The sequence below is a fragment of the Bacillus sp. FSL M7-0307 genome, from assembly GCF_038627835.1.
Taxonomy (GTDB): domain Bacteria; phylum Bacillota; class Bacilli; order Bacillales; family Bacillaceae; genus Bacillus; species Bacillus altitudinis.
Window position 1 is genome coordinate 1,344,804 of the sequence record NZ_CP152023.1, and the last position, 461,373, is coordinate 1,806,176.

The window sequence follows — 461,373 nt, forward strand, 5'->3', positions numbered from 1 at the left end:
CGTATAAGCCTTCGACATATGTACGCCCAAAAGGTGCTGTGAGAATCGGTCCATAGAAAGGAAGCTGTATTTGACCGCCATGCGTATGCCCAGAAAGCTGCAAGTTTATAGGTGTTGTTTCAAGCTCTAGTGCGGCATCCGGCTCATGCACAAGCAATAACGTAAAGAGATCAGAAGAGACTTCTCGTTTGATGAAATGGTAATCAGGCATACTCATCATGAGATCATCCAGTGTAGCGATCTGTATGCGTCCGCCTTCTTTTTCTAAGTGAAACACTTCATTTTTACATAATGTAAAACCACAAGCTTTCATCGTTTCCTCATATAGATCAATGCCAAATGGTCCGTAGTCATGATTTCCGCATATGGCAAACTTTCCAAACGGAGCATCAAGCTTAGACAAAGAGGCTTTGGCTTTTTCATGTTCTTCAATCGATGCTTCAAAATCAACAAGGTCACCTGTAAACACAATGAGATCTGGAGATTCATCGTTGATCTTTTGGACAACAGTCTCTAAATCTTTTGCCGAAAATGTATCACTTAAATGAACATCACTAAATTGAGCAATTTTAAACTGGTTAAACGAAGCCGGTAGCTGAGCATCATGAATAGTGAGTGATACGGCGTCGATCATGCGCGGCTCAATGTACCGAGCATAGCCATAACCGGATGTGGTCGCCAAAAGTCCGAGAATACTCGCACCAGCTGCTCCTTTTAAAAACTGCCTGCGGGAAAGTTGCTTCATATAAGACTCCTTTAAAAATAAAATTAAGTATAGCATGATTTTTGATGAATCTCCTATATGGTGCATGGAGGGGAAATCATGATATGATAGACGAATAATGAATGAATAGTCATTCAAAATACACAAAGGGGGAGAACAAATGACGAAGCAAACAGTGATTGTCACAGGGGGATCAAGCGGAATGGGAAAGGCGATGGCGACTCATTTGGCACTCGGGGGCTGGAATGTTTTGATTACTGGAAGAACAGAAGAGACCCTTGAAACAACGGCAAATGAAATCAAACAGAAAGGTGGTTCGATCGCTTTTTTTCAAATGGACGTGCGACATCCAGAAGATGCTGATCAAATGGTGAAGTTTGCGGTAGATACATTTGGTGATGTGGATGCACTTATTAATAACGCGGCAGGCAACTTTTTAGTTCCAGCAGAAAAACTGTCTCCTAATGGCTGGAAAGCGGTCATTGATATTGTGCTAAATGGCACCTTTTTTTGCAGCCATGCAGTGGGCAACTATTGGATTCGTCAAAAGAAAAGCGGAAGTATGATCAACATGGTCGCCACATATGCATGGGGGGCTGGTGTTGGTGTAGCGCATTCAGCAGCCGCAAAAGCAGGCGTACTGTCGCTTACCCGAACGCTTGCTGTGGAATGGGGAAAGCAATATCGCATTCGCGTAAATGCCATTGCGCCGGGGCCCATTGAAAGAACAGGTGGTGCTGATAAACTGTGGGAATCTGAAGAGGCTGCCCAAAGAACATTAGATAGTGTTCCGCTCGGTAGACTAGGCACACCAGAAGAAATTGCAGAACTTGCGAGTTTCTTATTATCTGAGCATGCATCTTATATGAATGGAGATTGTATTACAATGGATGGGGGCCAATGGCTCAACCAATCACCATTTTGAATGATCGTGTAAGACCTGCTTTTGATATGGTATAATCACACAAAGAGAGAAGCAGGTGATGAAAATGGTCGATCCATTGGATATTTTAACGAATATTGAAGATGTTTTCCCGCACTATCAAGCGATCTTCAGTGCGGAGGAACAAAAAGTGATAGGCTATGAGATTCTTGGAAGAATGAAGCTTGAGTCGGGAACAGTTAGTCTAGGCTCCTTCTTTACGGATTCATCTATTCCTGACGAATATAAATTGGAAGTAGATCAAAAAGTATTAAGTCAAGCACTTGATCTCTTCACGACCGCAGATGAAGATTTGCTCATCTTTATTAATCATGATGCGAATGTCCTCATGCTCGATCATGGCGAAAGTTTTTTAGAACTTTTAAAAGAATATGAAGCAAGGGGTATACAGCTTAGCCGGTTTGTCATTGAAATTACTGAACATACGTTTAGCGGCGACATTGAACAGCTTTACCATACGTTAACGTATTATCGTACATATGGGATCAAAATCGCCGTATCTAATATAGGGAAAGAAAGCAGCAATCTTGACCGGATTGCTCTGCTTTCACCTGATCTATTAAAAATAGATCTACAGGCTTTAAGGGCTTCGTCTCCATCTCCTTCCTATGAATATGTGTTATACAGCATTTCACTGCTTGCAAGAAAAATAGGAGCAGCTTTAATCTATGAAGACATTGAAGCGAATTTTCAGCTGCAGTATGCATGGAGAAATGGCGGTAGATATTTTCAAGGCTTCTACCTTCACGAGCCTGACGCACAATTAATTGACCGTAACAAACGAAAAGAACAGCTTAAAGAAGAATTTCAACAATTCATTGCCCATGAGAAAAAGAAACTCCAAGCTGTCTATGAACATTCTGAAACCTTTTATAAGCGAATTCACCAAGCCGTCAGTACGTTAAAAAAATCATGCAGCACAAATGATGAACTTATACAAAAACTGGCACTTGAACTAACCGATTGCAGCTTTCGCATTTATATGTGTAATGAAGAAGGTTTTCAAATTACTGGAAATGTGTTTAAGAAAGAAAAAGAATGGCTGTTTCAGCCAGAGTATATAGAGAAAAACTGGAGCTGGCGCCCTTATTTTCTAGCAAATATTCTTCAAATGAGAATTAGCGGAAAAGGATTTTTCAGCGATATCTACAGTGATTTAGAAACTGGAGAACGAATACGAACGTTTTCTTATCCGTTAGAGGGAGACGTGTATTTGTTTGTAGATCTTCCGTATGCTTATCTATATGAGCAGGAAGGATTAATTTAAAAGCAGCCGTCGTGGCTGTTTTTTTTATTAGAAAAAAGATAGAAAAAATGGTTGACAATGAAACTGATAATCATTATCATTTAGTTATAGAGAGAAGCTACTCTCTGTTCCCCAACCCCTCTATCAGATCAAGATCCAAAAAACTTGGCGCTACCCCCGCCAAGTTTTTTTTGTGCGCCAATCATTCCCTTCATGCATAGGACATCCCAATTCATCCATACACCTTAAATGATGATAGTTAGACAGTAGGAGGGAAAAGTCATGATCAAACGTGACAAGCGGCTGCTGATTGATTTACCAATGCCAGATCACCCAGATGCAAATGGTGCAGCGGCTGTGCAAGAATTACTCGGCGGAAAATTTGGTGAAATGTCCACATTAAATAACTACATGTTTCAATCGTTTAACTTTAGAGGGAAACGAAAGCTCAAACCATTTTATGATCTTGTATCAAGTATTACAGCTGAAGAATTCGGTCATGTAGAGCTTGTGACAACTGCAGTCAATCTCATGATTACGGGAACCACACATGGGGGCGATCCAGATACGACCCCGATGAAAGCGGCTGTTGATAAACGAAATACGCAGCATTTTATCCAAACGGCACAAACAGGCTATCCGTTTGACTCCATGGCAAAGCCGTGGACAGGTGAGAATGTGTTCTCAAGTGGTAATCTGATTCTGGATCTTCTTCATAACTTCTTCCTAGAGTGCGGAGCTCGTACGCATAAAATGCGCGTATATGAAATGACGGATCACCCTACGGCAAGAGAAATGATCGGTTATTTACTTGTCAGAGGCGGCGTACATGTTGTGGCGTATGCAAAAGCCCTTGAGGTAGCGACAGGGGTAGATGTTGGGAAGATGCTGCCGATTCCAAATCTCGACAATAAATACTTTGATTCTGCAAGAAAGTTTGAAGATCAGAATATTCATACAAAACTGTATACATTTAGTGATACGGATTATAAGGATATCAATCAAATTTGGAAAGGAAACCATCCGATTGATGGAAAGCCGCTGACAGTTATTGAGGGCACGCCAAAAGGTGCACCCGTGCCAGATTATAGAGATTTGCCGGAAGAGTTTGCTCCAGGTATTTCAAAAGAAGATTTTGACGAAATTGCGAAACGCCTGATGAGATCGGCCGGTTTATAAAAAACAAGATGCATGAGATAAGAAAAAAGACTCAAAATAAAAAAACAGATTCTTTTTCTTTTTTTGAATTCAAGAGGAAAAATATCATCTGAGAACACTTTATGGTATGATGCTTTGTAGGACTTGTGTATAATCAATACGGGTTCATCTTGAGTTGTTTTTTTGAAAGGAGTCTTTTTTTAGAATGTCACAATTAATGGGTATCATTACAAGGCTGCAAAGTCTTCAAGAGACAGCAGAAGCTGCAAACGAGCCGGCACAGCGTTATTTCGAAGTGAACGGTGAGAAAATCTGTAGTGTTAAGTATTTCGAAAAGAATCAAACGTTTGAATTGACTGTTTTTCAACAAGGGGATAAGCCAAACACTTTCCCATTTGACAACATTGATATGATTTCGATTGAGATTTTTGAGCTTCTACAATCCTAAGCTGAATCGTATGAAATGTTTTTTCTGAGAATTCCTTCGTTGATTGCGGAAGCATACACTTCATAAGTGATGAACAAATGGAAGATGATCATTCAGTGCAATATTCGGATAAGAGACCATTGAAAAGGAGTTCCTTTCTGTGAGTGATTCTTTTTTCTTTAATCTTTCTGAAGAGCATTTAGCGTTTTCTGATGTTGTCATGAGATTGAAAGACTTTATTCAAAAAGACCCGAGATCTGTTTATGTACTATCAATTGGTACGGACTCTCAGGTCAATCAGAATGTCACAACATTTATGACTGCAATTCATCTTCACCGGATCGGCAAAGGAGCTTGGGGCTGTCTCACGCAGCAAGTGTTGAATCGGCCTGTACAAAGTCTTAGAGAAAAAATTTCATTAGAGACAGCGTTTAGCCAAAAGGTATGTGCAGACATCCTTGAGGGACCTTTAACAGAACTGATGGATTTGCTTCTTCCGTTTGCTGAGGAAGGGGCAGACCTTCGTTTTGAAGTCCATCTAGATATTGGCAAAAAAGGAAGTACAAAAGAGCTGATCCAGGAAATGACCGGAATGATCACAGCCATGGGAATTGAAGCAAAAATAAAACCCGACTCATACGCAGCATTTTGCTACGCCAATCGATACACAAAATAAATTCCGTCATTTTTCTCCAAACGTTGTCGAAACGTGCGGTTGACGATTCGATTCTAGTTCCTTATTCTAGCTGTATAGAGAGGAAGCAGACATTCAAACGCCTGCTAATCAATATAAAAGCATATATGAAACAGGGGGCCTGATGTTGAATGAGCGTCATCGAAAATCGATTTAATGAAGAAGAGAAAAAGCTATTATTAAACGTATTACTGAATCAGGAATATGCTGTCGAATTACTAAGCAGTGAGATCAATGATATAGAATGTGGAACAAAAAATGTCGACGACAATACGTATAAGAAATTGATCACATTGTATGACAGAGTAAGGTTTGAGAATTAATATCGATTGAACATTCTATTAGATACTCTACGCTGAGTATCTTTTTTATGCAGAAAAAAATCTTTCGACAAAATTCGTTTTAGTTTATGCTTAATGTTAAAGGGGAATGTATGATTGATGATTGAGAGAAAAGGGGTCGAAGAAACATGATAGAGATAGAACCGGCTCAATTACTTGAGTCAACAGTAGCTGAGCATATGATTGATGCAGATAAAGTGGCACACGTTCAAATTGGAAATAATCTTGAGCACGCCCTATTGGTCCTGACAAAAACAGGATATACAGCCATACCTGTTCTGGATGCTTCTTATCACCTTCACGGGTTAATTGGAACAAATATGATCATGGATAAAATCTTTGGTTTAGAACGAATTGAATTTGAAAAGCTCGACCAATTGAAGGTAGAAGAGGTCATGCTATCAGATATTCCAAGACTGAAAACGACTGATCCTGTTTTAAAAGGTGTTCACGCTGTAACGAATAATGGGTTTGTTTGTGTGGAAAATGAGGAGCAAGTATTCGAAGGAATTTTCACTCGGCGTGTTGTATTAAAGCGCTTAAATGAGGTCATTCATTCCGCAAAAAAATGAGCTGCAGCCCAGCTTATTTTTTTTGCCTTCATAAGCTATTATTTATATAATGACCATATAGAATAAGAAAAACTTATCAAGAGAAGGAGGGTGCCCATGCAGCTTCAAGAGTTACATATGCTTGTTGTACTTAGTGAGGAATTGAATATGAGAAAGGCTTCAGAGCGGCTCTTTGTCTCTCAGCCTGCCTTATCTCAAAGACTGCAAACGATTGAAAAAGAGTGGGGAACCAAAATCTTTTTTCGTTCACAAAAAGGCTTGACAGTGACTTCAGCAGGTGAACAGATTATTCAATTTGCCAAAGAGGTTACGACTGAGCAGGATCGAGTGCGAGAGAGAATTGATGAGCTTGAAGGAGACATACACGGTACACTCAAGCTTGCAGTTGCGTCCATTATTGGTCAGCACTGGCTGCCAAAGGTGCTGAAGCGGTATGTCGAGAAATACCCAAATGCCAAGGTATCTCTTGTGACCGGCTGGAGCAGTGAGATGCTTAAAAGTCTGTATGAAGACCATGTCCACATTGGCATCATTCGCGGGAATCCTGATTGGAAGGGCACAAAGGAATACTTAATGACCGATCATTTATATTTAGTCGATTCTGTCATCAAGGACGTGGATGAGTTAATTGAGACAGAACGCCCGTTTATTCAATTTAAAAGTGATAGCACCTATTATCAAGAAATTCAGCACTGGTGGCATCAAAAGTTTAAAGTGTCGCCAAAACAGACGATTCTTGTGGACCAGATTGAGACATGTAAACAAATGGCCTATCACGGTATCGGCTACGCCATTTTGCCTTCGGTCACCTTATATGATCATGAGAAAAGTGTACACAAAACTCCGCTCGTAGATGCAAATGGAGAGCAAATCGGACGTGACACGTGGCTGTTAGGATATGAAGCCTCTTTTCAGTTAAAACAAGTTCAAGCATTTGTTGGTGTGGTGAAAGAAATGCTTGAAAGTGAGGCAGTGTAAGCACTTCTGGAAGAGGAGGTGCTTTTTTAGGATAAGTGGTTTGATTAGGTTTCTAATAGATTTACCTGTTTCATACTGAAAAAGAAGAAAGCTGGAAGAAATGATGAGAAATCAACAAAAAAAGAAGATGGATATACCGAAGTGGGGAACTTATTTACGCGAGAGATGGCGTGGACGTTTTGCAAGTCATCTTTCTTTAGAAGAACAAAAAGAGATTGGGATGGATGGTTTCCTATGGCACTTATGTAGCTGGGGAAAAGTTGAATGCCTTGAAAAAGAGGCAGCGATCAATGCCTTTCATCAGCAATCAAAGCATACATGTACGATTTTTTATCAATTTGCTCAAGAAGCGTATCTGTTTGAAAACGCCAAGGAACTGTCAGTGAAGGAATTGCCATATACAGACGGACACATGGACTATAGCGATCTGTATGTCATGGATTGGGAAGAAAATTGGACATTTGTGATGACGCACGAAACCGATTGCGGTCCATATTTTATTCAGAAATAAAAAAAGAGTAAATCACAAAGAGATAGAGTGATGATCAGTTAAAGCCGCCTTCCAATTGGAATGAGCGGTTTTTTGATGTACGTCATGTTTATTTTGAACAGCACCTTTTCATAAAACATTTGACAATGAAAATCATTATCATTTAAAGTGTACATATAATAATTGAAAATGATTATCATTTAGATGAGGTGACCAATAGATGAAAGCACTAATTGCATTTGCGAGTATGTCTGGCAATACGGAAGATATGGCAGCGATCTTAAAACAAACGCTTGAAGGAAAAGGGATAGAGACAGAGATGATGGAATTTGACGACACAAGCGCAGAAGATCTTTCTTCATACGATTATGTCATGATCGGCTCTTACACATGGGGTGACGGTGATTTACCTTATGAAGCTGAAGATTTTTATGAAGAGGTCTCAGCTCTTGAACTTAGTCACATCAAAGCGGCGGTATTTGGATCAGGGGATTACAGTTATCCGAAGTTTTGCGAGGCTGTTCATACTTTTCATGACATGCTGAAATCGACAGGTGCATCCGTATTTCCTGAAACATTGAAAATGGAACTTGCGCCAGATACAGATGAAGATGTGGCGTGCTGTGAGGAGTTTGCAACGAGCTTTTTAACGTGGGCATCATTGTCTGAGAAAAGAGTTGAAAATCATGTTTCATAAAGGTGCGACAGCTGTTGCTGCGTCTAAAAGTGGCGGCTACTTTGTTGCTGTCAAACGAGAAGGTATTTTCCATTACAGTGTGGAGGGCGGATGGCAGCAGCTTTTTAAGCTTAAGCATAAAATCCATGCTATCAGTTATATTGGTCCTTATTTGTTCGGTGTTGGTGAAAATGGAACTGTCATACGATCAGGAGATGAGGGCCACACATGGGCGCTATCATCTTTTCCGACAAATGCAGTTGTTTGGTCTATTACAGGACGCAAAGATGGGTTTGTATGCGCACATGGAAAGCATAGTATTTATGTGTCAACCGATTTCGGAATTTCCTGGGAAATTATGAAGCCATTTGCTCATGTAAATCAGCCCCCTGTTATTCGCTCATTATGTGTAGCGGGCGATTATCTTTATATTGGAACACAGATTCATGAGGTGCATGGAGGAATATGGGTGTATGACTTGCAAAGTGAACAGGTTTTTCTCCTAAACAGAGAAGAGCACCGAATGACTGCTTCTATGCTGCTTTGCGGGGAACACCTCCTTGTCTGTGCGTTGGGCTCTAAAAAAGGGAAAAGAGGATCTGTTCAAATTTTAGACTTACATACCAATATGCTGCATGATATTCAATCACAAGCTTTTGCGCGAGAGGAATCATTTTTGGATGTGTCAGAGGATAACGGCATTGTGTATGTGACCACCTCACAGGACGAGCATGGATTTTCTAAGGTGTATCAGCTTGATATAGAGCAAAAAGAGCTCAAGTGGTTTGATACGATCAAAGGGCACGGTTTTCGTGTCGCCAATCAAAATGAGAATTTTTTCTGTGCGGGTTTATATGAAAGTAAGTTTGTCAGGCCTTATGAAGAACCTGCACTGATTCATTAATAAGGAGGAAGAAAAAGTGACGAAAAAAGTTTTATTGGTGTATGCCACAATGTCAGGAAATACAGAAGCAATGGCTGATTTAATCGAAAAAGGATTAAAGGAAGCTGGGGCTAGCGTGGACCGGCATGAAGCGATGGATATTGATGCTGAACTTCTTCATGATTACTCGCACATTCTGTTAGGTGCATATACTTGGGGAGATGGTGATCTTCCAGATGATTTTATTGATCTATATGAGGAAATGGAAGAGCTTGATTTGACGGGTAAAGCATTTGCTGTATTCGGTTCTGGAGATACATCTTATGAACATTTTTGCGGAGCTGTGGATTTAATTGAAGAAAAAGTGAAGGAGCTGGGCGGTGATATCGTCCTGCCATCCATCAAAATTGAGCTGAATCCAGAAGGAAACGAGGAAGAGGAATTGATTTCTTTTGGTAGACAATTTGTTCATCTTCACCAGCAAGAAGCGGGATAAAGAGGCCCGCTTGTTTTATTTGCCAAGGCGCAGACGATTCTTTCACTTGTCATTAAAACTCTCCTTTGGTACAGTAATGAAGTATAAATTAAGAGGAGGACATACATACATGAAACAAATGGACGCTAATGAAATTATTTCATTTATTCAAAATAGTACAAAATCAACACCTGTTAAAGTTTACATTAAAGGTGACTTAGAAGGTATTGAATTTGGTGAACATGCAAAAACATTTATTACAGGCAATACAGGTGTTGTCTTCGGTGAGTGGAGCGAAATTCAAAAAGCTCTAGCATCAAACAAAGACAAAATTGAAGATGTTGTCGTGGAAAATGACCGTCGTAACTCTGCGATTCCTATGTTGGATTTGAAAAACATCAAAGCACGTATTGAGCCAGGTGCAATTATTCGTGATCAAGTGGAAATTGGCGACAATGCAGTCATCATGATGGGTGCTTCTATTAATATCGGTTCAGTCATCGGTGAAGGTACGATGATTGATATGAACGTTGTTCTTGGCGGCCGTGCGACAGTAGGTAAGAACTGTCATATCGGTGCGGGATCTGTTCTTGCAGGTGTTATTGAGCCGCCTTCTGCTAAGCCAGTTGTAGTAGAAGATGATGTTGTTATCGGTGCAAACGCTGTTGTTTTAGAAGGTGTGACCATTGGGAAAGGTGCAGTTGTAGCAGCTGGAGCGATCGTTGTGAACGATGTCGAGCCTTACACGGTTGTAGCAGGTACACCTGCAAAGAAAATCAAAGACATTGATGAAAAAACAAAAGGTAAAACTGAAATTAAACAAGAACTGCGTCAGCTTTAATTGACACAATTCGCAGCTGAAGACATAGACGTGGATGATATATCCACGTCTTATTCGTATAGAGGAAAGGAAGCGAGTTCACTTGTTAAATCGTGAGCAATTAATATCCATTCGAAGAGATTTGCACCAAATTCCTGAGCTTGGTTTTAAGGAATTTAAAACACAAGCTTACCTCATCAAGCATCTCGAATCGTACCCAACAGATCGAATCGAGATGGAAACATGGCGGACTGGACTTTTTGTGAAAGTAAAAGGGACAAATCCTACGCGTGTCTTTGCGTATCGTGCAGATATGGACGGCTTATCTATCCCTGAAGAAACGGGCTACCCATTTCAATCGGTACATGAGGGCCACATGCATGCATGTGGACATGATCTTCATATGACCATTGCTCTTGGTATCATTGATCATTTCGTGCATCAGCCAATCAAAGAAGATCTGCTATTTATTTTCCAACCGGCAGAAGAAGGTCCAGGAGGAGCTGAACCAATGCTTGCAAGTGATGTTCTAAAAAAGTGGACGCCAGACTTTATTACAGCGCTGCATATTGCACCTGAATATCCAGTCGGCACGATTGCAACAAAGCCGGGCCTATTATTTGCTAATACGAGTGAGCTTGTGATCGATCTTGAAGGAAAAGGCGGGCATGCCGCATACCCTCATTTAGCAAATGATATGGTGGTGGCTGCAAGTGCACTAGTAGGGCAGCTGCAATCGGTGATTTCACGAAATGTGGACCCTCTTGATAGTGCCGTCATTACAGTTGGCACGATTACAGGTGGCACTGCTCAAAATATCATTGCGCAGCACGCAAAGCTGGATGGAACCATTCGCACGCTCTCGCCAGAGTCTATGGAAAAGGTGAGAAAACGAATTGAAGCACTTGCAAAGGGAATTGAAATTGGCTACGAATGCAAGGCGACAGTTCGATACCCTTCATCTTATTACGAAGTGGACAATTCAAAGGATTTGACAGAGGAATTTATGTCATATGTAGCCGAAGAAGGTCTTGCAAATGTCATTGAATGCAGAGAAGCGATGACAGGAGAAGATTTCGGCTACATGCTGAAAAAATATCCTGGGTTCATGTTTTGGCTAGGGGTAGATTCAGAATATGGTCTGCACCATGCAAAACTCACTCCTGACGAAAATGCGATTGAAACAGCTGTAAACGTCATGACAGCTTATTTTAAAAAGCAAGCAGGTGAATGAATAATCAAATGGTCTCCTGTACACCTTATGAACAGGAGGTGTTCTTGATTATGACAAGAATTGGTGTAGAACCATCTTTATCCGATGTAGAAGAACTTTTGAAGCAAAAAGGGTATGATGTCGTACGTATTCAAAATGAACAGCAAATGGATCAGTGTGACTGTTATGTGGTCACAGGGTTAGATTCAAATGTTCTTGGCATTTCAGACACAACGACAAAGGCATCTGTCATTACAGCGTCAGGTATGACGGCTGATGAAATTTGTCAAGAAGTAGAACAGCGTGTTCAATAAAACTAACAAAAAAGAACCAGGATATTATGACCCTGGTTCTTTTTGCTCTTTGGCTAGATCGAGTGCTTCTTTCATTTTTTTGCGGAGAATTCGTTCGACACGCCACTGCTCCATCGTTTCAGTTTTTGCAATGATACGAAGGACGAGAGATGAGGAGCCAAATGCCTCCACTCCAACGACTTGAGGACCTTCGATGATTTGCGGCATGCTCTCATGAACTTCATCACAGGCTGCTTGCAAAGTGGTGATCATCTGATCCACATTTTCATCTGGGGATAATTCGATATCAACGAGTGCCTGCATCGTCCCTCGTGAATGATTGCTCACATTGAGTATACTTCGGTTCGGAATGAAATGAAGAGTGCCATCAAAGCTTCTAAGCTGTGTTGTTCTCAGTCCAATTTGTTCAACGATCCCATCAAAACCAGCAACCGTTATATACTCACCGACATCAAATTGTTTTTCGAGCAGTATGAAGAAGCCTGTCACAATATCACTCACTAATCCCTGAGCGCCAAATCCAATGGCAAGTCCTACAACACCTGCGCCAGCCAGCAAGGCGGTTGGGTTATAATGAAATAAGTCGAGGATCATCACAACTAGAATAAAAATCAGCAAGTAGGCGAAAATATTTAAGGTAAGACTTTGCAGCGTTTGAGCTCGTGATAAAGAGACATCGTGCTTCTCAGAGAATGCTGAATAGGCACGCTTAATCATCTTGTTTCCAATCGCTCTGATGATAAAATAAATCACAAAAATAGCAATGAGTTTTAGAAAAATCATACTGATATTCATGATGATGGAAACCCAATCTACTTGTTCAAGTGCTTTCATGATCTTCAAAACCTTTCTATGTATGTGCGAAATGAGAAGCTAATCATTTGTTCCCTTATGCAAGTCATGTTAAACTTTTAATAGTTGGAGCGAGAGATTGTGACAAATCGTTAATTAAATTTATTATTAATTAATATTGACTAAAAATCGCTTAAGTATTATAATTATATTTGTGAAGTTATTAACTAAATGAGAATTTAACCTATTGATTCTCATTTTATATACAGCTAAGAAGTCTGTATAAAGATATTATTTTTGGAGGGATTTACATATGGCAGAGCGTTTTGTAGGAAAACAAGCTCCACGTTTTGAAATGGAAGCAGTACTTGCTAATAAGGAATTTGGTAAAGTGAGTTTAGAGGAAAACATCAAGAATGACAAATGGACAGTTCTTTTCTTCTATCCAATGGATTTCACTTTTGTTTGTCCAACTGAAATTACAGCAATGAGCGATCGTTATGATGAGTTTGAAGATTTAGATGCAGAAATCATCGGTGTATCTACTGATACAATCCATACGCATCTTGCTTGGATCAACACAGATCGTAAAGACAATGGTCTTGGAGAATTAAAATACCCACTAGCTGCTGACACAAACCACACAGTATCTAGAGAATACGGTGTTTTAATTGAAGAAGAAGGAATTGCACTTCGTGGTCTATTCATCATTAACCCAGAAGGCGAACTTCAATATCAAACAGTATTCCACAACAATATCGGTCGTGATGTAGATGAGACACTACGTGTTCTTCAAGCATTACAAACTGGTGGACTTTGCCCAGCGAACTGGAAACCTGGTCAAAAAACACTTTAATTGATAGTTGAAGAAACAGTCTAACTGGTGTTAGACCTTCAGATTGTTGACAAAGGGCTAAAATGTTGTTTATTTTAGCCCTTTGTCTTCTTTTCAGCGTGATAGAAAACCTTTGCAGCCCTAGGAAGGACGAGTACTGGCGCAAAGCGAATTTGACATTCGTGAGCACCAGCACGCAGGACTGACAAAGAATGCGAGGGTTTGTCTACACGCTGGGGTCTAACTGATGTTAGACCTTTTTGTTTCGAGACATACAATGGATGGAGGCGCTTCAAAATGAAATTACGTCAACCAATGCCAGAACTAACTGGTGCAAAAGAATGGTTAAATGGAGAAGTAACAAGAGAAGAATTAATTGGTGATAAACCAACATTGATCCACTTCTGGTCAGTTAGCTGCCACCTTTGTAAAGAGGCGATGCCGCAAGTGAACCAATTCCGTGATGAATACAAGGATCAACTAAACGTGATCGCAGTTCATATGCCACGTTCAGAGGATGACCTAGATCTAGAAAAAATCAAAGAGGTTGCAAATGAGCATGAAATCACACAGCCAATCTTTGTAGACAGCGACCATAAACTAACAGAAGCATTTGAGAACGAATATGTACCAGCTTATTATGTATTCGATAAAACAGGTGCTTTACGCCACTTCCAAGCTGGCGGAAGCGGTATGAAAATGCTTGAAAAACGCGTCAATCGAGTTCTTTCTGAGTCTGAAAAGGCTGCAGAATAGGCTTTCCCCCCATGAATGGGGGTTTTTTCATGGGGAAAAATAGGAGACATATTGCACTGGATGAATATGATTGTAGGTGGAATGCCTAAGAAAAGAGAAAATGAGGGATTTCATTAAAAAAATTTCCTGAAATAAAAAGGTATTATGACCTATTTACATTTTTATTTTGAAATGAAAATGTAAAGATTTTAACTTTTTACTATTCAGAACGTTTTTGCACAAAAGAAATTTCAGTTTGGTAAATAACTATATAAATCAAGTAGTATAAGCATTTATTCAAAATTTTTACAATATTTTAAAGGTGGTCAAAAGCCTATAGTGGCAATGAAATGGGTGCCGATTTTTCTTCTTTGGCAAAATTTTAGTTGGAAATACCTATCTGATAGCAAACTGTAAAATGATAAAAAAATAGTTGATAAAATTAGTTTTCTAATCTAATATTTACTATAGAATATTTTTTATATGATGAGGGGGAAATCCATTGTTTAATGAGAGGGAAGCGTTACGTTTACGATTGGAACAATTAAACGAAGCAGAAGTAAAGGTCATCCGTGAATATCAAATTGAACGAGATGCGATTTACGCAAAACTAAGAGAATTAGACCGTCAAGGTACAGGTCTCGTCACAGATACAAAAAAAGAAGTGCGTACAGAGAGAAAAACGGATTCATTGCCTGTATTAGCTGAGCTGGCTGCACAAGAAATGAGAAGCTACCAGCAGCCTGCGCAAACGCAGTCAAACGTTACATCATCTTTAGGAACAGGTCAGCTAAATGGTGCACCTGTAGGTATTCCTGAAGGATCTACAAGACGCAGAAGAGGCACAGCTAGACCTGGATCAAAGGCAGCTAAGCTTCGTGAAGCTGCAATCAAAACATTAAAGCGTCATAATGCGGCGATTAAAAGCTCTGAACTTCAAAAAGAGATTGAAAAAGAGAGCGGTCTTGAAATTCCAAATATGACAACGTTTATGCAAAGCTTAATTAAAATGTACCCAGAAGTGAAGAAACCTTATCGCGGACAGTATATTTTAGAAGGCGACATTCAAACAGAAGACGAATAAATAAAAAAGAAACTGCTGGGCGTAAATGCCAGCAGTTTTTTCTTGCGTACGTGATGAATGAATCACTTTTTTTGATCAACTGTATAGACAATCTTTCGTTCTTTGGGCATGTTGTCGCGCTGTTTTTTAAATCCATCGATCTTCACTGTCATGACCTCTCCACTCCGCTGCACCGCATCAACTTTTGCCTGGAGTGTTTCTACTTGTTCGTTTAGTTTCTTCAAAATCGGTCCTATTTCTTCGGTTGTTTGCAAAATAGGGTCTTGTGAGAACAGCTCGGCATTTGTTTGGGCTGACTGGTCGATATCAGCAAAATGAGAAGCGATCCATTCCTCGCTTTCGGCTAACTGTTTTTGGTAGCTCGTGAGCGTTTCATAAAAAATGGCTTCTTTTGCTTTTTCGATTTGCAGTAATTTTTCTTGTGTTTCATAAAAACGCTCCTGTAGATGCCGGACGCCTTCTTGTAATAAATGAAGCTCTGCGTTTTTATCGCCTAGAGTTTGCTGCAGTTTTTCAATCACAGCGGATAAAGTATTTCCTTTTTTCTCCTCTTTTGCAAGCTGTTTATCTTGGTCTAGTAAACGCTCCTGTAGTTGCTGAGACATTTCCTTATATTTTACAACCTTCAAATGCAATCGGTGCTTTTCCTCTGTTTCTTTTCGTCTATGATAGGTTTCCTTTTGCAGCATTTCATGAAGAAGGACGATTTTATGTAATAATTCCGATTTGCTATAAGAGAGATCCTGTATTTTAGATGATGCTTGGTCTTGGTCAATGGTCATTTCATCCAATTGTTGTTTTAATTGAGTGAAATCCTTTTTCATCTCATGATATTCTTGAGATAGCTTCTTGTTTTTAGCATACGTATACGTGGACTGAAAATCTGAAATCATCTGTTGATATTTGGCCGTTTCAGCTTTTAAAAATAGGTTTTCTTGAGACAGATCATGGAATAGGGGAGAAGCATGGCGCCGGTTCATAGGTAGACCCTCCTTATTCATGTTATCAATAAAGTATGCGAAATGAGTGCGATTAGAACAACCATATTAAAGGGGATGAGATGATGAGTATAGTGAATGTGATACTAGCCGGAGGCGCTTCTAGGCGTTTTGGAGAGCCGAAGGCAAGTCATGTCTATCAGGGGAAACCACTATATGAACATGTGAAAGAGCAACTTTTGAAAGGGGAAACCATCATCATCAGTCACCCGAAGCTTCTGCCTTTTTTCAAAGCAAGAGGGGAACAAGCTGTTTGGTTAGATGATGAACAGGTGCGCGGGTATGGCCCGCTTGCAGGTATATATACCGCTATGCAAAAGCAAGAAGCAGATTGGTATTTAGTGACGGCATGTGATATGCCATTCATACGAAAAGAGACAGCCGTCGCTTTATCTTCTTATTGCCATGAGCATGTAGATGCTGTGGTTCCGATGGTGCAGGGAAGATTACAGCCGTTATTTGCGCTTTATCACCGCCGCAGTCTTCCGTTTATTTCTGCGTGTTTAAAAGAGAATCAATTAGCTATCAAAGACTTACTGCAAAAACTTCACGTCCAGGTTGTTCCAGCCGACGAACTGAACGTAGCACCAAATGAATTTCATAATATCAATAAAAGAAGCGATTTACCTGAAAACGGTATGATATGATACATAAAAACGAGGAGGAGAGAACAATATTGAACGAGCGATATTCAAGGCAAATCTTGTTCCCTCCGGTAGGGAAAAAAGGGCAGTCTGCGCTTGCCGAAAGTCATGTCCTTATTGTTGGAGCTGGTGCACTTGGAACAGCGTCTGCTGAAGGGCTTGTCCGGTCTGGAATTGGTACTTTGACGATTGTAGATCGTGATTATGTCGAATTCTCAAATTTACAGCGGCAGCAGCTGTACACTGAACACGATGCAAAGATGCATGTGCCAAAAGCGGCAGCGGCGAAAAAACGTCTCCAAGAGATCAACCATGAAGTGACCATTCACGCTCTTATTGAAGATGCAGGAGTAGAGCTGTTAAGACCTTTATTCCAAAAAGCAAATATCGTCATTGATGCGACAGATAATTTTGAGACAAGAATGGTGATGAATGACTTATCTTTAGAAACAAATACGCCTTGGATTTACGGTGCCTGTGTGAGCAGTCAGGGAATGTATATGACCATTTTGCCGGGCAAAACACCTTGCTTATCATGTGTGTTTACCTCAGTGCCTGTTGGGGGTTTGACATGTGATACAGCTGGTATTATTTCTCCTGCTGTCCAAATGGTGTCGGCTTATCAGCAGACAGAGGCATTAAAATATTTAACAGGGCATGAAGAGCAAATGGAGCGAAAGTTTGTCACGTTTGATTTGTGGCAGTCGTCTTCGTTTAAAATGGATGTATCTCGTACGAAGCAGGAAAGCTGTCCATCTTGCGGCACACATAGAACGTATCCATATTTAGATGAACAGCGAAAAAAAACAGCGATTCTTTGCGGGCGTGACACCATTCAGATCATATCGAAGGATTTGGAAAACCTTTCATTTCAGCATGTAAAAGAGCGTCTGTCATCTATTTGTGAGGTGGAAGTGAACGATTTTTTAATTCATATACGCTATGAAAGACACCGTATCGTTTGTTTTAAAGGAGGACGTGTATTAATCCATGGGACAAATGATGAAAGAGTAGCCAATTCATTACTAGCAAGACTGCTAGGCATATAGGAGTGAGAAGTGATGGAAAGACGACAGCCAATTCCAGTAGAAGAGGCAGTAAAGAAAGTCCACCAATTTCAAAAACATGGACAAGTCGAATGGGTTCCTTTAAAGAACAGCCTTGGAAGATGGATTGCAGAGGATATTTTAGCAGACCATGATGTTCCTGCCTTTGATCGTTCTCCGTATGATGGTTTTGCACTTCGGGCAGAAGATACAAAGGAAGCATCAAGCGAGCATCCGGTTGAATTTGAGGTCATTGATCATATTGGGGCAGGTATTGTTTCTGCAAAAACGATCGGTCCTTTTCAAGCGATTCGCATCATGACAGGAGCGAAGATGCCAAAAGGAGCAAATGTTGTGATCATGCTCGAATTGACGAAAACGTTTGAAAAAGACGGTAAATCAATGATGTCACTTAAAAGACCTCTGAAAAAGGGTGACAATATTTCTCGGCAAGGAGAAGAGACCCTCAAAGGGAACGTCATGATCAAAAAAGGCTCAAAAGTAACCCCAGGCGTGACGGCGATATTAGCAACGTTCGGGTATGCGGTTGTGCCAGTCGTCAAAAAACCGGTCATCGGTATCATCTCAACAGGTACCGAGCTTCTACAAGTAAGTGATGCCATGGTGGACGGTAAAATTAGAAACAGTAACCTGAGTATGGTCTACGCCCAGGTTCTTGAAGCTGGAGGAGAACCGCTTGATTTAGGCGGTGTATCCGATGATTTTGATCAAAGCTATGAAGCCGTAAAAGCAGCCTTAAGCAAAGTAGATATGCTCATCACAACAGGTGGTGTATCAGTTGGTGATTTTGACTTTTTACCTGCTATTTATGAAAAACTAGGTGCAGAGGTGTTGTTTAATAAAGTGGCCATGAGACCTGGAAGTGTGACGACCGTTGCTGCGCTGCCGAATGGTCAACTGCTGTATGGGCTGTCAGGAAATCCGGCTGCCTGTTTTGTTGGCTTTGAGCTATTTGTCAAACCGATCATTTATAAATGGTGTTTGAAAGAAAAGCCATTTCCTGTTTTTGCTGAGGCGAAGCTGACACATGATTTTCCAAAAACCAATCCGTTCACTCGATTTGTTAGAGCATCACTTGATTTCGCTGGCAGCCAGCTGAGTGTGACGCCAACAGGTCTTGATAAATCTAGTGCGGTGACATCTATTGCTCATGCTGATTGTTTCATTGTTTTGCCTGGAGGAACAAGAGGGTTTAGTGCAGGTGACCAGGTCAACGTTCTGCTATTTCACCACGAAGGCGGTGCTCCATGTTGGATGACAAATTAAACATTCTGCAAGTCGTGGGCTATCAAAATAGTGGTAAAACGACGCTGATCGAAAAATTATGTCAGCTGGCGGATGAAGAAGAAATGAAGCTAGGCTGCTTCAAACATCATGGACATGGCGGAAAGCCAGACCGTCTGTTCAAACAAAAAGATACGGATCGATATGTTCAAGCGGGTGCGTTTGCTGCTGGTGTGGAGGGAGAAGGTGAATGTCACTTTTTCATGCAGCACATGACGTTTGCACAACTAGTCAACATGTGTCAGCATCTTCCTTTAGATGCCGTCTTGATCGAAGGATACAAACAGGCGCCTTACCGCAAAATCCTGTGTGTCAAAGACCAACAGGAACTCATTGATCTTTCGACACTTTCTCATATACAAGCAGCCATTTATTTCAATAAAGAAATACAGTTCTCCGAGAAATACCCGTTTCCTGTGTTTTCAGCATTTGACAAGCGCGGGATCACATTTGCTTTTAATTTATTGAAGGGGGAAGCCTCGTATGAATGAACTTTTTAACATCACAAAAGAGCCAATTGATGTGAATGAATTGATTCAGCATGTTACAAGACGCAAAGCGGGAGCCATTACGACATTCATAGGCACGGTAAGAGAATGGACAAATGGCAAAAAAACGCTGCGTTTAACATATGAAGCATACATACCAATGGCGGAAAACATGTTGAGTCAAATTGGACAAGAAATTAAAAAACGCTGGCCTGATACAGAAGCTGCCATTGTACATCGTATTGGCACTCTTGAGATATGTGACATTGCAGTGGCAATAGCTGTTTCATCACCTCATCGGAAAGCTGCATACGAAGCCAATGAATATGCGATTGAACGAATAAAGGAAATAGTTCCTATTTGGAAAAAGGAATACTGGGAAGATGGGGAGGCTTGGATAGGTGATCAGCTTGAAACCGTTTCTTACCCGGATGGAAAACCTAGTACTCTCCAACTTAACGAGAAAGAAGGGAAGCGGCATGATTAGCGTATTATTGTTCGCCGGCCTTGCTGAGAAGGCCGGTAAACAACAAATCATCATTCAAAAAGATCAAACAACGGTTGATGAGATTAAAATAGAATTACAGGAGGTATATGGTGTTGATACTGCACAAAACGTGATGGTTGCAGTCAACGAAATATATACGAGGGGAAATGCTGAAGTGCGTAGCGGGGACACTGTTGCACTCATTCCTCCTGTAAGTGGTGGATAATAGATATTAGAGGATTTGGTTATGGCCAGCGGCTGTAACCAATTTTTTTATGTGTGAAAAGATTGTAGAGGTACTTGGGTATGATCTTCGTAAATAAAACATCCCCGGCGTGCTTTAGAAATGTGAGGATCGAGCTGTTGAATGAGATCATACAATTCGCTGATTCGTCTCACATTGAAATCTGTTTGAGCTTGAAGCTGTTCTTTTAGTTCTTTTGTGCTCACGATGCTTCCCTTTTTTTCTTTAATAATATCTACACACCTTGCTGCGTAGTATATTTTGTCATTAGAAGGTCTGCTTTCTTTCATATCAAGTAATTTGAGCTCATGATAAATCAGTTCTCTTTCCTTTCTAAAGTATTGCCATGCTTCTTGTTCCTTTTCATAAAGTAAAATCAATTGCATTTTCAATTTTTCTCTTAACATTCACTTGACTCCATTTCCACTATCATTTAACCTACCTCTATTTTACATTATATGAAAAAATAACATTTGATCAAGTAAAATCCTTTTATTTTTATTTTTTTAATATGAAAGTATTGATACTAAAGGCTCATCTGTTCTATAAAAGGCGCTAAACATAGTCCTATAAAGCCGGGATTCATTGAAATTACTAGGAATATTTTAACAAAAAATTGTTGTGTCTAAATGAGACCATCTGAATCCAAAGGAAAAGGATATTTATTCCGAAAGACATGTTGTTTACTTCATAAACTGTTTTTCAGTCAGTAAAATCATGATTTTTTCATATGAATATGGTCGGATCAAGGTATCATTTGAAGGATGTCGTTCATGAAAATAGAATAATAGATTCAATCCTATCACTATGAAAATAAGAAAATCAAATGATCTATCACTTATTGGCAATCTTTTGATAAAATAGAAACAACAAGAGTATGAAAAAACGATTCCATACTTACAGCACATGGAGAGGATGACATTTGATGAAAGAAACAACGCAAAAACCCACAATAATTGGAGTAAGCACTAGACCATCAGAGCATTTAAAAAGAGTGTGGGAACATCCATTCGTTTGGTGGCCTTTATCATGTGTGCTTGTATTAACAGTTGTTGTCACTTATTTGTCTCAGCTAGTGAATGAAGGATTGTGGGCAGATTTAATTTTGCCAATCCCTTTCGTTTATGTGATCACGCTCATTGGTCTGGTCATTGGGATTGTGATTAACGCTGCTGTATACAAGCTCATCGTCTTTTTAGCAAAAGGTGATGCAACATTTCATCAGCTGTTTTCAGGTGTACTGTATATCACGCCTATTACGATCATTGGTACGATTATTTCTCATTTAGCGATCATTTTTTTTCATGTGCCAAAAGATATCACGGTTACCTCATTAAACGCATTCATTCGAATGTCTGGTCCATGGCATGCCGTGTTAGCAAATATCGATCTTTTTGTGATCTGGAATCTTGTTTTAACAGGCTTTTTATTGATCAAAGTCGGCCGCACTTCGCCAAAAATATCTTGGATCATTGTAGCTGTCTTTTATGTGCTATCTTTAATTTTTCAATATGTAGGAACCACAATCACCATTAACATGTCATTAAGCTGGGGGTAGAATGTTTTTATGAGAAAGAAAATCATCATCGGATCCATTATCATTATTGTGATTGGTCTATTTATTGGATTTAATATTGCAAAAAACCAATCAAAGCCTGCCTCTACGGCATCATTTAAAACAGTCCAACTTGCATCAAAAGAAATAACTTCTACGGTGATGACGCCTGGAACACTTTCATTCTCGGAGGAGCAATTCATTTATACAGAAGAGGAGAAGGGAAGCCTGAATCATATCGCTGTGAAAGAAGGAGAAAAGGTGAAAGTTGGAACACCGCTCCTGACATATGAAAATAAGGAACTGGAGCTTGAAGAACAGCAGCAAGCACTTGCGGCTGAATCAAGTACACTAAAGCTTGAACAATTACAAAATAGACTCAATACATTAGATGAAAATCAGGGAAAAAAGGCGGGCTCTGATTCGAAAAACGAGCGAGATCAGCTTGAAATCGAACTCAAAGCCGCTGAATTAGAACAAAAACAAGCGGAGCTTAACCAAGAAAAAATAAAGGCACAAATAGAAGATTTAACGATACATAGCAAAATTGAAGGAACAGTCATCTCCATCGAGCAAGATGCTGGCGCAGGGAAGCTAGAAGAGAGACAGCCGGTGATCCATATTGGCAATGAGAAAAAAATGATCGTACGAGGCTTAATCACTGAGTATGACGCTATGAAAGTCAAAAAGAAACAAAAAGTAAAGGTAACGTCTGATGTCATTCGCGGAAAGAGCTGGCAAGGAGTGGTGAAAAAAGTGGGCGCTGTGCCTGCCCAGTCAACAGCAGAAACAGCTGCAAGTGATCAAACGGTACAATATCCAGTCGAAATTGAAATAAAAGGGAAAAAGCCGGATGCAAAACCAGGCTTTAAAATGATCATGGAAATTGAAACGGACAAGCGTCAAGTGCTCACAATTCCTGAAACAGCCGTGAAAAAAGAGAAAGATGGTTCATACGTTTATGTTGTTGAAAAGAATGCACTGAAGAAAGTAAAAGTGACATTAGGTGAAACGTCAGGTCATGATCTTGAAGTGACGAAAGGTTTAACAAAAGAAGATCAAATCATTGCAGAGCCATCAGATGAAATGTATGACGGAATGGAAGTGAATGCTGAATGATTCAGCTTTCAAACGTGACAAAAAGCTACGAAGTCGCTGAGGAGACATTTGATGTATTAAGTGATGTGGACCTTGTCATTGGTAAAGGCGAGTATATGTCCATTATGGGCCCGTCCGGCTCTGGAAAATCAACGTTAATGAATATCATTGGCTGTTTGGACCACCCGACCTCCGGACAGTACCATTTTCAAGGTATGGAGCTGTCGGCAGCAAAGGATCAAGAACTCGCAGTGATTCGAAATCGATCCATTGGTTTTGTTTTTCAACAATTTTATTTACTGCCTAGATTAAATGCGAGGCGAAATGTTGAACTTCCGATGATTTATGCTGGTATCAGTCAAAAGGAAAGAAAAGAACGTGCGGAAATGGCACTTGAAAAGGTTGGTTTGGCAGATCGAATGAAGCATATGCCAAACGAGTTGTCAGGGGGTCAAAAGCAAAGAGTAGCCATCGCACGTGCGATTGTCAATGAGCCGAAGCTCATCTTGGCAGATGAACCAACAGGCGCTCTTGATTCAAAAACGAGCGGCTCGATTATGGAACAGTTTACGAAGCTCAATGAGGAAGGAACAACGGTTGTGCTAGTTACTCATGAAGAAGAAATAGCTGCGTATACAAACCGGATAGTCGTTGTAAGAGATGGACGCCTCGTTCAAGATAGATTGATACAAGGAGACGCAATGAATGAAACTCTTTGAAAATATCAAAATAGCGCTGAATTCTGTCCTAGCTCATAAATTGCGTTCTATTTTAACAATGCTTGGAATTATTATTGGGGTTGGATCAGTGATTGCAGTCGTTGCCATCGGTCAAGGCGGAGAGCAAATGCTGAAAGAATCAATTTCAGGGCCAAACAATACCATTGATATGACCTATACACCCTCTGATGAGGAGTTAAATGCGAATCCTAATGCGTTATTTGAAGCCACATTTACTGAAGAAGACATTCAAAGTGTTCAAGCATTGAATGGGGTTAAACAGGTTGCCTCCTCCACTGCACAAGGCATGCAATTAAGATTCCAAGATACAACAATAGATGCAACGGTCAATGGGATTAATGAAGGCTACACGAATGTACATTCATTACATATAGCAGAAGGACAGGACTTACGTGAAATCGATTTTAGGAGCGGAAGAAGGGCAGCTGTTATTTCAGAAGGGATACAAAAAGAATTGTTTAATGGAGAGAAGGCATTAGGCGAGTTGATTTGGATGAATGGACAGCCGGTTGAGGTGATCGGAGTTTTAGCAAAACAGGAAGGGCTGTTTTCATTTGATATGAATGAAATATATGTCCCTTTTGCAATGCTGACAACTGCATTTGGTGTGAAAGAATATGATAAGTTGTCTATTCAAGTCGCACATGCTGATCAAATGAAAGAAGTGGGAAAGAGTGCGGCTGCACGCTTAAATGAAAATCACCATACAGAAGATGCTTACGAAATGATCAATCTGGAAGAGATTGCAGCAGGCATTGGTCAAATTACGTCTGTCATGACAACAATCATTGGCTCAATTGCTGGTATCTCATTACTTGTCGGCGGCATTGGTGTCATGAATATTATGCTCGTATCTGTCACAGAAAGAACAAGAGAAATTGGAATTCGAAAGGCACTTGGGGCAACTAGGGCTCAAATACTCGTTCAGTTTTTAATTGAGTCTGTCGTCCTTACACTGATCGGTGGGTTACTTGGAATCGCTCTTGGCTTAGGAGGTGCTTCACTTGTGTCACTGTTTGCAGGGTGGCCTTCTCTTGTATCGTGGCAAATCGTATGTGGAGGCGTCCTATTTAGTATGCTCATTGGTATTATTTTTGGACTGATTCCTGCCAATAAAGCAGCGAGGCTCGATCCGATTGAATCACTTAGATATGAATAATCCTAAAGTTAACTTTCAAGGTGCTGACAAGAAGGTAGAACGAGATATATTGCCTGCTGCTCCGCACCTGAAGCTTTTATGCAAAACGCATAAAGGCTTTTTTTCGTTCAATTGAATGAAATGAAAAATGATAGAAATGCTAATATCATGACTTTCTTCTCAATGTCACATATTTTTCAGTTTACAAATGGTACATATAAAGGTAAGATGACCATTGTGAAAGATTTTGATAGTTATTGAATGTATTTGATTGTTTTGTATTGATAATGTTGAAAAAAGCGATTACAATAAAGGTGCGCGCAAAATGAATACGTTTTCAAAAGGGGGTGTTTTCAATGCTAACACCAGAAAGACATCAACTCATTATCGACTATTTAGAAGAAAACGATGTCATCAAAATACAGGACTTAACGATTATGACGGATGCGTCTGAATCTACAATTAGAAGAGATTTATCAGCCCTCGAAGAAAAAGGCTTTCTTAAAAGAGTTCACGGAGGAGCTGCAAAAATATCTAGTATTCGTCTTGAACCAGATGTGTTTGAGAAATCTGCCAAAAACCTTCATGAAAAGTCATTGATTGCAGAGGCAGCTGCGTCACTTTTAAAACAAGGCGATTGTATTTACTTAGATGCTGGTACGACAACACAGCAAATGATTGACTTTATCGATCCAGATCAAGATATCGTGGTGGTGACAAATGGTGTCATGCACATTGAAGCACTCATGAGAAAAGGCATTTCTTTTTACCTGATAGGCGGATCAGTGAAACATCGAACAGGAGCCATGGTGGGAGCCGCAGCTTTGACAGCTATGGAAAATTACCGTTTTGACAAAAGCTTTGTTGGGACGAACGGCATTCATCCCGAGGCAGGGTTTACAACACCTGATCCAGAAGAAGCGCTCATTAAAAAAAGAGCCATGAAGCAGGCGAAAAAAACCTACATCTTAACAGATGCCTCAAAGTTTGGCGAAATATCGTTTTCAACCTTTGCTAGTTTACAGGAAGCCACCATTATCACAAACGACGCAAAAGAGGATTCATTCGATAATTACCATGAAAAAACGGTTATAAAGGTAGTGAAAACATGATTTATACAGTTACTTTAAACCCATCAGTTGATTACATCGTACACGTGGAGGATTTTGCGGTCGGCGGTTTAAATCGTTCAACCTATGACAAAAAATATCCAGGTGGTAAAGGAATCAATGTCTCAAGGCTTTTAAAACGGCACGGTGTTGAATCAAAAGCACTTGGATTCATTGGCGGTTTTACAGGCAAATATATTCAAGACTTTTTACAAAACGAACAATTACAAACAGCCTTTCATGAGGTGTCAGAAGATACACGTATCAATGTGAAACTAAAAACAGGCGAAGAAACAGAAATCAACGGGCTCGGTCCAAGTATTACTGAAGCACAGTTCGATTCGTTTTTATCCCAATTCACTTCATTAACAGAAGGCGATGTCGTTGTATTAGCAGGTAGCATTCCTTCTTCACTGCCTCATAACACATATGAGCGCATTGCTGAGGTATGTGCGAAGCAAGGGGTAAGAGTAGTACTTGATATTTCTGGAGAAGCCTTAAAAAAAGCAGCAGATCTGAAACCATTCTTAATGAAACCAAACCATCATGAGTTAGGTGAAATGTTTGAAACCAGTATTTCATCTGCAGAAGAAGCCATTCCTTATGGGAAAAAGCTGTTGGAACAAGGTGCTGAACATGTCATTGTATCTATGGCTGGAGACGGCGCTCTCTTATTCAGTAAGGAAGGGATCTTTCAATCTAATGTTCCAAAAGGCAAGCTGATCAACTCAGTTGGTGCAGGGGATTCAGTCGTTGCAGGATTCTTAGCTGGCGTTTCTAAAGGCCTTTCCAGAGAAGAATCATTTAAGCTTGGCGTCACATCAGGAAGTGCTACAGCATTTTCTGAGGAACTTGGAACAAAAGAGCTTGTCGATACATTATTGCCACAAGTAAAAGTCACACGCATTTAAAGGAGGAGTCATCATGAAAATTACAGAACTACTCACGAAGCATACGATTAAGCTTCAATTAGACAGCCAGCAAAAAGAAGCCGTTATTGAAGAACTGGTCACTGTATTAGATACAGCTGGTAAATTAAATGATAAAGAAGGCTACAAAGCAGCTGTTGTTAATCGTGAAAAACAAAGCTCTACGGGAATCGGAGAAGGAATTGCGATTCCTCATGCGAAAACAGCAAGTGTGAAAGAACCTGCTATTGCATTTGGCCGTTCAACAGCCGGTGTAGATTATGAATCATTAGACGGACAGCCAAGTCATCTTGTCTTTATGATTGCAGCAACTGAAGGCGCAAACAACACGCATTTAGAAGCACTTTCTCGTTTATCCACACTTCTCATGCGTGAAGAGATCCGAAAGCAGCTTCTTGAAGCGGCTACTGAAGATGAAATCATTGAAATTATCAATACACATGATAAAGACGATGAAGAAGAAGAGGAAGTCAAAGAGGAACCGGCTGCACCGGGAAAACCTGCTAAAATTTTAGCGGTGACAGCTTGTCCAACAGGCATCGCGCATACATTTATGGCCGCAGATGCTTTGAAAGAAAAAGCAAAAGAAATGGGCGTTGACATTAAAGTTGAGACAAACGGCTCTAGTGGAATTAAACATGCCCTGACAGCAAAAGAAATTGAAGAAGCGCCAGCTATTATTGTGGCAGCTGATAAACAAGTTGAAATGGAACGCTTTAAAGGCAAACATGTCATTGAAGTACCTGTGACAGCTGGAATTCGCCGTCCGCAAGAATTGATCGAAAAAGCCATCAATCAAGATGCGCCGATTTATAAAGGTTCAGGCGGCAGTTCTTCAAAAGATGAAAATGAATCGTCAGGCAAGGGAAGAAGTGGATTCTATAAGCACTTAATGAGCGGTGTAAGCAACATGCTTCCGTTTGTTGTTGGGGGCGGTATCCTCGTTGCGATTTCATTCTTCTGGGGAATTAACTCAGCTGACCCTAAAGATCCTTCTTTCAATTCATTTGCAGCTGTATTAAAAGGGATTGGCGGAGATAATGCACTTGCCTTAATCGTTGCTGTATTAGCTGGATTTATCGCAATGAGTATTGCAGACCGTCCAGGTTTCGCACCAGGTATGGTTGGCGGATTCATGGCCTCTGCAGCAGGTGCTGGATTCTTAGGCGGATTGATTGCTGGTTTCCTTGCTGGTTACATTGTGGTGCTGCTCAAAAAAGTATTCACTTTTGTACCACAGTCGCTCGATGGTATTAAACCAGTTCTGCTCTATCCATTGTTCGGTATTTTCTTTACAGGAATTATCATGCATTACATCGTCAACACACCTGTTAAAATGGTAATGGACGGATTAACACACTGGCTTGAATCACTTGGTACTGGAAACCTTGTATTAATGGGGATTATTTTAGCTGGTATGATGGCCATTGATATGGGTGGTCCGATTAACAAAGCGGCCTACACATTTGGTCTTGCGATGATTGCTGCTGGCAACTATGCACCGCATGCTGCGATTATGGCAGGCGGAATGGTGCCGCCGCTAGGAATTGCCCTAGCGACAACGATCTTTAGAAACAAATTCTCTAAACGTGACCGTGAAGCAGGTATTACATGTTACTTCATGGGAGCTGCGTTCATTACAGAAGGGGCGATCCCGTTTGCAGCGGCAGATCCGCTGCGCGTCATTCCTTCAGCTGTGATTGGTGCAGCTGTTGCAGGTGGATTAACAGAATTCTTTAGAGTGACGCTTCCTGCACCGCACGGCGGACTATTCGTTTTCTGGGTAACAAACCATCCAGTTCTTTACATCATCAGCATCTTAATCGGTGCCATTGTTACAGCGCTACTTCTCGGAATTCTAAAAAAACCAGTCCGACAAGAAGCTTAATTTGAAAAGAAGCATCGTGAAGAGCGGTGCTTCTTTTTGTTTAATTATCAATAAATTAGGAAAAAATATCTAATTGAATGGTTGTCTTGTGAATTTTTAAATGACATGTGATAAAGTAAAGTTATTCAATTCACGTTTCAAGTCTTTTAGCAGAAAGTCTTAGGAGGAAGCAGTATTTTGAACGAAGAAAACAAACAAAACGAAAATGACATTCAATCTGATGCGAAACAAGCCAAAAAAGAGAAGAAAAGTTCTCTGTTTGAATGGATCAAAGCCATTTTAATTGCACTTGCTCTCGTCCTCATCATCCGTACGTTTATTTTTGAGCCGTATGTGGTGGAAGGAGAGTCAATGGAACCAACCCTTCATGATGGAGAAAAGCTGTTTGTTAACAAAACCATCAACTATCTCGGTGGAGTCAAACGTGGTGACATCGTGATTATTAATGGAAAAGACGGTCAGAAAATTCATTATGTCAAACGATTGATCGGTCTTCCAGGCGACACGATTGAAATGAAGGATGATACGCTTTACATTAATGGTAAAAAAGTAGATGAGCCTTATTTAAAAGAGAACAAGGCACATGCCAAAGAGTATGAGGTGCATTTAACAGGAGATTTTGGTCCAGTGAAAGTACCGAAAAACGATTATTTTGTTATGGGTGACAACAGACTGAATTCTATGGACAGTCGAAATGGACTCGGACTCATTGAAAAGGATCGGATTGTCGGCACATCAGAATTTGTTTTCTTCCCATTTGGCGATATTCGACAAACACAATAAATACACCTTTCTCAATGCGTAAGAAAGGTGCTTGAATGGACGACCCTTCATGTAGGGTCGTTTTTAATTTGGTGTGAGCATCGTGACAATGATGACAATGGCCAAAACAGAAGCGAAAACGGACCCAGTAATCGCCAAAACAGAACGGAATAATCCAATTTTCACATTGTCTTTTCCGCGCTTTTGTAAAAAGCGTTTTGAAAAGATATGGACCAGTGTGTAAATGAGGACAAGCCCAATATAAAGGCCAAAGTCTCTTGCATTAAAGCCTGTCGCCGATAAATAAATGCCCATAAAGAAAATCAATAAACAGTATTCCATGAGTGTGAGTAATCTCAAATCGCCCGAACTCCTTCAATAAAAACATTCCCACTTATTATACCATATTGGACAAAAAGCCTTTGTTCTTAGCGAGAGACGTTTCTATCAATCGTTATTCATGTTATACTTCATATTGATGAATGAGTGATGGAGGATTAATAAATGATTGCAGTGAATAATGTTAGTTTGCGATTTGCTGATCGTAAATTATTTGAAGAAGTAAATATTAAGTTCACTCCTGGCAACTGCTACGGACTAATTGGTGCCAATGGAGCTGGTAAATCAACGTTCTTAAAGATTCTTTCTGGAGAAATTGAAGCTCAAACGGGCGATGTTCATATGAGTCCTGGTGAACGTTTAGCGATTTTAAAACAGAACCACTTTGAATACGAAGAGTTTGAAGTGTTAAAAGTCGTCATCATGGGTCACAAACGTCTATATGATGTGATGCAGGAAAAAGATGCGATTTATATGAAACCTGATTTCTCAGATGAAGACGGGATTCGTGCAGCAGAGCTTGAAGGTGAGTTTGCTGAGTTAAACGGATGGGAAGCGGAAAGTGAAGCTGCGATCCTATTAAAAGGTCTTGGCATTCCAGAGAGCCTGCAATCGAAGAAAATGTCTGAGCTTGGCGGATCTGAAAAGGTAAAAGTGCTTTTAGCACAAGCTTTATTCGGTAAACCTGACGTTCTACTTCTCGATGAGCCAACGAACCACTTGGACTTACAAGCCATTCAGTGGTTAGAAGAGTTCCTCATTAACTTTGAAAATACCGTCATCGTCGTATCGCATGATCGTCATTTCTTAAACAAAGTATGTACGCATATTGCAGACCTTGACTTTGGAAAAATTCAAGTGTATGTCGGAAACTATGATTTCTGGTATGAATCAAGCCAGCTGGCATTAAAACTCAGCCAGGATGCCAACAAGAAAAAAGAAGAACAAATTAAGCAGCTTCAAGAATTCGTTGCTCGGTTCAGTGCGAACGCATCTAAATCGAAGCAAGCGACATCAAGAAAGAAATTGCTTGATAAGATTTCGCTAGATGACATTAAACCATCTTCTCGTAAATATCCTTATGTTCATTTTGCGCCAGAGCGTGAAATCGGAAATGATGTCCTTCAAGTAGAAGGTCTATCAAAAACGATTGACGGTGTAAAAGTACTGGATAACGTCAGCTTTATTATGAATCGTGAGGATAAAATTGCGTTCTTAAGTCGTAATGAGCTTGCTGTCTCTACTTTATTTAAAATCCTTGCTGGTGAAATGGAGCCAGACAGCGGGACGTTTAAATGGGGCGTGACAACATCTCAAGCCTTTTTCCCTAAAGACAATAGCGAATACTTTGAAGGAAATGATGTCGATCTAGTGGATTGGCTTCGTCAATATTCTCCGAATGATCAAAGTGAAAGCTTCCTGCGTGGTTTCTTAGGCCGTATGCTTTTCTCTGGGGAAGAAGTGAAGAAAAAAGCAAGCGTCTTATCAGGTGGAGAAAAGGTTCGTTGTATGTTATCAAAAATGATGCTGTCTGGAGCGAATATTTTGCTGTTAGACGAGCCGACGAACCATTTAGACCTAGAGTCCATCACAGCGCTGAATAACGGTCTAATGAGCTTTAAAGGGGCTATGCTCTTCTCATCTCATGACCATCAGTTTGTTGAAACAGTTGCAAATCGGATTATCGAAGTGACGCCAAATGGCATCGTTGATAAACAAACAACTTATGATGAGTTCTTATCAGATCAAGAGATTCAAAAAAGACTACAAGAGCTGTATGCATAAACATAAAGAAAAGACATCCGCATGAGGATGTCTTTTTTCTTTAAAAAGCCCAATTTCCATTTCGGAAAATCGGTTCACGTTTACCATCTTTTGTGATCCCATCAATATTCATTTCCTTTGAACCAATCATGAAATCGACGTGTGTAATACTGCTGTTCACACCAGCTGCGTCTAGTTCCTCACGTTTCATCTCTTTACCGCCTTCGATATTAAATGCATAACCGCTGCCGATGGCAAGGTGATTGGATGCATTTTCATCGTAAAGTGTATTGTAATAGAGGATATTTGAGTTAGAAATTGGTGAATCATCTGGTACAAGGGCAACCTCACCTAGATAATGTGAGCCTTCATCTGTTTCAACGAGAGAGGTTAAAATGTCTTCGCCCTCTTTTGCTTTCACATCTACAATACGCCCATTTTCAAAGGTTAACGTAAATTCATCGATAATGTTTCCTGCATAACTAAGTGGCTTTGTGCTAGAGACAGTCCCGTTTACACCATCTTTTTTAGGTACGGTAAAGACCTCTTCTGTCGGCATATTGGCCATGAATGATACGCCGCGTTCACTCACGCTGCCAGCACCTACCCAAATATGCTGCTCTGGAAGTTCAATCGTTAAATCTGTACCTGGTGCTTCATAGTGCAGCTTGTGGTAATGACGTTCATTTAATACTTTTACTTTTTCATTTAGTGATTCATCATGCTTTTTCCACGCTTCAACAGGATCTGGCTGATCAGCACGGGCGACTTTAAAGATTTGGTCCCATAATAATGCAACAGCTTCTTCATCTGCATGCTTAGGGAAAATCTTTTTCGCCCAATCTTTTGATGCAGCACCGACGACTGTCCATGCGACTTTGTCAGATTGAACGTATTGACGATATGTATGAAGTGCTGAACCTGCAGCTTTTTGCTGTGAAGCAATTTTTTTCGAGTCAATGCCACTTAGAAGATCAGGGCTTTCTGACAAGATCGTAATAAAAGCACCGCCACGTTTTGCGATGGTTTCCATCATCTGTGCTTCCCATTCTGGAAATTGCTCAAACACATCTTGTGGGGCATGTTCATATTTTAAACGGGTAAGAACACCATCACTCCAGCGGATATGTACGTTTTTCGCTCCGCGCTCATATGCGTGTTTTGCCACAAGGCGGACAAGGTCTACAGATTCAGTGAACGCAGATACGACCACTTCTTGACCACTTTGAACATTTACACCTACTTCAACGATGGTTTTTGCATATTGATCTAGTTGTTTTTCGAATGAACTCATAAAAACCCTCCTTTAGTCATGTTCATCATATCAGATTTAAGACCGAAAAGGAAAATGGGGAGCCGTCCCGAAGCAAAATAAAAAAGCCGCTTTCGTGCGGCTTTTTAGCGGTTCAGTTGTTTCACAGGCTGTGCATTAGAAGGGGGCATATGTGAAAACGACAGGCTCATTCCTCCTAAAATAATACCGGTTAAAATGACTGTGACAACGACCCGTTTACCTAAATCAAGCAACATGTTCTTCCTCCTTCACGTTTATCCATTCATCACGATATGATCGAAATGATGAAAAAAGAAGTAGAACATGAAGATTATTTTAATGTTTTTTGCAATTTGTCGATTACTTCTAATGAACGACCCGTTCCAATTGCGACAGATTCAAGTGGATTTGCTGCGATATGAACTGGGACGACAATTTCTTGAGAGAGCCATTCTTGAATGCCGTTTAATAGTGCACCACCGCCAGTTAGAATGACGCCGCGGTCTACGATATCACCACTCAGTTCTGGAGGGCTGTCTTCTAATGTAGCCCGAATCGCCTCTAAAATATGAAGAAGTGATTCTCGCATAGCACCTTGAATTTCTGTTGATTCAAGTGTAATTGTTTTTGGAAGACCTGTGACAAGGTCGCGTCCACGTACTTCTAATGACTCAGGTTCGTGTTCAATGAGTCCATAACCAATTTCCATTTTTACCTGCTCAGCTGTCCGTTCACCGATCAGTAAATTATATTTCTTTCTCACAAAAGTAATGATATCTTCATCCAGTTGATCTCCGCCAATTCGGATCGAGTGGCAAGAGACAACCCCGCCAAATGAAATGATCGCTACCTCTGTCGTTCCTCCGCCAATATCTACAACGACGTTGGCAACAGGCTCGTCCACCGGGAGATCAGCACCGATCGCAGCTGCGACGGGTTCTTCAATTAAATGCACATGCTTGGCCCCGCAATTTTTGACAGCATCGCTGATCGCGCGGCGTTCGACAGCTGTTGAACCTGATGGTGTACAAACAACCACAGTCGGCTTTCTAAAGGTAAACCCAATATTTTTTCCTGCTTTTTTCATAATTTGTTTGAGTAAATCGGTTGTCATATCATAATCAGCGATGACACCATCTTTCATCGGACGGATCGCTACAATTTTTCCAGGTGTTTTCCCAATCATCTCTTTTGCTTCTGACCCCACTGCAAGGACAGTTTTTGTTTCCGTATCTACTGCCACAACGGATGGTTCATTGAGAATAATTCCTTTATTTTTACTGTAAACCAATATGTTAGCTGTTCCTAAATCAATTCCAATTTCGGCATTTTGAAACATGTTTTCACCCAATCTCTATTTTTGCTGTTTTAAACAATTTTACATTTAAAAGTTCAGAGGGTTGAGGTCATTTGTGGGGGTTTGTGATCACCTTGAAATGAATCTGTAAAATTCAAGTCTCATTTTGACATTCACAATAAATTTTCCCTTTGGTTTTTCGATTTTGAAAAAAATTTTTATGCAGGAGAAACCTTTTAAGAATCTCTTACGTCTACGATATATCAATTGGTGAAAAACAGATTGATCTTGAGCTAATGAAAGAAAGAGGGAACGAAATTGAAATCTATCGGAGTTGTAAGAAAAGTAGATGAACTAGGGCGTATTGTGATGCCAATCGAATTGAGAAGAGCACTTGATATCGCTATTAAAGACAGTATGGAATTTTTTATAGATGGGGAGAAAATCGTCTTGAAAAAATATCAGCCAGAGGGCGTCTGCCTGATGACTGGTGAGATTACTTCTGAGAACCACGAGTATGGAAATGGTCAAATTACATTAAGCGCTGAAGGCGCAGAACTGCTGCTAAAAGAGCTTCAAGAAGCCCTTCAGCAGTAAATAAAAATAGCCTGTTCTCTCCCATTGTGCTGAGAGCAGGCTATTTTTTCTAAAAAAGTTCCTAAAAAATGCCGCATCTCCCTCAAAAAATAAGTGGAAAATGGTACAATTGACAAAGAATCTCAGGGCGGCAGGTGGAATTATTTGAACAAAACATATCAAGTACGGATTCTGTTATCCGTTCTTGCATTTATATTAATTTTGAGCTGGGATTTCTTTTATTATCTTAGCGGCTATCACATTAATTGGCCGCTCGATCTAGCCTTTACAGTCGTTGTTTTGGTCGGTATTTGGGTCATCTCAGGCCATGTGGACCGGCTGAATTTACTTGTCTCAGATTTAAATAAACGAGAAAAAGAAGCACATGAACTGACAGAGCGGCTGAATCGAATAACAGATAACTTGCAAGAAATCGTCTTTGAAACCAATGAAAAAGGTGAAATCATTTTTTTAAATCAAGCATGGAAACAAATGACGGGTTACGACATAGAGGAGTGTCTAGGTACGATGTACAATCAGTACTTTGATCAAGAAGAGCATGTCGTTCAGCATTTGTTGTCTGTGATCAAAGAGCATAAGGATGAGGGGCGGGTGGAGCTACAGCTTCTCCATAAAGAAGGAAAAAAGGTATGGGGAGATGTGCATTATAAGCTTTATTTCGATGAACAGCACCAGTTTACTGGAGGTATTGGAACGGTTGCAGATATCACGAAACAAAAGCAGGCAAAGCTTGAACTTGAAAGATCAAATCAGCAATTGCAAATGCAGGCACAAAAGCTGGCTGTTGCAGGACAAATAGCCGCTGGCATTGCCCATGAAGTCAGAAATCCGCTCACCTCAGTCAATGGATTTTTGCAGCTGATGAAAACGCAATATCCTGAAAGAACCGATTATTTTGATATCATCTTTTCTGAAATTAAACGCATTGATTTTGTTTTAAGTGAGCTGCTTGTCTTAGCAAAACCTCAATCGATTCAATTTCAAGAAGTACAGCTCCATGATTTGCTAGAGCAGGTGATTACCTTATTAAACACAAATGCCGTTCTTTCAAATATTGATCTCAAACAGCCATTTAAAAAGCAGGATGCTGGCACGATATTAGCAGACGCCAATCAAATGAAGCAGCTGTTCATTAACTTAATCAAAAATGCGATCGAGGCAATGCCTGAAGGCGGCAGTATATACATATCAACAGAAAAAGTGATGAATGAATGGAAAATCACGATTCAAGATGAAGGAAAAGGAATGTCCGAAGAGGACATTCTGAAAATATATGATCCTTTCTTTTCGACTAAAAAAGAAGGTACAGGACTTGGTTTAACGATCTGTGCGACGATCTTAAAAGATCACCATGGAAGAATGGATGTAAAGAGCGAGCTCAGCAAAGGGACGGCTTTTGATATTTACTTACCTGTGTATCAAAAAAGCAGATAGTAGCAAGGTGAGAGGATGTGATGTGTGATGACGAAGGAGACAAAAACTTTATTTGTGTATGGGACACTTTTAAAGCACGAAAAGTATCACGAGACATTGATGAAAGAAAGCAGTCCATTAGCAGCATCTGCTTGGATAAAAGGGAGACTGTACGATACAGATGAGGGTTACCCTGTGTGTGTTGTCTCGGAACAAAACACAGTATATGGAGAATTGTATGAGGTCAGTGATGAAACGCTGCATAAGATAGATGAGCTAGAGGAAGGGTATGACCAGCAGGAAATAGAGGTTATGACAGACCAGGGGCCAAGGTCAGCCGTTGCTTATACAATATGTAAGCAGAAGGCATCGAGCCTGAAGGAGATTGAAAGCGGCTGCTGGAAGTCATATCAACTATGGGAGCGCCAACCGTCTTCCTTCTATTATTTTGCCTATGGGTCCTGTATGGATGATGCAAGGTTTAAGCTTGCGAAAGTGGAACATTATTTCAAACAAATCATCGGCGGTGGGACACTTGATCGTTTTACCACAAGGTTTACATTGGTGCGCCCTGATGGATCAAGAGCAGATATGGTAGAAGACGGCGGAGAAACAGAGGGTGTTCTATATGAAGTACCTTTTGATGCCATTCGTTATTTGTACAAACGAGAAGGTGTAAATGAAGGGACTTATCGTCCAGCATTTGTCGATGTCACAGTAGGTGATCAAGTGTATGAGGACTGCTTAACGTTTCTCGTTTTAAAAAAGAGCGAAGAAATTGCGCCTCCTGGTCATTATCGCAGTGAAATCGAAAAAGGAGCAGACCTTTACTTAAGTGAAGCGTTCCGCAAAAAAATACGGTCGCATATGGATTCATTAATGAAACCGTAGTAAAATGCATGGTAAGTGATATAAAAGGAGTCTGAACATGAAAAAGGAATATGCAGTCATTGGTCTTGGACGCTTCGGCGGAAGTATCTGCAAGGCGCTAAGCGAAGAAGGACTTGAAGTCATGGCCATGGATATGAATGAAGATCGTGTGAACGAATATGCTAAAATTGCATCACATGCCGTGATTGGTGATTCGACGGACGAATCTGTTTTAAAGAACCTAGGCATTCGCAATTTTGATCATGTGATCGTGGCGATAGGTGAAAACATTCAGGCGAGTATTTTAACAACGATTATGCTGAAAGAACTTGGTGTCAAAATGGTCACAGTGAAAGCTCAAAATGACTACCATGAAAAGGTTTTGAATAAAATTGGTGCGGACCGTATTGTCCATCCTGAACGAGACATGGGCAGACGGATTGCACATAAAATTATTTCTAACAACGTGCTTGATTATTTAGAGCTGTCAGATGAGTACAGCCTTATTGAAATCGTAGCCAACAGCAGACTTGCTGGGCACTCTTTGTTAGATCTCGACATTCGTGCAAGGTACGGGATCAATATCGTGGCAATTAAGCGCGGGAAAGAAGTGATCGTTTCACCGCTCGCAGATGAAATGATTCAAAAAGAAGATATTCTCATTGTCATTGGGGCAGTAGCAGATATCGGGCGCTTTGAAAAACGGGAAATGCAGAACGACTATTAAACACTCCGAGAAGGGGTGTTTTTTTGCTTTAGAAGTGTACATATGGGGCGGACATTGAGGAAGAGAAAAAAGTGGAAATGAGCCGTTTCCTTTCTGAAAAACAGCAAAATAGATCACGATTATTTTTCAGCAAATTACCACTATTCAGAAATAAAAATCAATCTTTTGATATGGTTGATTTTCTCTAAATGTCATTGACTGGACAAACAGATTCGTTTACGATAAGAAACATTATATTGTTTACTCGGAGGAGGCAGTGTCGTTGGATAAGGAGCTTTTCAGACATCAAATTGAGGTAGCTGCAAAGAGAAAAAAAGCAGCCCTAGTGATTAAACATGCGAAGGTTATGGACGTGTTTAACCAGGAATGGATAGACGCTGATGTCGCTGTTGAAAATGGAAAAATAGTAGGAATTGGGGAGTATGAGGGGGAACAGGAGCTGGATGCAACAGGTCAAATGCTTGTTCCCGGTTTCATTGACGGCCATGTTCATATCGAATCCTCGATGGTGACTCCTGCTGAATTTTCCAAAGCTGTCGTTCCTCACGGCGTGACAACTGTTGTAACAGACCCGCATGAAATTGCCAATGTATCCGGTGTTGCAGGTATCCGTTTTATGCTCGAAGAAGCGAGAAAAGCTGCTCTAAATATATATTTCATGCTGCCATCCTGTGTACCGGCAGTCAGCTTTGAACGATCAGGTGCTACACTAAAAGCAAAAGATTTAAAGCCTCTTTATCAGGAGAAAGAAGTGCTTGGTCTTGCCGAAGTGATGGATTATGTCGCGGTGGAACAAGCGGAAGAAGATATGCTTCAAAAACTGCTTGATGCTCAACATGAACATAAACTCATTGATGGCCATCTAGCAGGATTAACGGACCGATTAATTAATGTGTACCGAACAGCTAATGTCCAAACAGATCATGAGGTGACAACAGCTCAAGAGGCCCTTGAACGTGTCAAAAGAGGCATGTATGTCATGCTGAGAGAAGGCTCTGTTGCTAAAAACGTGAAAAACGTATTACCTGCTGTCAATGAGAAGAATGCGAGACGCTTTTTCTTTTGTACGGATGATAAACATTTAGATGATTTAATGGCTCAAGGAAGTATTGATAAACAAGTACGGATGTCGATACAAGCAGGATTGGACCCCTTTTTAGCATATCAAATGGGAAGTTTAAACGCAGCGGAGTGTTTCGGTCTCAAAACAAAGGGAGCGATTGCACCAGGCTTTGACGCGGACTTTATGCTCATTTCTGACTTACATGAGGTAGGAATTACAAGCGTCTTTATCGCAGGAGAATTGGTCTCTGAACATGGAGAATATTTGCCAAGTGTCGACAAGATCACGCCAAGTTCTTCGCTCATGCAATCGGTACATGCAGTGGACGTTCAAGAGAAAGATTTAACGCTGCCTATAACAGATCATCAAAAGGTGAATGTCATCCGCATTATACCGAATCAGCTTGAAACGAAATTAGAACAAATATCTCCTTCTGGTAGCGATGGACAATTTACGAGTGATATTGATCGAGATGTATTAAAAATAGTGCTTGTCGAACGCCACAAAGGTCTATCTGAAATTGGGATAGGGGTTGTCAGCGGTTTCGGCTTAAAAGAGGGGGCGATTGCAACAACAGTTGCCCATGACTCGCATAACTTAATTGCCGTTGGCACAAATGATGCTGATATGATCAAAGCCATTGAAACGTTAAAAGAAGCAGGGGGTGGTTTGACCGTTGTAAAAGACGGAGAAGTTCTTCATACGCTTCCATTACCGATTTCCGGTTTATTATCAGATCAACCTGCACATACGGTCAATGAAAGCCTTCATGCACTCCATGATGCTTTAAAGGAAACAGGCTTTGTCTTAGACTTTAATCCGTTTTTGACATTATCCTTTTTGGCACTGCCAGTCATTCCTGATGTGAAAATGACAACACAAGGATTGTTTGATGTGAGAAGTTTTCAGCATCTCCCGATTCAATCGTAAAACAATGACTGAACCCGCACGTATCGTACAGATATGCGGGTTTTTTATTGCGCATAAAAAAGAGACACAGCCAATTGACTGTGTCTCCTTGTACGTCATTACACTTCCATAATAATCGGTAAGATCATTGGGCGGCGTCTTGTTTTTTCATAAAGGAAAGGAGCAAGAGTGTCAGTAATCTCGTTCTTAATTTCTGACCATTGAGTCGTCTTGCGTTCCATTACTTTTTCAAGATGCTTTGAAATGAGATCTTGCGCGTCATTAATGAGGTCTCCAGATTCTCTCATGTAGACAAAACCTCTTGAGATTAAATCAGGCCCTGCAGAAATTTTGAATTCTTTCATATCCATGCTGACAACAACAATGACAAGACCTTCTTCTGAAAGAATGCGGCGGTCTCTTAACACGATGTTGCCGATATCACCAATACCGCTACCGTCGATATACACGTTGCCTGATGGAATTTTGCCAGCGACACTTGCTTCGTCACCTTTCAGTGCAAGAACTTCACCGTTATCCATGATAAAGCAGTTTTCCTCAGGGATTCCGCAATCATTCGCAAGTTTAATATGCGTTTTTTGCATGCGGTACTCACCGTGAATCGGCATGAAGAATTTTGGTTTAATTAAACGGAGCATTAGCTTTTGTTCTTCCTGCCCGCCGTGTCCAGAGGTATGAATATTATTGAGTGAGCCATGAATGACTTCAGCACCAGCACGATAAAGCTGGTTAATAGTACGGCTTACGCTAATATTGTTACCTGGGATCGGTGAAGACGAGAAGACAACAGTGTCTCCAGGGTTAATTGAAATCTGGCGGTGCGTACCGTTGGCAATACGTGAAAGAGCGGCCATCGGTTCACCCTGACTACCAGTACAAAGAATGGTTACTTTGTTGGCTGGAAGGCGGTTGATTTCATTGTGTTCAATGAATGTGTTTTTTGGACATTTGATATATCCGAGCTCTTGTCCAATATCAATGGCAGACTCCATGCTGCGCCCAAACACAGCGACTTTTCGGCCGTTGGCAACAGCTGACTCGATGACTTGCTGAAGTCTGTGAATGTTAGATGCAAATGTAGCAAAGATAATACGTCCATCTACTTTTCTGAAGATGTCATCAATGCTTTCACCTACACGTCTTTCGGACATCGTAAATTCTGGAATTTCACTATTTGTACTGTCAGATAGAAGACAAAGAACGCCTTCTTTCCCGATCTCAGCCATTTTCGTTAAATTGGCAGGCTCGCCAACAGGAGTAAAGTCAAACTTGAAATCGCCTGTATGTACGATGTTACCAGGAGGTGTCTTCACGACAATTCCATAAGAATCTGGGATACTGTGCGTCGTTCTAAAGAAAGACACAGCTGTTTTTCTAAATTTGATCGTATCTTCTTCTTCAAAGATGTGAAGTTTGGTCTGTCTTAATAGACCATGCTCTTCCAATTTGTTACGAAGTAGGCCGATTGCGAGTTTGCCTCCGTAAACTGGAATATTCACTTGCTTGAGAAGGTAAGGGATACCGCCGATGTGGTCTTCATGTCCATGAGTAATAAAAAGACCTTTGATTTTATCTTCGTTTTTAACTAAATACGTATAGTCAGGGATGACGTAATCAATTCCAAGAAGTTCATCTTCAGGGAACTTAATACCAGCATCAATCAAAATGATTTCATCTTGAAATTGAACGCCATACGTGTTTTTACCGATCTCGCCTAATCCGCCGAGCGCAAAAACTGCCGCCTGATCGTTTTTTACAAATTTCATTCCTCTCATAGCTCCAATACTTTAAAATTTTCACTTTCTCGTTCATAGTCTAAAAAAGCACCGTCTACAGGCTGAATGAATTCAATATTGTAGTTATGTTTTTTCAACTTATCGCGTACGTCTCTTTCAGAAACCGCTTCAACGTATAGTGAATCTGTGTGTTCTCTCACAGGTACCTCAGTCGTACTTGCCTGAAAAAATACCTTATATATCATCCAAATCTCTCCTTAAATACCGTATGTTACACTCGCTTATTCTATTATATTAAAAAAACGCGCATAAGAAAAGTCTCAGAGAAAAAAGGACCTTCAGCAAATGTGCGGAAGATCCTTTTAAGCAATCGATTTTTTACGAAGCATGTCCTTCCATTGTCTTCGAATTTTCTTGCGCAGACGACGAAGCATCGCGGATCGCCTCCTTTCGGTATGTGTCTCATTCAGCCATTTGTTCCGTTCTCTCTATATACTTGTATTATATGATGTTTCCACTTAATGTTACATGGTTATATGTGGGAAATGGGCGTTTTAAGAGGAAGTGGTTTCGTCAGTGAAGATCTTTCTGTATGATGAAGGGGAGAGGGTATACATAACAAGAGACAGGAGACGAGATATGAATAAAAAAGTCATCTTCTTTGATATCGACGGTACTTTATATGACCATGATAAAAAAATACCTGAATCAACGAAGCGAGCTGTTCGTTTATTAAAAGAAAAAGGGCATCATCTCTTCATTGCATCTGGCCGTTCGCCTTTTCTTATCCAACCTATTTTAGAAGAAATAGGGCTTGACTCATTTATTGCTTATAACGGTCAGTATGTCATGTACGAAGGAGAAGTCATTTATGGCAATCCGCTTAAGCAAGAGCTGATGGATAAAATTTATGAAACAGCGGATCAACATGATCATCCGCTTGTTTTCATGGGCGAGAAGACGATGAAGGCGTCTGTGCCGAACCATCCATTTATCCATGAAGGGATTGGCACTTTAAAAACAGAGCATCCCGAGCATGATTTGTCATTCTTTAAAGAAAACGTCATTTATCAAATGCTGCTATTTTGTAAAGCAGAAGAGGAACACCAATATGAAGCGTTCCGTGAAGAAATTGATCTCGTCAGGTGGCATGAGCTGTCTACTGATGTCCTGCCAAAAGGTGGATCAAAGGCTGAAGGAATTAAACGAGTCATTGAAAGACTTCCGTACGATCAAAAGGACACAATTGCCTTCGGTGACGGGCTGAACGATCGAGAAATGATTTCGTTTGTTGGAACAGGCGTTGCGATGGGGAATGCAGTCAATGAATTAAAAACATTAGCTGACTTTGTCACCAAACCTGTAGATGAGGATGGCATATTCCACGCTGTGACTGAATTAGGCCTTATTGAAGAATAAAAAACAAGACCCGCTGATGGACGGGTCTTGTTTTTATTCTATGATCTGCCGATCGCAACCGCGTTGTCTGGCTCGGCGAATGGATGATCTTTTTGAATATGATCATAAAACATAATGCCATTTAAGTGGTCAATTTCATGCTGAAAAACGATGGCCGGAAACCCTTTGAGGCGAATATCAATGTCTTCACCTTCAAGCGTTGTACCTTTCACCCTGATTTTTTCATAGCGCGGGACGAATCCAGGGATGGCTTCATCAACAGATAAACAGCCTTCTCCAGTAGCTAAATAAGCTCTTTTGACTGAATGGCTAACAATGCGAGGATTGAATAATGCATAGCTATAAAGTTCTCCGCCTTCGTCTTCACAGTGAACAGCAATCATTCGTTTACTGATATTGATTTGCGGAGCTGCTAGGCCAACACCGGGTCTAAGTTCATATTTTTCAGCAATATCTGCATCCTGACTGTTTTTGACAAATTCAATCATGTCAGCTAATTGCTGTTTTTCTTCTTCTGTTGGCGGGAGTTCGACCGCTTCAGCTGTTTGTCTTAAGACGGGATGCCCGTCTCGTACGATATCATCCATGGTAATCACAAAACTTCACTCCTATTTCCTTTGTATGTAAAGTATATAAAATGATACACAACATATGCAATGAAATAAAGAAGACCGGTCGTATGAGACCGGTCAGAGGCTTATTCAGCCATTAGCAGCAGCCACCGCCGCCTAAGAATGCTGCGCCAACAATGATCAATAGAATGAATAGGACGACGATTAAAGCGAATGTACGTCCACCACCGTAACCGCAACCGTATCCACCACCATAACTTGGATAGCAACAACCGCCGCCGTATCCATAACCGTAACCGCCGTATCCACCATACATACTTCCATGACTATAATTAGACATACTTTTGACCTCCTTTGGAAATACACTCGGCCTCTCATAAGTGAAGGCGAAGCGTGTAATATAAACTATGTATGAATGCACTATTTGTATAGTCATGAGCCTAGAGCATGAAAAAAATCTTCTTTCCCCTTAAAAAACCAGCCTCTTTCCTTGTCACAACCGCCCTGAAAAATTATAGTGGTATGTGGAGATGTAAAGGGGGACCTTGTAATTGAAACAGATGAAAAGAAGAATAAAAGCAGGTGCAGCTTTAGCTGGGATATGTACCCTCTTGCTTGCGGGCTGCGGAGGTCAAAATCCGCTTTATGAGATGCAAGATGCCATGACGAAAATGAGCGAAAAAGAAGCATCCTTTGAAAAAGAACAAGGCGCACTGCAAAGCTATGAGAAAAAAGAGCAGCAGTTGTATAAAAAAATGATTCAAACAACAAAAGACCACACAAAAACAGTCTCAAGCTTGTCTGATCAAGCATTAGCATCGGCAGAAAAGCGTGAAGAACATTTAAAAACAGAAAAAGACAGCATGGATCAATCGAAAAAAGAATTTCAATCTGTAAAAGAATTCGCTGGACAGATAAAAGATACGGAAGTAAAAGACAAAGCAGAACAAACAGTCAAATCAATTGAAAAAAGATATGCATCGTATGATCAGCTTTACCGTGAGTATCAAAAGGCGCTGAAACAAGACAAGCACTTGTATGAATCTTTAAAAAGAAAAGACTTAGGATACGCTGAACTGAAATCCAAACTGAAAACAGTCAATCGTTCCTATAGTAAAGTGAGAAAAGAAAGCAAGAAGTTCAATCAATATACAGATCAATTGAACGAATATAAACAAGCTTTATACAAAACAGCTCAGAAAGAATCACAAAACAGTTAAAAACAGTACTTGCATATTTGCTACTAGTTCTGTTTATCGCTGCTACTCACAAAGTGCCTGCGTGGCGTTACTCTTTTTTCGAAGGTGTCAGACTGAAAAGAAGAGAAAGGGTTAAAATGAAGTTCATTTTAGCCCTTTGTCCATCATGATCAAAAGAGCTAAAAATAGCTCTTTTTTTATTTTTCGACAAAAACAAACATGTGCTATTGTAGTACAGCGACCCACTCTATACTAGTACAGTTTGTGCTGTTGATTAAACAGATTGATACAGGTCACCATAAAAAGTAAAGCGAATACATTTATTTAAATAAAGCCGTTAAATCAATTGACGGACTATTTTTCTTGTTGTAAACTATTCCTTGTTAACAGAAGTTGTATTAGTTTTTTGTGAACTATCGTTAATACAGTTAGAAAAACTCAAAAGCAAGCGATCATCCAATGTTTCGACAACGATCTTTGTGGCTATTATATACAGGAGTCATATGAGCATTTTGGGTTATCCTATATCTGTATGTATAAATGGATTCACGACAAATTGACTGTTAAAAGAAAGGAAGAGGTGACTTTAGAATGGCTGCAAAAACAAAAAAAGCAATTGTTGATAGCAAAAAGCAATTCGATGCCATCAAAAAGCAGTTTGAAACGTTCCAAATTTTAAACGAAAAAGGCGAAGTCGTAAACGAAGCGGCAATGCCAGATCTTTCAGATGACCAATTAAAAGAATTAATGCGCCGTATGGTGTTTACACGTGTATTAGATCAACGTTCAATTTCATTGAACCGTCAAGGACGTCTTGGCTTCTATGCGCCAACAGCTGGACAAGAAGCTTCTCAGCTTGCAACTCACTTTGCACTTGAGAAAGAAGATTTCATTCTTCCAGGATATCGTGATGTACCACAATTAATCTGGCATGGTCTTCCACTAACAAAAGCATTCTTGTTCTCTCGTGGACACTTTGTTGGGAACCAAATGCCTGAAGATGTGAATGCACTTTCTCCGCAAATCATTATCGGTGCACAAATCATTCAAGCTGCTGGTGTAGCTCTTGGTTTGAAAAAGCGCGGTAAAAATGCTGTTGCAATCACTTACACTGGTGATGGTGGAGCTTCACAAGGTGATTTCTACGAAGGTATTAACTTTGCAGGGGCTTACAAAGCGCCAGCGATTTTTGTTGTCCAAAACAACAGATATGCGATCTCTACACCTGTTGAAAAGCAATCTGCTGCACAAACGATTGCACAAAAAGCAGCTGCAGCTGGTATCGTAGGCGTACAAGTTGACGGTATGGATGCATTAGCTGTATACGCAGCGACTGCTGAAGCTCGTGAGCGTGCTGTAAATGGTGAAGGTCCAACATTAATTGAAACTCTTACATTCCGTTACGGCCCACATACAATGGCTGGTGACGATCCAACAAGATATCGTACAAAAGAAGATGAAAATGAGTGGGAGCAAAAAGATCCATTGGTACGCTACCGCAAATTCTTGGAAAACAAAGGCCTTTGGTCTGAAGAAGAAGAGAATAAAGTCATCGAAGATGCAAAAGAACAAATCAAACAAGCAATCAAAGAAGCTGACGAACAGCCTAAGCAGAAAGTCACTGATTTGATTGAAAACATGTACGATGTGAAACCATTTAACTTGGTTGAACAGCTTGAAATCTACAAACAGAAGGAGTCGAAGTAAGCCATGGCGCAAATGACATTGATTCAAGCGATCACTGATGCGTTACGCACAGAACTGAAAAATGACGAAAACGTTCTCGTTTTCGGAGAAGACGTTGGTAAAAACGGCGGCGTATTCCGTGCGACTGAAGGATTGCAAAAAGAGTTTGGTGAGGATCGTGTATTCGATACTCCACTTGCTGAATCTGGTATTGGCGGTCTTGCAATTGGCCTTGGACTACAAGAATTCCGCCCAGTAATGGAAATTCAATTCTTCGGATTCGTTTACGAAGTATTAGATTCTGTTTCTGGACAAATGGCTCGTATGCGTTACCGTTCTGGTGGACGCTGGCATTCTCCAGTGACAATCCGTTCTCCATTTGGTGGAGGAGTTCACACACCTGAGCTTCACGCTGACAGCTTAGAAGGTCTTATTGCACAACAGCCTGGTATCAAGGTTGTTATTCCTTCAACACCTTACGATGCAAAAGGACTATTAATTTCTGCAATCCGTGACAACGATCCGGTTGTATTCCTTGAGCATATGAAACTTTATCGTTCTTTCCGTCAGGAAGTTCCTGAAGAAGAGTACACAATTGAAATCGGTAAAGCTGACGTGAAACGTGAAGGTTCTGACCTTTCAATCATCACTTACGGTGCAATGGTTCACGAATCACTTAAAGCTGCTGAAGAACTTGAAAAAGAAGGCGTTTCTGCTGAGGTCGTCGACCTTCGTACAGTGAGCCCGCTTGATATTGAAACAATCATCGCTTCTGTTGAAAAAACAGGCCGCGCGATCGTTGTTCAAGAAGCACAAAAACAAGCTGGTATTGCAGCAAACGTAGTAGCTGAAATCAATGATAGAGCAATTCTTAGCCTAGAAGCACCAGTACTTCGTGTAGCTGCACCTGATACTGTATTTGCTTTCTCTCAAGCTGAGAGCGTATGGCTTCCAAACCATAAAGACGTGCTTGAAACAGCTAAGAAAGTTCTTGAATTTTAATTAAATGACAGAGGGGAAAAGAATTTATTTCTCTTCCCCTTTATCAATTACATGACCGTGTAATGTTGACAGAACAATGGTTTAACATAATCTAGGAGGCGAAAAACAGTGGCATTTGAATTTAAACTTCCGGACATCGGAGAAGGTATCCACGAAGGTGAGATCGTTAAGTGGTTTGTAAAACCAAACGACGAAATCAATGAAGATGACGTTTTAGCAGAGGTACAAAATGATAAAGCAGTTGTAGAAATTCCTTCACCTGTTAAAGGAAAAGTATTAGAATTAAAAGTTGAAGAGGGAACAGTTGCAACTGTAGGACAAACAATCATTACGTTTGATGCACCTGGTTACGAAAATCTTCAATTTAAAGGCAGCGAAGAAGAAGGCGAAGCGAAAACTGAAGCTCAAGTACAAGGTACTGCTGAAGCTGGTAACGAGCCTGAAAAGAAAGAAGTTGCTCAAGAAGAAGCGGCAGCAGCAACTGGTGCTGGCGCACAAGAGCAAGTAGATGCTGATCCTAACAAACGCGTTATTGCTATGCCATCTGTACGTAAATATGCGCGTGAAAAAGGCGTTGAAATTTACAAAGTTGCAGGTACTGGTAAAAATGGCCGCGTGCTAAAAGAAGATATCGACAGCTTCCTTAATGGCGGTTCTGCAGCAACTCAAGAAGCAGCACCTCAAGCAGCTGAAAGTGCGAAAGAAGAAGCAGCTCCAAAAGCGGCAGCAGCTCCAGTTCTAGAAGGAGAATTCCCAGAAACTCGCGAGAAAATGAGCGGAATCCGCAAAGCGATCGCGAAAGCAATGGTGAACTCTAAGCACACAGCTCCTCACGTAACATTAATGGATGAAGTTGATGTAACAAACCTTGTTGCACATCGTAAACAATTCAAACAAGTTGCAGCTGATCAAGGAATCAAGTTAACTTACTTGCCTTACGTTGTAAAAGCTCTAACATCTGCTTTGAAAAAGTACCCAGTACTTAACACTTCTATCGATGATAAAACAGATGAAGTTGTTCAAAAGCATTACTACAACATCGGAATTGCAGCTGATACTGAAAAAGGCTTGCTCGTTCCAGTTGTGAAAAATGCAGATCGCAAAGCGATTTTCGAAGTATCTAATGAAATCAACGAGCTTGCAACAAAAGCACGTGATGGTAAATTGGCTCCAGCTGAAATGAAGGGTGCATCTTGCACAATCACAAACATCGGTTCTGCTGGTGGACAATGGTTTACTCCAGTCATCAACCACCCAGAAGTAGCGATCCTTGGTATTGGCCGTATCGCTGAAAAAGCGGTTGTTCGTGATGGCGAAATCGTTGCAGCTCCAGTCTTAGCTCTTTCCCTAAGCTTTGACCACCGTATGATTGATGGAGCTACTGCGCAAAATGCCCTTAACCACATCAAGCGTTTATTGAATGATCCACAATTAATTTTAATGGAGGCGTAAATTCATGGTAGTAGGAGATTTCCCAATCGAAACAGATACTCTTGTCATCGGTGCAGGTCCTGGTGGATATGTAGCTGCTATTCGTGCTGCACAGCTAGGACAAAAAGTAACAATCGTTGAAAAAGGAACACTTGGCGGCGTATGTCTAAACGTCGGCTGTATCCCTTCAAAAGCATTGATCAATGCTGGACATCGTTTCGAGAATGCAAAGCATTCTGAAGACATGGGTATCAAAGCTGAAAACGTAACAGTTGATTTCACAAAAGTTCAAGAGTGGAAAGCTTCTGTTGTCAACAAATTAACAGGTGGAGTTCAAGGTCTTCTAAAAGGAAATAAAGTAGACATCGTCAAAGGTGAAGCTTATTTCGTAGACAGCAACTCTGTACGTGTCATGGATGAAAATTCAGCGCAGACTTATACATTTAAAAATGCAATTCTTGCAACTGGATCTCGTCCAATCGAATTGCCTACATTTAAATACACAGACCGCGTGATTAACTCAACTGGTGCTTTAGCGCTTAAAGAAGTACCTAAAAAGTTAGTTGTCATCGGTGGTGGATACATCGGTACTGAGCTTGGTACTGCTTATGCGAACTTTGGAACAGAAGTTGTCATCCTTGAAGGTGGAGACGAAATCCTTCCAGGTTTTGAAAAGCAAATGAGCTCATTAGTGAAACGTAACCTGAAGAAAAAAGGAAACGTTGAAATTCACACAAACGCTCTTGCAAAAGGCGTTGAAGAAAAATCTGACGGTGTCACTGTTACTTTCGAAGTAAAAGGTGAAGAAAAAACTGTCGATGCTGACTACGTACTTGTGACTGTTGGTCGTCGTCCAAACACAGATGAGCTTGGTCTTGAGCAAGTTGGTGTTGAATTGACAGACCGCGGAGTTGTCAAAACTGACAAACAATGCCGTACAAGCGTTTCAAACATCTATGCAATTGGTGACATCGTTGATGGACCACCACTTGCACACAAAGCTTCTTACGAAGGTAAAATTGCTGCTGAAGCAATCGCTGGAGAGCCAGCTGAAATTGATTACCTTGGTATTCCTGCTGTTGTATTCTCTGAGCCAGAACTTGCAACTGTTGGATACACTGAAGCAGAAGCAAAAGAAGAAGGAATCGACATCGTTGCAGCGAAATTCCCATTCGCAGCAAACGGACGTGCACTTTCTCTTGATGCAACTGATGGCTTCATGAAAATGATCACTCGTAAAGAGGATGGTCTAGTGATCGGTGCACAAATCGCAGGTGTTGGTGCTTCTGATATGATTTCAGAGCTTAGCCTTGCAATTGAAGCTGGTGTGACGGCTGAAGATATCGCAATGACAATTCACGCTCACCCAACTTTAGGTGAAATCACAATGGAAACGGCTGAAGTAGCAATCGGAAGCCCAATCCATATCGTAAAATAATGAACGTTGAAACCCTCTCCACACGGAGAGGGTATCAGATTGTTGACAAAGGGCTAAAATGAACTTGATTTTAGCCCTTTGTCTTCTTTTCAGCGTGATAGAAAATCTTTGCAGTCTAGGAAGGACGAGTACTGGCGCGGAGCGAATTTGACATTCGTGAGCACCAGCACGCAGGACTGACAAAGAATGCGAGGGTTTGTCTACCGCTGAAGCCCTCTCCACACGGAGAGGGGTTTTTTATGTATGTGAAACGTCGCTGAAAAAGAAAAACCCTCATGAGATGAGGGCTTTTTTCATATGGATATATAAGTGCAAAGTCGAACCGTTAATTTGTATTCACTCGATCTAATGCTTGGCATATGGGTGATAAGATATCCTCTTTACTTCGGACATTACCTTCCACCTTCACAATGACTTTTTCATTATTGACAAGTAAAATAGCCGGCAGTTCGTCTACTTCATTTTTCCAGCCTTTACGATCTTCTTTGACAATCATCTTGGACATTTCCTTCGGATATTCATTTTTTAAATCGAGCACTGCGTCATAATAAGGACTTTCTTTATCAAGATTTTCTGCATCAGTAAAAAAGAGAATTCTCGGCTTTTGAATATGACTGACCTGGTCTGTCTGATTCGGTATGATATACGCAAATGAGCATGAACTAAGTACAAAGAGCATAGGGAATATAATGAGAAGGGTCCTCATAAAATTCAATCTATTCACCTCAAAATCCTTTGGGGTTGTACCAACATTTTTAGGAGCTAGTTCCCTGTTAGTCACTCTAGTGTATCACGTCCTTTTTGACAATTTTCGATTGTTACTCAATTGTTACAGAATTGATATGAAGCAAAATACATTTGAAACGTTTCCTCAATATGATGAGAAAAAAGCATATATTTATAAAAAATAATTAAATGTGTCATACAATTAACCGTTGACAACTTAAATGTGACATCATATTATAGAGGTATGAAATAGATTAAACGCTTTCAAACTTTGAGTAAAGAAAAGGGGAATGTACGTGGGTACAATTATTTGTCAAGATTGCAATGAAACCATTGATCAATTTGAAAATGAAAAAGTGACAACACTTTATGGAACATGTGGTCACTGTCATTGCTGTGATGAAGCCTCTGAATAAATAAAAAAGCATGCAGCTCCAATTGGGGCTGCATGTTTCTTTTTTATAAAATGGCTTTTTGTTCTTTAATGACACGAATCATATCTAGTGTGGAATCTTCTGGTCCTTGAACAGGAAGACCGATTTCGATATTTTTAAAGATATAGGAGATATTTTCTTCTGTGATGATTTCACCTGGTATAAAAATAGGAATACCAGGCGGATAAACCATGACAAATTCTGCAATGATACGGCCAGCCGCTTCTCTAAATGGAATGACTTCCGTTGTTGCGTAAAAAGCGTCACGCGGCGTCATCGCAAGCGAAGGGATCTCAGGCAGTAACACTTCTGTCACGGCTTGTTTGCCGCCTTGACGTGCAGAGGTGGCCGCAATTTCCTTCATAGCCGTTACAAGCGTATCAATCGTCTCATCACAATCGCCAGGCGTCACGATACATAAAATGTTGTATAGGTCAGAGAGCTCTACTTCAATTCGGTAGCTTTCTCTCAGCCATTTCTCCACATCATGGCCATTCAGTCCAAGGTCTTTAATGGAGATGATTAATTTTGTTGGGTCATAATCGTAAGTAGAAGGTGAACCGAGAATTTCTTGACCAATACAAGTAATACCTTCAATTTCGTTTAAACGAGTTCTTGCTGATTCAGCTAATCGAATGGCTTCATCTGCAAGTGCCTTTCCTTCAGTCGCTAATCGCTTTCTAGCGACATCCAGGGAGGCTAAAAGCAAATAAGAAGTAGACGTAGTTGTCAGCATGCTTAAAATAGATTGTACTCGATCCTTTGAAACAAGCCCTTCTTTTATATTTAAAATCGAGCTTTGGGTGAGAGAGCCGCCAAGTTTATGCACACTTGTTGCTGCCATATCAGCTCCCGCCTGCATCGCAGACAATGGAAGCTCATCGTGAAAATGAATATGCACACCATGTGCCTCATCTACAAGAACAGGTACGTCATACGAATGAGCAATCTCTACAATGGTTTTTAAATCAGCTGAAATGCCAAAATACGTTGGGTTAATCACAAGCAGCCCTTTCGCATCTGGGTGTTTAGTCAGCGCTTTTTTAGCTGACTCTGGCGTGATGCCATGAGAGATGCCAAGCTCTTTGTCAATTTCCGGGTGAATAAAAACAGGTACTGCACCAGAAAATACAATAGCAGACATAATCGACTTATGGACATTACGTGGAACAATAATTTTGTCTCCAGGGCCACAGACGGTCATCACCATTGTCATGATCGCGCCGCTTGTTCCTTGTATAGAGAAAAACGTATGGTCGGCACCAAATGCTTCTGCTGCAAGCTCCTGTGCTTCTTTGATCATTCCTCGAGGCGAATGTAAATCATCAAGAGGTTCTATATTAATAAGGTCAATGCTTAATGCATTGTCTCCAATGAATGCTCTAAATTCAGGGTCCATTCCGGCTCCTTTTTTATGGCCTGGAATGTGAAATTGGACTGGATTAGTTGAAGCGTGTTTTTTTAGTCCAGTGTATAAGGGTGTATCATGTTGTGACAATTGCTTTCCCACCTTCATCGAAATACCTGCTATTATTATCCCAATAACAGCAGATTTCATTGCATAAAACAAAAGAATTATATTATGAACTGATCGGAATGTAAAGCATAAAATCAATCGGATTCTGATCAAACAGATGCTATAATAAAAGTTCAAATAAGAAATGTGGATTAAAGTGAGGGACAAGTAAATGGAATATCAATATCCAATGGACGTCGACTGGACAACTGAAGAAAAGATGGCGGTCATTTCATTTTTTCAAGCCGTTGAAAAAGCCTATGAAACAGGAATTGCGAAACAAGCGTTACTAGAGGCTTATAAACGATTTAAAGAAGTTGTACCATCAAAAGCAGAAGAAAAGACGCATTGTGCGGCGTTTGAAAAGGGAAGTGGGTATTCCCCTTATCGCACAGTAAAAAGTGCAAGAGAGGCTGAAGAAACAGCTATGATACGGATGTAAAAAACGAGCCTATCTATATAGGCTCGTTTTTTTATACAGATTCTTTTTGTGTAAAGCGGTATAGATAAGTTACTGTGCGGAAGGCATCTTCAATTTTTGATAAGAATTCTTCATTATTCATTTGAACAACTTCTTCTCTAGGAAGCTGGATGCCGCAAAGGAGTTCGGCCTTTTTGACTGTTTGAACACGTTCAAATAGTGTTCTCAGCTGTTCAGCATCAAGTTCGCTGTGGCGGAGGACGTCCGGTTTCATATGATCCTTAGACCAAACAAAGTCTTGCGGTATTTTCTTTTGGATCGTGTCCAGCTCTTTTTCAAATAATTGCCCATATTCACCTTTTACTGGAGATTCATAAATGAGCGCAAACCATACAAATACATGAGTTTTCCAAAGCCCAATTTGAAAATGAGGGAGCTTTTTATACCCACGCTTACTGTTAGCGAAAGCCACCCAAGTGTCATTTGGCGGGTTGACTGATCTTCTTGCATGTTTTGCCACGTGGACAAACATTTCGTCTCCTGTAATAGAAGAAAGAAGCGGTGCAAAATGTTCACCAAGTGCTTCAAGCTTTGGACGGACTCTCTCTTTTAATACGGCCATACGTTCATCTAAACCGTCTACTGTGAATGTTTCAAAATCTTCATCTCTAAAACGCATTTCACTCATGTTATGCCTCCTGTATCTTTTCGCTGATCATATTTTATCATAGCTTGGGTCAAGCTCAAAAAAAGATGCACTTTAAAGAGAAAGATAGCAGGGATCTTGGTTCGGCGTTTAAAAACATCGATTTTGTGGTACATAACAAATAGGTAAAAACACAATTTTCAGAATGTCGTTGCGGTTATGCGATCGCTTCATACGATATAAGCAAGAACCATTTCTCTTATCGATTGTATTTTTTATCAATGAAAACTGACAAGGAATGAATCATTCTCTGGAAGGGGCGTTGACCAATGAAGCAAATCGTGAAGCATGGGTATAGACAAGAGAAGAAGAATCGCATCGCTGTGTGGAGATTAGAGGTTGATTATGAGCTTTCTACGCTTCATGAAGCCATCGAGCAAAAAGATGATATCCAAGTAGAACGCAGCAAACGAAAGCTTGAGCGCCTAAGAAAAGAATGGGAGCAGCTTCAAGGGTAAAACAAGGTGAGGTAAAAACGAACCAATTCATCGGTTCGTTTTTGTATGAAGCTGCTTTTTTCTTGCTTTTACGTACATAATATCAGTATGCTAATACAAATAGGTACTACATAGAAAAGAGGTTTACAGTCCGATGACAAACTGGGTGGAAATTGACCGACTTGCAAAGCTTTGGGTAAAAGAAGCGGGTAGCCGCATTAAAGAATCCATGCAGGAAGGTCTATCAATTGAAACAAAATCAAATCCAAATGATCTTGTCACAAACATCGATAAAGAAACAGAACGTTTCTTCATTGAAAAGATACAGTCGACATTTTCAGATCATCATATTTTAGGAGAAGAGGGCCAAGGGGAAGAAGTGACCTCTCTTGACGGGATAGTATGGATCATTGATCCAATTGATGGCACCATGAACTTTGTCCATCAAAAACGAAATTTTGCCATTTCAATTGGGATATTTGAACATGGTGTGGGGAAAATCGGTCTTATTTATGACGTCATCCATGACGAGCTCTATCATGCAGTCAAAGGAGAAGGGGCGTATATGAACGATACCTTACTCCCGCCTTTAAAAGATGTCGCCATTGAAAAAGCCATTGTCGGCATTAACCCAACATGGGCGATTGAAAGCCCCCATTTTGACGCTAAGCCGTTTGCCCGTCTCGTACGCGATGTGAGAGGAACAAGAACGATTGGATCAGCTGCACTTGAACTGGCTTATATTGCAAGCGGAAGAAGCGACGCATATGTCACGTTAAGGCTAGCGCCATGGGATTATGCTGCTGGATGTGTGTTGCTTGATGAGGTAGGCGCTGTTTACTCGAATATTCACGGAGAACGCTTAACGTTTCTAGAGAAAAATAGCATTGTTGCCGGAAATCGATCCGTCTGTGAGAAAATCTTGCATGATTACATAAAAGGAAGCGGAAATAAAAAATAAACAACATCACTTCATGAGAATGAAGTGATTTTTTGTTTTTCCTGAAACTTTTTGGTAAGGCAGATGTCTAAACGAATGAGGCCTTAATTTGATGTAAAGGATTGTGTAGCAATGTTTGATTTGTTTAGTGATTTATCCCTCCATTTTGAAAGGTTTTTTATTTTAAATGAGTACAGTATCCACATGATTCAATGGTGTGTGCTTGGACTATTTGTCCTTTTCATTACACTTCCCATATGGAAAGAAAAGAAGAGTAGTTATGTATTTTATGCTGGAATCGTATTAAGAGTAGTTCTGCTAGGGAGTATGACACTTGAGATGATCCACCAAGTGCTAGCTAGACAGTATACGATCGAAACATTTGAAGTGCTGACAGATTTCATGCAATTTCTCATCTATGGATATGTCTTACTTGCATCACTTTTCTATGTGATTTCTCTTCCTTATTTAAAAAATAAGGGCATGTTTTTTGCATTTGATTTATCTGTGTTACTTCTGCCTTTATGTCAAACGGTATTTATTGTGTTAGTTGAAAGCAAAAAGTTCTTTCTCAGCGGTGATACGGAGCTGATATGGAGAGATTTGATCATCATTTTGCTTATGATTGGCTTTGCCGCTTTGATACTTCACCTATTCTTTCGTTTGTTTTGGCATCAGAAGTGGAAAGAATTGCTGTTTTTCTATGGCCTGATTTTCGCTGCGCTGCTGTATATTTTTTATCCTGCTATCTCGAAGTATGAGCTACAATCTTCGTTTAAATCCATTGTGATTTTAGTAGCGGCCGCAGGAAGCTTTATGACATTACATTTGTTATGTGCGTTACTACAAAACAAGGTGAAGTTGAGACAGTGGGGTGCTTGGGGAATTGTCGTCTTTTTTACGCTAATGCTGAACCCGATCCTAAATCTCCCACATATCATGTTTCAATTTACTAAAACGGAACTAACAGATACTTTCTCAGAAGAATATCGCCCTTTATCTGAAGCAAGTGCAAAAGCATTCGCTTCAAAGTTTGTACCAGCGGACACTTCATTATATTCAACGACTATTAAGCAGCCGATCTCTTATAACTATGTGTTTGCAGCCGATCAGTATGAAGTGAATGTTTCTGCGTTTACAGGTGAATTAAACAGCTATTTTTATCATGGTCGCGCAAAGGGTCAGCATTTGACCGATAAAGAATATAGGGAAAAAACCATTGAATTTTTTGAAAGAAGCGGCCGATCCGTTGATCTAGACCGCATTCATATCGTCGTCGAAAAAGAAGACGGGGAGACAAGCGTTCTTCTTTTGCCAAAAATGTCTCAGAATAAAGATGAGAGCTTAGCGTTTGCCACCTGGAAAAAAGAGACGCTTCGACAAGCGCAATATGGGAACGCCATCTTTCAATTGAAGGATGTAGACGGGATCAATTTAACAAACAAAGAAATGAAAACGAAAATTAATCGTATTTATAAAAAGCTAAATTTACAGCCAACAGATTATCAGATTACAGACGTTGATGGCTTTTATTTTCAGTGGCAGCATGAAGTGGAGGTAAAGACAGCCGATCAATCTACATTTGTGTTTAATGGTTCAACGAAAGAATTGCTGAAAATACAGCTATCAAAAGCGATTCTTCAACAGAAAAAAGGAAATATCAGTGACGAAGATTTGTTGGAAATGATAGGGAAACAGTCAAAAGACGTGAAGACAGAAACAGGATCTCGTGAACACAAACAATATACTTTTAACGGGTCATCCCATTTACTTCATGTGACGAGAGATGCCGATGGAATTGCGTTGAATTGGCAATCAGACTCTTCTTTACCGCATACGGTATCGAATCAAGAACGTGATGAAGTCTATCAGCAAGTCCTCAAAAAGTATGAACCTTATGCCATCTATAAAAAACAAATCAAGCCGGTGAGAATGATCGACAAAGATGGGAAAATGAGCATTTCGTGGTTTGTGATCATTCAAACTTTCGGATCGAATGAGCGGAAAATATATGAAGTAAATGGACGAACAAAAGAGGTGCAACGTTTTGACAGATAAAGAAAAACAAGCCATCTTTCAAGACTTATATGAATTGTATCAGGAAGGGGAGCTTGGAGAAGAGGCTTCTAACTGGATGAAGGCGCATGAAAAGCAGTTTCAGCATTCTTTTAAGGGAAACGAGTTTGCTCCTGCTCACACTGAGGATCAGAGCGATTATCTCGAATTAAAACGCATGAAGTGGTTTATTTCTTCGTTATACTTCTTTTTTATCGTATTATCAATTTGGATGACTGTGTGGTTTTATTTTTGATGTCTAGACCGACCAATCAAATTGAAAAAATATATGAAGAATATTTTCAGGAAATCACCAAATATTTATATCGCAGAACGGGAAATGTCGAAACAGCCAAGGACCTTGCGCAGGATGTATTTATCAAGGCACTGCATGGATTATCCTCTTTTAAAGGACATTCAAGCATTAAAACATGGCTTTACACCATTGCTTATCATACGTTTGTCAACGACTATCGCCGAAAAGTAAAACGAACTTTTACGGATGTAGAAAAAGCTGATTTTTTAGAGCAGCAGATATTCATGACACCTGAAGACCATTTAGAAACTCAAGCTGATATTCAAAGGCTGTGGAGCCAGATCAATCAATTGAAGGATTCTTACCGAGAAGTCCTCATTTTAAGAGATATTCAGGAATTATCGTATGAAGAAGTAGCGGAAATTTTGAATTGGACCTTATCTAAAGTAAAGACAACCCTTCATCGAGCTAGATTAGAGCTGAAACGAAAGCTACATTGTGAGGAGTTCAACAAATGAGCTGTTATTTGATTGAAGAACTATTACCACTTTATATAGAAGGGGACACGAGTGAAGAAACAAATCAATTAGTGGATGAGCATTTACGTTCATGCAAAAAATGCCGTTATCTATATGAAGAAATGAAAGAACCAGTCTCTATTGCAAAGTCAACAGATTTCATACCGTTTATAGATGAAAAAGAAGAAAAAAGAAAGTTTGAAAAGCGCTACTATGGAAAACTGTTATTACGGGCAAGTATCGTTTTTAGTATCGTCTATCTCATCATGCTCTTGATCTATTGGATATAAGAAAGAACCCCCATCTGGATGAACCGGATGGGGGTTTTTTGAGCTTAGTTCAATTTTTCTTTAGCAATTTGAACTGCATCATAGAACGTTTTTAATTGCTCTTGAGGAATTTTCTTAAGCAATTGGTTGAAAACAAGTAATTCAGTAGAGCTGAATCCAAGACCTTTAGCGATTTTAGAATCAATTACAACGTTTCCTTTTTTGTCTAGAACAAGTGCATCACCAGCAAGATCAGCAATTCTGATCACTGATTTGAAAAGCTTTTCGAATTTAGTTGCTTCTTCTTTAGTAAGACCAAGTTCAACAGCTTTTTCTGCATCAAAAACTAATTTTCCTTTTTCGTTTTTAGTGATGCTTTCACTGAAAACGATTGTAAGAACAGCTGCGCGATCTAAGAATTTCTCAGCAGTCGCCGCTTCTTCTTCAGTAAGACCGAGCTCAACAGCTTTTTTCACATCAAATGTGTAGTTGTTGTCTTCCTCAACAAATGAATTGATGAGAATGCTGATAACACGCTCGTTTTTCTCCAATAAATCTTTAATAATTTGTTGCTGCTCAAAAGGAATCCCTTTGAAAGTTGCAGCACTTGCTTGCCCAGGAGCTACTGTTGTGAAAGTAAAAATGATAGCTAAAGCGAAAAATACAACAGAGCTGAGCGATTTGCTCAAAAACTTCTTCATGCTTCTTTTCTCTCCCTTTTCTGTTAAATTTTGTTGCAAGAACAGCATACCATGAGAAACTTTGTGGAAGAATAGGAAAAATGTAACTTTGTGTTTGTTTTTGGAGAACTATAAAAGTTCTTGTCGAAAAATGGAAGAGTTCAGATTGCTTATATTTGCCAACTCTATATGAAGTTTTTAGTTGAATCACTAGGGTTACATAGGTGGTTAGTCTTGTTTTTACCCAAAATAAAAGCCTTCTACATGTAAAATGTAAAAGGCTTTTCATAAATTTTATGATTGTACGTTTAATTTTCGTTTTAATGTAAATCCTGTACCCATGAAAATCATGGCGAACACAATACTTAAGCATGTTCCCAGTATGCTTTTTTCTGCAACAGACACTCCAATAAACGCCATACTGACGACGGCAAGTAATGCACATAATAATAGAAGCCATTTGATTTGTTTCATTTGTCTCCATCCCTTTTTTTTAGAGTTAATATAAGTTTACAGAAAAACGATCGGCATTTAAAGGGGATTGTGATATAATATGAAAGTTATCTAATTATTTTAGGAGATGAAAATGTGAAACTTCGAAAAGACCTTCGCAACATCGCAATTATTGCCCACGTTGACCATGGTAAAACGACGCTTGTTGACCAATTGCTCCATCAAGCTGGTACTTTCCGTGCGAATGAAAATATCGCTGAGAGAGCCATGGATTCAAATGATTTAGAGCGAGAGCGCGGTATTACGATCTTAGCTAAAAATACTGCGATCCATTATAAAGATACACGCATTAATATTTTAGATACACCAGGACACGCCGATTTCGGTGGTGAAGTTGAGCGTATCATGAAAATGGTAGATGGTGTACTTCTCGTTGTGGATGCATATGAAGGTTGTATGCCTCAAACACGATTCGTGCTAAAAAAAGCACTTGAGCAAAACTTAACACCAATTGTTGTTGTCAATAAAATTGACCGTGACTTTGCTCGTCCAGCTGAAGTAGTCGATGAAGTCATTGACTTGTTCATTGAATTGGATGCAACAGAAGAACAGCTTGAATTCCCAGTTGTATATGCATCAGCAATCAATGGTACAGCAAGTAACGATGCTAGTAAGCAAGATGAAAATATGGAATCGTTGTTTGAAGCGATTGTCAATCATATCCCATGCCCAGTCGACAACCATGAAGAGCCGCTTCAATTCCAAGTGGCGCTACTTGATTACAATGATTATGTTGGAAGAATTGGAATTGGCCGTGTATTTAGAGGAACGATGCAAGTAGGACAGCAAGTTGCTCTAATGAAAGTGGATGGCAGTGTAAAACAATTCCGCGTGACAAAGATTTTTGGTTTCCAAGGGTTAAAACGAGTGGAAATCAATGAAGCGAAAGCTGGAGATCTTGTCGCAGTATCTGGTATGGAAGACATCAACGTAGGAGAAACAGTCTGCCCGGTAGAACACCAAGAGGCTTTGCCGATCCTTCGTATTGATGAGCCGACACTTCAAATGACATTTGTTGTGAATAATAGCCCATTTGCAGGCCGTGAAGGAAAGTACGTGACATCACGTAAAATTGAAGAGCGTTTAGAACAGCAGCTTCAAACAGACGTAAGTCTTCGTGTAGATCCAACGGATTCACCGGATGCTTGGGTCGTATCAGGACGCGGTGAGCTTCACTTATCAATTCTGATTGAGAATATGAGACGTGAAGGATTTGAACTGCAAGTATCGAAGCCAGAAGTTATTGTAAAAGAAGTAGATGGTGTTCGATGTGAGCCTGTAGAGCGTGTTCAAATTGATGTACCTGAAGAGCATACTGGCTCTGTTATGGAATCAATGGGTGCAAGAAAAGGTGAAATGATTGACATGATCAATAATGGTAACGGTCAAGTTCGCCTGATCTTTACAGTTCCATCACGTGGTTTAATCGGATATACAACTGAATTTCTTTCATTAACTCGTGGTTTTGGTATTTTGAACCATACATTTGACAGCTACCAGCCGATGCAGTCTGGTCAAGTTGGCGGACGCCGTCAAGGTGTACTTGTTTCAATGGAAACAGGTAAAGCAACTGCTTACGGAATCCAAGGCGTTGAAGAGCGCGGTGTGATTTTCGTTGAGCCGGGTGTTGAAGTATACCAAGGAATGATTGTTGGTGAGCATAACCGTGAAAACGATCTTGTTGTCAACGTGAGCCGTATGAAACAACAAACAAACGTACGTTCAGCGACAAAAGATCAAACGGTTAGTATGAAGAAACCACGTATTATGTCACTTGAGGAATCTCTTGAGTACTTAAATGAAGACGAATACTGTGAGGTTACACCGGAATCGATCCGTTTAAGAAAGAAAATTTTAGATAAAAACGAACGTGAGAAAGCTGCGAAGAAGAAAAAGCTAGCAGGATTATCTTAATTCCATGAAGAATTAAAAAGATAGAACCCTGAAAGGTAAGGGGAGGGAATCTTTTTGAATGATCAGGAAGTAAGTGAGAATCTATCCTTTTTCGCGATGCTGTTTCGTGTCGATGAAAATCCGCAAACAGGGATGTGGCTCCTATATGGCACCATCCTTGTTTTAGCGATTATTGTTTTTAAACTCGGCTTTGCTAGACGTTTGCCGATTTTAAAAGCAATTGTCATTTATTTGTTTTTGATTTTTGGCTGCACGTTTCTCACATTTCTAGGAATCTTCTTGCCAGTAGCAGAAGGCCTGGTTGTGGCAGCTGTCATTTTGATTATTTATAAAATACGGCTGCATCGTGCGAAAAAAGAAGGAACAGTGAGTACGTAAAAAAGACCTGAACGTGTGTCAGGTCTTTTTTATGTCTTCTGTTCTTTTTTTCCTTTTTTCTTCTTTTTCTCTTTCGTCGCAGGATCTTGATAAAGAGAGAATCTGCCAGTTTTGATGCGTGCCTCTGTCTTTACTTTAATTCTTTCTTGGCAGTCATCGCACATATATGTATGAATCGGTCGATTTCTTAACCGTTTAGCAACAAGTGTATCATCATTAATGGTTTCAAGCTTTTCACATAATGAGCACTTCACTCTCATCATTTTCACCTCACTTTGGTCATGCCTTCATTATAGCATGTTTTTTGAGCCACTTAAAATTAGCATAAAAAAGGCTTATATCACAAGAGATATAAGCCGCAGCGTGTAGACAAACCCTCGCATTCGGTGTCAGTCCTGCGCTTCGGTGCTCACGAATGTCAAATTCGCTCCGCGCCGATGCTCGTCCTTCCTAGGGCTGCAAAGGTTTTCTATCACGCTGAAAAGAAGACAAAGAGCCAAAATAAAGTTCATTTTAGCCCTTTGTCAACAATCTGAGGCTTATATCACAAGAGATATAAGCCGTTCTCATTATTTCTTCTGATTCATATGATGGTTTGATTGATCGTTTTGGTTTTTTTCTAATTGCTTTTGATCTTGTTGTTTGAGCTGATGATTCGGATCATTCGTCGGATCTGTTTCGTTACGGTCGATTTCATTTCGAGGCATTTCTGGCATAACACGGCCCACAATGGCTGCTAGTTCATCCATAATTCCGCTTACTGGTCTGCCAGCTTGAATTTCTTTGCCCATTTCCTTTAAACGGCTCACTGTATCTGGATCAGCGACGACAACAGCATTCGCACCTTCTGGATCATTTTTCAGTGCTTTGGCGACTGAATATTTAATGGTTTCAACTTTGCTTCTATCTAAATCATCTTTTACATCAATGCCGACGACAGCATACTTGCCGATGACGATCGCTGTTGCGTCATTTACATCTGCTACATGCTCAGTCACATTCACTAGGTGCTGCGCCACATCTGTAGCTGGGCGGGCTTTGTCAGTGTTTTTCTTGGATGAGTCTGATACTCTTACTAAATGCTTGTTTCCGTCTTGATGTTCTTGTGCCAAAGGCTTCTCTTGATGCTGGCAAGCGCCTAATAAAAGAATGGTTTGAACCATGAATAACGTCAAAAATAGTCGCATGTGTATTCCCTCCTTCACAAACTGCATGATTTATTTTATTGTTGAATTAACCTTCTAACTTTATTCATGAAAACATATATTTTAACAATCGTTTTTGGAAAGACAAGGATGAATGAAACCCCGATCAGGAGGCGAAGGACCTGAGTAAAATTTATGTATTAGACACAAATGTGTTATTACAGGATCCGAATTCAATCTTTTCATTTGAAGACAACGAGGTCGTGATTCCGGCCGTAGTGTTAGAAGAAGTTGACTCGAAAAAAAGATATATGGACGAGGTTGGGCAAAATGCACGACGTGTCTCACGTTTAATCGACGGCTTGAGATCGAAAGGCAAACTGCATGAAAAAATTACGCTGGAGTCAAAAGGAACACTTCGTATTGAGCTGAATCATCGCTCTTTCCATGAACTTCAAGAAATTTTCATCGAAAAAACAAACGATAACCGGATTTTGGCTGTTGCCAAGAATTTGAGCTTAGAGGAAGAAACAAAACCGGATGGCCGGCCTGTCATTTTGGTCAGCAAAGATGTCCTAGTGCGAGTAAAGGCGGATGCCATTGGTCTGCAAGCAGAGGATTTCTTAAGCGATCGTGTGCTGCAAAATGAAGACATTGATAACGGCTATCATGAGCTCTATATTCCGACTGAGCAGCTGAATACATTTTATAAGCAAAATCAGTTACCAATAAAAGACGTCACCCAAACGCCATTAAACCCTCATCAATTTGTTATTATGAAGGGAAATGAGGGTGGTTCTGCTTTGGGGATGCTTGATCAAAAAGCAGAGCATGTGAAACGGCTTATTTATGACCAAGAACATATTTGGGGAATTCGCCCAAAAAATGTCCAGCAAACGATGGCGCTTGAGTTACTTTTACGCCGCGATATTCCGCTTGTGACACTTATCGGAAAAGCGGGAACAGGAAAGACACTGCTTGCACTTGCTGCTGGATTAATGCAGACAGAGGACCTCGGCATGTTTAAAAAGCTCATCGTGGCCCGCTCTATTGTTCCTGTTGGTAAGGACTTAGGGTATTTGCCAGGCGAAAAAGAAGAGAAGCTCAGACCGTGGATGCAGCCGATCTATGACAACCTAGAATTTTTATTTAACACAAAAAAACCTGGTGAACTCGATGCGATACTAGCGGGCATCGGTTCAATTCAAGTGGAAGCTTTAACGTATATTCGCGGGAGAAGTATCCCTGATCAATTTATCATTATCGATGAGGCGCAAAATTTAACAAAACACGAAGTAAAAACATTATTAACGCGGGTTGGTGAGGGAAGTAAAATTGTGCTGATGGGAGACCCAGAGCAGATTGATCACCCTTATTTAGACAGCTTAAATAATGGGCTCACATATGTCATTGAGCGTTTCAAAGGGCAACAAATATCTGGACATGTCAAGCTTGTCAAAGGAGAAAGGTCTGGACTTGCACAGCTTGCAGCTGATTTATTATAGTCCAGACCCGTCATCTTATGTAATGATTAACTCTTTGACGCCTTTAATCGGCTGAGTGATGTTGGACTGATCCTCGAAATAAACGTGGATTGGTCCTTCTTCTGTTATAGGCTTTCCATTTTGGCTGAAATGGGCAATGCTATCCATCGCCTTAGAGAGCGGAACAGCAATTGATTCTGTTTCTGTGACAAATTCACACGTCTCCGCTTGTTCGAGCGGTTCTGCATTTTTTATCATGTCGCCAAGTTTCATCCCGAAGCTGCCTGTGACAAGTCTTTCTTTTTCGTACTTTTTCTCTGTTTTTAATGTGGGTGGAAGTGTTTGACCTTCTCTTATGACCCGCTCTTGATCGAGTTCCTGATCTAGCTGCTGCTCTTCGTTTGCTGCACTTTTCTCAAAAAATGAATCCATTAAAAATTTACGGTCATCAAAAATCCATACACTCGGATCAATGGTGATCTTGTATTGTACGTTCCCCTTGATTTGAATAATGCTCATGTTCAAGACAACCCCTTTCCAACATAAATTATAGAAGTTTTCGCCCGCTTTGTCACTTTCATAAACATGCACCTCCTTGTACAAACTACGATTAGACGAAAAACAGGGAGGATTTTGGGCATGGCATGTCGTGACAATGAAGAGCTTCAGCGATTTGTAGAAGAGGCAAAAAAGGTGGCCAAAAATGGAAAGGTAGCATCCTATATTCCGGCACTCGGTAAAGCGGATCAATCGGATTTATCTGTCGCTGTTTATCATGTGAGTAATACGTGCCACTCAGCAGGAAATGTTGATAAACGATTCACCCTGCAAAGTATTTCAAAAGTATTAGCACTGGCGCTCGTGCTCTCAGAAGAAGGACCGAAAAAAGTGTTTCAATATGTTGGACAAGAACCGACTGGCGACCCGTTTAATTCGATGATTAAACTAGAGACAGCAAGCCCAAATAAGCCGCTGAACCCAATGATTAATGCAGGAGCGCTTGCCGTTACAAGTTTAATAAGAGGGGCAACGCCGCAAGATCAGCTGAACCGATTGCTTGGTTTTATTAGAGAGCTTGCCAATGACACCACCATTACATATTGCAAAGAAACCGCTGCATCCGAATTTGAAACATCAATGATTAACCGCGCAATGTGCTATTATATGAAGCAATATCATATCATTAAAGGGAATGTAGAAGAGGTGATGGATGTCTATACGAAGCAGTGCGCCGTCATGATGAATAGCCTGGATTTGGCGAAGATCGCGTGTGTTTTTTCATTAGATGGCAGGCATCCAGAGACAGGAAAGCAAATCCTTTCGAAAGATGTTGCTAGAATTTGTAAAACGTTTATGGTCACATGCGGTATGTACAATGCGAGCGGGGAATTTGCGATCAATATCGGAATCCCTGCTAAAAGTGGTGTTTCAGGCGGAATTATGGGGGCGGCGCCATACGACTTTGGGATAGGTATATTCGGGCCTGCTTTGGATGAAAAAGGGAATAGTATTGCGGGTATTAAGCTGCTTGAGCTCATGAGTGAAAAATATGAGATGAGTATCTTTTAATGACGAATGGCTTCTTTTTATTTTTACAGAGCGAACTGTACAAATCTGCTTGCAATTTTGGGCGTTTCGCTTTATGATAAATAGAAGAATTAGGTACTCGCCTGGGGAACGGAGGGATACTTTTGGCGTCAGAAATTTTAGTCGATCATCGGCAAAAAGCACTGGCTTTATTAAAATTGGATGCAGATAAAATTTTAAAATTGATCCAAGTGCAAATGGACAACTTAACGATGCCGCAATGTCCTCTTTATGAAGAGGTTTTAGATACTCAAATGTTCGGATTATCGAGAGAAATTGATTTCGCTGTCCGGCTTGGATTAGTTGATCAACATGAAGGCAAAAAACTACTCGATAAACTTGAGAGAGAACTATCCGCACTTCATGATGCGTTCACAAAAAAATAATGATTGAAAACTCAAACTTCCACAACTTAAGTTTGAGTTTTTTTGTCCGCCTTTTTATTTTGATTGATGCCAAACGGACTTGATTGTCTCATGAAAGACGAACAATATAAAGAGGTAAAACGGGATCAAACGGAGAAAATGTAGTAGAATAAGAACAGCTAAGAGAAGAGAATATCAAGCAGCAGAAATAGACGTTAGGAAGAGGATTATATGTTAAAGAGAATGCTAAAATCGTATGACTACTCATTATTGTTCGCCATTATATTAATTAGCGCATTCGGCTTGGTGATGGTGTATAGCTCAAGTATGATTACATCTGTGATCAGATATGATGCTGCGCCAGATAATTTTTTCAAGAAACAGCTTTTATTTATGATTGTCGGGGCGGTCATCTTGATTTTTACAGCCCTCATTCCGTATCAGCTGCTCTTAAATAAAAGATTCCAAATTGTGATGCTTTTGCTATCTGTGTTTTCTCTCATTTATGTGTACTTTGGCGGTCACATTGCAGGGAATGCTAGAAGCTGGATCAAATTTGGGCCTTTTAGTCTTCAGCCAGCGGAATTCGTGAAGATCGTTGTCATCATTTATCTTGCTGCTGTCTATGCAAAGAAGCAGCATTATATTGACCATATTTTAAGAGGGGTTACACCTCCAATTGTGGTTGTCTCCATCCTATGCGGATTTATTATTTTGCAGCCAGACTATGGGACAGCTTTTATCATTGGTATGATTGCCCTTGCGATGATTTTATGCTCAGGGTTTAGCGGTAAAACGCTGGCCAAGCTGCTCGCTTTATTTAGTGCGGTGATGGTTGTTGTGACACCGTTTATTATTCTTTTTTGGGATAAAATTTTCACGCAGAATCGTCTTGGACGTTTTGAGAGTTTCCAAGATCCATTTAAAGACGCAGGCGCTTCTGGGCATCAATTGATTAATTCATATTATGCGATTGGATCAGGCGGCTTTTTTGGGCTTGGTCTTGGAGAGAGTGTACAAAAGTATGGATACCTTCCAGAACCGCATACAGATTTTATCATGGCAATTATCTCGGAAGAGCTTGGTTTTTTCGGTGTATTTTTTGTCCTTGCTCTCCTTGGCTTTATTGTCGTGAAAGGTTTTTACATTGCGAGAAAGTGTGAAGATCCGTTTGGAAGTTTGCTTGCAATAGGAATTTCTTCAATGATTGCCATCCAAACGTGTATTAATTTGGGCGGTGTTTCAGGTCTCATTCCGATCACTGGGGTCACACTTCCGTTTATCAGCTACGGGGGATCCTCTATCATTTTACTGAGTGGATGTATGGGAATATTGCTGAATATCAGCATGTTCACTGAATATAAAGAGCGTTATAAAAAGAAAAAATCAATCAGCAAACCATCGATTCAAAAAAATGGATTGCAGAAAACTTTGAATCTTTAGAAAACAAAAGTGTACAGTTTTCATTTCTTCCTTTATTATAGAGTACATATAAAATTTTAAGGGATATGGAGGAGTGAGAATGTCACAGAGAACAATTCAAAAGGTTCTAGTTGCAAACAGAGGGGAAATCGCTATCAGAGTCTTTAGGGCCTGTACGGAGCTCAACTTACGTACAGTGGCCATTTACTCCAAAGAAGACTCGGGCTCTTATCATCGCTATAAAGCCGATGAAGCATATCTAGTTGGAGAAGGGAAAAAGCCGATTGATGCCTACCTTGATATCGAGGGGATCATCGAAATTGCAAAACGAAATGACGTGGATGCGATTCATCCAGGATACGGATTTTTATCTGAAAACATTCATTTTGCAAGACGATGCGAAGAGGAAGGCATCCAATTCATCGGCCCAACTTCTCAACATTTAGATATGTTTGGAGATAAAGTAAAAGCGAGAGATGAAGCGAAAAAAGCTGGAATTCCAGTCATTCCAGGAAGTGACGGGCCAGTTGATTCGGTCAAAGAAGTCGAAAAATTCGGTGAAGAATACGGTTACCCGTTTATTATTAAAGCTTCACTTGGAGGCGGCGGCCGAGGTATGCGGATTGTCAGATCAAAAGAGGAGCTGAACGAAGCCTATGACCGTGCAAAGTCAGAGGCGAAAGCGGCCTTTGGAAATGACGAAGTATACGTTGAAAAGCTGATTGAAAATCCGAAACATATTGAAGTGCAGGTGATTGGAGACAATCACGGCAATATCATTCATTTATATGAGCGTGACTGCTCTGTTCAAAGGCGTCATCAAAAAGTCATTGAGGTTGCACCAAGTGTGTCCCTGTCAGATCAATTGCGTGAAGACATCTGTGAAGCGGCTGTTCAGCTGGCTCAGAATGTATCGTATATCAATGCAGGGACTGTAGAATTCCTAGTGGCAAATGGGGAGTTTTATTTTATTGAAGTCAATCCTAGGGTCCAAGTGGAACACACGATCACAGAAATGATCACAGGTGTCGATATCGTCCAAACCCAAATTCTTGTCGCAAAAGGACATGACCTCCACAGCAAAGAAGTCGGGATACCAAAACAAGAAGATATCTTTACACATGGATTTGCCATTCAATCAAGGGTCACAACAGAAGATCCTTTGAATGACTTCATGCCAGATACAGGAAAAATCATGGCTTACCGTTCAGGCGGTGGTTTTGGAGTACGTCTTGATACAGGAAACAGCTTCCAAGGTGCGGTGATTACACCTTATTACGATTCACTGTTGGTCAAGCTGTCTACTTGGGCACTTACATTCGATCAAGCTGCGGCTAAAATGGTCCGAAATTTACAAGAATTCAGGATTCGTGGCATTAAAACAAATATCCCGTTTCTTGAAAACGTTGCAAAGCACGAGAAGTTTCTAAGAGGGGAATATGATACATCGTTTATTGATTCAACACCAGAGCTATTTAACTTCCCTAAGCAAAAAGACCGCGGAACGAAAATGCTTACTTATATTGGTAACGTTACCATTAATGGATTCCCTGGTATTTCGGAAAATAAGAAGCCTCATTTTGATAAACCAAATGTGCCGAAACTTGCTGTCCATGAAACGATTCCTTCTGGAACAAAACAATTGTTAGACAAGCATGGACCTGAGGGGCTCGCCAATTGGGTGAAAGAGCAAAGCAGTGTACTTTTAACGGATACAACTTTTAGAGACGCACATCAATCCCTGCTTGCAACACGCTTTAGAACACACGACTTAAAGAAAGTTGCGCAGCCAACAGCAGGTTTATGGCCAGAGTTATTCAGTATGGAAATGTGGGGCGGCGCTACATTTGATGTGGCATATCGTTTCTTGAAAGAAGATCCTTGGGAAAGATTGAAAGAGCTTCGTCAAGAAGTGCCAAACACTTTGTTCCAAATGCTATTAAGATCATCAAACGCTGTTGGATATACAAACTATGCGGATAATGTGATTAAAGCATTTGTAAAGGAATCGGCAGAGGCAGGCATTGACGTCTTCCGTATTTTCGACAGCCTAAACTGGGTCAAAGGCATGACGCTTGCCATTGATTCTGTGCGTGAATCAGGCAAAGTGGCAGAGGCAGCAATTTGTTATACAGGTGATATTCTTGATCCATCACGTCCGAAATATGATTTGAAATATTATGTCTCTCTTGCGAAGGAGCTTGAATCCGCAGGCGCTCATATTTTAGGCATTAAAGATATGGCGGGATTATTAAAACCGCAGGCGGCTTATGAACTTGTATCTGCTCTAAAAGACGAGCTCACGATTCCAATCCATCTTCATACACACGATACGAGTGGAAATGGACTCTTCACCTATGCAAGAGCGATTGATGCAGGTGTTGATATTGTTGATGTTGCAGTCAGCTCTATGGCGGGGCTCACATCACAACCAAGTGCGAGCTCATTATATTATGCTTTAGACGGACATGAAAGAAAGCCCGAAATGAATGTTCAAGCGGTTGAACGTCTTTCTCAATATTGGGATTCCGTCAGAAAATATTACCATGAGTTTGAAAGCGGAATGAATTCACCGCATACAGAAATTTATGAGCATGAAATGCCTGGTGGCCAGTATAGTAACCTGCAACAGCAGGCGAAAGGGGTCGGCCTTGGCGACCGCTGGAATGAAGTAAAAGAAATGTACAGACGTGTAAATGACATGTTTGGTGACATTGTGAAAGTGACACCATCTTCTAAAGTGGTCGGAGATATGGCACTTTATATGGTGCAAAACGATCTGACAGAAGAGGATGTTTATGAAAAAGGAGCAACACTGGATTTCCCAGATTCGGTTGTTGAATTGTTTAAAGGTTATTTAGGACAGCCTCATGGCGGATTCCCAGAAAAATTGCAAAAGCTGATTTTAAAAGGGGAGGAGCCGCTTACTGTCAGACCGGGTGAGAAACTGAAACCAGTGGACTTTGAAGAAATCAAAAAGCAGTTCAAAGAATCACATGACTTGACGTTAACAGAACAAGATGCCATTGCATATGCTTTATACCCGAAAGTCTTTTCTGAATTTGTTCAAACAGCAGAAAGCTATGGAGATATCTCTGTTCTTGACACACCTACCTTCTTCTACGGCATGAGACTTGGTGAAGAAATTGAGGTAGAAATTGAAAAAGGGAAAACCCTCATTGTCAAACTCGTGTCCATTGGAGAACCGAATCCGGACGCTACAAGAGTGCTTTACTTTGAACTGAATGGACAGCCGCGTGAAGTGGTCATTAAGGATGAAAGCATCAAATCCTCCGTTCAAGAAAAAATGAAGGCAGATCGCTCAAATCCAAATCACATTGCGGCATCAATGCCAGGCACTGTCATCAAAGTACTTGTTGAAAAAGGACAGAAAATTTCCCAAGGTGAGCATTTGATGATCAATGAAGCGATGAAAATGGAAACGACGGTACAAGCACCGTTCTCAGCAGTCGTGGATGAAATTCATGTCACGAATGGAGAAGGGATTCAAACTGGAGATCTGTTGATTGTCTTAAAGCCTGAATAATGAGTGAGACACATCCACTGCGATGTGTCTCAGCGTGTAGACAAACCCTTGCATTCTTTGTCAGTCCTGCGTGCTGGTGCTCACGAATGTCAAATTCGCTCCGCTCCAGTACTCGTTCTTTTCCTAGACTTCAAGGGCTTTCTATCACGCTGAAAAGAAAACAAAGGGCTAAAATAAAGAGCATTTTAGCCCTTTGTCAACAATCCAAGACACATCCACTGTGATGTGTCTTTTTTTTGAGCGCATTAAAATGTGCAGCCGCCCGCTAGAGTGATTACACTATAGAATGAGGTGAAGAAAGAGTGGAAATTGTCGTGATTTGGTTTCGCCGAGATATGCGATTGGATGATCATATCGCCTTATCAAAAGCGATCACATATGCAAAAAAACATCAGTACCGATTATTTGCTTTTTATCATCTAGATCCGTTTTTTACAGAAATGGAACTGGATTTGAACAACGAACATTTCTTTCAAAACTTGGCCAATTTCGTCAAGGAAGCGAGAGAATCTCACATGTATGTTCATCTCATTCATGATGATATTTTGTCCGCTTTTCAAAAGCTCATGAATGCTTATGACATCAATGCGGTCTTTTTTAATGAGGACGAAGTAGGAAATGGTCGAACACGTGATGAGCAAGTGACCCGTTTCTTAGAAGAAAAGGGTATTCATGTGTCAAAGTGGCAAGATACGCATCTGCATGGGGCGAGAGATATTTTAAAAGCGGATGGGTCTCATTATCAAGTGTTTACTCCATACTATCAAGCGTGGCGGAAGCAGGAGAAGCAGTCTGTGATAAAAGTTGACAAATCATTTCTGAGCAGTGAGCACACGATTTGTGATGAGTCACTTTCTGAAAAGGGAGATGAGAAACTAAGGGACATCATCAAGAAATGTTCAAGGAAATTCGATCAGATTGGGTCAGACAAAGCGAGAAGCACGCTAGGCGGCTTTATTCAAGAAAGATTGACGCGTTATCACGAGAATCGAGATATTCCGTCTGTTTTTGGGACGAGCAAGCTGTCTCGGTTCTTAAAAACCGGGACCATTTCTATTCGCACGATCTTTCATGCTGTCAATGAGGAAGAACTTTTTGAAGATGAGGGCAAGGAAACATTTATCAAAGAGCTGGCATGGCGTGATTTTTATCATATGATCTTTGCGCATTATCCAGAGATGAAAGAAAAAGAAATCAACTCCTCCTTTCAACATATAAAATGGAATGATGATGAGACACTTTTTGAAGCTTGGTGTAAAGGACAAACAGGCTTCCCACTCGTTGACGCAGGGATGAGACAGTTAAATGAAGAAGGCTGGATGCATAACCGTTTGAGAATGGTGACGGCTTCATTCCTGACAAAAGATTATTTCATCGATTGGAGAAAGGGCGAAGCGTATTTTGCGAGAAAACTTGTCGACTATGATGAGGCTTCGAATATTGGGGGATTTCAGTGGGCGGCCTCTGTTGGAACGGATGCGGTTCCTTACTTCCGTATTTTTAACCCAACGACCCAGTCGAAACGATTTGATCCAAGTGGAGAATATATTAGAAGGTATGTACCAGAACTAAAGCATGTGAATGAAAAATGGATTCATGAACCGAGTAAAATGCCGATAGATGAGCAGATGAAATCGGGGTGTGTGCTGGGGGATATATATCCTCTGCCTACAGTCGATCATCAAGAAAGACGAAAAAGAGCCATTTCGACATTTGAAGAAGCGAAACAAACATAAAAGAAATCCCCCTTTTCGGATGAAAGGGGGATTGTATGTTTATCTGAAAGGCTCTCTATTTTCATATTTAAACCGGGCAATGAGTAAGCAGAAGTAGCATAGTACCCCAAACAAACAAGAAATAAAGAATGAATGAGCAAGCGCATAACCGAGTGCGAGCTGAGAATAAACAGACATGACACCAGAGATCGCTTGAAGTGTAATCAGAATGGCTGAAATGATCCATCCATAATACAGCTGCTTTTGTTCTTTATAATGTTTAAGGGCATGGAACATCGCAACAAATATCCAAACGAATAAAAGAAGGGCTGCTGCTCGGTGAGACATTTGAACCCATTGATTAAAATACGCTGGAAGTGCGCCGTCTTTTGAACAAAATGGGAAGACAGAGCATGCAAGACTTGATTTTGTATGTCTCACATAGGCGCCCGTATACACCACAATATACGTATATGTGATCAACCCATAAATATGGAACTGCATTCTTTTGCCGATATGAAGCGGCTTCACAAGCTTTGTTTCAGATCTGGTTGCTTCAAACACAAGCAGTGCCAGCAGTAAAATGGAAGCAAAAGAAATCAGTGAAATACCGAAGTGCAGTGCCATGACAAGTGCGTTAGAACCAAACACAACGGCGAGTGCCCCTAACAGCGCTTGAAGCAGTAAGAATATAATGGACATGATGACCAAAAATTTGGTTTCACGGAATACTGGACTGATTTTTTTCCAGCATAAGACCGCCAGTGCCAGTACAAGAATGGTGGAAACTCCTGTTGACATGCGGTGGCTCCATTCGATAATGGAAGCAGGGTTCATTTCTGGAAAGAAACGACCGTGGCAAAGGGGCCACTGTCTGCCGCAGCCAAGACCGGAGCCAGTTTTCGTCACAAGCGCACCGCCAATCAGAACGATCAGCATCACAAATGTTGTGACAACGCTCAATAACCTTAAAGCAAATTTCATCAAATGATTTCACCTTCTCTAAATAACTTCTGATCTAAATGAAAACCTCACATGCTCTCAAGTTTAAGCCAAATGCGTGTTCTGTTGCAATTCATAATGACCAAAGTTCACAAAAAAATGATATGTTAGTTCACAAAGTTTACAGATTTAGAGTGCTTGATCTTTCTTTGACAGTCTGATAGAAATAGAGGAGAGAATATTTCATTTTGCACCGCCTTCTGAAACGCACATCCTAATAAATTCACGAAAAGTTCACAAATAACTTCAAGTTTGTCGTTTATTATTTAATAGGATGTTTTTTTACAGCTCTTTATCTTGTATGATAGAGTTGTAACGATTTTACGTTTTATTCGTTCGTTTGAAGGTTTGGGCAAGGGAGGTTATACACATTGGCAAATTCCAAAACAGCCGCGGAAGCAGCTATTCATGGACAAATAGAAGAAACAACCGCTTTAAAAGATTTTCTTGCTCTTATTAAAATGGGCATCGTCAATTCCAATTTCATTACAACATTTACTGGAATGTGGCTTGCTTTTTATTTTACAGATATGAGTTTCCTTGGGAATCTTGATATTGTTCTGTTAACAATGATTGGTTCTTCTCTTATTATTGCCGGTTCATGCGCCATTAATAATGCGTTTGACCGTGATATTGATATACTAATGGAAAGAACAAAAACAAGACCGACGGTGACAGGTAAAGTTCAGCCGGGTCAAGCGTATGCATTTGGTATTCTGCTTGTTGTACTTGGACTGATTATGCTTTTGATGACAACTGTTACATCAGCAGTGATTGGATTTATCGGTGTCTTTACTTATGCAGTTCTATACACGATGTGGTCTAAACGCCATTACACCATTAATACAGTCATTGGGAGTGTATCTGGTGCGGTTCCGCCATTAATTGGCTGGACAGCTGTTACAGGCACCATCGACACAACGGCTTGGGTCCTGTTTATGATTATGTTCATCTGGCAAATTCCGCATTTCTTATCACTTGCGATTAAGAAAACGGAAGATTACCGCAAAGCAGGTATTCCAATGCTGCCAGTTGTTTACGGCTTTGAAGTCACAAAACGCCAAATCATCATTTGGACAGCATGTCTTCTCCCGCTTCCATTTTTCTTAGGTGGATTAGGATGGCCGATTGTCGCACTTGGCACATTGCTGAACATTGGATGGCTCGTAATTGGTCTTATGGGCTTTAAAATGAAAGATATCATGAAGTGGTCAACACTCATGTTCGTTTATTCATTAAACTACTTAACGATCTTTTTCGTTGCGATGATTATTATTACACTATTCTAGAGTGAAATACACTTTGATCACATCAAAACAATGGCTATATCTTATAACACAACATTTTCTTACAACTATGAAAGCCGCCTGATATTCAGTTCTATTTAGGCGGCTTTCTGTTTATACATAGATGGTATTTTGAGTAAAAACATCATTTTTTTATGAAAAGAGGAAATGTAAGTGCTTTTATAAGAGGCGGGGGTTATGGATGGGTGAAAGGTGATTTTATAAATAAGAGGTAAAAAGCGAAAGGCAAAGGAGATCAAGCAAAAGGGGTTGGGACAAATTATGATAAGAAAATGGCGAGTTTATTCACTGTTTCTTTTACTGACGCTCGTTTTGGCGGGCTGCGGTGAACCATACTTATCAACACTCAAGCCAGTTGGGGAAGTAGCAGATAAACAGTTTTTCCTAACGGTACTGAGTACACTTATTATGGTTCTTGTCGTTATTGTTGTATCGATCATTTTCTTTTACGTCATCATTAAATTCAAACGTTCTAAAGTGGGAGAAGATACGATTCCTAAACAGGTAGAAGGGAACCGTAACCTCGAAATTACGTGGACAGCGATTCCGATACTTCTACTCATTATTCTCGTTGTACCTGTTGTGGCATATACGCTTGAGCTAGGGGATACAAGCGCCATGGATAAGAAAAAACGAGATCCTGAAAAAACACTTGTTGTGAATGTAAGAGCCAGCTTATATTGGTGGGAATTTGAATACCCTGATTATGGGATTGTGACAAGTCAGGAATTGATTGTTCCAACTGACCAAAAGGTTTATTTTAAGCTGAAAGCATCCGATGTGAAACACTCTTTCTGGGTTCCATCGGCTGGGGGTAAAATTGATACAAATACAGACAACGAGAACAAGTTTTATTTAACATTTGACTCAAAACGAACGAAAGATGCTGGAGAATATTTCTATGGGAAATGTGCGGAGCTTTGTGGTCCATCACATGCTTTAATGGACTTTAAAGTTAAAACGCTTTCTCAAGATGAGTTTTTAGGCTGGACGAAAAAGATGGCAGATTATAAGAAGCCTGCATCAACGTCAGATCTAGCCCTTGAGGGTGAAAAACTCTTTAAAGAGAAAAACTGTTTAAGCTGTCATGCGGTAGAGCCTGGAGATGAACGGCCAGAGGCGGCAAGGACTGCTCCAAACCTTGCAACCTTCGGAGAGCGGACAAAAGTAGCTGGAATTAAAGACATGAACAAAGAAAATGTCAAAGCATGGCTGAAAGATCCAGAGAGCTTTAAACCAGGTAATAAGATGACAGGGACGTACCCTAAACTAAATGACTCAGAAGCAGATGCACTCTACGAGTATTTAAAAGGTCTTAAAATACAGTAAATGCCTTGAGCAGCTTGAAGTTGCGCACATTCAAAAGGGTATACGATCTATGTGAAGTTTTTGTTAAGAGCTCCCGAATAAGTCTCTACATCCAAGAATAAGTCATCTGTCAGATATAGTCTGTTTTTAGAACGTGAAGATAGACATTGATATGAAAAGGGGCAAATGGGAGATAAGAGGGGGATTTCATGGTGAGTACAATAGCTAAAAAGCGGGGGTTTGGCGCTGTCTTATGGGATTACTTAACGACGGTTGACCACAAAAAAATTGCCATACTATATTTAGTGGCAGGGGGATTTTTCTTTTTAATTGGTGGCCTGGAAGCGATGATTATCCGTATTCAGCTAGCCATCCCTGAAAATGATTTTGTGAGTGCAGGGTTTTACAATGAAGTCATGACGATGCATGGAACAACGATGATTTTCCTTGCAGCAATGCCGCTTTTATTTGCATTAATGAATGCGGTTGTACCCATTCAAATTGGTGCACGTGACGTAGCGTTTCCATTTGTGAATTCACTTGGTTTTTGGCTGTTCTTTTTCGGTGGTATTTTCTTAAACCTTGGATGGTTTATGGGCGGGGCACCTGATGCAGGCTGGACTGCCTATGCGTCGCTCACGCTGAATTCAGAAGGGCACGGCATGGATTTCTATATTTTAGGGTTGCAGATAGCGGGTATTGGTACGCTAATTGCCGGAATCAACTTTCTTGCAACGATTATTAATATGAGAGCGCCAGGTATGACGTATATGAGAATGCCGCTCTTTACTTGGACGACGTTTGTGGCATCTGCGCTAATTTTATTCGCATTCCCGCCGCTGACAGCAGGACTTGCGATGCTGATGCTTGATCGAATGTTTGATACGAGCTTTTTTAATCCAGAGCTTGGCGGAAATACAATCATCTGGGAGCATTTGTTCTGGATTTTCGGACACCCAGAAGTATATATCTTAATTTTGCCGGCATTTGGGATTTTCTCTGAGATCATTCCAGTGTTTGCAAGAAAAAGGCTGTTTGGTTATTCGTCCATGGTGTTTGCAACTGTATTAATTGGTTTCCTTGGATTCATGGTGTGGGCACATCACATGTTCACAACAGGACTTGGTCCAATTGCCAATGCGATCTTTGCCGTAGCCACGATGGCGATTGCGGTGCCAACTGGAATTAAAGTATTTAACTGGTTGCTCACCATATGGGGCGGTAATGTGAAGTTTACAACGCCGATGCTATATTCAGTTGCGTTCATTCCGTCATTCTTACTTGGCGGTGTAACCGGCGTCATGCTTGCAGCAGCAGCAGCGGATTATCAGTTCCATGACACGTACTTCGTTGTGGCGCATTTCCACTATGTCATTATCGGTGGTGTGGTCTTCGGTATTTTAGCAGGTGTGCATTATTGGTGGCCGAAGATGTTTGGGAAAATACTGAATGAGAAGCTTGGGAAAATTGGCTTTGTGCTGTTTTTCGTCGGTTTCCATTTAACGTTCTTTATCCAGCATTTTCTCGGTCTTTGGGGCATGCCGCGCCGAGTCTTTACATTCTTGCCAGGTCAGGGTCTAGACCTTGGGAACTTGGTCAGTACGATTGGGGCACTGTTCATGTTTGTAGCAGTTGTCATCATGCTGATTAATATCATCTGGACGACAGCAAAAGGGGAGCGTGTATCGGGCGATCCTTGGGGAGATGGAAGAACGCTTGAATGGGCAGTATCTTCACCTCCGCCAGAATATAACTTTAAGCAGCTGCCTCTTGTGCGGGGACTTGATCCATTATGGATTGAGAAAATGGATGGTAAAAAAGGAATGACAGCATCTGAACCGCTCGATGATATTCACATGCCGAATAATTCCATCTTGCCTATCATTATCTCATTCGGTCTATTTGTGTCAGCGTTTGGTTTTATGTATCGTCAAGAACACAGCTGGGGTCTACCGGTGATCTTCATTGGTCTTGGCATCACGTTTGCGACCATGCTCGTTCGCTCTCTTAAAGATGATCATGGATACCATATTCACAAAGAAGATTTGACGGATGACGATGATAAAGGGGTGAAAGCATAATGGAACCACAAAAAATGACAGCGGAAACCTTTCCGGCTTCTCCTGAGAAAGCCACGTTAGAAGGAAAGAATAAGTTCGTCGGGTTCTGGTTGTTTCTTGGGGGAGAAACGGTCCTGTTTGCATCTTTGTTTGCCACTTATTTGGCGCTGAAAAATTCAAATGCAGGCGGCGCAACAACAACTGAAATGTTTGACCTCACACTTGTCTTTATTGCCACAATGCTTCTGTTAACGAGCAGTTTAACGAGTGTGTATGCTATGTATCATATGAAAAACTTTGCCTTTAAAAAAATGCAGCTTTGGTTAGGTGTAACCGTTCTTTTAGGTGCTGGATTTTTAGGGGTAGAAATTTATGAGTTTTATCATTATGTGCATGCGTATGAATTTACCATTACGAGCTCTGCACTTGGCTCTTCCTTCTATACGCTTGTTGGAACACACGGGGCTCACGTCGCATTTGGACTTTGCTGGATTACCGCTCTGATGATTCGGAATATGAGACGCGGACTCGATTTATACAATGCACCAAAATATTATGTGGCGAGCCTTTATTGGCACTTCATTGATGTTGTGTGGGTCTTCATCTTTACCGTTGTATATTTAATGGGAATGGTGGGATAAGAATGGGAAATAAAAACACAAATCAGTCCAAAGTCGATCTTGTCTATCGGAAAAAGAAAAATGCCGAAGAAATGAAGCATCAGCTCATTTCTTTCGGCTTGATGATTGGTTTAACGTTTGTTGCCTTTTTAACAATCGCCTCTGAAGACGTCGGAAATTGGTTCGCTGTCCCTTTTATTTTACTGCTTGCAGTGATTCAGGTGGCTTTTCAGCTTTATTATTTTATGCACATGAACCAAAAAGGGCATGAAACACCCGCGTTGTTTCTTTACTCAGGTGTGTTTGTCGCGTTTATTACCGTTTTAGCCTTTTTGACCATTATTTGGTGGTAAGCTCGCTTTGCCCTTGAAGGAGGCGCAGCAATGGAAAACTTAGAGATATTTGGATTTCGTGCATTATGGAGTCCTTACTATTTGACATGTATTGTAGTAGCAGCCGCTTTTTATCTGCTTCTCGTGACGAAGGGAAAGCACCGTGCGACGGTGAAAGAGAAAACGCTGTTTCTCACGGGGCTTGTGTTGCTTTATGCAGTGAAGGGGAGCCCAATTGATTTAATGGGGCATATTATGTTCAGTGCGCATATGGCGCAAATGGCAGTGCTCTATTTGGTCATCCCGCCGCTTCTTATTACAGGTTTACCTGCGGCGATTTGGGAGCGGATCATTCAAACACGGTGCATTCAGCCGATTTTCCGCTTGTTTTCTAAGCCGTTGATTGCCTTGCTCGGATTTAACGGGTTGTTTTCGCTGTATCATATTCCGCTTGTGTTCGATTTTGTCAAAACAGATCCGTTTTATCACGCATTGATGACGGTTGTGATTTTTATCGCTGCCTTTTTCATGTGGTGGCCGCTTGTCCATAAAGTGCAAAGTCAGCCGCAGATTACAGGCATTTTAAAGCTTGGGTATATTATGGCAGATGGGATTTTAATGACACCTGCCTGCGCACTCATTATGTTTAGTGAAGCGCCTATCTATGCCACTTATTCAGATGCTGGGGCATGGATACAAGCACTGCACCTATGCGTACCGAGTGATATGCTTGCTGGTCTTGCGCTTACGGGACCTGACATGTTTCATACATTGCCGCTGCTAGAAGATCAGCAACTAGGTGCTATTTTGATGAAAATCATTCAAGAGATTGTATACGGATCGATTCTTGCTGTTGTCTTCTTTGACTGGGCAAGAAAAGAAAGAGCGAAAGATGCCGTACCAGATGCGCTCATTCCGAAATATGAATAAATGAAAAGCACAGCCGCAGGGGCTGTGCTTCCAGATTGTTGGCAAAGGGCTAAAATGAACTTTATTTTAGCCCTTTGTCTTCTTTTATGCTTCAGCAGTTATCGCTTCTAGTTTTTCTTTCAATTGGTTCAGCGTTTTTTTGCTGGATTGAATAAGAGATTTAGGGAAATCTTCGCCTTCTCCATATTCAACACCATGCGGATAATAGTGTTTTCCAAGTAAAGGTGTCAGCAGCTGGATGTGGGCTTTTTTGGAGCCGACATCTCCCTCAGTGGCGTAGCCAGAGATCCGTAAGTAAAACGTCCCCTCTACCATGTTATACTTCCTGTCGTACGTCACACGCTCATAATCCCATTGATCGGCTCGTACAAATCCTTCACTTTCCATAATGAAATCCAATTTATTTAAGTCAGCTGATACCTTTTCAATCCCCGTACCTTCAAACTTCACCCAAAACCCCTCCTTATAAAAATTCCCTTTACTGACAATCATAGTATGAAAGCGTTAAACTTTCAACTGTGAAAGGTATGTTCTTTTATAAGCTGGTTACAGTAATAAAGAAAATAACGGATGGAGGAATCAACGTGAAAACGAAAAAAATCAAAGATATCATGACGAAAAAAGTAGTGACGTTGCAAAAGGACGACAATGCGTATGAAGCGGCAGTCAAAATGAAAGATGCTGACATTGGTGCCATCCCAGTAGTCGATGGGGATCAGCTTGTTGGTATTGTCACAGACCGCGACCTTGTACTTAGAGGTATTGCTGAGAAAAAGCCGAACTCACAAGAGGTTGGTGCCATCATGACGAAGGAAGTATTGACAGCTGAAGAAGATGCAACCCTAGAAGAAATTGTCCGGTTGATGTCAGAACATCAGCTCCGTCGTATCCCGGTTGTCAAAAACGGGGCACTAACAGGAATCGTAGCCCTTGGGGATTTATCAGTTGAAGATTTATCAAACGATCGTGCAGGTGATGCTCTGACGGAAATCTCTCAACAAGACCAGGATCATGGCCAAGGATTTCTTCATTAGGAGGGGCATATTTTAAATTCGTGTTAAATAGGCTGTATTGTCGTTGATAAATGGAGCAAGTTTTGTTTAAATGACAGTAGAAGGTACTTTTTGTACCTTGCCAATTTAACGGAGGTGTTTATTTGAAAACTGTGCTGAAAACACTCTTCATCCTCCTGATTATATCTGGAACGTACGTTCTGTTTATTCAATATGGATCTTCACCAGAAAAAGAAAACAGCAATGAGCCGAAGGTGTCTAATGAAGAAACATCTAGCGATAAGCCGATCAACATTCCGAAAAAAGGTCTCATGTCCTTTATGGGGAAGTCTTCAAACGAAGTGCTTAAACAGCTAGGGGAACCAGATCGCATTGATCCTTCCGCATATGATTATGACTGGTGGATATACAATCAATCGAAAAAACACTATATTCAAGTAGGGGTAAAGGACAGTAAAGTGGTGACCTTGTTTGCGACAGGGGATGGGCTGAATGTTGAGCCGTTTAAAATCGGTCAAGCCACAAGTGAAGTATTTAAAAAAACACAAATCGCTCCTTACATTCATGTAGAGGACGAGGGAAATTCATATCGCTTTGAATTCTCAGAAGATGATATGAATACCAGGCCGACGGTGAAAGTGGGAGATGATGTGTATGTCCAGCTCTACATGGATAAGTTTGAAAGCACTCTTTCGAGCATTAGAGCCTTTAACGCAGATACATTTGTCAAACAAAAGCCGTATGAAGTCGTTTATCGAGGTCAATTAATTGAACCTGAGGCGATATCAGGCGAAAAGTGGAAGGATATTGAAGCGTCGAGTCAAAAACAAATTTTTGATATGACCAATATTATCCGCCATAAGTACAAACTACCGACCTTAAAGTGGGACGATGAAACCTCTGAAGTGGCATTCATGCATAGTGAGGACATGAAAGATCATCATTATTTCTCCCATGAATCTAAAAAATACGGCACGCTGAAAGACCGGTTAGAAAGAGGAGAGGTCGCATTTCAGCTTGCGGGGGAAAACATTGCGTATAATTATGTTGATGGCCCTGCAGCTGTAGAAGGCTGGCTGAATAGCGAAGGTCACCGGAAGGCATTGTTAAATCAAGATTACACGCACCTTGGCGTTGGTGTGAAAGAAAAGTACTATACACAAAACTTCATTAAGAAAACGTCTTAATCCTCTAAACAGCTGCGCACAGATGGCGGCTGTTTTTTTATGAAAAGGGCTCACCAAAATAGATCCAGATGTATATAGTATAGTAGGCATTTGTATGGGGGGTGAGGATATGACAAATAAGCAAAAGCAAACATCCATTGATGAATTTAAACAGTTCGTCAGACGCCATCCGAAATTAATCCAAGAAGTGCAGACGCAAGAAAAAAGCTGGCAAAGTTTATACGAGAATTGGGTCATGTTTGGTGAGGAAGATGATATGTGGTCTCCTTACCGGCAAACACAAAAGGAAGAAGCAAAAGAAGAAAAAGCCGCTAAGCAAAGTGAACCGGGAAAAGCAGATTTTATGTCTAAAATGGTTTCTGCAGTGAAAAAAATGGACGCTGATCAAATGAATGAACAAATTAATAAAATGAGCCAGTCTATTTCCTCTTTACAAAGCTTACTCGGTCAATTTTCATCAAATGGCTCAAAGAAGGGTTCATCTGGAGGCAGCCAGCACCCATTCTCCTTCAGGAAAGATTAATTGAAAGGGGATGCTTTTGGTGCGGAGAGAAGTACAAGAGTTTGTCATGGCCGAAGAGGATCGAATCAAATTCATCAGGCAGCGCCCACTCTGGTATAGACAGTTAACGCGGCATCCTGAAAATGTCACTTCATTTGAATTAGATAAAATGAATTTTTACGAAAAAACCATTCCTCATCGTGTGAGCCAGTTGAGCAATAGTGTCCAAATGGCTGAAATGATGATTCAGATGTTCCAAGCAATGCGCAATCAAAATGGAGCCGGGTGAGGCTTTTTTTGAGTTGATTAAGATGTCTATTTCATGAGCATCCTATGAAAGTAGACGAAAGGAGAATCAGAACATGAAATGGATGCTGTCAATATGCGCATTGCTTTTTCTTCTCACCGGATGTCAAAGTCAACATGATCAAGAGCAAGTAACTAGGCAAGAACCAGCAGTACCAGTCATGCAGCAGACGCAAAGTGAAATGAAGCAGCAAGGCTTTTTAAAATACAAAGTGCAGGGATCTGTTGTGTATATAGAAAGTACACTTCAAGATTTTCACCTTGAACCTTCACCCTTGAAAAAGGATAAGAAGGCGGGGTATTTTACTGTGTATGTAGACGGGAAACGGGCAGGCAATGAGTATACTGCGGCGTTTGTGGTCAAGCACCTTTCAAAAGGAAAGCATAAAATGACCGTTGTGCTAAATTCTCGTCACCCTGAATATAAGCAGAAAAGAGAGACGTGGGATGTATTTGTCACGTAAAAGCATTTTCTGATCCATAGGTTTCGTGGTAAACTATGAATTGGAGGTGCAACATTTATGTATGCGACAATCGAATCTGTGGAGCTCCAAGAGGAAGCAAATCAATTGGCTGCCATGATTCTTCAGTCGGAGGAGGCTGAACATTACCGCAACTGCTTTAAGCGTCTCCAGCAAGACGAAGAAGCCCAACAAATTATTGCCCATTTTACAAAAGTAAAAGAGCAATATGAAGATGTGCAGCGGTTCGGCAAATACCATCCGGACTATAGAACGATCTCAAAAGAAATGCGTGAGGTCAAAAGAAAGCTAGATCTTCACGATACAGTGGTTGATTTCAAAAAAGCAGAAACAGCGATTCAATCCATCTTAGATGAGATTAGTATTGAAATCGGTCAAGCTGTATCAGCATATATTAAAGTTCCAACAGGGAACCCATATTTTGATGGTCTATCATCATGCGGCGGTGGCTGTGGATCAGGAGGCAGCTGTGGCTGTAAAGTATCTTGACGAGACTTGAACGTCTCGTCTTTTACATAATGAACGGAAAGAATTGAAAAGCGGCAGGTGAAAAGATGGATACCAAACGTCAAGGGATGGTCGTTTGGCTGCATTCGTTAAAGCAGTCAAAAGCGCTAAGGAAATTTGGGAATGTTCACTATATTTCAAGGAAAATGAAATATGCAGTGATTTATTGTGATATGAATGATCTTGAGCGCCACATGGCAAAGCTCAGTTCATTGCCATTTGTGAAACGTGTTGAGCCTTCCTATAAACCTTTTATTAAATTAGAGTACGAATCGAAATTGGACAAAGCAAAAGAGTATGACTATAAGGTGGGCTTTTAAAGACACAAAAAAACCCCCGCGGCATCACCCGCGGGGTCCTTCTATTCTTAATGATTCATTAAGGAGAAGGCAAAGGGAGAGGAGAAACCGGAGGAAGAACTTATGGGGAAACGTAAGTCTTCTCCGCGGTTGGCAACAGCACCACATCAGATGCTGTTAACAGTAGTATGACCCTCTCTTTTGTGATCTATACATAGAAAATGAATGGAATTCAGTGCATTGTCCCATGTGGAGTGGATATGGTAAGATAATGTTGAATTTTTTGTCATCAAACAATATTCAATAGATGCAAGCAGAAAAAGTGGTGGAAAAATGAGAGTGATTTCTGGAACAAAAAAAGGCCGCACGCTGAAAGCCGTACCCGGCCAATCAACAAGACCAACAACAGATAAAGTAAAAGAATCCATTTTTAATATGATTGGACCGTATTTTGATGGGGGATGGGCCCTTGATTTATTTGCTGGAAGTGGTGGTTTAGGTATTGAAGCGCTTTCTAGAGGGTTCGATCATTGTATTTTTGTGGATCGAGATATGAAGGCGATTCAGACGATTAAAGGCAACTTGAATCAATTGTCGCTGATGGATCAAAGTGAAGTGTTTCGAAATGATGCAAACCGTGCACTCGCTGCTGTAGTGAAGCGAGAAGAATCTTTTCAAGCCATCTTCCTTGATCCGCCGTATAAAGATCAAAAGTTGAAAGCACTTCTTGATACGATTGATGAGCATTCCTTATTAGCAGATGATGGTGTCATTGTGTGTGAGCACGATAAAGATGTGACACTGCCAGAGGAAGCAGGACAGCTACATATCTCAAGGCAGGAAATGTACGGAATGACTGGCATTACGATCTATAGAAAGCGGGGAAATTAAAGCATGGGGAATATAGCCGTTTGTCCGGGTAGCTTCGATCCAGTCACATTGGGCCATTTGGATATTATCAAAAGAGGGGCAAAGATTTTTGATGAAGTATATGTGTGCGTCCTCAATAACTCATCAAAAAAGCCGTTGTTTACTGTTGAAGAGCGGTGTGAACTCATTCGTCAAGCAACAAAGGAGCTGCCGAATATCAAAGTGGAATCCTTTCATGGACTGCTCGTTGATTATGCGAAACAAAAAGAGGCGAAAGTCATTTTACGCGGACTTAGAGCGGTGACGGACTTTGAATACGAGATGCAAGGGACATCAATGAACAAAGTGTTGAATGATGACATTGAAACGTTCTTTATGATGACGAATAATCAATACTCCTTCTTAAGTTCAAGCATTGTTAAAGAAGTAGCGAAGTATCATGGATCAGTCAAAGAGCTTGTACCGCAAGAGGTCGAAGCTGCGCTGAAAGAAAAATTTAATGGATGAGTGCACTGTGCACTCATCCATTTTTTAATTTCTGATAATAGAGCGCAATATACACGATCAGACTGAACAAGGTGATGAGGGGACCAGCAGATACAAGCTGATTCCATAACACGCTGCTAAACATCACGACTTGCTCGCTTGCTTCAAATGCCCCTGCTGGAAGCGCCATGTCTGCTTTAGAGACGTAAAGGGGTTTGAATAACAAAAAGGCAAAGACGGCTGCGTAAATACCGTGAAGCAAACGGGCCAAGAAAAACGGTTTAAAACGTATATCGGTTGCTGCCAAAATGCCGGCTACCTGAGCTTGAACGGAGAATCCGCTAAATCCTAAAATAAAGCTGACCACAATCGTTTTAGCGAGCAGGGAAACCTCTTGTGACCCTGTGAGTTGACTTCCTAATGTGATTTCAAATAGACCCGCAATCATGGCTAGATCTAATTCTGGCGGAAGATGCATCGTTTTCAGTATATAACCGATCCCGATAGAGAGAAGATCTGTTACATGCACAACAGCGAGCATTTGACTAAAGACAGAAAATAAAATGATAAAGCCGCCAATCATAAAGAGCGTTTGAACAGATGACATGACAGCGTCACTTAATATTTGGCCAAGTGGTCTTTTTTCTGCGAGTCTTGCCGTATGAAGAGCGCTGAATGCTTCTCGAATTGGAGGCAATAAAAATCCTTTTCGGCTTCTGAGGTGCGCATCATGACGTGCTTTATATCCACGCATCGTCACCCCAACCGCGAGATTTCCTAAATAATGTGCACAGGCTAACACAATGCCTAAAGCTGGGTGATGAAAAAATCCTACAGCTACTGCTCCAAAAATGAACAAAGGGTTTGAAGAATTGGTAAATGACACAAGGCGTTCTGCTTCAATTCTTGTCAGCTGTCCTTCCTGCCGAAGTCTTGTCGTCAATTTAGCGCCAGAAGGAAAACCAGAGGCCATTCCCATCGCTAATACAAATCCGCCGACACCAGGCACCCGAAAGATAGGCCGCATAAATGGCTCTAATAATACGCCGACAAATCTGACAATCCCGAAACTGATTAATAGCTCGGACAAAATAAAAAAAGGTAGCAGCGATGGAAAAACCACTTCCCACCACATTGCAAGTCCATTTTTTGATGCTTGCAAAGAGGCTTGTGGATGTGTTATCACAGTGGCTGTTAAAAAGATAAAAAAAGCAGCGATGAACAGAGTGTTCCATTTTTTCATGGAGATGTCGCCCCTTGCCGTTATAATCTATTGGCGAGCTCGTGATTAAAGAAAAAGAGATGCTAGCCGAGCCTGTCTTCTATTACTATACGATGAGAAGGGGCATGTTTAGACCTATAGATTCGTATATATGCATAGAAAGAGGAGGGTGGATTCATGAAACGACCGATTATCGGGCTTGCGCTGGGCTCCGGGGGTGCCAGAGGGATGGCGCATATCGGGGTTTTATCTAGTCTTGAGAAACAAGGAATTCAGGTGGATATGATCGCAGGAAGCAGTATTGGTGCTCTTGTGGGGAGCTTTTATGCGGCAGGACAAGACGTAGAAAAAATGAAAAAACTTGCACTTGTCTTCAGAAGAAAGTATTATGCTGACTATACACTGCCAAAAATCGGTCTGTTAAAAGGAAATCGAATTTTGCAGCTGATTCACACGTTTACATATGGGAAGAATATTGAAGAAATGCGCGTGCCTCTTGCGATTGTTGCCTGTGACCTTCAGACAGGGGAGAAGGTTGTGTTCAAAGAAGGGTCTGTCTCACAAGCAGTCAGGGCAAGCATTAGCATTCCGGGTGTGTTTGTTCCGCATGAAATAGGCGGCAGGCAATTGGTGGATGGAGCGGTAGTGGACCGCATTCCTGTCTCTGTTCTGAAAGAAATGGGGGCAGATCTCATTATCGCCTCTGATGTATCAAGGGTGAAAAAAACAGAAAAGGCAACGAGATTATCGGATGTCATTATGCAAAGTTTGGACATCCTTCAAAATGAATTGGTTCGTCACCAAACCATTCATGCAGATCTCATGATTCGGCCGAAGCTCGAGACCTTTAGCTCTAGTGCGTTTACACAGGTTCAAGAAATGATTGAAGCAGGTGAACTCGCCGCCGACCAACTAAGAGAAAAACTGAAAGATGTCATTGATAAATGGGAGTGTTAATCGAATGAAAAAATTAAATATTCGCTGGCTCAGCTTTTTTGCTGTTGTTCTAGTCTTATTTGGCTTAACTTTTGTGAAACTGCCCTATTACGTCACAAAGCCAGGTGATGCAACAGAAATTGCGCCACACATTCAAGTAGACGGAGGATATGGCGAGAAGGGCAGCTTTTCTCTTATGACCATTAAAGTAGGTCCAGCCAATCCATATACGTATTTGCTTGCAAAAATGAACAAGTATGACGAAATCGTTCCAGAAGAAAATATTAAAGCGGACGGAGAGTCTGATGAGGATTATATGAAACGGCAGCTGCAGCTCATGAAAAGTTCTCAAGAAAATGCGATGATTGCCGCTTATACAAAAGCGGGGAAAAAAGTAGATTATACGTTTAATGGGGTATATGCGAGCTATGTGATGAAAGGAATGCCTGCATATGGGAAGATTGAAGTTGGCGATAAGATCAAAAGCGTCGACGGCCGTACATATGAGTCAGCAGATAAAATGGTTTCGTATATTAGCAGTAAAAAAGCAGGCACTGCTGTCCGTTTTGTACTTGAACGTAATGGCAAAGAAATCACGCAGAACGTGACGTTAAAACCATTTAAAGAAGAGCCAAAACGAGTGGGAATTGGCGTATCATTATTTACAGACCGTCATGTGAAAGTGTCTCCTTCTGTGAAAGTGGACATCGAAAACATCGGCGGTCCATCGGCTGGTTTAATGATGTCACTTGAAATTTACAATCAGTTGACAAAAGAAGATGAAACACATGGCTATGCGATCGCAGGGACTGGAACGATTGATGCAGATGGTACAGTCGGACCAATTGGCGGAATTGATCAAAAGGTTGTTGCAGCAGACAAAGCAGGAAAAGACATCTTCTTTGCACCGAATGATAAAGGTGACCCAAACTCTGACTACAAAAATGCAGTCAAAACAGCAAAAGATATTAAAAGTGATATGAAAATCGTTCCTGTGGATACCATGCAGGACGCACTAAACTATTTAAACAAATTAAAAGAGAAAGCATCATAAAAAGAGCAGCCTGCGATCATGCTGCTCTAGCGTGTAGATAAACCCTCGCATTCGGTGTCAGTTCTGCGTGCCGGTGCTCATGAATGTCAAATTCGCTCCGGTACTCGTCCTTCCTACACTACAAAGGTTTTCTATCACGCTGAAAAGAAGACAAAGGGCTAAAATAAAGTTCATTTTAGCCCTTTGTCAACAATCTGGAGTAGCAGCCTGCAAATCAGGCTGCTTTTTTTCTATCGAGATGAAAAGAGCCCGCTCTCTTCATCATATCGAATCGGTGATGTTTTAAACTCTGCTTTCGTTAATTCTGTTTGCATGGGTTCACAGATGGGAAGGCTGAACACCCTTGAAGCGCGAATATCAAGATCAAGGGCGGGATGTGAAAAGGAAGACAGTTTACTCACAAGTGGTACATCCAACTCTTTTTTTACAAGAGACAGGTACTGTTGTCCTTTCCTTGTCATTCCAAGTAAACGAATATAGGGCGCTTTTTTCTCTTCAAGCAGCTCGTGCATCGTCATTTTCTTCACGTTCATTAATAGATGCGTATTCATCCGCTGTAACCTTGTCCACGTATATCGTTTTGTTTTGACAAGTGATAGATACTCCTCGTAGGAAGACGCATGTGTCATGGCTTTTTGCATGCGGTGTTCAATGCCTTCTTCAATTTCATAGATGCCCTCTAGTTCACTCGTATCCATTGTATGAAAAACATGTTTCAGAAAGCGAAAATAGGCTTCTTGCGTATGTAAAAGACCATATGAAGAATGATAGTCGTGTAATTGCTTTAAAGTAGCGTCCGGGAGGTAGGGCGTGACTGCTTGAAATGAGCTCTGTTCTTTTAAAGCTTTTCGGATACTTGTGGCGCTTGCGATTTTTTGGTTGTCAGGTAGTTCTTCATCATGATAATCAGATGCAATTCTTTGAGACGTAAAAGGCTGCATGTGAGGAGCTCTCTCTAAGATGGCTTTAACATAATGAAAGCCTAAAATGTTATTTGGTTTGGACAAATCCAGTAAGTGTTCAGAATGAATGGCCTCTTGAAACGCACCTGCTGCTGCTGCGGGATAACTAAGACCTTCTTTCACCTTTTCTTTTGTTAAAAGGTCAATCTCTGCCTTTTTTTCATGCCAAGCGTGTGCTGTGCGCTCAAATGCTTTGATCTCTCCATCCTCACTGCCGAAAAAAAGAGAATGGCATTTTAATGCATCGAGGATGGACACAGCGCCATTGGCGAAGGTTTCTGCCTTTTGTACGGCATATATGTATGGAAGCTCACACACAATGTCTACACCGTTTTGCAGTGCCATTTTTGTACGTGCCCATTTTGAAACGATGGCAGGCTCCCCGCGCTGGAGGAAAGAACCGCTCATGACGGCAATGGCAACATCTGAGGAGGTTTGTTTTTTCGCCTGATTCACATGATAGGCATGCCCATAATGAAATGGATTGTACTCGACAACGACTCCCACTGCTTTCAATAGATGTTCCGCCTTTCTTGCTATGGTTAAATGGTCTGTGCTACAGTAGCATAAGGGAAAAATGAAGACCATTTTTTTCAGTTTAGGCATTCCGAGAACTGATGTCAAACAGCCCTTTGACGTCATGAAGGACTGTAAAGAAAAAATATTGACAAATAGCATGATGAAAGCTATAATCATGTTTGTTGCTCTTAGAGGTGATACAATTGAAATGGACAGTTTATCAGTTACATCAAAAAGCTAAAAACAGCTTCGATTTTCATGAGACGGTTGACTTAAATGAACTTACTAGCCTTCATTCAGATATACGTCGTATTTCACCAGTAGAGGTGAAAGGGACTGGAGTGATCGAATCAAAGCAAGTCGCATTTGATTTAACCATCACAGGTGAAATGACATTGCCTTGTTCAAGAACGCTTGTTGATGTAAATTATCCATTTGCGATTTCAACAAAAGAACTATTTGTACTTCATAAGACAGACGATATAGAAGATGAAGACGTATCTGTTGTAGAAGACGATATCATCGACTTAACGCCTATAGTCAAGGAAGAAATTCTTCTTGAAGTGCCCATGCAAATCTTTTGCGACCAAGCTGACGTAAAAGGTGCTGCACCACAGGAAGGGAATGACTGGGCGGTCATTTCGGAAGATGCACATCAAAACCGAATTGATCCTCGTCTGGAAGGCTTGAAGAAGCTCTTAGAAGAAAATAATGAATCTTAACTCTTTAAGGAGGTGGGAATAATGGCTGTACCTTTTAGAAGAACTTCTAAAATGAAAAAAAGATTGCGTCGTACGCATTTCAAACTACAAGTACCTGGTATGGTAGCTTGCCCAGAATGCGGTGAAATGAAAATTTCTCATCGTGTCTGCAAATCTTGCGGAACATACAAAGGCAAAGACGTAAAAAGCAACTAATGCTTGATAAAAAAACGTGAGGGAATCTTCCCTTGCGTTTTTTTATTGATCTATTTTTTAGGTTTCTCTCCTGCAAATAGTCTATCTACTCTAGTAAGCGCATATGATGTGGTATTCAGATTCAGGGGGGATGATGAGTTGACGATTACACGGCAGGACGCATGGACACAAGATGAAGATTTACTTTTAGCAGAAGTTGTCTTAAGGCATATCCGAGATGGCGGTACCCAGCTTTCAGCATTTGAAGAGGTTGGAAAAGCATTGTCAAGAACAGCAGCAGCATGTGGATTCAGGTGGAATTCTTACGTCAGAAAGCAGTACCAGGCAGGCATTGAGCTTGCCAAAAAACAGCGAAAAGAACTGCGTAAAAAAATTGGTATCCATTCTTCGGGTTTACCGCAGCATGCGTTCACCATAGAGGAGAAGGCATCTTCTGATCAGACTGAACTGACGCTTCGAGAAGTAATTCGGTTTCTAGAGCAGCTTGAGAAAGAACCATCTGGTCCAGCTTATTTACGGGAGGAGCTTAAAGATGCACAGCATCAATTAAAATCACTCACCGAAGAAAATGAACAGCTGAAGCGTCAATTAAAAATGACAGAAGAAGATTACCGGGCACTTATTGGTATTGTTGAAAGAGTCAAACAGAATATCAGCTTAAAAGATTACGCAAAATAAGAAAACGCCCCTCACAGATGGAAAGAGGGGCGTTTTCTTATTGATTAAAATGATTAAGCGGACTCACCTGTGTTCTTTTGAATATGTGCAGGCTCCCAAATGAGTGGGTTTTCTCCTTTATCGCGTTCCATATCATATTTCACCGCTTCAAAGCCCATTTTATCCCAAAAACCGGCAGATTTGACGCGTGGATTCGTTCGAATTGGAAGGCCGAAAGATTTTGCGAAATCAACAAGCGCTTCGCCGTATCCTTTACGCTGATATCCTGGCAGCACTTCTAGCTTCCACAGCTCTAGATAATCATGATTATGGTCAAAATACGTCGTCGTCGAGCCATCTACTTGATAGAGGCTCATACGTGCCACAAGCTTATCTCCAAAGTAAATCCCATAAAATGGAGAGTTGCTGTCATTTTCAATCATATTACTTTCTAGGTCTTCAAGCATGGAAAGTTCTTGTATGCCATATTCCTTAAATTGTTTAAATTCCTCTAATGTTTTGTAGTTAATCAGAAGACGTTTTACTTGTGTCATGTGATCTTCCCCCTTACACACATAATGTCGACAGTGATGTCATTGAAGGCGTTTTCATCCCATCCGCCTAAAAAAGTTTTTACACTTATTATTATAGTTTTTTAATTAAAAAAATTCAATCATAGCGCGTTATCTGCTTTTTGCATCGTAGCACGAAACTGGTAAAATAGTTGATAACATGAAGTAAACAGAAAAAGGGAAGTGCGGCAATTGAAAATTGGAATCATTGGCGGTGGTGCGATTGGTCTGCTTTGTGCCAGTTATTTATCAGAGCATCATGACATCACCGTCTTTACAAGAAGGAAACAGCAGGCAGAAGAAATTCGAGCATTAGGCATTGAACGAATGGTAAGAGGGGAAACCATTCAATCAGCTGTTGAGGCCGATACGGGAGTCAAAGGAATATTTGATTTGCTGATTGTGACAGTGAAGTATCATCACCTGCAAGATGTTCTAGGGGAATTATCAGGACTGCCTCGTCAGCGGATCTTATTTTTGCAGAACGGAATGGCCCACTTATTCGATTTAAAGAACTGGAAAGCGGCACATCAGTTATATATTGGTGTAGTAGAGCATGGCGCAATGAAGGTGTCTGATCGCGCAGTGAAGCATACAGGAATTGGTGTCATCAAGTGGGGAGCATTTCTGCATGAGGAAAAAGGACCTATGAGTAATGGATTGTCATCGGACGATTTTCAAATGATTTATACAGATGAATGGAAAAAGATACTGGAGGAAAAACTGCTCGTCAATGTGTGTATTAATCCGTTGACGGCTTTATTACATGTGAATAATGGGGAATTGGTATCGAACCCATCATATGAACATATGATGACATGTGCATTTGAAGAAGCGGTTTCCATTCTACGGTTGCCTGAAAAAGATCGTCTATGGGCTCATGTGAAATCGATTTGCCATCAAACGGCTGCCAATCAATCGTCGATGCTGCAAGATATCGTCAAAGGCCGCCAAACTGAAAGAAAAGCAATCATTGGCTACCTTTTAAAAAAAGCTCAAGGTCAAGGGATGACGCCGCCATTCCTCACTTTCTTGAATAGAAGCTTGGAAGTATTGGAAAAAAAGCAAACAAAATCTTTTGAGTGAGCTCATTTACATGCTATACTTTTTCGGGAAACTAACTATTTATTGAAGAAAGGAAGTTCTAAACATGCAATTGACTGAACTTTCCATCCGAAGTCAGAATTTATTCATACGTGATTATATAGAAGAAAAAAAAGAGATGACTGCTTTTTTTGATTATGATATACATTCTGAGCACACATGGAAAAAGAGATACGACGATCTCATGGAAAGGAGCTTCCCGCGCGAGGCTTTAGCGGATTATATGAGCGCATATCATGCAAAATTTGATTCGGCTGCGATGCGTGAGAATATTGAGAAGATCCGTGATGAACGGAGCGTCATGGTGGTTGGAGGACAGCAGGCAGGCTTACTGGCAGGTCCGCTTTATACAATACATAAAATCATTTCCATTATTCAGTTTGCCAAAGAAAAAGAATCAGAGCTTGGCGTTCCTGTTATTCCGGTCTTTTGGGTAGCGGGTGAAGATCACGATGTAGACGAAATTAACTTTGTGTACACGTCTGGCGAAAAAGGCCCAGTCAAACAAAAGCTTCCATTACATCATGTGAAAAAAACAGCTGCGAAAAGAACACCCCTCCACCAAGAGAAAACAGAGAGATGGCTTCGTGATGTATTTTCAACCTATGAGGAATCTGCTTACACCAATGACTTGTTTGATCAGCTTCTTCGATGTTTACGCAAATCAGAAACGTTTACTGATTTCTTTGAGTGGATTGTTTGCGATCTATTTGAAGAAGATGGACTCCTGTTATTGAATTCAGGAGACTTCGGCGTGAAGCCACTTGAACGTACGTTATTCAAGCAAATTGTGGAGTCGAGTGATGCGATCGTGGCTCGCTTAAATAACACGCAGGCTGCCATGAAACAAGCGGGGTATCAGCCGATTATTGAAGCTGGTGACCATCAAGCCAACTTGTTTTACGAATATGATGATGAACGTTTCCTCATTGAAAAAGAGAATGGCCAATTTTCTATATCTGAAGTGGGGCTTACTTGGACAAAAGATGAGCTTTTGCAGGAAGTCGAGGAGCACCCAGAGCGGTTTAGCAATAATGTGGTGACACGTCCATTGATGCAGGAAACCCTTCTTCCAACGCTTGCTTTTATGGCTGGACACGGTGAAGTGAACTATTGGGGTGAGCTGAAAGGCATCTTCGAGTACTTCGATGTCAAAATGGCACCCGTTCTTCCAAGACTGCACGTCACCATTCTTGAACGGCACATTGATAAGAAGCTGCCGATAAGAGAATTGTCGGTTGAAGAAGTGCTGACAAAAGGCGTGAAAGAAAAGAAGGATGCGCACTTTCAGCAAAGTCTTCCAGACAGCTTCGTTCAATCAGTTCAACATGCCAAACGTGAATTAGCGAATGTTCATGAGGCAATGAGACAAGAAGCGCTAGAGATCGAACCAAGCTTTGAACAGCTATTAGATAAAAATGCCAAATTTATAGAAGACCAGCTTCAATTTGTTTATCAAAAGGTTGCAAATCGTGTGGAAGAGAAGGAAGGATACATCCTTCGAGATTTTGAACGGATTGAAAATAGTTTAAAACCACTCGAAGCACCACAAGAAAGAATTTGGAATATCATGTACTTTTTAAACAAATATGGTCCAGAATTCTTCAAAACGTTCAAAAATCTGCCATTTTCATTTCAAAACAAGCAACAAATTGTCAAACTTTGAAATAAAGTTTTAATGAACCCTGACTAGTTCAGGGTTTTTTTTTATGTGGAAACAGTGTAAAATAAGTTTTGTGGAGAGAAGTGGTGGATAGTGGAGAGTATGGGTGAGAAAGTGGGGCTCTGATATCATGTTCATGGGTGAATACCAACATACGATTGATACAAAAGGGCGCATGATCATCCCTGCTAAATTTAGAGACGGTCTCGGAGAACAGTTTGTGCTGACGAGAGGGCTTGATCAATGTTTATTTGGCTACCCTATGAGTGAGTGGAAACTAATTGAAGAGAAACTCAAAGCATTGCCGCTAACGAAAAAAGATGCACGTGCGTTTACCCGGTTCTTCTTCTCCGGCGCAGTTGAATGTGATCTGGACAAGCAGGGGCGCATTAACATCGCATCCAACCTACTCCAATATGCAAAACTCGAAAAAGAATGTGTGGTCATCGGCGTTTCAAATCGAATTGAGTTGTGGAGTAAGTCGATCTGGGAACAATATACAGAAGAGCAAGAAGATTCTTTTGCTGAAATTGCTGAAAACATGATTGGATTTGATATATAATAATCCCTTGTGCAGCAAGCTTTCTACACATTCATTTCTATTTGAAAAAGGTGGGACCATATCATCATGTTTCAACATGAGACAGTATTATTAAAAGAAACAGTTGACGGTTTAAACGTCAAAGAAGACGGTACATATGTGGACTGCACGCTAGGCGGCGCAGGTCATAGCTCATATTTACTATCTCAATTATCAGAAAAAGGTACATTGATTGGGTTTGACCAAGACGATGCTGCACTGGATCATGCACGAGAGAAGCTCGCACATGTTAAAGCGAACATTCTTTTCATAAAAAGCAACTTCCGATATTTAAAAGAACGTCTGAATGAACAAGGAATTACAAGCGTAGACGGTGTGATTTTTGATCTTGGGGTTTCATCACCTCAGCTTGACACACCAGAGAGAGGCTTTAGTTATCACCATGATGCACCTCTTGACATGCGAATGGATCAAACCGCTGCTTTGTCGGCAAAACAAGTGGTGAATGAATGGCCATTTGAAGATCTAGTTCGGATTTTCTACAAATATGGGGAAGAAAAATTCAGCAAGCAAATCGCACGCAAAATTGAAGAAGCCAGAAAAAAAGCGCCAATTGAAACAACAGGTGAGCTTGTCGACATTATTAAAGAAGGAATTCCCGCACCTGCAAGACGAAAAGGCGGACATCCAGCGAAAAGAGTGTTTCAAGCGATCCGAATTGCCGTAAATGACGAATTGAAAGTATTTGAAGAAGCACTAGAACAAGCAATAGAGTTACTCAATCCGAAGGGGAGAATTTCTGTCATTACATTCCATTCACTTGAAGATCGGATTTGTAAAAGTACATTTAAAGAAATGTCTTCTCTTCCAGAACTTCCGCACGGACTACCAGTGATTCCAGAAGGACTTGAACCAAAACTGAAGCTGATCACGAGAAAACCAATCGTTGCATCAGAACAAGAGCTGGAATATAACAACCGTGCCCGTTCAGCGAAGCTCCGAATTGCAGAAAAAAAGTAAACGACACCATAGATGATGATAAAAAGGAGGTTTCTTATGAGTAATTTGGCTTACCAAAGAGAAGTAAAGCAACATCAAACCGAGCAGCAAGGTCAATCGGTTGTTATTAGAAGAAGAGGTTCTATTACACTTGGTGAAAAAATCTTACTTGTCATGTTTGTCATGGCTCTCATGTGCAGCTCGATCCTCATCATTTCTAAAGCCTTTGCTGTTTATCACGCAAATATCGAAGTGCAGAAGCTAGAACAGCAAGTGTCTTTAGAATCGAAAAAGATCACTGAACTGCAAAAGGAAAAAGACTTACTAAGTGAACCAGAGAGAATCATTGAAGCCGCTAAAAAAGCGGGCTTAAGCATATCGAAAGATGTTAAGAAGGTCGATTAACATGGCGATGCCTAAAAAGAATAAAATGATGAACAGAGGCGCGGCAATTGCGAGTATTTGCTTCGCCCTGTTTTTCTTTATCATCCTTGCACGTTTTATTTATATTCAGATTACGGGAACCGTCGATGGACAAGTGTTAGCTGCAAAAGCCAATGAACAATATCAATCGAAAAAAACACTTGAAGCCAAAAGAGGGTCCATTTTAGACAGAAACGGAAATGTGATTGCGGAAGATACATCTGTGTATAAGCTGATTGCGATCATGAGCAAGAAAATGACGGTCGATCCAAAGCATCCGATGCATGTCGTTGACAAAGAAAAGACAGCAAAAGAGCTGTCAAAAGTCATTGATATGAGTGAGAGTGAAATTTTAAAGCGTCTGAATACAAAAGATGCGTTCCAAGTTGAGTTTGGTAAAGCCGGAAAGGATATTAGTTTTTCAACAAAGGAAAAAATTGAAAAGCTAAAACTTCCTGGGATCGCCTTTGAAAAAGACACAAAGAGGTATTATCCAAACGGCATGTTTGCTTCGAACTTAATCGGTTACGCTAGATTAGATGAAGCAACGAAGGACATGTCAGGCGCAATGGGTCTAGAAAAGGCTCTGAATAAATATCTGAAAGAAAAAGATGGCTATGTAACATATAACAGCGACAGAAGCGGATGGGCACTTCCGAATAGTAAAGAAGACATCGTTGCCCCGAAAGACGGGAAAAACGTCACACTGACCATCGACCAAAAAATTCAAGCATTTCTTGAAGAAAGTATGACGCAGGTCGCTAAAAAATATAAGCCGAAGAAAATCATTGCGACAGTCGTTGATCCGAAAACTGGAAGAGTTCTTGCAATGGGACAGCGGCCAAGCTTTAATTTAAATGAACTCGACATTACGAACTATAACAACGATGTCATTTCTTACGCATTTGAACCAGGTTCAACAATGAAAATTTTTACACTCGCTGCTGCTATCCAAGAAGGAGTGTACCAAGGCAGTGACAAGTATCAGTCTGGTACTTATAAAGTAGGCGGCGGTCTTGTAAGAGACCATAACAACGGAAATGGCTGGGGGAAAATTGATTTTCATGAAGGTGTTCTACGTTCTTCAAACGTAGCTTTTGCGAAACTGGCAAAAGAAAAGCTAGGTTTCACACGCTACGAACAATACTTGCAAAAATTCCATTTCTATGACAAAACAGGCATAGACTTGCCGAACGAAGCGTCTAGTAAAATCAATTTCAGATACGAATATGACAAAGCATCGACTGCTTATGGTCAGGCGTCCGCGATTACCCCAATTCAGCAAATTGAAGCGGCGACAGCCATTGCAAACGGTGGAACGATGATGAAACCATATGTAATCGATCATATTACAGACCCGAACACAAACAAAACAATTTTACAGCACGAACCAACAGTAGCAGGAAAACCAATTTCTTCTGATACAGCGAAGCAAGTCCGTGACATTTTAGGTGAGGTCGTTTCCTCAAAAATTGGCACAGGACAGCCATATCAAATCAAAGGTTTTGATGTCGCTGGGAAAACAGGTACAGGACAAATTGGCGGTGCTGGCGGCTACCTTCAAGGGAGAAACGATTACGTCTTTTCATTTATGGGAATGGCACCAAAAGATGATCCGAAGCTGCTCGTTTATGTGGCTGTCCAACAGCCTCAGCTATCTGAAACACAAACAGGCTCTGCCCCTGTTTCAGAAATCTTTAACCCTGTGATGAAAAATAGTTTGCTCTATTTAAATATCGCACCAACAAAAACAGACGATAAAAAATCTGGCAAACAGAAAATAAAACAAGAAACAATGCCGTCATTCCTAGATTTAGAAGTGAAACAGGCAGAAACAGAAGCAAAAAACAAAAAGTTATCACCTGTTGTCATTGGTGACGGTCTATCCATTAAACGCCAATGGCCAAATGCGGGCTCTGAATTCTCTGAAAGCCAGAAAGTCTTTTTGAAAACAGCAGGGAAAACCATTAAAATGCCTGATATGACAGGCTGGTCCAGAAGGGAAGTTCTTCAATATGCGTCTATTTCAGGTGTGCATATTGAAACAAATGGACAGGGATATGCTGTCAAACAAAGTGTGAAAAGTGGAGCGGAGATTTCAGATAAAGTCGTCACAGTGACCTTCAAAAGTCCAAATTAACTTGAAAACCTAGCAAATCATTTGCTAGGTTTTTTTCTTTTGCTTGAGCGATGGACGAGATCGTTCTATAAAAAGACGAGCCTGCATATGATGAAATCAAGCCATATGTAAGGAGTGAACCGGGCGTGCGAGTGTCAAGTGTAACAGTGAGAAAACGATTGCTTTTCGTGCTGCTGTTTGGGGTGATCATTTTTTTCATCATAGATACTAGATTAGGATATGTGCAGTTTATTATGGGCGAGAAGCTGACAAGTTTAGCGAAAGATTCATGGAGCCGTAACCTCCCATTTGAACCCGAACGAGGAGATATTTTGGACCGAAATGGGGTGGAGCTTGCGACGAACAAAAGTGCTCCCTCTATTTTAGTCGTGCCGCGGCAGGTGAAAGACCCAGCAGAAACAAGCAAAAAATTAGCAGCAGTACTGAATATGTCTGAGGAGAAAGCGTACAAGCATGTTACCAAGAAAACGTCTATAGAGCGGATTTCTCCAGAGGGGAGAAAAGTATCTCATGAAAAAGCAAAAGAAGTCAGAGAGCTTGATTTAGATGGAGTCTATGTAGCAGAAGACAGCATTAGACATTACCCGTTTGGAAGTTTCTTATCTCATGTATTAGGTTTTGCTGGAATTGATAATCAAGGCTTACTTGGGCTAGAAGCGTACTATGATGATGACCTAAAAGGTGAAAAAGGCTCTGTGAAATTTTATTCTGATGCAAAAGGGCAGAAAATGCCAGATGAAGCAGATGATTATACACCGCCTAAAGATGGTCTTGATATGAAATTAACAGTTGATTCAAAAGTGCAAACCATCATCGAACGAGAACTAGACAATGCTCAGGCAAAATATAACCCAGATGGCATGATTGCCATTGCCATGAATCCGAAAAATGGTGAGGTGCTGGGAATGTCGAGCAGACCTGACTTTGATCCGGCTGACTATCAATCAGTTGATTCAAAAGTATTTAACCGAAACTTACCGGTGTGGAGCACATATGAGCCAGGATCGACGTTTAAAATCATTACACTGGCAGCTGCCCTGGAAGAAAATAAAGTAAATTTAAAACGTGATCAATTTTTTGACAGCGGATCTGTGACAGTGGATGGCGCAAGGCTCAGATGCTGGAAAAAGGGAGGACATGGATCACAGTCGTTTCTAGAAGTGGTACAAAACTCTTGTAACCCAGGATTCGTCGAGCTAGGCGACCGTCTTGGAAAAGATAAATTATTTTCTTATATTAAGAATTTTGGCTTTGGTCAAAAGACAGGAATCGACCTTCAAGGAGAAGGTAGAGGAATTTTGTTCCCGCTTGATCGTGTTGGTCCTGTAGAACAGGCAACAACAGCCTTTGGTCAAGGTGTATCTGTTACGCCGATTCAACAAGTAGCTGCAGTGGCAGCCGCGGTAAATGGAGGAACGCTTTACACCCCTTATATTGCAAAAGAATGGATCGATCCAATTACAAAAGAGGTGGTTAAAAAGCAATCACCAATTGCCAAGAAGAAAGTCATTTCAGCGGAGACATCTAAAGAAATCAGGTATGCCCTTGAAAGTGTAGTCGCTCAAGGAACTGGCCGGAATGCATTCGTTGAAGGATATCGGGTGGGCGGAAAAACAGGAACAGCACAGAAAGTAAAAGACGGAAAGTACATGGAAAATAACCACATTGTGTCATTTATCGGTTTTGCGCCTGCGGATGACCCAAGCATTGTTGTATATGTAGCAGTAGATAACCCAAAAGGCACGATTCAATTTGGTGGGACAGTAGCAGCACCTATTGTGGGCCATATTATGCGAGACAGTCTGCCTGAAATGGGCGTGAAAAAAAGAAAAGGACAAATTGAAAAGAAGTACCAATGGCTGGACACAAAAACCATTGAGGTACCGAATCTTGTAGGAGGATCTGTTTCTGACCTTGAATCACTCCTGATTAATTTAAAGATTGATGCTTCAGGAACTGGCAGTAAAGTGGTGAAGCAATCACCTGCTGCCGGCACAAAGGTCAAAGAAGGTTCCACGATCCGATTATACTTAAATGATGAATAATAAAGAATGAACAGAGGGTAGCCGCACTCATTCGGCTGCCTCTTTTTGTTGAAAGAGAAGGGTCGCTTTAAAAAAAGAGCATAAAGTGTGTTTTTTCCAAGAGAAACTTAAGGAATACGCTGGATGTATCCTTTTTTTTACGATAAAATATAGACTGTGTGTTTTTTTCACAAGACATGCACGTGAACGAATTTGAGAGGTTTGATATGAAATGAAATTACAAGAACTCCTTACATACTTTAAAAGTGAAAACAGTGAACTGATAAACGAAAATCCGGAGATTACTTCCATTGAAATGGATTCAAGAGAAGTAAAAAAAGGGAGTCTTTTTGTCTGTATAAAAGGCTATACAGTAGATGGACATGATTACGCTGAAAAAGCGGTGAAAAGCGGGGCTGCAGCAATTGTAGCAGAACACCCACTTCACCTAACAGATGTACCAGTCATTATTGTAAAACACTCTCAAAGAGCACTTGCAAGAATGGCAGATGCTTTTTACGAACAGCCAACTCATAAACTCAATCTAATTGGTATTACAGGAACGAACGGGAAAACGTCCACAACACACATGATTGAACAAATGATGAGAAAAGCCGATAAAAAAACAGGTTTAATCGGTACGATGTATATGAAGATAAACGATGAAATTCTCGAAGTGAAAAACACAACACCTGAGAGTGTCACCCTTCAGAAGACCTTTAAGCAGATGCTTGATCAAGACGTAGATACAGCCATTATGGAAGTATCATCACATGCTTTGCATCTTGGGCGTGTTCATGGATGTGATTATGATATTGCCGTCTTTACAAATCTTACCCAAGATCATCTGGACTACCACAACACAATGGAAGAATATAAACATGCAAAAAGCTTGCTCTTTTCCCAGCTCGGAAGTGCCTTTCAGCATGATAAGCCGAAGCATGCCATTTTAAATGCAGATGATGAAGCGTCTAGTTATTTTGAAAAAGTCACAGCTGCTGAAATTATGACGTATGGCTTAGAGCAAGAATCAGATGTAATGGCAAAGAACATTCAAATCAAACCAAAGGGAACACAATTTGATTTGATCACCCCAATCGGCACAAAAAATGTGACGGTTGCCCTTATTGGGAAATTCAATGTGTATAACATTCTAGCAGCTGTATCAGTAGGAATTGTATCAGGCTTAACGTTTGAAACGATCGTTAGTGCCATTGAAGAACTTGAGGGAGTCAAAGGAAGATTCGAACTTGTGAATTGTGATCAAGACTTCCCAGTCATCGTTGATTATGCGCACACACCTGACAGTTTAGAAAATGTACTGACTACGTGTAGAGAATTAACAGAAGGTAGAATTTTCTGTGTAGTTGGCTGCGGGGGCGACCGTGATAAAACCAAGCGCCCTCAAATGGCCCAAATCGCTGTGAAATATGCAGATGAGCCTGTTTTTACATCAGATAATCCAAGAAGTGAAGATCCATCAGCCATTTTGAAAGACATGGAAAATGGCGTGCCAAACGCCTATTATCACAGCTTTGTGAACCGGAAACAGGCCATCTTTTTTGCCATTGCTAATGCAAAAAAGGGCGATACAGTCTTAATAGCTGGAAAAGGCCATGAGACGTACCAAATCATTGGTGATCAAGTCTATGACTTTGATGATGCCAAGGTGGCAGCCGACGCTATTTTAGATCTAAACAAATCTTAAAAATGATGAAAAGAGTGTAATGAAATGAAGCATTTTGTACAAAAACAACATACGAAAGACACGAATGAATATCATAATAATGAATGCTATTTTCTAATGGAAAACGGCTTTGGAAATTCGGAAGGAGTAAAGAACAATGCTTGAACAGGTGATATTGTTTACAATCATAATGGGATTTTTAATCAGTGTTCTTTTATCCCCGATTTTTATTCCGTTTTTAAGAAGACTTAAATTTGGTCAAAGTATTAGAGAAGAAGGACCTCAGTCTCACCAAAAGAAATCTGGTACCCCAACAATGGGTGGAATTATGATTATCTTTTCTATTACAATTACAACGATCGTGATGATTAACAAATTCTCTGAGATTAGTCCAGAAATGTTTTTATTGTTATTTGTCACCCTTGGCTACGGATTATTAGGATTTTTAGATGATTATATTAAAGTAGCGATGAAGCGAAATCTTGGCTTAACATCAAAACAAAAACTGATCGGGCAAATTGTGATTGCTGTGATTTTCTATGCAGTCTTCCATTATTATGAGTTTGCAACGACTATTCGCATTCCAGGAACAGATGTCAGCTTTGACTTAGGATGGGCATACTTTATCCTCGTCGTTTTCATGCTTGTCGGTGGTTCTAATGCGGTAAACCTTACAGATGGACTTGATGGTTTATTATCTGGAACAGCTGCTATTGCATTCGGAGCTTTTGCTATATTGGCTTGGAATCAATCTCAGTATGATGTGGCGATCTTTTCGGTAGCAGTAGCAGGGGCTGTCCTTGGGTTCCTTGTCTTTAATGCGCATCCTGCAAAAGTATTTATGGGTGATACGGGATCGCTTGCTTTAGGCGGTGCCATCGTGGCCATTGCCATTTTAACGAAACTTGAGATTTTACTCGTCATTATTGGAGGAGTATTTGTTGTTGAAACGTTATCCGTTATCCTTCAAGTCATCTCCTTCAAAACAACTGGAAAAAGAATCTTTAAGATGAGCCCGCTTCACCACCACTATGAGTTAGTTGGCTGGTCTGAGTGGAGAGTAGTTGTCACCTTCTGGACAGCTGGTTTATTGCTTGCTGTTTTAGGAATTTACATCGAGGTGTGGTTATAATTGAATAGGATGCAAATGTTAAAAGACGAACATGTACTAGTACTAGGCCTTGCAAAAAGCGGATATGCGGCAGCCTCAATTCTTCACGAACACGGAATAAACGTGACGGTCAATGATCAAAAAGCTTTTGAAGAAAACGAGCCTGCTCAGTTACTTTCTGAAAAGGGGATTGATGTCATTTGTGGCAGTCATCCTCTTCGTATGTTCGACGATAAAGAAATTACGATTTTAATTAAGAACCCTGGAATTCCTTATGAGAATGTGATGGTTCAAGAGGCGCTTCGCCGAAAAATTCCAGTTTGGACTGAAATAGAATTGGCGTATCATTTGACCTCATCTCCTTTTATTGGGATTACCGGATCAAATGGAAAAACGACCACGACCACTTTGATTTATGAAATGTTGAAAAAAGACAGCCAAAAAACATTGGTAGCAGGTAATATCGGAACGGTCGCAAGTGAAGTTGCCGCGCGTGCAGCGGGCGATGAATGGATCGTAACTGAGCTCTCTTCATTTCAGTTAATGGGAACCGTTGAATTCAGACCTAAAATCAGCTTAATATTAAATATTTTTGACGCACATTTAGACTATCATCACACGCGTGAAGAATACGAAAAAGCAAAACAGAAAGTGTATGCACATCAACAAGAAGATGACATAGCTGTGGTTAACCTAGATGATCCATCTGTTGTCAAACTAGCAGAAGATTCGAAAGCGCAAAAAGTGTTTTTCTCAGTTAAAGAGCCGGTAGCACATGGAGCGTTTATTAAAGATGATGCCATTTACTATATGAATGAACATGTCATTGACCTAAAGGATGTTGTTCTTCCTGGTGAGCATAACCAAGAAAATATTCTAGCAGCTATTTGTGTTGTAAAAAATGCAGGCTGCTCAAACGAAGCGATTGCGCAAGTTCTTACTACATTTAGTGGAGTGAAGCATCGTTTGCAATTTGTGGAGACGATTCAAAATAGAAAATTTTATAATGACAGTAAAGCGACCAATATACTGGCAACAAGTAAAGCTTTGTCTGCCTTCAAGCAGCCGACCATTTTACTAGCAGGTGGACTGGATCGTGGCAATGAATTTGATGAATTAAAACCTTTTATGAAGAATGTTAAAGGAATGATTACATTTGGTGAGACTGCGCCTAAGTTTGTGAAGCTTGGTGAAGAGCTGGGAATACATCACGTAAAACATGTCGATAATGTTGAACAAGCAGTACCTGCGGCGTTTAGCATATCTGAAGAAGAAGACGTGATTTTATTGTCTCCAGCTTGTGCAAGCTGGGATCAGCATAAAACATTTGAAGAACGTGGAGACATGTTTGTAAACGCCGTGCATATGCTTAAATAAGGGCTTGTCTCTCATAAGACTGACAGCCCAAATGAAATTATGCTTGGGGTGTCGGTCTCTTGACGAATAAGAAAACTTCTCCGGATTTTTTGCTTGTTGTCATTACGTTACTTTTATTGACGATTGGTTTAATTATGGTGTACAGCGCAAGTGCTGTGTGGGCATCGTATAAATTTGATGATTCGTTTTATTTTGCAAAAAGACAGCTTTTGTTTGCCGGAATCGGAGTTATCGCAATGTTTTTCATTATGCGGGTCGATTATTGGACGTGGCGGACTTGGTCAAAGATACTGATTGCAGTGTGTTTTCTCCTTCTCGTGCTTGTCTTGATTCCTGGAATCGGTATGGAGAGAAATGGTTCAAGAAGCTGGATTGGTGTCGGTGCGTTTAGTATTCAGCCCTCTGAATTTATGAAGCTTGCGATGATTGCGTTTCTTGCAAAATTCTTATCTGAAAAGCAAAAGAATATCACATCCTTTCGTAAAGGTTTCGCCCCAGCACTAGGCATTGTGTTTTCTGCATTTGCCATCATTATGCTGCAGCCGGACCTAGGTACAGGAACGGTTATGGTTGGAACTTGTATTATTATGATATTTGTTTCAGGTGCGAGAATCGCTCACTTTATCTTTCTCGGTCTTTTAGGGCTTAGCGGATTTGCCGCACTTGTCTTATCAGCACCCTATCGAATAAAACGAATTACATCTTATTTAAATCCTTGGGAGGATCCACTTGGCAGCGGGTTTCAAATTATTCAATCGTTATACGCTGTCGGTCCAGGCGGCCTGTTTGGAATGGGGCTAGGTCAAAGTAGACAAAAATTCTTCTATTTGCCTGAGCCTCAAACAGACTTTATCTTTGCTATATTGTCTGAAGAACTTGGATTTATAGGTGGATCACTCATTTTGCTGCTCTTTAGTGTTCTATTGTGGAGAGGCATTAGAATAGCCCTCGGGGCACCAGATTTATATGGAAGTTTCTTGGCAGTGGGCATCATCTCAATGGTTGCCATTCAAGTAATGATTAATATCGCAGTTGTCACTGGCCTCATCCCTGTGACGGGCATCACACTCCCATTCTTAAGTTATGGCGGTTCATCACTGACATTAATGCTGATGGCAATTGGCGTACTTTTGAATGTAAGCAGGTATGCTAGATATTAATGTGCTGATAGTTCATGAAACCATATAGACTTTTATTTTGCAAAAGTATGAAAAAATGATTTGAAGAGTGAAAATGGCAGTTTCTGTTTCGAAAACATGATGATTGACTCTTCTTTACAGGTTTTGACGGAGCCCTGTTGTTTAAAACAGGGTTTATACTTTGTTCAGAGCAGAAAAAAATTGAGGGGAAATGGTATAATGCGTATAGTTATTAGTGGAGGCGGAACAGGCGGGCATATTTATCCTGCTCTAGCTTTTATTAAAGAAGTGAAAAGACTGCATCCTGATGTGGAATTTTTATATATTGGCACTGAGAACGGGCTTGAAAAGAAAATTGTAGAAAGAGAAAATATCCCATTTAAATCAATTGAAATTTCAGGTTTTAAAAGAAAGCTTTCCTTTGATAATGTAAAAACAGTGATGAGGTTTCTAAAGGGCGTCCAAAAAAGTAAATCTTATTTAAAAGAATTTAAGCCGGATGCAGTTATTGGAACAGGTGGTTATGTGTGTGGTCCTGTTGTTTATGCTGCGTCTAAGCTAAAAATCCCGACGATCATTCACGAACAAAATAGCCTGCCAGGCATCACAAATAAGTTTCTGGCACGATATGTGAATAAAGTAGCCATCTGTTTTGAAGAAGCAAAGGAACACTTTCCTTCAGAAAAGGTTGTTTTTACGGGAAACCCAAGAGCCTCTGAAGTCGTCTCTATTAAAGAGGGAAAATCTCTTAAAGAGTTCGGGCTGGATGAGAAGAAAAAAACGGTTCTCATTTTTGGCGGGAGCAGAGGTGCAGCTCCAATCAATAAAGCAGTGATTGACATGCAAGATGAATTAAAGGCAAAGAACTATCAGCTTTTATATATTACAGGTGAGGTTCATTATGAAAAAGTGCTGAACGAATTAAAAGAAAAAGGTGAAGCGCCGAATATGATCACAAAGCCTTTCTTGCATCAAATGCCGGAGTATTTAAAATCAATTGATGTCATTGTTGCAAGAGCGGGAGCCACAACGATTGCTGAAGTGACGGCACTTGGAATTCCGACCATCTTCATTCCGAGTCCATACGTGACCGCAAATCATCAGGAAATTAACGCAAGATCACTTGAAAAACATGATGCTGCGATCGTTTTAAGAGAATCAGAGCTTTCTGGAGATCGCTTGCTTCATGCAATTGATGAAATTGCTGGTAATGACGAGAAACTACATCAAATGAGCCGTTTAACAAAAGAACTCGGAGTACCAGATGCGGCCACACGTTTATATAATGTGTTAAAAGAAATTACGACTTCATGATGAATGATATGAGGTAAGGCGGAGGGTAATATGGAGAACTTGAAGAATGAATTATTAGAAGCGCAAGTTGGTAAAGTACTTGAAAACGAACCGCTTGCAAATCATACGACAATGAAAATAGGCGGACCGGCCGATCTATTAGTCATCCCTAAAGATATTGATGCTGTCAAAACAATTATGGATCAGGTGAAAAAACATGATACTCAATGGACGGTCATTGGGAGAGGATCCAATTTACTTGTACTTGATAAAGGAATTCGTGGGGTCGTTTTAAAGCTGGGCGCTGGGCTTGATCACTTAACTGTCAATGATGAAGAAATTACAGTTGGCGGAGGCTATTCAGTTGTAAGACTTGCTACGTCTCTTAGTAAGCAGGGGTTGTCAGGATTGGAATTCGCAGCTGGTATTCCAGGTTCTATTGGTGGCGCTGTTTATATGAACGCAGGGGCACATGGATCTGACATCAGCAAGATTCTTGTGAAAGCGAGAGTCTTATTTGAAGATGGAACGATCGAGTGGTTAACTAATGAGCAAATGAACTTTAGCTATCGAACTTCTGTGCTTCAAAAGGAACGCCCTGGAATTGTTCTCGAAGCAGTGTTCAAGCTTAAACAGGACGAACGTGAGAAAATCACAAAGAAAATGCAGCAAAATAAAGATTACCGCAAGGAAACACAACCGTATAATAAACCATGCGCCGGCAGTATTTTCCGAAATCCATTACCTGAATATGCAGGACAGCTTGTAGAAAAGGCGAATTTAAAAGGATATCAGATTGGCGGCGCTAGAATTTCTGATATGCACGGAAACTTTATTGTCAATGCTGGTGGGGCGAAGGCTCAAGATGTGCTCGACTTAATTCAGTACATTCAAAAGAAAATCAAAGATGACTACAATGTAGAGATGCATACAGAAGTAGAAATTATTGGTGAAGCAAATTAAAGGCTACTACTTATGAATGATGGTATCACAGGAAAACAAACGGCATTTTTTCATGCCGTTTGTTTTCTAATCAATATGAAATAAAGAATGATCCAAAGGTGCGGACAAGCAGCTTTGAATGAGGTGAAGAGTATATATGCGGCCTGATCATGAAAATGAAAAGATCGTCAATATAGAAGAGCGAATCCCTAAAATTAAAGAACAAAGGAAGCAGAAAGCGAATCGGAGATTAATCTCTTTTATTTTGCTGTTTTTTATCATGGTTTTAATTATTGTCTATTTGCAAACACCAATCAGTAAAATTTCTTCTTTAACCATTACCGGTAATGAACATGTACCAACAAAACAGCTCGTTAAACTTTCGCAAATTAAAGAAGGCGAGACAGAGTTTTGGAATTTAAATAAAGATATGACAGCAGACCATATAAAGCAAAATAAATTGATTAAAAGTGTCAGTATCAATAAACATTTCCCTAATAAGGTCAGTATTGCTGTCAAAGAGTATGCAAATATTGCGTATCTGCAAAAGGGACATTTTTATTATGAGCTTCTAGAAAATGGGACGGCTTTGCCAGATGAAGTAACGCCAAGTCACGCAGGACCTATTTTTGTCGATTGGGACAATAAAGAGAAATTGAAGCAAACAGTGAGAGCTCTGAATCAACTGCCGGCTTCTATTCAGGAACTAATCTCAGAAGTATATTACGTACCGACTAGCTCCAATCAGTGGCTTGTTAAATTTTATATGAATGATGGAAACACCGTTATTGCATCAATTAAAACATTCGCAGATAAAATGACGACGTACCCTGCCATTGTCAAAGAGCTTTCCTCCTCTGAGAAAGGTACGATTCATATGGAAGTAGCCACATATTTTGAAGCTTTTAAATCTAAGAAAAAGGAAGATGAACGTTGAGAGGCAAAACCGTCATATTCTCAATTGTAATGCTTGTTCTTGGATTTCTGATTTCTTTTTCATACCAATATACGAAGCAGCATCGAGCAGATGTCAATCGAACAGAACAATGGAAAAAAGAATATTCTTTGAAAAGTCAGCTAACAAAGCAAGAAAAGGCGAATCAAAAACTTGAAAAAGAACTTTATCGTCTTCAATCAAAAGTCCAAGAAACAGAGTTTGGTTTGAAAAATGAAAAAGAGCAGTATTTTAATGTTTTGGAAGATGTTGAGAAATACAGAATGTTTACAGGAGAAATAGGTGTAAAAGGGAAAGGGGTAAAAGTATCTCTTGAAGATGCATCTTATATCCCGAGTGGACAAAATGTCAATAATTACATTGTGCATGAGAGCCACATTTTCCATGTGATAAACGAACTATTTATATCAGGGGCATCTGCTGTAGCTATAAACGGACAAAGAATCACACACCAATCATACATACATTGTAACGGTCCAGTCGTCACGGTTGATGGTGTTCAACATCCAGCACCATTTGTCATTTCTGCTATTGGAGATCCAGCTGTTTTAATTCCTGCATTAAACATTGCAGGCGGGGTGGTTGATCAGCTGACAAGTGATCATATTTCCATGACGATTGAAAAGAAGGATATTCGTATGAATCCTCTTCTAAGAAACAAAGATTAAATGTGAAAAGGTGAGTGGTGTTGAGGAAAAAGAAGCCATTACTTAGTTTGACAGTCCTGATGGTCATATTTGGCATCATGGTCTCCATCCAGTTTAACTCTCTACAAAAGCCTAAAGTTCGCGATACTCGAGACGTTTGGGAATTAAGAGAGGATTTATCTGCATCTAAAAGTAAAGAACTGGATTTATTGAAAGAAATTGATAAATATGATGAAATGCTAAAAAAGTATGGCAACCAAGAAGATCAATCAAAAGAAGCACAATTAACAAAAACGTTGAAGGATTTGAAAGAAAAGGCTGGTTTTACAGAGGTAACGGGTGAAGGAGTTGAAATAGAAATTACTCAGCTTTTTTCTAAGGAACTTACCGGAGAAGAAGTCAAAAATATACCACCTGATCTTCTAAAAAAATTAATCAACGAAGCCAATATGTTTGGGGCAAAACATATTTCCATTAATGAACACCGGGTGATTAACACCAGTGTTATTCGAGATATTAATGGTACGACGAAAATGGATGGTTACAGCATAGATGGTGATACAGTCACGATTAAGATGGTCAGCGAGCAGGCCGATAAATTATACAGCCGTTTAAATGTATCAGATATTGGTGATTTGTTTGCTCAGGAAAATTTCAGTTTGAGTATTAGACCGCCGAAGAAAAAAATTCATTTAAAAGCATTTGACGGTACAATTCAATTAAATGAATTGAAGCCTCTTGACGATGTAAAGGAGGGAAAATCTTAATGTGGCTTCCTGTACTTGGTTTAATCATAGGAGTTGCGATCGGTTTCTTAACGAATTTTACGATACCGAATGAGTATTCTAACTATCTTTCCCTCGCCGTACTTGCTGCGCTTGATACATTGATTGGTGGAATCAGAGCACATCTGCAAGGAGCATACGATGAACTAGTGTTTGTATCAGGTTTCTTCTTTAATATTATACTCGCAATAAGTTTAGCTTTTCTGGGCGTCCATCTTGGTGTAGACTTGTATTTAGTCGGAATGTTTGCATTCGGTGTTAGATTGTTTCAAAATATCGCCGTTATTCGAAGAATTCTACTAACAAAATGGACAATTTCTAGAGAAAAAAAGAAAAAAAGTGAGTCATAAAAAAGGATATACATATGATGTAACGAATATTTTCAGTAATCCTAATAAAAAATGTTGATTTTTTAAGTTTTGTTACACACTTGTAAAAACACATTCATTGTATTGTTGTTCAGCAAATAATAGAATAGAAAGTATTGATATGTGAGGAGGTGCCATAGAATGAACAACAATGAAATTTACGTCAGCCTTGACATCGGTACATCCAATATAAAAGTCATCGTCGGAGAAATGGCGGATGATTCGCTTAACATTATAGGTGTTGGAAATGTCCCTTCAGAGGGGTTAAAAAAAGGATCGATTGTTGATATAGATGAAACAGTTCATTCTATTAGACAAGCATTTGAACAGGCTGAGAGAATGGTAGGTTTTCCTTTACAAAAGGCGATAGTCGGAATTAACGGAAACCACATTCATATTCAGAATACGAGCGGCGTTGTCGCAGTGTCTAGTGAAAATAAAGAAATACATGCTGAAGATGTGAGACGTGTCTTGGATGCTGCACAGGTAGTATCTATTCCGCAAGAACATCTCGTAGTAGACGTAATTCCGAGACAATTTATCGTCGACGGAAGAGATGAGATCACAGATCCGAAAAAAATGCTAGGTGTACGGCTAGAAGTGGATGGATCGTTAATCACTGGTTCTAAAACGATTCTACATAACTGGCTCCGATGTGTAGAGCGGGCTGGTATAGAAATTATGGATATTTGCTTGCAGCCACTCGCATCGGGTTCAGCGGCGTTATCGAAAGATGAAAAAAATCTAGGGGTAGCTCTTGTCGATATTGGCGGCGGCTCTACTACGATATCCGTATTTGAAAACGGGCATCTCTATTCTACTCACAGTATCCCATTGGGCGGAGAGAACATTACAAAAGATTTGTCTATAGGACTTAGAACTTCCACTGAAGAAGCTGAACGAATCAAAAAGCAATTTGGGCATGCATTCTATGATGAGGCATCGTCTGAGGAGACATTTGAAGTTTCCGTCATCGGTACGGACCAAAAACAGACGTATACACAACTTGAAGCAGCCAATATCATTGAAGCACGATTAGAAGAGATTCTGCTTTTTGTGGCAGAGGAATTACGCAATATGGGTGTCCATGATTTGCCTGGCGGATTCGTTCTAACAGGTGGACAGGCAGCTATACCAGGTATCCTTTCTCTGGCACAAACGGTCTTACAAAACAATGTAAGAATCGCAAGTCCTAATTATATTGGGGTCAGGGAACCTCAATATATGACAGGAGTGGGCCTGATCCATTTTGCTTATCGCAATGCAAAGATTCAGGGCAGACAGGTTGGATTCCAAATGCCGGATGAAGCATTTCATGAAGTAGGCGCGTCCATGGAGCCGGTTTCTTCTACACCACAAGTAAAAGAAGCTCAGCCAAGACCGAAAGTGAAACAAAAAGCGCAACAAGAGACAAATAAAAAACCGGGCAAAATGAAAAAACTATTTAATATGTTCTGGGAATAGAACTAGATTTTCGACGGATTAGGAGGATTCAGCATGTTGGAGTTTGAAACAAATATAGACGGCCTAGCATCAATTAAAGTAATCGGTGTAGGTGGCGGCGGAAATAACGCTGTCAACCGAATGATTGAAAATGACGTACAGGGTGTCGATTTTATTGCAGTGAATACAGATGCACAGGCGTTAAACTTATCAAAAGCAGAAACAAAAATGCAAATCGGTGCTAAGCTGACAAGAGGGCTTGGAGCAGGTGCGAATCCTGAAGTCGGTAAAAAAGCTGCTGAAGAAAGCAAAGAACAAATTGAAGAAGTCCTAAAAGGCGCTGACATGGTCTTTGTGACAGCCGGTATGGGCGGTGGAACTGGTACGGGTGCTGCACCTGTCATTGCGAAAATCGCAAAAGATTCAGGAGCCTTGACAGTTGGAGTTGTGACTCGTCCTTTCACATTTGAAGGAAGAAAGCGTCAGCTTCAAGCAGTTGAAGGGATTGCTTCTATGAAAGAAGCAGTTGATACGTTAATCGTGATTCCAAACGATCGTCTGCTTGAAATTGTCGATAAAAACACGCCAATGCTTGAAGCATTCCGTGCAGCAGATAACGTGTTAAGACAAGGTGTTCAAGGGATCTCAGATCTCATTGCAACACCAGGTTTAATTAACCTTGACTTTGCTGACGTGAAAACGATCATGTCTAACAAAGGTTCAGCTCTTATGGGAATTGGTGTCGCAACAGGCGAAAACCGTGCTGCTGAAGCAGCGAAAAAAGCCATTTCTTCACCACTTCTTGAAACAGCGATTGATGGAGCACAAGGTGTTATCATGAATATTACTGGTGGTACGAACCTTAGTCTTTATGAGGTACAAGAAGCAGCGGATATTGTTGCATCAGCCTCTGATGAAGATGTCAACATGATCTTTGGATCTGTCATTAATGATAACTTGAAGGATGAAATTGTGGTCACAGTCATCGCAACCGGTTTTATTGAGCAAGAGCCGGAAGTGACAAAACCTCAAAGAAATCCATTAGGACAAGGATTAAAGCAGAATCAATCTATTCCACAAAAGCGTGAAGTAAAACGTGAGGAACATCAGCAAACATCATCACAACCAAGACAAAATACACAGTCAAGTGATGATACATTGGATATCCCAACGTTCTTACGTAACCGCAACAAACGATAAGCAAGCACGATTCATCCCCTTCCTTTGGAAGGGGTTTTTTTATGTCTGCATGGTGAAAAGATCCTGAGTCTGATTGATATAAAAGTCTTGTTTCTGCATGTTATTTGGATCTATCGTATGTGTTTTGGTATGAGTTTTTTAAGTCAAAAGAATCATTTTTAATTCCCTTTACAAAAAACGACAAAATGTTGAACTTTATTTGACTACATTAATGAGAACACCATGAATCTTGTCATGATCAAAAAGAAGGGGGATGGGCAGGGTACACACTGTTTGACCATTTGAGGAGGAGGGATTTTATTGAAAGTGAAGTTTCGCAAAACCGCCGTCTATCGTTTCATGAGTCTTTTGGTGATTGGTACTTTAACGATGACAAGCTGTGGGATGGTTCAAGCAAAATCGACTTCTACCTCATATCAGGAGGAAGCCGTTTCCTCTAAGACAACAAAAGCCAAGATTTCTTCGAGATTAAAGAAGCAGTTTCAAAAGGAAGATAAGGTGACCTTCTTAGTCAAAATGAAGGAACAAACGAATGTACAAAAAGTAGCAAAAGAAGCTGTATCAAAAGCAAAAAAACAAAAATTAACCGCGGCTAAAACGCAGTACACAAAAAGATCAGCCGTTGTATCTGAGCTGAGAGCAACATCTGATGAAACGCAGCAAGCGCTCCTAGCGTATTTACAAAAGGAAAAAAAGAATAAGCAAGTGAAAGATATTCATTCCTACTATATTGTGAATGGTCTAGCTGTGACGGCAACAAAAGAAGTGATGGAAAAGGTTGCTTCTTTTCCAGAAGTAGCTCAAGTGCTACCGAATGAAACACGTCAACTTCATCGTCCTGTTGATTTGAAGCATTCTAAGCCAAACAAACAAATCAAAGCAGTAGATGGAGTTGAATGGAATATTGCTCAGGTGCATGCACCAGAAGCGTGGGATTTAGGCTATGACGGGACTGGAACCGTTGTAGCAAGTATTGATACAGGTGTCGAATGGGATCATCCTGCGCTAAAAGAAAAATACCGCGGGTTTGACCCTGCTCGTCCGAACGAACCATCTCATGAACTGAATTGGTATGATGCCACGACAGGATCTGAAGTCCCTTATGATGACTTGGAGCATGGGACCCATGTGACAGGCACAATGGTTGGTTCTGAGCCAGATGGAAAGAATCAAATTGGGGTCGCACCGGGAGCAGAATGGATTGCAGTGAAAGCTTTTTCAGAAGATGGCGGTACAGATGCTGATCTGTTAGATGCCGGTGAGTGGATTTTAGCACCGAAAGATCAAAACGGAAATCCTCACCCAGAAAAGGCACCTGATGTTGTGAATAATTCGTGGGGTGGTGGGCCAGGTCTTGATGATTGGTATAAAGATGTAGTGAATGCTTGGAGAGCAGCAGACATCTTTCCAGAATTTTCAGCCGGTAATACCGATTTATTCAATCCAGGCGGCGCGGGTTCGATTGCAAATCCCGCTAACTATCAAGAAGCCTTTGCTACAGGCGCAACAGATCAGGACAACAAGTTAGGGTCTTTCTCCCTTCAGGGTCCTTCTCCATATGGCGTAATGAAACCAGATATTGCTGCTCCGGGAGTAAACATTCGCTCTTCGATCCCGGGAAAAGGATATGAGGATGGGTGGAATGGTACATCGATGGCAGGTCCGCATGTCTCGGCTGTTGCTCTTCTTCTCCGCCAAGTGCAATCAGACCTTTCTGTTGATGAAATTCAGCAAATTCTCATTGAGACAGCGAAACCACTGACAGATCAGCAATTTCCTGAATCCCCTAACAACGGCTATGGGGCAGGGTTAGTTGATGCAAGAGAGGCGATTACTGCTTTAACCAATGGAATCGGTACGATTGAAGGTCAGGTGACAAAAGAGGGAGAAGATACAGAACCACCTGTTTTTTCACATAAAGGTCCGAATGAAATTTTTACTGCAACGCCAACCCCATTGACCATCACTGCAGAAGATGGGATAGCAGTGACAAATGTTTCCTTGACTTATCGAGTAGATCAAGGTGAATGGGAGACGCTGAAAGCCAACCGCACGGATGGAAATCATTTAAAAGGAACCTATACGGTGCAGCTCCCTGAACTCGAGGGGGAAAACGTGACGTACCGATGGATTGTGAAAGATTTTGGAGAAAATGAAGCGGCATCAGATCCTTATACACTTCCAATTAAAACATCCATCACCACTGGCTACTCACAAGATTTTGAAGCATGGCCAAGTGGATGGTTCAGTGGTGGAACAAAAGATCCGTGGCAGTGGGGAAAACCGTCCACAGGTCCAAAACAAGCATTTAGCGGGGAACATGTCTACGCCACCAATTTAGACAGTCCTTATGAAAATAAAACGGACGCCAATTTGTCTATGCCGCTCATTGCTGTACCAGATTCAGGTTCTTCCTACCTGCAATATCAATACTGGCATGATCTCGAAGCCAATTATGATTATGTGCATGTCTATGTACAGCCAGAGGGTGAAGACGCCGTTCAAGCGACAGCTTATACGGGAAAAACAAATGCGTGGACAGCAGGCGAAGTTGATTTATCTGCTTATAAAGGTCAAAAAGTGAGAGTCCTGTTTCAGATAAGAACAGATGGCAGTGTCACAAAAGATGGCTTTTATTTAGATGATGTGAAAATCACAGATGAGGCTTTGTCTCAACAAGCCAAGAACCAGCTGGGGGTGATCAAAAAAGAAAAATCCACAAGCCAGAATAAAAAATCAGTTGATCCAAAAAAGGCAAAGCCTGCTAAAGTAAAAAATAAACATGTACAAATTCAAAAGCAAAACAGTCATGATGCTCCGTCTATTCAAGCTCTTCCAATGAGAGCGCAAATCAGTGTTCTAGAAAGCGGAAAATCAACTTCCACCGATGAAGCGACAGGGAAATATCAGCTGTCTCAAGGAGCAGGAGAATGGACAGTGAAAGCGGAAGCTTACGGCTTTGAATCACGGTCCCAAAAAGTCAAAGTGGCATCAAAAGAAACAGCAGAAGCGAATTTCTCCTTACAGCCGCTAGAGAAACGAACGATCTCCGGCACGGTCGTCAATGAAACAACTGGTGAAAAGGTGAAGAATGCAACTGTTTATCTTGTGGAGGACGCAAAAATTGAGCCGGTGAAAACAGATGAATCCGGTGAATTTTCTCTAGAGGCATTAAGCGGTGTCTATACAGTCAAAATTTTTGCGAAGGGGTTTAAAGGCTATACGTTTACAGCGGATGTGACGGAAAAGCCGCTTGAAAAGTCAGTGAAACTTGAGCCTTTTATCGGTTTTCCGGGAGAGATTGGCTATGATGATGGAACGGCTGAAAATGCACGGGCTTTCTACGATCCTGGCAATGGTTGGGCTGTGAAGTTTTCATTAGAAAAAGGAAAGAAACAAGCACAAGTCACAGGTGGCCTTTTCAGATTTTGGACATCAGAATGGCCAGCTCCTGGAGGCGATGAATTTGCTGTTGAAGTATATGATGCTTCTGGGAAGGGTGGCGCACCAGGTGAGAAAATCGCAGGACCTTTAAAAGCAAATGCACTGCGTAATGGTGAATGGACAAAAGTAGATTTAGAAGATCAAGCCATTACAGTGGATGGCGATTTCTATCTTGTTTATATTCAAACGAAAAAAAATACCGAATCTCCGGGACTTGCCACAGATGAAGATGGCCCTAATGCTGAAAGAAGCTGGCAGCTGACGAGCGGTGCTTTTTCTCCTTCTCCGAAAGAAGAGGGGAATTATATGATTCGTGCGCTCGTAAACTATGAAGCAGATGTACCAGAAATCACTTCTCCAAAGGCAGGAACCATTACAAATCAAGGTGAATTGACGATTGAAGGCACGGCCTCTCCGGGTCTCGATGTGGCCATTTATCAAAATGATGAAGAGGTGGCCAAAGTCAAATCAGATGAGTCGGGTACTTTCAAAGAAAATGTATCTGTTCCAAGTGGAGAGCATGTCTTCACGGCGGCGACTGTAACGGATAAAGGCTCAACAAAACATTCCAAGCCAGTCAAGGTGATCATCGATCAAACAGCACCGACGTTGACCATTGATACACCGAAAAAAGGTGACAAGTCTAATAGAGAATCACTCACGGTGGAAGGGAAAGTAGCGGATGATTATCTAGACCAAGTCACAGTCAATGGAAAAAAAGCGACCGTAAAGGATGGGGCATATTCTGCAAGGGTGCTACTTGAAAATGGGAAAAATACAATCAAAGTGACAGCAAAAGATGCGGCTGGAAACAAAACGACTAAAAAGGTCGACATCGATGTACAATATGATGCACCTGTCATTTCTGAATTAACGCCAAAAGAGAATATGAATCTATCATCAGGTGAATCGGTTAAGATTTCATTTAAAAGCAGGGAAAAGCTAGATGCCACCTTTATTCTTCATATGCCGCTGACAAATGCTAGATCAAAACTTCAAAACACAACTGAACTGCCGATTCGTGAAGTAGCACCGGGAACGTATGAAGGCTACTGGACGGCGACATCTATTGCAAAAGCAAAAGGTGCAGTGATTGAAGTCATTGTCAAAGATGATTATGGAAATGTCACAAGACAGAAGGCAGAAGGAACACTCACCATCAATGAGAAAGAATGACAGCGAAAAAGACACGACTCTTCGGAGCGTGTCTTTTTTTGTGCAATTGATAGAGGAGACACTTGTCCAACAAATCATTCTGATGTTCTTTCTGTCTCATACGTCGACAAAAACGATAACAATCCACCAAAAGTTCTCTATCATCCCCTACAAGAATTGACAGACTTCCATCCGATGACTGTTTTATACTGGTACAAACAAGTGCAAGTACTGCTTTTGATTCTTTGTTTCAGATGAAAGGAGCAGAAGGTGGTCATTTATTTAGATGTCATTTGGCTGTTAAACTTTTGTTTTGATCTATTGCTGCTCATACTCACGGCATTTATTCTCAAACGACAAGTGAAAAAAAGGCGATATATGTTAGGAGCTCTCATTGGATCGAGCATTGTTCTCTTGCTCTTTACGCCATTTGCAATGATTGTGTCGCACCCTTTAGGCAAACTGCTTTTTTCTGTCTTGATCGTGCTTGGAACCTTTGGCTTTCAAAGATTTCGTTCCTTTTTTCAAAACCTGTTTGCTTTTTACTTTGTCACATTTTTGATGGGAGGGGGCATGATCGGGGTTCATTCGTTTTTGCAGACAAATACAGTCATTCAAGATGGACTGCTTATTTCACAAAATGATGGATTTGGTGATCCCATTAGCTGGCTTTTTGTTCTCACTGGCTTTCCGGCCATTTGGCTGTTTTCAAAGAAACGATTAGGAGAGGTTGGTGCGAAAAAAAGACAATATGACGAACAAGTACTTGTGGAGATACACATTCAAGGAGAAACGATCCGCCTAAATGGTCTGGTCGATTCTGGAAATCATCTGTATGATCCAATGACGAAAACACCTGTCATGATCGTCCAGCTCGATCAGCTCACATCTATTTTCGGAGAGCCATTTATAGAAAAAATGAAACAGTTTCATCCTGTTGAAGTGATGCAAAAGCTTGATGACCATTTTCCGCTGCTTGATCGTTTAAGACTCGTTCCATATCGCGCAGTCGGTCATGATCACGGGTTTCTACTATGCTTTAAACCAGATACGGTCGTCCTTTATACAAAAACGCATATGATCCAGCCAGCGAAGTGTTTTGTTGGGATGAGTCTAAGTGGATTATCAGCAGATCAGGAATTTCAATCCATCATTCATCCAGAGATGTTAGACGGAAAAATGATACAAGGGGTGTCGTAGTTTTTTTGTGATGTCTTTTATCTTACGAAGTCAACTGGACATTTAGAAGGGAGAAGAAGATGAAAAAATTAAAATTTAAACTCACTTACTACTGGTATAAACTCCTCATGAAGCTAGGGCTAAAGAGTGATGAGATTTATTATATTGGTGGAAGTGAGGCACTGCCTCCGCCGTTATCAAAGGATGAAGAACAAGAATTGCTCGTTAAATTACCAAAAGGTGATCAAACAGCACGAGCCATTTTGATCGAAAGAAACTTGCGATTGGTCGTTTATATTGCAAGAAAATTTGAAAACACAGGCATTAACATTGAGGATTTGATTAGTATCGGAACGATAGGCCTCATAAAGGCAGTAAATACGTTTAATCCAGAAAAAAAGATCAAACTGGCCACATATGCGTCTAGATGTATTGAAAATGAGATTTTGATGTATTTGCGTCGAAATAATAAAATCCGTTCAGAAGTATCGTTTGATGAGCCGCTTAACATTGACTGGGACGGCAATGAATTGCTTTTATCAGATGTACTTGGGACAGATGATGATATTATCACCCGGGATATTGAAGCAAATGTCGATAAAAAATTACTGAAAAAAGCGTTAGAACAATTAAACGATCGTGAAAAACAAATTATGGAACTACGATTCGGTTTAGTTGGTGGTGAAGAAAAGACCCAAAAAGATGTTGCCGACATGCTTGGTATTTCTCAGTCCTATATTTCAAGGCTCGAAAAAAGAATTATTAAACGATTGCAAAAAGAATTTAATAAGATGGTCTAAAAAAATTTTTTTGAAAGCTTTATCCCTGTACTGTCAAAGGGATCACCATTTTTTCACATCTTTCTCGTCATAGACCGTGCATATTTTTCCATCCCACGGAGATACTGAACTTTGTACAACAGCTCCTGTAGGGAGGGAAAAAAGTGTCCAGAAATAAAGTGGAAATCTGCGGAGTCGACACCTCCAAACTGCCTGTTCTGAAAAACGACGAAATGAGAAAATTATTCAGACAGCTGCAAGATGAAGGTGACGATACAGCAAGAGAAAAGCTAGTCAATGGCAATTTGCGGTTGGTTTTAAGTGTGATTCAGCGTTTTAACAACAGAGGCGAGTATGTTGATGATCTCTTCCAAGTAGGCTGTATCGGATTAATGAAATCAATTGATAATTTTGATTTAAGCCACAATGTCAGATTTTCAACTTATGCGGTCCCTATGATCATAGGAGAAATCCGTCGATACTTGCGCGATAACAACCCTATCCGGGTGTCTCGTTCACTAAGAGATATTGCCTATAAGGCGCTTCAAGTCCGTGAGAGACTGATTAGTGAGACAAGCAAGGAACCAACGGCAGAAGACATTGCCAAAGTGTTAGAAGTCCCTCATGAGGAAATTGTTTTTGCCCTAGATGCCATTCAAGATCCTGTTTCTTTGTTTGAACCGATTTATAATGACGGAGGAGATCCGATTTATGTGATGGATCAAATTAGTGATGAACGGAACAAAGATACACAATGGGTAGAAGAATTGGCCTTAAAAGAGGGAATGCGCAGATTGAATGATCGAGAAAAAATGATCCTTCGTAAACGCTTCTTCCAAGGCAAAACACAAATGGAAGTGGCAGAAGAAATCGGTATTTCTCAAGCACAAGTATCAAGGCTTGAAAAAGCAGCAATCAAACAAATGAATAAAAATATTTTTTAAAGCCGCCGCTAATGTGCGGCTTTTTTCATTCTTTTTAGAGAACCCATCTCTAGTATTGACTCTGTTATTTTTTTCATTTAATCTGTTTTTAACAAATGTTATTTGAAATATCATTTGTGAGGGAATAGAGAAGCGGAAAGAAGGGTTATTATGACATTCCATGATGAAAGAAGGCTGCTCATTAAGGTTGCGCATATGTACTATGAAGAAGGCGCCACTCAATCTAAAATTGCAGAAGCTGTTGGGGTTAGCCGTTCGCTCATATCGAAATATTTGGCAAAAGCACGTGAAGCAGGAATCGTGGAAATCATTATTCATGATGAAGTGAATCAACAATATGGTTCGTTAGAAAGAAAAATAGAGCGGAAATACGGGCTGCGAGAAGTCGTGTGTGTGGAATCTCTCAGTCAAGAAACAACAAAAAGTCGAATAGGAGCTGCGGCTGCGGGCTTTTTATTAAAAGTCATGAAGGATGGACAAGTCATCGGTTTTTCATCAGGGACAACCTTGCATGAAATGGCGAAAGCGCTTACGTCTGTTCAGCATTTTCCGTCTGTGACATTTGTTCCGCTAGTCGGAGGCGTCGGAAATGAAGATGTTGATATTCATGCCAACTATATTATTGGAAGATGCTCAGAAGCACTCAAATCCAAATGTGAGTTTTTACATGTGCCTGTCATGCTTGATACGAAAGAAGCGAAAGATGTACTCATTAGACAGCCGTCGATCAAAAAAGTCATTGAATTAGGAGAATCATCAAATATCGCGGTCGTAGGAATAGGCGGGGTTCCGCAACATTCAACGATGGTGAAATCCTATATGACAAGTGGTGAGGAAGATATCCTGCAAGCGAAAGATGTCGCGGGTGACATTTGTTATAACTTTATTGATCATAAAGGTGAAGTGTATCCGCATCCGTGGAACGACCGGGTAATGGGGATCAGTCCTCAAAAACTGAAAGAGATCCCGCTTGTGATTGGTGTCGCTGGAGGAGAAGAAAAAATTGAAGCGATCAGGGCGGCGTTAGAAGGTGGATTAATTCATGTGTTAATTACAGATGAACAAACCGGAGATGCCCTATTAAAGTAACTACCTAAGCCGATTAGGTAGTTTTTTTGAGTCTTTAGACTCAAAAAGATTGAAAATTTTATCGATTTTATCTTGACACAAAGTTGACACATCATATAAACTAAGTTCATAACAAATGATAAATAAAATAACAAATGTTACAAGAAACAGATTTTTGTTAATTTTTATAACATTTGTTAAAAGTTTCAGATTATTTTTCTAGCAATCTATTGTGAAGCAAGAAAACCTGAAAGGATGATTTAGATGTCAATTTATCAACAATTGTTAGCACGAGAACGCAGCGGAGATCCAATCAAAGTTGGGATTATCGGGGCAGGCCAAATGGGGTTTGGACTCATTTCACAAATTTCTAAAATTCCAGGCATGATTGTCGCAGGTGTTTGTGATATTCATCTTAGTGCAGCTGAGAAAGCAGCGAATTTTTACAAGCAACATGCGAAACCACATCAAATGGTCGTCACAAATGATTACAGAGAAGTGATTCAATCAGATTCTGTGGAAGTCGTTGTGGATGCAACAGGTGTTCCAGAGGTCGGAGCAAACATTTCTTTGGAAGCGCTTAATTCAAAAAAACATCTCGTTCTTTTAAATGTAGAAGTCGATATTACGATCGGCTTGGTCATGCATAAATTATTCACGAATGCAGGACTTGTTTACTCTGGATCAGCTGGAGATGAACCAGCAGCAACGCTAGAACTATACGAATTTGCAAAAACAATGGGGCTTGAAGTATTGGTTGCTGGGAAAGGTAAGAACAACCCATTCTTCCCAGAAGCAAACCCAGATACGTGTAAAGCTGAAGCAGATAGTAAACATATGAGTGCCCACATGCTGGCAGCATTCCAAGACGGAACAAAAACGATGGCAGAAATGAACCTATTAAGTAATGCAACAGGACTTTTGCCTGATAAAGTCGGCATGCACGGAGTAGAAGCGAATTTAGAAAATGTAGCAGATAAATTAAATCAAAAACAGCAAGGCGGCGTACTGGATAACTTCGGAGTCGTTGAATATGTAAACGGACTGGCACCAGGTGTCTTTGTCATCGTCAAGAGTGATCTTGAGCCAGTAGATGAAGAGCTTCGTTACTTAAAAGTTGGAAAAGGTCCTCACTACACACTGTATCGTCCTTTCCACTTAGCAAGCCTTGAAACACCAGTGACGATCGCAAAAGCAGTCTTACAACACGATTCTTCAATCCATCCAATTGGTGTACCAGTATCAGAAACTGTCGCTGTGGCGAAAAGAGATATTAAAGCAGGAGAAACACTTGATGGTATTGGCGGATACTCCGTAAGAGGTGTACTTGAAACACATCAAGACATGAAAGCGAACGGCCACATCCCAATTGGCTTAATCAGCGGAAAAGTGGTAGCGAAAAAAGATATCAAATTGGGGCAATTCCTCTCTCATGATGATGTAGAACTTGATGCAAACACAACGGTCTGGAAGCTGCGTTCATTACAAGATCACTTATTTCAATCATAAGGACGTGAGGCTATGGAAAAATTAGCAATCGTACTTTGTATCATTCTAATTGTGCAGTATGGTTTATCGTTTATTCAAATCAAGTACTACCGCAAAAGCATGGATTCACTGATTGACGACTATAAAGGGAAACAAGGCTATCACTTGTTTTCAGGAATGGAGCGGCGCAAATTTGGTCCTGGAGCCATTGCGCTCATCATTGTCGATGAATCATACATCATTCAAAAGTGTCATGTGCTGGGTGGCGTCTCGATTTTGTCTAAATTTAAGGAACTGCCTTCCTATGAAGGAAAACATGTGGGGGCTGTGCTTGATGAGCATCACATGATGAAACAAACATTGAAAAAGCGCAAAAGGGGACCAGCTGTCATGCAAGCACTCTCCATGGCAGCGGAGCAGGCGCTTGTCTCGATTTCTAAAAAAAATATAACAAATGTGAACTAAGAAAGGGGAGATGAAACATGGAATGGATTCAATGGTTTGGAGAGCACTTTATCGGGATGTTTGAAGCCGGCGGAAAGCAGTTCATGGGTCTTGTTACAGGTATCGTTCCAACGCTTGTTGTGTTACTTACTTTCACTTATGCTGTCATGAAGTTTATTGGAGAAGAGCGAGTGAATAGAGCGATTCAGTTTGCAGCGAAATATACCATTTTGCGCTATACGTTAATGCCGATCTTATCCGTTCTTATTTTGACAAACCCAATGGCTTATACGTTTGGCCGCTTCTTACCTGAAAAACAAAAACCAGCATTCTATGATTCAGCTGTTTCATTTGTTCATCCGGTGACATCGCTGTTCCCGTATGCCAACGCAGGAGAACTGTTTGTCTACTTAGGAATTGCGAACGGGATTAAAGAAGCTGGATACTCTATGTCAGAGCTGGCTGTTCGTTACTTCTTAGTCGGGATCGTTGTCATTTTACTTCGCGGAATCATTACGGAATGGATCACAAAGTACTTAGCAGGAAAAATGAAAGCGAATTCACAATAGGGGAGGGTTAGACATGACAAACCACAAAGTATTTGTTGCAAAAGGTGCTGGCGGATGGGGAAAAGGATTAGAGCTTGAACCAACCGGTAAAAGAAGAAAGGTCGTTTCCATTACAGGAGGAGGCATTCACCCAGTTGCACGTAAAATTGCAGAAATGACAGGGACAGAAGCATGTGATGGTTTTAAAAATTCTATACCAGAAGATGAAATGATGTGTGTTGTCATTGACTGCGGAGGAACAGCGCGAATCGGACTTTATCCAATGAAACGTATTCCAACTGTCGATGTGCTGGCATCCTCTCCTTCTGGACCGCTTGCAAAACACATTACAGAGGATATCTTCGTATCAGGTGTCACAGAAAAAGATATTTCCTTTGCGGAAGCATCTGATAGTGAAGGGACTGTAGAAGGTCAAGAAAGCAGCGGCCCAATTGACAAAGAGAATTTCAAAGAAACCTATTCAAAACTGAAAGAGGAAAATATCGAACGTCAAGAAAAAGGGAATTTCCTCATGAGATTCTCAAGAGGAATCGGGAAAGTAACCGGCACATTCTATCAAGCTGGTCGTGATTCTGTTGATATGCTCCTTAAAAACATTATTCCATTCATGGCCTTTGTCAGTATGTTAATTGGAATTATCAATTATACAAAAATCGGTGATCTGATTGCCCATTTCCTTTCACCTTTGGCAGGATCTTTATGGGGGCTCTTACTGCTCGTTGTTGTCTGTACCTTACCGTTCCTATCGCCTGTCTTAGGACCTGGGGCAGTCATTGCACAAGTCATCGGTGTTCTCATTGGTAGTCAAATTGCACTAGGGAATATTCCGCCTCAATTTGCTCTTCCAGCACTGTTTGCGATCAACGGTCAAGTAGGGTGTGACTTTATCCCGGTGGGGCTATCACTTGGTGAAGCGAAGCCGGAAACGGTACAATATGGGGTACCAGCAGTTTTGTATAGCCGTCTCATTACAGGCGTTCTATCTGTTGTGATCGCATACGTTGCCAGCTTCGGTATGTATTAAACGTATTAAAGGAGGAATCGAGATACATGGTAACACAATCTGTCGTAAAAGAAATTGGGATCTTAGTCCCGCAGTTTAAAGAAGATAAGCTGATTGTTTTATTTGGACCAGCAGCGCCGCAGGAATTAAGAGATATGTCTGTCATTCATGAGTTTGAACACTTAGAAGAAGAGCCGCTGAAATTAGGCGGAACGATTCAAGTGGGCGACCAAACTTATACCATTACTGCTTTAGGCAATAAAGCAAATGACAACTTTAAGGAACTCGGCCATATTTCGATCTACTTCCAAGAGCCGTTTGATGATGTATTACCGGGAGCTGTCTTTGCATCCCCGCATACGTTTCCTGACATTAAAGAGGGCGTACGAATTGAAATTTCGTAACCATGCAAAAAAGCTGTTCCTTAATAGGGAGCAGCTTTTTTGCGTTAGGTTTACTGATTGAAACATTTGCGATATGCTGTAGACGTTATTATTTGTATATTCAGAATTTTTATTCAGGGGGAAAAGATAGTGTCGCTTGACTTGAAGGATGTTTCTTTAAAACGAAATGGAAAATGGCTGCTGCGTTCTATTGACTGGCAGGTGAAAAACCAGGAACACTGGGTGCTTTATGGATTGAATGGTGCGGGAAAAACCGCTCTATTAAATATGCTGTGCTCGTATTATTTTCCAACGTCAGGTGAGATGACGGTGTTAGGCCATGTGTTTGGCAAGGAAGCGCTTGGTGAAAAACTAAGGAAGAAAATTGGTCTCATCTCTGCTGGTCTTGAAAAGAAGCTGCACAGAGATGACAATGCATTTGAAATTGTTTTGAGCGGGGCATTTGCTTCCATCGGACTTTATGAAACACCGACAGATGAGATAAGAGAGAAGGCGATTGATTTATTAAAAACATTTGGATCGTTTCAATATGCCAATCGAACGTATGAAACCCTGTCGCAAGGAGAGAAACAAAAAGTGCTCATCGCAAGAGCTTTAATGAATGATCCGAAGCTTCTGATCTTAGATGAACCTGTGACGGGTCTTGATTTTTTAGCAAGAGAACAAGTGCTGGAGACGATCTCATTGATTGCATCAAAACCAGATGCGCCCACATTGCTCTATACGACCCACCACGCAGAAGAGATTCTCCCGATTTTTCAGCACACCTTATTATTAAAAGAAGGTACTGTTTTTCATAAAGGGGAGACAAAGCAGATGATGACAAGCGACTTGCTTTCTTCTTTTTTTGAATGTCCAGTCGAAGTCATGTGGCAAAACGGCCGTCCTCACTTAAGTAAATTGTAGATAAGAGAAACTATTGGTCTGCTTCCCTGCTTTTCCATCATACATATTATAGTAGAAAACGAAAGGCGGGGAAGGACAGATGATCAGTATTTCTGAATTCCAAATCAAAGATGTTGTCGATGTGTCCAGCGGAAAAAAATTAGGTACCATTGGAGACATCGATATTAATGTCACGAGCGGTAAAATACAAGCGATTATCATAGGCGGTACAGGTAAAATGATGGGATTTTTCGGAAAAGAAGAGGAAATGATTGTCCCGTGGCGAAATATAGTAAAAATTGGCGAAGATGTGATACTTGTCCGATTGTCTTCTTAATTCGTGTAAACTCCTCAATCAATAGATCAAATTTTCCTTGAAACAAGCTCTCCATTCTCAGCAATCAATGTCTTTTTCGGGTAAAAAGATTACGTTTTCATATCAATTTGAAAAAAAACCTGTAGAAAGGGCACATTTGAGTGTAATATTTAATGAATCCCACTAACTGTCTTTGCAAGTCTTGTGGTAAAATAGGAGCGATATAAAGAGAGATGAATGAAAGGTGGGAGGCAGCTTTGATAGACAAATATGACCCCTTTCAGCAGAAATCACCTTATGCAATGATGATTCATGATTGGACGAACATGACATGTTCTGGAAAAGAGATATTGGCCGGTTTTACGACAAAAAATGGCGGCTTTAGTCTTTCTCCATATCAATCAATGAACACTGGACTCCATGTAGGAGATGATGCTTCTAGTGTCCAAATGAATCGTCAAGTCATTGCAGATGCTACTGCTGTGCCGCTCTCTAATTGGGTGTTTGCTGACCAAACACACGAGGATCGCATCATGAAAGTCACGAAGGAACAAAAGGGAAGAGGAAGTCTTCAGTATGATGAAGCGCTCTCTAGAACAGATGGTTTATACACCTCTGAACCAAACATCATGCTCGCTCTTTGTTTCGCTGACTGTGTTCCGCTTTATTTTCTAGCGCCGCAATCTGGGCTGATTGGAACGGCTCATGCCGGCTGGAAAGGAACCGTTAAGCAAATTGGCGCCAACATGGTTGATGCATGGGTTCGCCAAGAAGGCGCTGATGCCGATCATATACAAGTCGTCATTGGACCATCCATTGGCAGCTGCTGCTACATAGTAGATGATGTTGTCATAGATCAAGTGAAACAGCTTCCTTTTACAACAGAGGATGTGTATTCCGAGATTTCACAAGGACAATACAAAATTGACTTAAAAACATTAAACAAAAACGTATTACTTCATGCAGGATTAAAAGAAGAAAACATACATGTCAGTTCGATGTGCACAAGTTGCAATGAGCAGCATTTCTTCTCACACCGGCGTGATCAAGGGAAAACAGGACGTATGATGTCTTTTGTCGGGTTTAAGGAGGCATAAGTGCAATTGAATGTACGAGAGAATCTCAGACAAATAAATGAACAAATCAACGAAGCATGTAAAAGAGCAGGTAGACATCCAGACGATGTATCGGTTGTCGCTGTCACAAAATATGTCTCGATTGAACGAGCATTAGAAGCCAAGGATGCCGGAATTTTGCACTTTGGTGAAAATCGTGACCAAGGGTTACTTGAAAAACAGGCAGCCATAACCGATGAAAACATTAACTGGCACTTCATCGGCAGTTTACAGACGCGAAAAGTGAAATCTGTCATTCAGACCATTGATTACTTACATTCGCTCGACAGAATGTCCCTTGCGAATGAAATTGAAAAAAGAGCGGATCACACGGTTCGCTGTTTTGTACAGGTGAACACATCACTTGAGGAGTCAAAACATGGCTTACAAAGCGAAGACGTGATTCCATTTGTCAAACAGCTGGCTGATTTCAAACATATTGAAATTGCTGGACTCATGACGATGGCTCCATTTACAGATGATCATACTGTGATACGAAACTGTTTTAAAACATTAAAAAGCCTTCAACAAGAGGTAAAACAACTGAACCAAGTAAATGCACCTTGTCAGCATTTATCGATGGGCATGTCAAACGATTTTGAAATCGCAATTGAAGAAGGTGCGACATTTGTTCGGATTGGCTCTTCACTTGTTGGAAATGAAACAGGAGGTGCGTGACATGAGCATAAAAAATAAGTTTAAAAGCTTCTTCACACTCGATGATGAAGAGTATGAGTACGAATATATTGATGAAGAAAGAGAACCAGCACAAGAAGAAAAAAACACAAAAGATAAAGCGGCATTTCAAGAGCGTCCTCAGGCAGGAAAACAAAATGTCGTCAGCTTGCAAAGCGTGCAAAAATCCTCTAAAGTGGTGTTAAGTGAGCCGCGTGTTTATGCAGAGGCTCAGGAGATTGCAGACCATATTAAAAATCGGCGTGCAGTCGTCGTCAATTTGCAGCGCATTCAGCACGATCAAGCAAAGCGAATCATCGACTTCTTAAGCGGAACGGTTTATGCAATCGGTGGAGACATTCAGCGTATTGGCTCGAATATATTCCTCTGCACTCCTGATAATGTGGATGTATCTGGCACAATATCAGAGCTATTGACAGAGGAAGAACCTCAGAGGTGGTAAATCATAGTTATTCTAAATTTCATTTTTAATATTTTGGGTACGGTATTAACGATTTACTCATTCGCGATCATTATTTACATCTTTATGTCATGGGTGCCATCTGCAAGAGAAACATCGATTGGCCGCTTCTTGACAAACATTTGCGAACCGTATTTAGAACCATTCCGTAAAATTATTCCGCCAATTGGCATGATTGACATCTCGCCGATTGTGGCATTGCTTGTGATTCGTTTCGCATCATCGTATGGACTAACTGGTCTTTATAATATGATTGTACGATTCATGTAAACAGGCTGCCGGGCTTGGCATCTGCCAGGCTCTTTTACATAAAAGGGGAACAAAATGAGCGATATTTATCAACATTTTAGAAAAGACGAACAGCCATTTGTCGACCAAGTATTAGGCTGGAAAAACATCGCACTCGATCAATATCGAATGAAATTAACAGACTTTCTTGATCCGCGTGAGCAGTTTATTACCCAGTCCGTGATTCAGCATTCTGATGAACTGGGTCTCATGTTTTTTGGCGGGTATGAGGAAGCAGAGCGAAAAAGGGCTTTGATCTATCCTGATTATTTAGCACCGTCTATACAGGATTTCGAGCTGACTTATTTTCAGGTGAACTATGCGAAAAAGTTTATTTCGATAGAACACCCCAACCTTCTCGGTTCGCTCATTGGGACAGGCCTGAAGCGTCAAAAATTCGGTGATTTGTTATTTTCAGAGGACAATGTGCAATTTATTTGTACAAGCGATGTCGCCGATTTTGTCCGGGCTCAGCTGACGCATGTCGGCAGAGCGTCTGTTTCATTAGAGGAAATCAGCAAGGCAGATCTTCAGCCAGTCATCAGCAAAACCGATATCAAAGAAGATACGATTTCTTCACTGCGGCTTGACGCTGTATGTGCTGCTGTCAGCCGTCAATCTCGGCAAAAAGCACAGCTTTTGGTCAAAAATGGTCTTGTCAAAGTAAACTGGAAAGTCACTGAAGACCCTTCCTTTACAATTGGTGAAGGTGATCAGCTCTCTGTCAGGGGATTTGGCCGCTTTAGCTTAAAAACAATTGATGGGAAGACGAAAAAAGATAAATTTAAAGTAACATTTGAGCTTCTGACATAACGAATTTGAATCTGGAGGTGGCAAGATTGCCATTAACACCTAATGATATTCATAATAAAACGTTCACAAAAAGTTTTCGCGGCTATGACGAAGATGAAGTAAATGAGTTTTTAAGCCAAGTACGTAAAGATTACGAGATCGTACTTCGCAAAAAGAATGAGCTTGAAGACAAAGTCAACGAGCTTGATGAAAGACTAGGCCATTTTGCAACAATTGAAGAAACATTAAACAAATCCATTCTTGTGGCGCAAGAAGCAGCAGAAGACGTGAAGCGTCATTCTGATAAAGAAGCGAAATTGATCATTCGTGAAGCTGAGAAAAATGCAGACCGTATTATCAACGAAGCGTTATCAAAATCAAGAAAGATTGCAATGGAAATCGAAGAGCTCAAGAAACAGTCGAAAGTCTTTAGAACTCGTTTCCAAATGCTCATCGAAGCTCAGCTTGATCTTCTGAAAAATGATGATTGGGATCATTTGCTGGAATATGAAGTTGACGCTGTCTTTGACGAAAAAGAATAAGCGGATCATCTTGACATGATGTGCTCATGTTGCATATAATACCATCATAAATTAACAAGAGATAAACGTTTGAAAGGGACACTCGCAGTTGTCACATGCGTAATTAAGCGAATCAGGGACGGTGGAAGCCTGACATTACGGGACGCTGCAATGAGATCACCCCTTTAGTTCCTTTTCTGAAATGAATGAGTAAGAAAAGGCGTCAGATCACGTTACGATTTTAGAGTGGATAAGCGGCAATTTCAAAGCGCTTGTCTAAAAGGGTGGTACCGCGAGACAAGCCTTCTCGTCCCTTATGGGATGAGAGGGCTTTTTTTATTGTTTTTTAATACGAATTTGCATGTGGAGGAATAGGTATGAACTACAAAGACACCTTATTAATGCCAAAAACAGAATTCCCGATGAGAGGGAACTTGCCGAACAAAGAGCCTGAAATCCAAGAGGAGTGGGCAGAAAAAGACATCTATCAAATGGTTTTAGAGCGGACAAAAGGACGCCCGACCTTTATTTTGCATGATGGACCTCCATATGCGAATGGTGACATTCATATGGGGCACGCACTCAATAAAATCCTCAAAGATTTTATTGTCCGTTTTAAATCAATGAATGGATTCCATGCACCGTACGTACCGGGCTGGGATACACATGGCTTACCGATTGAAACAGCCCTTACGAAAAATAAAAAAGTCAAACGCAAAGAAATGTCGACAGCAGAATTCCGTAAACTATGTGAGGAGTATGCTTGGAAACAAATCGAAGGTCAGCGCAATCAGTTTAAACGTTTGGGCGTAAGAGCAGACTGGGACAATCCATATGTGACATTGAAGCCTGAATACGAAGCGCAGCAAATTCTTGTCTTTGGTGAAATGGCGAAAAGAGGCTATATTTACAAAGGTCTTAAGCCTGTTAACTGGTCTCCATCAAGTGAATCAGCACTTGCTGAAGCAGAAATTGAATACAAGGACAAACGTTCACCATCGATTTACGTATCATTTAAAGTGAAAGATGGCAAAGGCGTACTTGAAAACGGCGAGCAGTTCATCATCTGGACAACAACACCTTGGACACTTCCTGCAAACCTTGGCATTTGTGTACATCCAAACCTAGAGTACAGTGTGCTTCAAGTGGGTGCTGAGCGATATGTCATCGCATCTGAACTAGTTGAACAAGTGGCAAAAACACTTGGCTTTGAAGAGTACGAAGTTGTGAAAACCTTAAAAGGTAAAGAATTAGATAAGGTCGTTGCAGCACATCCAATTTACGATAGAGATTCTCTTGTGATGCTTGGTGATCACGTCACAACAGATGCAGGAACAGGCTGTGTTCACACAGCGCCAGGTCACGGGGAAGATGACTTTATCGTAAGTATGAAGTACGGTCTTGATGTGCTATGTCCAGTAGATGAAAAAGGTGTGATGACAGAAGAAGCACCTGGTTTTGAAGGACTATTCTACGAGGATGCCAATAAAGCCATCACAGAACAGCTTGAAGCAAAAGGCGCATTGAAAAAACTCGACTTCATCACGCACTCCTATCCGCATGACTGGAGAACGAAAAAACCAACAATTTATCGTGCAACTGCTCAGTGGTTTGCTTCCATTAAAGATTTCAGAGAAGCACTATTAGATAATATTAAAGAAACGAAATGGGTTCCAGCTTGGGGCGAAACGCGCCTGTTCAATATGGTGCGTGACAGAGGTGACTGGTGCATTTCAAGACAGCGTGTATGGGGCGTTCCAATCCCAGTCTTCTATGCTGAAAATGGTGAGCCAATCATCACAGATGAAACGATTCAGCACGTTTCTCAATTATTTAGAGAACATGGCTCGAATATTTGGTTTGAAAAAGAAGCAAAAGAATTATTGCCTGAAGGCTTTACACATCCAGGCAGCCCGAATGGTGAATTTACAAAAGAGCAAGATATCATGGATGTATGGTTTGATTCTGGTTCTTCTCACCAAGCGGTATTAGAAGAACGAGATGACCTGGTTCGTCCGGCAGACCTTTACCTTGAAGGTTCTGATCAATATCGCGGCTGGTTTAACTCATCTTTATCTACAGCAGTTGCAGTCACTGGAAAAGCGCCATATAAAGGTGTTCTCAGCCATGGCTTTACGCTTGATAAAGAAGGACGCAAGATGAGTAAATCATTAGGCAATACGATTGATCCGACGAAGGTGGCGAAGCAGCTTGGTGCGGAGATTCTAAGACTTTGGGTATCTTCTGTCAACTATCAAGCCGATCATCCTGTGTCTGATGACATTTTAAAACAAGTCGCAGAAGTTTATCGTAAAATCCGTAACACCTTCCGCTTCTTGCATGGTAACCTGTTTGACTTTGATCCAGCAGTCAATGCAGTACCCGTCGAAGAGCTTCGCGAAGTGGATCAATATATCTTAATCAAATTAAACAAATTGATTAATAAAGTGAAAAAAGCTTATGATGATTACGAATTTGCGGTTGTCTATCATGCCATCCACAACTTCTGTACGATTGAGCTTAGCTCTTTCTATCTCGATTTTGCAAAAGATGTGGTATACATTGAGCATGCGGATCATCCAGACCGCCGCAGCATGCAAACGGTCTTCTATGAAACATTAATGGCGTTAGTGAAGCTGACAGCACCAATTCTTCCGCATACAGCAGATGAACTATGGAGCCACTTAAGCTTTGTTGAAGAGCCAAGTGTTCAGTTAACAGATATGCCAGAAGGTGTGGCTGTTCCTCAAGCAGAAGCGACAGAAGTGAAGTTTGACCGCTTTATGGAAGTACGTGACGATGTGCTAAAAGCGCTGGAAATTGCGCGTAATGAGAAAGTCATCGGACGTTCACTTGAAGCAAGTGTGACCCTTTATGCAACAGAGGAAGTGAAAAACCTTCTTGCATCCATTAAAGAAGATGTGAAACAGCTCTTTATCATTTCTGAATTAACAGTAGAAGATGAGAAGCATGCAGACGCATCAGCGCCTGAATACACATCAGGACGAATTGTCGTTCAAAAAGCAGAAGGAGAACTGTGCGAACGTTCCCGCATTATTTCAAAAGATGTTGGCGCAAATCCAAAATACCCAACATTGTCGCTTAAAAATGCTGAAATCGTGGAGAAATATTACCAGAATTAACAGCGCGATATCACCAACTAGCGCCCCGCATAAAGCGGGGCGTTTTTGATATAGAGAAAATGACAGCGTTTAGAACGAAAGGAAAAATCTTATGGCTTTAAAGTGAACAGGCGGGGCAACAATATGATTATCACGACAGGGCAGGAGTTGAAACAGCGACATGAATGGCGATCTAGAGACGATTTACATGGAACTCCTTCAAATGAGAGAAGAACTGCAATCGAAACTGTTTGAATATGCATCATTGCGTTCACCCGCTGAACATGTCACTTTCGATCAAGCAAAAACGACCACGCTTCTTTATCACATCAAAGAAGAACTGCAAGATGTTTCGCTCGCGATTGCAAAAATTGAACAAGGAACTTATGGCATATGTGAGGCGACAGGGCTTACAATGCCCATTGAACAAATGAGTATTCTTCCGACAGCTCGTACGACTGACGACTTTTTATATCATAAGCAATATGAGAAAAAAGCATTCACCCCTTATCCTTATGAATCAAACGATTCTCATTTTGAAGCCTTCCACATGTAGGGAGGTTTTTGTCTGTCAACTAAAGTTTCTTTACTCCTTCCTGTTTTCTTGATAAAATGCTTAAAGACCAAAGTATGAAGATGGAGGAACGTGTGTGTTCTATTACATAATCGCATTCGTGATAATTTGTTTAGATCAATTAACAAAATGGCTCATTGTCAAACATATGATGCTCGGTGATTCTATTCCTGTGATTGATGGCTTCTTTTACATCACATCCCACCGAAATTCAGGAGCCGCATGGGGGATTCTCCAAGGACAAATGTGGTTTTTCTATGTGATCACACTCGTTGTTATTGCAGGAATTGTTTATTATTTGCAAAAACATGGACAAAAGGACAAGCTACTTGGCGTAGCGCTTGCCTTAATGCTTGGCGGAGCGATTGGAAACTTTATTGACCGTATTTTCCGTCAAGAAGTGGTTGATTTTGCTCATTTCGTATTTGGGGATTATCATTATCCAATCTTTAATATCGCAGATTCCTCTCTATGTGTGGGGGTTATTCTGCTCTTTATTCAAATGCTGTTAGATGGAAAGAAAAATAAGGAGTCAACTACATGAATCAAGTAAACATTGCCGTTTCAGAAGAACAAACGAGTGAACGGCTTGATAAATTTTTAAGCACAACTGAACCAGAATGGTCAAGAACCCAAGTCCAGCAGTGGGTGAAAGATGGGCTCATCGAAGTAAATGGAAAACAAGTGAAGGCCAATTATAAAGTACAAGCTGGAGATCAAATCAAAGTAGAGATTCCAGATCCAGAAGCACTAGATGTAGAAGCGGAATCAATGGATCTTGATATTTATTATGAGGATGAAGATGTACTAGTGGTCAATAAACCAAGAGGAATGGTCGTTCATCCAGCACCAGGACATGTGACAGGTACTCTTGTCAATGGCCTCATGGCTCATTGCAATGATTTGTCAGGCATTAATGGTGTGATGAGACCAGGAATTGTCCACCGGATTGATAAAGATACGTCAGGGCTTTTAATGGTCGCAAAAAATGATATGGCGCATGAATCACTCGTCAATCAGCTGGTGGCGAAAACGGTCACTAGAAAATACACAGCCGTTGTTCATGGCATCATTCAGCATGATACTGGAACGATTGATGCACCAATTGGTCGAGACAAAAAAGATCGCCAAAGCATGACGGTCACAAAAGAAAATGCAAAGCAGGCAGTCACTCATTTTGATGTGATGGAGCGCTTTAAAGACTTTACCGTTGTAGAATGCCGCCTTGAAACGGGAAGAACTCACCAAATTCGTGTTCATATGAAATACATTGGCTATCCGCTTGCAGGAGATCCAAAATATGGCCCGAGAAAAACCGTTGATTTCAATGGACAACTGCTGCATGCAGGCGTGTTAGGATTTGATCACCCTAGAACAGGAGAATATATGGAGTTTACAGCTCCAATTCCAGCTGATATGCGGGGCTTTATCGATTCATTAAGAAATAACGATTGACAGGCCGTTCTTTTTTTGAAATAATAAACGAAGAAATTGAGATTCTTTAAAACAGTCCAGAGAGGCTGAGAAGGATAACGGATCAATTTGTGCACGAGTATGCACAAATGAGCGCCCCTCTCTGCCCTTTGCAGAAGGGGCTTTTTATTTGTCAAAAAGAGGTGTAAAAGATGGAACAAAAAGCAGTCATTCTTGATGAACAAGCGATAAGACGAGCGCTTACCCGTATTGCACATGAAATGATTGAGCGCAACAAAGGGATGAAGGATGTCATCCTGGCCGGGATCAAGACAAGAGGTATTCATCTTGCAAAGCGCCTTGCAGAGCGCATCGAGCAAATTGAAGGAAACCCAGTGACGGTGGGTGAACTGGATATTACGCTATACCGTGATGACCTGACAAAAAAGACAGAGAATCAAGACCCGCTTGTCAAGGGTGCAGACATTCCAGCTGACATTAATGACAAAACACTGATTGTCGTGGATGATGTGCTGTTCACAGGCAGAACGGTGAGAGCGGCTATGGATGCGCTTGTGGATGTAGGAAGACCATCTTCCATTCAGCTAGCTGTTCTAGTCGACCGGGGACACCGGGAGCTGCCGATTCGAGCGGATTATATCGGGAAAAACATCCCGACATCAAAAGCAGAGACAGTCATGGTTCAGCTCAATGAAGTAGATCAAAACGACCTTGTCGCTATATATGAAAAATAACCTTTTTAAATGCATTCCAGAGAGTTTGCAAAGAGGGCAATAACAGAGACACCGAGCACACGGCTAAAGTGACGTGTACGGTTTTTCTAGGCCTCTTTGCGCATACTCGCAAAGAGGCTTTTTTAATGAAAAAGGACACATCTAGGAGGAAAATCATGAGTCAGCAAAAAGCCAATTTAGGCATTCGAGATATCCCAAAACCGTTCACATGGCTGTCACTCAGCCTGCAGCACTTGTTTGCCATGTTTGGTGCAACCATTCTTGTACCAAAGATCATTGATATGAGCCCAGCCGTTGCGCTCATCTCAAGCGGGGTTGGAACCATTGTGTACTTAATCATCACAAGAGGGCAGATTCCGGCGTATCTTGGATCGTCCTTTGCCTTTATCGCCCCTATCTTGAATGTAAAAGCCACCGGCGGCCCTGGAGCAGCAATGGTAGGTGCCTTTATGGCGGGTGTGGCATATGCACTCATCGCATTATTTATCAAATGGCTCGGCACAGGCTGGCTAATGAAGCTTCTGCCGCCTGTCGTTGTAGGACCCGTTATTATGGTCATCGGACTCGGACTCGCTGGAACAGCTGTTAACATGGCGATGTACGTCGATCCAAATGCAAAGGAGCTTGTTTACAGCCTGAAGCACTTAATGGTTGCAGGCTTCACGCTCGCTGTCACCATTATTAGTATGATCTTCCTAAGAGGATTCCTTAGCTTGATTCCAGTCTTAATCGGCATTATTAGCGGCTACCTCTTTGCCTTAACACAAGGCATTGTGAACTTTCAGCCGGTCATTGATGCAAAATGGTTTGCTGTACCAGACTTTGTTGTGCCATTTGTCGACTATACACCTGCTGTGACTTTAAGCATTCTCACAGTGATGGTGCCGGTTGCCTTTGTGACCATGTCTGAGCATATCGGCCATCAAGTCGTGTTAAGCAAGGTTGTCGGGCAGGATTTTATTAAAAAACCAGGTCTTCATCGCTCCATTTTAGGAGACAGTGCAGCAACGATCTTTGCATCACTCATTGGCGGACCTCCAACAACGACTTATGGAGAAAACATTGGCGTCCTTGCCATCACAAGAGTGTTCAGTATCTTCGTCATCGGCGGAGCAGCGGTGTTTGCGATCTGCTTCGGCTTTGTTGGGAAAATTTCTGCATTAATCAGTACAGTACCATCCGCGGTTATGGGGGGCGTTTCGTTCCTGCTCTTTGGAATCATAGCCTCAAGCGGACTGCGAATCCTGATTGATCATAAAGTGAACTTTGAAGAAAAGCGCAATCTCATTATCGCATCAGTCATCTTAGTCATTGGAATTGGCGGAGCATTCATTGAGGTGAAACAAATCAATCTGACGCTGTCAGGAATGGCACTCGCTGCAATTACTGGCGTCCTGTTAAATATGATTCTGCCGCATCAGAAGGCAGAAGATGATGAGTCAAATGAATCGAATACCGAAAACCTTTTAAAAGAAGTCCAGTGAGGCTGACAAGGGTTCTAAACGGAGCAGAACGTGCGAAAGCACCCCTGCTTCTTTTGGAGAACCCTAAGCTGCCGAGGCTTAGGGTTTTTTTGAACCTGAAAGTGATGAAAAACTAGAGGGGGCAGAAAAAATGAATGATTTATCGACAATGAGCAGCTTGTCAAAGGAAGAAATTTTACAGCTGATTGAAGAAGCATGTGCATTGAAAAAAGGGAAACAGGAACATGGTTTAGCAGGTGAATTTGTAGCGAACCTCTTCTTTGAACCAAGTACAAGAACGCGTTTTAGCTTTGAGGTGGCAGAGAAGAAACTTGGAATGAATGTGCTGAACCTAGACGCAGCAAGTACCTCTGTTCAAAAGGGAGAGACCCTTTACGATACAGTGAAAACACTTGAATCCATCGGAGTCAAGGCATGTGTCATCAGAGACAGTACCGACGAATATTACAAAGAGCTGATTGGGAAGGTCGGGATTCCAATCATTAATGCGGGAGATGGCTGCGGACAGCACCCTACACAATCATTGCTGGATTTGATGACGATCTTCGAAGAGTTTGGCGGTTTTGAAGGCTTAACGATCTCGATTCATGGTGATATCAAACATAGCAGGGTGGCAAGGTCCAATGCTGAAGTCCTCGCAAGACTAGGAGCGACAGTGCTCTTTTCAGGACCAGCTTCCTTCCAAGATGAACAAAATCCTCATGGAATGTATGTCGAAGTGGACGAAGCCATGAAGCGGTCTGACGTGGTGATGCTGCTGAGAATTCAGCATGAAAGACACTCAGAAAAGATGGGCAATGAGGGTTACTTATCGACTTATGGATTAACAGTAGACAGGGCAAGCAAAATGAAAGAAAGAGCGATTATTATGCATCCAGCACCAGTAAATAGAGGTGTTGAAATAGATGATTCATTAGTAGAGTCAAAACAGTCAAGGATTTTTAAACAAATGGAAAATGGTGTGTATATCCGAATGGCTGTGTTAAAAAGGGCTTTTCAAAATAGCAGACTACATCAAAAAGGGAGAGATTCTGTCTATGTCATATCTCATTAAAAACGGTTTTATCTTATCAAGCACAGGGGAAAGAGTGCAGCAGGATATTAGGGTAGAAGGAAAAGTGATTCAAGCAATGGGTCACTTAGAAAGAGAAGACGGAGAAGAAGTCATTGATGCAGCAGGGCTATTTGTATCACCAGGTTTGATTGATCTGCATGTGCATTTAAGAGAGCCAGGCGGCGAGAAAAAAGAAACCATTGAAACAGGTTCTAAGGCAGCAGCAAGAGGCGGGTATACGACCATTGCAGCGATGCCAAATACACGGCCAGTTCCAGATACAAAAGAACAAATGGAATGGCTGATGAATCGAATCAAAGAGACCTCATCTGTAAGAGTACTGCCATACGCTTCCATCACGACGAGACAAATTGGCGAAGAGATGACGGACTTTGCAGCGTTAAAAGAAGCGGGCGCTTTTGCCTTTACGGATGACGGTGTTGGTATTCAAACAGCAGGCATGATGTACGAAGCAATGAAAAAGGCAGCAAGCCTTGATCAAGCCATAGTGGCGCACTGTGAAGATAACTCACTCATTTATGGAGGATGCGTTCATGAAGGAGACTTTTCAAAAGCAAATGGGTTAAACGGGATACCGTCAATTTGTGAATCGGTGCATATTGCAAGAGATGTCCTCTTAGCAGAAGCAGCGAATTGTCATTATCATGTATGCCATATCAGCACAAAGGAATCAGTCCGAGTGGTACGCGATGCAAAAACAGCAGGCATTCGTGTGACAGCTGAGGTCTCGCCACATCACCTGCTCTTATGTGATGCAGACATTCCAGGTCTTGACACAAACTATAAAATGAATCCGCCGCTCAGAGGAGCAGAAGATCGCGAGGCACTGATCGAGGGGCTTTTAGATGGCACGATTGATTTTATCGCCACAGACCATGCACCGCATACAGAAGAAGAAAAGAACGAAACGATGCAGAGGGCACCTTTTGGGATTGTTGGACTTGAAACAGCGTTCCCGCTTCTGTACACACGTTTTGTGAAAACAGGGGAATGGACATTAAAAGAACTTGTTGATTATATGACCATCAAACCAGCAGAAGCCTTTGCTCTTCCATACGGAAAGCTGGAAGAAGGTCAAATCGCTGATATCACACTGATTGATTTAAACAAAGAAATGGCAATTGACAAAAAAAGCTTCTTATCTAAAGGACAAAATACACCGTTTGACAAATTGACTGTATCAGGATGGCCGGTCATGACACTTGCATCTGGGAAAGTCGTTTATGAAGAGGGGAGACTAGTAAAATGAAGAGACGCTTAGTGCTAGAAAACGGAACAGTATTCGAAGGAACAGGCTTTGGCAGCTTAGAACCGTCAGTCGGAGAAGTCGTCTTTAACACAGGGATGACAGGCTATCAAGAGATTTTGTCTGACCCGTCGTACTGCGGACAAATTGTCACACTCACTTACCCGCTGATCGGCAACTATGGCATTAACCGTGATGATTTTGAATCGATCACACCGTTTGTGAAAGGGCTGATCGTGAAAGAGCTTTGTGAAAAGCCTTCAAACTGGCGCTCTTCATACTCACTTGATGAGTATTTAAAAATGAAAAATATCCCAGGTCTTAGCGGTATTGATACACGCAAGCTCACGCGCATGATTCGAAGTGCAGGTACATTAAGAGGAGCTTTTGCAGGACCGGATGAACAAGTAGAAGACGTTGTAAGCCGCCTTCAAACGATGCAGCTACCAACAGATCAAGTAAGCCAAGTATCTGTGAAAAATGCGTATCCAAGCCCAGGAAGAGGAAAAAGAATTGTGCTTGTCGATTTCGGCATGAAGCACGGCATTTTGCGCGAGCTCAATAAGCGAGACTGTGATGTCATTGTGGTGCCATACAATATCACGGCAGATGAAGTATTACAGTTAAAACCAGACGGCATCATGCTTTCAAACGGACCTGGGGATCCAGTCGATGTGCCAGAAGCGGTTGAAATGATTCAGCAGCTGATTGGAAAGGTACCACTCTTTGGTATCTGCCTGGGACACCAGTTATTCGCGCTTGCGTGCGGCGCAAGTACAGAAAAAATGAAATTTGGGCATAGAGGATCCAATCATCCAGTCAAAGAACTAGCAACTGGCAAGGTAACCTTGACGTCTCAAAATCATGGCTACACGGTTAGCGCCATTAATGAAGACGTGCTTGAAGTCACACATATTGCGCTAAATGACAATACCATTGAAGGATTAAAACATAAAGAAGCACCAGCATTCACTGTCCAGTATCACCCAGAAGCATCACCGGGTCCAGAAGATGCGAACTACTTATTTGACGAGTTCATGGACATGATTCATACAACTGAGAAAGAAGGGGAAGAAGTATGCCAAAACGCGTAGATATCAAAAAGATTTTAGTGATCGGTTCAGGTCCAATCATCATCGGGCAGGCAGCGGAGTTTGACTATGCAGGCACACAGGCTTGCTTAGCGCTAAAAGAAGAGGGCTATGAAGTCGTTCTTGTGAACTCTAACCCTGCGACGATCATGACAGATACAGAAATGGCCGATAAGGTATACATCGAACCACTGACACCAGAATTTTTAACACGAATCATTCGAAAAGAACGTCCTGATGCGATTCTGCCAACACTTGGCGGACAAACTGGATTGAACCTTGCTGTTGAGTTATCAGATCTTGGTGTACTCGCTGAATGCGGTGTTGAAGTACTAGGCACCAAGCTGTCAGCTATTCAAAAAGCAGAGGACAGAGATTTATTCCGTAATCTAATGAATGAATTAAATGAACCTGTACCAGAAAGTGAAATCATCCATAACCTTGAAGAAGCGATGGCATTCACAGATCAAATCGGTTTCCCGGTCATTGTTAGACCAGCCTATACACTAGGCGGAACAGGCGGCGGAATTTGTACAAATGAGCAAGAATTAAAAGAAATCGTCGAGAATGGACTGAAGTTAAGTCCGGTGACACAATGTTTGCTTGAAAAAAGTATCGCAGGCTTTAAAGAAATTGAATATGAGGTCATGCGTGACAGCGGAGATCATGCCATTGTGGTTTGTAACATGGAAAACTTTGATCCTGTCGGCATCCACACAGGTGACAGTATCGTTGTGGCACCAAGTCAAACGCTAAGTGATCGTGAATATCAGCTGCTTCGTAATGTGTCACTCAAGCTGATCCGTGCACTTGGCATTGAAGGCGGATGTAACGTACAGCTGGCGATTGATCCAGACAGCTTCCAATACTATATTATCGAAGTAAACCCGCGCGTGAGCCGTTCTTCTGCTCTTGCGTCTAAAGCAACAGGATATCCAATTGCAAAACTTGCAGCGAAAATCGCAGTCGGCCTAACGCTTGATGAAATGATGAACCCAGTCACAGGTAAAACATATGCAGCGTTCGAACCAGCACTCGACTATATCGTTTCCAAAATCCCGCGCTGGCCGTTCGATAAATTTGAATCTGCCAACAGACGACTTGGAACACAAATGAAAGCAACGGGTGAGGTCATGGCGATCGGCCGCACATTAGAAGAGTCTCTTTTAAAGGCTGTTCGTTCACTTGAAGCGGATGTGCATCACATTGAATTAAAAGACGAAGCGGACATTACGAACGAAGTGCTCGAAAAGCGGATTATCAAAGCAGGAGATGAACGTCTGTTTTATATCGCTGAGGCACTAAGAAGAGGCTATACCGTCGAACAGATTCATGAATTCTCGAAAATTGATTATTTCTTCCTTCATAAACTGGAAGGCATCATCACATTTGAAAAGACACTAAAAGAAAATAAAGGCAATGTAGACGTTTTAAAAGAAGCGAAAGAAAAAGGTTTCTCAGATATTTATATTAGCCGCGAATGGAATATGAACGAGGCAGATGTCTACAACCTAAGAACAGAAGCAGGCATCGTTCCTGTGTATAAGATGGTGGACACATGTGCGGCAGAATTTGAATCAGAAACACCGTATTTCTACAGCACATATGAAGATGAAAATGAATCCGAACGAACAGATAAGAAAAGTGTCATCGTGCTAGGCTCAGGTCCAATCAGAATCGGACAAGGGGTTGAATTTGATTATGCGACCGTTCATTCAGTGTGGGCAATCAAACAAGCAGGCTATGAAGCCATTATTATTAACAACAACCCTGAAACCGTCTCAACAGACTTTAGTATTTCAGATAAGCTTTACTTTGAACCACTCACTGTAGAAGATGTGATGCACATCATCGACCTTGAACAACCAGAAGGTGTCGTCGTTCAGTTTGGCGGACAAACAGCGATTAACTTAGCAGATGAATTATCAAATAGAGGGGTTAAGATACTTGGAACATCGCTTGAAGACCTTGATCGCGCGGAAAACCGTGACAAGTTTGAACAAACATTAGAAACTCTCGGCGTGCCGCAGCCAAAAGGTAAGACAGCAACGTCTGTGCAAGAGGCAGTAGCGATTGCGAATCAAATCGGTTACCCCGTGCTTGTCCGTCCTTCCTATGTATTAGGCGGCCGTGCAATGGAAATTGTGTATCAAGAAGCTGAGCTCCTTCACTACATGGAGAATGCAGTGAAAGTCAATCCGCAGCACCCAGTGCTCATTGACAAGTATTTGACAGGAAAAGAAATTGAAGTAGATGCTGTGTCTGACGGAGAAACGGTTGTCATACCAGGCATTATGGAACACATTGAAAGAGCCGGAGTTCACTCTGGAGACTCCATTGCGGTCTACCCGCCGCAAACTTTGTCAGAGGACATCAAAGCGAAGATCGCAGAATACACGATTAAACTCGCAAAAGGCCTTAACATCATTGGGCTTTTGAACATTCAATTTGTTCTATCAAAAGGAGAAGTGTACGTACTTGAAGTGAATCCGCGCTCAAGCCGGACTGTCCCATTCTTAAGTAAAATTACAGGCATTCCAATGGCGAACTTAGCTACAAAGGTTATTTTAGGAGAAAAACTGAAAAACTATGGCTACCAAGAAGGGCTTCATGTTGAGCAAGAAGGCGTATATGTGAAAGTTCCAGTCTTCTCTTTTGCAAAACTAAGAAGAGTAGATATTACACTAGGGCCTGAAATGAAATCAACAGGTGAAGTCATGGGGAAAGATGTCACAATCGAAAAAGCCCTCTACAAAGGGTTGATTGCATCAGGCATTCAAATTCCAAAAGACGGAACGGTGCTCCTGACAGTGGCTGATAAGGATAAAGAAGAAGGACTTGAGATTGCAAGAAGATTCCATTCCATCGGCTATCATATTTTAGCAACAGAAGGAACAGCGAATTACTTAAAACAAGCCTCTATTCCATCAAGTGTTGTCGGCAAAATAGGAGAAGAAGGAAAGAATCTGCTGGATGTCATTCGAAATGGTGAAGCCCAATTTGTCATCAACACCTTAACAAAAGGAAAACAGCCGGCAAGAGACGGCTTTAGAATTAGACGTGAATCTGTTGAAAATGGTGTCGCTTGCTTAACGTCACTAGATACAGCGGAAGCGATTTTAAGAGTGCTAGAGAGCATGACATTTAGAGCAGATGAAATGCCAGAAGTGAAAACGAATGCTGAGGTGACAGTAACGATATGAAAAAAGCATACTTGACGGTCGTCTCAAACCGAGAGATCGCTGATCATATTTACGAAATGACATTAAAAGGTGATCTTGTTGAATCCTTTCAAACAGCTGGACAGTTTCTTCATATAAAGGTCAGTGAATCCATGACACCGCTGCTGAGAAGACCGATCAGTATTGCCAACATTCATGCCGAAAAGCAAGAAGCAACCATCATTTACCGCGCAGAGGGAGAGGGCACAAAGCTCCTTTCCCAAAAGCGGGCGGGAGAGTCAGTCGATGTGTTAGGACCGCTTGGAAACGGCTATGACCCTTCAGTCGTTCAGGCCGGACAGACCGCATTATTAGTCGGTGGAGGAATCGGTGTGCCTCCGCTATATGAACTGTCTAAGCGGTTAACGAAAAAAGGCGTCATCGTAAAACATGTTCTCGGTTTTCAATCGAAAAAGGATGTATTTTATGAGGAGAAGTTTCAAGCGCTCGGAGATACATTTATCGCAACCGTTGATGGAACATATGGCTCGAAAGGTTTCGTGACAAATGTCATTGAAGAGAATGAGCTGGACTTTGATGTCTTGCTTTCCTGTGGACCGACACCTATGTTAAAAGCACTAAAAGACTCTTATCCCGATAAGCCTGTCTATATTTCAATGGAAGAACGAATGGGCTGCGGAATCGGTGCATGCTTTGCTTGTGTCTGTCATACCGATCAGCACGAGAAACCGTACGTTAAAGTTTGTCTGGATGGACCTGTTTTTAAAGCGGAGGAGGTGGCGCTATCATGCTAAACATCGAATTACCCGGCTTATCTTTAAAAAATCCAATCATTCCTGCATCAGGCTGTTTTGGATTTGGAAAAGAATTCGCATCATTATATGACCTTTCCTTGCTGGGCGGCATCATGATTAAAGCCACGACCCTTGAAACGAGATTTGGCAACCCGACACCTAGGGTAGCTGAGACAGGAGCCGGTATGCTGAATGCGATTGGTCTACAAAATCCAGGTCTAAAAGGCGTGCTTGAACATGAATTACCTTGGCTTGAGCAGTTCGATACCCCTATTATTGCCAATGTTGCTGGATCACAAGTTGATGATTATGTTGAAGTAGCAAAGCAAATTAGTCAAGCAAGCAATGTTCACGCCCTTGAACTGAATATCTCGTGTCCGAATGTGAAAACAGGCGGAATTGCCTTTGGGACCGATCCAGAAATGGCGGCTACATTGACAAAAGCCGTTAAGGAAGTTTCCTCCGTTCCTGTTTATGTGAAGCTGTCACCTAATGTAGCCAATATCGTTGAGATTGCTAAAGCGATTGAATCGGCTGGAGCGGATGGACTCACCATGATCAATACTTTGATTGGGATGCGTTTAGATTTAAAAACAGGCAAACCCATTCTTGCCAATAAAACAGGCGGATTATCAGGTCCTGCCGTAAAACCTGTTGCCATCCGAATGGTGCATGAGGTCAGTCAAGCCGTTACTATTCCGATTATTGGGATGGGCGGGGTGCAAAGCGCTGAAGATGTACTTGAATTTTTACTAGCTGGCGCAAGTGCGGTAGCTGTTGGGACAGCCAATTTTGTGAACCCATTTATTTGCCCGGAAATCATTGATGAACTGCCGAATGTGTTAGCGGCTTATGGGTATTCATCTGTAGAGGAATGCATCGGAAGGAGCTGGAAACATGAAGCACTTGCCCATCATCGCGCTTGATTTTCCATCAGGACAGGAGGCGCACGCCTTTATAGATCGTTTTGAAGGCACTCCATTATTCGTAAAGGTTGGCATGGAGCTGTTTTACCAAGAAGGTCCTGCCATTATTGACGCACTGAAAGAAAAAAATTGCCGTATTTTCCTTGATCTGAAGCTTCATGACATTCCAACAACCGTGCAAAAAGCGATGAACCGGCTTGCTGCACTTGGTGTTGATTTGGTGAATGTGCATGCAGCCGGCGGGAAAAGAATGATGCAGGCGGCCATAGAGGGGCTTGAAAGCGGAACCCCTGCCGGGCAAAATCGCCCGGGCATCATTGCAGTGACCCAGCTGACAAGCACGTCAGAAGATATGATGAAAAAAGAATTACTAATTGACCGCCCATTGCAAGAGGCTGTGCTTCATTATGGACAATTGGCATATGAAAGTGGACTTGATGGTGTGGTGTGCTCTGTTCATGAATCAAAACAGCTTCATGAACAAATCTCTCCCTCCTTTCTCACTGTCACACCAGGAATTCGCTTACCAAATGATCAAACGGATGACCAAAAGCGTGTGGCGACACCTGCCTTTGCCAAAGAGCAGGGTGTTTCACAGATTGTTGTGGGAAGATCGATCACAAAAGCCACAAACCCAGTGGAAGCTTATCAACAAATTTTGAAAGAGTGGGAGTGACTGCCGGATGAAAACGAAAATCGCGAAGCATTTATTACAAATCAAAGCTGTCTCTTTAAAACCAGACGAACCATTTACATGGGCGAGCGGTATCAAATCACCGATTTACTGTGACAATCGCCTCACCTTGTCTTATCCTGAGGTCAGAGGGGACATTGCGGAAGGTTTAAAAGACTTGATTCTCACTCATTTTGAAGGAGCGGAAGTTGTCGCAGGTACAGCTACAGCTGGCATTCCTCATGCGGCATTAGCAGCTGATCGTCTGAACGTACCGATGTGTTATGTAAGAAGTAAACCAAAAGCACACGGAAAAGGAAATCAAATTGAAGGAGCCGTATCACCTGGACAAAAGGTGGTTGTCGTAGAAGACCTCATCTCAACTGGAGGCAGCGTTCTTGAAGTTGTTGCTGCTCTTGAAGAAGAAGGCTGTGACGTACTCGGAGTTGTTGCGATCTTCACTTATGGACTGCCAAAAGCAGCTGCGGCTTTTCAAGAGAAAAACATTCCCTATGTCACGCTGACAGACTATGACACACTGACAGAAGTGGCACTTGAGCTAAAAGCAATCGAGCCTTCTGCTATGAATAAACTAAAACGCTGGAGACAGGATCCTTCGTCTGAATCTTGGATGGAAGAAACGGTCTAAAAAGCTTGTTTTGTTTTAAAAAAAGCTGTGCTGCGCTGCACAGTTTTTTATTTGGTTAAAAATAGTAAAATAGACTCAAATTTAAATAAAAACTAATCCTATCAATAAAGTCGGGTTGACTTTTGTTTGAATTGTGTTAATATTTAATACAAATTAAAACTCTTATCCAGAGAGGTGGAGGGACTGGCCCGATGAAGCCCGGCAACCTGCGATTTGCAAGGTGCTACTTCCTGCAAAATGATTCTATTTTGAAAGATAAGGAAATCGTGAGCTTCCTCATCTTTCTTTCGGACTGAAAGAAAGTTTTTTTATTTTAACGGTGAGGAGGAAGAGGAGATGGAACTGAAACAAAACCAGGATGAGGACTTAGTGAAGCATATGCAAGAGCTGATTGGGGATATGAAATTCGGTTCAATTACGTTGATCGTTCAGGACGGTCAAGTGATTCAAGTGGAAAAAAATGAAAAAATCAGATTAAAGTAGTGCGGAGAATAGCAATAGAAGCAGTACTCCGGAAGGGGAGAAACAATGTTAACTTATGAAAATTGGCAAGAGCCGTCCATTACATTTCAAGAGGACGATTTGTATAAAGGGGCCCTATCTGTGCTGAAATGGGCGTACGGCCACTATGGTGATCAGCTCGTTTATGCATGCAGTTTTGGCATTGAGGGCATTGTCCTGATCGATCTTATTGCGAAAGTAAAAAAAGATGCAAGAATTGTCTTTTTAGATACAGGTCTGCATTTCAAGGAAACATACGACACCATTGATGCAGTTAGGGAAAGATATCCCGGGTTAGACATCGTGCTGAAAACACCTGAGCTGACGGTGGAAGAGCAGAATGAGCAGCATGGTGATAAATTATGGGAAACGAATCCTCAAAGCTGCTGCCATATGAGAAAGGTCATTCCGTTGCAAGAGGCACTATCTGGCTATCCGGCATGGCTGTCTGGTTTAAGAAGAGAGCAGTCGCCTAAACGAGCAGGTACGAACTTCTTAAATAAGGATGAAAAATTCCAATCAGTTAAAGTATGTCCGCTCATCCACTGGACGTGGAAGGACATATGGAGATATGCGTCTAGAGAGGATCTTACTTATAATCCGCTGCATGACCAAGGATATCCAAGCATCGGGTGTGCACCTTGTACACAGCCGGCATTTACTGCTGATGATTTGCGTTCTGGAAGATGGTCAGGGACAGCAAAGACTGAGTGCGGATTACATGAGTAAGGGAGTATAATGTATGGAAATCGCCGCAATTTTATTTAGCTTATTCTTTGCTTTAAATATTGGCGCAAGCGGAGCAGCCGCTTCGATGGGCATCGCATATGGATCAGGTGCGATCAAAAAGCCAATATATGCGCTCAGCGTTTGTGCAGTTGGAATATTAGCAGGTTCAGTGATTGGCGGCGGTGAGGTCGTCAAAACGATTAGCTCCGGGATTATGCCGGAATCTGTCATTTCACTTGAAATTGTGTGTATCATCATTGGCTCTGCCGCATTATCACTTTTCATAGCGAATCTCATGGCCATTCCTTTATCCACAAGTGAGGTCACAGTAGGTGCTGTGGTCGGTGTGGCAGCCGCATATAAAGTGCTGTATGTGAAATCGATCTTAGTCATTGTCTCTTTTTGGGTGATTATTCCGATTGTTGCCTTTGTTTTTACCTTTGCTGTTGTCAAAATCATCAGATTGTTCCCTAAACGGACATTATCCAAAAAAGGTACATTGATCTTATCTGTTGTTTTGATTATCAGTGGGTTTTTAGAAGCATTTTCAGCCGGCATGAACAATGTCGCCAATGCGGTCGGCCCGCTTGTCGCGTCAGGTGTTTTATCAGTCGGGCAAGGAACCCTTTACGGCGGAATCTTTGTGGCCATTGGGGCGCTGCTTCTAGGAAGAAGGGTACTAGAAACAAACGGAAAGAAAATTACACGCTATCAAACGGGTGAAGGCATTCTATTATCGAGCACCGGTGCAGGACTTGTCATCGTCAGCTCTATATTCGGACTCCCTGTTCCCCTTACTCAAATTACCTCCTCGTCCATTATTGGGCTTGGTATGGCAAAGGGTGGACCGAACATTTTTCATAAACATGTTGTGAAAAAAATGCTGAAGGTATGGGTTGTGTCACCTTTCTTATCACTTAGTCTATCTTATTTGTTGGTAAGCCTTTTCTTAAAAGGAGACTATTACTCTATCTTTATCATGATGAGTGTACTGCTTGCTTCACTAGGTGCACTGAGTCTTATGAAGGCAGTTAAAAATGAGAGCAGCTCGATTCATGAACAGGGCGGCGGGATTTAAATATAAATCCGACTATTAACATCTAATAAATATGAACATTGAGAGGAAGATGAACAAATGAGTTTAACACCACATGGTGGCGTATTAATTAATCGAGTAAATGAAGAATTTGATCTAAGCACAGCTGCGAAAGAAATTGAGCTGGATGCCATCTCTTTTGCAGACCTTGAACTCATCGCAATTGGCGGGTATAGTCCAATTGAAGGGTTTTTAACGAAAGCTGATTATGAAGCAGTTGTCAGCAGTATGCGACTAGCAAGTGGTGTCGTTTGGTCTCTTCCGATTACTCTGCCTGTCACAAAGGAACAAGCAGCGGAGATCAATCAAGGTGACATTGTTCGTTTATCGTATAATGGAACAGTATACGGGGTCATTGAGGTGGAAGATCAATACACACCTGATAAGGAAAAAGAAGCAGTGAATGTGTATAAAACAGATGACCGCAATCACCCAGGCGTGAAAAAATTATTTGAACGCGGTGACACGTATATTGGTGGTAAAATTACACTGACGAAACGCAGTGAAAAACCTTTCCCGCAATTTACGTATGAGCCAGAAGAAACAAGAAAACAGTTTAAAGAAAACGGCTGGAAAACCATTGTCGGTTTCCAAACGAGAAACCCAGTCCATCGTGCGCATGAATACATTCAAAAGACAGCACTGGAAACAGTGGATGGTCTATTTCTAAATCCACTTGTTGGTGAAACAAAATCTGATGATATTCCAGCAGATGTCAGAATGAAAAGCTATCAAGTGTTACTGAACGGTTATTACCCAAAAGACCGCGTCTTTTTAGGTGTTTTTCCTGCTGCCATGCGTTATGCTGGACCAAAGGAAGCGATTTTTCATGCGCTTGTGCGTAAAAATTATGGCTGTACACATTTTATTGTCGGCAGAGATCATGCGGGTGTTGGTGATTATTACGGCACATACGAAGCGCAGGAGCTATTTGAACAATTTACAAGCGAAGAAATTGGGATCACACCATTAAAATTTGAACACAGCTTTTACTGCAATACATGTGAAGCCATGGCAACACCAAAAACATGTCCACATGATAAAAGCGAACATGTCATTCTTTCAGGTACAAAGGTCAGAACGATGCTGAGAAATGGTGAATTACCACCGAGCACGTTCAGCCGAAAAGAAGTCATTGAAACATTAATCGAAGGATTAAAAACGACGGTATCTTAAAGGAGCATATGACATGAGCAACGAACATATCGTGTGGCATGATTCATCTATTACTAAAAAAGAATATCAACAGAAAAACAACCATACAAGCGGGATCATTTGGCTGACAGGTCTAAGCGGTTCAGGTAAATCGACGATCGCCAACGCAGCGGCTCGAGAGCTGTTTGAACAGGGGTACCAAGTGACAGTTCTTGACGGCGATAACGTACGCCATGGACTCAATAAAGACTTAGGCTTTTCAGATGACGACAGAAAAGAGAACATTCGGCGCATCGGTGAAGTGGCGAAATTATTTGTTGAGCAAGGAACGATTGTCATTACTGCTTTTATTTCACCATTTCAAGAAGACCGCCAAATCGTAAGACAGTTAGTCGAAGACGGAGAATTTCACGAAGTGTTTGTGAAATGTGATCTAAACGTGTGTGAAGAGCGTGATCCAAAGGGATTATATAAAAAAGCAAGAAACGGCGAAATTCCATTTTTCACGGGAATCGATTCACCATACGAAGAGCCAGCTGCGCCTGAGCTCGTTCTAGATACAGGTGAATTATCACGCGAGGAGTCAAAACAGCGCCTTGTTGATTATGTAAAGGAAAAAACGAAATAATCGCCTGATGGCAGGGGGAGAAAGCAAGATGGGGAAAGTATACATTGTTGGTGCCGGACCGGGTGACCCAGACTTAATTACGCTAAAGGCCCATAAGGCAATACAGCAGGCAGATGTCATTTTATATGATCGTCTTGTCAATCAAGAGATTCTTGCCCATGCCAAACCGGAGGCGGAGTTGATCTATTGCGGCAAACTGCCGAATCATCATACGATGAGACAGGAAGCGATTAATGAAGCGCTTGTTGCTTATGCGAAGGAAGGGAACATAGTCGTTCGTCTAAAAGGCGGTGATCCCTTTGTATTTGGCCGCGGCGGTGAAGAAATCGAATGCTTAGCTGAGCATGGTATTCCGTATGAAGTTGTCCCGGGGATTACTTCTGGTATTGCAGCGGCTGCTTATGCAGGCATTCCAGTCACGCACCGAGAATTCAGCTCAAATGTTGCGTTTGTGACAGGGCATTATCAAAAGGATGAACATTTTGAAGAAAAGTGGGAAGCGCTGGCGACGGGGATTGATACCCTTGTCATTTACATGGGCGTCAAAAATGTGGAAAGAGTCCAGCGGCTGCTTTTGAAAAATGGGCGGAACCCTGAAACCCCAGCTGCGTTTATTCACTGGGGAACGACCACGAGGCAAAAGACGACTTGCTGCACGGTGGCGACACTATCTGAAACGGTTGAAAAAGAAGGGATCGAGCATCCGAGTTTAATCGTAGTAGGAGATGTCGTTCACTTTCATCAAAAGTTGAACTGGTTTGAACCAGCACTGATTGAGAAATGAGAACAAAGGTGAAAAGACACGTGTGGACATCGTGTCTTTTCGTCTGAATAAAACTAGGGTTGCAAGGAGGAGTCAAATGAAACAAGCTGTCCTTTATGTTGGGCATGGAAGCAGGGTAAAAGAAGCACAGGATAAAGCCATTTCTTTTATGAAAAGCTGTATTCCGTTAGTGGAAGCAGATATACAAGAAATTTGTTTTTTAGAGTTGACGGACCCTTCAATCGAAGAAGGGTTTGAGACTTGCGTACAAAAAGGAGCAACCCACATTGCGATCGTCCCGCTCCTCCTTTTAACGGCCATGCATGCCAAATCAGATATTCCAGATGAGATTGTGAAAGTACAAAAACGTTTCCCACAAGTGAAAGTGACATATGGAAGACCTATAGGCGTGAACCAAGAAGTCACGAAAGCGGTTATCGCAAGGATTGAAGAAGCTGGATACAAGGGAGAGCGTGCAAAAATTCTCTTAATTGGCCGTGGAAGCTCTGATCCAGATGTAAAGCGGGATGTGTTTGGCATTGCAGATGATGTCCGAAGCATGCTGCCTTGTGCAGAGGTTTTTCCGTGTTTTATTACAGCGTGTGAACCGAATTATCGTGACGTCTTAGCACAGTTAACAGTAGATGACGATACGCCTGTCTATCTCGTGCCTTATCTTTTATTTACAGGCATTTTAATGAAAGAGATTGAGAATGAAGCGAATCAGGCGAGAGAGCGGCTGCGAGATGTCCGTGTCTGCCGGTATATTGGGTTTCATCCCCATGTAAAAGCAGCTTATATTGAACGCGTGCAGGAAACGATCTTAAACAAAGAGGATGCGTTTCGTTTTCAAGGAGAAAGCCATGCTTCCAGTTCATCTTGATCTAACCAATAAACACGTGCTAATTGCCGGCGGTGGAAGGATTGCGGCTAGAAGGACGAGTGCGCTATGCATGGAGCCATGCAGCATAACCATTGTGAGCCCTGACATTTGTGATGAAATGGCGAATCTTATTGAGACATATCAGCTGACTTGGAAGAAAAAGAAAGTTGATGCGGAAGATGTAAAGGATGCATTTTTGATTGTCGCTGCTACAGACGATCCTTCAGTAAACGAGTGGATGACGCAATCAGCGCTTCCTCATCAGCTCGTCAACTGTGTGAGCCAGTCAGAGCTTGGCAATGTGATTGTGCCAAAGGTTGTGAGGGCAGGAAAAGTGACAATCTCTGTATCTACGAGTGGTGCAAGCCCAGCCCGCACTAAACAGCTGGCTGCGGCCATTGAGACCTTGCTTGAACAAGAGGACGTAGATGCACTGGATGAGCTCTATATAGAAAGGAAAAAACGACAAAGAAAGAGCCGATAAAATCTCATCTAAAGATTTAATCGGCTCTTTTTTATTTTCTCAGCTTTAGGACAACATCCTCATCAGGCGTCACAAATAATGTTTGCTGCTGATCATACGTGACAAAGCCCGGTTTTGCTCCGTTTGGTTTTTTCACATGCCGGATTTTCGTATAATCGACAGGGACGGAGCTTGATTCTTTTGCCTTTGAGAAGTAGGCAGCAATTTGTGCTGCTTCAAGCAAGGTTTGTTCATCAGGCGCTTTGTGACGAATGACGACATGTGATCCAGGAATATCCTTTGTGTGCAGCCAAATGTCATCACGAGCTGCCGCCTTTGTGGTCAAATATTCGTTTTGCTTGTTGTTTTTTCCAACGAGAATCGGAACACCTTGAGAAGATTCATATGCTTCAAGCTGAATGGCCGATGGTTTTTTCTTTTTGGCATTGCGTTTTTGTTTGGGACGCAAATATTTTCCTTCCACCAGTTCTTCTCTTATTTCCTCTAAATCTTTTGGTGAGGCAGAGGACAGCTGCTGGATCAGCTCGTCAAAATATACAATTTCTTCATGTGTTCGCTTGATTTGTTCATTTACGGCCTCTACTGCATTTTTTGCCTTTTGGTATTTTGTAAAATACGCTTGCGCATTTTCAGAAGGGGTTTTGTTTGTTTTGAGCGGGATCGTGATCTCTCCGCCATCTTCATCATAATAATTGATAACTGTCGCTTCTTTATCACCTTTTTTAATCGCATATATATTGGCAGTAAGCAATTCACCATAAAGCTGGTACTTGTGCGCATTTTGAGATTCTTCAAGCGTTCTTGTTAGTTTTTTCAGCTTGTTTTCATTTTTCTTTTTTTCATTGGCAACAAAGCGTTCAAGGTCAGCCGCCTGCTGTTTGACTCTATCTCTTTCAGCTTTTCCGAAATAAAAGCGGTCAAGTAGCTCACTAAGAGAATCAAACGTCTTCATGTCACCATCGACGTGCTGAAGTTCTAATAAATAAAAATACTCTTTCCCGTCTTTTCTCGTGAGCTGAGGGGTAAAAGAATGCGCCTGAATGAGCTGAAACATCTCGAGCAATGTACTTGGAATCGTTTCCTGATTGGCAAGACCGGCCCGGTGGACAGCTTCCTTAGCAAACAGCGGAGAAACCCCGGAGAATGTATCGACAATTTGATTGGCGATTTTCCCTTCTTGAAAACGTAAATGCTTCAAAATATCTTCCTTCGTCACGTCAAAAGGATTCAGCTTTTGCTGTGCCGGCGGCAGAAGATATTGATGTCCTGGTAGCACCGTTCGATAGCTGTTCACAGATGGAGAAAGGTGTTTCAGTCCGTCAATGATCTGCTCCGTTTCGTCCTCCACGAGAATTAAGTTGCTGTGCCGGCCCATAATTTCAATATACAGCTTACGGGTTTGTTCATCGCCAATTTCATTTCGGCTTCGCACGTGCAGCACGATCACCCGATCTAACCCAATTTGTTCAAAACGTTCAATGAACCCACCCTCAAGATGTTTTCTGAGAAGCATACAAAACATTGGCGGTTCGCTCGGATTATCATCATGGTGCTCAGTGAGCTGTACTCTTGCATAGCTCGGGTGAGCGGATAAAAGAAGCTTATGATTCTTCCCCTTTGACCGGATATGAAAAATCAGCTCATGCTTGTATGGCTGATGTATTTTCGAAATTCTTCCGCCAGTTAATGTTTCTTGCAATTCATTTGTCATACCGTATGTAAAAATGCCGTCAAATGACATGTTGGATACACCCTCTTCTTTCACACAAATCTACTGAAAGAACCTTACGTTTTCTCGTTCTTTAGGCAGTCTTATTATTATAGCATGATTTAGGACGAGTCTGAATAAACTGGCTTATAGAACACTGCATAAGAGAGAGAACAAAAGAGGAGTGGACGAGGTCAAATGAATTGGCATGAACTGAACCAAACCGATTTATTAAAAACAATGAATACATCGATAGGTGACGGACTGTCAGAAAAAGATGTGCAAAAGCGGCTTGAAAAACATGGGCCAAATGAATTGCAGGAAGGGAAAAAGGCGTCGGCGTTCGTTATTTTTTTAGCGCAATTTAAAGACTTTATGGTGTTAATCCTGCTTGCGGCAACGATTATTTCTGCCTTTTTAGGTGAATACATTGATGCTGTGGCGATTGTGGCGATTGTGCTAATAAATGGTGTGCTTGGCTTTTATCAGGAACGCCGTGCGGAAAAGTCCCTCCAAGCACTAAAGGAATTATCAACGCCGCATGTCTATGCAAGGAGAAACAATGAATGGGTCAAGATCCCGTCCAAGCACCTCGTGCCGGGAGATATTGTGAAGTTTTCAAGTGGGGATCGAATTGGGGCAGATATCAGATTACTAGAAACAAAGAGTTTGGAAATCGAAGAATCTGCCCTCACCGGAGAGTCCATCCCAGCAGTCAAACATGCGAGTCCGCTCTCGCAAGATCATGTCTCGCTTGGAGATTTGACGAACATGGCCTTTATGGGAACGCTTGTCACAAGAGGAAGCGGTGTAGGGGTTGTCATTGGTACAGGGATGAATACGGCGATGGGACAAATTGCCGGTATGCTGGATTCAGCAGGTAATATGGAAACACCGCTACAAAGACGCCTTGAGCAGCTGGGGAAAATTTTAATTGTTGCTGCATTATTTTTAACTGTGCTTGTGGTTGTTCTTGGTGTGGTGCAAGGTCATGATTTGTATCATATGTTCTTAGCGGGTGTATCTCTCGCTGTTGCTGCGATTCCAGAAGGACTGCCGGCGATCGTCACTGTCGCACTTTCCCTAGGTGTGCAGCGGATGATTAAACAAAAATCCATTGTCAGAAAGCTGCCGGCCGTGGAAACACTCGGCTGCGCCTCGATTATTTGCTCAGATAAAACAGGCACAATGACACAAAATAAAATGACAGTGACACATGTATGGGCAGAGGGGAAAACGTGGAATATTTCTGGCACTGGGTACGAGCCGTCAGGTGATTTTACCTTAAACGGAGAACTTGTCCACGTAGACAAACATCCAAGCCTGCAAAAGGTGCTATTATACGGAGCACTTTGTAATACATCGACCATCGTTGAAAAAGACGGAGAGATGAGACTTGATGGCGATCCGACAGAAGGAGCACTTCTAACCGCTGCGCGTAAAGCGGGTTTTACAGAGCAATTCATCGAAGCGGGATTTCGTGTGGTGGAGGAATTCCCTTTTGACTCTGAAAGAAAAATGATGTCAGTCGTCGTGGAAACGAATCAGAAGGAGCGGTATGTCATTGCCAAAGGGGCGCCAGATGTGCTGATGAACCGTTCAAGTCATATGATGCACGGCGGACGCACCGCCTCATTTTCAAAGGCCCACCGGCAAGAAACAGAAGCTGCCATTCAAGGTTTAGCAAGACAAGCGCTTAGAACCATTGCGATTGCATATAAAAAAGTAAGCCTGACAGAAAAAATCACCTCTGTTCAGCAGGCGGAAACTGGCCTCACATTTATCGGTCTAGAGGGCATGATTGATCCACCTCGTCCTGAAGTGAGACGAGCGATTAAAGAATGCCGGGATGCTGGCATTAAAACAGTGATGATTACAGGCGATCACGTAGAAACGGCTAAAGCGATCGCTAAAGATTTAAGTCTCTTACCGAAGCAAGGAAAGGTGCTTGATGGAAAAGCTCTGGATCAGCTAAGCGACAAAGAGCTGGAGCAAACAGCAGAAGATGTGTACGTCTTTGCCCGTGTATCACCTGAGCATAAACTGAGAATTGTGAAGGCCTATCAAAAAAATGGCCATATTGTCGCGATGACAGGTGATGGGGTGAATGATGCGCCAGCGATTAAACAGGCGGATATCGGCATATCCATGGGGATTACCGGAACAGACGTTGCCAAAGAAGCTTCTTCTCTTATTTTGCTTGATGACAACTTTGCGACCATTAAATCCGCTATTAAAGAGGGCCGGAATATTTATGAAAACATTCGCAAATTTGTCCGCTATTTGCTGGCATCGAATGTGGGAGAGATTTTGGTCATGCTGTTTGCGATGCTTCTTGCGCTTCCATTGCCTCTCGTTCCAATTCAAATTTTGTGGGTAAACCTTGTCACAGACGGCTTGCCGGCTATGGCACTTGGAATGGATAAACCAGAAGGCGATGTCATGAAGAGAAAGCCGCGGAACATGAAAGAGGGGATTTTTGCAAGAGGGCTTGGCTGGAAGGTCGTATCAAGAGGGTTTCTGATCGGGATTGCCACTTTGTTAGCCTTTATGTTTGTGTATCACCGTGATCCGAACAATCTTCAATATGCGCAGACGGTTGCATTCAGCACACTCGTTTTGGCGCAGCTCATTCATGTGTTTGACTGCCGCAGTGAACGGTCTATTTTTGAACGCAATCCATTCGGGAATATGTACTTAATCGGCGCCGTTGTGTCTTCCCTGCTGCTGATGCTTGTGGTCATTTATTATCCGCCGCTTCAGCCGATTTTCAAAACGGTGGCAGTCGCACCAGTCGATTGGCTTCTGATCATCGGTATGTCTGCATTGCCAACTTTTTTACTGGCAGGATCACTTTTGACAAGAAAAAAATAATTGGTTATGGTATAATTTTGAGGTAATAGTGTCTGCTATTACCTTTTTCATTTTATTAATATGAAAGAATTGGGTGTTTTCACATGATACGCAGTATGACGGGATTCGGCCAAGCGAGTAAAACGGATGGTGAACTGACAGTGTCAGTTGAGCTAAAATCGGTCAATCACCGTTTTAAAGAGGTTCATGCCCGTTTGCCGAGGCCGCTTTTATATTTCGAAGATACATTAAAAAAAATCATTCTTCGTCACGTGCAGCGCGGTCGAATTGAGCTGTTTGTTACGATTGAAGGCGGTAAACTTGCAAGCCGGTCTTTACAGATTGACTGGCCGCTGCTTGATGAATATATGAAAGCCGCAAAAGACCTTGAGGACCGCTATCATATTTCAGGTATTCAGCATGCACATGACTTACTGAAGCTGGAACAGGCTGTTCAGGTGGAAGAGTCAGTCAGCCGAAATGAGCAGCTGGAGCATTTGCTGATAGACACTTGTGAAGAAGCTGTCAAGGAGCTTTGCTTTATGAGAGAGCAGGAGGGAACATCACTTCAAAAAGACTGTGAACTCAGGCTGTCTGAACTCGAGGCATTTACAGAAGAAATCAAAGTGTTTGCACCAGAGGTTGTGAGTCAGTACAAAGAACGATTGAATCAAAGATTGCAAGAATGGATCGGAGAGGCGCTTGAAGAGAGCAGGCTGATCACAGAGGCGGCCATCTTTGCGGATCGCTGTGACATTACAGAAGAGATTACCAGGCTGAAAAGTCATTTTCAGCAGTTCCAGCAAATTTTGACGCAAGGCGGCGCTGCCGGACGAAAGCTTGACTTTCTTGTACAGGAGCTCAACCGTGAAGTGAACACGATTGGATCAAAAGCAAACCATCACCATTTAACAAAGCTCGTGGTTGAAATGAAAAGCGCTATTGAAAAAATAAAAGAACAAGTGCAAAATATAGAATAGTCATTGTGTATGCTGTTTACAGTGCGTCTCTTTCGGCGAGACTAGAGACGTTTATATTACAGGGGGACGTTAGAAGATGACCATAAAGTTGATCAATATCGGATTTGGAAACATCATTTCAGCGAATCGGATGATTTCGATCGTCAGTCCGGAATCAGCACCGATTAAACGAATGATACAAGACGCAAGAGATCGAGGCATGCTCATTGATGCGACATACGGAAGAAGAACCCGTGCTGTTGTCATTATGGACAGTGACCATGTCATCTTATCTGCCGTTCAGCCTGAGACTGTCGCGCAAAGACTTTCTGTAAAAGAAGAAATCATAGATGAAGGGCAGGGGTAATACGCCATTATGAAAGAAAGAGGACTTTTAATCGTTCTCTCTGGACCTTCGGGAGTTGGAAAAGGAACGGTCAGACAAGCCATTTTCTCCCAGGAAGATACGAAATTTGAATACTCTATTTCTGTGACAACCCGCAAACCGCGTGAAGGTGAAAGAAATGGTGTTGATTATTTCTTTAAAACCAGGGAAGAATTTGAACATATGATTGAAAACAAAAAGCTGTTAGAATGGGCAGAATATGTCGGGAATTACTACGGCACGCCTGTTGACTATGTAGAACAAACATTGAGCGAAGGAAAAGATGTTTTCCTTGAAATCGAAGTGCAAGGTGCACTTCAAGTAAGAGAAGCATTCCCGGAAGGTCTCTTTATTTTCCTTGCACCGCCAAGTCTTTCAGAACTTCAAAACCGCATTATTACACGCGGGACAGAATCTGAGGATCTCATCCGTAACCGAATGGCTGCTGCAAAAGAAGAAATTGAAATGATGGATGCTTATGACTATGTCGTTGAAAACGACGATGTCGAGCTTGCATGTGAAAGAATTAAAGCGATCGTCCTTGCAGAGCACCTGCGAAGAGACAGAGTCGCACCAAGATATAAAAAAATGCTGGGGGTAGAATAAACCATGTTAGATCCTTCAATTGACTCATTGATGAACAAACTTGACTCAAAATATACACTTGTCACAGTGTCTGCACGCCGTGCACGTGAAATGCAAATCCATCAAGATCAACAAATCGAAAACACAAAATCCTACAAATTTGTAGGGAAAGCTCTTGAAGAAATCGATGCTGGTCTTTTGACATTTGAAAAAGAAGAGCAAGAATAACATCGCTTCTGCCATGCAGATACGATACGTTCAAAAAAGTCAAAACTATGATTGGTTTTGACTTTTTTGAATTGTAGACGAATTTGTGAAAAAGGCCGTTAAGGGGGACAAACAAATGTTACAGTCAAAAAATATTTTGCTCGGCGTCAGCGGAGGAATCGCCGTATATAAAGCAGCTGCACTCACTAGTAAACTCGTACAGGCAGGCGCAAACGTAAGAGTGATTATGACAGAATCTGCCCGGGAGTTTGTGTCTCCGCTCACCTTTCAAGCCCTATCTCGGCATGAGGTGTATGTGGATACATTTAAAGAAAACAATCCAAAAGTCATTGCGCATATTGATGTAGCTGACTGGGCCGATCTCATTCTTGTTGCCCCTGCAACAGCACATACCATTGGTAAAATGGCCGCAGGACTTGCTGATGATATGCTCACAACGACCTTGCTTGCTTCAACAGCTCCTGTATGGGTTGCACCGGCTATGAATGTGCACATGTATGACCATCCAGCTGTCAAGCGGAACATCCGCACTTTATATGAAGACGGCTACCGGTTTATAGAGCCAAGTGAAGGCTATTTAGCATGCGGCTACATTGGAAAAGGACGCTTAGAGGAGCCTGAAAAAATTGTTGAACACATTCGTGCGTTTTTTGATGAGTCAACCAGCTTGCCGCTTTCAGGTAAAAAAGTCGTGGTCACAGCTGGCCCTACACGAGAAGTGATCGACCCTGTTCGTTTTCTTTCAAATCGATCTTCTGGGAAAATGGGCTATGCCATTGCAGAAGCTGCTGAGCAAATGGGGGCTGATGTCACGCTCATTTCAGGACCTGTTTCGTTGACTGCGCCTGAGCATGTGGATGTGGTGCAAGTGGAATCGGCTGAGGAGATGTATCAAGCAGCGTTAGATGTATACGAGACAGCGGATATAGTGATTAAATCAGCAGCTGTTGCCGATTATACGCCTGTCACGACGTATTCTCATAAAATGAAAAAACAAGACGGTGCACTAGCGGTTGAATTTAAGCGGACGAAAGATATTTTAAAAGAGCTTGGGAAAAGAAAAGAACATCAGGTGCTAGTCGGCTTTGCGGCTGAGACGCAGGATGTAGAATACTATGCGAAAAAGAAAATCGAATCCAAGCATTTAGATATGATTGTCGCGAACAATGTTGCAGCAGAGGGCGCAGGCTTTGGCACAGATACGAATGTCGCAGCATTGATTAAAGCAGACGGAACAAAAAAAGAGCTGCCAATGATGAGCAAAAAAGACCTTGCCTTTGAAATCTTACAGGAGGCAAAGCAGCTGCTGCCAAAAGAGCGTGATCGAGCATGATTGCTGAAGTGATCGTCGATGTCACAACGAAAGCCATTGACAGGCCATTTGACTATCGTGTGCCAGACCGCTTTAAAGGCCTTGTCAAGGCTGGTATGAGGGTAGTAGTTCCTTTTGGCCCAAGGAAGATTCAAGGGTTTGTGACAAAAATCAAAGAAGAAACAGACGTACAGTCAGGAAACATCAAGGACATTGTCGATTTATTTGATTTATCTCCTGTTCTGACAGATGAGCTATTGGAGCTTTCCCACTGGCTGACGGAAAAAACATTGTCCTATCATATTACGGCGCTTCAATCGATGCTTCCGGCAGCGATGAAAGCCAAATATGAAAAAGAAATTCAGGTGTTATCAGCTGAGGAACTTCCGCAGTCATTGAAAGAGCTTTTCGGTCAGCAAGAGAGCATCCTTTACGCTGACATTCCGCCTGAACAGCTGAAGCCTATTCAAAAGCATGTCCAAAAAGGCCATCTAGAAGTCAGATATCACGTCTCGCAAAAATCCGGAAAGAAAAAGGTGCGGACACTTCAGACAGCTGTTTCAAAAGAAAAACTTGAAGAAAAGCAGGAACAGTTAAAGAAAAATGCGGTGAAACAGAAGGCGCTGCTTGCTTTTTTACTTCAATCGAATGAAACGACGTTTTTAGCAAAAGATTTACAGCAGCAAATAGGTGCTAGTTCTCAAACGATAAAAGCCTTGATTCAAGAAGGTCTGTTAACAGAAAGCTATGAAGAGATTTATCGAGATCCTTATCGGGATAGGGAGTTTACACCATCTACTCCTCTTGATCTCACAACAGAGCAAGCAGAAGCGGCAAAACCCATTCATCAAGCAGTGAGCGATGACAAACATGAAACGTTTTTACTGCACGGGGTCACAGGAAGCGGTAAAACCGAAATTTATTTACAGACGATTGATCATGTCCTCCAAAAGGGAAAAGAAGCGATCGTCCTAGTTCCTGAAATTTCATTAACGCCTCAAATGGTCCAGCGTTTTAAAGAGCGCTTCGGGTCCAATGTGGCTGTCCTTCATAGCGGCTTATCGACTGGGGAAAAATACGATGAATGGCGGAAAATCCACCGCAAGGAAGTCAAGCTTGTCGTTGGCGCAAGATCGGCTGTTTTTGCCCCGTTTGAGAATCTAGGAATGATCATTATAGATGAAGAACACGAATCGTCATATAAACAAGAAGAAATGCCTCGGTATCATGCGAAAGATGTGGCCATTGAACGAGCAGGACGGCACCAATGTCCGGTTGTATTAGGCAGTGCAACGCCTTCACTTGAGTCATATGCGCGTGCGAAAAAGGGTGTGTATACACTGCTGACGCTCAAACGGCGCGTCAATCAGCAGCAGCTGCCGCACGTTTCGTTAATTGATATGAGAGAAGAATTAAGAAACGGCAACCGCTCCATGTTCTCAGAAGAATTAATGCTCAGGTTAAAAGAAGTACTTGAAAGGAAAGAACAGGCGGTTTTATTTCTAAATAAAAGAGGCTATTCATCCTTTGTGATGTGCCGTGATTGCGGATATGTGGAACAATGTCCACATTGTGAGATTTCTCTCACTTATCACCGCTTTCAAAAACGGCTGAAGTGCCATTACTGCGGTCACGAAGCTCCTGTACCTGCAGAATGTCCAGAATGCCATAGTGAGCATATTCGCTATTTTGGTACAGGCACGCAGCGTGTGGAAGAAGAGCTGACGAAGGTATTGCCAGAAGCAAGGGTCATCCGAATGGATGTAGATACAACCTCTCGGAAAGGCGCGCACGAAAAGCTTCTCACGTCCTTTGGTAATAAAGAAGCGGACATTCTGCTTGGGACGCAAATGATTGCAAAAGGATTAGACTTCCCAGATGTTACACTTGTCGGTGTCCTTAGTGCGGATACGTCTCTTCACATCCCTGATTTTCGTTCAAGTGAAAAAACGTTTCAGCTTCTTACACAAGTAAGCGGACGGGCGGGACGTCATGAAAAAGCGGGGTCAGTCATTATTCAATCATATACACCTTCGCATTATAGTATTGAATTAACCAAACAGCATGATTATGAAGCCTTTTATGAGCAGGAGATGTTGCACCGTCGTCATCAGTCCTATCCGCCATTTTATTTTTTGGCGATGGTGACTGTATCACATGAAGAAGTGACAAAGGCAGCGCATGTCACAGACAAAATTGTTCAGTTCCTGAAAATGAATTGTGCACCGAATACAAGGATTCTCGGTCCTGCTGCTTCTCCGATCGCTAAGATCAAAGATAGATATCGATATCAATGCGTGATAAAATACAAAAGGGAAAATGAACTGGCAAGTTTATTACGGAAAATACAAGATCATTATCAAAAAGAAATGGAACAAAAACAGTTGATGATATCAATCGATATGAATCCATATATGATGATGTAAAACGGAGGTCTTTTCGTGGCAATCAAACCGATAGTCTTACATCCTGCAGACGTGCTTGAACAACAAACAGAGCTTGTTGATACATTCGATAAAAAACTGAAAAAACTGCTGGATGATATGTATGATACAATGCTTGAACTAGATGGAGTCGGCCTAGCCGCACCACAAATCGGCATCTCAAAAAGAATCGCCGTGGTCGATATCGGAGAAGATTCTGGGAGGATTGACTTAGTAAATCCTGAGATTCTTGAAGTGGAAGGGAGCCAGACAGACATTGAAGGCTGCCTGAGCTTTCCATCTTTGTACGGAACGGTTGAAAGACCAAATTATGTGAAGGTGAAAGCCTTTGATAAGAAAGGCAAACCATTTACAATAGAAGCAGAAGGATTTTTAGCAAGAGCTTTATTGCATGAAATTGATCACTTAGACGGCGTATTATTCACGTCGAAGATCATTCAAACCTATACAGAAAAAGAACTTGCGGAAATGGAAGGGTGAAGAAAATGGCACGTATCGTATTTATGGGAACCCCTGATTTCTCAGTACCTGTGCTGCAAACACTTATAACAGAAGGATACGAAGTGGTCGGGGTCGTCACGCAGCCAGATCGCCCGAAAGGCAGAAAACGAGTGCTGACACCGCCTCCTGTAAAAGTAGAAGCCTTAAAACACGGCATTCCAGTTTTACAGCCTGAAAAGGTACGTCTTGATGAAGAAATTGATAAAGTGCTTGCGTTAAAGCCAGATTTGATCGTAACAGCAGCGTTCGGACAAATTTTGCCAAAAAAATTACTTGATGAACCTGAATTTGGCTGTATCAACGTTCATGCCTCACTGCTGCCAGAACTAAGAGGCGGTGCACCGATCCATTATGCGATCCTGCAAGGCAAAAAGAAAACAGGCGTGACGATCATGTATATGGTGGAAAAGCTTGATGCAGGTGACATGATTAGCAAAGTAGAAGTAGAAATTGATGAATTAGACAACGTCGGAACACTGCACGATAAATTAAGTGTGGCTGGTGCGGCCTTATTAAAAGACACCGTTCCAAATGTGTTAAGCAGGTCCATCTCGCCAATCCCGCAAAATGAAGAGGCAGCAACATATGCACCAAATATTAAGCGGGAGCAGGAAAGGTTAGACTGGACAAAACCAGGAGAAGAGCTTTACAACCAAGTTCGCGGCTTAAATCCATGGCCAGTTGCCTATACTGAATGGAACGGTGCTAACTTAAAAGTATGGGAAGCGAAAAAAGTCCCGCTTCAAGCACCAGAAGAACCTGGGAAAGTGATCGAGCTTCAAAAAGAAGGACCAGTCGTTGGAACAGGAAATCAGCAAGGCCTTTTATTAACGAGTGTACAGCCCGCTGGAAAGAAAAAAATGAGCGGTGAAGACTTCTTAAGAGGCGCAAATATCGAAATTGGACAGAAATTAGGGCTAATCAATGAAGAAAAGTAATGTGAGAGAAGTAGCGCTAGACGCTTTAATCAAACTCGAACAAAATCAAGCCTACAGTAACTTGCTTTTGCAGTCAGTGATGAAAGAGAAAGAACTTTCCGATCAAGACAAACCGCTATTAACAGAACTTGTATACGGTACACTGCAAAACAAGCTGGCACTTGATTATATGCTCACACCCTTTGTGAAAAAACCGCAAAAGGTGGCTCCGTGGGTCATGCAGCTTTTGCGTATGTCTCTTTATCAGATGGTTTATCTTGAAAAAATTCCAGATCGTGCAGCCATCCATGAAGCAGTGGAACTAACGAAAAAGCGCGGACATAAAGGCATTTCTTCACTAGTCAACGGCGTTCTTCGTTCTGTGCAAAGAGAAGGCGTGCCAGCATTTGATGCGATCAAAGATCCGGTAAAAAGGCTTTCGATAGAGACAAGCCATCCATTGTGGCTCGTACAAGAATGGGTGGAGGCGTACGGTTTTGAAGCAGCAGAAAGCATGTGCCGTATTCATTTAGTCCCGCCAAAGCAGACATTGCGTGTCAATCGAATGAAAAAAGACCGCACTGCACTGCAGCAAGAACTCATGGATGCAGGAATTGAAACAGAGCTCGGCGACTTATCTGAGGATGCACTCAAGCTCATGAAAGGATCTATCGTATCCACTCCTTTCTTTCAAGAGGGCTTTGTCACGATCCAAGATGAAAGCTCCATGCTTGTCGCAAGAGCGCTGGACCCTCAGCCGGGAGAAATGGTGCTTGATGCCTGTGCCGCTCCTGGTGGTAAATCAACACATATCGCAGAGCGAATGAACGATGAGGGGAACATTGTGTCTCTTGATTTACATGAGCACAAAGTAAAACTGATTAAACAGGCAGCAAAGCGTCTGAACTTAACGCATATTGAGGCAAAAGCGCTTGATGCAAGAAAAGCATCCGACCATTATGATGATGCTTCGTTTGACCGTATTCTCATTGATGCACCATGTTCAGGTTTTGGCGTCATCAGACGAAAACCAGATATGAAATATACAAAGTCCTCGGAAGACTCAGCAAGACTTGCGACAATTCAGCAATCGATCTTGCATGAAGCAGCCCAGCTGCTAAAGCCAGGCGGAACCCTTGTATACAGTACATGTACAATGGATCCAACAGAAAATCAACAAGTGATTCATGCGTTTTTACAAGAACACCAAGACTTCGAACCCGATCTATCTCTTAATGAACGGCTGCCTGAGCAGGTTGCTCCGTTTGTTCAAAACGGAAGTGTACAAATTCTTCCTCATTATTTCGGAACAGATGGTTTCTTTATTTGCAGCATGAGAAAGAAGGGATAAAAAATGACAGAACAAAAACAAAAAGTAAGAAAAGAACTGAAAACAGATATGCCGTCGATCTACTCATTTGAGCTAAACGAAATCAAAGAATGGTTAAAGGAACAAGGCGAAAAGCCTTTCCGTGCAACACAAATTTTTGAGTGGCTTTATGAAAAACGCGTCACATCCTTTGATGAAATGTCTAACCTTTCAAAGGAATTAAGAGAAAAATTAAAAGATCAATTCGCCATCACGACTTTAAAAACAGTGATCAAACAAACATCTCAAGATGGAACGATCAAGTTCTTATTTGAATTACACGATGGCTATACCATTGAAACCGTGCTGATGCGCCACGAATACGGCAACTCTGTCTGCGTCACAACACAGGTTGGCTGTCGAATTGGTTGTACATTCTGTGCATCTACACTTGGCGGTTTGAAACGTAACCTTGAGGCGGGAGAAATTGTGGCCCAAGTATTGAAAGTACAACAGGCGCTTGATGAAACAGATGAACGCGTCAGCTCAGTTGTCATCATGGGAATTGGCGAACCGTTTGATAACTTTGATGAAATGCTTGCATTCCTTAAAATCATTAACCATGATAACGGCTTAAATATTGGAGCACGTCATATTACGGTTTCGACGAGCGGGATCATTCCAAAGATTTATCAATTTGCTGATGAGCAAATGCAAATCAACTTTGCTGTCTCCCTGCACGCACCAAATACTGACATTCGAAGCCGCCTCATGCCAATCAATAAGGCATACAAGCTGCCAAAATTAATGGAAGCTATTGAATACTACATTCAAAAAACAGGCAGACGCGTGAGCTTTGAATACGGTCTGTTTGGCGGAGTCAATGATCAAGTCCATCACGCAGAAGAACTTGCTGATTTATTAAAAGGAATCAAATGCCATGTAAACCTCATCCCGGTGAACTATGTACCAGAAAGAGATTACGTGAGAACACCAAGAGAACAAATCTTCCTATTTGAAAAAACGCTGAAAGAACGAGGCGTAAACGTAACGATTAGACGAGAGCAAGGCCATGATATTGATGCTGCTTGCGGTCAGCTAAGAGCGAAGGAGCGTCAGGAAGAGACGAGGTGACGAATGTTGATAAGGGCAGCCTTTCAAACCGATACAGGAAAAGTCCGTCAGCATAATGAAGATGATGCAGGTATTTTTGAAGCAAAAGAAGACACACTTCTAGCTGTTGTAGCAGATGGAATGGGAGGTCATCTTGCTGGTGATGTAGCCAGCAAGATGGCAGTTTCTTCTTTAAAAGAATACTGGCAGGAAACATCTTCAATTCCAAATAAACCAGCCGATCAAGAGAATTGGTTAATCTCAAAAATTAGCGACATTAATGACCAAGTATACGAACATGCGAAAAACAATGAGGAGTGCCAAGGAATGGGGACGACCATCGTATGTGCGCTCGTTCATTTGCAAACGGTCACAATTGCCCATATTGGTGACAGCCGCTGCTACTTGCTAAGAGAAGGAGCACTGACCCAATTAACAGATGATCACTCACTAGTGAATGAGTTAGTGAAAACAGGAGAGATTTCAAAAGCGGATGCAGAATATCATCCAAGAAAAAATGTGCTGACCAAAGCGTTAGGAACGGATAAACACGTTCAAATTGATGCACGAACTTTTGAAGTGGATCCAGGAGATCAAATTTTGCTTTGCTCAGACGGGTTATCGAATAAAGTAGAAGAAGAGCATTTGATTCAGATTTTATCGCAAACAACCGCACCAGATGAAAAAGTAACAGAGTTAGTTCAAACAGCGAATGACAACGGCGGTGAAGATAACATTACAGCAGTACTGTTAGAAATCTCCTCCCAAACAGAGGAGGGTGACAGCAAGTGTTGATCGGAAAAAGGATCAGCGGCCGTTATCAAATTCTTCGCGCCATAGGCGGAGGCGGAATGGCCAACGTTTATTTGGCGGAGGATATGATTTTAGATCGCGAAGTGGCGATTAAAATTTTACGGTTTGACTTTGCAAGCGATGATGATTTTATTAGACGGTTCCGGCGAGAAGCGCAATCAGCAGCCAGCTTAGATCATCCGAATATTGTCAGTATCTACGATGTAGGGGAAGAAGATGACATTTATTATATTGTCATGGAATATGTCGAGGGGATGACGCTGAAGGAATACATACACGCCAATGGACCACTTCATCCAAAAGAAGCCGTTCGCATCATGGAGCAAGTCGTTGCGGCGATGGAAGAAGCCCATGCGAAACAGCTCGTCCATAGAGATATTAAGCCTCACAATATATTAATAGACAACTTGGGGAATATCAAAGTCACTGATTTTGGCATTGCCATGGCACTTAGCTCAGCGACCATTACCCATACGAATTCTGTTCTTGGCTCCGTGCATTATTTGTCCCCAGAGCAAGCGCGCGGCGGTCTTGCAACTAAAAAGTCAGACATTTATTCACTTGGTATTGTTCTTTATGAGCTGATTTCAGGACGCATGCCATTTGAAGGAGAATCCGCTGTCAGTGTCGCACTGAAGCATTTGCAATCAGAGCCGCCATCTGTGAGAAGGTGGAATCCTTCTGTACCACAAAGCGTGGAGAACATCATTTTAAAAGCGATGGCTAAAGATCCATTCTATCGATACGAAGATGCATCTGAAATGCAAAAAGACTTAAAAACGGCTTTTGACCCTGCAAGACTAAAAGAAAAGCGCTTTGTCATTGAAGAAGATCATGAAGCAACAAAAGCCATTCCTATTATAAAAGATCATCAAGTCGATCAAGACAATGAAAAAACAGCCGTCCACCCGGTTCAAAAACCAAAGAAAAAAGAGAAACAAAAGCCGAAGAAAAAACGGAAAAAATGGCCGTGGATTGTAGCGTCGATCTTATTTGTTTTGACGGCTGCGACCATTTTAGCGATCACGGTATTCCCAGGATTACTCTTTCCAAAGGATGTAGAGGTGACCGATGTTTCTGGCATGACGGTTGAAAAAGCGGAAGACACCTTGAAGAAAGCCGGATTTACCGTCGCTTCTGAACCCATTGATATTGCCGACGAGAAGATTGAAAAAGGGCTGGTTGTCAAAACAGACCCGAAAATCGGAACTAAGGTAAAAGAAGGGACAGAAATTCAGCTTTATCAAAGTACAGGTAAAGAAAAAACCGAATTACCTGATGTAACAGGTGAAAAGGTCGAGAAAGCAAAAGAACTATTAGAGAAAAAAGGGTTTAAACAGGTTGTTGTAGAGGAAGTGAATGATAATGACACAGAATCAGGCATTGTCATGGAACAGAAACCTTCCGCGAATACAGAACTTGTCGCAGCAGATGAAGAAGTCACATTGACCGTCAGTATAGGCCCTGCCGATATTACCTTACGGGATTTAACGACGTATAGTAAACAGGCCGCATCAAATTATCTAGAGGATAATGGACTAAAGCTAGATGAAAAAGAAGCATATTCTGACGATGTGCCGAAAGGTGAGGTCATGAAGCAGGAACCGGGAGCGGGGACAGCTGTTAAACCTGGTGATACGGTTAAAATTACGTTCTCTCTTGGACCAAAAGAGAAACCGGCCAAAACGGTGACTGAAAAGATTGCGATCCCGTATGAACCAGAATCAGAAGGACAAGAAATGAATGTTCAAATATCTATTGATGACGCAGAACATAGCATTTCTGATTTATATGAAACCTTTAAAATCACTGCGCCCACTGAGCGAACGATTAAATTTAAGATAGAACCTGGTCAAAAAGGATACTATCAGGTGACAGTGGATGATAAAGTAGTGAGCTCCAAAACGATTGAATACCCTGATGATGAATAAAGGAGGGACTTTATGCCTGAGGGCAAAATTATTAAAGCATTAAGCGGATTTTATTATGTGCTAGATGAGTCTCTAGAAAGTGGCAAAGTAATTCAGTGTAGAGCGAGAGGGATCTTTCGTAAAAACAAAATAACCCCTCTTGTTGGAGATTATGTCGTCTATCAAGCAGATAACGATAAGGAAGGCTATTTGCTGGAAGTAAAAGAGCGGACAAATGAGCTGATTCGGCCGCCTATTAGCAACGTTGATCAAGCGGTGCTCGTTTTCTCAGCAGCAGAGCCGACTTTTAGTACATCGCTTTTAGACAGATTCCTAGTGCTTGTTGAAGAGAGCCAGATTGAACCGATTATCTGCATCACAAAAATGGACTTGCTGAAAACAGAGCAAGAGCGAGAAACGATTCAAGCCTATGCAGAAGACTATCGCCAAATTGGATACGACGTTCATTTAACATCGACGATCGAAGGGGATGGAATTGAAAAACTGACCCCGCATTTCCATCACAAGATTACTGTATTTGCAGGTCAATCAGGTGTAGGGAAGTCTTCTCTATTAAATGCGATGAGTCCTGATTTAGCACTGAAAACAAATGATATTTCCTCCCATCTTGGCAGGGGGAAACATACAACAAGACATGTGGAACTCATTCGAACGGCTGAAGGGCTCATTGCCGATACACCAGGATTTAGCTCGCTTGAATTTACAGGCATCGAAGCGGAAGATTTAGGGCTCTATTTCTTAGAAATCAGAGAGAAGAGTGCAGAATGTAAATTTAGAGGCTGTTTGCACGTAAAAGAGCCTGGATGTGCGGTAAAAGAGGCAGTAGAACACGATCGCATCAGAGAGTATCGCTATCAGCATTATTTAGAGTTTTTAACTGAAATTAAAGACAGAAAGCCGAGGTACTAAATCATGGTTTATATTGCCCCATCCATTTTATCAGCCGATTTTGCCAATCTGGAGAAAGATATCCGTGATGTGGAACAAGGTGGAGCGGATTATATTCATATTGATGTGATGGACGGTCATTTTGTGCCGAATATGACATTTGGACCAAATGTAGTGGAGGCGATCAGGCCGCATACAAAGCTGCCGCTCGATGTTCACTTAATGATTGAGCAGCCAGACCAGTATATCCCTGCATTTGCAAAAGCGGGCGCTGATATTATTTCTGTTCATGTCGAGGCGTGTCCACACTTACATCGCACGATTCAGCATATAAAAGAACAAGGTGTCAAAGCAGGGGTCGTTTTAAACCCGCACACACCCGTTTCTCAAATCGCGCATGTATTAGAGGATGTTGACCTAGTCTTATTCATGACGGTGAACCCTGGTTTTGGCGGACAGGCGTTTATTCCTTCTGTTCTCTCAAAGGTAAAAGAAGTAAAGACACTTAGTGAACAAAAGGGCTTAACCGATTTACTCATTGAAATAGATGGCGGTGTCAATGTAGAGACAGCAAAGAGCTGCAAAGAAGCAGGCGCTAATCTACTGGTTGCCGGCTCAGCGGTATATGGGAAAGACGACCGCGCGGCGGCCATTCAGGCCATTCGAGAAGCATAAGAAAAAGAACCAAAGTCATTGTGATCTTTGGTTCTTTTTCAATGGAGAGGAGCGTAATCATGCACATACATATCGTAGCCGGCGGTCCTTTTGCATACATCCCGCCGCTTGATCATGAAGCATCTGAGGAGGACATTCTCTGGGTCGGCGTAGATCGGGGAACCCTTTTCTTACTAGAGCATGGCATTGTACCTGACAGAGCATTTGGTGATTTTGATAGTGTGACAGAAGAGGAGCTTCATGAACTGAAAAAGAAATTGCCTGCACTCAATCTATTTCAGGCAGAGAAAGATGAAACGGATTTAGAACTTGCGCTGAACTGGTCTTTGCGTCAGAATCCAGCACATATTCAAATTTACGGCATCACAGGCGGAAGAGCAGATCATTTTCTTGGGAATATCCATCTCCTTTATAAAGGCATTCAGCACAAACAGAGCATGACCCTTGTAGACAAACAAAATATCATTCAAATGTTTGGACCTGGTACATACGAAATCAAACAAGACCCGGATAAAAAATATGTGTCGTTTTTGCCCTTCGGTACATCGGTTGAAAAGCTGACATTAAAAGGTTTCAAATATCCTCTGAAAAATTGTCATATTGAGCCTGGTTCCACACTATGTATTAGTAACGAACTCATCCACTCAAATGGTACTTTTTCTTTTCATGAAGGCATATTAATAATGGTAAGAAGCAAAGATTGACCAACCTATCAATGTGGATGGCTGATTAAGCTCAATTGTGCTGCAAGCGGTACTTTTAGGAGGGGGACAAAATGAAATTTTATACAATCAAACTGCCTAGATTTCTTGGCGGCATTGTCCGTGCGATGCTTGGTTCATTTAAGAAAGATTAATGAGTATTCTCCTTTATTTCCACATAAAAACGCCTGCTACAGTTAAATGTAGCAGGCGTTTACTCTTGCTTATACACGCTCAACTTTACCAGATTTCAAAGCTCGAGCTGATACATATACTCTTTTAGGCTTACCGTCCACTAGAATACGAACTTTTTGAAGGTTCGCGCCCCATGTACGTTTTGTAGAGTTCATTGCGTGAGAACGGTTGTTCCCAGCTTTTGTTTTTCTGCCTGTAATAACGCATTTACGTGCCATTTGTTTCCCTCCTAACTGCGAAAACATCATCATATTCTTCATATACGTACTTAGAGATGCCTCAAGATACTTTAATAATTTACCACAGCTTCAAGGGGTTTGCAAGGATTGTTTACTCCTCTTTCAAGAAAAATACCTTGACATCTTGATAAAAAATCAAGGCTATAGTATAAGTAGGATTGGGTCGGATTGAATGATTTCTTTTAAAAAGAAGGGTCTTATAGTAAAATAGTGATAACTCAGGGCAATTTCTCAAAAAGGGGGAACCAATGTGTCCATTGAACTTAGAACGAAATACGGACAAATTGATATATCAAATGAAGTCATTGCAATGGTGGCAGGAGGCGCTGCGATCGATTGCTATGGTATTGTTGGCATGGCGTCCAAAAATCAAATAAAGGACGGCTTGACGGATATTCTCCGCAAAGAGAACTTCAGCCGGGGTGTTCTTGTGCGTCAAAAAGAAGATCGCATTCATATTGATATGTACATCATCGTCAGCTACGGTACAAAAATATCAGAAGTCGCACATAATGTTCAAACGAAAGTCAAATATACGATTCATCACACGATTGGACTTTCAGTTGACTCAGTCAACATTTATGTACAAGGAGTAAAAGTTACGAACCCGTAGTAAGGAGGAAATATATTGTCTATTAGAAATCTGGGTGGCCGTTCATTTGCAAAAATGATTCTTGCAGGTGCTCACCATCTTTCTCAAAACGCACAAATTGTTGATGCGTTAAATGTTTTTCCAGTGCCAGACGGAGACACGGGGACAAATATGAATTTGTCAATGACTTCAGGGGCAAAAGCAGTTGAAGAAACAAATACCGATCACATTGGTAAGGTCGGGGTGGCTCTGTCGAAAGGGCTCTTAATGGGGGCAAGAGGAAACTCAGGTGTGATCCTGTCTCAGCTCTTCAGAGGTTTCAGCAAAAATATAGAACAAAAAGAAACAATTGACGCAAAAGAATTTGCGCTTGCCTTGCAGGCCGGTGTTGATACAGCATATAAAGCCGTCATGAAACCGATTGAAGGAACCATCTTAACGGTTGCAAAAGACGCAGCAAAGAAAGCGGTTGCTGTTTCAGCAACAGAAGACCAAATCGATCGTGTGCTAGAATTAACGATTGAGGAAGCAAGAGCATCACTTGACCGAACGCCAGATCTCCTTCCTGTTTTAAAAGAAGTCGGCGTTGTAGATAGCGGCGGTAAAGGGCTTCTTTGTGTATATGAAGGTTTTCTTGCTTCCTTAAGAGGAGAAGAGCTTCCTCCTAAAACGGCCTCTTTGCCAACATTAAAAGAATTAGTGAGTGCAGAGCATCATAAAAGTGCACAAAGTCATATGAACACAGAAGATATTGAATTTGGCTACTGTACAGAATTTATGGTGAAATTTGAAGAAGACAAACAGTCCTTTGACGAAAATGCCTTCAGAGAAGAATTAAGCGAATTCGGAGATTCACTTCTTGTGGTATCTGATGATACGCTTGCAAAAGTTCATATTCATGCAGAGCAGCCGGGAGATGTCTTATCATATGCACAGCGCTACGGCAGCTTGATCAATATGAAAATTGAAAACATGAGAGAGCAGCATAGCTCGATCGTCAATGAAGAAAAAGATCACTCGCCTGCTGCACCAAAAGCAACAGCTGCTGAAAAACAGCGCTTTGGAGTAGTGAGTGTCGCAATGGGAGAAGGGATTGCTGACTTGTTTAAAAGTATCGGAGCATCCGTCGTCATTGAAGGTGGGCAGACGATGAATCCGAGCACAGAAGACATTGTCAAAGCAATTGATAGCATTCATGCCGAAACCGTCTTTATCTTACCTAATAATTCTAATATTGTCATGGCAGCTAAACAGGCGGCAACTGTCTCAAGTCGTGAGGTCGTTGTTATTCCGACAAAGACCGTTCCTCAAGGAATGTCGGCACTTCTTTCTCTAAATGAAGCAGCTTCAAATGAAGACAATGAAGCAGCGATGTTAGAAGCGATTGATCATGTGAAAAGCGGCCAAATTACCTTTGCAGTGAGAGATACCCAAATTGATGGGATCGACATTGCCAAAGGCGATTATATGGGCCTATACAATGGAAAAATCACCTTAACAGCTAAAAATCAATTAGATGCAGCAAAAGAGCTTTTGACCCAAATGGTGACAGAAGATGATGAGATTGTCACAATCATCAAAGGGGAAGATGCATCATCTGATGAGATGGAAGCTTTAGAAGCATATATTGAAGAAACATTTGAAGATGTAGAAGTTGAAGTCCACGATGGAAAACAGCCGCTTTATTCATATATTTTGGCTGTTGAATAAAGAAAGAAGGGCACATGAAGCCCTTCTTCTTCTTTTGCATTTTTTTACTATGTGTTCATTCGTGAAATGAGTTGCGGGAATCGAATGAATCCATTAGTCTAAAGGGAGTAACAAACCAATCTGAGATTGGTGATGAGAGGGGAAGACCTATGAAATTTAGAAGTGTGTTTGATATTATTGGACCCGTCATGATTGGTCCATCAAGTTCGCACACGGCGGGTGCGGCTCGTATTGGAAGAGTGGCTCGCAGCTTGTTCGGAAGAGAACCGAAACGAATTACTGTATCGTTTTATGGCTCTTTTAAAGATACGTATAAAGGACACGGGACAGATGTAGCCATTATCGGCGGTGTTCTTGACTTTGATACATTTGATGAACGAATTAAAACAGCGATTGATATTGCAAAAAGCAAAGAAATCGACATTGAGTTTAAAGAAGAAGATGCGGTACCAGCGCATCCAAATACAGCAAAAGTAGAAATTTCAGATGCGAATGGAAGCCTTGAATTAATCGGGATTTCCATTGGCGGAGGTAAAATTGAAATCACAGAATTAAATGGCTTTGAACTGAGACTCTCAGGGAATCACCCGGCCATTCTTGTGGTTCATAACGACCGTTACGGGACGATTGCAGCAGTTGCCAATGTGTTAGCGAAATTTGCCATCAATATTGGTCATATGGAAGTGGCACGTAAAGAGGTCGGGCAAGAAGCACTCATGACGATTGAAGTGGATCAGAATATTGACCCAGCGGTTTTAACAGAGCTTGAGACGCTGCCAAACATTATTCAAGTCACACAAATTGCAGAGTAACAACAAGGAGGTTATGTATGATGTTTAAAAACGTCAAAGAACTCGTGCAGCTAACAGAAGAACGGAATACCTCCATTTCAGACATTATGATTACTCAAGAAATGGAAGTGACAGGGAAATCACGGGAAGACATTTTCTCGCAGATGTACCGCAACCTAGAAGTGATGGAACAGGCCGTTGAAAACGGACTGAAAGGTGTGAAATCATTATCTGGTTTAACAGGCGGAGATGCGGTGAAACTTCAAGCATATATCGCATCAGGCAAGACATTGTCTGGTCATACCATTTTAGATGCTGTCAGTAAGGCAGTGGCAACAAATGAAGTAAATGCAGCAATGGGAACGATCTGTGCAACGCCTACAGCTGGCTCAGCAGGTGTTGTGCCAGGAACGCTCTTTGCGGTGAAAGAAACATTAAAGCCAACAAAGGAACAGATGGTCAGATTCCTATTTACATCTGGTGCATTTGGTTTTGTTGTCGCCAATAACGCAAGTATCTCTGGTGCAGCAGGCGGCTGTCAGGCAGAAGTAGGATCTGCATCAGGTATGGCAGCAGCAGCCATTGTAGAAATGGCAGGCGGTACGCCGCAGCAATCCGCTGAAGCCATGGCCATCACCCTAAAAAATATGCTGGGTCTTGTTTGCGATCCAGTCGCAGGACTTGTGGAAGTGCCATGTGTGAAACGAAACGCAATGGGCGCTTCTAATGCGATGATTGCAGCAGATATGGCACTTGCCGGCATTACAAGCCGCATCCCTTGCGATGAAGTCATTGATGCGATGTACAAAATTGGTCAAACGATGCCAACCGCTCTTCGTGAGACCGCACAAGGCGGACTAGCTGCAACACCGACAGCAAGGGAGCTTGAAAAGAAGATTTTCGGAGGTGTGACCTCATCTCGTGATACAGAAACTGCAAGATAAGATCTCTGCCCTCAAAGGGATTGGAGAAGAAACAGAAAAAACACTAAATGAACTTGGAATCTACACAGTAGCCGATTTACTCGGCTACTTTCCTTATCGATATGACGACTATGAGCTTCGCAACTTAGAAGAAGTCAGACATGACGAACGTGTCACAGTTGAAGGAAAAGTGCACAGTGAGCCCGTTCTCACCTATTATGGAAAAAAACGAAGCAGGCTGACATTCAGGCTGCTTGTCGGTCGTTTTTTGATTACAGCCATATGCTTCAATCGCCCCTATTTAAAACGAAGTCTTGCTTTAGGCGATACAGTATCCGTCACAGGCAAGTGGGATAAAAACCGGCAATCCATTATGGTGCAGGAATTTAAAAAAGGAACACACGAACAAGATGGCAGCATAGAACCAGTTTATTCGGTCAAAGAAAATGTAACCGTGAAAATGATGAGGCGTTTTGTGAAACAAGCGTTGTCCCTCTATGTAGACCATGCAGAAGATCCACTGCCAAAGCAGCTTGTGGCTGCTTATAAACTCATGTCTTATCAAGAAGCACTAAAAACCATTCATCTCCCTGAAACGAGAGACTCGCTCAAGCAAGCAAGACGACGATTCGTGTACGAGGAATTTCTCATCTTTCAGCTGAAGATGCAGGCGATCAGAAAAAAAGAACGAGAAAAAACATCAGGCATCCAGCATCCATTCTCAAAAGAGGCGGTCTTTGAGTTTGTACATAGCCTGCCGTTCCCGCTGACAAAAGCACAATCAAGAGTGCTTGATGAAATTATGGCAGATATGGCGTCCCCGTACCGCATGAACCGGCTTCTTCAAGGGGATGTTGGATCGGGGAAAACAGCTGTTGCGGCAATTGCTCTTTATGCCGCTCATTTATCCGGCTTTCAAGGTGCGCTGATGGTGCCAACTGAAATTTTGGCAGAACAGCATGCCGATTCACTGTATCAGCTATTTGAAAAATGGGGGCTAAATATTGCTCTTTTGACGAGTTCAGTGAAAGGAAAGCGCCGCAGAGAACTGCTTGAACGTCTGAAAGAGGGAGATATTGATATTTTAGTCGGCACACATGCCCTTATCCAGGACGAAGTGGAATTTCAGCAGCTTGGTCTTGTTATTACAGATGAACAGCACAGGTTCGGCGTGGAACAGCGGAAAAAACTACGAAGCAAAGGGCAGGACCCAGATGTTTTGTTTATGACCGCAACACCGATTCCAAGAACGCTTGCCATCACAGTATTTGGAGAAATGGACGTCTCAGTCATTGATGAGCTGCCAGCCGGCCGAAAGCAGATTGAAACGTATTGGGTGAAGCATGACATGCTTGAGCGGATTCTTGCTTTTGTTGATAAAGAGCTAAGAAAAGGCAGACAAGCGTATATTATTTGTCCACTTATAGAAGAATCAGACAAACTGGATGTCCAAAATGCGATTGATGTTCACAGCATGCTGACAGAGGCGTATCGCGGAAAATGGTCGATCGGCTTAATGCACGGGAAACTCGCCAGTGATGAAAAAGATCAAGTGATGAGAGATTTCACTTCCAATGAAGTGCAAATCCTTGTGTCAACGACAGTTGTTGAAGTTGGAGTCAACGTGCCGAATGCGACCATCATGGTCATTTATGATGCGGACCGCTTTGGACTGTCACAGCTTCATCAGTTAAGAGGCCGGGTCGGACGCGGAGAGCATCAATCTTTTTGTATTTTAATGGCGGACCCTAAATCAGAGACCGGTAAAGAGCGCATGCGGATCATGTCTGAAACAACGGATGGCTTTGAACTGTCTGAAAAGGACTTAGAACTAAGAGGCCCTGGCGACTTCTTTGGCAAGAAACAAAGCGGAATGCCTGAATTTAAAGTGGCAGATATGGTTCATGACTATAGAGCGCTTGAAACCGCTAGAAAAGATGCGGCAGAGCTCGTGCAGTCTGAAGCCTTTTGGACAGACCCTGAATACAAAGAACTTAGGCAAACACTCGTAGACAGCGGTGTGCTTGGCGGAGATAAATTGAGCTAATCAAGTGCTGGAGGAATTTTCTTGTCTTTTTGAAACAAGGATTGATTTATCATCTATGAGATTATATACTACTATTAGTACCTAGTCATAAATGTACGGATGGTGTCTGCATATGAAACTAAATAAAAAAGAACGACAAAAGCTTCTCCAGCAAACGATCAGCTCGACTCCGTTCATTACTGATGAAGAATTGGCAAGTAAATTCGGTGTAAGCATTCAAACAGTTCGACTTGACCGTTTGGAGCTGTCAATCCCTGAATTACGCGAACGAATTAAGCACGTGGCCGAAAAGACATTAGAGGATGAAGTGAAGTCTCTTCCGCTGGATGAAGTCATTGGAGAAATGATTGATGTAGAGCTTGATGATCAAGCGATTTCCATTTTTGAAGTGAGAAAAGAGCATGTATTCAGCCGTAACCAAATTGCCAGGGGACATCATCTTTTTGCCCAGGCAAATTCGCTGGCAGTAGCCGTCATCGACGATGAACTGGCTTTGACAGCAAAAGCAAATATTAAGTTTACAAGGCAGGTCAAACAAGGCGAAAGAGTCGTCTCAAAAGCCAAAGTTGCCTCACATGATAAAGAAAAAGGCAGAACCGTAGTTGAAGTAAACAGCTATGTAGGTGAGGAAGTTGTCTTCTCAGGCGATTTCGTCATGTATCGCTCAAAACAAAAGTAAAAGGTGGCACATAACATGAGAATTGCAGTCGATGCAATGGGGGGAGATCATGCCCCTAAAGCCATTATTGACGGTGTGCAAAAAAGCTTAGAAGCATTTTCAGATATCGAGATTACACTTGTCGGCGATGAAAGCAAGATCAAATCATACATAACAAATCATGAACGCATCACGATCTTAGATGCAAAAGAAGTCATTGAACCAACGGATGAACCAGTGCGTGCAGTGAGACGTAAAAAGGATTCTTCTATGGTGAAAATGGCGCAGGAAGTTTCAGAAGGAAGAGCAGATGCCTGTATTTCAGCTGGAAATACTGGGGCACTCATGACAGCAGGCCTGTTTATCGTAGGCAGAATTGATGGCATTGACAGACCAGCACTTGCTCCGACGTTGCCAACACTTGATGGTAGCGGGTTCTTATTATTGGATGTCGGTGCAAACGTTGATGCAAAGCCAGAGCATCTTGTGCAATATGCCATGATGGGATCTATTTACGCAGAGCATGTCTTCCCGAAGAGCAATCCACGCGTTGGACTTTTAAATGTCGGGACAGAAGATAAAAAAGGCAACGATTTAACGAAAAAAACCTTTGAATTATTAAAAGCATCAGATTTGAATTTCGTAGGAAATGTAGAATCGCGTGACTTATTAGAAGGTGTAGCTGATGTCGTTGTCACAGATGGTTTCACGGGGAATATCGCCCTTAAAACGATCGAAGGCACAGCCCTTTCTGTTTTTAAGATGCTGAAAGAAACCTTAACATCCAGCTTCACAGCTAAAATAGCAGCAGGTATGATGAAGCCAAAATTAATGCAGATGAAATCTAAAATGGATTACTCCGAATATGGTGGTGCCGCATTATTTGGTTTAAAAGCACCCGTTATTAAAGCGCATGGTTCCTCTGATGAAAATGCGATTTTTCATGCCATTCGTCAGGCGCGCGATATCGTTAAAAAAGACGTTTCAGCCATCATTCATCAAGAAGTTCAAAAAGAAGACACGAATGAGTCGTAATGGAGGTAGAGCAACATGAGTAAAATTGCTTTTTTATTCCCAGGCCAAGGCTCTCAAAAAATTGGCATGGGAAAAGATTTATTTGACCAAGAAGCAGCATCTAAAGCTGTGTTTGAAGAAGCAGATCAGACCCTTGGTTTTGATTTATCTTCAATGATTTTTGAAGGAGATGCAGAAGAACTGACGCTGACATATAATGCACAGCCAGCTCTTTTAACGACAAGCATCGCGATCTTAAAGAAGTTTGAAGAGAGCGGAATCAAAGCAGATTATGCAGCAGGGCACAGTCTGGGTGAATATACAGCCCTTGTTGCAGCGGGAGCTCTTTCGTTTAAAGATGCCGTTTTCGCAGTGAGAAAGCGCGGCGAATTAATGAATGAAGCCGTTCCAGCAGGAGAAGGCGCAATGGCGGCGATTCTTGGCTTAGACCAAGCGGCGCTTGTAGAAGTGACAAAAGAAGTGACAGAAAGCGGTCATCTTGTAGAACTTGCGAACTTAAACTGTCCGGGCCAAATCGTCATCTCTGGTACAGCAAAAGGTGTGGAACTTGCATCAGAGAAAGCGAAAGAAAAGGGCGCAAAACGTGCAATTCCACTTGAAGTGAGTGGACCTTTCCATTCTGCATTAATGAAACCAGCAGCTGAAAAATTCACAGATGTATTATCTAAATTAGACATTTCTGATGCCGCGACGCCAGTGATTTCAAACGTAACAGCAGACATCGTGACATCACGTAATGAAATTGAAACGAAGCTGATTGAACAATTGTATTCTCCTGTTCGATTTGAAGAAAGTGTAGAACGCCTGATTGACTTAGGCGTGACAACATTTATTGAAATTGGTCCTGGTAAAGTGCTCTCAGGTCTTGTGAAAAAAGTCAATCGCCGCCTGACGACCATTTCCGTATCAGATCAAGCAACAATTGAAGCAGCAATTCAAACACTCAAGGGGGATTCTTGATGCTTACAAATAAAACAGCCGTTGTAACAGGTGCATCTCGCGGTATTGGCCGTTCGATTGCGATCGATTTGGCGAAAAAAGGTGCCAATGTTGTGGTGAACTATTCAGGCAACGAAGCAAAAGCAAATGAAGTCGTCGATGAGATCAAAGCACTTGGCCAGCAGGCTTTTGCTGTCAAAGCTGATGTGTCAAATGCAGAAGAAGTACAAGCATTAATGAAACAAGCCGTTGATACATTTGGTTCAATCGACATTCTTGTGAATAATGCTGGAATTACAAAGGACAACCTGCTCATGAGAATGAAAGAAAATGAATGGGATGATGTCATTAACATAAACTTAAAAGGTGTCTTCAACTGTACAAAAGCTGTGACACGTCAAATGATGAAACAGCGCAGCGGAAGAATCATCAATGTAGCATCTGTTGTCGGCGTTTGCGGAAACCCTGGACAAGCAAACTATGTTGCAGCAAAAGCTGGTGTGATCGGTTTAACGAAAACAACAGCGAAAGAGCTGGCAAGCCGTCATATTACAGTCAATGCCGTAGCACCAGGTTTTATTTCTACTGATATGACTGACAAGCTTGATGAGAATGTTCAAACAGAAATGCTTAAGCAAATCCCGCTCGCACGCTTTGGTGCGCCTGAAGATATAAGCAACGTTGTTGTCTTTTTAGCTTCAGAAGGAGCAGGTTATATTACAGGCCAAACCATCCAAGTGGATGGCGGAATGGTTATGTCCTAAGAAATATCAAAATTTCGTTACGTTTTCTCTAGTTTTTTAAAAACGAATCAACTATAATACTTTGAGGGGAGGTGAAAGGCAATGGCAGACGTATTAGAGCGTGTATCAAAAATTATTGTAGACCGCCTTGGCGTTGATGAGGCTGACGTGAAAATGGAGGCTTCATTTAAAGAAGATTTAGGCGCTGATTCCCTTGATGTAGTTGAGCTAGTTATGGAACTTGAAGATGAGTTCGATATGGAAATTTCTGACGAAGATGCTGAAAAAATTGCAACAGTCGGTGACGCTGTGAACTACATAAATAGCCAGCAATAAGCGTAACAAAGTCCCGTCTATTTTCATGGCGGGACTTTGAAAATTTATGTTAGTTTCAACATATTCAGCTGATCAATTGTCAGCCTTTTTCAGATGCTAAGGAGCACGGTTTCCTTGCATGTAGAAAGAGAGACTCCATATAATCAGTATCCTTAAAGGCGATGACGCCTACCTGGAGGTTGCTATGCCAAAACACTATAAAGACAAACAGAAACAGAGCAAAAAACTAGAGCAATTCAGAGAATTTCAGCAGCGCATTTCTGTACACTTTAAAAATGAAAAACTACTCTATCAAGCCTTTACACATTCCTCTTATGTGAATGAGCATCGTAAAAAACCTTATGAGGATAATGAAAGACTTGAATTTTTAGGGGACGCTGTTCTAGAGTTGACGATCTCACAGTTCTTATTTGCAAAGTACCCAGCCATGAGCGAGGGAGATTTAACAAAACTGAGAGCGGCGATCGTATGTGAGCCATCACTTGTGTCATTAGCGCATGAGCTGTCCTTCGGAGACCTTGTTCTTTTAGGAAAAGGGGAAGAAATGACAGGCGGCAGAAAACGCCCAGCACTCTTAGCAGACGTATTTGAGGCGTTTATCGGAGCGCTTTATTTAGATCAAGGACTTGAGCCTGTTGAACGATTCCTAGAAGCCTATGTATACCCGAAAATTAATGACGGGGCATTCTCACATGTCATGGACTTTAAAAGCCAGCTTCAAGAATTTGTTCAGCGAGATGGAAAAGGTGTACTTGAATACCGAATCCTGCATGAAAAAGGTCCAGCACATAACCGGGAATTTGAAGCCAATGTATCCCTTAGAGGAGAAGTGCTCGGAATTGGAAATGGCCGTTCAAAAAAAGAAGCGGAACAGCATGCTGCACAGGAAGCACTTGCTAAATTACAGAAACATCATATGAACCAATAAAATCCCCCTCGTGATTCAGGGGGATTTCACTCTGTTTTCCATCATCTTTTTTCAGTTCATATGGTAAGATAATAGTACTTTAAATACATAAGGAGGATCACTCTCATGTTCCTCAAACGTTTAGACGTGATAGGATTCAAATCTTTCGCACAGCGGGTGACCGTAGACTTTGTCAAAGGGGTTACAGCTGTTGTTGGACCAAACGGAAGCGGCAAAAGTAATATTACTGATGCGATCCGCTGGGTACTTGGAGAGCAATCAGCAAAAAGCCTCCGCGGAGGAAAAATGGAAGACATCATTTTTGCAGGAAGTGACTCAAGAAAACGAGTCAACTTAGCAGAAGTGACATTAACGCTCGATAACGAAGATCACTTTTTGCCGATCGATTTTCACGAAGTCAGTGTGACAAGAAGAGTCTATCGTTCTGGAGAAAGTGAATTTCTCATTAACAATCAATCTGTCCGCTTAAAGGATATTATTGATCTTTTCATGGATTCAGGTCTTGGAAAAGAAGCTTTTTCGATCATCAGTCAAGGTAAGGTAGAAGAGATTCTATCGAGTAAAGCTGAAGAAAGACGTAGCATCTTTGAAGAAGCAGCTGGTGTCCTGAAATATAAAACAAGAAAGAAAAAAGCCGAGAATAAACTGTTTGAAACGCAGGACAACTTAAACCGGGTGGAAGATATTCTGCATGAACTAGAAGATCAAGTAGAACCACTAAGAATGCAGGCATCTATTGCAAAAGACTATCTGCAAAAGAAAGAAGAACTTGAAAATGTAGAAATTGCTCTCACCGTCCATGATATTGAAGCACTGCACAAAAAATGGACAACACTTGGTGAAGCTGTCGAGCGGTTCAAACAAGATGAAATGAAGCAGTCCACAGACATTCAAGCGAAGGAAGCCAAAATCGAAGAATCGAGAGACCGTATTCAGGCGCTTGACGATTCGATTCATGACCTCCAAGAAGTCCTCCTTTTCACAAGTGAAGAACTAGAAAAGCTTGAAGGGAAAAAAGAAGTTCTAAAAGAACGGAAAAAAAATGCGGCCGCTAACCAAGGGCAGCTAGAAGACACGCTCGTGCGTTTAACCGAAAAACAGGCGTTGTTAACGGAAAAGATTGAACAACAGAAAGTCACACGTGACAGCCTGCAAACAGAAGTGCAGCAGCTAAAAGATGAAGTGAAAACAAAACAGCATCAGCTGTCTCTTCATAGTGAAGATGTGGAAGGGCAAATTGAACAGCTGAAAAGCGATTATTTTGACCTATTAAACGAGCAAGCTTCTATCCGAAACGAACGTAAATTACTAGAAGAGCAACAGCGCCAAGCAGCCTTGCAGCTAGAGCGGTTAACGCAAAATAATCAGAAACATATCGAAGAACGGGTGTCTGTGAAGGAAAAGAAAACAGAAGCCGAGAAGCAACTTTCAGAACGAGAAGAAGACATTTTGGCTCAGGTGAAACGCTTTAGAGAAGCGGAACAAAAGCTAGAGCAGATGAAGCGTCAATACGAGAAAAAAGAAACGGCTCTTTACCAAGCCTATCAATATGTACAGCAGGCAAAATCTAAAAAAGAAATGCTTGAATCGATGCAGGAAGACTTCTCAGGTTTTTTCCAAGGAGTAAAAGAGGTTTTAAAGGCAAAGGACCGGTTAGGCGGTATTCACGGGGCGATTGCAGAGCTGATTCAAACAGAGCAGCAACATGAAACAGCGATTGAAATTGCACTTGGCGCAGCCACGCAGCATGTCGTTACTGAAAATGAAGCGGCTGCCAGACAGGCCATTGGATACTTAAAGCAGCATTCCTTTGGGCGTGCGACCTTCCTGCCGATGAACGTCATCAAAGAACGAACCATTCAGTTCAGAGATATTCAAACAGCTGAGCAGCATGACGCATTTATCGGCGTAGCGAGTCACCTTGTTTCCTTTGACGAAAAGTATGAAAAAGTCATACAGAATTTGCTTGGAACGGTCCTGATTGTTCAAGACTTAAAAGGTGCCAATGAGCTGGCGAAAATGCTTGGACATCGTTATCGCATCGTGACCCTTGATGGGGACGTGGTGAACCCAGGCGGTTCAATGACTGGGGGAGGCGTAAAGAAAAAGAACAATTCTCTCCTCTCCAGAAACCGAGAGATTGAAACATTAACAAAGCAGCTCGTTGAAATGGAAGAAAAAACAACGATCCTTGAAAAAGAAACAAAAGAAACGAAGCAATCGATTGCCGCAAGCGAAGTCCAATTAAATGAACTGCGTCAGCGCGGCGAAATTCTTCGAGAAAAGCAGCAAGAGTTAAAAGGGACATTATATGAACTGCAAGTAGCGGAAAAAAATATTAACGCTCATCTAGAGCTCTATGATCAAGAAAAAGAAGAGTTGCAGCAGCGCTCTAGCGAACTTGCGAGCAAGGACAAAGAGCAGGCAGCCCTTGAAACATCTATAGGTGAGAAACTGACCTCTCTTGACGAAGAGATCAACACGTTAACAAAACGGAAGCAGACCCAAAGCTCAACGAAAGAAACCATTTCTTCCGAATTAACAGAGCTGAAAATCTCGCTTGCCAAAAAAGAGCAGTCTTTAGCAAATGAACAAGAAAAACTTTCGAGCTTAACGGCTGAATTAGAAGAGGCTGAAAAGACGCTGACGGAAACAAAAGAAGATTTGTCCCTCTTAACAAGTGAAATGTCATCCAGCTCAAGCGGCGCCGAACAACTGGAAGAAGCGGCAAAAGAGAAACTGGAACATAAAAACAAAACGACAGCGCTTATCTCAGAGCGACGCAAACAGCGCCTGGCTCTTTCTGAAACATTAGAATTCGCAGAACGTGAACTAAAAGAGCAAAAACGCCTGTATAAACAGCTCACGACAAGCTTAAAAGATGAAGAAATCAAGCTTGGCCGCATGGAAGTTGAACTTGATAACCTCATCGCCTACTTAAACGAAGAGTATGCCCTTTCGTTTGAAGGAGCAAAAGAAATGTATCATCTGACGCTATCGCCGGATGAAGCAAGAAAACGCGTGAAATTGATCAAACTAGCCATTGAAGAGCTTGGAACAGTGAACTTAGGCAGTATTGACGAGTATGAACGTGTGAATGAACGTTTTCTCTTCTTAACTGAACAGCGCAATGATCTGACAGAAGCGAAAAATACGTTATTCCAAGTCATTGAAGAAATGGATCAGGAGATGACGAAACGTTTCTCTGAGACATTCTCTCAAATCCGCGGGCATTTTGAATCTGTTTTCCAAGCATTATTTGGCGGAGGAAGAGCAGACCTTAAGCTCACAGATCCAAACGATTTACTAAACTCAGGCGTCGATATTGTGGCGCAGCCGCCGGGGAAAAAGCTGCAAAATCTAAGCCTGCTTTCAGGCGGAGAAAGAGCATTAACAGCCATCGCTTTATTATTCTCGATCTTAAAAGTGAGACCTGTTCCATTCTGTGTGCTAGATGAGGTAGAAGCAGCGCTTGATGAAGCGAATGTGTTCCGCTTTGCCCAGTATTTAAAGAAATATAGCCAAGAAACACAGTTTATTGTGATTACACACCGAAAAGGAACCATGGAAGAAGCAGATGTTCTGTACGGTGTCACGATGCAGGAGTCAGGTGTCTCAAAACTGGTATCTGTCAAACTAGAGGAAACGAAAGAGCTTGTCCAGTAATTAAAGGAGGTTTTTGAACCAATGAGCTTTTTTAAGAAATTAAAAGAAAAATTTACGCAGCAAACCGATTCAGTATCAGAAAAGTTTAAAGATGGACTTGAAAAAACGAGAAATTCGTTTCAGGGAAAAGTAAATGAACTCATTTCTCGCTATCGTAAAGTGGATGAAGACTTTTTTGAAGAACTAGAAGAAGTGTTAATCGGTGCTGATGTTGGTTTCACGACTGTGATGGAACTGATTGATGAGCTGAAAAAAGAAGTGAAATTAAGAAACATTCAAGACCCAAGTGAAGTACAAGCAGTCATCTCTGAAAAACTCGTGGAGATTTACAATAGCGGTGAGGAACAAATCTCTGAACTGAACATTGAAGACGGCCGTTTAAATATTATTTTATTTGTAGGTGTGAACGGTGTCGGTAAAACCACAACCATTGGTAAGCTGGCAAACAAGCTAAAAAATGAAGGGAAATCCGTCATTTTAGCAGCAGGTGATACGTTCCGTGCGGGGGCGATTGAGCAGCTTGAAGTATGGGGCGAGCGCTCTGGTGTTCCTGTCGTTAAACAAACAGCAGGCTCTGACCCGGCAGCGGTCATCTATGATGCCGTTCAATCAGCTAAAGCCAAAAAAGCAGATGTCCTGATCTGTGATACAGCAGGCAGACTGCAAAATAAAGTCAACTTGATGAAAGAGCTGGAGAAGGTCAAGAGAGTCATTGAACGCGAAGTGCCCGATGCACCGCATGAAGTACTGCTTGCCCTTGATGCGACAACGGGTCAAAATGCGATGGCGCAAGCGAAGGAATTTTCTAAAGCAACAAACGTGACAGGTATCGCTTTAACAAAGCTTGACGGTACTGCAAAAGGCGGGATTGTTCTTGCCATTCGCAATGAGCTCAACATCCCTGTAAAACTTGTCGGATTAGGTGAAAAAGTAGACGATCTGCAAGAGTTCGATGCTGAATCGTATGTGTACGGATTATTCTCAGACATGATTGATCAAGAAGACTAATCAAGATGCCGGCAAAACTGCCGGCATTTTTATTTATATATCGCCGCAGGAAGTGACAAGATAAAAACTTGACACATAGATTAGAACCGTGTAAACTTAGTTGTTGTAAAGGGAATGAACTTAACAAAGGGGAGAGAGCCCATGACGCTTGAAAAAACAACGAGAATGAACTACTTGTTTGATTTCTATCAATCGTTGTTGACCGCAAAACAAAAGAGCTACATGTCGCTTTACTACCTAGACGATTTTTCCCTCGGTGAAATTGCGGATGAATATGAAGTATCAAGACAGGCTGTTTATGATAATATTAAACGGACTGAAGCGATGCTTGAACAATATGAAGAAAAGCTGCTCTTGTTTAAGAAATTTAAAGAGCGTAAAGAACTTCTCACAAAAATGAGAGAGCTTGTAGCAGATTCCGCGCAAAAGGAAGAAGCAGAAGCTTTAATTGAATCGCTTGAGAAATTAGATTAGGAGGCGGCACAGTATGGCATTTGAAGGATTAGCCGACCGACTGCAGCAGACGATTTCAAAAATCCGCGGCAAAGGAAAAGTGTCAGAGCAAGATGTAAAAGAAATGATGCGCGAGGTACGCCTTGCCCTTCTTGAAGCTGACGTCAATTTTAAAGTAGTCAAAGACTTTGTGAAAAAAGTAAGCGAGCGGGCAGTTGGACAAGAGGTCATGCAAAGTCTTACCCCAGGACAACAGGTCATTAAAGTTGTAAAAGAAGAACTTACTGAATTAATGGGCGGGGAAGAGAGTAAAATCGCTGTAGCGAAAAAATCTCCAACTGTCATTATGATGGTTGGTCTTCAAGGGGCAGGTAAAACGACCACAACTGGAAAGCTTGCCAACTTACTTCGCAAAAAACATAATCGCAAGCCGATGATGGTGGCCGCTGATATTTACAGACCAGCAGCGATCCAGCAGCTTCAAACGCTTGGGAAACAGCTTGATATGCCCGTATTCTCATTAGGTGATCAAGTTAGTCCTGTCGAAATTGCCAAACAGGCAATTGAAAAAGCGAAAGAAGAACATCACGATTATGTCATTTTAGATACAGCAGGACGTCTTCATATTGATGAAGACTTGATGGATGAACTTCAGAAAGTAAAAGAAGTCGCAAATCCAGAAGAGATTTTCCTCGTTGTTGACTCGATGACTGGTCAAGATGCTGTCAATGTCGCAAAAAGCTTTAATGAACAGCTTGGTTTAACAGGTGTTGTTCTGACAAAACTAGACGGTGATACGCGAGGCGGGGCAGCACTTTCAATTCGTGCAGTCACAAATACGCCGATTAAATTCGCCGCACTAGGTGAAAAGCTTGATGCAATTGAACCATTCCACCCGGAGCGGATGGCATCGAGAATTCTTGGCATGGGAGATGTGCTCACGCTTATTGAAAAAGCACAAGCAAACGTTGACCAAGATAAAGCGAAAGAGCTTGAACAAAAAATGCGGACAATGAGCTTCACGCTCGATGATTTCCTCGAGCAGCTTGGGCAGGTTCGCAACATGGGTCCACTTGATGAACTGATCCAAATGATGCCGGGAGCCGGTAAAATGAAAGGGCTCAAAAACGTCCAAGTAGACGAAAAGCAGCTCAATCACATCGAAGCGATCATTAAATCAATGACGACCGAAGAAAAAGAACAGCCAGAGGTCATCAATGCAAGCCGAAGAAAACGGATTGCAAAAGGAAGCGGAACATCTGTACAGGAAGTCAATCGCCTTTTAAAACAATTTGACGAAATGAAAAAGATGATGAAGCAAATGACCAACATGTCCAAAGGAAAGAAAAAAGGCGGCTTTAAATTACCATTTATGTAATTGGTTATACATGATAAAACCGTTGTTAAGAAAAAACACTTTACAAACCCTTTTATCATTGTTAATATACTATCTTGTTGAAATATTTTCGGAGGTGCTAGTAAAATGGCAGTAAAAATTCGTTTAAAACGTATGGGAGCAAAAAAATCTCCTTTCTATCGTATTGTTGTAGCAGATTCTCGTTCACCACGTGACGGTCGTTTCATCGAAACAGTTGGAACTTACAACCCAGTGGTATCACCAGCTGAGGTGAAAATCAACGAAGAATTAGCGCTTAAATGGCTTCAAAATGGTGCGAAACCATCTGATACAGTTCGTAACCTTTTCTCAAGCCAAGGAATTCTTGAAAAATTTCATAATGCGAAAAACAGCAAATAATGAATGAGCTGTCCTTGGAAGAATTGATTGTGTCCATCGTCGAGCCACTTGTTGATTTCCCTGAAGATATTCACGTATCTTCATTAGAAAAAGATGAGCAGGTCATTTACACACTGTCTGTCAATGCTGAAGATACCGGAAAAGTGATCGGAAAGCAGGGACGTACAGCTAAAGCGGTACGAACAGTCATGTTTGCAGCAAGTGCAGAGTCTTCTAAGAAAGTTCAACTTGAGATTGCTGACTAAAAAGGGAGAGGGCTTAGGACCTCCCCTTTTTTTACACGTTTAAATCTATTTTTCGTTATACTGTAGAGGACAAATGCCTTCGGATAGGGGGACAAAAAGGAAGATGCAGATCATTCAACATGTCACCGTTATGCAAGTATTAACTGAAAGCAGTAAGGACAAACTGTTAACGACTTTTTTGGAGAAAAAAGAAAGACTAGAACGTGAGTGCAATCAACTATATTTTCAACTAAAAAAGCATGAAAAAGAACCGCATCAGCAAGAAGCCATCCCTCAATTTCAAAAAGCCATTGAAAAAAGACAAGAGAAAATGAGGCAAATTGATTTTCAAGTCGAGCAGCTGCATATCTTGCCTCTTGGCAGTGAAATGAAAGAAACAGAAGTGGATGCGCTGGTTGAAGTAAAAATAGGTGATAAATGGGATGACAAAATGCAAGACAATGTCATCGTCGTGAAAGACGGCACCATTGTGGAAATACGTCAGGGGTGATTGAGAACATGGAGCTAGAATGGTTGAATGTCGGAAAGATCGTCAATACACATGGAGTGCGCGGAGAAGTACGTGTTGTGTCAAAGACTGATTTCCCAGAAGAACGCTACAAAAAAGGCAGCGTCCTTTATATTTTCAAACAAAATCAAAAAGAACCGCTAAAAGTGACTGTCGCATCACATAGACAGCACAAACAATTTGATTTACTGACATTTGAAGAAGTCGGCTCGTTAAATGAAGCTGAGCAATTAAAAGAGTCGATTTTAAAAGTAGAAAAAGAACATCTTGGTTCATTAGATGAAGGGGAATTCTATTTCCACGAAATCATCGGCTGTGAAGTATATGATGAAGAGGACAAACTGATTGGTCAAATCAAAGAAATTTTAACGCCAGGGGCAAATGATGTATGGGTGGTTGGAAGAAAAGGCAAAAAAGATGCCCTCATCCCTTATATTCCATCTGTCGTCAAAACAGTTGATATTTCATCCAAGAAAGTACACATTGAAGTGATGGAAGGACTCATTGACGAATGAAAATTGACTTTTTAACACTGTTTCCTGAAATGTTCGAAGGAGTGCTTCACTCATCGATCTTAAAAAAAGCTCAGGAAAAAGATGCGGTCTCATTTGATGTCGTGAATTTTAGGGAGTATTCCGATCATAAACATAAAACAGTGGATGACTATCCGTATGGCGGCGGTGCTGGCATGGTTCTGAAAGCACAGCCTGTATTTGATGCGGTAGAAGATTTAACGAAAAAAGCAAACAAGAAGCCCCGCATTATTCTTGTCTGTCCTCAAGGAGAAAGATATACACAAAAGAAAGCAGAAGAGCTTGCAAAAGAAGAGCATCTTATGTTCATTTGCGGCCACTATGAAGGCTACGATGAGCGCATCAGGGAGCATCTTGTCACAGATGAAATCTCAATCGGAGATTTCGTTCTCACAGGCGGAGAGCTGCCGGCGATGATGATTGCAGACAGTGTGGTCAGGCTTTTGCCTCATGTGCTTGGAAAAGAAGCGTCTCATATCGAAGATTCATTTAGTACAGGTCTGCTTGAGCATCCGCACTATACAAGACCAGCTGATTATAAAGGATTGAAAGTACCAGATGTGCTTCTCTCTGGAAATCATGCCAAAATTGAAGAGTGGCGGCGTAAAGAATCGTTGAAGCGAACCTATACAAGACGGCCAGATTTGATCGATTCTTGCAAAACATTAACGGATGAAGAAAAAAGATGGCTTTGGCAGCTTCATAATGACTAGATTGTATTGCACAAGGTATACAGGTGTGGTATGATACTACTTGTGACTTGGACGGCTTGCCGATTCAAGTTTGAAAACGATGTTCCGCTGCAATGAAGAAAGAGGACATGAGCATCTGTTGGAAGGAGTTGAAAACGATGCAACAATTGATTGAAGAAATCACAAAAGAACAATTACGCACTGATCTTCCTGCGTTCCGTCCTGGTGACACTTTACGTGTACACGTTAAAGTTGTCGAGGGTACTCGTGAGCGTATCCAGATCTTTGAAGGTGTTGTAATTAAGCGTCGTGGTGGTGGAATCAGCGAAACTTTCACAGTTCGTAAGATCTCTTACGGTGTAGGCGTTGAGCGTACATTCCCTGTACACACACCAAAAATCGCTAAGATCGAAGTTGTACGTCACGGTAAGGTACGTCGTGCGAAACTTTACTACCTACGTGAACTTCGCGGTAAAGCGGCTCGTATCAAAGAAATCAGACGATAATGATATCAAAGGAAAGAGCTTGTTACCTGTAACAGGCTCTTTTTTTGTACAATGTATAGAGACAACCGTTAGAAGAGAGAAGGTGCACATATGACAATTCAATGGTTTCCAGGCCATATGGCAAAAGCAAGACGGGAAGTCACAGAAAAATTAAAGCTCATCGACATCGTATTTGAATTAACCGATGCAAGGATTCCGATGTCCTCTAGAAACCCAATGATTGAAGAAATCCTCCAAAACAAACCGAAAATTATGCTTTTGAACAAAGCAGATAAAGCAGATCCTCGTATGACAAAAGAGTGGCAGGCACACTTTGAAGCGCAAGGTGTACGGTCGCTTGCCATTAATTCTGTCGATGGACAAGGGTTAAATCAAATCATTACGACATCAAAAGAAATCTTAAAAGAAAAGTTCGATCGAATGAAAGCAAAAGGTGTTAAGCCGCGTGCCATTCGAGCTTTGATTATCGGAATTCCCAATGTCGGCAAATCAACGCTGATTAATCGGTTGGCAAAGAAAAATATTGCGAAAACAGGAGATCGACCTGGTATTACGACGTCACAGCAATGGGTGAAGGTAGGAAAAGAACTTGAACTGCTCGATACCCCTGGAATTCTCTGGCCGAAATTTGAAGATGAACAAGTAGGTCTTAGGCTGGCCGTCACCGGAGCGATTAAAGACTCAATCATCAACTTGCAGGATGTCGCAGTGTATGCGCTGCGCTTTTTAGAAGAGCACTATCCAGAGCGATTAAAAAAACGCTATGATCTAGCAGAAATACCTGAAGATACAGTTGAGCTGTTTGATGCCATTGGCACAAAACGCGGCTGTCTGATGAGTGGAGGATTCATTAATTACGACAAAACGACCGAAATCATTATTCGGGATATTCGAACGGAAAAATTTGGTCCCCTCACTTTTGAGAAGCCTGAAAGCTAAAAGACACGCAGCTCATGCGGGTCTTTATTTTTTGCGAAAAACTGCCGATATAAAGAAGGAGGCTGCGGAAAAGCCAATGTACACGGTCAAACAAATAAAAGAATTAATAGAACAACATGCTGACGACGAGTCATACATTCGTGAACTATTGAAAGACGATACAAGAAAAAGTGTCCAAAAGTTAATGGACAAATGGAACAAAGGCAGACAAAAGCAGCAAGAACTGCATGCAGCATGGAAGCAAATGCTGCAATTTGAAACCAAAGCAAAAGCGCAAGGATACACTTATATTGCAGGCATAGATGAAGCAGGAAGAGGACCACTGGCTGGCCCAGTTGTTGCGGCAGCTGTGATATTAAAAGAAGATACCGTCCTACTCGGTTTAAATGATTCAAAACAGCTATCTGAGAAAAAAAGAATGACCTATTATGAGCTCATTCAAAAGGAAGCACTCGATATCGGCATCGGCATTGTTGATGCGGCAACGATTGACGAAATCAATATATACGAAGCATCAAGACTGGCGATGGTGAGGGCTGTAAAGCAGCTCACTCACACACCTGATTATCTACTCATAGATGCGATGACGCTCCCGCTTCCTACTCAACAGGAGAATATCATCAAAGGAGATGCTAAAAGCGCATCCATCGCAGCTGGTGCATGTATTGCCAAAGTGACAAGGGACCTAATGATGGAAGAGTATGGACGCCAGTACCCTGAGTATCAATTTGAAAAACATAAAGGGTATGGAACGAAAGAGCACCTGGCTGCCATTCAAACACATGGCGCTACACCTATCCACCGGTTATCATTTGCACCAGTGAAATCTGTTATTTCATAAATATATTGACACAAGGGGGCTGCCTGTGATGACAAGAGTTGAAGATATACATACTGCACTGAATAGTCGGCTGAATACGGCAGAATCTGTTCCGCTTAACACGGAAGGAAAGGAAAATATTCACCGGCTCATTCTTGGTAAAGTACTAAAAATGCTTGGAGATGATACAGCGCTTGTTCAAATAGGCGCTACTAAAATAAAAGCGCAGCTAGCGGCTCAGCTTAAAGCCGATTCATTCTATTGGTTCCAATTAGAACAAGAAGGTGGAGGCAGCCTGAGTAAATTAAGACCTGTTCAGCAATTTGACCAAGATCCTAAAACATTAAAGGATGCCGCAGCTAAACTACTAGAAGGTCTGTCGCTTAAAAATGGACTTGAACAAATGTTAACAGCTACAGCCTTTTTAAAAGAAAAACCGGTCATCAACGAAGCAGAGTTAAAAACGGCAGTAAAATGGATTGAACAACTTCAAGGCGCGGATATCAAAAAAGGTCTGCAAGCACTTCTTTTTGCTTTAAAGAAAGATTTGCCGATTCAGCAAGGAGTGCTCCAATCAATATTAGCGATGAAATCCCCCTCTGCACTTCATCAGGATGTGACAGCACTGCTAGATCGATTAACACAGCTTCCGAAGCAATCAGAAGCCACACAGGCTCTTACACAGGCCGTTCGTACGGTTGTAAATGCTGAGACAACCGTTCATGCAGAAAAGCTCTTATCGGTGCTTCTAGGAGCAAAAGAAGGCCAAACGAAGCAAGGAGAAAGCTTGCAGGTGCAGCCTCATGTCAATCCGGCTCAGCAAACAAAGCAGAGCCAGCCCACCGCTATACAACAAGGGCGACAGGCGGATACAGTGAATCAGAACAGCGTGCAGCAATTATTAAGTCCAAAACAGCTCCCGCTTCAGCAGATAGAACGCATTCTGACAAGCATCACAAAGCAAGGCATAGACGGACAGCAGCAGCTTGATGTAAAACAGCTCACATCACTGGTTCAAGCAGTCCAGCAGGCAGGACCACAGGCTGACGCAAAGGCAGCCGTGCTTCAAAAGGAATTTCCGTTTCTTTCAAAAACAGAGGCGAACGCATTGGCAAAGGTCATTCAGCAGACTGAACCAGCATTAAGCAATAAAACCGATGTACTCGATTTACTGATGACGATGAAAAAAGCGATAGGTGTACGAGATGAAATTGGGATGCTGAAACTACTGGAAAAGGGCAGCCAAGATGTCAAAAGCCAAGAGCTTCACCAATTAAAGATGGTTTTAAATGATGCAAGGCAAGCTGATGTTCCCGAGCCCGTAAAAAAAGAAGTGGATCAATTATTCCATAGATTAAATGGGCAGTTACTAGTGCATCAGGAAAACCAAACAGTTAGTCAAATGATGGTTTCTTACCCTCTTTTCTCAAAACATAGTGTTCAAGATTTAACCTTTATTCTAAAAGGGCATAAGAAAAAAGATGGCTCTATCGATATTTCTCAGTGCCGTTTAATGTTTTATTTAAACATGGAAAACTTAGAAGAAACGTTAATAGACTGTACGATTCAGCAAAAAGTGATGTCAATTACAGTCGAGACGGCTCACGAACTGCAAGGGACCATTAATCCAATGATTCCAGCTGTTCGAGAGAATTTAAATGCCCTAGGGTATAGTTTAACGGGGATTACAGCGAAAAAAAGAGAAGAGCCAATTGATCCGTCTCACTTTCTAGATGAACACTTTCATAAAATCAGCGAGAAAGGGCTGGACTTACGAGTATGAAAGATTCAAAACCGCTTAGAAGAGCGGTCGCTCTACACTATGATGAAGAAAAACAAAAGGCGCCAAAAGTCGTTGCAACAGGCAGCGGCTATGTGGCTGATCATATTATTGAAGAAGCTCAAAAAGCTGGGGTTCCTATCCAAGAAGACCGTAATTTAGTAGAACTGATGCGCCACTTAACGCTGGATGAGGAAATCCCAGAAGCGTTATACGATACTGTAGCAGAAATATTTTCATTTATCTATCGATTGGATCAAAAAATGAAAAAATAAGGTAAAATAAGTGTTTTGACTGAAAAATTTATATTTTTAATAAAATAAAAGTTTGAATGTTTAGAAGGATTTTACGATTTTACATAGAACCCTAGACATTCTCTTTTTTATTCTTTAAAATGAAAGCGCAGTCTATTTTATAATTTTTGTTTCTACATATGTTGGGAGGATGGGAAATGAATATCCATGAGTACCAAGGAAAAGAAATCCTAAGAAAATATGGGGTTTCAGTTCCAAATGGTAAAGTAGCATTTACACCTGATGAAGCAGTGAAAGCATCAGAAGAGCTAGGAAGCTCTGTATATGTCGTAAAAGCACAGATTCATGCAGGCGGCCGTGGTAAAGCAGGTGGGGTAAAAATTGCAAAAACAAAAGATGAAGTGAAAGGGTTTGCAGAGGAATTGCTCGGCAAGACACTTGTCACACATCAAACAGGGCCTGAAGGGCGCGAAATAAAACGCTTACTTATTGAAGAGGGCTGCGATATTCAAAAAGAATACTATGTAGGACTCGTTTTGGATAGAGCAACATCAAGAATTGTTTTGATGGCTTCTGAAGAAGGCGGTACTGAAATTGAAGAAGTAGCAGAAAAAACGCCAGAAAAAATCGTGAAAGTGGTCATCGACCCAGCGATTGGTCTCCAAGCCTATCAGGCGAGAGAAGTTGCGTTTAAAATTAATATTCCAACAAAATTAGTTGGTCAAGCTGTTAAGTTTATGACAAGCCTTTACAATGCGTTTATTGAAAAGGATTGTTCAATTGCCGAGATAAATCCTCTTGTTGTAACAGGTGATGGAAAAGTCATGGCACTTGATGCAAAATTAAACTTTGATAGCAATGCCTTATATAGACAAAAAGATATATTAGAATACCGTGACCTTGATGAAGAAGATCCAAAAGAGATTGAAGCATCTAAATATGACCTAAGCTACATTTCTCTAGATGGGAATATTGGCTGTATGGTGAATGGAGCAGGCCTTGCGATGTCTACAATGGATATCATCAAGCATTACGGCGGGGACCCTGCAAACTTCCTTGATGTTGGCGGCGGTGCAACTGCTGAAAAAGTAACGGAAGCATTTAAAATCATCTTATCTGATCAAAATGTCAAGGGGATTTTCGTGAACATTTTTGGCGGCATCATGAAATGTGATGTCATCGCAGAAGGTGTTGTTGAAGCGACGAAACAAGTCGGCTTAACATTACCACTCGTTGTACGTCTTGAAGGAACAAACGTTGAATTAGGGAAGAAAATCCTGAGTGATTCAGGCTTAAATATCACTTCTGCTGAGTCTATGGCTGACGGGGCAGAAAAGATTGTATCTTTAGTCAAGTAGAGCAGAAAGGCAGGGAACCTAAATGAGTGTATTTATTAATAAAAATACGAGAGTAATTGTTCAGGGGATTACCGGTTCAACCGCATTATTCCATACAAAACAAATGATTGAGTATGGAACAAATATCGTTGGCGGTGTCACACCTGGAAAAGGTGGAACTGAAGTAGAGGGAGTTCCTGTATTTAATACTGTATCTGAAGCAGTACAGACAACTGGAGCAAATGCTTCTGTTATCTATGTACCAGCACCATTTGCAGCAGACGCCATTTTAGAGGCTGTTGATGCAGAAGTGGATCTAGTGATTTGTATCACAGAACACATTCCAGTTCTGGATATGGTTAAAGTGAAACGCTATATGGAAGGTAAGAAGACAAGACTTGTTGGACCGAACTGTCCTGGCGTGATTACACCTGAAGAATGTAAAATTGGCATCATGCCTGGCTACATTCATAAAAAAGGTCATGTTGGTGTTGTATCTCGTTCTGGAACGCTTACATATGAAGCGGTACATCAGCTTTCAGAGGCTGGTGTTGGTCAATCAACAGCTGTAGGAATTGGCGGAGACCCTGTCAATGGCACGAACTTTATTGATGTATTAAAAGCCTTCAATGAAGATCCTGAAACGCATGCTGTGATCATGATTGGTGAAATCGGTGGTACTGCTGAAGAAGAAGCAGCTGAATGGGTAAAAGCAAATATGACCAAGCCGGTTGTTGGCTTTATTGGCGGTAAAACAGCGCCTCCAGGAAAACGCATGGGACATGCTGGCGCCATTATTTCTGGTGGTAAAGGAACTGCTGATGAAAAAGTAAAAACAATGCGTGAATGTGGAATCGAAGTGGCAGAGACACCATCTGTCATGGGAGAAACCTTAATTAAAGTGTTAAAAGAGAAGAATCTCTTCGAAGCTTGTAAAACGCATTAATGACACAAGAAGACTTGTTCTTTGACAAGTCTTCTTCTTTCTATCTTAAACTGGAGGAATGGTATGTACAACGTGTCCGAAAGAATGATTTTTCACCGCTTAAAAGGCCTCATCTCACCCTCTTTGTTAACAAAATGGTGGAAAGTCGATCCTGAGCTATATATAAATGAAGAAACACATCATTTCAAACAGGATCGATCATTACAAAAGATCGACTTTACCCGCTTACAACAAGCTGAAGAAAATGAATTCCCCATTTTTCAACACATCGTTCAAGCCTATTTAAAGCAAAATATTCACATGATTCCCATCACATCACCTTTATATCCCAGCTCACTAAAACACATTTATGATCCTCCCCCAGTATTATTCCTAAAAGGAAACGTTACCTATTTAAATGAAGAAAAAAGTTTAGGTGTAGTAGGTACACGAGTGCCAACCTCTTATGGAGAAGCGTGCGTGAAGAAAATTGTTGGAGAACTTGTAGAGGAAGATTGGATGATTGTGAGTGGTTTAGCAAAAGGAATTGATGGACTTGCACACAAAGAGTGCATAAGAAAAAAAGGAAAAACGATTGGTGTTGTAGCTGGCGGTTTTCAACATGTATATCCAAAAGAACATGTGCAAATGGCTCAATATATGGGAGAACATCATTTACTGTTGTCAGAGCATCCGCCTTATATCAAACCAGAAAAATGGCATTTTCCAATGAGAAACCGATTAATTAGTGCCCTGACAAGAGGAACCATCGTGGTTCAGTGCAAAGAAAAGAGCGGTTCGCTTATTACAGCCTACCAGGCATTAGAGCAAGGAAAAGAAGTGTTTGCTGTTGCAGGATCGATCTTTGATTCTAATTCTATAGGTCCAGCTAGACTGATTCAGCAAGGTGCCAAGCTTGTTCATTCAACGAAGGATATTTTAGAGGAATTCTCCTTGAGCGGTGTTCAATATACTGAACTCCCATAAAAATATCGTTTGACAAAAGACATCGGAATATTTAATAATAGTGAGGATTTAAGTTTACACTTTGTTTTTCGTGTTTATAATGATGTTCATCATAAAGAATTTTTAACGATTGCCTGTTAGATAGGTGCAATTAACATAAATATAAATTTGTGAAATGGATAAAGAGAGAACACCTCTTAAGGGGGATTTTGAGTATGGCTGATTATTTAGTCATCGTTGAGTCGCCAGCAAAGGCGAAAACGATTGAGCGTTATTTAGGAAAAAAGTATAAAGTAAAGGCTTCAATGGGGCACGTAAGGGATTTACCGAAAAGTCAGCTTGGTGTTGACACTGAGCATGACTTCGAACCGAGATATATTACGATTCGAGGAAAAGGTCCAGTCTTAAAAGAATTAAAAACAGCAGCGAAGAAAGCAAAAAAAGTATATCTCGCAGCTGACCCCGACAGAGAGGGAGAAGCGATTGCTTGGCATTTAGCTCACAGCCTTGACCTTGACCTCTCTTCAGATTGCCGCGTTGTCTTTAACGAGATTACAAAAGATGCAATTAAAGATTCCTTTAAGCATCCACGTATGATCAATATGGACTTGGTTGATGCGCAGCAGGCAAGACGGATTTTAGATCGTCTCGTTGGATATAAAATCAGCCCGATTTTATGGAAGAAAGTCAAAAAGGGCTTAAGCGCCGGTCGTGTTCAATCAGTTGCACTCCGCCTGATTATTGACCGCGAGAATGAAATTAATGAATTCAAACCAGAAGAATACTGGACAATTGATGGCACCTTCCTAAAAGGGAAAGAAAGTTTTGAAGCGAGTTTCTTTGGCGTAAATGGCAAAAAACATCCGCTAAAAACAAAAGAAGATGTAAAAGAAATCCTTTCGAAATTAAAAGGAAGCAAGTTTTCTGTTGAAAAAGTGACGAAAAAAGAACGTAAACGCAACCCAGCTGTTCCGTTTACAACATCTACCTTACAACAAGAGGCAGCGAGAAAACTAAACTTCCGTGCGAAGAAAACGATGATGATTGCACAGCAATTATATGAAGGAATTGATCTTGGTAAAGAAGGTACAGTAGGTCTCATTACATATATGAGAACGGACTCAACACGTATTTCCAATACGGCAATTGAAGAAGTATCTGCTTTCATTGATCAAACGTACGGCAAGAATTTCTTGAATACAACAAAACGAACTGCCAAAAAGAACGAAAATGCACAGGATGCTCACGAAGCCATCCGTCCGACTTCTACGCTAAGAAAACCAGCAGATGTCAAACATGTGCTAAGTAGAGATCAGCTTCGTCTTTATAAATTGATTTGGGAACGTTTTGTGGCAAGCCAAATGGCACCAGCTGTTCTTGATACAATGAGTGTGGATCTTGAAAATAACGGGCTTACTTTCCGTGCAAATGGAAGTAAGGTGAAATTCCCTGGATTTATGAAAGTATATGTTGAAGGGAAGGACGACCAGTTAGAAGAAAAGGACAAAATGCTTCCTGATCTGAAAGAGGGAGACACCGTTCTTTCAAAAGATATTGAACCAGAGCAGCACTTCACGCAGCCGCCTCCACGTTACACTGAGGCAAGACTTGTCAAAACCCTTGAAGAGCTAGGTATTGGCCGCCCATCTACGTATGCACCAACATTAGATACCATTCAAAAGCGTGGCTACGTGGCACTTGATAACAAACGGTTTATTCCAACAGAGCTTGGAGAGATTGTGCTCAACTTAATTATTGAATTCTTCCCTGAAATCATTAACGTAGAATTTACTGCGAAAATGGAAAAAGAACTTGATAGCGTTGAAGAAGGTACGATTGAATGGGTACGCATTATCGACAGTTTCTATCAAGATTTTGCAAAACGGGTAGAAAAAGCAGAAGCAGAGATGCAGGAAGTTGAGATCGAGCCTGAATACGCCGGAGTTGATTGCGAAGAGTGTGGTCATCCAATGGTGTACAAAATGGGGAGATACGGTAAGTTCATGGCATGCTCTAATTTCCCTGACTGCCGTAACACAAAACCAATTGTCAAAGATATTGGTGTCAAATGCCCGACTTGTCACGAAGGAAATATCGTTGAACGGAAATCTAAGAAGCGCCGCATTTTTTACGGTTGCGATCGTTTTCCAGAGTGTGAATTCGTTTCTTGGGACAAACCAATTGAAAGAAAGTGTCCAAAATGCGAAAATATGCTTGTAGAGAAAAAGCTGAAAAAAGGCATTCAAGTTCAATGTGTGAACTGTGATTATAAAGAGGAACAACAAAAATAGCGGTGAGCAGCCTTGTTCACCTGCTTTTTTATGTCATCAAATAGAACTTACGAAATAGGAGAGTTGTACAATGAGTCAATTTGTAAATGTGATCGGAGCAGGTTTAGCAGGAAGTGAAGCGGCATGGCAAATTGCCAAGCGCGGAATTAAAGTCCATCTGTATGAAATGAGACCTGTCAAACAAACACCAGCTCACCACACAGATAAATTTGCGGAGCTCGTATGCAGTAACTCATTGCGTGCGAATGCTTTAACGAACGCAGTCGGTGTTTTAAAGGAAGAAATGCGTCATTTAGATTCAGCAATCATCGCAGCAGCAGATGAAAGCTCGGTTCCTGCTGGTGGAGCGCTTGCAGTAGATCGTCATGAATTTGCAGCTAACGTCACAGACCGCGTGAAAAATCACCCGAATGTGACGGTCTTTCAAGAAGAAGTGCAAAGCATTCCAGAAGGTCCGACGATTATCGCAACGGGTCCTCTTACATCAGAAGCACTTTCAAAAGAATTAAAATCTTTAACAGGTGAAGAGTATTTATATTTCTACGATGCAGCAGCGCCTATCCTCGAGAAAGACAGCATCGATATGGATAAAGTGTACTTGAAATCACGTTATGATAAAGGGGAAGCGGCTTATTTAAACTGTCCGATGACAGAAGAAGAATTCGATCGTTTTTATGAGGCGCTCATTTCTGCTGAAACTGTGCCGTTAAAAGAGTTCGAAAAAGAAATCTTCTTCGAAGGCTGTATGCCCATTGAAGTCATGGCCAAAAGAGGGAAAAAAACCATGCTCTTTGGCCCGATGAAACCAGTTGGACTTGAAGATCCAAAAACAGGAAAAAGACCTTACGCTGTTGTTCAATTAAGACAGGATGATGCAGCAGGTACTTTATATAATATTGTTGGTTTCCAAACACATCTAAAGTGGGGCGATCAAAAGGAAGTATTCCGTTTGATTCCAGGTCTTGAAGAGGCAGAGATTGTTCGCTATGGTGTGATGCACCGTAATACATTTATTAACTCGCCAAGCCTTCTAAAACCGACGTATCAATTTAAAAATAGAGATGACTTATTCTTTGCCGGACAAATGACTGGTGTTGAAGGATATGTTGAGTCCGCGGCTTCAGGACTAGTGGCTGGAATCAATGCAGCTCGTTTTGTTAAAGGAGAAGAGCTTGTGACACTTCCAGAAGAAACAGCGATTGGCAGTATGGCTTACTACATCACATCAACAAACAAGAAAAGCTTCCAGCCGATGAATGCAAACTTTGGATTGCTGAAAGATCTTGGCGTTCGAATTAAAAACAAACAAGAGCGCTATGCAGAGTACGCTAAACGCGCAATCGAAACTATTCAAACTATTTCGAAATCTCTGTAGTAAAACATTGCACGGAAAGCAAGATATGTGATACCATTTAAAAGCCTTAAAGAGGTGTAAAAATGACAGATAAACAGCGTCTTGTCCACTTATTCATTGAATATTTGCAGATTGAAAAGAACTATTCAGCTTTAACGATCTCAGGTTATACTGAGGCGATTGAAGAGTTTGTCAGATTTATGAACATTCAAGGAATAGACGGTTTTGAAGAGGTATCCTATCAAGATACGAGAATTTATTTAACAGAAGCTTATGAAAAAGGCCTTACAAGAAGAACGATTAGTAAGAAAGTCTCTGCACTTCGCAGCTTTTATAAATTTTTATTAAGAGAACAGCTTGTGAAAGAAAATCCTTTTTTACTCGTTAGCTTACCAAAGCAGGATAAGCGAATTCCTTCATTTTTGTATGAAGAGGAACTAAAAGAGCTATTTACAGTTTCTGATGTAAATACACCGCTTGGTCAAAGAAATCAAGCCATTTTAGAACTACTTTATGCAACAGGTATGAGGGTCAGTGAGTTATGTTCATTAAAAGAATCTGATCTTGATTTATCGATGGATACAGTGCTTGTACATGGGAAAGGCAGCAAACAGCGGTATGTACCTTTCGGATCTTATGCACATGAAGCGCTCTCCACATATTTAGAGGATGGAAGGCAGAAGCTGAAAGTGAAGGGAAAGGATCGTGCTGATTCACATGTGTTTTTGAATCAGCGCGGAGCTCCTCTTACAGATAGAGGCGTTCGATTCATTCTAACTGAATTAATGAAAAAGGCGTCTGGCACATTACATATCCATCCACACATGTTAAGGCACACCTTTGCTACGCATCTTTTAAACGAGGGAGCGGATTTAAGAAGTGTTCAAGAACTTCTCGGTCACTCAAATTTATCATCAACACAGGTGTACACGCATGTATCAAAAGATTCTTTAAGAAAAACGTACATGTCTCATCACCCAAGGGCTTTTAAACGATCCTAAAAGGAGGTTTTTTCATGTCATCATTTCATGCAACCACAATCTTTGCCGTTCAACATAAAGGAAAAAGTGCGATGGCTGGAGACGGTCAAGTCACTTTTGGGCAGGCTGTCGTCATGAAACACACAGCAAAAAAAGTGCGCCGTCTTTTCGGAGGCAAAGTACTCGCAGGTTTTGCTGGTTCAGTTGCAGATGCATTTACACTCTTTGAGAAGTTTGAAACGAAGCTTGAAGAATACGGTGGTAACCTAAAACGAGCAGCTGTAGAACTGGCGAAAGAATGGCGGAGTGACAAGATGCTCAGACAGCTTGAGGCCATGCTGATCGTCATGAATAAAGAAAGCATCCTGCTCGTATCTGGAACAGGAGAGGTCATCGAGCCAGACGATGGCATTTTGGCTATCGGGTCAGGCGGCAACTACGCGCTTAGCGCCGGGAGAGCACTCAAAAAACATGCAGGTGACCATCTCTCAGCTCGAGAGATTGCAAAGGCGGCTCTTGAAACGGCCGGAGAAATCTGTGTCTACACGAACGATCAAATCACTTTAGAAGAGCTTGAATAGAAAGGACATGAGACGTATGGAGAAAAAGCCGTTCACCCCAAGAGAGATAGTTGAAAAGCTCGATCAGTACATTATTGGTCAGCTTGATGCGAAAAAAGCAGTGGCGGTGGCTTTAAGAAACCGTTACAGAAGAAGTCTTTTACATGATAAGCTAAAGGATGAAGTCGTTCCTAAAAACATCTTAATGATTGGTCCGACAGGTGTGGGGAAAACAGAAATTGCCCGCAGAATTGCAAGGATTTCTGGTGCACCTTTCATTAAAGTGGAAGCGACGAAGTTTACTGAAGTTGGATATGTCGGACGTGACGTAGAATCAATGGTCAGAGATTTAGTGGAAACAGCAATCAGACTAGTCAAAGAAGAAAAAATGAAGGATGTTCAAGAAGAAGCGGAAAAACAAGCAAACAAACGGCTTGTTCATCTACTTGTTCCTGGAAAGAAAAAAAGTCAGTCTGTGAAAAATCCTTTTGAGATGCTGTTTGGTGGTTCTGATGCTGATGAAAGTGATCGAGATCACTCAAGTGAAGAAGTAGAGCTTGAGTCGACGAGAAAACGCATTGCGCACCAGCTGGCGATGGGTGAACTTGAAGACCATTACGTCACGATTGAAGTTGAAGAGCAGCAGCCTTCCATGTTTGATATGCTTCAAGGCTCGGGTATGGAGCAAATGGGTATGAACATGCAGGATGCGCTTAGCAATCTCATGCCTAAAAAGAAAAAACGCAGAAAGCTGACCGTCAGAGAAGCGAGAAAAGCGTTAACTGCTGAGGAAGCTTCAAAACTGATTGATATGGATGAAGTCGGTCAGGAAGCCGTGCAAAAAGCAGAGCAGCAAGGAATCATCTTTATCGATGAAATCGATAAAATTGCCAAAAGCGGTGGTACATCGTCTGCAGATGTTTCTCGTGAAGGGGTTCAACGTGATATTTTACCGATTGTAGAAGGTTCCACTGTGATGACGAAGTATGGGGCTGTGAAAACAGATCATGTTCTATTTGTAGCAGCAGGTGCTTTTCATATGGCGAAACCCTCGGATTTGATTCCAGAGCTTCAAGGACGCTTCCCAATCCGTGTAGAATTAGATAAATTAAGTATAGAAGACTTTGTGAAAATCTTAACGGAACCAGATAACGCGTTATTAAAGCAATATAAGGCTTTACTTGAAACAGAAGGTATATCTCTTGAATTTTCTGACGATGCTATTCATAAGATTGCCGAAGTGGCTTATCACGTCAATCAGGAGACGGATAACATCGGTGCAAGAAGGCTTCACACCATACTTGAGAAGCTGCTAGAAGAGCTCTCATTTGAGGCGCCTGATATTACAATGGAAACAGTGACCATTACCCCTCAGTATGTAGAAGAGAAGCTAGGAAAGATTGCAAATAACAAAGACTTAAGTCAATTTATACTTTAACAAATGAATAAAGTAATCTAGGAGGATCATTATTATGGCGTTACTACAAAAAACAAGGATTATTAACTCGATGCTGCAAGATGCAGCGGGGAAACCGGTTAATTTTAAAGAAATGGCAGAAACACTGAGAGATGTCATTGATTCAAACATTTTCGTATTAAGCAGAAGAGGGAAGCTTCTTGGCTACTCTATTAACCAGCAGATTGAAAATGCACGTATGAAAAAAATGCTGGAAGATCGTCAGTTCCCTGAAGAATATACAAAAAGCTTATTCAATGTCCCTGAAACATCTTCAAACCTTGACATCAACAGTGAGTACACAGCTTTCCCGATTGAGAACCGTGATTTATTCCAATCCGGTTTGACAACGATTGTGCCAATTATCGGAGGCGGAGACCGCTTAGGGACGTTAATCCTTTCTCGTTTGCAAGATACATTCAAAGATGATGATTTAATTCTTGCTGAATACGGCGCAACAGTTGTTGGAATGGAGATTCTTCGCGAGAAAGCGGAAGAAATTGAAGAAGAAGCAAGAAGTAAAGCGGTTGTTCAAATGGCAATCAGTTCTCTTTCATATAGTGAGCTTGAGGCGATTGAGCATATCTTTGAAGAACTTGATGGCAACGAAGGGCTGCTTGTGGCAAGTAAGATTGCTGACCGTGTAGGAATCACTCGTTCAGTGATCGTAAACGCACTTCGTAAATTAGAAAGTGCAGGCGTTATTGAATCTCGTTCTCTTGGAATGAAGGGAACATACATCAAAGTATTAAACAACAAATTTTTAATTGAACTTGAAAATTTAAAATCTCACTAATCAAAAAACCCTTTTCGGCCGAAATAAACGCTGAAAAGGGTTTTTTTGTATAAAAAAAGAGGATTTGTCCGAAAAATGACACTCTTTTTTCCAAGAAACCCCTTACAATTCTGTAGTGCTTTGAATCTAGGTCTTTATACCTATTCGTAAAATAGATATATATTACGAGTTTTTTTTACAATTACATCATAGACTTTAATCCTATTATTTCTTACAATGAACATATGGTTTTACAAATCTCGACATGATTAAATGGAATGAAATACATATGATTGGAGGTATATGGTTTTGGATATATTTTCTGGAACGATAAGCAACCTTGAGAATGCCTTGGGCAGAGCGAATGTTAAGCAAAAAGTCATAAGCAATAATATCGCGAATATAGACACACCGAACTACAAGTCTAAAAAAGTTGCATTCCACGACATGCTAAATGATGCGTCAATCAAATTAGATGCTAAAAAAACATACCAAGGTCACATTGATTTTTCTAAAACAGGGTCTAATTATTCAGTTGTTTCGAGTAACCGTACTTCTTATCAAGAAAACGGAAATAATGTCGATATTGATCAAGAGATGAGTGAACTCGCTAAAAACCAAATTCAGTATAATGCGTTGGTTGAAAGAATGAGCGGAAAGTTCAATTCTCTTAAAACAGTTTTGACAGGAGGTAAGTGATGTCGATTTTTTCAGGCGTTAACGCTTCGGCCTCAGCATTAACAGCACAGAGGCTCAGAATGGACGTTGTATCCTCGAACCTTGCGAATATGGATACAACAAGAGCTAAACAGGTTGATGGCAAGTGGGAGCCTTATAGACGCAAGCTCGTCACATTACAGCCGTCAGGTGAATCATTTTCATCTATATTGAACTCAAGCATGAATTCGAGCGGCAAATTAGGAAACGGCGTCAAAGTAACAAAAATTACTGAAGACGAAACTCCATTCAACCTTCAATATGATCCTACAAATCCCGATGCCAATGAAAATGGATATGTTCAAACACCAAACGTTGATCCATTAAAGGAAATGGTTGATCTCATCAGTAGCTCAAGGTCATATGAAGCAAACGTGACCGCGCTGAATGCGAATAAAAGCATGCTGATGAAAGCTTTAGAAATAGGAAAGTAAGGTGAAAAGAATTGGTTAACGCAATATCTCCTTTCCAGCTTCAAACCGCTCAGCAAGCAAGTGAATTGACGAATGCATCGTCTGTGCAGGCGGCTGCACCTAAAAGTCAAACGAATTTCTCTGATGTGCTGAAGAATTCCATTGAGGCATTAAATCAATCACAGCTGAAATCAGACCAGTATACGAATGCTCTCGCACAAGGGAAAGATGTCAATCTCGATGAAGTCATGATTGCTTCACAAAAAGCGAGTGTGACACTCACAGCTGCAACCGAGTTTCGGAATAAAGCAGTCGAAGCGTACCAAGAGATTATGAGAATGCAGATGTAGGAGGTGCTGGTGGACAAAAAATAGACTGAATGGAATGACCGGGGGTTAAGATGAATCGTACTTTAATGCAATTAAGAACAAAAACAGTTGAGTTTTGGCGAAATCGATCAAAATTACAAAAAATACTCATGATTGGCGGCGTAGCTGCCCTAGCAATCATTATTACGGTTGTTAGCATCTTTGCTTCTTCTGAAAAAATGGTTCCGTTGTTTAGAGATTTGTCTGAGGCAGAAGCAGGACAAATCAAACAGGAACTGGATGGCAAAAACGTTAAATCGGAACTTGCAAATAACGGAACGACGATTTTAGTTCCAGAAAAGCAAGCGGACACTTTAAAAGTAACACTTGCATCAGAAGGACTTCCTAAAACGGGGAATATTGACTACTCCTTCTTTGCGAACAATTCCGGCTTCGGTTTAACAGATAATGAATTTGATGTTCTGAAAGTAGACGCAACTCAGACAGAACTATCCAATCTGATCAACACGATTGATGGGATTAAAGATTCAAAGGTTATGATTAACCTGCCAAAAGATTCCGTTTTTGTTGGAGAAGAGCAAAGTAATGCATCAGCATCAATTGTGCTGCAAGTTCAACCAGGCTACACGCTTACTCAGCAACAAGTAAAAGGCCTTTATCATCTTATTTCAAAAAGTGTGCCGAATTTAAAAACAGAAAACATTGTCATTATGGACCAAGATTCCAACTACTATGACTTAAACAGCAGCTCAGATTCCTATGCAAGTGGAATGGATGCACAGCAGCAGAAAAAAGAGGAGATTGAAAAGAATCTTCAACGAAAAATTCAACAGCTGCTTGGAACGATGATGGGTCAAGAGAAAGTTGCCGTATCGGTCACTACAGACATTGATTTTACTGAAGAAAAAAGAAAAGAAGATCTTGTCGAACCAGTTGATCAAGAAAACATGCAAGGAATTGCTGTCAGCGCTGAAAAGATTGCTGAAACTTATTCAGGTAATGGCGCAGCAGCTGGAGGCACCGCTGGAACAGGTGACGATGATGTCACAAATTATCAAGGTGCCGATGGAACGAATGGAAGCGGAGATTACGAAAAGAGCGAAGATCGTATCAATTATGAAGTCAACCGCATTCATAAAGATATCAAAGAAAGTCCTTATAAAATCAGAGACGTTGGCATTCAGGCACTGGTTGAACCGCCTACTGCAAACGATCCGAACTCATTAACTGCTGAAAGGCAGGATGATATCAAAAAAATTCTTTCAACCATCATCAGTACATCGATTGATAAAGAATACACAAACGGTCAAGCGCTCACTCAAGCTGACTTAGATAACAAAATCGTTTTATCTGTATCAAAATTAGACGGTAAACAGCAAACGGCAGCAGAAAACCCTTCAAACAATATTCCGATTTGGGTTTATATTGTTGGCGGTGTGCTACTACTTGCCATTATCGCTCTCATTATCCTTCTCGTACGTAAGCGAAGAAAAGAAGAGGAAGAAGAGTTTGAGTTTGATGAACGTACACCAATCCATGTTCCTGATATCGATACTGAGCCAGAAACAGAAGAAATGGTGAGAAAAAATCAGCTTGAAAAAATGGCAAAAGATAAACCAGAAGACTTTGCTAAATTGCTACGCAGCTGGCTGTCCGAGGATTAGGAGGAATACACATGTCGAGAAAAGATCCAAATCGACTAACAGGCAGACAAAAAGCAGCAATCCTAATGATTTCCTTAGGGCTAGACGTGTCAGCATCTGTATACAAACATCTGTCTGAAGACGAAATAGAAAAATTAACATTAGAAATTTCAAATGTAAGAAGTGTAGATACTGCTAAAAAAGATGAGATCATCGAAGAATTTCACAGCATTGCCATCGCGCAGGACTACATATCACAAGGCGGCCTTATGTACGCAAGACAAGTGCTTGAAAAAGCGCTTGGTGAGGACAAAGCGGACAGCATCTTAAATCGCTTAACATCCTCACTTCAAGTGAAACCATTTGATTTTGCTAGAAAGGCTGACCCAGAGCAAATTTTAAACTTTATCCAGCATGAGCATCCACAAACCATTGCGCTCATTCTTTCCTACCTAGATCCAGTACAGGCTGGACAGATTTTATCTGAGTTAGGCGAGGAAGTACAAACTGAGGTTGCAAGAAGAATTGCTTTAATGGACCGCACATCTCCAGAGATCATCAATGAGGTGGAACGTATTCTTGAACAAAAGCTCTCTTCAACCTTTACGCAAGATTATACCCAAACGGGCGGAGTCGAAGCGGTAGTCGAAGTCCTGAATGGTGTAGACCGTGCAACGGAGAAAACCATTTTAGATACACTAGAAATTCAAGATCCTGAGCTTGCTGATGAAATTAAGAAACGTATGTTTGTCTTTGAAGACATTGTCACTCTTGATAGCAGAGCCATTCAGCGCGTGATTCGAGATGTTGAAAATGACGATTTACTACTTGCACTCAAAGTGGCAAGCGAAGAAGTCAAAGAAATTGTCTTCCGCAACATGTCGCAGCGTATGGTCGAAACGTTCAAAGAAGAAATGGAGTTTATGGGACCTGTCCGGCTTAGAGATGTCGAGGAAGCACAGACTCGTATTGTCAGCATCGTAAGACGACTTGAAGAGGCTGGAGAAATCGTCATAGCTCGAGGTGGAGGAGACGATATCATTGTCTAGGATTATCAAACATGAAACATCTGTTATTCCTGAACAAGGCCGTCAAACCATTCCCTTGCAGCAAGTGGAATTCAAAAGAGAACATCACGAAGAAGAGCTTGTCAACGAAACAGAAGCATCTCAACTTGTATTAAGTGATGCACAAGATGAAGCAAGCCGTATTTTAGAACAAGCAAATCGTGAGCTGGAACAAACAATGGCTGAAATCAATCAGCGGCGAGCTGATTTTGAAGCAGAAAGAGTACAGCTCATTGAAGAAGCGAAACAAACAGGATATCAAGATGGTTTTCAAAAGGGCGAAGCAGATGCGACTTTACAGTATCAATCGATTCTTGATCAAGCGAATGACATTGTCAGCCTTGCAAAGCAGGACTATGAAGCAAAAATTGAAAGCTCTGCTGAAGAAATTGTCGAACTTGCCTTTGAGCTCGCTAAACGAGTATGGAATGCAGCTGAGGACACAAAAGAACAATTTTTAACGCTAGTGAAGCAGGTCATTTCAGAAGTGAAAGAATATGACGATATTTCCATCTATGTCGACCCTGCACATTACGAACATGTGATGGAATATAAAGACGAATTAAATAGAATCCTTCAAAAGAATACACATCTTGCCATTTACTCGGATGAAAAAGCACCAAAAGGTACTTGTTACGTCGAAACAAGCTTTGGAAAAGTGGAAGCGAGTGTTGATACCCAAATGAATCAGTTAAAAGAAAAGTTATTAGAAGTCATTGATTCAGGTGATCACAAATGAACATAGATGTGCTAAAAGAAACGATTGAAACCGCCGATCCTTATAAACGTTTTGGTAAAGTCAATCGAGTTGTTGGACTGATGATCGAGTCCAAGGGGCCAGAAAGCTCAATCGGTGATGTATGTCTTATTCACAAAAAAGGGAGTAAGAATCATCCGATCAAAGCAGAAGTCGTTGGTTTTAAAGATGAAAACATTCTGCTCATGCCTTATGTAGAAGCCTCTAACATCTCACCAGGCAGTCTTGTTGAAGCAACAGGTGAGTCGTTAAAGGTCAAAGTAGGAACTGGTTTAATCGGGCAGGTTGTTGATGCATTCGGTGATCCACTGGATGGCAGCATGCTTCCTAAAGGACTTGCACCTGTCTCAACAGAACAATCTCCTCCAAACCCGATGGACAGACCGCCTATTCGTGAAAAAATGGGCGTTGGTGTCAGAGTGATCGACAGCTTGCTCACAGTCGGCACTGGTCAAAGAATTGGCATATTCGCGGGAAGCGGTGTTGGTAAAAGTACCTTGATGGGGATGATTGCCAAGCAGACAGAAGCGGATCTCAATGTCATTGCACTTGTTGGAGAGCGTGGACGTGAAGTTCGCGAGTTTATCGAAAAAGATTTAGGAGCTGAAGGACTGAAGCGTTCGATTGTTGTTGTCGCAACTTCAGATCAGCCCGCACTGACAAGATTAAAAGCAGCCTATACTGCAACAGCTATTGCCGAATATTTCAGAGACAGAGGCAAAAATGTCATGTTTATGATGGATTCTGTCACAAGGGTCGCCATGGCACAGCGGGAAATAGGACTTGCAACCGGTGAACCGCCAACAACAAAAGGATATACGCCTTCAGTGTTCGCTATACTGCCAAAATTGCTAGAACGAACTGGTACAAATCAACTTGGTTCCATCACAGCGTTTTACACAGTGCTTGTTGATGGTGACGATATGAATGAGCCGATCGCTGATACAGTGCGGGGGATTTTAGATGGCCACATAGTACTTGATCGTGCATTGGCCAACAAAGGACAGTTCCCAGCTGTCAATATTCTGAAAAGTATCAGTCGTGTCATGAGTAATATCGCAAGTCATGATCATAAGGAAGCGGCTAACCGGTTCCGCCAGCTTTTATCCACATATCAAAACGCTGAAGATCTCATTAACATTGGAGCATATAAAAAAGGCTCCTCTAAAGATATTGATGAGGCCATGCAAGCTTACCCACAACTGATTTCATTTTTGAAGCAGGACGTTGAAGAGGCTGTATCGATTGAAGACAGCGTGAGGATATTGCTCTGTTTGATGAATAGAGAGGATTGACAAAAACAGTGAGATATCAATACAAATTTCAAAAGCTCTTAGAATTGAAAGAAAGTGAAAAAGACAAATCACTCGCAGCGTATCAACAATCCGTTTCGGCATTTGAGCAAGCCGCTGAAAAACTCTATGAAAATATGAGTAAAAAAGAGCTAATGGAAAAGAGCAAAGAAGAAAAGCTGAGAAGTGGGATGAGTGTTCAAGAAATGCGTCATTATCAGCAATTTGTGACGAACTTAGATAACACCATTCATCATTATCAGCAGCTTGTGATCATGAAACGCCATCAAATGAATGAAAAACAATCTGATTTAACTGAAAAAAATATTGAGTTTAAAAAGTTTGAAAAAATGAAAGAAAAGCAATTTGAAAAGTTCTCCCTTGAACATAAGGCAATTGAAATGAAAGAAATGGATGATATCTCTATCAGCCAATTCATGTTTCAAGGACATTAGGAGTCGAGATGAATGCCTAAGAAGGAAAAAACAAAGGAATCAAGTGGCGGCGGTAAATTTCAATGGATCTTGTTTATTGTCATTATCCCATTGGTTGTGCTTGTGATCGTGACGGGCACAATCCTTTATATGGCGGGTTATGATCTAAAGAAACCGCTCCAAAACATTCCGGGGATTAGCAGCTTGGTTGGATCAGATGACACATCAAAAACGTCATCTTCAAATAACGATCAACGTGATACAGAGTTGAAAGCGTTGAAAAAGACGATTAAAGAACAAGAGAATGAACTTGAAATTGCTCAAAAAGACTTGAAGACAAGTGATGAAGAGATTAAACGATTGAATCAAAAAATCAATTCACTTGAAAAAACATCTGATAAAGAGAACACGTCAGCAAGTGACAGTTCATCAAACAGTACATCATCAAGTAATAACGCATCAGGATCTTCCTCTGATTCGTCAGCATCTTCTAATCAGCAATCAAAAGGAAAGGTCGCCAGCATTTATGAAAGCATGGATGCAGGGAAATCTGCCAAAATTTTATCAGAGCTAAGTGATAAAGAAGCTTTGAAGATCCTTGAAGAGCTGAGTAAAAATAAGCTGACGGACATATTAGCAAAACTGACACCTCAGAAGGCAGCAACGTTCACGAAGGAGCTTGCCAAAAAAGAAGAAAGTGAAAATGGGGGTGGACAATAAGTGAAGCTATTGGACATTGGAGCCTTACAGCAATCTTCCCAAGGTCTCTCGGGACTAAAGGGAGAGGGGGCAGTATCTGCTCGCGGCCTGTTTAAACAATTGTTAAATGGCGCAGGTATTCAAAGTGGTCCAGCTATTTCTCAGCCAGCGGAAACCACTCTATCCATGAATGATGCGATGCAAATCATTGAAAAATGGATGCAATCACCTGAAGAAGGAATAGATGGAGATCTTCTTGCGGCACTTCAGGCGCTGCAAGGTCAAAAGCTTGAAGGGGCTGACTTAAAGTCACTTGAAGAGCTATTTCAAAAGATGGAATCGGTTATCTATGGTGATCAGGATGAGAAGCCAGTTGCTGAACATAGTGAACAGCTCATACAAGTCCACTTTTTCTTATATCAAATACTGAATCAGCAGCCGGTGAGCTTTGATGCAAAACTTGTACAGGATATTCAAGCAAAAGGTGAAGATTTTATCAAGTTTCTAACGAAAAACGGAGCAGATGAAAAGCTCATTCAACAAGTAAAAGAGCAGTTCTTCTCGCAAGGATCGGCACCTAAGCTGAATAATATGTCGCAAAGCGAGCTGAAACACTTTAATCAGTTAATCGATCATATGATGGCGAATGCGAAAGGGTCAGATAAAGAGTGGAAAATTTCCTTAGGAGAGTTAAAAGAAATGGTTGCTCCAAGGCAAGAATCTTCCTTCTCATCTCCAGCAAAAGGTGCTGCCTCACTTGAATGGCTCATGAAAAAAGAAGTCATCAAAGGTCAAGGCACTGCGGCACCTGCTTCTGAAAAAACAATCACCCATACGCTGCTTCCAGGGCATAAACAGTTTTTCCAACTGCAATCAGCTGCTCCTATGCAGCAGACGCAAACAACTGACGAAAAGCCAGGCACGGTTGATCAGCAGATTTTAAATACGTGGAAACAAATGAAGTTCACACCATTTGGCAATTCAAGCGGACGGTTTACCGTACGATTAAATCCAGAAAATCTCGGGTTTATTACCATCCAGCTAACGAAACAAAACGGGATGTATGCGAGTAAAATTACAGCTTCAACGCAAGCAGCTAAAGAGCTGTTAGAGCATCATCTGCCGCAACTCAAGCAGGCGCTACCGAATATGTCGGTTCAAGTTGACCGTTTCCATATACCGCTTCAGTCAAATGAGCAGCCGTCTTTTGGACAATTTAATGAGGAAGGCAAGCAGCAGCCATCAAAAGGACAAAGTTTCCAGCAGCCTGATGAACAGGAAGCTGAATTCCAAGATGTACTAGATGCGCTTGTTGGATCAGAAGAAGAAGAGGAGGAGATCTAATGGCAACTGTTGATGCGACGAATAGAACAGCCGCACAAGCGGACACTTCTTCAAACGCAGCAAAGAAAACAGATACACTTGGCCGAGATCAGTTCTTGAAAATCTTGCTTACGCAGCTTCAAAACCAAGATCCGACAAACCCGATTGATGACCGTGAGTTTGTCACACAGCTTGCAACATTTTCTTCTTTAGAACAGCAAATGAATATGAATGAATCAATCACCAAAATGAATCAGATCATGTCTACATTTGTTGCACACCAAGATCCATTTACGACATATGTAGGCTGGATTGGTAAAGAAGTAGCGGGTAAACAAGATGATAAAGACATATCTGGCACTGTGAAGTCTGTGAAAAACATAAACAATGAATACTTCCTATATTTAGAAGATGGAACGAAAATCAGCCCTTGGGACGTTACAACTGTTGGAGAAAAATCGTAAGCAAATCGAGGAGGAAAATAAATGTTACGCTCACTTTACTCAGGAATTAGTGGAATGAAAAACTTCCAATCAAAATTAGATGTTGTAGCCAACAACGTAGCCAACGTCAACACACACGGATACAAAAAAAGCCGTATCACTTTTAAAGATATGGTCAGCCAAACCATTGGAAGTTCTGGTGGGCCAACGAACAACTCTGGTTCAATCAACTCAAAGCAAATTGGTTTAGGGTCATCTTTATCTTCAATCGATAAAATCATGTCAGCGGGATCTTCTCAAAATACAAATGAACCTTACGACTTCTATATCAATGGAGATGGGTTTTTCCGTATTGAAGTTCAAGGAGAAGTTCTTTATACAAGAACAGGAAATTTCGACACTGATTCAGAGGGAAGCTTAGTCACCCCTGATGGAAATTATCTACTTGGAATGAATGGACAAAAGATAACGATTCCAGACGGTGTTTCAAGTGTAAGTGTTGGTCCAGATGGAACGATTTCGGTTGTTGAAAACAATGTATCAAGAACCGTTGGTCAAATATCACTCGTATCTTTCCGTAACGCAGGAGGGCTAGACAAAGTTGGTGACAACCTTTACCGCCAAACGTTAAGCTCAGGTGCTCCAAGTAATCCAATCGTACCAGGTGAACAAGGAACGGGCGTCGTCCAAACAGGTAAACTTGAAATGTCAAACGTTGATTTAACAGACGAGTTTACAGAAATGATTATCGCACAGCGTGGATTCCAATCGAATGCAAAGACGATCACAACATCTGATGAAATTCTGCAAGAACTTGTGAATCTGAAACGATAGGAGGTAGGGGGAGCGGTTTATCGCTTCTCTGCTTAATATGATTGAAGTGACAAGATTAAATGGCAAAGGATTTATGCTCAACGCTCTCCATATCGAGCAAATCGAAAGCTTTCCAGACACGACCATTACACTCGCCAATGGAAAGAAATTCGTTGTGAAAGAAGATGAAGAGCAGCTTCAGGAGAAAATCATTTCTTTCTATAGAAAAATCCAAGTCATTTCATTGAATCAAGGAATAGAGGAGTTTGAATGAAGAAGAAATTAGTCGTAGTAATGCTAATCATGATTATTGCTATCGTCGGAATTGGAGCAGGTATTGTCTTTCTGGTGAATGGGTCAGACGAAGCAAAAGCAGAAAAAGAGCCAACAGCAGATGAAGTCGTAAAAGCTTCTGTTGAAATTCCTGAGATTGTGACCAATTTAAAATCTGAAGGAAATGCGGTCAAACTTGTACTAAATATTGAAACAGATTCAGAAAAAGCCAAAGAAGAGCTTGAAAAAAGAAGCTTCCAAGTGAAGGATGCTGTGATCGACATTTTATCAGACACGAATGCAGATGAACTTGATGGCAAAAAAGGCAGAGAACATTTTAAAACACAGGTCAAAAACAAAGTGAATAACTATTTGCAAGATGGCAAGGTGAAAGAAGTTTATATAACCTCCTTTAATCTGCAATAGAGGCGATTAATTGACACGATGGAGGTGAAGAAATGTCAGGAGAAGTGCTTTCCCAGAATGAGATCGATGCATTATTATCCGCCATATCAACAGGCGAAATGGATGCAGAAGAGCTGAAAAAAGAAGAAACGACGAAAAAAGTGAAAGTGTATGACTTTAAACGTGCACTGCGCTTTTCAAAAGACCAGATTCGAAGTTTAACAAGAATTCATGATAACTTCGCTAGACTGCTTACCACACACTTTTCAGCGCAGCTAAGATCATATATTCAAATTTCTGTCAGCTCGGTTGACCAAGTGCCATATGAAGAATTTATTCGTTCGATTCCTAATATGACATTATTAAACTTATTTTACGTCAGCCCGCTTGAAGGAAGAATCATGCTTGAAGTGAACCCAACGATTGGCTATGCCATGATGGATAGGCTGATGGGTGGGATTGGCATTAGTCATAATAAGACAGAATCACTGACAGAAATCGAAACAAAGATTATCTCAAACATGTTTGAGGGAGCTTTGGAAAACTACAGAGAAGCGTGGCAGTCCATAACCGACATCGAGCCAGAAATGGCAGATTTCGAGGTAAATCCCCAGTTTGTTCAAATGGTGTCACCAAACGAAACAGTTGTCGTCATTTCTCTTAATACACAAATTGGTGAGGTAAGCGGGGTTATTAATCTCTGTATTCCTCACGTAGTATTAGAGCCTATTATTCCGAAGCTGTCTGTACACTACTGGATGCAATCGGAACGAAATGAACCGAAACAAGAAGAAACAAAGGCCATTGAAAAACGGATTATGACGGCGAAAATACCGGTAGTCGCAGAGCTTGGACAATCGGAAATGACGGTGGAAGAGTTTTTGAATTTGGAAATTGGTGATTGTATTGCCTTGGACAAACCAGTAAATGCGCCTCTTACTGTTATGGTCGGAAATAAACCGAAATTCTTGGGACAGGCCGGCCGCGTGAATCGGAAACAGGCGATTCAAATTCTAGATCACGACATAAGAGGTGAAGAAGATGGAGAATAACGGAAGTAAATTATCACAAGATGAAATCGATGCGCTCCTTAAAGGAGGCAGCAATGACGATATAGAGCCTGATACACTCCTTTCTGCAATGGAACAAGATGCCATTGGGGAAATCGGAAATATATCATTTGGAAGCTCTGCAACAGCACTTTCAACCCTATTAAGTCAAAAAGTGGAGATTACAACTCCAACTGTCACAGTGATTCAAAAAAGCAAGCTGAATGAGGAATTTCCTCATCCGTATGTCGCAATTGAAGTGAATTATACGGAAGGCTTCAGCGCTAGTAACCTGCTTGTCATCCAGCAAACCGATGCGGCAGTCATTGCGGATTTAATGATGGGCGGAGATGGAACAAATGCTGACCCGTCGTTAAGTGAAATTCACTTAAGTGCAGTACAAGAAGCGATGAACCAAATGATGGGTTCAGCAGCGACGTCCATGTCAACAGTCTTTAATAAAAAGATTGATATTTCTCCGCCTCGCGTTGAGCTGCTTGATGTGAAAGAAGGAGAAGGCACAGACCGCATTCCAGCTGAAGAGATGCTTGTCAAAGTGTCCTTTAGATTAACGATAGGTGAACTCATAGATTCAAATATTATGCAGCTTTACCCTATTACGTTTGCGAAAGATTTGATTGCAGAATTAACAGACCCAGCGGAAGAAGAGCCGGTTCAAGAAGCACCTCAGAGTGCACCTGAACCACAGCAGGCTGCTCCGCAAGCACAATCTGCTCCTATGCAGCAATCGGCACCGCCGAAAAGACAGGCGAAGCCAAAGCCGGCAGAACCTGTCAATGTGGCGCCAGTTGAATTTGAGGCATTTAGTGAGCCTCAGCATACAACAAGTCAGCTCGGTAATCTTGATATGCTGATGGATATTCCACTTTCCATTACAGTGGAGCTTGGAAGAACGCAGCGCAGTGTGAAAGAAGTACTTGAACTTTCCGCTGGAAGTATCATTGAACTGGACAAACTTGCAGGTGAGCCAGTCGACATTCTGGTCAACAAACGAATCGTCGCCAAAGGAGAAGTTGTTGTCATTGATGAGAACTTTGGTGTACGTGTGACTGACATTTTAAGTCAGTCTGAAAGACTTTCTAATTTAAAATAAACAAACATATAGGGAGAGAATAAGTAAATGGCTACTAAGGTATTAATCGTAGATGATGCAGCATTCATGAGAATGATGATTAAGGATATTCTTGTAAAAAATGGATTTGATGTAGTAGGAGAAGCAGAAAACGGCGCACAAGCTGTTGAAAAATATAAAGAAACATCTCCTGATCTAGTCACAATGGATATCACAATGCCAGAAATGGACGGGATCACAGCATTAAAAGAAATTAAACAAATCGATGCTTCGGCAAAAATCATTATGTGCTCAGCGATGGGACAACAATCAATGGTTATTGATGCCATCCAAGCAGGTGCAAAAGACTTTATCGTGAAGCCATTCCAGGCAGACCGTGTACTTGAAGCAATTAATAAAACGTTAGGCTAAAAAAGGGTGTAAGACTTGTTGAAAAAACGTTTGATATGTATAGCAATGATCAGTTTTATGCTTTTCTTGACAGCGCAGCCCGCCTCACTGTTTGCTGAAACAAAAGATCCTGAAAATGGCACGGTGAATGACTGGCTCAAAGATGAGAAAGAAAGCAAAAAGGATACAGAAAAGAAAACCACTGACAATCAAACGAATCCGGCAGAAGAAGTTCCCTCTTCTTCTGTCTCCATTATGGATTTTGTCAAAATGATTGGTGCCTTACTTTTTGTCATCCTGCTCATTTACGGATTGGTGAGATTTGTTGGAAAGCAAAACCGCTTACTCAAGCCATTTCGCTATGTTGAAAATATTGGCGGAACGACGGTTGGTCAAAATCGTTCAGTTCAGCTGATCAAAGTGGGCAAACGAGTATTAGTTGTCGGCGTAGCAGACTCAATCCAGCTGCTAAAAGAAATCGATGATGAACAAGAATGCGAAGCGATTGTGAAACAATACGAAGAAGCGATGGAAAGTAAGACTGACTTACCGAAAATGATGCAAAAATTAACATCGCAAGTGAAGAAACACGATCAGCCGACCACTTCTTCTTTTTCAGCCAATTTAAAGGCGCAGCTAGCCGAATTGAAAAAGACCCAATCAGAAGTCAGAAAGAAAGGCCCGAAACAAAATGAATGAGTTTATCGATTTATTTAATTCCAGTGGCGCAGGGAATATTAGCACATCTGTCCGTCTTCTTTTATTGTTAACTGTATTTTCAGTTGCACCAGGCATTCTTATTTTAATGACCTGTTTTACACGGATTGTGATTGTTCTTTCGTTTGTTAGAACATCACTTGCAACCAACTCAATGCCGCCAAACCAAGTGCTTGTAGGACTTGCTTTGTTTCTCACATTTTTTATTATGGCACCCACGTTCTCAGAGATTAATAAAGAGGCACTCACGCCGCTGTTAAATGATGATATTACGTTAAATCAGGCCTATGAAAAAGCCGAAGTGCCAATTAAAGAGTTTATGAGTAAACATACGAGACAGAAAGATTTGGCTTTATTTCTTAGTTACGCAAAAATGGATACCCCTGAATCAATTAAAGATATTCCCTTAACGGCGATGGTACCAGCTTTTGCAATTTCAGAATTAAAGACGGCATTTCAAATTGGTTTCATGATCTTTATTCCATTTTTAATTATTGACATGGTGGTCGCAAGTGTCCTGATGTCGATGGGGATGATGATGCTTCCGCCGGTTATGATATCGCTCCCTTTCAAAATATTGTTATTTGTATTAGTTGATGGATGGTATTTGATTGTTAAATCTTTGCTGCAAAGCTTTTAGAGTAGGTGCTTAAAACATGAGTTCAGAATTTGTCATTACGATGGCTGAAAGATCAGTGTATGTTGTTTTACTTGTCAGCGGGCCGCTTCTTGCGCTCGCACTAATCGTGGGACTAATTGTCAGTGTGTTTCAGGCGACAACCCAAATCCAAGAACAGACGCTTGCGTTCATTCCAAAAATTGTTGCAGTGCTAATTGGACTTGTTGTGTTTGGTCCGTGGATGCTTTCAACAATTGTGTCATTTACAACAGAGCTGTTCTCGAATTTAGATCGATTTGCAGGTTAATCAGAGATGTCAATCATAGAATTATTTCCTGCCTTTCTTCTCGTTTTCATTCGGATCACCGCTTTTTTTGTGACAGTGCCGCTATTAGCGCATCGAACGATACCAGCAGTTCACAGAGTTGGTTTTTCACTGTTTTTGGCTGTCATTAGTTTTAGCACCATTAAAGAACCGCCAGCACTCGATATCGACGGTCTTTACATGATGCTTGCCGTGAAAGAAGCAATGGTCGGACTTCTTCTTGGACTGATTGCATATATCATGGTGTCCGCAGTTCAAATTGCCGGCTCATTCATCGATTTTCAAATGGGCTTTGCGATCGCCAATATTATTGATCCACAAACAGGGGCGCAAACGCCGCTGATGGGGCAGTTTTTTTATACGGTGACCTTGCTGCTGATGCTGGCAACAAATGCACATCATTTGCTGCTTGATGGAATCTATTACAGTTTTCAATATATTCAAGTTGATCAGTATGCACTGAACTTCGGTAGTGAATCCTTTGCTTACTTTATTGCAAAGAGCTTCAACCAAATGTTCATCATAGCCTTTCAAATCTCAGCACCTGTTGTGGCTAGTTTGTTTTTAGTCGATTTGGCATTAGGAATTGTGGCACGTACAGTTCCGCAAATGAACGTATTTGTCGTTGGACTTCCCATTAAAATGGGCGTGAGTTTTATTATGATCATCATTTGTATGGGTGTTATCTTCGGGGTCGTCCAAAATACATTTGAAACGATTGTGCTCACCATGAGGAATTTCTTAGCATTGGTCGGTGGTTCGTCATGACGACAAGACTTAGACTCGACTTGCAATTTTTCGCAGGTGAAAAAACAGAAAAAGCAACACCGAAAAAGAGACGGGATTCACGTAAAAAAGGGCAGGTTGCCAAAAGTACCGACGTCAATACAGCCATCTCATTTCTACTAATCTTTTTATCATTCTTTTTTATTGGGCCTTTTATGAAAGAGCGTATTATTGCGCTCATTGAACGTTTTTATTCAACAACGATGCTAATGAAGGTTAGCACATCTAATATTCACCAGTTATTCTTGGAATTGCTTCAAGAGACAGGTCTCCTCCTCATGCCAATTCTTGGTGTTGGGATGCTGGCAGGGATCATCAGTAACTATTTACAAGTTGGGTTTCTCTTTTCAACTGAAGTGATCAAGCCCAAATTAGAAAAGCTTGATCCAATCAAAGGGTTTAAACGAATATACAGTATTCGAGCACTCGTTGAGCTATTAAAATCCATTTTAAAAATTGGTTTTGTTGGCTTTGCGACATTTATCGCTCTATGGATGCACTTTGACGAAATCTTGCGGCTCCCTCTACTCACTGCAGAGGAAACCCTTCATTTCGTGGCAAATATGACCTTGATTATGGGTCTATATGCAGCAGGTGCTCTTCTCATCTTAGCTGGGCTTGACTACATGTATCAGAAATTTGATTATGAAAAAAACTTACGGATGTCTAAACAAGACATCAAAGATGAGTATAAAAAATCAGAGGGTGACCCGCTCATAAAATCAAAAATTAAACAGCGGCAAAGGGAAATGGCCATGAGACGGATGATGCAGGAAGTCCCAAAAGCGGACGTCATCATTACAAACCCGACCCACTACGCAATTGCCTTGAAATATGACGAAGAAAAGATGGACGCGCCGTTTGTTGTGGCAAAGGGAACGGATATTTTGGCTTTGAAAATTAGAACAATTGCGAAAGAACATGATGTCATGACTGTAGAGAACCGGCCGCTCGCCCGCGCCCTCTACGATCAAGTGGATATCAACCAAGCGGTGCCTGAAGAATATTTTAAGGCGATCGCAGAAATTTTGGCTTACGTATATAAAACGAAACAAAAGATTTTATGAATTTTTGGTTTTAAAAGGAGAGAACAGGCATGTCAGCAAGAGATTTATCTGTTTTATTCAGTGTTATTTTAATCGTGGCGATGCTGGTCATACCGTTTCCGCCCGTCCTATTAAGTATTTTAATCATTATTAATATTTCTCTTGCGCTTATCGTGCTTCTCACCACAATGAACATGCAAGAACCACTGCAATTTTCCATTTTTCCATCGTTACTTTTGCTCTTAACACTGTTTCGTTTAGGGCTTAACATCTCTACAACCCGTTCTATTTTATCAACTGGAGATGCTGGTAAGGTTGTAGAAACGTTTGGATCATTTGTTGTTGGGGGCAATATACTCGTTGGTCTGGTTGTCTTCCTTATTCTGATCATCATTCAGTTTGTTGTCATCACCAAAGGGGCAGAGCGTGTATCAGAGGTTGCGGCCAGATTTACACTCGACGCGATGCCAGGTAAACAGATGAGTATTGACGCAGATTTGAATGCAGGAATGCTGACAGAGAGTGAAGCTAGAAACCGCCGTGAAAAAGTAGCAAGAGAAGCAGACTTTTATGGTGCGATGGATGGTGCAAGTAAGTTCGTTAAAGGGGATGCCATCGCAGGTATTATCATCGTTATTATCAATATTATTTTTGGCATCATTATTGGGATGATTCAGCAAGGAATGTCGATTCAAGAATCAGCTTCCCACTTTACTCTTTTAACAGTAGGGGACGGAATTGTGTCGCAAATCCCTGCACTTCTCATCTCAACAGCGACAGGGATTGTTGTCACGAGAGCGGCTTCTAACGGAAACCTTGGTTCAGACATTACGGGTCAGCTCTTTGCCTTCCCTGCCATGCTTTACGTCACAGCAGGTACGATCTTCCTGCTTGGATTGTTTACGCCAATTGGCGTACTTTTGACAGGGCCGATCGCAGGTTTACTTGCACTCGGTGCGTACATGATGTCGAAAAACAAACAGGATCAAGAAGAGATTGAAGAAGTACTGGAAGAACAGGCAGAGGTAGAAGAGATGAAAAGTCCAGAAAGTGTCATTCATCTCCTGCAAATGGATGCCATTGAATTTGAATTTGGCTACGGGTTGATTCCACTTGCAGATGCCAATCAAGGCGGAGACCTGCTAGACCGGATTGTCATGATCAGAAGGCAGCTTGCTCTTGAACTAGGTCTTGTCATTCCAGTTGTCCGTATTCGAGACAACATTGCGCTGAACCCGAATGAATACAGGCTCAAAATAAAAGGGAACGAAGTGGCAAAAGGAGAGCTGCTGCTTGATCATTACTTAGCGATGTCCCCAACGCCTGATGATGATCCGATTGAAGGAATTGAAACAATCGAACCATCCTTTGGTCTGCCGGCAAAATGGATATCAGAAGCAGAAAAAGATCAGGCTGAAATGCTTGGGTATACAGTGGTCGATCCAGCATCTGTTGTGTCTACCCACATCACAGAGAAGATTAGACAAAATACCCACGAACTGCTTGGACGCCAAGAAACGAAGCAATTAATCGATCATCTGAAAGAAAGTTATCCAGTTCTAGTAGATGAGGTAACACCGAATCCACTAGCAGTCGGGGATATCCAAAAAGTACTTGCAAAACTTCTGAAAGAAAAGGTCTCCATTCGAAACCTTGTGACCATTTTTGAGACCCTTGCAGACTACGGAAAATTAACAACTGATACAGACTTGCTAACAGAGTATGTTAGACAGGCACTTGCAAGACAGATTACTGCACAGTATGCAAGAGAAAATGAATCACTGAAAGTCGTGACATGCTCAGGCCGAGTCGAAAAGGTGATTGCAGACAGCGTGCAGCAAACGGAGCATGGGAACTACTTATCGTTAGATCCAGAATCCTCTGAAAGTGTGATTCAATCAGTGGCGAGAGAAATTGAACAGCTTTCGCTTCGTCAGGAAACGCCGGTTCTATTATGCTCACCTCCTATAAGAATGTACGTCAAACAGTTGTTAGAAAGATATTTCCCAGATTTACCGGTACTATCTTATAACGAACTAGAAGCAAATGTGGAAGTACAGAGCATCGGAGTGGTGGATATCTAATGAAAATGAAAAAAATCACAGCGAATTCTATGCAGGAGGCAACGATCCAAATCAGGCAGCAGCTTGGGAAGGATGCCGTCATATTAAATTCGAAAACCGTTGTCAAACGAAAGCTGTTCGGTTTAAAGAAACAGCAAATGGTCGAAGTGATTGCAGTGCTGGATCAAGATTTTGAAGAAAGAGCCGGTAAAGGATTACAACCAGCAGCTGCGCCTATCCCGGTGTTACCGAAAAAGGAGCAGATTCAACATCTTACGCAAGAGCTGCCGGCTGCCACTCAAGCAGTTAAAGCAGCGCCTTCTCATTCTCAGCCTTTAGAATATGCAAGAAACGAGCGACATGCTGGGATCTTGCCGGATTCTCTCATGAAGATTGATCAAAAGCTAAAAGATCAAGGTCTTGATGATGAGATTCGAGATGAATGCTTAAAGGGTCTTTTAACAAAAGGTGCTGTGAAAGAAGAGCAGATTGAAAAAGAACTTGAAAAACTACTCACAGGGATGCTGCCGGCTCACACTTCTGATGAGCCGATGATTCGTTCGAAATACATTGTGCTGTTTGGTTCAACTGGTGCTGGTAAAACGACAACGATTGCAAAGTTGGCTGCGAAAACGGCTATTCAGCAGCAAAAGAAAATTGCTTTTATCACAACAGATACGTACCGGATTGCAGCGATTGAACAACTAAAAACATATGCTGAACTGCTGAATGCACCTCTTGAAGTTTGTTATTCAAGAGAGGACTTTGTGAAAGCACAGCAGACCTTTAAAGACTATGATCATATTTTCATCGATACAGCAGGCCGTAACTTTAAAGAAGAGGCGTACATCAAAGAGCTGACAGATATCATTCCATTTGATGAAAGCTTTCAAAGTTTTCTCGTCATGAGTGCGACATCGAAATATCAAGATATGAAAGCCATGGTCAAACGCTTTGAACCTGTTCCAATCGATCAATTTATTTTCACAAAAGTTGATGAAACAGACACGGTGGGAACGATCTTTCAAATCATTGCAGAATCTCAAATCGGGCTAGGGTTTTTAACAAATGGCCAAAATGTGCCTGAGGATATTCTTGAGAGTTCCCCCCTTGATTTGACAAGGATGGTCTTACAATGATGAAGCCTGACCAAGCCGAAGGTTTAAGAAAGCTTGTTCAGCAGAATCAACTGATTGTACCGAACTCTCTTCATGCGAATGGACAGGCGAAAACCATTGCTGTCATGAGCGGTAAAGGCGGGGTAGGTAAATCGAATTTGACGCTGAATATGGCACTGTCTATCGCAAAAACAGGCAAGCAAGTGCTCATTATTGATCTCGACTTTGGCATGGGGAATATTGATATTTTACTAGGGAAAACATCGACCAGCTCTATATTAGACGTGCTTGTTAGAAAAAAATCCTTCCAAGCGGCTATGACAAAAGGAACGGACAATTTGTATTACATTTCTGGCGGAAGCGGGCTTGAACAGCTGTTTTCTTTAGACAAAGATCAATGGTCGTTCTTTTTAGAAGAGATGGAGAAAATATTGAATGACTTTGATTGTATATTCTTTGATATGGGTGCAGGATTGTCAAAAGATCAACTCCCTTTTGTCTTATCGGCAGGTGAGGTGGTCGTTGTGACAACGCCAGAACCAACATCCATCATGGATGCCTACAGCGCAATTAAGCACTTAGCCATTCATCAGTTTGAACAGTCTGTTCAAATCATTGTCAACCGGTGTAAAACCCCTTCGGAAGGATCTGAAACGTACCGGAAATTAGCGGGAGTAGTGACGTCATTTCTACACCGAAAGCTTGTGTTTGCTGGTGCGGTACCTGATGATCCTGCTGTTCCTAAAGCAGTCACTGAACAAATACCATTTTATATGAAACAGCCTCATTCAAGGCTAAGTAAAACCATTAAAATGCTGGCTGAAACACTTTATCATCAGCAGATAAGAGAGGCACAGAGAGAGCAGCATACGTTTATAGATAAGTTGTCCTCTTTTTTTAAAAGGAGGAAGGTGGACTCATGATTAGAGTGCTTGTAGTAGATGACTCGGCTTTTATGAGAAAACTCATCAGTGATTTCCTAAGTGCCGAGCAAGAAATTGAAGTCGTCGGAACGGCGAGAAATGGAGAAGATGCCTTAAAACGGATTAAGGAATTGAATCCAGATGTTGTCACACTTGATGTGGAAATGCCTGTTCTAAATGGAACAGAAGCATTAAAACAAATTCTGGCTGAACACGACCTTGCTGTGATTATGGTGTCAAGCCAGACGAAGCAAGGGAAGGAATTAACCATCCATTGCTTAGAACTCGGTGCTTTTGACTTTGTGACAAAGCCTTCAGGAAGTATTTCGCTCGATTTACACAAAGTAAGAGGTCAAATTGTAGAGCGGGTACTTGCGGCAGGCCTGTCTAGAAAACGTACTGAGAAACAAGTTTCTCCTAAGCCGTTCATGAAGCCGCCAAGTCCAATTCCAGCGGCCGCTCCCCGCCTGCAAGAAGTAAGAAGCGGCTCATCACTCCGAAAGATTATTTCAATCGGAACTTCTACGGGAGGGCCTAGGGCGCTTCAACGAGTCGTCACGAAGTTGCCAAAAGACATAGAGGCGCCGATTTTGATTGTGCAGCATATGCCGGCAGGATTTACGGCATCGCTGGCTACTAGATTAGATCATTTATCACAAATTACGATCAAAGAAGCTCAAGATGGAGACATCGCTAAAAATGGAGTGGCTTACATAGCTCCTGGTGGATTGAATATGTCACTTCATGAACAAGGGGCAGCTTTAGTGATCAGGCTGTCCCCAGAAGACACTGACAGCCGTCACAAACCTTCTGTTAACTATTTATTTGAATCCATCAGCAACATAAAAGGTTACGAGAAAATCGCTGTCATTATGACAGGAATGGGTAGTGACGGCACAGAAGGTGTCAAAAAAATGGTCGCAAGCGGTCATACAAAAGTCATTGCAGAAAAAGAAGAATCATGTGTTGTTTTCGGAATGCCTAAATCAGTCATTAAAGCAGGCCTTGCACATGAAACAAGGCATGTGGATGACATCGCACATGCAATTATAAGCTCCATGAAAAAAGAGAGGGCGTGAACACGTTGGATGTAAACCAATACTTAGATATCTTTTTAGATGAAAGCAGAGAACACTTACAAACTTGTAATGAAAAACTTCTTGAATTAGAAAAGAACCCAACAGACTTGCAGCTAGTGAATGATATATTCAGAGCCGCTCATACACTGAAAGGCATGAGTGCAACGATGGGCTTTGATGATATGGCTCAATTAACACATCATTTAGAAAACATGTTTGATGCCATCAGAAACGAACAAATGATTGTCACTCCTGAATCAATGGATACGATGTTTGAAGCACTCGATCACCTTGAAGCAATGGTTCAATCGATTGCAGAGGGCGGGGATGGAAAACGTGATGTCACGGAGATTAGTAAAAAACTAGATGTGACAGGAAGCCATGCAGAAACAGCATCTGCCGTTGAGACAGCTGAAGCATCATCAGCTGCAAGCGACCTAGATTATAACGAATTTGAACGAACAGTTCTTGATGAAGCAAGAGAACAAGGCTTTAAATGTTATGAGCTGACCGTGACATTAAGTGACGCATGCTTATTAAAAGCCGTTCGTGTCTATATGATTTTTGAAAGACTGAACGAAGCAGGAGAAGTTGTCAAAACGGTTCCGAATGCAGAACTTTTAGAATCAGAAGATTTTGAATCTGAATTCAGCATTTCTTACTTATCGAAACAGCCGATGGAAGAAGTGAAAAAAATCGTGACAGCGATCTCAGAGGTTGAACAAGTGGAGATTTCTGAAGTCTCTGCCTTTGAAGAAGCGGCTCCGGCTGAAACAAAAGCAGCGAAACCTGAGCAGAAAAATGAAGAAGCCACAGTTCCTGCCACTAAAGCGCCAGCAAACGATGCGCCAAAAGCAAATGGCAATAACGGTGCAGCTGCCGGCGGAACGAAAACGATCCGTGTCAACATCGATCGTCTAGATTCACTTATGAACCTGTTTGAAGAGCTTGTCATAGATAGAGGACGTTTAGAACAGATTGCCAAAGAACTTGAAAACAACGAACTCACGGATACAGTGGAAAGAATGTCCCGTATTTCTGGCGACCTGCAATCGATCATCTTGAACATGAGAATGGTACCTGTAGAAACGGTGTTTAACAGATTCCCACGTATGATTCGTCAATTGACGAAAGAGCTCAATAAGAAAATTGAACTGATCATTGAAGGTGCTGAGACAGAGCTTGATCGAACAGTGATCGATGAAATTGGCGATCCGCTCTTACACTTACTTAGAAACAGTCTCGATCACGGGATTGAATCACCAGAAGAACGTGTGAAAAAAGGCAAACCAGAAAAAGGAACCGTTCTATTAAAAGCGTATCATAGCGGAAACCATGTCTTCATTGAAGTAGAAGATGATGGCGGCGGGATTAACCGTAAAAAGGTCCTTGAAAAAGCATTAGAGCGCGGAGTTATTACGGAAAGAGAAGCGGAAACACTTGAAGATCACCAAATTGATTCATTGATCTTTGCAGCAGGGTTCTCTACAGCGGATACGATTTCTGATATCTCGGGCCGAGGTGTAGGTCTTGACGTTGTGAAAAACAAGCTGGAATCATTAGGTGGTTCTGTGAGTATTAACTCAACAGAAGGTCAAGGTTCACTGTTCTCAATTCAGCTTCCACTCACATTATCGATCATTTCCGTACTTCTTGTGAAACTAGAGGAAGAAACATTTGCTATTCCGATTTCTTCTATTATAGAAACGGCTGTCATTAAGAAGAGTGACATCCTTCAAACGCATGATCGTGAAGTCATTGATTTCCGCGGATTTATCGTACCGGTTGTGTACTTGAAGAAACAGTTCAACGTACCAAATGCGAATGATTTAGAAGAAGAACTGCACATTATTGTTGTCCGTAAAGGAGACAAGCTAACAGCATTTGTGGTCGATTCGTTTATCGGTCAGCAAGAGGTCGTATTAAAATCACTTGGAGATTACCTACCAAACGTATTTGCGATATCAGGCGCAACAATCTTAGGTGACGGTCAGGTTGCACTCATCGTTGACTGTAATGCACTGATCAAGTAAAAAACAATAGAGGAGCGGTCTGAAATGAGTACAGATATCAAAACTGGCGAAAAGATGATTGTGTTTATCGTAAACAAAAAAGAATACGCCATTTCAGTATCAGAAGTAAAGTCCATTGAAAAATGGCAGCAGCCGACAAGAGTTCCTGGCGTTGCCCCTTATATATGCGGTGTCATTAATCTACGCGGTGTCGTGACACCTGTCATTGACCTTAGAGTGAGACTTGGATCAACTGACAACGAGATTACAGACGAAACAAGAATGATTATTGTACAAGTTGGTGACATTGAAGTCGGCTGGATTGTTGATGAAGCAAATGATGTCATTACTGTCCATCAGGAAGAGGTAGAATCTTCTACTGATTCAGCTGAAAAAGAAGGACTGTCATGGGTGACAGGAATTATTAAGCATGATCAGCGTCTATTCAATATCATTCATGCTGGTGCGGTCCTCGACAAGAGCGTGCAAGATGCACCTGTTCATTAAGGGGGATGTGAAATGAGCATTTTCAATGAAATTAAAGATGAACAGCTAGATATATTAAGTGAGGTTGGGAATATCGGAGCAGGCCATGCAGCGTCTGCTCTTGCCAGCCTATTGAATCGCAAAATTGATATGGCTGTTCCTTTTGTCAAAGTTCTCTCGTTTGAAGATTTAATGGATTTCTTTGGTGGAGCAGACCTTCCAGTTGCCAGTATCTTTTTGCGAATGGAGGGTGATCTTACCGGTTCAATCTTTTTCATTATGCCGTTTGAACAAGCTGAACAATTTGTAAGGGAGCTTGTTCAGGACCCAGCATTTGATATTGATACGATTCATGAACACATGCTAGGAACATCAGCGCTTCATGAGCTAGGAAATATTTTAGCAGGCTCTTATTTATCAGCACTTGCCGATTTAACAAAACTGCAGCTTCACCCAAGTGTTCCAGATGTCACGCTCGATATGTTCGGGGCTGTCATTAGTGAAGGGTTAATGCAGTTTAGTCCTCTCGGCGATCAGGCAATTGTGATTGATACATCGATTTTTGATGATCAAAATAAGCAAGAGCTGAAAGGAAATATGTTTCTATTACCAGACTTTGAATCGTTTGAAAAACTGTTCAAAGCATTAGGTAACCTATAATGAACGTGCAGATTCCGGCAGTTGTAAAGGTTGGTATAGCGGATGTTCAGCTTGTGAAAACACCGGACCGTATTCGGACATCCGGTCTCGGTTCTTGCGTAGGACTTGTCCTTTTTGACCAAGAAAAAAAACTGGCAGGACTTGTCCATGTCATGCTTCCAGACTCCTCTCTTTCAAAAGGAGCGGTAGAGAACTTGGCTAAGTATGCAGATACAGGTGTCAAGCATACAATTGATCTGCTCTTAAAAGAAGGAGCACGCAAACACGCGCTAAAAGCGAAGCTTGCTGGCGGCGCAGAAATGTTTAAATTTAAGTCAACCAATGATCTGATGAGAATTGGGCCTAGAAATGTATCAGCTGTGAAAGAACATCTGTCTCTTCATCATATCCCGATCATTAGTGAGGACACGGGCGGGAACAATGGACGCACGATTGAATTCGATCCGCTTACAACAGAACTTGAGATCCGCACTGTGAAACAAGGCATTATGAAGATATAACTAAGGAAGTATAGGGGGAGAAAGATGCAATCCTTAAATTACGAAGATCAGGCGCTATGGGCTAGATGGAAAGAGTGGAAGGACCCAGCTGCTGGAGATGATCTTATGCGCCGCTATATGCCGCTCGTCACATATCATGTTGGAAGAATTTCCATCGGTCTCCCGAAGTCAGTGCACAAAGAAGACTTGATCAGTCTAGGGATGCTCGGTTTATATGATGCCCTTGAAAAATTTGACCCCGGAAGAGATCTGAAGTTTGATACATATGCATCCTTCAGAATTCGTGGGGCCATCATCGACGGTCTTCGTAAAGAGGACTGGCTGCCTCGTACATCAAGAGAAAAAACAAAAAAAGTAGAAGCGGCAATTGAAAAGCTTGAACAGCGATATTTGCGAAATGTGACACCAACAGAGGTTGCTGAAGAACTCGGCATGAGTGAACAAGATGTGGTCACAACGATGAATGAAGGGTTCTTTGCGAATTTGCTCTCAATTGATGAGAAGCTGCATGATCAAGAAGACGGAGAAAACGTTCAAGTCATGATTCGCGACGAAAAGACTGTGACACCTGAAGAGAAAATGCTAAAAGATGAATTAATTGAACAGCTTGCCGAAAAAATGACAGAGCTTTCGGAAAAAGAAAAGCTTGTGATTAGTCTTTTCTATAAAGAGGAATTGACGTTAACGGAAATCGGTCAAGTGCTTAACTTATCGACCTCCCGCATTTCGCAAATTCATTCAAAGGCATTGTTCAAGCTTAAGCATCTGCTTGATAAAGCCATTCAATCTTAAAGAGTTAGTGAGTGAAAAAATATGCTATGGCTGATTAGCTTTATGCTTCATGCTGCACTTATTTATTTTGTGATCATTTTATACACGAGAATGAATTCGCTGAAGGCAACAGAACAAAAGCAGCGAGAGCTTTTAGAAGAAACGGAAAATACCCTGGCTGCATTTTTGATGGAAGTCAAAGAAGAGAATGAAAAACTATCAAAAGCTGCAGCCACTTCCCCTGATTTTTCTGCTGAAGAGCTGAAATCGGATCTTCAGACACCAATGCAGCCACAACCACCAATTGAATCCCAGCAATCGGTAGAAAGTGAAGATCCAGTTCCAGAGCACCTGTCGGCTCTCCTTAGCGAAGTTGAGGTGCAGGAAGAGAAGGTAAACGAACCCGTTTCAAGTCTTGAAACAGAAGCTTCTGCGCCTTCTGAAAGTGAAATAGAAGAAACATTTGAGGATCAAGTAAAGGCCTTATATGATCAAGGGCTATCATTAGAAGAAATAGCGAAAGAATTAAAAACGGGCAAGACAGAAATCGAGCTTTTATTAAAATTTAGCGGAAAGCTGTAAAGGATTCTTGATTGTCAGTCCATCATGTGTTATATTATTTCTTGGTGTTAAATACACACGCTTAATGATTCGTATGAAGGTGCTGCCGTGGCGCAGTTTTATGTGAACATGACTTAAGCGGAGGAAAAAAAACCATTATATTAGGAGGCAACAACATGTCAGTTATTTCTATGAAACAATTGCTAGAAGCTGGTGTTCACTTCGGTCACCAAACACGCCGTTGGAACCCAAAAATGAAGCGTTACATCTTTACAGAGCGTAACGGTATCTACATCATCGATCTTCAAAAAACGGTGAAAAAAGTAGAGGAAGCTTACAACTTCACGAAAAACCTTGCTGCTGATGGAGGAAAAATCCTTTTCGTTGGTACGAAAAAGCAAGCACAAGATTCAGTGAAAGAAGAAGCAATCCGTTCTGGTATGTTCTATGTAAACCAACGCTGGCTTGGTGGAACGTTAACAAACTTTGAAACAATCCAAAAACGTATCAAACGTTTAAAAGATATTGAAAAAATGCAAGAAAACGGTACGTTCGAAGTTCTTCCTAAGAAAGAAGTCGTTCAACTGAAAAAAGAATTAGAACGTCTTGAAAAATTCCTAGGCGGAATCAAAGACATGAAGGGTCTTCCAGATGCACTTTTCATTATCGACCCTCGTAAAGAGCGTATTGCAGTTGCAGAAGCTCGTAAATTGAATATCCCAATTATCGGTATCGTTGACACAAACTGTGATCCAGACGAAATTGATGTTGTGATCCCTGCAAATGATGATGCAATCCGTGCTGTAAAACTTCTAACTGCTAAAATGGCAGATGCGATTCTTGAGTCTAAACAAGGCGAAGAAGAAGCTGTTGTAGAAGAAACGACAGAAACTGAAACAACAACTGCGTAACCTATTCAAAAGGTGATAAGAGGGAACTGCCTTTTATCACCTTTTTTTCACCTAGTAATCCGTGTTTTAACATAGAAGGAGGAAATGTAAAATGGCAATTACTGCTCAATTAGTAAAAGAACTGCGTCAAAAAACTGGTGCAGGTATGATGGACTGTAAAAAAGCGTTAACAGAAACTGATGGTGACATCGATAAAGCAATCGATCTTCTAAGAGAAAAAGGGATCGCAAAAGCTGCGAAAAAAGCAGACCGTATTGCGGCAGAAGGATTAACTCTTATTAAAACTGACGGCAACACTGGCGTTATCCTAGAAGTGAACTCTGAGACTGATTTCGTTGCGAAAAACGAAGGATTCCAAAATCTTCTTAACGAACTTGCTGATCATTTACTTGCTGCGAAACCTGCAACAATTGAAGAAGCACATGCTTCTAAAATGGAAAATGGTTCAACAGTTGAAGAACATATTACTTCTGCAATTGCGAAAATCGGAGAAAAAATTACGCTGCGCCGTTTCTCAGTCATCACAAAAGAAGATAACGCTGCATTCGGTTCTTACTTACACATGGGCGGACGCATCGGTGTATTAGCGGTTCTTAACGGAACAACTGATGAAGAGCTTGCGAGAGACATCGCAATGCACGTTGCTGCTGTAAACCCTAAATACATTTCTCGTGACCAAGTGTCTGAAGAAGAAGCAAACCGTGAGCGTGAAGTATTAACACAACAAGCGCTTCAAGAAGGAAAGCCTGAAAATATCGTTGCTAAAATGGTAGAAGGCCGTCTAAACAAATTCTTCGAAGAAATTTGCTTACTTGACCAAGCATTCGTTAAAAACCCAGATGAAAAAGTGAAACAAGTTGTAGGTGCGAAAAACGCAACTGTTCAAACTTATGTTCGCTATGAAGTGGGCGAAGGTATCGAAAAGCGTCAAGACAACTTTGCTGAAGAAGTTATGAGCCAAGTGAAAAAATAATGTTTGAAAAGCTCTCTGGGGCTTTTTTAGGGAGCACAAGCACTGTGTTCCCTATTTTTTAGAGGATATTGATTTACAAAAGACGGTTTCTTACGCATAATAAGAGACGGTATAGTTTACACTTGGAGGTTATCATGAGCAAACCGAAATATAATCGCATTGTACTGAAGCTAAGTGGAGAAGCACTAGCTGGTGATGCTGGAAATGGAATTAACCCAACTGTCATTCAATCAATTGCAAAGCAAGTAAAAGAAATTGCAGAACTTGATGTTGAAGTTGCAGTCGTTGTAGGCGGAGGAAACCTTTGGCGTGGTAAGACAGGCAGTGACTTAGGAATGGACCGGGCAACAGCAGACTATATGGGGATGCTTGCAACAGTGATGAATTCATTGGCATTACAAGACAGCCTAGAAACGCTTGGCATTCAGTCTAGAGTACAAACCTCTATCGAAATGAGACAGGTTGCAGAGCCATACATAAGAAGAAAAGCGATCCGTCACCTTGAGAAGAAACGTGTCGTGATTTTTGCTGCAGGTACTGGTAACCCTTATTTCTCTACTGATACAACAGCAGCACTTCGTGCAGCTGAAATTGAAGCAGATGTCATTTTAATGGCGAAAAACAATGTAGACGGTGTCTACAGTGCTGATCCTCGTACAGATGCGGATGCAGTAAAATATGATAAGCTTTCATATCTTGATGTACTAAAAGAAGGGCTTGCTGTAATGGATTCTACTGCGTCCTCATTATGTATGGACAATGACATTCCATTAATCGTCTTCTCTATTATGGAAGAAGGAAATATTAAACGTGCCGTCAATGGCGAATCAATCGGAACGATCGTGAGGGGGAAATAACGTGTCAAAAGAAGTGTTGAACCAAACAAAAGAAAAAATGGAAAAAGCCGTTCAAGCATACGGACGTGAACTAGCAACTGTCCGTGCGGGCAGAGCTAATGCTTCCCTTTTAGACAAAGTAACAGTGGATTACTATGGTGCGCAAACACCACTAAACCAAATTGCGTCAATTACAGTGCCAGAAGCACGTATGCTGATTATCACACCTTACGATAAAACAGCGATCGGTGATATCGAAAAGGCGATCCAAAAGTCTGATCTTGGTATCACACCAACAAGTGACGGAAACGTGATCCGTATTGCGATCCCAGCACTAACAGAAGAAAGACGTAAAGAACTTGTAAAAGTTGTGAGAAAATACTCAGAAGAAGCAAAAGTAGCTGTTCGTAACGTTCGTCGTGATGCAAACGATGAATTGAAAAAGCTAGAGAAAAATGGGGAGATCACTGAAGATGAATTAAGATCATCTACAGAGGATGTTCAAAAATTGACAGATGAATATGTCGCTAAAATTGATGAAGTGACAAAAGATAAAGAAAAAGAAATCATGGAAGTTTAAGAAAAAACTATGTACAATAGATAATAGTGAAAAGACCCTCTTCATGTTTACAGGGGGTTTTTTTGTTAATACTGTTGAGGACTATATTATTAGCGGGAACGCAACCTTTTTGGGTGATGGAGGAATCTCATGCTCAATATACTCAAAAATTGGAAGAATCAGCAAACAGCAGCTTCCAACTTAGAAAGCCTGACAAAAGAAGACATATTAAATGGAGAAATTCCTGAACATATCGCCATTATCATGGATGGGAATGGAAGATGGGCGAAGAAACGTGCGCTTCCACGGGTAGCAGGACATCATGAAGGAATGAAAGTTGTCAAGCGCATGACCAAGCTTGCAAATGAGCTGAATGTCAAAGTGCTGACTTTGTATGCTTTCTCTACAGAAAATTGGAAACGTCCAAAACTAGAAGTAGACTTTTTAATGAAGCTTCCTGAAGAGTTTCTAAACATCTATCTGCCTGAACTCATCGAGGAAAATGTCCGTGTACGTTTAACAGGTGATCCAGACGGCCTCCCGCAGCATACGAAAAAAGCGGTAGAGAACGCAGTGAAGAGTACGGCGAATAATGACGGACTCATTTTAAATTTTGCGCTCAATTATGGAGGAAGGACAGAAATTATTTCTGCATGCAGACAAATTTCTGAAAAAGTCAAAGAAGGCAAGCTTCGAGCAGAAGACATCACAGAAGAGATGTTTTCAGCTTATTTAATGACAGAATCTCTTCAAGATCCGGATTTGCTTATTCGCACGAGTGGAGAAATTAGATTAAGCAACTTTATGCTTTGGCAAATTGCATACAGCGAGTTTGTCTTTACGGATGTGCTTTGGCCTGACTTTTCTGATGAGCATCTCATAGGCGCTATCGGAGAGTACCAGCGCCGCGGCCGGAGGTTCGGTGGAATTTAGAGGGTGGTGCAGATGAAACAAAGAATTTTGACGGGTGTTCTGGCAGCTGCAGTGTTTTTACTTGCAGTGATTTATGGACAAATGCCATTTACCCTGCTGATTTATTTAATGGGAAGTGTCGCTCTCTTTGAGCTTCTTAGAATGAAAAAGATTTCGATTTTCAGCTTTCCTGGCATTGTCAGCTTAATATTGCTTTGGCTTTTAATGGGCGGAGAAAATAGCTTCTTCCCGAACGTAGACGCATCAAAAATGCAGATTGCTTTATTTGCAGTCTTAATCCTTTTAACTTATACAGTTCTGAGCAAAAACTCTTTCACATTCGATGAGGTTGCTTTTGTTATATTAGCCACATTATATATTGGCGTTAGTTTCTATTATTTTATTCAAATTAGAGGCTTGTATGGCATGAGTGCGATCTTCTTCGCAGCGGTGATTATTTGGTCCACTGACTCAGGTGCCTATTTTATTGGGAAATCTATGGGGAAACGAAAGCTTTGGCCAGAGATCAGCCCAAACAAAACAGTAGAAGGATTTATCGGCGGAATCGTCACAGCGGTCGTGCTGTCACTTGTGTTCCAGGCGGTTACAGGATTTTTGCCATCATATCTGCTTGTTATGTTTATTACTCTTTTGCTCAGTATTTTTGGACAGCTTGGCGACCTTGTGGAATCTGCTTTAAAGCGTCATTACCATGTGAAGGATTCAGGGACAATACTCCCAGGTCATGGCGGAATTTTGGACAGGTTTGACAGCTTTTTATTCGTTCTGCCGTTTTTATATCTATTGCTGGCCACGTTTGCTAGCTAACCTCATAGAAACTAATTGAACGAGAGAAGGAGTGGCAATTTGAAATATATTTCGCTATTAGGCGCAACAGGATCAATTGGAGAACAAACATTAGATGTGATCAGGCAGCATCCAGACAAATTCAAGTTGAAAGCGATGACGTTTGGCAGAAATATAGACAAGGCCATCCCTATCATTGAACAATTTCAGCCTGAATTTGTTGGATGTGTAGACGAAGAGACCTATCGCACGTTAAAAGGTCATTCATTTCAATACGATGTCAAAATGGCTGCGGGTGATGAAGCGAACATCGAAGCAGCGACCTATGATGCAGTGGATGTTGTGGTCAATGCACTGGTAGGAAGTGTCGGACTTGTGCCGACATTAAAAGCCATTGAACAAAAAAAGACGATCGCACTTGCAAATAAGGAAACACTTGTGACAGCTGGTCATATAGTAAAAGAGTACGCCAAAAAGTATGACGTGCCTTTACTTCCTGTCGATAGTGAACACTCCGCTATTTTTCAATCCCTGCAAGGTGAACAAGCTAAAAACATTGAACGCTTAATCGTCACAGCTTCAGGCGGCAGTTTCCGAGATAAAAAACGCACGGAGCTTGAAGGTGTCACGGTTGAAGAAGCGCTGAATCATCCAAACTGGTCCATGGGCGCAAAAATCACGATTGATTCAGCGACCATGATGAATAAGGGGCTTGAGGTGATTGAGGCGCATTGGCTGTTTGATATCCCATACGATCAAATTGATGTGCTGTTACATAAAGAGAGCATCATCCATTCCATGGTGGAATTCCATGACAAAAGTGTCATGGCTCAGTTAGGTACACCTGACATGAGGGTTCCGATTCAATACGCGCTCACTTACCCTGATAGAGCGCCATTAAAAGAAGCGAAATCATTAAACCTTTGGGAGATTGGACAATTAAATTTCCAAAAAGCGGATTTTGACAGGTATCGCTGCTTACATTTTGCTTATGAATCAGGTAAAATAGGAGGGACAATGCCTACTGTGCTTAATGCAGCCAATGAAATTGCTGTTGATGCATTTCTAAAAGGCAAAGTAACGTTCCTGCAAATTGAAGAATTGATTGAAAAGGCACTGAACAGACATCATGTGATTTCAACGCCTAGTTTGCAAGATATCCATGAAGTGGACAAAGATACACGAGACTTTGTTCAATCAATCCTCGCATAAGGTGGTATGTTCGTGAATACAGTGATTGCGTTTATTATTATTTTTGGAACGCTCGTTTTTTTCCACGAGCTTGGCCATTTAATTATGGCGCAGCGCGCAGGCATTTTATGCCGCGAGTTCGCAATTGGTTTTGGACCGAAGATTTTCTCCTTTAAACGAAAAGAAACCGTCTATACCATCAGACTTCTGCCAATCGGCGGATTTGTTAAAATGGCTGGAGAAGATCCTGAAGTCATTGAAATTAAACCGGGTCATACAGTGGGGCTCTTATTCAATGAGCAAAATGAAGTAGAAAAAATCATTTTAAATGATAAAGAGAAATATCCTGATGCACTTGTCATTGAAGTTGAACAAATTGATTTAGATCATGCGATGAGAATTTCAGGATATGAGGCTGGAAATGAAGACATCCTTACTGGCTACAATGTAAGCCAAACAAGCTTCTATATTGCAGATGGTGAAGAAATTCAAATTGCACCATACAACCGTCAGTTTGGTTCAAAAACAGTATGGCAGCGCATTAAAGCCATTGCAGCTGGACCGATTATGAACTTTATCTTGGCATATGTGATTCTTGTGGCTTTAGGATTTATTCAAGGTGTAACCGTGGATGATCCTGTACTTGGTAAGCTGACAAAAGACGGCCGGGCAGCGCAAGCTGGGCTTATGCAGGGAGATCATATCGTTTCAATTAACGGGGATAAAATGAATTCTTGGACAGACGTTGTTCAAACGGTTCAAAAAAACCCAGATAAAAAAATGAATGTCGTCATTGACCGAGATGGCAAAGAAAGCACCATTCAGGTTGTACCGGAAGCTGTGAAGGCAGAAGGAAAAACCATTGGCCGTTTTGGCTCTTATCCGCCAACGGAAAATGGCTTTCTCAAAGTCATTTCATCCTCAGGCACTACAGTGATATCTACAGCAGGTCTCATCTTAACGAACTTGCAAAAGATTGTCACAGGACAATTTTCGTTAGATATGCTTGCAGGTCCTGTTGGAATATATGACATGACAGGAGAAGTAGCGAAACAAGGTGTGTTAACATTAATGCAGTTTGCTGCGTTTCTTAGTATCAACTTAGGGATCGTGAATTTATTACCGATTCCTGCATTAGACGGAGGAAGATTACTTTTCCTATTCGTTGAAGCCATTCGCGGCAAACCAATTAATCGTGAGAAAGAGGCACTTGTTGTCTTCATTGGTGTTGCGTTCCTCATGCTATTAATGCTAGTAGTGACATGGAATGACATCCAGCGATTATTTTTATAAAAACCATTCTCTCTTGTTTCTCATTCTGGGAAACAAGAGTTTTTGTGAGAAGTCCTATTTCTTAAATGAGGTGTAACGACATGAGACAATCCCTGACTTTCATTCCAACTCTTCGAGAGGTGCCGGCAGATGCTGAGGCAAAAAGTCATCAGCTGTTAGTAAGAGCTGGATTTATTAGACAAAACACGAGCGGTATCTATCATTATCTGCCGCTAGCACATAAAGTGATTCAGCACATTCAATCCATTGTTCGCAAGGAAATGGAAAAGGCGGGAGCAGCTGAGCTGTTAATGCCAGTGCTGCAGCAAGCAGAAATGTGGCAAGAGTCAGGAAGATGGTATACATACGGTCCAGAACTCATGCGTATGAAAGATCGCCACGGCCGCGAGTTTGCACTTGGCCCAACACACGAAGAAGTGATCACATCACTCGTACGCAGTGAAGTAAAATCGTATAAAAAGCTTCCTTTGACACTATATCAAATCCAATCTAAATTCCGTGATGAACAAAGACCTCGCTTTGGGTTATTGCGCGGACGTGAATTTATTATGAAGGACGCCTATTCATTCCACTCTTCACCAGAGAGCCTTGATGACACATACAACAAAATGTTTACAGCTTACTCGAATGTCTTTTCAAAAGTAGGTCTTAACTTTAGACCCGTCATTGCCGATTCTGGGGCAATGGGAGGAAAAGATACACATGAGTTTATGGCGCTGTCAGAAGTAGGAGAAGATACAATCGCATACTCTGACACATCATCCTACGCTGCGAACATTGAAATGGCTGAGGCTGTGTATCACGGAGAAGAAGCAAACCCTGCGGACTTCAAAGAACTTGAGAAAGTACACACGCCGCAGGTAAAGACGATACAAGATGTTGCGGCATTCTTAGAAGTCGCTCCTTCTACATGTATCAAATCTGTCTTGTTTAAAGCGGACGATGCGTATGTACTTGTCCTGACAAGAGGCGATCATGAAGTAAATGATGTGAAAGTGAAAAACTTAGTTGGAGCACAGCTTGTTGAGCTTGCTTCACGTGAGGAAGTTCTAGACGTGATCGGAACAGAACCAGGATTTGTTGGACCAGTGAAGCTTGAAGCGGAAGTAACGATTTATGCAGACCACGCTGTAAAAGGAATGACAAACGCAGTTGCAGGTGCAAATGAATCGGATTATCACTATTTCAATGTTAATCCTGCTCGTGATCTGTCAGTGAAGGAATATACAGATCTTCGCTTGATTCAAGAAGGAGACGTTTCTCCAGATGGTGAAGGCACAATCCAGTTCGCAAAAGGAATTGAAGTAGGACAAGTCTTTAAGCTAGGCACGCGTTATTCAGAGGCAATGGATGCAACATACCTCGATGAAAATGGACGTGCGCAGCCAATGATCATGGGCTGCTATGGCATCGGAATTTCTAGAACCCTTTCTGCGATTGTTGAACAGCATCATGATGACAAGGGGATTATTTGGCCAGAAACAGTTGCGCCATATGATCTTCATCTACTTGCCTTAAATATGAAAAACGATGCACAAAAGGAACTGGCTGAAACGCTGTATGAGCGTTTACAGGAAGAGGGCTATGATGTCCTTTTCGATGACCGTCAAGAGCGTGCAGGCGTCAAATTTGCCGACAGTGACTTAATTGGACTGCCAATTCGCATTAGCTGCGGGAAACGTTCAGAAGAAGGTATTGTCGAAGTGAAATTCAGAAAATCAGGTGAATCACACGAAGTATCTGTTGATGAACTGATTTCATTTATACGCCAAGCATAAAAAACGAACAAAAAAATGAAGGTACCTCCTGCAAAAAAGAGGTACCTTTCTGATTTGCAAAAGGAGGGTCCTGTCTTGGATGAACAATTACCGATTACCCGGCGGCAATTTCATATATTACTCAATCAGATTCAAATGACAGATGATGACCTCAGTCGTTACTTTGAAGAAGGCGAGATCGTCAAATTGACGGTGCATAAGGCGGCAAAAACGTGGCATTTCCATTTTAAATTTAAGGCGCTTTTGCCTTACCAAGTATATGCAATGTTTTTAAGCAGGCTGACAAATGCATTTTCTCATATTGCACAAGTTACTTGTACGATTGAAGTCAATGATCCGCACATATCTGAAGAGCTCGTTCAATCGTATTGGTCCCATTGTGTGGAAGAGCTTCAAGGGATTTCTCCCCCAATCATCAGCTTGCTTCAACAGCAAAAACCAGCCCTGTCTGGACATAAGATCATCATCAAAACAAAAAGCGAAACTGAGGCTCTAGCCATCAAGAAGAAATATAGCCCAATGCTTCAGGCTGCATTTAAACAAGTTGGTTTTCCAGAACTTCAATTTGATACAGAAATTTTTGTATCAGATCAAGAGATTCAGAAGTTCAGAGAACAAAAACTTGCTGAAGATCAAGAAAGAGCCATGCAAGCCCTTGTTGAGATGGAGAAGAAGGAAAGTGAGGATCAAGAGGAAGCTCCTTCTGGCCCTCTGATGATTGGCTATCAAATCAAAGACAATGAAGAAATACGTACGCTTGATAGTATTATGGACGAAGAAAGACGAATCACCGTCCAAGGGTACGTGTTCGATGCAGAAACGCGCGAACTAAAAAGCGGCAGAACCCTTTGTATCTTTAAAATTACCGATTATACGAATAGTATTTTGATCAAAATGTTTGCGAGAGAAAAAGAAGATGCTCAGCTCATGAAATCCTTGAAAAAAGGGATGTGGGTCAAAGCAAGAGGAAGCATTCAAAACGATACGTTTGTGAGAGATCTTGTCATGATCGCAAATGACGTCAATGAAATGAAACCTCAGCTGAAAGAAGATACTGCACCTGAGGGAGAAAAGCGTGTTGAGCTTCATTTGCATTCGCCGATGAGCCAGATGGATGCTGTCACTGGCATCGGTAGACTTGTTGAACAAGCAAAAAAATGGGGGCATGAGGCCATTGCCCTGACAGATCACGCCGTTGTACAATCCTTTCCAGATGCGTATGCAGCAAGTAAAAAGCATGGCATCAAAATGATGTACGGGGTGGAAATCAATTTAGTCGACGATGGGGTACCGATTGCGTATAATCCAGAGCACCGCTTATTAGAAGATGCGACGTTTGTCGTATTTGATGTTGAGACAACAGGACTCTCTGCTGTGTATGATACGATCATTGAGCTTGCAGCCGTGAAAATCAAAGGCGGGGAAATCATTGACCGCTTTGAGGCATTTGCAAACCCTCATCATCCGTTATCAGCAACAACCATTGAACTAACCGGTATCACGGATGACATGGTGAGAGATGCACCAGATGTGGTCGATGTTGTTCGGGATTTCAAAGAGTGGATTGGCCAAGATATCCTTGTTGCTCACAATGCAAGCTTTGATATGGGCTTTTTAAATGCAGCATATAAGCGTCTGCTAAAAACAGATAAAGCATCAAACCCTGTCATTGATACACTAGAACTTGGCCGATTCCTTTATCCAGAATTTAAAAATCACCGGCTGAACACGCTGTGTAAAAAGTTCGATATTGAACTCACGCAGCATCACCGGGCGATTTATGATGCAGAAGCAACTGGGTACCTCATGCTGAAGATGCTAAAGGATGCGGCTGAAAAAGAGATTGCCTACCACGATCAATTGAATGAAAACATGGGGCAGTCCAATGCGTATCAGCGCTCACGTCCTTACCATGCAACCGTGATTGCACAAAATGAGACGGGTCTAAAGAATTTATTTAAGCTTGTTTCACTTTCTCATATTCATTATTTCTACCGCGTGCCGCGTATCCCTCGCTCACAGCTTGAGAAGTATCGAGAAGGTTTAATTGTTGGGTCTGCTTGTGATAAGGGTGAAGTGTTTGAAGGGATGATGCAGAAGTCACCTGATGAGGTAGAAGACATTGCCGCATTTTACGACTATTTAGAAGTTCATCCGCCAGAAGTGTATCAGCATTTACTCCAGCTGGAGCTTGTTCGGGATGAACGTGCATTAAAAGAGATCATCACAAACATTGTAAAACTTGGTGAAAAACTGAATAAACCAGTCGTGGCGACTGGAAATGTGCACTACCTGCATCCAGAAGACAAAATTTATCGCAAAATCTTAATTTCATCACAAGGCGGGGCGAATCCGCTTAATCGTCATGAACTGCCAAAAGTTCATTTTAGAACAACTGATGAAATGCTAGAAGCCTTCTCTTTCCTAGGGGACGAAAAGGCGAAAGAGATTGTCGTGACGAATACGCAAAAAGTATCTGAGATGGTCGAAAGTATCAAACCAATCAAAGACGATCTTTATACACCAAAAATCGAAGGTGCAGATGAAGAAATTCGGGAAATGAGCTACAACATGGCTCGCAGCATCTACGGTGACGATTTACCGAAAATTGTAGAAGACCGGATTGAGAAAGAATTAAAGAGTATTATTGGTCATGGTTTCGCTGTTATTTATTTAATTTCTCATAAGCTTGTTAAGAAATCACTTGATGATGGATATCTAGTTGGTTCAAGGGGGTCAGTTGGTTCATCCCTCGTTGCGACATTAACAGAGATTACAGAAGTGAACCCGCTTGCGCCGCACTATGTATGTCCAAGTTGCAAGCACTCTGAGTTCTTTAATGACGGATCGGTTGGCTCAGGATTTGACCTTCCTGATAAAGACTGCCCTGAATGCGGGACGCCGTATAAAAAAGACGGACACGATATTCCGTTTGAAACGTTCTTAGGTTTTAAAGGAGATAAAGTGCCTGATATCGACTTGAACTTCTCAGGAGAATATCAGCCGATTGCCCATAACTATACGAAAGAGCTGTTTGGTGAAGAGTATGTATACCGCGCAGGTACAATCGGTACCGTTGCAGAAAAAACGGCATATGGTTATGTGAAAGGCTACGCAGGAGATCATAACCTTCATATGAGAGGTGCTGAAATTGACCGGCTTGTACAGGGCTGTACGGGGGTCAAACGGACAACGGGCCAACATCCAGGCGGTATTATCGTAGTGCCGGATTATATGGACATTTACGATTTCTCACCAATTCAATATCCAGCAGATGCGACAGGTTCTGATTGGAAAACGACACATTTTGATTTCCATTCAATCCATGATAACTTGCTGAAACTAGATATTCTTGGACACGATGATCCAACGGTCATTCGGATGCTTCAGGACTTGAGCGGAATTGATCCAAAAACGATTCCGACAGATGATCCTGAGGTCATGAAAATCTTCCAAGGAACGGAACCTCTCGGTGTCACAGAAGAACAAATTGGATGTAAAACGGGAACACTTGGGATCCCAGAGTTTGGCACAAGGTTTGTTCGTCAGATGCTTGAGGATACAAAACCGACCACCTTCTCGGAGCTTGTTCAGATCTCTGGTCTATCTCACGGTACAGATGTATGGCTCGGCAACGCTCAAGAGCTGATTCATAATAAAACGTGTGAACTAAGTGAAGTGATTGGCTGTCGTGATGATATTATGGTATATCTGATTTATCAAGGTTTAGAGCCGTCACTTGCCTTTAAAATTATGGAATCTGTTCGTAAAGGGAAGGGACTTCCTCCTGAATGGGAAGAAGAAATGAAGAATAATAACGTACCGAACTGGTACATTGATTCTTGTAAAAAGATTAAATACATGTTCCCTAAAGCCCACGCGGCTGCTTATGTATTAATGGCTGTTCGGATTGCTTATTTCAAAGTGCACCATGCACTTCTGTACTATGCGGCTTATTTTACCGTTCGTGCTGATGATTTTGATATCGAAACGATGACAAAAGGATCGAATGCGATTCGAGCGGTCATGGACGATATTAACTCAAAAGGTCTTGATGCATCACCGAAAGAGAAGAACCTATTAACTGTACTAGAGCTTGCACTTGAAATGTGTGAAAGAGGCTATCACTTTAAAAAAGTAGACCTATACCGATCAAGTGCCACTGAGTTTATCATTGATGGAGACGGGTTAATCCCGCCATTCAACTCCATCCCTGGACTAGGAACAAACGTTGCGTTAAATATTGTACGCGCACGCCAAGATGGTGAATTCCTTTCAAAAGAAGATTTACAAAAACGAGGAAAAGTGTCTAAGACCATCCTTGAGTATTTGGATCGTCAAGGCTGCTTAGAAGCACTTCCTGATCAAAACCAGCTTTCTTTGTTCTAATGTGAAAAATGAAGAGCGCCCTTAAAGGGCGCTCTTTTTTGTATATACAATAATATTATTATGTTAACTAAATATTTTAACTGGAATTATTTTCTTGTTGGTTCATATATCTTGATTTAACGTCGTGTTTTGAGAGAAGAGATTGTATGTCATTCTTTCTACCCAAATAGAGCAAAAAAGAGAATTTAGCCGTCTGAAATGTTCTCATACGACATATGATCATTTTGGGTACAGTCACATGAAGAATCAGGAGAAAACCCTCGGTGAGCGTCAAGCTGATGGCTGTTTACTATGCACATTTTTGAAACACGCTTGATTCTTTTCAACACTGTACAAAACACGAACGGAATGACAAGGAGGTGGTCATTTCTTGTTCAATGTTTCACGTTTAAGAAAACAGAAGGGGTGAGAAGTAGGTACATGTCAGATTACAACTATGTAGAGGTGCTTCAAAAATCAATTTTGTTTTACGAAGCCCAGCGTTCCGGAAAGCTTCCTGAAAGCAATCGTCTTAACTGGCGAGGGGATTCTGGACTAGAGGATGGGAAAGATGTTGGTCATGATTTAACAGGCGGCTGGTACGATGCTGGTGATCATGTGAAGTTCGGGCTTCCGATGGCTTACTCTGCAGCCGTGCTTGCATGGACAGTCTATGAGTACCGAGAAGCTTACGAAGAGGCAGAACTGCTTGATGATATGTTAGATCAAATCAAGTGGGCAACCGATTATTTTTTGAAAGCCCATACAGGTCCAAATGAATTTTGGGCACAAGTAGGCGATGGGAACGCAGATCATGGCTGGTGGGGTCCAGCAGAAGTGATGCCGATGAACCGGCCAGCATTTAAAATTGATGAACATTGTCCAGGAACAGAAGTAGCCGCCCAAACCGCAGCCGCTTTAGCAGCAGGTTCAATTATTTTTAAAGAAACAGACGCGCCATATGCCGCAAAACTTCTCACCCATGCAAAGCAGCTTTATGCATTTGCTGATCAATATCGCGGTGAGTATACAGATTGTGTCACCAATGCTCAGCCATTTTATAACTCCTGGAGCGGCTATATTGATGAGCTCATTTGGGGTGGAATATGGCTGTACTTGGCGACAAATGACCAGACCTATTTAAACAAAGCACTAAAAGCAGTAGAAGAATGGCCGAAGGATTGGGATTATACGTTTACGATGTCGTGGGACAATACCTTTTTTGCTTCGCAAATTTTACTTGCGAGAATCACAAAGGAGAAAAGGTTTATCGAATCGACAGAGCGTAATCTCGATTACTGGTCCACGGGTTTTGTTCAAAATGGAAAAGTAGAAAGAATCACTTATACGCCTGGCGGGTTGGCGTGGTTAGATCAATGGGGGTCACTTCGTTATACAGCAAATGCCGCATTTTTAGCGTTTGTATACGGAGATTGGGTCTCTGATCAAGAAAAAAAGAATCGATATCAAACGTTTGCGATCAGGCAAACACACTATATGTTAGGGGATAATCCGCAAAATAGAAGCTATGTCGTTGGGTTTGGCAAAAATCCGCCGATGCATCCACACCATCGAACTGCACATGGCTCATGGTCTAATCAGCTGACAACTCCTTCTTCTCATCGGCACACGCTTTATGGAGCGCTTGTTGGGGGGCCTAATGCACAGGATCAGTATACCGATGACATCTCTGACTATGTATCAAACGAGGTAGCAACAGACTATAATGCCGCCTTTACTGGAAATGTAGCCAAAATGGTGCAGCTGTTTGGTCAGGGGCAGTCAAAGCTGCCGAATTTTCCGCCTAAAGAAAAAGTGGAAGATGAGTTTTTTGTAGAGGCAGCTGTCATGAGTAACGATACAACATCTACTCAGATCAAAGCCATTCTATACAATCGATCAGGCTGGCCGGCAAGAAGTAGTCAATCACTTTCTTTTAGATATTATGTCAATCTGAGCGAGATATTTGCGAAGGGATTCACTGATAAAGATATTCAAGTGACAGCTGTCTACAATGAAGGCGCTTCCTTATCTTCGTTAACGGTGTATGACGCATCATCCCATATCTATTTTACAGAAATCGATTTTACTGGCGTAGCTATTTTTCCAGGAGGCGAATCGCTTCATAAGAAAGAAATACAGTTCCGGTTATCTGCGCCAAATGGTGCGAATATATGGGATGCCTCAAATGATTATTCCTTTCAAGGATTAACATCCAATATGCAGAAAACAGCGAGAATTCCTGTTTTTGATCAAGGTATTTTAGCATTTGGTACGCTTCCGAATAAATAAATATAAAGGGTGAGGACATGACAAATAAAGAACGGTTTTTAGCGCTTTATCATCAAATGAAAAACGATGCGAATGGATATTTTTCAAAAGAAGGCATTCCGTATCATTCCGTTGAGACACTCATTTGCGAGGCGCCTGATTACGGGCATATGACAACTTCAGAAGCTTACAGCTACTGGTTATGGCTTGAAGTATTGTATGGGCATTACACAGGCGATTGGAGCAAACTAGAAGCTGCTTGGGATAATATGGAGAAGTTTATCATTCCAGTAAACGAAGATGGACATGACGAACAGCCGCATATGAGCTCTTACAATCCATCTAGCCCAGCCACATACGCTTCAGAAAAACCATATCCAGATCAATATCCGAGCCAGTTGACGGGTGCTCGCCCTGCTGGTCAAGATCCAATTGATCATGAACTGAGGTCAACTTACGGAACGAATGAAACGTATTTAATGCACTGGCTTCTTGATGTAGACAACTGGTATGAATATGGGAATTTGCTCAACCCATCACATACAGCCGCATATGTAAACACATTCCAGCGGGGTCCGCAAGAATCCGTATGGGAGGCCATCCCTCATCCATCACAAGATGATAAAACGGCCGGAAAGCCCAATGAAGGTTTCATGAGCTTGTTCACAAAAGAAAATCAAGCGCCAGCCGCCCAGTGGCGCTACACAAATGCGACGGACGCTGATGCACGTGCGATACAGGCAATGTATTGGGCAAAGGAACTTGGCTATAATGGGTCAGCCTATCTTGATAAAGCGAAAAAGATGGGGGATTTCCTTCGTTACGGAATGTACGATAAATATTTTCAAACAATTGGAAGCGGCAAGCAAGGTAATCCGTATCCTGGAAATGGAAAAAGTGCATGTCATCACTTAATGGCATGGTATACCTCTTGGGGCGGGGGACTTGGAGAATATGCGAATTGGTCATGGCGTATCGGAGCGAGCCATTGTCATCAAGGGTATCAAAACCCAGTCGCTGCCTACGCTTTATCCTCAGATAAGGGAGGCTTAAAGCCATCGTCACCGACTGGTGCAAGTGATTGGGAAAAGACGTTAAAGAGACAGCTTGAATTTTACGTCTGGCTTCAATCAAAAGAGGGAGCGATTGCAGGAGGTGCTACCAACAGCTGGAATGGAGACTATAGCGCTTATCCAGCAGGAAGAAGCACATTTTATGATATGGCTTATGAAGATGCGCCTGTTTACCATGATCCTCCGTCCAATAACTGGTTTGGAATGCAAGCATGGCCGATTGAGCGTGTAGCAGAGCTTTATTATATCTTTGCAAAAGATGGCGACAAAACATCTGAAAATTTCCAAATGGCCAAATCTGTCATCACAAAATGGGTCAACTATTCACTAGATTATATTTTTATTGGCACTCGTCCTGTGTCGGATCAAGATGGATATTTTTTAGATGGTCAGGGTCAAAGAATTCTAGGGGGGACAAATGTTGCTGTTGCTACGACAAGTGCACCTGGAGAGTTTTGGATTCCTGGGAATATAGAATGGAGCGGCCAGCCTGACACTTGGAGCGGGTTCCAATCTGCAACAGGTAATCCAAATTTAACGGCAGTTACAAAAGATCCTACTCAAGATACTGGTGTACTGGGCAGTCTAATCAAAGCACTCACATTCTTTGCTGCTGCAACACAGAAAGAGACAGGAAACTACACAGCACTTGGCATAAGAGCAAAAGAGACAGCGGCACAGCTCCTTGAGGTTGCTTGGAATTACAATGATGGTGTAGGGATTGTGACAGAGGAAGACAGAGAAGACTACCACCGTTTCTTTAAAAAAGAAGTGTACTTCCCTAATGGCTGGAACGGAACATTTGGTCAAGGAAATCAGATCCCTGGTTCCAGCACCACTCCTTCTGACCCGCAGCGAGGAGGTAACGGAGTGTATACGAGCTTTGCAGATCTTCGTCCGAAAATCAAGCAAGACCCAGCTTGGTCAGCACTGGAGAGTAAATATCAAGCATCTTTTAATGAAGCAACAGGCAAATGGGAAAACGGAGCGCCAAGTTTCACCTATCACCGTTTCTGGTCGCAAGTTGATATGGCTACGGCTTATGCAGAATACCATCGTCTCATAAACGAATAGAACTTAGTGCAGCTGCCGGCTTCTTTAGTCGGCGGTCTCCTCATAAGATAAATGAAGTGAAAGCAAAGGTGATGTCATTATGGTTAAAAAGAAAGAATTTATGAATCATTCATCGAATGGCGGATCACAGGAACAAGAAAATCAAAGCTGGAGAAAAGAAGCAAATGATCGAATCTTACAGCATAGACAAAGAGAGCTTGTCATAAACGTCATCGATAAAGAAAAAAAACCCTTAGCCGGAATAGAGGTTGAAATAAAACAAATCAGACATGAATTTGCATTTGGTTCAGCAATGAATGACCAAGTACTATTCAATCAAACGTATGCTGATTTTTTTGTTCAACATTTTAATTGGGCTGTGTTTGAAAATGAGGCAAAATGGTATGCAAATGAGCCTGAACGAGGGAAAATAACCTACGAAAAAGCAGATGCCATGCTGAATTTTGCCAATAGACACCAAATTCCAGTGAGGGGGCACGCCTTATTTTGGGAGGTAGAGGATGCCAATCCAAACTGGCTGAAATCATTACCGAATCATGAAGTATATGAAGCCATGAAAAGGCGGCTTGAGCATGCAGGCAATCATTTCAAAGGGAAATTCCGTCATTGGGATGTAAACAACGAAATGATGCATGGTTCATTTTTTAAAGACCGATTTGGGAAACAGATTTGGAAATGGATGTATGAAGAAACGAAAAAAATTGACCCTCAAGCCTTGCTGTTTGTCAATGATTATAATGTAATCTCATACGGCGAACATCACGCATATAAAGCACATATCAATGAACTTCGTCAGTTGGGGGCACCAGTTGAGGCCATTGGAGTTCAAGGTCACTTTGAAGATCGAGTGGATCCAGTCGTTGTAAAAGAAAGACTAGATGTGCTTGCTGAGCTTGGTCTACCGATATGGGTGACAGAGTATGACTCTGTTCATCCGGATGCCAATAGACGAGCGGATAACTTAGAAGCTTTATATCGGGTTGCCTTTAGTCATCCAGCCGTAAAAGGTGTGCTGATGTGGGGATTTTGGGCAGGTGCTCATTGGAGAGGTGAGCACGCAGCCATCGTGAACCATGATTGGTCGTTAAATGAAGCAGGCAGGCGTTATGAAAAGTTACTGCAGGAATGGACGACACAAAGAGTGGAAAAAACAGATGCGAATGGCCGAGTGACATGTCCAGCGTTTCACGGGACGTATGAGGTTCGAATTGGTGAAGAAAGTAAAATGTTGCAGCAGCAGACGATTGAACTTGACTCAACCAAACATACACCTCTTCAACTAGATATCATCGTACCAGTAGAATAAGAGATTGCGAGGAGAATGGAATGAAAAAATGGGTTCAACGGGTGGCTTGTTTTATGCTGCTGATCACTTTATGGGCGGGTTGGTTCACTCTGACCGTAAAGGCCTCCTCCTATGTGCAAACATCTGGTACACATTTTGTATTGAACAACCACCCATTTTACTTTGCTGGCACAAATAATTATTATTTCCATTACAAATCAAAAAAGATGGTAGATGCTGTTTTTGACGATATGAAGGCAATGGATTTAAAGGTTATTCGTATTTGGGGATTTCACGATGGTACCCCTCAAGAAAATTCAGTCTTACAATCTCGCCCAGGTGTTTATGAAGAATCCGGTTTTCAAAAACTAGACTATGCGATTCATAAAGCAGGGCAGGAAGGAATCAAGCTAGTTATCCCGCTTGTGAACAATTGGGACGATTTTGGCGGGATGAATCAATATGTGAAGTGGTTTCAGGCAGGATCACATGATCACTTTTATACAGATCCTCGGATTAAAACAGCTTACAAAAACTATGTGCGTTATGTATTAGAGAGAACCAATACGTACTCAGGTGTTCAATATAAAGATGATCCTGCTATTATGACATGGGAGCTCGCCAATGAGCCGCGCGCACAGTCAGACCCTTCGGGAGATATACTAGTAAACTGGGCAGATGAAATGAGTGCATGGATCAAATCAATTGACTCGAATCATCTTGTTGCTGTAGGAGACGAAGGGTTCTTTCGCATGACAGGTCATGATGATTGGTTTTACAGTGGAGGAGAAGGTGTTGATTGGGATCGTTTGACCGCTCTTCCTCATATTGATTATGGAACCTATCATTTATACCCAGATCACTGGAATAAGTCTGCTGCATGGGGAGTGAAATGGATCAAAGATCATATCACCCGAGGAAACGCAATCGGAAAACCTGTTGTATTAGAAGAGTTTGGCTATCAAAATCAAACAGCCCGTCCTGATGTATATGATAGCTGGCTGAAGACAATTGAACAGCTCGGAGGCGCAGGTAGCCAATTTTGGATTTTAACAAGCATTCAAGACGATGATTCCCTCTACCCGGATTATGATGGTTTTCGAGTTTTAAAGGAGAGCCGGGAGGCAGGAATCATTCGTGAACACGCCAAAAGAATGAATGAAAAGAACTGATGAAGAATGCCTGTTTATAAGGAACTTCATTTGCATAAAAAAATTGGATATGGTATAGTTTTTATGGAAATGCTAACGATTACCGAGACAAGAGTGGGGAAACCCGCTCTTTTGTATTGAACAGGCAATTTTTGTCTCGACATTATTCATCCGTTTTCTGCTCCCCCTGCTCACAATAAAGCAGGGTTTTTATGCAGAATGATTGATAAGAGCGTTTATCGAAAGCACAAGGAGGAAGAGAATGAGCAAAAAAGTAGTGGATATCGTAAGCGACATGGTGCAGCCAATTTTAGATGGCTTACAGCTTGAACTCGTTGATGTTGAATTTGTCAAAGAGGGTCAAAACTGGTTCCTTCGCGTATTTATTGACTCTGATAAAGGCGTCGATATCGAGGAGTGTGCCAAAGTGAGCGAAGCCTTGAGCGAAAAGCTTGATGAGGCAGATCCAATTAGCCAAAACTACTTTCTTGAAGTGTCCTCTCCTGGAGCGGAGCGCCCATTAAAGAAAAAAGCTGATTTTGAAAAAGCACTTGGAAAAAATGTTTTCATGAAAACATACGAACCAATTGATGGTGAAAAGGCATTTGAAGGTGAGCTTACAAGCTTTGATGGTGAGATTGCAACAGTGACAGTGAAGATCAAGACAAGAAAGAAAGAGATCAATATTCCATACGAAAAAATTGCTAACGCAAGATTAGCAGTTTCGTTCAATTAACCTTTTCATTGATATAAGGGGGAACCATAAAAATGAGTAGTGAGTTGTTAGATGCCCTGACTGTTCTTGAGAAAGAGAAGGGCATTAGTAAAGAAATTATTATTGAAGCGATAGAAGCTGCACTCATTTCTGCATACAAGCGTAATTTTAATCAAGCACAAAATGTGCGTGTTGATTTAAACCGTGAAACGGGAACGATTCGCGTATTCGCAAGAAAAGATGTTGTAGATGAAGTGTATGATTCTCGCCTTGAAATCTCTGTAGATGATGCAGCAAATATCAACCCGAATTACATGGTTGGTGACGTGGTTGAAATTGAAGTCACACCAAAAGATTTCGGACGCATTGCAGCTCAGACAGCGAAACAAGTCGTGACGCAGCGAGTGAGAGAAGCAGAGCGAGGTGTGATTTACACTGAGTTTATCGATCGTGAGGAAGACATCATGACGGGAATCGTTCAGCGAATTGACAGTAAATTCATTTACGTGTCACTTGGCAAAATCGAAGCCCTTCTTCCGGTAAACGAACAAATGCCAAATGAGGACTACAAACCACATGACCGCATTAAAGTGTTCATTACGAAAGTAGAAAAAACAACAAAAGGACCACAAATTTATGTATCAAGAACACACCCAGGTCTTTTAAAGCGTTTATTTGAAATCGAAGTGCCAGAAATTTATGATGGTACTGTAGAGCTTAAATCTGTCGCTAGAGAAGCAGGGGACCGTTCTAAAATATCTGTTCGTACAGATGATCCTGATGTTGATCCAGTTGGTTCTTGTGTAGGACCTAAAGGTCAGCGTGTACAAGCAATTGTCAATGAGCTGAAAGGCGAAAAAATTGACATTGTTCATTGGTCGAATGACCCTGTTGAATTTGTTGCCAATGCGTTAAGTCCATCAAAAGTTCTTGATGTCATTGTAAATGAAGAAGATAAAGCGACAACTGTCATTGTCCCTGATTATCAGCTGTCATTAGCCATTGGTAAAAGAGGTCAAAATGCGCGTCTAGCAGCGAAATTAACGAGCTGGAAGATTGACATTAAAAGCGAAACAGATGCAAGAGAACTCGGTATTTTCCCAAGAACTGAAGACTCTGAATCTCTTTTCTTAGAGGCTGAACCAGTAGCTGAGGAATCTGACGAATAAGAGGTGATATAAAAGGTGAAAAGCCGAAAAAAAATCCCGCTTAGAAAATGCGTCGTGACGGGAGAAATGAAACCAAAGAAAGAACTGATTCGCGTTGTTCGTTCAAAAGAAGGTGAAGTGTCTGTTGACGCAACCGGAAAAATGAACGGGCGCGGCGCTTACCTATCTCTCGATAAAGAAACCATTCTTGCGGCGAAGAACAAACGTAGTTTACAGCAGCAATTTCAGACACAGATTGACGAACACATTTTTGAAGAATTACTAGAACTAGCTGAAAAGGTGAAAAAACCTAATGACTGAATCTGAATGGTATCCTTTGCTTGGTCTAGCAAATCGAGCTCGTAAAGTCGTGTCAGGAGAAGATCTGGTGATCAAAGAAATTAGACATGCGCGTGCTAAGCTGGTTCTTCTTGCAGCAGATGCCTCATCCAACACAGAGAAAAAGGTATCTGACAAATGCAAATTTTACAATGTTCCGGTTAGAAAAGTTGAAGACCGTTCCGTTCTCGGACGTTCTATAGGGAAGGAAGCTCGCGTAGTTGTCGCTGTCACTGACCAAGGCTTCGCTAAGAAGCTCATAAGCTTGCTCGATTAATTTATTTGGGGGTGAACGAATGGCTAAAGTGAGAGTATATGAATACGCAAAAGCCATAGATGTTTCAAGTAAAGATATTATAGCAGCGCTTAAGGATATGAACGTGGAAGTGAACAACCACATGGCGACGCTTGAAGACGACACTGTGAAAAAGCTAGACGCTATCTATAAAAAAGCCAAAGCAAAAGAGACAGCTAACGAGAAACCCGCAGAACAAAAAAAACAATCATCTAACAAAAACAATGATAGAAAGAAGAATGACGTGCAGAATAATCAATTTAATAAAAACAAAAAAAACAACAACCAAAACAAAAACAAAAATAAACGCGGCGGCAACAACAAGGCGCAGCATCAGCAAGCAAGACCTGTGAAGCCGAAAAAAGAGCTTCCTGAAAAAATTGAATTTACAAATTCAATGACAGTCGGCCAGCTTGCTGACGAGCTTGGCAAAGAAACTGCTGAAATCATCAAAAAACTGATGATGCTTGGTGTCATGGCTACGATCAACCAAGAGCTCGACAAAGATACAGTCGAATTAATTGCTTCTGAATATGGTGTTCCAGTAGAAGAAGTGATCATTTTAGAAGAAACTGAACTTGAAAAGTATGAAGTTGAAGATAAAGAAGAAGATATGCAAGTACGCCCTCCAGTAGTAACGATCATGGGACACGTTGACCACGGGAAAACAACGCTTCTTGACAGCATTCGTAAAACGAAAGTTGTTGAAGGCGAAGCGGGTGGAATTACGCAGCATATTGGTGCATACCAAATTGAAGAAAACGGTAAGAAAATCACGTTCCTTGATACACCAGGACACGCAGCTTTCACTACGATGCGAGCACGCGGTGCTGAAGTAACAGATACGACGATCTTGGTCGTTGCAGCAGATGACGGTGTCATGCCGCAAACGATTGAAGCGATCAACCACGCAAAAGCGGCAGAGGTGCCAATCATTGTGGCTGTCAATAAAATTGACAAACCAACAGCGAACCCTGACCGCGTGATGCAGGAATTAACTGAGCATGGTCTTGTACCTGAGGCTTGGGGCGGCGAAACCATTTTCGTTCCTTTATCTGCAAAAACAGGTGAAGGCATTGACGAATTGATCGAAATGATCCTTCTTGTCAGCGAAGTAGCAGAACTAAAAGCCAACCCAAATCGTGCGGCAAAAGGAACTGTGATCGAGGCTGAGCTTGATAAAGGAAGAGGTTCTGTTGCAACCCTTCTCGTTCAAACTGGTACACTTCAAGTAGGTGACCCAATCGTTGTCGGAAATACATTTGGCCGTGTACGTGCAATGGTCAATGACATCGGACGCCGCGTGAAAACAGCAGGACCATCTACACCTGTTGAAATCACTGGTTTAAATGATGTACCGCATGCAGGGGATCAGTTCCTCGTATTCAAAGATGAAAAAACAGCTCGTCAAGTCGGTGAGGCGCGCGCGTCTAAACAACTTGATGAACAGCGTTCAGACAAAGCGAAATTATCTCTCGATGACCTATTTGAGCAAATCAAACAAGGTGATGTGAAAGATATCAACTTAATCGTAAAAGCAGACGTACAAGGTTCTGCTGAAGCACTGACGGCAGCTCTTCAAAAAATTGAAGTAGAAGGCGTAAAAGTGAAAATTATCCATACGGGTGTTGGAGCGATTACAGAATCTGATATCATTTTAGCAAGTGCTTCTAATGCGATTGTGATCGGATTTAACGTACGTCCTGATGGCAATGCGAAGAGCACAGCTGAAACAGAAAACGTAGATATCCGCTTACACCGCATCATCTACAAAGTCATCGATGAAATTGAAGCTGCGATGAAAGGGATGCTTGACCCTGAATATGAAGAAAAAGTCATCGGTCAAGTTGAAGTTCGTCAAACGTTTAAAGTATCAAAAATCGGTACAATTGCTGGTGGCTATGTCACTGAAGGTACCATTACTAGAGACAGTGGTATCCGCTTAATTCGTGATGGCGTCGTCATCTTTGAAGGTGAAGTCGACGTATTAAAACGATTCAAAGACGATGTGAAAGAAGTTTCACAAGGTTATGAATGTGGTATTACCATTAAGAAATACAATGATATCCGTGAAGGTGATGTCATGGAATCATTCGTTATGCAAGAAATCGAAAGAAAATGATCGGTTATACCGAGTGTGAGTGTATGATCTATGATGCATCCTCACTGAAGGAAAAACGTGCGGTTCTGCAGCGTATCATGACAAGAACGCGCCATAAATTCAATGTGACCATTGCTGAAATGGACTATCAGGATACATGGCAGCGTACTTCGATCGGAATCGCCGTCATTTCCTCCTCCCGGGTTCAAGTGGAAAAGGAACTTCAGCGTGTGTTAAGCTTTATTGATTCTTTTCCGGAAATTGAACGAACGATCACGAAAACTGAGTGGTTTTAATTAGAGGTGATAAGATCATGAGTATGAGAGCAACCCGTGTGGGTGAGCAAATGAAAAAAGAATTAGGCGACATCCTTGGCAGAAAGCTAAAAGATCCAAGAATCGGCTTTTTGACTGTAACGGATGTTGAAGTATCCGGTGATTTGCAAATTGCCAAAGTCTACATTTCTGTTCTTGGCGACGAGAAGAAAAGAGAGGAAACCCTAAAAGGTCTTGCAAAGGCGAAAGGGTATATCCGCTCTGAAATTGGCAATCGAATTAGACTTCGCAAAACACCAGAACTTCACTTTGAATTCGACGAATCTGTAGATTACGGTAACCGAATTGAAAGCCTGATTGCTGAACTAAACACAAAAGATCACGAATAAGACGTTGGAATAAGGATAGGCGATGATCGTCTGTCCTTTTTCATCGTTTATGAAAGGAGAGAACGCAGGTGCAAAACGGTGTTCTTTTATTACATAAAGAAAGAGGCATGACCTCTCACGACTGTGTGTTTAAAGTGAGAAAGATTTTACACACAAAAAAAGTGGGACATACAGGGACACTCGATCCAGAGGTTTCAGGTGTTCTGCCTATTTGTATTGGACGAGCGACAAAAATTGTGGAGTACTTAACAGATAAATCGAAAACGTATGATGCGGAAATCACCATTGGATTTTCTACAACGACAGAAGACCAAACAGGTGAAGTAGTAGAAGAAAAAAAAGTGTCAGAACCGATGTCAGAAGATGACATTGATGCTGCGCTGAAACAATTTGAAGGAACCATTGAACAGATACCCCCCATGTTTTCTGCTGTAAAAATTGGCGGAAAAAAGCTCTATGAATATGCAAGGCAAGGCATTGAAATTGAACGTCCAAGCCGTGAAATTACAATCCATCACATCGAGCGGACAACACCTGTCACATTTGAAAATGGAAAGGTATCCTTTAGATTCACCGTACTGTGTTCAAAAGGCACATATGTGAGAACGTTAGCCGTCGATATTGGAAAAAAACTTGGGTTTCCAGCCCACATGTCTCACCTCATTCGCATTGGTTCTGGTGACTTTACGTTAGATGAATGTATCACTCTTGATGAGCTGCGGGAGATCAGCGAGAAAGGAACGGTTGAGGAACATCTTGTGCCGATCGAGCGTGCGCTCAATCATTTGCCGAAATGGGAGATAAATGATACATTAGCAAGTAAAGTGGAAAACGGTGCAGTCCTACCTATGCCTGATGAATTTGCTCATTTTGCAGAGGAAGATCGTGTCGCTGTCTTTGCTCCTTCAGGCCGTTGTATGGCGATTTATATGAAGCACCCGACCAAACAGAACCTGATGAAGCCGGCGAAGATTTTATCACAGGACAAGCAATCTTAAAGAAAAGGTGACCATCTCGTGAAGACTATACATATTTCACACCCACATACATTGAATCAAAAGGATCAAGTCCCGTCTGTGATGGCTTTAGGGTATTTTGACGGTGTTCACCTCGGACACCAAAAAGTGATTGAGGCAGCGAAAAACATTGCGGAAAAAGAGGGTTTAGCTCTAGCTGTCATGACTTTTCATCCGCATCCATCACATGTTCTGCAAAAAGCACGTGAACCAAAAGACTTAATCACACCGCTTGAGGATAAGATTGATTTTATCGAACAATTAGGTGCTGACTACTTATACATTGTGCAATTCAGCGAAAGCTTTGCAGCACTGTCTCCTCAAGAGTTTGTCGATCAATATTTGGACGAACTGAATGTGAAGCATGCAGTCGCTGGTTTCGATTTTACATTCGGCCGGTTTGGCGCAGGCACAATGGAAACGTTTGACGAATACGGGAAAGGGCGGATTTCTGCGACCATTGTACCTAAGCTTTCCAACCAAGACCGGAAAGTCAGCTCGACCCTTATACGTTCCGCATTGAAAAATGGAGACGTTGAATATGTGAGTGAGCTTTTAGGGAAACCCTATCAGCTGCGCGGCATTGTGATTCATGGAGATAAACGAGGACGCACGATTGGCTTTCCAACCGCCAATGTTGGTTTGTCTGCTGAATACATCATCCCGCCAACAGGCGTATATGCAGTGAGAGCAGAAGTGAAAGGCAAGGTGTATGACGGTGTTTGTAACGTTGGCTACAAACCAACATTTTATGAAAAACGTCCTGATCAGCCTGCCATTGAAGTGAACCTTTTTGATTTTAACGAAGAAATTTATGGTGAACCGATTAAATTACAGTGGTACAAACGGATTCGCAGTGAACAAAAATTTAACGGTATCCAAGAATTAACGGCTCAAATTAGTCAAGATAAAGAAGAAGCGATTCAGTTTTTTCAAGATCATCTTCATTAAACAAAAAAATCGCAGAAAAACCGCTCTATCATTTGCAAAATCGGCATATTTTTAGTATGATAATTCCTGTAGCTTTAAAACCACTTACTTGGCAGGCCGACTTCACCGACGGTTGCGAGGTAGATGGGGCTAACATGATTTGGAGGTGAAACAGGATGGCTATTACTCAAGAGCGTAAAACTCAATTAATTAATGAGTTCAAAACACACGAATCTGATACTGGATCTCCAGAAGTTCAGATCGCTGTCCTAACAGAATCAATTAACAACTTGAACGAGCATTTACGTACTCATAAGAAAGATCACCACTCACGTCGCGGTCTTTTGAAAATGGTAGGTAGACGTCGTAATCTTCTTACGTATCTACGTAATAAAGACGTAACTCGTTACCGTGAGTTAATTAACAAACTAGGCTTACGTCGATAATCGTAAAAAGCGGGAGGATTCCCGCTTTTTTATCGTATAATCACTAATATTTTATGGTTAAAATGTTGAAAGAATGGCAAAAACCCTTCTACATACAGCTTTCACATTGATATGTGAAAATCATTTTGTTCATAATAAGAAATAACCTAAAAACTTTACGACAAGAGAGGAGTTTATCTCAGAATGGGACAAGAGAAACAAGTCTTCACCATAGACTGGGCTGGACGTCAACTGACAGTTGAAACTGGCCAGCTTGCAAAGCAAGCAAACGGAGCAGTTCTCGTACGCTACGGAGATACGGCTGTGCTTAGCTCAGCAACAGCTTCTAAAGAACCAAAACCACTTGATTTTTTCCCGCTCACTGTAAACTACGAAGAAAGATTATATGCAGTTGGTAAAATTCCTGGTGGTTTCATTAAAAGAGAAGGCCGCCCAAGTGAAAAAGCAATCCTTGCGAGCCGCTTAATTGACAGACCGATCCGTCCACTATTTGCAGACGGATTTAGAAATGAAGTACAAGTCATTAGTATTGTCATGAGTGTGGATCAAGATTGTTCATCTGAAATGGCTGCAATGTTTGGCTCATCTTTAGCTTTATGTGTGTCTGACATTCCATTTGAGGGACCAATCGCTGGCGTGACAGTAGGACGAGTAGATGGAAAGCTCATCATCAACCCAAACGTTGAGCAGCTTGAACAAAGCGATATCAACCTTGTTGTAGCTGGAACAAAAGATGCAATCAACATGGTAGAGGCTGGTGCTGATGAAGTACCAGAAGAAACGATGCTTGAAGCCATCATGTACGGCCATCAAGAGATCAAACGCTTAATCGAATTCCAAGAAGAAATTGTGAAAGCTGTCGGTAAAGAAAAAATCGATATTCCTTTATATGAAGTCGATCAAGCATTAGCAGAGGAAGTAAAACAACTTGCTGAAGCGGATCTACTGAAAGCGATTCAAGTACATGAGAAGCATGCTCGTGAAGATGCCATCAGTGCTGTGAAAAAAGCTGTCGTTCAAAAATTTGAAGAAGAAGAGCGTGACGAAGCAACGATTAAACAAGCGAAGGATGTCTTAAACAAGCTTGTGAAAAACGAAGTTCGCCGCCTTATTACTGAAGAGAAAGTACGTCCAGATGGACGCGGTGTCGATCAAATCCGTCCACTTTCTTCAGAAGTAGGACTTCTTCCAAGAACGCACGGTTCAGGATTGTTTACAAGAGGCCAAACACAGGCACTCAGTATTTGTACATTAGGTGCACTTGGTGATGTACAGATTCTTGATGGTCTTGGTGTTGAAGAGTCTAAGCGATTCATGCACCATTATAACTTCCCACAATTCAGTGTTGGTGAGACCGGGCCAATGCGTGGTCCAGGCCGTCGTGAGATTGGACATGGTGCGCTAGGCGAACGTGCATTAGAGCCAGTCATTCCATCTGAAAAAGATTTCCCTTATACGGTTCGCCTTGTGTCTGAGGTGTTAGAATCAAACGGTTCTACTTCACAAGCAAGTATTTGTGCGAGTACACTTGCGATGATGGATGCAGGTGTTCCAATTAAAGCACCAGTTGCAGGGATTGCAATGGGACTTGTTAAATCTGGTGAATACTACACAGTGCTGACAGACATTCAAGGAATGGAAGATGCGCTTGGAGATATGGACTTTAAAGTAGCAGGTACATCTAAAGGTGTAACAGCGCTTCAAATGGACATTAAAATCGATGGTCTATCAAAAGACATTTTAGAAGAAGCACTTCAACAAGCGAAAAAAGGAAGAATGGAAATTTTAGATAGCATGCTGTCAACGATTCCAGCTTCTAGAGGAGAATTGTCACGTTATGCACCAAAAATCTTAACGATGACAATCAATCCAGATAAAATTCGCGATGTCATTGGACCAAGCGGTAAACAAATCAATAAAATTATTGAAGATACCGGTGTGAAAATTGATATTGAACAAGACGGTACAATCTTTATCTCTTCTACTGAAGAAGACATGAACCAAAAAGCGAAGAAAATCATAGAAGATCTTGTCAGAGAAGTTGAAGTTGGTCAACTTTACCTAGGTAAAGTAAAACGAATTGAAAAATTCGGTGCCTTCCTCGAAATCTTCAGCGGCAAAGATGGACTTGTTCATATTTCTGAGCTTGCACTTGAACGTGTTGGCAAAGTAGAAGATGTCGTGAAGATTGGTGACGAACTACTCGTCAAAGTCACTGAGATCGATAAACAAGGCCGTGTGAACCTTTCTCGTAAAGCTGTTTTACGTGAAGAAAAAGAAAAAGAAGAAAAGCAGTCTTAATGAGAACAAATAAAATGTGTTAGAAGCCAGGTATCCGTGCCAGGCTTCTTTCTTTTCTTGCGCGTAACAATAGTTCTAGCTTGTTTCTCCCCATCATAATTTGTGATAAAGGGGAGGGACAACCATTGAAAAAAACGATACCATTCTTTGTGTTTGTATTTTTACTGCTCGTGTCATATCAAACGATGAAGCAGCCGGCTGCTGTTACATATATGAATTCAATGAAAGAGCACGCCGAGGTAGCATCTGTTTCAAAAGATATTCTGTATCAAGAGATCGAATCGAAGTCTTCTGACTATGAAGAGAAGCCGCAAAATGCTAAGATTGATAAAGTGTGGAAAAAGATGCCTGGTTTAAATGGACAGACAGTCGATATCGATGCTTCTTACGAAAAAATGAAAAAACAGGGTTCTTTCGATGAAAAGCTGCTTGTTTTTAAAGAAACAAAACCATCTGTCCATTTACATGAACTTGGTGCTGAACCTATCTATAAGGGACATCCAGACAAAAAGATGAATGCATTCCTGATCAATGTAGCTTGGGGCGACGAGCATTTAACAAAGATGTTGAATACACTAGAAAAGCATCAAGTGAAGGCAACCTTTTTCTTAGAAGGCAAATGGGTGAAAAACAGTTCAGATCTTGCTAAAAAAATCGTGGCAGATGGTCATGAAATTGGAAATCATTCATACAATCACCCGGATATGCGCACACTGACAAGAGAACGAGCATTAGAGCAGATGATTAAAACAAATCGCCAAATTGAAGAATCCCTTGGGAAAAAACCGATATGGTTTGCGCCTCCAAGCGGCAGCTTTAAAGAAGAAACAGTAAAGCTTGCGAAACAAGAAGGAATGGAAACCATTATGTGGACAGTAGACACGATCGACTGGCAAAAACCATCACCAGCTGTATTACAAAAACGAGTGCTTGGGAAAATTCACAATGGGGCGATGATATTAATGCATCCAACAGACGCAACAGCGAGAAGTCTTGACGCACTTATCACTCAAATCAAAGAAAGAGGATATGAACTAGGAACGGTTTCTGACCTCCTAAGTGAAAAAAGACACCCGTGATGCGATCTGTTTGTTGAATAGGAGGAGCAAAACTTGGTCAAAACGTATACATGCCAAAACGGAGTAAGAATTGTACTTGAAAACAATCCCACTGTAAGGTCTGTCGCAATTGGCGTCTGGATTGGAACAGGTTCTAGACATGAGACACCAGAAGTAAATGGGATCTCACACTTTTTAGAGCATATGTTCTTTAAAGGAACAAAGACGAGATCTGCACGTGATATCGCAGAATCCTTTGACCGCATTGGTGGTCAAGTGAATGCCTTTACGTCAAAAGAATATACTTGCTATTATGCAAAGGTACTTGATTCACATGCTGGGTATGCCCTCGATGTATTGAGTGACATGTTTTTCAACTCTGCTTTTGACGAAGAAGAGCTGAAGAAAGAAAAAAATGTGGTCTATGAAGAAATTAAAATGTATGAAGATACTCCTGATGATATCGTTCATGATTTGTTAAGTAAAGCCATTTACGGTGATCATTCATTAGGTTATCCGATTTTAGGGACAGAGGAAACACTCTCTACTTTTAACGGTGATTCCCTTAGAAAATATATGGATGAATTCTATACGCCGGATCGCGTCGTCATCTCTGTTGCAGGGAACGTCGATGACACCTTCATTCGTGAGGTAGAAACATTATTTGGCTCGTATGAAGGAAAGGGGAAAAAGCAGCCGGTCGAAGCCCCGCAATTCCACTATGACAAACTGACACGCAAAAAGGAAACAGAACAGGCGCACCTTTGCATGGGCTTTAACGGACTTCCTGCTGGAGATCAGGGCATCTATGACTTAATCGTCTTAAATAATGTTCTAGGCGGTAGCATGAGCAGCCGGTTGTTCCAAGACGTAAGAGAAGATAAAGGACTTGCGTATTCTGTATTCAGCTATCATAGTTCATTTGCAGATAACGGAATGCTGACGATCTATGGTGGAACTGGAGCGAAGCAGCTGAACCTGCTATCTGAAACCATCTTACAAACATTAGACGTCTTAAAACGTGAGGGAATTACGCAGAAAGAACTTGAAAACTCTAAGGAGCAAATGAAAGGCAACCTCATGCTCAGTCTTGAAAGCACAAACAGCAAGATGAGCCGAAATGGTAAAAATGAATTACTCCTTGGCAAACATCGTACGCTTGATGAAATTATTGATGAAATCAATCGCGTCTCATTAGACGGCGTGAATAATTTATCGAAAAGAATCTTTACAGAAGATTATGCTCTCTCGCTTATTAGTCCAACGGGTGATGTACCTTCTGCTTAAACAAAAAAAGGCATGTCTTTTTAAAGAGATGCCTTTTTTTCATGCCTAAAGATTAATCAGCTAACTTGTTTTGCAGCTGATGAACAATTTTATTGATTGTCGAAAAGTGCTCTGTCAATAGTTCCTCATCTGCAAATTGAATATCAAAAACCTCTTCTAATTCCAAAATGAGTGAAACTGCTTTAATTGAATCGAGACCGTGATTTGTTAACTCTTCATCTGCACCAATAGAAATCTTGCTATCATCGTCCAAAGAACGCAGGACCAAATCCTTTACTTGACTTGATAGTGAAAGGGCATCCGTCGTTTCATTCATCTGCAACGCTCCTCTTTACAAATTTTCTATTCTTTACATAAATTAACTATATTAGAATGGAAAAACATTGTAAAGCAGTTTCGATATAAATAGGAATTGTTGATCATTCTCTTCAAATGAAAAATTTGGTAGAGTGAGAAGAAAAGAGAGTGGGAAGGATGGATCAATCCATGAATAAAACAGACCTTGTGCAGCACATTCCCTTATTAAAAAAAGCGATCTCCATAGACCAGATTGATAAAGGCTATTCTCGAGATGAAAAATGGGTTGTGACGATGTCATCAGGTGAAAAGTATGTCCTTCGATTCACAGATCAAGACCAATATGACAAAATAAAGACGCAATTTGAGCTCCTTTCCCAATTAAGACGTCACGGTGTTCAGTGTGCTAAACCAGTGAAAATGGGTGTTCTAGATGAAACACAGCAAGTGTACTATATTTTATCGTTTGTAGAAGGTCAAGAAGCAAAAGAAATCATGAGTCAGTTAACAGAAGAACAGCAGTATGCGATCGGGGTAAGTGCAGGACAGGATTTACGAAACATGCATACATACCCAGCGCCATCTCACATCGAACCTTGGGAAGAGCGTGTTGTGAAAAAGCATCATCGATATTTAGCTGCTTATCGGGAAAGCGGTATCTCCATAGAAGGGGATGAAAAAGTTGCGCAGTTTATCGCACAGCACATAGATAAGGTGAAGGGAAGACCTAACCAATTTCAGCACGATGACTTTCATTTAGGGAATATTATTATAAAGAATAATAACTATGCAGGCGTTATTGATTTTAATAATTTTGATTGGGGAGACCCCATTCATGATTTTTATAAAGTAGCTCTTTTCAGTAGAGAAACAAGTGAAGCATTTGCGGCTGGTCAAATAAATGGGTATTTTGATGGGGAAATACCAGCTGATTTTTGGCAGCTTTACTCTGTATATGTCGCAATGAGCATCTTTTCATCGATTATGTGGGTCATTAAATTTGATCCAGGTCAAATGGATGAGATGATCGAAAGACTAGAAAATGTATTAAAAGATCATGATTATTTTCGTCAAATAGAACCTCATTGGTATACGCGTATCACTAGATAACAGTGAAATATAGGACGATTAGGCGGTGATGGAAGTCACTGCCTTTTCTGTTATAATGATACAAATTACACATTGTCATAAGTAGAAACATTTTATATAATCCAAACAAGGATCGAAAAAGTTGTAAAAAAATTCCGTTTTTTGTTGAAAAAGAGCAAAAGGCTGGTGATGGATTGAAACAAATCGACAAAGATTCAAAGCAGTTATGGCGTGTATATTTATGGACACTTTCATTTTTAAAGCCTTATACAGGTAAAGTGATTCTAGTCATTATGAGTGGATTCGTTATTACCTTGAGCGAACTCATTATACCTAAATTTATTCAATATTTTATTGAAACGATTTTGCCAGCAAAAGACTTTTCTAAAATGAATGGATTATTGTTAGGACTGACTGGCGTGATAGCACTTGGTATTATACTGACAGCTGCACGAAATTTATGGCAAAGAAAATTAATCGAACAAGCCTCAAGAGATTCACAATTTGCTGCCTTCCAGCAAATCCGTCAACTCGGTTTCTCATACTACGAACAACATTCTGTTAGTGAAACACTCTCCTTTGTTAACACACAAACACGAGCTGTACAAGAAATTTACAGACGATACTTCCCACAATTTATCAATCAGACACTATTTATCGCCATCTCACTATACTTTATGACACAAATTTCTATCTTACTCACTCTCATCATTATTCCAAGTTTTATTCTCTACTATATCTTTGGCCCTTGGCTTGAAAAAAAGGCAACGATCTACGGAAGACAAAGTGCAGAAGGTTTTCGCACGTTGCAAACAAAATTATACGAAAGTCTTGCTTCAATGGAAGAGCTTAGAATTTTAGGTTATATGAATTGGGACATGGAGCGGATTCAAAAGCTGCATGAACAGGTCCGCCAAGATCATGAAAAAAATGTTTTTTTCGCTTACTTACGAGGAAGCAACCGCAGGCTCACTTATTATATTGGTGCTCTAGCTACATTTGCTCTCGGCATCTCCCTTGTAAATACTGGTCAGCTGACGACAGGCGGTTTTGTGGCATATATACTATATTATTTTTCAGCAATGCATATGCTTACTTCTATTGTCACACTTCTAACAGAACAACGAATCTTAACCTTTCAAATTGAACCTTTATATCATTTTATGAAAAAAACACCCGATATTAGAGAGCCACATCATCCAATACTACTTGATCAAGTCGAAGGCGATATCGTGTTTCATGACGTTGATTTTCATTATCCCAATCATCCTCCTTTATTAAAGGGGATGAATCTACATATTCGACGTGGTGAAAAAGTGGCGCTTGTCGGTACGAGCGGTGGAGGGAAAACATCGCTTCTTAAATTAATTGGACGCTTTTATGATCCCTCATCTGGGATGATCACACTTGATGGAGTTGATTTGCGCTGTTTACCTACTAGTCAAATAAGAGGTGCGATGGGGTTTGTTTTTCAAGAAACGTTTTTATTTAATATGAGTGTAAAGGACAATATTCGTTTTGGAGATACAAGTCTTTCAGATCAACAGATCATTGAAGCCGCTAAAAAAGCTGATTGCGACTCATTTATAAGAGAACTAGAAAACGGATACGACACCATACTTGGTGAAAGAGGATTAAAACTTTCTGGTGGTCAAAAGCAAAAGATCGCGATTGCTCGGCTATTTGCTAAAAATCCAAGTGTTGTATTACTCGATGAAGCAACAGCATCTCTTGACAGTGTCAGCGAGCAAAAAGTCCAGCAGGCATTACATCAAACATTTAAGGAATCTACTGTCATTGCAGTCGCACATCGTTTATCTACTGTAAGACATTTTGACAGAATTATTTTGATAGAAGACGGTCGTATGTTAGAAACTGGACAATTTAATGAATTGATGAGAAAAAAGGGACATTTTTATCAATTGGCGTCTGACCGCTCAGAAAAGGAGGCAGGTGTAACATGAGGAAAAATTGGCTGTTTCTTTTAATCACAAAGCAAAAATGGATGCTCATCCTCGCTCTTTTACTCGTTTTGATTGAAGCGGCAGCTAATTTAGCCATGATCGGGCTGCAAAAGTGGCTCATTGACGATGTCCTTTTGAATAGCGGCAATCAACAATTCCCTTATATCTTGATGCTGTTTGCCATTATTTTTCTTGTCTATGTTGTCATGTTTGTCGCCAGCCCATATGTGATGCACAAAAACTATCTTACCATCCACCATTCATTACAGAAAAAGATGTTAGATCAGCTTCAGCAAGTATCGATGAGATCATATAAAATTCATCCAGTTAGTTATTATTTACACAAGCTTAACCAAGATGTAAAGACAGTCGCTGTCACAGCTGCTTTACATATACCGAAGATTGTACAAACCATTTTTATGGCCGTTGTTTTATCGATCATTTTACTATCTGTGAGTCCTGTATTATTTTTCTTGCTTCTTTTTGCAAGCACGTGTTATTTCATTGTCGGTAAAAAAATGGCGAAAACGGCAACAAACATCGCAAAAGAAGTGCAAGAGAGAAAGTCAGATCTATTCGTGCATGTCGAAGAAGGAATTTCTTCTACAAGAGAAGTTGTTGCATTTGATCGACGCAAATGGGAAATCGGTTTGTATAAAAAGCTATTTAACAAGATGATGGATCGTGTCATTAAAGAAGGTAAGTTTCAAAATAAGCTTCTATTTTTAACAGAGCCATTGAAATGGTTTGGAATACTATCTGTGCTTGTGTTTGGCACATATCAAGTAGCAGCAGGAAACATGTCAATCGGCTTATTTGTCGTCATTTACCAATATGCTTCTCAATTAATGAAAAGTTATCAGGAGTTATTCCAGTATGTATTTGAATTTTTCCACCAACGTGCATCTGTTCATCGAATTGCAGATGTACTGCAAATAGAAAACGAAGAAAAAGGAACGAAGCGAATACATTCTGTGGAAGATGTGGTGTTTGAAGATGTTTGTTTTTCTTATGAACAAACATCTAAAGGGGCTTTAAACGACTTGAATCTTCATATTCCAAAAGGAAAAAAAGTGGCCATTGTTGGAGCGAGCGGTAGCGGGAAATCGACTATCTCAAAGCTGGCACTTGGACTTTATCAACCGGATAGCGGAAACGTTTTAGTAAATGGCGTTGAACGATCAGAGATAGAGCCATCTCATTTCTTAAAACGAGTAGCCGTTGTCCCGCAAGAACCCTATTTCTTCCCAGACACCATACGTCTCAATCTCATCATGGGATTAACTGATATTACTGAAGAACAACTTGAACAGGTTTGTGAGATTGCACAAATTCTTCCCTTCATTAAAGGACTTGAAAAAGGATTTGATACAGTCATTGGAGAGAGGGGAATTTCCTTGTCAGGGGGACAACGACAGCGTTTAGCTATCGCTAGAGCGCTTTTAAAACAGGCTGATTTTCTGATATTAGATGAGGCGACATCGGCCCTTGACCGGCAGACAGAAAGGCAGGTTCAAAAAGGGATAGATGATGCAAAAGGGGGAAGCACTTTGCTTGTTATTGCACACAGATTATCGACCATACAAAATGCAGATATGATCTATGTACTTGAAGACGGTGCTGTTCAAAGCTGCGGTACTCATGAGGAGCTGATGGAAGCCTCCTCGCATTACCGCTCTTTATTTATGGCGCAGGTCATCACAGCGTCTTAGTCAGTTTGGTTTTGACCAAAGTAAAGAGTCGATCTAAGGTGCGGAAGTGGTCAGGGTGTAATTCTTCGTCTTCAAACGCAATGTGAAAGGTGTCCTCTAATGAAATAACAAAAGAGACAATTTGGACAGAATTTAATCCTAAAGCTTTTAAACTATCATCAAGGCCTGGCTGCTCAGTGAGCGACAACTTATTCATCACAAGTTGGACAATTTTTTCTTCAACTTCTGTTCGTGTCAGTTCATTCATGTCGTGGCTCCTTTCTAAAAGATTAATATGTGTTATATTTTGGTGGATGAAGAAGAAAATTGCAATCGTTTTTATCAATCTATCATAAGGGGTGGCATTCATTGTCATATGTAAGCTATCAAAAAAATAATGTTCGTGTGGTATTAGGGGCAGATGAATCAGTTCAGAATTTAGTCATAAGTAAAGTACATCCCTATGTTGAGTGCAGCAAAATAACAGACAGACTTGAAGGAGACGTTTGGACGATTTTAACGAGCAAATATGCACAAGACATTCAAACAGAAGTGCCACTTGAAGAAGTCTTTTATCAAACCAAGATGGAACCTCGCTGCCGCTACCTGTATCACGGAGAGAAGAAAGTCGTTGTGATAGATGAACCAAAAGATGTCAGATGGACAGCCCAACACGCACTGCGTTTAATAAGAGTACTGCTTCGCCTTTTGTGTTATCAGGATGGACTTGTCTATTTGCATGGCGGCATGATGGAGATGAATCAAAAAGGGATTGCACTAGTAGGCGGATCAAGAGCGGGCAAAACATCCACCATTTTATCCTTGTTATCCTTAACCGATGCAACGTACATCACAAACGATGATATAGGGATTTCATATACGAACAACGAGTACAAAGGAACTGGTTGGCCGAGATCTATGAGTATTCGGAAAGATTCTTTTGAAGCCATTGAAAAGCTTGGAACACCATATAGACTTCAAACATCGAGTCATCCATTTAATGAAGATGATAAGAACTATCATTTCGTCTATCCGGAGGAATTAGAAAAATGGTTTTCACGTGAAGTCAAAACAATGGGGAAAATCGATGTCATGGTGTTTCCTGAGTTTTTACCTCATGGGCAAACGGGCGCCACACTTTCGAAAATCAGTCCACATGAAGCAGGGGAACGTCTAAAGGAGCACGCAGTCATCAATCCTGGAAGACATAATGAGTTCCTCTTACCATATTTCACATTACCGACACCCGAAGAGCTAGAACCATTTCTTAAACATCTAGCGGAAAAGATCCCTTGTTATTCATTAAAACAGGCATTTACTTCTTTAGAGAAAGGAACCTTTCTCATTCAAGAGCTTCTTGAACAATCCGATATGGTCGTGTAAGACGTTTTGGAGGTGAGTCATGGTTGAGCAGGAGTATAAATATTTGTTGTCACAAACAGATTTTCAACACATCTACAACATGTTAAGTCAACATCATAAACCTACTTATTTAATGAACTTCAATTACTATTACGACACCTCAGATTTTTTATTAAAACGATATGGCTATACCGTACGGATCCGTCAAACCAGCGGCAAACGAACACTTGAGATCAAATGTCCCAGTCAAACGTCTGGTTATAAAAGAGTAAGAGAAGAAAAGTCATTTCCTATTGAGGATCTACCGCAAAAACTAGATGTACAGAACATCGTAACGTCTTTACCTTTTACAATGACTGAACAGCCAGAGTTGTTAGGACTATTGGTTACTGAACGAACTACCTTTTATATCGAGACAGGCATCAAAGTGGATTTGGATCAAAGCAGCTATCTTGGCATCACAGATCATGAATTAGAAATTGAATATGACAGTGAAAAAGCATATGAGGCAGATCAATGGTTTCATAGACTAACGGATGATTTGGACATACCAGTCAATCGAAAAGGGAAACGCTCTCGATTTATCACTAGATTTAAATCACTATACGGGAAGGAGTAATCAACATGCGGGCTGTTTTGGATCAATCCACTCTCTCAAATGAAGAGAGGCTGCTATTACTTGGCTCACGTATTCAATTAAATGAAAAAGAAGAAGAGTTGATGAGAGATTTATTAAAAGACGGCATCGATGTACCTCAATTGATTGGACTTGCATCAAGACATAAGGTACTTCAACTGATGACGCCTCATTTGATTCGCCTTGATGATGAAAAAAAAATCACGACAACCTACAAATTTTTACTTCATTATCATTATATCGGGAATCGTCAAAAAAATATGGAGAGATTCAAGGAATTAAAGCGTCTCTTACAAACATTTCGAAAAGCAAAGCTGAAAGCAGTCCCTCTCAAAGGAGCCATTTTAACGCCTCTTGTTTACAAAGATTATGGACTCCGAATGATGTCAGACATTGATTTCTTAATTCATCCAGATGATCGAAAAAGAGCTTCTTCATTGCTCAAGGAGGAAGGGTTTATCATCGGTAAATATGACTGGGCAACCGATCAAGAAATACCGATTTCCCGAGAAGAAGAAATGATGTGGAGAATGAATGCCGGGAATCTTTATTCACATATTAAACGAAGCGGAGAAGACTTTTTGAAGGTTCACCGTGTTGATTTCTCATACGATGTTGAGCTGAAAAAAAACTACGACGCTACAAATGCCTTGCTAGATGCTGCTATAGAAAAGTCATTTTTGCAAACGGATACTTATATGCTTGAACCTTTAGATTTTCTCATTCATCTTGCTTTCCATTTATACAAGGAAGCAACAAATGTACAGTATGTCTATTTACATGCAGATCTCAATTTGATTAAGTTTTGCGATGTAAGGGAGTACGTCAAGTTTGCTGAAGAGCAAAACCAACTTGATTGGCATGCTTTGCAAGCAAGAGCGAAGGAATTAGGGGCCGAGAAAGCACTTTTTTACACGTTTACGTTTGTAGATTTATTGTATCAAACGAACTATATCGATCAATTGCAGCAGTTAGACATGAGTGACCAATCGTTCTTAGAAGCCTATGGAGAAAATGATTTCGGTTCTTCGAAAATGTGGAAGAAATCTTTTGTTGAGCGTTTTTTCAGCTTGGATAATCGTGATGAGCTTGAAGAGGAGCCTGTCGTACAGCTGTTCCCTGAAAGGCAGTAGCAAAATGAAGAGGAGGATTCTATATGGAGATAAAAGCGCTTTTTGAAAAGCCAAAGAACGATTTTCCTTATGAAAAATCATTTGTGTTTGCAGGTATTCATTTTAACATTCTATCAACCGAATCGCTGGCAATTGAAGATATCGAACATTATATCCCGAAAGAACCAGACAGTGTGGGGGATATGCCTTCACAGATTGATATACGGTTTATCATTGATCCTGAGCTTGAACAGTCCGTTCGCAATGCGTGCTTTCAAAAGGGTGAAACGATTACAGCAAAAAGGAAGTTTACTTACAAACGATTGAAATTAGACGATCAAGTATTGTTTGCCTCCCATGAAGGTGACGAGCCGCACAGTGTGGCGGTCAATAAAGGGCGTTATGCTGTGATTGGAAAAAACAATAATGAATCTGCGATACGCTGTCCACTGCGAATCGTTCGAGAAATTGCCCTTAGAACATTAGAAAACCAAGGTGGATGCTTTACGCATGCAGCAGCTGTCTCTTTTGAAGATGGCCAAAAAGGAGCGCTCATTATTGGCGATAAAGGTGCCGGGAAGTCAACTACTATGTGGCAGTTTTTGCATCATGGGGGAGCAGATTTTATCACAAACGATCGTTCCATTTCAGTGCTTGAAGATCAGGAGCTTACTGTGTATGGATGGCCGATGTGCTTGGCGCTTGGAGTAGGAACCGTCCAAGCCACAACAAATATACAGGAACTGAAAAACAAAAAATTCAGCCGGTCTCAAGATAAAAGAATATGGGATGAAACCATATCAACAGAGGAAGAGGCAAAAGAAAAATGGGCGAGCGGCTGTAAGTTTGAAATTACACCAAAAGAAGCTGCTGACATGACAGGAACAACGATTCGGAGCTCTACGAAAGTAAATATGGTGATTTTCCCTTCACTCAAAATAGGTTCAGGTGAGATCAGGCTTGTACCAGTAAAAAACGATGATCAGAGAGCAAAAGATATCATGGTCGCCAATATAAGAGAACCAGAAGATCCTGACTATTTAAAAGGCTGGCTCGGCCTTCGGCATGTGTCAGATACCTTTCTTGAACAAAAGGCATCTGAGCTGATCCATCATTTATTCAATATGCCATGTTTTTATTTAGAGGGTGATCCGCGGTATCTCCAGGACGCGATTCCAGATCTATTAAACAAAAAAGTGAGTTCCATTTAAAGAGACGATTGTCTAAACATTCGTTTGAGCCGGTCTTCACGCTTTTTTATCTGTTCGTGATCTGCTGGCAGCATGATTTGAAAGAGCATGTCGGCAATCGGCCGAGCGAGCCTTTCGTCAGAGTTTAAGAGAATGCAAACACCTAATTTACGCTTTGGAATGAAGCCAATATAGGAGGTGAAGCCTTTAATTTCTCCGCTATGTTCAGCTAAGGTGAATCCGTTAAAAGGTCTCAAAAACCATGATAGACCAACACCTCTAGTGAAATCTTCTTCAACCATAACGGGGCTTTGCATTTCTTTTAGCGAATGCTGATGAAGCAGACGGTTTCCGTCGTATTGAGCTTGAATGAATCGAATCAAATCGTCTGCTGTAGAGAATAGTCCGCTTGAACCATCCTCCCAAGATGGTGTTTCAGCACTTGGATAGGATATGCCGGAAAGACCAGAGGAAGAAAGGGTATACCCTTTGGCCGTGGATGCTGTTTCAATAAATCCAGTTTGCTGCAAATCGAGCGGTTCTAGTATGTGGGTATGCACTAATTCTCTAAATGGCTGTTGACTCACTTTTTCTAGTACTTTACTTAAAATTGAATAGCCAAGACTGGAATAATTGATGATAGACCAAGGCGGTGTAAAAATAGTCAGTATTTCCATGCACTGAGCTAATGTCATATCTCGCAGATGAGTTGCTTTATCGAGTGTTTTGGGCAGGCCTGAGATATGAGAGGCAATCATTCGGAAAGTGAGTGGAATTGGTTCAGACATGTGACTTTTTATGAAAGAAAGTAAAGGTTCGTAAGTATGAATAGGCTCATCGAGTTGAATCAATCCTTCCTCTCGTATTTTCATCATGACCATTGCAGTAAAAGGCTTAGTCACTGAACCAATTCGAAAGGTTGTGTCTTTTGTAACAGGGGTGCCGCTTTCAATATCAGCTAGGCCCTCATGCCACGACCAAACGTGCTTATCTTCATGAGAAATACAAATAGAGCAGCCAGGAATTTGATGTTGATTCAATAACTTCTTCATGTCAGTGGTTGTATCTTGCAAGCGTTGTAGGATCGATTCATTGATCAAAATAGACACCTCTTTCATACAGAATATATATATATTACCAAATGTTTCATGTTGTTTTAAGGTAAAGAATCAATATTTTTATATTTTAAAAGAGAGCGGGCGATTGATAATGAAAACAATTCAAAAAACCATTCTTGATATTTTAAAAGGCGATGGCCAGGATATCGAACAAATTCCATATGAGCTTGTAGAACGTAAAGGAGTAGGGCATCCAGATACGATGTGTGACGCCATCGCAGAAAGAGCTTCTCAATACTATTCTCAATATTGCATGGAGCATTTCGGCAGAGTAGCACACCACTGGTTTGACAAAGTCATGCTTCTTGGCGGAGATGCTGATGTAACGTACGGAAAAGGAACAATGGTCAAACCTTATCAAGTTGTGTTTGCTGGAAAAGGGGCATACGCATACGGTGATGAGCCGATTCCTCTTAAAAAGATTCTTTTCGATGCAGCCAAAGATGTGTTATCAGAGGTGACGACCGGATTTGATGCTAACGAACATCTCGTCATCGACTGCCGGATTGTTGATCATCAAGGGGCAGGCCGTAAAAATTCAAGATATCGTCCGATGGTTGAAACAGACATGATCGAGATTGGTGATCCAAAGCTTGTTTCAAATGACTGTAATTTACTGCATGCTCATGCCCCGTTAAGCCGTCTTGAGAAGCTCGTTCTCTATACAGAGCGTTATGTGAATGGACCAGAATTTAAAAAGGTGAACCCAGATACCGGCTGGGATGTGAAAATATTTGGAAGCAGACGTCATGAAGATTTCAAACTCATAGTAAACATGCCTTTTCTAGCAAAAGATATTCATAGTCTTGAGGAATATTTTGCCCGTAAAAAAGAATGTCAGGATCAAATCGCACGCTATATTCATGAAACGTTAGGACTTACCCCTGATCTTATGCTGAACGCAACAGATCGCAATGGTCGCCCGTACTTAACAGCACTTGGTTCTGTAGCAGATACAGGCGATGTAGGTGTTGTTGGAAGAGGAAATCGATTAAATGGATTGATCACCCCAATGCGGTCTATGAGTATTGAAGCACCGGCTGGTAAAAACCCGCTTGATCATACAGGGAAATTGTATGGAGTGCTCGCGCAACGATTGGCAGATCAAATTTTTGAGACCATTCAAAAGCCAACAGAAGTGCATATCTTTACTTCAAAAGAAGCACCGCTCCACAACCCTGATGAAATTGCCGTCCGTATTGAACAGTGGGATGGAAATGAAGTGGATAGAAAGAGAATTGAAGACATTGTCATGAATGCGGTTCATTCGATGGGCGATGTGACAAAAGATTTAATTTTTAAAGGCGTGACAATGTGGTAATAAGGATGAAAGAAAAAGTCATTGATGCCGTTCATGCATGTATTCATACAAAAGAACCAATGGCAGTGACCATTCATCCATATGAAATTGAAAAACACAAACAATTGAATCAACATCATCTTCTATTGATGCTAAAGCCTGAATTAACCAGTATCCATAAAGGTGTACAGCTTGATCGAATACTAGATGAACTTCTCCTACGCTTAGATAATCATGATGTAGAAATAGGAGCCGTGCGCGTTATATCATCCTTATATTTGAAAGAAAAGAAAATAATAGAAAAACAATATGGGATGCTGAACAAAATCTCTAAAAACGGTCTGAGTGAATTGTCAGATACGGCAAAAAAGATGCTGTTCTTTAAATATCCAGAGTTTAAACAGAAGGAACATTTCATATATGGAGGCCATCAATTTTTACAAAAGTACGAAGAGCTTACGTCATATGGTTTAGAGCTTCTGACACGGAACATGAAGGTGGACAAGCTAGGTGCGGGCACATACGCCATAAAGGCCGAGGTGGATGGAGAACAGATGCTTCTGCTCAATTCATTCCACCCTTGTCAAATTGAGTGGTTCACTGCACCTGCAAAGTCTATTATCGTCATGGAATGTTTTTCAAAGAAGCCTATGAGGATGTTAAGAGAAGATTTTATCGGTGCAACGGACCCTAAAGAGGCAAAAGCAGGTTCTTTTAAACACATGCTGCTGTCGGAGCAAAAACGGTTTGGTTTAACGAACGTGTGTACTCGATTTAATGGCATTCACCTGTCACCAGGACCTGTAGAAGCAATGGCGGGAATGATTCACTATTTTCGTACACCTGACACAAGGCTGACTCCCGCACATACACTTTTTGGCCAGTTGTTAAAGAAAAATGGCTTTTCGGAGGAATCACTAGATCTGTTATGTGAAGATGTGTCCATTCATTCAAGCGAAGTGCCAGTATTTGAATTAACTGAAAACCTCAATTGGGATGAATCATTAGATCTGTTAACAAAGGTGAGAAACGACATTCAAAAGCATGAACGTGTTCTGTAACAGGGGGGAACCACTTGAATAATGAAGGAGCTAGCCAGAGAATATGGATTGTTGGTCCACCTGGATCTGGAAAAACGACCCTTGCCCATCACTTGAAACAGGAATTCATGTTACCTCACTATGAGCTCGATGCCCTATTTTGGCAAGCGAACTGGAAAAAAACAGATAGGAAGTTGTTTATCGATAACGTCCATGAAGTTGTTAAACAAAAGAAATGGGTGATTGATGGTCAATATTCATCTGTTCACCATATCTTGACTGAATATGCTGATACGATCATATGGCTTGATGTGAAGAGAAGGAAGACATTCCCCCGTCTCATGAAAAGGACGTTCAAGCGGCTCATGACAAGGGAGAAACTTTGGAATGGAAATAAGGAGCGAATAGGTAATGCGCTCCAATTTTTCTCATATGCCTTTCATGTGTATCCAGAGGTGCTCCATCAAAACGAGAAGCTTTTTCACAAATTAAAAAAAGAATCACGTGTGAAATGCCTGCGCATAGACAAGCAGGAAGCGGCAGATCTGGTACTTAGGAAAATCAAAAACCTTGAGAAAAAGGGGTGAGGACATGATGAAATCTGATGATGCTGATAATGTCCTGAAATATTGGTTTTCGGAACAGCCAATCCGCTTAACACCTTTAAACGGAAGAAGCCCTAATGAAGGCTGGCTTGTAGAGGATGCTAAAAACCGCTTTGTCTTAAAAAAATGTGCGAGAAATCATGATGCAAAGTGGCTTCAATATTTAGAAGATTTAACAGATGCTTTGCTTGATTATGGTTTCCCGATTCAACCCATGATAGAGGCAGAGAACGGTCGTAAAACCATTTTATTCAAAGAACATTTTTGGCAGTTGCGGCCCTATTTTGAAGGAAGACCATATGAAATGGGAAATCGTTCAGATGAACAAGAAGCCATTCGGGTATTAAGACAACTTCATTCATTAAAGAACTTACCGAAAGGGCCAGTGAACCCAAACTGCGAATTGAAAAACTGGATAACTTCACCGGACGACACTCTGGATCAAACGGCAAGTGTATTAAAGAAAGTCGTTTCTTCTAAAAAGGCTGCTTCTTTGCTTAAAGTGTATGAACGGGAGCTGATGAATGTACTCACGCTGATAAATCCCAGTCTTTATGAGGCATTGCCTCATGCTGTCACACATGGTGATTTTCATTCTGGCAACCTGCTCATCCGTCATAAGAAGCTCGCCATGGTTCTTGATTTTGATACAGCAGGTTATAGACCACGAATTTATGATGCAGCCATATCTGCTTTTTTGTTAACGAGAATCAAGCGGGGAACGTTTCAACTAGACATTGTGAAAACGATTCAATTTTTAAAGGCATATGCCGATGACTTATCTGAAAACGAGTGGCGTTCTATATCTGGTTTTATCAGACTTTTATATATTCCGACAGGGCGGTATTTAACCCTTCTGCATACTTACACACCTCACTTTTTGAACTGGTATATTGATTGGTCCTTGGAAGCGCTAGAATCTGCATCAAGCCAGCTGAAAGAAGAGTGGTATCTCCAAAAGGAGATGAGGATATGAAGGTTGCTGTTGTCACTGGTGGAAATAGAGGCATTGGAAAAGAAGTGTGCAGACAGCTTGCACAAGATGGCATGCTTGTCATTTTAACAGCACGGCAGATTGAAAAAGCCGAATTAGCTGCATCTGATATGAATGAGCAGGTTGTGCCATACCAGCTGGATGTGACAAGCGAAGAATCGGTTGAACGTCTGTCTGCATTTATGAAGGATTCGTACGGGAGAGTGGATGTGCTGATTAATAATGCGGGAGTCTTTCTTGACAACATAATGGATGACGCCTTTCCATCTTTTTTAGATCTTCCTGTATCGACACTTCAAGAAACGATGAATGTCAATGTATATGGCGCAGCTAGAATGACCAAGGCGGTTTTCCCTTACATGAAAGAGGCTGGATATGGACGAATCGTCAATGTATCTAGCGGCATGGGAAGGCTCTCCGCCATCTCCGCTTCAAACGATGTTAGGCGTGACGGAAAAAGCGGTCCTTACTACAGGATGTCAAAAGCGGCTTTGCACGTTCTGACAAAAGTCACGGCTTTAGAGGGGGCGCCATTTTCTATTCTTGCGAATGCGGTTTGTCCTGGCTGGGTACAAACGGACATGGGGACATCAGAGGCTGTTAAAACTGTACAGGAAGGTGCATCAGGAATCGTATGGGCGGCACAGCTCCCCCGAGATGGACCAACAGGAGAGTTACTAAGAGACGGTAAAAGACTTCAGTGGTAAGAGGAGGCAGCTACATGCGAGGAATGAAAGAAAAGACAGTGATTGTGACAGGCGGGGCGCAGGGGATTGGATATGCGGTCGCAGAACGAACAGCACAAGAAGGTGCGCAAGTCGTCATTGCTGATCACCATGTAGATTACGGACTAGCAGCAGAAAAACAGCTCAAAGAAAACGGATATGATGTGTTGTTTATAGAAGCTGATATTGCTGATGAGGCAGCCATTGTCTCAATGGTAGAAAGAACAGTCGATCATTTTGGGAAAATTGACATGCTTGTGAATTGTGCAGCCGTTTTTATCATGCGTGGCCTTGAAGCTACTGTTGAAGAATGGCGGCGCATCATGGACTTAAATATTATGGGGCAAGCCCTATGTGTCAAACACACGTCACCTTACATGGAGAAAATAGGAAAAGGATCCATTGTAAATATTGCCTCCATTTCAGGTCATATTGCCCAGCCGAAATATTTAACATACAACGCAACAAAAGCAGCCGTTGTGAATATGACGCGATGCATGGCAATGGATTTGGCGGATGCAGGTATTCGTGTGAATGCAGTGAATCCCGGTACGGTGTGGAACAAAAATAACGAACGATTCCACTTGGAAGAACTTGGGTTGACAAGAGTTCAAGCAAATCAGCACCCTGATATTGGAGGGATGCACATGTTAAAACGAACAGCTGATCCAGAAGAGATCGCATCTGCTGTCATCTTTCTTCTCTCTGATGAAGCGAGTTTTATCACAGGAGAAAATTTAATGGTTGACGGCGGCTATACTGCCATGTAGAGGAGTAAACATTTTGATGAAATTTGATCTGCACACACATCATCAGCGCTGTGGTCATGCGGAGGGAAACATCAGAGAATATATCGATGAGGCTGTTAAACTAGGTCTAGAATGTATCGGAATATCGGATCACTCCCCGTTTTTTGGTGAAGAGGCCGATCATTTTAAACCCTGGGTAGCGATGGCTAAGAGTGAATTTCAATCATATGTAGAGGAAGTCCTGCAATTGAAAAAGGAATATGAGGGGAAAATTCACGTGCTGTTAGGTGTTGAATCTGACTATTTTCCAGAACACGAAGCCCTCTACCGAGACGTGTATCGACATTATCCATTTGATTATATCATTGGCTCGGTTCATGTCAGTAATGGATACGACCTATTTAACCGGAAACGCTGGGAACGAATCACAGAGAAACAAGCAATCATTGAAAAAGAGACGTATTACCAGTTGATTAAGATGTCTGCTGAGAGTCAAATGTTCGACGTTTTAGGTCATATTGACGCCTTAAAAGGTTTTTATCCAGAAATTGCTCATCTCAAAACAGAAGCTGTCGATGATGCGCTAAAAGTCATTGCGGAGAGTGGTTCTGTGATTGAAGTGAATACCTCTGGCAAAACAAAAGACTGCGGCGGCTGGTATCCATCAATGGATCTATTAGAGCGAGCCAAATTTTATGGTGTGGATGTCACGTTTGGCTCAGATGCTCATCAGCCCGCCCGCGTGGCAGATGATTGGCTGAAAGTGAAACAAACGCTGAAGGAATTAGGTTACAAGGAATGGTGTATTTTTCAATCTCGTCAAAAGCGAAAATTGGCTCTATAAATTCATAAAAAAGGGGTTATGAACATGACAAAAGTTCGTGTAGCAATTGCAGGAGTAGGATCATGTGCGTCAAGTATCGTTCAATTTGTTGAGTTGGCTAAGGAAAAAAAGGATACGCTCTCTGGTGTTATGCATGACGTCATTGGAGGCTATCAGTTATCTGATGTCGAATTTGTTGCCGCTTTTGAAGTAGATCAAAATAAAGTCGGAAAAGACTTATCAGAGGCCATTTTTACTAAACCAACGGCTGCAGTGAAACATATTGATGTTCCGTTTTTCCAAGTAACCGTCGAAGCAGGTCCTTTATGTGATGGACTTGAAGGAGATTTGTCCAATTGCATTCAACCACATGAACATTCACTGAATATGAAAACACATGATGTGACGCAAAGGTTAAAAGATGTTCAGGCAGATGTACTCGTCTGCTTCTTACCAACAGGTTCGTTTGAAGCAGTTCGTGTGTACGCAGAGGCCTGTGCACACGCTCAAACAGCCTTTATTAATGCGACACCTGAACCGGTGGCAAATGATCCTGAGTTTGTCAAAATGTTTGAAGAGTCGGAGACCCCGCTCCTTGGAGACGATTTAAGAAGTCACTTAGGTGCAACCACACTGCATACAGCCTTAATTGAACTTTTAAAATCCCGCGGGATTGATATCACCAATACGTACCAACTAAATGTTGGAGGCAATACGGACTTTTTAAACCTAGCCAACCCTATGAGATCAACGAGTAAGCAAAAATCGAAGAGAAAAGCATTGTTCGCTTCAGGTATTGATGCCAGTGAAGTGGCAGCAGGTCCAAATGGTTATGTCAGCTACCTAGGGGATCATAAGGTCTGCTTCCTGCGATTAGAAGGGAATTCGGTTTTAGATTCTGACATTTCACTTGAAATTCGTTTACAAGTAGAAGATAGTCCGAATTCAGCTGGTGTCATTGCGAATGCGATGCGTGTTGCAAAAGCAGCGAAAGATATGAATCATAGCGGTGTCATACATGACGTCTGCCCATTCTTATTTAAGAGTCCACCAATTGGACAAGTCGATTCAGAATCATTACGTCTGTTCAATGAATATGTGGCAAATGCTGAGCTGAAAAAGGTGTAACCAGTGGAAGCGGAACTCAATCTTCGCAAGATAAAATTTGCCGCTTTTGACTTGGATGGAACATTAATTGATGACAGAGGCGAGCTTATTGGTGATGTCCATGGCGCAGTGAACATGCTGCGCCAAAGAGGCATTATTCCCATTATTGTGACAGGAAGAACCTATGATTCTTTCTTCTCTCTGGATTTAGATCGATCTCTACTCGCCTTATTTCATCATGATGTTTTGCTGAATGATGGGAATGTCATTTGTCATCATGAAAAGAAAACATTTGAGGTGAAGCAGTATGTAGATGCAGCTTTATGCCAACAGATCATCACATCACTTGATGGAAAAGCTGAATTTGTCATGGAATCTCATGGAAAGCACATGGCATCAAGTAAAAGCGCTAAGTTGAAATACTGCATGCTATACACCTTTCCACGAGAAAAAATAGAGGTTGGTCACAAGAAAGAATTTAGCTTTGACCATGTAACTAAACTATTTATTTTACCAAAAGAAAAAGTGGATCTTGCTCATCAATTAAAAAATTGTCATTGCGACGTAGCAGATGCCCAGTTTTTAAATGCTCAAGTCATATCTCCAAAAGGGATTTGTAAGGCAGACATGCTTGAGCACCATTTATTCGATTGTTTTGGAGAAAGAGATTTAGATCGTGTGATTGCCTTTGGAAATGGTCATAATGACAGGCTGATGCTGAAGAAGGCCAAGTGGGGGCTAGCCGTTCAAGATAGTCATCCGTCGGCGATTGAGTTGAGTGATGTTCATTTACAGGAGCCTATTTCTGATTATCTATTTAAAGTTTTACAATCATTTGAAACGCCGCACGTTATCAATGAAAAGGGAGGTATTTAGTTGAGGACCCTTCAACTGCCTTTACCAGAAGCATTAGAAGATACAATGATATCGGATTTTATGGAAAGAGTTTCATTTCTATCTGCTCATATTGTGCACGTGGCTCTTAACGAAGAGGAATCTATGATTGAAGTAACCGTAGATAAAATGGGAGACAAGGAGGCAATATCAACTGCGTTTTCAAATCTATCGTCAAATATCGCACAGCTGCGGAGATTTCGTGAAAAAGAAATAAAATCAAATATTCATTTATCTAGTGAGCCTGTTCGTTCGAAACTAAGCGGGGAAGATCAGAAAAGAACCTTCTATGATGAAGTTGAATTGGAACTATCAAACTACTTTGATGAATTATTTTTAAATATAGGGATTTCACTTGGAGCGAAAGTAAGGCGATATCCTTCGACGATCAGTAAAGATTTAATGGAAAAATGTAAGTATCATACGAATTTTCCGCAAAATATTTATTCTGTTTTTGAGATCCCTCATGATTATCAAATCATTGATGATATTCGAGAAAAGCATCGTGGTTTTCAGCCTGAACACTTCCAGCAGGCAGGCCGTTTTTTACAGCCGTGTATTTGTTATCACTGCTATGAGGAATGGGAAGGGAAGACGTATACAGACAATCAAATGATGACAGCAACGGGGCAATGTTTTAGACATGAAATCTCTTGGAAAGTGGACCCTCTCAGGAAAATAGAATTTAGTATGCGCGAAATTGTCTTTATTGGTCATCAAGAATTTATCAATGAAACGAGAAAAACACTCCTTGAAAACACATGGGAATGCTTTCATCAACTTGGTCTAAGTGGAAAGGTCACGACCGCAAATGACCCTTTTTTCTTTTATGATGATATGGATAAAGCGAATTATCAATTAATGGCTAATAGCAAATATGAATTAGTCGCTGTGACAGAAAAGAAAGACGTTTCGATCGCTTCTTTTAATGACTGCGGAGAGATGCTTTGCGAAAGGTTCCATATTAGCGGAGAAGATGGTATGCCGCTTTATTCAGGTTGTGCGGCATTTGGGATCGATCGTTGGGTTCAAGTGTTTTTACAAACATACGGTCGAAATCGAAAGGATTGGCCGAAAGACATGCGTCATTTAAAGGAGGAGCGCTATGCTGCAAAGTAATCTGACTCAAGAAGAACATACAGCTCTCATCTTATCCACTCCTTTTTTAAAAGCCAGTCAAATTGAAGAGATGCAGGAGCTTTTGTATAAGCAGCAAGACTGGAATGTCATTCTCGGAATGCTGCATGTTCACCGGACAGCAGGAATTGCGTGGAAGAATATTAAACGTTATGCCATTCATTTAAGAAAAGAGTTTAAAGCGACTTATTTTTTAAAGTCACTAGAGATTATGTATAAGGGTCAATTAGAAACGGCTCGAGACAATATCAAGTTCAATGATCAGTTATTTCAAGCACTTGATCAAAAAGGAATTGAGTATGCCATTGTAAAAGGAAGTGTGATTGGCCAGTGGGCCTACGGTGATGTTGGGCTTCGCTTATTTGGGGACAACGATCTCTTTATCTCACAAGATCAGCTGCAAGAAACTGGACGCGTATTAAACGAATTAGGTTATATTCAAGGTTCTTGGAACTATGAAACGGAGACAGTCACACCTGCCAAACGCAAAGACATCCTTTACCTCATCATGAACTCACATCAAACCTACACCTATATGAAACCTACACCAGATTGCCGCTTTATTGATTGTCATAAAATTGATGTTCAGTTTTCAGTTGATCTCATGACAGGGAACCGAACGGATTCAATCGTCAAAGAAATACTGTCTAGACGAATTCAAACGTCTGTTGATCAGCACGATGTATGGTCTTTAAAAGAAGAGGATATGCTTCTTTTCCTATGTATTCATTTTTATAAAGAAGCGATTTATTTAAATGAAGTGGAGTCAATGAAAGACTTACTGCTTTATAAACTGCTAGATATATATGGCATGTTTATGAAGGAAGACCTACTCGATGTGGATTTGTTTGTCCGGCAGACGAAAGCGTATGGCTTTGAAAAGATGGTCTATTTTGCTTTTCATTATGTGAATGAGGTCTTTCCTCAAACGATTCCTGAACTTGTCATGGATGCACTTCAGCCTGAATCGCTTACTTATTTATCCGAAGTGCTGGATGCAAATGATGTCGTTCATACTTGGAATCAACCAATTCGCAAACGATTCTTTCATATTAATCGATCTTTAGATATTAAAAAGCATTCTGTGCATAAGGAGTAGTGTCATGAAAGATCCGGCATCGCTATTTGATTTTAAGGGAAGAAATGACGTGATTTGGTATGGGAATATGAATCAAGAACAAAGCTGGGATCAAACAAGAGCTTTACCAGTCATGACAGATCATGTTCAAAATGAACTGGTTCTTCAGCAAGAACAACAACTGCTTTTGATTGCATCTAAAGAGCATCATGTCATCTTGCATCATCAGCCTGATAAAGCTTTTTTAGCCTATTTGGAAAATCAAGGTGTCCAGCTTCCGCATATGACTCAACTAGACCATGCATTTACATTAAATGGACTTATTGTACCGTATCTTTTAGATGAATCCCTTGAAAAAGAAGCATTGATTGAAAAAAGAACGATATACGGCTCAAATGCTACGCTCGTAAAGCGGTTCAATCATAAGATTTCTACTAGAAGATGGGCAGAAGAACATCTGTTTAACGTCACGTGCGGCGCTATCTGTCATGATGCTGACGAATTAAAACAGACGTATGAAAAATTAAAGGCGAAGAATTTCTCGAAAATGGTTCTGAAAATCCCTTATGGATCATCTGGGAAGGGGCTGCGTATTTTAAAAAATGACCGAGAATTTATGCAGCTGCTGACCTTTATTGAAAGAAGGAATATCGAAACGGATTTGCTCTTAGAGGGATGGCATCCGATTAAACGCTCCTTAAATGCCCAATTGCTCATTCAAGAGGAGGGGTCACACTTACTCTCCATTACAGAGCAGAAAATTAATGAGGACGGCATTTACTTAGGGACGGATTTTGCGCCTGTGTATGAATTGGACAAAAAACGTGAATACGAAGCAAACATGCATCGAATCATAGAGCTTCTTTATGATGAAGGGTATCGTGGTGTGGTTGGTGTCGATTCAATTATTGATGAAAATGAACAGCTCATACCGATCATTGAAATAAATGCCCGGTTCACACAGGTCACTTATTTACTCCCACTGATTTGTCGTTTTTTTTCAACCTACGAATATATCGAAAGCCGCTTTAAACGATTCTCATGCCGCGCTGACCTGCCATTTGAAGATGTCTTAACGGAGGTAACAGAAGCACTCAATCCGGGAGAAGATGGCGGGTTCTTTATTTATACTTTTGGTAAGACGAGATCTGATAATATGTGGCACTATCGATTGTTTATCTTGTTTTACCATATGAAGAAGGACAAGCAGATTCATATGCTGACAATGTTTGATGAGATGGAATTTTCATCAGAAAGGAGGAGGAGATGTGCTGGAAAATGACTTTACGCTCTTAGAGAAAGCGAATCGTTATGGGACGCCGATGTATGTATACGATGGAGATGCATTGAAAGAGCACTATGAGCACATTACATCATGGCTCCATCAAGCAGCTGAGGTGTTCTTTTCATTTAAGTCCAATGGAAATTTCTCGATTGCATCATTGTTACGGTCTTTTGGGGCTGGTATAGAAGTGGCTTCTGAAGGAGAGCTTTTCATGGCGATAAAAGCAGGTTATTCACCGCAGCATATCATTTTTTCTGGACCGGGTAAGCAGAAGGAAGAGATTGATACCGCTGTTCAGCATGAGATCTATTGTATTATCGCCGAATCTAAGGAAGAACTCACCTACATCGCTGAGTCTGCAAAACGTCAAGACAAGCAGGCATCAGTAGGCATTCGGATCAATCCAGAATCAATTGAATCACGAGCCAAAATAAAAATGGGCGGAGTTCCAAGTCCGTTTGGAATAGATGAATCTAAACTGAATGATGTATTTGATCTGTTTCAGAAGTATGATTATTCGCTGCTATTTAAAGGTATCCATATGTATCTGGGAACTCAAGTTCTTGATGAAACATCGCTTTTATCATCGTTTGAATACACACTCAACACAGCTGTTCGAATCAAGAATGAATATGGTCGAACATGCCAGATGGTTGATTTAGGTGGCGGTTTTGGCATTCCGTATTTTCAGCATGAAACACCGCTTCATGCTGAAAGGCTATTTCAACACGTAGCGGATTTGATTAGAACATATGAAACTGAGCTTGAATTTCCGAGGTTTATTATAGAAATGGGGAGATTTCTTTTAGCAGAATGTGGTGTTTATTTAACAACCATACAATATGTAAAAGAATCAAAAGGGCAGCCGTTTTTAATAGCAGATGGCGGGATGCATCATCATCAAGCGATGACGTTTAGAGGCAGACTGCTCCGCAATAATTACCCTATGCGGCTCATTAAACATTCCAGCAACACCGCAGCCGTATTGAAACAATCAATTGTTGGTCCACTTTGTACACCAGAAGACTTAATTGGCAGGCAGGTGGAGCTTCCGCAAGGGGAAGTAGGGGATCTTCTTTGTATTGAGAAATCTGGTGCATATGGACTGAGCTACAGCCCCACCTTATTTTTAGGTCATTCTTCTCCTCTTGAGCTACTGTTGTTTGAGGGGAACGATTATGTTGTGCGAGATAGAGGGACACCGGAAGATCTCTTATTGAAACAAAATAGATCACTCTTTAGACAAAGGAGGGGTGAAGATGAAACTGACAGAGCTTCGACAAGAAACGATTGATCGTCTCATTCACCAATTTTCAGAAAGAGCAGGGCAGCTGGATGCCGAATTTCAGTTCCCGCATCAGAATCTAGAGGAGCTGATTGATTGTGGATTACATGTCGCCAATATGCCGAAACAAGACGGAGGTCTTGGATATGGATTTGAAGAAACGATCACCTTGTTGTCACACATATCTAAAGGGTGTGCGTCAACTGGCCTCATTATGGCGATGCATTACTATTCGCTCGGCTCATTTTCTGAAGTGCTGACAAGTGAGCAGCAGGCTTCGGTATTTGACGATATTCGGCATTCAGGAGAGTTCATCGCTTCTGTCAGCGACCCGAATGTGATTTTTATTTATCAGCGAAAGCAAATGGAGGGAATCCCAACCATCACCGCCGAAAAAACAGATGGCGGATATCTTGTGAGTGGAACTAAGTTTACTGTGACAGGTGCACCGCGCATTAAATATTTGCCAATCTATTGTGAGTATGCCCCGTCGTCATGCACATCTCAATATGGAATGACGGCGCTCTTAATGACATTACCGAGTGAAGGTGCTGAGGTGGAGGAATCGTGGAATTATTCGGGAATGAGAGCATCGATGAGTCATCACATTCATTTTGATCAAGTGTTTATACCCGATCATCAGCTCATCGGGCGGGAAGGTTACGCAATAGAAGATACTGAACATTTAATCTATTGGTTTCGTTTAGCTGTTACCGCTGTTTATTACGGGATTGCAAAGGCAGCATATGAACATGCCCTCGGTATGGCATATAAAAGGAATGATCGAATTTCTAAGAAGAAATCAGCCTTTTTACCAGGTCAACAATTTCGTATTGCAGATATGAAAATGAAATTAGATGTTGCACATTCTCAGCTCATGGCCTGTGCCCAGCAAGCAGATCGAGAAAAGAAACAAACTCATTACTCGAGTGAGTTGTATACGAAGACGCTGATTACTAAACACTTTGTGACGCAGGCGGCAGAAGAAATCGTGGAGCTGGCTTCTCAGGTCGAGGGTTTTTCTTCATTACAGCAAGGATCTTTACTCGAGCGCTTAAGCCGAGATGTGAAAGCGGCAAAATTTCATCCGCCTTCAGAAGATGTATTAAAAGAAGTGATTGCGAAAAAAGAGCTGGGCATTATCCCGTTAAAAAATCGCTGGGTATGATGGCGTAAAAAAGGAGGAGACATATGTGGCTACTGCAGCACCTATTTACCGAAACAATTATTTAAACTGTTCTCAATTAACGATTGCAGCCATGCTTCTTAGAAAAGGAATTCAAATCGACAGGATTTGGAGGCAAGCTGGTCTTGTTTATAGATCTCAAGACCAAGGATTTGTTTTGATCGGTTCCTTTAAACACTTTCGTGAAGATATTCTGCATCATAATGGCATTCATTTAGAAGAAATTTTTTACACCGAAGAGGAATTAGACCTCTATATGAATCGGGTATTTAAACAGCATCCAAAGAGAGGCACTGTGTCTGTTTCTTTAGATATATTTGAATTACCGTACTGTCCATTTTTTGAAAGAGAACATGGATATCATACATTGGAAGTACTTGAGGTGAATGATGATCATGTAGTGATCAGTGACCATGCTTATTCCTATCATGGCACATTGAGTAAAGATCATTTGATGGAAGCCGCACGCTCTGTCTACGAACATACGCCTCGAACCGAAAATCGTTATAAATGGATCAAACAGGTTGATCTTGAGAAAGAACCGGATGTAATGAAAGTTTTAAAAGAGCATGTTGCCATATTAGAAGGTGCACCGCCACATTTTGAATTGCCTGGAGCTGTCACAGGTCTTGACGCAATTTCAGTCATTCAAAGAGATTATATTGATAGTATTAAAGGTGATGAAAATGGTAATTTATTAGACAATGTTTATTTTGAAGGACTAAAGGATGTCGCCAACTCCAGAAAACATATGGTGACATTTTTATCATCATATGAAAAAGAGCATTTACAACCCCTTATTCAAGCATTTGAAGATGCTTATCAAAGCTGGACAGTGCTTGCTAATTTTACAGCTAGAGTCGGCCTCAGCAAAAATCCTCGCAGTATGATTGAAAGGACGTCGAATCGGTTTCAAAAAACATTAGAAGTGGAGACAAGCCTTCTCACGCAACTAAAAGAGGTGATTCAAAATGAAAACCTATCAACCCCTCACTCTTCATGATTATGTCAATAACAGAGGCATCACATATCAAAATGAATATGAAAAAGGCCAATTAACCATTGGCGGGGCTTCTTTGCCGGCTGAGTTGGTCATGAACGTGAAAGACTCTTTGGTCGAAGGCATTCCTTTTCAGTTCATTTATCAAGATCAAGGAGACAATATTGAATTAGAGGGTCAATCTATTCAACTTCAGGCAGTTGAAGCAGAAGCGCTCCATGTCGTTGGCTGTTCATCTAATGGTAATCTCTACGAAAAGATGACATTATTACGAGAGGGGACCGTTGTCTTGGAGTCTCGTCTTTCATTAACCGATGTGATTGAACGTGAACCTGCATTTGATGATCGATTGGCTTATGCATTTGATTATATTCATACGGTAGCCGGCATCAATCACCATTTGACATCAAACCTATGGATTGATTCGCTTTCCTTCTCGCAAAAAATCGTTTTTGATGAAATCCGCTTTCAAGATAATCCATTTATGCATATTTTCGCAATGACGATCCAGCAGTCAGATCATTGATGGAAGGGAGCCATGTCTATGTGCGGCATTGCAGGTTATTGTCATTTTAACAAAGCACCACTTGATCCACACATCTTACTGAAGATGAAAAACGCACTTAGTGTGCGTGGACCTGATGATAGTGGTGTATATCAAGACGACTCAGTTGGTTTGGTTCATACGCGGCTTTCCATTATCGATATTCAATCTGGGCCGCAGCCAATAACAAATGAAGATGAGTCTATTTGTGTGATTTTAAATGGCGAGATTTATAATTTCCAAGAATTAAGAGAGGACTTATGGAATAAAGGTCATACGTTTCGTACGCTGACAGATACAGAAGTACTTGTTCATGGCTATGAAGAATATGGGATTTCTTTTATTGAGCAATTAAATGGAATGTTTGCAGCTGCGATATGGGATCAAAAGAAGAAAGAATTCTTTTTATTTAGAGACCGGTCTGGGATTAAACCGCTTTATGTTTCAGAATGTGGAGGAGGGCTTATTTTCGGATCGGAAATGAAGGCTCTTCTTCAGCATCCAGATATACAAATTGCCATTCAGCCAGAGGCTGTCCTTAGTTATTTATCCTTCCGTTATGCGATTGGCGAGCAAACTTTCTTTCAAGGAATTCAAACATTACCCCCAGGGGTCATCTTGAAAATAGATGAAACAGGAATGACAAAAGAGCCCTATTGGCAATATCCTTTCCCATCTGATGGAATTGACAGGGGAGAACGTTATTATCAAAAGGGATTGTTTGAATTACTTCAAGATAGTGTGCAAAAACAAATGATGTCTGATGTACCTGTAGGAGCTTTTTTGAGTGGAGGAGTGGATTCGACTTCTATTGTTGCTTTGATGTCCAAATATGCGAACGAGAATATTCACTGTTTTTCGACCAGCTTTGAAGAGGAAGGTTTTTCTGAAGAAAGCTATGCCAAGCTCGCAGCAGAACAATACAACGTCAAGCTTCACTCACATCGAATGAGTGAAGAAGAGTACTTTCAATTATTGCCAGAAGTTGTGAAACGAAGAGATCATCCTCTTTCTATTCCTCATGAAGTCGCTTTTTACCATATGTCACGTGAAGCAAAAAAGCATGTAACGGTTGTTTTGTGTGGTGAAGGAGCGGACGAATTGTTTGCAGGGTATGGACGTGTATTTAGGAGTCCTTCAGATTGGCGTAAAATTTTATGGCTTCAAAAAAACCGAAAGCTGTCATCCATCCTTTCAAAGGTATTATTTGAACCATCCTTTCAGCAGCAGGTGCATCAATTTATCCATCTTGATGGGGAAATGGAACATTATAAAAAAAGATATGCTTGGTTTACTGATAGCGAAAAAGAGCAGCTCTTAGGTCAGCACGCTCATTCAATTGATTCTGCTGACTTGCACATGAATCAATTGATCGCCCATTGCTTTCAAGAGATGGAAGGGGCGTCGTATGAAAACAAACTGCTCTATTTATTTCAACAAATCCATTTACCCAACTTGTTAGACCGGCTTGATATGATGACGATGTCACACGGACTAGAGGCACGTGTACCGTTTCTTGATCATCGCATCATCCAATTTGTCAACGATATGCCTTTCAAGTACAAACTTCCTTATAAAGGGCTACCTAGCAAAGTGCAAGCATTTTTTCAATCGAGCCTTAAAACAAGTGAGGTCCAAGATATTCCGAAATATATGTTGAAAAAGACAATGGAGCAAACGGTGGATAAGCGTATATTATATAGAAGAAAAATGGGTTTTCCGGTTCCAGTGTATCATTGGATGAACAAAAGAATGGAAGAAATCGAAGAGAAACTTCTTGATCAACAAAGCTTTGCAACACAATTATTTCAAAAAGAGCCGCTAGAACAATTTTTGCGAAATCATTCGAATCAGAAGAACAAAAATGGAGCGGACCAAAAAGTGTGGATGCTTTACAACTTGGAATTATGGCATGATCACTATATCAAAGGGGCGCGTCTTCCGCTCCAAACTAGTCATTAAGAGGCCCGGTCTATTCACCCTCCCTGCTGCATATATGATATGGAAGGGGAGTGATGCGATTTTGAGGCTGAGTGAGCTGTCAGGAAAAGAGATCGTCGATATTAAAAGAGCGGAGCGGCTTGGCGTGCTTGGACAAACCGACCTTGAAATAAATGAACAGGACGGTCAAATTACAGCACTCATCATACCTTCCGTCAAATGGTTTGGCTTTCGAAAACAAGGAAATGACATCCGCGTTCCGTGGAATCACATTCAAAAAATAGGATCAGATATGATCATTCTCGATGTGCCTGAAGAACTTCAGCCGCACGGGGAAAAAGAGCACCCATCATAAAAGGGTGCTCTCAGCGTGTAGACAAACCCTCGCATTCTTTATCAGTCCTGCGTGCTGGTGTTCACGAATGTCAAATTCTCTCAGCGCTAGTACTCGTCCTTCCTAGGGCTGCAAAAGTTTTCTATCACACTGAAAAGAAAAAAAGAGCTAAAATAAAGAGCGTTTTAGCCCTTTGTCCATGATTTGAAAGAGCACCCACTATAAATGGGTGCTCTTTTTCTTTTCTCTCCCCGATTTGTTCACAGGCTGAATCCTCTCCTCATATGCTGAAAGGGAGATTCGGAAAATATTACAGACTTTTTTAAATAAAGAAGGTGAACGGTCAGTATGTTGAGCGGTTTAACGGTTGCGGTGATCGGGGGAGATGCTAGGCAGCTTGAAATCATTCGCAAGCTGTCACAGCAGCATGCCAAAGTGTTTTTGGTCGGATTTGATCAGCTGGATCATGGATTTATTGGTGCTGAAAAGCTGAAAATGTCAGAGCTTCCATTTGAGCAGGTAGACAGTATGATCCTTCCGGTATCAGGTGCTACAGACGAAGGGGTCGTTGCCACCGTTTTTTCAAATGAGAAGGTCGTGCTGGAAGCTAAATATTTAGAAAGAACCCCTGCACATTGTACCTTGTACTCAGGTATTTCTAATATGTACTTAGACAATATGGCAAAGCAGGTGAACCGGAAGCTTGTGAAGCTGTTTGAGCGAGATGATATTGCCATATATAACTCTATTCCAACAGTTGAAGGGATTATCATGATGGCCATTCAGCAAACGGATTATACGATTCATGGGTCACATGTCGCTGTTCTCGGGCTTGGTCGAACAGGGCTCACCATTGCCCGCACATTTCGGGCGCTAGGTGCGGAAGTGAAAGTTGGTGCTGCGGATACAGCCCATTTAGCGCGAGCCTTTGAGATGGGACTTGATCCATTTTCAATGGACCGTTTAAAAGATGAAGTAACGGATGTCGACATCATCATCAATACGATTCCAAGCTTAGTATTAGATTCATCTGTCATCGTCAGCATGACACCAAAGACACTCATTTTGGATATCGCCTCCCGCCCAGGTGGAACAGATTTTGACTTTGCACAAAAGCATGGAGTGAAGGCGCTTCTTGCACCAGGACTTCCAGGAATTGTGGCACCAAAGACAGCCGGGCAGATCATTGCAAAAGTGCTTTCTGGGCTCTTATGTGAACTTGCGGAGGAAAAAAGGGGGATGGAATCATGACAACACTAAAAGGGAAAAGAATCGGCTTTGGTTTAACAGGTTCCCACTGCACGTACGAAGCCGTTTTTCCGCAAATCGAATCACTCGTGAAAGAAGGGGCAGAAGTGCGTCCTGTCGTGTCGTATACGGTGCAAAATACAAATACGAGATTCGGAGAAGGAGCGGACTGGATTGAGCGGATTGAGAAGCTGACAGGATTTCAAGCGATTGACTCAATCGTCAAAGCAGAGCCACTCGGGCCTAAACTTCCACTTGATTGTATGGTCATTGCGCCTTTAACAGGCAATTCAATGGCGAAATTTGCAAATGCACTGACAGACAGTCCAGTCTTAATGGCTGCTAAGGCGACCATTCGTAATCATCGCCCTGTCGTTTTAGGCATTTCCACCAATGATGCATTAGGTTTAAATGGTACAAATCTCATGAGACTCATGTCGACAAAGAACATTTTCTTTATTCCATTCGGCCAAGATGATCCATTCAAAAAACCGACTTCCATGGTAGCGCATATGGATCTACTGACGAAAACAGTAGAAGAGGCGCTCGAGCATAGACAAATTCAGCCCATTTTAATTGGATCAAACGAATAATAGATTCACTAGAAAATCATGAAAGATTCAAAAAAGGTACTTCAAGCCTTGCTTTTCTATGGTAAAATAAAATGTAAAAAGTCATAGGATGGCCATCCGAAAGAAAAGAATCATGGATGGGTCGGAAGGAGTTTTACTGATGGGAAGAGGATTGCATGTAGCTGTAGTTGGAGCGACTGGAGCTGTCGGTCAACAAATGTTAAAAACACTAGCTGACAGAGATTTTGAAATGGATACACTTACTCTACTATCCTCAAAACGTTCTGCTGGAACAAAAGTGACATTCAGAGGTCAAGAGTATACCGTTCAAGAAGCAACACCTGAAAGCTTTGAAGGGGTCAATATTGCACTATTCAGTGCGGGAGGAAATGTTTCCAAAGCGCTAGCTCCTGAAGCGGTCAAACGAGGTGCAATTGTTGTCGATAATACAAGTGCTTTTCGTATGGACGAAAATACCCCTCTTGTCGTACCAGAGGTAAACGAAAAAGATTTGCATGACCATCAAGGGATCATTGCAAACCCTAACTGTTCAACGATTCAAATGGTGGCGGCGCTAGAACCGCTTCGTCAAGCGTATGGCATGAAAAAAGTCATTGTGTCTACTTACCAAGCAGTATCAGGTGCAGGACATGAAGCCATTGACGAACTGTACAGCCAGTCGCAAGCCATTCTAAATAAAGAAGATGTGAAACCAGAAGTCATGCCTTATCAAATTGCCTTTAATGCGATTCCGCAAATTGATAAATTCCAAGACAATGGCTATACATTTGAAGAAATGAAAATGATCAATGAAACGAAAAAAATCATGCACTTGCCAGAGCTGCAAGTAGCGGCAACATGTGTGAGACTGCCAATTGAAACGGGTCATTCAGAATCGGTTTACGTTGAACTGGAATCAAATGACGCAACGGTTGATGACATCAAGTCCATCCTAAAAGATGCACCAGGCATCACATTACAAGATGATCCGTCTCAGCAAATTTATCCAATGCCTGCAGATGCTGTTGGTAAAAACGACGTATTTGTCGGCCGCATTCGGAAGGATTTGGATCGTCCAAATGGCTTCCATATGTGGATTGTATCTGATAACCTGCTAAAAGGCGCTGCATGGAACTCCGTTCAAATTGCAGAAAGCTTACGAGCATTAAAATTAGTTTAACATTCAATGGATGATGAGGACGAATAGAAGAGAGTTAGGCATCTTTCGCCTACTCTCTTCTGTTACGTCAGAATGAACTTGGAGTGAAAACAGTGAAAATAATTGTCCAAAAATTTGGCGGTACATCTGTCAAAGATGATCAAGGGAGAAAAAGGGCACTTGCACATATCTTATCTGCAAAAGAGAAAGGCTATAAATCGGTCGTTGTCGTGTCTGCGATGGGACGAAAAGGCGATCCTTATGCGACAGATACGCTGCTTGGTCTGCTTTACGGCAATGCGCAGCATATGACAAACCGAGAAAAAGATTTACTCGTGTCTTGCGGAGAAAATATTTCAGCTGTTGTTTTTTCAAGTATGCTGAATGAAAACGGGCTAAAGGCTGTTGCGATGACTGGATCACAGGCAGGTTTTGTGACAGATAAAGAACATACAAATGCGAAAATTATTGACATGAAGTGTGAACGTCTTGAGGCGGCACTTTCAGAGCATGATGTGGTTGTCGTTGCTGGATTCCAAGGCGCTGCGAAAAATGGAGACGTGACAACAATCGGACGAGGCGGCAGTGATACGTCAGCTGCTGCGTTAGGCGCTGCATTGCAGGCAGATTTCATCGATATTTTTACAGATGTAGAAGGGGTCATGACAGCAGATCCCCGTATCGTAGAAAATGCAAAACCACTGAGAGTCGTGACATACACAGAAATTTGTAACCTCGCATACCAAGGGGCAAAAGTCATTCACCCGAGAGCTGTTGAAATTGCCATGCAAGCAAAAGTACCAATGAGGGTCCGTTCAACATACTCTGATGATGAGGGTACACTCGTGACATCACACTACTCAGATAAAATGAGTCATGATGTGTACGACCGCCTGATTACGGGTATTGCACATGTCAATGATGTCACACAAATCAAAGTCCCAGCTAAAGAGGGACAGTACAGCGTACAAACAGAAGTCTTTAAAGCAATGGCAAATGCCCAAATCAGTGTCGATTTCTTCAACATTACACCGAGCGAAATCGTCTATACGGTGACAGGTGCAATGACTGAAAAAGCAACGGCGATCCTAAAAGATCTGGGCTATACGCCGATTGTCACGACAAACTGTGCAAAGGTATCAGCTGTTGGAGCAGGCATTATGGGTGTACCAGGTGTCACATCTAAAATTGTATCTGCACTATCTGAGCAAAATATTCCGATCTTACAGTCCGCTGACAGTCATACGACGATTTGGGTGTTAGTGAACGAAGAAAACATGAGAGCGGCTGTCAATGCCCTTCATGAAGTGTTTGAACTTTCAAGATAAATGTGATTGAATCATGATGAGGTGAAAAAAATGAATTTCGGAAATATCGCAACAGCTATGATTACACCTTTTGATAAAAAGGGCAACATTGATTTCCAAAAGCTATCAATTCTCATTGATTACTTGTTAAAAAATGGCAGTGACTCTTTAGTCGTTGCAGGGACAACAGGCGAATCGCCAACTTTATCGACTGAAGAAAAAGTCGCTCTTTTTCAGCAATCGGTGAAATTAGCAAATGGTCGTTGTAAAATCATTGCAGGAACAGGCAGTAATAACACAAATGCGTCTATTAAACTAACGAAAAAAGCAGAAGAAGCGGGCGTTGATGCAGTGATGCTTGTCGTACCTTACTACAACAAGCCATCACAGGAAGGCATGTATGCACACTTTAAAGCAATTGCCGAGTCTACATCTCTTCCTGTCATGCTTTACAATGTACCAGGAAGAACAGTTGCTTCATTAGCACCAGAAACAACGATTAAGCTTGCGCAAATACCGAACATTGTCGCAATCAAAGAAGCAAGCGGTGATCTAGATGCCATGACAAAAATCATTGCAGAGACACCAGAAGATTTTGACGTTTACTCTGGTGACGACAGCCTAACGCTTCCTGCGGTTGCGATTGGTGCAAGAGGAGTTGTCTCTGTGGCTTCTCATATCGTAGGCCTTGATATGCAACAAATGTTAAAAAGCTACGCTTCAGGACAAACAGCGAATGCGGCATTGATTCATCAAAAGCTGGTGCCGATCATGAACCAGCTGTTCTCAGCGCCAAATCCAACGCCTGTCAAAACAGCTCTTCAGCTGAAAGGATTAGATGTCGGATCCGTTCGACTCCCGCTTTTACCTTTATCAGAAGAAGAAAGACTGAATTTAAGCAGCGTATTAAACAGCTGATCAAAACAAAAAAATTCGTAAGCGGTCATTCTCAGATGTCCCTGAGTATGACCGTTTTTTATACATAAACACTTTCTTAAAATGTGACTTCATCTTGTTTTCTAAAATTAGATTCAGTTATAATAGCATTAAGCGATGATGGACGGGCTTGAGACTAGGAGGATAAGAATTTTGAAAAAGAAAAATACAGAGAACGTAAGAATTATTGCACTGGGAGGCGTTGGAGAAATCGGGAAAAACTTATATGTCATTGAGATTGATTCCGACATATATGTTGTAGATGCAGGACTCATGCATCCAGAAAACGAAATGCTAGGCATTGACGTGGTCATTCCTGATATCTCTTATTTAACAGAACGAGCTGATCGGGTGAAAGCAATTTTTCTTACCCACGGACATGATGAAGCAATCGGAGGCGTATTCCATTGCTTAAGCAAATTGTCTGTACCAGTTTACGGCACGAAGCTGACCCTTGCGTTACTTCGAGAAAAGTTAAAGCAATACGGCTTCAATCAAAAAGCTGATTTGCGAGAGGTTCATGCAAAGTCAGTCATTACATTTGAAACAACAAAGGTGTCATTCTTTAGAACGAATCACAGTATTCCTGATTCAGTCGGAATCAGCTTCAAAACATCTCTTGGTTCAATCGTATGCACAGGTGATTTTAAATTTGATCAAACCCCAGCGCTTAACCAAGCCTGTGACATCGGAGAGATTGCGAAAATTGGAAACAATGGCGTTTTAGCACTTCTTTCAGACAGTGCAAATGCTGAAAAACCAGGCTATACACCTTCTGAGGCGCTCGTCCAAGACGAAATCTCAAATGCGATGTACAATGCTGAAAACCGTGTGATTGTGGCTGTATCTTCATCAAATATTAATCGTGTACAGCAAATCATTAATGCCACAAACCAAAATGGCCGTAAGCTTGCAGTAGCAGGAAAAAATATGATGACAACTCTTCAGCTTGCGATCAAACTTGGTTATGTGACAGCAGACGAAGAATTATTTGTTCCAGTCCAAGAAGTGAAAAAAATGGCGAAAAACAGTGTGGTCATTCTCACAGCAGGAAGCCACGGCGAGCCTCTCGCTGCTTTAACAAAAATGGCGAAACAAAATCACAAACAGCTTCATATTGAAAAAGATGACACGGTTGTGATTGCGTCTACACCTCTTCCGGGACAAGAACTCATATATTCAAAAACGGTGGATTTCCTTACAAGAAGCGGAGCACAAGTGATTTTTGCTCAAAAACGAGTGCATGTATCTGGACATGGCTGTCAAGAAGAGTTAAAGCTCATGCTGAACTTACTGAAGCCAAAGTATTTAATTCCAGTAAACGGCGAATATCGCATGCAAAAAGCACATTCTCGTATTGCTGAAGAAGTGGGAATGAAACGAAGCGACATTTTCTTAATTGATAAAGGCGATGTTGTAGAATTTAGAGGACAAAACGTAAAGATCGGTGAAAAAGTGCATCAAGGGAACATTTTGATCGACGGTCTTGGCGTTGGTGATATCGGGAATATTGTCTTACGTGATAGACGCCTATTGTCTCAAGATGGCATCTTAATTGTGGTCATTACGCTCGATAAACAAAAGAAACAATTAATTTCTGGACCTGAGATCATCACAAGAGGATTTGTTTATGTAAGAGAATCCGAAGAGCTGATTGTGAAAGCAACAGAAATGGTCAAAGGGATTGTGAAAGAGCAAACGGAAAACTCAATTGTTGAATGGTCAACACTGAAACAATCCATGCGCGATGTACTAAATCAATTCCTATATGAAAAAACAAAACGTAAGCCAATGATCATTCCAATTATTATGGAAGTGTGATGAGAAAAGCCCAAAGAGCACAAGCTCTTTGGGCTTTTTTGATGTGACATGATGAATGCGGATGGAATGTGACGATCTTGTTCATAATAGGAGGAGAGTTTTTAGGAAAGGATGGAGACAAATGGACGAACAGAATGAACAGCAGCCTGAGCGAAAACCAGAAGAAAAAGATAGCATTATGAGCAAAATACAACAGCTTGGTGAAACAGCCGTCCCGCAGTTGTCACAAGATACAAACATACATTGCCTGACTATTATTGGACAAATTGAAGGGCACATGCAGCTGCCGCCACAAAATAAAACAACCAAATACGAACATGTCATTCCACAAATCGTAGCAGTTGAACAAAACCCAAAAATTGAAGGGCTTCTGATCATTTTAAATACAGTGGGAGGCGATGTAGAAGCAGGACTAGCTATTGCAGAAATGCTCGCTTCTTTATCCAAACCGACTGTATCCATTGTGCTTGGCGGCGGTCACTCTATTGGGGTCCCAATCGCCGTATCGTGTGATTATTCTTACATTGCCGAAACAGCAACGATGACCATTCACCCTGTACGATTAACCGGTCTAGTCATCGGTGTTCCGCAAACCTTTGAATACTTAGATAAAATGCAGGAAAGAGTCATTAATTTTGTCACGAGTCACTCAAACATTACAGAAGAGAAATTTAAAGAGCTTATGTTCTCTAAAGGCAATCTGACAAGAGACATCGGGACAAATGTCGTTGGCCATGAGGCGGCTGAATACGGACTGATGCATGAAGTTGGAGGCGTTGGACAAGCGATTAAAAAGCTGAACGAGCTTATTGGCGAACGGGCTGCACAAAACGAGGGGCTGATCCAATGATTTTATATACACCTATGCCTTATGAAGCCATTTACGCTGAGGAACAAGGAGAACGCAAACTCCAGCAGGTAAACATTCAGGGCGTGCCAGTGATGGTTGAAATGAAAGAAGATGAAGCGGAAATCGTTCAAGTAATGAGTACAAATCCAATGGACTTTTTGAATCAGGAGCTTGCACCAGGTAAGCGATTGAAGTTACATTTAGGCACCAATCAAACCGACTCATATGAATGATTCTATGCTATAATAAAGGGAAAACTTACAACAAGATGCAGCCAAAACCAGGCTGCTTTCTTTCTGATCTTTTCGTAGGTTATATTTTCTTTTGTAGTAAGGTGATGAGTATGGCGAAAAAGAGAAAACGTAAAACAAGAAAAAAACAAAATAAACAGCTAAAACTGAAATATGAACTAAATGGGTTAGTCTGTATTGCCATAGCGATCATTGCCATTTTACAGCTAGGTGTAGTTGGACAAACCTTTGTACATCTATTCCGATTCTTTGCAGGTGAATGGTTTATTCTCTGCCTTATCGGATTATTTCTTTTTGGTGTGACGATCTTTTGGAAAAAACAAATTCCTGATTTACTGACAAGAAGAAAAGCAGGTTTATACTGCATCATTGCGAGTATCTTGCTTTTGTCACATGTGAAGCTTTTTCAGCATCTTTCAGCTGCAGGCGTGATAGGCTCTCAAAGTGTGATCAGAAATACGTTTGAGTTATTCTTAATGGATATGAAAGGTGAGACAGGCTCGCCCGATTTAGGAGGCGGTATGATCGGTGCTGTATTATTTGCGGCCTCCTATTTCTTGTTTGCACAAGCAGGGTCGCAAATCATGGCCATTGTGCTAATGCTGATTGGAATTGTGCTGATCACAAACCGGTCACTGCAAGAAATGGTCAAAAAAGTGACGCTGCCTGTATCACAATTTTTGGTGAAGCAGTGGAAAGCATTTATTGAAGATATGAAAGGCATAAGGCAGGCGAAAAAGAATGCACCTGCGCAGAAAACAAGTGAAAAGAAAAAACGTTCACGCTTGCAAGAAGAGGCCGAAGAAGATCATGATCATATCTTGATCGAGGAAGAAGAGCAGGCTTCTGATAATCGTCAGCCGATTATCTCAAGTTTTGCTGATCGAGATGACATGCTCACATCGCCGGTTCAAAAAGATCAGCCGGTCAAAGAGCCAGATCCTCTTCAAGAAACTGTACAAGGCACTCCGTCTCCTGATACGGGGGATGAACCGAAAGAAGCTCCGCCTATGACGTTCACGGAGCTTGAAAATAAGGATTATGAGCTGCCATCGCTTGATATTTTAGCTGAGCCGCAGCATTCAGGTCAGCAAACAGATAAGAAGAATATTTATGAAAATGCAAGAAAGCTTGAAAAGACCTTCCAAAGCTTTGGTGTAAAAGCAAAAGTGACACAAGTTCATTTAGGGCCGGCCGTCACAAAATATGAAGTATACCCTGATGTCGGCGTGAAGGTAAGTAAGATCGTCAACTTGAGTGATGATTTAGCCCTTGCATTAGCTGCAAAAGACATTCGAATTGAAGCGCCGATTCCTGGTAAATCCGCCATCGGAATTGAAGTTCCCAACGCAGAAATTGCAATGGTTTCTTTAAAAGAGGTTTTAGAATCGAAACAAAATGACCGCCCAAATGCCAAACTGCTCATCGGACTGGGCCGAAATATTTCTGGTGAAGCTGTGCTGGCTGAAATGAACAAAATGCCGCATTTACTTGTGGCTGGCTCGACAGGAAGCGGAAAGAGCGTATGTATCAATGGCATTATCACAAGCATTCTCATGAGAGCAAAACCTCATGAAGTGAAGATGATGATGATTGACCCGAAAATGGTTGAATTAAATGTTTATAATGGCATCCCGCATCTGTTGGCTCCAGTTGTGACTGATCCTAAGAAAGCCTCACAGGCACTTAAAAAAGTGGTTAGTGAAATGGAGCGCCGTTATGAATTGTTTTCTCATACGGGCACAAGAAATATTGAAGGGTACAATGATTACATTAAACGAATGAATCAATCAGAAGAGGCGAAGCAGCCAGAACTACCTTATATTGTCGTCATTGTAGACGAGCTTGCTGATTTAATGATGGTTGCTTCCTCTGATGTAGAAGATTCCATTACAAGGCTTTCTCAAATGGCACGTGCTGCGGGGATTCATTTAATTATTGCTACACAAAGGCCTTCGGTTGATGTCATTACAGGTGTCATTAAAGCAAATATCCCTTCCCGCATTGCATTTAGCGTATCGTCACAAACCGATTCAAGGACCATTCTTGATATGGGAGGCGCAGAAAAATTGCTGGGCAGAGGGGATATGTTGTTCTTACCTGTCGGTGCGAACAAACCAGTTCGTGTACAAGGCGCCTTTTTATCAGATGAAGAAGTGGAACATGTCGTTGATCATGTCATCACGCAGCAAAAAGCACAATATCAAGAAGAAATGATCCCGAGTGAAGAAACGCAAGATCAGCTTGGGGCTGTGGACGACGACTTATATGATGAAGCAGTTGAACTGATCATTGGCATGCAGACGGCCTCTGTTTCTATGCTGCAAAGGAGGTTCCGCATCGGTTATACCCGTGCCGCACGTCTTATTGACGCAATGGAAGAGCGCGGGGTTGTCGGACCATATGAAGGCAGTAAACCGAGAGAAGTCCTCCTCTCAAAAGAACAACATGACGAGCTCTCTTCATAATTCGAAGAGAGCTTTCCTAACATGAAGTTAACGATATATTGATTATGTTAACTGGATGTCAGACTATTTATTTATTTGCAAAAACGTGATATAGTTATGTTCATCTTATCTCGGAATAGAGATTTCTCATCTTATCATTTGCATTGATTAGACGGAGGGAAAACATGTCGACCAAAACAGACAATCGCCATTTATATTTGAAAGTGATTGACCGTATTAAAGAAGATATTCAAACAGGTGTATATGCCGAAAAAGAAAAGCTGCCTTCTGAGTTTGAGCTCTCAAAGCTTTTAGGCGTGAGCAGAGCGACCCTTCGTGAAGCCCTTCGTATATTAGAAGAAGAGAAGTATTTAATTAGAAGGCATGGTGTGGGAACTTTCGTCAACTCAAGACCGCTTTTTTCTACTGGCATTGAACAGCTGACAAGTGTCACAAAAATGATTGAACAGGTCAATATGACGCCAGGTACCATCTTTTTGTCCTCACAAGAAGGAGAGCCGACAGAGAATGATGTCATTCGTTTTCAGTGTGATGAATCCGAGAAGGTTTTTTCAATGGAACGCGTTCGAACAGCAGATGGACAGCCAGTCGTCTATTGTTTAGATAAAATTCCGGTCAAACATCTTCCCGCTTCTTTTACTCATGAGGAAGAATCGCTTTTTGAGCTGTTTGGCAGAGAACCGCACAGCGGAATTAAATATGCAGTGGCAGACATCGAACCGATTGGTTATCACGATCAGGTTTCACCGATACTAGAATGTGACCCAGAAACAGCCTTACTATTACTGAAACAAATGCACTATGATCAAGATGATCAGCCGGTCTTATACTCGCTCAATTATTTTCGAGCGGATAAATTCAGCTTCCATGTCATACGTAAACGATTTTAACAAAGCAGTCGCTTCCATAGGCGGTTGCTTTTTGTTTGCCCATACATAAAACCCGTGAAACATGCCACACTAATACGTAACAGTATATAGAATTGGGTGAATGATGTTGGGCGAGAAAACAGTCAGTAAAAAGAATATTATTGCATTATCATCAGTGCCTCTAATCATGACACTTGGGAACTCGATGCTAATACCCGTATTACCAGAGATAGAAAAGAAACTCTCGATCACTTCCTTTCAAGTGTCACTCATTATTACGGTATACTCCGTAGTGGCGATTTTGTGTATTCCGATTGCCGGTTATTTATCTGACCGAATTGGGCGGAAAAAGGTACTTTTGCCGTGTCTTTTAATCGCAGGACTTGGAGGAGCTGTGGCAGCTGTTGCCTCAACCATCATGAAAGAACCCTATATGTGGATTCTATTTGGCAGGGTCCTTCAAGGAGTTGGCTCAGCCGGGGCAGCACCTGTCGTCATGCCGTTTATTGGCGATTTGTTTCACGATGATGAAGAGGTAAGTGCGGGACTTGGAGCAATTGAAACTTCTAATACAGCTGGAAAGGTACTAAGTCCTATTATTGGGGCACTTCTCGCTTCTTGGTTTTGGTTTGTACCGTTTTGGTTCATTCCATTCTTTTCAATCATCAGCTTTGTGATGGTACTGTTTATGGTTGAATCCGCAAAGAAAGAGGAAGATCCGCCTACATTTAAAGAGTTTTTAAAATCAACAAAGACGATTTTTAAGCATGAAGGACGCTGGCTTTATGCCATTTTTGCTATTGGCGGTTTTATTATGTTTCTTCTTTTTGGCGTGCTCTTTTATTTATCAGATAACCTAGAGGCGGCGTATCAAATAACGGGTGTCAAAAAAGGCTTGCTGCTAAGCATCCCGCTCCTTTTTTTATCAATCAGCTCGTACATTGCAGGGAAAACAATCGGAAAAGAAAAGGGGAAAATGAGGATATTTCTCATCGTTGGTATGGCTCTTTTATCACTTTCGTATATATTTTTATGGTGGAATCACAGTTTTTACGTGTTGTTTGTCTGCTTAAGTATTGGCGGCGTAGGGATCGGCATTGTGCTTCCAGCACTTGATGCGTTGATAACAGAAGGTATTGAAAAAGAGCAGTGCGGAACCATTACGTCATTTTATAGCAGCATGCGGTTTATCGGTGTTGCTTTAGGACCTCCAATTTACGCATTTCTTATGGATAAAGGAGACTCCATCGTTTTTATTCTATCGACCATATGTAGTCTCATTTCATTATTTTTGGTCCTCTTTTTCATCCAGCCAGATGAAAAGGATGAAAGTGAACAATTGAAAACGGTTTAAACATAGAAAAAAGACGGTATTTTGCCATCTTTTTTCTTTTTTATAAATTGACATGTAAAATTTTGATAGTTAAACTAATGTATAGTAATATCTTTTAAATTATCCCAAATAGGAGGTGTTCAAAAACATTCATTTTCTGTCTTTGTTTAAGGCAGAAATTGAGCTCGTGGCTGATGATGGATATGCGTTTCTTCAACACGAAAGGACAATTGAATAGGTCATCCTGCCATTAGCACGTTGATGGAGACGAAGTCAGCACTTCAGACACGCTCAAAAACAGCAAATTGATTGATGAACTAGAAGGAGCTTGAAGCAGCTATGTTGCAAATAATTAAAGCAAGATGGATTGTATTAATGGTGTGGATGATAACAGCTGTGATTCTGTTTATTACTGCGCCCAATTTAGAGGAATTAACAAGAGAAAAAGGGCAGTTAAAGGTTCCAGAGGGGACACCAACAGCTGAGGCACTTCACTTATTGGATAAGCTTTCAGATCATAATGGGAAAAAAGATACTGGTGTGATTGTATTCTCCGAACAACATTTGTTCCCTGCGAAAGAGCAGGAATTAAAAAAGGCTTTAGCTGCACTCATGACACATGCCCCAGAACTCCACATTGACGGAATTACTTCGTATTTTCATGTAGATCGTGACATTCAAAAACAACTTTTATCAAAGGATAAAAGTACACTTCTTGTTCCATTCAAATTCGACCACTACGAAACAAAAGCTGTGAAGGTTAAAGAACGAATTGAGGAAGTTTTAAAGCCCTACAACGTTTCATATGAAATGACAGGTCAAAAATTTGTGGACTCAGATGTCATTAAAAGCTCTCAACAAGGTCTGAAGAAAACTGAACTTATCACGATGATTTTTATTTTCTTTATTTTAATAATTGTATTCAGATCGATACTGGCACCTGTTGTCCCGCTTATTACGATTGGCATTTCTTATGCTGTCAGCCGGTGTATTGTGGCTTTTCTCGTAGAATATACACCATTTCCTCTGTCTAATTTCACTCAGATTTTTATGGTAGCTATTATGTTCGGTATAGGAACGGATTATTGTATATTACTTTTAAGCCGTTTTAAAGAGGAGATTGGTCAGGGGCGTGATGTCAAAGAATCGATTATCATCACGTATCAATGTGCAGGGAAAACAGTCTTTTTCAGCGGTTTAGCTGTGTTAGTCGGCTTCTCAAGTATTGGTTTCGCAAAATTCCAGTTGTACCAATCAGCCGTCAGCGTTGCCGTAGGCGTTGGCATCCTGCTCATTGCACTTGTCACAATCGTTCCCTTTTTTATGTCGGTTTTCGGAAAATCCCTTTTTTGGCCGTCTAAAAGAGAAAACATTCGTCATCCACAAAGTAAGATATGGGAATGGGCTGGGCGCTTTTCATTTAAAAGACCGCTCATCAGCTTAGGTGTAGTTGCACTCATCACTGTTCCTCCGATTCTGATGTATGACGGCACTCTTTCTTATAATAGTTTAAATGAGATTGGAACAAAGTATGAGTCAGTGTCTGCATTTAATACGATATCTGAGCAATTTGGCTTTGGCGAAGCGCTGCCGCTGAATGTGCTTGTCGAAAGTGACAACGAGCTCGATAATCAAGAAAAAATTGTCATGATTGAAAAACTGACCCGTAAGTTAAATGACATTGAGGAAGTAAAAGCGGTTCGCAGTGTCACTCGCCCGGTTGGAGATGGGTTAAGTCAGCTCTACGTTACCTCTCAAGCGAAAGAGCTGGGAGGAGAGCTTGGGAAAGGTCATGAGGGCATCGGGAAAATTACAGATGGCTTGACCGAAACAAACTTAGCACTTCTCAAACAAAAACCAAAAATTGAAGAATCCGCTAAAGGGATTGATCAGTTGATTGATGGGACAAAAGCCATCAAAGGCGGGATCGGAGAAGTGAGGAAATCACTCATTTCTTTAGAGGATGGTGTTAGGCGCAGTAAAGAGGGCGTAGGAACCATTCGCACTGAAATCAAACAAGCGAAAAAAGAATTAGAGCAAGAATATCGCAGAAGTGAAACCATGATTCAAGACCTTGAACGAGTCGTAAGCACACTGGAAGGTCACGCAACATCAAATGAGCAACTGATGACAACGATTAAGAAAGTGAAACAATCCTATGAAAACGTATCATTTGAAGGACTTGAAAACCGGCTTCCAGAAATCAAAGATATGAATGAATATAAAGAAATCAAAAAAGTATTCAAAGACACAAAAGGAATGCTCGATCAAGCTGGAGAGCAAATGAGCGTCTATGAAGAGGAAGCATCTGCCTTTAAACAAAAGATCAAGAAAGCAGATCAAGTCATTCAAACGTTCTCAAGCAAGCAAAAAGAAATCAAACAACAAGTAAAGGCGCTGATGACAGGTCTAGATCAAATTTATGATGGTCTTGATGAAACGAATAAAGGACAAAAACAGCTCATCAAAGAAATGCCTAAAATTGAAGATGGTGCAGATCAACTGACTGATGGCCAAAAAGCCGTGAAAAAAGGGTTTAACCAGCTATCATCTAAACTCTCACTATTAACAGATGGATTAGATGAAAGTATTTCCGGACTTGAGCAAGTAAAAAGCGGCTTTACCGAGGCGGACAGCTACTTAAAACAGCTTCAGGAAGCACCAGATGAAGAAGTAACGGGCTGGTTTATACCAGAAGAAGTACTGAAACGCCATGAGTTTAAGAAAATATTTAATACGTATATGTCCCCAGATCGTAAATTAACAACCTTTGAAGTGATATTAAACGTAAATCCATACAGCAATGAAGCAATGAAAGGTGTTGCAAAAATCGAGGAAACCCTTGATCAATACTTACCTGTAAGTGGTTTGAAAAATGCCAAATACGGTGTATCTGGTATCTCCAGTTTAAATGTTGACTTAAAAGAAACGTCAGACGGTGACTTTATCAGAACGGTTATTTTCATGTTAATTGGTATCTTTATTATTTTAGTTATATTATTAAGGTCAATCGTCATGCCGATATACTTAACACTGTCACTCATATTAACGTATTTTACATCCATTGGCTTAACAGAATGGATTTTCAAAACATTCTTTGGCTACGATGGTGTTAGCTGGGCTGTTCCATTTTTCAGCTTTGTTATCCTTGTGACCCTCGGCATTGATTATTCGATCTTCCTCATGGATCGTTTTAATGAATGGAAGGGAGAGCATGTTCAAGCATCCATGATATCAGCGATGAGAAATATGGGGTCGGTCATTATTTCAGCAGTTGCTATTTTAGCGGGTACTTTTGCTGCGATGCTGCCCTCGGGTGTATTATCATTAGTTGAAATTGCAACGGTCGTACTCATTGGACTTTTATTATATGCTTTTGTTGTTCTACCACTCTTTATCCCGGTCATGGTTCGCATCTTTGGAAAATGGAATTGGTGGCCGTTTAGAATGAAATAACAACCTGCGTCTCTGCTTTTAGCAGAGGCGTTTTTATTTCCTATCCTTTCCTCTGATTGATATAATGACTATTAAATGGCTGTTTCACGTATATATCAGCTATGTTCTAATACATAATAAATAGGATGAACAAAGGAGGTTTCTCATGACGTACTTACAAGAGAAGACATTTGATACACCTGGTCTTAATACTCATATTGTCAAAACAGAAAAATTTAAAACCGTGACGATCCTTTTTAAAATGCTTGCGCCTTTATCCAAAGATGACGTCACCATGCGTTCTCTTTTCCCGCATGTGCTTTTAAGAGGAACAGAAAAAATGCCGAAAACGGGAGAGCTTCGTGCTTATTTCGACGAGCTCTATGGGGCGACCGTTTCCGCAGACATGGCGAAAAAAGGTGAAAATCACATCATTACGTTCCGTCTAGAAATGGCGAATGAAAAATATTTAAAGGATCAAACCCCTTTACTAGAAAAAGGGATTGCCTTACTTTCTGAACTATTATTTTACCCGTACGTGGAAAACGGGGTATTTCATGAATTGTACGTTGAGCAAGAAAAACGAACATTGAAACAGCGCATTCAAGCCGTTTATGATGACAAAATGCGCTATTCAAACTTAAGACTTGTGCAGGAAATGTGTAAAGGTGAGCCATATGCACTGCACGTCAATGGTGAAATGGAAGACGTCGAAGCGATTACGTCAGAAGCGCTCTTTAAAGCATACGAGCATGCACTTCAGTCAAACCAGCTGGATCTCTATGTTGTGGGAGACGTTGATGAACAAGACATCAATCAAATGGTCTCGCAATACTTTAAAACAAGTGAAAGAGAGCCGGTCAAACAAAATACCGAATCATCAAGATTACAAATAGAGCCAAAAGAAGTCATTGATGAAGAGGACGTAAAACAAGGAAAGCTGAACATTGGCTTTCGCACACATACAACGATAGCAGATGAAGATTATCCGGCGCTGCATTTGTTTAATGGCATATTCGGCGGCTTCTCTCATTCAAAGCTATTTATCAATGTGCGGGAAAAAGCAAGTCTTGCGTACTATGCTGTTTCTAGACTTGAGAGCTTTAAAGGTTTGATGATGGTCATGTCAGGAATTGAAGTCGGCAACTATCAGCAGGCAGTAGACATTATCAAAGAACAATTTGATGCCATGCAAAAAGGCGATTTTTCTGATGAAGCAATTGAACAGACAAAGGCTGTCGTCAAAAATCAGCTGCTCGAAACAATTGATACGTCTTATGGAACAGCGGAATACTTATATCAGCATGCCGTCGTGCCAACAGGGGGGAGCCTCGATTCCTTTTTAGAAGCGTTAGACAGAGTGACAAAAGAGGACATCATCAAAGTGGGTCAAAAAATCGAATGGGATACGACCTATTTTCTTAAAGGAACGGAGGGTGCTTCATGACAGTGAAAACAATTCAATTCGATCAGCTGCAAGAGACGGTATATCACGAAAAAATGGACAGCGGACTAGACGTCTATGTGCTGCCAAAGCAAGGGTTTAACAAAACATATGCAACCTTCACAACAAAATATGGCTCTGTCGACAATGAATTTGTGCCGCTTGGCAAAGAAGACATGATCCGAGTGCCTGATGGAATTGCCCATTTTTTAGAGCATAAGCTGTTTGAAAAAGAAGATGGAGATGTGTTTCATACATTTAGTAAACAGGGAGCAGCCGCAAACGCATTTACAACGTTTACGAGAACAGCTTACTTATTTTCAAGTACGGCCAATGTCGAACAGAATCTTGAAACACTCATTGATTTTGTGCAAGAGCCTTATTTTACTGAAAAAACGGTCGAAAAAGAAAAAGGCATCATTGGTCAAGAAATCAACATGTATGATGACAATCCAGATTGGCGTTTATTCTTTGGTCTGATTGAAAACCTCTATCAAGAGCACCCAGTGAGAATTGATATTGCTGGAACCGTTGAAAGCATTGCGCCTATTACGAAAGACCATTTATATGAATGCTACGAAACGTTCTATCACCCAAGCAATATGCTTCTTTTTGTAGTAGGTCCTGTTGATCCGGCGCAAATTTTAGACCAAGTAAGAGCGAATCAGGCAAAAAAACCATTTACCGATCAGCCGGATATTCAGCGGAAAGAGATCAATGAACCGGATCGTGTATACCGAAAAGAATACGAACTGAAAATGAATGTACAAGGCTCTAAATGTATGTTTGGTTTGAAAACGAAAAACCCGCATAAAAAAGGAAAACAGCTCCTCAAACATGAGCTTGGCATGAATCTTATTTTAGAGACATTGTTTGGTAAAAGTTCTTTGCAATATGAGCGTATGTATGAAAAAGGCTTGATTGATGAGACATTCAGTTACGATTATACGGAAGAAGGCGGTTTTGGCTTCACTTCAGTTGGCGGAGATACAAATGACCCTGATCAACTCGCAGATGAATTAAAAGAAACGCTTCTTCAAGCAAAAAGCCTGATTACAGAAGAAAAGATTGAACTTGCTCGCAAGAAAAAAATTGGCAGCTTTTTAAAAGCGATGAACTCTCCAGAGTACATCGCCAATCAATTCACTCGATACGCATTCTTAGAAATGAGCTTATTTGATGTCGTGCCAGTACTGGAGCAAATCCAATTAACAGATATTCAGGAAATCTTAGACGAAGAAATTGATGAAGAAAGAATGTCCGTTTTCAAAGTCGTGCCGAAAGCAAAATAAATGAAAAAAAGACAAACTCAACGTATAAGAGTTTGTCTTTTTTGTGTCTAACAGAAGAAAGCGCTTTATATGTGAAGATATTGATTGACAATTGTTTTGGGTGTTAGTTAAACTCTTTAATAGTTAAACAGTTAAACTAAAGGAGCAGCATATGGTACAAAATAAAATTGCCCACCTCATCCAGAGATATGCGGACGTCTATCTCATGATGGAGAAAAAAGTATCGAGTATGATCACGGAAAAGCTGGATAAAGAACTGACACTTGATCAGTATTACTCGCTTCGATACATCAATTTACACCCAGGATGTACATCAACAGACCTTGCCAGCGCATGTAATGTCAATAAAAGTGCTGTGACATCCATGACCAATCGTCTTTTTAATAAAGATTATATTTATCGTGAGCATGATCAAGCTGACCGAAGAAACGTTCATCTCTATGTGACGTCCGAAGGAAAAGACGTGGTCAGCCGAATGGAAAAACAGCTTCAGGATCTTGTTCGGTCATATTTAGAAAAATTTGATGAAAAAGAAATAGAATCATTTATTCAAACATATGAAAAGATTTATCAAATTATCATCGAAGAGGAGGCACAACATAGTAATGAGAGCAATCATAAAGGGTAGATGGCTGATCACGATCCTTTGGGTCGTACTAGCGGCTGTATTATTAATCACCGCTCCTAATATGGCGCAATTAACAAAAGAAAAAGGGCAGATTTCTGTTCCTGATGGTTATCCTTCTTCCTATGCCGATCAATTATTAAAGAACATGTCTGAAAATGGGGATACGGAAAAATCGATCGTCATTGTCTTTCAAGGAAAGGATATCGTCAAAGAAAGAGAAGCCTCTTTAAAGAAAGCGATGGAGATTTTAGAAAAGGATCAAGATCTCCATGTTGAAGACATCACTTCTTATTTTGATGCAAACAAAGATATTAAAAAACAGATGCTCTCTAAAGATCAAACAACACTTCTTGTTCCAGTTACATACGACTCGAACAAAATCAAAGCATCCGATTTTAAAGAAAGAGTCAATGAAAAGCTTAAGAGCCTGAACCTGAAATTTGAAATGACAGGGCAGCCGCTAATCGACGATGATGTCATCACAAGCTCACAAGAAGGTCTGAAAAAAACGGAATTCATTACAATAGGATTTATTTTAATTGTTCTTGTGCTTGTCTTTAGATCCGCAGTGGCACCATTCGTTCCTTTAGTGGCCGTGGCGCTTTCCTATTTGGTCAGCCAATCAATTGTGGCTTACCTAGTAAAGTATGTTGATTTTCCGCTCTCGACCTTTACCCAAATTTTTATGGTCGCCATCATGTTTGGGATTGGAACCGACTACTGCATCTTATTGCTAAGCCGGTTTAAAGAAGAACTATCTCACGGAAAAGATAAGATTGAGGCGATTATTACAACATATAAGACGGCAGGTAAAACCGTTTTATTCAGCGGAATTGCTGTCCTCATTGGTTTTACGTGTATCGGTTTAGCCGAATTCCAACTGTATAAATCAGCTGTAGCCGTGGCGGTTGGTGTCGCCGTGTTAATTGTTGCACTGCTCACTGTCGTTCCATTCTTTATGGCGGTTTTAGGAAAAGTGTTATTTTGGCCGATCAAAGGCGATATTGCCCACCCGCAATCGAAAATGTGGGAAACAGCTGGTCGTTTTTCATTTAAGAAACCACTTCTCAGCTTGCTAATCGTTGCAATTATTACCCTTCCAGCGATTCTCATGTATAAAGGAACACTTTCATATAACAACCTAGACGAAATCGGCAATAAATACGAATCCGTCAATGCATTTAATACGATCTCTGACAAATTTGGACCAGGTGAAGCCCTTCCAGCAACCGTTGTCGTGAAATCATCCGATCTTTTAGACAATAACGAAGGTCTGATTGCTGTTGAAAAACTAAGCCGCGCCATTGAACAAACAGATGGCGTGAGTAAAGTGAGAAGTGCCACTCGTCCTGTTGGTAAAGGGCTGAATGATCTGTACGTGAAATCTCAAGCCAAAGAGCTAAATAGCGGGCTTGATAAAAGTAACGAAGGGTTGAAAAAGATCCAAGATGCTCTTACAACCATGAGTAAATCCATCGAGGATCAAACACCACAAATTAAATCATCTGGAAAAGGCATTAACAAATTGATTTCTGGAACCGAATCCGTAAAATCAGGTATTCAAAATGTTGAAAAATCGTTGAGAGAACTGCAAACCTATATCGATCAAAACAAAAAAGGTGTTTCTGAAATTAAAGAAAGAATAAAGGGTGCGAAAAAGGAATTAACAGATCAAGTAGCACAAGTAAATCAGCAAGTAGCACTGTATAAAAGCATTTCCAAAGAATTAAAATCAGCATTGGCACAAGTCGATACGTCATCCTCTGCCGCAGCGGATGTGAAAGCTTTGATCAGTCAAGCGAATAAACAGTTCAGTACACTTGAGCAGCAAATTCCGCAGGTGAAAGAAAACCAATCATATCAAGCCATCAAAGCTTCATATAACGAACTTTCTGCTACTTTGCAAGAAGGCGCTAAACAGGCAGACAGTTATGCAAAACAAGCAAAAGAAGCAAAAAAACAGCTTGAAACAGCAGATGCTTTTATCGCAAATGCCTCAGAACAACAAAAAGTGTTTACAAATCAAATTGATGAGCTGATTGCTGGCTTAGAAGCCATTGAAAACGGGCTAGATCAAACATCTAAAGGCCAAGGGCAGTTAGCTGATAGTATGCCTAAACTTGCAAATGGAGCCGGCGACATCATTAATGGTCAAAAACAAATGAAAGAAAAAATTGGCGGCTTTGGTGACGATCTGACCAAGCTGACGGATGGTCTAAACAAAAGTGTCGACGGCCTTGAGAAAATTTCAAACGGCTTAATGGGTGCAGGAGACTACTTAGATGAACTGAAAAACGCACCAGATCAAGACATGGCCGGTTGGTTTATTCCAAAAGATGTCCTAAAAAATAAAGCTTTCAAGCAAGTGTTCGATTCCTATATGTCGGATGACCGCAAAATGACAAAGATTGACGTCATTTTAGAAGACAATCCATATGGAAACGACGCCATGAAAACAATTAAACAAGTAGAAGCTTCGGTCAAACGTGCACTTCCTGAAACAAACCTAAAAGATGTTTCATTTGGCGTATCTGGTGTATCAAGTATGAACGCTGATTTAAAACAGCTGTCAGACCAAGACTTCAATAAGACGGTTCTTTACATGATGATCGGTATTTTCCTGATACTAGTGATTCTGTTCCGTTCTCTCGTGATGCCGCTTTACTTAGTGGGCTCGCTTATTTTGACATATTTTACAGCAATCGGTATAACCGAATTTATTTTCACCCATTTCTTCGGATATCCGGGCATTAACTGGGCTGTTCCATTCTTTGGATTTGTCATTTTAATGGCATTAGGAGTCGATTATTCAATATTCTTAATGGAACGTTTCAATGAATACAAAACAAAAGACATCCAGTTTGCCATGACCGAATCAATGAAAAATATGGGATCTGTTATTATGTCTGCTGCCATCATTTTGGCAGGAACATTTGCAGCGATGCTGCCATCAGGTGTATTGTCACTCTTACAGATTGCAACACTTGTTCTAACTGGACTTTTATTGTATGCACTCGTTGTGCTACCATTGTTCGTACCGGTGATGGTCAAATTGTTCGGTTCAGCCAATTGGTTCCCATTTAAACGAAAAGAATAAGGATTCCATAAAGAAAGTAGGAACAAAGTATGAGTCGTTGGGCGCTGATTACTGGTGCCAGTGGCGGAATTGGGCAGGCGGCAGCCAAAAAGCTTGCCCAAGAAGGCTGCCATCTGATGCTCCATTATCATCAAAATGAACAAGCGGCTAGTCGTCTTTCCGCTGATCTCAAAGAAACATATCAAGTAGAAACGCACGTCGTTCAAGCTGATTTAGCGAAAACAGGCGGAGCAGCAGAGCTTGTCAGCCGCCTGCCGCTTGATCCAGATATTCTTGTTTTAAATAGCGGAAAGAGTCATGTTGGTTTAGTGACAGATACTGAAAAAGAAGTTCTAGCCAGCATGGTGCAGCTTCATGTGACAAGTCCATATGAGCTTACCCAATCTATTTTGCCTGCCATGATTCAAAAAAAGTCAGGTCATATTATTGCGGTTAGCTCAATATGGGGGGAAACGGGTGCCTCGTGTGAAGTACTGTACAGTATGGTCAAGGGTGCTCAAAATGCCTTCATTAAAGGGCTTGCCAAAGAGCTTGCCCCAAGTGGAATTAGAGCAAATGCAGTCTCACCAGGTGCGGTTCAGACTGATATGATGAAAAGCTTCACACAAGAAGACCTTGCGATGATGGAAGAGGAGATTCCGCTCGGCCGTCTTGCCGCACCTGAAGAGATAGCCGATGTCATTTGGTTTCTTGCCTCCAAGCAGTCAAGTTATATCACAGGTCAAATTTTATCTGTGAATGGCGGCTGGTACTGTTAAAAAACGTGTATAATTCGTCTCTCCATGACAAAAGCTATGGCTGTAATTCATCTTTTCGAATGGAGGAATCGACATGTCTGTACTTGAGAGCTGGGACCATTGGAAAAACTTTTTAGGTGACCGTTTAAATCATGCACAGGATAAAGGGTTATCAGATGATACCATCAATAACCTTGCGTATGAAATTGGCGGATACCTGGCTAATGAAGTTGAAGCAAAGAATGAGCAAGAAAGAGTACTTTCTGACCTTTGGAGCGTTGCATCAGAAGATGAGCAGCGTGCCATTGCAAACATGATGGTCAAGCTAGTTGAAAATAATAGCTCGCACTAAACAAAAAGAGAGGTCGTTTGTGCCTCTCTTTTTATTTTAAACGTTTAGCAACATTGTGCTTTCTAAAAATGTGAAAATGCTTTATGATAAAGGAAGGTAAAAATTTGCCACAATGAAGGGGGTAATATCATTTGGCAAAGCTCGAATGGTATTTTGAATATGAGATACAGGTGAACCGTCCCGGACTTTTAGGAGACATTTCTTCTTTAATGGGGATGCTTTCAATTAATATTGTGACAATTAATGGTGTTGATGTATCAAGACGCGGCATGCTTCTTCGATGTGACCACACAGATCAAATTAAGCGGCTTGAATCAATTTTAAATACAATGGAAACGATAAAAGTAACGAAACTAAGACAGCCAAAACTTCGTGACCGTTTAGCTGTTCGTCATGGAAGATACATTCAGCGTGATGCGGATGACAAAAAGACGTTCCGTTTTGAAAGGGACGAGCTTGGTCTTCTTGTTGATTTTATGGCTGAATTATTTAAAAAAGAAGGACATAAATTGATTGGAATTCGCGGAATGCCGCGGGTTGGAAAAACAGAATCAATTGTTGCTTCAAGTGTATGTGCCAGTAAGAGATGGCTGTTTGTATCGTCGACTCTTTTGAAACAGACCATTCGCAGTCAGCTGATTGCAGATGAATACAGCCCAGATAACGTCTTTATTATTGATGGGATTGTGTCGACAAGAAGAGGTTCTGAAAAGCACTTACAGCTTTTAAGAGAAATTATGAGACTGCCTGCTACAAAGGTGGTAGAGCATCCAGATATCTTTATTCAAAATTCAGAATATACAATGGATGATTTCGACTACATCATTGAATTGCGTAATAGTGCAGACGAAGAAATTACATACGAGCACGCTGAAGAACCACAAGTGTTTGATCATTCTGGTTTTTCTGGCTTCGATTTTTAATATGGTAATGGTAGGTGTTTGTTTTGACTGAATTGGGAAAACGGCTCGTTGAGGCCAGAGAGGAAAAAGGGATGTCGCTGGAGGATCTGATGGCGGCTACCAAAATCCAAAAGCGCTATTTGCTAGCAATAGAACAAGGAAACTATGATATCATTCCAGGTAAATTTTACGTCAGAGCGTTTATTAAACAATATGCCGAAGCCGTTGGACTGAATCCTGAACAATTGTTCGAAGAGTTTCGTAAAGATGTACCAAGTACGTATAACGATGAAGTGTCTGATAAATTATCAAATATTAAACCGCAAAGAGAGCTGCCAAAGCCTGCCTCAAAGGTACTGGAGCTGCTTCCGACGATTTTAATCATTGGAGGGATCCTTGTGGTGATCGCTATCATTTATGTGATCGTTCAAGCGGTTAATCATGATAGCGGACAGAAAAATAATCAGGCGGCTCCTCAGCAATCAGAATCAAAATACGAAGTGTCTGAGGATTCATCGCTGGCAAAGGATCAAAAGAAAAAGGAAAAAGCTTCGTCAGATGATCAAGAAAAATCATCTGAAAAAGACGATTCCTCAAAGGATTCATCTAAAGACGATGAAGATGTTTCTTTGAAGGCAACGAATACAGAGGGTTCTACGACAACGTATGAAGTATCAGGTGCAGAAGAGATGGAGCTAACCATTTCTGCCTCACAAGCTTCATGGCTTCGTGTGAGAGACGAATCTGGAAAAGTGCTGAAGATGGGTGAATTGAAAGATGGCGAATCGTTTAAAACAGACTTGACTGATCTTTCCCAAGTCGATATCCGCTTAGGAAATGCATCGGGAATCGATATTAAAGTCAATGACGAAACGCTGAAGTACGAATTAGACCCTAAAAACACCATGACACAAAACATTGTGATTGTGAATAAAGGAAAGGAAAAGTCATCTTAAGCAAGTAGATGACTTTTCTTTTGTTCCTACTATTATATACATAAAAAAATGCTTTATTGGAGGATTGGAATTCATGTTTAACTTACCGAATAAAATTACTCTTTCTAGGATCGCCTTGATTCCTGTGTTTATGTTGATTATGCTTGCTCCATTAGATTGGGGTGTTGCGCGCTTTGGTGACGTCAGTATCGAAGTCACTCACCTTGTTGGAGCGATCCTGTTTATTGTCGCTTCGACAACCGACTGGATTGATGGTTACTATGCACGTAAGCTCAATTTAGTCACAAACTTTGGTAAATTTTTAGATCCGCTTGCAGATAAATTGCTTGTTTCAGCGGCTTTAATTATACTTGTTCAATACAACCTCACACCGGCATGGATGGCAATTGTGATCATTAGCCGTGAATTTGCTGTAACAGGCCTAAGGCTTGTCTTAGCTGGAGGCGGTGAAGTGGTCGCAGCCAATATGCTTGGAAAAGTGAAGACGTGGGCGCAAATCATTGCGATTTCGGCACTTCTTTTGCATAACCTGCCGTTTGAACTTGTATCATTCCCATTTGGTGATCTTGCCATGTGGGTAGCGGTGTTCTTCACTGTTGTCTCAGGCTGGGATTACTTTGCGAAAAACTGGGAAGCCTTAAAGAATTCTAACTAAAAAGGACGTGTACGCTTTGAAGTCAGAGAGAAAAGCAGAAATTATTGCAGTCGGTTCCGAACTTTTGCTAGGGCAAATTACGAATACGAATGCACAATTCATCAGCAAACAACTAGCTGAAAATGGTGTGAATGTTTATTACCACACAGCAGTTGGTGACAATCCAGAGCGTTTAAAAAGGGCCATTCAAGTGGCACAGGAAAGATCGAATTTTATTATCTTCTCAGGTGGTCTTGGACCAACGAAAGATGATTTAACAAAAGAAACCATTGCAAATACGCTCGATAAAGAGCTTGTGCTAAATGAAGAAGCATTTGAGTCTATTCAAGAGTACTTCCGTAAAACCGGACGTGATATGTCGCCGAACAACCGTAAACAGGCGCTCGTTCTAGAGGGATCTGATGTGTTCGTAAACCGTTTCGGAATGGCACCTGGTATGTTTATACAAGAGGGAGATACGTTTTACATTCTGCTCCCTGGACCGCCAAGTGAATTGCACCCGATGTTTGAAAACGAAGCGAAGCCGCTTATTTCTGAAAAACTCGGCCTAAAGGAAAAAATCGTGTCTGTTGTCTTGCGTTTCTTTGGCATCGGTGAATCTCAGCTGGAAACAGATCTTGAAGATTTAATTGATGCACAGACCAATCCAACGATTGCACCGCTTGCAGCTGACGGGGAAGTGACGCTAAGGCTGACAGCCAAGCATGAGGATGAAAAAGAAACAGAGCGTCTGTTAAAAGAAACAGAAGCACAAATTTTAGAACGGGTCGGCGAGTACTTCTACGGATATGGTGATACATCTCTTGCCTTTGAAGCTTCAAAGGCCTTGCATGAACACGGGAAAACAGTAGCAGCGGCTGAAAGCCTGACTGGTGGTATGTTTTCAGAGTGGCTGACAGATCTTGAAGGGGCATCATCCATTTTAAACGGCAGTGTGGTTTGTTACACAAATCAAGTCAAGCAGCAAGTGCTGGGCTGCCGTGAAGAAACATTGTCTTCTCATGGTGCTGTCAGCAAAGAGTGTGCTTTAGAGCTCGCAGAAGGCGTTAGAAAACTGACGGGAAGCGATATCGGTATTAGCTTTACAGGTGTGGCAGGTCCTGAACCACACGAGGGACAGCCGGTTGGAAAAGTATTTATCGGGCTATCGACAAAAGATCAGACAGACGTGTTTGAATGGATGTTTACTGGCAGTCGATCAGGCATTCGCAAGCGTGCTGTGAAATATGGTTTGCACCACCTTCTCAAATTATTAAAAGAAAGTTAATTTTGTTTTTTATGAGGTTTACTCCTTTATAAAAGAGCGTTTTTTCTAATAGAAACAGCTCTTTTCTTAAATAATCTGCCAAGAAAAAATCGAATATGTGTTCGTTTTTTTCTTGGCAAATGACGTAAAACAAGGTATAGTATAGATAGTGGAATTGATAAAGGAGGAAACAATAGAATGAGTGATCGTCAAGCAGCCTTAGATATGGCTCTTAAACAAATAGAAAAACAGTTTGGTAAAGGCTCTATTATGAAACTAGGAGAGCAAACAGATACACGTATTTCAACAGTACCTAGTGGTTCGTTAGCACTTGATACTGCGCTTGGAATAGGTGGATACCCTCGCGGCCGTATTATTGAAGTATATGGTCCAGAGAGTTCTGGTAAAACGACAGTAGCACTTCATGCGATTGCTGAGGTTCAGCAGCAGGGAGGACAAGCTGCATTTATCGATGCGGAGCATGCGCTAGATCCAGTTTACGCTCAAAAATTAGGTGTCAACATTGATGAGTTGTTACTTTCTCAGCCGGATACAGGAGAACAAGCACTTGAAATTGCAGAAGCACTTGTTCGTAGTGGTGCAGTTGATATTGTTGTCATTGACTCAGTAGCTGCTCTTGTACCAAAAGCAGAGATCGAAGGAGACATGGGAGATTCACATGTTGGTCTTCAAGCACGTTTGATGTCTCAAGCACTTCGTAAACTATCTGGTGCTATCAACAAATCAAAAACAATTGCGATCTTTATTAACCAAATTCGTGAAAAAGTAGGGGTTATGTTTGGTAATCCTGAAACAACGCCTGGTGGACGTGCACTTAAGTTCTATTCATCTGTTCGTTTAGAAGTACGCCGTGCTGAACAGTTGAAACAAGGGAACGACATCATGGGGAACAAAACGAGAATTAAAGTTGTGAAAAACAAAGTGGCACCGCCATTCCGTATTGCCGAAGTAGACATTATGTACGGTGAAGGTATCTCGAAAGAGGGAGAAATCATCGACCTTGGAAGCGAACTAGATATCGTACAAAAGAGCGGGGCTTGGTATTCTTATCAAGAGGAACGTCTTGGACAAGGACGTGAAAATGCGAAGCAATTCCTAAAAGAGAATAAAGACATTCTTCTTATGATTCAAGAGCAGATCAGGGAGCACTACGGTTTGGATACAAACGGAGTGAAATCAACTGACGAAGAAGGACAAGAAGAATTGGAATTGAATGACTAAAAAGACGCTGAAAAGCGTCTTTTTTTTACAATTACATAACAGCTAGCGGGTCAAAAGTTCTGTCTTTGCTTGAAATAACGACTTACGCCTCAGTCTGACTAGCTTGACAAGTATTTCCGACACAATTACAATGGGAATGTATCACTTGTTTTTCTTAACATGATTGATAACTAATTTAAACTTGACAAGGGCAGTGAGGATCTCATTCCCTGTGAAGGCCCTGTATGTTGAGACACAAAACAATGTACATGCCGACACTTTATTTGTAAAACCAAGTTCATAGCAAGAGGAGGTGAAAATATGTCGCCTACGATGTTTACGATCATCTCCATTTTGCTGAGCCTAATCTGTTTAGTTGTTGGCTACTTTGTTCGTAAAACCATTGCAGAAGCAAAAATATCCGGCGCAAGAAACATGGCCGAACAAATTGTTGAGGATGCAAAGCGTGATGCGGAAGCATTGAAGAAAGAAGCGCTCTTAGAAGCGAAAGATGAAATTCATTCGTTTCGTGTAGAGGCGGAGCAAGAAGTTCGTGAAAGACGTAATGAGCTTCAAAGACAAGAAAACCGTTTACTTCAAAAAGAGGAAAACCTTGATCGCAAGGACGAGACTTTAGATAAACGGGAGTCCCTGTTGGAGAAGAGAGATCATTCTCTGAATGAACGACAACAACATATTGAAGAGATGGAAAGCAAAGTGGATGATATGATTCGTTTGCAGAAAGCTGAGTTGGAGCGTATTTCTAGTCTAACTCGAGATGAAGCGAAACAAATCATTCTGGATCAAGTTGAAAATGAGCTTTCCCACGACATTGCAGTCATGACGAAAGAATCTGAAAACCGGGCGAAAGAAGAGGCTGATAAAAAAGCGAAAAACATTCTTTCACTTGCGTTACAGCGTTGTGCAGCTGATCATGTAGCTGAAACAACGGTATCTGTAGTCAATCTTCCAAATGATGAGATGAAAGGTCGTATTATCGGACGTGAAGGACGAAATATCCGTACGTTAGAAACGTTAACAGGTATTGACCTGATCATTGATGATACACCTGAAGCTGTCATCTTATCGGGCTTTGATCCGATAAGACGTGAAACAGCGAGGATAGCTCTGGACAAGCTAGTCCAGGATGGACGTATTCATCCTGCACGAATTGAAGAAATGGTGGAAAAATCACGCCGTGAAGTCGATGATTATATCCGCGAGATGGGTGAGCAAACGACATTTGAAGTCGGAGTTCACGGTTTGCATCCGGATCTCATCAAAATTCTCGGTCGCTTAAAATTCCGTACAAGTTATGGACAAAATGTCCTGAAGCATTCAATTGAGGTTGCACATCTTGCAGGTCTCATGGCTTCAGAGCTTGGAGAAGATGCAAAGCTTGCAAAACGAGCAGGTCTTCTGCATGACATTGGAAAAGCCATTGATCATGAAGTAGAAGGAAGCCACGTGGAAATTGGCGTTGAGCTTGCGACGAAATATAAAGAGCATCCTGTTGTCATCAACAGTATTGCATCTCACCATGGTGACCAAGAACCGACATCTATTATCGCTGTTCTTGTTGCGGCAGCCGATGCATTATCTGCAGCACGCCCTGGTGCAAGAAGTGAGACGCTTGAAAATTACATTCGGAGACTTGAGAAATTAGAAGACATCTCTGAATCTTATGAAGGTGTTGAAAAATCGTTTGCGATACAAGCTGGACGTGAAGTGCGTATTATGGTGAAGCCAGATTCAATTAATGATCTTGAAGCTCACCGTCTAGCAAGGGATATTCGTAAGCGGATTGAGGACGAGCTCGATTACCCTGGTCACATTAAAGTGACAGTTATTCGAGAAACTCGCGCAGTAGAGTATGCAAAATAGAGCGGTGCGCTTAGCGCCGCTTTATTTTTTTGTGTAAATATGCAACACTGATAAGAAGATCATTTTATAAGAGAAAGGGTTCAAAACGTATGAAAATATTATTTGTTGGAGATATCGTTGGTTCACCTGGCAGAGATACACTGAAAGAATACTTGCCAAAGCTAAAGAAAAAATATCAGCCGCACTTTACGATTGTCAATGGAGAAAATGCGGCTCATGGGAAAGGCCTTACTGAAAAAATCTATCACGAGCTGCTTCAAGCTGGGGCTGATGTGCTCACGATGGGGAACCATACATGGGATAAAAGAGACATTTTCGATTTCATCGATGATGCACCCCATATTGTTCGTCCGGCAAACTTCCCGCAAGGTACACCAGGGAAAGGGCTCACTTTTATTAAAAAACAAGGTAAAGAACTAGCTGTCATCAACTTGCAAGGCCGCACATTTTTACCTCCGATTGACTGCCCATTTCAAAAAGTAGATGAGCTTATAGCAGAAGCTTCAAAACGTACACCGTTTATTTTTATTGATTTTCATGGTGAAGCCACAAGTGAAAAGCAAGCAATGGGTTGGTATACAGATGGCCGTGCATCATGTGTCGTTGGAACACATACACATGTTCAAACAGCAGATAACCGCGTCTTGCCAAAAGGAACTGCTTATATTTCGGATGTTGGCATGACTGGTCCTTATGACGGCATTTTAGGTGTTGATCGGGAAACGATTATTAAACGATTTAAAACGAGCCTTCCTGTCCGTTTTGAAATTGCAGAAGGCCGCACGACATTAAGTGCAGTGATCGTAGAAATTGACGAACCGTCGAAAAAAGCTGTCAAAATTGATCGAATTTTGATAAATGATGACCATATTTTCTTTGAATAAATATTCACATATTTATTTCAGAAAAATATTAATCAGAAAGAAGGAATATGCGCCCTCTATCGTGAATATAGTAAAAATGGTAGGTAGCCTGCTATTTTTGAAAAACATTTTGGGGATGGATTTTCAAAAAAATAGCAACATCTAACAAAGATTGTTCTAATGAACACTCACTTATCCATTGTAAATTTAAGGGGGAGCAAAAATGGAAATTTTAAAAGTTTCAGCAAAGTCAAATCCAAATTCAGTAGCAGGAGCATTAGCCGGCGTTTTACGTGAACGCGGTGCAGCGGAAATACAGGCTATCGGCGCTGGAGCACTGAATCAGGCGGTCAAGGCTGTCGCCATTGCAAGGGGATTTGTTGCGCCTAGCGGAGTGGATTTGATATGCATTCCAGCCTTTACTGACATTCTTATCGATGGAGAAGAAAGAACAGCAATCAAACTGATTGTTGAACCACGATAATTCTAATTTTATTATTTTCAACCTGCTTACATCATGTAAGCAGGTTGTTTTTGTTTACCGCTATACATTTCTCATATAACATATTTCTTTCACAAAATAGATAGAAAATGACATATTAGAGCTTGCATTTTTTCACCATGATGATAAATTAAGATTAAGTTGAAAATACTTCATCAAAAATAAATATTTAAGTAGGTGAAATAATGGTTGAAGCTTTTTTAAAAAGAGGAAAGCTTGTTTTTATTTTATTTTTTATCGTTCTCATTGCTGGAGGTTATTTGTTTACACAGCTTCCTAAACGAGAACTGCCAGAGTTTCAAGCGAATATTGTAACCATTTCGACTGTTTTCCCTGGTGCAGATGCAAAACAGGTAGAAAGTGATGTCACCAATAAGCTTGAGTCGGCCATTTCTGATATCAATGGTGTAGAGAAGACAAGCTCTGTTTCTGCTATTGGTTTCTCAAATATTGTGCTTGAAATTGATGATCAAGCCGATTTTCAAAAGGTGGCAAGTCAAATCAAGAGTGAAACCACAAATGCCGCCTCTTCTTTTCCAGATGGTGTGATGGAGCCAGATGTAAAGGATGAGTTTGGCAACGTGCCAGTTGGTTCTTATATGATTGTAGCAAGTAAATCATCTGATTTAGCAAAAAGTCAGGAATCGCTGCGTGCGTTAAAAGAAAAAGTGGAGGACATCAAAGGTGTTGATGGAGTTGTCATCAAAGGATTCAATGACAAACAAGCGATATTGAACTTGGATTCAAGTAAACTGGAGGATAACGGGTTAAACGTGACCGATGTCACAAATGCCATCAATCAAGAATTTGAGACATCCCCTCTAGGTGACGTCCAGGCAGATGGAGAAAAGGTCAAGCTGTCCATTGATGCCTATGATCGTTTAGATCAAATCAAAAAGATTGAGATCTTCTCAAAAACGAGCCGAGAGCCTGTTACAATCGGTCAGCTTGGTCGTTTAAAAGAAGTAGAAAAAGAGAAAAGTGATATCGTTTCATATAACGGAAAGCCAGCCTATTCATTTACAGTCAATATCAAGCCAGGACTGGATATTCCTAAAATGTATGACAAAGTCAGTGCGGTCATTGAAAAAGAGAAAGAGCTGCCAAATGGTGTGGATTGGATAGACTACTATTCACAAAAAAGTGAAGTAGATGCTATTTTTAACGATTTAATCAAAGAAGCGATCGTGGCTGTCATCGCCGTCATTGTCGTCACCACACTTGGTCTAACCATTGGTGGTGCGTTTATCGTTTCACTTGCGATTCCGCTATCCATAACGATCGGAACCATCCCGCTGCCGTTTTTACAAGTGGACCTTAATCAAATTTCAATTATTGGCTTTATCATTGCCCTAGGGATACTTGTAGATGACGCCATTGTCGTCAACGATAATATTTTAAGGCAGATGAAAAAATACGAAAGTCCGCTTAAAGGAACAATTGCAGGTGTAAAAGAAGTGGCTGGATCCATTTTAACGTCAACACTGGCAGTTGTCTTTGCCTTCTTGCCGCTTGTTTTCCTTTCTGGTGCGAACGGTTCATTTATTCGAGCGTTACCGTCTGTTCTAGTCACAACTGTACTTGCGTCAATGGTTATTTCATTGACACTTGTGCCAGTGTATCAATATACAGCAAACCGAAAAAGAAAGAACAAGAAGATTCAAAAGGAACCGGGCTTTTTAGGCAAACCATTAAAAAGATTAGCTGATTTTTATGCAGATCGAGTACTGACAAACATCGTGAAGCGGCCACTTCTCATTGGATTAAGTGGTTTGCTCGTTGCCACACTTGCCTTTTTGCTTATTTTCGCCACACCATTTGAGTTTTTCCCTGCGGCGAATAAGAAAGAAGTTGTTGTCACTGTGACACTTCCAAGTGAAACAACCTTAGATAAAACAAATGACACATTAGAGAAAATAGAACAAGAGATCAAACAGCAAAAAGGCATTGAAGAGACGGCCATTTTTGCAGGCGGCGGTGTGCCGAACTTGTTTAATGAAAGCATTTCAAACGCAAGTGATCATACTGGTCAGATTGTTGTCAGAGTAGACAATGAGCAGATGACAAGCAAAGCATTGATCGATCGTATGACAGAGCCATTGCGAAAGAAATTTAAAGATGCTGATATCTTTATGAAAACCATTGTTCAAGGTCCGCCAACTGGAGCGCCTGTGACCGTAACCATTGCAGGAGAACAATTTTCAAAGCTCGTTGATGTGAAAGAGAAGCTCACAAAAGAAATGAAAGAAAGCGGAGCAAGTCTGATCACAGACGATGTCAATCAACCGGTGAAAACCATCTCATTTGAATTAAATCGTGACCGAATGGCAGAGGATGGGCTCACTGCTCAGTTTGTCAGCAGACAGCTTGGCCTTGTCACAGAAGGAATTCCATTAGGCACCTTTAAACAAGGAACAGATGACATCGATCTCGTAGTGAAACAAGACATGAGCACACATCAAAACGGACTGAAGCTAAAAGACATCAAGGTGCCTGTGAGTGCAAATGAGGGTGGCATGCCTCAACTTGAGCCGCTTAGCCGATACGTAAAAGAAAAAGAAACAGAGCAATTTGAAAGCATTCCGCATGAAAACGGGATGCCAACGATCACATTAAAGGCATATCCTGGCACATTAGATACGTTTAAAGACGATATGAAGGAAGTCGTAAATGAAGTTGGGAAAAGCGATGCAGCGAAGAATTTGACCATTTCTCAGGGCGGAGAAAATGAAGATCAAACCCAATTCTTTATTGAAATTAGTCTCTTATTTGGGGTAGTTTTGCTGCTCATTTATGTGACCATCGCTTTCCAGTTCAATTCACTCATGCTTCCGCTTTTAGTTCTTGGAACGGTTTACTTAGCGATATCCGGCGCCATTATTGGACTATTTGTCACTCAAACGCCGTTTAGCTTTATGGCCACAATGGGGATTGTCTCATTGGCAGGTATTGTTGTCCGAAATGCGGTCGTTTTGTTTGAATTTATTGAACAGAGGCGCAAGCAAGGTCTCGATCAACAGGCAGCTGTGATTGAAGCGGGGAGAGCAAGGATTAGACCTATTTTGCTGACAGCATTTACAGCACTTGTCGCTCTTATGCCCGTTGCTTTAAGTAATGACCCACTCTTTAAGCCGCTAGCGATCTGCATCGTATCAGGTGTCTTTTTCTCAACGATTCTTACACTACTGATTGTGCCGGCTTTATATGTGGCCGTTTCAAAAAAACGCTGACAACTTAAAAGCAAATCTCCGAATAAAAGGAGATTTGCTTTTTTTTTTAGAAAAATATCTAAAAAAATATGTGGAGTGTTCATTTGTCTTCTCCTGAAAGACATCAGTATTTACGTCTAAAATAAGACATGATAAGATCGGATTGGGAGAAGTTTTTTAACAAAGGGGTTGTACGTCATGTGTGGAACGATGAAAGCGATTGTTAAAAAAGAAAGCGCTTACGGAGCGACGATGATGCAAATGCCGATTCCAGAAATAAGTGATCATGAAGTGCTCATCCAGGTAAAGGCTACATCAATATGCGGAACGGATGTGCATATTTATAATTGGGATGATTGGGCGAAGGGGAGAGTCAAAGCACCGTACATTTTTGGTCATGAATTCACAGGGGAAGTTGTCAAAACGGGGAACCAAGTCTCTCGAGCGAAAGTAGGGGATTTTGTATCGGCTGAGACGCATATTGTCTGTAATCAGTGTTACATGTGTTTAACGGGTCAGCAGCATTTGTGTAGCGAAACGAAAATTTTAGGGGTCGACATTGATGGCTGTTTTGCTGAATATGTCAAAGTACCAGAACAAAATGTGTGGCATAATCCAGCTCAAATGCCAGTGGAACTTGCATCTATTCAAGAACCGCTTGGAAATGCTGTTCATACAGTTCTGCATACACCTGTTTCAGGAAAGTCAGTGGCGGTTTTTGGCTGCGGGCCCATTGGTTTAATGGCGATTGCGGTTGCAAAAGCCTCCGGGGCTGTCCAAGTGTTCGCTGTTGATAAAAATGAATACAGACTGGATCTTGCCCGTAAAATGGGTGCAGATCATATCGTGGATATCGGAAAAGATGATCCTGTTGCCATGATCAAGCAGCTCACGCGGATGGAAGGGGCAGACGTGATGTGTGAGATGTCAGGACATCCCGTTGCGATTAATCAAGCACTCGAAGCTTGTGCAAATGGAGGGAAAGTGAATATACTAAGTTTGCCAGAGCGGCCGGTAACCATTGACATTACGAATCAAATTGTTTTTAGGGGATTAACCGTGCAAGGGATCACGGGGAGAAAAATGTTTGAGACGTGGCGTCAAGTATCTGAACTTTTAAGAACGAATACCATTGATGTACAGCCGGTTATCACCCATACGTTGCCATTTGAAGATTTTGAAAAGGGATTTGAACTCATGAGAAATGGTACGTGCGGGAAGGTGGTACTGATCATGCCATCATATCAAAGGGGGACGAAATGATGAAAGAATTTACGTATTTACAAGATGAATTGGACACAATGAAGCAGCAAGGCACCCATCAAACACTGAAAGAAATCGATTCCAAACAATCATCCACGGTGACATTAAATGAACAATCCGTCATACAACTCTCTTCAAATAACTACTTAGGTCTCACCTCACATCCAAGGCTGATGAAAGCGGCAAAAGAGGCGATTGATGAATTCGGTGCTGGAACAGGATCTGTACGAACCATTGCTGGAACGATGACAATGCATGAACGGCTTGAAAAAAAGCTCGCCGCTTTTAAAAAGACAGAGGCAGCCCTTGTATTCCAATCAGGCTTTACGACCAACCAAGGGGTCTTATCCAGCATTCTCACAAAAGATGATATTGTCATTTCAGATGAGCTGAACCATGCCTCAATCATCGATGGGATTCGCTTAACAAAAGCAGATAAAAAAGTATATGCTCATTCTAATATGGAAGAGCTTGAGAAAATTTTAAAAAAATCGATGAATTACCGCGTTCGTCTTATCGTGACAGATGGTGTGTTCTCAATGGATGGAGATATTGCACCGCTTCCTGAGATTGTAAGACTTGCAGAAGCATATGATGCCTTTGTGATGGTAGACGATGCCCATGCGTCTGGAGTACTTGGTGAAAATGGGCGCGGAACGGTGAATCATTTTCAACTTGACGGCAGAGTGCATATTCAGGTTGGCACACTTAGTAAGGCAGTTGGTGTGCTAGGCGGTTACGTCGCTGGTTCTGCCGTTTTAATCGACTACTTAAAGCATAAAGCAAGACCATTTTTATTCAGCACCTCACATCCGCCGGCTGTCACTAGAGCATGTGAAGAAGCCATTGAAGTGCTGTTAGACGAACCGGAGCGCATTGAAACTCTTTGGGAGAACGCTGCCTATTTTAAAGAAAAAGTCATCGGTCTTGGATTTGAGGTGGCACCAACAGAAACGCCTATTATTCCGATGATGATTGGAGACGAGGCACTCACTTTCCGGTTTTCAAAAGCATTAATCGAGCGCGGCGTTTTCGCTCAAGGCATTGCTTTTCCAACTGTAGCGAAAGGAAAAGCGAGAATTAGAGCCATCATCACAGCAGAGCACACAAAAGAAGAGCTTGACCGTGCACTGACAATCATCGAAGAAGAAGCAAAAAAACTGAATATACTTGATTAAGAGAGCTGAGGCTCTCTTTTCTTTTGATCAAGAGTATTGATGACTGTCCAGATGATAGACATTTTTCATAGAAAAAACACATATGAATTTATTTTCAATTCACGACAAAATAGTCTATACTGTAGGGTGGAGCTTGGTTTGAAAGGAGTACAAATTCATGAATGAAGAGCAGAGAAAAGCGAGCGGACAAGTAAGTTCATCGGACAAAAAATCCGAGAAGGACTACAGCCAGTATTTTGAAGCTGTGTACATTCCGCCTTCCTTAAAAGATGCAAAAAAACGGGGTAAAGAAGAAGTCGAATACAATCAATTTCAAATTGACGAGCGGTTTCAAGGGTTAGGGAACGGCCGCAAGTTTTATATTCGCACATATGGCTGTCAAATGAATGAGCATGACACAGAAGTGATGGCTGGTATTTTTATGGCGCTTGGTTATGAACCAACAAATTCGACTGAAGATGCGAATGTCATCTTATTAAACACTTGTGCCATTCGTGAGAATGCAGAAAACAAAGTGTTTGGAGAGCTTGGTCATTTAAAAGCATTAAAGCGTGAAAAGCCAGATTTAATCTTAGGCGTCTGCGGATGCATGTCGCAAGAAGAATCGGTCGTTAACCGTATTTTAAAGAAACACCCATTTGTTGACTTGATTTTCGGTACCCACAACATTCACCGCCTGCCAGAGCTATTATCTGAATGCTACCTTTCAAAAGAAATGGTCATTGAGGTTTGGTCTAAAGAAGGCGATGTGATTGAAAATCTTCCGAGAGCCCGCCAAGGAAAAATTAAGGGCTGGGTGAATATTATGTACGGCTGTGATAAATTCTGTACATACTGTATCGTCCCTTACACGCGCGGTAAGGAAAGAAGCCGCCGTCCGGTTGAAATTATTCAAGAGGTCAGACGCTTAGCAGCAGAAGGATATAAAGAAATTACCCTTCTTGGTCAAAACGTGAATGCGTATGGAAAAGATTTTGAAGACATGGAATATGGTCTTGGTCACCTAATGGATGAGCTGCGTAAAATCGATATTCCACGTATCCGTTTTACAACAAGCCACCCGCGTGACTTTGATGATCACTTAATTGAAGTGCTTGCCAAAGGCGGAAACCTTCTCGATCATATTCATTTGCCGGTTCAATCAGGAAGTTCTTCTGTGCTGAAACTCATGGCAAGAAAATACGACCGTGAACGTTACCTTGACCTAGTGCGCAAAATCAAAGAGGCAATGCCAAATGCTTCATTAACAACGGACATTATCGTTGGTTTCCCTAATGAAACAGATGAGCAGTTTGAAGAGACGCTTTCCCTCTATCGTGAGGTTGAGTTTGATGCGGCTTATACGTTCATTTACTCTCCAAGAGAAGGAACACCAGCAGCCAATATGAAAGACAACGTGCCAATGCGTGTAAAAAAAGAACGTCTGCAGCGCCTGAATGCACTCGTAAATGAAATTTCTGCGAAAAAAATGAAGGAATATGAAGGGCAGACTGTCGAAGTATTAGTAGAGGGTGAAAGTAAAAACAACCCTGAGATCCTAGCCGGATATACAAGTAAAAGCAAGCTTGTGAATTTTAAAGCACCAAAAGAAGCGATTGGCAACATCGTCAAAGTGAAAATCACACAAGCCAAAACTTGGTCTCTTGACGGAGAAATGGTTGGAGAAGCTATCGAGGTGAATTAAAATGACGCTTTATTCAAAGAAAGAGATTGTCGAGCGCGCAAGAGAGCTCGCGAAAATGATTTCTGAAACAGAAGAAGTTGATTTCTTCAAAAAAGCAGAAGCGCAAATCAATGAAAATACAAAAATTGCAGCGATCATTAATCAAATTAAGGCGCTGCAAAAGCAAGCTGTGAATTTAAAGCATTATGGCAAACATGAAGCCTTAAAACAAGTGGAAGAAAAAATTGATGCCCTGCAAGAAGAACTGGATGAGATCCCAGTGATTCAAGAATTCAAAGAATCACAAACAGAGGTTAATTCCCTGCTTCAGCTTGTAGCGCACACAATTTCTAATCAAGTAACGGATGAAATCATTCTTTCAACCGGCGGTGACCTCTTATTAGGAGAAACCGGTTCAAAAGTGAAAAACTCATCCCCAAGTTGCTCCATTAAATGAGAAAACCCCGCAGATGCGGGGTTTTTTGTTTTCTGATGTAAGAATTGCATACCTTCTTTCTCCTTCAGCTTCCATCAACCCCAATCTCTCACTCTCCAACTTTTCCAATTTTCAAGGCAAGTTTATGGGCGACCATGCATACACTGAAACAGAAATGAATTTAATTGAACATGAGACTCAAAATCGTGACACACTAGACGAATGCCCAGCATAAGATAAAACGATCAAGAACAAGGAGGCATGCCGGAATGTCTGAATACAGAGAAATTATTACAAAAGCGGTGGTTGCAAAAGGGAGGAAATTTACCCAAAGCACACACACCATTTCTCCATCGCAAAAACCAACCAGCATCCTAGGCGGTTGGATCATTAATCATAAGTACGATGCTGAAAAAGTCGGTAAAACAGTTGAGATTGAAGGTACATTTGATATTAACGTGTGGTATTCTTACGCAGACAACACGAAAACCGAAGTGGTCACAGAACGTGTAAAATATGTAGATATCATCAAACTGAGATATAAAGATAAAAACTTCCTTGATGATGAGCACGAAGTGATTGCGAAAGTCTTACAGCAGCCCAATTGCTTAGAAGTCACCATTTCTCCAAATGGCAATAAAATTGTCGTTCAAGCAGAGCGTGAATTCATTGCTGAAGTAGTAGGGGAAACCAAAATTGTTGTAGAAGTCAATTCAAGCTGGAAAGAAAAAGATGATCACGAATGGGAAGAAGAAGTGGATGAGGAATTAGAAGATATTCATCCAGAATTCCTCGCAGGTGATCCAGAAGAGTAATTGATGACTAGGGCGCATATCCCCCTAGTTTTTTTGTGCTTTGATCTAGGGAAAAAAGGTGAATTTTTATGCTATAATGAAAGATGGTATGAATTCGAAAGTAATATAGTGAGGGATTAGAAATATGGCAAGTTATACGCCCATGATACAGCAATATTTAAAGATCAAGGCAGATTACCAAGATGCCTTTTTATTTTTTCGCTTAGGCGATTTTTATGAAATGTTTTTTGATGATGCAAAAGAAGCAGCACAAGAATTAGAAATTACGTTAACAAGCAGGGATGGCGGCACGATTCCAATGTGTGGTGTTCCATATCATTCTGCGTCTGCATACATAGAACAACTGATTGAAAAAGGTTATAAAGTCGCCATTTGTGAGCAGGTGGAAGACCCTAAAACGGCAAAAGGTGTGGTCAAAAGAGAGGTCGTTCAACTGATTACACCAGGTACGGTCATGGACGGCAAAGGACTGAATGAAAACGAAAATAACTTTATCGCGTCTGTTTCCAGTTTTCAAAATGGCTACGGTCTTGCGCTTTCCGATTTATCAACAGGTGAAAACATGGCGGCTTTCATTGAACGGTTAGATGAAGTTGTGTCTGAAATTTATTCTGTCGGTGCAAAAGAGATTGTGGTATCAAAGCAGCTTGATGAAGAAACGGTGAAAACCCTGAAGGAACGCTGCCAAGCGACCATCTCATACGAGGATAGCGATGAATTAATAGATGAAGCGGAACGACTCGTTGCTCATCTTGACGAACATCTAAAAAGAGCATTTTTAACACTCTATGCATACTTAAGAAGAACGCAAAAAAGGAGTCTTGATCATCTTCAGCAAGTTCAAGTGTTTCAGCTTGAACAAACGATGAAAATTGATCTTTACTCAAAAAGAAACCTTGAATTAACAGAAACCATCCGTTCAAAAAGCAAGAAGGGTTCTTTATTATGGCTCTTAGATGAAACAAAAACGGCAATGGGCGGAAGATTGCTGAAGCAATGGATCGATCGTCCGCTCATCCGCCTTTCACAAATCAAAGAACGCCAGGAAATGGTGCAAATTTTGATGGAACATTTCTTTGAGCGAGAGGATCTGCGAGAACGTTTAAAGCAAGTGTATGATCTTGAACGTCTAGCGGGCCGTGTGGCATTTGGAAATGTGAATGCCCGTGATCTCATTCAATTGAAAGAATCTCTCAAGCAAGTGCCGGCTATTAAAGAGCTTGTCCATTCTCTCCCGGAAGAAATGGCAAAATCTAGAGCAAATGACATCGACCCATGCGGTGATTTACTTGATTTATTAGAAGATGCTCTTTATGAGAATCCGCCGATGACGTTAAAAGAAGGCAATTTGATTAAAGACGGCTACAATGCAAAATTAGATGAATATCGTGATGCGAGCCGAAACGGGAAAGATTGGATCGCTCGTCTTGAACAGCAAGAAAGAGAATATACAGGCATTCGTTCGTTGAAAGTCGGCTTTAATAAGGTGTTTGGCTACTATATCGAAGTGACCCGGGCAAATACGCATTTATTAGAAGAAGGTCGTTATGAAAGAAAACAAACCCTTGCCAATGCAGAGCGGTATATTACACCTGAATTGAAAGAAAAAGAAGCCCTTATTCTTGAGGCGGAATCAAATATTAGTGAATTGGAATATGAACTATTTTCTGCGCTTCGGGAACAAGTAAAAGCGTATATTCCTAGATTACAGCTGCTCGCAAAACAAATGAGTGAGCTTGATGCGCTGCAATGCTTTGCGACTGTGAGTGAAAAGCGGCGTTATGTCCGCCCTGAATTTTCAGCAGATGAAGTGGAAGTCATAGATGGACGTCATCCTGTTGTTGAAAAAGTGATGGATCATCAAGAATATGTGCCGAATGACTGCCAAATGGGCAAAGGGAGACAAACCTTGCTCATTACTGGTCCGAATATGTCAGGGAAAAGCACATATATGAGACAAATGGCATTGATCTCAATTCTTGCGCAAATTGGCTGTTTTGTGCCAGCATCAAAGGCAACCCTTCCGATATTTGACCAAATCTTTACACGCATTGGGGCGGCAGATGATTTGATTTCTGGTCAAAGTACTTTTATGGTAGAGATGCTCGAAGCAAAAAATGCAATGGTACATGCGACAAAGAACAGCTTGATTTTATTTGATGAAATTGGACGCGGGACAAGCACTTATGATGGAATGGCTCTTGCACAGGCAATCATTGAATTTGTGCATGATCATATTGGTGCCAAAACCCTTTTCTCCACTCATTATCATGAACTGACGGTACTTGAATCCCAATTAAGCGAACTGAAAAATGTCCACGTACGAGCTGAAGAGCATGAAGGGACAGTTGTTTTCTTACATCAAATCAAAGAAGGAGCAGCGGATAAAAGCTACGGCATCCATGTAGCGCAGCTTGCTGAACTGCCTGATGCGATCATTGATCGAGCTCAGACCATCTTAACGGAGCTTGAGAGCGGATCACATGAAGTGATTCCGCGCGTCTCTAAAGCCCCGAAAAAAGAACTGGCTGAGGAAAAACAGCAGCTTTCTTTCTTTGAAGTGGAAGAAAAACCGCAAACAAAACCTTTGCTGAAAAACAAAGATCAAGCAGTGATCGAAGAATTGAAGTCATTTAATTTAATGGATATGACACCGCTTGAAGCGATGACAAAGCTATATGAATTGCAAAAGAAATTATAATGTAAGGTGAGGTGAGCAAGAAATGGCAAAGATTATTCAGTTATCCGATGACCTATCAAATAAAATTGCAGCTGGTGAAGTGGTCGAACGTCCGGCTTCTGTCGTGAAGGAGCTCGTGGAAAATGCGATCGATGCTAGTAGTACTGTCATTGAAATCGATGTAGAAGAAGCAGGACTTTCTTCTATTAGAATTATTGATAATGGGGTGGGAATCGATGCTGAAGATTGTAAGCTCGCCTTTCAGCGTCATGCGACGAGTAAAATCAAAGATGAAAATGATCTGTTTCGTGTCAGGACGCTCGGTTTCAGGGGGGAGGCGCTGCCAAGTATTGCCTCTGTCTCTCACTTAGAAATGAAGACAAGTACCGGTGAAGGTGCTGGAACACACTTAGCTCTCCAAGGCGGGAAGATCATTTCGGAGAAAAAAACCTCTGGCCGTCGCGGCACCGAAATTGTGGTCACCAACTTATTTTATAATACGCCAGCCCGTCTAAAATACATGAAAACTGTTCATACGGAGCTTGGCAACATTTCTGATGTTGTGAACCGAATTGCACTTGCTCATCCAGAAGTGTCGATTCGTTTGCGACATCAAGGAAAAGTGCTGCTTCAAACAAATGGAAACGGAGATGTGCGGCATGTGCTTGCGTCCATTTATGGAACGGCAGTGGCCAAAAAAATGCTGCCACTACATGTACAATCACTTGATTTTGAAGTGAAAGGCTATATTTCCTTACCAGAAGTGACAAGGGCATCACGTAATTATATGTCTTCTGTTGTCAACGGCAGATATGTCAAGCATTTCCCGCTGGTGAAAGCCATTCATGAAGGATACCATACACTGCTCCCGATCGGACGCCATCCGATTACATTTATTGAGATGAAGATGGACCCAATTTTAGTCGATGTGAACGTACATCCTTCTAAACTTGAAGTAAGATTAAGTAAAGAGCAGGAACTTCATGAGTTGATCAAACAAGGGATTAAGGACGTCTTTCAAAAGCAGCAGCTTATTCCAAGTGCTTCAGTGCCAAAAAAAGCACCAATGCCAGCAGTGAAAAATGAGCAACAGTCATTATCTTTTGATTCTAAACAAACAATGAATAGCCGAATGGAAACACCTGTTTCCTATGAGCCGGACTCGCTCGCATCGGCTGTATACGAGACCAGTCAGAACGACACATACGGTATGCGTGAACCGGAAAGTACGGAAGCGACTTTACCAGCATCGTCTGAAGAAACGTTTGAACATGTATATGTAGAGGAATCTGCAGCTTCGCATGAACAACATGACGAAGTGATACTGGAAGACAGTGCAGCCCAGCATCAGGCTGAAAGTGAACGTGTCCCTGTCATGTATCCGATTGGACAAATGCACGGAACGTATATTTTGGCTCAAAATGAACGCGGTCTTTATATCATCGATCAGCACGCTGCCCAAGAGCGAATCAAGTATGAGTACTTTCGTGAAAAGGTAGGAGACATTGAACAGGAAGTGCAAGAAATGCTTGTTCCATTAACTTTTCACTACTCAAAAAACGATATGTTGATTATTGAAGAGCATATCGATATTTTAGCAAAAGTAGGGGTCTTCTTAGAGCCATTCGGATCAGGCAGCTATATCGTTCGATCGCATCCGCAGTGGTTTCCTAAAGGAGAAGAGGCTGAACTCATCGAAGAAATCATTCAGCAAGTACTTGATGAAAAGCGTGTGGATATCAAGAAACTGAGAGAAGAAGCGGCGATCATGATGAGTTGTAAAGGCTCGATTAAAGCAAATCGTCATTTGCGTCACGATGAAATCAAAGCCTTATTAGATGAACTCCGGCAAACACAAGACCCATTTACATGTCCGCATGGCCGGCCAATTATGATTCATCATTCCACATATGAAATGGAGAAGATGTTTAAACGGGTCATGTAGCGAGGTTTGAGATGGTGGGTGAATCGGTTTGCCCACCAATTAATTTTTCAATCCGATAGTTTGGTTCGTGTTTTTGTGATGTGAAGATAAACACCCGCTGTCATGTTGTAAGGATAACCCCTTTCCTCAAATGGATAGGGGTTTTTGTTATTTGGTTATACGATTAGGTGTAGCGTGATATGATTGTAAAAAGGAGGGAATATGATGACATTCAAAAAAGCGTTCAATATAGGTTACTTTGTTTTGCTTTTATCTTTTTTTGTCGTATATTTTTTGCTTCCAGTCGACCAACTATTTACCGCAATGATGATTCTAACCTTACTATTTGGCGTATATCAATTTGTGATTTTTAAAAAACTAAAAGAGCAAAAACAACAATAAAAAACACCATTTGACTGAGGTTTTTTTAACGATAGATTTTATGTGGGTTTGCCAACTAAATGATGACAGACCATAATGAGATATGGTGTAACAATTATATAAAATGCAGTAAGCACAGTGGCAAGGGATGTGATGAATGAGAAAAAGCGCTCTAAGAGCGCTTTTTTGTTTAGCATCCGCAAGGATTTGGCGGTGTGACGACAACTGGCCGTTTATTAATATCAATCGTATCCTCTGCATAAAATGTGGAACCAATGCTGATCGCACGATTTTCTGCGCGGAACGTATATGTACCTGCAGCAGGAAGTACTTTATGAGAAAGTTGTAATGTATATTGGGAACTTCCGAATAAATCGAAACGAGCTGGAATGCGGACAGTTTTTCCGTTGTTCAAAATGTAACTGTCTTTTAATGCTTTTCCGTTGATAATATCCTTTGTTGTGGCTTGAAAACCTGCTGGTAAAGTAAATTCAACTGCACCAATACTAAGAACAGAATTTGGACGGTAAGTCAGGTCAATGTCAGAAAAAGACCATTCCTGTTTACTTGCTCCTGTGATTTTTGCATAAAGTGCAGCTGGTCGTGCATTTGTTGAAGCTTTGCCTTCCTCTGTTTTAGCCCCTTCAGCTGATGCGGCTAGCGGTACTGAGAGTGCCATGACCAATGTAAGCATCCCCATCATAATGATTGTCCATGTTTTCTTCATTTCTTCCTTCCCCCTTGGTTGATTATAGGTAAATAATAGATGATTACATCCATTATTTACCTATAAGATTACCATATTCATATATGTCATTAAATGGTATTTTATACCCTTATTTTGCTTGTTTTTTAGTAATAACGGGGTAGGAATGCATTTGGTTGGTTCATTCCGTAAGCATTTCCTGTCATATGATGATTTGCCGGCATCATCATCTGCATATCATGATAGCCATATGGCTGGTAGGGAGCCATACCATAATTGCCGTAGTGACCGAAGTGATGGTGATCGTTCATCTGTACATTTGAATAGGGTTCATACTGCTTCATAAAAGGGGAATAGGCTGAATGATGATGCGGATGGTGTCCGCTATAAGCATCTTTTTTACCGGTATGATAATGATTTGGCATATTCATAGCGTCATGCATGTTTGGTGCGATCATATGCTCATGATTGGCTGTATACACATTTTCAAACGTGTGATAGGGATTTCCTTGATGGTAATGGTTGGTTTGGTTATTCATATTGTTCATTTTGTATCTCATCCTTTTTTTCAGGTTGCCATATCTTATGAACTGCACCTGTTTCATGAGCCTATCCATATGAAAGAAAAGAACAACATGCAACAAAAAAACCGGCTTTTCAGCCGGGAAAACAAAAGCAGGTGAAGCGTCAAGCACTAAAATGAGAAGCTATGTCTTTTTCTGCGACGCTTCTTACATCTGCTACAGACACTTTTAGGAAAATAATGGGGATCGTAGCTTCTTGACGTATCCCAAAAATCGCTCTCAAACCAATCATCTTTTTTATGATAAGACTTCTTTTTTTCACACGGCTCAATATGGTGATGATCGTCATGCTTTTTATAGCATTTTGAGTGGGAATGTTTGCTCTTGCATTTGCACATTGTCATCCCTCCTAAATGTGACTCAATGCTAGTATATGCAAGAAAGGTGTACGAGGACTGGATGGTGGCGCTCCTTTTGTAAAAAAAGGCTAATTCTTTAAAAACTCAAATAAAAAGAATTGACTAGTGCTAAATTAACATGATAAAATATAAATTTTTATCCTCTGCTGAAATGTGTTATAATGATATTGTGAATACTTTCGGAGGTGGCGGATTTGTTTCAAATAGGTGATAAAATTGTTTATCCAATGCATGGAGCCGGTGTGATTGAAGGAATGGAAGAAAAAGAGATTTTAGGTAAGACGCAGGAATATTTTCTGATTCAAATGCCGAATATGCAGATGATGGTCCCAAAAGGCAGAATCAATCAACTAGGTATACGTCCGGTAGCTGATCAAGCTACGCTGAAAGTTGTGATGAACAATTTTGCAGAAGAAACAAACGACGACACGCTTACTTGGAAGCAAAGATATGATGAAAATCTGAAAAAGCTAAAAACAGGTTCGATTGAAGATGGCGCAGACGTTGTCAAAGATCTGATGAGACGTAATCAGAAAAAAGCCTTAAATTCTAGTGAAAAGAAGATGCTTGAAGATGCACGGGGCATGTTAGTGAGCGAAATTTCACTTGCACAAGGCATGTCGCAAGATGAAGTGCTGACAGCATTAGAGAATGAATTAAGAGTTTAATGCTGGATATACAGAGACTGGCTGTAAACAGAAGGAGATATTCCTTTTGTTTACAGCTTTTTTATTTGAAAAAAGATGAAAATTCCCAATTTTGTAGGTGTTTTTGACTAAAACTAAAATGAGGTCATAGGATTTAGTTTTTACTTACACATGAACCGTTTTAAAGAAGCCGAAAATACCTAGGGCAACATAAAAAAACAGGTAACTTCTCCTGATTCATGAAAAGGAGCCGGACATTCTTTGAATTCTTTTAGCGATTGATAGTAAAATAATGCGATAAGATAACATCGAAGAGAATGAAAAGGAGCGGTGAAATGAAAAGACTACTCATAAGTGGATTCATCTTTCTCATCCTGTGTGCTCTTTTAATGGTGAAATGCAGCCATTCTATCCAAGAAAATAAAGAGCAAAAACAACATCATGAAGAAGTAGAAAAGTATAAGAAAGAGCGAAAAAAAGGGGATCAATATGAAAGTTTTAAACAGCTTATACGGCATGAAAGAGACGGCTATGAGATAGAGTTTCATGAAAAAGGGGGAAGTGACTTACTTGTCTTTTCTCCTCACGGCGGCGAAATTGAACCAGGAACAAGTGAAATTGTAGAAGCATTTGAAAAGAAGTACTCTACGTATTTATTTGAAGGGACAAAACAAGATAACAATCGTGACTTGCATATCACTAGTACAAAATTCGATGAACCGATTTTGGTTCAAATGATTAAAACATATCCCTTTTCTATATCAATCCACGGCTATAAAAGTGATAGAAGACATACACTTGTGGGCGGGACAAACGAAAAAATGCAAGAAGCGGTTGTGCGAGAACTAAAAGACCGGGGCTTCTCCGCAGAGCTCGTGCAAAAAGGCGAGCGCCTCTCTGGAACGGATCCAAACAACATTAATAATCAAAATGCCAGTGGCGAAAGTGTCCAGTTAGAAATTAGTACGGCGCAGAGAAAAGCCTTTTTTGACAACTTTGATACGAGAAAAGGAAAGAAAAAAGCATTTAGTCGCTATGTCAGTGGTTTAAAAGAAGTGCTTAGAGAATTCGACCCTTCTTCGTAGAAAAAAGGTTTTGATGGGCAAAAGTACTCTCTTTAAACTTGGTAAAAAAGATAGAAATGTGCAAAATCAACATAAAATATGAAATAAATGACAATTTGCCTTAAAATCATAAATTATGTAAAATAATAGTTATCAGTTTGATATGATAGAATGGGGCTGAAGTGGATGGCACACAAAATACCATCTTCCGAAGTAGGTGTAAAAATCAATCAATGGTACACACATATTTGCAAATTTGAAGTCGATCAGGCAAACGATATGAAGCGCCTTGTTGAAGAAGACATTCATGAGATGGAAGAAGATCAAGATTTATTACTCTATTATTCTCTCATGGATTTTCGCCATCAAATGATGCTTCAGCACTTAACGCCAGTCCATGCAGGGAATGAATCGCTTCAAGCGGTTTCTTTTCCAAAAGAAATTGAAGAGGCAGAAGATGAGATGACGGGTTTATTGGGTTATTACTTTCATTTTTTTCATGGAATGTATGCATTTACCCAGCACCGGTATATCGAAGCCATTTCCTATTATAAGCATGCGGAACATCAGCTGATCTTAGTGACAGATGAGATCGAAAAAGCGGAATTTTATTATAAAATTGCTGAAGTATACTATCATATGAAACAAACCTATTTTTCTATGCATTATGCGAAAAAAGCGAGAGACATCTATAAGAAACATCAGCTTTATGGAAAAAGAAGCATTCAATGCGATTTTGTGATGGCAGGTAATTGGATTGATGTAAGTCAGCATCAAAAAGCGCTCCCTTATTTAGAAAAAGCTTTAAAAGTGTGTGAAGCAATGGAAAGAAAAGAATGCACATCTTATTTTAAGGCGATGGCCCTCAATAACTTAGGAACTTGTCATTATAGTATGGGAACCTACCATACAGCGACTGTCTTCTTTGAACAAGCCATTTCACTTTATCAAAAAGATCAAGCTGCAATGATGATCAAATCATTGTTTTCACTGGCTCTTACTTGTTTTAAACTCGAAGATATGGAGCGAGCGAGTGAGGCTATAAAGGAAGGCATGAATCAGGCCTCTATATTGGGAGATGAAATTTATCAATTGAAATTCCAATTTTTACAGGCACTCTATATAGAAACAGACAGCTGGGAACAATTGAGGTCAGCCCTTTTGGGACTACGAAACAAAAAAATGTTTGCTGATTTAGAGGAATTGGCACTTGATGCGGCTAATTATTATAAGGAACGCGACATGTACAAGGAATCTTCCACTTTTTTTGAAATTGTGATCGAAGCGCGTACGCACATTCAAAAAGGAGATGAGATGTATGAGAACGAAGCATAACATGTCAGCTGCTCAAGTAGAAGAAAGACTTCACACATAAAAACAGATAAAACAACACCCTTTACGAAAAACGTAAAGGGCTTTTTTATTTATTCTTGAATTGCTTTTTCTGCGTCGATGGCACCTGCTCCGTAAATCATTGGATCCTCTCCAGACCACTTGCTTGTATTTTCTTTTAATAAAGTTTTGACTTCATCAGGAGTTAAATCTGATGAATGCTCTAATAATAGTGCGCAGATACCGGCACAAATGGGTGTCGCCATCGAAGTGCCAGATAATGTCGTATAAACATCATCGACTCTGCTTGATTTATCTAGTTTATCTAGGAATGATCTTGGTGATCTAAGAGAGACGATATTGACTCCTGGTGCGAGGAGGTCGGGCTTTGTTTCACCATAGACCGTTGGACCTCTGCTCGAAAATGGTGCCACGACATCGTCACTTGATTCGGGCGTATTTCGATCATCATAGGCTCCGACTGTAATGACTTTTTGACTCACGGCAGGGCTGGCGATCGTTTGACTGTTAGGGCCGGAGTTCCCAGCAGCAACGCATACGACAATCCCTTGATCCCAAGCCGCATTGACAGCGCGCACCATCGGATCGTCTTGTTCGTCATCATAACGCTGCGCATCGCCGCCAAGTGACATACTGATAATGTGAATTGGGTCGTCAGGATGGTCTTCGTTGAACTGTATGCACCATTCAACACCTTCTATAATAGTAGAAAGTGATCCAGCGCCTTGTTTATTTAACACTTTTACCCCAATGATATTGGCTTTTGGAGCGGGTCCTTTGTATAAGCCGTCTGAAGCAGCTCCGTCTCCAGCCACATCCCCAGCGCAATGCGTTCCATGACCGTTATCATCATAAGGTTTCGTTTTTTGTTTGACTAAATCTACAAAGTCGCGAATTCTTCCTTCTAAGTCCTGATGTGGGTATACGCCCGTGTCAACGACCGCAACCGTAATGCCTTCGCCAGTTAAGGTCGTGCCATTTCGAACGACTTCATCCGCATGACTTGATTGTGTCGCCACATCCAGCAGTGCATGTACCTGTCTATCTAAATATATTTTGCGAATATGCTTCCCATTCGCTAAGAGTTCCTCTAAAGCAGCAGGGGTAAGATGAGCTGCGCAGCAGTCAATGTGTGAAAAATGTTTTTTGATGTTTGTTTTTCTGCTTTTTTTCAATAGCTGCTTTGTGCTTTGAATACCTGCTTCGACTGCATCTTCTTTAAATTCAATGATGACCCGAAGCTTCTTGCTCTTCTTTAACCTACCTTCAAAAAAACGATGAAGAAAACAAGGTGTCCACTTAAAAGGCTTATAGAGGTGAAGGACGGTCTCTCTTAAAGGTTGATCCAATTTACTAGCATGTGTTCTGACCATTTGTACCATGGAAAATCCAAACATGTGATGCCCTCCATTCTAGCTATCAATTCTCGTACACTCTTACGTTATGAACATGACAGCATCTTCGTTCGGATTCTTGTCCCTTCTTTTGTTCATATTGGCGTCTGACTCATTTCATCCAAAAAGAAAAAGCGTTTACATTTTGTAAAATAATAGAAAAAGGTGGAAATCATATCAAAACTGCCGATGATAGGTGGGAGAGTTCTTCTTAGAGAACCAGTAAAACAGAGGATTCTGCAGAAAAAAGGGGGTTCTAGACAGGGTCAATGCTCATACAAATGTGATTCATTCCAGATGAAAAAAACCAAATCCGCATAAAAAAAAGACGAATTAAAGAAAACAGACTGGGTAGGACTAGGTCATTTTAAACATAACTTCATTTGTTTGTCATACTATTCTAACTCTGTTTTCAATCAGGAAAGGCGTTTCTGTGTATATAAATGCAATTATCTTATTTTTGAGGAATCTCATGATCTAGAGTGTTATGATCAAATTTGAAGAGAAAATGTGGAAAAAATGAAAAGAAATGATGTTTCAATATTAATCATAGAAACGGCTTAGAAATCTGTTAAAGGAGAACGGGAATGAAGAAGTTTTTTGCTTTGCTTCTCCTGCTTGTCATCGGATGGGGCGTCTATTATACCATGCAAGCACAGGAACATGATGAGCCAGTGTCATCAGGTGGAGAAGACGAAAGCGGTTCAAATGATATGTATCGCAATTTTAAAGAACTGGAAGAGAATGAATCAACAGATCATTATCAAATCACATCCAATCCAGTGCCCGGCAGCCGTCTTCTAGTGATGTCGCCTCATGGCGGGAGAATCGAAGGCGGCGTTAGTGAGATTGTCCATTTTTTTGATAACGATTTTTCTACGTACTTATTTGAAGGTTTTAGAGAAAATGCATCAGAACTTCATATTACAAGTACAAACTTCGATGAACCAATCGGAGTCGCACAGGCAAAAGCACATGATTATGTATTAGCTGTTCATGGATATAAAGGGGAGCCGGGAATTGACCACACCCTTGTTGGCGGAACAGACTATGACCGTGCTGAAAAAATTGTGAACTCATTAGAGCGCAACGGTTTTTCTGCTGAACTTGCAGTTGCACACGCAACCCTAAGCGGAACGAGCAATCATAATATTAATAATCTTACAAAAACAGGGCAAAGTGTACAGCTTGAGATTAGTAGAAGTCAACGGGAAGCGTTATTTGACAGTTTCGATTTTCGGCAGCGATCGAGTACAAAAAACGAGACGTTCTACCGGTATGTCAGGGCGATTCGAACGGTGCTGGATGAAGAATATACGTAAGGATGGTGCACATCTTAAGACAGCAAGGTGAATTCTTGTTACACTATAAAAAGTGATAACAAAAGGAGAGACAGATATGGCGCGTCATCATTTTCATCTTCAGGCAAGCTGGCCTGGTCTGCGTAACGATGTGGGGACAATCGAATGTGCACAGTTAAAGACGGAGGTTTCCATTCCAAAAGAAATGGATGGACCGGGTATTGGAACAAATCCAGATGAGATGCTCCTAGGTGCAGCGGCCACATGTTATATCATTACACTTGCAGCCATGATGGAGCGGAGTCAATTAGAGAAAGAGGATCTATCGATGAGCTCTGAGGCAGTTGTCGATGTGACAAACGGTGTGTTTACATATGAGAAAATCATTCACCGTCCTGTCATCATTCTCAAAGAGTCTGCTACTGCACAGGACATAGAACGAGCTCGTAAGCTTGCACATAAAGCTGAAAGCTCATGTATGATCTCTAGAGCTGTGCAAGGGAATGTCCATATTTCTTTAGAAGAAACCATCAAAGCGGGTCATTAAGACAAAAAAGTCATTTTCTCTTGATTAATGGAGAAAATGACTTTTTTTATGACGTCCATTCGGTTTGATCGAATGGTTCTTTCTTTTCTTCCTTTTGTTTTTTGGATTGATTTAAGACAATGACGCCGCATATGACAAGTGCAAGACCAATGAATCCTTTCATATGAATGGTTTCGTTAAATAGTACGAGGCCCACAAGAGCAGTAAGTGCTGTACCGACCCCAGACCAAGTGGCATATGCAGATGACAGCTCAATTGTTTTGAGTGCCAAACTGAGAAAGGTAAAGGCGCACCCAAATCCGATCAGGACCCCCATACTCGGCAGCACCTGTGTAAAACCTTGCGAAAGCTTCAGCATCGTACTGCCAAAAACCTCTGTCAAAATGGCTCCTGTTAAATAAAGCATTCCTTTCATATCACTTCACATCCTTTAAGACATATTTAATAGTACGACCCCTGAAACAAGCATTGCCATTCCAATAAGTGCTTGACGGTTCAAGGTTTCTTTGAAAAAGAGCACGCCAAAAAAAGCCGTGAGGACGGTACCTACCCCAGACCATGTGGCGTAAGACATGCTAAGTGGAATGATATTAAGGGTCAATGACAGCATGTAAAAAGCAAGTGTATAGCCAGCGACAACGACAGCGCTAGGTTTAAAGCGTGTGAAACCATTTGATAGTTTCAGCATCGCTGCCCCAATCGCTTCTGAAAAAATGGCGATAGCCAAAAAAAGATATCCGAGGATCATCATCATCCCTCCTCTAAAATGTGTAAAATCCGATGAAGTAAAAGGGTTTTTTCCTCTCGATTCAATGGTTCAAGCTGAAACATTTCTGAAAACCATATGCCATCACAGGCAAGACGGATCAATTGGCTAAGTGCAGGGTCATTGATTTCCTCGGCTGCTTTTTCTTTAAATTCCGCATAAAAATGACGCCAAGGATTTAATAACGCTTCATCAAATGACATGGTTGCCAGCATACTTGTACATAGCTGTGTGGTGTTTTGCCTATCAAGATCATTTAATGTGGCCAATATATAGGCACGTACATAAGGCGCCTTTTCGTTTTTGTATGTTTCCTGATACGTGTCAAGCTGCTGACGAAAAGAGGCAACCGCATGCTCATTCATTTGCTGGATCAGGTCTTCCTTGCTCGAAAAATGATACAGTAGCCCGGCTTTGGTCATATTTGCATGTTCTGCCACCTGCTGAAGGGTGAGCTGACTCAATCCTTCTTTTAGAATGGTGTGAGCTGCTGCCTCAAAAATTTGTTCTTTTTTCGTTTTAGACATAAAAAAAACACCTACTTTACTGAACGGTCGGTAAAGTAAATGTTAACCTATGAAAAACAAATGTGTCAATCGATTCATTTTATAAGAGGATGTTTTCACTAAATCGTCATAATTAATAATAAGGGTATGGTCCATATGGCGGGTATGGCGGTGGATAAGGATAACCATAGCCATATCCTGGAGCAAGAAGCGACCCAGCTAGAAGCCCTCCAGCAAAACCACCTAAAAATGGCGGTCCAAAAAATCCAGGTCTCCCATAGCCAAAACCAGGGCGCCCAAAACCAAACCCAGGTCTTCCAAAACCAAATCCAGGGCGTCCAAATCCAAAAGGTCTTCTCATCTCATCTTGAACAAACGGTGCGTCAAAATAATTCATAAAAAAAGACTCCTTTCACATAAAATCACTGTAACTGACATCAGTGTATTCGAGTGGCCCACTTGTGTTTGGGTGAATGCCTAAAATAAGGAGGAATGTAAAAAATGGGCCTGTATCCGTCTGATTGGGCTAAATGTCCACCTCATGCTCATGCTTATAAAGCGCGAACGGATGTAACAGAAGAACATTATCATTTAATAGAAGGTATTTCTCAGCCTGTGAATGGAAGCAGTACCGATAGACATACTCATTATTATCGGGGGATCACGTCATTTGAAAGAGGGCATTTTCATAGATATTATGGCGTCACTGGACCTGCTATCCCAAGAGTGGACGGGACGCACTACCATGAAATTGAGGAAGTCACGTTTTCTGCCTATACCGATTCTGTCCCGATTCCATACGGGGGAGTCGTTTACAGTCCAGATGAAGAAAGGCCAACGCATAAGCACCGTTTAAAAGGAAAGACATATGAAGTGGTCGGGAATGAACCACTTGGCTGGTGACGGGAGGTTATAGGAGAGAAAGAGAAGTTATGCTATACTGTAGGCAGTTTGTAAAAGAGAGTGATGTTATGAAAAAACAACCAGTGATTGTATTAGTAGGTCCGACGGCTGTCGGAAAAACAAAGCTGAGCATTGATATAGCGAAAGCATTTAATGGAGAAATTATCAGCGGGGATTCCATGCAGATCTATAAAGGGATGGATATTGGCACAGCGAAAATCACCCCTGAAGAAATGAATGGCGTTCCGCACCATTTAATCGATATTAAACAACCGGATGAATCGTTTTCTACAGCTGAATTTCAGCAGCTTGTCCGCTTAAAAATCAAAGAGATTGCTGCGAGAGGAAAAACGCCCATGATTGTTGGTGGAACTGGGCTATATATTCAGTCTGTTTTATATGATTACACGTTTACTGATGAGAAAAGTGATCCTGCTTTTAGAGAAGAGATGACGCTGTTTGAACAGCAGCATGGACCGATCAAGCTGTATGAAAAGCTAAAAGAAGCCGATCCTGAGGCTGCAAAAGCGATTCATCCGAATAACGTCCGCCGCGTGATCAGGGCGCTTGAAATCATCCATACAACAGGTCAGAAAATGTCTGATATGCAAAACGGGCATCAAGAAATTCCTCTGTATGACACTGCCTTCATTGGGCTGAAAATGGACCGAGAGCTTTTGTACGAGCGCATTCATCAAAGAATTGATATGATGTTAGATGAAGGCTTAATTGAAGAAGTGAGCGCACTTTATCAATCTGGTTTGAAAGATTGTCAGTCTGTTCAAGCGATTGGTTATAAAGAGTTGTATGCCTATTTTCAAGGCAACTGCTCACTTGATGAAGCCATCCAGCAATTAAAACAAAATTCCCGAAGATATGCGAAGCGTCAGTTTACGTGGTTCCGTAATAAAATGGATGTCACCTGGTTTGATATGACACCACCTTGCCACTTTTCGGACAAAAAAGAGGAAATTTTCGCATATATAGCAGGAAAGCTTGGACTTAAAGCGAAACTGTAGTTATCAGAATCAAGGAGGACGAAACATGAAACCGATTAATATTCAGGACCAATTTTTGAATCAGATCCGCAAAGACAATACATTTGTCACAGTATTTTTACTGAATGGCTTTCAGCTTCGCGGTCAAGTAAAGGGATTTGACAATTTCACGGTGCTGCTTGAGACAGAAGGGAAGCAGCAGCTTATTTATAAACATGCGATTTCAACATTTGCACCTCAAAAAAATGTAAATCTTGAATTAGAATAAACACCCGTTTTCACCAATAGCCCCATGCAGCTGCGAATAAACCGGCCGAAACCCGCTACGTTTTTTGTCAGTGCAGAGGGGCTATTTTGCATGCCATGAAACTTTTCTGTCCAAGTTGCGTATAAATCCTTATTGGACATTTAAAAGGGTGAGGGGATTTATATGGAAAATGCAGAGCTTGAATTAAGAAGGATTAGAGTGATCCTTCTTTTGATTGGAATCGTTGTCTTATTTGGATCATGCGCCATCTCGAACATCGAAACGAGACAAGAAAGTTGGCATAACCATTCTGGTGAGCATGATGGGAGCCGTGTTGATGGTCTTTTACCATCATCTGTTGCGCTAAAAAATAATCACATTGCTGTTGTGAAAGATGATGAAGTACATGTATACCGGTTTGATGAAAAAGAAGGAGAGCTGACGCTCATTACGACAAAGTACATAGATGAATGGGATGAAGATGATGGTGATAGTGAAGACTTTGATGAAGAGTAAGCACGTAAATTTACAAATGAATGTGAAGTCGCTACACTATAAACATGCATCAGACATCTAGACAGAAAAGGATGAGTTCATGACACACAAAATTAAAATTAATCATTGGGAACAAACTTGTGAAGATGACTCCTGTTTCGAATATGGAACAAGCGTTTCTGTAAACGGGAAAGAGTTAGTAAGAGAAGCCTCGATCGTCTCTGCGCTTGAAGCGGTGCTGAAAGAATTAGGTGTTGAAGTGGAAATAACAGAAGTGTCAGAAGATTTACAGTGCGATGCCTACAAAAAATAAAACAAAAAGTCTAGTCTACTAAGCGATTTTTTTTCGTGTTATGATAGATTTCGGTTTCAGTTGAATAGGGAGTAGGGCAGTCTATTTTTAGAACCTGCTCTGCTCTATTTATTTGAACGTACGAGTTCGGCTATGAATGTTCGGCCGGGTTGGTTGATTTTTTTCGTTTCGAGCATCTATATATTGTGTTTTGAAAAAACATAGTATACTATATATAGTGAATAACGAAATGATCAACAATACTAAAAACTAGGTCGTGATGGAATTGATTCAAATCGTATTTGATTCAAAAACAGGAAATGTTCAACGCTTTTTGGACAAGACCCCTTTTACAGACAAACGAAAATTGACTGGAGAAGAGTTTTTGGATACGCCGTTTATTCTCGTCACCTTTACGACAGGATTTGGACAAGTCCCTGGTACCACTCAGTCATTTTTAGAGAAAAATGCGCACCTTTTACTAGGTGTAGCGGTGAGTGGGAACAAAGTGTGGGGAGATAACTTTGCCAAAAGCGCCGATACGATTTCTAAACAATATCAAGTTCCTATTTTGCACACCTTTGAACTAAGCGGAACAAAAAGGGATGTTGAATTGTTTACACAGGAGGTAGAAAGAATTGTCACAAAATCAGGTTCCAAAGTGGATACAATTAAATAACGAGATTATGATTCAAAAAGAAGGAAAGTTTCAGTTCGACAAGGACAAAGAAGCTGTACATAGTTATTTCGTAGATTATATTAATCAAAACACGGTCTTCTTTCATAATCTAGAAGAGAAGATTGATTACTTAATAGAAAACGACTACTATGAGGAAGAATTTTTAAGACAATACAGCATGTCAGATATTAAAGAAGTATTTGAAGCTGCATATGCCAAGAAATTTAGATTCCCATCATTTATGAGTGCGTTTAAGTTTTACAATGACTATGCACTGAAAACAAATGACAAAAAGAAAATCCTTGAACGCTATGAAGACCGCATTTCAGTTGTGGCTCTTTTCTTTGCGGGTGGAGACAAAAAGAAAGCACTTGAGTTTGTGGAACTGATGATCAACCAAGAGTATCAGCCAAGTACACCAACATTCTTAAACGCAGGCCGTAAAAGACGTGGTGAGCTGGTGAGCTGCTTCTTGCTTGAAGTGAATGACTCATTAAATGATATTTCAAGAGCCATTGATATTTCCATGCAGCTGTCTAAATTAGGCGGCGGCGTCAGCTTGAACCTTTCAAAGCTTCGTGCGAAAGGTGAAGCGATCAAAGATGTAGAAAATGCGACCAAAGGTGTCGTAGGCGTCATGAAACTTCTTGATAATGCATTCCGATATGCAGATCAAATGGGACAAAGACAAGGTTCAGGCAGTGCGTACTTGAATATTTTCCACAGAGATATTAATGATTTCTTAGATACGAAAAAAATCTCTGCGGATGAAGATGTTCGTGTGAAAACACTATCGATCGGTGTCGTCATCCCAGATAAATTTATCGAGCTTGCTAGAGAAGATAAAACAGCTTACACATTCTATCCTCATACAGTTTATAAAGCTTATGGACAGCATCTTGATGAGATGGATATGGAAGAAATGTATGACGAGCTTGTAGAAAACCCGAAAGTCAAAAAAGAAAAAGTCAATCCGAGAAAACTTCTTGAAAAATTAGCTGTTCTGCGCTCAGAATCAGGCTATCCATATATCATGTTCCAAGATAATGTGAATAGAGAGCACGCACTGAACCATATTTCACGTGTGAAATTCTCAAACCTTTGCTCAGAAGTACTTCAAGCTTCAGAAGTCTCTTCTTACACGGACTATGATCAAGATGATGAGATCGGACTTGATATTTCTTGTAACCTTGGTTCTTTAAATATCATGAACGTGATGAAAAACAAATCCATTGAAAAAACAGTCAAGCTTGCAACGGACTCACTCACACTTGTGTCTGAAACAACAGATATCCGCAATGCACCAGCTGTTAGAAAAGCGAACAAAGCGATGAAGTCAATTGGACTTGGTGCGATGAACCTTCATGGGTATTTAGCTCAAAACCAAATCGCTTATGAAAGTGAAGAAGCAAGAGATTTTGCTAATACGTTCTTTATGATGGTGAACTATTACTCCATTAAGCGTTCAAGTGAGCTTGCAAAAGAAAAAGGGGAAACATTCCATCGTTATGAGGGCTCTGGTTATGCAACAGGTGAGTACTTCAATAAATACGTAGAAAATGATTTCACTCCAAAAACAGAAAAAGCAGCTGCGCTATTTGAAGGCATGCACATTCCAACAAAAGAAGATTGGGCAGCACTCAAAGACTTTGTAGCGGAAAATGGCATGTACCATAGCTATCGATTATGCATTGCACCAACAGGTTCTATTTCGTATGTTCAATCGGCAACAGCGTCTGTGATGCCAATTATGGAACGTATCGAAGAAAGAACATACGGAAACAGCAAAACGTATTATCCAATGCCAGGACTTTCAGCACAAAACTGGTTCTTCTATAAAGAAGCATACGATATGGACATGTTTAAAGTGGTCGATATGATCGCAACCATTCAGCAGCACGTCGATCAAGGAATCAGCTTTACATTATTCCTAAAAGATACGATGACAACGCGTGACTTAAACCGCATCGATCTTTATGCACACCATAAAGGCATTAAGACACTTTATTATGCAAGAACGAAGGATACAGGGCAGGAAGGCTGTCTTTCTTGTGTTGTTTGATTAAAGGAGAGTTTAACGTGACAAAAATTTATGATGCAGCCAACTGGTCAAAACACGAAGACGATTTTACACAAATGTTTTACAACCAAAACGTCAAGCAATTCTGGCTTCCAGAAGAGATTTCCTTAAACGGGGACCTTTTAACATGGAAATATTTAGGTGAAGAAGAGCGAGATACGTACATGAAGGTACTGGCTGGACTGACGTTACTTGATACAGAACAAGGAAATACAGGAATGCCGATAGTGGCTGAACATGTGGACGGTCATCAACGTAAAGCCGTGTTAAACTTTATGGCCATGATGGAAAATGCAGTGCATGCAAAATCATACTCAAATATCTTCATGACGCTTGCACCGACTGAAACGATTAGTGAAGTATTTGAATGGGTCAAGAAAAATAAATTCTTGCAAAAGAAAGCAGATATGATTGTAGGTCTGTACCGTTCCATTCAAAAGGATGACCCGATTTCCTTATTTAAAGCAATGGTTGCTTCAGTGTATTTAGAAAGCTTCCTATTCTATAGCGGCTTTTACTACCCGCTATATTTCTACGGGCAAGGAAAGCTCATGCAAAGTGGTGAAATCATTAACTTGATTTTGCGCGATGAAGCGATTCACGGTGTGTATGTTGGATTGTTAGCACAAGAAATTTACAACAAACAAACACCTGACGTGCAAAAAGAGCTTTATGATTTCTCTATCGATCTGCTTAATGAGCTTTATGAAAATGAACTTCATTACACTGAGGATATTTATGACCAAGTCAATTTATCGCATGATGTGAAAAAGTTCATTCGTTACAATGCCAATAAAGCGTTAATGAACCTTGGATTTGCCCCTTACTTTGAAGAAGAAGAGATCAACCCAATTGTATTGAACGGACTCAATACAAAAACAAAGTCACATGACTTCTTCTCAATGAAAGGGAACGGCTACAAAAAGGCAACAGTTGAGCCGTTAAAAGATGACGATTTCTTCTTTGGAGATGAATCATAAGGAAAGCGTAAAAGTCAAAACGCATCACTCGTTTTGGCTTTTTGCCATTTCTAACAATGTGTTACATACTGGAGGTTACCGAACATGGGAAAAATGGACGAAATTATTTTAGTTGCACCGCGCGCACGCGTGTTCCAAAACGAAACACTTGCGTTTAATGGTGTGAATAGTGAAGAGAAAACAATCAGCACCATTATGAAAGAAATCGAAGAGCACTTCGAGCAAATGCGAAGAGGCGATGCAGAAGAAAATCCTGACTTTAAGCAGCCGATTCCATATGTTGTCATTAAGCGTGAGGACGAAGTGTATGTATATGAAAGACTTCAAGGTGGGGGAGAGACTCGCTTACATCATAAGTTATCTCTTGGCTTTGGGGGTCATATGAATTTCATTGAAGGAAAAAAATTTGCTGATATTCTAAAAGAAAATACCGATCGTGAACTGGACGAGGAACTTTCGATTCAAGAAGAAGACAAACTTGAGATGAAAACCCTTGGACTCATTAATGATGATGACAATAGTGTCGGCCGTGTGCACATCGGACTGTTATCAGCCCTTGAATTATCGCCGGGTGCTCATGTAGAAGTAAAAGAAACAGATCAAATCTCAGGCAAATGGATGAAAGTAACAGATTTGAAAAAGCCTGAGTACTTCGATCGTCTTGAAACATGGTCTCAATTTGTCGTGAACATTTTAGCATAATTGGATAGACAACAAACCGGCTCTAAAGATGACTTGAGCCGGTTTGTTTTTTAGATTATTGAAAAACGAATGCGTCGTGACCGGCCTGCTTTAATCGAGCGACGAGGTCATCTGCATTTTGCTTTGAACGGAAAGCGCCAGCTTGGACTCGGTACATGCCGCTATCTAGTACGACCAGTGCTTCAAATCCTTTGGATCTGAGTGTAGCTGCTAGTTCATCCGCATTGGCTTTAACCTTGAAAGCCCCGGCCTGTACTTTATATAGATTACTTGCTTTTTTTTTCAATTGAAGGGCTTTTTCTAATCCAGTGGCATGAGCACGAGCGATCCCTTGAAGGAAAGTAGCGTTACGGAGCTTATTTGCATCAGCTACCGTATCGATGAAACCGTTTTCAGTTAAAATGGCAGACATAGAAGTTTCCCGAAGAACGTGGAAGTTCGCTGTTTTCTTGCCGCGGTCGGCAAAATCAACGGAGCGGACAATCTCATCATGAAGAGCATTGCGATACGTGGTGGTTGGTGCTGAAACGCCAGGATATACATAACTTTCAAAACCTGTGCCTCCGCCAGCATTAATATGAATAGACACGAAATAGTCAGCTCCCCAACTGTTTGCCGCATTCGTACGCTGGGATAACGTGACGGATTGGTCAATTGAACGACTTAAGCGGACGGAAACCCCATCATATTCACTAATCAACATATCTCTCAGAAAAAGCGCAATTTGCAGTGTGATATTTTTCTCCAAAAGTCCATTAGCAGCAGCTCCAGAATCTGTTCCTCCGTGGCCAGGATCAATAAAAATTTTCACCATCTATTCATCACCTCGTCTTTATTTTATGAGGAAATAGAAAAATTGCCTGTACAAAATGCGGAAATCATCGAGACTCTTTTCTGCACAATTTGGGAAGAAAAGGCGCTATTTTTCTAAGAAAAAACAAATTGTTGGTTTGTCCGCCCGAAATGGATGAATACAATGGAAATAGCACATCATTTCCTGGGAAACCGCACAATCCCCTACAATAACCGGTATCTCGGGTCATTTTGACAGTAAACCGATGCTAGTGCGGGCGATTGTCACGATTACAGCTCCACCCGAATAGATTAAAGAGAGAAGAGCGAGAGGTGAATACGTTGGAGCGAGCTGTCACATATAAAAATAACGGCCAAATCAACATTATACTTAATGGACAGAAGCAAGTATTGGTTGATGCAGATTCAGAGGCAGAATACTTAGAGGCCTTGCAAAAAAATGAGGCCAAACACAGCATCTTACGAGAAATAGAACGAGAAATGAACAGCCTTGTCGGGATGGATGAAATGAAACGAAACATAAAAGAAATTTATGCTTGGATTTTTGTGAATCAAAAAAGACAAGAACAAGGATTAAAGGTAGGAAAACAAGCGCTTCATATGATGTTTAAAGGAAATCCCGGCACAGGGAAAACAACGGTTGCACGGCTTGTCGGGAAGCTTTTCTTTGAAATGAATGTTCTTTCAAAGGGGCACTTAATTGAAGCAGAACGAGGAGATCTTGTTGGAGAGTACATTGGACATACAGCTCAAAAAACAAGAGATTTGATTAAAAAATCACTAGGCGGCATTTTGTTCATCGATGAAGCCTATTCTCTTGCCCGCGGAGGAGAGAAGGATTTCGGGAAAGAAGCCATTGATACCCTTGTAAAACATATGGAGGATAAGCAGCATGAATTCATCCTCATCTTAGCTGGATACTCCAAGGAAATGGATCATTTTCTTTCTCTAAATCCTGGTCTGCAATCGAGATTTCCGATCAATATCAACTTCCCTGATTATACAGTCGATCAGCTGATGGATATTGCAAAACGAATGATGGCCGATCGGGAATATGTCTTTACCCAAGAGGCAGAATGGAAACTGCGAGACTATTTAATGCACATCAAGAGCACAACGAGTCCTGCCAAATTCAGCAACGGCCGTTTTGTGCGAAACACCATTGAAAAAGCGATCCGAACTCAGGCGATGAGGCTACTTCTTGTGGATCATTATGATAAAAAAGATTTACTTACGATTAAAAGCCATGATCTGCAAATGAAAGAGGATACGCCTTCTTGAAATGGCGTATCCTTTTTGTAAAGAGACAAGAAATTAAACCTTCCGAATGGTGGTATACGTGTGATGTGTTTGGTATGATGGTACTACTGAAACTTAAGTACAGAAAGGAAACAACTGACGTTGAATGAACATGAAATGATCGAAAAAGCGATCCTTGTCGGCTGTCAACTGCCGCATATAACGGATGAACGCTTTCAATATTCTATGGAAGAATTAGCTTCCTTAACCAAAACAGCTGGCGGTGAAGCTGTCAGCATCATGACGCAAAAAAGAAATAGACAGGACAGCGCGACTTACATCGGAAAAGGGAAAGTGGAAGAGCTTGAAGTGCTTTGCGAGGAGTTAGACTGTGACGTTATTATTTTTAACGACGAGCTTTCGCCTAGCCAGTTAAAAGCTTTGGCGACTGCCTTAGATGTGAAAATCATTGACCGTACGCAATTGATTCTAGACATCTTTGCCAAAAGAGCCCGTACAAGAGAGGGGAAGCTGCAAATAGAGCTTGCCCAGCTTCAGTATGCCTTGCCGAGACTGAGTGGACAAGGGATCAGCCTTTCAAGACAAGGTGGCGGAATTGGCGCAAGAGGTCCAGGTGAAACAAAACTTGAAACAGACAGACGTCATATTCGAAACCGCATACACGAAATTCACGGACAACTGTCTGCAGTCAAAGAACACCGCACGAGATACCGGGAACGACGGAAGAAAAATGGCGTATTCCAAATCGCTATTGTCGGGTACACAAATGCCGGGAAATCTACATTGTTTAACCAGTTAACAGAAGCGGATAGCCATGAAGAAGATTTGCTGTTTGCTACACTTGACCCAATGACGCGTAAAATGACACTTGAATCTGGCTACAGTGTGCTGATTTCCGATACAGTTGGTTTTATTCAAGACCTTCCAACCACACTGATTGCAGCATTTCGTTCCACTCTTGAAGAAGTAAAAGAAGCAGACTATTTGCTTCATGTGATTGATTCTTCGAATGAGGATTATGAAGGGCACGAACGAACGGTTCATAAGCTTTTAGAAGAATTAGAAGCTGACCGTATTCCGATGCTGACTGTCTATAACAAAAAAGACCAAATTCGGCCGGATTTTATCCCTTCCTCAAAGCAGCGCCACATTTTAATCAGTGCTAGGCGCGAGGAAGATGTGAAGCGGTTAAAAGCGAATATCATGGCTGAACTGAAAAAAGATTTTTTAAAGCCATATCATGTAAGGATTCCGGCATATGAAGGGAAACTCATATCTGCCTTAAAGTCAGAAACCTTGGTGGAATCATTGGAATTTCAAAAGGAAGCAGAGCTTTATGACATCACTGGATTTAGTGGTGAAGAGCAAACCATATTAGGACAAATCAAGAAGTATATGTTGTAGGAAAGGAATTAAATCACGATGTTTCACACTTTAAAACATGGCACCATTTTAGAAAAAATAGCAGCAGAAGCAGAACAAGACATTTCACAAATACATCAGCAAATTGATCGAAAGAGCGAACAAAATGAGTGGCGGGTTCTTGAAAGCTACCGGAAACATAAAGTCAGTGACTCTCATTTTAACCCGACAACTGGTTATGGCTACGATGATATGGGAAGAGACACGTTAGAAAAGATCTATGCGGATGTATTTGGAGGGGAAAGCGGTCTTGTACGCCCGCAGATCATTTCTGGAACACATGCCATTTCCATCGCCTTATTCGGTGTGCTAAGACCTGGTGATGAATTGATCTACATGACGGGGAAACCTTACGATACCCTAGAAGAGATTGTCGGGATTCGCGGCAAAGAAGGGACAGGCTCATTAAAAGATTTTCAGATCGATTACAAAGCCATTGATTTGCGTCAAGATGGATCTGTCGATTTCGACAAAGTCAAAGAATCTATTTCCCCAAAAACAAAAGTCATCGGGATTCAGCGTTCTAAAGGGTATGCTTCAAGACCATCCTTTACAATAGAAGAAATTGAACAAATGATTTCATTTGTGAAAGACATCAATGAGGACATCATAGTGTTTGTTGACAACTGTTATGGTGAATTTACTGAATTACAAGAGCCGTGTCATGTGGGTGCAGATCTTATGGCAGGTTCTCTCATTAAAAACCCAGGCGGCGGCCTTGCCAAAACGGGCGGCTACATCGTCGGAAAAGAAAAATGGGTAGAAGCTTGCTCTTATCGAATGACATCTCCAGGCATCGGCAGTGAAGCGGGTGCATCGCTGTATGCGCTCCAGGAAATGTATCAAGGATTTTTCTTAGCACCGCATGTTGTTGCACAAAGTTTAAAAGGCGCCGTGTTTACAGCGCGTTTTCTTGAAAAACTCGGGTTCCAAACAAACCCGTCGTGGAATGCGAAAAGAACCGACTTGATTCAATCTGTAGAATTTGGAGACCCTAAAAAAATGATTGCATTTTGTCAGGCCATTCAATATGCATCACCGATTAACAGTCATGTCACACCGCATGCGAGCTATATGCCGGGATACGAGGACGATGTTATTATGGCAGCGGGCACATTTGTCCAAGGAGCCAGCATTGAATTATCAGCCGATGGTCCGATCAGACCGCCGTACACAGCCTATGTTCAGGGCGGTCTCACGTATGCCCATGTGAAAAATGCCATTTGCAGTGCTGTAGATGCCTTATTAGAGCAAGGTTTTATTGAAGTGCCTGCTCGATAAAAAAATCCATGTTAATATTCCTAACATTTCGTTGACACATAATATAACATGACATATAATAAATTTAAGCAAAGAGGAGGAGACAGTTGAGATGAGTGATAACATTCGCCGCTCAATGCCTTTATTCCCAATTGGGATTGTCATGCAGCTAACAGAATTATCTGCAAGACAAATTCGCTATTATGAGGAAAATGGTTTAGTATTTCCAGCTAGAAGTGATGGGAATCGCCGATTATTTTCTTTCCATGATGTTGATAAATTACTAGAAATCAAAAACCTCATCGAACAAGGTGTAAACATGGCAGGAATCAAAAAACTTTTTGCCAAAGCTGAGGCAGAAAATCCATCGTCTGAAACAAGGACAGAGGAGAAAACCACAGCGAAGCACAACTTGACAGATGATGAACTCAGGAAGCTACTGAAGAAGGAACTCATTCAGGCTGGACGTTTCCAACAAGGAACGACCTTTAGGCAGGGGGATATGTCAAGGTTCTTCCGTTAACCAATTAGCAAAAGCATTGCTATACACATTTTACCTTTTGTAGGGGAGGAGTTTTACGAAATGGCAAAGTACACAAGAGAAGATATCGTAAAATTAGTAAATGAGGAAAACGTAAAGTACATCCGTCTGCAATTTACAGACATTCTCGGAACAATTAAAAATGTTGAGATTCCTGTGAGCCAGTTAGAAAAAGCTCTCGATAACAAATGTATGTTTGATGGTTCATCTATTGAAGGGTTTGTACGTATCGAAGAATCAGATATGTACCTATATCCAGATCTAAACACGTTTGTTATTTTCCCTTGGACAGCAGAAAAAGGTAAAGTGGCACGCTTTATTTGTGACATTTATAAGCCAGACGGGACACCATTTGATGGAGACCCTCGTAACAACTTAAAGCGTATCTTAAAGGAAATGGAAGAATTAGGATTTAGTGATTTCAACCTTGGACCTGAGCCAGAATTCTTCTTATTTAAATTAGACGAAAAAGGCGAGCCAACGCTCGAACTAAACGATAAAGGTGGATACTTTGACCTTGCACCAACAGATCTAGGCGAAAACTGCCGCCGTGATATCGTGCTTGAGCTTGAAGAAATGGGCTTTGAAATTGAAGCGTCTCACCACGAAGTAGCACCTGGACAGCATGAAATTGACTTCAAATATGCAGGCGCTATCCGCTCTTGTGATGACATTCAAACGTTCAAACTCGTTGTTAAAACAATTGCGAGAAAGCACGGACTTCATGCGACATTCATGCCAAAACCATTGTTCGGTGTAAACGGATCTGGTATGCACTGTAACCTATCATTATTCAAAAATGGCAAAAACGCATTCTTTGATGAAAAAGCAGATTTACAATTAAGCGAGACAGCTAGACACTTTATCGCAGGTATCGTGAAGCACGCAACAAGCTTCACAGCGGTCACAAACCCGACGGTGAACTCTTACAAACGTCTTGTTCCTGGCTATGAAGCACCTTGCTACGTAGCATGGAGTGCACAAAATCGCAGCCCATTGATCCGTATCCCAGCATCACGCGGCATCAGCACACGTGTAGAAGTACGCAGTGTAGACCCATCTGCAAACCCATACCTTGCACTAAGCGTATTACTTGCAGCAGGTCTTGACGGCATCAAAAACAAACTAGACGCACCAGCGCCAATCGACAGAAACATCTATGTCATGGACAAAGAAGAGCGCCTTGAAAATGGCATCGCTGACCTGCCTGCAACACTTGCAGAAGCACTTGAGCTGCTCAAGTCAAACGAAGTCATGATCAACGCACTAGGCGATCACTTATTCGAGCACTTCATCGAATCAAAAGAAATCGAATGGGATATGTTCCGCACCCAAGTACACCCATGGGAACGCGATCAGTATATGTCTCAATATTAATAAAGAAAACCCCTTGGAGCCATTGGCTGCAGGGGGGTTTTGTTTAATTAGTTGGTCTTGTGATATTTTAATGCATATTTCACTTTTAATAATCGAAAGAGCCACTTCTTATGCAAAAGTGGCTCTATGTTATTTACCACTAAAATAACTCAAGGTACTATGAATAATTAAAGTGATCACAGATGCAATCAGTAAAGATATACTGATTGCACCCAATCCTAAACCTTCCCACTTTCCTACGAAAAAACTTATTAATAATAAGATAATACTCATGAGAATGAGAATCGATGGTATTCCATACTGTAAAGGTGCATTCTTTCTTTTAAAGATCAAAGAAACACCCAATATAACAATCGTAAGGATAACTGTTAGCAGCCAAAATGATGACATTTATTGACCTTCCTTCTTTTGAAAATATATGAAATTATTTTATTTCCTCATCCATTACTTTCTTATACTTTTCAAATTCAGAATCTTTCATTTCACCGTTCATTTGTAATAAAAAGTTTCCTTTTGAATAGGTGTGAGAGAAGAACATAGATCCAGCATTGCCTAACTCATCATAATAGGATTTCGCCTGCTGTAAATCAGTTTCATTTCCAAATTTAAAAATCCTTCCACCAGCATTTTCACCTAAGGAAGGAACGAGAATCCTTTTTCCTTCTTCTCTTATATTTCCAAACTCTTTTTGTTTAAGATCAGATGGTTTTTCTGCTTCAAGCCCAGCACTTTTAAAAGCTTCAATAATATTGGCTGTCGTGAGCTGTTTTTCATTTGATGCTGCGCTACTGCAAGCTGTTAGCATCATTAAACAAATAAAAATGAATATAGATAATTTCTTCATATTGGATCCTCCTGATTTTTAGGTGCAAAGGAAATTTTACATGAAGTACCTTCTTTTTACTATCGTTTCGACAAAAATAGACAGCGTGAATGACTAAGTAACAAATATTCTTCTTTTATTTTGACTAAATTGTCAAATATACTCAGCAAGATGGTATACTTATGTGCATATTTTACTAGGAGGCATCACCTTGAAATCATTTTGGGAAATAGACGAGAAAGGTTACTATACGTTAAAAAAGATCAACGCAGAAGAAATAGCTAAGGCTGAAAAGAAACTTGGTATCACTTTGCCAGATACATATAAAAAGCTCATATTAGAACAGAATGGTGGTTATACCATTCATAATGCTTTTCCAACCACTCACTCTAATTCATGGGCCGAGGATCATATTCAATTTAATCATCTTTTGGGAATTGCTGAAGATGAAGCAATTATGGATAGTGCCTATTTGATAAAAGAGTGGGAGCTGCCAGAAGGGCTTGTCTTAATTAACGGGGATGGTCACACTTGGGTAACGATGGATTATCGAAAAACGAAAGAGAATCCTGCAATTCATTATTTTGATGTTGAGATGGAAGAAGACTTTAAGTTAGCAGATTCCTTTGATGAATTCATTGAGGGGCTTTATACAGTTGAGTACAGTGTTGACGAGGAAGTAGCAGAGGGTGAATACGAAGAAGAAGAAGAGGAATATATAACTAAAGCAGAACTTGAAGCGATCTTAGAGAAAGAAGCACCTGATCCAGCCGATATTCATCAAATTACTAAATATCCGTTACAAGATTTAGAAGAAGTAGAGTGGTTCTTTAAAAGAATAAAAAGCTATATTGAATCTGTTAAAGATGAAGACGTTCTTTATGAAGTAGCTGCAAGCATTGACACAATCCTTATATTAAGAGTAGATACAATGCCAAGTAACGATATTATAAAAAAGACATTATTTGAAATTGTAGACATTTTTGAAAAAACTGAAATTCCTCAGATAACTGTAACAGCTGGAAATTTCGCTGTTAATATTGATTTTTTAGATTAAGGCAAAATTAGAGCATGTAGAGTGTACTGTATAGGGTGAATTTTCAAAGAGTGAATGAGAACGGATGTTTAATTATCTGTTTTGAATTCATTATAATATAATTTAGATTGACCCCTTCGTGAACCTGGCTGAAACTCAGTCAGGTCTTTTTTATATCAATTTCAAAACAATATTTTGTGAATTTCTTTCTAAAAAATGAAGGTGTTCAATCTAAAAGAAATAAGTATCAAGTCCTTTCTGGCTACTCTCTCTTTTAACCAACTCTTATAATTGCATACCATTCAATTATTATCATATTTGCGGGATACCGAAAATTTCTATTATGAGCAGATTCACTTTACATATGTTGTAAAATGCGTGTTAGAATTATACTAGGGATTTGTTTAGAAGGGGGTAAAGGAATGTCAGGATTAATTGCCTCTCAGGAGGTAGGAAACATGTTAAACACTTGGAATCTTGCGATACAAAAAGGGGATTTATCGGCAGCTATAGAAATGCAAGATGACATAGACAGGGCAATTGATTTAATGGAAGAAAATCAAGATATTCTTTTGTACTATCAACTGTTGAGCTTTAGGCTTAAGCTGAAACTTCAGAATATTAGCAGAAATTTAGATAAGCCATTCTTTCAGCGGAATGCTCCAGACGAAAAAGAAGAAAAAACAAATAAACTCATGTCATATTACTTCTACTTTTATAATGGGATCTATCATGACTACTTACAAGATTATGATAAGGCATTAAGTTACTTCAGAATAGCTGAAAAAAAGTTGGCTTATGTTGATGATGAAATAGAAAAAGCTGAATTTCATTATAAAATCGCAGTTCTATTTTATGATTTGAAAATGACCTTTTTATCAAAATATCATGCACAAATTGCGTGTGACACATTTAATGCGCATGAAACATATATCAAAAGACAGATTAACTGTAGGATGCTACATGCGTTAAACTTAATTGATCAATTTGAATATGATAAAGCAAGAGCTCTTTTTAGTGAAGCTGAGAATATGATCGAAAGTATTAATGACAATCATTTAATCATTCATCTATATTACAATATGGGTTTTCTAGAAAGCAAAAAAGAAAATTTAGAAGAAGCATCAGCACTATTTAGGCGCACGTTGAGTTATAAAGAGATCGAAAATCAAGATTTATTGAAGATGAGAGGTTTATATGAACTTTCTAGAATAGAAATCTCCAGTAAAAGTAATGACGCGATTGAATGGATAGATCTAGGCATTTCTTTATCAGAACAAGTCAACCATAACGTTTTTCAAATAAAATTTAAATTGTTAAAAGAACTATTGTATGAAAAAAATCACTCTCAATTGAACAATATAAACAATCTGTGTTTAGAGCTTGAAGAGAAAAGAGTATGGGTTGATTTAGAGGAAATTCTGGTTGATGTGGCGAAATATTTAGAGGGGAGAGGCTTGCTGAAACAATCATTAAATTACTATAAAAGAGCCTTACTCGCAAGCCAGTATGTAGGAAAAGGAGTGAATTAATTGAAGAAGTCGGTTTTTATTACATTTTCACTAGTTGTGGTAGCTCTAGGTACACTTTTCTTTACAAACGGTTTGACTCAACCTCTACATGAAGATGTCCAAACAGTTGCATCAAGAGGTAGCTCTGGAGGTTAATTGGTTAAAAAACGATAAAGTGGATTAAAGCGTCAGACTTCTTATGGTATTCTGGTAAAAGAATATGCCATAAAGGAGTCTTTTTTATATTAATTGCTCCATTTGCTTTGATGGCAGCGTATAGAGATACTAAAAAACAAATGAATTAATTAAGCTTTTTGAAGGAGACTTTCAGTGTCTGTTGGAGGGACTCCGGGTATTACCCAATTTCACTGTATATATTTATGCGAGAGCTGTATAAAGCATGGGATTCTGAAAAACCGAAAAAAATTTATGAAGAATTTCAGGATGTTTTTATGAAGAAAGAGAAGAAAACAATTTGAGGTAAAAACAAATATAGTACATACTTTCAATTTTGTTACTTAAATCCTAAATATGGAACTGACTGTAGAATGTTAAGACTGATTGTTTTATAATTTCACGGTAACATAACTTTCTCTGGATTGTAATTAAAAGTATAAAACGTAAGTGAAAGTATATCGGGGGATTTGGATGATAAAAAAAGAAGTTTTTCAAATAGTTTTGTTTACAGTCCTTTTGGCTATTTTTCTTTATCAAGGTGTACAAAGAGATTTTCCTTTTGAATATCTGATTACATTAGTTACGTGCTATGTTGCTGTAATAGTTTATAGAATTATAAAAGTAATGAAATATAAAAAGGAGCAAAGTACAGTTAAGTAGTTTGAGCTATTTTTGGTTGCGGTGTCCACAATCACTTTTGGGATCAGACGTTTGAGGTCATGGCTCTTTGGCATGTTGACATTAAGAATTATATAATGAACTAAATTTAATTTCGGAGGTGCTTTTATGTGTCTATTCAAGTAGATGATGATGGTGTTTTAGAGATGTGTAATATATATGCCCAAGAAACTCATCACAGAGAAGCATTGATTTTAGGAAACAGGAAGGGTCTATTGGAATTAAAAAATGCGATAGATCAGGCTTTAAAAACCGGTAGTGCTGTTGCAAATTTATACCCATCTGATTTTGAAGGGTATGAAACTTGTATTGCTCTAGTGGATGATGAAAAGCAGTTTAAGAAATTAATTACTCCTTATGTAGAGGAATATACACAAGATGATGATGCGATTGATCCAATTGATATTATTAAAGAGTACGATTCCAAAAAAGAAAAACCTTTATAATAGGGTTTTTCTTTTTTTAGTGGAGTATAGTTTCACCTTTTTTAGCTTTGTGTTTACTTGGTACTGATGCTCTATGAGCATGGTGTATATGGATTTTTGGAGCTGCATGAAAATGCCAGTACCAGTTTGACGATCCTGGTTTTAGTGGTATGACTCCGTTATCAACTGCAAATACTCGTGTTTTCTTTTCCCCTTTTTTATGAAACTCTTTTACAAGACACTCAACTTTTCATTTTCTATTTTTTACATACCAATCGATATGATAGTTCTTCCCGCGGTCATTGCGATTGGTACGAAGAATATTGGTAGTTCAATTTTTATCTTGTGTAATAAAGCTCAAATAGAGTTTGTGTTATTTTAATATTTAATAATTGTTCTTCCTAAATGTTGGCCATTTTTGATGGCTTCAATTGTTTCAGGTAACGTATCGAGAGTAATCTCATTGACTAGAGTCGTTTGGGCGATATTCCATTCGTTTGCTATCTCGTTCCAAATGACTTTGCGTTTATTGATTGGTACATTTACAGAATCGATCCCTAGAAGGTTGATCCCTCTTAAAATAAAAGGTAACACAGTTGTTGTTAATTTAATTCCACCTGCATTCCCGCACATGCTCATGCTTCCACCATAAGAAATTTGAGGTATTATGACAGAAGCCACATCTCCTCCTACGGTATCTAAGACGAAGTCAAATTTTTGCTTGTTTAATGGTTTTTTGAGCTCTCCTAACTCGTTTGCAAAAATGACATCAGTTGCTCCTAAAGATTTTGCAATGTCGACTTGATGATCTTTACGCACTAAAGCATGAATATTTTTATACCCAATTTTAGATAATAATTGTATCGCGATGCTACCAACTCCACCAGTTGAACCTGTAACGAGTATATGAGGTTGATTTTTTGTATTCATCCCATTTTCCTGTAAAGCCATGATCGAAAGAGCGGCTGTAAAGCCTGCTGTTCCAAAAATCATTGCTTCTTTTAAAGTCAAGTTATTTGGCAAAGGAACAATCCAATCCGCAGGTACTCTAGCATATTCAGAAAAACCTCCAGTGTGGCTCATGCCCATAGCGAAACCTGTGACAATCACTTGTTGACCTTCTACGAAACGATGATCTGTTGTATGAACGATCGTTCCACTTAAATCAATTCCGGGAATCATCGGATAGTTACGAATAACACCTCCATTTTTTTGAACAGCCAGCATATCTTTATAATTGATTGAAGAATATGCTACTTTAATTAATACTTCTCCTTCAGATAGATCATTCACACTTACATTTTGAAGATCATAACTAATTTGATCATTTTTTTCTGTCACTAGTATCGCTTTAAATGAATCCACTATTTATCTTCCTCTCTAAAAATATGTTATGACAAAACATTTCTGGTGCAAAAGTATTTCAATTAAAAAACTACCATGATATTATAGGTGAAGTCAATGTGGGGGAGATAAAATGGAATTATCAGAGTGCATAAATTTTTTACTAAGTGTTAGTCAAAATAAAGTGTTTAAGTACTTTAGTAAGCTTTTAGAGGAATGTGATTTGACACCCGCTCAATATGGTGTGTTGAACTGTTTGTGGAGAGAGGGCCAGCTATCTCCTAAACAAATTGGAGAACTTGTGTATTTAGAAGCCTCAACAGTTTCTGGAATTTTAGATAAAATGCAAAAAGCTGACTTAATTGAACGCACAATTGATCCAAAAAATCGAAGAAATATTTTAGTAGAGGCGACTCAAAAATCTTTAGCCATTAGAGAAAAAGTTGAAGCAGCAACAATTGAGCTGAACAATACAGCGCTCCAAAACTTGTCAAATGATGATAAGGTTGTGCTAAAAAAAGCATTGTATACAATTATCAATAACTTTCAATGATGGATTTTTTTAAAACAAGTTACTTATGTATCAAGAGGTAGCTCTGATAGATAATTGGTTAAAAAACGATAAAGTGGATTAAAGTGTCAGGCTCCTTATGGTATTCTAGTAAAAGAATATGCCATAAAAGGAGTCTTTTTTATATGAAAATATTAGATGCTCCATCTTTACTATCAGCTGTAGAACAGAGATCAAAGGCCTATCATGAGCTTCAAGAAGAAATGAAACTTGTGAAAAAAGCATTAAAAAGTGTGTCGGGCTTAGGTGATGAATTTACTGGAAAAGGTGCAGACAATATCAAATCTTTTTATGAGGATCTTGCGCTGTACACAGACACATATCTTGATTTTATCGATATGCAGAAAGCTTTTTTAGATGGGGTGAAAGGAAAGCTTGATGATGAATCATTAGGCGGGAGTACTTTTATTGATGAGCACTTTTTAGACACTCAATTGAAACAAGGGATTCAGAACAATAAAGATATGGTCAAAGAACAAAAAGAGGCACTTTCCACTATTTTTGACGATATCAGTGATTTAATTGAATTACATACTTTTTCAAGTAAAGAGGTCAATGAACATTTAGACGATGCGAACAAAAAAAGAAAAGAGACCATTGAAGTTTTACATCAAATAGACAATGATTTAAAAACGGAATACGCAAAGTCAGAAGCGGTTGAGAACCACCTCAACACTTTTTATGCAAAGATGATGGCTGCTACTGGAAAAGGAAAAAATGCTCAGCCAATGTATTATGATGCAAAAGCATTTCATGAGACAGACGTGTACAAGAACCATGATCAGATTGATGCTCAAGTGAAAGCCTATTTAAAGGTGAAAAAAGAAGAAAAAGAAAAAAGAAGAATCAAAGAACTGAAAGAAAAGCTCAATGATCCTTCGTGTCTATCAGAAGCGAAATACTTTGAGATTGTAGATGAGATCGGTTATGAGAATCTCACATATGATCAAAAAATGTATTACAGTCAGCTTCTCCAAATCAAAGCACAGGAAGAAGCATCGGAGGTGTTCATTGATAGTGTAAAAGGTGCTGCAGTGGGTCTATATGATGTGGCAAAAGATACAGTGACCGGAATCTATGATCTTGTCACTGATCCTGGTGGGGCTGTGGAATCAGTCGTAACGGCTGTTTCACATCCAATTGAAACATCGAAAACGATTGGAAAATCGATTTCAGACTCATTCCTAAAAGAGGTCATAGATGGTGATGCGTATTCTCGGTCACACTGGTTCGCCTATGCGACTGGTTCTCTTGCAGAAATTGTCTTTGGTTCTAAAGGGGCAGGAGCCATCACAAAAACAGGGACAACAGCTGCCAAAACAACAATGAAGAAAGGCCTTGAACAAGGAGCAAAATCAATCGGTAACGTCACCATTCCGAATCTATTGCCATACTCACCAAAGTTTCAAATGGCTGGTGGCCCGAAGCTCCCGTACAATGTATTTGACGGAGAAAATCTCAAAAATAAACTTCTCTCCATGGCAAAGCGTCTAGACAACAATTCAGGATACGGTATCTCTCAGACAGGCAGAAGATTACCAGCACCCAAATCACCACCGACCGTTGTCAGTTACGGAGATCACTATGTGCGGTGGAAACGCAAAAAGGTATTAAAACCGAATGTCGTTTATTCAACAAAGCAAGGTTACACCTACACAACAGATCACTACGGACGCATTGTCAAAGTCGAAGCAAGTGATTTAAAATATGGAGAGGTCAAAAGAAATCAATATGCTCAATCCAATTCAGGTAAGCCGGACAGATTACTGGATGACGATGGTGGACATTTAATTGCGTCAATTTTCAAAGGGTCAGGCGATATTGATAATCTTGTTCCAATGAATGGAAATTTAAACAAAGGTGAATGGAAAAAACTTGAGAACACTTGGGCTGATGCTCTTCAAAATGGTGATGAAGTTAAAGTGAAAATAACTCCTAACTATAAGGCTGATTCTCTACGTCCTGAAACTTTTGATATTAAGTATAAAATAGGTGATGATGAATGGGAAATCAGACGATTTGATAATGTGTATGGAGGTAAAAAGTAATGAAAGAAGAAGAACTAGAATATGTATATAAGCTGATAGTTGATGTTGTAGTGGAAACCATACCGGTCAAGTGGAAAAAGGTCTATTTATATGGTGAGGTAGTTGAAGGTTCACAGACTGCTTACTTTTATTTTTTACCTGAAGAAAATGATAGTAAGCCGGTATATAGTCATGAGATAACTGAATTGTTTGAAGTGAGTGAACATGAATACAAAGAAAGGTGGCATCAATTAGTCGACTACATCCAAGAACTTGGGAGAGTGTTTGAACAAAGTGGTCAAGCACCTTGGACAAATTTTACAATGATAATTGATGAAACAGGATATTTAAATATAGAGTTTAATTATGATGACCTTTCGAATACAAACCCTCATGAAAGAAAAACTATTTGGAAATATAATCATCTAGGCATTATACCTAAAAGCAATTCGGGTAAAAAACATTTAGAAAAGTACCTTTCTACTTTGGAGTAAAAATCGTTTTGAGAATATTAAAGAAATACAGACTAGAGAACATAATAAGAGCACTCATTCCAAGCAGAAAGGGTGCTCTTATTCACTCTAGAATTTCTCATTTCACCTATTTAAACCGATAAACCGTCACTTCACAATCGCCAAGAACCTCTTCCATCATCTCTCGAACAATCGTCCAATCGCCGCCTGCCAAGCCGCAGCCGATCCCATAAGGAATGGCGATAGAATGAAGGGGGTTCTCTTCATTTGGATTTGTCACTGTCTGTTTTAGATGTTCAAAGCAGCTGCGTAACGCGTCGTCATCCGTTTGTTTTGTTTTTCTTCCGTATCCAACTTGGGCGAATAAGTTGGCAATGGTTTTTCCGTCGCTCGTTGTGATGAGCTGAACGGAGCTTAATAAATCATCTCCTTGTTCTGCACATAACCGTTTATAGTCTTTATACACATTTGGATATTTGCTTTTGATCTGCTTTGCTAACCCTGCTCCCATGACACCCTTACAATTCACTTGGTGACAGATGATATCTTCTTTTGCCTCTAAGATATTGCCTTCTACCGTTTTGATCATTTCAAGTCATCCCTTTTCAATAAAATGCAAACTTATGTTCTATTATAGCAGTATTGAAGACATTATTTCATTGCAAAATGCGCTTGGGCTTTAAAAAATGGAGTAGTCTATACGATCAAATTGTCAAAAACAGTGCATGTCATCTAAAATAGTGAAAGATAAAGAAGATACAGTAAGGAGAGTCTTATGGATAAAATAGAAACAAATCGTTTAATTCTTAGACCATTTCGTGATGAAGATGCACCTGGAATGTTTGCATACTTATCTCATCCAAGAGTAAATTGTTTTCTGGATGATCAAATCTCTACATTAGAAGAAGCGGTCGCTAAGGTGCAAAAAAGAAAAGCAGATCACTCTTATATGGCGGTTTGTTTAAAAGAAAGTCAGTTGATTATCGGTGAACTGTTTCATTTAAAAGATGAGCCGGATACGTATTCGATTGGCTGGAATTTTCATGCGTCATATGAAGGGAAGGGATATGCCCGTGAAAGTGCAGAAGCTCTCTTGTCGTATCTATTTGTCAATCAAGGAGCAAGACGCTTATATGCATATGTAGAGGATGACAATGATCGATCTCAAACATTATGTGAGCGTTTAGGCATGAGGAAGGAAGGCCTCTTTCTTGAGTTTGTTTCATTTACTACAAATGAAGATGGCACACCTAAATATGAAAATACCTATCAATATGCTTTGCTGAAAAAAGAATGGGAGCAGTTTCATTCTAAATAGTGCTTTGTTTCTTGGTATCCGGATGACAATGAAGTGACAAAATGTGAAATGATCTCATTGTTTTTTTCGCTCGTTACCGGAGCAGAAGAATGGATGATGATATCTGCTGGGTTGACCTTTATTTTGGCAAAGGTGCTGGGCTCTTTTATTCCAATCAGTAGCCCTTTGCAGAATTGAATCAAGTTAATCTTTTAATCGAAAAGAACGACTGTTTTCCTAGAGATCACGCACCTTTTTTATTTTTTCTATTTGTATGGTCTTTTGGCTTTCCGCAAGGGCGTTAATGTACTTCTGTCGTGCTATGAATGGATGGAGCAGAAATGGGCAGGAGAGAGAACCAAATAAAATGTAAGTCTCACGAAAAAACACCCCAATCTGTTATGAAATCAGATCGGGGTGTTTATTATTTTCGCCAAAATGTGGAACAATCTGCTTTGTCTTCAATGTTAAATTCGATGATTTTTTTTAATAGAGGATAGTCAATCGGTAAGCTTTCCTTCATCCGAAACATCTTTTTTCCATGGTCATAACCAGCTTGTACAATATCTGGTGAAAAGTGTTCAATTCCTTTACCTTCTGGTGCGACAGAAATGTGATGTTTTGCGACGCTAAATCCGATAATAAATGTGCCATGATCTGTGAACATGGGCTGATTCCAAGCAATTCTTGGCTCTAATTGAGGGAATGTGTCTGAAATCCATTGTAAGATGTCTTGCGTGCGCTGTTTCAGCTCTGGATTACCGATATTGCTTACATATTCTTCAAAAACCTGCATTGTTTTCATCCTCCATATTCATCAAGCCTCAGACGGGATTCGAACCCGCACTCCTTTCGTAAGCATAGGCTAGGGGGCAACACGCTTCCCTACGGAATTTCACCGACAGGAGTTTCACCTGTCTCAGCTCATTTGCTTTTCGGTGCTTCTGAAACCCTTGCCTTGCGACCCGCTAGCTACAATTGTTTTACGGCGCTCTTCCCTTCTAGAGCTACTGAGGCACGGAAGTTCTTGTTCATATTATATAGAGAAACTTGAAAAATGAAAAGCTATGCTCATCATCTAATCCAATCGCACAAAATAGTCAAAGGCACATATGATAAAAGACCATATAGTTATGTATACAGCATGGAATTGGGCTGATTGAAAGTGACAAACCTATTGATGAGTAAACTAAAAGAGATAAACAATCAAACAAAATTAGAAGGCTTTACTCACAAACGTTCGATGAGTTCTCCCTTTTTGCTCACCATGGAAGATGGGGAACCTTTTTACTCATGGGTGTTTTTTGAAAGAAGTGTGTTTAAGACTTGCTATTTTTCTTTGAGCTCTATCAATGAAAAGCAGAATTGTGTGCTGTTGGAACTTCTTGTACCGTGCTGCAATAGATCAACATGCTGTCAAAAAGTTTTGTATCGATCCAGTTCGAAAATTCTTGTAGATCTTTCTTTTTTATGTGGAATGATTGAAGTAGAGCTTCCTGTATATGATGCGCTTATTTTAAAGAATATAGAATCTCACCACATCTTTCTTTGTTTTTCCACATCGCCCAGTTCGGTGGAAGTATGGCGGAATGGAACAAAATTTCTCAATACGGCAACTGTTGTGTTGCATCATCAAGATCATCAGGATGTACCAGTCGCAATTAGGATTCAAACTGGTACATTTTGTTATGATCTTCTTGTCCAAAAAGGAGAAAGTCGTGCGATTACTGTGAAAGATGTGAAATTCATCTTGAAATCTCCATCAACTGAAAGTGTGCAAGCACGATTAGACATGCAAATCAACATGATACAAAGAAGAAAAATAAAGCTTTGAAGCTGTGATAATCGCACAATCTTCAAAGGTCAATGGATCATAGTCTATCAAGACTAGGTTGAAGGAGGGTTAAAATGGCTATTTTAGGCGGATGTAGTAATGAACAAGCGGGCTTTGTAAATGATGCAGTATGCTTCACACTTGATTTAGCAGCAGCAGCTGATGCAGTTGTCGTCTGGACAGATGGAACACCTTATGTCATAAACGGAACCATCATGGTGGAAAACAATGGGATTGTGGCTGTAGCACCTACCGTGGCTTTAGAGGTAAACGGTACAGCTGTTCCTGATTTCACGGTACCGCCAGGAGAGAGTCGATCCATTACGCTCAGTGATCTGAACTCGATTGGGATTTTAGCTACTGGTGGAACCTCGACTGGAAGTATTGTCGTTTCGTTTTCTCTCAATTATCAGTATTAGTGTGTATGTCTTGAAGATTCCACAGTTTGAAAGTAGTGTGAGACATGTGCGCCCAACTTAATATGTGTGGAGGAATAACTGGTCCAACGGGAGCCACGGGTTCAACAGGAATAACCGGCTCAACCGGATCCACGGGTTCAACGGGAGTAACTGGCCCAACGGGAGCCACGGGTTCAACGGGATTAACCGGTCCAACGGGAGCCACGGGTCCAACGGGATTAACCGGCTCAACGGGAGTCACGGGTTCAACAGGAGTAACTGGTCCAACCGGATCCACGGGTTCAACAGGAGTAACTGGCCCAACGGGAGCCACGGGCTCAACGGGATTAACCGGCCCGACTGGATCCACGGGTTCAACGGGAGTAACTGGTCCAACCGGATCCACGGGTTCAACGGGATTAACCGGTCCAACTGGAGCCACGGGTCTAACAGGAGTAACCGGCGCAACCGGGGCCACGGGTCCAACGGGATTAACCGGCTCAACCGGATCCACGGGTTCAACGGGATTAACCGGTCCAACTGGAGCCACGGGTCTAACAGGATTAACCGGCGCAACCGGGGCCACGGGTCCAACGGGATTAACCGGCCCAACTGGAGCCACAGGTCCAACGGGATTAACCGGCCCAACTGGAGCCACGGGGCCAACAGGATTAACCGGCGCAACTGGGGCCACGGGTCCAACGGGATTAACCGGCCCAACTGGAGCCACGGGATTAACCGGCGCAACCGGAGCCACAGGTCCAACGGGATTAACCGGCTCAACGGGAGCCACGGGTTCAACGGGAGTAACTGGCCCAACCGGATCGACGGGTCCAACGGGAGCCACAGGTCCAACCGGAGTAACCGGTGACACAGGTCCAACCGGTACTAGTTTTACAACTAACTCGATGTACGCATCCAATACGTCGGGAAGTACGGTGCTGGTTGTTTTAGGCGGAACGGCAGTGACGCTGCCTAATAACCAAAGTTTAGATGGATTTACCGTAAGTGGTGGTAATACGGTGTTTACTGTACCTGTTTCAGGGAGATATTTTATCACGTATCAAGTAAATACAAGCGCTGCACTTCTGGCAGGAACAAGGGTGATTAACAACGGAACACCCATAGCAGGGTCTATTTTAACACCTGCTTTATCTACATCTACCTACAATGTATCTCTCATTACAACACTTGCAGCAGGGAATCAAATTTCTCTTCAAATATTCGGTTTAGTCGCAACCGTAGTATTACTTGGCGGGGGATCTGTTGGAGCGGCATTAACCATTATCAGATTGGAATAAATCCAAAAAGCCCAATAAGGGCTTTTTTTCAATTCAACCGTGTCCTTTAATAGAAAAAAGACGGAATTTTTAGTGTATGCATCATTGACTAGGAGAAAGAAACGCAATAACGAAGGAATCGGTTATTGAAGATTCAAGTGATTCATATTAAAATGATGTCAAATGGACTAATTAGCAATTGCTAATAGAAGTTCCATATTTAGTGAAATCATGTGGTGTAGCTGAAGGTGATTGGGGGTGTAGAATGAGCAAAGTTCCTGTGGCGGAATTGGCATCACTATTAAATGACTGGAACATGGAAATCAAAAAAGATCATGCAGATGAGGCAGAACGGCTATTTGCTAAAGCGAAACAAGCAGTAGAGGAAATTGATGATGCTGACATCCTCATGTATTATTCTCTTCTAGAGAAAAGGCATCATATTCTGATGTACAATTTAAGAGGGCAAAAAGGCAATGTTTCAACGAAAAGTATAGAAGGCCATTATGGGAATAAAGATGATGATTTGTCTAATCGCCTTGCTTACTATTTTGATTTTTATGAGGGTGTGTATGAACAGCATCAGGGGAATTATGAGGTTGCATTACAGATGTATCAAAGTGCGGAAAAGCTCTTAGATAAAATTCCAAGTGAAATCGAACGCGCTGATTTCGATTTTAAGGTCGCGTGGCTTTACTATCGCCTGAGTCATATCATGCTTTCATTAAGTTATATTCGCAGGGCTCTACACGTCTATAAACGTCACAAGCACTATGAAAGAAGAACTGCACTTTCATATTCTCTTATCGCAGCCAACCTTACAGAGATTGGCAGGTACGAAGAAGCGCTTGAGAATTATCGTTTGGCGGAAGAGGTGTTGACAAGCGAACAGGATGATTTTATGCTGGCTCAGCATCACCATAATGTGGCCATTTTATATTCATTTTGGAATAAACCGAAAGAATCCATACGACATCTTGAAAAAGCATTGTCTCATCAAGAGTATTATGATTCTGATTTCTTTTTCCATTCTACGTATCTGATCAGCCGGGAACTCTGTGTGATTGGTGAAAAGCAGCGCGCAAGCCAGTATATAGAGGCTGCATATGCACGAATAAAAGATGCTTCTCATGAAGTGTTTCAGCTCAAAATAGGCATCGTACATGATCTTTACTTAACGAATGTGCCACAAAGATTTCAGCAAATTAATGAGAAATTAAGAAAGTTAGAAGAAAAGAATGAATATCATGAAGTGAAAGAGCTTTCTCACTTTGCTGCAAAGTATTGTGAAAAGCAAGCACTTTATGAGCAGTCTGTTTTTTACTTGAATAAAAGTTTAGAAGCGGATTTACATATGAAAAGAATGGGGTTGATATAAGATGAAAACAGGATTAAAAGTATTATTCGTTGTGGGTTTAGCGGTCGCTGCGGCTGTTTTAACTGAAAATGTAGCGGGTTCTTTCGAAGTAGCAGAAAAAATCATTGGTGGTTAATCACCCAATCATATCTCGCCCTTGTTGATGATCATCAGCAAGGGTTTTTTATATGGGTGAAAATAGGCTCTTCTTATTAAACGCTGCAAGAACGTTTAATAAGAAGAATTCGCAACAAAGGGGGTGTGCAAATTTGTTACCTGCTCCATTATTCTAAATAAACATAGGGCAGAGCAACAAGTTAAAAAGGTCACCTTTCTTTGCTTAATTTAATTTTTTGCAGGACTTTTCATTCAAATTTTATGAAATTGGTCTATTGTACATAGAAATTGTTACAAAAGAGGGAACACCGCTCCATTTGTCACGCATATGATGAGATGAAGTGTAAGTTGAAGGCAGGTGATTGTATGGATCCACGGGTGTATGGAGGCTTTCATGGCGGCGGTTTTAGCGGCGGAGCAGTGGGACCTCATATTGGCTTTGGCGGGTATTATGTGAGCCCTGGCGTGTTCTCGGGCTTAGGAGGTTACCCTGGATATGGAGGGTTCGGGACGTTTTCTGGATATTCTCCATATGGCTCCACATTCATTATGGGGCGTCCTCCTGGTTTTTATGTAAGAAGTTATTAATGTTTCATCACAGTGATTGAAATAGCCATCTAAGATTGGCTATTTCAATTGGTGAAAGTGCTTAAATGTAGCTGTGATTACAATAACCCCTAGGATGCAAATAGGCAGCCAAATGATGATAAACGGATCGTACGCATCTGTGTATGCTGCTAAAGCAGCACCTAGGCAGTAAAAGACAATAGATCCAATTCGCAGAAAGCTCACATGCTGAATAGGGGCTTTTCTTTTTTCCCGATTTGATAAGCGCTGCGCCAAATCTTCAAATAAGTTAGCAAGTGTACTCGTTAAAACTGTTGTAGAAATGCCAGCGACATTTAATTTGCGTGCGGCCGCCGTTTGCATGCCCATCGCCATACTTAAAAGAATAATCAGCATAAAATAAGCACCTTGCGTATAAGGGAAAATGGTCATAAGAGCAAATAGAAGCAAGATGATGACTTCTATGATAAAGATGCGTGTAACGGCTTTTGGCCAAAATGTTTTTTCTTGTTTTCCACCTATGACAACAGCTAGTAAAACACCTAGAACAAATCCGCTAAGTGCCGTGATGGAATGAAGAGCGGTTAACTGCAATGAACTGCCTGCTGCAATGCCAAGCAGTACAATATTTCCCGTCATATTTGCTGTAAACACATGCCCCAGGCTTAAATAGCCAATAACATCCACTATTCCTGCGGTAAGACATAAGAACATCAGTGCAATGTTTCGTATTGAGTGTGCGGTCAAAATGGTCATCCCTTTCTTCCTCTCTAATGAATAAGTGTAACGCTTAATGACCGCGTATGTCCATTTTATGAGCTGGTAACATGTCCTGCAGCTGATATAAAACTTGTCGAAAAGAATCATCATTCACATGGTGCCTCATTTGACGGAATGGATCGCCTTTTTCCTTTAGACGTTTCATAACAGCCGGCATCGTAAATAAAGAAGGGTGACATTCTTCGCTATTTAATTCTTCCCATTCAATCGGTGTTGCAACAAGTCCAAGCTCGTTTCCTCTCGGGGAATACGGGGCGATGATTGTTTTTCCAGCATCATGTTGAAGGTAGTCTAAATATAAACGGTTGCCGCGGTTTTTCTTTAGACGCTCTAGCGTAAACAGCTCGGGTGCTTGTTCGCATAAAAATTGGCAGATGAACGCAGTGAATTGTCTAGTTTGTTCATATGTGAAGGCATTTTTCTTCAATGGGATATAAACTTGCAGCCCTTTCCCACCACTTGTTTTAATAAATGCGGTGAGAAAGAGTCCATCTAAAATGACCTTGATTCGTTTGGCTGCTTCTATTGCTAGGTGAAACTCTTTAACAGAAGGCGGATCTAAATCAAATACAATTTCTACAGGCCGATCTGTATCTCTCGTTTCAAAAGGAATATGAAATTCCATCGCCAGCTGGTTACCTAGCCAAAGCAACGTGTTAGGATCATTACAGATTGTGTAAGAAATATCGTGCGCTTGATCTGTCTCAACAAAATCAGGCGCATAATCGGGCGTTGCCTTTTGATAAAAAGATTCTCCACCAGTGCCGTGAGGAAAGCGTATTAACGTAAGACGTCTTTCACGTAAAAAGGGTAATAAATAGGAAGCGGCTTGCCTCAAATAAAGTAAGTAATCTGCCTTTGTGATATGAAGGGCAGGTACAACCGGTTTCTCTGGGTGGGTGATGTCAATCATAGCTGGGAGTGGATAAAGCTGTTTGAGCATGTGTTGAAAGGTACACATTGCTGGATCTGCATCGAATAAAAACGAAGAAAACCGGGGCTCTCGTAAGGCTGATCCATCAAAAGAGATACAGGCAATCTTTGCGACAATGGATGGTGGGATTTCATAATGTGATGCTTCAGTCATTTGACCTTTGGTTAGAAATAAGGTACGCAGGGTTTGTTCTTCTTCTTTAGAAAAACCATGCTTAAATTGGACAACCTCTATGAGATTCGTTTCTTGATAAAGACATCCTTGAAAATAGCCATTGTCTTTATCAAAACGAGTCACGATGACAGATACATACCGCCAATTTTTGATTTTGAGCCATTCTTTCGATCGGGTATGTTCCTGCCATTTACTCATCTTCTTTTTAGCAACTAATCCTTCCGCTAAATATGTCAGCATGATTTTTTTCATGTCATCAGGGCTGCTATTGGTTTGGATGATTTGAAGAAGAGAGGGGTGATTCAGCTGAACGGAGGGAGGAAGATTTGCTGCTTGGAACACCTCATGCAGCTCAGCTTTTCTTTCAATCAGCGGTAAATCAACGAGGGATTTCCCTTTGCATCTCAATAGATCAAATGCAATCAAATGGCATGGAAACCGCTTAGCCTGGCGTTGAATGGTTTCTGTGTTTTTCAGGCGGCCTCTTTGCTGAACCTTTGTAAAGTCGCTGTCTTGTTCACTCAGTAAAAAGACCAATTCTCCATCTAGGGTCAGCGGTAAAAAAGGTGCAAACTGCTTTGTTAGTTGCTGGCACTGATCAATGACTTCAGGAAATTGTTTGTTTAATCGTTTTCCCGCTCTGCTCTCTAAATGGATGGCGTCTTTTTCCCATATAAGAATGGCCCTAAAGCCGTCATATTTTAATTCATACAGCCAGTCTGCTCCAGCAGGAATATCATGTGCAGACGTTAAACGCATCGGTTTCATTGTGTTTTTCACTTCCTTACATCATGTGTTCTTATGGTGGGATGAAATTTTCATAAACATACATAACTCTGATGAAAACATTACATAGTAAGGAGAAAAGAACGGAGGCGTTACGATGCATACAGTATGGAAGGGCGGCATTAGCTTCGGACTGGTGAATATTCCAGTCAAGCTGTTTACCGCTACAGAAAACAAAGATATTAAATTAAGACAGCTTCATAAAGAATGCCATACGCCGATTAACTACAAAAAGGTTTGTGCTAACTGCGGCGAGGAGGTAGCGCCAGAGCAAATTGTAAAAGCGTACGAGTATGCCAAAAATAAATTCATTGAATTGGATGAGGAAGAACTCGAAAGGCTGAGAAAAGAAAATGAAGAAAAAGCCGTCGAAATCATTGATTTTGTGAAGATAGAAGAAATCGACCCCATCTATTATGAAAGAAGTTATTTCCTATCTCCAGATACCGGCGGAGCAAAGGCTTATTCATTATTAAGAAAAGCGTTGCAAGAATCAGGGAAAATCGGTGTAGCCAAGATCATGATTCGCTCAAAGGAGCAATTAGCGATTGTTAGGTGCTACGAACATATTTTATTAATGGAAACCATTCATTTTCCTGACGAAATTAGGCAAGTATCAGACGTCCCGAATATCCTGCAAGAGGAAAACATCGTGAAGAAAGAGTTAGACACAGCGCTCCTTTTAATTGAGCAGCTGACCACCACATTCGATCCAGCCGCATATCGGGATGAATACAGAGAGCAGCTGATGAATGTAATTGGAGACAAAATCTCTGGAGAACATACCGTTCAGCCAGAAACGACAGGTAAAAAAGAGGCTTCATCCAATGTCACCGATTTAATGGCCGCTTTGCAGGCTTCTATCGATCGATCAAAACCGGCAAAAACGAAAAAAGCAGCACCTAAGAAAAGAAAAGCACCCGCTAAAAAAGAAAAGAATGCATAAAGAAAAGTCCGCTCGCCAAAGGGCGGTCTTATTTTGGCTTCACTACATCCTGAATCGTCCCGTCTGTTCGGTGGATGACAACTGCTGTTCCTTTTTTAGATGAAATCTCTTTCGCGCGGTCGATGGCTTCCTGTTTCGTTTCTTTTACCTCACTTGCACGCTTCGCTTTTTCAGTTTGAACCGCCCAGCCTTCATCATGTTTCATGACATGCTGCGCATGATCCATGAGCTCAGGTCGTGCAGAGCTGCTTTTCTTAGAAGGAGTCACAGAACCATGAGAGTGAAAGTCCTCCATTTCTTTTTCCGTCGCATTCTTTTTCCACTCTTTCGCTTGATTGATCGCAATTGGAATCGCTCTACCTTCTTCATAGCCTTCCTGCACCATTTTGTTGGCAATCTCAAGTGCTTTTTTTCGAATGACTTTGTCTAGTGATTGGAATGAAGCTGGATAATCTTCCATTGTCCAAGGCATATTGAACGCTCCTTTCTTTTATTTGAACACCTTCCCCCATATGCAATGGATCAAACATTTAACCATCTCAATCCAATGGCTTGGTTGAAATACATCGTTTTGCTGAGGAAGAATGTTTTCAATTCCTGCACAATAGAAGATAGTAAAGGAGTGATTGAAATGATGATGAAAGGCTTGTATGAAGCACATTTACCTGTGAGTGATTTGAAGGCATCCATTTCTTTTTTTGAAAAATTGGAATTAACACTTGCTCATGAAAATGAACGAGTGGCCTTTTTATGGATTGAGAAAGGAAAGAGCTGGCTTGGCCTTTGGAAGGTTGATATGTCCACTGTTCCATATCATCCAGCGACGCGACATGTCGCCTTCCAAATAGAAACATCCAGCATTGAGCAGATCAAAGAATGGCTGATAGAAAAAGGGATCAGCATTCATCCGATGTTTGGTTTTTCGGAAGAGCAGCAGCCTTTAGTTCTTGATAATCCGCCACAATTTCATGCCGCGATTTACTTTCTTGACCCAGATGGCAATTTGCTTGAATGCATTGCACCGCTTGAAATTGATGCAGGAGAACATCATGAGATGATGACATTTGAAGATTGGGAAAGAAAGAAACATCCGTTTATTGATTGACAAATGCATTCATTGTAACTATATTGATTACAACGGTGGTGAAGGAATGTGAAACAAATTAGCAGCAGGTATACCATTGCTGTTCATATCTTGTCATTTATTGCGGGTGTTTCAAAAGAGTGCACAGGGGATTTTATTGCAGAAAGTGTCAATTCAAATCCAGTCATTATCAGAAAAATGATGGCTATGCTCAAAAAGGCGGATCTCATTGAGATTCGCCGAGGAGTTGGCGGTGCTTCCTTAAAAAGGCCGGCAGAGGACATCACTCTACTAGATGTGTACCGGGCTGTGGATGTAAGCGCAGATGAAGAGTTATTTAGCTTTCATCAACCAGTCATTGCATGTCCAATTGGTCAAGCCATGGATACGAGACTGCGGCAAGAACTTAAAGAAGCACAGTCCGCACTTGAGCATCATCTTAAACAAGTGACAATTAAGCAATTATTAATCGAGGCGGAGTAGAAAAAGCTCATACATAGAGCTTTTTTTACCCCTTTGTTGTAACCATTTTGATTATAACGAATGATCTGATGCAAGAAACCAGCTGCTTCATACATGAAACATCACCGTTGAACGAAAAATGAGGAGGTCAAATCAATGACATTATTAGTGACAGGTGCAACAGGACAACTTGGATCGCTCGTCGTCAAACATTTGCTCGCAAAAGTACCAGCTGAACAATTGGCGGTCAGTGTTCGAGATCCGCAAAAAGCAGTCCATCTAAAGGAAGCTGGGGTGGATGTGCGTAAGGGAGACTTCACACAGCCGGATACACTTCAAACAGCGTTTCAAGGGATTGATCGCCTTTTGATCATTTCGTCTGGGGATGGAGATCGCGTGAAGCAGCATATCAATGCCATCCAAGCAGCGAAAGCAGCGAATGTGTCATTTATTGCTTATACAAGTGTTGTCAATGCAAGAGAAAGTCAGCTTAACCTAGCACATGACCATGCAAAAACAGAAGAAGCAATTTTGGCCTCTGGCATACCTCATGTTTTTCTAAGAAACAATTGGTATGTGGAAAATGAAAAAGATACGATTCTGGCATCAGTGAACGGAGCGCCGTTTATCAGCCCAATTGATGAAGGTAAAGTCGGCTGGGCAACAAGAAATGACTATGCAGAAGCAGCAGCAAATGCGTTAACACTGCCGGCACATGATCAGGAAATCTATGAATTGTCAGGACCGCTTCGTACACACACTGAACTTGCACAAATGGTCAGCAAAGTGAGCGGGAAAGAAATCAAAGTAGAGCACATGGATGTAGATACATTTGGAGAATTTTTAGCGTCAAATGGTGTACCGAAAGAAGCTGTTCCATTTGTCAAAGCGATGCAAAGCGGAATTCGCGATGGGGCATTAGCAGTCGAAAGCCATGATTTCGAAAAACTATTAGGCCGCTCTTTAACACCTATTGAAGATAGAATACGAGAAATGATGTCAAACTAAACATGTAAAAACGCCCTGTAAAAGGGCGTTTTTTCTATCCTCATTGAGCCATTCTTTTGAAAATATAGATGTAATGGCCATTTTGTCGTACATATTCTGTATGTAGATGTTAGAATTTTATGAGATGATTCCAGCAAATGAATGACGCTTACTTTATTATGAAATACATTATTCAAGATATTCATTTTGTTTTAATCCAATTAAACAGCAGGATGTGATGACATGTTACGCAAAGCCTTCCTCTCTTATCTCACTGCCAGTATAATCACAATCATCGTCATTATGATTGAACTCGGTTTTCGTTCAGCCGTTGTTTCACCATTTGTTTTACTTGATTCGAACAAAGAAAGCAATCCAAAAGTATTCGTCGCTCATTCGCTATATCAGGGTGACGTTTTATTAACCTATCAAGACGGTTCTTTCAATGGCTCTTCAGAAGCATCCTTTCAATTAAGTGGAAAGTACATAAATCTCACACAGATCCCATCTGCGAATGGAATCAGTAAGATTGAAACAGACAAAATAATGAATGATAAGGCATTGGTTTTTCTAAGAAAAGGCTTTGTACCTATCCATGATGATACGATCATGATGGAACAGGTAACGCAAAGTCCCTTCTTTTCTACATACAATCTAACGAATCTAACAGAAACAACTAAGATCAACACAAACTTTAAGTATAGCACCACATTTGTTACATTCATGACTTTAATGGGAATTCTTTTGCCCGCTTTGTTATTTTTCCTTTTTAACCTTCATGAATCGATGAAAAACCTATTCACATTATTCATTCCCTTTGTTCTAGCCATTTTTCTTCCCTTGGGATTAAATTATTATTTCTTAATGGGATACGTGCTATCAGTTACAGGATCTTATGTGTTGAGTATGATTCTCTCTATACTATTGCCTAGTTTCCTGTCAGTCTTATTGACAGCTTATTCATTTGAGTATGTGACAAAAGATTCTTCTGATGTATTAGGAGAAAATGAAGACACTTTAGGAAATTCATTCTTCCTGAACGTTAGGGAGCAAGCCGTTTTATTTGGTGCTATCACATTATCCTTGATATATTTCGGCTCTTATTTAGTCATGCCTTTGGCGTTTCAAGCGAAGGTTATGGATCACCTTTTTCTATTTTGTGCTTGGTATTTCGCCCTAGTCATCTTATTTATTATGGGTTACTCATTCATTCAAAAAATGATAAATAAGTATGAAGTCTTACGGACGGACGAATTCATAAATATTTGTAAAGATATTGAGCATAAAACGAACCAAAAGGTAAATATATGGGTAAAAAAAGACTCACAACATGATGTGAATGCCTGGATATATTCATTTCAACTTCCATTTAGAAGAAAAGTCAATCTATATGTGACGGAAGGGTTAATAGATAAGTTTGATACAGAGGAAATTCGTGCGATCTTATTCCATGAAATGGGACATGTAAAATTAAAACATGCGCATTTCACCATTTATCTCACTGTGATTGTCACCTTACTTATGGGAATCAGTATGTATTATGCCAGACAGGTGATGCTTGCCAATGGTTGGTGGCAATATATGCTGTTGTTCCCAGCAGGGATATTGATCATGATATTTATGACGGAGTGGCTGCCAAAGAAAATGAGTCGGTTATTTGAGATTCAGGCGGATCACTTTGCTGTTCGTCACCTTGAGAATCAAACTCTATATCTCAATACTTTGATAAAATTAAGTCATTTGATTGAAGAAGATGGAGATGACGGGAGAAAATCTGAATGGCGTGAAAGTCATCCTTCTTTTGGAAAACGAATTCATCACATAAAGAAAATCATGAAGTGAAGGCGGTTTTGTGAACGACATTTCCCTCGGTAGTATGAAGAAATAGAAACATGAATGTTCTCAAACGCCCTGTAAAAGGGCGTTTTTTTCATGTACCTTCCCAAGCATGATGTCCAAATTTTAGACAAATCCGTTCGTTGAAATTTCAGAAATTTGGGATTAAAATGAAATGAAGGTCCATTATTTAGTCGTCAGATGACCGGACATAAATCAAGGTGCAGCAAAAGAAAGGAAGTTCGCCGATGAGAGTCAGTTTATTTGTCACCTGTTTAATTGACACGATGCAGCCACATGTAGGAAAGGCGACTGTTGAGGTGTTAGAGCGGCTTGGTGTTGAAGTGGAATTCCCTGAAGCACAAGTGTGCTGCGGGCAGCCCGCCTTTAACAGCGGCTATACAAAAGAAACTATCAAAGCGGCCAAAAATATGATGAAAGCCTTTGAATCAGCTGAATATGTCGTCACACCATCAGGTTCTTGTAAGGCCATGTTTTTAGAATATCCGCACCTTTTTAAAGAAGACCGAGCGTGGTTCGCCCGTGCTCAGGCACTTGCTGCGAAAACATATGAATTAACGGAATTTATTGTTGATATATTACATGTAACAGATGTAGGTGCGAGTCTGAAAGGAAAAGCCACCTATCATACCTCCTGCCATATGACGAGACTGCTTAGAATTAAGGAAGCGCCTTTCACACTGTTGTCAAATGTCAAAGATTTGGTGATGGAACCATTGCCTCGCGCTGAAAATTGCTGCGGATTTGGAGGAACTTTTTCAATCAAAATGACACCCATTTCTGAGCAGATGGTCGATGAAAAAGTACAAAGCATAGAGGAGGCAGGCGCTGAATATATCATTGGTGCTGACTGTGGATGTCTGCTGAATATCGGAGGAAGACTGAATCGTCTTCATAAGCCAGTCAAAGTGATGCATATCGCAGAAGTGTTGAATAGCCGCTGAAGCTAAGAGGGGGAACGGCACATGAGTATGAAAATTGGAGAGAAGGCTTTTAAAGAGCGGATCGGCGAAGGATTAGAAGACGCTGTGATGAGAGGAGCTGTTTCCTCTGCACAAGAGCGTCTGTATAAAAGGCGGATGACTGCAAGTGAAGAGCTTGGAAACTGGGAAAAGTGGCGTGAACTTGGAGAGGACATTAGGCAGCATACACTTGCCCACCTTGATGACTACTTATATCAATTAAGTGAGAGCGTGAGCAGACGTGGAGGTCATGTGTTTTTTGCAAAAACAAAGGAAGAGGCATCGGCGTACATTCAAGATGTCGCACAAAAAAAAACAGCAAAAAAGATCGTGAAATCAAAATCAATGGTCACAGAAGAAATTGAAATGAATGAAGCGCTAGAAGAGATTGGCTGCGAGGTAGTTGAAAGCGATCTTGGAGAATATATTCTTCAAGTTGATGACCATGAACCACCTTCACATATCGTGGCACCAGCCCTTCATATGACGAAAGAACAAATACGGGAAGTTTTTCACGAAAAGCTTGGATATGATATGTCAGAGACTCCTGAAGAAATGACCAAGTTTGTAAGAGCTTTGTTACGAGAAAAATTTCTTGAAGCAGATATTGGTGTGACGGGCTGTAACTTTGCTGTGGCTGACACAGGATCGATTTGTCTTGTGACGAATGAAGGGAATGCGGATCTTGTCACGTCTATTCCAAAGACACATATCGCAGTCATGGGGATGGAGCGGCTTGTACCAACGATGGAGGAGCTCGATGTCCTTGTCGGTCTATTGTGCAGAAGCGCAGTCGGTCAAAAGTTAACAAGCTATATCTCTGTCGTGGGGCCAAAAGGAGAAGAAGAAGTTGATGGGCCAGAAGAGTTCCATTTGGTCATTGTGGATAACGGACGGTCAAACATATTAGGGACAGAATTTCAGCCAGTTTTGCAATGTATTCGGTGTGCAGCCTGTATCAATGTGTGCCCCGTTTATCGGCATGTTGGTGGTCATTCGTACGGATCAATTTACCCGGGTCCGATTGGTGCTGTTCTTTCGCCGCTACTTGGAGGATATGACGACTACCAAGAGCTTCCTTTCGCCTCAAGTTTGTGCGCAGCCTGTACAGATGCTTGTCCAGTGAAAATTCCACTTCACGAATTATTAATCAAACATCGACAAGTCATCGTTGAAAAAGAGGGGAGAGCGCCTAAAGCGGAAATGATGGCAATGAAAATGTTCGGAATGGGCGCATCCACTCCTAGAATGTATCGATTTGGAACAAAAGCAGCCCCTGTGCTCTTGAAACGTATGGCTTCAAACGGACAGATTTCAAAAGGTGCGGGTCCTTTAAAGAATTGGACAGAAATTCGTGACCTCCCAGCGCCAAGCAAAGAAAGGTTTCGGGATTGGTTTAAAAAGAAACAAAAGGAGGAGCGGCAATGAAAGGAACCATTTCTCATCGAGATCCATTTTTAGCACATATCCAGCAACAATTAGGCAAAAGCTCCTCCAAGCCTGCATCTATTCGGCGTCCGGTTTGGAAGCATCGAGTCAATTGGGAAACAAATGAAGGTCTGTCGAAAGAAGAATTGGTAGAGCAATTGAAGGTGCAATGTCAGCAAATTCATACGAGAGTGGTAGAAACAACGCCAAAAGAAGCACCCTCAACGTTACGACTATTGATGAAAGAGTATGGAGAAGGTCCTGTGATGACTTCGAGCGATAGACGTTTTGCACAATATGAATGTCATCCTATGTTTCAAGCCTTGCGGAAAGAAGGAATCTCAGTCACTAGCTGGAATGCAGGTACATCAAGAGAAGAAAATATAAGGCAGGCAGAACAAGCGAAATATGCAGTGGTATTCAGTGATTACACACTTGCAGAATCCGGAACGGTTGTTCTTTCCTCCCATCAAGGTCAAGGGAGAGCACTTCATTTTTTACCGATGATGTATATCGTATGTATTGAAAAAAGCACAATTGTCCCGCGGATGATTCATGCTGTTTCAGCTCTTCATCGCCTAGTAGAAGAAGGAGAGCAGACGAAAGGCGCCATTCATTTTATATCAGGTCCAAGTAATTCTGCCGATATTGAAATGAATTTAGTCGTTGGTGTTCATGGTCCGGTGCGGGCTGTGTATGTATTAATAGATGATGAATGAGGGCTTTCGTGAAGAAAGCTTCAGCGTGTAGACAAACCCTCGCATTCGGTGTCAGTCCTGTGCTTCGGTGCTCACGAATGTTAAATTCGCTCCGCGCCGATGCTCGTCCTTCCTAGGGCTGCAAAGGTTTTCTATCACGCTGAAAAGAAGACAAAGGGCTAAAATAAAGTTCATTTTAGCCCTTTGTCAACAATCTGGGGCTTTCGTGAAGAAAGCTTTTTTTATGTAAACATTCTTAAAATTCATCTTGCCTCTAGGCGAATAGTCATAGTAAGATGACGTCATACAAGATGAGAAGCTCATCTACTGCTGATGTAAAGGAAGCTGCTAATGGAAATGAAGACAAATGCTCCAAAGAAGTCGATTGCGGTGCCGCTTGTGATCTCAATCATTGCGATTTCGTTTTCGGCCATTATTGTGAAGTGGTCAAGTGCGCCTGCTGCTATTTTAAGTATGTATCGAATGATATTTGCGGCGGTTTTGATGCTTCCGTTTATTCTGCCGCGTCAAAAAGAGTTTGTCTCGTTAAAGCGGAGAGACTGGTTTTTCTTATGTATGTCAGGTTTCTTTTTAGGGCTCCATTTTGTTTTGTGGTTCGGCTCATTGAAGCTCACCACAGTGGCGAGTTCTACAATCATCATTGCACTTCAGCCGATGGTGTCATTATTAGGCGGATTTCTCATTTTTCGTGAACGAACAACGAAGTCAGCCATTTTCACAATGTGTGCGGCGATTGTTGGTGCGCTCATGATTGGATGGGGGGATGTCGGACATAGTCAAGACGCCATTATAGGAGACATTTTATCCTTTTTCAGTGTAATCGCTGTTGTTTGTTATTTATTAATCGGTCAACAAGCTGTGAGAAAGATATCTCATTGGATTTATAGTTTTTGTGTATTTGGTTTTGCCGGCCTTTTTTTAATTTTATTTAACCTTATACAGCAAACGCCTTTTGTAGGCTATTCGGGTAAAGAATGGGGGATTTTCTTACTGCTCGCCATTATCCCTACCATGTCCCATGTCATTAACAACTGGCTGTTAACCTATGTAAATGCGACAACTATTTCAATGAGTATTCTAGGCGAACCTGTTGGGGCAACGATACTCGCTGTTTTACTGCTTGGAGAGAAAGTCACGCTGCTGCAAATGTTCGGTGGTCTTCTTGTCCTTTTAGGTGTCTTTTTCTTTTTGATGCAGCAACGCCAAGGGATCGTGATGAAAACAAAAAAATCCGGTTAACTCCCGGATTTTTTTACTCTTTTAAATGATTTTTTTCAATTACTTTGTTTAATCTAGCCTCGACTTTCTTCAATTCCACTTGTTTTCTTCTTATCATTCGAATCGCGATGACAACGATGGTCACGATCAATGCAATGAATAGAAGAGAAAATACTTGAAATACGATATCCCCAATGTTGAATGCAGTATTCGCTTCTTTAGGCATGTGTAACCCTCCTTATATCTATATATTACCATAATAAATAAAAGATTGAGATTTATCCATAATTTATCTATAATAGGTAAAATATCACTCATTAAAGGAGAACCATTATGAGAACTTTAGTCCTTTTACGAGGTCTCCCAGGTGCAGGTAAATCAACTTGGATCAAAGAACAAGGCTTAGAACCATATACATTATCAGCGGATCAGATCCGTCTGTTAACCCAGCCTCCGCAGTTATCAGTCAATGGGAAACCGGAAATTTCAAGCAAACATGATCATAAAGTCTGGTCTTTATTATTTGAACTCCTCACAGCCCGGATGGAACGAGGAGACTTTACTGTCATTGATGCAACACATGTCACAAGTAAGTCCATTTCGCAGTATAAGTCATTAGCTACTTCATATCGCTACAGAGTGTATGTCGTCGATTTTACGCAAGTGCCTCTTGAAACAGCCCTGCTGCAAAATCGCAGTCGAGAGCCGCACAAAGTAGTGAAGGAATCTGTGTTATATCAAATGAATGAACGGTTAAAGACAGAGAAGGTGCCTTCATGGGTAACCGTTTTGACGCCTGAGGAATATCCAGCCATTATGACGTATCAGCCCAGGTCTTTTGATCAGTATGAGGCCATTCACGTCTTCGGTGATATTCACGGCTGTTACACAGCTCTAAATAATTATTTGCAAGGAGACTTGAAAGAAAACGAGCTTTATATCTTTGCAGGTGATTTGCTTGATAGAGGAATAGAAAACAAGGAAGTTTTAGAATGGATGCTGGCACATAGAGAATGCCGCAATGTGATCGTCATTGAAGGAAATCATGATCAGTATCTTTACAAATATGCACATGAAGAAAAAGTGAGAAGTAATATGTTTAACCGTCATACTGCGCCTGAAATTGCGGAAGCAGGTTTTGACCTAAAAGAATTAAGGAAGTTTGTCAGAACATTTCATCAGCTCACCTATTTTACGTATCATGGTCAGACATTTCTTGTCACCCATGGTGGGCTTGCTCATTTGCCAGAAGAGCTTCTGCATGTCTCAACGCAGCAGCTTATTCACGGAGTAGGTGAATATTCAGATGACATTGACCACTTATTTGTGCAAAACACTTCTGGATTAGATATCATTCAAATTCATGGTCATCGCAATTTATATAGACTGCCTATCCAAGCGGCGGAAAGATCTTATAATCTCGAAGGTCAGGTTGAATTTGGTGGACAGCTGCGTGTGTTAAAAATTACAGCAGGCGGGATTGAGACACATGAAATTGACAATCCTGTCTACAGAGCTTCTGAAAACAAACAACCGGTCTTTGTTCAGCCCAATGTGACGCTGGATGATTTCTTAGCCCATTTAGATCAGCATGAATATGTACAGGAATTAAAGCTGCCACACGATATTTCATCTTTTAATTTCACCAAAAAAGCATTTAGTGAAAGACAATGGGATGAAATAAATGTCAAAGCAAGAGGGTTGTTTATCAATATGACTTCAAAGCAGATTGTGTCTAGAAGTTATAATAAGTTCTTTAATATTGATGAACGTCCTGAAACAAGAATGCACCATTTAGTGAATCATCTTCAATTTCCTGTGACGGTCTATGATAAAGCAAATGGATACTTAGGCACGGTTGGGTTTAACGACATAAAAGATGAACTGGTGTTTACGTCCAAATCGTATACGTCACATGTGAAGCAAAATCAGCATGCTGCTTGGGTCGAAGAGCTATTTTATGCGACCTTTGACGATGTGCAGGTCGATTACATCAAATCATACGTACGCGACAACCAGGTATCCCTTGTATTTGAAGTCATTTTGCCAGAGAAAGACCCGCATATTATCACATATGATCATGATCAACTCATTTTACTTGATATCGTGAAACGTCAGCTGAGCTATGAAAAAGAACCATTTGCTGAAGTGAAAAGGCTCAGTGAACAGCTTGGCATGCGGTGCAAACAGCAAGTGGCAGTGTTTCATGATTGGACCTCTTTCTATAAATGGTATCAATCTGTATCACATGATGACACAATCAAAGAAGAAGGTTATGTCATTGAGGATAACAGCGGCTTTATGACCAAGTTAAAGCTTCCTTATTATCAATTTTGGAAGCAAATGCGATCCATTAAACAGCGTGTTGCAGATAAGCGCTCCACCCAAAAATATATGCAGGCTTTGCAAACAGCAGAGCAAGCAAGATTTTATACATGGCTGCTCGAGCAAGATCCAGTAAACGTGAGAAACTGCTCAATCATTGAGCTGCGTTCACAATTTGAGCAAACGGAAGCGGGCCATTTGAATAATGACGGAATAAATGCATAGTCTAACAAAGAGTCTTTTCTAAAGAAAAGGCTTTTTTTCATGAAATCGAAAGGTGGAAGCTGAAATGCCAGATCACATTGAAGTCATTCTTCGAACCATATTTGCTTTTGCTATTTTATTCGGCGGTGCTCGTCTTCTTGGAAAGCAAACCATTGCGCAAATGAATATTTTTGATTTCATTGCAGCGATCAGTCTAGGTTCAATTGCAGCGAACCTGGCGTTTAATACTACGCTTCCGCTTCATCACACAACCATTTCTTTTGTGACTCTTGTGATCATTATTTTTGTCATTTCTTTGCTTGCTTTAAGAAGCCGGAAGATGAGAGGATTTATGGCCGGTAAACCAACGCTTGTCATTCAAAATGGCAAAATCCTTGAAGAGAATATGAAAGGAATGAGGTATACACTTGATTATTTAAATCAACAGCTCAGAGAAAAGAATGTGTTTGACATTAGTGAAGTTGAATTTGCAATGATTGAAACAGATGGGCATATGTCGGTGAAAAAATACCCTTCATTTGATTATGTCACGCGAAAAGATCTTAACCTGTGGATGCAGGCAGAGCGTTACATGCCCATTGAAGTCATTATGGACGGAAAGCTCATTTTGAAAAACCTCCATGAAAACCAATTAACGGAGCAGTGGATCTATGAAGAACTTCAAAAAAGGCAACTGTCTTTAAAAGACATTGTCTATGCGGTTCGTTCAAGTAATGGCAGTTTATATATTGATACATATGACGATCACATCGATTCTCCAATTGACCAAGAATGAACATATAGTACAGACGACACCCGCGCGTCACAAAAATGCCAATGTTTATAAGTCGTTTGGATGTCATCTATCTAGGTATCATTTCTCAATTATTATTATTTTCAGAAAATGTGATGACGGATAAAAATAAGTATGTTTAAGTATAAATAGAAGAATTTAAAATATTAATATAATATACATCAAGCGGAATGAACATTCATTCCTAATGAAACGAAAGGAGAGGATGAAATGCCCGCAGCAACTACTGATAAACAGGAGCAGATTATGAAGGCTTCTCTGGACTTATTTATTGAACGGGGCTTTGACGGTACAACGATGCCGATGATTTCGAAAAGAGCCAACGTTGGAGCAGGAACTATTTATCGTTATTTTGATAGTAAAGAAGCTCTTGTGAACATTTTATACCAGCGAAGCCTGACTGCATTTATCGACAAGGTGAATACAAACAGTCCAGACCCTAAAGCAAGCATCAGGGCTTATTTCAAACATGTCTTTTATTGCTTAGTGCTCTTTACAAAAGAGAATCCAAGTGGTTTGTACTTCTTAGAAATTGACAAACGCTCACACTATTTAGATGAGACAAGTAAAGAGAAGATGCAGCAGCTATTAAATGAGCTATTTCATATTTTTGAAGAAGGCAAAAAGGATGGAATTCATCCAAATCTTTCAGGGAGAACAATTTTATCCATTGTATTTGGAGCGTTCGTTCAGCTTCATAAACAGATTCTAGCAGAGGAAATTGAGCCAACGATTGAATTTTTAGAAGATATTGAGCAATGCTTATGGCGTGCCATTAGCGTTGCATCATAAAGAAATAAAGGGAGTGGGCACATGCAACAAACATCAATCATTCCAAAACCGAAAACATATGGACCTTTTAAAAATATCCCTCATATCAAAAAGGGAGAGCTTTCTCAAAGCTTTTGGCGGCTGGCAGATGAATTGGGGCCGATCTTTCAGTTTGAATTTTCAAAAGCAACAAGTATTTTTGTTTCCAGCCATGAACTTGCCAAAGAAGTATTTGATGAGAGGCGTTTTGATAAATTCATTGGAAGCAGTCTCAATAAAGTGAGAACTTTTTCAGGGGATGGGTTATTCACAAGTTGGACAGAAGAGCCGAACTGGAGAAAGGCTCATCACATCTTGATGCCGGCGTTTAGCCAGCAGGCCATGAAGGGGTATCATGAGATGATGCTCGATATTGCCACACAGCTTGTACAAAAATGGCAAAGAACGGGCCGTGATGAAGAAATTGAAGTAGCAGAGGATATGACAAAGCTCACTTTAGATACGATCGGGCTATGTGGTTTTGATTTTCGATTTAACAGCTTTTATAAAGAAAATCAGCATCCATTTATTGAAAGCATGCTGAATGGTTTAAATGAAGCGATGGATCAAGCAAGCAGATTGTCGGTCGCAGATAAATTAATGATCAAAAGAAGAAAAGAATTTGAACAAGATGTTGATTTTATGAAGCAATTAGTAGATGACATTATTCAAGAACGGAAAAAACAAGATAAAACGGGCAATGATTTACTTTCTCTCATGCTACATGCAAAGGATCCTGAAACAGGTGAACGCCTGTCAGATGAAAATATCCGTTATCAAATCATTACCTTCTTAATAGCGGGTCATGAAACAACAAGCGGATTGTTGTCATTTGCGATTTATTTTTTACTAAAAAATCCTGACAAATTAAAAAAAGCCGTACAAGAAGCAGACGACGTGCTACAAGGCGGCCTGCCGACATTTAAGCAGGTTCAAAAACTAAGTTATACGCGTATGGTCTTAAATGAAGCACTTCGCCTCTGGCCGACGGCGCCTACGTTCTCTCTTTATGCGAAAGAGGATACAGTCATTGGAGAAAAATATCCGATCAAAAAAAACCAAAGTGTCAATGTGCTGCTTCCTAAATTACATCGGGATCAAGCGGTTTGGGGGGAGGATGCAGAAGAATTCAAGCCTGAACGTTTTATGCATCCTGAAAAGATTCCACAGCATGCCTATAAACCATTCGGAAATGGCCAGCGTGCATGTATTGGGATGCAATTTGCCCTTCATGAAGCCACGATGGTTCTGGCGATGGTTCTGCACAACCTTGAATTGATTGACCATACGTCGTATGAACTGGATTTAAAAGAATCCCTGACAATTAAACCGAACGATTTTAAAATCAAAGTACGGCCAAGAAAGCAGCAATTCTTTATGGCGCCTCCGAAAGAAGAACCAAAAAAAAGCACGGCATCTGCTGAAGCAAAAATAGCGAGTCATGGAACACCGCTATTGGTCTTGTACGGATCAAATCTGGGTACAGCAAAGCAGATGGCAAACGAATTTGCTGAAGACGGGAAAGCAAAAGGGTTTGACGTGACAACGGCACCGCTTGATGATTATACTCGAAAGTTACCAGAGTCAGGCGCAGTTTTAATTGTAACGGCTTCATACAATGGTCATCCGCCTGACCATGCGAAACAGTTTGTGGATTGGGTGACGCAGGATGAGGAGCAGGATCTATCAAACGTGACATTTGCAGTCTTTGGGTGCGGGGATCGAAATTGGGCGAGCACGTATCAGCGTATTCCTCGTCTGATTGATGAAGCACTTGAAAGAAAAGGGGCAAAGCGTGTAACGGATATTGGTGAAGGCGATGCGGGCGGTGATATGGATGAAGATAAAGAAACATTCCAGAAAACAGTCTTCGATGAGCTTGCAAAAGAATTCAATTTAACCTTGCAGGAGAAACGCCAAGAAAAGCCAAACCTATCCATTGCATATACGAATGAGCTAGTGGAACGTCCTGTAGCTAAAACATACGGTGCCTTTTCAGCTGTTGTATTGAAAAATCAAGAATTACAATCTGAAAAAAGTACCCGCCAAACAAGGCATATCGAACTTCAATTACCCGAAGGCAAGCATTATAAAGAAGGAGATCATATCGGAATCGTGCCAAAAAATAGTGCAACACTCGTTCAGCGAGTGACCGATCGTTTTAAGCTGGATCCACAGCAGCACATGATACTTTCTTCGGAAAAAGAAGCAAGTCATTTACCATTAAATCAGCCAATTCAAGTCGAAGAATTGCTGGCGTCACATGTAGAGCTGCAAGAGCCTGTGACACGTACTCAGCTAAGAGATCTTGCAAAATATACGGTATGCCCACCTCATCGTATTGAACTTGAACAAATGGCGGGAGAAACTTATCAAGAAGCTGTATTAAAGAAGCGTGTGACCATGCTGGATTTACTAGAGCAATACGAAGCGTGTGAACTGCCATTTGATCATTTCTTAGCCCTTTTACCAGGATTGAAGCCTCGTTATTACTCGATCTCCAGTTCGCCAAAGGTAGATGAAAAGAGGCTTAGTATCACAGTAGCTGTTGTGAAAGGAAAATCATGGAGCGGACGCGGTGAATACGCAGGCGTCGCATCAAACTATTTATGCGGACTGCAAGAAGGAGATGAAGTGGCCTGCTTCCTTCATGAAGCTCAAGCAGGATTCGAATTGCCGCCTTCTCCTCAAATACCAATGATCATGATTGGACCAGGAACAGGTATCGCCCCGTTTAGAGGGTTCATTCAGGCAAGGGAAGCATGGCAAAATGAAGCGAAGCCGTTAGGTGAAGCCCATCTTTATTTTGGCTGCCGCCACCCGCATGAAGATGATCTGTATTATGACGAAATGCAGCTTGCAGAACAAAAAGGAGTCGTCACCATCCACCGTGCTTACTCTCGCTACGAGGAGCAAAAAGTGTATGTCCAGCACTTCATTAAAAATGATGGAGCCAAGCTCATTGAATTGCTCGACAAAGGCGCCTACCTTTATATTTGCGGGGATGGAAAGGTCATGGCACCAGATGTCGAGGCAACACTTATTGAACTGTATCAGACTGAGAAACAGTGTGCGAAAGAAACAGCTGAACAATGGTTGACATCTCTAGCCAATGACAACAGATATGTAAAAGATGTATGGAGCTGATCATGTTGCAACCGCCACTTTGGCGGTTTTCAGCATGTAGACAAACCCTCGCATTCTTTGTCAGTCCTGCGTGCTGGTGCTCACGAATGTGAAATTCGCTCCGCTCCAGTACTCGTCCTTCCTAGGGCTGCAAAGGTTTTCTATCACACTGAAAAGAAGACAAAGGGCTAAAATAAATCACATTTTAGCCCTTTGTCAACAATCTTGAAACCGCAAATTGGCGGTTTTTTCTGTTTTCAAAGAGAGATCGCTAGAATAAATATTTGGAAGATACAAAACACCCAATTCACAAATGAAATATTTTGTAAAAAATAAGAATATTCTCTCATTTACTCCAATATGAAACAATCGTATCATTTTTGATATAGGACATAAAGGAGGAATATGATGAAAAAGGTGAAAAAATTAATCCCTTCTCTACTCGTTTTTGGTGCTTTAAGTGTGCCTAGTTTTGCCCATGCAGCATCTGATTCAGTACTTACGTCTGACTATGACATGGTGACTTCTGACGGAAAGGTGATTTCTTCAGCTGACTTCCACAACGATATGAAAACCCCCTCATCCTTTGACAAAGTGGATGATCTCTCTTCTACTATTGGCGAAAAAGTAAAACCACTCACAAAATATTTAAAAGACTTTCAAACAAAAGTAGTCATTGGAGACGATGGTAGAACAAAAGTGACGAATACAAGAGTAGCCCCCTATAATTCTATTGCTTATATTACATTTGGCGGATCTAGCTGCACCGGAACACTCATTGCTCCAAACAAAATATTGACAAACGGACACTGCGTCTACAATACAGCCACAAGAAGCTATAGTGCAAAAGGGTCTGTCTACCCAGGCATGAATGACAGCACGGCCGTGAACGGCTCAGCAAACATGACCGAATTCTATGTACCAAGCGGATATATCAACACGGGGGCGAGTCAATATGATTTTGCCGTCATTAAAACAGATACGAACATTGGAAATACGGTCGGCTACCGCTCTATTCGTCAAGTGACAAATCTAACAGGTACAACGATTAAAATTTCTGGATATCCAGGTGATAAAATGAGATCGACTGGCAAAGTGTCACAATGGGAAATGTCAGGTCCAGTCACGAGAGAAGATACGAATCTCGCATACTATACGATCGATACATTTAGCGGAAACTCTGGCTCTGCGATGCTAGATCAGAACCAACAAATCGTCGGGGTCCATAATGCGGGTTATTCAAACGGAACGATCAACGGTGGACCAAAAGCGACTGCTGCTTTTGTTGAATTTATCAACTATGCGAAGGCGCAATAAAAAATAGGGCATTCAGCTTGTTTCCTTTACAGGGGACAGGCTTTTTTTATCGTCAAATGCAGAAAAGTTTCTTTTTTTGTTCATCACTATTTCATATTTAAAAGCTATGCTGAATGAAATAAATGAAAAAGAAAGAAGAGATATGAGTGAAAAATAAAAAAATAGATATGATATTGTTGTTGATTTTACTGATCGCAGCTTTTCTCTACACCTATCAAATTTGGCAGAATGACAGTGCCAATCAATATTATTTAGCTGCAGTCAAAAGTATGTCCAAAAGCTTCCATCACTTTTTTTATGCCTCGTTTGATGCAACTGGATTCGTATCAATTGATAAACCACCCGTCGTTTTATGGATTCAAACCATCAGTGCACTTATTTTTGGCTTTCATACATGGAGTGTGATATTGCCGCAGGCACTTGCTGGAGTGGGGTCTGTTCTTCTTCTTTATCTCATGATAAAACCGGCTTTCGGTCAAGGTGCTGCAAGGGTGTCAGCGGCCGTTATGGCTCTCACACCAATTGGCGCAGCTGTGAGCAGAACGAACAATATCGACAGTATGCTCGTCTTCACATTACTTGCGGGTACGTATTTCTTGATGCGTGCTGTAAAAAGAGGGAAGTTGCGCTGGCTTCTTATTGCCTTCGCTTTGGTAGCGGTAGGATTTAATATGAAGATGCTGCAAGCGTTTATGGTCGTTCCAGCATTTATTTTCTACTATTTCATTGCTGCTCGCGTACCGTTAAAAAAGAAAATTTTCTCTCTCTTATGCTCTATGGTCGTATTAGTCTGCTTATCTCTATCGTGGGCAGTTGCTGTAGATATGACAGCTGAAAGTGAGCGCCCTTATGTGGGAAGCAGCCAAACAAATTCAGTGTTAGAACTTGCCTTTGGTTATAACGGCACGGAACGGCTGCTTGGTCAGACGACAGGGAAATCCTTTGGAGACATGAACCAGCAAGCAGGTATGGTGATGCCAGATCATTCTGGATTAGGCGATTCGTCAGAGGATCAGTCAAACAGAAATCAGCCGCCTCCATCCCAAAATCAAATGATGCCACCTCAACATGGTCCAGATGGTGGTTCTCCGCCTGGAAGTGCTGTAGGTCAACAAAGTATGAATATGTATGGCACGGGGAATCCCGGTATATTTCGTTTATTTCAATCTGCATTGTCAGGTCAAATCAGCTGGATGCTGCCGTTTGCTTTGTTTGGGCTTTTAGGGATGATCATCAGTTGGTGGAAGGAGAGAAAAGCTCAATTAAATGAATGGAAACAAACGATGTTTTGGACAGCATGGCTGATTCCTGCTGCCGGATTCTTTAGTATTGCGGGTTTCTTTCACCATTACTATCTCATTATGCTTGCCCCGCCTATTGCAGCACTATGCGGCATAGGAGCTAAGAAGATGGGAGAGTTATTTAAGGCAAACAAAGGAGTATCTGCGTATTTGCTTCCAGCAGCAATCGCTGTTACAGCCATCTTCCAAGGGTATATTTTGAGTAACTATACGACTCAAATCAGTAGTATTTGGATGTATGCCATTGCGATTGCGGGAACAAGTATCGCTATCCTATTGCTGATGTACAGAGAAAAACGATTGATCATGAAACGACTGCTCATCACTGCTTTGACAACGCTGTTACTGTTTCCAGGTTTTTGGTCCGCCACCCCAATCATATATGGTGGAAATGCTGTTCTTCCAGAAGCAGGTGTACAGCTGGCTAGTTCACGAGGAGGGAACATGTTTACATCTAGTGTCGATCAAGGCTTACTCACTTATTTAAAGGCTCATCAAACAGGTGAAACGTATTTATTTGCAACGCTTACGACTGTTACCGCAGCGCCATATATCATTGATGAAGATGAGAATGTCATGGCATTAGGTGGTTTTAATGGGACAGATCCTATTTTGACTGTCAACAAATTAAAAGCACTTATTCAACAAGGAAAGGTGAAATACTTTTTATTACCAGACAATCAGTCATCAGCTAACAGCAAATTGGTTAGCTGGATTAAATCACATGGTACAGTCATCTCATCAGAAGAATATAAACAATCCTCATCAGCTGAAGAAGGGATGCCGTCGGAGATGTCTTCACAAAATGAAACATTATATAGAGTAGATGAAATATCTTAAGTAGAACAAGGCGAATGATGAAGAAATCATTCGTTTTTTCTTATGGATCAGTATCTAGGAAGATTCAGCTCATGTTTTTCACATGTCATCACTCAGCCACTCATACATTAAAAATGACTCATTCCCTTCAAGTCAACATCATTTCATCAAAAGTATGAGGAGGTCACGAGCTTTTGAAGATGAGAAAAGGCTGGATCGCTGCTGTCGTTCTTTGTTTTGTCATTTGGATGGGTGCGTTATTAGGTGGTTTTGGAGAGGATCGTTCCGCAAAAGGGGCAGATCGTTATGATCATGTGATTCAATTTCCTAAGGAACGGTATCCTGAAACAGGCAGTCATATTCAAGAAGCTATTCGAAAAGGACACTCAGACGTGTGTACCATTGACCGAAATGGGGCAGATGCCCGCAGGCAAGAATCATTAAAAGGAATTCCCACAAAACCTGGTTTTGACCGGGATGAATGGCCGATGGCGGTGTGTCTTGAAGGAGGAAAGGGGGCGAGCGTTCAATATGTCAGTCCATCAGATAATAGAGGCGCTGGTTCATGGGTCGGGCATCAAATCAGTGGGTATCCTGACGGGAAACGAATTTTATTTATTGTCAAATAAACATAGACAAGAGGCTCCTTGAGAGGGGATCTTTTTGTTCAACAGGAGCGTATTCGAGCTAGCAGGTACAAAAGATTCAGTGGTACAATCAATCCATCAGGTACAAAGACTGACAAGTAGAAAATGTGAAGGGACATATGCTTATGGAAAAGAACCGTGCATTATACGATTTTTTCATGCAACATGCAGAGAAACTGACTGAAACATGGTATGAATCAATTGAGGATGATGATCCAGAATCCATTTATCGTTCAACAGATTCCAGCATCATAGCAGAGCTAAAACGGCAAAATCAAGATTATTATCAGCATTTTATACGCGCACTTATTGAAGACAAGACGTATTTACATACGAAATTTAAAAAATGGTCTGAAGACTTAGCAAGTGATCCGAAGCACTTGAACACGCCATTAGATTACGTCGTGAGAGAATATATGTCCAATCAAAGAGTAGTTCTTCATTACTTAAAAGAGTTTATAAAACAGCATCAAGGTGATATTGACATTGACCGAATATTTTATTGGTATGATTTGATATCTGAGGCATTTAACATTTCAATTCATGTCTTTATTCAGCAATATGTGAAAAATACCACCAAAAAACTCGTTGCACAAAGAGACATGATTTATGAGTTGAGTTCCCCAGTCATTGTGTTAAAAAGTCATGTTGCCTTATTGCCTTTAGTTGGAGATATTGACACTGCGCGAGCAAAGATTATCTTAGAAAATACATTAAAACAGTGTTCGCAAAAAGGTGTTCAACATTTATGTATTGATTTATCGGGTGTCGTCATCATTGATACGATGGTAGCACATCAAATCTTTGATCTTGTCACGTCACTTCGGTTAATCGGGGTTGATACGACCATTTCAGGTATTAGACCAGAAATTGCTCAAACGGCTGTACAGCTTGGACTTCCTTTTAATGAATTTCAAACGGCTTCATCACTTGCTCACGCTTTAGATCGTATGACTGAATTTTCACCAATATAAAAAACCAGGCCGTTTACTAGGCCTGGTTTTTTATTTAGATCACAGCGTCAATTTTTGTTACTTTCCAATCCTTTTGTACTTTCTCGAAAGTGACAGTACGTTTTACTTTGCGTCCATCAAGTGTTGGGACTGTGAATTCGTATGTGCGGATTGTATTTTTCTTAGAGACGAGTTTAGGTGTTGCCTTATCCCAATTAAGCATATTGTCTCCGTCACCAACTGGCACAGCCATTTTTCCTTTATGAACGATGAACTGATAGTCTTTTAAACCGTGAGTAATGGCATCTTTTGTGAAAACTTGAGATAGATAGCTGTTTAGTTTTTTCTTTGTATCAAATGTGTTAGACAGGTAGTTGTAAGTCATGTCTTTATAAGTAAATGATTTTAATTTGTAATCTGAATGCTCTTTAATGTTGTAGCCTGACATAGCACTCCAAAAGTGTTCTCTTGCATCAAGGGCAATATGTAACGCTTCTTTATTTGTCAAAGCGGCTGATTTTTTGGAAGCGGCCAGTGTTGTTGTTTGTAATGAGATCATAAGCATAATAGCGGTTAATAAAACAAATAATTTTTTCAAGGCGATTGCCTCCTTTTCTCAATGAAAACTTCTTATGTTACAAATGTTACAATAGTTACAGAGATATTACAAGTATTAAATCTAAATGTTTTTTATTTCTTTTCTTTCTATCTATATAACGTTTGAGGGAGACAAAAAGTTTTCATTTTTTTATTTTTTTCTTCCTCATTAGTATTTAACCGTTCTAAAGAAGAATAAAACGTCTTTTGGAAAGATTTCTATTTGTCTCCTCAACACTCTTTTTTTATGTATGACATATACTGTCGTGATGAATGTCTAAGAAAGTGGTGTTTAGTATGTATAATCCATATGAAGGTACGTGGAATGGGTACTTGTACGATCGGCAGGTCCAAAGCATGCCGGCGTTTCCTATTTCTCAAGTTGGAGGATTTCCCGGCTTGCCATTCGGAGGGACTGGGCAAGGGCAAGGTGCAGGAGGACAATCGGTCCCGCCAGCCCCGCCGCAGCATATCATCTCGCAATATCAACAAGCAGTCTCTCAGCCTCAAAGCATGCAGCCGCTCATTGCAGGGCAGAGTGTAGGCGGAAGCCAGCAAACGGTTCAATTTGCAGCTGGATGTAATAGAAGGTGGACCATTGTGTTCCTTAGAAACGGTCAAGTATTTCTCATGTATGTTCTTTCGTCGCAGCCTTTTGGCCGTACAACAGGTTTCATATGGCCGAACTTTACATTCGGCTCGTTCCCAAGCTCCAGTATTCTTGCATATTCTTGTTCATAAAAGAAAAAGCCGGCTCTCATCAGCAGTTGATGAAATACCGGCTTTTTTTAATGAATATTTCTAAATACGCCAATCACTTTACCTAGTATACTCACATTCTGTAAAATAATTGGTTCCATTGATGGATTCTCGGGCTGTAATCTAAAGTGTGTATCTTCCTTATAAAAACGTTTCACTGTTGCTTCATCTTCTTCTGTCATAGCCACCACGATATCTCCATTGTTGGCAGTGCTTTGCTGACGCACAATGACGTAGTCTTTGTCCAAAATACCTGCATCGATCATACTTTCTCCCATAATTTCAAGCATAAATACTTGTTCATCTGGCGCTGCAAAAGTTTCTGGAAGTGGGAAATATTCTTCTACATTCTCAACAGCCGTGATAGGCAAGCCTGCTGTGACTTTTCCGATGACTGGAACATTCATTACAGCGCTCTTTGGAATATTCATTTCCTCTTCATCTAGTACTTCGATCGCTCTAGGTTTCGTTGGGTCTCTTCTAATTAAACCTTTCGTTTCTAGTCTAGCTAAATGTCCATGGACAGTTGAACTTGATGCTAGACCGACAGCTTCGCCAATTTCACGAACGGATGGGGGATAACCCTTGCTTTTTACTTCTTCTTTTATGAATTTCAGGATATCGAGTTGTCTTTTTGATAGCTTCGTCATCTTTTGCACCTCAAAACGTCAATTTTAAAGAAATTATAGCATGTTTTTCCTAACAGTACAAACATAGGTTCGAAAAAAACGTTTGACAGAAACGTTTGTTCGTATTTATAATGAGTGACAGAAAGAACGAACACACATTCTATTAGGAGAGATGACATTATGAGGTTAAAGGAATCTATTATTTTTATTGGGCTATTCTCATTCATCGTTGGCATATTTCTCTCACTTATTGCAGTCACTAGCCATAATGATCCAAATCAATATGTTAAAATAGAGGTTCAATCAGGTGATACTCTTTGGGGATTAGCTGACCAAGTAAACGACAGTAAATCAATCGATAAAAATGCTTTTATTGACTGGGTAACTGAACACAATGATCTCGCTTCAACTGACATTCAGCCTGGAGATATCCTTGTCATTCCAGTTAAAAAAGAGCATCCAGTCGTATATCAACTTGCAACAGTACAGTAGAAAGGTCGATTGAAGACATGAATGCAATCATTTATGCGAGAGTAAGTACTGCCAAAGAAGAGCAAGAAACCTCGCTTACAAGACAAGAAGAAGAACTGCTTGCTTTAGCCGCAACGCACAAGATGAATGTAGTCAAAGTGATTAAAGAAAAAGCGAGTGGATACGATCTTGATCGTGACGGTGTTTTTGACATGCTGGCTGCGCTGAAAGAGGAAGAAATCGATGCTGTTCTCATTCAAGATGAGACACGCCTTGGAAGAGGGCAGGCGAAAATCGCTCTTCTCCATTGTCTGTTTAAAGAAAAAGTCAAGGTGTACAGCGTATTTCATAGAGGAGAGCTTGAGCTTTCAGAAGCAGACGAGATGGTCATTGAAATTGTAGGCGTTGTAGAAGAGTATCAGCGGAAAATTCATAATTTGAAAATTAAGCGTGGGATGAAAAAAGCTGTTGAGCGAGGGTATCAACCCGAACTGAATTTAAAACACCAAGAACAGGCGCCTGGCCGCGAACGTATTGAAGTACCAATTTCTGAAATTGTTCGATTAAGAAAAAACAACATGACATTCGCTGAAATTGCAGTGACATTGCAGGCACTTGGTTTTGACATTTCAAAAGCAACCGTCCATAGAAGGTACCAAGAATATGAAAAAGGGCTTGCGACTTAAAGCGTGATTTGTTGTAAAAATGACTGATATTTAGTAGTATGTAGAGAAAATGTTTTAAAGGAGTTTGTCATGATTTCTAAAGAACAGCTTGCAAGAATCAATGAGCTTTCAAAAAAGTCGAAAGAGGCCGGTTTGTCGGACGCTGAGAAAACAGAACAGAAGCAATTAAGAGAGGAATATTTAAAGGCTTTTCGTTCTTCTATGAAAAATACACTCAAAACCGTGAAAATCGTCGATCCAGAAGGAAACGATGTCACACCAGAAAAATTAAAAAGAGAAAGAGACCAGAATCTTCATTAAAGGTCATCATTTCTTTATTTTTGAAAAGATGGGAGGAATATTCTCATCTTTTTTCATATTTGCATAAGTTTTTAGGTGATCGATAAACTAAATGTGACAAAATCCTTCTTTTTCGGCGTGAAATAGTTGTGAAAAAAGGACAGTAGATTTATGATAATGGTGTACACAAGATACGGAAGGGGATTTATATGGAAACGATTGAATTGAAATCTATTGCAACAATACGTACTCTCTCCATAGACGCAATTGAAAAAGCGAATTCCGGTCACCCTGGAATGCCGATGGGCGCTGCACCAATGGCATACGCTTTATGGACGAATCACTTAAACGTAAGTCCGCAAAATCCAAATTGGTTTAACAGAGACCGTTTTGTGTTATCTGCGGGACATGGCTCTATGCTTTTATATAGCATGCTTCATTTAAGCGGATACAATCTGAGCATCGAAGATTTAAAACAATTCCGCCAATGGGGAAGCAAAACACCTGGACATCCTGAGTTTGGACATACAGAGGGCGTAGATGCGACAACAGGTCCTTTAGGACAAGGGATTGCGATGGCTGTTGGAATGGCACTTGCAGAAAGACATCTTGCAGAAACGTATAACAAAGACAATTTTAATGTTGTGGATCACTATACATACAGCATTTGCGGAGATGGAGACTTAATGGAGGGCATTTCCTCTGAAGCTGCTTCACTTGCTGGTCATTTAGGCTTAGGCCGTTTAATTGTTCTTTATGATTCAAACGACATTTCTTTAGATGGCGACCTTGATCGTTCTTTCTCTGAAAATGTGAAGAATCGTTTTGAAGCGATGAATTGGGAGGTTCTTTATGTAAAAGACGGCAATAACATTGAAGAAGTGACGGCTGCCATTGAAAAAGCCAAACAAAGTACAGACAAACCTACACTTATTGAAGTGAAGACGACAATCGGTTTCGGATCTCCAAACCGTGCGGGAACGTCTGGGGTGCACGGTGCACCGCTTGGCAGTGAGGAAGCGAAGCTAACGAAGGAAGCTTATTCTTGGACGTTTGAAGAAGATTTCCATGTACCTTCTGAAGTGTACGATCATTTCAAAACAGCTGTTAAAGACGCTGGACAGAAAAAAGAATCAGCGTGGAATGAACTGTTTGAGCAATATGAAAAAGAATATCCAGAACTGGCAGCTCAGCTGAAGCTCGCGATTGAAGGAAAACTTCCTGAGAATTGGGATCAAGAAGTTCCTGTTTATGAAGCAGGTTCAAGCCTTGCCTCTCGTGCTTCTTCTGGAGAAGTATTAAATGGCATTGCAAAGCAAGTACCATTCTTTATTGGTGGGTCTGCTGACCTTGCTGGATCAAATAAAACAACCATCAAAGATACAAATGACTTTGGTAGAGAGAATTATGCTGGCAGAAACATTTGGTTTGGTGTGAGAGAATTCGCAATGGGTGCAGCATTAAACGGTATGGCACTTCACGGCGGACTTCGTGTATTCGGTGGAACATTCTTTGTTTTCTCAGACTACTTAAGACCTGCCATTCGTCTTGCTGCATTAATGGGACTTCCTGTCACTTATGTATTTACGCATGACAGCATTGCGGTTGGGGAAGATGGACCAACGCATGAGCCAGTTGAACAGCTCGCTTCATTACGTGCGATGCCTAACCTTTCTGTTATTCGTCCAGCTGATGGAAATGAAACAGCTGCAGCATGGAAAATTGCTGTATCTTCAACGAATAAACCGACAGCGCTTGTTCTTACTCGTCAAAACCTTCCAACGATTGATCAAGCACCAGAGAAGGCGTATGAAGGCGTAGAAAAAGGTGGATATGTCGTCGTTGAAGCAGCTGATGCACAGCCAGAAGCTCTTCTACTTGCTTCAGGATCTGAAGTAGGTTTAGCCATTGAAGCGCAAAAAGCACTTGAAAAAGAAGGCATTCGCGTTTCTGTCGTGAGCTTACCTGCATGGGATCGCTTTGATGAGCAGTCAGACGAATACAAAGAGTCCGTTCTTCCTAAAGCAGTGAGAGCACGTGTTGCAATCGAAATGGGTGCTTCACTTGGCTGGGAACGTTACACTGGCCTTGATGGCGATGTGATTGCGATTGATAAATTTGGCGCTTCTGCACCAGGCGAAACCATTATTGAAAAATACGGTTTCACTGTCAGCAACGTGGTGAGCCGCGTAAAAGCAAAGCTGAATAAATAATCAGTCTCCAAGCATCATGCTTTTTTGCAGTCGGTTTGCAGAGCTTTTCACTATGCTCTGCAAACTTTTTTCTTTTTTCTTGTTTTTTTGACAAAACTAGTTTCTTCTTGCTTCATATATAGACAATTCTTTCTTTCACATTTTTGTATAATACAAGCAATAAGCGAGATTGACGAAATGTGAAAGGAAGGGATAGACATGGAACGCCATTATTATATTTATTGGATTGAGGATGAGTTTGCTCATCATTATTTTGGTAGAGAATCTATTTTGTTTCATTTGTTTGAATCGTTACACTGGACGAACCGCAGTGATGACGAATTAGTCATGCTTGTTAAGCAAGTGGATTATGTAACGAAACGAATCCCTGCTTTTCATATGCACCAGCGTTTAATGAACAATTTAACCAACATTCACTATACACAAATAGGCTCAATATACAGTGCATCGCTGCCAGATGGAAAAGGCACAGCCGCATTCATTATAAAAGACCGTTACATTCAAATGTCTGCCACAGGCAGTTATGAGGCAGAAGCGGTGTTTTTTGAAGTACTCAGAAAAATTAGTCCTTGTTTCCTGGCTATGGACTTTGGATCAAAGAAGCACGGGTGGCTCAATCCGGTAAAAGTGAGGAATTTTGTTTAAAAAAATAAAATTGAACGTGAAATGTTGTATAATAGCCTTTTGTTTAGTACACTTTATACGAGACAACATGAAGGAGGAAGAATTATGGATTTATGGGTTGTCATCCTTGTAGGCGTTGTTGCATTGCTTGCAGGAGTTGCACTCGGATTCTTTATTGCTCGTAAGTATATGATGAGCTACTTGAAAAAGAATCCACCGATTAATGAACAAATGCTTCGAATGATGATGATGCAAATGGGCATGAAACCGTCCCAAAAGAAAATCAATCAAATGATGAAAGCCATGAACAACCAAGCGAAATAATACGTACGTTATTATGATCATAGATGGAACATGGTCCCTAAAGATTGGACAAGCGATGTCCTTTCTTTATTGAAGTCACCTTCATCAGACGCATAAAACCACTGTACTTGCATGAATAAAGCAGGGAAAGTGGTTTTTATTTTGCCGTGAACCGTCCGTTAAAGACAAAACAAAAAACCCCTGTGAGCAGAGGTTTTCGTTTCTTTTATTGTCACACATATCAACTTTTCTAAAATCGTGCGGCATTTGTTTCTATCTTGAGATATCATTAGTTGGCTGAGTTTGAGTGTAAGTGTCGTTGATATTGTAAGAGGAGATGATCTAGCTGCTGGCTATGTTCGATGGTCACTGTTGATGTCATCCCATTATGCAAGACAACTTTCATCAGCTCTTCTCTTTTTTCTTCAATTTGAGTTAATAATGATGTTTTTACCAAAGTCATGTTCCTTTCATGCAAATCTTGATAAAAAGAATCGATTCTATTATATCCATTTTAAGGTTTATTTTCAAATTTAAAGGGTTTGGTATCTTGATGTCAAATTAAATTATATAAGGTTTTAAGAGATTAGACCATCTTTATTGAGATGATGTAAAAAAAATGAAATGAATTTGTCATCTCTTATTGTATATTGTAAGAAGGGGGTGTTCTTTTGTCAGATTTGAATTACTTTTTAGCGTTTGGAGCAGGGTTTCTATCTTTTATCTCACCGTGCTGTCTGCCACTTTATCCAGCCTTTTTATCCTATATTACGGGCGTTAGTATAGATGAAGTGAAATCTGAGAAGGTGATGCTGAGAAGAAGAAGTCTTCTTCATACATTATTCTTTTTAATTGGGTTCTCTCTCATTTTTATTGCCATTGGATTTGGGACATCGTTTGTTGGGAAGTTTTTCATTGAATATCAAGATGCGATTCGTCAAATTGGTGCCATTCTCATTATTTTCTTTGGCTTTATGATTCTTGGTGTATTTCAGCCTTCTTTTTTAATGGGAGAAAAGAGGTTGCAGTTTAAAAATCGTCCAGCCGGTTTTTTTGGATCGATTCTCATCGGAATGGGTTTTGCTGCTGGTTGGACACCATGTACCGGCCCGATTTTATCAGCCGTCATCACACTTGCCAGCAACAAGCCAGAGTCCGCTGTGACCTACATGATTGCGTATGTATTAGGTTTTGCTATCCCATTTTTTGTTCTTTCCTTTTTCATCACAAAAATGGCTTGGATCAGAAAGCGTCAGCAGCTCATCATGAAAACTGGCGGGATTATTATGATCGTAGTAGGGATCTTGCTGTTCTTTGATCTTCTGACATGGATCATTATTATGTTCTCATCATTATTTGGAGGATTTACGGGTTTTTGAAATCGTTTTCTACAGTCGCGGCGAATGGTTTTTTTTCGTCAATTGGAGTATATTATACATAGACTGACCTTAAAGAATAAAGGAATGATTTGATATGATGATCATAATTTCTTCTATAGTGGCGGTATGTATGGCGGTAGCCGTCATGTTTATTCGCATTAAATCATCAGCAAAACCTGCAACCGCGAAAAAAATTATATTACCTCCTATCTTTATGAGCACTGGTGCACTGATGTTTTTTGTGCCAATGTTTCAAGTAACTGGAGCTGAATTTTTAGAGGCGATTACTGTAGGGATGTTTTTCTCTATCTTTTTAATTAAAACATCGAAATTTGAAATTAGAGGCAATGAAATCTATTTGAAACGTTCAAAAGCATTTGTGTTTATTCTCATTGGGCTTCTTGTCCTTCGTATCGGAATGAAGACGATTTTAAGCTCTTCCATTGATTATGGTGCGCTCAGCGGGATGTTTTGGATTCTAGCCTTTGGCATGATTGTCCCTTGGCGGGTTGCGATGTATTTGTCGTTTAGAAAGATGTCTAAACAATTAGATCTGCAGCAGGCCCAAATAAATTAAACCTCCTTTTCAAAAAGGAGGTTATTTTAATAAAGATTCATATGGGGAATGGTCGATCTTTTTTTCTTGAAGGCGCTTTAGTAGAAATTTATGATCCCGCTTCGGTGTAGCGATAATATAGCCGCGAATGATTAAGTCTAAATTAATGCTGGCCGCTTGTTCTTTAAGTGCCAGCTCGCCAATTTTACCGGCGATTTTTTCTTTGGCGACATCTCTAAACAACTCTGGAACCGGTAATACTAGCTCATTTAATAGCTGTTTGTCTTCATCGCGCCATAGGTGCAGGCTCTTTTGAATATATTCATCCTGCCAATCAAGCTCTGATTTCCCGTCTTCTTTCGGCAATCGTTTTAAAAACTTGCGAAACATAAAAAAGCCACCGATTGCTAGTAATCCAATCATCACTGTACCCCAAAATAAAATGAACCACAAAAACCAGCCGCTTAACATGTTCTCACTCCCTATATCCCTTCTCTCTATTCTATTTTACATGAAGAGAAGGTAGAAGAAAATAACAAAAATGTATGTGTTTTTTTCTCTATAAATGCCTTTTTTGATAAAGAGACGCCCATTTACTAGAATGACCCAAACCATTTAGTAGAAAAGGAATACATTATTGTATAGCGACTCTACTATTTGGCCATGGTGGTTCGCACAAGGTATTGACTTGAAACGAACGGAAGAGAGCCCACCTGTATACAGGTGGGCTCTTAATGTTTGAAGTGCGGCATTTGAAAGGAAAATGCTCCGTCTTGACGATGGGCATCTTTTTTGATTTTTATTGATATGATTCTGTTTTCGTAATCTGTATCAATGTCTTTGTCATTCAAATAAAAAGGGAGTATGACACTTTTTTCAATCGGCTGTTCTCTTTCATCAATCAAATAAGCGAGGATGAGCTCACATCCGGAAAAGGTCAGTTTTAAATCAGTGATCGATAGGGTGGAGAGGTCGATCTCAATAATATAATCACGGCTCGTTTCGTAAAGATCTATTGGGAGCTGTTCGTCATACCATGCAAAAGGATCGTCCATTAATACACTCAGCCAATCATCTATTTCAAGAAAATCAGAGGAATTCACTTGCTTTTCATTCTCCATAAACACTCCTCCATCACATCTCATAATAAATCATATGATGAAAGCTGAAATGTGTGAAAGACCTAAAACATCCCGTTTGGTCACGGGCTTAAGAGAAAATGTTTACATATCATGATGTGAATTGTGCTTTTGTCTTGTATGGTTGCGGTTTTTCACTTTTTTACTGCCTGATAGTGGCTCAGGCTGCCCGCCTTGATGCTCTTTAGGAGAGTTTTGACGTATGTCTTTCCCGGTGTTTTTGTTCGTCATCATTTCTCACTCCTTTCTTATTGGTTTTTTTTACGCTTTTTATTGTTTTGCTTTTGTTCTTCTGTTAAAACGAGCTGATCATTTTCTATATAGCCTGCACCATTTCCTTGGCTTTTGGCTGCGTTCATGCCTTCAATTACATGATTTGCTTTTCTTTTTGTCATGTTCTATCACCTCAGCATTAGTATGAACCCGTGCTGCTCAGTTTATGAAGAGTAATCATTTCCTCATGATAAGCTAAACTTATTGAATTTAATAAAAGCATTGTTATTTACTTATGTATGAATTTGTTTTAAGATGAAATTGTGAGAAAATTGTGGTGAAATACGACGATTTTTCTGAGAATTGAAATTGATCTTGATCATCAAAAGGGGGATTTTGGACATGTCGAAACAGCAGCAAGTCGCTAAACAAGACGCTTTTCAATCTAGAAAAACGTTTTCGACAAATGGGAAAACGTATCACTATTATTCGTTAGAAGCACTCGAGAAACAAGGAATCGGAAATGTTTCTAAATTGCCTTATTCCATTAAGGTACTGTTAGAATCAGTGCTTCGCCAAGTAGACGGTAGAGTGATCAAAAAGGAACACGTTGAGAACTTGGCAAAATGGGGAACTGCCGAGGTAAAAGAAATTGATGTTCCATTTAAACCTTCTCGTGTTATTTTACAAGACTTCACGGGTGTGCCAGCTGTCGTTGACCTTGCTTCTTTAAGAAAAGCAATGGCAGATGTGGGCGGAGACCCAGATAAAATCAACCCTGAAATTCCAGTTGACCTGGTCATTGACCACTCTGTACAAGTCGATAAAGCTGGAACTGAAGATGCATTAAACATTAACATGGATTTAGAATTCGAACGTAACGCAGAGCGTTATAACTTCCTTAGCTGGGCAAAGAAAGCGTTTAACAATTATCAAGCTGTTCCGCCTGCAACAGGGATTGTTCACCAAGTGAACTTAGAGTATCTTGCAAGTGTTGTTCATGCAATTGAAGAAGATGGCGAGATCATCACTTACCCAGATACATTAGTTGGTACTGACTCACATACAACAATGATTAACGGTATCGGTGTACTTGGATGGGGCGTTGGCGGTATCGAAGCAGAAGCTGGTATGCTTGGTCAGCCTTCTTACTTCCCAGTGCCAGAAGTCATTGGGGCTAAATTAGTAGGAGAGCTTCCAAACGGAACGACTGCAACTGACCTTGCCTTAAAAGTGACACAAGTACTTCGTGAAAAAGGCGTAGTTAACAAATTCGTTGAGTTCTTCGGACCAGGAGTTGCACAGCTGCCATTAGCTGATCGTGCAACGATTGCGAACATGGCGCCTGAATACGGTGCTACTTGCGGATTCTTCCCAGTAGATGCGGAAGCTCTTGCATATCTTCGCCTAACTGGCCGTGACGAAGAGCAAATCAACATCGTTGAAGAATATTCTCGTGCAAATGGTTTATTCTATACACCTGATGCTGAGGAACCAATTTTTACAGATGTTGTGGAAATTGATCTTTCTAAAATTGAATCAAACTTATCTGGTCCGAAACGTCCACAAGATTTGATTCCGCTTTCTGAAATGAAAGAAACATTCCATAAGCATATTGAAAGTCCAGCTGGAAACCAAGGATTTGGTTTAGAAAAATCAGAGCTAGACAAACAAATCGAATTTGATCTTGAAAACGGTGAAAAAGCTGTTATGAAGACAGGTGCGATTGCGATTGCAGCGATTACGAGCTGTACGAATACATCGAACCCATACGTCTTAATCGGAGCAGGTCTTGTTGCGAAAAAAGCAAGTGAGCTCGGTATGAAGGTGCCAAATTACGTGAAAACGTCACTAGCACCGGGTTCTAAAGTTGTAACAGGGTACCTCGTGAATTCGGGACTTCTTCCATATTTAAGAGACCTCGGATTTAACATCGTTGGGTATGGCTGTACAACATGTATCGGAAACTCAGGACCGCTGGAAAAAGAAATTGAAGATGCTGTCTCTGAAAATGATCTGCTGATTACTTCTGTTTTATCAGGTAACCGTAACTTCGAAGGTCGTATCCACCCGCTTGTAAAAGGAAACTACCTTGCATCTCCACCATTAGTTGTGGCTTATGCACTTGCTGGTACGGTGAATATTGATTTAACAAAAGATCCGATCGGTGTCGATAAAAATGGCGAGAACGTTTATTTCAATGACATTTGGCCATCAATGGATGAAATCAACAGCGTCGTGAAAAGCACTGTCACACCTGAGCTATTCCGTTCAGAGTATGAAACTGTTTTTGACAACAATGACCGCTGGAATGAAATTAAAACAACGGATGATGCATTGTATAAATGGGATGAAAATTCCACATACATTGATAACCCGCCATTTTTTGAAAACTTATCAGTTGAACCTGGTAAAGTTGAACCACTTAAAGGATTGCGCGTAGTGGCGAAGTTCGGTGATTCTGTCACAACAGACCATATTTCTCCTGCTGGAGCAATTGGTAAAGACACGCCTGCAGGTAAATACTTGCAAGAAAGAGGCGTTTCGCCAAGAGACTTTAACTCATATGGATCACGTCGTGGTAACCACCATGTAATGATGAGAGGTACTTTTGCAAACATCCGCATTAAGAACCAAATCGCACCAGGAACAGAAGGCGGGTATACAACGTACTGGCCAACTGGTGAAGTGACATCCATTTATGATGCATGCATGCGTTATAAAGAAGATGGAACTGGTCTTGCGATCTTAGCAGGCAAAGACTACGGAATGGGTTCTTCACGTGACTGGGCTGCAAAAGGAACAAATCTTCTTGGAATTAAATTCGTTCTTGCGGAAAGCTTTGAGCGTATCCACAGAAGTAACCTTGTCTTCATGGGCGTACTTCCTTTACAGTTTAAAGACGGTGAAAGTGCAGAAACTTATGGACTAACAGGAACAGAAACATTCGAAGTAGATGTTGATGAAACAGTTCGTCCGCGTGATCTTGTCACTGTAAAAGCAATTGATACAGATGGCAACGAGAAAACATTTGAAGTAATTGTTCGCTTTGACAGTGAAGTCGAAATTGACTACTACCGTCATGGTGGTATCCTTCAAATGGTACTGCGTGAGAAATTGGCAAGCAACTAATAAAGCAAAGAAGAGAAGGCGATTAGACAGCTTTCTCTTCTTTTTTAACATAGTGGAGGATCAATCATGTGGAAAAAAGGAATGGCAAGCGCTGTTTTACTTGTGTTGATTGGTTTACTTGCATGGAATGTATTCGGACCAAAAGAACCCGCCATCGGTCTTGAAACAGGGGACAAAGCCCCTGATTTTGAGCTCAAAACCCTTGATGGCAAAACGGCATCTTTATCTGATTATCGAGGGAAAAAAGTACTTCTCAATTTTTGGGCGACATGGTGTAAGCCTTGCCGAACAGAAATGCCAGATCTAGATGCAATTAGAAGTGAAAATGACCAAGTTGAGGTACTAGCGGTGAATTTGACGAACACTGAAAAGAGTGTGGATCACGTCGCATCTTTTATTGATGAACTTAAGGTCAGTTTTCCTGTTTTATTAGATCAAAAAGGTATTCAAGCGAGATATCAGGTACTTTCCTATCCGACGACATACATACTAGATGAAAAAGGGCGTATCCTGTCTGTAAAGCATCAAATGCTCACAAAAAAAGAAATTGAAAAAGAGCTGGATCTATAATGATTCAGCTCTTTTTTGCTTATTTTCTAAATGTTTTGGCGAAAATGGTATGAACAGAGTGGAGGTGGTGATAGAAATGAGACGAAGAAAGCGCCGTACTTTTGAAGAACTTGTGCTTGAAAATAAAAAAGAATTATTAAGCAATGAGGAATTTTTAAACCAGCTTGAAGAAAAGTTGGAAGACCGATTTAGACAGAAATAAGTTATGATTTGACCTTTTTCGTTCATCCTAAAGAAGAGGGAGGGATGAATGATGGGTAGAGAGCATGATAAACAAGCGCAGTTTACACCAGACCATTTAGGGACAAAACCTGTAGCATACAAACGAAATAAAGGCAAAAAGATGCATAATAAATCGAATGAACAGCCTGATGTGATACAGACGAAGGGCGAATAATAGGAGGGAAGCATGATGAATGACAAGTCATATCAATACAATCCAGATGATCGTTCTGATAATGTTGAGAAGCTGCAGGATATGATCGAAAACACACTTGAAAATATTGATGAATCTGAAGCAGCAATGGGTCTTTCAACAGAGGAAGAAAAGCAGATGATCAAGCAAAAAAATGAAAACCGTAGAACAAGTATTGACGCAATGCGTTCTGAAATAAAGGACGAGGAAGCAGCAAGAAAGAGCGGTTACACTGAATAAACCAGGGATTCCTGGTTTATTTTATTGCCTCTTTTTAGAAGAACCATTTGGAATGTGGTAAAATGTCAGAGACGTTAGGTTTTGATAGGAGAGCGATGAAAACGTGTATGTATCTAAAAAAGAAATAGAAGTCCGTTATGCAGAAACAGATCAAATGGGCATTGTGTATCATGCCAACTATTTAATCTGGATGGAAGTCGGCAGAACAGCGTTAATTAAAGAATTAGGCTTTTCCTATGCCCAGTTAGAGGCAGACGGTGTCCTTGCACCTGTTGTCGATCTTCAGGTTCAATATAAGAAACCACTACTGTACGGTGAAACGGCTACAGTTCACACATGGATTGAAGAATATAACGGCGTGAAAACAGTGTATGGCTATGAAATACAAAAACCTGATGGACAAACGGCTATTACAGGGACCACCTCACATATTTGTGTGGACAAAGAAACCTTTAGACCGATTCAATTTAGAAAAGCTTTCCCTGCATGGCACAGCGTATACGAACAGTCCAAGAAGCAGGTTTGATTCATGGCATTTGGAATTAAAAGAAGAGATTTGAATGCTTGGAAATCAGCTGTTCGGCAAGGGAATGTGGCCTTTTTGACACACTATTGGCTTGATGACCGTTTTCCACATGCGAATACTGTCACAAAGGCAGCCTGTCAGGATATAGAACAATTAATCGCTTGGGGACAAAAGCATGGATTAAAGAAAGAATGGATTCATGTTCGCGAAGGTTTTCCTCATTTTGATCTCATCGGTGATTCGCAAAAACGAATTTTACAAAAAGAGCGGTCGTTAGGAAACATTCAGGAGTATGGACTTTATATTGAGTGATAAACAAAAAAGATACCCGAGGGATGAGGTATCTTTTTTGTTTATTCATAATGAAATTCTGGTTCTTTCACGGACTCGTTATAATCAATATGCAGATCATGGTTGTCAAAATACCAAATATCACTTTCTTCCACAAAGAAAGTAATACCTTCTACTTCAGCGGTTGCGCCGGCATTTTGAGGTTCATCTTTTGCGACGCCGAGAGAAAAGCCTTTTTGTACATTACTGCACCCGCCATATCTGACAAAAAAGCGAACATGATCACCTTTTTCTAAATCCAGTTCATTCTTGTACCAATTGAGTGCATCATCTTTTATCGTTAATTTCAATGTGATCGCCCCTTTTTGAAGTCATGCTGTTTTTAAATGCAGGATGCAAAAACAGCTTTTCTTTACTTTTACCACATATTTAAATTGATGAAACGGCTAAAGCCATTTGATTTTCGGTTCAGTTTTGTTGAGAATTCGTTTGAGGTTGGCGATGTGTCTGAAGATCACAAAGCCAGCAAGAACGGCAACAACAATAATTAAAAATAAATCTTGGGTGAATATGCTGTAAATGAATGTGTAGATCCCAGTCAGCATAGATGATAATGAAACATATTTACTAATGTATAAAAATAAGAAAAAAGCAGCGATCATCGTGATAAATAAGAACGGGGCATAAAATAACAGCACGCCGCCTGATGTAGCGACCGCTTTTCCCCCTTTAAATTTTGCAAAGACAGGAAAGCTGTGACCGATAACAGCAGCAACTCCTGCTAATAAGGGATGAATGTCCAGTTGCATGAAAAACGGTAAAGCCGAAGCAAGAGTCCCCTTTAAAATATCAGCGGTGATAACGATGGACCCTGCTTTCACACCTAGTGTACGGAATGCATTCGTCGCACCTAGGTTCCCGCTGCCATGCTCACGGATATCGATTCCCTTTGCAGCTTTCCCGACAATGAGACCTGATGGAATACTGCCAAGAAGATAAGCCAAAATAAACATCAAAGCAATTAACATCTGCATAACTCCTTTATATTCTCCCTCTTGTCTTACATTTTAACATGATCTTATGAAAAACATGGCGATCTTTTTTTGAAAAAAACGATGGCCGATGAATTGAGCTTTGTTTTTAACAAGAAATTCGCTAAAATAGAAGAAAAGGAGTGTCTGGATGAATCATCCTTCAAAACAAGAAATTGGTCGTATATTAAAAAGCAGTAAGCGAATTGCGGTTGTTGGTTTGTCAGATCAGCCGCACCGAACGTCTTATATGGTTTCAAAAGCCATGCAGGATGCCGGTTATGACATCATTCCTGTCAATCCAACGATTGATGAAGCACTTGGGGTAAAAGCGGTCGACTCTTTAAAAGACATAGAAGGACCTGTTGATATCGTCAATGTCTTTAGACGTTCCGAGTTTTTGCCTGAGGTGGCGAAAGAATTTCTTGAAATAAATGCACCTGTTTTTTGGGCACAGCAAGGCGTATATCATGAAGATGCGAAAAGGCTGATTGAGGAAAATGGCAAAGTCGCCATCATGGATTTATGTATCAAAGTGGCTCATGCGATGACAAAAACTCATTAAATCGTCAAAAATCCTTGAAAAACCAAGGATTTTTGCTTTTTTGTTGCAGAAATATATTTGCGATTCTAGAAGAAAGCGATAAAATAAGGCGACAGGGACATATCGGTGACCTTGCATATCGAGAAAAAGAGCGATAAGATAAATATAGAACATTTGTTCTGTTTTGCTAAAACCATCATATGATTGCATTTGGCTTATGAAACAGTCTTGTTTATAATGGACTTTTAGTTCTGATTGCAGAATGTAGAACATTCTCATAACCGTGCAAAAGAGCATGTATCGCTGAATCACACATGCATGGTGATGATGCAGCTTATTAAAGTGGACAGTAATGAGCAGCATGATCATCATTAAAATCTAGAGAGATCATTGATGATTAGCCGGTTATGTTTGTTAGTGAAAGGGGATTAAGCATTTGGTTAAAAAGCAGCAAGTAGATTATAACGATGATTCTATTCAGGTGCTAGAGGGGCTTGAAGCGGTCCGTAAACGTCCAGGGATGTATATTGGATCGACGGATTCACGCGGTCTTCATCACCTTGTCTATGAGATTGTAGACAACTCTGTCGATGAAGTGCTCGCTGGCCATGGAGATCATATCATTGTCAAAATACATAAAGATAATAGCATTTCCGTCCAAGATAAAGGGCGCGGAATGCCTACTGGTATGCATAAGCTTGGAAAACCGACACCAGAGATCATTTTAACGGTCCTGCACGCAGGCGGAAAATTTGGTCAAGGCGGTTATAAAACAAGTGGTGGACTTCACGGGGTTGGGGCGTCCGTTGTGAACGCACTTTCAGAGTGGCTCACCGTGACGATAGAACGCGATGGATTTATTTATCACCAGCGCTTTGAACATGGCGGAAAGCCAGTCACATCACTTGAAAAAATCGGGAAAACGAAAAAGACCGGTACACTGATTCATTTTAAGCCAGATCCAACGATGTTCAGTGTCACCACCTATAATTTTGATACATTATCAGAGCGTTTAAGAGAATCAGCCTTTTTATTAAAAGGGCTAAAAATAGAGCTGATTGATGAGCGCCATGATGTGCAGGAAACCTTTTATTATGAGACAGGTATTGAAGCGTTCGTTGCTTATTTAAACGAGGAAAAGGATGTACTTAGTGAAGTCGTTTCGTTTGAAGGGGAACATCAGTCCATTGAAGTCGATTTTGCCTTTCAATTTAACGACGGCTATTCAGAAAATATTCTGTCGTTCGTCAATAACGTAAGAACCAAAGATGGCGGTACGCATGAGTCTGGTGCAAAAACGGCCATGACGAGAGCCTTTAATGAATATGCACGCAAAGTGACCCTTTTAAAAGAAAAAGATAAAAATTTAGAAGGTACGGATATTCGTGAAGGCCTGTCAGCTGTTATTTCTGTCAGAATTCCTGAAGAACTTCTTCAATTTGAAGGACAAACAAAAGGAAAGCTTGGAACGAGTGAGGCTAGGTCTGCTGTAGACGCTGTGATCTCTGAAAAATTGGCTTATTTCCTTGAAGAAAACCGCGAAACGGCAACACTGCTTGTGAAAAAAGCGATTAAAGCGCAGCAGGCAAGAGAAGCGGCTAGAAAAGCAAGAGAAGAAGCAAGGAGCGGCAAGAAACGGAAAAAATCTGAAGCGACACTAAGCGGAAAATTAACACCTGCTCAATCTAGAAACCCGGCAAGAAATGAACTGTATCTAGTAGAGGGCGACTCAGCGGGTGGATCAGCCAAGCAAGGACGTGATCGAAAATTCCAAGCGGTGCTGCCGCTTCGAGGGAAGGTCATTAATACAGAGAAAGCAAAGCTTGCGGATATTTTCAAAAACGAAGAAATCAATACCATTATCCATGCCATTGGCGGCGGGGTTGGTGTCGATTTTAATGTAGAAGACATCAATTATGACAAAATTGTCATCATGACAGATGCTGATACAGATGGGGCGCATATTCAGGTTCTATTGCTTACATTCTTCTACCGCTATATGAAGCCGCTGATTGAGCATGGCAAAGTATTCATTGCCCTTCCGCCTTTATATAAAGTCAGCAAAGGCTCAGGGAAGAAAGAAGTCATTGAATATGCTTGGTCTGATGAAGAAATGGATGACGTACTAAAGAAAGTTGGAAAAGGATATACGATTCAGCGCTATAAAGGTTTAGGTGAAATGAATGCCGACCAGCTATGGGAAACGACAATGAATCCAGAGTCGAGAACGCTTGTCAGGGTGAAGATCGATGATGCTGCACGGGTGGAACGCCGCGTCACGACACTGATGGGTGACAAAGTAGAACCACGCCGTAAATGGATTGAAAAGAATGTCGCCTTTGGACTTGATGAGGAAAGCAACATTCTTGAAAATGAAAACTTGTCGCTAGCTGAGGAGGTTTAAACATGGCACAACAAGAACGATTTCATGATTTACCGTTAGAAGAAGTGATTGGGGACCGTTTTGGTCGCTATAGTAAATATATTATCCAAGATCGTGCACTTCCAGATGCACGTGATGGATTAAAGCCTGTACAACGAAGAATTTTATATGCGATGTATGCAGAAGGAAATACACAAGATAAAAACTTCCGTAAAGCTGCCAAAACAGTCGGTAACGTCATTGGTAACTATCATCCTCATGGTGATTCTTCTGTTTATGAAGCCATGGTGAGAATGAGCCAGGAATGGAAAGTGCGAAATGTGCTAATTGAGATGCATGGAAATAACGGGAGTATCGACGGAGATCCTCCTGCTGCCATGCGTTATACGGAAGCAAGGCTTTCTGCCATTGCATCAGAGCTTTTAAAGGACCTCGACAAGGAGACAGTCGAATTTGTCGCGAACTTTGATGATACAAGCAAAGAGCCTGTTGTTTTACCAGCGATGTTTCCCAACCTTCTTGTGAACGGTTCAACAGGGATTTCAGCCGGTTATGCGACTGATATTCCGCCGCACCATCTAGGAGAAGTGATTGATGGCGTGATTAAGCGAATCGAACAGCCGCATTGTACGGTTGAGGATTTAATGACAGTCATCAAAGGGCCAGATTTCCCAACAGGCGGGATCATTCAAGGTGTGGATGGTATTAAGAAGGCATATGAAACAGGAAAAGGAAAGATTATGATTCGCGGAAAAGCGGAGATTGAAACCATCCGCGGTGGACGCCAGCAAATCGTGATCACAGAAATTCCTTATGAAGTGAATAAGGCCAATCTTGTCAAAAAGATGGACGAGTTCCGCATTGAAAGAAAAGTAGAAGGAATTTCTGAAGTTCGGGATGAGACGGATCGTACCGGCCTTCGGATTGTTGTAGAGCTGAAAAAAGAAGCAGATGCGAATGGTGTCTTGAATTTCTTATATAAAAATTCTGATCTGCAAATCCCATATAACTTTAATATGGTCGCGATACATAACAGAAGACCGACTTTAATGACGCTTACAACTGTACTAGACGCTTACATTGCTCATCAAAAAGAAGTGGTGACGAACCGCTCAGCATACGAGCTTCGAAAAGCAAAAGAACGTCATCATATTGTAGATGGGTTAATTAAAGCTCTTTCCATTTTAGATGAAGTCATTGCGACGATCCGTTCGTCTAATGATAAGCGTGATGCGAAAAACAATTTGATGGAGAAATATGATTTTACAGAAGCACAATCAGAAGCGATTGTTTCTCTCCAGTTATATCGTTTAACAAATACAGATATCACCCAACTAAGAGACGAAGCAAGAGAGCTTGACGTGCGAATTGCAGAGCTTGAAGACATTTTAGCGAATGAGAAGAAGCTGTTTAAAGTCATTACGAACAACTTGAAGAAGTTGAAAAAGACGTATGCTGATGAAAGACGATCTGTCATTGAGGAAAAAATTGAAGAAATTAAGATTAACCTTGAAGTGATGATCGCATCAGAGGACGTGTACGTCACAGTTACAAAAGATGGATACATCAAACGGACAAGCCAGCGTTCCTATGCTGCATCAAACGGTAAGGACTTCGGTATGAAGGATACAGACCGACTGATTCACCAGTTTGAAATGAATACAACAGATGTTCTTCTGCTCTTTACGAATAAAGGGAGCTATATTTACTGTCCAGTTCATCAGCTGCCAGATATACGCTGGAAAGACATGGGGCAGCATATTACGAATATTATTTCGATTGATCGCGATGAATCCATTCAAAAAGCGATCCCAATTAAAGAATTCGATGAATCATCGTATCTCCTGTTCTTCACAAAAGGCGGTATGGTGAAGAAAACAGAGCTTCTCCAATATAAAGCGCAGCGTTATTCAAAACCGCTTGTCGCCTTGAATTTAAAAGGTGATGATGAACTTGTAGATGTTCATGTCACAACAGGTCAGCAAGAATTGTTTATTGCAACGAAAAATGGCTATGGATTATGGTTTGATGAAGAAGAAGTGAGTGTGGTCGGTCCGAGAGCGGCTGGTGTGAAAGGCATCAATTTGAAGGACGGAGACGAGGTGGTCTCTGGACAAATGATTGATCCGAAGAACAATGTGCTTGTTCTCACGACACAAAGAGGTGCTGTGAAGCGGATGAACCTCTCTGAATTTGATAAGACATCAAGAGCAAAACGTGGAGTGATCATGCTAAGAGAATTAAAGAAAAACCCTCACAGAATTGTTGCTGTGATTGCTGCTTCACTGCACGATACACTTGAGATTGATACGGAAAAGGGTGCCACGATCCCGCTCGATATTTCCACACTAAGGGCAAATGATCGTTATAGCAATGGATCGTTTATTTTAGATGAGGAAGAGCAGGGAGAAGTAACTCAAGTTCTTTTATCACCTGCTGCATCTGACCAAGATGACAATAAATAAGCAAAATGAAAACCCCCTGCGTAAGGCAGGGGGTTTTTTATGATGAGGTCAATTTAACTCTCGTGATTGCCAAACATGCTTGTGATGGCATGCACTACTTCAATTCCTTGGTAAACGAAAAGAGAAAGTGAAGTGACAGAGAACAGACCTAGAATGAATACTCTTAAGAAAAATAACATCGTGTAAAACCTCCCAATTTTTGTTTGATTTAAATGGTTGGGTTAACACGAGCTACTCGGAAATTCGAAGACTGGTAGAACACTGCAAGTAAATGCTTCTTTTTCCGGTCAAATCGATCAGTATAAGTGATGCGTGCAAATCCAGCTGCCATACTGCCAATGACTAGCAGTGCTGTAAATGCCGCAAATACTGCGTTCACATGTTTTTGTTTCTTTTCATCGCCTGCTGTCTGAACGATTTTCATTTCATGTGATTCTTGATCAGCAACCACCTTTGCATGATGGTATACCTGAACGGAATGAGGCATTGAGAACAAATGAAAACTTGCAAGTGCTATGAATAAGACTGCTAATTTTAACAGCATATTTTTTTTCATTTTTCTCACCCCTTCCTGTTTATTTTCATGATCTTACCACGTTTTCAGTTATTTGAAAAGTCTTATTTTTTTACTTTCCCTCTTTAAAAAAGCGCTAAACATCAAGACATCTATAGGACTGTTTCACTTCATGAAAGGTTTCAATTTTATTTATTAAATTTAAAAAAAGTACCGAGATCAAAGATCCGGCACTTTTTAAAAAGAATGTATTGATGTCGGTTTTGCAACAGCTTTTGTAAAGATTCCTGCAATACAAATGGCAAACAGAACAAAAATAAACGCATGAAGCAGTCCGACTTGATTGGCGAGCAGTCCTAAAACAGGGGGCCCTGATAGAGAGGCTGTATACCCAGATAAAGTGACGATACTGACACGCTTGACAGCATAGCGGCTATCATCACCAGCTGCTGAAATGGTCAGCGGGAAGCCTAAGGATGCGCCAAGTCCCCATAAAAAGATAGATATCATACACACGACGAGTGAAATCTTTAAAATCACCAAGAATAGTCCGGCGGCAGCAGATAAGATCGCGATTCTTAACAATAGCACCCTACCAAAGCGATCAATAAAACGTCCGCTTACCAGTCTGCCACTAATCATCCCGCACAAAAATAATGCATAGATGACCGTACTCATTGAATGAGAAACCTGATAGCCATCAACCATTGCTAGTGGAATCCAATCATTTGCAGAACCTTCTACAAATGCGAGACATAAGGCAATCATCGCTAATGAGATCGTTCGTTTGTTCAGCCATGATGTTTGAGAAGCCTCAATTGATTCTGTCTGCGTCTCATCCTGATCTTTTCCTGTCCCGTGCGGAATAAACCGTGTACAAATCAGGATACTGAGAAAGAAAAGGAGTGCAATGGTGAGAAGGTGAATGAGGACAGACACACCTAAATAAATAAAGAGAATTCCGGCACCTGCACCAATTAACGTTCCAATACTGAAAGAAGCATGCAAAATCGGCATGATCGTTCTCTTGATCTGATACTCAATCTCCGTTCCTTCTAAGTTCATGGCTACATTGCACATGCCTGAGCCTGAACCAAAAAGAAAAAGACCAGCAGTGACAATTAGCATAGAAGAGAGTGCGGCGCCGATTGCAAGGGTTGAGAATCCAATAAACATTAAAAAAGCGCTGACCACAATCGCCACTCGGCCGCCTTTTTTGCGAACGAATACATTGGAAAGAATCAGCCCGACAATGGAACCTACAGATAGGCCGAGTAAAATGAGTCCCATTGTGCCTGTATCTGCTTGCAACAAATCTCTCACTTCTGGTGTTCTTGAAAACCAAGTGGAGATGGAGATCCCAGACATCGTAAAAATAACAATGATCGCTTTATACCACTTTAATTTCATCTAATCCCTCATATCTATGTAGTCTTACAGAACAAATCTACTCGATTATAAAGGAGACTTCTTGATTCGTAAATAACATGAGGGAGGATCATCATGAAGAAAATATTCTAACTTCATCATTCTTTGATAGAATAAAGACAAAAGGGGCGATACATATGTCATATCGAATGGGTGTTTTAAAGGGAGACGGGATTGGACCGGAAATTGTTGATTCTAGTATGCGTATTTTAAAGACAGCGTTGTCACAGTTCAATGAACCATTTGTGGAATTTGTAGAGTGTCCTATCGGTGCTGAAGCCATTCATTCTCATCAAGATCCAGTGCCAGCTTCTACTATAGCCGCCTTGAAAAAATGCCATGGCTGGATATTAGGACCTCATGATTCAGCTTCATATTCTGATCAAGTGAAAGAAAGAAGAAATCCAAGTGGAGAACTGCGTCATACATTTGATTTATTTGCAAATATTCGTCCATCGCAATCGCTGCCAGGTGTAAAAAGCGTTGCCAGTGGCGTCGACCTGGTCATTTTTCGAGAAAATACAGAAGGCTTTTATCCAGACCGGAATATGTATCAGGGGACAGGAGAGTGGATGATTACACCAGATGTCGCCATATCTACAGGTGTGTTTACAAAAAAAGCAATTACCCGTATTGCCCACGCGGCCTTTCAATGTGCAGTGGAGAGGAGGGGGAAAGTCACCATTGTTCATAAAGCGAACGTGATCAAATTAGGATCTGGCTTGTTTTTACGAACATGTCAAGAGGTAGCGAAAGCATATCCGCAAGTAGAGGTTGAGGATATTCATATTGATGCGATGGCTGCCCATTTAGTGAGACGTGCAGGTGATTTTGATGTGATTGTGACAGAAAATATGTTTGGCGATATTTTATCTGATCTTGCAGGGGAACTAGTCGGCAGTTTAGGAATGGCACCCTCATTAAATTGCAACGAAAATCAAGCGATGGCACAGGCGGCACATGGATCAGCACCGGATATTGCTGGTCAAAATATCGCCAATCCAATGGGCATGATTCTTTCTACAGTGATGCTTTGTAACTGGCTACATGTGAAATATCAAGATGAAAGATTAAAACAGACAGCCAGTCTGATCGAACATACTCTTGATGAGACCTTAAAAAAGAACTTGAAAACGAAGGATTTAGGAGGAAATGAGACGACGACACAATTCACCGAGGCATTCATTCAAACGATGAATGAAGTTTCAATAAAAGGGAGATGAACATGAAAACAGAAAAAGAAAAGATGATCAAGGGAGAATACTATCACCCAAATGACCACACATTGATGGCAGATCGAGCAAAAGCGCGACAAATGTACATATATATACAGCTGGACATCCGTTAAATCCAGAAGAACGTCAAAAACAGGTATTGAATTCGGCAAATCAGTCACAATTGGACATCATGCTGTCATTGCATTAGGATCCGTTGTGACAAAAGATGTTCCGGCAAATGTGATTGTTGGCGGGAATCTTGCAAAAATCTTAAAACATTTAGAGGAATGAAAATCTAACAAATCAACCGTTGGATTTTCATTTTTCGTTTTATCTCAATAAGATAAGTATACTTAATAATGAGACAAAAAATTTTAATTGTTCTTTAACTTCCTAGAATATATATTATGTAAACTAGAAGAGTTCAAGTTCAATTTTAAGTTTTGATATTATATTATAAATACCACCTCTCTTCCAACTCGTGTTTAGTAGCTCTTCTCCAAGTCGGCACAAAGAGAACGTTCTTTGTAATGATTCGATTCGGCATTACAGAGAACGTTTTCTAAGCGCTAGCATAAATCTTATGAATGGTTATGTCTTATCTATTAATTAATGCAAAAAAAGAGAACCTTTGACTTGATCCTCTTTATTATTAGATTTTATATTCAATCGACTCAAACGCAGCACTATTTTCCAGTCTCAGCAAACTGTTTCAATCGATCTCCAATTTCATCTCTTACCCTTTGGAAAAATGCCCACTTCTCTTTTTCTGTTCCTTCTGCTTTTGCTGGATCATCAAAGCCCCAATGGACACGTTCGACATGAGGAGGAGTCATCGGGCATTTATCAGCTGCGTCCCCGCATAGTGTTACGACTAAGTCAGCGTGATGTAATATCTTCTGATCAATCAGGTCAGACGTTTGATTAGAAATATCAATCCCTATTTCTTTCATTGCTTTTACAGCATTCGGATTTAATCCATGAGCTTCAATACCAGCGCTATAAACCTTCCACTCATCTCCAAGATGCTTTTTAGCCCAACCTTCAGCCATTTGACTGCGGCAAGAATTACCGGTACATAAAAAGTAAATTGTTTTCTTTGACATGTTGATCGTCTCCTTTAATGTATAATCAATAGCCAGAAATACAAAGCTAAAAGTGTAATGAATAGTGTTGGTACAGTTAAAATGACCCCTATTTTGAAATATGTCCCCCAGGAAATCTTCACACCTTTTTGAGAAAGGACATGGAGCCATAGAAGTGTTGCTAAGGAGCCAATGGGCGTAATTTTCGGGCCTAAATCAGAACCAATGACATTTGCGTATATTAACGCTTCTCTCATCATTCCTTGTGTATCGGTGCCGGATATGGCTAATGCATCGATCATGACCGTCGGCATATTATTCATGACAGATGAAAGAATCGCTGCTATAAATCCCATACCAAGAGTCCCTGCTAATAAACCTTGATCTGCTACAGCTTGAATCACGCTTGAAAGAGCATCAGTAAGCCCTGCATTTCGCATGCCATAGACAACAACGTACATACCTATGGAAAAGAAAACAATCGCCCAGGGAGCTTCTTTTAGAACGCTTTTTGTTTGAACAGCAGGGCTTTTTTGTGCAATGACCAAGAATAAAATGGCAATCACACCAGCTATGACCGATACAGTTATAGATAAAAATTCGCTTGCAAAATAACCAATCAATAAAAAAGCTAATATATACCAAGATAATCTAAACATCTTTGGATCTTTTATTGCTTCACTTGGGTGTTTTAACTCATTCATATCATAGCGTTTAGGTATACTCTTTCTAAAGAAAAGGTACAGTACAGTGATACTCGCAAGCAACGAAAAAAGGTTTGGAACCACCATTCTGGATGCATATTCAATAAACGTAATGTTAAAATAGTCGGCTGTTACAATGTTCACTAAATTACTAACGACAAGGGGCAGTGAAGTTGTGTCTGCAATAAACCCACTCGCGATAATAAAAGGGAATACTATTTTTTCATTGAAGTTTAATGCTCTGACCATGGCTAAAACAATGGGTGTCAAAATAAGTGCTGCACCGTCGTTTGCAAATAAAGCAGCGACGATTGCACCAAGGATGGTCACATACACAAACATACGCAACCCACTGCCTTTTGCAGCTTTTGCCATATGCAATGCTGCCCATTCAAAAAAGCCGATTCGATCAAGGATGAGTGAAATGACGATAATGGCGACAAAAGCTAAAGTCGCATTCCAAACGATGCCTGTCACGGTGATCACATCGTCAACATTCACAACACCTACGATTAATGCTAAAATGGCCCCTCCACATGCGGACCACCCTATGGATAGATTTCTTGGCTGCCAAATAACCAATACCAAAGTTAACAAAAATATGAGTAATGATAAAACGGCAAAACTCAAACCCATCCCTCCTCACGAACAAGAAATGTTTGTTGCGTTCTGTTGTATTCTTTTTAAAAGGTCATCTTCTTTATTAATTTGATTTAAGATCATACGAATCGTCTCAATTTCTGGACACAGTGTATTAATTGAATAATAACGCCACTGCCCTTTTCTGTTCTCATTGACAAATCCAGCTTTTTTTAATTTTCGTAGATGCTGACTAATAGCTGGTTGACTCATTTCGAACATATCTACCAGTTCACACACACAATATTCTTTCTCCAAAAACAATTTCATCATGATCAGTCTTGTTTGATCACTGAGTGTTTTTAAACAATTCGACATATGTGTCACACCAATTGAAACATCTGCAGTCACAATGATTACCCCCTCTTTTCAAATATGGGTGTCGGTCCCTGTTATCAACTCCTTCAACAGTATATAACTGAAAACTTATATAATCAATTGATTATATGAATTTAAACAAAAATTTATTCTTAGTTATGCTCCCCTTTCATTTCACCTTAAGGAAATTCTATTTTTGGATCATAATAGCTATCATTTTTGTGCCAGCATGCTGTTGGATTTATGATGCTATCATGAGTCATTAGGGGGGGGGTAAGTACCAGTACCAACATTTTTTTGCAAACCAATTTTCTGCTTATGCTTTGGTTATTGTGTAATGTCGAGCTGTTTGAATATGTTCTAATATCGCTTTCGTACTTTATTGCAAGCAAAAAGCCATGTCACTTAAGACATGGTTTTACGTCATGAACACAAATGAAAAACTTTATCCTTGACCTCTATTTTATTGAGGGAAAGAATCAATTGATCCGTAAAGATTCTCTTTACTTTATATAAATCCCAAAGGCTCATTTTGTTGATGTGCCAGTTCCATTCCCATTCCCTCTGCTAGATGGAGAGCGTTCATTTTATCCATATCATCATCTGGCCAATTGCGGATCAGTTGACGCAATCTAACTGCAACGGTCTGACAAACATCTGGCATTAAGTAACTATCAGAATCCGAAAGATCAAGCAAAGGAATGATGTCATCTGTAAAGTTTTCAAATGGTATGTCCCCGCCAAATCCCTCCATTCCATCTAAATTCATACCGATACATGCTGCTAACCTGCATCTAAAATCATGGAAGTCGGTGTAAGACCAATGTGCTTCGCAATGAGTAAAATCCATTCCCGCGAATCATTCCTCCGTTTTCAAATTGTAATGGTCGTTTCAACACTCGCTAATATCACTCCTGATTGATCATATAATAGGTCAACGAGCACGCAACTCTCTATTCTACCTGGGTTTCTAAGGTTTATGTTGATTTAATCCCTGCACCACAAAGAGGAATGATGATGGTTTCTGCTGATTCCTTTTGATATTTCATGTAGCCAGCAAAATTGATGGCAGATGTCACCTCTACATAAAATCCTTTCTCACTTAGTTTAGAGCGTGCATGGAGAATTTCTTCTTCTTCAATATCAATAAACGTACCATTCGTCTTGTATACAGCTTCTAAAATTTGTTTAGAACGCGCCGGGGCAGCAATAGCTATTCCTTCTGCTACAGTCCCTTTATTTGTCATAGGCGTTGCTGATTCCTCCGCATGTTGAAAAGCTTTCACAAGTGGTGCGCAGTTCTTTGCTTGTACGGCAATAATTTTCGGTATTTTATGAATGAGACCATTTTCGAATAACTCTTTAAAGCCATAATACGCACCGAGCAGCAGAGTGCCGTTTCCAACCGGAATGATTAAAGCATCCGGTGCTCCTTTTAGTTGCTCATAGATTTCATAGGCGTATGTTTTTGTACCTTCGAAAAAATAAGGGTTATAGACATGGCTTGCATAAAAAACGTTTTCCTCGTCTACTGCCTTTTGGGCCGCAGCTGCAATGTCTTCTCGTGTACCATGAATTTCTTTAATCGTTGCTCCGTGGGCTTTTATTTGAGCGACTTTTTTAGGTGATGTTTGATCACTTAGATAGATGTCACAGGCAATACCACAACGCGCAGCATACGCAGCAATTGCCGTTCCTGCATTCCCGCTGCTATCAGCAATGACTTTTGTTACCCCTAATTCCTTAGCTTTTGTCATTAACACAGCTGCTCCACGGTCTTTAAATGATAGTGTCGGCATCATATAATCAACTTTTACATAAGTGTTTGGCTCATTAGGATCTAGAACGATTAAAGGAGATTGGCCCTCCCCCATTGTCACAGTTTCCCACGTCTTAGAATCTTTTTGAAATGGCATGGTTTCAACATAACGCCATAATGAATTTGGATAGTGATCCCAAGCTGTGACGTCTATTTTCGGGGTATCTTTCACTAGATTTAATACTCCACCACAATCACATTTCCATAGAGTTGGTGTCATCTCATATTTTTCCCCGCAATGGTTACAAATTAATTGATTCATTCATCATCTACCCCTTTGAATATTTTTTTATACAAAATATAATTTTTTATATAGGGTGGTCAAAAAAATATTCTAAATATATGCAATGGCATCCATTTCAATTTTGAAACCAAAATGTAATTCATTCGTTGGTACAATCGTACGAGCTGGTTTATGTTCACCGAAAAATTCGGTATAAACCGCATCTACTTTGTCCCATAATTCAATATCTGAAATGTATAATGTCATGCGCAAAATCTTTTCTTTTTGACTTCCAGCAGCCTCTACAATCATCTCTACATTCTTAAGCGCTTGTAATGTCTCTTTTTCAATGGGGCCGAACTCTTTTTCTGTCGTTTCAGGATTGATGGCAAATTGTCCTGACACATAGACCGTGTTTTGATGAATGGTTGCGAATGCATAGTGTCCGTTTGATTTTAGATTTCCTACCTCGAGTATGCTTTCCATGTTGACACTCCTTACCTCGATTTATTTTTGATTTCATCCAAATAGCTATAGACGGTTACTTTGGAAATACCTAACATAGATGCGACCTTCTCAACAGATCCTTTCATTAAAAAAATGCCCTTTTCATCCATAAATTTGATTAGTTCAATTTTTTCATGACGTTTCATGACTGGGTGAACACTGTTTTGAATGATTTGTTGAATCAATTGATCTACTATTTCTTCCACATTTTCAAGATCATCATTTGATGTTGTTTCTTTCTCTTGAGCTTCCACGTGTGTAGTAAGAAAAGTATCCATAAATTGCTGCATTTGATTCAGTGCTTCAACATCAAAATTGATACAGAAAGCACCGATCACTTTTTGCTTTGAATCACGTATTAATGAAGTCGAAGAACGAATCGTACGCTTATCTTCTGTTACAAATGTATAACCAGCCAGATAATCTTCTTTAAAATCTTCTGATTGTAATACAGTCTTGACTAGATGATCAAATGATTGGCCGATTTCTCTTCCTGTCACATGGTTATTTACTGTAAACATGACAGATGCTTGAGGATTCGTTAAATCATGAATCACCACTTCACAATTTGGTCCAAACATTTTTGCAGTAGATTTTGCTAAAGGAATATAACTCTCTAATAACTTTTTAATATGTTCCATGCCTAAGCACCTCATTTTTTTATTCCACTAGATTATATAATTTTTTATATATAAAAACAATATATAGATTTATTTATATACTATAATGCTCACAAGGTCACAAATATGAAAATCACCACATAAAAAAAAGCAGCCATTGACTGCTTTTTGCTTATGCTCCTTTCTAATTGTCTTCCTGCTGGATTCCATACAAAATGACGTCAATTCCCCATCGGAACCGTTCCATTGATACGGTATCACCTGCAAACATTTCTTCTTTTACAAGATGAATGAAAGGAAACTGCGTTTTGTCTGCTTGAAGAAATGCTTTTTTTGTGTCTGAAATCTGTGAAGAGCCTTGTTTCTTCCAAGAGACCTTTTCGTATGCTACAGAAGATACGTATAACAGCAATAGGTCTACTCCCCATGCTGCAGATGTAGATTTGATCCCGCCTTCATGCAATGCAGCGAGAATACGTTCGGTCAAGTGAAGAAAGTTCGTTCCTTGTGGAATGGTGGAAAGAGAAATTTCAGCGAGACCCGGTTTTTCGAATAGCAGTAGGAAATAAGTATGCAATAGGTCGAATAACTGTTCTTTCCATGTGCTATCCTTTGAATCTGGATAAACCATTTGCCCGAGACCATAATCCAATACGTAAGCACTGAGTTCTTGAACATTGTTCACGTAGACATACAAGGATGCAGGTCCCGTATCCAATGCTTTAGCCACCTTACGCATACTCATGCCCTCTATTCCTTGCTCCTTAAGAAGCTCATAGGCCGTTTTCACAATAAGCTCACGGCTTAAGGGTTCTTTAGCCGGCCGAGACCGGCGACTTATAATACGACGATTTGAATTGTTCATACTCTCTTTATAACATGTCAAAGTAAAATAGTAAATTGAGCATCAATCATCATCCTTTTGAAAAGAATTCATCATATCTGCAAGCTTGACCGCAGCGTCTTTTGAAAAACACAGTTTTAAACTATTCTCCGATTCATGAGCTTTTTCCGATGAATATTCGTACATCATGTCTTCGTATTCTTCAATCGCCTTTTCAATATGATGAGGATGTCGGACAATAGCAAGTGCTAGCTCCCTTGCATCAAACATCGCCATGTTCACACCCTCGCCTGCGAATGGCGACATGACGTGAGCTGCATCACCGATAAGCGTAACTCCTTTATGACGATTCCATTTAAAACCGACAGGAAGCGTATAAATCCGTCTTGGAATGATGGCATCTTCTGCATAACGAATATAATTTTTCAGCTGATCATCCCAATCACTAAATAACGCTAATAATTGTTCTTTTGCTTCTTTCGCTTGATGAAACGGTATACCACAAGTCTCGATCCAGTTGCGTTCTACCATAAGGCTTGCATACACTTTGATTCGGCCATCTCCGTTTAACTGCCCAATCAGTCCTTTATGGTCTTCTAAAGCAAACATCTTACCACGTTTATTAAATTCAGCTAAATCAGGGTGGTTCACCTCTACGCTGAGGACATTTAATTCCAGCATCGTAAGCCCAGAATATTCAATCTCAATATCTGTTAACAGAGGACGCACACGAGAAAAAGCACCATCAGCCCCAATCAAAAGGTCAACTGTTTCGACAATTCCATTTTCAAAATGAAGCTCTGTCATACCTCTTTCTAATGAAACGCATCTTTCTAGTTTATACCCATATTTGATGGTTTCAGCATCAATTTGTTCTAACAGTAGTTCACATAACACACCACGATCAATTTCCGGGCGAGTACCTTTTTGATCTGATTCCGTTTCTTCATCTAAATAAATTCTTCCTGATTTATCAAGTAATCGGAAATCTTCCCCTTCATAGCGGGCCTTCTTTTGAAATTTCTCATAAACTCCTGCTTCTTTTAAAGCTTTTTGACCTGTTTCTTCGTGAATATCCAGTGAGCCGCCTCGTTCAAGGCTCTTGTCATGCATCTCTCGTTCATAAATGGTTGTTTGTATACCGTAATTTTGCAAAATTAAGGCAAGTGTTAGTCCCCCAGGTCCTCCTCCAATGATAGCGATTTGCTTTTGATCCTTAGATAATGATGTCATCTTCTGCATCTCCTCATCCCTTTGTGGAAATCGTTTTAAATTACATCTCATTTATATCATAACGAACATCGTTCGTAAAGAACAGTGTTCGTTTAAAAATCGTTTGTTTTACGATTGTGTTTTCATGAAAAGAAACCAATCGCCCAACATCATATGATACACTCCATTTAGGACGGTTAAAGGTTGTCGAATCATAACAACGATACTTAGGATCAGTAGATCTCCATTGTTCTCATTCTAAGTGTAAGAGGTGTTCTTATGAATAAATTATTGGCCATGTTGATATTAGGATTGAGCTTTAGTGGTGCCGCGCTCATTCTTTCAGTCCCTTTGTTATTCAAACCGAAAACAGAACAATTTGAGCTGGTGTTTGCTGCTGGATCATTGGGCGCTTTCGCAGTATTTGCTGTCTCATGCCTAGTGCTTCGAAAGCAATTCAATCGCTAAAAAACCTAAACAAAATCCACCGTCATGAACAGTGGAGATTTGTTTAGGTTTTTGTGATTTTTTAATATGAATTTAAAGAATGTGGTATAAGCTGACACCGATACTGAGAGCGAATAAAACAAGTGCAGGGATTGCTTTTTTAAAGGGATCTTTGGCCAATACGATCAGAGTAAATGCAGCTGCCAGCATCGTACCTCCTAACAATAAGCCTGATAATAATGCTAATGTTGGGATCCATATGCCGGCTAGCATTCCAGCAGCGCCTATTAACTCAAGAGCCCCCGTTAAAATATTGAAAAATGCGGGTAAACCAAATCGTTTAAACTCTTCTGCCATTTTTCCTGATATGATTTTCGTTCCTGTGAGGAAAAAGAAAACGGCTAATACAATTTGTAGAATAAGAATGAAAATAGTGATCACATCTTTCTAAGTTATTTGACCAGAAAGGGTCGCTTAATGGACACCGGTTTCTGGGGCCATCTTAATAAAATCTCACTTCCACATTGAATGGATGAAATTTATATGTCATAGCATATATCGTGCAAAAATAGAGGTTGTTTCTACCTTACAGATTTATCAAGATGGATAGTCTGAATAGAATAATTTGTTTAAAAGTAATTTTAATTGTTCAATCTCTTCATCGCTTAATTGATTTGTCACAGTTCGATGTGCATCCATGACGACAGGAAGAATCGCCTTTTTGATCTCGTCCCCTTTTTCTGTTAAAAACAGGTGATGCGAGCGCCGGTCTTGTTCATTATAGATTTTTTTGACAAGCCCTTTTCGTTCCATTGACTGGATCATTCTTACGACAGTGGTTTGATTTTTATCAATGCCTTCTGCCAATTCTTTTTGAGTTGAGCCTTTTTCACGGCTAAGAATACTAATAATACTCCACTGCTCTGGTGTAACACCGTATGGCTTTAACCTATTCGTAAAATAATTCGTCATTTTCACATCAGTGCGATGAACGAGATAACCTATTAAATCATGTAACTTCATGTAAACACCCTCTAATCATTTTATATGCTATAGCATTTATATTAGTGGAGCGGTTAAACATTGTCAAATTGTCTACATGTTATGCTTAAAATCAATTCCTGACATGATATACGGCAATGTTGATTTGATAAATTCTTCTGAAGATATGTGCGAACTATTTTTTCTCCACTCAACAGAAGCTCCGTGAATTCCCCAGCTTAAAAAAACAGCCGTGACCTTCAACACTTGCTTTTCGACATTTGTATATTGATTCACTAACAACTGATAAAAAATAATTTCAAGCTGTTCTCGAACAATTGGAGCAAGTTCAGTTTCATATTCTACTTGGCAGCGGTTATGCAGAGATTGTTGGAAACTGGCTAGCGCTTTAAAAATATTCATCATTGTATCTTCATCTAGTTTACTATTGTTAAAATTGATACTTTCTAAATTAATCGACAATACTTCTGAGAGTGTTTTATCTAATAAATCGTATTTATCCTCAAAATGATAATAAAACGTGGCTCGGTTAATCATGGCTTCTGCTGTCACATCTTTCACCGTAATATCCTTAAATTCCTTTTTCGATGAAAGCTTCATGAAAGACTCCATGATTAATTTGCGCGTTCTTAATACACGCGGATCTGTCTTTGGCTGCGTCATCTTCTTCCCCCCTTCTTTTTAAACACATGCTTGAATCTGTCGGATAAACAACAAATTGAAGAAATTATTGGTGTTGATCTCACTCATTCTGTCTTAAGATTCAATTGTAAAGCAAATGATGACTTGATTCAAACAACTGATCAGGACACATTTTTTCCTGAAAAATTAAGGAGGAAACAACTTGAAAAATAATGACATGTTTTGTGATTTAGAAACTGGTGTATGCGGTGTAGGTGAAGAAGATATTCAGGTCATTGACTTTCACCAACCTAAAAAAAACATTACGCTCTACTATGTAACAGATCCAATTTGTTCTCATTGCTGGGCAATTGAACCTGTCCTGCGCCGATTTAAAGAGCAATACGGACATTATTTTCATTTCCAGACTGTGTTAGGTGGACTGCTAGAGAAATGGCATGACGGTCCAATTGATCCTGCGAACGGAATTTATAAGCCTGCTGATGTTGCGGGTCACTGGAGAGAAGTCGGAGAACATTCTCGCATGCCAATTGATGGGTCCTTAATGATTGACAATCCTGTTCAATCCTCCTACCCGTCCTCTCGTGTGTTCAAAGTGATTCAAAAACATCACGGTGATGAACAAGCCTATACGTTTTTACGCCGTGCAAGAGAAGCGCTATTTGCATTCAATCAAAATATATCGGATATTGCAGTTTTGATTGATATCGTCAACAACCTTGGATTGAACGGAGATGAGATTTTACATGAAGCGGAGCTCCATAGCGGACAAGACTTATTAAATCAAGATTTTGCTCTTGTTCGAGACCTCGGTGCAAGAGGTTTTCCGACCATCATCTTCGTCAATGAAGAAAATAAAGGAGTTAAAATCACGGGTGGTCGACCATTAGACGTCTATGTGGATGGATTAAAGCAAGCTTTAAACACAGAAGAGCTTCAACCGAAAAAGCTACCAGCGGTTTCTGCCTTACTCGAAAAAGAAAAATGTCTATTCTCTAAAGAGATTGAAGTGATGTACGATATTGATCAATCGGGTGTGCAGACTTTTATGGAGAAAGAACTTTCACAAGTACCGTTTCATATGAAAGAAGCTCTAGGAGAACAGTATTTCACAACTTCAACATAAGGAGAATGGCGATGGCTTACGTATTACAAGTGGATTTTAAGATGAATGGCCCTTTCGGAGATGAATTGGCAAAAGAGTTTTCTGATTTAGCGAGAAGTATTAATGAAGAGGATGGGTTCATATGGAAGATATGGACGGAGAATCCTGAAAAAAATGAGGCTGGCGGAATTTATTTATTTGAAACAAAAGAAGAAGCTCAAACATATCTCGATATGCATGCTAAAAGAATCACTAGCTTTGGCATAACAGACATCAATGCGAAAATCTTTGACATAAATTCTGAGCTGACTCATATCACAAAAGGTCCATTAAAAACGCATTAAGATTAACACACGAAAAAAGAGCGGTTGTTGACTGCTCTTTTTTCTTATGAATGAAGTAAGATATTCAACTTTAAACCGATTCATTAAAATGTTATGATCAGCAGTTTCCCCTAGCTCACTTGTTGCTTGTTTTTTTAATTAAGTCTACACCATCATATGATAGGGTTTCTACATGTGTAGCCTTTTGCAGGATGTAATGATCAAAAAACGTCTTCGTATAGTCCGTCACAAGATGATGCATCTCTAATGCATCTCTTGTGCCTCTAAGTTCCTCATCTACACCGGTAAACACGATGTCACAGTAATCTAAATGTGCAGCACCATCAACAGTGAAATAATAAGTTTCCATGCTATTGTTGTCACCAATGATCGCATTCATATTATAATTCGGTTCAGAAAACAGGAGCAAAAAGGGTTTATTGAGGTCGCTGTCGAGAAGGCCAAATGCACCACTATCTAAGCCAGCCCCGCAGACAAACCGGTCGTCATCCCGGCAAACCATAACCGCTGTAGGTCCGCCATAAGAATGTCCAGCGATACCCATGCCAGTGTCGAGTAGCAGTCTGTCATGAAAAATGGACTTCCATTCTCCAGAGTTTAGTTTGTGAAGATGATCGGCTACGTACCTTACATCTTCTGCCTGTCGTTCACTATATCTTGTTAACTCGTTAATGATTGGCAAGGAAAGGATGTTACGGCACATCTCAATAGCCGTTTCATCGTCAGGGCGCATATTCATCTTACCTGCCAGTGTTATCATCTCTGGATCTTCAGAAAACGCCTTAATGACTTCCGAAAAACCCTTTGATACATTCAACAGCTTCCCATCTTTCCGTTTGTACATGGTGCTATCCTGATGGCCGATACTGACGACAACATACCCTTGGCTTGCCATATCTGTACAGATGGCTGTGCCCCATTCAGGTGAACCACCCCCGCCACAAACATAGAATACCACTGGATAGCGCTCTTCCTTCCGAGAAAGAGCCAGATCGTCATAACAATGCGTTTTGATATCGATAGAGAAGAACTTTATTTCCTTCAAATACTCAGTGACAAGCGGCTGGTCATGAAGCATTTCGTAGACTTCAGGAAACATGTATGTGGATGGAGTCTTTCCTTCACTGCTATCAGATGGATAGTACATAAATGCGGTCAGTTCTCTTTTGGATTGATCTGATGCCGTATACTCAAAATCCATCTGGATTCGGCCGACTATGTAGCTACCGATTGGTTCTGGAAATGTGTCATACCTTTTCATTCTTTTATGCCCCTTTCATCATGAAAATGAATATCGGTTCTTTGCTGGCTGAGTATCGTATTGTGATATAATCTTGAGTCAAAGACAAGCGCTAAGAGAAAATGAACTTGCTGAATGGACATCATGATGGTGAAAAATTTCTGAAGAAATGATAGGGTGATAGCGATGAGAAGACTTGAGTCTGGTATATCAGTAGACAACGAAACATTTTCTGATGTTGCCAGGTATGAAAACGAAACAATTAGCAGAACGACAATCATCAACTCAAATATTCGTTCTCCTATTTTTGGAGCTGTCACTTGGATCATCTTGTATTTGATACGTGTGATCTGACGAATGCGAGATTTTTTGCCGGTAGTACGATTGATCATTGTACTTTTAGTCATTCAGACTTGCGCTCTGTGGGCATTGGCAAAAACGAAGCTGTCTTCACCAATTGCGAATTTTCTTCCTGCGATATGAGGGGAATGACATTGGAGAATGCTACGTTTATCGATTGTACTTTCTCTAATTGTAGATTCAATGACCGTGTTTTACAGGCAGCGAACATCGTCAATTGTACCTTTGCTGGTAAGCTAATAGATATAACGTTTGAGGGAAATGGCAAACAAAAGCTGATCGCCAATTTTGAAAACTGCACCCTTGATGGTGTTCGTTTTATAGGCTGTGACCTAGCGGCATGTATTCCGCCAGCATCCAAAAACCATTTATATGTTGAACATGTATCTGCACGAGTGAAAAAGGCCTTAGAGAAGATAGATGATGATCCTACTCTGTCTGACCATGATCGGAAAATAATAGTGCGGAGTCTGCGGAAGCTTGAACAAATGGAACAGTATATTTTTAACACGAAATATATGGAGAACATACATGGGGCCGCTTTTGTTGAACGCTTTTTCAGTCATCTTGGATGTAGCAAGGATCACATGTAGCGTTTGCTACATCTCTTTTCCTATTAATTCGATATCTTCTTGTGATAGATCAAACGTTTTCATTTCATTCCCCTTTCACCTCACTGCTCGTATGTATTATACCAAACATGAGGTGATGAACTGAATGGGGAAAAAACAGCCTATGATTGTACATATCATCATCTTCTTATCATTTATAGCTTCACTCTCCTTTACTAACCAGCCAAAAGACCGTTTAATCTGTAGTGAATTGCCATTCAGAACGTATTTCATATTCAATTGAAAAAGGCTGCTTTCAAGTAAGCAGCCTTTTCGCCTATTTACATCAGAACATGTACCCTTTCTAGGTGTGAACTAAATCCCTAACGATTGATCACTTGAATGATTTTCTTCAGAGCATCTGCCGCTTCTGGAATTGGCATGACAACAAACACATGCAGCATTTCAGGATAAACAAAGGTTTTGATGTCCATTCCTTGTTCTGATAGTTTTTCATCGAGCTTTATGGCATCTGGATATAACATATCATGTGTTCCGATAAAATGAGTGATCTTCCCGAGCCCTTTAAAGTCACCGTAAATCGGACTAATCAATGGATCTGTGAGACTTTGATCAGCTGCCCACAATTTTGTGATGACTTCCATTCCTTCATGACCTAGAATCGGGTCCTTTTTTGCATATTCAAAAATGAGAGGGTTGCTCATGCTCATATCCACACACGCAGATAGTAACACGATATCCTTTGGCTGCGGCAGATCTTCCTTCTTTAAAAGGTGCGCAAGACCAAGTGAGATGTTTCCGCCAGCTGAATCTCCCATGATCGTCAATTGATTGGCACTTTCAGCAGTTTTCAGAAGGTCTTTATATAGGTTAAGAATTTTCGGATACGTATCCTGGTTGCTATAATGAGGCACTTTTGGGTAAATAGGGGCGACTACTTTCGCACCTAGTGATTTCGCCATTTTATCCATGAACCACCAATGGACATTCAAAGGCTGATTTGTCCACGCGCCACCATGTAGATAGAGAATGACTTTTTGATTTTGTGATGCTTGTTCATTCAATGTGAAAACTTGCATGCCTTCGAATGTCTGCTCTTGTACCTCACTGATTAACTTTACATCCTCCCCAATGGCATAAGGCTTCGTATTTTCAATTCCTTTTTGCTCAAGAAATTTTTTTGTCTGTTCGATACTAGAAAAACTCTCTTTATTACTTTGCGAAGCGAATAATGTTTCAAATTGAATACTTTCTTTAGAACGTTCACCATGATACATTTCTACGCTCATTTTTTTCTCTCCTTCACTCAATAGGTTTATTGATCATCCTGCTTCGGAACACGAAATGATTCCAGGTAGACTTGTACTTTTTTCTCAGGGGTTTTTAATAAGTTAGATAAAAGGTCTTGAATGAGACGAAGGCTTTTAATTTTCTTTTCAATTTCTTCATGTTTAAGATGGACAATTTGTCTTAGGGTATCAAGGTCTATGTCTTGACTTAGCATGTCCATAATTTCAGCTATTTCCTTTAATGAATAACCGAGCGTTTTCGCATCTTTGATCAATTGAATTTTCACAACATAGTCGTCTGTATAGAATCTGTAACCGTTTGAACGTCGTCTTGGAGCAGGTAATATGTTGTGCTCTTCATAGTAACGAATTGCGGCAGGACTTACTCCTGTTTTTTTGGCAAGTTCTCCTCTAGTCATCAACTCCATCGTTACTCCTTTTTTATTATTTTGTTTTACTATATGTACATTATAAAGGTTGAACTATACTTCAAGGTCAAGGTGAAACATTTTTCGGCCAACTTTTGTTATCAAATGATTGTAGCGAAGAGATCTCTAGTGCTTGCTATGACATAATTGAGGTTACTTTTCGGTAAACAAAAAAACACCATCGCACCCGGCCAATTAAGGCGGATGCAATGGTGTCATCATCATTCCATCTGGATTATGATAAATCTTCCCCATTTGTTTCAATCACTTTTTTGTACCAGTAGAAGGAATCTTTTTTGTAACGATTTAATGTCCCATTCCCTCTGTCGTCTTGATCTACATAGATCAAACCATAGCGTTTACTCATTTGAGATGTTCCGCAGCTAATTAAGTCAATACAACCCCATGGTGTATACCCCATTAAGTCGACACCTTCTTTGACTGCTTCTTTCATCTGTTCAATATGTTGTTTTAAATAATCAATTCGATAATCGTCGTGAATTTCTCTGTCTGGTGTCAATGTATCTCTTGCGCCAAGTCCGTTTTCACAAACAAATAAAGGTTTTTGGTATCTGTCATACAGTTTAATTAATGAAATGCGCAGCCCCATTGGATCAATTGGCCAATCCCATTGTGATAACTCCAAATGCTCATTTTTAATTGGACTATCAAATGTACCCGCTAGCTCTGCTGCATCTTCTCGCGCTTCTGCTACGTGGGACATATAGTAGCTGATCGCCACAAAATCAACGATGCCCTCTTTCAAAATTTGCTCATCCTGCTCTTCGATATCAAGTTTGATGTCGTTGTCAGCAAAATATTTCACCATGTATGTTGGATATTCACCTCTAGCTTGAACATCCGGATAGAACATATTCAATTGGTTTGATTTTACCGCTTGCAGCTGGTCCTCTGGTTTCGTTGTTTTTGCATAGGCTTCAATTTGGTTAATCATACAGCCAATTTGTGCATGTGGAATGATTTCTTTTGCAGCCTTCACTGTGAGAGCGCTGGCGATAAATTGGTGATGTGATGCTTGATACGCAGCCTGTAATTTATGGTCTACTAGGTCCTCTAAAATTCCAGCACCGGTGTAAAGGCTATTGAGGTTCATATTCATTTCATTGAATGTAATCCAATACTTCACTTTATTTTTATATCTTTCTAAAATGGCGCGGGCATATTTTTCAAACAACGGGACAAGCTCTCTACTCATCCAGCCATTATATTTCTCTGTTAAAGTAATCGGCATTTCATAGTGAGACATCGTGACTAGCGGTTCAATTCCATATTTCGCACACTCATCAAATACGTTATCGTAAAAAGCCAATCCTTCTTCGTTCGGCTTGTCTTCTAAACCAGTTGGAAAGATTCTTGCCCATGAAATAGACAAGCGAAACACTTTAAAGCCCATCTCTGCAAATAGTGCAATATCCTTTTCATATCGATGGTAAAAATCGATTCCGCGTCTTTTCGGGAAATCAAATTCATCGGGTTGTTCCTTGTATCTTGTTAATTCAGCTGAACTCACATCGAAAGTAAAGTTGTTCACTTTTCCTTTTTCATAAGGATCTTTATATGCAGCAAAGTCTGACGTCGACAGGCCCTTGCCACCTTCTAAGTATGCGCCTTCTATTTGATTGGCAGCAGTTGCGCCACCCCATAAAAAATCATCTGAAAATCCTTTTTTTACATTCTTCATTTCAATCATCCCTTCTCTTTATATTAGTGAATAAGCATTAAGAGCTTATTTTGACCTGCGGTGACATGAGCGTCACCTGTATGAATCACATCAAGGTATTGCGTTGAATTTGTGACGATAATAGGTGTCACTACATCTAAATGGTTTGATTGAATTCCTTCTATATCAAACGATAATAAATGATCCCCCGTCTTCATCTCATCGCCCTCTTTTACCAGTACATCAAAGAATTGGCCATTTAGGCTGACGGTATCAATCCCCACGTGGATCAATAATTCAATCCCATCATCTGAAACGAGTCCGATGGCATGTTTAGTAGGTGTAACAGTCACTACTTTTCCTGAGAACGGTGCTTGTACCACCCCCTTATCAGGCAAAATTGCGACTCCCTTCCCCATCATTTCACTTGAGAACACGGAATCATTCACTTCAGATAAAGGAATGACCTTTCCACTCATAGGTGCTTGAACTTCATAAGGGTTTGTTTGCTTAGACATTTGTTGATTCTCTGTACTCTCAGTGTGATTTGGCTTTTCTGCTGCTTGCTCGTTAGCGGCCGTGACAGACTCCTGAAATCCAAGGAGAATGGTGATGAGAAGTGACACGATGAAGCTAAGGGCGATTCCAATCAGAGCCAGCTGAAAATTATTTGTCCCTTTCATAATGTAAGTTGGTAGTGAAGTAATGCCTGGAATAGAAAAGGCTGTTGTTTTAACTGAAAATAAACCGTAAAAACATCCACCGACTGCGCCGCCAATTAATGAAGCATAAAAAGGCTTTTTTAGTCTAAGTGTGACTCCATAAATGGCTGGTTCTGTGATCCCGAAGAAACTAGGAAGCAATGTTGAAAGCGCTAAAGACCTTGTTTCTACCCGCTTGGTGCGGATGATGACACCTAACACAGCGCCTGCTTGTGCCATATTCGCAATGAAATTCATCGGAAGCAGCATGATATCGTAACCCACTTTTTCAAAGCTGGCTAACGTGCTTGGGAAGAATGCGTAATGCATTCCAGTTAACACAATGAGTGGCATCAAACCTCCCATTAATAAACCGGCAATCGGACCAGCGAAATTGAACAAAGACGTGAAAAAGATTTCTAAATATTGCCCAGAAACGTTCCCAATAGGAGCGATAAAAGCCAGTGTAAGAGGAGCCGTGATCATCAGGCTCAGTACCGGTGTAAATACGATACTTAAGGATTTTGGGATCGCTTTTGTTATCCACTTATCGACAAAACTTAGTAATAGCACACCTAAAATAATTGGTAATACAGAAGATGTGTAATTATTTAGTGGAATACTTAACCCTAAAAAACTTAACGGGTCTGCTCCTTTTGCTGCACCTTCGATCATCGTTGGATATAGTAAAATCCCTGCTAATGCGAGCGCAAGAGATTCTCGCGTTTTAAATTTCTTCGCTGCCGAATAAGCAATGAGGAAAGGTAAAAAGTAAAAGACAGCATTTGAAAAAATTTGAAGTACTTGATAGGTAGAACTTGTCTCCGTCAGCCAGCCTAAGCTAACGAACAGTGCCATGATCCCTTTGATCAATCCACTACCAACAATCGCTGGCAAAATAGGTGTGAAAATCCCGCTGATCACATCGAATACGACTTCAATTGGGTTCATCTTTGACGTGTTTTTAACAGGAGCAGAATTATTGCTGCTATGACCTGCCAGATGATCGATTTCCTCATAAACCTCTGCTACCTTTGCTCCAATAATGACTTGGAACTGTCCACTTTGGAATTGAGCACCTAAAACACCCTCTAATGTTTTCAGCTCATCTACTTTTACCTGACTTTCATCGTTGAGATTAAATCTTAGCCGTGTGATACAATGCCAACTTTGAGATATATTTTCGGTTCCACCAATTAATTTCACAATTTTTCCAGCCAATTCTTTGTTTTCCATGCTTTCACCCCTTCATTTTCACAAAAAAAACCTAAACAAAATCCACCATAGAAAAGATCATTCTTTCTCATGGAGATTTGTTTAGGTTAATGCTTTTTCATAACACGCCTAAAAGAAATCATTTATTTTTTTGGTGTTCCTTTGTGATTCTCTCAATATGGATGACTAAAAAAACAAGTTCGTCTTCTGTCACATTCCAATTGAATTCTCGTTTTAACATTTCTTTGATGATCAATCCGCAGGCATAACTCTTCATATAACGATCCTGTATTAATTCTTTTAACGAGTCATCCATCTGCTGCGGTGGTTGATTGGTTTCCTGCCTGACAATAAAATATCTCAAGTGGGTAATAAACCTCGAATAATTAATGGATGATTTATCCAATATCATCTCGAAAATATTTTGAATGATTTTGACGATTTCTTTCGTGAGGTGAGTCATCTTAATGGTGTCTCCCATAGACTGACCATCTATTTGAGCGTTTACAAAATGCAGGGCAATGAGTGAAGCTTCAGTATCTTCAAAAGAAATGCCCATCATCTTTTGAATAATTGTCAGTGCTTTTTTCCCGACTTGATATTCTTGAAAATAGAGATGTGGAATTTCCCACACAATGGGGTTTTCATACGCCATTTTTTCTTCGTGCCTTTGAATAGCGAAGGTGAGATGATCGGATAGCGAAAAGAGCACGCTGGAACCTAACTTCTTATTCAACATCTCTTCGCCTACGCGAATGATTTTTTCAGTTAATAAAAGGATATCAGTTGGGATAGCGGCAAGTTGAGATTCTAATGGAGACGTCTGATCAGAATAAAATGTCTTACTGACAGCGCTCTCATCAAGTGTATCACCTTTCTTCTTTTTAAAACCTATTCCTGTTCCAAACACAACGACTTCATTTTGAGCCTCTGTTAGAGCTAATACGATATTATTATTTAAAACTTTAACGACGGTGAACATCCTCATCCCACCTTACCTAAAATGCTAAAAAAAGCATAAAAAAACACCAAAATCTCAGCAAACAACGTACAAATGTACAAACTGTTTACCTGACTTGGTGGTGCCTGATCATATCAGTAACACTCCTGCATCGGTTACGACTTTATTTTAAATAGAGGGATGACCAAAGTCAACTATTTTTTCTGAAAAAATAGATTGAAATACCCAGAATCATTTTATCTTTCCTTGTCATTTTACAGTTTAACATATTTAAGGTTGCTGTAAGGTTCGGATTAATACAAGTTAAGGTTGAGGTTGTACAATGGGTTTGTAAGGAATTGAGGGATGAGTCAAATGGTCCCCTCTTCTAAATCAATCATAGAGGTGAAAAGCTTTGAGAGAAAATAAAATTTTGTCTTCATTATGTTACTTCAGTATCTTTTTTGCACCGTTTCTATTTCCGATTATCGTTTATTTCTTAGGAAAAGACGAAGTGAAATACCATGCAAAAAAATCACTATGGACACATATTATTCCTTATTTGATTTTCGGTCTTGGTATTGCCGGTTCAGGTTTACTTGGCATGAACGATATCAGTCATGCTGGTCCGTTCTTAATTGCAACGTATGCTGTGACATTCCTTGTGGCGATCTACTTCTTCATTTGGAACATTGTGAAAGGCATAAAAGTGTTTTCAGAATAAGAGTTAGAAAAAACGGTTCTGTGATTGAGCAGAACCGTTTTTTTGTATGTCCGTTCAAGCGGGTAATTGGATATCAATTGTTGTTCCTTCCCCTATCATACTTTGTATCGTAATATCCCCGCCGTGTTTTTGGATGATATCTTTTGCAATCGCCATTCCAAGACCTGAGCCTGCATGTGTCCCTCCAGTATTCGTCCCTCTATAGTAGCGGTCAAACACTTTTTCTAGCTCTGCCTCTTCAATTCCTTTGCCGTTGTCTTGAATGGTGATGTGGGTATGTTCTTTTTGTTCAAGCTGTACAATGATTTTCACATCAGCATCATTGTGAACAAGGGCATTTAAAATGAGATTGGTGACCGCTCTTCGTATGAGGATCGTATCAATATTCAGCATCAGCTTGTCTACATTCGTTTGTAGCTCAATGGTCTGATCTGCATATCTCGAATCGTTGAGGATATCAATTAACGTTTCACGCAGCAATGGCACAATGTTCACAAGCTCTTTATGCAACATCACGTCGTTATTTTTTAGCCTTGTTGTTAAATTTAGATCCTCCATCACATCTTTGATGTACAGTGATTTATTCTCTATGATGCTGGCATAATGTCTAATGTCTTGATTTGAAAGAGGATAATTTGGATCTTTCATGATTTCTGCATAGCCTTGAATAGAGGATAATGGTGTTTTAATATCATGAGAAATATGACTGATCCACTCTTCTCGCATTTGCTCTAATTTGTCTTTTTCTTTTTGGCTTGAAGCGAGCTGCTCTGATAAGTGATTGACATTATAGAACACATCTTTATATATCCCCTTCGTTGGCAGCTTCGTCGTATAATCTCCGTTTGCGAGCCTCTGGATGCCGTAAATGGCACGGCCGAGCGGTTTGATGAGCTGCCGGCTGAATAAGTATCCAATGAATAAGGCAATGATGGCATCAATCGATAATAAAATCATCGTCCCGATATTGAATTGCGATATTAATTCTTTCGTATCAAAAGAAAATAAATATTTTCCGATGGAAGGGTCCTTAAATCCGATAAAGTAGCTGTATTCCTTGCCCTTTCCGTTTTTCCCCCCAGCATAAATAGTCGACATCAATTGCTTATCTTTATATTTATGTAAGTTCACGATTTCTATAGGTGTGTATTTGCTCTTTAAGCCTTTAGGTGCTAGTGCATGATAGACGTCTTGTCCATTTTCGTCTAATATTTGAATCCACGCATTTTGTTGTTTTAAAGCTTGCTGTCCTTCTTTACTCACAGTGATATCTTGATCAGACAAGGTGATGTATTGTTCAAATGTTCTTGTAAAGGTTTCCGGCGTATTTTCTTCGTTTTGCTGACTGCTTGCTTGTAGTACAAGCCATATCATGAATCCAAATAAGTTAATAAAGACCGTGATAATGGTCACGATAATGACAGAGACCATGTATCTGCCTGTTAATCGCCATTTCATCTTTATGCATCCTTTACAACAAATTTATAGCCAAGCCCTTTGACCGTCACGAGAAATTCTGGTGTAGATGGGGAATTTTCTATTTTTTCCCGAAGTCTTCGTATATGAACCATTACCGTATTATCAGAACCGAAGAAATCCTCACCCCAAACCGTTTGATAAAGCGTTTCTTTACTGATCACGCGATTCGGATGCTGCAAGAAATAAGTCATTAACATAAGTTCTTTCGGAGTGAGCTCAATCGCCGCCCCGTTTTTCGTCAGTTCGGCTTGCTGCTCGTTTAACTCAAATGGGCCTTTTTTGATCACGGGCTCCTCTTGAGAAGGCTGTAAGTATGATGACCGTCTTAGCTGGGCTTTTACCCGGTAGGCGACTTCTTTTGGACTGAACGGTTTTGTAATGTAATCATCGCCGCCAATGGCAAGTCCTACAATTTTGTCTGATTCCTCTCCCTTTGCTGATAAAAAGATAATCGGAACATGCGAGACATCTCTGATTTGTTTGCAAATATCGTAGCCTTCACCGTCTGGCAGCATAATATCCAGTATGATGAGATCTGGTTGTTCTTGATGAAATAGCGAAAGCCCATCACGGGCAGTTGAAGCTGTTAACACCTGGTCAATGCCTTCTCTTGTTAATACGGTATGGATTAATTCTAAAATTTCTTTTTCGTCATCTATAATCAATACTTTGCTTTGAACCTTTGGCATGATGATCACTCTCCTAAGTCATTGTTATTATTATACCCAAAGTGTTGACGTCGTGAAAAATCAACTTACTATTTACACAGAAAAAAGCCAATTTTCTTTTTGAATGAGAAAATTGGCTTTTCGTGTTTCTCTAGCGTTTGACCACAAATGTTGTCACACTTTGAGCAGGGAGATGAGCCCAAAATTGATTTCCTGATATGTTTAAGTCAGTTCCAGGTTGAAGGTTGCTGCTGCCGCTCGTCACCCATCTAGACGCCTGAGAAACGGAGCCATTTTGCACGACGAAGTGTTGATTGACCCCTGCATTGTTTTTATTAATCGCCACAATGACGACCTGATTGTTTCCTTTGTAGGCTGAGACGAAAACATTCGGTTCAGGGCTTTTCGTTGCATCAATTCTGACGTACCCTGGACGCACAAACTTGGAGAAATGCGCCATGTTGTATCCACGTTTGCTAATCATTCCATCTTCCTTCATAGGACCGTATGATCTCCTAATGTACCACCACACATACGCCTGAAAGTCCCCTTCCACCATTGAATGGTGAATATGCTCTGATACCCCTAATGCCTCAGGCCAGCGGTCCGCTGAATTGTTATCACTATTCGGGTAGTAGACCTCTGTCATCCATAGCTCTTTTCCCCCTCCTTTTTGTTTGAAAAGAGGATACGGAAGCTGACTGATTTGGGTCCCGTATAGATGAGCGCCGAGAATGTCCATATTTCTAAGCGCCTGCGGATCGTTTAAGATAGGATCTGAGATATTCTTCAGGTATTGAAAGGATTCTGGTGCAATCACACGTGCATTAATGGAGCCGGCATTTTCTCTCATGAAACGCAGGATTTCCTGAGGCGTCCACCATGTCCATTCGTGTGCATAATCGGGCTCGTTTTGAACAGAAATCGCATAAAGATTGACTCCGTTGTTCTTCATGTAAGTGACAAAATCATTCAGATGCTGAGCATATGCTGCGTATTGATTGTATTTAAGCCGCTTGGCAGGTGATCCATTCCGGTTAAATGTTTCAACCATACTGCTTGGAGGATTCCAAGGGGAAGCGATGACTAAAGCGCCATGCTCGATCGCTCGTTTGGCCGTCGCGACTTCTCTGCTCCAATTGTTTCTGTTTTCGTCTACATATATTCTAAGAATGGAAAACCCTAACTGATTTTGTCCATTGCCAAAGGCGGTTTCCCTTTGTGGCGCTGTCAAATCACCAATCCAAGCTGGGTGGTTCATTCCGCCAAAACCACGAATCACTTGTCTTTCTGCGTTGAGGTTAATGTTTGCGTCACTGGCTGCTGATACCTCAGCTGCTCCGGGTCCAATGAACATGACAGACAGCATGGTGAAACACACCAATAAAGCAAGCATTGGTTTTTTTATACATGACATCAAATTCCCCACTCCTCTATCAAACATTTAAGCACCTTTATTCTCTACCTTTGAGTAAACTGCCAAGAATCAAATTGGAATAGATTTCCCCCGCCTGTTCCGGTAAAGACAAAAAATACGTTGTGCACACCGGATGCGCCGTTAATCGCTGTTTCTATTTCCCGCCAGTTTTGTGTTCCACCGGTGGAAGGAACATCAAGTGTACCGACCAGTCTGCCGTTTGCGCTGCCAAGGCGTACTTCTATTTTCCCGCCTACTGTCGATGCGACATTGGCTTTAAATGTTCTAGCGCCATTTGAACCAAAGTCTACATTCCCTAAAGCCACCCAATCGCCGTTTTGAATGTTGGTGACATGCTGGTTATTCACTGGTCCTCCTGGTGCTGACGAGGCTTCGGTCAAAATGCGTCCATTCCAAGCGAATGTTTCAGCTTCAACACGTTGATATGGATTCAGATTAGATAGCTGTTTCACTCCTTCATAATTGGCTGCTACTTCTCGAAGGGAGCCATCTGCATTATGCACAAGCTTATTAATATGTGGAGAGCGGTAACCCTTGCCGGCCCCGTATAAAGCAGAGCTAACGGTTTGCGTATGATACACCACATACCACTCATTTTTAAAATTGAACACCGCATGATGGTTGTTACCGCCGCCACCAAAAAAAGCACCCGGATTTTTTAGAAAGTGTCCTTTATACGTGAAGGGTCCCATCGGACTTGAGCTCGTCATATAGCCGATTTCACCAGGTGGTTTATCAGCAGGATGAGAGCCGCCAAAGTTGATGCAATAGGAATAGTAATAGGTTCCGTTATACTTATGCATCCCCGAATCTTCAAACATAAAAGGAGCATCAATGGTGGATGCGCTACTGGCCACACTTGTCATATCAGCACCTAGCTTCAGGACTCTTGCTGTTTTAGGATTTGCCCATTGTCCCTGCGTTGGATTGGAACCGCCTGGAACGCCTCCGCCGGCATATAGATAGCCAGTACCGTCATCATCTACAAATACGGCCGGATCAAAAAGCCATACAACTCCGGACATGCCAGGTGTACTTGGCGTAACGAGCGCTTTCCCAATTGGATCAGTCCATGGGCCAATCGGGCTGTCTGCTGTAAGGACACCTATCCCTCCGCCGCTGTTAGCGAAATAAAGGAAAAATTTATCCTTTCCATTGATCTTCTTTACAGCAGCGGCTGGAGCCCAAGAAGCGCCTGCCCATTTGGCAATGCCTCTGCCGCCATTTGCCCCATTTGCCCCAGCTACTGGAATCGCTCCGTGATCGGTCCAGTTGACCATATCCGCCGAAGAGATGACGAATACTCTATTCAGATTCGCAAATGAATTGTCCTTAATCGTTCCGTTGCTTTGATATTCATAGTCATCACTCGACATATAAAGGTACACTCTTCCGTTATAGGTAAGCGCAAACGGGTCTGCTCCTAAGTGATGGTCAATGAGCGGGTTTGCATTTCCTACTTGCTTGGCAATAGGAGTGCTTGCCGCATTCGCTTCATATACCGGCAAACAACTCAGTACCAAAGTGAAAATCAATAAACAAACGCTGCACTTCATCCTCGTCCTCATCGTGTCATTTCCTCCTGTTTTCATCTTCCTGATATTGGGGTTTAGGCCCAATTTCAAATTATGTTGATGTTTCGTGATGAAGAATGAATACAAAGAATGATTTCTCCCTGTGAATCCCTGTAAAGAGTGCGATGAAAACCCTTACTTTTTAACTAGAAGACAACAAAAAAATGCAGTCTCCATGACGGAGCTGCATTCTTCCTCAATGTTCAATAAATGTAGGCTACATATAACGAGCGGTCACCATTTTCTTTCTCGTGTAAAACTCTACTCCATCTGTCCCATTGGCGTGCAAGTCTCCGTAGAAGGAGTCTTTCCAGCCGGAAAATGGGAAGAAAGCCATTGGAGCAGGGACACCAATGTTAATGCCTAACATGCCGGCTTCGATGTTTTCACGAAATTCTCTTATGCTTGAAGCGCTGTCTGTGTATAGGCAGGCACCGTTTGCGAATTTTGATTGATTGGACAGGTCGATTGCTTCTGCGAGTGATGAGACACGGACAATGGATAAGACTGGGGCAAAAATCTCGTCCTGCCAGATTTTCATTTGATTTGTGACATGATCAAAGATCGTTGGTCCGACAAAATACCCTTCTCCATTTGTTTCGTTATCTTGTCTGCCATCACGAATCAGGCTTGCGCCTTCTTCAATTCCTGATTGAATATATTGAAGAGTTCGTTCTTTATGCTCTTTCCGAATGACTGGTCCGAGAAAGACATCTTTATTTATTCCGTTTCCGATGACAAGCTGGTTGGATTCATCGACCAATTGTTGAATCAAGTCGTCCGCCACGTCTTCTTCCACTGCGACAACGGCTGCTGCCATGCAGCGTTCACCTGCTGATCCAAAAGCAGCGCCAATGATTTGTTTTGTGGCTGATTCTAAATCAGCATCTTTCAAGACGATAGAGTGATTTTTTGCACCGGCAAGTGCTTGTACACGTTTACCATGTGATGTCCCTTTTTTATAGACGTATTCTGCGACTGGCTGAGAGCCGACAAACGAAATGGCTTTTACCTTTTCATGTTCAAGAAGACCGTTTACTACATCGTGAGCGCCATTGACAATGTTGAGCACACCTTTTGGAAGTCCCGCTTCTTCAAATAGTTCTGCTAACCGTGCAGCAAGGATTGGCGTCCGTTCTGAAGGCTTTAAAACAAATGTATTTCCGCAAGCGATGGCAAGCGGGAACATCCAGCATGGGACCATCATCGGAAAGTTAAACGGGGTAATGCCGCCGATGACGCCAATTGGGTAGCGGTACATGCCAGACTCTAGACCAGTCGCAATATCAGGTAGTTGTTTCCCCATCATTAAGGTTGGTGCACCAGCGGCAAATTCCACACATTCAATTCCTCGCTGCACCTCTCCTTTTGCTTCTGTTACACTTTTTCCGTTTTCCAGCGTGACGAGTTCAGCTAACTCATCCCATTTCTCAACGAGTAACTGTTGGTATTTAAATAAGATACGTGCGCGCCGGGGAACAGCTGTTTTAGACCAAGTGGTGAACGCTTCTTGTGCAGCTTGGACTGCATGTTCTACATCCGTTTTTGTTGAAAGTGGTACTTCTGCGATGACTTCGCCAGTAGCTGGATTATAAACAGCTTCCGTTTGGTTCGTTTCGGCGTCCACCCATTGTCCGCCAATATAATTTTTCAACGTTTGTACATCTGTTTTGGTCATGTTCCCTCTCTCCTCTTTGTTTGGATTGTGATGCAGTCGTGTGTTGATTTATCGTCATTGTCTCATCTAAGGGGTCTTCATCTGTATACACTCTTTGTCAAATGAAACCACAGTTTTGCTTTACGTTCTGATAAAACATGTGAAGTCTATACCTTTCAGCTTCTTTGGTTCCGCAGATCTGTCCCCCTTTTAGGTCGTTTTGTCTGTGTGTCATGTGGCATGATCATGTTAATTAATTGATGATATGTTTTTGGTTAACTGTTGGTTAACTTTAGAAAAATCATAATATTAAAAACGCTTTCAGTCAATGATCAGTTTGTTGATCTAAAAAAGCCTGATGCCAGGTGCATCAGGCTAAGACCGTTTATTTTAGTTATTTAGAAGAAATTGCGTATTGACTCGGCTCTGTATAAGCCGGGAGCATCTCCCCGTGTGCTTCAATTAATTCATTACATAGTTTGATGGTGTCATCAATTGATAATTCAGCACTTGTATGCGGGTCTAATAATGCCGCTTGGTAAATGTGTTCTTTTTTGCCGCTGATTGCAGCTTCAATCGTCATGAGCTGTGAGCTGATATTGGTCCGGTTGAGTCCTGCCAATTGTTCAGGTATCTCTCCGATATAACATGGCATGATACCGCTCCGGTCGGCGACACACGGTACTTCTACACAGGCTTTTTCAGGAAGATTGTGAATGAGTCCACCTGTGTTCAGTACATTTCCACCAAATTTAAAGGGAACGTTCGTTTCAATCGCTTCAATGATACGTGAACCATATTCTTTAGAGCGCGTATGTGTGATCTGTGTGTTTCCCACAAGGTCATGCTTCATCGTATTCCAATTGTTGATTTGTTCCTCGCAGCGACTTGGATATTCATCGAGCGGAATGTTAAACTGTCCAATCAGTTCTGGATAACGAGATTTGATAAAATACGGATGATATTCTGCATTGTGCTCTGAGGATTCGGTGACATAGTAGCCGAATTTATCCATTAGTTCAAAACGAACCATATCAGGATGCCGCGTTTTTTGTTTTTCTTTTGCTCTTTTTTTGATTTCTGGATATAAGTCTTGACCGTCCCGTTTCACTTCTAATAACCATGCCATGTGGTTAATGCCGGCAATTTTTTCTTCAATGCCTTCATGGTCCATTTCAAGTGATTGAAATAAATCTTTCGTACACACCTGTACGCTATGGCAAAGACCAACCGTTTGAACCCGAGTATAACGCAG

466 protein-coding genes, 1 pseudogene and 1 riboswitch (2 of these 468 running past the window's edge) are annotated in these 461,373 nt (G+C 40.9%); of the genes and pseudogenes, 383 read left to right on the top strand and 84 right to left on the bottom strand.

Features of this window, described 5'->3' with window-relative positions; genetic code table 11:
* Positions 1–745 carry the 5' portion of a metallophosphoesterase gene (locus MHI41_RS06830; RefSeq protein ID WP_342494663.1) on the bottom strand. The gene continues 113 nt to the left of window position 1, outside the view, so only the first 745 of its 858 coding nucleotides appear in the window; the start codon lies at positions 743–745; the stop codon falls past the left edge of the window.
* A gap of 139 nt (positions 746–884) precedes the next feature.
* On the opposite strand from MHI41_RS06830, the gene fadH reads away from it, so the two are divergent.
* From fadH to MHI41_RS06905, 15 genes are all read left to right on the top strand, one after another.
* Complete coding sequence (gene fadH / locus MHI41_RS06835; RefSeq protein WP_249670231.1) at positions 885–1,649, top strand: 2,4-dienoyl-CoA reductase; 765 nt, start codon at positions 885–887, stop codon at positions 1,647–1,649.
* 64 nt (positions 1,650–1,713) lie between these two features.
* The gene (locus MHI41_RS06840; protein WP_026050082.1) at positions 1,714–2,934 is read left to right on the top strand and encodes an EAL-associated domain-containing protein; all 1,221 of its coding nucleotides are present in this window, start codon (positions 1,714–1,716) and stop codon (positions 2,932–2,934) included.
* Between the two features lie 261 nt (positions 2,935–3,195).
* Entirely contained in the window at positions 3,196–4,092 is an 897-nt protein-coding gene (locus MHI41_RS06845; RefSeq protein WP_019743902.1) for a manganese catalase family protein, read from the top strand.
* A gap of 184 nt (positions 4,093–4,276) precedes the next feature.
* Positions 4,277–4,519: a DUF1797 family protein gene (locus MHI41_RS06850; RefSeq protein ID WP_003212254.1), complete on the top strand. Its 243-nt coding sequence runs from the start codon at positions 4,277–4,279 to the stop codon at positions 4,517–4,519.
* Positions 4,520–4,658: 139 nt separating this feature from the next.
* Positions 4,659–5,174 (top strand): ribonuclease H-like YkuK family protein, encoded by a 516-nt coding sequence (locus tag MHI41_RS06855; protein ID WP_142154910.1) that lies wholly within the window; start codon positions 4,659–4,661, stop codon positions 5,172–5,174.
* Positions 5,175–5,323: 149 nt separating this feature from the next.
* Complete coding sequence (gene abbA / locus MHI41_RS06860; protein ID WP_008347999.1) at positions 5,324–5,515, top strand: antirepressor AbbA; 192 nt, start codon at positions 5,324–5,326, stop codon at positions 5,513–5,515.
* A gap of 146 nt (positions 5,516–5,661) precedes the next feature.
* Positions 5,662–6,105 carry a cyclic-di-AMP-binding protein CbpB gene (cbpB, locus tag MHI41_RS06865; protein ID WP_007498671.1) on the top strand — a complete coding sequence of 148 codons (444 nt, stop codon included), beginning with the start codon at positions 5,662–5,664 and terminating at the stop codon, positions 6,103–6,105.
* Between the two features lie 96 nt (positions 6,106–6,201).
* Complete coding sequence (locus MHI41_RS06870) at positions 6,202–7,083, top strand: LysR family transcriptional regulator (RefSeq protein ID WP_007498669.1); 882 nt, start codon at positions 6,202–6,204, stop codon at positions 7,081–7,083.
* Positions 7,084–7,186: 103 nt separating this feature from the next.
* Positions 7,187–7,594, top strand: a complete 408-nt coding sequence (locus MHI41_RS06875) for a DUF4275 family protein (RefSeq protein ID WP_057079609.1) — start codon at positions 7,187–7,189, stop codon at positions 7,592–7,594.
* A 199-nt stretch (positions 7,595–7,793) separates the two neighbouring features.
* Positions 7,794–8,270, top strand: coding sequence for a flavodoxin (locus MHI41_RS06880; RefSeq protein WP_008347992.1), 477 nt, complete (start codon positions 7,794–7,796; stop codon positions 8,268–8,270).
* Positions 8,260–9,153, top strand: a complete 894-nt coding sequence (locus tag MHI41_RS06885; protein ID WP_041092408.1) for a hypothetical protein — start codon at positions 8,260–8,262, stop codon at positions 9,151–9,153. Before MHI41_RS06880 ends, MHI41_RS06885 begins: the two co-directional genes overlap by 11 nt.
* A gap of 16 nt (positions 9,154–9,169) precedes the next feature.
* Positions 9,170–9,628 carry a flavodoxin gene (locus MHI41_RS06890; protein WP_008347989.1) on the top strand — a complete coding sequence of 153 codons (459 nt, stop codon included), beginning with the start codon at positions 9,170–9,172 and terminating at the stop codon, positions 9,626–9,628.
* 109 nt (positions 9,629–9,737) lie between these two features.
* Entirely contained in the window at positions 9,738–10,448 is a 711-nt protein-coding gene (gene dapD, locus MHI41_RS06895) for a 2,3,4,5-tetrahydropyridine-2,6-dicarboxylate N-acetyltransferase (RefSeq protein ID WP_342494664.1), read from the top strand.
* 34 nt (positions 10,449–10,482) lie between these two features.
* Positions 10,483–11,661 (top strand): N-acetyldiaminopimelate deacetylase, encoded by a 1,179-nt coding sequence (locus tag MHI41_RS06900; protein WP_048001606.1) that lies wholly within the window; start codon positions 10,483–10,485, stop codon positions 11,659–11,661.
* A 50-nt stretch (positions 11,662–11,711) separates the two neighbouring features.
* Entirely contained in the window at positions 11,712–11,954 is a 243-nt protein-coding gene (locus tag MHI41_RS06905; protein ID WP_003211408.1) for a YkuS family protein, read from the top strand.
* A gap of 24 nt (positions 11,955–11,978) precedes the next feature.
* Here the strand turns inward: MHI41_RS06905 and MHI41_RS06910 are convergent, their stop codons facing one another.
* Positions 11,979–12,788: a mechanosensitive ion channel family protein gene (locus MHI41_RS06910; RefSeq protein WP_342494665.1), complete on the bottom strand. Its 810-nt coding sequence runs from the start codon at positions 12,786–12,788 to the stop codon at positions 11,979–11,981.
* Between the two features lie 271 nt (positions 12,789–13,059).
* Here MHI41_RS06910 and ahpA point away from each other — a divergent pair, with 271 nt between their 5' ends.
* From ahpA to MHI41_RS06925, 3 genes are all read left to right on the top strand, one after another.
* A complete protein-coding gene (gene ahpA / locus MHI41_RS06915) occupies positions 13,060–13,602 on the top strand; it encodes a biofilm-specific peroxidase AhpA (protein WP_007498654.1) in 543 nt (180 codons plus the stop codon).
* Positions 13,603–13,878: 276 nt separating this feature from the next.
* Complete coding sequence (locus MHI41_RS06920; RefSeq protein ID WP_008345174.1) at positions 13,879–14,337, top strand: TlpA disulfide reductase family protein; 459 nt, start codon at positions 13,879–13,881, stop codon at positions 14,335–14,337.
* Between the two features lie 481 nt (positions 14,338–14,818).
* On the top strand, positions 14,819–15,400 hold the full coding sequence (locus MHI41_RS06925; RefSeq protein ID WP_017367156.1) for a hypothetical protein: 582 nt from the start codon (positions 14,819–14,821) through the stop codon (positions 15,398–15,400).
* 62 nt (positions 15,401–15,462) lie between these two features.
* On the opposite strand, the gene MHI41_RS06930 is transcribed toward MHI41_RS06925, so the two are convergent.
* The gene (locus tag MHI41_RS06930) at positions 15,463–16,380 is read right to left on the bottom strand and encodes a hypothetical protein (RefSeq protein ID WP_058213811.1); all 918 of its coding nucleotides are present in this window, start codon (positions 16,378–16,380) and stop codon (positions 15,463–15,465) included.
* An 83-nt stretch (positions 16,381–16,463) separates the two neighbouring features.
* On the opposite strand from MHI41_RS06930, the gene MHI41_RS06935 reads away from it, so the two are divergent.
* From MHI41_RS06935 to moaD, 6 genes are read left to right on the top strand one after another with little or no spacing between them, the layout of a single operon-like run.
* Entirely contained in the window at positions 16,464–17,045 is a 582-nt protein-coding gene (locus tag MHI41_RS06935; RefSeq protein ID WP_175387071.1) for a molybdenum cofactor guanylyltransferase, read from the top strand.
* 29 nt (positions 17,046–17,074) lie between these two features.
* Positions 17,075–18,091 carry a MoeB/ThiF family adenylyltransferase gene (locus MHI41_RS06940; protein ID WP_342494666.1) on the top strand — a complete coding sequence of 339 codons (1,017 nt, stop codon included), beginning with the start codon at positions 17,075–17,077 and terminating at the stop codon, positions 18,089–18,091.
* 9 nt (positions 18,092–18,100) lie between these two features.
* Positions 18,101–19,375, top strand: coding sequence for a gephyrin-like molybdotransferase Glp (gene glp, locus MHI41_RS06945; protein ID WP_342494667.1), 1,275 nt, complete (start codon positions 18,101–18,103; stop codon positions 19,373–19,375).
* Positions 19,357–19,884, top strand: coding sequence for a molybdopterin-guanine dinucleotide biosynthesis protein B (gene mobB / locus MHI41_RS06950; RefSeq protein ID WP_342494668.1), 528 nt, complete (start codon positions 19,357–19,359; stop codon positions 19,882–19,884). The genes glp and mobB overlap by 19 nt, the downstream gene beginning before the upstream one ends.
* The gene (locus MHI41_RS06955; protein ID WP_017367162.1) at positions 19,877–20,368 is read left to right on the top strand and encodes a molybdenum cofactor biosynthesis protein MoaE; all 492 of its coding nucleotides are present in this window, start codon (positions 19,877–19,879) and stop codon (positions 20,366–20,368) included. The genes mobB and MHI41_RS06955 overlap by 8 nt, the downstream gene beginning before the upstream one ends.
* Complete coding sequence (gene moaD, locus MHI41_RS06960) at positions 20,361–20,594, top strand: molybdopterin converting factor subunit 1 (RefSeq protein WP_008345159.1); 234 nt, start codon at positions 20,361–20,363, stop codon at positions 20,592–20,594. Before MHI41_RS06955 ends, moaD begins: the two co-directional genes overlap by 8 nt.
* Before the next feature lie 47 nt (positions 20,595–20,641).
* On the opposite strand, the gene MHI41_RS06965 is transcribed toward moaD, so the two are convergent.
* On the bottom strand, positions 20,642–21,019 hold the full coding sequence (locus tag MHI41_RS06965; protein WP_008345156.1) for a hypothetical protein: 378 nt from the start codon (positions 21,017–21,019) through the stop codon (positions 20,642–20,644).
* Between the two features lie 518 nt (positions 21,020–21,537).
* On the opposite strand from MHI41_RS06965, the gene MHI41_RS06970 reads away from it, so the two are divergent.
* From MHI41_RS06970 to lepB, 8 genes are all read left to right on the top strand, one after another.
* Complete coding sequence (locus tag MHI41_RS06970) at positions 21,538–22,170, top strand: YIP1 family protein (RefSeq protein WP_342494669.1); 633 nt, start codon at positions 21,538–21,540, stop codon at positions 22,168–22,170.
* A gap of 9 nt (positions 22,171–22,179) precedes the next feature.
* Positions 22,180–23,286 carry an efflux RND transporter periplasmic adaptor subunit gene (locus MHI41_RS06975; RefSeq protein ID WP_342494670.1) on the top strand — a complete coding sequence of 369 codons (1,107 nt, stop codon included), beginning with the start codon at positions 22,180–22,182 and terminating at the stop codon, positions 23,284–23,286.
* Complete coding sequence (locus MHI41_RS06980; RefSeq protein WP_017367165.1) at positions 23,283–23,984, top strand: ABC transporter ATP-binding protein; 702 nt, start codon at positions 23,283–23,285, stop codon at positions 23,982–23,984. The genes MHI41_RS06975 and MHI41_RS06980 overlap by 4 nt, the downstream gene beginning before the upstream one ends.
* The gene (locus tag MHI41_RS06985) at positions 23,971–25,164 is read left to right on the top strand and encodes an ABC transporter permease (RefSeq protein ID WP_342494671.1); all 1,194 of its coding nucleotides are present in this window, start codon (positions 23,971–23,973) and stop codon (positions 25,162–25,164) included. The genes MHI41_RS06980 and MHI41_RS06985 overlap by 14 nt, the downstream gene beginning before the upstream one ends.
* 335 nt (positions 25,165–25,499) lie before the next feature.
* Complete coding sequence (locus MHI41_RS06990) at positions 25,500–26,255, top strand: DeoR/GlpR family DNA-binding transcription regulator (RefSeq protein ID WP_008345143.1); 756 nt, start codon at positions 25,500–25,502, stop codon at positions 26,253–26,255.
* On the top strand, positions 26,252–27,163 hold the full coding sequence (pfkB, locus tag MHI41_RS06995) for a 1-phosphofructokinase (protein ID WP_048003195.1): 912 nt from the start codon (positions 26,252–26,254) through the stop codon (positions 27,161–27,163). Before MHI41_RS06990 ends, pfkB begins: the two co-directional genes overlap by 4 nt.
* A gap of 13 nt (positions 27,164–27,176) precedes the next feature.
* Positions 27,177–29,069, top strand: a complete 1,893-nt coding sequence (locus MHI41_RS07000) for a PTS fructose transporter subunit IIABC (protein WP_008345139.1) — start codon at positions 27,177–27,179, stop codon at positions 29,067–29,069.
* A gap of 210 nt (positions 29,070–29,279) precedes the next feature.
* Entirely contained in the window at positions 29,280–29,852 is a 573-nt protein-coding gene (gene lepB, locus MHI41_RS07005; protein ID WP_026050084.1) for a signal peptidase I, read from the top strand.
* A gap of 63 nt (positions 29,853–29,915) precedes the next feature.
* On the opposite strand, the gene MHI41_RS07010 is transcribed toward lepB, so the two are convergent.
* On the bottom strand, positions 29,916–30,191 hold the full coding sequence (locus MHI41_RS07010; protein WP_008345136.1) for a hypothetical protein: 276 nt from the start codon (positions 30,189–30,191) through the stop codon (positions 29,916–29,918).
* A gap of 144 nt (positions 30,192–30,335) precedes the next feature.
* On the opposite strand from MHI41_RS07010, the gene MHI41_RS07015 reads away from it, so the two are divergent.
* The gene (locus MHI41_RS07015; RefSeq protein ID WP_017359403.1) at positions 30,336–31,955 is read left to right on the top strand and encodes an ATP-binding cassette domain-containing protein; all 1,620 of its coding nucleotides are present in this window, start codon (positions 30,336–30,338) and stop codon (positions 31,953–31,955) included.
* A 40-nt stretch (positions 31,956–31,995) separates the two neighbouring features.
* Here the strand turns inward: MHI41_RS07015 and MHI41_RS07020 are convergent, their stop codons facing one another.
* The 3 genes from MHI41_RS07020 to mreBH form a co-directional block, all read right to left on the bottom strand.
* Positions 31,996–33,228, bottom strand: coding sequence for an aminopeptidase (locus MHI41_RS07020; protein WP_282833586.1), 1,233 nt, complete (start codon positions 33,226–33,228; stop codon positions 31,996–31,998).
* A 104-nt stretch (positions 33,229–33,332) separates the two neighbouring features.
* The gene (locus MHI41_RS07025; RefSeq protein WP_003210922.1) at positions 33,333–33,464 is read right to left on the bottom strand and encodes a protein YkpC; all 132 of its coding nucleotides are present in this window, start codon (positions 33,462–33,464) and stop codon (positions 33,333–33,335) included.
* Between the two features lie 74 nt (positions 33,465–33,538).
* Positions 33,539–34,546 (bottom strand): rod-share determining protein MreBH, encoded by a 1,008-nt coding sequence (gene mreBH / locus MHI41_RS07030; RefSeq protein ID WP_017359401.1) that lies wholly within the window; start codon positions 34,544–34,546, stop codon positions 33,539–33,541.
* Between the two features lie 276 nt (positions 34,547–34,822).
* Between mreBH and MHI41_RS07035 the strand changes: the two genes are divergently transcribed.
* The 5 genes from MHI41_RS07035 (at position 34,823) to ade (ending at position 40,104) form a co-directional block, all read left to right on the top strand.
* Positions 34,823–35,101 (top strand): AbrB/MazE/SpoVT family DNA-binding domain-containing protein, encoded by a 279-nt coding sequence (locus tag MHI41_RS07035; protein WP_008345129.1) that lies wholly within the window; start codon positions 34,823–34,825, stop codon positions 35,099–35,101.
* 144 nt (positions 35,102–35,245) lie between these two features.
* A complete protein-coding gene (locus MHI41_RS07040; RefSeq protein WP_008345127.1) occupies positions 35,246–36,535 on the top strand; it encodes an ATP-binding protein in 1,290 nt (429 codons plus the stop codon).
* Between the two features lie 27 nt (positions 36,536–36,562).
* The gene (locus MHI41_RS07045) at positions 36,563–37,405 is read left to right on the top strand and encodes a gamma-glutamylcyclotransferase (RefSeq protein ID WP_342494672.1); all 843 of its coding nucleotides are present in this window, start codon (positions 36,563–36,565) and stop codon (positions 37,403–37,405) included.
* Between the two features lie 37 nt (positions 37,406–37,442).
* Positions 37,443–38,111 carry a TrkA family potassium uptake protein gene (locus MHI41_RS07050; protein ID WP_008345123.1) on the top strand — a complete coding sequence of 223 codons (669 nt, stop codon included), beginning with the start codon at positions 37,443–37,445 and terminating at the stop codon, positions 38,109–38,111.
* A gap of 262 nt (positions 38,112–38,373) precedes the next feature.
* The gene (ade, locus tag MHI41_RS07055; RefSeq protein ID WP_342494673.1) at positions 38,374–40,104 is read left to right on the top strand and encodes an adenine deaminase; all 1,731 of its coding nucleotides are present in this window, start codon (positions 38,374–38,376) and stop codon (positions 40,102–40,104) included.
* Between the two features lie 98 nt (positions 40,105–40,202).
* On the opposite strand, the gene rnjA is transcribed toward ade, so the two are convergent.
* Both rnjA and MHI41_RS07065 read right to left on the bottom strand, forming a co-directional pair.
* A complete protein-coding gene (gene rnjA, locus MHI41_RS07060) occupies positions 40,203–41,870 on the bottom strand; it encodes a ribonuclease J1 (RefSeq protein WP_008345116.1) in 1,668 nt (555 codons plus the stop codon).
* 5 nt (positions 41,871–41,875) lie between these two features.
* Complete coding sequence (locus tag MHI41_RS07065; RefSeq protein WP_008345114.1) at positions 41,876–42,085, bottom strand: DNA-directed RNA polymerase subunit epsilon; 210 nt, start codon at positions 42,083–42,085, stop codon at positions 41,876–41,878.
* 394 nt (positions 42,086–42,479) lie between these two features.
* Here MHI41_RS07065 and MHI41_RS07070 point away from each other — a divergent pair, with 394 nt between their 5' ends.
* The gene (locus MHI41_RS07070; RefSeq protein WP_008345112.1) at positions 42,480–43,259 is read left to right on the top strand and encodes a Cof-type HAD-IIB family hydrolase; all 780 of its coding nucleotides are present in this window, start codon (positions 42,480–42,482) and stop codon (positions 43,257–43,259) included.
* 38 nt (positions 43,260–43,297) lie between these two features.
* Here the strand turns inward: MHI41_RS07070 and def (MHI41_RS07075) are convergent, their stop codons facing one another.
* Both def (MHI41_RS07075) and MHI41_RS07080 read right to left on the bottom strand, forming a co-directional pair.
* Positions 43,298–43,855, bottom strand: a complete 558-nt coding sequence (gene def / locus MHI41_RS07075) for a peptide deformylase (RefSeq protein WP_008345111.1) — start codon at positions 43,853–43,855, stop codon at positions 43,298–43,300.
* A 112-nt stretch (positions 43,856–43,967) separates the two neighbouring features.
* The gene (locus tag MHI41_RS07080) at positions 43,968–44,147 is read right to left on the bottom strand and encodes a YjcZ family sporulation protein (RefSeq protein WP_026050085.1); all 180 of its coding nucleotides are present in this window, start codon (positions 44,145–44,147) and stop codon (positions 43,968–43,970) included.
* A 235-nt stretch (positions 44,148–44,382) separates the two neighbouring features.
* On the opposite strand from MHI41_RS07080, the gene MHI41_RS07085 reads away from it, so the two are divergent.
* The 5 genes from MHI41_RS07085 to lpdA all read left to right on the top strand — a co-directional run bounded on the left by MHI41_RS07085 (position 44,383) and on the right by lpdA (position 50,587).
* The gene (locus tag MHI41_RS07085; protein WP_050827230.1) at positions 44,383–45,051 is read left to right on the top strand and encodes a YkyA family protein; all 669 of its coding nucleotides are present in this window, start codon (positions 44,383–44,385) and stop codon (positions 45,049–45,051) included.
* Positions 45,052–45,621: 570 nt separating this feature from the next.
* Positions 45,622–46,737, top strand: a complete 1,116-nt coding sequence (gene pdhA, locus MHI41_RS07090) for a pyruvate dehydrogenase (acetyl-transferring) E1 component subunit alpha (RefSeq protein WP_007498599.1) — start codon at positions 45,622–45,624, stop codon at positions 46,735–46,737.
* A 3-nt stretch (positions 46,738–46,740) separates the two neighbouring features.
* Positions 46,741–47,718: a pyruvate dehydrogenase complex E1 component subunit beta gene (gene pdhB, locus MHI41_RS07095; RefSeq protein WP_007498597.1), complete on the top strand. Its 978-nt coding sequence runs from the start codon at positions 46,741–46,743 to the stop codon at positions 47,716–47,718.
* A gap of 108 nt (positions 47,719–47,826) precedes the next feature.
* A complete protein-coding gene (locus tag MHI41_RS07100; RefSeq protein WP_008345100.1) occupies positions 47,827–49,170 on the top strand; it encodes a dihydrolipoamide acetyltransferase family protein in 1,344 nt (447 codons plus the stop codon).
* A 4-nt stretch (positions 49,171–49,174) separates the two neighbouring features.
* Complete coding sequence (gene lpdA / locus MHI41_RS07105; RefSeq protein WP_003211097.1) at positions 49,175–50,587, top strand: dihydrolipoyl dehydrogenase; 1,413 nt, start codon at positions 49,175–49,177, stop codon at positions 50,585–50,587.
* Between the two features lie 325 nt (positions 50,588–50,912).
* Here the strand turns inward: lpdA and MHI41_RS07110 are convergent, their stop codons facing one another.
* Positions 50,913–51,293 (bottom strand): hypothetical protein, encoded by a 381-nt coding sequence (locus MHI41_RS07110; protein WP_223255627.1) that lies wholly within the window; start codon positions 51,291–51,293, stop codon positions 50,913–50,915.
* Between the two features lie 316 nt (positions 51,294–51,609).
* Here MHI41_RS07110 and MHI41_RS07115 point away from each other — a divergent pair, with 316 nt between their 5' ends.
* Positions 51,610–51,729 (top strand): GapA-binding peptide SR1P, encoded by a 120-nt coding sequence (locus MHI41_RS07115; RefSeq protein WP_003212464.1) that lies wholly within the window; start codon positions 51,610–51,612, stop codon positions 51,727–51,729.
* A gap of 43 nt (positions 51,730–51,772) precedes the next feature.
* On the opposite strand, the gene MHI41_RS07120 is transcribed toward MHI41_RS07115, so the two are convergent.
* A complete protein-coding gene (locus MHI41_RS07120) occupies positions 51,773–53,245 on the bottom strand; it encodes an aminotransferase class I/II-fold pyridoxal phosphate-dependent enzyme (RefSeq protein WP_281215366.1) in 1,473 nt (490 codons plus the stop codon).
* Between the two features lie 190 nt (positions 53,246–53,435).
* On the opposite strand from MHI41_RS07120, the gene MHI41_RS07125 reads away from it, so the two are divergent.
* Positions 53,436–53,705: a UPF0223 family protein gene (locus tag MHI41_RS07125; RefSeq protein WP_008345089.1), complete on the top strand. Its 270-nt coding sequence runs from the start codon at positions 53,436–53,438 to the stop codon at positions 53,703–53,705.
* 31 nt (positions 53,706–53,736) lie between these two features.
* Here the strand turns inward: MHI41_RS07125 and MHI41_RS07130 are convergent, their stop codons facing one another.
* Entirely contained in the window at positions 53,737–54,372 is a 636-nt protein-coding gene (locus tag MHI41_RS07130) for a DUF1054 domain-containing protein (RefSeq protein ID WP_035392176.1), read from the bottom strand.
* Positions 54,373–54,659: 287 nt separating this feature from the next.
* Between MHI41_RS07130 and MHI41_RS07135 the strand changes: the two genes are divergently transcribed.
* The 6 genes from MHI41_RS07135 to MHI41_RS07160 all read left to right on the top strand — a co-directional run bounded on the left by MHI41_RS07135 (position 54,660) and on the right by MHI41_RS07160 (position 58,886).
* On the top strand, positions 54,660–54,848 hold the full coding sequence (locus tag MHI41_RS07135; protein ID WP_008345085.1) for a hypothetical protein: 189 nt from the start codon (positions 54,660–54,662) through the stop codon (positions 54,846–54,848).
* Between the two features lie 133 nt (positions 54,849–54,981).
* Positions 54,982–55,788, top strand: a complete 807-nt coding sequence (locus MHI41_RS07140) for an inositol monophosphatase family protein (RefSeq protein WP_046343457.1) — start codon at positions 54,982–54,984, stop codon at positions 55,786–55,788.
* A 183-nt stretch (positions 55,789–55,971) separates the two neighbouring features.
* Positions 55,972–57,825: a hypothetical protein gene (locus tag MHI41_RS07145; RefSeq protein ID WP_342494674.1), complete on the top strand. Its 1,854-nt coding sequence runs from the start codon at positions 55,972–55,974 to the stop codon at positions 57,823–57,825.
* The gene (locus MHI41_RS07150; protein ID WP_113747325.1) at positions 57,815–58,078 is read left to right on the top strand and encodes a hypothetical protein; all 264 of its coding nucleotides are present in this window, start codon (positions 57,815–57,817) and stop codon (positions 58,076–58,078) included. The genes MHI41_RS07145 and MHI41_RS07150 overlap by 11 nt, the downstream gene beginning before the upstream one ends.
* Positions 58,078–58,596: a sigma-70 family RNA polymerase sigma factor gene (locus MHI41_RS07155; protein ID WP_035701060.1), complete on the top strand. Its 519-nt coding sequence runs from the start codon at positions 58,078–58,080 to the stop codon at positions 58,594–58,596. The genes MHI41_RS07150 and MHI41_RS07155 overlap by 1 nt, the downstream gene beginning before the upstream one ends.
* Positions 58,593–58,886: a zf-HC2 domain-containing protein gene (locus MHI41_RS07160; RefSeq protein WP_268449476.1), complete on the top strand. Its 294-nt coding sequence runs from the start codon at positions 58,593–58,595 to the stop codon at positions 58,884–58,886. The genes MHI41_RS07155 and MHI41_RS07160 overlap by 4 nt, the downstream gene beginning before the upstream one ends.
* Positions 58,887–58,930: 44 nt before the next feature.
* Here the strand turns inward: MHI41_RS07160 and MHI41_RS07165 are convergent, their stop codons facing one another.
* Both MHI41_RS07165 and MHI41_RS07170 read right to left on the bottom strand, forming a co-directional pair.
* Positions 58,931–59,566 (bottom strand): hypothetical protein, encoded by a 636-nt coding sequence (locus MHI41_RS07165; protein ID WP_017359387.1) that lies wholly within the window; start codon positions 59,564–59,566, stop codon positions 58,931–58,933.
* Between the two features lie 273 nt (positions 59,567–59,839).
* On the bottom strand, positions 59,840–60,019 hold the full coding sequence (locus MHI41_RS07170) for a DUF5325 family protein (protein ID WP_008345070.1): 180 nt from the start codon (positions 60,017–60,019) through the stop codon (positions 59,840–59,842).
* Positions 60,020–60,133: 114 nt separating this feature from the next.
* Between MHI41_RS07170 and typA the strand changes: the two genes are divergently transcribed.
* Together typA and MHI41_RS07180 are read left to right on the top strand one after the other, a co-directional pair.
* Positions 60,134–61,972 (top strand): translational GTPase TypA, encoded by a 1,839-nt coding sequence (typA, locus tag MHI41_RS07175; RefSeq protein ID WP_008345068.1) that lies wholly within the window; start codon positions 60,134–60,136, stop codon positions 61,970–61,972.
* 54 nt (positions 61,973–62,026) lie between these two features.
* Positions 62,027–62,350, top strand: a complete 324-nt coding sequence (locus MHI41_RS07180) for a YlaH-like family protein (protein WP_317329102.1) — start codon at positions 62,027–62,029, stop codon at positions 62,348–62,350.
* Between the two features lie 29 nt (positions 62,351–62,379).
* Here the strand turns inward: MHI41_RS07180 and MHI41_RS07185 are convergent, their stop codons facing one another.
* Both MHI41_RS07185 and MHI41_RS07190 read right to left on the bottom strand, forming a co-directional pair.
* Positions 62,380–62,610, bottom strand: coding sequence for a YlaI family protein (locus tag MHI41_RS07185; protein WP_008345063.1), 231 nt, complete (start codon positions 62,608–62,610; stop codon positions 62,380–62,382).
* 309 nt (positions 62,611–62,919) lie between these two features.
* Positions 62,920–63,537: a YhcN/YlaJ family sporulation lipoprotein gene (locus tag MHI41_RS07190; RefSeq protein ID WP_017359386.1), complete on the bottom strand. Its 618-nt coding sequence runs from the start codon at positions 63,535–63,537 to the stop codon at positions 62,920–62,922.
* 140 nt (positions 63,538–63,677) lie between these two features.
* On the opposite strand from MHI41_RS07190, the gene MHI41_RS07195 reads away from it, so the two are divergent.
* A complete protein-coding gene (locus tag MHI41_RS07195; RefSeq protein WP_025207279.1) occupies positions 63,678–65,000 on the top strand; it encodes a PhoH family protein in 1,323 nt (440 codons plus the stop codon).
* 15 nt (positions 65,001–65,015) lie between these two features.
* Here the strand turns inward: MHI41_RS07195 and MHI41_RS07200 are convergent, their stop codons facing one another.
* On the bottom strand, positions 65,016–65,498 hold the full coding sequence (locus MHI41_RS07200; RefSeq protein WP_342494675.1) for a peptidyl-prolyl cis-trans isomerase: 483 nt from the start codon (positions 65,496–65,498) through the stop codon (positions 65,016–65,018).
* A 120-nt stretch (positions 65,499–65,618) separates the two neighbouring features.
* On the opposite strand from MHI41_RS07200, the gene glsA reads away from it, so the two are divergent.
* The 5 genes from glsA (at position 65,619) to MHI41_RS07225 (ending at position 73,636) form a co-directional block, all read left to right on the top strand.
* Positions 65,619–66,548 (top strand): glutaminase A, encoded by a 930-nt coding sequence (glsA, locus tag MHI41_RS07205; RefSeq protein WP_035392166.1) that lies wholly within the window; start codon positions 65,619–65,621, stop codon positions 66,546–66,548.
* A gap of 122 nt (positions 66,549–66,670) precedes the next feature.
* Positions 66,671–66,952, top strand: a complete 282-nt coding sequence (locus MHI41_RS07210) for a YlaN family protein (RefSeq protein ID WP_003212509.1) — start codon at positions 66,671–66,673, stop codon at positions 66,950–66,952.
* 210 nt (positions 66,953–67,162) lie between these two features.
* A complete protein-coding gene (ftsW, locus tag MHI41_RS07215) occupies positions 67,163–68,374 on the top strand; it encodes a putative lipid II flippase FtsW (protein ID WP_008345051.1) in 1,212 nt (403 codons plus the stop codon).
* Positions 68,375–68,453: 79 nt separating this feature from the next.
* Complete coding sequence (gene pyc / locus MHI41_RS07220) at positions 68,454–71,900, top strand: pyruvate carboxylase (protein ID WP_342494676.1); 3,447 nt, start codon at positions 68,454–68,456, stop codon at positions 71,898–71,900.
* A 302-nt stretch (positions 71,901–72,202) separates the two neighbouring features.
* On the top strand, positions 72,203–73,636 hold the full coding sequence (locus MHI41_RS07225; protein ID WP_342494677.1) for a deoxyribodipyrimidine photo-lyase: 1,434 nt from the start codon (positions 72,203–72,205) through the stop codon (positions 73,634–73,636).
* A gap of 39 nt (positions 73,637–73,675) precedes the next feature.
* Here the strand turns inward: MHI41_RS07225 and MHI41_RS07230 are convergent, their stop codons facing one another.
* On the bottom strand, positions 73,676–74,599 hold the full coding sequence (locus MHI41_RS07230) for a heme A synthase (protein ID WP_008345045.1): 924 nt from the start codon (positions 74,597–74,599) through the stop codon (positions 73,676–73,678).
* A gap of 389 nt (positions 74,600–74,988) precedes the next feature.
* Between MHI41_RS07230 and cyoE the strand changes: the two genes are divergently transcribed.
* The 6 genes from cyoE to ctaG all read left to right on the top strand — a co-directional run bounded on the left by cyoE (position 74,989) and on the right by ctaG (position 81,174).
* A complete protein-coding gene (gene cyoE, locus MHI41_RS07235) occupies positions 74,989–75,906 on the top strand; it encodes a heme o synthase (protein WP_007499825.1) in 918 nt (305 codons plus the stop codon).
* A gap of 279 nt (positions 75,907–76,185) precedes the next feature.
* Entirely contained in the window at positions 76,186–77,253 is a 1,068-nt protein-coding gene (gene coxB / locus MHI41_RS07240) for a cytochrome c oxidase subunit II (RefSeq protein ID WP_008345042.1), read from the top strand.
* Between the two features lie 188 nt (positions 77,254–77,441).
* Positions 77,442–79,313 carry a cytochrome c oxidase subunit I gene (ctaD, locus tag MHI41_RS07245; protein WP_007499823.1) on the top strand — a complete coding sequence of 624 codons (1,872 nt, stop codon included), beginning with the start codon at positions 77,442–77,444 and terminating at the stop codon, positions 79,311–79,313.
* The gene (gene ctaE, locus MHI41_RS07250) at positions 79,310–79,933 is read left to right on the top strand and encodes a cytochrome c oxidase subunit III (protein WP_089374148.1); all 624 of its coding nucleotides are present in this window, start codon (positions 79,310–79,312) and stop codon (positions 79,931–79,933) included. Before ctaD ends, ctaE begins: the two co-directional genes overlap by 4 nt.
* Before the next feature lie 2 nt (positions 79,934–79,935).
* Positions 79,936–80,265, top strand: coding sequence for a cytochrome c oxidase subunit IVB (ctaF, locus tag MHI41_RS07255; protein ID WP_003211520.1), 330 nt, complete (start codon positions 79,936–79,938; stop codon positions 80,263–80,265).
* Positions 80,266–80,295: 30 nt separating this feature from the next.
* Positions 80,296–81,174 carry a cytochrome c oxidase assembly factor CtaG gene (ctaG, locus tag MHI41_RS07260; protein WP_281201369.1) on the top strand — a complete coding sequence of 293 codons (879 nt, stop codon included), beginning with the start codon at positions 80,296–80,298 and terminating at the stop codon, positions 81,172–81,174.
* Between the two features lie 84 nt (positions 81,175–81,258).
* On the opposite strand, the gene MHI41_RS07265 is transcribed toward ctaG, so the two are convergent.
* On the bottom strand, positions 81,259–81,624 hold the full coding sequence (locus MHI41_RS07265) for a YugN family protein (protein ID WP_008345035.1): 366 nt from the start codon (positions 81,622–81,624) through the stop codon (positions 81,259–81,261).
* Positions 81,625–81,785: 161 nt separating this feature from the next.
* On the opposite strand from MHI41_RS07265, the gene MHI41_RS07270 reads away from it, so the two are divergent.
* The 9 genes from MHI41_RS07270 (at position 81,786) to coaD (ending at position 86,847) form a co-directional block, all read left to right on the top strand.
* Positions 81,786–82,208, top strand: coding sequence for a CBS domain-containing protein (locus tag MHI41_RS07270; RefSeq protein ID WP_034646433.1), 423 nt, complete (start codon positions 81,786–81,788; stop codon positions 82,206–82,208).
* 122 nt (positions 82,209–82,330) lie between these two features.
* Positions 82,331–83,374: a CAP domain-containing protein gene (locus MHI41_RS07275; RefSeq protein ID WP_008345031.1), complete on the top strand. Its 1,044-nt coding sequence runs from the start codon at positions 82,331–82,333 to the stop codon at positions 83,372–83,374.
* A 109-nt stretch (positions 83,375–83,483) separates the two neighbouring features.
* Positions 83,484–83,897, top strand: a complete 414-nt coding sequence (locus MHI41_RS07280) for a YlbD family protein (RefSeq protein WP_017367184.1) — start codon at positions 83,484–83,486, stop codon at positions 83,895–83,897.
* 19 nt (positions 83,898–83,916) lie between these two features.
* Positions 83,917–84,165: a YlbE-like family protein gene (locus MHI41_RS07285; RefSeq protein WP_017359376.1), complete on the top strand. Its 249-nt coding sequence runs from the start codon at positions 83,917–83,919 to the stop codon at positions 84,163–84,165.
* 73 nt (positions 84,166–84,238) lie between these two features.
* Positions 84,239–84,646: a hypothetical protein gene (locus MHI41_RS07290; RefSeq protein WP_007499810.1), complete on the top strand. Its 408-nt coding sequence runs from the start codon at positions 84,239–84,241 to the stop codon at positions 84,644–84,646.
* Positions 84,647–84,703: 57 nt separating this feature from the next.
* Positions 84,704–85,153 (top strand): YlbF family regulator, encoded by a 450-nt coding sequence (locus MHI41_RS07295; RefSeq protein ID WP_007499807.1) that lies wholly within the window; start codon positions 84,704–84,706, stop codon positions 85,151–85,153.
* A 65-nt stretch (positions 85,154–85,218) separates the two neighbouring features.
* Positions 85,219–85,491: a YlbG family protein gene (locus MHI41_RS07300; protein ID WP_008345023.1), complete on the top strand. Its 273-nt coding sequence runs from the start codon at positions 85,219–85,221 to the stop codon at positions 85,489–85,491.
* Between the two features lie 312 nt (positions 85,492–85,803).
* Positions 85,804–86,361 carry a 16S rRNA (guanine(966)-N(2))-methyltransferase RsmD gene (rsmD, locus tag MHI41_RS07305; RefSeq protein WP_007499805.1) on the top strand — a complete coding sequence of 186 codons (558 nt, stop codon included), beginning with the start codon at positions 85,804–85,806 and terminating at the stop codon, positions 86,359–86,361.
* A 3-nt stretch (positions 86,362–86,364) separates the two neighbouring features.
* Positions 86,365–86,847 carry a pantetheine-phosphate adenylyltransferase gene (coaD, locus tag MHI41_RS07310; RefSeq protein ID WP_007499803.1) on the top strand — a complete coding sequence of 161 codons (483 nt, stop codon included), beginning with the start codon at positions 86,365–86,367 and terminating at the stop codon, positions 86,845–86,847.
* Positions 86,848–86,860: 13 nt separating this feature from the next.
* On the opposite strand, the gene ylbJ is transcribed toward coaD, so the two are convergent.
* Positions 86,861–88,069 (bottom strand): sporulation integral membrane protein YlbJ, encoded by a 1,209-nt coding sequence (gene ylbJ / locus MHI41_RS07315; protein WP_008345019.1) that lies wholly within the window; start codon positions 88,067–88,069, stop codon positions 86,861–86,863.
* A gap of 156 nt (positions 88,070–88,225) precedes the next feature.
* On the opposite strand from ylbJ, the gene MHI41_RS07320 reads away from it, so the two are divergent.
* Both MHI41_RS07320 and MHI41_RS07325 read left to right on the top strand, forming a co-directional pair.
* Complete coding sequence (locus MHI41_RS07320; RefSeq protein ID WP_008345016.1) at positions 88,226–89,005, top strand: patatin-like phospholipase family protein; 780 nt, start codon at positions 88,226–88,228, stop codon at positions 89,003–89,005.
* 4 nt (positions 89,006–89,009) lie between these two features.
* A complete protein-coding gene (locus MHI41_RS07325; protein WP_317329108.1) occupies positions 89,010–90,038 on the top strand; it encodes a SepM family pheromone-processing serine protease in 1,029 nt (342 codons plus the stop codon).
* A gap of 230 nt (positions 90,039–90,268) precedes the next feature.
* Here MHI41_RS07325 and MHI41_RS07330 read toward each other — a convergent pair whose 3' ends face one another.
* A complete protein-coding gene (locus tag MHI41_RS07330) occupies positions 90,269–91,696 on the bottom strand; it encodes a nucleotidyltransferase (protein WP_342494678.1) in 1,428 nt (475 codons plus the stop codon).
* A 26-nt stretch (positions 91,697–91,722) separates the two neighbouring features.
* Between MHI41_RS07330 and MHI41_RS07335 the strand changes: the two genes are divergently transcribed.
* The 3 genes from MHI41_RS07335 (at position 91,723) to gerR (ending at position 93,114) form a co-directional block, all read left to right on the top strand.
* On the top strand, positions 91,723–92,241 hold the full coding sequence (locus MHI41_RS07335; protein WP_008345010.1) for a DUF177 domain-containing protein: 519 nt from the start codon (positions 91,723–91,725) through the stop codon (positions 92,239–92,241).
* A gap of 21 nt (positions 92,242–92,262) precedes the next feature.
* On the top strand, positions 92,263–92,436 hold the full coding sequence (gene rpmF, locus MHI41_RS07340; RefSeq protein WP_008354700.1) for a 50S ribosomal protein L32: 174 nt from the start codon (positions 92,263–92,265) through the stop codon (positions 92,434–92,436).
* Positions 92,437–92,574: 138 nt separating this feature from the next.
* On the top strand, positions 92,575–93,114 hold the full coding sequence (gene gerR / locus MHI41_RS07345) for a sporulation-specific transcriptional regulator GerR (RefSeq protein WP_017359370.1): 540 nt from the start codon (positions 92,575–92,577) through the stop codon (positions 93,112–93,114).
* A 53-nt stretch (positions 93,115–93,167) separates the two neighbouring features.
* On the opposite strand, the gene MHI41_RS07350 is transcribed toward gerR, so the two are convergent.
* Entirely contained in the window at positions 93,168–93,647 is a 480-nt protein-coding gene (locus MHI41_RS07350; RefSeq protein WP_007499784.1) for an N-acetyltransferase, read from the bottom strand.
* Between the two features lie 210 nt (positions 93,648–93,857).
* On the opposite strand from MHI41_RS07350, the gene MHI41_RS07355 reads away from it, so the two are divergent.
* From MHI41_RS07355 to MHI41_RS07645, 59 genes are all read left to right on the top strand, one after another.
* Positions 93,858–94,751: a 2-dehydropantoate 2-reductase gene (locus tag MHI41_RS07355; RefSeq protein ID WP_282833598.1), complete on the top strand. Its 894-nt coding sequence runs from the start codon at positions 93,858–93,860 to the stop codon at positions 94,749–94,751.
* A gap of 64 nt (positions 94,752–94,815) precedes the next feature.
* Positions 94,816–96,435: a bacillithiol biosynthesis cysteine-adding enzyme BshC gene (bshC, locus tag MHI41_RS07360; RefSeq protein ID WP_282833599.1), complete on the top strand. Its 1,620-nt coding sequence runs from the start codon at positions 94,816–94,818 to the stop codon at positions 96,433–96,435.
* Between the two features lie 127 nt (positions 96,436–96,562).
* On the top strand, positions 96,563–96,994 hold the full coding sequence (mraZ, locus tag MHI41_RS07365; RefSeq protein ID WP_003211163.1) for a division/cell wall cluster transcriptional repressor MraZ: 432 nt from the start codon (positions 96,563–96,565) through the stop codon (positions 96,992–96,994).
* Between the two features lie 66 nt (positions 96,995–97,060).
* The gene (rsmH, locus tag MHI41_RS07370) at positions 97,061–97,993 is read left to right on the top strand and encodes a 16S rRNA (cytosine(1402)-N(4))-methyltransferase RsmH (protein WP_007499781.1); all 933 of its coding nucleotides are present in this window, start codon (positions 97,061–97,063) and stop codon (positions 97,991–97,993) included.
* 36 nt (positions 97,994–98,029) lie between these two features.
* Positions 98,030–98,377, top strand: a complete 348-nt coding sequence (gene ftsL / locus MHI41_RS07375; RefSeq protein ID WP_008344998.1) for a cell division protein FtsL — start codon at positions 98,030–98,032, stop codon at positions 98,375–98,377.
* A gap of 7 nt (positions 98,378–98,384) precedes the next feature.
* Positions 98,385–100,535 (top strand): penicillin-binding protein, encoded by a 2,151-nt coding sequence (locus MHI41_RS07380; protein WP_024720306.1) that lies wholly within the window; start codon positions 98,385–98,387, stop codon positions 100,533–100,535.
* Between the two features lie 125 nt (positions 100,536–100,660).
* Complete coding sequence (locus MHI41_RS07385; protein ID WP_019743279.1) at positions 100,661–102,580, top strand: stage V sporulation protein D; 1,920 nt, start codon at positions 100,661–100,663, stop codon at positions 102,578–102,580.
* A gap of 211 nt (positions 102,581–102,791) precedes the next feature.
* Positions 102,792–104,267, top strand: a complete 1,476-nt coding sequence (locus MHI41_RS07390) for a UDP-N-acetylmuramoyl-L-alanyl-D-glutamate--2,6-diaminopimelate ligase (protein WP_282833600.1) — start codon at positions 102,792–102,794, stop codon at positions 104,265–104,267.
* 136 nt (positions 104,268–104,403) lie between these two features.
* Positions 104,404–105,378: a phospho-N-acetylmuramoyl-pentapeptide-transferase gene (gene mraY / locus MHI41_RS07395; RefSeq protein ID WP_007499771.1), complete on the top strand. Its 975-nt coding sequence runs from the start codon at positions 104,404–104,406 to the stop codon at positions 105,376–105,378.
* Positions 105,379–106,734, top strand: a complete 1,356-nt coding sequence (gene murD, locus MHI41_RS07400) for a UDP-N-acetylmuramoyl-L-alanine--D-glutamate ligase (RefSeq protein ID WP_282833601.1) — start codon at positions 105,379–105,381, stop codon at positions 106,732–106,734.
* 59 nt (positions 106,735–106,793) lie between these two features.
* Positions 106,794–107,894: a stage V sporulation protein E gene (spoVE, locus tag MHI41_RS07405; RefSeq protein ID WP_007499768.1), complete on the top strand. Its 1,101-nt coding sequence runs from the start codon at positions 106,794–106,796 to the stop codon at positions 107,892–107,894.
* Positions 107,895–108,092: 198 nt separating this feature from the next.
* Positions 108,093–109,187: an undecaprenyldiphospho-muramoylpentapeptide beta-N-acetylglucosaminyltransferase gene (gene murG / locus MHI41_RS07410; RefSeq protein WP_008344982.1), complete on the top strand. Its 1,095-nt coding sequence runs from the start codon at positions 108,093–108,095 to the stop codon at positions 109,185–109,187.
* Positions 109,188–109,217: 30 nt separating this feature from the next.
* A complete protein-coding gene (gene murB / locus MHI41_RS07415) occupies positions 109,218–110,129 on the top strand; it encodes a UDP-N-acetylmuramate dehydrogenase (RefSeq protein WP_024720310.1) in 912 nt (303 codons plus the stop codon).
* Positions 110,130–110,265: 136 nt separating this feature from the next.
* Positions 110,266–111,045, top strand: coding sequence for a cell division protein FtsQ/DivIB (locus tag MHI41_RS07420; RefSeq protein WP_113747331.1), 780 nt, complete (start codon positions 110,266–110,268; stop codon positions 111,043–111,045).
* Complete coding sequence (locus MHI41_RS07425; protein WP_007499760.1) at positions 111,042–111,731, top strand: DUF881 domain-containing protein; 690 nt, start codon at positions 111,042–111,044, stop codon at positions 111,729–111,731. The genes MHI41_RS07420 and MHI41_RS07425 overlap by 4 nt, the downstream gene beginning before the upstream one ends.
* A gap of 20 nt (positions 111,732–111,751) precedes the next feature.
* Positions 111,752–112,477 carry a DUF881 domain-containing protein gene (locus MHI41_RS07430; RefSeq protein WP_007499758.1) on the top strand — a complete coding sequence of 242 codons (726 nt, stop codon included), beginning with the start codon at positions 111,752–111,754 and terminating at the stop codon, positions 112,475–112,477.
* Positions 112,477–112,845: a small basic family protein gene (locus MHI41_RS07435; protein WP_003210988.1), complete on the top strand. Its 369-nt coding sequence runs from the start codon at positions 112,477–112,479 to the stop codon at positions 112,843–112,845. Before MHI41_RS07430 ends, MHI41_RS07435 begins: the two co-directional genes overlap by 1 nt.
* A gap of 159 nt (positions 112,846–113,004) precedes the next feature.
* Positions 113,005–114,327, top strand: coding sequence for a cell division protein FtsA (gene ftsA, locus MHI41_RS07440; protein WP_007499754.1), 1,323 nt, complete (start codon positions 113,005–113,007; stop codon positions 114,325–114,327).
* A gap of 33 nt (positions 114,328–114,360) precedes the next feature.
* Positions 114,361–115,506 (top strand): cell division protein FtsZ, encoded by a 1,146-nt coding sequence (gene ftsZ, locus MHI41_RS07445; protein ID WP_007499752.1) that lies wholly within the window; start codon positions 114,361–114,363, stop codon positions 115,504–115,506.
* 300 nt (positions 115,507–115,806) lie between these two features.
* Positions 115,807–120,126 (top strand): S8 family serine peptidase, encoded by a 4,320-nt coding sequence (locus tag MHI41_RS07450; RefSeq protein ID WP_342494679.1) that lies wholly within the window; start codon positions 115,807–115,809, stop codon positions 120,124–120,126.
* Positions 120,127–120,375: 249 nt separating this feature from the next.
* Positions 120,376–121,305: a sigma-E processing peptidase SpoIIGA gene (gene spoIIGA, locus MHI41_RS07455; RefSeq protein WP_129548272.1), complete on the top strand. Its 930-nt coding sequence runs from the start codon at positions 120,376–120,378 to the stop codon at positions 121,303–121,305.
* A gap of 59 nt (positions 121,306–121,364) precedes the next feature.
* On the top strand, positions 121,365–122,084 hold the full coding sequence (gene sigE, locus MHI41_RS07460) for an RNA polymerase sporulation sigma factor SigE (RefSeq protein ID WP_007499746.1): 720 nt from the start codon (positions 121,365–121,367) through the stop codon (positions 122,082–122,084).
* Between the two features lie 143 nt (positions 122,085–122,227).
* Positions 122,228–123,007 (top strand): RNA polymerase sporulation sigma factor SigG, encoded by a 780-nt coding sequence (gene sigG / locus MHI41_RS07465; RefSeq protein WP_003211879.1) that lies wholly within the window; start codon positions 122,228–122,230, stop codon positions 123,005–123,007.
* Positions 123,008–123,157: 150 nt separating this feature from the next.
* Positions 123,158–124,096: a sugar-binding transcriptional regulator gene (locus MHI41_RS07470; protein ID WP_007499742.1), complete on the top strand. Its 939-nt coding sequence runs from the start codon at positions 123,158–123,160 to the stop codon at positions 124,094–124,096.
* Between the two features lie 243 nt (positions 124,097–124,339).
* On the top strand, positions 124,340–125,584 hold the full coding sequence (locus MHI41_RS07475) for an SAF domain-containing protein (RefSeq protein ID WP_025207299.1): 1,245 nt from the start codon (positions 124,340–124,342) through the stop codon (positions 125,582–125,584).
* Positions 125,585–125,596: 12 nt separating this feature from the next.
* The gene (locus MHI41_RS07480; protein WP_008354650.1) at positions 125,597–126,028 is read left to right on the top strand and encodes a transcriptional regulator GutM; all 432 of its coding nucleotides are present in this window, start codon (positions 125,597–125,599) and stop codon (positions 126,026–126,028) included.
* A 17-nt stretch (positions 126,029–126,045) separates the two neighbouring features.
* On the top strand, positions 126,046–126,576 hold the full coding sequence (locus tag MHI41_RS07485; protein ID WP_003210918.1) for a PTS glucitol/sorbitol transporter subunit IIC: 531 nt from the start codon (positions 126,046–126,048) through the stop codon (positions 126,574–126,576).
* Positions 126,577–126,589: 13 nt separating this feature from the next.
* Positions 126,590–127,600 (top strand): PTS glucitol/sorbitol transporter subunit IIB, encoded by a 1,011-nt coding sequence (locus MHI41_RS07490; RefSeq protein ID WP_008344962.1) that lies wholly within the window; start codon positions 126,590–126,592, stop codon positions 127,598–127,600.
* A gap of 26 nt (positions 127,601–127,626) precedes the next feature.
* On the top strand, positions 127,627–127,983 hold the full coding sequence (locus tag MHI41_RS07495; protein ID WP_007499733.1) for a PTS glucitol/sorbitol transporter subunit IIA: 357 nt from the start codon (positions 127,627–127,629) through the stop codon (positions 127,981–127,983).
* 129 nt (positions 127,984–128,112) lie between these two features.
* The gene (locus MHI41_RS07500) at positions 128,113–128,889 is read left to right on the top strand and encodes an ABC transporter ATP-binding protein (RefSeq protein WP_019743283.1); all 777 of its coding nucleotides are present in this window, start codon (positions 128,113–128,115) and stop codon (positions 128,887–128,889) included.
* 79 nt (positions 128,890–128,968) lie between these two features.
* On the top strand, positions 128,969–129,205 hold the full coding sequence (locus tag MHI41_RS07505) for a YlmC/YmxH family sporulation protein (RefSeq protein WP_008344958.1): 237 nt from the start codon (positions 128,969–128,971) through the stop codon (positions 129,203–129,205).
* Positions 129,206–129,417: 212 nt separating this feature from the next.
* Positions 129,418–130,281 carry a peptidoglycan editing factor PgeF gene (pgeF, locus tag MHI41_RS07510; protein WP_019743284.1) on the top strand — a complete coding sequence of 288 codons (864 nt, stop codon included), beginning with the start codon at positions 129,418–129,420 and terminating at the stop codon, positions 130,279–130,281.
* Positions 130,282–130,287: 6 nt separating this feature from the next.
* Positions 130,288–130,977: a YggS family pyridoxal phosphate-dependent enzyme gene (locus MHI41_RS07515; protein ID WP_025207302.1), complete on the top strand. Its 690-nt coding sequence runs from the start codon at positions 130,288–130,290 to the stop codon at positions 130,975–130,977.
* A 1-nt stretch (position 130,978) separates the two neighbouring features.
* Positions 130,979–131,437 carry a cell division protein SepF gene (sepF, locus tag MHI41_RS07520; protein ID WP_017359354.1) on the top strand — a complete coding sequence of 153 codons (459 nt, stop codon included), beginning with the start codon at positions 130,979–130,981 and terminating at the stop codon, positions 131,435–131,437.
* Positions 131,438–131,440: 3 nt separating this feature from the next.
* On the top strand, positions 131,441–131,725 hold the full coding sequence (locus MHI41_RS07525) for a YggT family protein (protein ID WP_034657633.1): 285 nt from the start codon (positions 131,441–131,443) through the stop codon (positions 131,723–131,725).
* A 54-nt stretch (positions 131,726–131,779) separates the two neighbouring features.
* Entirely contained in the window at positions 131,780–132,556 is a 777-nt protein-coding gene (locus tag MHI41_RS07530) for an RNA-binding protein (RefSeq protein ID WP_025207303.1), read from the top strand.
* A 26-nt stretch (positions 132,557–132,582) separates the two neighbouring features.
* On the top strand, positions 132,583–133,077 hold the full coding sequence (locus MHI41_RS07535; RefSeq protein ID WP_008344947.1) for a DivIVA domain-containing protein: 495 nt from the start codon (positions 132,583–132,585) through the stop codon (positions 133,075–133,077).
* 356 nt (positions 133,078–133,433) lie between these two features.
* Positions 133,434–136,199: an isoleucine--tRNA ligase gene (gene ileS, locus MHI41_RS07540; RefSeq protein WP_282833604.1), complete on the top strand. Its 2,766-nt coding sequence runs from the start codon at positions 133,434–133,436 to the stop codon at positions 136,197–136,199.
* Positions 136,200–136,359: 160 nt separating this feature from the next.
* Complete coding sequence (locus MHI41_RS07545) at positions 136,360–136,734, top strand: hypothetical protein (RefSeq protein WP_052320396.1); 375 nt, start codon at positions 136,360–136,362, stop codon at positions 136,732–136,734.
* Positions 136,735–136,828: 94 nt separating this feature from the next.
* Entirely contained in the window at positions 136,829–137,296 is a 468-nt protein-coding gene (lspA, locus tag MHI41_RS07550; RefSeq protein ID WP_008344942.1) for a signal peptidase II, read from the top strand.
* Positions 137,293–138,207 carry an RluA family pseudouridine synthase gene (locus MHI41_RS07555; protein ID WP_007499719.1) on the top strand — a complete coding sequence of 305 codons (915 nt, stop codon included), beginning with the start codon at positions 137,293–137,295 and terminating at the stop codon, positions 138,205–138,207. The genes lspA and MHI41_RS07555 overlap by 4 nt, the downstream gene beginning before the upstream one ends.
* 170 nt (positions 138,208–138,377) lie before the next feature.
* On the top strand, positions 138,378–138,920 hold the full coding sequence (pyrR, locus tag MHI41_RS07560) for a bifunctional pyr operon transcriptional regulator/uracil phosphoribosyltransferase PyrR (RefSeq protein WP_007499718.1): 543 nt from the start codon (positions 138,378–138,380) through the stop codon (positions 138,918–138,920).
* 155 nt (positions 138,921–139,075) lie between these two features.
* Entirely contained in the window at positions 139,076–140,404 is a 1,329-nt protein-coding gene (locus tag MHI41_RS07565; RefSeq protein ID WP_024720322.1) for a solute carrier family 23 protein, read from the top strand.
* 130 nt (positions 140,405–140,534) lie between these two features.
* The gene (locus tag MHI41_RS07570; protein ID WP_017359350.1) at positions 140,535–141,458 is read left to right on the top strand and encodes an aspartate carbamoyltransferase catalytic subunit; all 924 of its coding nucleotides are present in this window, start codon (positions 140,535–140,537) and stop codon (positions 141,456–141,458) included.
* A complete protein-coding gene (locus MHI41_RS07575) occupies positions 141,442–142,728 on the top strand; it encodes a dihydroorotase (RefSeq protein WP_282833605.1) in 1,287 nt (428 codons plus the stop codon). Before MHI41_RS07570 ends, MHI41_RS07575 begins: the two co-directional genes overlap by 17 nt.
* Positions 142,725–143,819, top strand: a complete 1,095-nt coding sequence (locus tag MHI41_RS07580; protein WP_019743288.1) for a carbamoyl phosphate synthase small subunit — start codon at positions 142,725–142,727, stop codon at positions 143,817–143,819. Before MHI41_RS07575 ends, MHI41_RS07580 begins: the two co-directional genes overlap by 4 nt.
* Positions 143,804–147,019 carry a carbamoyl-phosphate synthase (glutamine-hydrolyzing) large subunit gene (gene carB / locus MHI41_RS07585; RefSeq protein ID WP_342493493.1) on the top strand — a complete coding sequence of 1,072 codons (3,216 nt, stop codon included), beginning with the start codon at positions 143,804–143,806 and terminating at the stop codon, positions 147,017–147,019. Before MHI41_RS07580 ends, carB begins: the two co-directional genes overlap by 16 nt.
* Positions 147,016–147,792 (top strand): dihydroorotate dehydrogenase electron transfer subunit, encoded by a 777-nt coding sequence (locus MHI41_RS07590; RefSeq protein ID WP_007499709.1) that lies wholly within the window; start codon positions 147,016–147,018, stop codon positions 147,790–147,792. Before carB ends, MHI41_RS07590 begins: the two co-directional genes overlap by 4 nt.
* Entirely contained in the window at positions 147,786–148,718 is a 933-nt protein-coding gene (locus MHI41_RS07595; RefSeq protein ID WP_046527253.1) for a dihydroorotate dehydrogenase, read from the top strand. The genes MHI41_RS07590 and MHI41_RS07595 overlap by 7 nt, the downstream gene beginning before the upstream one ends.
* Complete coding sequence (pyrF, locus tag MHI41_RS07600) at positions 148,690–149,394, top strand: orotidine-5'-phosphate decarboxylase (protein ID WP_046527254.1); 705 nt, start codon at positions 148,690–148,692, stop codon at positions 149,392–149,394. The genes MHI41_RS07595 and pyrF overlap by 29 nt, the downstream gene beginning before the upstream one ends.
* 7 nt (positions 149,395–149,401) lie before the next feature.
* Entirely contained in the window at positions 149,402–150,040 is a 639-nt protein-coding gene (pyrE, locus tag MHI41_RS07605) for an orotate phosphoribosyltransferase (RefSeq protein WP_017359346.1), read from the top strand.
* A 159-nt stretch (positions 150,041–150,199) separates the two neighbouring features.
* Positions 150,200–150,302: riboswitch (SAM riboswitch) on the top strand.
* A gap of 74 nt (positions 150,303–150,376) precedes the next feature.
* Positions 150,377–150,523 (top strand): YezD family protein, encoded by a 147-nt coding sequence (locus tag MHI41_RS07610; protein ID WP_008344920.1) that lies wholly within the window; start codon positions 150,377–150,379, stop codon positions 150,521–150,523.
* Between the two features lie 45 nt (positions 150,524–150,568).
* Positions 150,569–151,270, top strand: a complete 702-nt coding sequence (locus MHI41_RS07615) for a phosphoadenylyl-sulfate reductase (protein ID WP_007499702.1) — start codon at positions 150,569–150,571, stop codon at positions 151,268–151,270.
* Between the two features lie 13 nt (positions 151,271–151,283).
* Entirely contained in the window at positions 151,284–152,348 is a 1,065-nt protein-coding gene (locus MHI41_RS07620) for an inorganic phosphate transporter (protein WP_048002845.1), read from the top strand.
* A 57-nt stretch (positions 152,349–152,405) separates the two neighbouring features.
* Positions 152,406–153,542 carry a sulfate adenylyltransferase gene (sat, locus tag MHI41_RS07625; RefSeq protein WP_125588903.1) on the top strand — a complete coding sequence of 379 codons (1,137 nt, stop codon included), beginning with the start codon at positions 152,406–152,408 and terminating at the stop codon, positions 153,540–153,542.
* A 13-nt stretch (positions 153,543–153,555) separates the two neighbouring features.
* Positions 153,556–154,149: an adenylyl-sulfate kinase gene (cysC, locus tag MHI41_RS07630; protein ID WP_342494680.1), complete on the top strand. Its 594-nt coding sequence runs from the start codon at positions 153,556–153,558 to the stop codon at positions 154,147–154,149.
* A 28-nt stretch (positions 154,150–154,177) separates the two neighbouring features.
* Positions 154,178–154,933, top strand: coding sequence for a uroporphyrinogen-III C-methyltransferase (gene cobA, locus MHI41_RS07635; RefSeq protein ID WP_008344909.1), 756 nt, complete (start codon positions 154,178–154,180; stop codon positions 154,931–154,933).
* Between the two features lie 76 nt (positions 154,934–155,009).
* Positions 155,010–155,795, top strand: a complete 786-nt coding sequence (locus MHI41_RS07640; RefSeq protein WP_342494681.1) for a sirohydrochlorin chelatase — start codon at positions 155,010–155,012, stop codon at positions 155,793–155,795.
* On the top strand, positions 155,776–156,279 hold the full coding sequence (locus MHI41_RS07645; RefSeq protein ID WP_057079569.1) for an NAD(P)-dependent oxidoreductase: 504 nt from the start codon (positions 155,776–155,778) through the stop codon (positions 156,277–156,279). The genes MHI41_RS07640 and MHI41_RS07645 overlap by 20 nt, the downstream gene beginning before the upstream one ends.
* Positions 156,280–156,310: 31 nt before the next feature.
* Here MHI41_RS07645 and MHI41_RS07650 read toward each other — a convergent pair whose 3' ends face one another.
* Positions 156,311–158,020, bottom strand: coding sequence for an NFACT RNA binding domain-containing protein (locus MHI41_RS07650; protein WP_217815747.1), 1,710 nt, complete (start codon positions 158,018–158,020; stop codon positions 156,311–156,313).
* Between the two features lie 165 nt (positions 158,021–158,185).
* Between MHI41_RS07650 and MHI41_RS07655 the strand changes: the two genes are divergently transcribed.
* The 17 genes from MHI41_RS07655 (at position 158,186) to spoVM (ending at position 175,756) form a co-directional block, all read left to right on the top strand.
* Positions 158,186–160,861, top strand: a complete 2,676-nt coding sequence (locus tag MHI41_RS07655) for a calcium-translocating P-type ATPase, SERCA-type (RefSeq protein ID WP_342494682.1) — start codon at positions 158,186–158,188, stop codon at positions 160,859–160,861.
* A gap of 83 nt (positions 160,862–160,944) precedes the next feature.
* Positions 160,945–161,820 carry a YicC/YloC family endoribonuclease gene (locus MHI41_RS07660; RefSeq protein ID WP_017359340.1) on the top strand — a complete coding sequence of 292 codons (876 nt, stop codon included), beginning with the start codon at positions 160,945–160,947 and terminating at the stop codon, positions 161,818–161,820.
* Positions 161,821–161,896: 76 nt separating this feature from the next.
* The gene (remA, locus tag MHI41_RS07665; RefSeq protein ID WP_008344898.1) at positions 161,897–162,166 is read left to right on the top strand and encodes an extracellular matrix/biofilm regulator RemA; all 270 of its coding nucleotides are present in this window, start codon (positions 161,897–161,899) and stop codon (positions 162,164–162,166) included.
* A gap of 9 nt (positions 162,167–162,175) precedes the next feature.
* Entirely contained in the window at positions 162,176–162,790 is a 615-nt protein-coding gene (gene gmk, locus MHI41_RS07670; protein ID WP_007499680.1) for a guanylate kinase, read from the top strand.
* A 3-nt stretch (positions 162,791–162,793) separates the two neighbouring features.
* Positions 162,794–162,997 carry a DNA-directed RNA polymerase subunit omega gene (gene rpoZ / locus MHI41_RS07675; protein ID WP_008344896.1) on the top strand — a complete coding sequence of 68 codons (204 nt, stop codon included), beginning with the start codon at positions 162,794–162,796 and terminating at the stop codon, positions 162,995–162,997.
* Positions 162,998–163,112: 115 nt separating this feature from the next.
* The gene (gene coaBC / locus MHI41_RS07680) at positions 163,113–164,330 is read left to right on the top strand and encodes a bifunctional phosphopantothenoylcysteine decarboxylase/phosphopantothenate--cysteine ligase CoaBC (RefSeq protein ID WP_342494683.1); all 1,218 of its coding nucleotides are present in this window, start codon (positions 163,113–163,115) and stop codon (positions 164,328–164,330) included.
* On the top strand, positions 164,327–166,735 hold the full coding sequence (priA, locus tag MHI41_RS07685; RefSeq protein ID WP_342494684.1) for a primosomal protein N': 2,409 nt from the start codon (positions 164,327–164,329) through the stop codon (positions 166,733–166,735). The genes coaBC and priA overlap by 4 nt, the downstream gene beginning before the upstream one ends.
* A 15-nt stretch (positions 166,736–166,750) precedes the next feature.
* Entirely contained in the window at positions 166,751–167,233 is a 483-nt protein-coding gene (gene def / locus MHI41_RS07690; RefSeq protein ID WP_017359337.1) for a peptide deformylase, read from the top strand.
* A gap of 5 nt (positions 167,234–167,238) precedes the next feature.
* Positions 167,239–168,192: a methionyl-tRNA formyltransferase gene (gene fmt, locus MHI41_RS07695; RefSeq protein WP_342494685.1), complete on the top strand. Its 954-nt coding sequence runs from the start codon at positions 167,239–167,241 to the stop codon at positions 168,190–168,192.
* The gene (rsmB, locus tag MHI41_RS07700; protein WP_113747338.1) at positions 168,179–169,522 is read left to right on the top strand and encodes a 16S rRNA (cytosine(967)-C(5))-methyltransferase RsmB; all 1,344 of its coding nucleotides are present in this window, start codon (positions 168,179–168,181) and stop codon (positions 169,520–169,522) included. Before fmt ends, rsmB begins: the two co-directional genes overlap by 14 nt.
* 3 nt (positions 169,523–169,525) lie before the next feature.
* Entirely contained in the window at positions 169,526–170,614 is a 1,089-nt protein-coding gene (rlmN, locus tag MHI41_RS07705) for a 23S rRNA (adenine(2503)-C(2))-methyltransferase RlmN (RefSeq protein ID WP_017367222.1), read from the top strand.
* A gap of 3 nt (positions 170,615–170,617) precedes the next feature.
* Entirely contained in the window at positions 170,618–171,388 is a 771-nt protein-coding gene (locus MHI41_RS07710; RefSeq protein WP_034647887.1) for a Stp1/IreP family PP2C-type Ser/Thr phosphatase, read from the top strand.
* Complete coding sequence (gene pknB, locus MHI41_RS07715) at positions 171,382–173,337, top strand: Stk1 family PASTA domain-containing Ser/Thr kinase (RefSeq protein ID WP_113747339.1); 1,956 nt, start codon at positions 171,382–171,384, stop codon at positions 173,335–173,337. The genes MHI41_RS07710 and pknB overlap by 7 nt, the downstream gene beginning before the upstream one ends.
* Positions 173,338–173,349: 12 nt before the next feature.
* On the top strand, positions 173,350–174,246 hold the full coding sequence (rsgA, locus tag MHI41_RS07720; RefSeq protein WP_017367225.1) for a ribosome small subunit-dependent GTPase A: 897 nt from the start codon (positions 173,350–173,352) through the stop codon (positions 174,244–174,246).
* A gap of 3 nt (positions 174,247–174,249) precedes the next feature.
* Positions 174,250–174,900, top strand: coding sequence for a ribulose-phosphate 3-epimerase (gene rpe, locus MHI41_RS07725; protein ID WP_017367226.1), 651 nt, complete (start codon positions 174,250–174,252; stop codon positions 174,898–174,900).
* 59 nt (positions 174,901–174,959) lie between these two features.
* A complete protein-coding gene (locus MHI41_RS07730) occupies positions 174,960–175,604 on the top strand; it encodes a thiamine diphosphokinase (protein ID WP_017367227.1) in 645 nt (214 codons plus the stop codon).
* A 71-nt stretch (positions 175,605–175,675) separates the two neighbouring features.
* On the top strand, positions 175,676–175,756 hold the full coding sequence (gene spoVM / locus MHI41_RS07735; RefSeq protein ID WP_008354550.1) for a stage V sporulation protein SpoVM: 81 nt from the start codon (positions 175,676–175,678) through the stop codon (positions 175,754–175,756).
* A 69-nt stretch (positions 175,757–175,825) separates the two neighbouring features.
* Here spoVM and rpmB read toward each other — a convergent pair whose 3' ends face one another.
* Positions 175,826–176,014 carry a 50S ribosomal protein L28 gene (rpmB, locus tag MHI41_RS07740; RefSeq protein ID WP_003212514.1) on the bottom strand — a complete coding sequence of 63 codons (189 nt, stop codon included), beginning with the start codon at positions 176,012–176,014 and terminating at the stop codon, positions 175,826–175,828.
* A gap of 271 nt (positions 176,015–176,285) precedes the next feature.
* On the opposite strand from rpmB, the gene MHI41_RS07745 reads away from it, so the two are divergent.
* The 93 genes from MHI41_RS07745 to MHI41_RS08205 all read left to right on the top strand — a co-directional run bounded on the left by MHI41_RS07745 (position 176,286) and on the right by MHI41_RS08205 (position 270,129).
* Entirely contained in the window at positions 176,286–176,648 is a 363-nt protein-coding gene (locus MHI41_RS07745; protein WP_008344871.1) for an Asp23/Gls24 family envelope stress response protein, read from the top strand.
* A gap of 15 nt (positions 176,649–176,663) precedes the next feature.
* Positions 176,664–178,337 carry a DAK2 domain-containing protein gene (locus MHI41_RS07750; RefSeq protein ID WP_017367228.1) on the top strand — a complete coding sequence of 558 codons (1,674 nt, stop codon included), beginning with the start codon at positions 176,664–176,666 and terminating at the stop codon, positions 178,335–178,337.
* A gap of 149 nt (positions 178,338–178,486) precedes the next feature.
* The gene (sdaAB, locus tag MHI41_RS07755) at positions 178,487–179,149 is read left to right on the top strand and encodes an L-serine ammonia-lyase, iron-sulfur-dependent subunit beta (RefSeq protein ID WP_017367229.1); all 663 of its coding nucleotides are present in this window, start codon (positions 178,487–178,489) and stop codon (positions 179,147–179,149) included.
* 20 nt (positions 179,150–179,169) lie between these two features.
* A complete protein-coding gene (gene sdaAA, locus MHI41_RS07760; RefSeq protein WP_026050092.1) occupies positions 179,170–180,072 on the top strand; it encodes an L-serine ammonia-lyase, iron-sulfur-dependent, subunit alpha in 903 nt (300 codons plus the stop codon).
* Complete coding sequence (gene recG, locus MHI41_RS07765; protein ID WP_017367231.1) at positions 180,050–182,098, top strand: ATP-dependent DNA helicase RecG; 2,049 nt, start codon at positions 180,050–180,052, stop codon at positions 182,096–182,098. Before sdaAA ends, recG begins: the two co-directional genes overlap by 23 nt.
* Positions 182,099–182,210: 112 nt before the next feature.
* Entirely contained in the window at positions 182,211–182,777 is a 567-nt protein-coding gene (gene fapR / locus MHI41_RS07770; RefSeq protein ID WP_017359102.1) for a transcription factor FapR, read from the top strand.
* 15 nt (positions 182,778–182,792) lie between these two features.
* A complete protein-coding gene (plsX, locus tag MHI41_RS07775) occupies positions 182,793–183,791 on the top strand; it encodes a phosphate acyltransferase PlsX (protein ID WP_017359101.1) in 999 nt (332 codons plus the stop codon).
* Positions 183,792–183,806: 15 nt separating this feature from the next.
* Positions 183,807–184,751: an ACP S-malonyltransferase gene (fabD, locus tag MHI41_RS07780; RefSeq protein WP_017367232.1), complete on the top strand. Its 945-nt coding sequence runs from the start codon at positions 183,807–183,809 to the stop codon at positions 184,749–184,751.
* Entirely contained in the window at positions 184,751–185,494 is a 744-nt protein-coding gene (fabG, locus tag MHI41_RS07785) for a 3-oxoacyl-[acyl-carrier-protein] reductase (RefSeq protein ID WP_008344855.1), read from the top strand. Before fabD ends, fabG begins: the two co-directional genes overlap by 1 nt.
* A gap of 81 nt (positions 185,495–185,575) precedes the next feature.
* Positions 185,576–185,809, top strand: a complete 234-nt coding sequence (gene acpP / locus MHI41_RS07790; RefSeq protein ID WP_003212028.1) for an acyl carrier protein — start codon at positions 185,576–185,578, stop codon at positions 185,807–185,809.
* A 184-nt stretch (positions 185,810–185,993) separates the two neighbouring features.
* Entirely contained in the window at positions 185,994–186,737 is a 744-nt protein-coding gene (gene rnc, locus MHI41_RS07795) for a ribonuclease III (RefSeq protein WP_017367233.1), read from the top strand.
* Between the two features lie 105 nt (positions 186,738–186,842).
* Complete coding sequence (gene smc, locus MHI41_RS07800) at positions 186,843–190,403, top strand: chromosome segregation protein SMC (RefSeq protein ID WP_342494686.1); 3,561 nt, start codon at positions 186,843–186,845, stop codon at positions 190,401–190,403.
* Positions 190,404–190,424: 21 nt separating this feature from the next.
* A complete protein-coding gene (gene ftsY / locus MHI41_RS07805; RefSeq protein ID WP_017359097.1) occupies positions 190,425–191,411 on the top strand; it encodes a signal recognition particle-docking protein FtsY in 987 nt (328 codons plus the stop codon).
* Between the two features lie 141 nt (positions 191,412–191,552).
* Positions 191,553–191,885 (top strand): putative DNA-binding protein, encoded by a 333-nt coding sequence (locus MHI41_RS07810; protein WP_008344844.1) that lies wholly within the window; start codon positions 191,553–191,555, stop codon positions 191,883–191,885.
* A 13-nt stretch (positions 191,886–191,898) separates the two neighbouring features.
* The gene (gene ffh, locus MHI41_RS07815; RefSeq protein ID WP_008344842.1) at positions 191,899–193,242 is read left to right on the top strand and encodes a signal recognition particle protein; all 1,344 of its coding nucleotides are present in this window, start codon (positions 191,899–191,901) and stop codon (positions 193,240–193,242) included.
* Positions 193,243–193,347: 105 nt separating this feature from the next.
* Complete coding sequence (rpsP, locus tag MHI41_RS07820; RefSeq protein WP_008344841.1) at positions 193,348–193,620, top strand: 30S ribosomal protein S16; 273 nt, start codon at positions 193,348–193,350, stop codon at positions 193,618–193,620.
* Positions 193,620–193,865 carry a KH domain-containing protein gene (locus MHI41_RS07825; protein WP_144610125.1) on the top strand — a complete coding sequence of 82 codons (246 nt, stop codon included), beginning with the start codon at positions 193,620–193,622 and terminating at the stop codon, positions 193,863–193,865. Before rpsP ends, MHI41_RS07825 begins: the two co-directional genes overlap by 1 nt.
* Before the next feature lie 103 nt (positions 193,866–193,968).
* Positions 193,969–194,355 carry a YlqD family protein gene (locus MHI41_RS07830; protein ID WP_046526650.1) on the top strand — a complete coding sequence of 129 codons (387 nt, stop codon included), beginning with the start codon at positions 193,969–193,971 and terminating at the stop codon, positions 194,353–194,355.
* An 8-nt stretch (positions 194,356–194,363) separates the two neighbouring features.
* Positions 194,364–194,888 carry a ribosome maturation factor RimM gene (rimM, locus tag MHI41_RS07835; protein ID WP_007499637.1) on the top strand — a complete coding sequence of 175 codons (525 nt, stop codon included), beginning with the start codon at positions 194,364–194,366 and terminating at the stop codon, positions 194,886–194,888.
* Entirely contained in the window at positions 194,885–195,619 is a 735-nt protein-coding gene (gene trmD / locus MHI41_RS07840) for a tRNA (guanosine(37)-N1)-methyltransferase TrmD (protein WP_007499635.1), read from the top strand. The genes rimM and trmD overlap by 4 nt, the downstream gene beginning before the upstream one ends.
* Before the next feature lie 137 nt (positions 195,620–195,756).
* Positions 195,757–196,104, top strand: a complete 348-nt coding sequence (gene rplS, locus MHI41_RS07845) for a 50S ribosomal protein L19 (protein WP_008344834.1) — start codon at positions 195,757–195,759, stop codon at positions 196,102–196,104.
* 90 nt (positions 196,105–196,194) lie between these two features.
* Positions 196,195–197,043 (top strand): ribosome biogenesis GTPase YlqF, encoded by an 849-nt coding sequence (gene ylqF / locus MHI41_RS07850; protein WP_007499632.1) that lies wholly within the window; start codon positions 196,195–196,197, stop codon positions 197,041–197,043.
* A 76-nt stretch (positions 197,044–197,119) separates the two neighbouring features.
* The gene (locus MHI41_RS07855) at positions 197,120–197,884 is read left to right on the top strand and encodes a ribonuclease HII (protein ID WP_017367237.1); all 765 of its coding nucleotides are present in this window, start codon (positions 197,120–197,122) and stop codon (positions 197,882–197,884) included.
* Positions 197,885–197,912: 28 nt separating this feature from the next.
* Positions 197,913–199,646 carry a glycosyltransferase gene (locus tag MHI41_RS07860; protein ID WP_342494687.1) on the top strand — a complete coding sequence of 578 codons (1,734 nt, stop codon included), beginning with the start codon at positions 197,913–197,915 and terminating at the stop codon, positions 199,644–199,646.
* Positions 199,643–199,918, top strand: coding sequence for a FlhB-like flagellar biosynthesis protein (locus MHI41_RS07865; protein WP_008344827.1), 276 nt, complete (start codon positions 199,643–199,645; stop codon positions 199,916–199,918). Before MHI41_RS07860 ends, MHI41_RS07865 begins: the two co-directional genes overlap by 4 nt.
* Before the next feature lie 176 nt (positions 199,919–200,094).
* Positions 200,095–201,255, top strand: coding sequence for an ADP-forming succinate--CoA ligase subunit beta (gene sucC, locus MHI41_RS07870; protein ID WP_008344824.1), 1,161 nt, complete (start codon positions 200,095–200,097; stop codon positions 201,253–201,255).
* Positions 201,256–201,277: 22 nt separating this feature from the next.
* Complete coding sequence (gene sucD / locus MHI41_RS07875) at positions 201,278–202,180, top strand: succinate--CoA ligase subunit alpha (protein WP_007499624.1); 903 nt, start codon at positions 201,278–201,280, stop codon at positions 202,178–202,180.
* Positions 202,181–202,243: 63 nt separating this feature from the next.
* Positions 202,244–203,146 carry a DNA-processing protein DprA gene (gene dprA / locus MHI41_RS07880; protein WP_008344822.1) on the top strand — a complete coding sequence of 301 codons (903 nt, stop codon included), beginning with the start codon at positions 202,244–202,246 and terminating at the stop codon, positions 203,144–203,146.
* Between the two features lie 194 nt (positions 203,147–203,340).
* The gene (gene topA / locus MHI41_RS07885) at positions 203,341–205,416 is read left to right on the top strand and encodes a type I DNA topoisomerase (RefSeq protein WP_058213783.1); all 2,076 of its coding nucleotides are present in this window, start codon (positions 203,341–203,343) and stop codon (positions 205,414–205,416) included.
* Between the two features lie 70 nt (positions 205,417–205,486).
* Positions 205,487–206,791, top strand: coding sequence for an FADH(2)-oxidizing methylenetetrahydrofolate--tRNA-(uracil(54)-C(5))-methyltransferase TrmFO (gene trmFO / locus MHI41_RS07890; RefSeq protein ID WP_007499618.1), 1,305 nt, complete (start codon positions 205,487–205,489; stop codon positions 206,789–206,791).
* 62 nt (positions 206,792–206,853) lie between these two features.
* Positions 206,854–207,771, top strand: coding sequence for a tyrosine recombinase XerC (gene xerC, locus MHI41_RS07895; protein ID WP_007499616.1), 918 nt, complete (start codon positions 206,854–206,856; stop codon positions 207,769–207,771).
* Between the two features lie 14 nt (positions 207,772–207,785).
* Positions 207,786–208,331 (top strand): ATP-dependent protease subunit HslV, encoded by a 546-nt coding sequence (gene hslV / locus MHI41_RS07900; protein WP_007499614.1) that lies wholly within the window; start codon positions 207,786–207,788, stop codon positions 208,329–208,331.
* 16 nt (positions 208,332–208,347) lie between these two features.
* Positions 208,348–209,748, top strand: a complete 1,401-nt coding sequence (gene hslU / locus MHI41_RS07905) for an HslU--HslV peptidase ATPase subunit (protein ID WP_017367242.1) — start codon at positions 208,348–208,350, stop codon at positions 209,746–209,748.
* Positions 209,749–209,782: 34 nt separating this feature from the next.
* On the top strand, positions 209,783–210,562 hold the full coding sequence (codY, locus tag MHI41_RS07910) for a GTP-sensing pleiotropic transcriptional regulator CodY (RefSeq protein ID WP_041108981.1): 780 nt from the start codon (positions 209,783–209,785) through the stop codon (positions 210,560–210,562).
* Between the two features lie 288 nt (positions 210,563–210,850).
* Positions 210,851–211,240, top strand: coding sequence for a flagellar basal body rod protein FlgB (gene flgB, locus MHI41_RS07915; protein ID WP_017359092.1), 390 nt, complete (start codon positions 210,851–210,853; stop codon positions 211,238–211,240).
* On the top strand, positions 211,240–211,692 hold the full coding sequence (gene flgC / locus MHI41_RS07920; RefSeq protein WP_007499610.1) for a flagellar basal body rod protein FlgC: 453 nt from the start codon (positions 211,240–211,242) through the stop codon (positions 211,690–211,692). The genes flgB and flgC overlap by 1 nt, the downstream gene beginning before the upstream one ends.
* A gap of 11 nt (positions 211,693–211,703) precedes the next feature.
* Positions 211,704–212,021, top strand: coding sequence for a flagellar hook-basal body complex protein FliE (gene fliE / locus MHI41_RS07925; protein ID WP_007499609.1), 318 nt, complete (start codon positions 211,704–211,706; stop codon positions 212,019–212,021).
* A gap of 50 nt (positions 212,022–212,071) precedes the next feature.
* Complete coding sequence (fliF, locus tag MHI41_RS07930) at positions 212,072–213,664, top strand: flagellar basal-body MS-ring/collar protein FliF (protein WP_017359091.1); 1,593 nt, start codon at positions 212,072–212,074, stop codon at positions 213,662–213,664.
* Positions 213,665–213,675: 11 nt separating this feature from the next.
* The gene (gene fliG / locus MHI41_RS07935; RefSeq protein ID WP_008344808.1) at positions 213,676–214,692 is read left to right on the top strand and encodes a flagellar motor switch protein FliG; all 1,017 of its coding nucleotides are present in this window, start codon (positions 213,676–213,678) and stop codon (positions 214,690–214,692) included.
* Entirely contained in the window at positions 214,685–215,449 is a 765-nt protein-coding gene (gene fliH, locus MHI41_RS07940; RefSeq protein WP_017359090.1) for a flagellar assembly protein FliH, read from the top strand. Before fliG ends, fliH begins: the two co-directional genes overlap by 8 nt.
* The gene (gene fliI / locus MHI41_RS07945; RefSeq protein WP_342494688.1) at positions 215,446–216,762 is read left to right on the top strand and encodes a flagellar protein export ATPase FliI; all 1,317 of its coding nucleotides are present in this window, start codon (positions 215,446–215,448) and stop codon (positions 216,760–216,762) included. The genes fliH and fliI overlap by 4 nt, the downstream gene beginning before the upstream one ends.
* Positions 216,763–216,770: 8 nt before the next feature.
* Entirely contained in the window at positions 216,771–217,214 is a 444-nt protein-coding gene (fliJ, locus tag MHI41_RS07950; RefSeq protein WP_024720352.1) for a flagellar export protein FliJ, read from the top strand.
* Positions 217,215–217,226: 12 nt separating this feature from the next.
* Positions 217,227–217,913: a MotE family protein gene (locus MHI41_RS07955; RefSeq protein ID WP_017359089.1), complete on the top strand. Its 687-nt coding sequence runs from the start codon at positions 217,227–217,229 to the stop codon at positions 217,911–217,913.
* Positions 217,914–219,236, top strand: coding sequence for a flagellar hook-length control protein FliK (locus MHI41_RS07960; protein WP_224559763.1), 1,323 nt, complete (start codon positions 217,914–217,916; stop codon positions 219,234–219,236).
* Entirely contained in the window at positions 219,236–219,679 is a 444-nt protein-coding gene (gene flgD, locus MHI41_RS07965; protein ID WP_017359087.1) for a flagellar hook assembly protein FlgD, read from the top strand. The genes MHI41_RS07960 and flgD overlap by 1 nt, the downstream gene beginning before the upstream one ends.
* A gap of 21 nt (positions 219,680–219,700) precedes the next feature.
* On the top strand, positions 219,701–220,492 hold the full coding sequence (gene flgG, locus MHI41_RS07970) for a flagellar basal body rod protein FlgG (protein ID WP_017359086.1): 792 nt from the start codon (positions 219,701–219,703) through the stop codon (positions 220,490–220,492).
* A 37-nt stretch (positions 220,493–220,529) separates the two neighbouring features.
* Positions 220,530–220,745 (top strand): flagellar FlbD family protein, encoded by a 216-nt coding sequence (locus MHI41_RS07975; protein WP_008344794.1) that lies wholly within the window; start codon positions 220,530–220,532, stop codon positions 220,743–220,745.
* Positions 220,742–221,170, top strand: coding sequence for a flagellar basal body-associated protein FliL (fliL, locus tag MHI41_RS07980; RefSeq protein WP_007499592.1), 429 nt, complete (start codon positions 220,742–220,744; stop codon positions 221,168–221,170). Before MHI41_RS07975 ends, fliL begins: the two co-directional genes overlap by 4 nt.
* Before the next feature lie 32 nt (positions 221,171–221,202).
* Positions 221,203–222,201: a flagellar motor switch protein FliM gene (fliM, locus tag MHI41_RS07985; RefSeq protein WP_008354483.1), complete on the top strand. Its 999-nt coding sequence runs from the start codon at positions 221,203–221,205 to the stop codon at positions 222,199–222,201.
* Positions 222,191–223,312, top strand: a complete 1,122-nt coding sequence (gene fliY / locus MHI41_RS07990) for a flagellar motor switch phosphatase FliY (protein ID WP_007499588.1) — start codon at positions 222,191–222,193, stop codon at positions 223,310–223,312. The genes fliM and fliY overlap by 11 nt, the downstream gene beginning before the upstream one ends.
* Before the next feature lie 27 nt (positions 223,313–223,339).
* Entirely contained in the window at positions 223,340–223,702 is a 363-nt protein-coding gene (locus MHI41_RS07995; protein WP_007499584.1) for a response regulator, read from the top strand.
* An 18-nt stretch (positions 223,703–223,720) separates the two neighbouring features.
* The gene (gene fliZ, locus MHI41_RS08000) at positions 223,721–224,380 is read left to right on the top strand and encodes a flagella biosynthesis regulatory protein FliZ (RefSeq protein WP_024720357.1); all 660 of its coding nucleotides are present in this window, start codon (positions 223,721–223,723) and stop codon (positions 224,378–224,380) included.
* Positions 224,373–225,038, top strand: a complete 666-nt coding sequence (gene fliP / locus MHI41_RS08005) for a flagellar type III secretion system pore protein FliP (RefSeq protein WP_007499580.1) — start codon at positions 224,373–224,375, stop codon at positions 225,036–225,038. Before fliZ ends, fliP begins: the two co-directional genes overlap by 8 nt.
* 16 nt (positions 225,039–225,054) lie before the next feature.
* A complete protein-coding gene (fliQ, locus tag MHI41_RS08010; RefSeq protein ID WP_003211206.1) occupies positions 225,055–225,324 on the top strand; it encodes a flagellar biosynthesis protein FliQ in 270 nt (89 codons plus the stop codon).
* A 6-nt stretch (positions 225,325–225,330) separates the two neighbouring features.
* Positions 225,331–226,110 carry a flagellar biosynthetic protein FliR gene (gene fliR, locus MHI41_RS08015; protein WP_007499578.1) on the top strand — a complete coding sequence of 260 codons (780 nt, stop codon included), beginning with the start codon at positions 225,331–225,333 and terminating at the stop codon, positions 226,108–226,110.
* Complete coding sequence (gene flhB / locus MHI41_RS08020; protein ID WP_007499576.1) at positions 226,107–227,195, top strand: flagellar biosynthesis protein FlhB; 1,089 nt, start codon at positions 226,107–226,109, stop codon at positions 227,193–227,195. The genes fliR and flhB overlap by 4 nt, the downstream gene beginning before the upstream one ends.
* A gap of 29 nt (positions 227,196–227,224) precedes the next feature.
* Complete coding sequence (flhA, locus tag MHI41_RS08025; RefSeq protein WP_007499573.1) at positions 227,225–229,258, top strand: flagellar biosynthesis protein FlhA; 2,034 nt, start codon at positions 227,225–227,227, stop codon at positions 229,256–229,258.
* A complete protein-coding gene (flhF, locus tag MHI41_RS08030; RefSeq protein ID WP_342494689.1) occupies positions 229,258–230,376 on the top strand; it encodes a flagellar biosynthesis protein FlhF in 1,119 nt (372 codons plus the stop codon). The genes flhA and flhF overlap by 1 nt, the downstream gene beginning before the upstream one ends.
* The gene (locus MHI41_RS08035) at positions 230,373–231,278 is read left to right on the top strand and encodes a MinD/ParA family protein (RefSeq protein WP_017367251.1); all 906 of its coding nucleotides are present in this window, start codon (positions 230,373–230,375) and stop codon (positions 231,276–231,278) included. The genes flhF and MHI41_RS08035 overlap by 4 nt, the downstream gene beginning before the upstream one ends.
* A complete protein-coding gene (locus MHI41_RS08040; protein ID WP_008344775.1) occupies positions 231,275–232,357 on the top strand; it encodes a chemotaxis response regulator protein-glutamate methylesterase in 1,083 nt (360 codons plus the stop codon). The genes MHI41_RS08035 and MHI41_RS08040 overlap by 4 nt, the downstream gene beginning before the upstream one ends.
* Positions 232,358–232,362: 5 nt before the next feature.
* Positions 232,363–234,390, top strand: coding sequence for a chemotaxis protein CheA (locus MHI41_RS08045; protein ID WP_224559760.1), 2,028 nt, complete (start codon positions 232,363–232,365; stop codon positions 234,388–234,390).
* A 24-nt stretch (positions 234,391–234,414) separates the two neighbouring features.
* Positions 234,415–234,876, top strand: coding sequence for a chemotaxis protein CheW (locus MHI41_RS08050; RefSeq protein ID WP_008344771.1), 462 nt, complete (start codon positions 234,415–234,417; stop codon positions 234,874–234,876).
* Between the two features lie 12 nt (positions 234,877–234,888).
* A complete protein-coding gene (locus MHI41_RS08055) occupies positions 234,889–235,515 on the top strand; it encodes a chemotaxis protein CheC (RefSeq protein WP_017367253.1) in 627 nt (208 codons plus the stop codon).
* Positions 235,515–236,015 (top strand): chemotaxis protein CheD, encoded by a 501-nt coding sequence (locus MHI41_RS08060; RefSeq protein ID WP_007499566.1) that lies wholly within the window; start codon positions 235,515–235,517, stop codon positions 236,013–236,015. The genes MHI41_RS08055 and MHI41_RS08060 overlap by 1 nt, the downstream gene beginning before the upstream one ends.
* Before the next feature lie 24 nt (positions 236,016–236,039).
* Positions 236,040–236,807, top strand: coding sequence for a FliA/WhiG family RNA polymerase sigma factor (locus MHI41_RS08065; RefSeq protein WP_007499565.1), 768 nt, complete (start codon positions 236,040–236,042; stop codon positions 236,805–236,807).
* 21 nt (positions 236,808–236,828) lie between these two features.
* Positions 236,829–237,368: a hypothetical protein gene (locus MHI41_RS08070; protein WP_057079556.1), complete on the top strand. Its 540-nt coding sequence runs from the start codon at positions 236,829–236,831 to the stop codon at positions 237,366–237,368.
* A 155-nt stretch (positions 237,369–237,523) separates the two neighbouring features.
* Positions 237,524–238,258, top strand: coding sequence for a 30S ribosomal protein S2 (gene rpsB, locus MHI41_RS08075; protein WP_007499561.1), 735 nt, complete (start codon positions 237,524–237,526; stop codon positions 238,256–238,258).
* Between the two features lie 91 nt (positions 238,259–238,349).
* Positions 238,350–239,231, top strand: coding sequence for a translation elongation factor Ts (gene tsf, locus MHI41_RS08080; protein WP_007499558.1), 882 nt, complete (start codon positions 238,350–238,352; stop codon positions 239,229–239,231).
* Positions 239,232–239,365: 134 nt separating this feature from the next.
* The gene (pyrH, locus tag MHI41_RS08085) at positions 239,366–240,088 is read left to right on the top strand and encodes a UMP kinase (RefSeq protein WP_008344767.1); all 723 of its coding nucleotides are present in this window, start codon (positions 239,366–239,368) and stop codon (positions 240,086–240,088) included.
* Position 240,089: 1 nt separating this feature from the next.
* Positions 240,090–240,647 (top strand): ribosome recycling factor, encoded by a 558-nt coding sequence (gene frr, locus MHI41_RS08090; RefSeq protein WP_008344764.1) that lies wholly within the window; start codon positions 240,090–240,092, stop codon positions 240,645–240,647.
* A gap of 129 nt (positions 240,648–240,776) precedes the next feature.
* Positions 240,777–241,559: an isoprenyl transferase gene (locus tag MHI41_RS08095; protein WP_007499552.1), complete on the top strand. Its 783-nt coding sequence runs from the start codon at positions 240,777–240,779 to the stop codon at positions 241,557–241,559.
* A 12-nt stretch (positions 241,560–241,571) separates the two neighbouring features.
* Complete coding sequence (locus tag MHI41_RS08100; protein WP_007499550.1) at positions 241,572–242,366, top strand: phosphatidate cytidylyltransferase; 795 nt, start codon at positions 241,572–241,574, stop codon at positions 242,364–242,366.
* 39 nt (positions 242,367–242,405) lie between these two features.
* Positions 242,406–243,557 carry a 1-deoxy-D-xylulose-5-phosphate reductoisomerase gene (gene dxr, locus MHI41_RS08105; RefSeq protein WP_019744167.1) on the top strand — a complete coding sequence of 384 codons (1,152 nt, stop codon included), beginning with the start codon at positions 242,406–242,408 and terminating at the stop codon, positions 243,555–243,557.
* 6 nt (positions 243,558–243,563) lie between these two features.
* Entirely contained in the window at positions 243,564–244,829 is a 1,266-nt protein-coding gene (rseP, locus tag MHI41_RS08110) for an RIP metalloprotease RseP (protein WP_007499546.1), read from the top strand.
* An 80-nt stretch (positions 244,830–244,909) separates the two neighbouring features.
* Entirely contained in the window at positions 244,910–246,607 is a 1,698-nt protein-coding gene (locus MHI41_RS08115) for a proline--tRNA ligase (RefSeq protein ID WP_224559759.1), read from the top strand.
* A gap of 135 nt (positions 246,608–246,742) precedes the next feature.
* Positions 246,743–250,996, top strand: coding sequence for a PolC-type DNA polymerase III (locus MHI41_RS08120; RefSeq protein WP_231493324.1), 4,254 nt, complete (start codon positions 246,743–246,745; stop codon positions 250,994–250,996).
* A gap of 420 nt (positions 250,997–251,416) precedes the next feature.
* Positions 251,417–253,267, top strand: a complete 1,851-nt coding sequence (locus MHI41_RS08125) for a glycoside hydrolase family 9 protein (protein ID WP_057079554.1) — start codon at positions 251,417–251,419, stop codon at positions 253,265–253,267.
* A 17-nt stretch (positions 253,268–253,284) separates the two neighbouring features.
* The gene (locus tag MHI41_RS08130) at positions 253,285–255,393 is read left to right on the top strand and encodes a glycoside hydrolase family 48 protein (protein ID WP_057079553.1); all 2,109 of its coding nucleotides are present in this window, start codon (positions 253,285–253,287) and stop codon (positions 255,391–255,393) included.
* Between the two features lie 79 nt (positions 255,394–255,472).
* The gene (locus MHI41_RS08135; protein ID WP_057079552.1) at positions 255,473–256,699 is read left to right on the top strand and encodes an endo-1,4-beta-xylanase; all 1,227 of its coding nucleotides are present in this window, start codon (positions 255,473–255,475) and stop codon (positions 256,697–256,699) included.
* Between the two features lie 20 nt (positions 256,700–256,719).
* On the top strand, positions 256,720–257,850 hold the full coding sequence (locus MHI41_RS08140; protein ID WP_057079551.1) for a cellulase family glycosylhydrolase: 1,131 nt from the start codon (positions 256,720–256,722) through the stop codon (positions 257,848–257,850).
* A gap of 241 nt (positions 257,851–258,091) precedes the next feature.
* On the top strand, positions 258,092–258,565 hold the full coding sequence (gene rimP / locus MHI41_RS08145; protein ID WP_008344744.1) for a ribosome maturation factor RimP: 474 nt from the start codon (positions 258,092–258,094) through the stop codon (positions 258,563–258,565).
* Positions 258,566–258,597: 32 nt separating this feature from the next.
* On the top strand, positions 258,598–259,713 hold the full coding sequence (nusA, locus tag MHI41_RS08150; RefSeq protein ID WP_007499530.1) for a transcription termination factor NusA: 1,116 nt from the start codon (positions 258,598–258,600) through the stop codon (positions 259,711–259,713).
* 15 nt (positions 259,714–259,728) lie between these two features.
* Positions 259,729–260,013, top strand: coding sequence for a YlxR family protein (locus MHI41_RS08155; RefSeq protein WP_008344742.1), 285 nt, complete (start codon positions 259,729–259,731; stop codon positions 260,011–260,013).
* Positions 260,006–260,308 carry a YlxQ family RNA-binding protein gene (locus tag MHI41_RS08160; RefSeq protein ID WP_007499528.1) on the top strand — a complete coding sequence of 101 codons (303 nt, stop codon included), beginning with the start codon at positions 260,006–260,008 and terminating at the stop codon, positions 260,306–260,308. Before MHI41_RS08155 ends, MHI41_RS08160 begins: the two co-directional genes overlap by 8 nt.
* 19 nt (positions 260,309–260,327) lie before the next feature.
* Positions 260,328–262,448: a translation initiation factor IF-2 gene (infB, locus tag MHI41_RS08165; RefSeq protein WP_007499526.1), complete on the top strand. Its 2,121-nt coding sequence runs from the start codon at positions 260,328–260,330 to the stop codon at positions 262,446–262,448.
* The gene (locus MHI41_RS08170) at positions 262,445–262,723 is read left to right on the top strand and encodes a DUF503 domain-containing protein (RefSeq protein WP_017359071.1); all 279 of its coding nucleotides are present in this window, start codon (positions 262,445–262,447) and stop codon (positions 262,721–262,723) included. The genes infB and MHI41_RS08170 overlap by 4 nt, the downstream gene beginning before the upstream one ends.
* 17 nt (positions 262,724–262,740) lie before the next feature.
* Complete coding sequence (rbfA, locus tag MHI41_RS08175) at positions 262,741–263,091, top strand: 30S ribosome-binding factor RbfA (protein WP_007499525.1); 351 nt, start codon at positions 262,741–262,743, stop codon at positions 263,089–263,091.
* A gap of 68 nt (positions 263,092–263,159) precedes the next feature.
* Entirely contained in the window at positions 263,160–264,089 is a 930-nt protein-coding gene (gene truB / locus MHI41_RS08180; RefSeq protein WP_057079550.1) for a tRNA pseudouridine(55) synthase TruB, read from the top strand.
* An 18-nt stretch (positions 264,090–264,107) separates the two neighbouring features.
* Positions 264,108–265,058 carry a bifunctional riboflavin kinase/FAD synthetase gene (gene ribF, locus MHI41_RS08185; RefSeq protein ID WP_017367263.1) on the top strand — a complete coding sequence of 317 codons (951 nt, stop codon included), beginning with the start codon at positions 264,108–264,110 and terminating at the stop codon, positions 265,056–265,058.
* A 155-nt stretch (positions 265,059–265,213) separates the two neighbouring features.
* Positions 265,214–265,483, top strand: a complete 270-nt coding sequence (gene rpsO, locus MHI41_RS08190; protein ID WP_008354438.1) for a 30S ribosomal protein S15 — start codon at positions 265,214–265,216, stop codon at positions 265,481–265,483.
* Between the two features lie 183 nt (positions 265,484–265,666).
* On the top strand, positions 265,667–267,784 hold the full coding sequence (gene pnp / locus MHI41_RS08195; protein WP_007499522.1) for a polyribonucleotide nucleotidyltransferase: 2,118 nt from the start codon (positions 265,667–265,669) through the stop codon (positions 267,782–267,784).
* A 185-nt stretch (positions 267,785–267,969) separates the two neighbouring features.
* On the top strand, positions 267,970–268,863 hold the full coding sequence (locus MHI41_RS08200) for a polysaccharide deacetylase family protein (protein WP_234781057.1): 894 nt from the start codon (positions 267,970–267,972) through the stop codon (positions 268,861–268,863).
* 33 nt (positions 268,864–268,896) lie between these two features.
* Positions 268,897–270,129, top strand: coding sequence for a pitrilysin family protein (locus MHI41_RS08205; protein WP_041090488.1), 1,233 nt, complete (start codon positions 268,897–268,899; stop codon positions 270,127–270,129).
* A gap of 52 nt (positions 270,130–270,181) precedes the next feature.
* Here the strand turns inward: MHI41_RS08205 and MHI41_RS08210 are convergent, their stop codons facing one another.
* Positions 270,182–270,445, bottom strand: coding sequence for an acyl carrier protein (locus tag MHI41_RS08210; protein WP_052463354.1), 264 nt, complete (start codon positions 270,443–270,445; stop codon positions 270,182–270,184).
* Positions 270,446–270,615: 170 nt separating this feature from the next.
* On the opposite strand from MHI41_RS08210, the gene MHI41_RS08215 reads away from it, so the two are divergent.
* The 3 genes from MHI41_RS08215 to MHI41_RS08225 all read left to right on the top strand — a co-directional run bounded on the left by MHI41_RS08215 (position 270,616) and on the right by MHI41_RS08225 (position 275,191).
* A complete protein-coding gene (locus MHI41_RS08215; RefSeq protein ID WP_065864798.1) occupies positions 270,616–271,536 on the top strand; it encodes an aminoglycoside phosphotransferase family protein in 921 nt (306 codons plus the stop codon).
* Between the two features lie 173 nt (positions 271,537–271,709).
* Positions 271,710–273,479 carry an ABC transporter ATP-binding protein gene (locus MHI41_RS08220; protein ID WP_254001237.1) on the top strand — a complete coding sequence of 590 codons (1,770 nt, stop codon included), beginning with the start codon at positions 271,710–271,712 and terminating at the stop codon, positions 273,477–273,479.
* On the top strand, positions 273,476–275,191 hold the full coding sequence (locus MHI41_RS08225; protein ID WP_254001238.1) for an ABC transporter ATP-binding protein: 1,716 nt from the start codon (positions 273,476–273,478) through the stop codon (positions 275,189–275,191). Before MHI41_RS08220 ends, MHI41_RS08225 begins: the two co-directional genes overlap by 4 nt.
* Here the strand turns inward: MHI41_RS08225 and MHI41_RS08230 are convergent.
* Positions 275,178–275,438: a phosphopantetheine-binding protein gene (locus tag MHI41_RS08230; protein WP_041507289.1), complete on the bottom strand. Its 261-nt coding sequence runs from the start codon at positions 275,436–275,438 to the stop codon at positions 275,178–275,180. The genes MHI41_RS08225 and MHI41_RS08230 overlap by 14 nt on opposite strands.
* Before the next feature lie 101 nt (positions 275,439–275,539).
* On the opposite strand from MHI41_RS08230, the gene MHI41_RS08235 reads away from it, so the two are divergent.
* The 4 genes from MHI41_RS08235 to MHI41_RS08250 are packed head-to-tail and all read left to right on the top strand — an operon-like array spanning position 275,540 to position 279,492.
* On the top strand, positions 275,540–276,553 hold the full coding sequence (locus MHI41_RS08235) for a hypothetical protein (RefSeq protein WP_250026517.1): 1,014 nt from the start codon (positions 275,540–275,542) through the stop codon (positions 276,551–276,553).
* 19 nt (positions 276,554–276,572) lie between these two features.
* Complete coding sequence (locus MHI41_RS08240) at positions 276,573–277,151, top strand: CYTH domain-containing protein (protein WP_057079546.1); 579 nt, start codon at positions 276,573–276,575, stop codon at positions 277,149–277,151.
* 5 nt (positions 277,152–277,156) lie between these two features.
* Entirely contained in the window at positions 277,157–278,302 is a 1,146-nt protein-coding gene (locus MHI41_RS08245; protein WP_250026516.1) for a nucleotidyltransferase family protein, read from the top strand.
* A gap of 23 nt (positions 278,303–278,325) precedes the next feature.
* On the top strand, positions 278,326–279,492 hold the full coding sequence (locus MHI41_RS08250; protein ID WP_057079544.1) for a hypothetical protein: 1,167 nt from the start codon (positions 278,326–278,328) through the stop codon (positions 279,490–279,492).
* Here MHI41_RS08250 and MHI41_RS08255 read toward each other — a convergent pair.
* The gene (locus MHI41_RS08255; protein WP_272511506.1) at positions 279,489–280,571 is read right to left on the bottom strand and encodes a serine hydrolase domain-containing protein; all 1,083 of its coding nucleotides are present in this window, start codon (positions 280,569–280,571) and stop codon (positions 279,489–279,491) included. The two genes, MHI41_RS08250 and MHI41_RS08255, sit on opposite strands and share 4 nt — an antisense overlap.
* 109 nt (positions 280,572–280,680) lie before the next feature.
* Between MHI41_RS08255 and MHI41_RS08260 the strand changes: the two genes are divergently transcribed.
* From MHI41_RS08260 to MHI41_RS08520, 53 genes are all read left to right on the top strand, one after another.
* The gene (locus tag MHI41_RS08260) at positions 280,681–281,910 is read left to right on the top strand and encodes a methionine adenosyltransferase (protein ID WP_136944372.1); all 1,230 of its coding nucleotides are present in this window, start codon (positions 280,681–280,683) and stop codon (positions 281,908–281,910) included.
* Between the two features lie 5 nt (positions 281,911–281,915).
* Positions 281,916–282,950 (top strand): hypothetical protein, encoded by a 1,035-nt coding sequence (locus MHI41_RS08265; protein WP_342494690.1) that lies wholly within the window; start codon positions 281,916–281,918, stop codon positions 282,948–282,950.
* A gap of 14 nt (positions 282,951–282,964) precedes the next feature.
* Positions 282,965–283,516 (top strand): AAA family ATPase, encoded by a 552-nt coding sequence (locus tag MHI41_RS08270; RefSeq protein WP_052463351.1) that lies wholly within the window; start codon positions 282,965–282,967, stop codon positions 283,514–283,516.
* A 4-nt stretch (positions 283,517–283,520) separates the two neighbouring features.
* Entirely contained in the window at positions 283,521–284,510 is a 990-nt protein-coding gene (locus MHI41_RS08275) for a phosphotransferase (protein WP_342494691.1), read from the top strand.
* Positions 284,507–285,235 (top strand): SDR family NAD(P)-dependent oxidoreductase, encoded by a 729-nt coding sequence (locus MHI41_RS08280; protein WP_268439261.1) that lies wholly within the window; start codon positions 284,507–284,509, stop codon positions 285,233–285,235. The genes MHI41_RS08275 and MHI41_RS08280 overlap by 4 nt, the downstream gene beginning before the upstream one ends.
* A 14-nt stretch (positions 285,236–285,249) precedes the next feature.
* Entirely contained in the window at positions 285,250–286,023 is a 774-nt protein-coding gene (locus MHI41_RS08285; protein WP_342494692.1) for an SDR family oxidoreductase, read from the top strand.
* 16 nt (positions 286,024–286,039) lie between these two features.
* A complete protein-coding gene (locus MHI41_RS08290) occupies positions 286,040–286,846 on the top strand; it encodes a histidinol-phosphatase (protein ID WP_342494693.1) in 807 nt (268 codons plus the stop codon).
* 24 nt (positions 286,847–286,870) lie between these two features.
* A complete protein-coding gene (locus MHI41_RS08295) occupies positions 286,871–287,953 on the top strand; it encodes a myo-inositol-1-phosphate synthase (RefSeq protein ID WP_057079536.1) in 1,083 nt (360 codons plus the stop codon).
* 3 nt (positions 287,954–287,956) lie between these two features.
* A complete protein-coding gene (locus tag MHI41_RS08300) occupies positions 287,957–288,808 on the top strand; it encodes an HAD hydrolase family protein (RefSeq protein WP_342494694.1) in 852 nt (283 codons plus the stop codon).
* Positions 288,809–289,945 (top strand): aminoacyl--tRNA ligase-related protein, encoded by a 1,137-nt coding sequence (locus MHI41_RS08305; RefSeq protein ID WP_342494695.1) that lies wholly within the window; start codon positions 288,809–288,811, stop codon positions 289,943–289,945.
* Positions 289,932–291,062 (top strand): nucleotidyltransferase family protein, encoded by a 1,131-nt coding sequence (locus MHI41_RS08310; protein ID WP_342494696.1) that lies wholly within the window; start codon positions 289,932–289,934, stop codon positions 291,060–291,062. The genes MHI41_RS08305 and MHI41_RS08310 overlap by 14 nt, the downstream gene beginning before the upstream one ends.
* A 4-nt stretch (positions 291,063–291,066) precedes the next feature.
* A complete protein-coding gene (locus tag MHI41_RS08315; protein WP_342494697.1) occupies positions 291,067–292,323 on the top strand; it encodes an ATP-grasp domain-containing protein in 1,257 nt (418 codons plus the stop codon).
* Positions 292,310–293,620, top strand: coding sequence for a type III PLP-dependent enzyme (locus tag MHI41_RS08320; protein ID WP_342494698.1), 1,311 nt, complete (start codon positions 292,310–292,312; stop codon positions 293,618–293,620). Before MHI41_RS08315 ends, MHI41_RS08320 begins: the two co-directional genes overlap by 14 nt.
* Positions 293,586–294,779, top strand: a complete 1,194-nt coding sequence (locus tag MHI41_RS08325; protein WP_342494699.1) for an acyl-CoA dehydrogenase family protein — start codon at positions 293,586–293,588, stop codon at positions 294,777–294,779. Before MHI41_RS08320 ends, MHI41_RS08325 begins: the two co-directional genes overlap by 35 nt.
* Before the next feature lie 25 nt (positions 294,780–294,804).
* Entirely contained in the window at positions 294,805–295,800 is a 996-nt protein-coding gene (locus tag MHI41_RS08330) for a hypothetical protein (RefSeq protein ID WP_342494700.1), read from the top strand.
* Positions 295,769–296,323 carry a hypothetical protein gene (locus tag MHI41_RS08335; RefSeq protein WP_041507274.1) on the top strand — a complete coding sequence of 185 codons (555 nt, stop codon included), beginning with the start codon at positions 295,769–295,771 and terminating at the stop codon, positions 296,321–296,323. The genes MHI41_RS08330 and MHI41_RS08335 overlap by 32 nt, the downstream gene beginning before the upstream one ends.
* Positions 296,324–296,335: 12 nt before the next feature.
* The gene (gene asnB, locus MHI41_RS08340) at positions 296,336–298,303 is read left to right on the top strand and encodes an asparagine synthase (glutamine-hydrolyzing) (protein WP_342494701.1); all 1,968 of its coding nucleotides are present in this window, start codon (positions 296,336–296,338) and stop codon (positions 298,301–298,303) included.
* Between the two features lie 61 nt (positions 298,304–298,364).
* Complete coding sequence (locus MHI41_RS08345; protein ID WP_008344726.1) at positions 298,365–298,637, top strand: YlmC/YmxH family sporulation protein; 273 nt, start codon at positions 298,365–298,367, stop codon at positions 298,635–298,637.
* A 327-nt stretch (positions 298,638–298,964) separates the two neighbouring features.
* Positions 298,965–299,867: a dipicolinic acid synthetase subunit A gene (gene dpaA / locus MHI41_RS08350; protein WP_017359065.1), complete on the top strand. Its 903-nt coding sequence runs from the start codon at positions 298,965–298,967 to the stop codon at positions 299,865–299,867.
* The gene (gene dpaB / locus MHI41_RS08355) at positions 299,864–300,457 is read left to right on the top strand and encodes a dipicolinate synthase subunit B (protein WP_017367267.1); all 594 of its coding nucleotides are present in this window, start codon (positions 299,864–299,866) and stop codon (positions 300,455–300,457) included. Before dpaA ends, dpaB begins: the two co-directional genes overlap by 4 nt.
* Positions 300,458–300,596: 139 nt before the next feature.
* The gene (asd, locus tag MHI41_RS08360; RefSeq protein WP_019744172.1) at positions 300,597–301,616 is read left to right on the top strand and encodes an aspartate-semialdehyde dehydrogenase; all 1,020 of its coding nucleotides are present in this window, start codon (positions 300,597–300,599) and stop codon (positions 301,614–301,616) included.
* Positions 301,617–301,708: 92 nt separating this feature from the next.
* Positions 301,709–302,923, top strand: a complete 1,215-nt coding sequence (gene dapG / locus MHI41_RS08365) for an aspartate kinase (protein WP_019744173.1) — start codon at positions 301,709–301,711, stop codon at positions 302,921–302,923.
* A 30-nt stretch (positions 302,924–302,953) separates the two neighbouring features.
* Complete coding sequence (gene dapA, locus MHI41_RS08370) at positions 302,954–303,820, top strand: 4-hydroxy-tetrahydrodipicolinate synthase (protein WP_019744174.1); 867 nt, start codon at positions 302,954–302,956, stop codon at positions 303,818–303,820.
* Between the two features lie 171 nt (positions 303,821–303,991).
* Positions 303,992–305,659, top strand: a complete 1,668-nt coding sequence (gene rnjB, locus MHI41_RS08375) for a ribonuclease J2 (protein WP_342494702.1) — start codon at positions 303,992–303,994, stop codon at positions 305,657–305,659.
* 121 nt (positions 305,660–305,780) lie between these two features.
* Positions 305,781–306,509, top strand: coding sequence for a ClpP family protease (locus tag MHI41_RS08380; protein ID WP_008344713.1), 729 nt, complete (start codon positions 305,781–305,783; stop codon positions 306,507–306,509).
* Positions 306,506–306,742, top strand: coding sequence for a YlzJ-like family protein (locus tag MHI41_RS08385; protein ID WP_008344712.1), 237 nt, complete (start codon positions 306,506–306,508; stop codon positions 306,740–306,742). Before MHI41_RS08380 ends, MHI41_RS08385 begins: the two co-directional genes overlap by 4 nt.
* 110 nt (positions 306,743–306,852) lie before the next feature.
* Positions 306,853–309,228 (top strand): DNA translocase FtsK, encoded by a 2,376-nt coding sequence (locus tag MHI41_RS08390; protein ID WP_249670168.1) that lies wholly within the window; start codon positions 306,853–306,855, stop codon positions 309,226–309,228.
* Positions 309,229–309,392: 164 nt separating this feature from the next.
* Positions 309,393–310,118: a GntR family transcriptional regulator gene (locus MHI41_RS08395; RefSeq protein WP_008344706.1), complete on the top strand. Its 726-nt coding sequence runs from the start codon at positions 309,393–309,395 to the stop codon at positions 310,116–310,118.
* Positions 310,119–310,221: 103 nt separating this feature from the next.
* Entirely contained in the window at positions 310,222–311,451 is a 1,230-nt protein-coding gene (locus MHI41_RS08400; RefSeq protein ID WP_172793306.1) for an MFS transporter, read from the top strand.
* Positions 311,452–311,769: 318 nt separating this feature from the next.
* Positions 311,770–314,886, top strand: coding sequence for an MMPL family transporter (locus tag MHI41_RS08405; RefSeq protein WP_342494703.1), 3,117 nt, complete (start codon positions 311,770–311,772; stop codon positions 314,884–314,886).
* A 145-nt stretch (positions 314,887–315,031) separates the two neighbouring features.
* The gene (locus MHI41_RS08410; protein WP_342494704.1) at positions 315,032–316,312 is read left to right on the top strand and encodes a pitrilysin family protein; all 1,281 of its coding nucleotides are present in this window, start codon (positions 315,032–315,034) and stop codon (positions 316,310–316,312) included.
* Positions 316,309–317,601, top strand: coding sequence for a pitrilysin family protein (locus tag MHI41_RS08415; RefSeq protein ID WP_017359055.1), 1,293 nt, complete (start codon positions 316,309–316,311; stop codon positions 317,599–317,601). The genes MHI41_RS08410 and MHI41_RS08415 overlap by 4 nt, the downstream gene beginning before the upstream one ends.
* Before the next feature lie 151 nt (positions 317,602–317,752).
* Positions 317,753–318,229 (top strand): MarR family transcriptional regulator, encoded by a 477-nt coding sequence (locus MHI41_RS08420; RefSeq protein WP_342494705.1) that lies wholly within the window; start codon positions 317,753–317,755, stop codon positions 318,227–318,229.
* A complete protein-coding gene (locus MHI41_RS08425) occupies positions 318,207–321,326 on the top strand; it encodes an MMPL family transporter (RefSeq protein WP_342494706.1) in 3,120 nt (1,039 codons plus the stop codon). The genes MHI41_RS08420 and MHI41_RS08425 overlap by 23 nt, the downstream gene beginning before the upstream one ends.
* 29 nt (positions 321,327–321,355) lie before the next feature.
* Positions 321,356–322,084, top strand: coding sequence for an SDR family oxidoreductase (locus MHI41_RS08430; RefSeq protein WP_342494707.1), 729 nt, complete (start codon positions 321,356–321,358; stop codon positions 322,082–322,084).
* A 73-nt stretch (positions 322,085–322,157) separates the two neighbouring features.
* Complete coding sequence (locus tag MHI41_RS08435; RefSeq protein ID WP_008344693.1) at positions 322,158–322,415, top strand: DUF3243 domain-containing protein; 258 nt, start codon at positions 322,158–322,160, stop codon at positions 322,413–322,415.
* A gap of 131 nt (positions 322,416–322,546) precedes the next feature.
* A complete protein-coding gene (locus MHI41_RS08440) occupies positions 322,547–323,338 on the top strand; it encodes a DUF3388 domain-containing protein (RefSeq protein ID WP_003211480.1) in 792 nt (263 codons plus the stop codon).
* A 23-nt stretch (positions 323,339–323,361) separates the two neighbouring features.
* Positions 323,362–324,273: a helix-turn-helix domain-containing protein gene (locus MHI41_RS08445; protein ID WP_019744182.1), complete on the top strand. Its 912-nt coding sequence runs from the start codon at positions 323,362–323,364 to the stop codon at positions 324,271–324,273.
* A 73-nt stretch (positions 324,274–324,346) separates the two neighbouring features.
* Positions 324,347–324,928: a CDP-diacylglycerol--glycerol-3-phosphate 3-phosphatidyltransferase gene (gene pgsA, locus MHI41_RS08450; protein ID WP_008344688.1), complete on the top strand. Its 582-nt coding sequence runs from the start codon at positions 324,347–324,349 to the stop codon at positions 324,926–324,928.
* Positions 324,929–324,944: 16 nt separating this feature from the next.
* The gene (locus MHI41_RS08455; RefSeq protein WP_342494708.1) at positions 324,945–326,195 is read left to right on the top strand and encodes a competence/damage-inducible protein A; all 1,251 of its coding nucleotides are present in this window, start codon (positions 324,945–324,947) and stop codon (positions 326,193–326,195) included.
* A 177-nt stretch (positions 326,196–326,372) separates the two neighbouring features.
* Positions 326,373–327,416: a recombinase RecA gene (recA, locus tag MHI41_RS08460; RefSeq protein WP_007499478.1), complete on the top strand. Its 1,044-nt coding sequence runs from the start codon at positions 326,373–326,375 to the stop codon at positions 327,414–327,416.
* Between the two features lie 300 nt (positions 327,417–327,716).
* Positions 327,717–329,279: a ribonuclease Y gene (gene rny, locus MHI41_RS08465; RefSeq protein WP_007499477.1), complete on the top strand. Its 1,563-nt coding sequence runs from the start codon at positions 327,717–327,719 to the stop codon at positions 329,277–329,279.
* An 89-nt stretch (positions 329,280–329,368) separates the two neighbouring features.
* The gene (locus tag MHI41_RS08470; protein WP_019744184.1) at positions 329,369–330,163 is read left to right on the top strand and encodes a TIGR00282 family metallophosphoesterase; all 795 of its coding nucleotides are present in this window, start codon (positions 329,369–329,371) and stop codon (positions 330,161–330,163) included.
* A 202-nt stretch (positions 330,164–330,365) separates the two neighbouring features.
* Positions 330,366–330,626, top strand: coding sequence for a stage V sporulation protein SpoVS (spoVS, locus tag MHI41_RS08475; RefSeq protein ID WP_003211281.1), 261 nt, complete (start codon positions 330,366–330,368; stop codon positions 330,624–330,626).
* Between the two features lie 203 nt (positions 330,627–330,829).
* Positions 330,830–333,874, top strand: a complete 3,045-nt coding sequence (locus MHI41_RS08480; RefSeq protein WP_342494709.1) for an efflux RND transporter permease subunit — start codon at positions 330,830–330,832, stop codon at positions 333,872–333,874.
* Between the two features lie 177 nt (positions 333,875–334,051).
* Positions 334,052–335,116, top strand: coding sequence for an L-threonine 3-dehydrogenase (tdh, locus tag MHI41_RS08485; RefSeq protein ID WP_342494710.1), 1,065 nt, complete (start codon positions 334,052–334,054; stop codon positions 335,114–335,116).
* A complete protein-coding gene (locus tag MHI41_RS08490) occupies positions 335,113–336,294 on the top strand; it encodes a glycine C-acetyltransferase (RefSeq protein WP_007499472.1) in 1,182 nt (393 codons plus the stop codon). Before tdh ends, MHI41_RS08490 begins: the two co-directional genes overlap by 4 nt.
* 157 nt (positions 336,295–336,451) lie before the next feature.
* Positions 336,452–337,978, top strand: coding sequence for a tRNA (N6-isopentenyl adenosine(37)-C2)-methylthiotransferase MiaB (miaB, locus tag MHI41_RS08495; protein ID WP_342494711.1), 1,527 nt, complete (start codon positions 336,452–336,454; stop codon positions 337,976–337,978).
* Between the two features lies 1 nt (position 337,979).
* Positions 337,980–338,414, top strand: a complete 435-nt coding sequence (locus tag MHI41_RS08500) for a RicAFT regulatory complex protein RicA family protein (protein WP_008344661.1) — start codon at positions 337,980–337,982, stop codon at positions 338,412–338,414.
* A 248-nt stretch (positions 338,415–338,662) separates the two neighbouring features.
* On the top strand, positions 338,663–339,208 hold the full coding sequence (cotE, locus tag MHI41_RS08505; protein WP_007499466.1) for an outer spore coat protein CotE: 546 nt from the start codon (positions 338,663–338,665) through the stop codon (positions 339,206–339,208).
* 124 nt (positions 339,209–339,332) lie between these two features.
* Positions 339,333–341,909, top strand: coding sequence for a DNA mismatch repair protein MutS (mutS, locus tag MHI41_RS08510; protein WP_342494712.1), 2,577 nt, complete (start codon positions 339,333–339,335; stop codon positions 341,907–341,909).
* Between the two features lie 22 nt (positions 341,910–341,931).
* Positions 341,932–343,833 (top strand): DNA mismatch repair endonuclease MutL, encoded by a 1,902-nt coding sequence (gene mutL, locus MHI41_RS08515; RefSeq protein WP_342494713.1) that lies wholly within the window; start codon positions 341,932–341,934, stop codon positions 343,831–343,833.
* Between the two features lie 204 nt (positions 343,834–344,037).
* Positions 344,038–344,214, top strand: a complete 177-nt coding sequence (locus tag MHI41_RS08520) for a hypothetical protein (RefSeq protein ID WP_019744190.1) — start codon at positions 344,038–344,040, stop codon at positions 344,212–344,214.
* A gap of 169 nt (positions 344,215–344,383) precedes the next feature.
* Here MHI41_RS08520 and bslA read toward each other — a convergent pair whose 3' ends face one another.
* Both bslA and MHI41_RS08530 read right to left on the bottom strand, forming a co-directional pair.
* Positions 344,384–344,920, bottom strand: coding sequence for a biofilm surface layer hydrophobin BslA (bslA, locus tag MHI41_RS08525; protein WP_017359045.1), 537 nt, complete (start codon positions 344,918–344,920; stop codon positions 344,384–344,386).
* 125 nt (positions 344,921–345,045) lie between these two features.
* Positions 345,046–345,447, bottom strand: a complete 402-nt coding sequence (locus MHI41_RS08530) for a hypothetical protein (RefSeq protein WP_035701075.1) — start codon at positions 345,445–345,447, stop codon at positions 345,046–345,048.
* A gap of 589 nt (positions 345,448–346,036) precedes the next feature.
* Between MHI41_RS08530 and MHI41_RS08535 the strand changes: the two genes are divergently transcribed.
* The 3 genes from MHI41_RS08535 (at position 346,037) to MHI41_RS08545 (ending at position 348,888) form a co-directional block, all read left to right on the top strand.
* Positions 346,037–346,510, top strand: a complete 474-nt coding sequence (locus tag MHI41_RS08535; protein ID WP_007499456.1) for a CarD family transcriptional regulator — start codon at positions 346,037–346,039, stop codon at positions 346,508–346,510.
* A 314-nt stretch (positions 346,511–346,824) separates the two neighbouring features.
* On the top strand, positions 346,825–347,574 hold the full coding sequence (locus MHI41_RS08540) for a poly-gamma-glutamate hydrolase family protein (protein ID WP_008344021.1): 750 nt from the start codon (positions 346,825–346,827) through the stop codon (positions 347,572–347,574).
* A 165-nt stretch (positions 347,575–347,739) separates the two neighbouring features.
* Positions 347,740–348,888, top strand: coding sequence for a Rap family tetratricopeptide repeat protein (locus MHI41_RS08545; protein WP_058213763.1), 1,149 nt, complete (start codon positions 347,740–347,742; stop codon positions 348,886–348,888).
* An 89-nt stretch (positions 348,889–348,977) separates the two neighbouring features.
* Here MHI41_RS08545 and MHI41_RS08550 read toward each other — a convergent pair whose 3' ends face one another.
* Positions 348,978–350,303 carry a S8 family peptidase gene (locus MHI41_RS08550; protein ID WP_272511534.1) on the bottom strand — a complete coding sequence of 442 codons (1,326 nt, stop codon included), beginning with the start codon at positions 350,301–350,303 and terminating at the stop codon, positions 348,978–348,980.
* Between the two features lie 584 nt (positions 350,304–350,887).
* Here MHI41_RS08550 and MHI41_RS08555 point away from each other — a divergent pair.
* Positions 350,888–351,622 (top strand): poly-gamma-glutamate hydrolase family protein, encoded by a 735-nt coding sequence (locus MHI41_RS08555; RefSeq protein ID WP_007499447.1) that lies wholly within the window; start codon positions 350,888–350,890, stop codon positions 351,620–351,622.
* Positions 351,623–351,698: 76 nt separating this feature from the next.
* Complete coding sequence (locus MHI41_RS08560) at positions 351,699–352,148, top strand: OsmC family protein (protein WP_272511535.1); 450 nt, start codon at positions 351,699–351,701, stop codon at positions 352,146–352,148.
* Between the two features lie 46 nt (positions 352,149–352,194).
* Here MHI41_RS08560 and MHI41_RS08565 read toward each other — a convergent pair whose 3' ends face one another.
* The 4 genes from MHI41_RS08565 to MHI41_RS08580 all read right to left on the bottom strand — a co-directional run bounded on the left by MHI41_RS08565 (position 352,195) and on the right by MHI41_RS08580 (position 353,817).
* The gene (locus MHI41_RS08565; protein WP_007499443.1) at positions 352,195–352,563 is read right to left on the bottom strand and encodes a multidrug efflux SMR transporter; all 369 of its coding nucleotides are present in this window, start codon (positions 352,561–352,563) and stop codon (positions 352,195–352,197) included.
* 15 nt (positions 352,564–352,578) lie between these two features.
* Positions 352,579–352,896, bottom strand: coding sequence for a multidrug efflux SMR transporter (locus MHI41_RS08570; protein WP_017367286.1), 318 nt, complete (start codon positions 352,894–352,896; stop codon positions 352,579–352,581).
* 2 nt (positions 352,897–352,898) lie between these two features.
* Complete coding sequence (locus MHI41_RS08575; protein ID WP_008344015.1) at positions 352,899–353,441, bottom strand: TetR/AcrR family transcriptional regulator; 543 nt, start codon at positions 353,439–353,441, stop codon at positions 352,899–352,901.
* A 112-nt stretch (positions 353,442–353,553) separates the two neighbouring features.
* The gene (locus MHI41_RS08580) at positions 353,554–353,817 is read right to left on the bottom strand and encodes a hypothetical protein (protein WP_017359036.1); all 264 of its coding nucleotides are present in this window, start codon (positions 353,815–353,817) and stop codon (positions 353,554–353,556) included.
* 104 nt (positions 353,818–353,921) lie between these two features.
* On the opposite strand from MHI41_RS08580, the gene MHI41_RS08585 reads away from it, so the two are divergent.
* The 9 genes from MHI41_RS08585 (at position 353,922) to MHI41_RS08625 (ending at position 360,796) form a co-directional block, all read left to right on the top strand.
* Positions 353,922–354,323 (top strand): YmaF family protein, encoded by a 402-nt coding sequence (locus MHI41_RS08585; protein WP_007499437.1) that lies wholly within the window; start codon positions 353,922–353,924, stop codon positions 354,321–354,323.
* A 68-nt stretch (positions 354,324–354,391) separates the two neighbouring features.
* Positions 354,392–355,342, top strand: a complete 951-nt coding sequence (gene miaA, locus MHI41_RS08590) for a tRNA (adenosine(37)-N6)-dimethylallyltransferase MiaA (RefSeq protein WP_272511536.1) — start codon at positions 354,392–354,394, stop codon at positions 355,340–355,342.
* Positions 355,343–355,367: 25 nt separating this feature from the next.
* Complete coding sequence (gene hfq, locus MHI41_RS08595) at positions 355,368–355,589, top strand: RNA chaperone Hfq (RefSeq protein WP_003211269.1); 222 nt, start codon at positions 355,368–355,370, stop codon at positions 355,587–355,589.
* Between the two features lie 162 nt (positions 355,590–355,751).
* Positions 355,752–356,084: a YmzC family protein gene (locus tag MHI41_RS08600; protein ID WP_007499435.1), complete on the top strand. Its 333-nt coding sequence runs from the start codon at positions 355,752–355,754 to the stop codon at positions 356,082–356,084.
* Between the two features lie 79 nt (positions 356,085–356,163).
* A complete protein-coding gene (locus MHI41_RS08605) occupies positions 356,164–356,376 on the top strand; it encodes a hypothetical protein (RefSeq protein WP_003212415.1) in 213 nt (70 codons plus the stop codon).
* Between the two features lie 265 nt (positions 356,377–356,641).
* Positions 356,642–357,034, top strand: a complete 393-nt coding sequence (gene nrdI, locus MHI41_RS08610) for a class Ib ribonucleoside-diphosphate reductase assembly flavoprotein NrdI (protein ID WP_017359034.1) — start codon at positions 356,642–356,644, stop codon at positions 357,032–357,034.
* On the top strand, positions 356,994–359,096 hold the full coding sequence (gene nrdE, locus MHI41_RS08615) for a class 1b ribonucleoside-diphosphate reductase subunit alpha (RefSeq protein WP_017359033.1): 2,103 nt from the start codon (positions 356,994–356,996) through the stop codon (positions 359,094–359,096). Before nrdI ends, nrdE begins: the two co-directional genes overlap by 41 nt.
* Before the next feature lie 17 nt (positions 359,097–359,113).
* Complete coding sequence (nrdF, locus tag MHI41_RS08620) at positions 359,114–360,094, top strand: class 1b ribonucleoside-diphosphate reductase subunit beta (RefSeq protein ID WP_008344010.1); 981 nt, start codon at positions 359,114–359,116, stop codon at positions 360,092–360,094.
* An 84-nt stretch (positions 360,095–360,178) separates the two neighbouring features.
* Positions 360,179–360,796 carry a hypothetical protein gene (locus MHI41_RS08625; RefSeq protein WP_272511537.1) on the top strand — a complete coding sequence of 206 codons (618 nt, stop codon included), beginning with the start codon at positions 360,179–360,181 and terminating at the stop codon, positions 360,794–360,796.
* 55 nt (positions 360,797–360,851) lie between these two features.
* On the opposite strand, the gene MHI41_RS08630 is transcribed toward MHI41_RS08625, so the two are convergent.
* Positions 360,852–361,610 (bottom strand): N-acetylmuramoyl-L-alanine amidase, encoded by a 759-nt coding sequence (locus MHI41_RS08630; protein WP_008344009.1) that lies wholly within the window; start codon positions 361,608–361,610, stop codon positions 360,852–360,854.
* 320 nt (positions 361,611–361,930) lie between these two features.
* On the opposite strand from MHI41_RS08630, the gene spoVK reads away from it, so the two are divergent.
* The 5 genes from spoVK (at position 361,931) to glnA (ending at position 367,469) form a co-directional block, all read left to right on the top strand.
* Complete coding sequence (gene spoVK / locus MHI41_RS08635; protein WP_008344008.1) at positions 361,931–362,890, top strand: stage V sporulation protein K; 960 nt, start codon at positions 361,931–361,933, stop codon at positions 362,888–362,890.
* A gap of 120 nt (positions 362,891–363,010) precedes the next feature.
* A complete protein-coding gene (gene hflX / locus MHI41_RS08640; protein WP_282833642.1) occupies positions 363,011–364,273 on the top strand; it encodes a GTPase HflX in 1,263 nt (420 codons plus the stop codon).
* A gap of 18 nt (positions 364,274–364,291) precedes the next feature.
* On the top strand, positions 364,292–365,572 hold the full coding sequence (locus MHI41_RS08645; protein ID WP_046343581.1) for an aminotransferase class I/II-fold pyridoxal phosphate-dependent enzyme: 1,281 nt from the start codon (positions 364,292–364,294) through the stop codon (positions 365,570–365,572).
* Between the two features lie 91 nt (positions 365,573–365,663).
* Positions 365,664–366,074 (top strand): MerR family transcriptional regulator, encoded by a 411-nt coding sequence (locus tag MHI41_RS08650; RefSeq protein WP_342494714.1) that lies wholly within the window; start codon positions 365,664–365,666, stop codon positions 366,072–366,074.
* Between the two features lie 60 nt (positions 366,075–366,134).
* Positions 366,135–367,469: a type I glutamate--ammonia ligase gene (gene glnA / locus MHI41_RS08655; RefSeq protein WP_007499421.1), complete on the top strand. Its 1,335-nt coding sequence runs from the start codon at positions 366,135–366,137 to the stop codon at positions 367,467–367,469.
* A gap of 129 nt (positions 367,470–367,598) precedes the next feature.
* Here glnA and MHI41_RS08660 read toward each other — a convergent pair whose 3' ends face one another.
* Together MHI41_RS08660 and MHI41_RS08665 are read right to left on the bottom strand one after the other, a co-directional pair.
* Positions 367,599–367,859 (bottom strand): YesK family protein, encoded by a 261-nt coding sequence (locus tag MHI41_RS08660; RefSeq protein WP_317329256.1) that lies wholly within the window; start codon positions 367,857–367,859, stop codon positions 367,599–367,601.
* Positions 367,860–367,893: 34 nt separating this feature from the next.
* Entirely contained in the window at positions 367,894–368,313 is a 420-nt protein-coding gene (locus MHI41_RS08665) for a hypothetical protein (RefSeq protein WP_017367294.1), read from the bottom strand.
* A gap of 190 nt (positions 368,314–368,503) precedes the next feature.
* Between MHI41_RS08665 and MHI41_RS08670 the strand changes: the two genes are divergently transcribed.
* The 3 genes from MHI41_RS08670 to MHI41_RS08680 all read left to right on the top strand — a co-directional run bounded on the left by MHI41_RS08670 (position 368,504) and on the right by MHI41_RS08680 (position 372,140).
* Positions 368,504–369,349 carry an SMI1/KNR4 family protein gene (locus MHI41_RS08670; protein WP_282833652.1) on the top strand — a complete coding sequence of 282 codons (846 nt, stop codon included), beginning with the start codon at positions 368,504–368,506 and terminating at the stop codon, positions 369,347–369,349.
* A gap of 401 nt (positions 369,350–369,750) precedes the next feature.
* Positions 369,751–370,860: a hypothetical protein gene (locus MHI41_RS08675; RefSeq protein ID WP_342494715.1), complete on the top strand. Its 1,110-nt coding sequence runs from the start codon at positions 369,751–369,753 to the stop codon at positions 370,858–370,860.
* A gap of 944 nt (positions 370,861–371,804) precedes the next feature.
* Positions 371,805–372,140, top strand: coding sequence for a hypothetical protein (locus MHI41_RS08680; RefSeq protein WP_272511543.1), 336 nt, complete (start codon positions 371,805–371,807; stop codon positions 372,138–372,140).
* A 357-nt stretch (positions 372,141–372,497) separates the two neighbouring features.
* Here the strand turns inward: MHI41_RS08680 and MHI41_RS08685 are convergent, their stop codons facing one another.
* A complete protein-coding gene (locus tag MHI41_RS08685; RefSeq protein ID WP_282833653.1) occupies positions 372,498–373,484 on the bottom strand; it encodes a YhdH/YhfP family quinone oxidoreductase in 987 nt (328 codons plus the stop codon).
* 112 nt (positions 373,485–373,596) lie between these two features.
* Between MHI41_RS08685 and MHI41_RS08690 the strand changes: the two genes are divergently transcribed.
* The 3 genes from MHI41_RS08690 (at position 373,597) to MHI41_RS08700 (ending at position 376,555) form a co-directional block, all read left to right on the top strand.
* Positions 373,597–374,016, top strand: a complete 420-nt coding sequence (locus tag MHI41_RS08690) for a MarR family transcriptional regulator (RefSeq protein WP_048003264.1) — start codon at positions 373,597–373,599, stop codon at positions 374,014–374,016.
* A 143-nt stretch (positions 374,017–374,159) separates the two neighbouring features.
* Entirely contained in the window at positions 374,160–376,082 is a 1,923-nt protein-coding gene (locus tag MHI41_RS08695) for a T7SS effector LXG polymorphic toxin (protein ID WP_282833654.1), read from the top strand.
* Positions 376,082–376,555 carry an antitoxin YezG family protein gene (locus MHI41_RS08700; protein ID WP_041092234.1) on the top strand — a complete coding sequence of 158 codons (474 nt, stop codon included), beginning with the start codon at positions 376,082–376,084 and terminating at the stop codon, positions 376,553–376,555. Before MHI41_RS08695 ends, MHI41_RS08700 begins: the two co-directional genes overlap by 1 nt.
* Positions 376,556–376,661: 106 nt before the next feature.
* On the opposite strand, the gene MHI41_RS08705 is transcribed toward MHI41_RS08700, so the two are convergent.
* Positions 376,662–377,123, bottom strand: coding sequence for a macro domain-containing protein (locus MHI41_RS08705; RefSeq protein WP_272511546.1), 462 nt, complete (start codon positions 377,121–377,123; stop codon positions 376,662–376,664).
* A 186-nt stretch (positions 377,124–377,309) separates the two neighbouring features.
* Between MHI41_RS08705 and MHI41_RS08710 the strand changes: the two genes are divergently transcribed.
* Positions 377,310–377,852 (top strand): GNAT family N-acetyltransferase, encoded by a 543-nt coding sequence (locus MHI41_RS08710; RefSeq protein ID WP_272511547.1) that lies wholly within the window; start codon positions 377,310–377,312, stop codon positions 377,850–377,852.
* A gap of 403 nt (positions 377,853–378,255) precedes the next feature.
* Here the strand turns inward: MHI41_RS08710 and MHI41_RS08715 are convergent, their stop codons facing one another.
* Positions 378,256–378,627, bottom strand: a complete 372-nt coding sequence (locus MHI41_RS08715; RefSeq protein ID WP_272511548.1) for an iron chaperone — start codon at positions 378,625–378,627, stop codon at positions 378,256–378,258.
* A 384-nt stretch (positions 378,628–379,011) separates the two neighbouring features.
* Here MHI41_RS08715 and MHI41_RS08720 point away from each other — a divergent pair, with 384 nt between their 5' ends.
* The 5 genes from MHI41_RS08720 (at position 379,012) to MHI41_RS08740 (ending at position 383,405) form a co-directional block, all read left to right on the top strand.
* Positions 379,012–379,665 carry a CotZ-related putative spore coat protein gene (locus MHI41_RS08720; RefSeq protein ID WP_342494716.1) on the top strand — a complete coding sequence of 218 codons (654 nt, stop codon included), beginning with the start codon at positions 379,012–379,014 and terminating at the stop codon, positions 379,663–379,665.
* A gap of 74 nt (positions 379,666–379,739) precedes the next feature.
* Entirely contained in the window at positions 379,740–380,084 is a 345-nt protein-coding gene (locus MHI41_RS08725; RefSeq protein WP_008343952.1) for an S-Ena type endospore appendage, read from the top strand.
* Positions 380,085–380,128: 44 nt separating this feature from the next.
* A complete protein-coding gene (locus tag MHI41_RS08730) occupies positions 380,129–381,364 on the top strand; it encodes a collagen-like protein (protein WP_342494717.1) in 1,236 nt (411 codons plus the stop codon).
* A 244-nt stretch (positions 381,365–381,608) separates the two neighbouring features.
* Positions 381,609–382,721: a tetratricopeptide repeat protein gene (locus tag MHI41_RS08735; RefSeq protein WP_048003261.1), complete on the top strand. Its 1,113-nt coding sequence runs from the start codon at positions 381,609–381,611 to the stop codon at positions 382,719–382,721.
* 462 nt (positions 382,722–383,183) lie between these two features.
* Positions 383,184–383,405 (top strand): hypothetical protein, encoded by a 222-nt coding sequence (locus MHI41_RS08740; protein ID WP_008343948.1) that lies wholly within the window; start codon positions 383,184–383,186, stop codon positions 383,403–383,405.
* 39 nt (positions 383,406–383,444) lie between these two features.
* Here the strand turns inward: MHI41_RS08740 and MHI41_RS08745 are convergent, their stop codons facing one another.
* Both MHI41_RS08745 and MHI41_RS08750 read right to left on the bottom strand, forming a co-directional pair.
* On the bottom strand, positions 383,445–384,140 hold the full coding sequence (locus MHI41_RS08745) for a YoaK family protein (RefSeq protein WP_035700895.1): 696 nt from the start codon (positions 384,138–384,140) through the stop codon (positions 383,445–383,447).
* 34 nt (positions 384,141–384,174) lie between these two features.
* Positions 384,175–386,040 carry a DNA ligase D gene (locus MHI41_RS08750; RefSeq protein WP_342494718.1) on the bottom strand — a complete coding sequence of 622 codons (1,866 nt, stop codon included), beginning with the start codon at positions 386,038–386,040 and terminating at the stop codon, positions 384,175–384,177.
* Between the two features lie 115 nt (positions 386,041–386,155).
* Here MHI41_RS08750 and MHI41_RS08755 point away from each other — a divergent pair, with 115 nt between their 5' ends.
* Positions 386,156–387,004 carry a Ku protein gene (locus tag MHI41_RS08755; protein WP_342494719.1) on the top strand — a complete coding sequence of 283 codons (849 nt, stop codon included), beginning with the start codon at positions 386,156–386,158 and terminating at the stop codon, positions 387,002–387,004.
* Positions 387,005–387,032: 28 nt separating this feature from the next.
* Here the strand turns inward: MHI41_RS08755 and MHI41_RS08760 are convergent, their stop codons facing one another.
* Positions 387,033–387,476 carry a DUF2188 domain-containing protein gene (locus MHI41_RS08760; RefSeq protein WP_243825312.1) on the bottom strand — a complete coding sequence of 148 codons (444 nt, stop codon included), beginning with the start codon at positions 387,474–387,476 and terminating at the stop codon, positions 387,033–387,035.
* 159 nt (positions 387,477–387,635) lie between these two features.
* On the opposite strand from MHI41_RS08760, the gene MHI41_RS08765 reads away from it, so the two are divergent.
* The 8 genes from MHI41_RS08765 to MHI41_RS08800 all read left to right on the top strand — a co-directional run bounded on the left by MHI41_RS08765 (position 387,636) and on the right by MHI41_RS08800 (position 395,742).
* Positions 387,636–388,109 (top strand): VOC family protein, encoded by a 474-nt coding sequence (locus tag MHI41_RS08765; RefSeq protein WP_052321078.1) that lies wholly within the window; start codon positions 387,636–387,638, stop codon positions 388,107–388,109.
* A gap of 48 nt (positions 388,110–388,157) precedes the next feature.
* Complete coding sequence (locus MHI41_RS08770) at positions 388,158–388,571, top strand: Rrf2 family transcriptional regulator (RefSeq protein WP_017367312.1); 414 nt, start codon at positions 388,158–388,160, stop codon at positions 388,569–388,571.
* A 135-nt stretch (positions 388,572–388,706) separates the two neighbouring features.
* Complete coding sequence (locus tag MHI41_RS08775; protein WP_342494720.1) at positions 388,707–389,558, top strand: SDR family oxidoreductase; 852 nt, start codon at positions 388,707–388,709, stop codon at positions 389,556–389,558.
* Positions 389,559–389,780: 222 nt separating this feature from the next.
* The gene (locus tag MHI41_RS08780) at positions 389,781–391,379 is read left to right on the top strand and encodes a M48 family metalloprotease (protein WP_342494721.1); all 1,599 of its coding nucleotides are present in this window, start codon (positions 389,781–389,783) and stop codon (positions 391,377–391,379) included.
* A gap of 242 nt (positions 391,380–391,621) precedes the next feature.
* Entirely contained in the window at positions 391,622–392,338 is a 717-nt protein-coding gene (locus tag MHI41_RS08785) for a (Fe-S)-binding protein (RefSeq protein WP_007499377.1), read from the top strand.
* Between the two features lie 21 nt (positions 392,339–392,359).
* A complete protein-coding gene (locus tag MHI41_RS08790) occupies positions 392,360–393,784 on the top strand; it encodes a LutB/LldF family L-lactate oxidation iron-sulfur protein (protein WP_342494722.1) in 1,425 nt (474 codons plus the stop codon).
* On the top strand, positions 393,781–394,503 hold the full coding sequence (locus MHI41_RS08795) for a lactate utilization protein C (RefSeq protein ID WP_243825316.1): 723 nt from the start codon (positions 393,781–393,783) through the stop codon (positions 394,501–394,503). The genes MHI41_RS08790 and MHI41_RS08795 overlap by 4 nt, the downstream gene beginning before the upstream one ends.
* Before the next feature lie 330 nt (positions 394,504–394,833).
* Complete coding sequence (locus tag MHI41_RS08800; RefSeq protein ID WP_039167701.1) at positions 394,834–395,742, top strand: DMT family transporter; 909 nt, start codon at positions 394,834–394,836, stop codon at positions 395,740–395,742.
* 13 nt (positions 395,743–395,755) lie between these two features.
* Here the strand turns inward: MHI41_RS08800 and MHI41_RS08805 are convergent, their stop codons facing one another.
* Positions 395,756–395,947, bottom strand: coding sequence for a hypothetical protein (locus MHI41_RS08805; RefSeq protein ID WP_041507226.1), 192 nt, complete (start codon positions 395,945–395,947; stop codon positions 395,756–395,758).
* Between the two features lie 107 nt (positions 395,948–396,054).
* Here MHI41_RS08805 and MHI41_RS08810 point away from each other — a divergent pair, with 107 nt between their 5' ends.
* The 8 genes from MHI41_RS08810 to MHI41_RS08845 all read left to right on the top strand — a co-directional run bounded on the left by MHI41_RS08810 (position 396,055) and on the right by MHI41_RS08845 (position 408,058).
* The gene (locus MHI41_RS08810; RefSeq protein ID WP_282833659.1) at positions 396,055–398,271 is read left to right on the top strand and encodes an RNA ligase; all 2,217 of its coding nucleotides are present in this window, start codon (positions 396,055–396,057) and stop codon (positions 398,269–398,271) included.
* Positions 398,272–398,335: 64 nt separating this feature from the next.
* The gene (locus MHI41_RS08815) at positions 398,336–399,046 is read left to right on the top strand and encodes a DUF421 domain-containing protein (RefSeq protein ID WP_342494723.1); all 711 of its coding nucleotides are present in this window, start codon (positions 398,336–398,338) and stop codon (positions 399,044–399,046) included.
* A gap of 228 nt (positions 399,047–399,274) precedes the next feature.
* Positions 399,275–399,856, top strand: a complete 582-nt coding sequence (locus MHI41_RS08820; RefSeq protein WP_007499369.1) for a TetR/AcrR family transcriptional regulator — start codon at positions 399,275–399,277, stop codon at positions 399,854–399,856.
* A gap of 21 nt (positions 399,857–399,877) precedes the next feature.
* Entirely contained in the window at positions 399,878–403,021 is a 3,144-nt protein-coding gene (locus MHI41_RS08825; protein WP_342494724.1) for a bifunctional cytochrome P450/NADPH--P450 reductase, read from the top strand.
* Positions 403,022–403,408: 387 nt separating this feature from the next.
* Entirely contained in the window at positions 403,409–404,317 is a 909-nt protein-coding gene (locus tag MHI41_RS08830) for a trypsin-like serine protease (protein ID WP_008343827.1), read from the top strand.
* A gap of 146 nt (positions 404,318–404,463) precedes the next feature.
* Complete coding sequence (locus MHI41_RS08835; RefSeq protein WP_008343826.1) at positions 404,464–406,458, top strand: glycosyltransferase family 39 protein; 1,995 nt, start codon at positions 404,464–404,466, stop codon at positions 406,456–406,458.
* A 227-nt stretch (positions 406,459–406,685) separates the two neighbouring features.
* Positions 406,686–407,066: a NucA/NucB deoxyribonuclease domain-containing protein gene (locus MHI41_RS08840; protein WP_224559893.1), complete on the top strand. Its 381-nt coding sequence runs from the start codon at positions 406,686–406,688 to the stop codon at positions 407,064–407,066.
* 143 nt (positions 407,067–407,209) lie between these two features.
* Entirely contained in the window at positions 407,210–408,058 is an 849-nt protein-coding gene (locus MHI41_RS08845) for an STAS domain-containing protein (RefSeq protein ID WP_008343823.1), read from the top strand.
* 34 nt (positions 408,059–408,092) lie between these two features.
* On the opposite strand, the gene MHI41_RS08850 is transcribed toward MHI41_RS08845, so the two are convergent.
* Positions 408,093–408,635, bottom strand: a complete 543-nt coding sequence (locus MHI41_RS08850) for an IseA DL-endopeptidase inhibitor family protein (RefSeq protein WP_008343822.1) — start codon at positions 408,633–408,635, stop codon at positions 408,093–408,095.
* Positions 408,636–408,931: 296 nt separating this feature from the next.
* Here MHI41_RS08850 and MHI41_RS08855 point away from each other — a divergent pair, with 296 nt between their 5' ends.
* The gene (locus MHI41_RS08855; protein WP_008343821.1) at positions 408,932–409,375 is read left to right on the top strand and encodes a hypothetical protein; all 444 of its coding nucleotides are present in this window, start codon (positions 408,932–408,934) and stop codon (positions 409,373–409,375) included.
* A 47-nt stretch (positions 409,376–409,422) separates the two neighbouring features.
* Here the strand turns inward: MHI41_RS08855 and lexA are convergent, their stop codons facing one another.
* Complete coding sequence (gene lexA / locus MHI41_RS08860; RefSeq protein ID WP_007499350.1) at positions 409,423–410,043, bottom strand: transcriptional repressor LexA; 621 nt, start codon at positions 410,041–410,043, stop codon at positions 409,423–409,425.
* Between the two features lie 159 nt (positions 410,044–410,202).
* Between lexA and yneA the strand changes: the two genes are divergently transcribed.
* The 6 genes from yneA (at position 410,203) to MHI41_RS08890 (ending at position 414,619) form a co-directional block, all read left to right on the top strand.
* Positions 410,203–410,514: a cell division suppressor protein YneA gene (gene yneA / locus MHI41_RS08865; protein WP_007499348.1), complete on the top strand. Its 312-nt coding sequence runs from the start codon at positions 410,203–410,205 to the stop codon at positions 410,512–410,514.
* A 17-nt stretch (positions 410,515–410,531) separates the two neighbouring features.
* Positions 410,532–411,179 (top strand): recombinase family protein, encoded by a 648-nt coding sequence (locus tag MHI41_RS08870; protein WP_008343819.1) that lies wholly within the window; start codon positions 410,532–410,534, stop codon positions 411,177–411,179.
* 69 nt (positions 411,180–411,248) lie between these two features.
* Positions 411,249–411,479, top strand: coding sequence for a DUF896 domain-containing protein (locus MHI41_RS08875; RefSeq protein WP_008343816.1), 231 nt, complete (start codon positions 411,249–411,251; stop codon positions 411,477–411,479).
* Between the two features lie 188 nt (positions 411,480–411,667).
* Positions 411,668–413,671 carry a transketolase gene (gene tkt / locus MHI41_RS08880; protein WP_008343815.1) on the top strand — a complete coding sequence of 668 codons (2,004 nt, stop codon included), beginning with the start codon at positions 411,668–411,670 and terminating at the stop codon, positions 413,669–413,671.
* Positions 413,672–413,869: 198 nt separating this feature from the next.
* A complete protein-coding gene (gene sirA / locus MHI41_RS08885; RefSeq protein WP_007499339.1) occupies positions 413,870–414,316 on the top strand; it encodes a sporulation inhibitor of replication protein SirA in 447 nt (148 codons plus the stop codon).
* A gap of 84 nt (positions 414,317–414,400) precedes the next feature.
* On the top strand, positions 414,401–414,619 hold the full coding sequence (locus MHI41_RS08890) for a YneF family protein (protein WP_003212379.1): 219 nt from the start codon (positions 414,401–414,403) through the stop codon (positions 414,617–414,619).
* A gap of 268 nt (positions 414,620–414,887) precedes the next feature.
* Here the strand turns inward: MHI41_RS08890 and MHI41_RS08895 are convergent, their stop codons facing one another.
* Positions 414,888–415,055: an aspartyl-phosphate phosphatase Spo0E family protein gene (locus MHI41_RS08895; RefSeq protein WP_008343814.1), complete on the bottom strand. Its 168-nt coding sequence runs from the start codon at positions 415,053–415,055 to the stop codon at positions 414,888–414,890.
* Between the two features lie 214 nt (positions 415,056–415,269).
* Between MHI41_RS08895 and MHI41_RS08900 the strand changes: the two genes are divergently transcribed.
* Together MHI41_RS08900 and MHI41_RS08905 are read left to right on the top strand one after the other, a co-directional pair.
* Entirely contained in the window at positions 415,270–415,977 is a 708-nt protein-coding gene (locus tag MHI41_RS08900; RefSeq protein ID WP_008343813.1) for a cytochrome c biogenesis protein CcdA, read from the top strand.
* A gap of 94 nt (positions 415,978–416,071) precedes the next feature.
* Complete coding sequence (locus tag MHI41_RS08905; protein WP_007499337.1) at positions 416,072–416,554, top strand: CcdC protein domain-containing protein; 483 nt, start codon at positions 416,072–416,074, stop codon at positions 416,552–416,554.
* Between the two features lie 21 nt (positions 416,555–416,575).
* Here the strand turns inward: MHI41_RS08905 and MHI41_RS08910 are convergent, their stop codons facing one another.
* From MHI41_RS08910 to sspO, 4 genes are all read right to left on the bottom strand, one after another.
* Complete coding sequence (locus MHI41_RS08910; RefSeq protein WP_007499335.1) at positions 416,576–417,004, bottom strand: DUF2621 domain-containing protein; 429 nt, start codon at positions 417,002–417,004, stop codon at positions 416,576–416,578.
* 260 nt (positions 417,005–417,264) lie between these two features.
* Entirely contained in the window at positions 417,265–417,654 is a 390-nt protein-coding gene (locus tag MHI41_RS08915; RefSeq protein ID WP_019744128.1) for a spore coat protein, read from the bottom strand.
* 102 nt (positions 417,655–417,756) lie between these two features.
* A complete protein-coding gene (locus MHI41_RS08920) occupies positions 417,757–417,903 on the bottom strand; it encodes a small acid-soluble spore protein P (protein WP_003211331.1) in 147 nt (48 codons plus the stop codon).
* Positions 417,904–417,920: 17 nt separating this feature from the next.
* Entirely contained in the window at positions 417,921–418,067 is a 147-nt protein-coding gene (gene sspO, locus MHI41_RS08925; protein ID WP_008343809.1) for a small acid-soluble spore protein O, read from the bottom strand.
* Between the two features lie 220 nt (positions 418,068–418,287).
* On the opposite strand from sspO, the gene acnA reads away from it, so the two are divergent.
* The 7 genes from acnA (at position 418,288) to MHI41_RS08960 (ending at position 423,080) form a co-directional block, all read left to right on the top strand.
* Positions 418,288–421,017 (top strand): aconitate hydratase AcnA, encoded by a 2,730-nt coding sequence (gene acnA / locus MHI41_RS08930; RefSeq protein WP_342494725.1) that lies wholly within the window; start codon positions 418,288–418,290, stop codon positions 421,015–421,017.
* A gap of 66 nt (positions 421,018–421,083) precedes the next feature.
* A complete protein-coding gene (locus MHI41_RS08935; protein WP_008343807.1) occupies positions 421,084–421,587 on the top strand; it encodes a TlpA disulfide reductase family protein in 504 nt (167 codons plus the stop codon).
* Between the two features lie 76 nt (positions 421,588–421,663).
* On the top strand, positions 421,664–421,789 hold the full coding sequence (locus tag MHI41_RS08940; protein ID WP_157292516.1) for an FbpB family small basic protein: 126 nt from the start codon (positions 421,664–421,666) through the stop codon (positions 421,787–421,789).
* A gap of 51 nt (positions 421,790–421,840) precedes the next feature.
* The gene (locus MHI41_RS08945; protein ID WP_008357830.1) at positions 421,841–421,984 is read left to right on the top strand and encodes an acid-soluble spore protein N; all 144 of its coding nucleotides are present in this window, start codon (positions 421,841–421,843) and stop codon (positions 421,982–421,984) included.
* A gap of 15 nt (positions 421,985–421,999) precedes the next feature.
* Positions 422,000–422,242, top strand: coding sequence for a small acid-soluble spore protein Tlp (gene tlp / locus MHI41_RS08950; RefSeq protein WP_342494726.1), 243 nt, complete (start codon positions 422,000–422,002; stop codon positions 422,240–422,242).
* 103 nt (positions 422,243–422,345) lie between these two features.
* Positions 422,346–422,768, top strand: a complete 423-nt coding sequence (locus MHI41_RS08955) for a thioesterase family protein (protein ID WP_008343800.1) — start codon at positions 422,346–422,348, stop codon at positions 422,766–422,768.
* A 3-nt stretch (positions 422,769–422,771) separates the two neighbouring features.
* Positions 422,772–423,080: a hypothetical protein gene (locus MHI41_RS08960; protein WP_007499327.1), complete on the top strand. Its 309-nt coding sequence runs from the start codon at positions 422,772–422,774 to the stop codon at positions 423,078–423,080.
* 41 nt (positions 423,081–423,121) lie between these two features.
* Here the strand turns inward: MHI41_RS08960 and MHI41_RS08965 are convergent, their stop codons facing one another.
* Entirely contained in the window at positions 423,122–423,409 is a 288-nt protein-coding gene (locus tag MHI41_RS08965) for a HesB/YadR/YfhF family protein (RefSeq protein WP_008343795.1), read from the bottom strand.
* Positions 423,410–423,505: 96 nt separating this feature from the next.
* The gene (gene plsY / locus MHI41_RS08970) at positions 423,506–424,087 is read right to left on the bottom strand and encodes a glycerol-3-phosphate 1-O-acyltransferase PlsY (RefSeq protein ID WP_008343794.1); all 582 of its coding nucleotides are present in this window, start codon (positions 424,085–424,087) and stop codon (positions 423,506–423,508) included.
* A gap of 154 nt (positions 424,088–424,241) precedes the next feature.
* Between plsY and MHI41_RS08975 the strand changes: the two genes are divergently transcribed.
* The 3 genes from MHI41_RS08975 (at position 424,242) to parC (ending at position 429,482) form a co-directional block, all read left to right on the top strand.
* Complete coding sequence (locus tag MHI41_RS08975; protein WP_058213731.1) at positions 424,242–424,655, top strand: CoA-binding protein; 414 nt, start codon at positions 424,242–424,244, stop codon at positions 424,653–424,655.
* Between the two features lie 415 nt (positions 424,656–425,070).
* Complete coding sequence (gene parE, locus MHI41_RS08980; protein ID WP_007499323.1) at positions 425,071–427,038, top strand: DNA topoisomerase IV subunit B; 1,968 nt, start codon at positions 425,071–425,073, stop codon at positions 427,036–427,038.
* Positions 427,039–427,040: 2 nt separating this feature from the next.
* Positions 427,041–429,482 carry a DNA topoisomerase IV subunit A gene (gene parC / locus MHI41_RS08985; RefSeq protein ID WP_282833666.1) on the top strand — a complete coding sequence of 814 codons (2,442 nt, stop codon included), beginning with the start codon at positions 427,041–427,043 and terminating at the stop codon, positions 429,480–429,482.
* Between the two features lie 53 nt (positions 429,483–429,535).
* On the opposite strand, the gene MHI41_RS08990 is transcribed toward parC, so the two are convergent.
* From MHI41_RS08990 to MHI41_RS09000, 3 genes are all read right to left on the bottom strand, one after another.
* Positions 429,536–429,661: a hypothetical protein gene (locus tag MHI41_RS08990; protein ID WP_008343787.1), complete on the bottom strand. Its 126-nt coding sequence runs from the start codon at positions 429,659–429,661 to the stop codon at positions 429,536–429,538.
* A gap of 29 nt (positions 429,662–429,690) precedes the next feature.
* A complete protein-coding gene (locus MHI41_RS08995; protein WP_008343786.1) occupies positions 429,691–430,038 on the bottom strand; it encodes a hypothetical protein in 348 nt (115 codons plus the stop codon).
* Positions 430,039–430,233: 195 nt separating this feature from the next.
* A complete protein-coding gene (locus MHI41_RS09000; RefSeq protein ID WP_342494727.1) occupies positions 430,234–431,406 on the bottom strand; it encodes an MFS transporter in 1,173 nt (390 codons plus the stop codon).
* 77 nt (positions 431,407–431,483) lie between these two features.
* On the opposite strand from MHI41_RS09000, the gene MHI41_RS09005 reads away from it, so the two are divergent.
* On the top strand, positions 431,484–432,647 hold the full coding sequence (locus tag MHI41_RS09005; protein WP_342494728.1) for an isocitrate/isopropylmalate dehydrogenase family protein: 1,164 nt from the start codon (positions 431,484–431,486) through the stop codon (positions 432,645–432,647).
* Positions 432,648–432,649: 2 nt separating this feature from the next.
* A pseudogene (locus tag MHI41_RS09010) lies at positions 432,650–432,932 on the top strand (maltose acetyltransferase domain-containing protein).
* 395 nt (positions 432,933–433,327) lie between these two features.
* Here MHI41_RS09010 and arsC read toward each other — a convergent pair.
* The 9 genes from arsC to MHI41_RS09055 form a co-directional block, all read right to left on the bottom strand.
* Complete coding sequence (arsC, locus tag MHI41_RS09015) at positions 433,328–433,747, bottom strand: arsenate reductase (thioredoxin) (RefSeq protein WP_251186042.1); 420 nt, start codon at positions 433,745–433,747, stop codon at positions 433,328–433,330.
* A gap of 14 nt (positions 433,748–433,761) precedes the next feature.
* Entirely contained in the window at positions 433,762–435,060 is a 1,299-nt protein-coding gene (locus MHI41_RS09020) for an arsenic transporter (RefSeq protein ID WP_342494729.1), read from the bottom strand.
* Positions 435,061–435,072: 12 nt separating this feature from the next.
* Positions 435,073–435,387, bottom strand: coding sequence for a metalloregulator ArsR/SmtB family transcription factor (locus MHI41_RS09025; protein WP_173408458.1), 315 nt, complete (start codon positions 435,385–435,387; stop codon positions 435,073–435,075).
* Between the two features lie 508 nt (positions 435,388–435,895).
* Positions 435,896–436,237: a hypothetical protein gene (locus tag MHI41_RS09030; protein WP_342494730.1), complete on the bottom strand. Its 342-nt coding sequence runs from the start codon at positions 436,235–436,237 to the stop codon at positions 435,896–435,898.
* A 127-nt stretch (positions 436,238–436,364) separates the two neighbouring features.
* The gene (locus MHI41_RS09035; protein ID WP_342494731.1) at positions 436,365–437,468 is read right to left on the bottom strand and encodes a threonine synthase; all 1,104 of its coding nucleotides are present in this window, start codon (positions 437,466–437,468) and stop codon (positions 436,365–436,367) included.
* 72 nt (positions 437,469–437,540) lie between these two features.
* The gene (locus MHI41_RS09040) at positions 437,541–437,915 is read right to left on the bottom strand and encodes a RidA family protein (RefSeq protein WP_017367342.1); all 375 of its coding nucleotides are present in this window, start codon (positions 437,913–437,915) and stop codon (positions 437,541–437,543) included.
* Positions 437,916–437,926: 11 nt separating this feature from the next.
* The gene (locus MHI41_RS09045; RefSeq protein WP_035700980.1) at positions 437,927–438,577 is read right to left on the bottom strand and encodes a PAS domain-containing protein; all 651 of its coding nucleotides are present in this window, start codon (positions 438,575–438,577) and stop codon (positions 437,927–437,929) included.
* 163 nt (positions 438,578–438,740) lie between these two features.
* A complete protein-coding gene (locus MHI41_RS09050) occupies positions 438,741–439,421 on the bottom strand; it encodes a TetR/AcrR family transcriptional regulator (RefSeq protein ID WP_342494732.1) in 681 nt (226 codons plus the stop codon).
* A gap of 42 nt (positions 439,422–439,463) precedes the next feature.
* Positions 439,464–440,633, bottom strand: a complete 1,170-nt coding sequence (locus tag MHI41_RS09055; protein ID WP_342494733.1) for an NAD(P)/FAD-dependent oxidoreductase — start codon at positions 440,631–440,633, stop codon at positions 439,464–439,466.
* Positions 440,634–440,891: 258 nt separating this feature from the next.
* On the opposite strand from MHI41_RS09055, the gene MHI41_RS09060 reads away from it, so the two are divergent.
* Positions 440,892–441,080, top strand: coding sequence for a hypothetical protein (locus tag MHI41_RS09060; RefSeq protein WP_057079479.1), 189 nt, complete (start codon positions 440,892–440,894; stop codon positions 441,078–441,080).
* A 72-nt stretch (positions 441,081–441,152) separates the two neighbouring features.
* Here MHI41_RS09060 and MHI41_RS09065 read toward each other — a convergent pair whose 3' ends face one another.
* The 3 genes from MHI41_RS09065 to MHI41_RS09075 form a co-directional block, all read right to left on the bottom strand.
* Positions 441,153–441,500, bottom strand: a complete 348-nt coding sequence (locus MHI41_RS09065; RefSeq protein ID WP_076821624.1) for a DoxX family protein — start codon at positions 441,498–441,500, stop codon at positions 441,153–441,155.
* Positions 441,501–441,656: 156 nt separating this feature from the next.
* Complete coding sequence (locus tag MHI41_RS09070; RefSeq protein ID WP_058337221.1) at positions 441,657–442,082, bottom strand: MarR family winged helix-turn-helix transcriptional regulator; 426 nt, start codon at positions 442,080–442,082, stop codon at positions 441,657–441,659.
* A gap of 72 nt (positions 442,083–442,154) precedes the next feature.
* Entirely contained in the window at positions 442,155–442,724 is a 570-nt protein-coding gene (locus MHI41_RS09075; protein ID WP_212356292.1) for a TetR/AcrR family transcriptional regulator, read from the bottom strand.
* Between the two features lie 181 nt (positions 442,725–442,905).
* Here MHI41_RS09075 and MHI41_RS09080 point away from each other — a divergent pair, with 181 nt between their 5' ends.
* Complete coding sequence (locus MHI41_RS09080; RefSeq protein ID WP_342494734.1) at positions 442,906–443,829, top strand: DsbA family protein; 924 nt, start codon at positions 442,906–442,908, stop codon at positions 443,827–443,829.
* An 11-nt stretch (positions 443,830–443,840) separates the two neighbouring features.
* Complete coding sequence (locus tag MHI41_RS09085) at positions 443,841–444,152, top strand: monooxygenase (RefSeq protein ID WP_058337218.1); 312 nt, start codon at positions 443,841–443,843, stop codon at positions 444,150–444,152.
* A 115-nt stretch (positions 444,153–444,267) separates the two neighbouring features.
* On the opposite strand, the gene MHI41_RS09090 is transcribed toward MHI41_RS09085, so the two are convergent.
* Both MHI41_RS09090 and MHI41_RS09095 read right to left on the bottom strand, forming a co-directional pair.
* Positions 444,268–445,413 carry a choline esterase gene (locus tag MHI41_RS09090; protein ID WP_058337217.1) on the bottom strand — a complete coding sequence of 382 codons (1,146 nt, stop codon included), beginning with the start codon at positions 445,411–445,413 and terminating at the stop codon, positions 444,268–444,270.
* The gene (locus MHI41_RS09095) at positions 445,410–445,799 is read right to left on the bottom strand and encodes a hypothetical protein (protein WP_172793293.1); all 390 of its coding nucleotides are present in this window, start codon (positions 445,797–445,799) and stop codon (positions 445,410–445,412) included. The genes MHI41_RS09090 and MHI41_RS09095 overlap by 4 nt, the downstream gene beginning before the upstream one ends.
* Before the next feature lie 81 nt (positions 445,800–445,880).
* Between MHI41_RS09095 and MHI41_RS09100 the strand changes: the two genes are divergently transcribed.
* A complete protein-coding gene (locus MHI41_RS09100) occupies positions 445,881–446,345 on the top strand; it encodes a pentapeptide repeat-containing protein (RefSeq protein WP_253718751.1) in 465 nt (154 codons plus the stop codon).
* Positions 446,346–446,686: 341 nt separating this feature from the next.
* Here the strand turns inward: MHI41_RS09100 and MHI41_RS09105 are convergent, their stop codons facing one another.
* From MHI41_RS09105 to MHI41_RS09125, 5 genes are all read right to left on the bottom strand, one after another.
* Positions 446,687–447,613: an alpha/beta hydrolase gene (locus MHI41_RS09105; RefSeq protein WP_282833676.1), complete on the bottom strand. Its 927-nt coding sequence runs from the start codon at positions 447,611–447,613 to the stop codon at positions 446,687–446,689.
* A 26-nt stretch (positions 447,614–447,639) separates the two neighbouring features.
* Positions 447,640–448,041 carry a MerR family transcriptional regulator gene (locus tag MHI41_RS09110; protein WP_017367349.1) on the bottom strand — a complete coding sequence of 134 codons (402 nt, stop codon included), beginning with the start codon at positions 448,039–448,041 and terminating at the stop codon, positions 447,640–447,642.
* A gap of 235 nt (positions 448,042–448,276) precedes the next feature.
* On the bottom strand, positions 448,277–449,743 hold the full coding sequence (locus tag MHI41_RS09115) for a family 1 glycosylhydrolase (RefSeq protein ID WP_282833677.1): 1,467 nt from the start codon (positions 449,741–449,743) through the stop codon (positions 448,277–448,279).
* Positions 449,744–449,766: 23 nt separating this feature from the next.
* Complete coding sequence (locus MHI41_RS09120; protein ID WP_282833678.1) at positions 449,767–451,659, bottom strand: beta-glucoside-specific PTS transporter subunit IIABC; 1,893 nt, start codon at positions 451,657–451,659, stop codon at positions 449,767–449,769.
* Positions 451,660–451,777: 118 nt separating this feature from the next.
* A complete protein-coding gene (locus MHI41_RS09125; protein ID WP_144680422.1) occupies positions 451,778–452,620 on the bottom strand; it encodes a PRD domain-containing protein in 843 nt (280 codons plus the stop codon).
* A 373-nt stretch (positions 452,621–452,993) separates the two neighbouring features.
* Here MHI41_RS09125 and MHI41_RS09130 point away from each other — a divergent pair, with 373 nt between their 5' ends.
* Entirely contained in the window at positions 452,994–453,302 is a 309-nt protein-coding gene (locus MHI41_RS09130; protein ID WP_007499277.1) for a DUF4870 domain-containing protein, read from the top strand.
* A gap of 54 nt (positions 453,303–453,356) precedes the next feature.
* Here MHI41_RS09130 and MHI41_RS09135 read toward each other — a convergent pair whose 3' ends face one another.
* From MHI41_RS09135 to MHI41_RS09160, 6 genes are all read right to left on the bottom strand, one after another.
* Positions 453,357–454,760, bottom strand: coding sequence for a HAMP domain-containing sensor histidine kinase (locus tag MHI41_RS09135; protein ID WP_282833679.1), 1,404 nt, complete (start codon positions 454,758–454,760; stop codon positions 453,357–453,359).
* Positions 454,761–454,762: 2 nt separating this feature from the next.
* The gene (locus MHI41_RS09140; protein WP_282833680.1) at positions 454,763–455,470 is read right to left on the bottom strand and encodes a response regulator transcription factor; all 708 of its coding nucleotides are present in this window, start codon (positions 455,468–455,470) and stop codon (positions 454,763–454,765) included.
* A gap of 130 nt (positions 455,471–455,600) precedes the next feature.
* Positions 455,601–456,869, bottom strand: a complete 1,269-nt coding sequence (locus tag MHI41_RS09145; RefSeq protein WP_026050098.1) for a glycoside hydrolase family 30 beta sandwich domain-containing protein — start codon at positions 456,867–456,869, stop codon at positions 455,601–455,603.
* Positions 456,870–456,910: 41 nt separating this feature from the next.
* Positions 456,911–458,455, bottom strand: a complete 1,545-nt coding sequence (locus MHI41_RS09150) for a glycoside hydrolase family 43 protein (RefSeq protein ID WP_035391887.1) — start codon at positions 458,453–458,455, stop codon at positions 456,911–456,913.
* Between the two features lie 223 nt (positions 458,456–458,678).
* Entirely contained in the window at positions 458,679–460,139 is a 1,461-nt protein-coding gene (locus MHI41_RS09155) for a CoA-acylating methylmalonate-semialdehyde dehydrogenase (protein WP_025207429.1), read from the bottom strand.
* Between the two features lie 373 nt (positions 460,140–460,512).
* Positions 460,513–461,373, bottom strand: partial view of an alpha-glucosidase/alpha-galactosidase gene (locus MHI41_RS09160; RefSeq protein WP_342494735.1) — the 3' portion only. Its footprint extends 471 nt past the window's final position; the window shows 861 of its 1,332 coding nt (coding positions 472–1,332); its start codon lies off the right edge, out of view — the gene reads right to left on this strand; the stop codon is at positions 460,513–460,515.

Coding starts and splice junctions, on each gene's coding strand:
- MHI41_RS08385 (WP_008344712.1), top strand. CDS start 306,506: ATGATTTTATATACACCTATGCCTTATGAAGCCATTTACGCTGAGGAA.
- trmFO (WP_007499618.1), top strand. CDS start 205,487: ATGAGTCAATTTGTAAATGTGATCGGAGCAGGTTTAGCAGGAAGTGAA.
- MHI41_RS06920 (WP_008345174.1), top strand. CDS start 13,879: ATGAAATTACGTCAACCAATGCCAGAACTAACTGGTGCAAAAGAATGG.
- asnB (WP_342494701.1), top strand. CDS start 296,336: ATGTCTATGTGCGGCATTGCAGGTTATTGTCATTTTAACAAAGCACCA.
- MHI41_RS09100 (WP_253718751.1), top strand. CDS start 445,881: ATGACATTGGAGAATGCTACGTTTATCGATTGTACTTTCTCTAATTGT.
- MHI41_RS08245 (WP_250026516.1), top strand. CDS start 277,157: ATGCGGGCTGTTTTGGATCAATCCACTCTCTCAAATGAAGAGAGGCTG.
- rsgA (WP_017367225.1), top strand. CDS start 173,350: ATGCCTGAGGGCAAAATTATTAAAGCATTAAGCGGATTTTATTATGTG.
- mutL (WP_342494713.1), top strand. CDS start 341,932: ATGGCAAAGATTATTCAGTTATCCGATGACCTATCAAATAAAATTGCA.
- MHI41_RS06980 (WP_017367165.1), top strand. CDS start 23,283: ATGATTCAGCTTTCAAACGTGACAAAAAGCTACGAAGTCGCTGAGGAG.
- MHI41_RS09105 (WP_282833676.1), bottom strand. CDS start 447,613: ATGAGCGTAGAAATGTATCATGGTGAACGTTCTAAAGAAAGTATTCAA.
- recA (WP_007499478.1), top strand. CDS start 326,373: ATGAGTGATCGTCAAGCAGCCTTAGATATGGCTCTTAAACAAATAGAA.
- pgeF (WP_019743284.1), top strand. CDS start 129,418: ATGAATGAAAGGTGGGAGGCAGCTTTGATAGACAAATATGACCCCTTT.
- MHI41_RS07230 (WP_008345045.1), bottom strand. CDS start 74,599: ATGAAATTTGCTTTAAGGTTATTGAGCGTTGTCACAACATTTGTGATG.
- MHI41_RS07420 (WP_113747331.1), top strand. CDS start 110,266: ATGCGGCCTGATCATGAAAATGAAAAGATCGTCAATATAGAAGAGCGA.
- MHI41_RS08250 (WP_057079544.1), top strand. CDS start 278,326: ATGGAGATAAAAGCGCTTTTTGAAAAGCCAAAGAACGATTTTCCTTAT.
- MHI41_RS09095 (WP_172793293.1), bottom strand. CDS start 445,799: ATGACTAAAAGTACAATGATCAATCGTACTACCGGCAAAAAATCTCGC.
- ahpA (WP_007498654.1), top strand. CDS start 13,060: ATGGCAGAGCGTTTTGTAGGAAAACAAGCTCCACGTTTTGAAATGGAA.
- MHI41_RS07645 (WP_057079569.1), top strand. CDS start 155,776: ATGCTTCCAGTTCATCTTGATCTAACCAATAAACACGTGCTAATTGCC.
- MHI41_RS08790 (WP_342494722.1), top strand. CDS start 392,360: ATGAGTATGAAAATTGGAGAGAAGGCTTTTAAAGAGCGGATCGGCGAA.
- MHI41_RS07480 (WP_008354650.1), top strand. CDS start 125,597: ATGGAAAAATTAGCAATCGTACTTTGTATCATTCTAATTGTGCAGTAT.
- ffh (WP_008344842.1), top strand. CDS start 191,899: ATGGCATTTGAAGGATTAGCCGACCGACTGCAGCAGACGATTTCAAAA.
- MHI41_RS07615 (WP_007499702.1), top strand. CDS start 150,569: ATGTTAACTTATGAAAATTGGCAAGAGCCGTCCATTACATTTCAAGAG.
- MHI41_RS07610 (WP_008344920.1), top strand. CDS start 150,377: ATGGAACTGAAACAAAACCAGGATGAGGACTTAGTGAAGCATATGCAA.
- MHI41_RS07390 (WP_282833600.1), top strand. CDS start 102,792: ATGAAATTACAAGAACTCCTTACATACTTTAAAAGTGAAAACAGTGAA.
- flhB (WP_007499576.1), top strand. CDS start 226,107: ATGACGACAAGACTTAGACTCGACTTGCAATTTTTCGCAGGTGAAAAA.
- MHI41_RS08645 (WP_046343581.1), top strand. CDS start 364,292: ATGTTTCACACTTTAAAACATGGCACCATTTTAGAAAAAATAGCAGCA.
- MHI41_RS09090 (WP_058337217.1), bottom strand. CDS start 445,413: ATGAAAAGGTATGACACATTTCCAGAACCAATCGGTAGCTACATAGTC.
- MHI41_RS08730 (WP_342494717.1), top strand. CDS start 380,129: ATGTGCGCCCAACTTAATATGTGTGGAGGAATAACTGGTCCAACGGGA.
- MHI41_RS06900 (WP_048001606.1), top strand. CDS start 10,483: ATGATATATCCACGTCTTATTCGTATAGAGGAAAGGAAGCGAGTTCAC.
- MHI41_RS08575 (WP_008344015.1), bottom strand. CDS start 353,441: ATGTCTAAAACGAAAAAAGAACAAATTTTTGAGGCAGCAGCTCACACC.
- acnA (WP_342494725.1), top strand. CDS start 418,288: ATGTCGAAACAGCAGCAAGTCGCTAAACAAGACGCTTTTCAATCTAGA.
- MHI41_RS07955 (WP_017359089.1), top strand. CDS start 217,227: ATGCCTAAGAAGGAAAAAACAAAGGAATCAAGTGGCGGCGGTAAATTT.
- MHI41_RS08875 (WP_008343816.1), top strand. CDS start 411,249: ATGATTTCTAAAGAACAGCTTGCAAGAATCAATGAGCTTTCAAAAAAG.
- MHI41_RS06905 (WP_003211408.1), top strand. CDS start 11,712: ATGACAAGAATTGGTGTAGAACCATCTTTATCCGATGTAGAAGAACTT.
- MHI41_RS08555 (WP_007499447.1), top strand. CDS start 350,888: ATGAAGAAGTTTTTTGCTTTGCTTCTCCTGCTTGTCATCGGATGGGGC.
- MHI41_RS08775 (WP_342494720.1), top strand. CDS start 388,707: ATGACATTATTAGTGACAGGTGCAACAGGACAACTTGGATCGCTCGTC.
- MHI41_RS08095 (WP_007499552.1), top strand. CDS start 240,777: ATGCTCAATATACTCAAAAATTGGAAGAATCAGCAAACAGCAGCTTCC.
- MHI41_RS08945 (WP_008357830.1), top strand. CDS start 421,841: ATGGGTAGAGAGCATGATAAACAAGCGCAGTTTACACCAGACCATTTA.
- MHI41_RS08990 (WP_008343787.1), bottom strand. CDS start 429,661: ATGTTATTTTTCTTAAGAGTATTCATTCTAGGTCTGTTCTCTGTCACT.
- MHI41_RS08070 (WP_057079556.1), top strand. CDS start 236,829: ATGCTATGGCTGATTAGCTTTATGCTTCATGCTGCACTTATTTATTTT.
- remA (WP_008344898.1), top strand. CDS start 161,897: ATGACCATAAAGTTGATCAATATCGGATTTGGAAACATCATTTCAGCG.
- MHI41_RS08890 (WP_003212379.1), top strand. CDS start 414,401: ATGGATTTATGGGTTGTCATCCTTGTAGGCGTTGTTGCATTGCTTGCA.
- dapD (WP_342494664.1), top strand. CDS start 9,738: ATGAAACAAATGGACGCTAATGAAATTATTTCATTTATTCAAAATAGT.
- MHI41_RS07320 (WP_008345016.1), top strand. CDS start 88,226: ATGAAACGACCGATTATCGGGCTTGCGCTGGGCTCCGGGGGTGCCAGA.
- MHI41_RS07590 (WP_007499709.1), top strand. CDS start 147,016: ATGAAAAAAGCATACTTGACGGTCGTCTCAAACCGAGAGATCGCTGAT.
- sirA (WP_007499339.1), top strand. CDS start 413,870: ATGGAACGCCATTATTATATTTATTGGATTGAGGATGAGTTTGCTCAT.
- lexA (WP_007499350.1), bottom strand. CDS start 410,043: ATGACGAAGCTATCAAAAAGACAACTCGATATCCTGAAATTCATAAAA.
- acpP (WP_003212028.1), top strand. CDS start 185,576: ATGGCAGACGTATTAGAGCGTGTATCAAAAATTATTGTAGACCGCCTT.
- sucC (WP_008344824.1), top strand. CDS start 200,095: ATGAATATCCATGAGTACCAAGGAAAAGAAATCCTAAGAAAATATGGG.
- MHI41_RS06845 (WP_019743902.1), top strand. CDS start 3,196: ATGATCAAACGTGACAAGCGGCTGCTGATTGATTTACCAATGCCAGAT.
- MHI41_RS08215 (WP_065864798.1), top strand. CDS start 270,616: ATGAATAAAACAGACCTTGTGCAGCACATTCCCTTATTAAAAAAAGCG.
- murG (WP_008344982.1), top strand. CDS start 108,093: ATGCGTATAGTTATTAGTGGAGGCGGAACAGGCGGGCATATTTATCCT.
- yneA (WP_007499348.1), top strand. CDS start 410,203: ATGAGGTTAAAGGAATCTATTATTTTTATTGGGCTATTCTCATTCATC.
- MHI41_RS08420 (WP_342494705.1), top strand. CDS start 317,753: ATGGTACAAAATAAAATTGCCCACCTCATCCAGAGATATGCGGACGTC.
- MHI41_RS08855 (WP_008343821.1), top strand. CDS start 408,932: ATGTATAATCCATATGAAGGTACGTGGAATGGGTACTTGTACGATCGG.
- MHI41_RS08690 (WP_048003264.1), top strand. CDS start 373,597: ATGGAATTATCAGAGTGCATAAATTTTTTACTAAGTGTTAGTCAAAAT.
- plsX (WP_017359101.1), top strand. CDS start 182,793: ATGAGAATTGCAGTCGATGCAATGGGGGGAGATCATGCCCCTAAAGCC.
- MHI41_RS07065 (WP_008345114.1), bottom strand. CDS start 42,085: ATGATATATAAGGTATTTTTTCAGGCAAGTACGACTGAGGTACCTGTG.
- pyrH (WP_008344767.1), top strand. CDS start 239,366: ATGAGCAAACCGAAATATAATCGCATTGTACTGAAGCTAAGTGGAGAA.
- fliR (WP_007499578.1), top strand. CDS start 225,331: ATGTCAATCATAGAATTATTTCCTGCCTTTCTTCTCGTTTTCATTCGG.
- MHI41_RS08560 (WP_272511535.1), top strand. CDS start 351,699: ATGGCGCGTCATCATTTTCATCTTCAGGCAAGCTGGCCTGGTCTGCGT.
- xerC (WP_007499616.1), top strand. CDS start 206,854: ATGACAGATAAACAGCGTCTTGTCCACTTATTCATTGAATATTTGCAG.
- fliY (WP_007499588.1), top strand. CDS start 222,191: ATGGAGAATAACGGAAGTAAATTATCACAAGATGAAATCGATGCGCTC.
- MHI41_RS08160 (WP_007499528.1), top strand. CDS start 260,006: ATGACTGAATCTGAATGGTATCCTTTGCTTGGTCTAGCAAATCGAGCT.
- MHI41_RS08580 (WP_017359036.1), bottom strand. CDS start 353,817: ATGAATTATTTTGACGCACCGTTTGTTCAAGATGAGATGAGAAGACCT.
- MHI41_RS07855 (WP_017367237.1), top strand. CDS start 197,120: ATGTACACGGTCAAACAAATAAAAGAATTAATAGAACAACATGCTGAC.
- MHI41_RS09045 (WP_035700980.1), bottom strand. CDS start 438,577: ATGGAACATATTAAAAAGTTATTAGAGAGTTATATTCCTTTAGCAAAA.
- MHI41_RS09155 (WP_025207429.1), bottom strand. CDS start 460,139: ATGACCAAAACAGATGTACAAACGTTGAAAAATTATATTGGCGGACAA.
- MHI41_RS09120 (WP_282833678.1), bottom strand. CDS start 451,659: ATGGAAAACAAAGAATTGGCTGGAAAAATTGTGAAATTAATTGGTGGA.
- sepF (WP_017359354.1), top strand. CDS start 130,979: ATGAGCATAAAAAATAAGTTTAAAAGCTTCTTCACACTCGATGATGAA.
- MHI41_RS08290 (WP_342494693.1), top strand. CDS start 286,040: ATGAAATTTGATCTGCACACACATCATCAGCGCTGTGGTCATGCGGAG.
- MHI41_RS07495 (WP_007499733.1), top strand. CDS start 127,627: ATGGTAACACAATCTGTCGTAAAAGAAATTGGGATCTTAGTCCCGCAG.
- codY (WP_041108981.1), top strand. CDS start 209,783: ATGGCGTTACTACAAAAAACAAGGATTATTAACTCGATGCTGCAAGAT.
- MHI41_RS08200 (WP_234781057.1), top strand. CDS start 267,970: ATGAAGCAGCCGGCTGCTGTTACATATATGAATTCAATGAAAGAGCAC.
- miaA (WP_272511536.1), top strand. CDS start 354,392: ATGAAAAAACAACCAGTGATTGTATTAGTAGGTCCGACGGCTGTCGGA.
- MHI41_RS08710 (WP_272511547.1), top strand. CDS start 377,310: ATGGATAAAATAGAAACAAATCGTTTAATTCTTAGACCATTTCGTGAT.
- MHI41_RS08675 (WP_342494715.1), top strand. CDS start 369,751: ATGTCAGGATTAATTGCCTCTCAGGAGGTAGGAAACATGTTAAACACT.
- MHI41_RS08500 (WP_008344661.1), top strand. CDS start 337,980: ATGACGCTTTATTCAAAGAAAGAGATTGTCGAGCGCGCAAGAGAGCTC.
- flhF (WP_342494689.1), top strand. CDS start 229,258: ATGAAAATGAAAAAAATCACAGCGAATTCTATGCAGGAGGCAACGATC.
- MHI41_RS07015 (WP_017359403.1), top strand. CDS start 30,336: ATGATTGCAGTGAATAATGTTAGTTTGCGATTTGCTGATCGTAAATTA.
- rsmB (WP_113747338.1), top strand. CDS start 168,179: ATGAAGAAAAGTAATGTGAGAGAAGTAGCGCTAGACGCTTTAATCAAA.
- MHI41_RS07280 (WP_017367184.1), top strand. CDS start 83,484: ATGACAAATAAGCAAAAGCAAACATCCATTGATGAATTTAAACAGTTC.
- MHI41_RS08135 (WP_057079552.1), top strand. CDS start 255,473: ATGGTTAAAAAGAAAGAATTTATGAATCATTCATCGAATGGCGGATCA.
- MHI41_RS07170 (WP_008345070.1), bottom strand. CDS start 60,019: ATGAAACAAATCAAATGGCTTCTATTATTATGTGCATTACTTGCCGTC.
- rpsP (WP_008344841.1), top strand. CDS start 193,348: ATGGCAGTAAAAATTCGTTTAAAACGTATGGGAGCAAAAAAATCTCCT.
- fliG (WP_008344808.1), top strand. CDS start 213,676: ATGTCGAGAAAAGATCCAAATCGACTAACAGGCAGACAAAAAGCAGCA.
- MHI41_RS07330 (WP_342494678.1), bottom strand. CDS start 91,696: ATGATTATAGCTTTCATCATGCTATTTGTCAATATTTTTTCTTTACAG.
- dpaA (WP_017359065.1), top strand. CDS start 298,965: ATGTTGAGCGGTTTAACGGTTGCGGTGATCGGGGGAGATGCTAGGCAG.
- rpsO (WP_008354438.1), top strand. CDS start 265,214: ATGGCTATTACTCAAGAGCGTAAAACTCAATTAATTAATGAGTTCAAA.
- rsmD (WP_007499805.1), top strand. CDS start 85,804: ATGAGAGTGATTTCTGGAACAAAAAAAGGCCGCACGCTGAAAGCCGTA.
- MHI41_RS09050 (WP_342494732.1), bottom strand. CDS start 439,421: ATGAACAATTCAAATCGTCGTATTATAAGTCGCCGGTCTCGGCCGGCT.
- MHI41_RS07490 (WP_008344962.1), top strand. CDS start 126,590: ATGACAAACCACAAAGTATTTGTTGCAAAAGGTGCTGGCGGATGGGGA.
- MHI41_RS08750 (WP_342494718.1), bottom strand. CDS start 386,040: ATGAAACCGATGCGTTTAACGTCTGCACATGATATTCCTGCTGGAGCA.
- MHI41_RS08125 (WP_057079554.1), top strand. CDS start 251,417: ATGTCAGATTACAACTATGTAGAGGTGCTTCAAAAATCAATTTTGTTT.
- MHI41_RS08435 (WP_008344693.1), top strand. CDS start 322,158: ATGTCTGTACTTGAGAGCTGGGACCATTGGAAAAACTTTTTAGGTGAC.
- MHI41_RS07660 (WP_017359340.1), top strand. CDS start 160,945: ATGATACGCAGTATGACGGGATTCGGCCAAGCGAGTAAAACGGATGGT.
- MHI41_RS07050 (WP_008345123.1), top strand. CDS start 37,443: ATGAAAAAGGAATATGCAGTCATTGGTCTTGGACGCTTCGGCGGAAGT.
- MHI41_RS08935 (WP_008343807.1), top strand. CDS start 421,084: ATGTGGAAAAAAGGAATGGCAAGCGCTGTTTTACTTGTGTTGATTGGT.
- mreBH (WP_017359401.1), bottom strand. CDS start 34,546: ATGTTTCAAAATGCCGAAATTGGAATTGATTTAGGAACAGCTAACATA.
- MHI41_RS07470 (WP_007499742.1), top strand. CDS start 123,158: ATGACATTCCATGATGAAAGAAGGCTGCTCATTAAGGTTGCGCATATG.
- MHI41_RS08780 (WP_342494721.1), top strand. CDS start 389,781: ATGTTACGCAAAGCCTTCCTCTCTTATCTCACTGCCAGTATAATCACA.
- MHI41_RS08800 (WP_039167701.1), top strand. CDS start 394,834: ATGGAAATGAAGACAAATGCTCCAAAGAAGTCGATTGCGGTGCCGCTT.
- MHI41_RS08425 (WP_342494706.1), top strand. CDS start 318,207: ATGAGAGCAATCATAAAGGGTAGATGGCTGATCACGATCCTTTGGGTC.
- hslU (WP_017367242.1), top strand. CDS start 208,348: ATGGAGAAAAAGCCGTTCACCCCAAGAGAGATAGTTGAAAAGCTCGAT.
- MHI41_RS07640 (WP_342494681.1), top strand. CDS start 155,010: ATGAAACAAGCTGTCCTTTATGTTGGGCATGGAAGCAGGGTAAAAGAA.
- bshC (WP_282833599.1), top strand. CDS start 94,816: ATGCAATTGACTGAACTTTCCATCCGAAGTCAGAATTTATTCATACGT.
- MHI41_RS09035 (WP_342494731.1), bottom strand. CDS start 437,468: ATGAATCAATTAATTTGTAACCATTGCGGGGAAAAATATGAGATGACA.
- MHI41_RS07595 (WP_046527253.1), top strand. CDS start 147,786: ATGCTAAACATCGAATTACCCGGCTTATCTTTAAAAAATCCAATCATT.
- MHI41_RS08565 (WP_007499443.1), bottom strand. CDS start 352,563: ATGAAAGGAATGCTTTATTTAACAGGAGCCATTTTGACAGAGGTTTTT.
- MHI41_RS07570 (WP_017359350.1), top strand. CDS start 140,535: ATGAATGATTTATCGACAATGAGCAGCTTGTCAAAGGAAGAAATTTTA.
- sdaAA (WP_026050092.1), top strand. CDS start 179,170: ATGTTTAAAAACGTCAAAGAACTCGTGCAGCTAACAGAAGAACGGAAT.
- MHI41_RS07145 (WP_342494674.1), top strand. CDS start 55,972: ATGATTCAATGGTGTGTGCTTGGACTATTTGTCCTTTTCATTACACTT.
- bslA (WP_017359045.1), bottom strand. CDS start 344,920: ATGAAGAAAACATGGACAATCATTATGATGGGGATGCTTACATTGGTC.
- MHI41_RS08695 (WP_282833654.1), top strand. CDS start 374,160: ATGAAAATATTAGATGCTCCATCTTTACTATCAGCTGTAGAACAGAGA.
- MHI41_RS08825 (WP_342494724.1), top strand. CDS start 399,878: ATGCAACAAACATCAATCATTCCAAAACCGAAAACATATGGACCTTTT.
- spoVM (WP_008354550.1), top strand. CDS start 175,676: ATGAAATTTTATACAATCAAACTGCCTAGATTTCTTGGCGGCATTGTC.
- tkt (WP_008343815.1), top strand. CDS start 411,668: ATGGAAACGATTGAATTGAAATCTATTGCAACAATACGTACTCTCTCC.
- MHI41_RS08915 (WP_019744128.1), bottom strand. CDS start 417,654: ATGGAGAATGAAAAGCAAGTGAATTCCTCTGATTTTCTTGAAATAGAT.
- glsA (WP_035392166.1), top strand. CDS start 65,619: ATGGCATGTCGTGACAATGAAGAGCTTCAGCGATTTGTAGAAGAGGCA.
- MHI41_RS08240 (WP_057079546.1), top strand. CDS start 276,573: ATGGTTGAGCAGGAGTATAAATATTTGTTGTCACAAACAGATTTTCAA.
- MHI41_RS07270 (WP_034646433.1), top strand. CDS start 81,786: ATGACGAAAAAAGTAGTGACGTTGCAAAAGGACGACAATGCGTATGAA.
- MHI41_RS07135 (WP_008345085.1), top strand. CDS start 54,660: ATGAAGCAAATCGTGAAGCATGGGTATAGACAAGAGAAGAAGAATCGC.
- MHI41_RS08430 (WP_342494707.1), top strand. CDS start 321,356: ATGAGTCGTTGGGCGCTGATTACTGGTGCCAGTGGCGGAATTGGGCAG.
- MHI41_RS07130 (WP_035392176.1), bottom strand. CDS start 54,372: ATGAGTGAAATGCGTTTTAGAGATGAAGATTTTGAAACATTCACAGTA.
- MHI41_RS09115 (WP_282833677.1), bottom strand. CDS start 449,743: ATGAAGAATGTAAAAAAAGGATTTTCAGATGATTTTTTATGGGGTGGC.
- MHI41_RS07435 (WP_003210988.1), top strand. CDS start 112,477: ATGTGGCTTCCTGTACTTGGTTTAATCATAGGAGTTGCGATCGGTTTC.
- MHI41_RS07165 (WP_017359387.1), bottom strand. CDS start 59,566: ATGAAGAAGTTTTTGAGCAAATCGCTCAGCTCTGTTGTATTTTTCGCT.
- MHI41_RS06930 (WP_058213811.1), bottom strand. CDS start 16,380: ATGAACCGGCGCCATGCTTCTCCCCTATTCCATGATCTGTCTCAAGAA.
- MHI41_RS09055 (WP_342494733.1), bottom strand. CDS start 440,633: ATGACATCATTATCTAAGGATCAAAAGCAAATCGCTATCATTGGAGGA.
- MHI41_RS08040 (WP_008344775.1), top strand. CDS start 231,275: ATGATTAGAGTGCTTGTAGTAGATGACTCGGCTTTTATGAGAAAACTC.
- MHI41_RS08335 (WP_041507274.1), top strand. CDS start 295,769: ATGAAAACCTATCAACCCCTCACTCTTCATGATTATGTCAATAACAGA.
- ctaD (WP_007499823.1), top strand. CDS start 77,442: ATGGTGAGTACAATAGCTAAAAAGCGGGGGTTTGGCGCTGTCTTATGG.
- mutS (WP_342494712.1), top strand. CDS start 339,333: ATGGCAAGTTATACGCCCATGATACAGCAATATTTAAAGATCAAGGCA.
- MHI41_RS08380 (WP_008344713.1), top strand. CDS start 305,781: ATGGACGAACAGAATGAACAGCAGCCTGAGCGAAAACCAGAAGAAAAA.
- MHI41_RS08295 (WP_057079536.1), top strand. CDS start 286,871: ATGACAAAAGTTCGTGTAGCAATTGCAGGAGTAGGATCATGTGCGTCA.
- MHI41_RS08785 (WP_007499377.1), top strand. CDS start 391,622: ATGAGAGTCAGTTTATTTGTCACCTGTTTAATTGACACGATGCAGCCA.
- MHI41_RS08665 (WP_017367294.1), bottom strand. CDS start 368,313: ATGAAGAAATTATCTATATTCATTTTTATTTGTTTAATGATGCTAACA.
- MHI41_RS09110 (WP_017367349.1), bottom strand. CDS start 448,041: ATGGAGTTGATGACTAGAGGAGAACTTGCCAAAAAAACAGGAGTAAGT.
- MHI41_RS07295 (WP_007499807.1), top strand. CDS start 84,704: ATGTATGCGACAATCGAATCTGTGGAGCTCCAAGAGGAAGCAAATCAA.
- MHI41_RS08705 (WP_272511546.1), bottom strand. CDS start 377,123: ATGATCAAAACGGTAGAAGGCAATATCTTAGAGGCAAAAGAAGATATC.
- MHI41_RS08520 (WP_019744190.1), top strand. CDS start 344,038: ATGACATTCAAAAAAGCGTTCAATATAGGTTACTTTGTTTTGCTTTTA.
- fliI (WP_342494688.1), top strand. CDS start 215,446: ATGAACATAGATGTGCTAAAAGAAACGATTGAAACCGCCGATCCTTAT.
- MHI41_RS07045 (WP_342494672.1), top strand. CDS start 36,563: ATGACGAAGGAGACAAAAACTTTATTTGTGTATGGGACACTTTTAAAG.
- fliL (WP_007499592.1), top strand. CDS start 220,742: ATGAAGAAGAAATTAGTCGTAGTAATGCTAATCATGATTATTGCTATC.
- MHI41_RS08720 (WP_342494716.1), top strand. CDS start 379,012: ATGAGTAAACTAAAAGAGATAAACAATCAAACAAAATTAGAAGGCTTT.
- rpe (WP_017367226.1), top strand. CDS start 174,250: ATGGTTTATATTGCCCCATCCATTTTATCAGCCGATTTTGCCAATCTG.
- ctaG (WP_281201369.1), top strand. CDS start 80,296: ATGGAAAACTTAGAGATATTTGGATTTCGTGCATTATGGAGTCCTTAC.
- MHI41_RS07545 (WP_052320396.1), top strand. CDS start 136,360: ATGAATGGCGATCTAGAGACGATTTACATGGAACTCCTTCAAATGAGA.
- MHI41_RS08700 (WP_041092234.1), top strand. CDS start 376,082: ATGAAAGAAGAAGAACTAGAATATGTATATAAGCTGATAGTTGATGTT.
- asd (WP_019744172.1), top strand. CDS start 300,597: ATGGGAAGAGGATTGCATGTAGCTGTAGTTGGAGCGACTGGAGCTGTC.
- flgC (WP_007499610.1), top strand. CDS start 211,240: ATGTCGATTTTTTCAGGCGTTAACGCTTCGGCCTCAGCATTAACAGCA.
- MHI41_RS06880 (WP_008347992.1), top strand. CDS start 7,794: ATGAAAGCACTAATTGCATTTGCGAGTATGTCTGGCAATACGGAAGAT.
- flgG (WP_017359086.1), top strand. CDS start 219,701: ATGTTACGCTCACTTTACTCAGGAATTAGTGGAATGAAAAACTTCCAA.
- rplS (WP_008344834.1), top strand. CDS start 195,757: ATGCAACAATTGATTGAAGAAATCACAAAAGAACAATTACGCACTGAT.
- MHI41_RS08530 (WP_035701075.1), bottom strand. CDS start 345,447: ATGAACAATATGAATAACCAAACCAACCATTACCATCAAGGAAATCCC.
- MHI41_RS08625 (WP_272511537.1), top strand. CDS start 360,179: ATGGGAAAAATGGACGAAATTATTTTAGTTGCACCGCGCGCACGCGTG.
- MHI41_RS08315 (WP_342494697.1), top strand. CDS start 291,067: ATGAAAGATCCGGCATCGCTATTTGATTTTAAGGGAAGAAATGACGTG.
- priA (WP_342494684.1), top strand. CDS start 164,327: ATGATTGCTGAAGTGATCGTCGATGTCACAACGAAAGCCATTGACAGG.
- tlp (WP_342494726.1), top strand. CDS start 422,000: ATGAATGACAAGTCATATCAATACAATCCAGATGATCGTTCTGATAAT.
- trmD (WP_007499635.1), top strand. CDS start 194,885: ATGAAAATTGACTTTTTAACACTGTTTCCTGAAATGTTCGAAGGAGTG.
- MHI41_RS07325 (WP_317329108.1), top strand. CDS start 89,010: ATGAAAAAATTAAATATTCGCTGGCTCAGCTTTTTTGCTGTTGTTCTA.
- MHI41_RS07730 (WP_017367227.1), top strand. CDS start 174,960: ATGCACATACATATCGTAGCCGGCGGTCCTTTTGCATACATCCCGCCG.
- MHI41_RS09135 (WP_282833679.1), bottom strand. CDS start 454,760: ATGAAATGGCGATTAACAGGCAGATACATGGTCTCTGTCATTATCGTG.
- MHI41_RS08100 (WP_007499550.1), top strand. CDS start 241,572: ATGAAACAAAGAATTTTGACGGGTGTTCTGGCAGCTGCAGTGTTTTTA.
- MHI41_RS07110 (WP_223255627.1), bottom strand. CDS start 51,293: ATGAGGACCCTTCTCATTATATTCCCTATGCTCTTTGTACTTAGTTCA.
- MHI41_RS08845 (WP_008343823.1), top strand. CDS start 407,210: ATGGAAAAGAACCGTGCATTATACGATTTTTTCATGCAACATGCAGAG.
- smc (WP_342494686.1), top strand. CDS start 186,843: ATGTTCCTCAAACGTTTAGACGTGATAGGATTCAAATCTTTCGCACAG.
- MHI41_RS08725 (WP_008343952.1), top strand. CDS start 379,740: ATGGCTATTTTAGGCGGATGTAGTAATGAACAAGCGGGCTTTGTAAAT.
- MHI41_RS07125 (WP_008345089.1), top strand. CDS start 53,436: ATGGAATATCAATATCCAATGGACGTCGACTGGACAACTGAAGAAAAG.
- MHI41_RS07070 (WP_008345112.1), top strand. CDS start 42,480: ATGAATAAAAAAGTCATCTTCTTTGATATCGACGGTACTTTATATGAC.
- MHI41_RS08550 (WP_272511534.1), bottom strand. CDS start 350,303: ATGTTTGGATTTTCCATGGTACAAATGGTCAGAACACATGCTAGTAAA.
- pnp (WP_007499522.1), top strand. CDS start 265,667: ATGGGACAAGAGAAACAAGTCTTCACCATAGACTGGGCTGGACGTCAA.
- ylqF (WP_007499632.1), top strand. CDS start 196,195: ATGACAATTCAATGGTTTCCAGGCCATATGGCAAAAGCAAGACGGGAA.
- MHI41_RS07995 (WP_007499584.1), top strand. CDS start 223,340: ATGGCTACTAAGGTATTAATCGTAGATGATGCAGCATTCATGAGAATG.
- arsC (WP_251186042.1), bottom strand. CDS start 433,747: ATGTCAAAGAAAACAATTTACTTTTTATGTACCGGTAATTCTTGCCGC.
- moaD (WP_008345159.1), top strand. CDS start 20,361: ATGATTAGCGTATTATTGTTCGCCGGCCTTGCTGAGAAGGCCGGTAAA.
- MHI41_RS07810 (WP_008344844.1), top strand. CDS start 191,553: ATGACGCTTGAAAAAACAACGAGAATGAACTACTTGTTTGATTTCTAT.
- MHI41_RS08115 (WP_224559759.1), top strand. CDS start 244,910: ATGAGACAATCCCTGACTTTCATTCCAACTCTTCGAGAGGTGCCGGCA.
- MHI41_RS08225 (WP_254001238.1), top strand. CDS start 273,476: ATGAGGAAAAATTGGCTGTTTCTTTTAATCACAAAGCAAAAATGGATG.
- MHI41_RS08995 (WP_008343786.1), bottom strand. CDS start 430,038: ATGAAAAAAAATATGCTGTTAAAATTAGCAGTCTTATTCATAGCACTT.
- rseP (WP_007499546.1), top strand. CDS start 243,564: ATGTTCGTGAATACAGTGATTGCGTTTATTATTATTTTTGGAACGCTC.
- rimM (WP_007499637.1), top strand. CDS start 194,364: ATGGAGCTAGAATGGTTGAATGTCGGAAAGATCGTCAATACACATGGA.
- MHI41_RS09070 (WP_058337221.1), bottom strand. CDS start 442,082: ATGAAGTTACATGATTTAATAGGTTATCTCGTTCATCGCACTGATGTG.
- MHI41_RS07485 (WP_003210918.1), top strand. CDS start 126,046: ATGGAATGGATTCAATGGTTTGGAGAGCACTTTATCGGGATGTTTGAA.
- MHI41_RS07555 (WP_007499719.1), top strand. CDS start 137,293: ATGAATCAAGTAAACATTGCCGTTTCAGAAGAACAAACGAGTGAACGG.
- MHI41_RS07620 (WP_048002845.1), top strand. CDS start 151,284: ATGGAAATCGCCGCAATTTTATTTAGCTTATTCTTTGCTTTAAATATT.
- miaB (WP_342494711.1), top strand. CDS start 336,452: ATGAATGAAGAGCAGAGAAAAGCGAGCGGACAAGTAAGTTCATCGGAC.
- MHI41_RS08395 (WP_008344706.1), top strand. CDS start 309,393: ATGTCGACCAAAACAGACAATCGCCATTTATATTTGAAAGTGATTGAC.
- fmt (WP_342494685.1), top strand. CDS start 167,239: ATGGCACGTATCGTATTTATGGGAACCCCTGATTTCTCAGTACCTGTG.
- MHI41_RS08920 (WP_003211331.1), bottom strand. CDS start 417,903: ATGACGAACAAAAACACCGGGAAAGACATACGTCAAAACTCTCCTAAA.
- pyrR (WP_007499718.1), top strand. CDS start 138,378: ATGGAACAAAAAGCAGTCATTCTTGATGAACAAGCGATAAGACGAGCG.
- MHI41_RS07710 (WP_034647887.1), top strand. CDS start 170,618: ATGTTGATAAGGGCAGCCTTTCAAACCGATACAGGAAAAGTCCGTCAG.
- tsf (WP_007499558.1), top strand. CDS start 238,350: ATGGCAATTACTGCTCAATTAGTAAAAGAACTGCGTCAAAAAACTGGT.
- MHI41_RS08765 (WP_052321078.1), top strand. CDS start 387,636: ATGATGATGAAAGGCTTGTATGAAGCACATTTACCTGTGAGTGATTTG.
- MHI41_RS08540 (WP_008344021.1), top strand. CDS start 346,825: ATGAAAAGACTACTCATAAGTGGATTCATCTTTCTCATCCTGTGTGCT.
- topA (WP_058213783.1), top strand. CDS start 203,341: ATGGCTGATTATTTAGTCATCGTTGAGTCGCCAGCAAAGGCGAAAACG.
- dpaB (WP_017367267.1), top strand. CDS start 299,864: ATGACAACACTAAAAGGGAAAAGAATCGGCTTTGGTTTAACAGGTTCC.
- MHI41_RS07300 (WP_008345023.1), top strand. CDS start 85,219: ATGGATACCAAACGTCAAGGGATGGTCGTTTGGCTGCATTCGTTAAAG.
- pdhA (WP_007498599.1), top strand. CDS start 45,622: ATGGCTGCAAAAACAAAAAAAGCAATTGTTGATAGCAAAAAGCAATTC.
- MHI41_RS06885 (WP_041092408.1), top strand. CDS start 8,260: ATGTTTCATAAAGGTGCGACAGCTGTTGCTGCGTCTAAAAGTGGCGGC.
- MHI41_RS08820 (WP_007499369.1), top strand. CDS start 399,275: ATGCCCGCAGCAACTACTGATAAACAGGAGCAGATTATGAAGGCTTCT.
- MHI41_RS07185 (WP_008345063.1), bottom strand. CDS start 62,610: ATGAGAGTGAAGTGCTCATTATGTGAAAAGCTTGAAACCATTAATGAT.
- MHI41_RS08285 (WP_342494692.1), top strand. CDS start 285,250: ATGCGAGGAATGAAAGAAAAGACAGTGATTGTGACAGGCGGGGCGCAG.
- rnjA (WP_008345116.1), bottom strand. CDS start 41,870: ATGAAATTTGTAAAAAACGATCAGGCGGCAGTTTTTGCGCTCGGCGGA.
- MHI41_RS08400 (WP_172793306.1), top strand. CDS start 310,222: ATGTTGGGCGAGAAAACAGTCAGTAAAAAGAATATTATTGCATTATCA.
- hfq (WP_003211269.1), top strand. CDS start 355,368: ATGAAACCGATTAATATTCAGGACCAATTTTTGAATCAGATCCGCAAA.
- MHI41_RS08415 (WP_017359055.1), top strand. CDS start 316,309: ATGACAGTGAAAACAATTCAATTCGATCAGCTGCAAGAGACGGTATAT.
- MHI41_RS08490 (WP_007499472.1), top strand. CDS start 335,113: ATGATGAAAGAATTTACGTATTTACAAGATGAATTGGACACAATGAAG.
- MHI41_RS08230 (WP_041507289.1), bottom strand. CDS start 275,438: ATGAATGAACTGACACGAACAGAAGTTGAAGAAAAAATTGTCCAACTT.
- rlmN (WP_017367222.1), top strand. CDS start 169,526: ATGACAGAACAAAAACAAAAAGTAAGAAAAGAACTGAAAACAGATATG.
- MHI41_RS07155 (WP_035701060.1), top strand. CDS start 58,078: ATGTCTAGACCGACCAATCAAATTGAAAAAATATATGAAGAATATTTT.
- MHI41_RS08870 (WP_008343819.1), top strand. CDS start 410,532: ATGAATGCAATCATTTATGCGAGAGTAAGTACTGCCAAAGAAGAGCAA.
- coaD (WP_007499803.1), top strand. CDS start 86,365: ATGGGGAATATAGCCGTTTGTCCGGGTAGCTTCGATCCAGTCACATTG.
- MHI41_RS08605 (WP_003212415.1), top strand. CDS start 356,164: ATGACACACAAAATTAAAATTAATCATTGGGAACAAACTTGTGAAGAT.
- MHI41_RS06990 (WP_008345143.1), top strand. CDS start 25,500: ATGCTAACACCAGAAAGACATCAACTCATTATCGACTATTTAGAAGAA.
- ftsA (WP_007499754.1), top strand. CDS start 113,005: ATGAACAACAATGAAATTTACGTCAGCCTTGACATCGGTACATCCAAT.
- MHI41_RS06875 (WP_057079609.1), top strand. CDS start 7,187: ATGAGAAATCAACAAAAAAAGAAGATGGATATACCGAAGTGGGGAACT.
- MHI41_RS08740 (WP_008343948.1), top strand. CDS start 383,184: ATGGATCCACGGGTGTATGGAGGCTTTCATGGCGGCGGTTTTAGCGGC.
- infB (WP_007499526.1), top strand. CDS start 260,328: ATGGCTAAAGTGAGAGTATATGAATACGCAAAAGCCATAGATGTTTCA.
- MHI41_RS08905 (WP_007499337.1), top strand. CDS start 416,072: ATGATGATCATAATTTCTTCTATAGTGGCGGTATGTATGGCGGTAGCC.
- fliM (WP_008354483.1), top strand. CDS start 221,203: ATGTCAGGAGAAGTGCTTTCCCAGAATGAGATCGATGCATTATTATCC.
- MHI41_RS06850 (WP_003212254.1), top strand. CDS start 4,277: ATGTCACAATTAATGGGTATCATTACAAGGCTGCAAAGTCTTCAAGAG.
- MHI41_RS08265 (WP_342494690.1), top strand. CDS start 281,916: ATGAAAGAAAAAGTCATTGATGCCGTTCATGCATGTATTCATACAAAA.
- MHI41_RS07080 (WP_026050085.1), bottom strand. CDS start 44,147: ATGTATGGTGGATACGGCGGTTACGGTTATGGATACGGCGGCGGTTGT.
- mobB (WP_342494668.1), top strand. CDS start 19,357: ATGTTGGATGACAAATTAAACATTCTGCAAGTCGTGGGCTATCAAAAT.
- MHI41_RS07580 (WP_019743288.1), top strand. CDS start 142,725: ATGAAGAGACGCTTAGTGCTAGAAAACGGAACAGTATTCGAAGGAACA.
- sigE (WP_007499746.1), top strand. CDS start 121,365: ATGAAAAAATTAAAATTTAAACTCACTTACTACTGGTATAAACTCCTC.
- MHI41_RS06965 (WP_008345156.1), bottom strand. CDS start 21,019: ATGTTAAGAGAAAAATTGAAAATGCAATTGATTTTACTTTATGAAAAG.
- rimP (WP_008344744.1), top strand. CDS start 258,092: ATGAGCAAAAAAGTAGTGGATATCGTAAGCGACATGGTGCAGCCAATT.
- MHI41_RS06935 (WP_175387071.1), top strand. CDS start 16,464: ATGAGTATAGTGAATGTGATACTAGCCGGAGGCGCTTCTAGGCGTTTT.
- fapR (WP_017359102.1), top strand. CDS start 182,211: ATGAAACTAAATAAAAAAGAACGACAAAAGCTTCTCCAGCAAACGATC.
- MHI41_RS09060 (WP_057079479.1), top strand. CDS start 440,892: ATGAATAAATTATTGGCCATGTTGATATTAGGATTGAGCTTTAGTGGT.
- pdhB (WP_007498597.1), top strand. CDS start 46,741: ATGGCGCAAATGACATTGATTCAAGCGATCACTGATGCGTTACGCACA.
- MHI41_RS09075 (WP_212356292.1), bottom strand. CDS start 442,724: ATGACGCAGCCAAAGACAGATCCGCGTGTATTAAGAACGCGCAAATTA.
- MHI41_RS07350 (WP_007499784.1), bottom strand. CDS start 93,647: ATGACACAAGTAAAACGTCTTCTGATTAACTACAAAACATTAGAGGAA.
- MHI41_RS08960 (WP_007499327.1), top strand. CDS start 422,772: ATGGCATTTGGAATTAAAAGAAGAGATTTGAATGCTTGGAAATCAGCT.
- MHI41_RS08275 (WP_342494691.1), top strand. CDS start 283,521: ATGATGAAATCTGATGATGCTGATAATGTCCTGAAATATTGGTTTTCG.
- rbfA (WP_007499525.1), top strand. CDS start 262,741: ATGAGTATGAGAGCAACCCGTGTGGGTGAGCAAATGAAAAAAGAATTA.
- MHI41_RS08470 (WP_019744184.1), top strand. CDS start 329,369: ATGAAAATATTATTTGTTGGAGATATCGTTGGTTCACCTGGCAGAGAT.
- MHI41_RS08810 (WP_282833659.1), top strand. CDS start 396,055: ATGAGAACTTTAGTCCTTTTACGAGGTCTCCCAGGTGCAGGTAAATCA.
- MHI41_RS08795 (WP_243825316.1), top strand. CDS start 393,781: ATGAAAGGAACCATTTCTCATCGAGATCCATTTTTAGCACATATCCAG.
- MHI41_RS08170 (WP_017359071.1), top strand. CDS start 262,445: ATGATCGGTTATACCGAGTGTGAGTGTATGATCTATGATGCATCCTCA.
- nusA (WP_007499530.1), top strand. CDS start 258,598: ATGAGTAGTGAGTTGTTAGATGCCCTGACTGTTCTTGAGAAAGAGAAG.
- fadH (WP_249670231.1), top strand. CDS start 885: ATGACGAAGCAAACAGTGATTGTCACAGGGGGATCAAGCGGAATGGGA.
- abbA (WP_008347999.1), top strand. CDS start 5,324: ATGAGCGTCATCGAAAATCGATTTAATGAAGAAGAGAAAAAGCTATTA.
- MHI41_RS09040 (WP_017367342.1), bottom strand. CDS start 437,915: ATGGAAAGCATACTCGAGGTAGGAAATCTAAAATCAAACGGACACTAT.
- MHI41_RS07565 (WP_024720322.1), top strand. CDS start 139,076: ATGAGTCAGCAAAAAGCCAATTTAGGCATTCGAGATATCCCAAAACCG.
- dapA (WP_019744174.1), top strand. CDS start 302,954: ATGAATTTCGGAAATATCGCAACAGCTATGATTACACCTTTTGATAAA.
- sspO (WP_008343809.1), bottom strand. CDS start 418,067: ATGACAAAAAGAAAAGCAAATCATGTAATTGAAGGCATGAACGCAGCC.
- fabD (WP_017367232.1), top strand. CDS start 183,807: ATGAGTAAAATTGCTTTTTTATTCCCAGGCCAAGGCTCTCAAAAAATT.
- mraY (WP_007499771.1), top strand. CDS start 104,404: ATGCTTGAACAGGTGATATTGTTTACAATCATAATGGGATTTTTAATC.
- murB (WP_024720310.1), top strand. CDS start 109,218: ATGGAGAACTTGAAGAATGAATTATTAGAAGCGCAAGTTGGTAAAGTA.
- sdaAB (WP_017367229.1), top strand. CDS start 178,487: ATGAAATTTAGAAGTGTGTTTGATATTATTGGACCCGTCATGATTGGT.
- rpsB (WP_007499561.1), top strand. CDS start 237,524: ATGTCAGTTATTTCTATGAAACAATTGCTAGAAGCTGGTGTTCACTTC.
- MHI41_RS08585 (WP_007499437.1), top strand. CDS start 353,922: ATGGGCCTGTATCCGTCTGATTGGGCTAAATGTCCACCTCATGCTCAT.
- MHI41_RS08600 (WP_007499435.1), top strand. CDS start 355,752: ATGGAAAATGCAGAGCTTGAATTAAGAAGGATTAGAGTGATCCTTCTT.
- ileS (WP_282833604.1), top strand. CDS start 133,434: ATGAACTACAAAGACACCTTATTAATGCCAAAAACAGAATTCCCGATG.
- MHI41_RS08815 (WP_342494723.1), top strand. CDS start 398,336: ATGCCAGATCACATTGAAGTCATTCTTCGAACCATATTTGCTTTTGCT.
- cysC (WP_342494680.1), top strand. CDS start 153,556: ATGAGCAACGAACATATCGTGTGGCATGATTCATCTATTACTAAAAAA.
- ftsZ (WP_007499752.1), top strand. CDS start 114,361: ATGTTGGAGTTTGAAACAAATATAGACGGCCTAGCATCAATTAAAGTA.
- MHI41_RS08760 (WP_243825312.1), bottom strand. CDS start 387,476: ATGCCTTGGACAATGGAAGATTATCCAGCTTCATTCCAATCACTAGAC.
- MHI41_RS08050 (WP_008344771.1), top strand. CDS start 234,415: ATGAGTACAGATATCAAAACTGGCGAAAAGATGATTGTGTTTATCGTA.
- MHI41_RS08840 (WP_224559893.1), top strand. CDS start 406,686: ATGGGTGCGTTATTAGGTGGTTTTGGAGAGGATCGTTCCGCAAAAGGG.
- coxB (WP_008345042.1), top strand. CDS start 76,186: ATGATAAGAAAATGGCGAGTTTATTCACTGTTTCTTTTACTGACGCTC.
- MHI41_RS08975 (WP_058213731.1), top strand. CDS start 424,242: ATGAATCATCCTTCAAAACAAGAAATTGGTCGTATATTAAAAAGCAGT.
- MHI41_RS08480 (WP_342494709.1), top strand. CDS start 330,830: ATGGTTGAAGCTTTTTTAAAAAGAGGAAAGCTTGTTTTTATTTTATTT.
- rpmB (WP_003212514.1), bottom strand. CDS start 176,014: ATGGCACGTAAATGCGTTATTACAGGCAGAAAAACAAAAGCTGGGAAC.
- fliP (WP_007499580.1), top strand. CDS start 224,373: ATGAATGAGTTTATCGATTTATTTAATTCCAGTGGCGCAGGGAATATT.
- MHI41_RS08325 (WP_342494699.1), top strand. CDS start 293,586: ATGAAACTGACAGAGCTTCGACAAGAAACGATTGATCGTCTCATTCAC.
- MHI41_RS07290 (WP_007499810.1), top strand. CDS start 84,239: ATGAAATGGATGCTGTCAATATGCGCATTGCTTTTTCTTCTCACCGGA.
- MHI41_RS09000 (WP_342494727.1), bottom strand. CDS start 431,406: ATGAAATTAAAGTGGTATAAAGCGATCATTGTTATTTTTACGATGTCT.
- MHI41_RS06970 (WP_342494669.1), top strand. CDS start 21,538: ATGAAAGAAACAACGCAAAAACCCACAATAATTGGAGTAAGCACTAGA.
- MHI41_RS07825 (WP_144610125.1), top strand. CDS start 193,620: ATGAATGAGCTGTCCTTGGAAGAATTGATTGTGTCCATCGTCGAGCCA.
- MHI41_RS08060 (WP_007499566.1), top strand. CDS start 235,515: ATGAACGTGCAGATTCCGGCAGTTGTAAAGGTTGGTATAGCGGATGTT.
- coaBC (WP_342494683.1), top strand. CDS start 163,113: ATGTTACAGTCAAAAAATATTTTGCTCGGCGTCAGCGGAGGAATCGCC.
- MHI41_RS08410 (WP_342494704.1), top strand. CDS start 315,032: ATGACGTACTTACAAGAGAAGACATTTGATACACCTGGTCTTAATACT.
- spoVS (WP_003211281.1), top strand. CDS start 330,366: ATGGAAATTTTAAAAGTTTCAGCAAAGTCAAATCCAAATTCAGTAGCA.
- MHI41_RS06975 (WP_342494670.1), top strand. CDS start 22,180: ATGAGAAAGAAAATCATCATCGGATCCATTATCATTATTGTGATTGGT.
- MHI41_RS07505 (WP_008344958.1), top strand. CDS start 128,969: ATGATCAGTATTTCTGAATTCCAAATCAAAGATGTTGTCGATGTGTCC.
- MHI41_RS08065 (WP_007499565.1), top strand. CDS start 236,040: ATGCAATCCTTAAATTACGAAGATCAGGCGCTATGGGCTAGATGGAAA.
- MHI41_RS07000 (WP_008345139.1), top strand. CDS start 27,177: ATGAAAATTACAGAACTACTCACGAAGCATACGATTAAGCTTCAATTA.
- MHI41_RS08120 (WP_231493324.1), top strand. CDS start 246,743: ATGACAGATGATGACCTCAGTCGTTACTTTGAAGAAGGCGAGATCGTC.
- MHI41_RS09005 (WP_342494728.1), top strand. CDS start 431,484: ATGAGGGAGGATCATCATGAAGAAAATATTCTAACTTCATCATTCTTT.
- MHI41_RS09125 (WP_144680422.1), bottom strand. CDS start 452,620: ATGTTCACCGTCGTTAAAGTTTTAAATAATAATATCGTATTAGCTCTA.
- cotE (WP_007499466.1), top strand. CDS start 338,663: ATGTCTGAATACAGAGAAATTATTACAAAAGCGGTGGTTGCAAAAGGG.
- MHI41_RS08405 (WP_342494703.1), top strand. CDS start 311,770: ATGTTGCAAATAATTAAAGCAAGATGGATTGTATTAATGGTGTGGATG.
- MHI41_RS07865 (WP_008344827.1), top strand. CDS start 199,643: ATGAAAGATTCAAAACCGCTTAGAAGAGCGGTCGCTCTACACTATGAT.
- MHI41_RS08630 (WP_008344009.1), bottom strand. CDS start 361,610: ATGGTGAAAATTTTTATTGATCCTGGCCACGGAGGAACAGATTCTGGA.
- MHI41_RS06955 (WP_017367162.1), top strand. CDS start 19,877: ATGAATGAACTTTTTAACATCACAAAAGAGCCAATTGATGTGAATGAA.
- MHI41_RS08805 (WP_041507226.1), bottom strand. CDS start 395,947: ATGCCTAAAGAAGCGAATACTGCATTCAACATTGGGGATATCGTATTT.
- MHI41_RS06910 (WP_342494665.1), bottom strand. CDS start 12,788: ATGAAAGCACTTGAACAAGTAGATTGGGTTTCCATCATCATGAATATC.
- MHI41_RS08280 (WP_268439261.1), top strand. CDS start 284,507: ATGAAGGTTGCTGTTGTCACTGGTGGAAATAGAGGCATTGGAAAAGAA.
- MHI41_RS08745 (WP_035700895.1), bottom strand. CDS start 384,140: ATGACCATTTTGACCGCACACTCAATACGAAACATTGCACTGATGTTC.
- plsY (WP_008343794.1), bottom strand. CDS start 424,087: ATGTTAATTGCTTTGATGTTTATTTTGGCTTATCTTCTTGGCAGTATT.
- MHI41_RS07975 (WP_008344794.1), top strand. CDS start 220,530: ATGATTGAAGTGACAAGATTAAATGGCAAAGGATTTATGCTCAACGCT.
- ylbJ (WP_008345019.1), bottom strand. CDS start 88,069: ATGAAAAAATGGAACACTCTGTTCATCGCTGCTTTTTTTATCTTTTTA.
- MHI41_RS08570 (WP_017367286.1), bottom strand. CDS start 352,896: ATGATCCTCGGATATCTTTTTTTGGCTATCGCCATTTTTTCAGAAGCG.
- tdh (WP_342494710.1), top strand. CDS start 334,052: ATGTGTGGAACGATGAAAGCGATTGTTAAAAAAGAAAGCGCTTACGGA.
- MHI41_RS08545 (WP_058213763.1), top strand. CDS start 347,740: ATGGCACACAAAATACCATCTTCCGAAGTAGGTGTAAAAATCAATCAA.
- MHI41_RS08715 (WP_272511548.1), bottom strand. CDS start 378,627: ATGCAGGTTTTTGAAGAATATGTAAGCAATATCGGTAATCCAGAGCTG.
- MHI41_RS07200 (WP_342494675.1), bottom strand. CDS start 65,498: ATGAGCATTATTCAAATCAAGGGGAACGTACAATACAAGATCACCATT.
- MHI41_RS08055 (WP_017367253.1), top strand. CDS start 234,889: ATGAGCATTTTCAATGAAATTAAAGATGAACAGCTAGATATATTAAGT.
- MHI41_RS07475 (WP_025207299.1), top strand. CDS start 124,340: ATGTCAATTTATCAACAATTGTTAGCACGAGAACGCAGCGGAGATCCA.
- pfkB (WP_048003195.1), top strand. CDS start 26,252: ATGATTTATACAGTTACTTTAAACCCATCAGTTGATTACATCGTACAC.
- ctaF (WP_003211520.1), top strand. CDS start 79,936: ATGGGAAATAAAAACACAAATCAGTCCAAAGTCGATCTTGTCTATCGG.
- rny (WP_007499477.1), top strand. CDS start 327,717: ATGTCGCCTACGATGTTTACGATCATCTCCATTTTGCTGAGCCTAATC.
- MHI41_RS07860 (WP_342494687.1), top strand. CDS start 197,913: ATGACAAGAGTTGAAGATATACATACTGCACTGAATAGTCGGCTGAAT.
- MHI41_RS07380 (WP_024720306.1), top strand. CDS start 98,385: ATGCCTAAAAAGAATAAAATGATGAACAGAGGCGCGGCAATTGCGAGT.
- MHI41_RS07830 (WP_046526650.1), top strand. CDS start 193,969: ATGCAGATCATTCAACATGTCACCGTTATGCAAGTATTAACTGAAAGC.
- MHI41_RS08910 (WP_007499335.1), bottom strand. CDS start 417,004: ATGTTAAGCGGCTGGTTTTTGTGGTTCATTTTATTTTGGGGTACAGTG.
- ftsL (WP_008344998.1), top strand. CDS start 98,030: ATGAGTAATTTGGCTTACCAAAGAGAAGTAAAGCAACATCAAACCGAG.
- MHI41_RS08140 (WP_057079551.1), top strand. CDS start 256,720: ATGAAAAAATGGGTTCAACGGGTGGCTTGTTTTATGCTGCTGATCACT.
- MHI41_RS09140 (WP_282833680.1), bottom strand. CDS start 455,470: ATGCCAAAGGTTCAAAGCAAAGTATTGATTATAGATGACGAAAAAGAA.
- MHI41_RS08210 (WP_052463354.1), bottom strand. CDS start 270,445: ATGAATGAAACGACGGATGCCCTTTCACTATCAAGTCAAGTAAAGGAT.
- fabG (WP_008344855.1), top strand. CDS start 184,751: ATGCTTACAAATAAAACAGCCGTTGTAACAGGTGCATCTCGCGGTATT.
- MHI41_RS06840 (WP_026050082.1), top strand. CDS start 1,714: ATGGTCGATCCATTGGATATTTTAACGAATATTGAAGATGTTTTCCCG.
- MHI41_RS08035 (WP_017367251.1), top strand. CDS start 230,373: ATGATGAAGCCTGACCAAGCCGAAGGTTTAAGAAAGCTTGTTCAGCAG.
- ftsY (WP_017359097.1), top strand. CDS start 190,425: ATGAGCTTTTTTAAGAAATTAAAAGAAAAATTTACGCAGCAAACCGAT.
- MHI41_RS08390 (WP_249670168.1), top strand. CDS start 306,853: ATGGCGAAAAAGAGAAAACGTAAAACAAGAAAAAAACAAAATAAACAG.
- hslV (WP_007499614.1), top strand. CDS start 207,786: ATGTCATCATTTCATGCAACCACAATCTTTGCCGTTCAACATAAAGGA.
- flhA (WP_007499573.1), top strand. CDS start 227,225: ATGTCAGCAAGAGATTTATCTGTTTTATTCAGTGTTATTTTAATCGTG.
- glnA (WP_007499421.1), top strand. CDS start 366,135: ATGGCAAAGTACACAAGAGAAGATATCGTAAAATTAGTAAATGAGGAA.
- pyrE (WP_017359346.1), top strand. CDS start 149,402: ATGAAAACGAAAATCGCGAAGCATTTATTACAAATCAAAGCTGTCTCT.
- rnc (WP_017367233.1), top strand. CDS start 185,994: ATGCCAAAACACTATAAAGACAAACAGAAACAGAGCAAAAAACTAGAG.
- carB (WP_342493493.1), top strand. CDS start 143,804: ATGCCAAAACGCGTAGATATCAAAAAGATTTTAGTGATCGGTTCAGGT.
- pgsA (WP_008344688.1), top strand. CDS start 324,347: ATGTTTAACTTACCGAATAAAATTACTCTTTCTAGGATCGCCTTGATT.
- sucD (WP_007499624.1), top strand. CDS start 201,278: ATGAGTGTATTTATTAATAAAAATACGAGAGTAATTGTTCAGGGGATT.
- MHI41_RS08755 (WP_342494719.1), top strand. CDS start 386,156: ATGCATACAGTATGGAAGGGCGGCATTAGCTTCGGACTGGTGAATATT.
- ftsW (WP_008345051.1), top strand. CDS start 67,163: ATGTTAAAGAGAATGCTAAAATCGTATGACTACTCATTATTGTTCGCC.
- pyrF (WP_046527254.1), top strand. CDS start 148,690: ATGAAGCACTTGCCCATCATCGCGCTTGATTTTCCATCAGGACAGGAG.
- MHI41_RS07530 (WP_025207303.1), top strand. CDS start 131,780: ATGAGCGATATTTATCAACATTTTAGAAAAGACGAACAGCCATTTGTC.
- MHI41_RS08260 (WP_136944372.1), top strand. CDS start 280,681: ATGAAAACAATTCAAAAAACCATTCTTGATATTTTAAAAGGCGATGGC.
- fliF (WP_017359091.1), top strand. CDS start 212,072: ATGAATCGTACTTTAATGCAATTAAGAACAAAAACAGTTGAGTTTTGG.
- gmk (WP_007499680.1), top strand. CDS start 162,176: ATGAAAGAAAGAGGACTTTTAATCGTTCTCTCTGGACCTTCGGGAGTT.
- MHI41_RS07025 (WP_003210922.1), bottom strand. CDS start 33,464: ATGTTGCTTGATTTAGGTAAACGGGTCGTTGTCACAGTCATTTTAACC.
- MHI41_RS07650 (WP_217815747.1), bottom strand. CDS start 158,020: ATGTCATTTGACGGCATTTTTACATACGGTATGACAAATGAATTGCAA.
- sat (WP_125588903.1), top strand. CDS start 152,406: ATGAGTTTAACACCACATGGTGGCGTATTAATTAATCGAGTAAATGAA.
- MHI41_RS08650 (WP_342494714.1), top strand. CDS start 365,664: ATGAGTGATAACATTCGCCGCTCAATGCCTTTATTCCCAATTGGGATT.
- MHI41_RS07190 (WP_017359386.1), bottom strand. CDS start 63,537: ATGCGACTATTTTTGACGTTATTCATGGTTCAAACCATTCTTTTATTA.
- MHI41_RS07655 (WP_342494682.1), top strand. CDS start 158,186: ATGAATTGGCATGAACTGAACCAAACCGATTTATTAAAAACAATGAAT.
- MHI41_RS09085 (WP_058337218.1), top strand. CDS start 443,841: ATGGCTTACGTATTACAAGTGGATTTTAAGATGAATGGCCCTTTCGGA.
- lpdA (WP_003211097.1), top strand. CDS start 49,175: ATGGTAGTAGGAGATTTCCCAATCGAAACAGATACTCTTGTCATCGGT.
- MHI41_RS08310 (WP_342494696.1), top strand. CDS start 289,932: ATGCTGCAAAGTAATCTGACTCAAGAAGAACATACAGCTCTCATCTTA.
- dprA (WP_008344822.1), top strand. CDS start 202,244: ATGTACAACGTGTCCGAAAGAATGATTTTTCACCGCTTAAAAGGCCTC.
- MHI41_RS08130 (WP_057079553.1), top strand. CDS start 253,285: ATGACAAATAAAGAACGGTTTTTAGCGCTTTATCATCAAATGAAAAAC.
- MHI41_RS09025 (WP_173408458.1), bottom strand. CDS start 435,387: ATGTCGAATTGTTTAAAAACACTCAGTGATCAAACAAGACTGATCATG.
- rpoZ (WP_008344896.1), top strand. CDS start 162,794: ATGTTAGATCCTTCAATTGACTCATTGATGAACAAACTTGACTCAAAA.
- fliQ (WP_003211206.1), top strand. CDS start 225,055: ATGAGTTCAGAATTTGTCATTACGATGGCTGAAAGATCAGTGTATGTT.
- MHI41_RS08940 (WP_157292516.1), top strand. CDS start 421,664: ATGAGACGAAGAAAGCGCCGTACTTTTGAAGAACTTGTGCTTGAAAAT.
- cobA (WP_008344909.1), top strand. CDS start 154,178: ATGGGGAAAGTATACATTGTTGGTGCCGGACCGGGTGACCCAGACTTA.
- pyc (WP_342494676.1), top strand. CDS start 68,454: ATGTCACAGAGAACAATTCAAAAGGTTCTAGTTGCAAACAGAGGGGAA.
- mraZ (WP_003211163.1), top strand. CDS start 96,563: ATGTTCATGGGTGAATACCAACATACGATTGATACAAAAGGGCGCATG.
- MHI41_RS08830 (WP_008343827.1), top strand. CDS start 403,409: ATGAAAAAGGTGAAAAAATTAATCCCTTCTCTACTCGTTTTTGGTGCT.
- MHI41_RS09030 (WP_342494730.1), bottom strand. CDS start 436,237: ATGGATTTTACTCATTGCGAAGCACATTGGTCTTACACCGACTTCCAT.
- flgD (WP_017359087.1), top strand. CDS start 219,236: ATGGCAACTGTTGATGCGACGAATAGAACAGCCGCACAAGCGGACACT.
- rsmH (WP_007499781.1), top strand. CDS start 97,061: ATGTTTCAACATGAGACAGTATTATTAAAAGAAACAGTTGACGGTTTA.
- MHI41_RS07160 (WP_268449476.1), top strand. CDS start 58,593: ATGAGCTGTTATTTGATTGAAGAACTATTACCACTTTATATAGAAGGG.
- MHI41_RS08660 (WP_317329256.1), bottom strand. CDS start 367,859: ATGTCATCATTTTGGCTGCTAACAGTTATCCTTACGATTGTTATATTG.
- MHI41_RS07020 (WP_282833586.1), bottom strand. CDS start 33,228: ATGAGTTCATTCGAAAAACAACTAGATCAATATGCAAAAACCATCGTT.
- MHI41_RS06985 (WP_342494671.1), top strand. CDS start 23,971: ATGAAACTCTTTGAAAATATCAAAATAGCGCTGAATTCTGTCCTAGCT.
- parC (WP_282833666.1), top strand. CDS start 427,041: ATGGCACAACAAGAACGATTTCATGATTTACCGTTAGAAGAAGTGATT.
- MHI41_RS09150 (WP_035391887.1), bottom strand. CDS start 458,455: ATGAGGACGAGGATGAAGTGCAGCGTTTGTTTATTGATTTTCACTTTG.
- MHI41_RS07575 (WP_282833605.1), top strand. CDS start 141,442: ATGTCATATCTCATTAAAAACGGTTTTATCTTATCAAGCACAGGGGAA.
- cbpB (WP_007498671.1), top strand. CDS start 5,662: ATGATAGAGATAGAACCGGCTCAATTACTTGAGTCAACAGTAGCTGAG.
- rpmF (WP_008354700.1), top strand. CDS start 92,263: ATGGCTGTACCTTTTAGAAGAACTTCTAAAATGAAAAAAAGATTGCGT.
- MHI41_RS06870 (WP_007498669.1), top strand. CDS start 6,202: ATGCAGCTTCAAGAGTTACATATGCTTGTTGTACTTAGTGAGGAATTG.
- MHI41_RS08735 (WP_048003261.1), top strand. CDS start 381,609: ATGAGCAAAGTTCCTGTGGCGGAATTGGCATCACTATTAAATGACTGG.
- MHI41_RS07140 (WP_046343457.1), top strand. CDS start 54,982: ATGACAAACTGGGTGGAAATTGACCGACTTGCAAAGCTTTGGGTAAAA.